We start from the raw sequence: 461,373 nt of genomic DNA, 5'->3' as shown, positions 1-461,373 counted from the left end.
TGGATTTGATCGAATTGTCCGATTGTCTTCCCGAAGATCTCGACCGCGCCGTATTGCTCGGTCGCGTGTGGCGTACGGCGCCGATCGATGGCCCCGCGCTGATCGCCGTGCGTGGCGGCGAGGTCGTCGATATCAGCGCGCACGGGCCGACCATGACCGACCTGCTCGATCGCGACGACCTGCTGGATATCGCGGTCCAGGCGCCCGGCGAGAAACTCGGCAACGTACGCGACTGGCTCGCCCAGTCGCTGGAAACCGATTCCGGCGAGCGTCTGCTCGCGCCGGTGGACCTGGCGGCGGTCAAGGCCTGCGGCGTGACCTTTGCCGTCAGTCTGCTCGAGCGCGTGATCGAGGAACAGGCCGGCGGCGATCCGGCCAAGGCCGCCGAGGTCCGTACCCAGCTGCACGAACTGATCGGCGAGGATCTGTCGCAGATCGTGCCCGGCTCCGAAGCCGCCATGGAACTGAAGAAGGCGTTGATCGAACGCAACGCCTGGTCGCAGTATCTCGAAGTCGGCATCGGTCCGGACGCCGAGGTGTTTTCCAAATGCCAGCCAATGGCGGCGGTGGGTTTCGGCGCCGAGGTCGGTCTGCATCCGTCCTCGGCCTGGAACAATCCCGAGCCGGAGATCGTGCTGGCGGTGGATTCCACCGGCCGGACCCGGGGTGCGACGCTCGGCAACGACGTCAACCTGCGCGATCTGGAGGGCCGCAGTGCCCTGCTGCTGTCCAAGGCCAAGGACAACAACGGCTCGGCATCGCTCGGCCCGTTCATTCGCCTGTTCGACGAGCATTTCGATATCGACGACGTCCGCGCCGCACGCGTGCGGCTGGTCATCGAGGGCGCCGACGACGGCTTTCGCCTCGACGACGCCTCCGACATGCGCGAGATCAGCCGCGACCCGCTGGATCTGGTCTCGCAGGCGCATGGTTCGCATCACCAGTATCCGGACGGCTTCGTGCTCTATCTCGGCACGATGTTCTCGCCCACCCTCGACCGCGACGGCGAGGGGCAAGGCTTTACCCATCACATCGGCGATCGCGTAACCATTGCCACGCCGACGCTCGGCGCGCTGGTCAATCGGGTGAATCGCAGCGATGCGATCCCGCCTTGGACCTTCGGCGCACGGCGTCTGTTCGAACATCTTGCACGCGGTCGTCAGACCGCGTCGCCATCGCTCGACAACGCTTTCAATCAGGAGTCATCCATGCCCGAAATCACCGGCCAGCAATTCATCGGCGGCACCCGCGTGGCGGCCGGCCAGGATACGCTTGCGAGCAAATCGGCCGAGGACAACACCCCCTACAAGCAGGACTTCTTCGAAGCGACGCCCGAGGAAGTCAGCGCCGCTGCCGAAGCCGCGCACGACGCCTTCGATACCTTCGCCACCACCGATCCGGAAACCCGCGCGGCGTTTCTCGAAGCCTGTGCCGACGAGATCGAGGCCCTCGGCGAGACGGTCATTCGTGAAGCCATGCGCGAGACCGCCCTGCCCGAGAAACGCCTGACCGGCGAAGTCGGCCGCACCACCGGCCAGTTGCGCCTGTTCGCGAAAGTCCTGCGCCGCGGTGATTATCTCGGCGTGCGCATCGATACCGCCACCGACGCGGCGCCGGATCTGCGCCAGATGCAGCAGGCGCTCGGCCCGGTGGCGGTGTTCGGCGCCTCCAATTTCCCGTTCGCCTTCTCGGTCGCCGGCGGCGATACCGCCTCGGCCTTCGCCGCCGGCTGCCCGGTGGTGGTCAAGGCCCATCCGGGGCATATGGTCACCTCGGAGATGGTGGGCAACGCCATCGAGGCGGCGGTGAAAAAATCCGGCATGCCGGCCGGCACTTTCAATATGATCTTCGGCGGCATGGTCGGCGCGCAGTTGGTACAGGAACCGGCAATCAAGGCAGTCGGCTTCACGGGCTCCAAGACCGGCGGTCGGGCCCTGTTCGATCTGGCCTCGCAGCGTGAGGAGCCGATTCCGGTCTATGCCGAAATGTCGAGCGTGAACCCGATGTTCATGCTGCCGGAAGCGATCGCGGCCCGCGGCAACGAACTCGCCGAGGGTCTGGCCGGCTCGGTCTGTCTCGGGGCCGGCCAGTTCTGTACCGGGCCCGGGGTGATCATCGGGGTGAAGTCGCCCGCGATGACGGCCTTCATCGAAACCCTCGGCGAAGCGCTCAAGAACAAGCCGGGCCAGGTGATGCTGAACCACGGCCTGCTGGACAACTACCAGCACGGCGTGGAACGGCTCAAGGGCCTGAACGGCGTACGGGAAGTCGTGGCCAGCTCCGCCGCATCGAACCAGGCGGCGGCGCGGCTGTTCATGGCCGACAAGTCGGTGTTGTTCGACGACGCCCAGCCGTTGATGGAAGAGGTGTTCGGCCCGAGCACGGTGGTGGTCGAGTTGGACAGCGCCGATGAGCTCGAGGCCGCCGCACGGGCGATCAACGGCCAGCTGACGGCGACGGTGACCGGCGACGACGCCGAGATCGCCCGGCACCAGCCACTCGTCACGGCCCTGTCGCGGCGCGCCGGCCGGGTGTTGTTCAACGGCTTCCCGACCGGCGTGGCGGTCAACGATGCCATGGTGCACGGCGGACCGTACCCGGCGACCACCGATTTCCACAGCACGTCGGTGGGCACGCTGGCGATCAATCGCTATCTGCGTGCGGTGTGTTTCCAGAATGCACCCGCCGCAGTCCTGCCGAAAGCCCTCGCCGATGGCAATCCGCTGGGCATCCGGCGCCTGGTCAACGGCGATATGACCACCGCCGGCCTGTAGGCTAACGGGAGCACACGATGCAGTTGATTCAATACGAAACCGTTTCCGGCCAGCGCCGTGTGGGCGTGGTGGATGCCGATCGCGTCAGCACGATCGCCGAGACCGCCAGCGTACGCGAACTCGCACTGGCGGCGATCGCCGCCGGCCACGGTCTGGCCGCCGAAGCCGAGGCCCGCGGCATGGCCGATGGCCTGGACAGCCTGGAGGCGTTACTGGCGGCCGGCCGCGTGCTGCCGCCGCTGGATCATGACGATCCGGCGCATTGCCTGATCACCGGCACCGGGCTGACGCATACCGGCAGCGCCGATACGCGCAACGCCATGCACCAGGCCGGCCAGGCCCAGCCCGATCCGGACAAGCTCACCGACTCGATGAAGGTGTTCAACTGGGGGCTCGAAGGCGGCCGCCCGGCGCCGGGGCAGCCCGGCGTACAGCCGGAGTGGTTCTACAAGGGCGACGGCCGGATCGTCGCCCGCCCGGGCGGCGAGATTCCGGCGCCGGATTTCGGCAAGGATCTGGGCGAGGAGCCGGAGATCGCCGGGTTGTACGTGGTGGCCGATGACGGCACCCCATGGCGGGTCGGCTATGCGCTCGGCAATGAAACCTCGGACCACGTCACCGAACGCGAGAACTATCTCTATCTGGCGCATTCCAAGCTGCGCTATTGCAGCTTTGGCCCGATCCTGCTGACCGGTGAACTGCCGCAGTCGGTGGAAGGCATGAGCCGCATCCGGCGCGACGGCGCGGTACTGTGGGAAAAACCCTTCCTCTCGGGCGAGGCGCATATGTGCCACAGCCTCGAAAACCTCGAGTACCACCACTTCAAGTATCGACAATTTCTCGGCGCGGGTGATGTGCACGTGCATTTCTTCGGCACCGCCACGCTGTCATTTGCCGACAATATTTCCACCCGCGCCGGCGACGTGTTCGAGATTGAGTCACCGATCTTCGGCGCACCGCTGCGCAATACCGTGGGCAGCGCCCGACCGGCGCTCGCCCCCGGGGCCGTTCAAGTCCTGGACTGACGAGCCCCACCCCAAAAAAACGGCGGCGCCATGCGCGCCGTCGATATAACAAAAGTTCGTCTTCGCCTGAAAAGGCGTTATTCGCGACGACAACACGGAGGAGAAGACCATGACACATGAATCAAAACTCGCCCGAGGCCTTGGGCTGGGGGGCAGGGCCACCGTACTGGCGGCCCTGCTGGTCGCCGGCCCGGCCCTGGCTTCCAATGACAGCAGCAGCGCGAGCAGCGACAGCGGTAGCCAGAACTCGCATCTGGCCGTCACCGAAAGCGATTTCGGCAAAACGCCACAGGGGCAACAGGTCAAGCGTTACCGGCTGACCAATCGAAATGGTATGTCGGTGGACATCATTACCTTCGGCGCCCGCGTTCAGTCCATCAAGGTCCCCGACAAGGACGGCAACGTAACTGACGTGGCGTTGGGCTTCGATAACGTCAAGGGCTATATCCAGAACAACCCGTATATGGGCGCGACCATCGGGCGATACGCCAACCGCATCGCCAATGGCCAGTTCACCCTCGACGGCCATACCTATAACCTGCCGAAAAACAACGGCCCGAATACATTGCACGGCGGCCCCGAGGGGTTCCAAAAGCAGGTCTGGCAGGCCAAGGAAATCCACCCGCACGGCACGGTCGGGGTGGAGATGACCTACCTGTCGCCGGACGGACAAATGGGGTTCCCGGGCGATCTCGTGACGACGGTGCGCTATACGCTGGATAACGACAACGATCTGCGGATCCACTATTCGGCGGTCAGTGATAAAGACACGGTGATCAACCTCACCAACCACACTTATTTCAATCTGGAAGGTGCAGGCAGCGGTCCGATCCTCAACGAGGTCGCGATGATCAATGCCGATAAGTACAGCCCGATCGACAAGACCGAAATTCCGCTCGGCAAGGCCCGTTCGGTCAAGGGCACCCCGTTCGACTTCACCACCCCGCACACCTTTGGCGACCGCATTCACGCCAAGACCACCCAGCTGATGCGCGCGGAACCCAGCCAGGGCGGCTATGACCATAACTGGATCCTGAACACCAACGGCAATCTCGACGAATTGGCCGCCCGGGTCACCGATCCCAAGTCCGGCCGCGAGCTGGAGGTCTACACGACCCAGCCGGGCGTTCAGGTCTATACCTCGAACTTCATCCACGGTAAATACGAGGGTAAAGGTGGCAAGACCTATCACCACTGGAGCGCCTTCACCATGGAGACCCAGCATTATCCGGATTCGCCGAATCACCCGTCGTATCCGACCACCGAACTGAAAGCGGGCAAGAAGTTCACGTCCACTACTATCTTCAAGTTCCTGCCCGAGTAAAGTCAGCGGCGATCGGCCGGCCGCGACCCGCGGCCGGCCGATTCTGGCCCTGGCCAGGAATACATGCGTCAAACCGGAGGAAGAAAAAAATGAGCGATTCATCAGACCACAACGACAAAAACATCGACGTCAGCCGTCGCCGAATCCTGCACGGGGCCCTGAGCGGCGGCGCCGGCCTGGCCGCGCTGACCGGAATGGGGATTTCACCTGCGGCGTTCGCCGCGGGCAAACACAATACGAACCTGCCGAATCATCCGAAATACAAGTTCGTATTCATCAACCATGTGACCACCAATCCGTTCTTCGTGCCGACCCAGTACGGCGCCGCGGATGCCTGTGCGGCCTTCGGCTGTACCTATCAATGGACGGGATCGCAGAAATCGGAGGCCAGCGTCATGGTCAACGCCATGGACGCCGCGATCTCTTCCGGCGTCGACGGTATCGCCGTGGCGCTGGTCGACCAGCACGCGTTCAACAAGCCGGTCGATCGCGCGCTCAAGGCCGGTATCCCGGTGGTCTCCTATAACGCCGATGTCAACAACGATCGGCTGGCGTATATCGGGCAGAAGTTGTTCGATGCAGGCAAGGCGCTCGGCCAGCGGATCGTCGACGAAGTCGGCTCGGGCGACGTGGTGGGCTTCATCGCCACACCGGGCCAGCTCAACATCCAGCCGCGTCTGAACGGCGCCAAGCAGGCGATCAAGGAGTCCGGCAAGAACATCACGCTGCACGAGGTCGCCAGCGGGCCGACGGTCAACGAGGAGTTCTCCCGCATCGAGTCGTTCTATCTCGGGCACCGCAACATCAAGGGCATGTTCGCGGTCGATGCCGGCAGTACCGAAGGTGTGGCCAAGACCATGAAGAAGCACAATCTGGCCCAGAAAGGCATCAAGGCCGGCGGCTTCGACATGCTTCCCGGCACGCTCGACGGCATCGAGAGCGGCGATCTCAGCTTCACCATCGACCAGCAGCCCTACCTGCAGGGCTTCATCCCGGTCATGGAACTGTATCTGTATCAGCTCTCGGGTGGGCTCAGCGGTATCGCCAACGTCAACACCGGCCTCAAATTCGTGACCAAGGACAACGTCGGTGAGTACCTGAACACCAAGAGCCGTTTCGAGGGCAACTCAAGCAAGGAAAAAGTCCTGTCCCGGTCCGGCCCCATCTCGAGCTGAGTGTAAGTGTAATCTATGGCAAAACAATCCAAAGCTGATCCGACGCATCGACCGAAGGGGCGGTCCGATGAAGCTGCACGACGCCAGAGTTTCTGGCGTCGTGCGGTCATCGCCACATTCGCGCGTCGCGAAGCCAGCATCGTCATTGCGGGCATCCTGCTCGCCATCTATTTCCAGTCCACCACCGGTGGCATTTTCCTCTCGCACGACAATATCGGCACGCTCGGCCAATACACCGCGGCGACCGCCGTTCTGGCAGCCGGGGAGGTGCTGGTTCTGATCAGCGGCGAACTCGACCTGTCCGTGGGCATGGTCTATGCGATGGCGCCGTTCGTGATGTTCTACGCCCACGGCGCCGGCATCCCCGTCGTGGGCGCGATCATCCTGGCGCTGCTGGCCTGCGGCGTAGTGGGCCTGCTCAACGGCCTGATCACCGAAGTGCTCAAGATCCATTCGTTCGTGACCACGATGGGCATGCTGTTCCTGCTCAACGGGTTCACGCTGACCATCTCCGGCGGCTATCCGGTCCAGCCACAGGCCGGGGCGTTCGTAACCACGATCTTCGGTGGCAGCCCCTTCGCGCAACTTGGTTGGGCTCTGCTCATCGCCATCGTGTTCCAGTTCATCCTCACACGCACGCGCTGGGGGCTGCATACGATCGCCGTCGGCGGCAACCTGAACGGGGCGACCGAGGCCGGCATCAAGGTGACATTCGTCAAGATCCGTAATTTCACGGTCTGCAGCATGCTCGCCGGCTTCGGCGGCATTCTGGACAGTTTCCAGACCGGCTCGATCACGCCGTTGGCTGGCGGTACTCAGATCATGTTCATGTGCATCGCCTCGGCCGTCATCGGCGGCACCCTGCTGGCCGGCGGTGTCGGCACCATCATGGGCGCATTCTTTGGCGCAGTGGTCATCGGCATGCTCAAGGACGGCTTCACCCTGGCCGGTGTCTCGGCCTACACCTTCGACATGATTCTGGGCGGCGCGATCCTCGTGACCATGATGGTCAACGTCCATGTCGGCCGCTTCAAATACTTCTTCAAATTCTTCGGGAAGCAATCATGACGGAGAACAACCAACCATTGCTGCAGGTCGAGAACGTAGCCAAGGAGTTCGGCCACGTCACCGCCCTCGAAGAGGTCAATCTCACAGTCGGCAAGGGCGAAGTGCTGGGCCTGCTCGGCGACAACGGGGCCGGCAAGTCGACGTTGATGAAAATCCTCTGCGGGCTTCATCAACCGAGCCGCGGCCGCATCGTCTACGACGGCAAAGAGGTGCGCCTGCCGTCGGTCACATACGCGCGATCACTGGGCATCGACTGCGTACATCAGGATCTCGCGCTGATCCCGCAGCTCAATGTCTACCACAACATGTTCCTGCAGCGGGAATCGCTTAAGGGCGGCCCCCTCGCGATCCTCAATAACAAGCCGATGCGTGACAAGGCACGCGAAGCATTGCTCGATATCGGCGTCAACATTCCCTCGGTGGACGTCCCGGTCGAACAGCTTTCCGGCGGCCAGCGGCAAGCAGTCGCGGTCGCGCGTTCGGTCTACTCGAACTCACGCCTGCTGCTGCTGGACGAGCCGACCGCCGCCATGGGCGCCAAGGAGGGGGCGATGATCCTCGATGTGATCAACCGGCTTCGAGCCAAGGGCGAGGTCTCGATCATCATCATCGCGCACAACTACGGCCAGATCTTCGACGTCTGCGATCGTGTCAATCTGCTGCAGAACGGCCGTATCACCTTCAACAAGGCTACCGAAGACACATCGGTCCAGGAGCTGACCGATATCGTGGTCAACGAATATCGCAACGCCGCCAAGCAAGCCAACGCCTGAACTGACGGTCCGGCCCGCGCTTGCCGCGGGCCGGGGGCTTTGGAAAAATGCCCGGTTGATTTCCCCATGCTCCCGACGGGATGCACGCATGAACGAAACCCCGACCACCGAGACCGCTTCTGCCAAATTCGATCGACGCGTGGTCGTCATGGGTGTGTCGGGCAGCGGCAAGTCCACCGTCGGCGAAGCGGTCGGCAGCGCGCTTGGCGTGCCGTACATCGACGGCGACAAGTACCATCCACAGGCCAACATCGACAAGATGTCGCGCGGCGAACCCCTGAACGACGACGACCGGGCCGACTGGCTCGCGGTGCTCACCGAACTGATTCGTGAAAACCACGACAAAGACCGAGCCTTGCTGATCGGCTGTTCTTCGCTCAAGCGGATCTATCGCGACCAGCTCCGCGAGGCCGACCCTGGTTTGCTGTTCTTATATCTGGACGGCAGCTTCGATGTCATTCTGGGACGTATGCAGCGACGCAAGCATTTCTTCTCCTCGGATATGCTCACCTCGCAGTTCGATACCCTCGAAACGCCCGACGCGGACGAAGCGATCCGCGTCGATATCGATCAGAATTTCGCCGACGTCATCGATCAGAGCACCGCGGCGCTACGCACTCGCCTTGAACAGGACCAGCTTTCATGAGCGATACGCTCACCCCGCATCTGACACTGGAAATGGGACTCGGCGAGGGCCCACTCTGGCACCCCGAATACAATGCCCTTTACTGGGTGGACATCCTCGGCGCCGCCCTGCACCGGCTCGATTTCGCCACCGACGAACACAGCGTGGTCGAATACGACGAGGCCATCACCTGCGTGGTGCGGCATGCCGACGGCGGCCTGGTGGCTGCCCTGCGATCCGGCTTGTGGCGGCTCGACGCGGCGGGCGACCGGCAGGCCTGTCTGGCACAGGCGCCCGAAGACACCCACGATCATCGTTTCAACGACGGCGGTTGCGATCCGGCGGGGCGTTTCTGGATCGGCACGATGAATGAAACACAGAGCGCCGCCGATGCATCGCTCTACTGCTACGACGGCCACGCCCTTGTACCGCGCATCGGCGGCATGACGATCACCAACGGCCTGGCGTTCTCGACCGACGGGCGCTGGATGTACCACACCGATACACCCACCCGCGTCATTCGCCGGCATACCTTCGATCCGGCCACCGGCGACATCGGGCCGGGCGAGACATGGGTCGATCTGAACACGCTCGATATCGAGGGCAACCCGGACGGCGCGGCCGTCGATGTCGAGGATCACTACTGGACCGCCCTGTTCGGCGGCGCGGCGGTTGCCCGTTTCGATCCCGAAGGACGGCTCGTGGCACGCTATCCGCTGGCCGCATTGCAGCCGACCATGCCGGCATTCGGCGGCCCTGACCAGCGCACGCTGTTCGTGACCACCGCGCGCGAGAACATGGACGCCACCACGCTGGCCGAATGGCCGCAATCCGGCTCGGTATTTTCCATGGCCGTGGACGTGCCCGGCCACACCCTCGCCGCCTTCAATCCCAGGTAGACATCATGAGTATTCGTATCGCCCTGATCGGGTACGGCAAGATCGCTCGCGACGCGCATCATCCAACGCTGGACGCAAACCCCGACTTCGAACTGGTCGCGACCGTGGCCCGCAGCTTCGACGCCGACCGCCAGGCCCAACCCGCCCGCTTCACCAGCCTGGATGCGTTGCTCGATTCAGGCATGGCCCTGGATGCCGTGGCCCTGTGCGTCCCACCCCAGCATCGCTTCGAGTTGGCCTGCCGGGCCGTGGACGCAGGGCTGCACGTGCTGCTGGAAAAGCCGCCCGGGATGACGTTGTCGGAGGTCAGCCACCTTGAGCAGCGCGCCGCCAGCGCCGGCATCACGCTCTACGCCAGTTGGCATTCGCGCCATGCCCCGGGGGTAGAAGCGGCCCGCGAGTGGCTGTCCACCCAGAACGTGACCGCGGTCCGGATCGACTGGTGCGAGGATGTGACCGTGTTTCATCCCGGCCAGGCCTGGATCTGGGAGCCGGGCGGCCTGGGCGTGTTCGATCCGGGCATCAATGCCCTATCCATCGCAACGCATATCCTGGCTCGGCCATTCGCTCTGGGCGCAGCCACCCTGGAGGTGCCCAGCAACTGCGCGACCCCCATCGCCGCCGACCTCTCGTTCACCGATAGCGCCGGCGCGCCGATCCGCGCGGTCATGGACTGGCGCCACGAGGGTGACCCGGTCTGGCAGATCGTCGTGGAGACCGAGACCGGCGAACTCCGGCTGGAAGAAGGCGGTGCGCGCATGCGAATTGACGGAGAAATTCGTATCGACGAGGAAAAGGACGAGTACGGCGGCGTTTACGCTCTGTTCAGCACACTCATCAAGGAGCGCCGGTCGGATACTGACGTCCGGCCATTCACTCATGTAGCGGATGCGTTCATGCTCGGCGAGCGACGTATCGTCGACGCGTTTCACGAATAAACAGCCCCTCGATCCGTACGGCCGTCCATTCATCGAAACCACCGCGAGATTCGTCATGCCCCATGCCCTGCCCGCCTGTCTGGCCGTCACCTGCCACGAATTCGGCACCACGCCCGACGGCGAACGCGTCGATCGCTATCAGTTGACCAACCGCTGCGGCATGCGGGTGGCGATTCTCACCCACGGCGCCCGCATTCAGGCGCTGGAAGTACCGGACAAGAACGGGCGGCTGGCCGATGTCGTGCTCGGCTTCGACCGCGTCGACGACTATCTCCAACCCGGCCCCAGTTATTTCGGCGCCACCATCGGCCGCTACGGCAACCGCATCGCCGGCGGTACGTTCGAGCTCGGCGACCGGCGCCATCAACTGTCGACGAACGAAGGCGGGAACACGCTGCACGGCGGCGAGCGCGGTTTCGATCGACACATCTGGGCCGCTACGTCGATCGACGAGGGCGATGCCGTGGGCGTCGAGCTCACGCTGGTCTCGCCCGATGGCGACATGGGCTTTCCCGGCAATCTCGCCGTCACCCTGCGCTACACGCTCGATAACGCCAACAATCTCCGGCTGCATTATTCCGCCGTGGCCGACGCGGAGACGGTGATCAATCTCACCAACCACGCCTTCTTCAATCTCGCTGGCGCCGGCAGTGGCGGCATCCAGGACCAGCTGGCGATGATCCACGCCAACCACGTCACCGCCGTGGATGAAGCCCTCATTCCCACCGGCGAACTGACACCGGTGGCCGACAGCGCCCTGGACTTCACCCGGCCGAAACCGTTCGGGCGGGACCTTGCCGATTCGGCTCTGGAAGACATTGGCGGCTACGATCACAATTGGGTGCTGGCCAGCGCCGGCGATCCGAACCGTCTCGCGGTGCGCGTGGTCGATCCGGCATCGGGCCGCGCGCTGGAAATGTATTCCACCGAGCCCGGTGTGCAGGTGTATACGAGTAACGGGCTCGACGGCACCATGACCGGTAAGCGCGGCGCCACCTACGACCGGTACGCCGCCTTCACCCTCGAAGCCCAGCATTTCCCGGACGGGCCCAACCAGCCGGAATTCCCCGACACCCGGCTGGCCGCGGGCGAGAAATACACCCAAACCACGGTCTATCGGTTCTTACCGGCCTGATGCCCCTGCCGAGGCGCCGGCCACTCAGGCCGCGTTCGGCATATCCCCCGTCTTCGCCGCGGCCTGCGGTTGCGCCGAAGCGGCGGTGGCCACCGGCGCCAGTACTGCCGAAAAGCGCCGCAGGCGCAGCGAGTTCGTCAGCACGAAGATACTCGAAACGCTCATCGCCGCGGCCGCTATGGCCGGGTTGAGCAACCAGCCCGTCAGCGGGTAGAACACCCCGGCGGCGAGCGGAATCAGCAAAACATTGTAGCCGTACGCCCAGCCGAAGTTGATGCGAATAGTCCGCATCGTACGGCTGGCCAGCGCCAGCGCGTTGACCACACCGGACAGATCCGCCCGCATGAGCACCACGTCGCCCGCCTCGATAGCGATATCCGTGCCCGAGCCAACCGCGATGCCGACATCCGCCTGCGTCAGCGCCGGCGCATCGTTGATGCCGTCGCCGACGAACGCCACGGTACGCGCGTCACCCTGCAGGCGCTTGATTTCGTCCGCCTTGGCCTGCGGCATGACGCCGGCCACCACACGATCGATGCCCAGCTCCGCCGCAATCGCCTGTGCGGTCGCCGCGTTGTCGCCGGTGAGCATGGCCACTTCAATACCCCGGTCATGCAGCGCGGCGATCATGTCGGCCGCCTCGCCGCGCGCCGGATCGGCCACGGCCACCAACGCGGCGAGTTCACCGTCGATCGCCACGTACAGCGGTGTACGCGCGGCCGCGGCCAGCGCATCGGCACGCTCGGTCAGGGGCGCATGATCAACGCCCAGGCTGTCCATGAAGCGCGCCGCCCCGACCTGGATTTTCCGGCCGTCGACCACGGCGGCCACGCCCTGGCCGGTGTGGGTCTTGAAATCCCGAGCCTCGGGCACAGCCAGGCCGCGGTCCGCGGCCGCTTTCACGATCGCCCGTCCGATCGGATGCTCGCTAACCGCTTCAACGGCGGCAATCTGCCGCAGCACGTCGTCGGTATCGAAACCGGCGCAGGTCTCGAACTCGGTCAGCGACGGTGCGCCCTCGGTCAGCGTGCCGGTCTTGTCCAACACGACGGTATCCACGCGCGCCAGCTGCTCCAGCGCCGTGCCACGCCGAAACAGCACACCCATGGCCGCACCGCGGCCGGTACCGACCATGATCGCGGTCGGCGTCGCCAGACCCATGGCACAGGGGCAGGCGATCAAGAGCACGGAAACGGCCGCCACGAAGGCCAGCGCCAGCGCCGGGCTCGGCCCGAAGACCAGCCAGCCGATGAACGTGGCCACCGACACCGCCATCACGATGGGCACGAACACCCCGGCGATGCGGTCGGCCACGGCCTGGATCGCCGGTTTTTCGCCCTGCGCCTGTTCGACCATGCGGATGATGCCCGCCAGCACGGTATCGCCGCCGACGCGGGTCGCCTCGATTTCCAGCGCGCCGTCGCCGTTCACCGTGCCGCCGATCACCTTCGCCTGGCCCTGCTTGGCGACCGGCACCGGCTCGCCCGAGATCATGGATTCGTCGACATAGCTTTCGCCCGCGACGACCGTACCGTCGACCGGCACGCGCTCGCCGGGGCGCACCGCAATACGGTCGCCCCGGACGAGTTCACCGACATCGATTTCCCGCCATTCGCCCTCGCGCTTGACGCGCGCCGTCCTCGCCTGGAGTTTCATCAGGCCCTGGACCGCCTGCGAGGTACGCCCGCGGGCCAGGGCCTCGAGATAGCGTCCAAGCAGGATCAGGGTGACGATCATGCCGGCGGCATCGAAATAGGTATGCGCGGAGCCGGCCGGAAAAATCGAGGGTAGCGCAAACGCCACCAGCGAATAGAAATACGCCGCATTCGAGCCGATCAGCACCAGGCTGTTCATGCCGGGCGCCGCATGCTTGAGTTCGCCCCAGCCCAGTCGATAGAAACGCGAGCCCGCATAGAACTGCACCGGCGTCGCCAGAACCAACTCGATGATGGTCCATGCGAACGGCGGCGCCAGCGCGTTCATCGCGGCGCCCACGCCGGGCAGCATGCGGGCCATGGCGATCACGAACAGCGGCACGGTGAACACCGCGGACAAAAGCAATGCGTGCTTGAGCTCGTCCGTTTCCGAGTCCTCGCTTTCGGCCTCGCCAGCATCCTGGTCGTCCAGCGCGACCGGCGTATAGCCCGCTTTTTCCACACAGGCGAACATCGCCGACCGGTCAACCTGCCCGGGCAGATAGCGAACGCGCGCCCGCTCGGTGGTGAGATTCACCGTGGCCTCGAGCACGCCGTCGAGCCGCGCCAGTTTCTTCTCCACCCGGGCCACGCAGGCGCCGCAGGTCATGCCGTCGACACGGAACTCCATCTCTTCCGCCACCGGCGTGTAACCGGCGCTCTCGACCGCCTCGAACACGGCCGCGGGGTCGTCGGAGCCGGCCTCGAGCGTCACCTTCGCACGCTCGGTGGCGAGATTCACCGAGGCCTCGGTGACGCCCGCGACCTTGCGGATTTTCTTCTCGACGCGGGCGACGCAGGCGCCGCACATCATGCCGTCGATGCCGAATTCCAGGGTTTGGTCGTGTTGAGCTTCGCTCATGCCGCCCTCGGCTGTCGTTGAATCAACGGTATTTCAGAACGTCCATCAATTCCGCGACGATGGCGTCCTCGTCGCCACGCTCATGGGCGGTGACCACGTGATGCTTGAGATGACCGCGCAGGATCAGATCGCCGGTCTTGGCGAGCGCGCCCTGCACCGCCTTGATCTGCTTGAGGGCGTCGACGCAGTAGACGTCGTCGCGCTCGAGCATGCGCAACACGCCGTCGACGTGGCCGCGAATCGATCGCAGCCGGGCCGTGGCGTCCTCGCGCACGCCCGGCTCGATCGCCAGATGATTACAAGGCTGCTGGGTGGTATCGGCCATTACGCCATCGTGGCTTCGTAGCCTTCCTCGCGCACCGCGGCCAGCAACGCCTGCGTATCCGCGTCGCCCTCGACTTCGGCCACACCGGAATCCAGATCGACCTGCACCACGCGTTCCACGCCGTCGACCTCGGCCAGCGCCTCGTTGACAGCCGCCACGCAATGCTGACAACTCATGCCTTCAATCCTGAGTCGTGTCATACGGGTTCTCCTTGGCTTGATCCACCCCTCCGGGGGTGGGGTATGCTCAATACAAAGCTTATGCCCGCTGCCGGGCATCGTCAAATCGTGCGACCGTGGAAACGGCGCCGCGATCCCGGTATTGAATCTGGGCTCGACTGGATAAGGATCAACCGCTTATGACACTCACTGCCCTGTCCTGGATCGTCATCGCGCTGGGAATCGTCACCGGCGCCGCCATCGCGATCGATTGTTATCAACGCCCGCAGCACATGAACGTCATGAACGTCACCTGGCCGATCACCGGCCTGTATTTCCCGGTCGTCGGCTGGTGGATTTACAAGGCGATGGGCCAACCCGACGGCATGCCGCGCGGCGGCGGCCACGCTCACGCGCATCACGATTCGCATCACGGTCACGGCCATGGCGACGATGGCGGCGGCGGTCATCATCACGCACCCAAGCCCCATTGGCAGAGCGTGTTCGTCGGTGTGACCCACTGCGGCGGCGGCTGTACGCTGGGTGATTCGGTAGCCATTCCGGTCGTGGCGCTGACCGGCTTCACCGTGCTCGGCTCCACCCTGCTCGGACATTTCACCGCCGAGTTCGTGGCCGCCTATCTGTTCGGCATCCTGTTCCAGTTCCTGCCGGCCATGAGCATGGGCGAGACCAACCCGGTCAAGGCGCTCGTCAACGCTGTCAAGGCCGATACGCTGTCATTGATCGCCTTCCAGATCGGCATGTACGGGTGGATGGCATTGGCCTCGCTCGTGCTTCTGCCACAAGAACCCGACGCCGGCTCGGCGGTGTTCTGGTTCATGATGCAGATCGCCATGGCCATAGGCTTTGCCACCGCCTATCCGGCCAACTGGTGGTTGATCGACCGCGGCATAAAACACGGCATGTGAAGCACGATACGGGCGCTGGCCGTGCCCGCATCGCCGCATGGCCAGCGCCATTCAAAGCGGTTCGCTGCCGAACCGGTCCCGTCTTTCCGGGCCGGCCGCCCTACGGCCCTGCGGCCAACCACGAACGCAATTACGCCCGGCCTGCTTGGCCGAATAAAGCGCCTGGTCGGCACGATGCACCCATTCGTCGAGGTTGGCGCTCGCATCCCGGGGCCCTACCGCATAGCCGGCCGAAATACTCACCACCGCGCCCACCGGCGACGCTTCGTGGGCGATACCCAGCGCGCGAACCGCCGCCCGCACCCGCTCGCCACGTTCGGCCCCCACCTCGGACCGATCGGTATCGACGATCACCAGGAACTCTTCGCCACCCCAGCGCGCCAACAAGTCGCCACCGGGCGCCAGCGCATCGCTCAGACAGTCGGCGACCTGACACAGACACCGATCGCCCGCAAGATGACCATAATGATCGTTGTAGCGTTTGAAATAATCGACATCGACCAGCACCGCGACGCGCGCGCCGGGCGCCTTGGCCAGCGCGCGCCGCAAGCCGCGGCGATTCAGCACACCGGTCATCTCATCGTGATGGGTCAGCCGGGCGAGATGGGCGTTTGCACGATCCAGGTCGCGTGCATTGCGTTCGCTCTCGCGGATCGCCCGATAATTCGCGCGCTCGCGTTCTTCCAACCGCCAGCAACCGAACAACGCATAGATCGCGGCCACGGTTTGCACCAGCGCCATCCACAACTGCTCGCTCGGCGCCGCATGCGTAAACAGCGCGTTGCCGACGACCACCGTGGCCACAGTCGCGATGCAGCCCACCACACAATAAGGGAAACGCAGCTGGATGCCGGCGGCCATCAGAAACGGCTGCAAGGCGATGGCGGTCTGGATGATCCACAGATAACGCGGCTCGGCATACAGACTCACGGTTTCGGCCATGAGCACCCAGCACAGAACCCCCGCCATCATCACGCTTTCGCGCACGAATACATCGGGCTTGCGTCGCAGGATGACAAAGCAACCGAGGCTGAACAGATCGACGGCCAGCGTGGCGAGAATCACGACCGCCGCGTTGTCGAGCAGTACATACAGCCCGACCGCCCCGAGATGGGTCATCGCCAGCTGCAAATAGCCGATACGTCGGAACCGATAGCGCCGGGCACGCACGGTCGCGCGCTCGAATTCGGCCTCCAGAGCCGGCTCGAACCGCAAGCTGAACTGCCCGAGCCAACGGACCAGCGCGGCGTAGCCACGCCTGATTGAATCCCCGATCATGATGGTTTCACTAAGGGCGCTAGCCGCTCTATGTGGAATACACTTATTTTCAGCCAATATCGGCGATACCGTTGACAAATTCACGTCGGGATCGCGATTGGTGTGTCGTTAATTGGTCGAGTGCCGCCCCCGCCCTGCACAGCGCGGGCACGACACGTTATCGTCGGGCCATTGGCCCCGTCGCGCGCCGCGCCCGAGTCCGCCCATGTTCCGATCCCGCCATCGCGACCGCATCCTGCCGCAGCTCGAGCATTCGCTTTTCAGCGGTCTGCTCGCGATGCACTGGGGCAACGCGCACTTCGACCGCCCCGCGCTCGACTTCGAGGCATTCGCCCGCGGCGTTGCCCTGCACGACTGGCACTACGGCCCGCTCGACAACCACCCGCTCGGCGCCTACGGCGATGCGGAATGGCATGCGCTCACCGAGCGTGGCGTGGCCACGCGCCACGACGATCCAGTCACCGATGCGGTGGCCAAACGGCATCTGCGCCGCCTGATCGGCACGCCGGAAACGCCCGCGGTTCAGGCGCTGGTCAATCGGTTGAAGGAAGCAATCGCGGATCGACGCGGCGAAACCCCTTTTTCAGACGCCGACTTCGAACGGGCCGATCACATCACCCGGTTTTGCGATACGGTCGCCTTCGATCTGGGTTTTGAGAATCGCGAACCACGCCGCGTGCGGGTCCCGGCCCATCGCGACGCCCGCAACGAGACCGAGATCAGCTACGAGATCGCAGCCGACGGCGTGATCCGATTCGCGCCCTGGCCATTCGATCGTCCAGACTTCGGCATGCCGCTGACGGCGTACCAGGCCTCCGGCTACCCGGACCGCTTGAAGCCGGTCGTGACCTTCGTACAGTGCGTGCCGGGCGAACCGCCGGCCGTATCGGCGTAAACACGGACCCCGGCGCCCGGACGCCGTCTCAAACCAGAATCGACAACCCGGCCGCGACCACCAGCAATAATGCCATCGCCCGATTGAACAGGCGGCGATGGCGAGCCTGGCCCAGGCTGCCGATACCATAGCGCCCCAGCACGCCCCAGGTGGCCAAGCCGGCCATCGCCACAATTAGGAACACCAGGGCACGCAGGCTCGCGCCGCCCGCACCTGTATCGCCGGGCGCGAATACGCCGACCACGGCGAGCGCCATCATCCAGGCCTTGGGGTTGACCAGTTGCAAGCCGGCGCCAGTCAACAGGCCGGGCGCGACCTCGGGCGTGCTGTCGGCGGCCACCGGCTCGCCAGCGCTGCGAAACAGCTGCCACGCCAGCCACCCAAGCCAGCCCATGCCGATCGCAGTCAGTACATGGTGAATGGCCGGATACGCGACGAGCGGCGCGGCCAGGCCCAGTCCGGCGGCCCAGACCATGCCGGCCACGCCCAGCGCCGCCCCCATCACCAGCGGCATGGTCGCGCCCAGCCCGCGCTGCGCGCTACTCGCCATAACCAGGATATTGGTCGGCCCCGGGGTAAACGACGCCACGATGGCGAACAGTGTGAAACCGATCATGAGGCCCGCGCCCGGCGCGGCATCTCCGGCCCCTGGCTTGTCGATGCACGCATGACTTCTCGACTCGAACAAAAACGTTCGGCGAGGATGCCCGCGGCCCGGCTAAGCGTCTGGAATATTCGTGCAGCGCCGGCGATACGCCGCCGGACTCAGACGATAGGCGCGCTGGAACCAGCGCCCGAGATGCGATTGATCAGCGAAGCCGAGCGCGGCCGCGGTCTCGGCCGGCTCTTCGCCGGCCATCAAGCGACGGCGGGCGCGAACCAGCCGCAACTGGACGAGATACGCATGCGGCGGCATGCCATAAGCGGCCTTGAACAAGCGCGTCGCGCGAAACCGGCTCACACCGAGCGCATCGGCCAGATCGTCCAGGCCGATGTCGTCGGTTGCGTGCGCATGCAGATAATCCCGCGCCCGGCCCGCCAGCGACGGCGGATCGTCGGCCCGCGTATCGGCCAGGCGCCAGTCGACGTGACGGCCGAGGGCCAACAACAGATCGTCGAGAGCGGCATGGCGCACCATGCGCAGGTCGGCGTCGTGCAGCGCGCCGACCGCCCGGCCGATGGCCGTCACCAGCCGGGCATCGCTGGCCAGCGTGGCCTCGAACATGGGCTCCCCGGCCGACGGCGCATCATCCACCAGCCGGGCCAGCCAGCCTTCGAACCAGGCCGGCTCAATGTACATCGTGCGATAAGTGAAACCAGCGGCCTCCGGCGCATCGCCATCGTGAATCTCGCCCGGGGTGAGCAGAAACGCCTGCCCCGGCGTACTCACATTGCGGCGCCCACGGCAACGGAACTGTTGCACACCGGCTTCGGTCGCCCCCACGAGATACACATCGTGCCAGTGCGGATCGTAGGCGTGGCCTTCGAAATGGGCGCGCAGCGTCTCGATGCCGGTCTCGGTATCGCGGCGCAGTTCGACCCAGTCGTTGGCGGTAGCGGACTTGAGCGACATCTCGGCACATGGTGTGGCATGGAAATCCAGGTCAAGCTAACCGGCCCCGGCCCAGCGGGCTAGAAGATTCGTGCAGCATTCGCTTGAAAGCCTATGCCAATAGGGCGACGCGGCCTGCACTCAGGCCCGCCCTTCGAGGCGCTCGCCCGGGCCACAGGGCGGGACATTGAAGTTACAGGACACTGCAGGCAACCGCGCGAACGATGGCAGACTGTCGCCCATGACAAGCGTAAAGCAACGCCGGGTAAAACCGACCTATTGGTATGGCCTCAATCCGTGCGGACCCGCGGCAACACGCGTGTACATGCCGCCGGATTCCGACAAACGCACAGCAAGGCATACAAAGCCTTCGCCTGACGGGTTCGGCCCGGCGTGCGACGATGCCTGTCCGGGCCGGCGCCTGGCGGGCGGACATGCCGGCGGCGGACGCGCCTGCCGCCCTCCGCGCCACGGTCATGTATACAACCGGGACGCCACCACCCGCCGGGCGCGCTGGCCCGAAACTTGCTGCGCCTCTCCTGTTCCGACCGCCACTGCCGCGAGGCTGCCGTGACCGATCTCCACAACGCCGACACCGAACTCGGCCCTCTTCGCCCCGGCCAATACGGCGACCGGGTCCTGGCCGTCGAGCCCGGCGGCATCGAACGCATCGCCGACAGCGAGCGGCATGGCCGCCCGCTGCAACTCTTCTGGACCTGGGCCTCGCCGAATCTGGAATTCGCCACCGCGTTTATCGGCGTGCTCGCGATCGCGGTGTTTGGCCTTTCTTTCTGGTCGGCGGTACTCGCTCTGGCGCTGGGCACCGGACTCGGGGCCATCGCCCACGGTTTTCTATCGGCCCGCGGACCACGCTACGGGGCCCCGCAAATGGTGCTGGGACGCGCCGCATTCGGCTACTGGGGCAACCTCCTGCCCTCGGCACTCATGGCGGTCACCGCCGGTATCGGCTGGTTCGCCGTCAACAGCGTGAGCGCGGCATTCGCTGTGAACGCCCTGACCGGCCTTTCCACCCTCGCCAGCCTGGTCCTGATCGTGGCCCTGCAGATCACCATCGCTTTCTTCGGCCACAATCTGGTGCAAGCCTTTGAACGCTACGCCGTGCTCGCGCTGGGTCTGATCTTTGCTATCGCCGCCGTTATCTTGTTCGCCAAAGCACAGCCCGGCAGCCCGTCCCACCCGGTTCCGGGTGCCTTTTTGTTGACGGTCGGCACGGCCTTCGGCTACAGCGCCGGCTGGAACCCCTATGCCGCCGACTATACCCGCTATCTGCCGCGCAACACGAGCCCGCGCGCGGTCGGCCTTTTCGCCGGCAGCGGCCTGTTTGTCGCCTGCCTGGTCATGGAGGTCGCCGGCGCCGCCTCGGTCACCGCCGGCGGCACCTCGCTGAGCAATCCGGCAGGCGCCTTCACCAGCCAGCTGCCGCAGCCCGTGGCCGGGCTGACACTGCTGGCGATCGCGATCGGCGCGATCGCCGCCAATATACTGAACACCTATTCCGGTGCCATGGCCTTTTTAACCATCGGCATTCGCCTGCCGCTGCGGTTGCGCCGGGCCGCCGTCGCCCTGGTTTTCGGCGCACTCGGGTTTTTGCTGGCGTGGTCGGCGCTCGGCGACGCCGGCGACGAATACACCCAGTTTTTACTGATCATCGCCTACTGGATCGGCCCCTGGCTGGGGGTTATCTTCGCCGACCAGATCCTGCGCGGCGGTCAAGCCGTCGATGGCCTGCTCTACGACCGCCGCCATCGCGGCGCGGCCGGTGCGGTCGCCATGGTCCTCGCCATGGCGATTTCCATCCTGCTTTTCTCCAACCAGGAGATGTTCACCGGCTGGATCGTGCGGCAAGCCCCCCAAATCGGGGATATCACCTTCCTGGCCGGCTTCATCATTGCCGCGGCCTTGTATACGCCAATGATGCGCCGTACCGGCTGATTGAGTGCCGTCCTAAGCGCCTATTCCAGGGCGGCGAGCGCCCCGAAGGGCCGGTCTGAGCATGCGCAGACCGCGTCGCCTTATTGAAATAGGCTCGAGGACCTGTCGAGGTTCCGTACGCGTCGGCGCCAGCGATTGGGCGCAAGATCATGCCCCGGGACGCTGGAAATCGTAGAGAGCTTCGGGAGCGACGGGGCGGCTCATGTAGAAGCCCTGAGCCAGATCGCAGCCGGCCGCGCGAACAAAGGCAAACTGCTGTTCATTCTCAATGCCTTCCACCACGACACGTCGATTCAGCGCATGCAGCATCTCAATCATGGCACGGACAACCGTACTCGCTTCGCTGTCCGTAATTTCAATGCCGGTAGCGAAGGCTTGGTCTATCTTGACCGTATCCACCGGCAGACGCCGCAGGTAGCTGAGCGACGAATAGCCGGTACCGAAATCGTCCATCGCAAGCTGTAGGCCCCGCGCGCGCAGTTGCTCCGCCACATCACAGGCGGCATCGAGATCCGATAGCAGCAGATTTTCCGTGATTTCGATCTCCAGCCGCGAGGCATCGACGCCACTGTCTGCCAATACGCGATCGACCGTGGCCACAAAATCCGACGCCCAGAACTGGCGTGGCGATACGTTAACCATGACCTGATCCGGCGCGCGGCCGTCTTGCGTGAACCCCGAAGCCACTTGCCGGCATGCCTCGGCAAGCACCCAGGCGCCGACTTCGACGATGAGTCCGGTCTGTTCAAGTGCAGCGATGAACTCCCCCGGTGGAACGATTCCGCGCGTTGGGTGGCACCAGCGCAGCAGCGCCTCGGCACCGCCGACTTCGCCGTCCGCGGGTCGGATGAGCGGCTGGTATTCAAGAAAGAACTCCTGGCGTGCCACTGCTTGGCGTAATTCGGTTTCGAGCTGAACCCGGCGCCGCACGGCTTCATTCATTCGTGGCTCGAAAAAAACATAGCAGCCGCGCCCGGCGGCCTTGGCCTCGTACATCGCGGCATCTGCGTTGGCCAGCAAGGCCTCGATGGTTTCGCCGTCGTCCGGGTACACCGCGATACCGATACTCGCGCCCACGTGATATTCGATCGAGCCGATCACAAAATTTTCGCCCAGGCCCTCAATCAAACGCTCGCACGGCCCGTCAATGTCCGCCATCTGCTGACTATCGGAAAGCAGTACCACGAACTCATCGCCGCCCCAGCGCGCGGCGATATCGGCCTCGTGCAACGCGCCGGTAATTCGTGTGGCAGCATGCTTGAGCAGTTGGTCGCCAGCAGTGTGCCCTTCGGCGTCGTTGACGTTCTTGAACTGATCGAGATCGATAAACAGAACAGCAAAGCGCTGCGCCCGGCGCCGCGCCTGCACCAGAAGCGTTTCCGCCCGGTCCATGTACAATTTTCGGTTGGGTAAACCGGTCAGTGCGTCGAAGTGCGCCTGTCGATAAAGCTGGCGGCTCCGATACGTGGCCGCCAGTGCCACGGCGATGCGATCGGCCAGCGCATGCGACTGATCATCTGTGCTCGACCACGGCTCGCCGCGATAGGCCAGCAACAAGACCGCCCAAAGACGCCCCTCTTCACGAGCCGGCAGGCAGTCGACCCGTATCGCACCGAGGCCCATCAGGGGCCCGAGATAAGCCGGTACAGCGATCTCGTCCGGGCGCACGTGTTCGGTCCACTCGCGGCCCAGCGCAATCAGTTCGTCCTCGGATAGGGATAAACGCTCGTTTTCGATCGACGCTCCGCAGCCTTTCACGCAATAGCAGTCTGCAATCCTCGGGAGATCCGGATCGATTACGATCAGCGCGGCGCTATCCGAGCCGACGACCCGCGGTATCTGCGTGAGTATCTGTTCGATGAGCTCGGCCACATTGGCGGCGGCCAAAACTCGCCGGTCGAGCGCAGCCAGCGCTTCGAGAGTATGGAACTGTGCGCCCAGGCGTCGCGCCATGCCGTTAACCGATTCGCCCAGTTCCTCGAACTCATCGCGGCTTTGAATGCGCACTCGACTATCGAATTCACCGCGCGCTATCGCCTGTACGCCGGCGCGCAGCTTGCGCAGCGGCTGGCTGATACGACGAATCTGCATTAGCCCAACCAGGCCCGCAAACAAAAGGCTCAGCAGCAGAACCAGCGGCAGCAACCAGTAAAACACGCGCGCCGATCGGCTGGCGTAATCAAAGGGCTGCAGGCCGACGATACGCCACATCGGCGCATGAAAATTACTGTCGAGGAATAAATCCCAATGCGCGACCAGAAGCCGCTTGCCCGGTACTAGCACGCGGGATTTATGGCCGTGCCGCGTGGCTTCGAACACGCGGTGATTATTCGGGCAGTTCAATGCGCGCCCGTTTGCGGCCGTGAACACACAGAATCGCGTTCCGCCAGGCCATGTCGACGGCGCGCCCAGTATTTCGCCAAGATTCAAACGGCCGATCAAGACCTGGGAGTGCGGGCGCCTCGGCCCTGCGAATATCGCCATGAAAACCGCGCCCGGGCCGGCGACGCCAATCACGGGGTCGCCGGCACTGCGGCGGGCGCGTGCGGCTAGCGCTTGCGCACCACTCAGGGCCGCGGGATCGCCCCACAACATGTGCGGCCTCGGCATCGTGGAGCTGACCATGCCCAAAGCCGCGAACACGTGCGCCGAGCTTTTGGAGTAGCGGCCCCCCGTCTGATCGACGTATTTGAGCAGAGCAGCAGCCAGTTCAAGCCGGTCGAGAATGGCCATGCCCTCATTACGGCTACTGCGATGGAGACGATCGTGGGCCTCGCCGATAACGACCTGCGTAGTATTGAGATAAGCCAGCAGCGCTATGACGAGTACCGGAAGCGCGGCCGCGACGATAAACCTTAGAAACAGTCGGCGCGCGAAGTTGCCGTGAAAAGCCGCGATTGTCAGGCGCATGGCAGCTTGCAGACCGCGCCCTGATCGTAAAAACACGGGAATGTACGCGACGGCTTGATCGACTCACTTGCTTCTAGAGGCGATATGGGGCAATCGTCAGTAATCGGTTGCCAAACCCACGAATTGACCATTGTTCGCCCGTACGATGTCATCCCGGCTCGCTTTCGCCGTCAGCGGCGTCCGGCTTACACCATCCTTGCCGGAGCTGTACAGGTCGTAGTCAGTGTTCAGCGGCACCAAATTTCGATCCTTGCGCAGCTTGCCCTTGCCTTTGAGATTGCCGCCCTCAATCCGAAGATAGACATAAGGATGTCCCCAAGGATCTAGCCGACCGCCCTCGCCAATATCGGCCAAGCTGTCCGGAAGTTGATCGGTAGCGTTCTGATAGCGGGCGATCACGTTCTCGATATCGAGAATATCGGCGATCGCCTGGGTACGATTCACATGATCGCGATAGCCCTGATACATCGGGTAGGCGATGGCCGCCAGGATTCCGGCGATCGCCACCGCCAGCATCAACTCCACGAGGCTGAAACCCGCGGCCCTTCGGCCGCGCACAACCTTCCACACGCGCTTCATAAGCTATACATCTGCCTGATCAGGCCCGGGCACCCGATCATTCAACGGTCTTTTGTGATAAACGAACCTGTCGAGCGCGCGATACCCGATTTACCCCTGCGGGCCGCCACGCTCGAACAACGATATAGCTCGGCCGCGAGAGTCTACAACCTCAGCCTATCGTGCAATCGTGGAAATTACGCCCTTTTATGCTCTGTTTCAGTCCGACAACCATTCACGCCTTGAGCCACAAGCGCCACTACCACTCGGCTAAACTGCCATCGGCATGGCGCCAGATCGGGTTGCGCCAACGATGGCCAGCCGCCGCCCGCTCACGGACGTAATCCTCATTGATCTCCACCCCCAGGCCCGGCCCGTCCGGAATCGCCACGAACCCGTCCTCGTAGGCGAAGACTTCCGGGTTGGTGATGTAGTCGAGGATGTCGTTGGACTGGTTGTAGTGAATGCCCAGCGACTGTTCCTGGATGAAGGCGTTGTAGCACACGGCATCGAGCTGCAGGTTGACCGCCAGCGCGATCGGGCCCAACGGGCAATGCAGCGCCAGCGCCACATCATAGGCCTCGGCCATGGCCGCGATCTTGCGCGTCTCCGTGATGCCGCCGGAATGCGAGGGGTCGGGCTGGATGATGTCGACGTGCCCGCCCGCAAGGATCGGCTTGAAGTCCCAGCGCGAGAACAGACGCTCGCCGAGCGCGATCGGCGTACTGGTCAGGCCGGCCAGTTCGGGCAGCGCCTCGTAATGCTCGGACAGCACCGGTTCTTCGATGAACATCAGGTTGTATTGTTCGAGCTCGCGCATCAACACCTTGGCCATGGGCTTGTGCACCCGGCCATGAAAATCGACCCCGATGCCGAAGTCAGGCCCGACCGCCGCGCGGATCGCCGCCACATTTTCCAGCACGCCGTCGACCTTGGCGTGGGAGTCAATGAACTGCATCTCTTCCGAGGCATTCATCTTGATCGCAGAAAAGCCGAGCGCGGCGCGTTCCTTCGCCATGGCCGCGGTATCGCCCGGCCGGTCACCGCCGATCCAGGAATAGACCTTGATCCGCTCGCGCAGTTTGCCGCCCAGCAGTTCATGCACCGGCACGCCCAGCGCCTTGCCCTTGATATCCCACAGCGCCTGATCGATGCCGGCCAGCGCGCTCATGTGGATCGGCCCGCCACGATAGAAGCCGCCGCGGTAGAGCACGGTCCAGTGGTCCTCGATCCGGCGCGGATCAGCGCCGATCAGGTAATCGGACAGTTCGTCGACCATCGCCGCCACGGCCGCCGCCCGCCCCTCGACCACCGGCTCGCCCCAGCCGACGATGCCCTCGTCGGTGGAGATCTTGAGAAAACACCAGCGCGGCGGAACGAGAAAGGTTTCGAGTTTCGTGATTTTCATAGGCTTCCTGTCAGTCCGTAAATCAACGCCAGGACCGCTTACGGACAATCTTGATTTTCAGCGTTCGATTCGGGCCCACGCGGCAGCGAATGCACGGGCGTTGGCGGCGACGGTGTCGGCAGCCATGCCCGCCTTGTACAACGCCGAGCCCAGGCCGAAGCCGGTCGCCCCGGCCGCCACGAATTCCTGCATGTTGTCGGGGCCGATGCCGCCGACCGGCATCAACGGCACCTCGGCCGGCACCACCGCGCGCCAGGCCTTGACCACTTTCGGGCCGATCGCTTCGGCCGGAAACAGTTTCAAGGCATGCGCACCGGCGTCGAGCGCGGCGAAGCCCTCGGTCGGCGTGGCCACGCCGGGTGCGCTGGCCAGCCCGGCGCGCACCGTGGCCTCGATCACGCTTGTCTTGGCATTGGGCGAAACAATGATGCGCCCGCCCGCGTCTCGCACCTGGCCGACCTGCTCGGGCTGCAACACCGTGCCGGCCCCCACCAGCGCGGCCCCGCCCAGTTTCGTCGATAGCCTTTCGATACTGATCAACGGCTCGGGCGAGTTGAGCGGAATCTCGATCACGCGGAAACCGGCGTCGAACAGCGCCTGGCCGACCGCCTCGATCTCGCTCGGCTTCACGCCGCGCAGAATCGCGATCAACGGCAGGTCTTGAAGATAATCGTTGAGCATGATGGCGCCTCCGGCGCAGGGAAATCGAATCAGGCGGTCACCAGTCCGGCGGCTGCGGCGATACGCCACAACCCCAGGCGGGCGGCATCGGGGATCTCGGCGACATCATCGATATCGAACCGCGCCAGCGCACGGCGATAACGAGCACACAATGCCGCATCGCCGATCAGGCGCAGCGGCGGCACGCCGTCGAGACCGACGATCGCACTCCGCAGCTCATCGCCGATCAACAGGCCCGACAGATAATCGGGCGTGGCGTCGGCTGTGATCTCGCCAGCGAGCATTCGACTGCGGGTGGAAAACAGCGCGGCGGCGAGGCCGGCGTCTGCCGTCGCGCGCGCCGTGTCCACGCCCAGTTCGAACGCGGCCGCATCGAAGACCGCGCTCTCGGTCGCCGGTTTGCCAAGGATGGAGTGCTGGCGCAGGACCGCGAACAGCTCGCCGGTCATGTAGGTGGTGAAAGCCGCGAGCCGATGGTCCGCAATATGCACCCACTTGCAGTGAGTGCCGGGCAGCACCAGCAGGCCGCGCCCGGCCAGCTCGGGGGCCACGGCCAGCGCGCCGAGCACCTGGGTTTCCTCGCCGCGCATGACGTCGGGCAAGGCGCGCCCACCGGGCGGCTGCATCACGCCGGGCACCACATGCAGCGCCACCGGCTCGGCCTCGATTCGCAGCAGCCGGTCGGCCAGCCCGGCAAGCTCGGCCGGGCAATCGACATAAGCCGCCTCGGCCCAGCCGCCGCGGCTGCCGATCATGCCGCAGGCGAGCGCCGGCAGCTCGCCGTGCGCGGCGACCCAGTCGCCGATGAACTCGCGGTAGACACCAGCGAAATCGCCGTTGTCGACCTGCATGATGCCGCGGCGCGCGGTGCGCGCGTCGATCACTTCGCCATCGTCGCCGAGCAGCCAGGCACGCAGCGACGAGGTGCCCCAGTCGAGCGCGACAAGACGCGCCGTATTCGCGGATTTGTCGTCCATACGCGTTAGTTTACCGAGCATACTCGCCCTTCGCGATCCGGATGCCCCGAATACGGACGACAGGCGGGCATGAACTCATGCGCGGTCGGCGCCGTGGTATCCGCTCCAGCGTGTCAGCATGCGCGCCAGGAACGGCCCGGTGAGCATGACGGCGAAGAACCGCGCCAGCTGCATGGCCATGATGTAGGCGACATCCACATGTGTGGAACTGGCGATGATCGCCACCGTATCGGCGCCGCCGGGGCTGGTGGCCAGATAAGCGGTCAGCGGTGCCACGCCGGCGAACACGACCAGCAGCACGGCGATCCCGCCGCAGACCAGGATCAGGATCACGATCGATGCGATCACCGCCGGCAGGGCGCGCACCGCGTGCGACAGCGTCGATCGGGTGAAGCGCATACCGATGCCCCAGCCCACGAAGGCGAAACTCACTGTCAGCAGGGGCAAGGGCAGTTCGAGTTTCAGCCCTAACAGATCCTGAGCGAGCGCGGCGATCACGATGGCTGCCAGCAACGGCCCGGCCGGCGTACGCAGCAAACGGGCCACGCCGAACCCGACGGCCACGACCAACAGCGTGCCGCCCTGCCCCGCCACACTCGACGGCCACCATGACCCGGCCCCGCCGCCGGCCGATGGCGCGAGCACCGCCGCCACAATCGAGGCCGCGGAGGCCACGATTACCACCCGCGTGTATTGCATGAACGCCACCAACCGCGCGTCGGCGCCGTAGGCCGACGACATCAGCGTCATCGCCACCGCGGCGCCGGGCGACACACCCCAGATCGCGGTCGGCCCGGGCAGGACCTGCCACTTGGTGAGCAGCCACCCGATGATCAGGCTCACGGCGATAACCGAGAACACACCGCCCAGAAAAACCGGCCACTCGGCGCCAATCTCGGTGAGAATCGGCAACGTGATGGTGCGCGCAATCAGGCAGCCGATCACCGCCTGGGACAGCTGAAACGGCACGCGCGGCACAGCGACCGCGGCACCGGTCACCGAAAGCGCGATCGCCGCGATCATCGGGCCCAGCAGAAAGCCCGCCGGCAAGCCGCACCAGCGCAGCGCGACCCCGAGCACGAGCGATACCCCGATCAGCAACATCCAGCGCCCGGCCGCCGGCCCATGCCGCATGCGTTGTATTGCGCTGCTCACGAACATGCCGGGCCGCTGCATCGCACCGGCGCGGGCGGACGGCGCGGGTTGCGTCGTGAGTCGAGCACGGCATCGGACATGGGCGGCGCACGTAAAACGCGTGGAGAGCGCGCAGATACTGCGCGTCATTGGGTTATACAGCAATTCCCGCCCGTTCCGTGCGCTGCAGCAAACGCCAGCCCGAAGCCGTCGCTTTTCGCACAAAAACCGACGCCTTGCGCATATTGCGCGAGGCGCTTCGAGATCATACTCCGGCCACGATCCATCGACCGAGGCCTGCATGAACACCCAGGTGATTCTGACCTGTGCGGTGACCGGCGCCGGCGACACGCGCGGCAAGAACCCGAACGTACCGGTCACCCCGGCCGAAATCGCGACCGCCTGCATCGAGGCCGCCGAAGCCGGGGCCTCGATCTCGCATGTGCATGTCCGCGATCCGGAGACCGGCGCACACAGCCATAAAAGTGAATATTTCCGCGAAATCGCCGATCGCGTGCGCGATTCGGATACCGACGTGGTACTCAACTTTACCGCCGGCGGCGGCGGTGATCTGTTCCCGGAACTGACCGGCGCCGAAGGCGAGGACCGCCAGATTCGCGCCGCCGCCGGTTCCGACCTACAGAGCCCATCCGAACGTCATGCGCCGATCGGCGAGATGCTGCCCGAGATCTGCACACTGGACTGCGGCAGCCTCAACTTCGGCGACATGGTGTACCTCAACTCGGCTAACTGGCTGCGCGAGCACGCCGCGCTGGTCCAGGCCGCCGGCGTGAAGCCCGAACTGGAATGCTTCGATCTCGGCCACGTCTGGTTCGCCCGCCAGCTGATCGACGAAGGCCTGATCGACGGCGACCCGTTGTTCCAGCTCTGCCTCGGCATCCCCTGGGGTGCGGAAGCCGATCCGCAGACCATGCTTGCCATGCGCGACAAACTGCCGGCGAACGCATACTGGGCCGCCTTCGGCATCGGCCGCATGCAGATGCCCATGGTCGCCCAGGCCATGATCGCCGGCGGGCACTGCCGCGTGGGCCTGGAAGACAACCTCTATCTGTCGAAGGGCGTGAAGGCCGACAACGCCGGGCTCGTCGACAAGGCGCGCTCGATCATCGAAGCCCTGGGCGGCGACGTCATGAGCCCGCAGGACACGCGCAATCGTCTGGCCCTGCGCGGCGCGAACACCGGGGGTACGGCATGAGCGAATCGCCCGAGAAACAGACCATCGTGCCCAGGCGCGTCGCCATCGTCGGCACCGGTGTCATCGGCTGCGGCTGGGCGGTACGCGCGCTGGCCGCCGGGGCCGAGGTCGTGGCCTACGACATCGACGTCGAGACCGCGCGTCGCCGGCTGGCCCAGACCCTCGACATCGCCTGGCCATCGTTGGAAAAGCGCGGCCTGGCGGCCCACGCCGATCGCGACAACTGGCGCGTGACCGACGATCTCGATGCCGCGGTCGCGGACGCCGATCTGGTGCAGGAAAACGTGCCGGAGCGGCTCGAACTCAAGCAGACCGTGCTATCGCACATCGACGGCGCCACGGCACCGGATACGCTGATCGGCTCGTCCACCTCCGGTATCAGGCCGACCGCGCTGGCCGCCGGCTGCAGTCATGCCCCGGAACGCGTCTTCGTCGCCCACCCCTTCAACCCGGTCTATCTGTTGCCGCTGGTGGAAATCGTGGGCGGCGAGCGGACCGCACCCGGTATGATCCAGACCGCGCAGGCGATGTATCGCGGCCTAAGCATGCGCCCGTTGGTCGTCCGCCGCGAGATCGAGGGCCATATCGCCGACCGGCTGATGGAAGCGCTCTGGCGCGAGGCGCTGCATCTGGTCAACGACGGCGTCGCAACCACCGAAGAAATCGATGCCGCCGTGGTCTACGGCGCCGGCCTGCGCTGGTCGCTGATGGGTACCTTCCTCACCTTCCATCTGGCCGGCGGCGAACAGGGCATGCGGCACATGCTCGAACAATTCGGCCCGGCCCTGAAGCTGCCCTGGACCAGACTGGAAGCCCCGGAGCTGACCGACAAACTGATCGATCGCGTGGTCGAGGGCTGCGAGCATCAGGCCGGCGGCCGCTCGGTCGCCCGGCTCGAGCATCGGCGCGACGCGTTCCTGACCGAACTGCTCGCCCTGGTCGAGAAATACTGGCCGGAATCCGAGGGCCTGCCCGGGCGCATCTAGGTTGGGAGACCGCTTCTTTTCTATCCGCGGATTACGCCGATTGCTGCCGGCGGCGTCGATATTTCTGGATGGGTACTCGATGCCCGTCGACTATCGGCAATGTTCGCCGCCGGCATCCGGCCGGAATAATCCAGGTATTGTTCGGCGAAACCCGTGTAATCTGCGGCTCGAACGCCGTCCTCAATCTCGCAACAAGAAGCCATGGATCACGTCATTCTCGAAACCCGCGTCGCCCCGGAATGGGTGGATTACAACGGCCACATGAACGATGCCGAGTACGCCCGCGTATTCTCGCTCGCAGTGGACGCGTTCTGGGAAGCGATCGGCCTGACCGAGGCCGCGCGCGATGCCACCGGCGTGACCACATTCACGCTGGAATCGCATATCTGTTTTCTCGCCGAATGCGTGGCGGCCGAACCGCTGACCGTGAAGCTCACCATACTCGACCGCGACACCAAGCGGCTTCATCTATTCCTCGCCCTCCATCGTGGTGACGGCCGCCTGGCCGCGACCAGCGAACAGATGCTCATGGCCATCGATCAGGCCACGCACCGCGGCACGGCATTCCCCGATGACGTGGCGCGGGCGGCCAATGGCTACGGCCAACGGGCGCATGGGCAATGGCCCGAGCAGGCAGGGCGGACGATCGGGATTCGGCAGAAGTAACGCCCCGCTCATGCCGGCGACGCGTACCGATTACGGGGCAGCCCGGTACCCATGACGCAGGCCCGCATCGCCAGCGCGAGTCCCCGGGCCGGCCATACCGACACGGCATGGGCCAACGCCAACCCAAAACAGCCGTGCCGGTCAGCCCTGTGTCGGCTTACGGCCTACGGCCCAAGCCGGTCTACTTTGGCGCGGCGCCCAGGGACTGAGAACCTCGGCCCTATCCGCGTAGGTCGGATTAGCCAAGCGTAATCCGACGTGGGCGGAACCCGTTGCCTGCGGTGGTGCGCGTGGCCCTGTGTCGGCTTACGGCCTGCGGACTAAGCCGACCTACTTCAACTGCGCCAAGGAAACCCCAATACAGTCCGGGCCCGGAATGTGGGCGTCGGGCGCCTGCATGCAGCCCCATTACACAGCGAGGCAGGCGCGCTGCCCGAATCCGCTGCGCTCACCACCCCTGCGCCCCTCGCCGCAGCCATTCATGCACGAAGGTCAACTTGCGATTGACCGGTGCCGAGAGCATGAACGGATACAGATCCGGCAATCCCATGGAGCGGTTGACGTGGTTCACACTCATCGCGAGCGCCGCGCCGACATGGATCAGCCGCGCCGTGTCGGTTTCGGCATAGGGGTTCCAGTTCGGCGCCGGCAGATACGACGACGCCAGTCCGGCGGCGATGAAGCTGTCGGTGATGTCGGTCAGATGGAGCAGGTGCGACGTCGTCTCGGCCCAGTCCTCGTGTGGATGTGCCGAGGCATAACTCGAAATGAACCGTTCGCCCCAGTCGGCCGGCGGGCCGTAGTTGTAATGCCGGCCAAGCGCATCGCTGTAATCCGTGCGCTCGTCGCCGAACATGTCGCGAAACGCGTCGAGAAAATCGGCACGCAGCGCCAGGCGCCACCAGAGCATGTGCGCAATTTCGTGGCGCATATGGCCGATCATGGTGCGATACGGTTCGCCCAGGGCCTGACGACGCGTCGTGCGCACCACCGGATCGGCCTCGGACACGCTGATGGTGACCACGCCATGGCCATGGCCCATCGGCGCCGGCTGGTCGTTGGCCTCGGCGAGCATATGAAAAGTCGGCCGTGTGCCCGGGTCCTCCGGCCGAAACCACTGCCAGCGGCCGAGATTATCCAGCACCCAGCGCTTGGCGAGTTCGGTTTCGGCCCAGTCCGGTATGGCGTTAGCCAACGACGGATCGGGCGCGAGCGCGGTCATGGCACAGGCGCGGCAGAAGGCGCCATGCTCCGGCGCGATCCAGTTGCAGCCAATGCGTTCGCGATTGGCGCAGAACGGCGGGGTCGGAATGAACGCCCGCGCCTGCGGATCGTAGGCCACCGGCGTGCCTTGGGCGGTCGTGAGGTTGTCGAACCAGAGCGGCCCCGGGCCGACGGGGTTGTCGAAAACATGCATAGGCGAGCACTTGCGGAAGACGAGGATTCAATGGACCGTAACAAAACCAATGTACGCGTTCTGGGGCCGCTCCATGGGATCGGCCAGCTCGGGGCGCGCCTACGCGGTGTGTTACGCGGCGCCGGCGGCCCGGTTTCGCGCGCGATCGGGCGTACCCTGCCCGGCTATCGGGCCTGCCCGCGATATCGCCACGCCGAGGGCGAAACGCCGAATTGCTGTCGGAATGCTCTCGAGAACGTGGTCGTCGATGCAAAGCCCGAGGCGGCCGCGATTTCGGTCATCGAACGGTCGGTTTCCTCGATCAGCGTCGCCGCGTGATCCAGGCGCAGCCGTCGATACCAGGCGCCGGGCGTGGCCTGCAGTTCGGCCTCGAACAAGCGTTGCAGCTGACGCGGCGAACGGGCGGCACGCCGGGCGATGACTGCCAGCGGCAATGGCGTTTCGAGATGATTTTCCATCAGCGCCACCGCCTGGACCAACGGCGGACTGTGAATATCGAGGCGCTTGACGATGGATTGACGCTGCCGGGCGTCGGGGTCGCGGGCGCGATCGTGGATGAGCTGCTCGGCGACGGCCCGGGCCAGTATCGAGCCATGGTCGGCCGCGATTCCGGCCAGCGCCATATCCGTGGCGGCCATGCCGCCAGCGCAGGAAAACCGGCGAGGGCCGATCTCGTACAGCGACTCCACCGCCGCCACCAGCGGAAACCGCTCGCGAAAAGCCGGCAGGCTCTCCCAGTGCAGCGTAACGCGGTGACCGTCGAGCAACCCGGCCGCGGCCAGCGCGAAACAACCGGTGTCGATACCGCCAAGTACCGCGCCCGCCGCGTCACAACGGCGCAGCCAGCGCGCCAGGGCGCGGCTGGGCGCGCCGGCCTCCAGAAAACCGCTGCAGATCGCCAGCCGGGCCGGTATTGCGGCCTGGTCGATGCCGGCATCGGGCAGCACACGCATGCCGTTGGACGCGGCCACAGCCCCACCCGACTCGCTCAGCAGCCGCCAGGCGTACAAATCCGCACCGGCCAGACGATTGGCAATACGAAACGGCTCCGTAGCGGCCACGAACGCCATCATCGAAAAGCCGTCGATCAGCAAATAGCTGGTCATGGCAGGCGTGGCCGCCGAGTTCATGCGCGCTTCAAAGCCCTCGGCGAGGCTCGCCGCTATCGTCGCGCATCACTCTACTGGCCATGGCCGCTTGCCGGTATCGCATGCCCCGGGCCATCGAGGTTCGGTATCAACGGCGTGCGCGCGGCGGCGGCCCCGTTGTCGTCGACCGGCACATAGCCGCCCCCGGCATATTGCATGCGCTGGCCATGAGAGCCCCCGGCGTCGCCCACCGTGGTGACCCACAGATCGTGCCAGCCGTGATGGCGTTGATCGAGTTCGTAAAGCGGCGCGCGGGCCGTGGGAATACGCGAGACCGCTTCGTAGCGATCGCCGTTGCGCGCGAGCACGTACAGATCGCAACCCTGCGCGCAGCCCGAGGGGCCTGTGACATAGACCACGGCCTCGCGCTTGCCATCGCCGTTGAGGTCGACGAACCGGGCATGGTAGCGCAACGGGTGCACGGTGCTGTCGGCATAAATCGTGGCCAGCGCCTCGGTCAGACGCTGCCGGTCATCGGCGTTGCGAGCGGCCGGCGTGGCCTTGAAGGCACCGGCCTGCCTGGCCAGCTTGTGGTGGCCGTCGCCACCGTTCGACAGCGCCGCGCAGCCCGACAGCAGCGCGCTGGCGGCGACGAGGGCGGCCACGGCATAGATCGCGACTGATCTCATCCTTCGAACCCGCGCCATGGTCAATCGACGGTAACGGTGTAGTCGTCCCCGGCGATCAGGGGCAGATCGTAGTCGGTCGCCTCGGACACCGTCACCGTATAGGTGCCGGGCCCGTGTTCGGCGGCATACGCCTTGGCCGCCAGGTCCGCCGCATCCTCGGCGCTGGGGGCTTCCACGATCGTCTCATCGCCGCCCAGCTCGCAGATATAGCGCAGCACCATCGGTTCTTCCATCACGCACTCCATCGAATTGAATCACCGCCGGGCCGGAAAAGACCCCCGATCCCGGCCCTGCATGGCAGTATGCGGATTCCTGCCCCGAACTAAAGACACGAATGACGCGCCCCACCGCTGCCGACCTGGTTGCCGCCCGCCAGCGCATCGCCGAACACATCCATCGCACCCCGGTACTGACCTGCCGCACGCTCGACCGGGCCGCGGGGGCGGTGCTGTTCTTCAAATGCGAGAACTTCCAGAAAACCGGCGCATTCAAGGCCCGTGGCGCCACCAACGCCGTGTTCTCGCTGGGCCCCGAACAGGCCGCACGCGGCGTCGCCACCCACTCCAGCGGCAACCACGGCCAGGCCCTGGCCCGCGCCGCGGCCGCGCGCGGCATCGCCGCCACCGTGGTCATGCCGAAAACCGCGCCGAAGCCGAAGATCGACGCGGTTCGCGGCTACGGCGCCGACGTCATCTTCTGCGAACCGACCAACGCCGCACGCCAGGCCGCACTCGATGCGTTCATCGGCCAAACCGGCGCCGAGTTCATCGGTCCGTATGACGATCCGCGCGTCATCGCCGGGCAGGCCAGCTGTGCGGCCGAACTCATCGAGGACGTACCCGATCTGGATATCGTGATCGCGCCGGTCGGCGGCGGCGGCCTGCTCAGCGGCACCGCGCTCACCGCCGCCGCCCACGCGCCGCATATCGCGGTCCACGGCGGCGAACCGGCCGCGGCCGACGACGCCGCCCGTTCGCTGGAGAGCGGCGAGCGCTGCGGCAATGACGCGCCGGACACCGTCGCCGATGGCCTCAAGGCCTCGCTCGGCGCCATCACCTGGCCGATCGTGCGCGATCATGTCGCCGCCATCACACGCGTGTCGGAAGACGAGATCATCGCCGCCATGCGGCTGATCTGGCAGCGCATGAAGATCATCGTGGAGCCTTCCTGCGCGGTCGCGCTGGCCGCCGTCCTGGCCGCGCCCGAACATTTCGAAAACCGGCGCGTCGGCGTGATTCTCACCGGCGGCAACGTCGATATCGATCGCCTGCCGTGGTAGGGCGTCGCCGATGCCCCACGCTCACAGGGGCTTCGCGCGCATCATTCACGAGCCGACGCGCCAGGTCGACCGGCGCCCGCTCGCGTTCATCCGCGTTGTTCTGCGTCACCCGCGGATGAATCGCGTGGCGGCTACGCAGCCACCGATTGGGTGCATGGCCCACAGCCGCTAAGATGCAGCGATCGCCAACGCCCTGCCCCAAGCTGTTGCCTTGAGTTCCTTTCGCTTCATCCACACCGCCGACATTCACCTCGACAGCCCCATGCGCGGGTTGTCCGACGAGGTGCCGGGCATCGCCGAGCGGCTGCGGCTGGCGACCCGCGAAGCGCTGACCGCGCTGGTCGATGCCGCCATCGAACGGGCGGTGGATTTCGTCGTCATCGCCGGCGATGTCTACGACGGCGACTGGCGCGACTACCAGACCGGCGTGTTCTTCGCGCGCCAGATGCACCGGCTGGCGGCCGCCTCGATCCCGGTGTATCTGATTCACGGCAATCACGACGCCCAGAACCAGATGACGCGCAGCCTGTCGCTGCCGGACAACGTGCAGGTGTTTTCGCACGAGGCCGCGGAGACGCGGACGCTCGACGGGTTGGACGTGGCGCTGCACGGCATGAGCTATGCGCGGCGCGAGGTCACTGACAACCTGGTGCCCGGCTATCCCGAACCGGCGCCCGGCGTGTTCAACATCGGCCTGCTGCATACCGCGCTCGGCGGCCGCGACGGCCACGCCAACTATGCCCCCTGTACGCTCGACGAACTCACCGCCAAGGGCTACGACTACTGGGCGCTCGGCCACGTGCACAGCGCCGAAGTGCTGGCCGAGCATCCGCACGTGGTCTTTTCCGGCAACCTCCAGGGCCGCTCGATCCGCGAGACCGGAGCCAAGAGCGCGTTCGAGGTGGGGGTCGAGGACGGCCGGGTGGTCGCGCTGCAGCCGATCTACTGCGACGTCGCGCGCTGGGCCGAACGCGGGGTCGACGTGGCCGACGCAGATGATTTCAACGACGTCATCGCGGCGATGCGGCGGGCGATCGAGGCCGGCGCCGCGGATGTCGAGGGCCGGCTGCTCGCAATCCGGCTTCGCCTGACCGGCACCACCGCCCTGCACGACCGGCTCACCGCCGCGCCTGAACGGCTGCTGGCCGAGGCACGAGCCGCGGCCGCCGGCCTGGGTTCGGCCCAGGTCTATGTTGAAAAGATCAAGCTGGCGACCGAACCCGAACTTGACGCCGCCAGCCGCCGTGCGCGCCAGGATGCGCTCGGCGAGATGCAGCGCCTGCTCGTGGATGCCGCCGACGACCCCGATATCCGCGCGATGATCGAAAAGGATATCCGCCGGCTGGCCGAGCGCCTGCCACACGACATCCGCGCCGATGCGGACGACCCACTGCTGCGCGCCGCGATCGACGGCGACACGGCCACGCTGATCGACGGCGCCGGCGCTTATCTGCTCGCGCGCCTGGCCGCCGGCGAGACCCCCTCATGAGATTCGCCGAGCTCGCTCTGCTGGCCTATGGCCATTTCACCGATCGGCGCGTGGCCTTCACACCGGGGGCCACCGATCTGCATATCGTGTTCGGCGCCAACGAGGCCGGCAAATCCACCGCCCGCAGCGCGATCGGCGATTTTCTGTTCGGCTTTCCCACCCAGACGCCGCTGAACTTCGTACATGCCTACAGCGCGCTGCGCATCGGCGCGCGCCTCGAAGCGGGCGAGGCCGAGATCGAGGCGATCCGCAAGAAAGGCCGCAAGAACACCCTGCTCGACGCCGCCGGCGAAGCCGCGGCCCGGCTGGAGGCCGATCTGGAACGCGGGCTTGCCGGCGCGGACCGCGCGTTTTTCACCCGCATGTTCAGCCTCGACCACGCCGGCCTGCGTGCCGGCGGCGAAACCCTCGCGGCAGCCGATGCCAATGCCGACACCGCCCTGCTTTCGGCCGGCTCCGGCCTGGCCGACGTGCTCGCCGAACGCGAGGCCCTGGTCGCCGAAGCCGACGCGCTGTGGTCACCCAACGCCTCGCAGAACCGACGCTACTATCAGGCCGAAGCTCGGCTGAAGACCGCCGAGGCCGATATCCGCGAGCACGAGGTCACGGTCGGCGACTGGCGCAGCAAACGCGAAGCCTTCGAGACCGCCGAAGCGCGCTACCAGGAACTGGCCGAACAGCGCCGCGGGCTGCGCCATCAATTGCAAGAGCTCGAACGCATCCGGCGCGTGGCCGCCCCGGTCCGTCGGTATCGCGAAGTCGAGGCCGAGCTGGCCGGTCTCGGCGAAACACCCGCCCTGCACGCCGAAGCGCGCGCGACCTTCGAGCAGGCCAAAGAGACGATCGAATCGGCCGATGCCGCGATCGCATCCATTGAAGACCAGATCGAGCACATCAATGCCGAAATCGCCACCCTCAGCGACGACCCGGCGCTGCGCGAAGCCGGCGAGGCGATCGAACGTCTGGCTGAACAGCGCGGCCGGATCGCCGCCGATCGCGAGCGCCTCGCCGAAATCGAACGCGAACAGGCGCATTTAACCGAAGCCTTGGCCCACATGCGGCGAGAACTCGGCTGGCCCGATCAGACGCGAGAATGGCCGACCGCCGCCGCCCTCGCCCAGGCCCGGCGTCTGGCAGCCGCCGAGGCGACCCACCGCCAGAGCCTCGACCACGCCACCGACAATCTCAACACGGCCCGCGAAGCCGAGGCCCGGCTGGCCGCCGACGCCGACGCGCTGGGCCGCGCGGCCGACACCACCGCGCTCGAAGCCTGGCTGGCCGCCTGCACCCGCGAAGGCGATCTCGAATCCGAACAGCGCAACACCCAGGCCGACCTGGACCGGCTGGCGCGCGATCTGGCCCGCCGGCTGGCCGCCATGCAGCCGGCCGTGGCGGATATCGAGACGCTGGCCACGCTGGACGTGCCCAGCCGCGATCGCATTGGTGAGTTCGAAGCCGCCATCGATGGCGCCCGCGAAGCCCGCCAACAACAGCAGGCGCGCGTCGACGAACTCAGCGACGACGTCGAACGCGCGCGCGACGCCCTGGCCCGTCGCCGCGCCGACGAAGCCCTGCCGAGCGCCGAAAGCCTCGCCGCGACGCGCGAAAAAACGCGATGCCTGTTGGCAGCTCGTGCGGCGTCGGTACGTGGAACAGCGCGAGCGCGATCTGTTCGACCAAGCCGACGCACCCAAGCTGGACGCCGCCGCCGAAAAGAACCCGGTCGAGGCCTTCGAGCGCACGACACGCCAGGCCGACGCGCTGGCCGATGCCCGCTTCGATCATGCGGCCGCTATTACGCAGGACGCAGAGCGCCAGCGCCATGTGGCCGAGCGCGAACAGGCCCTGGAACAAGCCATCGCCCGGCGCGACGCGGCCCGCACGCGGCTCGACGGCCTGCTGACCGAATGGACCGCGCTGTGGGCATCCGCCGATCTCGAACCGGCCAGCCCGGCGGCGATGCGCGACTGGCTCGCCGATCGCGACGCCGCGCTGACCGCCCGCGCGAATCACATCGACGCCAAGGCCGCCCGCGACGAGCTGGCCGGTCGCATCGCCGCGCATCGCGACCAGGTACAGCCGTACCTGGTGACCCTCGGCGTGGACGAAGGCCAGATCGCCGACGCCTCGCTCGCGATGCTGATCGAACACGCCCGGCGGCTGATCGAGCGCGCGCATCGCCAGCGCGACGAACGCCAGCGGCTCGATCGCGAACGCCGCGAACAGGCACGCCGTATCGAAGCGCTCCAGACGAGCCGCGAGCAGGCCGCGACCGAGCTGGCCGACTGGCAGCGCGCGTGGCGGGCCGCGCTCGACGAACTGGGGCTCGACACATCGCTCGATGCCCAGGCCGGCCAGGCGGTGCTCGACATCATCGAAACCGGCCGTGAACAGGCCCGGCAGGCGCGAGAGCTGGCAGCCGAACAGCAGGACCTCAACGAACGCCGGTCGCGTTTCGAGGCCGAACTCGCCCGTATTCTCGAAGCCACCGGCCGCAGCGCCGTCGACGACGAACCGGGCGAGGCGACCGTGCAGCGGCTAACCGCCGCCCTGCGCGACATCCGCTCGCAACACGCACGCCTGCAGACGCGCGAAGCCGATCTGGCCGCCCATCGCGAGCGCATCGCCCAGCACGAACAGACCCGCGCCGACGCCGAACGCCGGCTCGACGGCTTGTGCCGGCAGGCCGGCGTGGCCGATCCCGACGCGCTCGAGGCCATCATCGCGCGCGCCGAACGGCGCCAGGCCCTCGTCGCCGAACACGCCGCCATCGCCGAAACACTGGCCGAGCAGGGCGACGGCCAGTCGATCGACGATCTCATCGCCGCGGTCGAGGCGAGCGATCTCGACACCCTGCGCGAACAGATCGACGCGCTGTCCGAGCGGATCGAGCATCTGGACGCCGACCTCGGCCCGGCGCGCGACGCCCGCAACGAAGCCAAGGCCGCCTTCGACGCCATCGGTGGCGATGATCGCGCGGTGACCGCCGCGGCCGAACGCCAGACAGCACTCGCCGACATGCAGGACGCCGCCGAGCGCTACCTGCGCGTGGGCACCGCCGCACTGCTGCTCAAATGGGCCGGCCAGCGTTACGCGATGGACAAGCAGCGCCCGCTGATCGAACGCGGCTCCGCACTCATGAACCAGCTCACCGGTGGCTCCTTCGAACGGCTCGCCGGCGAATTCGACGACCGCGACGAGCTGCAGATCGTCGGCGTACGCCCCGACGGCGCGCGCGTCGCCCCGCCCGGCATGAGCGAGGGCACCCGCGACCAACTCTATCTGGCGCTGCGCATCGCCGCGATCGAGGATTATCTCGAACGCGCCACGCCGCTGCCCGTGGTCGCCGACGACCTGTTCATCAACTTCGACGACGACCGCGCCATGGCCGGGCTCGACGTGCTGGCCGGCCTAGCCGAAAAAACCCAGGTATTGTTCTTCACCCACCACCAGCATCTGCGCGACATGGCCGGCGAACGACTCGGCACGCGGGTGACAACCCATGACCTCTGAACCGACCCCGCTGGCGGCCCCGCTTGCCCGCCTGGCCGAGGTGCTCCGCCCGCTCGCCGGCCAGCGCATCGCCCTGATCGCCCCGGCCGGCGGCGTGGCCGACGCACGGATCGACACCGCGCTGGCGGTGCTGGCAGCCGCCGGCATCGACGCCTGCCTCGGCGCCCACGCCCGCGATCATCACCGCTATCTGGCCGGCACCGCCGCGGCGCGCCTGGCCGACCTGCACCGGGCCTTCGAGCTGCCAAACGTCGCCGCCGTCTGGTGCCTGCGCGGCGGCTACGGCAGCGCGCATCTGGTCGAACACATCGACTGGTCACGCATTCCGGACAACGTCCCGCTGATCGGCTTTTCCGATACCACCGTCCTGCTCGAAGCCTTCCGCCAGCACGGGCGTCTCGCGATCCACGGCCCGGTCGCCACGCAGCTCGCCAAGCCGGGTGAAACCACCGAAGAACAGGACCAGCGCGCGGCCTCCATGGCCTCGCTGGCCGATTGGCTGCAGGACCGCGCCAGCGCGTGGCGCCTGACCCACATGGCCGGCCCCACCGGGCCCGTGTCCGGCCCACTGGTCGGCGGCAACCTGACCACGCTCGCCAGCATGGCGGGCACGGCCGCCGCCCTGCAGCTCGATACCGATGCGATTCTGTTGCTGGAAGACGTGGGCGAGGCCGAATTCCGGCTGGAGCGTAGTTTTGGGCAACTGATCGGCTCGATACAACGCGACCGGCTACAAGCCGTCTGCCTGGGCGGTTTCGACGACTGCACCCTGGCCGACGGCCTGCGATCGCTCGCGGCTGTTTTTGCTGAATGGATCGAAGACGTCCCGATCTACGCCGGGTTGCCGGTGAGCCACGGTTACGAGAACTTGGCGTGGCGGTATGGCAGCCACGGCTCGATTGACGCCGGCCAGATCGAATTCAAGATGGCGCCGCACGCTATCGAAAGCCGCTGATCGGGCGCTGCGGCCATTCAGGAGCCGGCGCTGCCATCGCCGGCAAATTGTTGTTGTTCGTTGCGTCATGTCGCCGAATCGCCCGGCCCGCGCCGCGGCTAGCGTGATGAAGCGCTATCCCGGGTCACTTTACGGTGGCGCATGCGCTGTCGATAGCCGTAGGTTGCGTTGCGCACCGTGGCATCGCCCTCCAGGCTCAGGCCCAACGCCCCCGTGATCGTCGCCACCGACGTGATCAGCCAGGCCAGCACCACATAACTGTAGAGCCCGGCGGGATGCTGGAGCACCTGCTGCAAGTAATGGTCCGGAATGAAGATCAGGGCCGTGGTGAAAAACAGGCAGAAAAGAGCGACGTAGTAACAGGCGACGCCAATCAACAGCGTCGTCAGCGTGGTCGCGTTGTAGAGCCAGACCAGCGTGAATCGCGCGTTTGCACTGCGCGGCTCCCACAGCCCGTGCGCAATGGTGATCCACGCGATCATCGCGATGAACGACAGGGCCATCAGCGCCAACAGACGCGCTCTGTCGTACGCGTCGCTCAAATGCCATAACGTCGGGAACACGAGGCCATAGGTGCCGGTGGCAAAGGCGATGGCGACCACCCGCCTGAATGACGGCAGAATCGTCCAGGGTCGATTGGCATACACCATGCCCAGCAGCAGCTGGATATAGCCCCGCCAACGGCTCGCGGTCACGAATCGGACATCCACCGCAGAATCGTCCGGTGTCAGACGGCGAAGCGAAACGAACGGTCGCAGATAGCGACTGCCCACCAACTCGCGGGCATCCGCGCTGATCTCGCTGCCATGCCCGTACCGGTCCGCCTGGTGCGCGATATGCACCTGCTGGCGATCGCGTGCAGCATCCGAGCTGCCGTGATGCATTTCGTTAACGAGTTGCAGGATTGCGTCCTGCAATCGCCGTTTGAGCTGCAAGAACCCCAATGCCGGCTGCGAAAGCACGCCCGTACCGTGCTGGCCGTCCGCTTCGGCGATCGTCAGCCTGCGATTACGCAACATCGGCAGATCGGTCACGCACACGACGTACTGCCAACCTCGCGCCTGCTTGATATGGCCGGCCTTGGACAGAATCTGCCGGGTCTCGTCTTCGGCACCGATCAACGGATCGGTGACGGTTTCGACATGCCAGGTCAGCCGGTCGTCGATGCACTGGTGCAGCCGTTCCGGCAAGCCCGCCACAATACTTGCGACCACCGTCTCCGGCAGATCGGGCGCGGGAATCAGCCCCAGCGTGGCCTCGCCGGTGAACGCCGGCGCATTGTCGTGTTCAGCCGAATTCATCGAGTCGCGTGACTTTTCACATGTTGCAAACCGTTGCGCAGACGTACTTTATGGGCGCCGACAAGGATTGCAATGGGCCGCCGGTCCGGGCCGGAACGACCGCGGACACGGGCCCTGCCATGCTGCTCACCCGCGCCGGCTGAACCGCCGATGGCGGCATAACCGCCCTGCTCCGCAGGCGCGAAACAGGGCTCGACACCGGCCCGATTTTCTCGATAAAGCGGGGCCCCACGCACAAGGCGGCGCGGGCCCCGGGTTTCGTTGTCGGAACGGGCCCTAGAACGTCGCCCACTGATCGTCATCGCCAGAGGCAGGCGCGGCGGCGGGCGCGGGCTGAGCGGGCTTACCACCGCCTAGCGCCTTCGCCGGCCCATTCTTGGACTGGGACTGGGACTGGGGCTGCGGCCGAGGTTGGGGCTGGCCCGCGTCCGGCTGCGGCGCCTGCGTTACCGGCGTGCGGGGCTTTTGCGCGGCCCGGGCCGCGACCCGGAAGGAGGCGACCTGCGCCTTCAGATCGTCGGCCTGCTCTTCCAACGAACGCCCGGCGGCCGCCGATTCCTCCACCAGCGCCGCATTCTTCTGCGTGGTGTTATCCATCTCGCTGACGGCGATGTTGACCTGCTCGATGCCGGCGGACTGTTCCTTGCCCGCGGCCGCCATTTCCGACACCAGATCGCTGACCTTGGTCACCGACTCGACGATCTGCTCGAGCGTGCTGCCGGACAGCGCCACCTGGCTCGAACCGTCAGCCACCTTGGCTGAACTGTCCGCCACCAGCGCCTTGATTTCCTTCGCCGCATTCGCGCTCCGGCTGGCCAGGTTGCGAACCTCGGTGGCCACCACCGCGAAACCACGCCCCTGCTCGCCGGCGCGCGCCGCCTCCACCGAGGCGTTCAGGGCCAGAAGATTGGTCTGGAACGCGATGTCGTCAATCAGGCCCACGATGTCGCCGATCTTGCGGCTGGCGGCAGTGATTTCCTCCATGGCCGCGACCGCGCGACCGACCACTTCGCCGCCCTCGTTCGCCTGCGAGCGCACCTGCCGGGCCAGCTGGTCCGCCTGGGTGGCGTTATCGGCGTTCTGCTTGACGGTCGCGGTCATCTGCTCCATCGACGACGCCGTCTCCTCGAGGCTCGCCGCCTGTTGCTGGGTTCGGGTGCTCAGCTCGTCGTTACCGGCGGCGATCTGCCGGGCGCCCACGCTGACCGAATCGGAACCGTCGCGCACCTTCATCACGATGGCGGCCAGACGTTCCTGCATTTCCGCAAGCCCCGTCAGAAGCTGGCCGAACTCATCGCGGAACGGGTTGACGATTTCATTATCCAGCCGCCCCTGGCCGATGGCAGCCACCACGCCTCGTGTCTGCTGCAACGGCCGGGTAATCATGCGAATCATGAGCAGGGTCGTCAGAATCGTGACCACCACCACGAATCCCAGCAAGGCCCACATGATCAGGTTGGCCTGCGAAGCAGACGCGGCTCCGGCCGCATGCGCCTTGTCGGCCTGTGTCACCTGCAGGTTGCTCAAGCCCCGGAAATCCGAACGCAGCTGCAGAAACGGTTTCTCGACGTTGGCGTAATAATCGGTCACCGCCTGTTGAAAATTGCCGTCCGATGCAAGACCGATGAAATGACTCATCAGCGGGAGAAATGCATGATAGTCGGCGATGGCTTGCTTCGCCTTCGCGTCTTCGCTCGGATTACCGACCATCGCCGGATAGTACTTACCCAGGTTCTTTGCGATTGTTGTCTTTGCGCTATTGAGAAACGTCTCCAGATCCGCGGCAGATTGCGCGTCTCTCTTGTTCATCACCTTCAATGCGCGCGACTGGAGCCGGCCCAAATGCAGGTTGACCTCGCCAATGTAATGCATCGCTTTCAGATTACTATTGAATATCTGATTAGCGTTTTGCTGGCTGTTGTGCAGCGAATGCATCGAGACCGCGCCCAGGGCGCAGACCAACAACAGGATCAATCCGAAGCCTGCGCCGAGTTTGGTTTTTACGCTTTTAAACATTAAAAAATGAACTCCGATTCTTAAATTGTATTCTGAAAGAAATAAGGCTCTTGTGACATGGTTTGAGCCAATCATCCGGTCAGAGCGTACAGGCCAAGGGGTGGTTCGGGCGTTGCGCTTTGCCGGATTTTGAGTTTGAAGTATTCGGTATCGAGCAGTCCGCGAGCGCGTTTACGGATCAACCCGATCGCGACGTGGCCGCCTTCGAGTCGGGCGGTGGTGATGGGGTGGGCCGCGTAGTTGCAGATCCCGGTGCGATGCCGCTGTAGCATCGCCACGAAGCGTTTCATGGGGGCCAGCCCGGTGGCCTCGGCCAAGGCACACCAGGCATCCAGGCGCTGGCCCATGACGGTGAAGCTCGCTGGGGCGTGCCACAGTTGCTGGAGCTGTTCTTTCAAGGCATAGACTGCGTTGAGCGGGCCATTGACGGCGAGCAACCGATCGAGTCGCGCGGCCTGGCTATCGCTCAAGCGTTCGGCGTTTTTGAGCAGCAGATAACGGCTGCCAACCAAGACCTGCTTGTCGGCGTGGGTTGCCCGCTTGAACTCGGTTCGGCGGACGGTATCGATCACCTTCGAATACTGCTGCATGACATGGAAGCGATCGAAGACGATGGCGGCGTTCGGCAACGCCTCGGCCACCGCCTGTTCAAAGGGCTTCCACATATCCATGGCTACGGCCTCGATGCCCTGGGCAACGGGCTCATCGAGCTGATCGAAAAACGCCGTCAGGCCGGCCTTGCGACGGCCCTCGGTGACCCATACCAGATCGCCGGACTCGAGGTCGTAGACGATGGTCAGATAATCATGGCCCTTGGCGCGGGCGACCTCGTCGACGCCCAGATGCCGCAGGCCGGTCAGTGCGCCAGGATCCAGAGCCGGCAGATCACGCGTCAACGCCCGTTCGTCCATAGCCTTGACCGTACGCCACGCCAGGCCGGTGTAAGCCGCGACGGCGGCGATGCTGATATGCCGAGCCAGTTGGCTGACAAACCGCGCATAGCGGCGTGTGAAGCCATGGCCGGGCTCGACGAACGACAGCCGTTCCATACGGCGATCCGTCGCCCCGATCTTGAGCTGACAGTACGCGATCGAGAGCGTCACTGAGCGGCCCCAGATCGGCAGATCCTGAACCTCGCGACGCAGCCGTCGATTGACGGTGCCTCGTGCGCCGCTCCGGTGATCCACCGGCACGAAGCGGCGATCGCGGTCGCAGTGAAACACCAGCGTGCCACGAGCTTCGTCCCACGCCACGCCCTTGACGCACTGCCCGCGCAGACCAACAATCCAACTTGGGATGGTTGCCGCCATCTACAAACCCCTTCTGTATTTGTGTAGGAGCTTGTATTGAAACGGATTTGTCGGCGGCAGTCATCCCTCTCTAGCGCATGTCAGTGCAGAAGAGCCAGAAATAATCTTCAGATCCGGTCGGTCCCGTGCCGCTGCAAATCGCAAACAAGCACCCGAGCCAAAATTTTTGCGCCATGGAAAGCCGGGTAATCCGATAGTCGAAAGAGTATCGGCGGATACAGAAAAACTTTAGGCAGGCGGCGAAAAAGTCGCTGGCGGCAGGACAAGGCCTGGTCGAGCTCTGCCCCAGTGCGCCAATGGGCGGGTTGGTCCCCATACCCGCCGCTCACCATGCCGAAGATGCATGGCGGAACACCTCGGACTGCCCTGCACGCATAGAGCGCGGACGCCCCGGACGACCATTCGAATCAAGAGCGTGCTGGAGTGCGAGACGCGGGCACGGCATGACGCCCGGCCCGCCATCCCGGAAGGTCTTTCATGTGCCGCCCGGCCCGCACAGCGACACGAACGAATGCACTGGCTTCGGCGTCGCACCACGCGATCGCGGGTATGGCATGGCGCCTGCCGTTACGTCAGAGCGGCCGCGCGGGTGATTGTGTTGCCGCAAGAAGAGGCACAAGGGCCGCCAGCCACGACAAGCGCGCCGCGCCTTGGTCGACGTGGCTTCCGGTCACCGCGCCGCCTGGCGTGCAACGACGACAGGCCCAGGTCTCACCCGCCATGACGTGGCTACAACCGAGCCTGTTCAATCGGCCGTACGATACAGGTCGTAGTGAATATCCTGCGCGCGGTCGAACGCCGCGTAGTGCGGCAGATACGGCTGCGGCCCGGAATGGTACAGCGGCGACCACAGCCCCTGGGCCGTGACGGTATCCAGCGCGGCCTGGAATGCGTCGCCGTACAGATCCTGGCGCTGCGTGAACAGGATCAGGCCCCCCCGGCTGCACCACACGGCAGAGTTCACGCATGAAGGGCGAAACGTCGCGGACGTAAGTCAAGGTACCGATGCACTGGGCGGCGGCGAACTGCCGGTCGGCGAGCGGCAGCGACCGGTTGATGTTGCACTGGACAAGCCGGCGATAACAGCGCTTGGCTTTGGCCCGCGCCAACGAAGCCGCTGACAGGTCAAGCCCGACGAGGTGTTCGAACCCTTCCCCAGCGAGCGCCTGCCCGGTGAGGCCAGTACCGCAGCCCGCGTCCAGTACCGGTGCGGCACGAGCCACCGGGTACTCGCCCAGGATGCGGGCCGCGATCTGGGGCGCTCGATACCCCATCGCGGCGAGATCCGCGTCGTAGGCCTGCGCCCAGTCGTCGTAATACGACTGCAGCGCCTCGGGCGACGCGTTCTGGATGGCCGCGAGCGGTGCGCGCTCCTGTTTTGCCATGGGCAGATCTCGATTCGAGTGATCTTCGGCATGGCCGGGGCGCCCGCGCAGGTCGGCGAGTGCCCGTACCGATAACGGCCGTGCCGCGCGCATTTTAGCGCACGCCGGTTTCACACCCGAGACCGATGCCGGAACGGCCCGCGGGCGCTTTGCGAAAAGCACAGCTTATCGGTTAGCTTGATTATCGAAGGGCGCCGGCAAGAACGAGTGAGCGAGGCGCCGTTACGGGCCTGCGCCAAGTGTGGGGCTCGAGCTTGGTGTGCGTGGGGCTGAACGATGTTGGACCCGGCTCAATATGGGGATTGGCGTTTTTCGCCGGATTTCGCTACCGCGGTCCATGTAACGACAGGCGATGCCATCAAGTTCACCGGGGCCGAACGGGCGTTGCTTGGCGTGTTCGTGCACCACGCCAATACGGTTTTACGGCGCGAGCGCTTGTTCGATGCCATCGTCGGCGACGATCCCGAGATTTCCGATCGCAAGGTCGATTACATCATCAATAGTCTGCGGCGCAAGTTGCGGGATTCGGCCACCGAGCCGCGCTATATCGCAACCCAATACGGTGAGGGCTATCTATGGGTTGCGCAGCACGTGCAGACGCGGCGTCCGTCCGCCGGCGCACTTATCGTCGTCGGCCCGGTTCGGGGTTTGCACTTCAGTGGGCACCTGGCCGAGACCGGTTGGGCGTTTCTTCGCATGCTCACGCGGGAGCTCGATCGCGATACGGCCCAGAGGCACACGGTCGCGCTCGATCTGGACTGCCCCGCGCCCGAAGGCTTCGAGGGCGAGCCCCCGCGATTCGCCGTGCAGGTCAGTTTCGTCAAAAGCGCCGATCAATGCCTGGATTGCGCGGTGACGCTCAAACCTTTCGCCGCCCGGATCATCCTGAGTGTCACACGGCTCCGCATCAGCGCGCCCGACCCGAAAGCCCCGCCCTTTAGCCAGATCGCGGCAAACCTGGCCCGGCAGATCATCGGCGATATCCGACGCAGCCTGACATACAACGAAAACGCCGCGACCGCGCCGGATGAGCAACCGCTGGCCATCGGCCTGCAGCAAGCCGCGCTGCTGTTCGCCCAAAGCCGCCCGCAATGGGATAAGACCGCGGAACAGCTCGAAGCGCGCCTGCGCGAAAACCCGAATGACCACCAGGCCGCGGCCACGCTGGCCCTCGCCCAGCGCCGGCGATCGATGGCCGCCAACCGGGCGGCCGAACGCGAATATCGCGCCGCCCTGCGGGACAAGCCGCACGACCCCGTCAACCAGTTGCTGCTCGCCACCACGCTGCATTCCAAGTATATCTACGCCGGCCGCGACATATTCGCGAGCCCCGAGCGGCACAAGCGGCATGCGGACGAAGCCGAAATCGAAGAACGGGTGCTGGCCGCCCTGCCCAATCTTCAGGACAACCCCGTGTTCGTCCTGAACGCGGCCAAGCTGTTGTATTTCGTCAACAAGGCCCACCGGCCGCTGGCCCTGGAACTGGCGCAGGATGCGTTGCAGCAAACCACCGCGTTCGCGACGGGGTTTACCACCGTGGGCCAGATGTACGCCTGGGAAGCGCGCACCGACGAGGCGCTGGCCCTCTACGACCAGGCGCTGGAACTCACACCGCTGGCCACGGACTTTCGCCTCTATGTGCAGATACTCCAGTGCCAGGCCCTAACCGCCATCGGCGACCACGACGCGTCGGCGCTTGTCGCAACCGATATGTACCAGAGCGTACCCAGCAGTCGGGCCCATCTCGGTCTGTTTTTCGCCGCCACCGATGCCGTCGATCTGGACGCAACGCTGGAATGCATGCTCCAGGTGCTGGATATGGACGAAATCCGTGGACGGCTTCTGTACTTTCACTATCTGTCCGTGCGGCATTTCATCCGACAGAATCATCGCCGCAATTTGATGCGCTGGCCGCTGGCCGTGCTTATGGCGCGGGTCGGAGAAGATTGCGTACCCGACGAGATCCGCGCCGACATGCCGCCCGAGTTGCGATCGCAAACCGGGTAACCCAGAGGCCGTCTTCAACCCGGCGTATGCACCACAAGGTGGGTCGAGCCCGGCTCGCGCCGGTTCAAAACTGCCAGACGGCGATGAGCTGGAAAAAATGATTGGTCTGGCGCGCGCCAATTAGCGCCGTCGCGCCGGCGCCGGGATCGAAGATGACGAAGGACGGCGATATCAACAGATTGGGCTTCGGCCACCAGTCGACAAAGAAATCCCATTCCCGGGCGAAGTCGTCGCTGACGCCCGCGGGCGTCTGACGGATTCGGTAGTGGAAAAACATCACCCCCGCGCGCCGCAGGCCGGGCGGATGCACGTACAACCCGACGTGCTGTATGTCGGCGTTGCGATTGAAGGGCCCGGTGTAGACCCCGGCCACATCCCCCTGATTCCAGGTGCCGTATTGTCGGTAAAAGCCGTAGAACAGCGGATCGTAGCCTTCGAGCGTCCGCGTATCCGGGTTGTCACCGGAAAACGAACTGAAGCGATAGACCAGCTTCGGCGTCCACAGCCAGCCAGAAAAACGATAGGCCGCCTGTGCGTACCACGCCCAGGCCTTCACGCGGCGTGGCCGGCCCCGGACGGTCGGACGACCGCGCTGGAGCGTCCCCGCGAACGAGAACAATGCATGGTCCAGGCCCAAGCGGCTGCGGCCACGCACGCTGAACGTGTTCAAACCGGCCCGCGCGACCCAAAGACCATGAAATGCCGTCGAGTCGACATCCGTGACCCGGAGATAAGTCGCCCCCAGGGCGTCGCCGGCACCATCCGCATAGGCCAGATCGGCCCCGGCCAGGTGCGTTTTGCCGGTCATGGCCTTGTCCGAACCGAGATAGAACGCCTTGGCGGTGAAGCCAGCGCCCAGGCGGAAGCGCGCAATCGCCGTCTCATCGAACGTTCGCCCGGTGCCAACAGCCAGCGCGCCGCTGTCGACCAGCCAGCCCCGGCCCAAAGTGACGCCTTGCTTGCCGACCGACACATCGATCGCATTTTTCACGCCCAAGAGCGTCCCGGAACGCCAGCCGACATAAGCCTGATCGATGCGCGCACTGCGATCGCCACCGTGTGAAAAACCGGCGGCATCGCCATCTCCGTTGACGACCGTGCCCAAGCCGCTGACCGCGCCATAGACCGTCGAACCGCCCGCCACAGGCAGCTCGCCGGACAGCCCCACTATGGCGGCGCTGAGGCTCCAGGCCACACAGCCGCGGCGCTGGCCGGAGTAATCATACTGACTGGAAAACAGCCCCACACCCGCATCGAGTATGAAATCGAGCTTCCGCCCGCGCTTGCTCTGGTAAAGCGTGTGCGCAGCGGCAATCCCGGGCGTGCAGACCAATACGGCCGCGGCCCAGACCAGACCGCGAGCGACAGCAACCCACACCGTCTGTGCAAAACGTGGCTGAGAGCAGTCCCGGCGGGTGACCATCCGGGGCCCGCGCCCGATGACAGATCCTGAACGATGCATGGGCTATCGCTCCCCCGGAGTGCGTGCGCCCCCTTCACGGTCATCACCCAAGGGCATGGGGATCTCGCATGAAATACCCTCGAGCGCGTCACTTATTATCGTCTGGCGCTTATGACCGCCTGATATCCAGTTCTGCCCCACCGCTCCCGAGCCGCGAGCCCGCATGGGAAGCGCGCCCATCAGCCAACGCCCGTCGGGCTAACACCAATATTTTTACAACATTTGCGCCCTACGTTGGATTTGGATTCAGCAACAGCACGGGTGCCCCATGAGACTCACCAAATCACATCGCACACAACCTGGGCATCGCCCCCTATTTCGTAGCGGAACGGGCCACTTGAAATGTCCACGCTGCCGGCGCGTTCTTTACATCAACTTCTACGAAACGTATCACGCTGCGCCGTGGGCCGCGACACGCGGACAAAGACAATGTCAATGCGGCTACCGGATGGCGTTTTAACGCCACCGCCCGGATCCATTCCATGCACAAGGCCTTGAATCGGCCAAGCGCGACCTCTCGTGCCATTTGCGTAGTCAACGCAAATGGCACGGGCAAAGTACCGTTTTGCGACAAGAGGAACGTCGTCGAATGGTTGAATTCGCGGCACCAGCACACGATCGAATCGCCGTCGAGCTGCGTGATCGACTCAGGCGATTGGGCCCGGTCTTGCTATTGCGGGCACGGGGCAAGACCTGCCCCCGGCGACCGACCCGATTAATTAACCGTGGTCTGTCCCTGTTTACCCTTAATCGGCCGACGCCCCAACCTGAAGGACCCCCACACGATGCGGATATTACAACAATGAGGCCTAACGCCAAAGCTCAGTTGCCGCCGGAGCAGCCGAAGGCTGCGGAGGGAACCCGAAGCGTGGCAGCGCTTTGGGCGGTCAACTGCAGCGCTTTGTTAGGTTCTAGCACTTGAGTACGATACAGACTGCCGCCCAAGCGCTGTCCTCCCAAGTGTGAATTTCGCATTTCCTCTCGCATTCTGTCCATGCGAGCCTCTGGGAGAAGCGCAGGATCGAGGTTTCGTTTTGGCATTGTTTTTCCTTCGGTCTAACGCCGAAGCTCAATTGACCGACCGAAGCGCAGCAGAGCTTCGGTCGGTCAGCTGCAGCGTTCTGTTGGGCGCCAGGGTCATAACTCGAATCCAGCCGGGCCATATGATCCAAATAGGATATCTTCTTCAGTCTCTTCAGCACGGTTGTCGAAAAAATTGTATGTCTCAAATCCGAGGTCACGAGCCACACCGATGAGAAACCGAGATTGCTCAGCAGACAAATGTTCTGATATTGATATATTTAGACCTTCTGGCGGCTCATCAGGCCCAAATATAGATATCTTTATAATATTGCAATCTCGCAATTTCTGCTTTATATCTTTTCTGTTTTCTAAGTGTTTATTTATACCGACGTAAATATTTTCAACAGACGAATTTGCAGACGCACTGACTGTTTGAACTGAACCCCCTTGGGATATTATTTTTTCTTCGAGTTCAGAAATCTGCTGTCTCAATTCCAGATATCGTGTATCGGTCTTGCTAACCTTGACTGGCTCGTTCGTTTTGCTACTTAAATAAGAAGAATAGTATGAATCTTCTTGCAACTCGGGCCGAAATCGAGTTTGCAACAGAAACACTGCCGCTAGGAATAATGGCACGTTTAATATAGCGGCGATCACCAACGCTACTCCTGCCCAAGATTGGTCGCCCATACGCACAGCTGCAAATAAAAACGACCCGTCTATAGCTAGAAGCCCAGCGAGCCATGCCCCGAGCAATTGCATCGGCTTAGGGCGCTGCTGAAAAACCCGACAAATCTCGGGACAATAGTGGAGAGTGAATAGGAGCCGAACCGATGCGAAGCCCGGACACCGAACAACCGTCGCTGTTTTCGTATTCACAGACGACCGATTTTGTGCCCGCGGATCATCCGTTGCGCCGGATTCGATCGCTGGTCGATGGGGCACTGGAGTCGATGGACGGGACGTTGACGGTCAGCTACTCGCATACGGGCCGCCCGGGTATCGCCCCGGAACGCCTGATCCGGGCCTTATTACTTCAGATCCTGTACTCGATCCGCTCCGAGCGCCAGCTTGTAGAGCAGCTCCGCTACAACATGCTCTTTCGCTGGTTCGTCGGGCTGTCGCTGGATGATGCGGTCTGGGACGCCACCACGTTCACCAAGAACCGTCAGCGGTTCATCGATGGCGCGGTGACCGGTCGGTTATTGGACGCGGTGGTCGATCAAGCCCGCCAGCGCCGGCTGTTGTCCGAACAGCATTTCTGTGTAGACGGCACGTTGATCGACGCCTGGGCGTCGATGGGCAGCTATCGGCGCAAAGACGAGGACGACGAGCCGCCGAACGGGCCGCCCGACTTCAAGGGCGAGGTGAGGCGTTCTGACACGCATGAATGCAAGACCGACCCCGACGCCCGGCTGTACAAGAAAGCCAAGGGCCAACCCAGCCGGCTGTGTTATATCGGCCACGTGCTGACCGACAATCGCCACGCGCTGGTCGTTGACGCCGAGACCACGCACGCCAGCGGCACCGCCGAAGTCGATGCGGCGCTGGCGATGCTGGATCGAAGACCCGGCCGCCGCCGACTGACGGTGGGCGCCGACAAGAACTACGACCAGCAACGCTTCGTGGAGGGCGCGCGCAAGGCCCGCGTGACGCCGCACGTGGCCCGGAACAACAAGGGACGACGATCAGCGATCGACGCCCGTACGACACGCCACGTTGGCTACGCGAAGTCGATCAATGCCCGTCACCGCGTCGAGACGCCATTCGGCTGGGGCAAATACGCCCGACCGCTGAAGCAGACGATGCGGCGTGGACTGGATCGGGTCGCCGCTCAGGCCAAGCTGGTGTTTGCCAGTTACAACCTGATGCGGATGGCCGCATTGGAGGCCGCATGAGCGCGTTTCGTAGCCGAACTGCGTCTGAAAGCCGGGATTTGCACCCTGCAAGCCCGAAAATTGGACAGAAAATGACCAAGGTCCGAATCCGAACCTACGGCAGACGAGTCTCGGGACATAATTTGGCTTCTATTTCAGCAGCGCCTTAGTAATACTTTCCGGTTTTATTTTTTGATTATCCATTTCTGCGGGTAGCGATCCATCGAGGCCCAACGCCGACGCTCAGTTGCCGGCCGAAGCGCGGCAGCGCTTTGGGCGGTCAACCGCAGCGCCTTGTTAGGCTCTCGGTTCATTGCACTGCTTTACGCATGAGTGCATTTGGAAGGTGTACACCTCGAATCTCGACCATCCGACTCTTCACTACGGAAAATCCTGATTTCGCGAAGAATGGCTGCGCGGTGAGGCTTACATACGAGGTCAGCTCCCCAAGCCGGAGTCGTTTTGCCTCGTCGTGGAGTGTCCCCATCAAATTCGCACCTATTCCTTGTCGGGCATGATGCCCGGAAACAAAAAAGTGATCGATGTAGCCGGAAGGTTATACGTCAGCATAACCGACAGGCCTACCGTCTAACTCTGCAACAAAGGGATTTATGTTGCGCATGTGTCTTGCCCATAGACTTCGATCCAGAGTCGGCGGAGCCCAAGCGTCAATCTGATTCTGGGCGTAGTCGTTGCTGGCGATTAGATGAATCGCTGAGTGAAATATCTCGAAAAGCGCTTGCTCTTCGCCATCTCGGAAACTGCGGATACGTACAGATAATGTCATAAGGCCTAACGCCCGAGCTCAGTTGCCGCCGGAGCGGTCGAAGGCCGCGGAATCGGGATAGGGGGCAGCCAACGGGCTGCGCCCCTCCCACACCACCGAGCAAGCGGTTCCGCACACGGCGGTTCGAGAATTTGAAACTAGCACAACCGGGGTGCGCCCTGGCTGTCGAACCACGCAATCGTGAGCAGACTATTCAGTGCTATGGCACTGCCCCGCCACCAGTGCCCAGCGCTGCGGCCGGCCTGTTGGGCCGTCGCAGGTCGGGCGCCGAGTGCACGGGCCGCTCGATAGATCGTGGCGCCGCTACCCCAGTGCTTGAGCTGGATCGCACGGAGTCGGTGGCGCAGCCATTGGTCCAGTTGTTTCCAGACCCGGGGCGTTTGCGCCAGCCGAAAATAGGCTTTCCAGCCGCGCACGTAGGGACGGAGCTTGGCGATGATGTCGAGCAGGCTGCGGCCGGTATGACGAGGCGTCAGTTGTTTGACACGTCGTTTGTAGGCCTTGATTGCCTTGGCCGCGACCGCCACTTTGACCTCGCCATTCGGGGCTCGCCATAACGCATAACCCAGAAACGAGGCGTCGAAGGCGCTCCGGATCGTGGTCTTGGCTTCGTTGATGCGTAACTTGAGTCGACCGTAAATCTGACGCAGGCGGGCCAGCACGCGTCGTCCAGCCTGCCGACTGCGAACATAGATGTTGCTGTCGTCGGCATAACGTTCGAAGCGATGGCCACTGCGTTCCAGCGCTTGGTCGACTTCGTCGAGCATCACGTTGGCAAGCAACGGCGACAGCGGACCGCCTTGCGGCGTCCCGGCATGTTGCCGTATCACCAGGCCGTCCACCATGATGCCGGCGTCGAGATACGCACGAACCAAACGCAAAATACGCGGGTCCGTGATATATCGACTTAGCTTGGCGATCACGATGTCGTGGCTGACGTGGTCAAAGAAGCTTTCCAGATCCAGGTCCACAACGATCTCGTGGCCCGCTTGCACATGACGCTGCGCATTACGCACGGCGTCGTGGGCACTGCGGCCCGGCCGAAAGCCGTGACTGTGCTCTGAAAAGCAGGGGTCGATTAACGGTTGCACGACCTGCAACAGGGCTTGCTGGATCAGCCGATCCGTCACCGTGGGAATGCCGAGCTTACGCTGGCCGCCATTGGCTTTCGGGAGGGTGATCCGGCGAACCGGCTGGGGCCGGTAGCGCCCGTCACGCAGCTGGTCGCGAATCGTCGGCCAAGCGGTCTTGAGGTGGGCGCCCGTCCGGGCTATATCCAGCCCGTCGACACCCGCCGCACCGCGGTTGGCTTTAACTCGTTTCCGGCGCGTTGCAAGTTGTCTCGTGCAAGCACCCGCTCTAGCAGGTCTTGCTTGGTGTCTCGGGCTTCCGATCGCGGGCGGGTCGTTTCATCGCTGACCGGCGTGTTCACGGCTTCACCGCTGCCACGTCCGTCCGCCTTGCTTGGGCAAGCATCTGATGCCATACGTCTCGCATCGACCGGTCCTTTAACACCTCTTCTCGTTTGGCCCTTCACCGTCACCGGCTACTACGGCCTCGGCTGACTTCTCGCTCCGGAAACACTCCGTTGCCCTTTCAGGCATAAGGCGAGATCTCCCCGGATAAGAACACGATCCGTCACCGCACAGCCGCCGGATTTACGCTGCCACGCCTTGGCCATAAGAGCTTCGCAGTGTCCCGCCTGCTCGCCCTGCCTGACAGCGCCTTGATATCCGATTCTTGTTCATCGGCTCACGGCTTCGCTCCACGCTTCCTCCCCACGCTCGGTCGCCCTCACGCAGTTGCGCTTCGCTTCATTCGTTATGGCCTACTTATGAGAGGACTTTCACCTCCAAGATCGTGCCCATGCCGGGCGTACGGGAACCCAAAGCGCACCAGCGCTTTGGGCGGTCAACTGCAGCGCCTCGTTAGATTGTTTTGCTTTTTACGTATTCAATTAGCGCCTGCATGTCATAATTTTCTCTAATTTTAAAGATTAACTTGCTTCGTTTCCCATAAATCCAAAAAATAAAAAATCCAAAAATTACCAAAAACCCCCAGTTTTGAGGTCCGAAGTGCTTGGCAAATATTACTGCGAGCGCGGCTAAGAAAGCTAGCAAACCAGCGAATGCATTGAATCCCGAGAGAATACTCTCGAGGCGTCTATTATGATATTGGAGTGACAGGGTTATCAGCGCCCAATCGTTAGTTCCTAGCTCAGCGCCTTCGGATTGAGTTATAGCCGTCATTTCTTGAGAAATCGATTGAAATATTTCACTCTCTCTATCGAGAGTTTTTTCCGGATCTGGAGGCGGAAGCGGCTTCAGTAATTCAAGCAACCAGTTTCGGTCGGGTTCAATCAAAGTCTGTAGCGACGGGCGGTGATGTCGATATATCTCAAATAATTTTCGAAGTATGTCGCCTCTCATATCTTCCCTCATCTATATCTAACGCCCAAGCTCAGTTGCCGGCCGAAGCGCGGCGGCGCTTTGGGCGGTCAACTGCAGCGACCAGTTAGCTTTTTTACTAGCTCCTTAAGATATACGATCTTTGCGCGGAAACGAGATTTACTCTCGTAATCGAACACGAGCGTATACGTGTTGACCTTCTCCATTTCGACTTCAGACACCTTTTTGCATGTTAATTCGTGGTGGCCGTGCGAGGTTTCTAGAAGCAACTTCATCGGGCTTGGGACCGATAGATATTCGTCGTTCATTTTAACGTTTAGTCTGGCATATCCGCGTGCGCTTACTTCTAGTTCTGGCGTTGTATGAAATACGGCATTTTTGCTTGAGTAGTGCTCGGAATATCTCGCGCCTTCGCCCGGCTTCTTCGTTACTTGGTGAGTTCGTTGAGAATAACCGTCGCAACGTCTGATAACGACCGGATAGTCCGCCGAGTTTTTAACTAAGACAATGATTTTAGAGTTTTTCTGAATTCGATTTCGATGAACTACGATGCGCGGAATTTTTAACGGCTTTTTAGCGCTTCTATACCACGCGTAGAGGACACTAACGATGGCTATCGTTGAGGCAGTCGCGGATAGTGAATCTACTACGTCTTTAAAAGCCAAATTTACGTCCTGTAGAGCTAACGCCGAAGCTCAGTTGTCGCCACGGGTTGGCGATCAACTGCAGCGAATTGTTATGCCTAACTATTCGCCGATGGGCCTAAGTGCGCCGTAAAATTCAGCCAACTCATATTCACCTTGATCCTTCAAGGCAGAGACGTTTTCTGACCGCGATACCAAATTCACCATACGGTTATACCGCTCTCTCATCCAATAGAATTTTATCCGCAAATCAGCTTTACTAGGATGAGAAGAAGCCATCATGCCTTTGCGAATTATATTTCCCAGCTTGTCGATATATTGCGGAAAATCGTACTGCGGATCGTCAAGTTCGCCTTGCGCTTTAAAAAAATAGTCGATGTAATACATTCCATCGCTATCTTGCTCAAGAAGAGCTTCAATCGCGTATTGCTCGTGCGCCGAATCATGATGCGGGGCGTGGCTTCTTGCTCCGAGTTTTACCACGTTTCTGTCAAGAATAATACGTGGATATAACGCTGCACGCGACTCAAGAAGATAGGCCTCATTTAGCGCCGGCCCGAAGAGGTACTCATCGGTATGAATGAATTTTCCAAGCGCTACAGCCCCTCTACAGATAATTCCTCGCGCTACCAGTCTCATTATCAATAGTTTAATTTCTAAAAGCGTATAGAAGACCCCGCTTTCTTTTTCGGTTCGGAAGGAAACGCCTATCGAGTCCGAAAATATCGTTACCTTTTTATTTTTATCGAAATCGAGATCGAGATCGAGAAATTCTTTACTATTTTCGTCGAGATCCCAAATCTCGCGAATGGAAGCGAACGCTTCTACCAGGGCATCTATTTTCTCAGAGATGTCGTTTCCAGTTTTATCCTCGGTATTAGATATCAGGCTTTTAAAACCAAGAATATCGATAAACGCAACTACTCTATTTTCGTAGTTCAAAACCATCCCTGAATGTTGCTATTGCGGTATAACGCCAAGTATACGGCCGAAAGTAGGTATAGCACTTCATCGCGTTTTCGTATAGTAATAACCAGAGGCCATGCAGGCCGTGTGTTATGAGGCTTGCAACAACGATAGACCGCTAACCAGTTATTAAAAATGCCTAAATCGCCCAATCGGCCGCCGAAGCTGCTCGATCAAGTGGGCGAGCGGGTGCGGCTCAAGCATTACAGCATTCGGACGGAGAAGACGTATCTTGCCTGGATTCGTCGCTTTATCCTGTTTCACGGCAAGCGACATCCCAAGGATATGGGCAAGCCGGAGGTGGAGGCTTTTCTGACGCATCTCGCGGTGGACCGCCACGTCGCGGCATCGACGCAGAATCAGGCACTGAATGCGGTGCTGTTTCTGTACAAGGAGGTGCTGGGCATCAAGTTACCGTGGATGGATGATGTGGTGCGCGTCAAGCGCCCGGCGCGCATACCGGAGGTGTTGAGCGCGCCGGAGGTCGCGCGCCTGCTTGCGCAACTGGACGGTACTTATCGGTTGATGGCGTCTTTGCTTTACGGGTCGGGGTTGCGGCTGATGGAAGCAGTTCGGTTGCGGGTGAAGGATGTCGACTTCGAGTACCGGCAGATCGTGGTTCGTGATGCCAAGGGGGCGAAGGACCGGGTCACACCGCTGCCCGCCTCGGTCACTGACGCGTTGACAGCGCAAATCAATCGCGTGGCGACGCAGCATCGGGCCGATCTCGCGGCCGGTTACGGCTCGGTTTATCTACCCACGGCATTGGCGGAGAAGTATCCCAACGCGCAGACGGAACTCGGCTGGCAATACGTTTTCCCTTCGTCGCGGTTGTCGACGGATCCGCGGTCGGGCAAGACACGCCGCCATCATCTCAGTGAGAAGGGTTTGCAACATGCGGTGAAGGGCGCCGTGAGGCGCGCGGGCATCCACAAGAAGGCCAGTTGCCATACGCTACGGCACTCGTTTGCCACGCACCTGTTGGAGCGCGGCAACGATATCCGGACGGTTCAGGAGCTGCTCGGCCACAAAAGCGTGCAGACCACGATGATTTATACGCATGTGCTGAAGCTGGGCGGGCGCGGCGTGGTCAGCCCGCTCGATAGCTGAACTGCCCTGCTTCCGGCTATGGCCGATCAATTTTTAACCAACCGCGCCGAGCCCATGCCGGCCGGGCCGATGGCCGACTTGCCCACGGCGTTATCCACAGATTCTGTGCATGGTTCGCGGGCCGGTACGTTGTGGCTGCTTGTCGGTTCGCGCGCACGCGTGGCCCCGGTGAAGCCACGACGCGGCGACAAGCCAGGAGGCGCCATTGGGCCGCGATGAACCGGCTGCGGCGCGGCGCCCGGTTGCAATTTGGTGCCCGCCTGCGTAAACAACCGAGGGCCGGCCCGGGTTGTGCGATATGCGAGCTCGGCGCGTCGGCCCACGGTATCCAGCGCAGGCGCTCGCCCATGAACGACAGCACAGCCCCGTTTACCTTCATCGGGCGTATTCGCAGCATGCGATATGCCATCGCCGGTATTGGCGAGCTGCTCGTCAGCCAGCACAACGCCTGGGTTCACGCCGCGGCCACGGCGGTCGTCGTGTGCCTCGGCCTGATCGTGGGCGTGACCCCCATCGAGTGGTGTGTGCTGATTCTGGCGATCACCACGGTCTGGGTGGCGGAGGCGTTGAATACCGCGTTCGAGCTGCTATGCGATGTCGCCTCGCCGGATTTTCATCCGGTGGTCAAGAAAGCCAAGGACGTGGCCGCGGGCGCGGTCTTGCTGAGCGCGCTGGGCTCGGTGGCGATCGGCCTGATCGTTTTCCTGCCGTATCTGGCGCGCTGGCTGTAGCCCCCGGCGGCGAACAACCGCCCCACCCCATCATCGGCGCGAGCACGGCAGGCGGCCTCTCACGATGAGGCCGCTCGTTGCCGGCTAGAAGCGGCCTTCGAAGCCCACCGTGCCGCCATGGCGCGACATACTGACGGTCGGCACGAAGCGATCGGGCGAGAGGCCCAGGAACGCTTCGTCGGCGAATACGCCCACGAAGTGGCCGATGGCCGCGCCCACCAGAACATCCGACGGATAATGTTTTCGACCGGCCACGCGCGCGTAGTCGGTGGTGACGCTCAGGCCAACCGCAAGGCTCTTGAGCGCGAACTGGCTGGTGTTGGAAATCGGCAGCCGGTCGATGTTCTGCATGGTCATGGTGGCGGATACGGAAGTCAGCGCCGCATGGCCCGACGGGAAGCTGTCGTGGCCTGAATTATCCGGGCGCTCCCGGCCTACCCCTTTCTTGAGGCCTGCAACCACGCCTTCGGTTGCCAGCGCAGCCCCGGCGCCCACGGCAAGCCCCTTGGCCTTGTTCGGATACCAGTTTTCCTGGTAACTCGGCGTTGCCAATGCGGTCACGCCGTACAGCACGACGGAGGCGCCCAACAGGGCATTGCTCGCATTCTGGGCACCGTTTCGCGAGCCGAAGATCGGCGTATGGTCGGAGGCCCAATGGGAGATATGACGGTCGGCGTGGCCGATCTGCAGCAGACCGGCCGCCGCCAACGGGGCCCAGGTGACCGGTGAACGCGCCGCGTCCGCCGCCGCGTGGCCGACGCGCGACCAGCCGGGCGTCAGCGTGGCCTGCGAGCCCCAGGCCGGGCCGTTCGGTGCTGTCGAGCACCCCGCCAACCCCATCACGAAAACCAGCACCACGATTCGCCGCATACCCAGCTACCCCAAGAATGACAAAACACGTCCCGCGGGTCTTCTAGCATGCCGTTCGTAAAGGCTTCGTTCAGGGCGCCCCGATTGAGCCCCGCCCAACCGGTCGGCGCGCACGGTGGCCGCACATCGCGGTCAGCGCCCGCCCCGCCGTGGCAAGCGATACTAGGCCCGGCACGCGCGGCGCACCCATCGCTTGAACATTTTTTGACCAGCGTCTTCAATGCCTTGCTGTCACGGTCTTTCGCGCAAACTGCCCACGGCCTTGTCCACAGATTCTGTGGGTTGTTTACGGGCTCGCAGGTGGTGCCTGCGCATCCCCCCATTCGCCGGGGCTGAACACCGATCGATACGCATAAAGCCCGGGCGCGCCGCCGGTGGCCAGAAACAGTACGCGTTGTCCTGGCTCGAATCGACCGGCGGTAATATCGGCCAGCAGTCCGGCCATGGCTTTTCCGGAATACACCGGATCGAGAAGCAGGCCTTCCAGACGGGCCACGCGCGCCACGGCATCGATCATGGCTGGGGTCGGCATGCCGTAACCCGGTCCCCGATGGCGGCCATCAACCAAAGGGCAAAAGACGCCGCGGTCGCCGACCACGCCCATGGCGTCGAGTGTCTGCGCGATCAACTCGGTCGTATGCAGACGCGCGTCCGATTCCTCGGCGAGCACGGCATAAGACAGTACCCGGCTCGGATCCCGGCGAAGAGCCACCATACCGGCGGCCAGACCGGCGTGGGTGCCGCCGCTGCCGTTGGCGGTGACTAGCGTATCGAACGTGATACCGAACTTTTCTTCCTGGGTCGCGATCTCGTAGGCGCAGCGAGCATAGCCCAGGCAACCCAACGCCGTGGAACCGCCGGTGGGGACCACCAGAACGCAGCGCCCGCGCGCCTCCAGCGCCTCGGCGCGCGTCCAGGCTTCCTCGAGGGCGTCCACATCGCCGGCGTGGATCTGGATCCGGGCATCGAACAGGCGGTTGAGCAGGATGTTGCCGCTAGTCTCGTAGTCGGGATCGGCGCGCGGCACCACGCGGGTGAGCACGAGTTCGCAAGCCAGGCCGAGCCGGGCACAGGCGGCGGCGGTCAACCGGGCATGGTTGGATTGCAGCCCGCCGACGGTAATCACCGTGTCGACGCCCTCGGCCCGCGCCCGGCCCAACAGAAATTCGAGCTTGCGCAGCTTGTTGCCACCGCCGCCCAGGCTCATGTGGTCGTCGCGTTTGACGTGGATTTCGATGCCACGGCCGGCACGCCCGAGGCTGTCTTCCAAACGTGCGAGCCGCTGGATCGGCGTGACCCCGTCGAGCAGCGGCTGGTGTGGATGACCGAACGTGGGCAGGCGATGAACGGGCATGTCTGACTCTTCGGGTGATGGCGAGCGACCGGTCGGCCTTATTTTTACCCGATTATGCGACTTATCGGGCACCCCACCCCGGCCACCGCCCGATTGCGAAACAGCCTGGCGATTATTCGATCACTCTTCGCGCGCGCCGACGCCACGAGGGCCGGCACGATCTACCCACGGGCTTATCCACAGATTCTGTGCATGAGTGGGCGTTGGTCCCGGTCGCTCAACGCGACAGGCGTTAACGATGCGCAAACCAGGGGCAAGACGACATCCAGCAAGACACAACGGCTTGTGGCGTCGGTCGGCGTAGCGCGCGAGGCAAGGCCACAGTCCGCTTCCACCGACAGCCGATCACTTCAATCACGCCCGGCCGCGCCGGGCTAATGCTGCGTTCGTTCGTCCGCGGCTACCGCGTCGTGCTTTATCAGCTCATATACAGGCCGCCATCGATATTCACGGTCTGGCCGTTCATGTAGGCGTTTCGCGCGAGATGCACGACCATGTCCGAGATTTCGTCGACCCGGCCGAAGCGCTTGACCGGGATCAGGTCCGGCGTGATGTTGTCGTTGCCCGCGATCATGTCGGTCTCGATCAGTGCCGGGGCGATCGCGTTCGAGGTGATGCCCTCGGTGGCCAGCATGCGCGCGTAGCTGCGCATCAGGCCGAGCTGGCCGGCCTTGCTGGCGGCATAATGCGGCCCGATCACGCCGCCGATGTGGGCGGCGACCGACGACATCATAATCAGCCGGCCCCAGCCGCGTTCCCGCATGCCGGGCACCACCCGCTGCGACAGGATGAAGCAGGCGGTGAGGTTGATCTGCAGTGTTTCGTTCCAGCGCCCGGCGTCGATCTCGTGCAGCGGATAGATCGGGTTGATGCCCGCGTTGTTGACCAGAATCTCGACCGGGCCGAGTTCGGACTCGACCGTATCCACCATGACGTTCAGTGCGTCGTGGTCGGCCATATCGGCCTGCACGGCGATGGCACGCCCGCCGGCGGCCTCGATCTCGGCGGCGGTCGCCCGGGCCGCGTCCGCCGAACGGTTATAACCCAGCGCGACCCGGCAACCAGCGTGGCCCAGTGCGATCGCCGCGCCGCGGCCGATGCCGCGCGATGCGCCGGTCACCAGGGCGACGCGATCGTGAATATCGTCCATGTTTCGTTTCCATGTTCCAACATACCGCCACGCTGCGCGAAGCCGGGCGCGCGGTCAATCGTGCGGTCCGTGCGGCATGACCCGCAGCTGCCGGGTATGGAACACCCCGGTGGTGAGCCCGATCATCAGCATCAGGATCGGCAGCGTGAACAGGGTAGCCGTGGTCTTCCAGCGATGGCCCGGGTTCAGATTGCGCCCCGGGAACGGGAACATCGGCCGCAGAACGCGCGCGAAGGCGATGCCGCGACTACGCCGCCGCGGGCCGTCCGGCCCGGCAGCGAATATTCACGCACTCTGGCCGTGCCCCGGAATGCCGCCCGGAGCACGGCGCCGGGCGCTACTTGGCGTAGCGCTTGTGGTAGGCGTCGACCGCCGAGCCGCCGTCGACGGTTTTCACGCCGGCCAGCCATTTCTCGACCGTCTTGGGATGCGAAGCCAACCATTGATGGGCCACTGTCGACTTGTCACCCTTTTTGTAGCTGTAGTCGTAGATCCAGCGGCTCTGGGTCTTGGCCGGCACATGGATATGTTTGAGCAGCGTGGTGACGTTGTCGTTATTCAGCTTGGCCGAGACCAGCGTGAGCACATCGCTCTTGATGCCGGCGATCGCACTGCCGTGCTTGTCCTTCAGGTAATGAATATGGAACTTGATATTCATCCAGTGCGGACGCCAGCCGAGAAACACCATCGGGCTCTTCTTCGGCTCGGAGTGCTTGAGTTCAGCCAGCATGGCGGCGGTGCTGCTGGGCACCAATTTGTAGTCGCCGAGACCCTGGTAGTTGTTCTTGATGGCCTTGGAGATGGCCTGATCCATGGCGCTGCCCGCCTCGATGCCGTAGATCTTGTGATCGAACATCTTCGGATGGGCGGCCAGATCCTTGATCGAGTGGATGCCCTTGTTCCACACATAATCCGGCACCGCCAGCCCTTCGATCGCGCCCGACAGGTTCGACCCCAGTTTGACCACCTGCTTCTTCTTGACCAGCGGGCCCAGCATGGCCTTCTGCGCCGGCAGCCACGCGCCCATGAAGACATCGGTGTTGCCGTCGGTCAGGCCGCGGTAGATGAAGGGCAACCCGACATTCTCGGTCTTGGTCTGATAGCCGAGGGTGGTGAGCAGCTGCTCGGCGATCTCGGTCTTGACCGATACCCCGGGCCACGGCGGCACGCCGAAGCTGATGGTCGGCGCGCTCGCAGCCTGCGCCAGCGTGGTGCCGGCCACGATCAGGCCGGCGGTGGCGGCCGCGCGAGCAAGCCATGCTGGAGTCGATTTCGTCATTCAATTCCCCCGGGCGCAGAGAGCGCCTCTTTGGATGTGAACATCGCCGAGGCCACATGCAACGCCTGTGCCCGGGTGGGCATGCCTGGCGAACGATCAGCAACGACACCTCGGCTCGACGAATCATATCAGTCGTCGTGCTGGCCACCTGAAGCGGGCGGAGCGGGTGTGACCACCGCATTCCATTACCATCAGATTGGGTCATGGCGTCGATGAAGACCAACGGCACGGCGCGCTCGCCGGCGACACACGACGTCTGACGGCTCATAGGAGGCTACCACGGGTCGCGCAACGCCGCGAAAAGCGCCGGTCGCAATGCGCTGAATCGACTTGAACGGGCTGGCTCGTCGCTGCCCGGTTGGCCTTGTAAGCTATCGTCGCTTTCCGGGCCCCGACCCGCCCCCACAACACGCCGCGCGGTCGGCGCGGCCCGTGATTTCCGGATGGACGCCTGATGGCGTGCCGGCCACACCCGCCAGCGCGCCGCCTGATCGTGGACGAAACAATGCACAACAACCACCCCGGTAGCGCCGATGCCGGTACGTTACGCGTCATTGCCTTCGGCTTCGTCGCCACCTTTGTTTCGAGCTTCGGCCAGACATTCTTCGTGGGCTTGTTCAGCCCGCAGTTCGGAGCCGCCGCGAACATCCGCGGCACCACCGTGAGCCTGCTCTACGGGATCGCCACCCTGGCCAGCGGCAGCCGGCTGTTCTGGCTTGGCGGTGCCATGGACCGGATCGCGCTACGGCTCGCGGCCACGGCTGGTGTCCTGTCCTGGGTATCCGAGACAGGGCGCGGGTTGGCTCCTTGCCTATTCCGCGCATTCAATGCATTTCAGCGCCGTCGGGTCCAGTTCGAGCCGCCCCTTGGCGATCCATTCGCCGCATTCGATGCACGCGCCGAACTCGCCCCGTTCAAGCCGCTTCAGCGCGTGCTCGATCCGCTGTAACTGCAGATTCCGGCGCCGTTCGGAAGCCTGCGCCATGGCCTGCGCCTGCAACGCATCGATACGCGACAACCGCCCGGTGGTGGTCTGGTCGAGTTCGACCGTGGCACGCTGGCTCTTTGATCGTTTGCTTTCGTCGCGGTACTGCTGACGCAGGGCATGCAAGGTCTGCGACATCGTTTCCGTATCGATTTCCGGATGGTTCATGGTCGTCTGCCGCGTAGGGCCGCGCCGCAATAATGCCGGTCAACGTCATACCAATCATACCGAGGCGAGCGAATCATCCCAGGCTGCGTTTTCCGGCTCGGGCGTCCATGCAATCGCCACTCCGAGAACCGGCTCGGACAGGGACGCTGCAGTGCGGCAACCATCGTGATGCAAGGCGCGCCACCCACCGGCTTTGTCCTGCAGCAGCTCGGGATCGAAACCCGCATTGAGCGCCCATTGATCGCATAGCGCGCCGAGCATCCGGGATACGGCGGGCGCGGCGCTGTTCCGGCGAGACGCCCGGGTCCGAAACAAGGCGGGCGGGCCACTTCCGCCGGCCCACCTCCACCTGCGCGTTCGTCGATCGTTACCGCACGATCAGCAACGGCACATCGGCCCGCCGAATCATGTCGGTCGTGGTGCTGCCGAGCAGTAATTCGCGAATACGCGTGTGGCCATAGGCGCCCATCACCATCAAGTCGAGATCGTGCTTGCGCTGGTAGTCGTGCAGCGCGGGCTCGACATCGCCGTCGATGATGGCGGTGGTCAGCTGCGCGCCGGCCGCCCGCAGTTTTTCGGCCGCGTCATCGAACTGGCGGCGTCTCTTGTCGTTGGGCTGCCCGACATACACCAGATGCGCCTCGACCTGGCCCAGCAGCGGCGTGGCCACCGCGCGCTCGATGACGCGCTGGCCGGTCCGGCTGCCGTCAAAGGCGATCAGTACACGCTCGGGCGCGGCAAAACTCTGATTGGTAACCAGGATCGGGCAGGACACGCCGCGGATGACGCGTTCGAGATTGGAGCCCAGATGATCATCGTCGCCGGCGGATTCGCCGCGTTTGCCGATGGCCAACAGCCGGATGTCGTCGCCCATGTAATGCAGCGCATCCACGAGCTCGCCGTTGCGCTGGCACGTTGCCGGCTCGGGCCGGCCAGCAGCGGCCGCCCGCTGGCTGGCCGAGTCGAGAAAATCGCGGCCCCGATCCCGCGCCAGGCGGGCGCGTTGTGCATCGAGCTCGGCCAGTTCGGTCAGCAGGTGCTCGCGCGTGCCCAGGCCGATCTGGCCGGAATAATCGGTCGAGGCCGCATGCTTGCGGCGGCTGATGACGTTGACGAAGGTCAGGGGCGCCTCGAGTTTCGTGGCGGCCCAGACAGCCGCATCGCAGGCCGCCGCCGCATAGCCCGAACCATCGATGCACGCCACGATCGGTCGCTCGTCGGACATATTGTTCTCCCCCTTGTATCAGTGCTGCTCGAGCAGCTTTTCGGCGTCGGGCTTGTCGTGCACCGCGACCTGGTCGACCAGCGTCTTGCTGGCTTCGTTCATGCCCACGATGTCGACCGTCATGCCTTCGCGCCGCAAGCGCAGCACCGCCCGGTCCAACGCTTCCACGGCCGAGATGTCCCAGAAATGCGCACGATGCACATCGATGGTCACCGCCGACAAGGATTCGCCGTAATCAAAGGCATGCCGGAACGAATTCGCCGAGGCGAAGAACACCTGACCGGTGATCTCGTAGATCCGGTGTTCGCCGTCGTCGGTCAGGTGACTGGTGATATGCAGAAGCCGGCCCACCTTGTTGGCAAAGAACAACGCCGACAGCAGCACACCGACGAACACGCCGATCGCCAGATTACTGGTGGCCACCACGACCGCGACCACGGTCACCATCACCAGATTGGTCGACAGCGGGTGCTTGGGCATGTCGCGGATCGACTCCCAGGAGAAGGTGCCGATCGAGACCATGATCATCACCGCGGCGAGTGCGGCCATCGGAATCTGGCCGACCCAGTCGGACAGGAACACCACCATGATCAGCAGCACGATGCCGGCGGTGAGCGTAGACAATCGGGTACGGCCACCGGATTTCACGTTGATCACGGTCTGGCCGATCATGCCGCAGCCGGCCATGCCGCCGATGAAACCGGTGCAGATGTTGGATATGCCCTGACCGCGGCACTCCTGATTCTTGTTACTGCCGCTGTCGGTGAGGTCGTCGACGATGGTCGCCGTCATCATCGATTCCATCAGCCCCACCACCGTCAGCGTCAGCGCGTAGGGCGCGATGATGCTGAAGCTATGCCAGTTCCAGGGGATGTCCGGCCAGATCAGGCTCGGCAGGCTGCCCGGCAGCTGGCCCATGTCGCCGACCGTGTGGATGTCGAAGTGGCCGGACATGTAGATGCCGGTCATCACCAGAATCGCGATCAGCGGCGACGGAAAGATGCGCCCGATCACCGGTATGTACGGAAACAGATAGATGATCGCCAGCGAGCCCGCCGCCATGGCGTACACCACCCACGAGACATTCGTCAGCTCGGGGATCTGTGCCCAGAAGATGAGGATCGCGAGCGCGTTCACGAAGCCGGTCACCACCGAGCGCGACACAAAGCGCATGTAGTTGGCCAGGCGCAGCGAGCCGGCGATGAACTGGAATATACCGGTCAGAATGGTGGTGGCGAACAGATAGTCGACGCCGTGTTTCGCCACCAGCGTCACCATGACCAGTGCCATGGAGCCGGTCGCCGCCGAAATCATCGCCGGCCGACCGCCGACGAAGGCGTTGACGGTACAGATACAAAACGAGGCGTAGAGCCCGACCTTGGGGTCGACCCCGGCAATAATGGAAAAGGCGAGCGCTTCCGGTATGAGCGCCAGCGCGACCACCAAGCCGGACAACATGTCGGCACGCACATTAGAGAACCAGTGTTCTCGGATCAGTTGCAGCATTTATCTTTCCAAACACAAATAGCCGCGTCGGGTGCGGCGGGCCAGGCGTTCGTTTTCGTTCGCCTGGCCCGCCGCACTCGACGCGGCGCAATATCATCGATTCGGGATTCTCGCGCTGCCGGGCGCGAGCGGCGGATACTAACAGAAAAACCACCGCCCCACAGCCGGCCCCGGGCGGCGATCAGAGCCGGCCTATCAGTGGCACTGGCTATCGAATGGGAATTTCGCGGACGGCGTTGCGGCTTTCGTCTTCAGGGTTCGGGCCAACTGCCGGCAGGGATCATCGGCACAACGCAGCGCCTGGTGAATACCGGCTCGCGTCAGCCCCAGATCGACCAGCCGATGATCGTCTTCGCCGAGCAGGGCCTCAAGCTGGCGTCGGCACGCCCGGCGATCGAGGGCACGGCGTATCCGGGCAATCAGACCCAACGGCGGCATCGCCGGCATGTAGAGATCGGGTAGAACGCGCCGTGCCGAGAGCACGCGGCGCGCGCGGGAGCATTCGATCGGACACATAAAACAGGCTCGGTTCGAGTGGCCCGATCCAGACTGGTACGCCCGCTTGATTCAATCCAGCGCAAAGATCTACATTAGATGTTCAATTTTACTTAACTTACGACGCCGTGCACGCATCGATAAATCCGCCCCGCACGCTGGATACGGACGTACTGCGCAGTTTTGTGGCGATTGCGGAAGCCGGCAGCTTCACCGCCGCGGCGCGCCAGGTACACCGCACCCCTTCCGCGCTGAGCATGCAGATCAAAGGCCTGGAGAACAGGCTCGCCCAGCCGCTGTTCGTGCGCGAGGCCCGGCGGGTGCGTGTGACCGAACACGGCGAATTGCTGCTCTCGTACGCGCGCCGTCTTCTGCAGCTCAACGCCGAGGCCGTGTCCCATTTCCTCGCCCCCGCAATCGAAGGCCAGGTCGGGCTGGGCTTGCCGGATGATCTCGGGCGCCGGGTGTTGCCGCGCGCGCTCGGCCAGCTCGCCCGCGAACATCCGCAGGTGACGGTCAACGTCGTCGCCCGCGGCAGTGCGGAACTGTCGGCCCGCGTGGCCGCCGGCGATCTCGACCTGGCCCTGATTTCGGCGGGCAGCGACGATACCGATTCAGGTATCGAGGATATCGTGGCGACCGAGCGCATGGTCTGGGCCGGGTTGCCGGATGGCCGCGCCGCCCATCGCCGCCCGTTGCCGCTGGCGCTTGCCAATCACGGCTGCGCCTGGCGATCCAGCGCCCTCGCCGCTCTCGACGGCGCCAATATCAATTACCGTATCGCCTATTCCAGCGAAAGCGGCACGGGCCAGAGCGCGGCGGCACTCGCCGATCTCGCGGTCGCCGCCCTGCCCGCCGGCCTGGTCGAGCCGCCGCTGGTGGCCCTGCGGGAGCTGCCGGCGCTCGCCGCAACGCGTATCGCACTGATCCAGCGTGCGGATGCGGGCACGGCCGCCGAGACCCTGGCCACCTGTCTGCGCGCCGCGTTCGACGCCGATCAGCGCAACTGACTGTCCTTGCTGGCGCGCCGATTGAACCCACCGGCCCGGCGCTCGTGTTCGTCCGCTTCGGCCTGGCATGCCACGCACAGCCGCACGCCGGGGATCAGTTCGCGCCGCCGCTCGGGGATCGGCTCACCGCATTCCTCGCAATGCGTCAGGCTGGCGCCGCCCTGCGCCAGTTCGCGGCGCGCCTTCGCCACGGCATCGTTCACGGTGTCGTCGATCTGTTCCTGTACCGCGCCCTCTCGGGCCCATCCACTGGCCATCGCATCCTCCAAGCCGTGGGAATAATGCTTATTGAATGGCATCGCCGGCCCTCGTTTGCAAGCCCCCCGCTATACTCGGGCCAACGAAGCGATTGCCACGCAGCTTGCCAGGAAAGCCCATGACGGACGCCGAAAGCCGAGACGAGACCCCGCGTTTCGGGCCGCTGTCCGACTACCGCGTTCCGGCCATGCCGACGCGCGACACACTGCAGATCGTGCTCACGCGGGCGCGTGAACTGCTCCGCCGCCACACCGACGCACCGCAAATCGACAACGCCCGCCTGCATTCATCGACGATTGACATGCTGAACGCCGCCGCCGCGCCGCCGGCCTGCGGGCCGCTGATCGACGAACTGCAGGCCACGCTCGGCGCCTGGGCCGACCGGGGGCCAGAATCCCCGCGTCTTCAGCTGATCGTGCTGCCGCCGGGCGATCACGATCATATTGTCGCCAGCTGGGCCGAACGACAGGGCCATCATGTGCTGCAAACGCCCACACGAGACGCCATCCTGCAAGCGGAACCCGACGCGCTGCCGGCGCTCGACGGCGATGGCCTGCTGGTCGTGCCGGCACTGGAGGCGTGGTTTCTCCGTCACCGCGACGGGCTATGGCTGATCCGTGCCCTGCTCGACCGGCTGAGCGAACTCGATCGCCGGGCGGTGATCGGCTGTAACAGCTGGGCCTGGCAGTATCTCAAACGGGCGGTGCGCGTCGATGCCGTACTGCCGGCGCCGCTGACCTTCCAACCGTTCGATGGCGAGCGACTGCGCGCCTGGTTTCGAGAAATATCCAGCGCGAACACCGAGCGACCGATGCGGTTCCGGGACGCGGCCTCGGGCGACGATATTCTGGCCCTGAACGCCGATGGCAAGCCCCACGACCGGCTGATCAGCCTCGCCGCGGCAAGCCGCGGCGTGCCATGGATCGCGTGGCGGCTATGGCGCCATAGCCTGCGCCAGCATATTGCCGCGAACGACGATACGGATAACGGCGTCAATGCCGCGACCGCCGACGCCACGAACGGGGATGCGCATACCCTGTGGGTGACCGCACTCAAGGGGTTCTCCCTGCCGGCCCGCCGCGGCGACGATTCGCTGCTGGTTCTGCATGCCCTGCTGATCCACGGCCCTATGACGCCGGCGCGGCTCACCGACGTGTTGCCGTTCACCGGAACCGCGAACACCATCAACAGCCTGCTGGCCGCCGGTATTCTGGCGCACGATGCGCAGGGCTGCCTGACCTGCACCCCCGAAGCCTATCCCACGATCCGTACCGGCCTGACGACGGCCGGCTTTCCCGTCGCCGAGGTCTGAGCCATGGCTGGAGCCAACGACAGCGGCCGGCAGGCTGCCCACCTGATCCACAACCTCCAGGACATCAACTTTCTCAAGATCGCGCTGATCGTGAGCGGCACGGCGGTCGCCATTGTCGTGATCCGGCGGTCACTGCCGTTCCTGGCCGAACGCGGGCCGAACCGGCTGCGTCTTTTTCTTCTCGGCGCGGTGCCGATTCTGCGGCTTGCACTGCTGGCGTTCGCCATCCTCTGGCTGATTCCGATCGTGTTCAACGTGACCTTCCAGAACTTTCTGGTGATCATGGGCGCCGCCAGCCTGGCGATCGGCTTTGCTTTCAAGGATTACGTCTCCAGCCTCATCGCCGGCATTGTGGCGATCTTCGAGCGTCCTTATCGCCCGGGCGACTGGGTGAAACTCGGCGACACCTACGGCGAGGTGCTTTCGGTCGGGTTGCGCGCAGTGCGTATCAATACGCCGGACGACAACGTCGTCACCGCGCCGCACGACACGCTCTGGAACTCGAACATCGCGAACGCCAACGATGGTTCGCGCACGCTCATGTGCGTGGCCAACTTCTATGTCGCACCGGCTCACGATGCACAGAAAGTCCGCGCCGCGCTACACGAAGTCGCGCTCACCAGTGCCTATCTGGAATACGACAAACCCATTGTCGTGGTGCTGTCGGAAACGCCCTGGGGCACGCACTACAAACTGCGCGCCTACCCGTTCGACATGCGCGATCAATTCCTGTTCATCAGTGACATGACGGTTCGCGGCAAGGCGGCGATCACGGCACTCGGCGCCCGGGCCGCAAGCGTACCGGCCGGCATGGCGGCGCCCCCGAGCCCATGACCGGCGGCGAATCCGGTCTCTCGCTCGGCCAGCACAGCGGCCGATTGCGCCGACACCACGCGCCTCAAGATCGATCCGCCGGAAGCATGAATCGGTCGTCCGGCCTCCGCTCGCCGGCGCCGAACGATCGCTTCACGCCCCGCGATTTCGCGCTATTGCGCCCGGCCGGCGGCGCCATCCGGTTGCGTCGATGAGCCCGAGGTGTCGGACGGTGTCTGCTCCTGGCCCTGGGACGAGCCCGGCTTCATGGCGGCGCCCTGATTCGTCATCCCGGACCCGGCTTCCATCGAGCCGTGGCCCGTGGGTTTGTGATGATGTTTCCAGGCCATGCGATGACGCTCACCACGCCGGCTCGATTGCGCTAGCTGGTGAATCAGCGGCTGGGCCGCCTGGATGCAGCCTTTGAGCGGTTCATCGCCGCATTGAACGCGCAGGCGCCGGCCGTGGCCGAGTTGCAGATCGAAACCCTTGCCCTGCAGCGCGGCGGGGCCGCCCGGGGGCGGCGGTGGCGGGTGATGATGGCCGGCCGGCTTGGGTGGCGGACGGGGCGGGCCCGCGTCCGGCGATGATGGTTGCGCCAGGGCCAGGCCACCGCTGGCCAGTACGATACCGATGGCGGCGAGACTTGTTCTCAACATGGCAGCTACTCCGCTGTATCGAGGGATAAGCCGGCGCGATACGCGGTGCCGGTCGGCCATGCTTAGCACGGGCCGACCAGCCCCGGATAGCCATATGATTAATCCGATACAAAAACAGCTGAAAATCCGCTGTTTTTCAACGCCCTCGAAAACAAAAGCCGGTACATGTCCGTCTTTTGTTTTTGACGACTTCGCGGCCGACGGCCGCCGCGGCGGCCGAACGCTTTCAGCTGCCGCTGTTGCCGTTATGCCAGTCGCACACCCCATTGCCGACCTTGTCGCTGCCGCAGCTCGGGTAATCCGGCTGTGGCGGGAAGGCCGGCATCCAGCTCGGTGCCTGCGGGTAGGTCTTGGGGTGGGCCTTTATCTTGGCCATCAGCATATGCACCGCTTTTTCCAGCTGCGCATCGTGCCCGGCGTTGAGATCCTCCGGCTTGTCGTGGACGCGCACGTCGGGCTCCACGCCGATGTTCTCGACGATCCATTGGCCGTGGGTTCCGTACATGCCGTTATCCGAGACCACGAGGCTGCCGCCACCGAGCAGATCGAACGACCCGTCGTAGCCGCGCACGCCGGCCCAGGTCCGGCTGCCGATGGTGGGGCCGAGATGATCCTTCTTGAACATGTAGGCGAAGATATCGCCATCGGAGGCCGAACCGCGATTGATGAGCGCGGCCATATAGCCCATGGGCGCATTCGGGGTCGGGCTGGTGGCCCGATAGCGATTGGTGAACATGCCATCGAGCTGGCGATCGATGCGATCGAACAGCATCGGGTCGATGAAACCGCCGAGGTTCCAACGGTCGTCGAAGATAATCGCCTTCTTGTTGCGCTGGCTGTAGTACTGGCGGATGAACTCCTTCATCCCCGTGGCTTCCATGTCTTCCAGATAGACGTAGCCGATCTGGCCGTCCGACATCTTGTCGACGGTCTGACGGTTATGCCGGATCCAGGCCAGCAGGTGCAGCTTGTGCGCATTCGCGACCGGCTCGACATGAATGACGTACGCATTCTTGCCGTCGGCATCATCCGCCACCTTGAGCGAGATGGTGTCGCCATTGGTGCCTTGAAGCAGCTTGTACGGGTTGGTCGGGGCCTTGAGCGGTTGGCCATTGATCGCCAGTAGATAGTCGCCGGCCTTGACCTTCAGGCCCGGCTGGTTGAGCGGCGCCCGGTAGCCCGGCACCGTGTTGTCGCCCTTGTAGATCTTCGCGATCTTGTAGCGGCCGGAGTCCGGGTCCAGCGCGAACTCGGCGCCAAGATCGGCCGTGGGGTTGGCCGGCGTCTTCCAGCCATCGTTGCCGCCGCGCACGTACATGTGGCTTTCACCGGTCGTGCCCATGGCATTGGCAATCAGCCAGTCGACATCGCGTCGGGTGGCGGCGCGATCCAGCAGCTTGCGATAGCGCGCGTCGATCGCCGGCCAGATCTTGTGGATCAGCTTCGGATCGAGGAAGTAATCGCGCACGTCCCGCATGGCTTCGCCGTAGGCGGTCGGCCATTCGGCCTCGGGCTGAACCCAGCGCTTCAGTCCCGACAGATCGATCTTGTCGACGGCATCGTCGCCCGGGTTCTTGACGAACGACGCCGGCCGCGTCGTCCAGTTTCCCTTGTGCTGGTAGAACAGGGTGCTGCCATCGGCTGAAAGCGCGACATGTTTGACGTCGGTCTCCAGCGTGTGGTCCTTGCGTTTGTCCATGTCGTAGGCGCGCAGCGCCGACTGCTCGCCCGACAACGGTCCTTCGATGGTCTGGCTCGGCTGGGTGGTGTAGTAGACCACGCCCTTGGCCTCGGCCACGCTTGATATATCGGCATCCGGCACCGGCAGGCGCACCGCGCGGCCCATCAGGCCAGTGACATCGATATCGATCGGCTTGCGGCCGGTCTTGTGTTCGGATTTCTTGTCGCTTTCCTTACCGTTGTTCGAACTGCTGTCGTGCGCCTTGGCGTTCTTCTTGTGGCTATCGTCGTCGCTGCTTGCCGAATCGTCGCCGAGCCCTTTGGTGGCCGAACGTACGCGGGGGGCGATCGGTGAAGGCGTGTCCTTTTTCAGGGTCGCGGCATATAGGCCGCTACTTTTCAGGCCCGCAGTGATCTCGTCGAAATTCGAGAAGGTCGGATTGACGATACGCTGGGATACGAAGAACAGATATTTACCGTCGTCCGAGAAGAACGGGTCGGAATCGTTGTACTGGCCATCTCCGAGCCGGGTCAGCTTGCCGTCGGTGACGTGGTACAGATAAATCGCCTGGATATTCGGCACGGTCATGTTGCCGATCGGCTGCGGAATCGCCTTGGAAAACGCCAGCCAGTCGCTGCCCGGTGACCAGTGCAGATCGGAGAAATTGCCGCGCGTCTTGCTCGGATCGCGCGTGATCCGGGTCCGCTTGCCGGATTTCACGTCGATCATCCAGAGCGTCTGATCGGCATCGACATAGGTCAGGTGCTTGCTGTCCCGGCTCCAGGAAAGCGGGCCGTGCACGCTGAGCTTGTCATGCGTGAGTGCCTTCGGCTTGCCGCCATCCGCCGGGCGAACGTACACCGCCTGGTGATCGCCCTCGGCGCCGATATAGGCGATCTGCTTGCCGTTCGGCGACCAGGCCGGATCGCGCTGATCGGCCGCCGGATTCTGGGTGAGTGTGTTGGCGCTGCCGTACTTGGCCGGCACGGTGAACAACGCGCCGCGGGCCGAAAACACCGCCAGATGCCCGTTCGGCGCGATCGCCGATCCATCGACGTGGCCCTCGACCTTGGCCCAATGCGGCATCGCCTTCACGCCGTTCAGCGGCACGCGCACGTTGAGCTTGGTCAGATCCTGATTCTTGGTGTTGTAGACATACAGATCGCCGCCGTCGGAGAAGGTGATCTTGTTGCCGCCCAGGGTCGGGAAATCGATGTCGTAGGTCGAAAAATGCGTCAGCTGCGTAAACTGCTTCGTCTTCTGCGAGTAGGCCCAGAGATTCTGGATATGGTTGGGACCGCGGTCGGAACTGAAATAGATCGTATCGCCCGACCACATCGGCCATACATCCGCGCCCTTCCAGTGCGTGATGCGATGGCTCTTGCCGTTCTTGTAATCGAAGGTCCAGATATCCTGGGCCTGGCCGCCGTAATAATGCTTGCGATGAAACGGCCGGTAGACCCGGGCGAGCTTGTTGTAGGCCACGGTGTGATCGTTGGGCCCGAACGACAGCGGCCCGGTCCAAGGGATCGGCAACTTCTTCGGCAGGCCGCCGCCGACCGGCACCGTGTAGGCGTGCATGACCTGCGGATTGAAGCTATCGCGCCGGGAAAGAAACACCACGTTGTTACTGTCCGGCGTCCAGCCCAGCACCCGGTTGTCGGTACTCGGCTTGAGCTTGCCGCCATCGCTCGGGTTGTTGATCGAATGATAAGTCAGGCGTCGCACCCGGCCGCCGGCGGCCGGCACGATGTAGACATCCGTGTTGCCTTGATACCAGCCGGTAAACGCGACCCATTTGCCGTTCGGCGAAAAATGTGCGTCCTCGTCGAAACCCGGGTCGTCGGTCAGCTGCGTGGCCATACCCCCGTGTGTGGTCGTTTTCCAGAGATTGCCGCCGGCTTCGAAGACCACGGTGTCGCCATGAACGGTCGGATAGCGCATCAACGGCGGCGCGGACTGCCTGGCACCGGCGGCCGGCTTTTGGGCGGTGTCGGCGTGCGCCATCGGGATCACGCCGGTCGTCACCGCGAACAACGTCGCCGCGCTACCCAAAACTGTCTTCAAAGCCATGGAATCCCTCGTTTGTTGTTCGAATCACCCGCGAGAGCCGCAACCCACGATGCCCCTGCTTTCACGCCCGGGCGCGCAAGAAACGCGCCATCGCCTGAGCCAGCCGCATGACCGGTCGGCCGGCCCCCGTGGAACGGCGGGCGCACCGAGTTCGTGCAGTATGCAATATCGTGGCCCGACAACGACGCACGTTCGTGCGGGCGTATCGGCCGCGACCGGGCCGCGCCACCGCATGTTCCGGCTGGTAGCGGACATCAGGAGCGCGCGCGGCCAAGTATCGACTTAGCGCCCATGCCAATAGGCTCTTACGCGTGGGGCGCGATGACGCCGCCGACGTCAAATGCCGTGTAGTGCTGTTCGCTCGGCCGCCCGCGCAGCGCCCAGAGCCGGCGGGCCGCCGGATCGGCCACAACCGCGCCGCAGGTCGTCATCCGGGTGACTGGCGTGGGCGGGTAACAGATCGCCTGCGTATCGCGCGTTACGCTTGCCAGACGCGCGACATCAATCGGGCCGGGCTCGGCCAGCAATGCCCGGGCGCGGGCCAGGCGTTTCTCGCTGTGGGCCTGTGCCTCGGGTAGCCGCGGGCGCTCGGCCTCCCGCGTGGCGTCGGCCAGACAATGATTGGTATGCACGATCACGTCGTCGGCCAGCGGTGTGATCTCGCGCCGGGTCGCCGTGGCCTCGACGTTCATCCCCTGGCCGTCCGGCCCCACCAAGAGATAATTGTGGGCGCCGGCCAGTTCGGCCTCCGCCAGGCGCTCGGCAGCCGCCTCGAAATCGGTCTGGGCCAGCACTTCGCGGACCACGAAATTCCAGGTCACGCCGACCCGCCCATCGTTGCCGGTGAGGTTATTGATGCCGATGGTGATGCCGGCCTCGTTCATGCCGATCATGCCCAGACAGCCGCGGCTGGTGAACACGGTGAAGGCCGGCGCATCGTCGGGCGTACCGCGCAGCACGAACACATGCTCGGTCGCGGTTTCATGCATGTCCCAGGTCTGGGCGAACAGTGCTTGCCCGGTGGCACTACGGGCACCAGGCACGATCATCGCCGTGCAGTTGTCGGCCGCGTGCGGCGCCGGTCGGCTGCCGCTGAACGCCGCAAAGCCGGTATCGACGAAATCCGTGAAGCCGCTGACGATCAGCATCTCTTCCGGTAACAAACCGGCCGCATCCGCCATGGCGCGCAGTTCCGCGGTCAATCGCGGCGAATAGGCCTCGTGCGCCGCCAGACATTCTCCCGCCAGAGCGAGCACCTCCGCACGCGGCCGGTCCTCACCCACCCAGAGCGCCTGACCGGCCCGCGCGACACGCTCGTCCGCGAACCGCCGGATCGGTTCGGCATACGTCAGGCCATGCGCGCGACCGATGGCCGAGGCACTGCCCGTGGCTTCGAGTACGGGAATATCCATGCGAGTAATCAACGATGATGATGACGCCTTCAATCTAAGCGCTGGCCGCTCGACCGAGCAAATTGAATCAGCATTTTGAGTAATTGTGACGCGACCTTCGGCTACTTAGGTTAAAACGCAGTCGAGCGGACCTGCACGATAAGCCGCGCAGGCCGCTCACTTCCACAATATACCGGCCGCACAGGGGGAAGGCCGCCCTTCTTGATCTGCGTGCGTCTGCGTTAATCTGTGAATGGTTTTCGTCCGGAGCAATAGTCTTTGTTTATACGCAGATACACGCAGATGAAAGACGCGGTTCGACAAATCGGACGCGACGGTCAGCTGGCAAGGTGCCAGCTGGGCGTTGGGCAGCAAGGAGGTAAGTATGTATTTGTCGGCAAATACTATCGCCGAAATGGCAGGACAGAAGAAAGTTCACTTCCTCAATGAAAATGCCGCTCGCATCAACAAGTCTCTTGGAGATGCTGTGGGGCTCAAGAATATTGGCGTTCATCTGATCACAGTAGAGCCGGGATATTTTTCAACGGAATTGCATGCGCATCTCTTCGAGGAAGAATGCATCTACGTCCTCTCAGGTCATGGCACCGCGACAATGGGAGCAGAGAGCCACAGCATCGGTCCCGGAGATTTTATCGGCTACCCCTTGAATGGCGAGGCTCACTGTATGGAGGCTGAGGGTCCAGAGCCTTTGGTCTGCCTCGTTGTCGGACAGCGCCTCGCGCAGGACGTCACTGATTATCCCAATCGCAGGAAGCGACTCTATCGCAACAACGGCGAATGGGATGTTGTTGAGTATTCGAACATCCAACACGTTAAGCGGTAGTGCGGCTATGCTACTCAACGAGGCGGCTGGGCTTGGACGTCCGTCGAGGCCCAATGGGACGGGGTAACGAGACTATGGACGAGTATCGGTTCCGCGAAGCTCGGCTGGACGAACTTGCAGTTCTCGTCGATATGCTCGCGGACGATGAGCTTGGTCAAACCCGTGAGTCGCCCGGCACACCGCTGGACCGCGGCTACGTTGCAGCGTTCACAGCCATTCAAAAAGATCCCAATAATGAGTTGATAGTATGTGAATCGGGCGGCGAACTGCTTGGCATGCTTCAAATCACATTCCTGCCTTACTTGACCTATGTCGGGAGTTGGCGAGCGCTGATCGAAGGCGTTCGTGTTGCGTCGTCTCACCGCGGAAAAGGAATTGGCGCCAAGCTTTTCGAATGGGCGATAGAAAGAGCTGAAGAACGAGGCTGCCTGATCGTCCAGCTGACGAGCGACAAGTCGCGGCCGGACGCGATCCGTTTTTACGAAAAACTCGGATTTAAAGCCTCACATGAAGGAATGAAGCTTTGGCTCAACTAGCAGAGCCCAATGGGCGATGCACCCGTCGTTCGCCGGAAAGCTGCCTTTCTTGACCTGCGTGCATCGGCATCGATCTGCGGATAGCTCTCGTCTTTTATTCCGCAAATGCACGCGAATCAGTGCCGATAAGAAGGAAGGTCAAGTCACTGCTGCTTCGCGTGCGAGCACAATCGCGTTGTCAATCTTTTGACTGCTGACTGCGCTTTGCACCTGATCAAGCGACGGTTTTCTTTTTTAAATGCGAGGCCGCTCGAATTGCGCAAGGCGATCGAACACGATTTCGTCGGCCCGCCGCACGATGCCTCGTTGCACGCGCTGATCCACGATGCCGCGCGCGCCGCGGCAAACCGCTGCGCATGCGGGTCCAGGTGCGCAGCTTCGAAGGCATCTGCCGCATGATCGCCTCTGGCCTGGGTATCGGCGTTTTGCCCAATGAGGCCGTGAGTACCCATGTCGCCACGCTGAACCTGCACATGATCGAGCTTACCGACACCTGGGCGCATCGCGAATTTCGCATCGCCTATCGCGACTTCGACAACTTGCCCGTGCTAGCGCGCGAGATGGTCGAGCACTTGCCTCCGACTAGTGAAGCGCTGCCCTTGTCTGCCCCCCCTCTTTTTTCGGCGCTGCGCTTTTACCCGCGAGATCATAGTGACGTGCCGCAATCTTCTTTGTCCATGGTAAGGTTGCTAGAGGTGCAACCGAGTGTGACTAGCGATGAAGACGACAACAGGAATCAAGCTGGATGAAGCAACGCGGGCAAGATTGCAGGCGCTCGGAGGCCTGAAAGAGCGCTCGCCGCATTGGCTGATGAAGCGTGCAATCGCAGAATACCTTGATCGCGAAGAACGCTACGAACGCGAAAAGAAGGAAGATATGCAGCGTTGGCGACAGTACCAAGAGTCCGGCGCCTACATCGATCATGCTGATATGCGGGAGCATCTAAGCGCGCTAGCGGCGGCCGCACGCGATAGAGCTGATGCCCCAAAGTGAGATTGCGCTGGCTGCCCGAAACACGGGATGACATTCAACGACTGTTCGAATTTCTTTTATATCAAGACACCCTTGCTGCAGAACGAGCCATGACGTTGATCGCAGAGGGCGCAAACAAGTTGTTGGAGATGCCTGAAATCGGGCGGCCAATAAACGACGGCAACCACCGTCGGGAACTATACTTACCGTTCGGCGCTGGATCCTATGTTTTGCGCTACCGACTCGACGGCGGCACCATCGTCATTATCCGTGTATGGCATAGCCGGGAACAACGCATTTGACACGTTTACCGTCTGTGCATGCGTAAGCATGCGCTTTCTGGGTTCTCGAAGCCGTCCGTGTCTGCCCCCTTTCTCCCCTGCACCTGATGCTGGCGCCGAAAGACCGGACGTATCAACACGTCGAGGGCGAAGCCATCGCCCGCCCGTCGCAATAAATCCCTTCAATGAGCTTCAGCATGCGCATTCTCGTTGCCAATGTGAACACAACGACCTCGATGACCGACGCCATCGCGCAGCAGGAGCGCGCCGTGGCGAACCCCGGCACCGAGATCATCCCCATCACCCCGGCTTTCGGCGCCGAATCCATCGAAGGCAACTACGAAAGCTATGTGGCCACCGTGGCCGTCATGGAAACCATTCGGGCCTATGACGGCGAATTCGATGCCATCATCCAGGCCGGGTACGGCGAACGCGGCTGCGAGGGGCTCCAGGAGCTTTTCGATGTCCCGGTGGTCGACATCACCGAGACCGCCGCAGCCACGGCCTTGTTCGTCGGTCATCGCTAATCGGTCGTTACCACGCTCGACCGCGCCGTACCGATGATCGAAGACCGGCTCAAACTGGCCGGACTGAGCGATCGGCTGGCGTCCGTGCATGCCAGCGGCCTGGCCGTGCTCGAACTCGAGCGAGACCCCGAGGTCGCGATCGAAGCTATTGTGGCCAAGGCCTTGCACGCTGTGGAGGTCGATCGCGCGGAGGCGATCTGTGTCGGCTGCGGCGGCATGGCCGGGCTCACGAGCCGAGTCGTGGCACAAACCGGCGTGCCGGTCATCGACGGCGTATCGGCCGCGGTCAAGCTTACCGAAGGCTTGGTCGCTCAGAACCTGTCAACATCCAAGGCTCGCACGTTCAGCGAGCCGCGCGAAAAGCGCCTCGTCAATTGGCCACCCGCGCTCTGAGCAAGCGCTCGGTATCAAAGCGCTGCACGTCGAGTGACTCGAAAATCACTCGACGTGCCCGACGAGCGGGACTCATCATTAGCAGACGACGGCTATGGTCATCGCCTCAATCGATCCCCAAAGGGTTCGAGATCCGCAGTTGCCAGATACCATCGGCGTTGCGTTCGGCCACCTGGGTCGCAACGCCGCTCTCTACGATCTCATCCTGATCGGGCGGGGCGATACGGATCGTCCACTCGAGTAGCAGTAGTGCGATGTCACCGCTTGCGATGACCCGGGGAACGCCGTTACGTATTTGGGGCCGTGCGATCATCAGCCGAGCGAATGCGTCGCGCAGTGCGTCGTGACCTTCGGCGATCGTGCGGCCATCCTGCATCCGCATCGTTGCCTCCGGGTGAAAGAGCGACATAACCGCGTCGAGATCGCCGCGATTGAGCGCCGCGTCGAATAGCGCGGCCACCGCCTCCGGCCGTGCCGCCGCCTCCGATGCGCCCGAACATTCGGTATCGACGAATTCAGCAATGAGGGCCGCCAGCGCCTGCGGCGCTTCCCGCGGGATAAGATGCCCAACGCCCGGTATGATCTGCATCGCCACACCGGGCAGCGACGGCAGGACGACGCGTTGCAACATGTCGATCGAATCGACCTTGTCGTGTTCGCCGCCGATCACTCGAACCGGGACGTCAATCCGCGCCAGGTCGGCACTCACGTCCTCGGATATCGCCGTATGCGGCCAGAACTGTTTTGCAGCGTTCGCGCCGCCGAGACTGTCGGCGATCACCTGATCGCGCATGGCGGGCGATAGCTTGCGTTCGCTCAAGACGTTATCGATAGTCCAGCCGACCGATTCCGGCGCGGCATAGGCGCCTGCCATCGCGTCGCGTTCCGGCCCCGGCAACGATTTGCCTTCCGCGGGTGACGGCGCCACCAGTACGAGCCCCGCCAAACCGGAGGGGCGACGCGAAGCCAATAGCTGCGCCACCTTGCCGCCCATCGAATGGCCAACCAGCACGTAGCGATTCAGGCCGAGCGCGGCGATTACGGCTTCTACGTCGTCGGCCATGGTCGCAATATCGTAGCCGTCGTCGGGGCGATCCGATCGGCCCCATCCGCGAGCATCCAAAGCGATCTTGCGTAGATTCGCCGGCAGCACTGCCATCACTGCTTGCCAGGTTCGAGCCGTGCCGCCCCAGTAGTGGCGGAAAACGAGGGCTAGCGGGCCTTGGCCGCTATCGTCGGCGTGCAGCGTCAATCCGTTCGCGTTGATCTTCATGGCTTGTCTCCTATGCGTTAAAGCGCTTCGAGCGTCGAAACAAATCATAGGAGGCCTCGATTTAAGCGATAATCCCTTTTTTTCGACATGCACTCGATAACATAGGTATCGAATAAATCATGGACCGATTCACCGGACTTTCGGTTTTTACGGCCGCCGTCGAACAGGGCAGCCTGGCAGCGGCGGCACGAACCCTTGGGATCACGCCGGCCATGGCCAGCAAGCATCTCGCCGCGATCGAGGCATCATTAGGCGTGCGGCTCATGCACCGCACCACGCGCCGTCTTCATCCGACCGACGTCGGCCAGGAGTATTATCAGCGCAGCCGGCATATCCTCGAATCGCTCGATGACGCCGACCGCGCCGCACGCGAATTGCAGGATCAGCCGCGTGGCACGTTACGAGTCACTGCTCCGACGACGTTCGGGGCACTGCACATGGGCGCCCCGGTGGCCAAATACATTCGGCGCTACCCGCACGTCGACGTCGAGATGACGCTCGACGACCACTTTATCGATCTCGTGGCCGGCGGTTTCGATGTCGCGATCCGGATCGGTGACCTGCCGGACTCGAGTCTGGTCGCACGCCCCCTTGCACGTACCGAGATGATCGCCTGCGCCGCCCCATCCTATCTGGCCGAACACGGCCGGCCGGCAGCGCCATCAGATTTGAGCCATCATGATCGCCTCGCGTTCAGCGAAGCCATTTCGGCCGGCGACTGGGGCTTTACCGACACGGACGGCCAAATGCATAAGGTCTCCGGTCGTTCACGGTTTTCCGCCAACAACGTGGAAATGCTGTTAGCCGCCGCCTTGCGTGGGGCCGGAATCGCTTATGGACCCCGCTTCGTGTTCCACCGCCATCTGGCCACCGGCGACTTGGAACAGATCCTGGGAAATTGCACGACCCGAAGCCTCGGCATTCATGCGGTCTATCCCTCGGCCCGGTTAGTCGGCGCCAAAGTACGCCGCTTCATCGAGTTGCTCGAGGAATGGTTTGGCTCGTCGGCCGAGTGGCGCGGATAGGGAATCAATTAGCAATCAATAAAACGCGTAATGTGAGCGCACGATTGCTCCGTGTCCGCGTTCGACCCAAAGCAGCCATTCCTCTATTCGCTTTGGCAGTTATTAGGACTCGGGCCTTCTCACTGAAGGCTTTACCGTTCCTGATACCGCCAGCGCTGTGCCACTTCAGTTAGTTTTTGGGAATCCAACGGCTCAGACTGCCAGCCTTTATCGAAATCGACATCATTGGACTTAGGAGTTTCATCAACGCGTAACTCGCGAATGATTATTCGCGACGGGAGCGCGGCCGCTTGCCCGACGAAGATCGCTTCACGGCGTCGCAATCCAGGAAGCATCTTGGATAGCCCCGTCATCGAATCTGGCAGCACACCTCTTACGTGTTCTCGATCCGCGTCATTCGTAGTCCGTAGAACCAGCCAGGAGTTGCACTGCGACAGCACCGTAGTCTCCACCTCACTAGGCCTTTGAGACACAAGCAAGAGACTGAGGCCGTATTTACGACCTTCTTTCGCTATACGGCGTATAGCACTTTGCGCCTCTTCGTATTGCGCTTCGCCTCTGTTCGGAACATACCTATGTGCCTCTTCGCAGACGAGTAACACTGGACTGGATTCGCGCTCATTAGAGGTTTGCCAAACCTTTATTGAGAATAACATTCTGCTAACTACTGAAGTGGTAACACCGGCCACCTCATTCGGAACACCAGAAAGATCAATGACTCTCACCATCGAGCCTTCCCCGACTAACTGCGCAAGAATCTCAGCCAGGTCGTCCGAATCACCACTCCATGGACGCATCATAAAGCGGAGCCGGTCATCGTTTATCAATGACTCAAGCTTCCTGAGAACTTTTCCGTAATCCTGATGATCTTTACGGTTTTTATTATCGGGACGCTGCGCGTTGATAGCACCGACAAATCCTTCGGTATATCTCCCGCCATCTCGCTCGCCAAACTCATCTAAACCACGGGGGTCTCCCAAGACGTATGGGATCGGCGCATCGACTGTGGTTCTTTCTGTGACGAAACCAAGCTCGCTTGCGGCTTGAGACCTCGCCTCCAACAGCGCATTCTTCACGATATTTGCTTGCGACGTTGCAGCGTGTTCTGTTTTACCTACTAGAAGTCCGATTGTCTCTTCCAAATTCAGCATCCAATACGGTAGGGCTAATGAACCCTCGTCCGTGGATAACCTTCGGTGATCCGCAAACGCCGCGCCATATTCGTTATGCGGATCAAGAACGATGATCCTTGGGTTCCAATTTTGGTAACCACATTTCTGGCCATGGTTGACGATGCCATGTAAGAGTGCTGCTACAGCGCCGGATTTCCCTGACCCCGTAGAGCCGAGAATCGCAGTATGCTTGCCCAATAACTCATTCAAGTCTGCGTAGCACGGCGCATTGCTAGTGCCCACATGAGTTCCGAGTTCGATTGCCGGCCGTCCAGTACCGCCGTATATATTTCGCAACTCAGATTTCGGCGTTAAATATACTGTTTGTTGCGGAAGCGGATATGTCGACACACCTCGCTCAAAAATGAATTTTGGCAACCCGGCTTCGTCTACACCCCAGCTTGCCTCTCCAAATAGTTCCGCTTCCACCACACGTTCATCTGGCGACGCATGAGGCGCCACGCCTTTCTCCGCCTCGTATTCGGCCTTCATTCGCAAACGCCCCACCATCCCGTATATTACCCGACGTCCGAAATGAATACGGATAATGGAGCCAAATTGGCCGATTGGGTAAGTCTCGCCCGCGTAAATCCTCGAAAGATCAGAAATATCAGAATCGAGCTCGGCTATGACCCGCGCGCCGTCTACTTCTATTATCTTTCCTATCGAAAGGTTGTGAATCGGATCTAAGGCGGTGGCAGCTGAGTTAATCACCGTTCCCCCTCCAACAACCGAACAAGGTTTTCAAACTTCCACCAAGGCAGATTTTGATCTGCCTGAATATGGTTATCTCCGTGAAAGAATCCACCCCCGCAGAATATAAGAATCTGTTCAGTCAACCCGGGATTTTCATGCCACTCTTTGAGAATTCCTGTAGGACTATCATCCGGACAAAACGCTGCGATAGTTAGATTGCCGCGGGAGGCTTTAAGCGCCCGGTCAAGTTCAATATTGATGTGGCTATCCCCGAAGCTGTAACCGCATGTTAGTAAGACCCTTTGATCGTTTCGCGGCGGATTGAGACAAAAGCGGGCGCGCTCAAGAAGCTCAGCGTAAGGATCTAATTGTGCTTCTCGGTACTTAGTAGCTGCAGGCCAGATGACAATCTGCGCCGGGGCTTCCTCGCCTAGAGAGAGCTTGGGACTAACCCGTCGCGGATAACGGTCCTCTGATAGCTGACACCAGTCAATGGAGCCGTGGAGTTTCAGTACCTTTGCGTGAAGAGTTGTTTGATCCAGAAGCGAGGGTTCCCACCACCCTGTTGCCCCCCGCTCATTCCATCCGAGAAGTTAACGCGCTCTAAGGCTAGAGCATCCTCGAATAGCGTGTCGTAGTTGAGTACTAGGTAATCAACATGTCTCTCAGTGCCAGATTTGCCCGGTCTAAGCGGTTGATGGAGGGTTCTTACCAAACGCTGATGCACCGAGGGATCTACACCGACAGAGATAGTCTCAGAGATTGCTGCTTTTATCTCACCGGCCGCTACTCGAAGGGTATTTCGGTCGTATGTATCGTCACCTATTCGTATTGCGTTGCGGTCCGCTCTTCTAACAAACCGTCGATCAGCAATTGCCAGGAGATCAACAAGTTCGCTTAAATAATCCTCAATATTTGCGTAATCAGCCCCTTCAAAACCATCTCGAATCGCACAAAGTAGTTTTTCTGATACTTCTGAAAGTTGCTCACTAACGAGCACTTTTTCTGTCAGCTCGACGGTCAGTGGTAACCCGGCGCACTTGCTACACCCCGCTCCAGCCAAAAAAACGCGGCGGCCCTGCGCCAACAGATCTTCGACGTTGTCGATTGCGACTTGGAAGCCACCTTCACGGATTGGCGCGAGGTCATCGACTGCTGTCATAGCCTTCCAACTTTTGTGTTTTAGACACGGTGCTGAAAGCTGGGAGAAGAGTCAATTAAGAGGTGTTTAGAGGGGTACAACTGGGACGGCCAGAAAGAGAGGGTGCTGGAAAGGACTTAGTTGAACGGCAATACAAGACGTTATCCACTGAGCAGTGACGGCTGTTGGCCGATAGCCGACGCTACAAGCCTAGCCGTACTCCGATAGCCTCCACGAAGACCCATCGGTCGGCAATAGAGGCGAAGCGACGCCGAGCACCACGGTTCAACTGGCGTTGTTGCCCCATCACCTGACCGCGCGGCGTGCCTATGCCCTGCCTTATCTGCGTTGATCCGTGTCGATCTGCGGACAATCATTTTCGAACAACGACAACGAGCCTTAACGAATCGCGAAACCCGGCTTGTCGACCCGGCAATTGTCGGCGCCGCTCCGTCCGCTTAGCGTAGTAATGCATTCCAAACGTTGACCGCCATGACCGAACCCGCTACCGCTTCGCCCCAGGCCCTGTCCGGTATCAAGGTGCTTGAGCTCGGCCAGCTCATTGCCGGGCCGTTCGCGGCCAAGCTGTTCGGCGAATTCGGCGCTGACGTGATCAAGATCGAGCCGCCCGGCACGGGTGATCCGCTGCGGCGCTGGCGGGTGATGCGCGATGGCACGTCGCTGTGGTGGCATGTCCAGACGCGCAACAAGCGCTCGGTCTCGCTCGACCTGAAATCGGCAGAAGGCCAGGCGATCGTGAAGAAACTGGTCGCCGAGGCCGATGTAGTGATCGAGAATTTCTCGCCCGGGCGGCTGGAGAAATGGGGGCTGGGCTGGGAAGACCTCGCGGCGATCAATCCCGGCCTGATCATGGTTCGTATCTCCGGCTACGGCCAGACCGGGCCCTACCGCGACCGGCCCGGCTTCGGCGTGATCGGCGAGGCCATGGGCGGGCTGCGTTATCTGTCGGGCCATCCGGGCGAGTCGTCGGTGCGCGTGGGCATATCGATCGGCGATTCGCTGGCCGCGCTGTACGGCGTGATCGGCGCGCTGCTGGCACTGCACGAGCGCGCGCGCTCCGGCCAGGGTCAGTACATCGATGTCGCGCTGTATGAATCGGTGTTCGCGATGATGGAATCGCTGATTCCGGAATACGACGCCGCCGGGATCGTGCGCGAACCCAGCGGCAGCGCCCTGCCCGGCATCACGCCGTCGAACGCCTATCCCTGCGCGGACGGCTCGGAAGTGCTGATTGCCGGCAACGGCGACTCGATCTTCAAGCGTCTGATGACCGCCATCGGCCGCGAGGACCTCGCCGAGGATCCGGACCTGGCCCACAACGACGGCCGTTCGCAACAGGCCGAACGGATCGACGGCGCGATCGCCGAATGGAGCCGGACACGCTCGCGCGACGACGTGCTGGAAACCCTGGAAGCCGCCCGCGTGCCGGCCGGCCACCCCTACACGGCCGCCGATATCGTGGCCGACGAGCACTACGCCGCCCGGCGCATGATCGAGACCATCACCACCGACGCGGGCCACGAGCTCAAGGTGCCGGCGGTGATGCCGCGGCTGTCGCGCACGCCGGGGCGCATCGACGGCGGCGGGCCGGCGCTGGGCGCGCATACCCGCGCGGTAATGGACGAGCTGGGCATCGACCGTGAAACCCAGGATGCGCTGTACGAGCGCGGCGTTCTTTACGACTCGGAGCATGCGCAATGAGCCATCGCGTATTCATCAACGATGTCGCCGCCCGCGACGGCTTCCAGATCGAGCCGCGCTGGATCGAGACCGCCGACAAGATCGCCTTCATCGACCGGCTGTCGGCCACCGGGCTGGCCAAGATCGAGGCGACTTCTTTCACCTCGCCGAAGGCGATCCCCAATCTGGCGGATGCCGCCGAGGTGATGCGCGGCATCCATCGGGCGCCCGACATCGACTATGTGGCCCTCATCCCGAACGTCAAAGGCGTCGAACGCGCACTTTCGGTCGGCACCGATGAGCTCAATTTCGTGATGTCGGCCTCAGACAGCCATGGCCGCGCCAATCTGCGCATGACCGCCGACGAATCGCTGGCACGCTTTGCCGACATGGTTGTGGCCGCCGAAGGGGCGGATGTGCGCCTGAACGCGTCCATCTCCACCGCCTTCGGCTGCCCGTTCGAAGGCCGCGTGCCGGCCGACCGCGTGATGGAGATCGTCGCGCGCATCGCGGATCTGGGCATCGCCGGGGTCACGCTGTGCGATACCACCGGCGTAGCCAATCCGCTGCAGGTCGCTGCCCTGTGCGAAGCCGTGCGCACGCGTTATCCGGGACTCGATCTCACCCTGCATCCGCACAATACGCGCGGCATGGGCCTGGCGAACGCACTGGCCGCCTGGCAAGTGGGCATAGCGCGCTTCGATGCCGCCCTCGGCGGCCTCGGCGGCTGCCCCTATGCGCCGGGTGCTTCCGGCAACATCTGCACCGAGGATCTGGTGCATATGTTCGCCTGCATGGGCGTCGACACCGGCGTGGATCTGGACGGCCTGATCGCGGTCAGCGAGACCCTGCCCAGCCTGATCGGTCATGACGTGCCCGGCCAGGTGGTCAAGGCCGGCAAGGCCGACCGGCGCTATCGGTTGCCGGCCGCAATCGCGTGATCGCCCGCGGCAGCTGATGGGCACGGGCCATCGGGTTTATCCTGCCGCACAGGATATCCGCCGTTCCTGCCCCAATGCTGCCCACGCTCTCGCCCGACAACACACTCGACCCGCGGCAGCGCGCATTCGTCGACCGGCTGGCCGCCAGCGGCTTTGCCGGCGATATCGATACGCGCTACGCGACGCGCGTCACGCTGGCCACCGATAACAGCGCTTTCCAGCAGCTGCCGGCCGGGGTGTTTTTTCCGCGCGATGAAGCCGATATCGAGCGCGTAGCCGCCCTGCTCGCCGAGCCGGATTTTCACGGCGTTCATCTCGCGCCGCGCGGCGGCGGCACCAGCACCATCGGCTGTTCGCTGACGGCGGGCTTCGTGCTCGACTGCTCACGGCACATGAATCGCATCCTGTCGATCGACCCCGAAGCCCGCGAAGCGGTCGTGCAGCCGGGCGTGGTGCTGGACCAGCTCAATGCCGCGCTTGCCGAACACGAGCTGTTCTTCGCGCCCAACGTGGCACCATCGTCGCGCGCGACGCTCGGCGGCATGGCCAACACCGACGGCTGCGGCAAGGGCTCGCGCATCTACGGCAAGACCAGCGATCACGTACTGGCCACCCGCGTGGTGCTCACCGATGGCGCGGCCCACGTAATTGACTCGCGGCGCGGCGCTGACGATCCCGACGAGCGCATCGCGGCCATCAACCAACGCGTGACATCGATCATCGACGCCAATCGCGGCGAGATCGCCCGTGTGTTCCCCGATCTGTCGCGTTATCTGTCGGGCTACAACCTGGCACAGGCGGTCGACGCGGCCGGTCGCTGTCATCTCAACAAGCTGATCGGCGGCTCGGAGGGCACGCTGGCGCTGGTCAGTGAATTGACGCTCAAGCTCACGCCGATCCCGAATACGACCGTGCTCTATGCGCTGCGCTATGCCAGCTTCGATGCCGCCCTGCGCGATGCCGAATCGCTGGTGGCATACGACCCGAGCGCCATCGAATCGGTCGACGAAACGGTGATGAACCTGGCGCGCGACAACCCGATCTACGAACGGGTGCGCGACTCTATCGAGAACGATGACGGCTCCACGCCGGGCGCGGTGAACCTGGTCGAGTTCGCCGGCCGCGATGGCCTGCCCGAAGGGGCGGCACGGCTGGACGTGGCACTCGAAGCCGGCGATAGCGGCGCGACCGGCCATTATCGCGCCGAGAGCGCGGCGGCCCGGGCCGCGCTCTGGGATCTGCGCAAGGGCGGTGTCGGCCTGCTCGGGTCGGCGCCCGGCGCGCGCAAGCCATTGCCGTTCGTCGAGGACACGGTAGTCGACCCGCGCGTGCTGGCCGACTACGTCATCGATTTCCGGGCCATTCTCGACGAGTACGGCGTGTCCTACGGCATGTTCGGGCATATCGACGTGGGCTGCCTGCATGTGCGCCCGGCGCTGGATCTCACCGATCCGGACGACGAGCGCATCATGCGCGAGATCACGACCCGCGTGGCGAAGCTGGCCGAATCCTATGGCGGCCTGCTGTGGAACGAGCACGGCAAGGGCTTTCGCTCGGAATACAACAAGCCCTTCTTCGGCGAACAGCTCTACGCCGCACTCGCCGATATCAAGCGTGCCTTCGATCCGCGCAACCAGCTCAACCCCGGCAAGATCGTGGCCCTGGAACCGGAGCGCGTCCCGCTGGCGGCCATGGACGCGCCGACCCGCGGCACCTTCGATCGCCGGATCCCGGCCGACGAGCGCGCCGCATTCCCGGGTGCGATGCAATGCAGCGGCAACGGCGCCTGCTTCGATTACGACCCGACCCACATCATGTGCCCGTCGTACCGCGCCACGCGCGACCGGCTGCATTCGCCCAAGGGGCGCGCCGGCGCCATGCGCGAATGGCTGCGCCAGCTCGCCGAGGCCGGCACCGGTACCGGCGATCTCGCCCCGGCCGAATCGCCGCTGGCCTGGCGCACCTTGCGTGACCTCGCGGCCGGGCCGGCCGATCCCGAGGCCGATTTCTCGCACCAGGTGTGGCAGGCCATGGACGGCTGTCTGTCGTGCCGCGCCTGTGCCACCCAGTGCCCGATCCGGGTCGACGTGCCGACGTTCAAGAGCGAGTTCCTGGCGCTGTACCACGGCCGCTATGCGCGTCCGCCGGCCGACTATGCCCTGGCCGGGCTGGAGACCGGCGCCGCGCTCGCCAGCCACCTGCCCGGGCTCGCCAATGCGGCGCTGCGCGTACCCGCGCTGCGGCGGCTTCTCGCCGCCAAGCTGGGCCTGGTCGATCCACCGCCGCTGAGCCGGCCGGGTCTTGCTGACTGGCTGAAGCGACATCCCGGCTATCGTTACAGCGCCGACGGTTGGGCGCTGATGAGCGACGCCGAGCGCGCGCGCAGCGTATTCGTGATCCAGGATGCGTTCACCAGCTTCTTCGACGCCCCGGTCGCGATCGCGGTGATCGAGTTGATCGCGGCCCTCGGCTACCGGCCCCAAGTCGCGCCGTTCTCGGCCAGCGGCAAGCCGCTGCACGTGAAGGGCTTCCTGCCGGAGTTCGAGCGCGTGGCGCGCCGCCACGCCCGCCGGATCGACGCGCTCGCGGCCCACCGGCGGCCTCTGGTCGGCATCGAGCCGAGCGTGACGCTGGCGCTCGCAACCGATTATCAGCAAGCGATCGGCCGCGCACTGCCGGTACAACTGTTCGAGCAATGGCTGGCCTCGGCGCTCGCTACACGCGCGCCAGCGCCAACGGCCGGATCGTCACCGGGCTATCGCCTGCTCAACCATTGCACGGCCCAGACAGCGTCCTCGGGGAGCACCCGTGCCTGGCGTGATGCCTTCGCCTACTTCGGGCTATCGCTGGAAACCGGCAACGTCGGCTGCTGCGGCATGAGCGGCGCCTACGGCCACGAAGCGCGCCATCGCCAGACATCGCAAACCGTCTTCGAGCTGTCCTGGACGGGCGCGCTATCTCGCGGCGCGGCGCAACCCCTGGTGCCCGGCTACAGCTGTCGCAGCCAGATCGCGCGTCTCAAGGGAGAAACCGCCCGGCACCCGGCGCAGGCCCTGCTGGCAGAGATCGATTAATTTTGACCCTCGCCCCGGCGCTCGCGTATCCGCGGACGCGTGACCGGGTGCACCGGCGCGTCGCGCGGCGCCGCCACGATACGATTACGGCCGCCTTCCTTGGCGTCGTATAGCGCTTCGTCGGCCGAGCGCAACAAGGTGTCGTTCGGCAGACGTCGTTCGCTGTCGTTCTGCGCCAGCCCGATCGAGAGCGTGACCGAGAACTGCGTCCCGCCCTCGCCGGTGAACACCAGCTCGGCAGCGCGCCGGCGCAATCGTTCCGCCGCCTTCAGCGCACACTCAAGATCGGTGCCCGGGACGATCCACAGAAACTCCTCGCCTCCGAACCGGCCGAAGCTGTCGATCTCACGCACCTCTTCGACCATGTTCCGGCCGAGCCGCTTGAGTACTTCGTCGCCCACGGCGTGGCCGTGTGTATCGTTGATGCGCTTGAAGTGGTCGATGTCGATCACGCCGACGCAGAATACATAGGGCGCGCGTTGGCAACGAACACGCTCGCGCTCAAGCACTTCCATGAGCCAGCGACGGTTGTACAACCCGGTCAGGTGATCGCGTACGGCCATGACCGAAATCCGGGCCATGGCTTCGCGGATCTCATGGTTGCGTTCGCGCAGGGTTCGGCGCATCCGGTTGATGAGCGCGCTCAGAAGCACGATCTGCGGCATGACGATGACCAGCGAGGCCAGCAACATCCAGTTATGGAAGAACAAGCCGTCTTCCGTGTGCAACAGACCGTGGCAGAACAGCACCACGAGATAACCGGTCGAGTAAACCACGGCCGCGACGATGAATCGGCCCATGCTCAGATCGAGTGTGCCGTAAAGCAGAGGCACGACCGTCGTCAGCACCAGGGCCGCCTGCGCCTCGGCCGAATTGAGCTGGTAGAGAAGGACGAGGCCGGGTAATGCAGGTATCAACACCTGGGGCAGTGTCAGATTCGGTTCGCGCGAGCGCAGGTTCAGGCCGGTGCGAAACGCCACGTAGAACGTCACCACGATCACGCACTGAGCGATGGCATAGCCGGCCACGAACTGCGGCGAAACCGCGCCCAGCAGACTGAGCACCGCAGCCAGCGCGATCTGCAGCGCATAAGACAGACAGGACAACCCGAGCCTCTGCAGCCGAACGCGCTGATGCCGCGCGCGGCGCTCCGATTCGGTCTCCTCCGCGTGGCGATCATCGTTCGACATTATGGTTTTCGGGTTGTGGCAAACCAGTAAACGGTTCGGTTCGCGCCGAACCGCGGGCCCGGCTTCGCTGGCCGGGCCGATGTGTGCGGGTATCGCCATCGCCCGGGCGGTGGCGAAACCGGCCCTCGGCCGCGACAATACCACCCTTGGTTTTTCTGCATACCGTCGTCCCCATCGTGTCCGGTCGCATTTTCGCCCATGCCCCGATCCTGATCTTCGACTCCGGTGTGGGCGGCCTGTCGGTGCTCGCCGCGGTTCGGGCCCGGCTGCCGCGGGCGCCGCTGGTGTATGCCATGGACAGCGCCGGCTACCCCTACGGCCAACGCGACGAGGCCGAACTCACCGCCCGCGTTCCGGCCCTGCTCGGCCGGCTGGTGGAGCGCTATCGCCCCTGTCTTGTGGTGATCGCCTGTAATACGGCTTCCACCATCGCGCTGGCCGCGGTCCGCGACGTGCTCGCGACCCCGGTGGTGGGCACGGTGCCGGCCATCAAGCCGGCCGCCGAACGCTCATCCAGCCGCGTGATCGGCGTGCTCGGCACGCGCGCCACCGTACGCCAGGCCTACGTCGACGATCTGGCGCAACGCTTTGCCGGCGACTGCCGCGTGTTGCGCCACGGCGCCCCGGCCCTGGTCGACTACGTGGAATCGATGCTGCGCGACGAGATGGCCGCCGACCCCGAGGCGCCACGCCACGCGCTAGCCGGCCTACTCGCTCAACCGGGCGGCGACGCCATCGACACCGTCGTGCTCGCCTGTACGCATTTCCCCCTGGCCGGGGATGCGCTGCGGCGCGCAGCGCCCGCCGCGATGCAATTCGTCGACGGCGCCGAAGGCATTGCCCGGCGCTGTGCTGCGCTGCTCACGCATCAGGACTGGCCGGCGCATGCACCCGCCGGCGTGACGGTGACGACGGGCGACGCCGCCGCCTGCACCGCGCTGATCCCCGGCCTGGCGCGCTTCGGACTCGCGCCGGCAAGCGCGTTGTAACCTCAGCGCAGCCGCTCGATCGCTACCGTATCGCCGGAGGCCGCCGCGATCTCGTTCTGGGCCGAGATCAGCGCCAGTTCGCGACCACCGGCTGCCTGGGTGGCCTCGAACAGGATACGCACGGCCGCCGCCGTGCGAGCCAGAGCGCGGGCCGGGCCGTCGCCGCCCAGCCCCAGCTCGAGACAGCCCGCCAGAAACACGGCGGCGGTGAAGTCGCCGGCGCCGTTGGGCGGGGGATCGAAGTGGATCAGCGGTGTGGAAACCCGCCAACTGCCGTCGGCCGTGTCCACCAGCATGGCGATGCGGTCGGCCTGACTGTCGTCGACCACCAGCGACGTGACCAGCACCACCCTCGGCCCGCGCCTGCGCAGCGCCGCCGCCGCGGTCACCGCGTCGTCGCGGGTGGTGATGTCGCGATCGGCCAGCCAGGCCAGTTCAAACTGGTTGGGCGTGACGATGTCGGCCGCCGGCAGCGCGTGATCGCGCATCCATTGCGGCAGGCCATCGCGCACGAAAAAACCGCGGCCCGTATCGCCCATCACCGGATCGCAGCAATACAGCGCCTGCGGATGCGCGGCCCGCAGCCGCGCCAGCGCATCGAGCACCGCCGCCCCGGTGGCCTGATCACCCATGTAGCCGGTCAGCAGTGCCCGCACACCGGCAAAGCCTGTCAGCGCCTCGATGCCATCGACCACCTCGCGAATGTGCGCGGCCGAGAACACCTCGCCGGTGAAACGGCCGTAGCCGGTGTGATTCGAGAACTGCACCGTGTTCACGGCCGTGACGTCCCATCCGAGCCGCTGCAACGGGAATACGGCGGCCCGGTTGCCGACGTAGCCATAGGCGACATGGCTCTGGATGGAAATGATCTCGCTCATGTCGTGCGGCTCTCCCTGTTCGCTGCGACGTGCCGATTCGTCGGCTACCGGACGGCGCAGCGTAGCGCAGGAGGTCGCCGACGTCTGCCGCCCGCCTTGCGGGAGCGATCGCCACCTGTCGCGACCCGGCGTTGCGGCCCGAACCGGCCAGCCCAGGCGTCCGCCGGCGCGGGGCCGACTGAAACGACGGCAGTCGCGACCTACGACACCGCGTTCGGCACATGGCCGACGCGATGATCGTAATGCCACGTCAGCCCCCACATGGCCAGGCCGGCGACAGCCAGACCGGCGCCGACATAGCCGGCGATCTCGGCACTGAAACCGAAGGCGATGACCAGCCCGGCCAGGAACGGGCCGAGCGCGTTGGCGAAGTTGAACGCCACGTGGTTCAGCGCCGCCGCCAGATTCTGCGCATCACCGGCCACATCCATCAGCCGGGTTTGCAGAATAGCCGCCAGCGACACGCCAAAGCCGATGCAGAACACGTCGATGGTGACTGCGATACCGTCATTGCTGGCCAGCGGGAAGGCCAGCAGCGCAACCAGGCTCCAGACCAGCATCGCGCCTGCCGTGGGCATTTGTGCCCGATCGGCAAAGCGCGGCACGATCATGTTGCCCATGGTCATGCCCACCCCGAACACGGCGAGCACCACCGGGGCGAGCGCGCTCGACATGTGGGTGACGTGCGTGAGCGTGGTCGTCAGATAGGTATACACCGCGAACACGCCGCCGAAACCAATGCCGCCGATCGACAGCGTCAACCAGACATTGGGCCGGGCCAGCGCGGTCAGCTCGCGCAGCGGGTGCGCATCGCTGTGCGCGCCCTGATACGGCGCGAAGATGGCGATCAGCACCCCGGCCGCGATGGCGATCGCGGTTACCGTCCAGTAACCGGCACGCCAACCCGCCAGCGACGCCAGCCAGGTCGCCGCCGGCACGCCGAGAATCGTCGCCAGCGTCAGCCCGAGCATGACGTAGCCCACCGCCTGGGTCCGGCGATGCGGCCGGACCACGGAGGCCGCCATCAACGAGGCCAGGCCGAAGTAAGCGCCATGCGGCAGACCGCTGACAAAACGAAACAGGATCAGCCAGTGATAACTCGGCGCCAGCGCGCTCAGGCCGTTGCCCACGGCGAACACGGCCATCAGCCCGATGAGCAGCGGCTTGCGCGAAATCCGGGCGGACAGCACGGTGATGATCGGCGCCCCGACCACCACACCCAGCGCATAAGCACTGATGATATGGCTGGCGGTCGATTCGTCCACAGTGAATGCGCGCTGGATCAGCGGCAGCAGGCTCATGGTTCCGAACTCGGTCGTGCCGATCGCAAAACCACCGGTCGCCAGCGCCACGAACACCAGCACTTGAAGCACTCTGTTCGGCATAAGCGAAATCGAAGGGAAAAAGCCCGACACGGGCCAAGGGAATCGAAACGTAGAATACACGCCCCGAGCCTAATACTAAAGTCTTAAATAATAATTTAGGCACGCTTTGCGACGCATTCGCGCCGGAATCGGTCCCACGATAAAACAACGGAAATCGGCCGCCCGCCACGCCGCGACGGCGCCGGTACGTTTTCGCGAACCGGGCCCCGCCCCATTCTGCGGGCGCGTCGTACGGCACCAGTCTTGTTCGGCTTGCGCCCGCCCTCAATGGCGCGAACGCGCGAACGCGCGATCGGGCGGCGTCGGGCGCGCCCGCGGGACGCGCTTGCCCGGCGTCCGACGCGGCTCACGCACGCCCTGCCTCGCGGCCCGACAGGCCAGCAATACGGCAGGCGCCCGAGCGAGCAGCCGGCGCCGCGCCCGCGCGATCAGCGTCGAGACCGATGACGCGCTAGAATAGCGCCCCTGGATAACGCAGCGCGCGGCCGCCCCGAGGGCCAAGGCCCGGCGGACGTGCCGTACAATAGCTGCACAGGCCAACCATCTCGGTGGCCGGCGGCCCCGGGGCGGTTCGGCTGACCCGTACAACGAAACACCCGGCCTTTAATGAGAAAGGTCATTCGCCGGCGGCGTACAGCGCCGACCCGGCTTGCGACAAGCTATCAACATTTCCATCCCCACGGGATGACACACAAGCTCTGCGAGGTTGAAACGCGACGATGTCCGACACGCCGAAGATCATCTACACGCTCACCGACGAAGCCCCGGCCCTGGCCACGCATTCGCTGCTGCCGATCATCGATGCCTATACCGATTCGGCCGGCATCCGCGTCGAGACCCGCGACATCTCGCTGGCCGCGCGCATCATCGCCCACTTTCCGGATTATCTGACCGACGAGCAGAAGGCCGCCGACGACCTGGCCGAGCTGGGCGAGATGACAGCCAATCCGTCGGCCAACATCATCAAGCTGCCCAACATCAGCGCCTCGGTGCCGCAGCTCAAGGAAGCGATCGCCGAGCTGCAGAACGCCGGCTACGCGTTGCCCGACTATCCGGAAGAACCGGAAACGGACGCGGAAAAAGAGATCGCCGAGCGCTACGAGAAGGTCAAGGGCAGTGCCGTGAACCCGGTGCTGCGCCAGGGCAACTCGGACCGCCGCGCGCCGGCCTCGGTCAAGGATTATGCGCGCAAGTACCCGCATCGCATGGGCGCCTGGGAGCCGGACAACAAGGCCGAAGTTGCGCATATGGACGACGGCGATTTCTACGCCACCGAAAAGTCGGCCACGTTCGACGCCGTCGACAAGCTCACGGTCACCCTGCACCCGAAATCCGGCGATGCGCGGGTCCTCAAGAAGGACATCGCCGTGACCGCGGGTGAAGTGGTCGATGCCGCGGCCATGCATGCCGAACCGTTTCGCGCGTTCATCGATCGCGAGATCGCCGATGCCAAGGCCAAGAACCTGTTGTTCTCGGTGCATCTCAAGGCCACGATGATGAAGGTCTCCGACCCGATCATGTTCGGCTGGGTGGTCACCCAGTTCTACAAGGACGTGATGGACAAGTTCGGCGACACGCTGCACGAGGTCGGCTTCGACCCGCGCTCCGGCCTGGGCGATCTGTACAAGAACATCCAGCAGCTGCCCGACGACAAGCTGTCGGCGATCGAATCCGAGATCGCGAAGGTCAACGAGGAATCGGCGCCGCTGGCGATGGTGGATTCACACCGCGGCATCTCGGTGCTGCACTGGCCCAACGACATCATCATCGATGCCTCGATGCCGGCCATGATTCGCGACTCCGGCATGATGTGGGGCGCCGACGACGACCAGCACGAAGCCAAGGCGCTGATTCCGGACCGCTGCTATGCCGGCATCTATGCCGCCGTGGTCGAGGACTGCAAGAAAAACGGCGCCTTCGATCCGACCACCATGGGCACCGTACCCAATGTCGGCCTGATGGCGCAGAAGGCCGAGGAATACGGCTCGCACGACAAGACCTTCCAGGTCCCGGCCGACGGCACCGTCCGCGTGACCAACAGCGCCGGCAACGTGGTCTTCGAGCACGAAGTCGATGCCGGCGATATCTGGCGCATGTGCCTGGCCAAGGACGCGGCGATCGCCGACTGGGTCAAGCTGGCGGTCACCCGCGCTCGCGATTCGGGCATGCCGGCCATATTCTGGCTGGACGAGAACCGTGCCCACGACGCCCAGATCATCGCCAAGGTGAAGCAGTATCTGCCCGAGCACGACACCGAGGGCCTGGACATCCGGATCATGGCACCGGTCGAGGCCATGAACCACACGCTGGAACGCGTACGCGCCGGCCGGGACACGATCTCGGTGACCGGCAATGTGCTGCGCGACTACCTCACCGACCTGTTCCCGATCATGGAGCTGGGCACCAGCGCCAAGATGCTGTCGGTCGTGCCGCTGATGGCCGGTGGCGGGCTGTTCGAGACCGGGGCCGGCGGCTCGGCGCCCAAGCATGTGCGCCAGCTTCAGCGGGAGAATCACCTGCGCTGGGATTCGCTGGGCGAATTCCTCGCCCTGGCCGCCTCGCTCGAGCATCTCGGCAAGACCTTCGACAACGAACGCGCCAAGGTCATGGCCGAGGCGCTGGACCAGGCCACCAGCCGCTTCCTGTCGGAGAACAAGTCGCCCTCGCGCAAGGTCGGCGAACTCGACAACCGCGGCAGCCATTTCTACCTGGCCATGTTCTGGGCCCGGGCGATCGCCGACCAGAAGGCCGATGCCGAGCTCGCCGGGACGTTCGCCGAACTGGCGGATGCGCTTGAAGCCAACGAGGACCAGATCGTCGAGGAACTGAACGCGGTTCAGGGCGAACCGGTCGACCTCAACGGCTATTACTTCGTGGATCCGCAGCTTGCCACCGAAGTGATGCGCCCGAGCGCCACGCTCAACCAGACCATCGCGATGGTCGCCGCGAACCGGAAATAGCCCGGTCAGCAACCGGCCGGCTTGCGGCCGATCCAGGGCCGACGCTCGCTTCGCCGGGCGCCGGCCTTTTTCATGCCCGCCGGCGCCTTCGGGATGCGCGCGCATAAGGCACGGATTCGACGCCCGTTTTCGCTTTGGACACACCGCTCTGGTACGGTCGATAGCCCGTCGAATTAATAGCTCCCAATATGAATTCAATGCCGAAAAGGATCCTGGTCACGGGGACTATCGTGGGTGCGTGCCTGACCGTGGCCGGCTGCACGACCGTGCGCGAGACCCAGCCGACGCAAACGGCTCGCGAGCAGCTCATGCTGTCCACCGCGGCCGATCGCGCCAGCGCCCAGATCAAGCCCAACGTGCCCCGCGGCAACGCGATCTATGTGGATTCCAGCGAGTTCACGGACGACGCCGAATACAAGACGAAATACGCCATCGCGCAGATCCAGTCGCAACTGCTGGCCGATGGCTACAAGCTCGTCGGTTCGGCCGACAAGGCAGACACGATCGCGCTGGTGAGCAACGGCGCGTTGTCGATCGATCAGGCCAACACCATGCTCGGCATTCCCAGCATTCCGATCCCGATCCCGCTGACCGGGACGGTGAGCACGCCAGAGATCGCCTTCTACAAGAAAGCGCGCCGCACCGGCGTGGCCAAATTCGGCATTGCGTTCTATAACGCCAAGACCGGCGATATGCAGGATGTCGTCGGGCCGGTCTACGGCTTTTCTCACTACGACAAGTCATCGATCATGGGCATCAGCTGGAAGCATCAGAATCTGCTGACACCCACGCAACAGGCCCGGATGAATAGCGAGAAACCCAAAAAACCCAAGACCGTCAACAATGGTTAGGTCCGCCCGTTCCGAACGCAATGGCCCGGCTTCTCAAGCCGGGCTATTTTTTGCGATGCCCGCGCCGCACCACTCGTTATCGGGAACGCGAACACGGTACGATCCTGATTCCACGATTTAGGGAGGAGATCAGCCATGACAACCATCAACGATTTACTTCGTGACAAGCCATCGGATATCTGGACGGTGGCGCCGGATGATTCGGTATACGATGCGCTGCAGCTGATGGCGGACAAGAACATTGGGGCCGTGCTGGTGATGGACGCCGGCCGCCTCGTCGGTCTGCTGTCCGAACGCGACTATGCCCGCAAGCTCGTACTGGAGAACCGGTCATCGAAACAGACCCCGGTGCAGGACGTGATGACCCAGCGTGTGGCCTATATCGCCCCCTCCACCGAAATCGAGCAATGCCTGGCGCTGATGACCGACAAGCGTTTCCGGCATCTGCCGGTCATGGACAACGACAAGCTCGTGGGGCTGGTCTCCATCGGCGACCTGGTCAAAGGGGTGATCGCCGACAAGGAATTCATGATCGAGCAACTCGAGCATTACATTACCGGGCATTAGGGCCCGTCGCACGAAAAAGGCCGCCGGGCTGATCGGCGGCCTCTTTTCGTCCGGCACCGGCGGCTACTACATCCGGGCGCGCCCGGACATCGCTTCCAGCCGCTGGATGCGCTCCTCGGTCGGCGGATGGGTCGAGAACAATTTGCCGATGTTCACGCCCGCCAACGGGTTGACGATGAACAGGTGCGCCGTGCCCGGATTGCGCTCGGCCGACGACATCGGGTGCTGCTCATTGGCCTGCTCGAGCTTGCGCAGCGCGTTGGCCAGCCCCATCGGGCTGCCCGAAATTTCGGCGCCGCCCTTGTCGGCCGCGAACTCGCGCGACCGCGACACGGCCATCTGGATCAGGGCGGCGGCCAGCGGCGCCAGTATGATCGTCGCCAAGGCGCCGATCATGCCGCCCGCGCCTTCGCGATCGTCGCTGCCGCGGAAACCGCCGAACAGCATCGCCCACTGCGCCATGTTCGCGATCATGGTGATTGCGCCCGCGAAAGTGGCGGCGACGGCACTGATGAGCGTATCGCGATGGCGGACATGCGCCAGCTCGTGGGCGAGCACACCACGCAACTCATCGCGGTTCATGATCCGCAGCAGGCCGGTGGTTGCGGCCACCGCTGCATGCGACGGACTGCGACCGGTGGCAAAGGCGTTGGGCGTATCGGATTCCATCACGTAGACGCGCGGCATGGGCAGATGGGCGCTCTGGGCCAACTCGCGCACCACGTTATACAGCTCGGGCACCTCCGCGGCCGAGGCTTCGCGGGCGCCGTGCATCTTCAGCACCATGCGATCGGAAAACCAGTAGCTGCCGAAGTTCATCGCCGCCGCGATCACCAGGGCAAGCACCATGCCACCACGGCCGCCGAGCGCGCCCCCGACTAGAACCAGCAACGCGGTCAGGCCGGCCAGCAGAATGGTCGTGCGCAACGCATTCATTTCTAGCACCCTCTTTCAAACAAGCAACCCGAACACTCATGCTCAAGATAGCGGCGTTCGCAACCGAATCAAGATGACGTACGAAATGCTCGATTCGCCCCGATCTTGCGCGTATCCTTCATTAACAGTCCGTGACAATACGCGACAAGACGTGCACGCCATCGATACCCCAGCCCACCCACGAGGCCCGATGAGCGGCGTGACCGGGACAATCGCCGGCCTGGTCTACCGAGACGAGCCATGACCGATCCGCTTTCGCCTTCGCCTTGTCGCCACCGGGCCGGACCGCCAGGCCGACACGCGCACTTGCGCGTATCGAGCCGTGCTCCGGCCGGGCGCCAGTGGCGGGCGCCGCAGCTGCCATGAACGCGATCACGGCGCAGTACAACGGTTACCAGCTACACAGCGTCTTCCAGCCCATTCTGAGCCTGTGCCACCGACGCAGCGTCGGCTTCGAATCGCTACTGCGCTCGACGGATGTCGACAACCACGCGCATGCACCCGCCGATGTCATGCGGGAAGCCGCCGAGCGCGGCGACATTCGCCTGCTGGATACGCTCTGCCAAAGCCTGCACATCCGCAACTTCTCGGCCCAGGCGCCGGAAGAACGCTGGCTTTTCCTCAACCTGGACCCCAGCACCATCGCCGACCGCTGGTATCATGACGGAACGCTCACGAGGGCGTTGCGCGAGGCCGGCGTACCGCCGCAGCGTCTGGTCATCGAGATCGTGGAGGGCGCGATCGACGACGAGCCGCAGCTGTTCGCCGCCGTCGACTATTTCCGCTCCATCGGCGCGCTGGTCGCCCTCGACGACTTCGGCACCGGCCATTCCAATTTCGACCGTATCTGGCGGCTCGCGCCCGACATCATCAAGCTCGACCGCAGCCTGATCGTGGAAGCCGAACAACACCGCACCGGCCGGCTGCGGCAGATGCTGCCCAACCTCGTGTCGCTGATTCACGAAGCCGGCTCCCTGGTACTAGCCGAAGGTATCGAGACGCATGAGCAGGCACTGCTCGCCATGGATGCCGATATCGACTTTGTCCAGGGCTTCTACTTCGCGCGGCCGTCGCGCGAAATTAATCACCTCGAGATCGACGGCCTGCCGATACTCAGCGATATCACCCGTCATTTCGAGACCACGACCACGATCGAGGAGCGCATCGAGGCGGATCGCATTGCGCCCTACGCCGAGGCCTTCCGCGACGCCGTCGAGCGCATCGGCCGCGGCGAGGCACCGCATGCCGCCGCGCGCCAGCTGATGACCCTGGCGCGCGCCGCGCGCTTTTATATTCTCAACGAGCGCGGCGAACAGACCATGCATGTCGACGGCCGTTCGTTGCGTACCCGCCGCATCTTCCATGCCGGTCCGATCACCGACACCTCGGGCGGCACCTGGTATCGACGCCAGTATTTCCGCGCCGCCATGGCCGAACCGTACCGCCTGCAGACCTCGCGCCCCTATTTGTCGAGCACGGGCGCCTACATGTGTGTCACGCTCTCGATCGCGCGCGGCAACCCGCCGACGCAGGTCCTTTGCTGCGACATCGACTGGTAGCGGCCTCGTACGAAACGGCCACAGGCCTAGGGCCTGTCGCCGTTTCGTCCGCGTCCGCGCCAAGCGCTGTTTTGCGGCAAGACGAGGCGTAGCGAACGTAGCGTAGTCGTTCTACGTGAGAGAGCTACAACGCTGGATTGCCGCAAAACAGCGCTTGTCCCGAAGGGTTGGGCCGCAAATCCGCCGATACGGCGTTGCGCGTCTTGATCGTGGCTCGCCACGACCTGCGACGCGCGCCTTGTCTCGACGGATTTGCGGTCTCCAACGCGGCACGTGTACGAAACGGCCACAGGCCCTAGAATAGTCCCCCGATCTACCGCAATCGACGCATCACCATGGGTCAGTCGCTACAGGACCAGCTGCTCAAGGCCGGTATCGCCAAGCCGAAACAGGCCAAGAAGGCACGCCACGACAAGGCGCGCCGCAACAAGGCGGCACGCCGGGCGGGCCATACCGGCGATGAGGAACAGCGCAAGCTGTCGCAGGAAGTCGAGGCCGCGGCCGCCGCGAAGCGCGAAGCCGACCGCAAGCGCGCGGAAGCGGCCAACGCCGAACGTCAGCAGCGCGAGCGCAAGCGCCAGGTGATCCAGATCATCAACGAGAACCGCATCGCCATCGAGGCGCCGGAAGCCGACGAGCCGCCCTACAGCTATACCGTCAAGGGCAAGATCCGCCGCCTGCCGGTCAGCCGCGACCAGCGTCGGCGGCTGGCCGACGGCCGACTGGCCATCGTGCGCTATGACGGGCAGACCTCACTGGTCGACGTCGAGACCGCCGAGCGCCTGGAGGCGCTGGTCCCGAAGGCGGTATCGCGCATCACCGAAGCCGACAAGCGCCCGACCGATCCGGACGATCCCTACGCCGGATATGAAGTCCCCGACGACCTGATGTGGTGAGCCCGGCCACGGCCCCAACGGCCGTGGCCGAGCACCGCCGGCCTGCCGGGCGACACGCGCCGGATCAGTACCCCGCCGCCAGGCCCGCCGGACGCCGGCGATCGTTGGCGCCTTCGAGCGCGCCGTCCGGACGTCGCCGGATCGCCTCGTCGGCGCCCCAGGAGCGCACCACGTCGAAGCTGTGCCCCATCGCTTCCAGTTTCTGTTTCACCGCATCGGTCAGATAGCCCGGCTCGACCTTGGTGTGATCCGGCAACCACTGATTGTGGATTCGCGGCGCGTCGACCGCCTGCTGGATGTTCATGCCGAAATCGATCACGTTGAGCATGCTCTCGAGCGTGGTCGAGATGATGGTCGAACCGCCGGGGCTGCCGGTCACCATGAACAGATCGCCGTTGTTGAGCACCAGCGACGGCGACATGGACGACAACGGCCGCTTGCCGCCCTCGATCTGATTCGCCTTGCCCTGCACCAGGCCAAAGGAGTTGGGCACGCCGGGCTTGGCGGTGAAGTCGTCCATTTCGTTGTTGAGGAAGAATCCGGTGTTGCCGGCGATATGACCGTTGCCGAACAGATAATTGATGGTATAGGTCACGCTCACCGCATTGCCCTTGGCATCGACCACCGAGTACTGCGTGGTGTGCTGGCCCTCGCGCGGGCCAAGGCTGCCGTGGATCCGTGACGACGGCGTCGCCTTGTCCGGGTCGATGTCGCCGCGTAGACGATTCAGGTGATCGGCGGACAGCAGCTTGCCGATCGGGTTGTCGACGAACGCCGGATCGCCGAGATAGGTATTGCGGTCGGCGAAGGCACGCCGCTCGGCCTCGATCAGGTAATGCGAGGTCTTGACCGAGCCATAGCCCCATTTTTTCAGCGGCAACGGATCCAGGATGCCGAGAATCTCGCAGATCGTGGTGCCGCCCGAGCTTGGCGGCGGCGTTGAAACCACGGTGTAGCCCTCGTAGCCACAGGTGACCGGCTTGCCCCAGGGGGCGGTGTAATCGGCAAAATCCTGCATGGTGAGGATACCGCCATGGGCCTTGCTGGCCTTGACCACCGCCTTCGCTATGGGGCCCTGGTAGAAGGCTTTCGTGCCGCGCTTCGAGATCAGCGACAACGTGTGCGCCAGTTGGGGCTGCTTGAGCGTATCGCCCACCTGATAGGGCTGGCCATGGTTCAGGAATATCTTCGCCACGTTGGGCTGGTCGGCGAAATCGTCGCTGCGTTCGTGCAGGATATTGACGTCGCCCTGGTCGAGCGTAAAGCCCTGGCGCGCCAGCTTGATCGCCGGCGCCATCAGGCGCTTCCGGCTCATCGTACCGAAACGACGGCGGGCCTGTTCCAGCCCCATCACGGTGCCGGGCACGCCGGTGCCGAGATAGGTCTTCGTGCTGCGGCCCTTGACCACGTTGCCGTCGGCATCCTGGAACAGCGTGGGCGTCGCTTTTTCGGGCGCTTTCTCGCGGAAATCGAGGAACAGATTCCGGGCCGGGTGATCGGTCGAGCCGGCCAGATGCAGTACCATGAAACCGCCGCCGCCGATGTTGCCGCAGCAGGGATGCACCACGGCCAGTGCATAGCCCACGGCCACGGCGGCATCGACCGCATTGCCGCCGTCGGCGAGCACCTTCACGCCGACGCGCGTGGCCAGATGCTGTGCGGTCACCACCATCGCGTGCTGGGCGGTCACCGGTTTGGCTTTTGCCAGGGCGGCCCGCGTGGTGGGCGGCGCGGTGACGTCCAGCGCACTGGCGGCAATGCCGGAAGCATTCGTGCTGGCGGCGCCGGCGACCCCGCTGCCAACAAGCGCAACAGCCACAACCCCCGCGGCGCAGATGAGCCGAAGACAGCGCCGAAATTCCTTGTGCATGAAACCGATCATGATCTGAATGATGGGGGCACTATAGCCCGCCCGTTCCATCGCCAGCACCCCGCCGGTCCAAAAAAAGCGGCCCGATCGGGCTGATCGGGCCGGCTCGGTGGGTGGCATCCAAGACGCTAAAAGCGGTCTTGGAGCCTATCCCGATAGGCGCGGACGCGGACGCCCTAGTCCGGCACGTGCGCCGATTCCGGCAACAACCCCTCGCGCTTGAACTCGGCCCAGAGCTCGGCCGGAATATCGGTCTCGAACAACGTCTTGTTCTGGGGAATGCGTTCGGGCTTGCTCGCGCCCGGGATGATCGAATCCACCGCCGGGTGCGCGGCCGCGAACTGCAGCGCGGCGGCCTTCAGGTCGACATTGTGCGCCGCACAGATCTCGGCCATACGATCGCGAATGCGGACCGGCTCGGCGGCGGCCTTTTCGTACAGATAGTGATCGCCGCCGGCGAGCAATCCCGAGCCGAACGGCGCCCCGACTACCACGCTGACATCCCGCTCCAGACAGCGCGGAAACAGCGCGTCGGCACCGGCCGTGTTCAACAGATGGTACTGGGTGGCCAGCAGAAAGATATCCGGGTCCGCTTCGTCGAGCGTGCGCAGACACGGCTCGATGGTATTCACGCCCAGGCCCCAGCCATGGATGAGGCCCTGGTCGCGCATTTCCGTGAGCGCGACCGCCGCGCCCGACATCGCGGTGGCGAAATGCTCGGTCCAGGCGTCGCCGAGCGCGTCCGGCGACAGGTCGTGGATATAGACGATATCCAGATAGCCCACGCCCAGGCGCTGGAGGCTGTCGTGCACGGCCTGCCTGGCGCCGTCGTAGGAATAATCCATGCGGCGCTTGAAATACAGTCCGCCCACGAACGGGCCGGTGGCCTCGGGCGCGTCGGCGGGCTCCAGCACACGCCCGACCTTGGTCGACAACACGTACTCGGAACGCGGCCGGCGCGCCAGGAACGAGCCGAAGCGCTGCTCCGACAGGCCGGCGCCGTAATGCGGGGCCGTATCGTAATACCGGATACCATGATCCCAGGCAGTGGCCAGGGTCTCGCGGGCGCGGTCGTCGTCGGAATGGGCGAACATATCGCCTAATGGCGCGCCGCCGAATCCCATGCGGTCCAGGCGTGGTCCGGAATGCTTGAAATCGCTCATCTCGTCCTCCTGAGCATTGACGGATGGATAGCTGGCCGCGCCGTGGGCGCGACGCGACCGGCCGTGGGTTGATTATTCGCGTTCTTCGGGCGCGGTGGCGCTCGCTTCATCCAGCGCGGCGAGGGCCTGTTCGTCGAGGGTGATCGAGGTCGCGGCGACCAGCTGGTCGAACTGGGACATCGACGTCGCGGACACGATCGGCGCGGTCACGCTCGGCCGCTGGATCAGCCAGGCCAGCGAGATCGCGGCCGGCGTGGTCTCGTAGCGCGCAGCCACTGCGTCCAGCGCATCGAGAATGCGCATGCCGCGCGCGTCGAAGTATTTGTCCACGAACGGTGCCCGCGCACGGCCTTCGGCGTCGGCGCGGCTGCGGTACTTGCCGGTCAGGAAACCGCTGGCCAGCGCGAAGTACGGGGTCACACCGAGCTGGTGCTCGCGGCAGATCTCGGCCAGATCATTCTCGAAGTCGAAGCGGTCGTAGAGGTTGTAGAACGGCTGCAGCACTTCATAGCGCGGCACCTCCAGATCGCGGGCCGCGCCCAGCGCCGACACCAGGCGCGAGCCATCGTAATTGGATGCCCCGATGTTGCGAACCTTGCCGTCGGCGATCAACCGATCGAAAGCCGCCATGGTTTCGTGGATCGGCGTGCTGTCGTCGTGGGTATGGGCGAAGTACAGATCGAGATAATCGGTATTCAGGCGCCGCAGCGAGTTCTCGATCGCGGTGGTGATCCAGTCGCGCGACAGCCCCTGGCCCTGACCGGGCATCTCCATGCCCACCTTGCTCGCCAGCACGATGCGATCGCGATTGCCGCGTTCGGCGAAATAACGCCCCAGCAGGCTTTCCGATTCCCCGCCGGCGTGGCCCTCGGCCCACTTCGAGTAGACGTCGGCGGTATCGATCATGTTGAAGCCCGCATCCAGCCAGGCATCGATCATGTCGAAGCTGTCTTTTTCGTTCAGCGTCCAGCCGAACACGTTACCGCCGAAAATCAGCGGGGCGGTCTTGAGGTCGGTCAGACCCAGTGTGCGGTATTCCATGGTCACTCCATTGGATGGTTCGATTCGATAGCAAGATCGCGGCGACGCCGATCGCCCGGGCGGCCGTGAGCGACTCGAGTCAAGACAGACGCCGAGGCACGCCAGCGCACTCGAGGGTCCGGAATCAGCGGCAGCCCCTGCCTGCAAGGCCGACCAACCGTCAAAGCCATGCCCGGCCTCCAGGCCCGGAGCAACTGAGTGCATGATGCACGCAACATGGCGCGTACGCATCCCGTGCTACACCAATGGCACTTGCGCTAAGCTCGGTCACCTCGAACCGCCGTCGAACGTCATGCGCCCTTCACGCCCACGAGTCGCACTTGTGCTACTGGCCGCGATCGGCCTGTTGGGCATGATCGCCGCGGGCACCGCCTGCGCGCACGATCCCAATGCGCTCTGGCATATCGTGCACGACAAATGCGTACCCGCCGCCCGGGCTGATCACGGCACCGGCCCCTGCGCGCGCGTCGATACCGCCGGCGGCTATGCGCTGCTCAAGGATCTCGTAGGGCCGCTGCAGTATCTGCTGATTCCAACCCGGCGCGTGACCGGAATCGAAAGCCCGGCCGTGCTCGCGCCCGGCACGCCCCATTATTTCGCCGAGGCATGGCGCAACCGGGGTGTCATGGCCCAACGTTTCGGGCACCGGGTCCCCGACGATGACATCCTGCTGGCCCTGAACTCGCCCCACGGGCGGACCCAGAACCAACTGCACATCCATATCTCCTGTATCGATCCGATGGTAAAGCAGCGGCTCACCGCCATGGCGCACCGGATCGGCCGGCAGTGGGCCGCCCTGCCGCGACCGTTGCAAGGACATCGCTACATCGCCCGCCGGGTTTCGATCAACCGGCTCGAGCGCGAGAGCGCTGTGCGGCTGTTGGCTGACCACGACCATGCGCGACAGCATATGGGCGACTACGGCATGGCGCTGACCGCGGTCAACGGTGCCGGCCCCGTATTGCTTGCCACGCGCACGCATCGACTCGCGGGCAACTTCGGCTCGGCCGAGGAACTGTCCTCGCATGCCTGTGGCGTGCTGCCCGGCATTGATCGCTTTCGCGCCCCGTAAGCGTTTCGCCGGTAAGGCTAGACTAGCGGTCATGCCGTCGCTCAATTCGCCTCGTCGCTTCGTGTACGCCAGCCTGGCGGCGACAATCTTCATTGTCTATGGCTCGCTCTATCCCTTCGCTTTCCACGGCGGCTCGCCGGTGGCCGCGGTCCGGACACTGTTTCTCAGCGACCACATGCGCGATCAGCCGTTTTCCGGCCTGATCGCGAACATCGGCCTGTATGTCCCGCTGAGCCTGTTTTGCGTAGCGGCACAGAATGACGCACGGCCCGCATGGCGGCAGGTACTGTGGGCAACCGGGCTGGGCACCGTGCTGTGTGTGGGCATCGAGATCAGCCAGTTCTTCGACACCGGCCGCGTCACCACGCTCACCGATGTCTATGCGAACGTGGCCGGTACGCTGTTCGGCGCGCTGCTGGCGCTGCCACTGACCCGGTGGCTGGATCGGCCCGGCGACATGAATTCACCGGCACGCCAGACCGCCGCACTGCTGCTGCTGTCGTTTCTCGCCTGCCGCCTTTTTCCCTACGTGCCCACGATCGACCTGCACGCCTACTGGCGGGCGATCAAGCCGGTCGTCATCCATCCCAGCGTGCACGGCTTCGACGTCGTGTCCTACGCGGTCACCTGGACGGTGGTGGCGGCCCTGCTGCGCGATCTGGCCGGGCGCCGGCGCAGCCGCTGGTTGCTCGTGGCCGTGATGCTCGCGATGTTGTCGGCCAAGATCCTCATCACCCACAACCGGCTGTCGTTGTCCGAACTCGTCGCGCTGCCGGTCGCCGTCGCCGCCTGGCTGGTATTGTCGACCCGGCAGCGGGCATGGGCCGGCGGTGTGCTGGCCGTACTGCTGGGCCTGGTGATCGTCGGCGATCGCCTGCTGCCCTTCGACTGGCAGCCGATCGGGCATGCATTCGGCTGGCTGCCCTTCTTCTCGATTCTGCACGGATCGATGGCCGCCAATACCCAGGCGCTGGCCGACAAGGTTTTTTTGTATTCGAGCCTGGTCTGGCTCATCACCGTGGCCGGCCCGCGTCATGCCGTCGCCGGCGCCCTGGTCGCGGCCGGGCTGTTCGCCACCAGCGTGCTCGAAACCCACCTGCCTGGCCGTTCGGCCGAGATTACCGACGCGGTGATCGCGCTCGGCGCCGCCACGGTACTCGGCTGGCTAGCGGTGTCCCCGGGGACGGGCCAAACCGCGGCCGGGGCGCGAATCAAGCCCGTACGCGATACACCACCGGCAGCCGAATAGGCCACCCACTCAACCGGACAAGGCGTCCAGAAGACCCGCCGCCAGCAGCAGCGCGGCGCCGGCGATCTGGGCGGCGGTCAAGGTCTCGTTTGTGAAGAGCGCCGACGAAACCACGCCGACCAACACTTCGCTCATGAGCAGAATGCCGACCCGGGCCGGTTCGAGACGGGCAGCCGCCCAGACCAGCGCCAGCATCGACCCGATCCACCAGATCAATGCGGCGGCCACCACCCAGACGGCGGATACGGCATCGAACGAGATGGCGGGCGCATCCGGCGCCATCGGGAGCACCAGCCAGAGCAGCCCGCCCGCGATCAACGCGCCTGCGGCGAACACCGTGCTGCCGGCAAGCGGCGGCATTTCACCGCGCACCCGCATGCCGACCGAGGCCAACGACCACAGCGCGCCCGCCGCGAGGCCGAGCCATTCGCCCACCGCACGCGGCAACGGCACGCCGTCGTGCACGCCCAGCACTAGCACGAGCCCGATCAGGCCGAGCCCGATCACCGCGTAGCGCAGCCGCGGCACCGGCCAGCGCAGCACGAACGCCGTGATCAGAGTGGTCCATACCGGCGTCAGGTAGAACAACAGGATCACCGCGCTGATCCGCCCTTCCACCAGACCCACCGAATACAGCATGAAGGCCGCGCCACCCGCGGCGTTGGCACCGAGACCGAGCGGATCGATCCGGCCCGGGCGCGAACGGACAACGCACATGGCCATCAGCAACAGTACAAACGCGACCCCCGCCACCAGCAGCGAGCCTCGAGCCCCGACCAGGCCCGCGCTCGCCAGCGCACGGACCGGCACCCAGTACACCCCCCAGAGTGAGCCGGCAAGGAGCACACACAGGCTCGCCAGGCCGGTGTGACGAGAACTCGACATAACACAGCGACGGATGGATTCGACCGGCGATACTACCAGTCGGTCGTCGCGGGCGCGCGGTGCGTCAGTGCATTACCGTCCGATCGCCGGATGGGCCGTGAATCAACGGCGAATCGCTGCCCGCCCGCCGCCGGCGCGCAAGGCCTGCCCCCGGGCTCAGTCGTCCTGTCGAGGCGAACGCACGTAGCGATGCCAGGGATGCTGTTCCTCGAAGCCCAGCAGATCGCGGATCTTGCGATTCGAATACAGTGCTTCGTATTCGCCCAGCTCCCGGGTCACCGGCACGTCCGGATAGAATTCCTCAATGATCTCGGTGGTGGTCAGGTCGACCGAGTTGTCATCGTTGCCGGCGTTGAAAACCTCGTAGCCCAGCCCGTCGGTCGCCAGGCAGCGATCCACGATCTGACCCAGGTCGCGGGCGTCGATGTAGCAGAATATATTACGGCGGCGCAGCGACGGGTCGTCGAAATAGCGCGGGAAAAAAGTCGCGTATTCATGCGGCTCGATCACATTGCCGATACGCAGGCCATAAATATCCGCGCCGCTGCGCCGGGCGAACACTTCCGCGGTCGCCTCGTTGCAGAGCTTGGACATGGCATAGCTGTCGATGGGCCGGGTCGGATGGTCTTCGGTGACCGGCAGGAATTCCGGCTTGACCTCGCCCTCGGCGAAACAGACGCCGTAGGTGGTCTCCGAGGAGGCGAACACGATCTTGCGCACCGCGAGCTTGGTGGCCGCTTCGAGTACGTTGTAGGTGCCCACCGTGTTGATGCGATAGGTCTCGTTGTCCGGCGTGACCAGAATGCGCGGGATGGCGGCGAAATGAACCACGGCATCGAACGGCTTCGGCCCGCCCTCGGCCTGTTCCAGCTCGCCGAGATGCGCATAGCCCGTCAATGCATTGAACATCTGGCCTGAATCGGTGATGTCGGCGGTCAGGTTGTGGACTCGCGGGTCATCCAGCGGCGTCCGGTCGATGTTGACCACGGTGTGGCCGCGATCGAGCAGATAGGGCACCACATGGCGGCCGGCTTTGCCGGAGCCGCCGGTAAAAAGAATACGAAGGGACATGCGCGTTCATCTCGGGTACGACAATTCAGCTATCCTGACATAGCAACCGCTGCCATGGCCGTGTTCATCCCTCCGCCATTCGTTGCATGCCGGCCGCCGCTGGCAAAGCCTCACCCGCCCCCGCGGGCGATCGCCGCGAGCCGCAGGGACCGGCCGCTCAGGTGTCGCCGGGCGCCGGGGCCCAGCGGCGCAGCGCCATATACGCCAGAAACGCCGCCCCGGCCGAGCCCGTCATCACGATCGCCATGGCCCGGGCATCGCCGCCGATCAGGCCCACGCCCCAGGTGGCGATGGCGCCACAGGCGAACTGGAACACGCCGAACAGGGCCGATGCCGCGCCGGCGGCGTCGGGCGCCAGATCGAGCAACCCGGCGACCGTGTTCGCCCCGGCAACGCCAACCGTCGACAACAGGAAGAACAACGGCACCGCCACGCCCCAGAAGCCGCCGAAACCGGTCAATGTGGTCGCCAGCAGAATCAGGGCACAGGCCAGCGTATTGCCCACCGCCACGCCAAGCAGCGTGCGATAGCCGAAACGCTGGACGATGCGCCCGTTGGTGAAGGTGCCGATCAGCATCGACACGACGTTGGTACTGAAATAGAAACCGAACAGCGATTCGTCCACGCCAAATTCGTTCACGTACACGAACGAACTGGCGGCCACGTACGAGAACAGCGCGCCGAACATCAGCGAGCCGCAGGCCAGATAGAGAAATACCGGCAACCGCGTGACCAGCGAAAGATAGCCGATGTATTGCGACACCAGGCTGCGGTCGCGCACCCGCCGACGCTGCGGATGCGACTCGGTCAACAGCAGCGCAATGCTCGCCAGCGCAACGATGGCATAGACCAGAAGCATCCAGAAAATGAGCTGCCATTCGCCGAAGAACAGAATCATGCTGCCGATCATGGGCGCGATCAGCGGTGCGGCGCCCATGACCATGACCACGAACGACATCACACTGGCCGCCTTCGAGCCCTGGAAACGGTCGCGCACGATGGCCCGGGCCATCACCGGCCCGGCCGCGGCACCCAACCCCTGCACCAGGCGCGCCACGATCAGCATATCGATCGAGATCGACAACGCGCAGGCGAGGCTCGCCACCAGATACAACGCCAGCCCGAAATACAGCACCGGGCGCCGGCCGTGCCGGTCCGATACCGGACCATAGAGCAACTGGCCGAAGCCCAACCCCACGAAGAACAGGCTCAGACTGTACTGGACATGGGCCGGGTCGACGGCGAACTGGCGTGCCAGTGCCGGCATGGCCGGCAGATAGGTATCGATCGACAGCGGCGCGACGGCCGTCAGCAGGCCGAGCACGCAGACCATGAGCACGTGCTCGCCCCGGCTCTGGGCGGTTTCGGTCATCGAGAGAACTCCTTGCACCGGCCGGCGGACGGTGAGACAAGCGCGCGGGCTGTTCGCCGCGAGCGGCGGCGCGCCGATTCAAGCGACGCGTAGTATGCCAGCCGCGCGCTGCGACCGTCGAAACGGCAAACGCCCCTATAGACCGGCCTGGACACGCGCAACCAGGGCGCGCGTGTTCGCCCGGCCGGTATCGGCCAGCGCGATCGCCTCGCCGGGCGGATCGAGCGGCGGCTGCAGGCGGGTGAGCGTGTGGCCGGGCGGCATTTCCACCGCCAGCCGGAAGCCGGCCTCGGCGACGATGCGCGCGGTATCGGCCCAATACACCGTTCGCGCCATGTTCCACACCAGATCGTCGCGGATCTCCGCGCCGGTCCACAAGCGCCGACGCCGATTGGCCGAGAAGCAAGCCAGCCGCGGTTCGCGGAAAGTCACGTCACGGGCCATGGCGTCCAGCTGGCCGGCCGGCGTTTGCATCAACGCACAATGGGACGGCACGGCCATGTCCAGTCGCACCACCCGTTGCGCCCCGGTGTCGGCAGCCGCCTGTTCGAGCCGGGCCAGCGCGGTATCGGCGCCGGCGACCACGATCTGCTGATCGGCGTTTACATTGGCCAGATAGAGGGTGTCGGCCGCCCCGGCCCCGATATTGAGTTCATCGAGCAACGCCCCGACCGCCGCGACCGACAGGCCGATCACGGCGACCATGCCATAGCCTTCGGGATAGGCCTCGCCCATCAGGCGACCGCGTTCGGCCACCAGCCGCAGCGCATCGGCAAAATCGATCGCGCCCGCGACCACCGCCGCCGGCCAGGCGCCAATGGAAAGTCCTATCACGGCGGCCGGCGCGGCGCCGGCTTGGATGAGATCGCGCGCGGCCGCGACCCCCACCACGCACAGCGCGATCTGCACCGCCCGGGTGTCGGCCAGGGACGCGCGCGTATCCAGGGCGCACACGTCTTCACCGAGCGCGGCGCGGGCGGTCGCCAGCGTTTCGGCCACGACGTCGTTGTCGGGCAAGTCGGCGAGCATGCCGGGGCGCTGCGCCCCCTGCCCGGGAAAGGTGAACACCACGCTCATGACGTACAGCCTGCCATGAGCGCCCAGGGATCGGCCGCCAGATACGGCCCCTGATCCGATTTGATCAGCACCTGCGGCGACGCCGACAGCCAATCGGCCAAGGCCACGCCGCCGGCCGGCGTTTCCAGCTGGACGTCGCAGCGCACCGGCAGCGTGGCCAGGCGTTCGGCCAGCGCGCGCAGCGCGGCCGGTGCCGGCGTCTGGCCAACACGAAGGATCAGATCGAGATCGGATTGGGCATGACAAGCCGCCGCCCCGCAGGCCAATTCGTAACCCACGGCCCCGCCGATGCCCCAGGCGCCGCGCCACGGCGCCATCGCGGCGCGCAGCGCCGGCAGCACGGCGAGGGCCGGGATGCGCGCGGCCCGCGCCGGGTCGGGCCCGTCGACGAGCGATTCCGGCGTGACCGGATCGCCCCGCAACCGCGAGGGCGATACACGGGCGGCGAAGCGTCGATCACGGCTCGCCCCGCGAACGCCGACCGGCAGGGTCGTCGTATCGCGATGCCCGCGTCGCACCACCACCGGTTCGCCGCGGGCGACCACGGCATGCGCCCACGCGGGAGCATCCGGTGTCAGCGCCGCCGGCGCGATCTGCACCAGATCATGCGGACGGAACGCCGCGCCTACCGTCCGCGGCTGGCTGTAATCACCGCCGGCGAGATCGGTCAGCCGGCCCACTGTTCCCGCAGCCGGCGCCGAACCGCCATCGAGGCTGGTCGGCCCTGGTCGTCGAAACGATCGGCCAGATCGGTGCGACCCCCGATATCGGCGACCGCCGCCACCAGGGCCTCACGCACCACGGCCACCTGACTCGTATCCTCCGCCGCCACATCCAGCCGGCGATGCAACAGGCCGAGCGAGGCATAGCTGTCGATATCGTAGGCCATCGGCGTGATAGTCCGGGCCAGCGCCTCGACACCTTCAACGCTGCGCTGGGTGATGCGCGCCGCGGCCTGCTTGCCCATGGCATGCACCTGGACCGATTCGCCGGACAGCGCGAGCAACCGGTTGGCCTGATAGCCGTGTGCCAGAAAGCCCCCGGACATGGCCCGGCCGACGATCAGCCCGATCACCGGATGCCCCGCCTGGCGGGCCCGAGCATAGGCCTCCGCCGCCGCGGCCAGCGCCTGATGGATGCCATAGGCTTCTTCGGTACGGCCGTAGGCCTGACTGGGCACGTCGATCACGGCCACGATCACGCGCCGGGTATCGGCGCTGTCGTCGGCGGCCATTGCCTCGCGCACGGCACGGGCCAACGCCCAGCCTTCGGCGAGGCCGACCTCGCCGTTGCGGGCGCGCGGGTAACGGCTGTGCGGGTCGGGGACGACGGCAATAAAGCGAGCGGCCCGGCCGGCCAGTTGGCCGTCGACCACGCGCACACTGGCCGGATAGCCGGACTGCACCGGGGCCTCGCCGACCAGTGCCGACAGCCACTCGGCGCCGAGGGATGGGGCTTCATTCATGACGGCCTCCCAGATGTCGGGCGAAAACCTCGCGCACGACGCCGGCCTCGGCGCGCTCGGCCGGATCGATCGCTTCGAGCAAGCGGTCCCAGGCCGCGACATCGGCCGTACGCGCCAGCCGCGTCGGGCCGGCGGCCACGGCCGCGGCAATGCGCGCGCGAATCCGGGCGCGATCGTCATCCGTGCGTTCGTCGGCCAGGCCGGTGGCCGCGCGCTGGGCGCCGCCGAGCAGACTCCAGATCATCGGCCGGTCGCGGGAATCGAATTCCTCGACGCCGGCTTCCTGTTCGATCACCTGCGGGCCATTCAGGCCCAGCCGGGCCTCGCGCGTGACGATCAGATGCGAACACAGCCCGGCGGCGATCGACATGCCGCCGAAACACCCCACCGGCCCCGTGATCACGCCGATCACCGGAACCAACGCGCGCAGCGCCACGATCGCGGCATGGATCTCCGCGATCGCCGCCAACCCGCAGTTGGCCTCCTGCAACCGGACCCCGCCGGTTTCCAGCAACAGCACCGGCACCACCGGCTTGCCGGCGGCGGCATCCTCGGCCGCCAGCTCCAGCGCCCCGGCGATCTTGGCGCCGCCGACCTCGCCCATCGAGCCGCCCTGGAACGCCGGCTCAATCGCCGCCACGACCACATCGACGCCGTCGATGGTGCCGCGGGCGATGATCACGCCGTCATCGGCCTGGGTGACGATGTCCTGTTTGGGCAGCCAGGGCGAGGTCTGGCGCTCGAACGGCCCGACCAGCTCGCGCATCGTGCCCGCATCGAGCAGGCACTCGACGCGCGCCCGGGCCGGCAGTTCGACGAAGCTCTCGCGCGCCAGCAATTCGGCGGTATTCATGCCGCACCGCCGTCGGCCCGGCGCGCGGCCTGTTCCATGGCCTGGGCGATACGCAGCCGCACCACAGCGGGAGTGGCACCGAAATCGTTGATCTCGAGCGCCACGGCCGGGGCCTGTCCATCGGCGAAGATGCGATCGATCACGGCTTTCCAGATGTCGTTGACACCGTCGACCGAGGTCTTGATCGCCACCGTGGCGCGCCCGACCGCGCCCGGCTCGAGCAGCACTTCGAGATCGCCGGAGCCGACGACACCGGCCAGCGCGCGGCGTGCTGGCGGTTCGCCGGCCGGATAATCAAGCGATAGCGTTTGCATGGTTTGTCTCCTGCAGGTCCGAACGGAATCCGGCTGCGGTTTCGAGGCGATCCACCAGCAGCGTGGCCGCCAGCAGATCCGCGGCGCCGCCCGGCGAGGCGTTGTGCGCCAGAAAAACGGCGTCGAGTTCGGCCAGGGCCGTGCGGCCGGCCACGCGGGCCGAGCCCCCGTGCGCGGCCACCGCCGCCGCCGCACGCTGTACCGCGGCCAGGCCGGAGGCGCCGGCCCGATGCAGCACACAGGTATCGTCGAGCACGGCGATGATCGCCGCCAGCGCGTCCAGCCGGGCCGAGTCTTCGTCGGCGTCCCGGGCGCGGGCGCGGGCGCCATGCAATGCCGGCAGCCCGGCTTCAACGATCTGCGGAAAACCGGCGATGGCTTCGCCACGCGCGCCGGCCACCCGATAGCGCGCCACGACGCGCGTACCGTGCGATGCCCGACGCATCGACGCCGCCACCGGATCGTCGATCGCCGCCATCCAGGCGACCCAGCCGAGCAGCGGCACCGCTTGCCATTGCCGCCGCGGCGTCGCCGCGGCGGCCGCCACGATCAGGCCGAGCGCCCAGATCGCGCCGCGATGCGTGTTCACGCCGTGGGTAGCCTGCATCATCGCGGCCTCGGCCTCTCGGCCGGCCACGCCCAGCGCCGCGCGCAGGGCCGCCGCATCGGCCTCCCCGGCAGCAGCGGTCGCGATCGCGGCGAAGCCCGGTTCCAGTGCCAGCGCCGAGGCCGTCATCAAGGCGTGATCCATATCGCGATGCGCGCCGGTCGTCGTCCGGTCCACCAGCCCCGGTTTGGGCGTGAGGTCGAGTTCGTCGCGCAGCGCAGCCACGGCCATGCCGGCCAGATCCAGTGCCGGTGAGCGCGGCCCGGCAGCGCCGGCGGCATCGAAATCCAGACGCCGCATCACCAGCTCCGGAAGCGCGGTGGTGGATCGTAAAGCCCGCCCGACCAGTCGACCATGTCGGCAATGCTGGAGGCGGCGAGCTGCGATCGCGTGGCCTCGGCGCGCGCCACGCCCAGATCCTCGGGCAGGCGGATCTTGTCCTGCTGGCGCAGCCGCGCGCTGATCCGCGGATCGGCCGACCGCCCCAGCGGCGTGACCCCGGCGACGGCCGCGATCATCGCACGCCGCTCTGCCAACGATTCGGCCTTGTACAGATACGCCAGCCCTTCTTCGGTGAGCAAATGGGTGGTGTCGTCGCCGTAGACCATGACCGGGGCCACCGCCAGATGGGCTTTCTCGGCGACTTTCACCGCGTCGAGCTGGTCGACGAACGTCGGTTTCAGGCCGGCCTGGAAGGTCTCGACCATCTGCACCACCAGCTTGCGCCCGCGGCCGAGCTTGTCGTCCGGCCCCGCGAGATGGGCCCAGGCCGGTGTGGCATGTCGCCGCCCGCGGGCATCGCTGCCCAGATTCGGCGCCCCGCCGAAGCCGGACACGCGCGACTCGGTCACGGTCGAGGAATTGCCGTCGGGGTCGATCTGCAGCGTGGCGCCGATGAACATGTCGGCCGCGTACTGGCCGGCGAGCTGACAGAACGCACGGTTGGATCGCAGCGAGCCATCGGCGCCGGTGAAGAACACGTCGGGCCTGGCCGCGACATAGCGCTCCATGCCGAGTTCGGTGCCAAAGCAGTGCACGGACTCGACCCAGCCCGATTCGATCGCCGGAATGAGCGTCGGATGCGGGTTCAGCACCCAGTTCTTCGCAATGCGCCCGCGCAGGCCGAGCTTTTCGCCGAAGGTGGGCAGCAGCAGCTCGATGGCCGCGGTATTGAAGCCGATGCCGTGATTGAGCGAGGTCACGCCGTGTTCGGCATAGATCCCCTTGATGGCCATCATCGCCATGAAGATCTGCACCGGCGTGATGTTGCGCGGGTCGCGCGTGAACAGCGGCTCGATGTAGAACGGCCGGTCCGCCTCGACCACGATATCGACCCAGGACCCCGGGATATCCACCCGGTCGAGATCCGATACGTCGTCGACGATCTCGTTGGCCTGGGCGATCACGATGCCGTCGGAAAACGCCGCGGCCTCGACCAGCGCGGGCGTGTCCTCGGTCGACGGGCCGGTATAGAGATTGCCCTCGCGGTCGGCCTTGAACGCCGCGGTGAGCACGACGCGCGGCGTGAGATCGACGAACAGCCGGGCGTACAGCTCGATGTAGGTATGGATGGCGCCGACCTCGATCGTACCGTCCATCATGAGCGCGCCGATGCGGTGGCTCTGGGTGCCGGAGAAGGCGAAATCCAGTTTTTTCGCGATGCCCTTTTCAAACACCGCCAGATGCTCGGGCCGGCCCACGCTCGGCTGGATCATGTGCAGGTTGTTCACGCGCGCCGGGTCGAGCTCGGCCAACGCACGCGACAGGAAATCGGCCTGTTTCTGGTTGTTGCCTTCCGCGATGACGCGGTCGCCCGAGCGGATGCAGGCGTAGAGAATATCGGCGATGGCCTCGCGCCGGGCCAGCTTGCCCTCGAGGTGGCCGGCGGCCGCCGCCAGGCGCTCGGCCTTGTCCTCACCGCGCGTGTTCCAGTTGCGTGTATCGTTGTCTTGAATCATGCCACCGCATCGCCTGAGCCGGGATGGCCGACGATAGAATCGGCCCACCGGAGGATCAATCAAGCTCGCGTTAGCTTCGTTAACGTCGGGCAAAGCCCAGCGCCGGTCGCCGTGCATGCCGCGGTCACCGCCCCGGGTCTGGAGGAGCCATCATTTGAGCGGCAGCGACGAAATCACCCTGCGCAAGCTGGAGATCTTTCTAGTCTTCATGCGCGAACGCAATCTCGCCCGGGCTGCCGAGGCCCTGGGGCTGTCGAGTGTGTCGGTACACAAGGCGATTCATTCGCTGGAGACCGCGGTCGGCGCGCCGTTGTTCGCCCATCGCGGCCGGGCGCTGGAACCGCTGGCCTCGGCCACCGTGCTGGAGTCCCACGCCGCCGACATCATCGACGGCATCCAGCGCAGCGTGGACGCCACGCGCCAGGCCGCGGGCATCTCGCCCCGGACCTTCCGGATCGGCTCGCTGTATTCGCTGACCATCGAGGTGGTGCCCCGCATCATCACCGCCATCCAGACCTCGCTGCCGGGTTGCAACATCGAGCTGGTGCTGGGCTCGAATACCGATCTCGAGGACAAGCTCGCCGCCGGCGAGGTCGATGCCGCGGTGATGTGCGTACACGATATGGACAGCTCGCGCAGCCGGCGCGTCATCGCGCTGTTCGAGGACGAAATGTATCTGGCCAGCCGGAAGAATGACGCGCCTTCACGGACCCCGGTGGATCTGCGCGACTGGGCGGATCGGTCGTTCGTGATGCTGTCGCAGGAATTCTCTTCCGGCCGCGATGCCTACCGCATGTTCGACCAGGCCGGGGTAACGCCGAAGGTCGCGCTGCGCGCCAACGACATCTTTTCTCTGTCGTCGCTGGTGCGCGGCGGCGTCGGCCTGGCCCTGCTGCCCGGTCGCATCGGCCAGCTCTACCCCGGCGTCCTGCAATACTCGCGCGTGCGCCGCGAGCAACGCGTGTCCCAGACCCTCGGGCTGTGCTATCTCGCCTCGCGCGCCGAGGACGAAGCGATCGTGGCGCTCGAGGCCGCGGCGCGCAGCGCCACGGCCGAGCCCCGGCCAGCCTGACCTGACGCAGCGACGCGGGGTGCCGTTAAGCACGTCGCTGTCAACGAAATTCTTCTGTTCCTGAAAATCCCGCAACCGCGCGCTCTCGCGCCCGGCACGCTATAACTAATGTCGAGCGGGACAGCGGGAACAAGCTGTGCAGACAATGCGAAACAAGCCCGCATGGCGCGCTCGTCGGCGGTTCGTGCGGCAATCACGCGGCAACGCCTGAGCGGGCCGCACTGGCCTTCGCTCCGAAGCTATGGCTTCATATGCGGCGTTTCGCATCCCAGTCGAGTCGCGCCCATGTTCGATAAACCCCGTGTTGGTCTTGCCGGTGATCCGGACAGCTCGTGGCGGCTTGTCGCCGATGTGGGCGGCACCAATGCGCGCTTCGCGCTGGCCGACGACTACGGCGCGCTACAGGGTCAGGAGACGCTGCGCTGCGAGGATTTTGCCGGCCTGGCCGAGGCCACCCGGCATTACCTGTCGAATCACAATGTCGGCAGCATTCGCGCGGCCGCGGTGGCCGTCGCGACCGCCGTCTACGAAGACCATGTCGCGTTCACGAACTCGCCGTGGTCGTTCTCGATCCGGGACCTGAGTCGCCAGCTCGGGGTCAAGGATTTTCACGTCGTCAACGACTTCACCGCACTCGCGCTGTCGATCCCGCGACTGGATCGCGAGTGGCTGGTGCCGGTGACCCCACATGGCCGGGGGGCACCGAATGCGCCGCGCGCGGTGATCGGCCCGGGTACGGGGCTGGGCGTGTCGGGCGTTTTCCACTTCGGCGGCCGCTGGCGTGCTCTCGACAGCGAGGGCGGCCATGTCACGCTCGCCCCCGCGGATGCACGTGAAGTCGAGTTACTGGGCATTCTCACCCGGCAGTTCGATCATGTGTCGGCCGAGCGCGTGCTGTCGGGGCCGGGGCTGGTCAACCTGTATCGAGCCAACTGCGAGCTCGAAGGCGTGGACGCCGAGGCGCTGGAGCCGTCGGACATCACCGAGCGCGGCCTTGCCGGGGAATGTGCCATCTGCATGAAGGTGCTCGACGACTTCTGCGCCATGCTGGGCACGGCCACCGGAAACCTGGTGCTCACCCTGGGCGCGCGCGGCGGGGCCTATATCGGCGGTGGCATCGCGCCGCGGCTGCAGCCGTTTCTGGCGCAAAGCCGTTTCCGCGAGCGATTCGAAGCGCACGGGCGGCTGTCCGAGTATCTCGCCGACGTCCCCTGCTACATCGTGACGGCCAAATATCCGGCGCTGGAAGGCGCGTTAGCCGCCCTCGACGACCTGTAGCCCACCCCCGAGTACAAGCTTTGGCAACAACAAGTTAGCTCGGCTTCGTTTGATTGTGGGCACGGTCCCAGAATGGTCTATTAGACCTTCGTTCCGTTGTGATCCCCGAACGTTTGCTCGATGCTTGAACAAATGCGCCCGCTGTGGCGCACGAGGCAATCGTAACTAAACGAATACGCCGTGGCCCGACGGGCCGGATACGGTATCAGGGAGGAGCCCATGAGGAACCAGAGTATTTTGCGCAAGAGCGTCACCATCGGCCTGTCGGTCGCCGCCATGACGGTCGGTGGTGTGGCCCTGGCCGCACCCAGCAAGGGCAGCGTCAGCGTGCTGAACTGGTGGACATCGGGCTCCGAGGCCAAGTCCATGAACGTGCTGCAGCAGATGATGGCAGACAAGGGCTACAAGATGATCAACGACGCCGTCTCCGGCGGCGGCGGCTCCAACGCCCGCACGGTGCTCAAGTCGCGCATCCAGTCGAACAACCTGCCGGGCGCGGCCCAGATCAAGGGCCCGGAAATTCAGCAGTGGTGCACCACCGGCCTGACGATGAACATCGACAAGGTCGCCAAGCAGCAGAACTGGTCCAAGATCCTGCCCGGCCCCGTGGCCAAGGGCATGCAGTGCAACGGTCACTATGTGGCCGTGCCGTTCAACCTGCATCGCATCAACTGGCTGTGGATCAACAAGTCGGTGATGCAAAAGGCCGGCGCCCAGATGCCGACCGACTGGGATTCGCTGGTGGCCGCGCTCAAGAAGCTGAAATCGGCCGGTATCACCCCGATCGCCGGCGGCGGCGACACCTGGCAGGTGGCGACCGAGTTCGATGCCATCGCGATCGCCACCGGCGGCGCCGACTTCTATCGCAAGGCTTTCGTCGACCTCGACCCGAGTGCGCTGTCCGGCGACACCATGGCCAAGGTCTTCAAACGTCTGCGCACGATCGAGCAGTACGAGGATCAGAACGGTCAGGGCCTGTCGTGGAACCATGACACCGGCGAAGTGGTCCAGGGCAAGGCCGCGATGCAGATCATGGGCGACTGGGCCAAGGGCGAAATCACCAACGACAACGCCACGCCGGGCAAGGAAATCGCCTGCATGGCGTTCCCGGGCGAACACAACGGCTTCGTTTACAACACCGACTCGTTCGAGATGTTCAAGAGTTCGCATTCGGACAAGAATGCCCAGTACGCGTTCGCGCGCACGGCGTTGTCGCCGAAGTTCCAGCGCAAGTTCAACATGGCTAAGGGCTCGATCCCGGTGCGTGAGGGCGTCTCGCTCAAGGGCTTCGATGCCTGTGCGAAGCAGTCCCAGAAGGACTTCACCGCCGCCGAGAAGAACAATGCGCTTGTGCCGAGCTTCTCGCAGGACATGGCCGAGAATGGCGCAGTCAAGGGTGCCATCTTCGATGTCATCGCCAAGTTCTACAACGACAAGAGCATGACGCCGGAAGCGGCCGCCAAGGCCATGGCGAGCCAGGCCAAGCAGGCCAAGATGATGTCCCAGATGTAGCGGGTGGCATCATCCGCCTTCCTTCAAGCCGGCGCCTAGGCGCCGGCTTTTCTCTGATGCGCCGACAAGCACAACGGATAATCCTACATGGCTGAATCATCGCCCCGGGCCGCCCAGGCCGCGGCCACGCCGTGGCGACGCCGGCTCGATCGCTGGCTGCCCAAGTTTTCGCTGGTACCCAGCGGTCTTGCTTCGCTGATCTTCATCTATGGCTTCATCGCCTGGACGATCTGGCTGTCGCTGACCAACTCGAGCCTTCTCCCCACCAACAACTTCGCTGGCCTGCGCGAGTACAAGGTGCTGTTTCAGCTCGATATCTGGTGGGTATCGGTGATCAATCTGGCGATCTTCGGCATTCTCTATGTCGCGATCTGTCTGGCTATCGGCCTGTTTCTGGCCATCATGCTCGATCAGAAGATCCGCGCCGAAGGCTGGTTGCGCACGATCTATCTCTACCCGCTGGCCCTGTCGCTGATCGTGACCGGTGTCGTCTGGAAATGGCTGCTCAATCCCAGTCTCGGTCTGGAGCATGTCGTACAGTCACTGGGCTGGACGGGGTTTTCATTCGACTGGCTGGTCAATCCGAACATGGCGATCTATACCGTGGTGATCGCCGCGGTCTGGCAGGCGTCGGGCTTCGTCACCGCCCTGTTCCTGGCCGGCCTGCGCGGTATCGACAGTTCCATCATCAAGGCAGCCCAGATCGATGGCGCCAGTCTTCCGCGCGTGTATTTCTCGATCATCATCCCGAGTCTGCGACCGGTGTTCTTCTCGGCGATCATTCTGCTGGTCAGCCTCGCCATCAAGAGCTTTGACCTGGTCATCGCCCTGACCGGTGGTGGCCCCGGCTACTCGACCTGGCTGCCCGCCATTTTCATGTACAACTTCGGCTTCAATCGGGGCCAGATCGGCCTGGGTGCGGCCGCCGCAACGCTCATGATGGCCGCCGTCGCGCTCGCCATGCTGCCCATGCTCATTGCCGAACTGAAGGAGCGCCGTGATGGCCGGACCCACTGAAGACGGCATTCAGCGTGGCGGACCAATCGCCCGCGCGCTGGTCTACGCCGTGCTGATTTTCGCGGCTCTCTATTTTCTGATGCCGCTGTACGTAATGCTGACAACGTCGTTCAAGACGCTGCCGCAGATCAGCCACGGTAATCTGTTCGCGCTGCCATCGCCGTTCTCGACCGAAGGCTGGACGGCCGCCTGGTCCAAAGCCTGTACTGGCGCCGACTGCTCCGGGCTGCACGGCTACTTCTGGAACTCCGTACGCTTTACGATCCCGGCCGTGGCGTTGTCGACCCTGTTTGGCGCTATCAACGGCTATGTGCTGACCAAGTGGCGCTTCAAGGGCTCCGAACTGGTCTTCGGCCTGCTTCTGGGCGGCACCTTCGTGCCTTTCCAGATGTTCCTGCTGCCGATGGCCGGCGTACTCGGCAAGATCGGGCTGGCGAATTCCCTGACCGGCCTGGCGCTGGTGCATACCGTCTACGGTATCGCGTTCACGACCCTGTTCTGTCGCAATTACTACGTCACCATTCCGGACGAGCTGGTGAAGGCGGCGCGCATCGACGGCGCCGGCTTCGTGTCGACATTCTTCTACGTGATCCTGCCAATTTCGACGCCCATTCTGATGGTGTGCGTCATCTGGCAGTTCACCCAGATCTGGAACGACTTCCTGTTCGGCGTGGTGTTCACCTCGGGCAGCGAGCATCCGATCACGGTGGCGCTCAACAACCTGGTCAACACCTCGTCGACCGGGGTCAAGCGCTACAACGTGGACATGGCCGGCGCGATTATCACCGCCCTGCCCACGCTTATCGTGTACGTGGTGGCCGGACGCTACTTCATGCGCGGGCTGACTGCGGGCGCAGTGAAAGGCTGACGCCAATTCAAACCGGGGGCGGGCCAGCCCGCGGCCGCATGGGCGACCGCGTGCATCCCGCGAACCAACGCCATAACGAGAAGCGAATTACATGGCCGTACTGAAAATCGATAACGTATCCAAGACCTTTGGCGAAACCCGTGTCCTCGAAGACATCAACATCGCCATGGCTGAGGGCGAATTCCTGATCCTGGTCGGCCCGTCCGGCTGCGGCAAATCCACGTTGCTGAACATGATCGCCGGCCTGGAGACCATCAGCTCCGGTACGATCACGCTGGACGGTACGCCGGTCAACGATCGCAGCCCGCGCGAGCGCGACATCGCCATGGTGTTCCAGTTCTATGCGCTTTATCCGAACATGAACGTGCGCAAAAACATCGAGTTCGGCCTGAAAATGCGCGGCGTCGACAAGACCGAGCGGGGGAAGACGGTCGAACGCGTGGCCAAGATGCTGCAGATCGAGAACCTGCTCGACCGCAAGCCGGCGCAGCTATCCGGTGGGCAGCGCCAGCGTGTGGCGATCGGCCGCGCCCTGGCCCGTGACCCGGCGCTGTTCCTGTTCGACGAGCCGCTGTCCAACCTCGACGCCAAGTTGCGCGTGGAGATGCGTACCGAGCTCAAGCAACTCCATCAGCGCCTGAAGACCGCCATGGTCTACGTGACGCACGATCAGATCGAGGCCATGACACTGGGCGACCGGATCGCGGTGATGAACGAAGGCCGCGTGCAGCAACTCGGCACACCGCACGAGATCTACGACAATCCGGCCAATCGCTATGTCGCCGGTTTCATCGGTTCGCCGGCGATGAACTTCATCGCGAGCGAGTTCTCGGGCGGGGAACACGGCACGATCCGATTAACCTCGGGACAGGCGAGCATTGACCTCACGCTGCCGGAGGCGACCGCGAGCCGGCTTGCGGCGCACGGGCAGTCGAAGGTCATCATGGGCATGCGACCGGAGCATCTGGCACCGGCCGAGCCCAGCGACGAGAATGCGCTGACCTGCCCGATCGAGATCGTGGAACCGACCGGCCCGGATACCTATCTGCTCACCCATATCAACGACATCGAAGTCACCGCGCGCTGCACGCCGTCGGCGGCACCCGATGCCGGCGCGAATATGGCCCTGTCGTTCGATACCGCGCGTGCCGTATTCTTCGACTGCGACAGCGACGAGCGAATCGCCTAGGCGCGCCCACCCGCCAGTAAGAAAAAGCCGGGCTCGAGCCCGGCTTTTTTTCTTACCTGCCATGCCATGCGTTGGCGGGCGGTGCCGCGTCGAGGCGGCCCGCCACGGCCGTCAGCGTCCGAGCCGTGCGGCACGCTCCGCGGCTGCACGGGTTGGCGACTGACCTGCGGGCTCATCCCCGGTCGCCGGCGTGGCGAGCCAACTGCCGCCAACGCAGGGAATACTGGGCAGCTTGAGATAATCCGGTGCGCTCTGCTCGGTGATGCCGCCCGTCGGGCAGAAGCGGACATCCGGGAACACGGCCGCATACGCCTTGATTGCAGAAGGTCCGCCGATCACGGAGGCCGGAAACAGCTTGATCTGCTGCCAGCCCTGACGCACCAGATGGGCAACCTCGCTGACCGTCTGCGCCCCCGGCAGATAGGGCAGATCCGCGTCGCGGCAGACCGCGCCGACCTCGTCCGCAATGCCCGGCGAAACGATGAACTGGGCACCGGCATCCAGCGCTTCGTGCGCCTGTGCCGCGGTCCACACCGTACCTACGCCGAGGCATAGATCGGGCACGGCCTGGGCGATCGCACGCACGGCCTCGAGTGCGACCTGGGTGCGCTGCGTGATCTCGATCGTCTTCAGCCCCCCGTCGTACATGTCGCGCGCCATGGCGACGGCATCGTCGACCGAGTGGATGGTCACCACCGGGATCACCGGCGACATTTTCATGATGGCGAGTGTATCGGCCATGGTTACCTCTTGATTCTCGACGGATCGCGTTCAGTCATGGAGCACCGGGCCGGCGCCTTCTTCGGCCGGCGCGGCGTTGTGGCGAAACAACGCAAACAGCTCGCGACCGAAACCGTATTCGGTCGGCGGCGGATCGGCGAAGGAGACCGGCTCGCGGGCGTCGAGCTCTGCCTGATCGACCTGCACCGAAAGCTCGCCCGTCTCGCTGTCCACGACCACCATGTCGCCGTCCCGGATCCGGCCGATGGCCCCGCCGAGCTTCGCTTCTGGGGTGACCTGAATCGCGGCCGGCACCTTGCCGGAGGCGCCCGACATGCGCCCATCGGTAACCAGGGCGACCTGATAACCGCGCTGCAGCAGCACCGACAGACTCGGCGTCAGCTTGTGCAGTTCAGGCATGCCGTTGGCACGCGGGCCTTGGTACGGCACCACCACCACCACGTCCTTGTTCAGTTCATTGGCCTTGAACGCGTCGAGCACCGCCTGCTGGGTCGAAAACACCTGTGCCGGCGCCTCGATACGGCGATATTTCTTGTCCACCGCCGAGGTCTTGATGATGGCGCGGCCCAGGTTGCCATTGAGTACGTTGATGCCCCCGGTCGCCGCAAACGGGGTGTCCACCGTGCGCATGACGTCTTCGTCGTGGCTGGTCATCGCGCCCTCGCGCCAGGCGAGCTCGCCATTGTCGAGGAACGGTTCACGCGTGTAGTTGTGCAGGCCGTAGCCCTCAACCGTCATGACGTCGTCATGCAGCAGGCCGGCATCGAGCAGACTGCGGATCATCAACTGAATGCCGCCCGCGGCCCGCATATGGTTGACGTCCGCGACCCCATTCGGGTAAACGCGGGCTAGCAGCGGCACCGCCGATGACAGCTCCGAGAAATCGTCCCAGTTGATCTTGATGCCGGCCGCACGCGCCACCGCCACATAGTGCATGGTGTGGTTGGTCGATCCGCCCGAGGACAGCAATCCGACCAGGCCATTGACCAGGGATTTTTCGTCCACGATGTCGCACATCCGCCGGGCCTGGCCGTCGTCGGGCACGGAGGCCATCTCCACAGCCCGTCGGGCGGCCGCCTCGGTGAGCGCATGGCGTAGCGGCGTGCCGGGGTTGATGAAAGACGTTCCGGCCAGATGCAGGCCCATGAACTCCATCATGAGCTGGTTCGAATTGGCCGTGCCGTAGAAGGTGCAGGTGCCCGGCGAGTGATAGGCCATGGATTCGGCCTTGAGCAGCTCGTCGCGGCCGATCTCGCCCTGGGCGAAACGCTCGCGAACCTTCGCCTTGACCGGATTCGACATCCCCGAAGTCATGGGTCCGGCCGGCGCGAAGATCACCGGCAGATGACCGAAGGCCAGGCTGCCGATCAGCAGCCCGGGCACGATCTTGTCGCAGACACCGAGGCAGATGGCGGCGTCGAACATGTTGTGCGTCAGGGCCACGCCGGTGGCCAACGCGATGACATCGCGCGAGAACAGGCTGAGCTCCATGCCGGGCTGGCCCTGGGTCACGCCGTCGCACATGGCCGGCGTACCGCCGGCGAACTGCGCCACGCCGCCCGCGTCCCAGGCCGCCTTCTTGATGATGTCCGGAAAATCGACGAACGGCTGGTGGGCCGAGAGCATCTCGTTGTAGGCCGAGACGATGCCGACATTGGGCCGGACATCCGAGGCCAGCGCGTCCTTGTCCGGCGCGCCACAGGCGGCAAAGCCGTGGGCCAGATTCGAGCACGACATGGTGCCGCGGTGCGGGCCATGCCGCCCGGCTTCGTTCATGCGTGCGAGATAATCCGCACGGGAGTCACGACTGCGCTCGATGATGCGCTGGGTGACATCGTGGATGACGGGATTGAGTGCCATGACAGCCTCCGCTCACGGACACCCGGCGATACCGCCGGGTGTTTCATTCATTCAGCCCAGTGTGCCTGGGCCACGGGGCGCTCGAGATGCAAGACGCCGCGCACGGGCAGTTCGGCCATCGGGCCGGCCGCCTGGGCGCGTTCGAACACGTGGCGCTTCTCGTCGCCGAAGATCAGAAGATCGATGCTGCGGGCATCGGTCAGGTACGCCAGACTCAGGGACAATCGGGCCGGTGGGCCAACGCTTGGTGCCACGCATGGCGCAGTCGAGTCGAGGCAGCTCTGGATGTCGGGCGCGTGCGGGAACAGCGAGGCCGTGTGCCCGTCGTCCCCCATGCCCAGCAATACCACATCGAGCGGCCGCGGCACGTCGGTCAAGGCGGCCGCGACCGCGTCGAGCGCTTCGCCGGGCGTATCGGTCGGGCGATACAGCCCCACGAACCGCGCCTCGGCCGCCGGCCCGACCAACAGCGTCTGCCGAACCAGCCGTTCGTTGCTCTGTTGGTCGTCCACCGGCATCCAGCGCTCGTCAGACGGAACAATCGTCACCCGCGACCAGGCCAGTTTTTCAGCCGACAGGAATTCGAACAGTTCCCTGGGCGAACTGCCGCCACAGACCACCAGACTCGCCTCGCCGCGCTCGGCAATCGCTTCGCGCAAACGCTCGGCGATCGACGCCGAGAGCTCGCGCGCCGCTTCGGTGCGGCTGGAATACTGTGTCAATTCGGCCATGGGAACGGTCCCTCTCAAGAATCATATATAAGCTTGGCTGGGACGCCATACCGCGCGACGCCGTCGACCATGGGCAACGATCAGCTATCGTGCCACCGCCGGCCATCGCGATCGAGCAAGACGAAGGCATCGGTCGGGCCCCAGCTGCCGGCCATGTATTCCTGGGTCTCGACCTGTTCGAGACGCCAGCTCTCCAGAATCCGGTCGATCCACTGCCATCCCGCCTCGACCTCGTCGCGGCGCATGAACAATGCCGGGTTGCCGCGCAGAACCTCCATCAACAGCCGCTCGTAGGCGTCGGGATACGCCACCTCGAACGCCTGGCTGAAACTCAGATTGAGCGGCAGGCTACGCATGCGGAAACCACCCGGGCCCGGCTCCTTGGTCATGATCGACATCTCCACCCCTTCTTCCGGCTGAAGACGGAGCACGAGCCGGTTCGGCTGCAGGGGCTCATCACCGAAGATCGAGTGCGGCACCGGCTTGAACTCGAACACGATCTGCGACGACTTGCGTGCCATGCGCTTGCCGGTGCGCAGATAGAAGGGCACGCCCTGCCAGCGCCAGTTGTCGATCTCGGCCTTGATCGCCACGAACGTCTCGGCCCTGGCCTCGTCCGCGGGCGCCTGGGCCTTGTTGTTCGCGCTACCGTAGGCCGGCACCGCCTGGCCGTCGATCATGCCGGCGGCGTATTGCCCGCGCGCCGTGACCTTGTGCACATCCTGCGGCGTAATGGGCTTGAGCGAGCGCAGCACCTTGATCTTTTCGTTGCGCACATCGTCGTGATTCATGCTCGCCGGCGGCTCCATCGCCGTCAGGCACAGCAGTTGCAGCATGTGGTTCTGCACCATGTCGCGCAGCGCGCCGGTCTGTTCGTAGAACTCGAAACGCTCATCCACGCCCAGGCTCTCGGCGACGGTGATCTGCACGTTGTCCACCGCCTGCCGGCCCCACACGGGCTCGAACAAGGAGTTGCCGAAACGCAGGGCAATCAGGTTCTGGACCGTTTCCTTCCCCAGATAATGATCGATACGATAGATCTGCGATTCGTCGAACCGCGCGCCCACCGCATTGTTGATATCGCGCGCCGATTCGTAATCGTGGCCCACCGGCTTTTCCAGCACGATCCGGGCTCTTGCATCCACCAGCCCGGCGTCGGCCACGCCATTGGCGATCTTGCCGAACAGGCTGGGCGCGGTGGCCAGATAGAACGTACGGATACGGCCATCGTCGTCGAACCGCTCGGCGAATGCCGTCCAGCCGGCCGCGTCGTCCACGTCGAGCCGCACATGGGCGAGGCGATCCTGGAAACGCGAGAACACATCCTCGTCGATCTCATTATCCGGAAGATGCTCTTCGAGCACCGTGCGAACCCACGCCGCGTAGTCCTCGTCGCTCATCTCCTGGCGGGACACCGCGATGATGCGACTGTCGTCCGAGAACTGCTCATCGTGGTCGCGGTGATAAAGCGCCGGCAGCAGTTTTCGCCGCGCCAGATCACCCGTACCGCCGAATATCACCAGGTCGAACGGATCCACGGGTACGAATTCGGCGGCCATCGTCTCTCTCTTTCTCGCTAACCAATACAACGCGCAAGTATAACCGCTTCGCCGGGCTCTGTGGCGCAGGCAAACCGAGCTGCCGGCTATCCACACCATTAAAAAAGCCCGGCCATCCCGAGGGATGACCGGGCCGTTGGGCCGTTACGCGACTAGAAGCTGTAGTAGAAGCGAATACGGTTGTCGTAGAAGTTCGGCGCGTGGTCGAACTTGGTGATGCCCAGGTTGTCGCCAATCTTCAAGCCGGCGAGCTGCTTGGAGATGCCGCCCAGATCGTAGGTCATGCCGATGCCGATGCCCTGACTCTTCTGGTTCCGGTACTGGGTACCCGTAAACGAGTCGGGGTTGCCATTACGGCCATCACCGATCTGGCCATTGCTCCCGCCGCCGAAGTAGAAGTCATGCGAGTGACCATACTTGGCTTCGTATTGCACATAGCGCGCATACATCGAGAAGTTGTCGGTCGGGGTGAAATCGATGCGCGCACCCGCGGCCCAGCCCGGGCCCTGCTCCTGGATACCGTCATTCATGGTATCGGTGTAGATTACACCCGACAGATCGGTATACGGATGCAGGAGCTGGCCGTGGTTGAACGAGTTATTGTGCTCCGGCGAGAAATTGGCGAAGACCGAGAAGCCGACCATGCCGCTCTGCACGCCCAGCTTCAGACCGTAGATCTGGCTGTTGATACCCTGCGGGATACGGCTCTTGTCCGCATTATAGGCCGCGATCGCCTGGGCACGGACATACGGCGCCCAGGCCATGGTCCCCGAGCCCATCGTCGGCGCCATATAGCCGATTTCGCCGTAGTCGGCCGACTCGGTCTGCTGGAAGTCATAGTGGTAGTACTGCCCGACAACCTGACCGCCGTTGGACATCACGTTGCGATAGGAAGTACCCAGTGACCAGAAGCCGCTGACGTTATCGAAATAGCGATTCTTTTTCACGAAGCTGGAGCTGTTGCCGCGGCCCTCATAGCGCGTGATCTTGGCACCGAAAACCTGCCACTCGGGCTGATCCATGGCCGAGGCGTCCAGACCGAAGAACGGCAGATACTGATTGGTCTCGTAGGTCGCGGTCTGCGCTACGCTGGACTGGTTGATTTGTGGGCCGCTGTTGCCTTCGGTCTTGGCGGAACCGCCGCCAGTGAACGACATCCGCTTCATGGTATCCAGCGGACGCCACACCGCGCTCACGCCCTGGAAGGCGCGCGGCAGGAAGGTGAACTGATCGGCACCGGCCAACGGTGTGTTGATCAGCTGCCGACCGCCACGAAGCTGGAACCCATACGCATTGAACTGCAGATAGCCCTGCGTCAAATTCTCGACCGTGGAACAGGCTAGGTTGCAGTTCAGCTTGGTGCCGGCAGCATTGTTGCCATAGAGCGCATGCTCATAGACGAATTCGGCGCCCGCGGAAAACCCGTACAGACGACCCGTCGTAATACCGATCTGAGCACCGAAGTTGGTGTTCTCGGTATTGTAGTTATCCCCGGTCTTTGCTTGACCCGGGTACGGCTGGTTGGTGTCGTGCCAGCGACGAAAGTCGTAGAAGCCCACGCGTCCGTGCACTTGCGAGCCTTCCACGACCTGCTTCTGAAACATCTCCGGAAAACTCAGCGACGACATGTCGTCGTTCGAGTTACTCGTTTGCGCCTGGGCGGCACCGGCGCACACAAGCGCGGTGGTCCCGAGCAGCAATGTCGTATAACGACTTACGCGGCTGTTGAGCGCGGTGCGCTCTTGTATTTTTAGCTTGCCCACAGTGGTTCTCCTGATTGGCTAGTTTTACTCTATTCGCGGAAGTTCTCCACGCCCCTTCGATAACTGCCGGCACAACGCACTCCCCGCGGGAGGGCGAGCTAACCAGCCAGTTGGTCGCTCATGTGTTCTTAATAAGCCGTCAAACTCGAATCAATCCATTCGCATCTCGAATCGAAGCCAACGGCAAGCCCTGCCTCGCGATAGCGCTGCTTGGTCAATGCGGCTTGCAGACTCAATGTCGTCCCGAACCATCATCCCCTCGGCTGCGTCACGTACCTGGCGCTCTTTACCGGGTCGGTATTGAAATGACGACCTGGCACGGTAGGGCAAAAAGGCCCGTGAATGCCGTCGCAGATTGTTTCATTCCCTGCATCATAACGATCAGTTAGGCCGTTACCCATTCGCGAAAAGTCGAACATTTGGAACCGGGTCCATTTTCGTTTTCGAACCTATGCGTTCGCTTCGCACCACCCGAGGGCGATCACGCAGCGCGAGAACGAACATTCAGCAAGGATTTTGCCGCGGGCTCGTCCAGGATCAGACGGTCGACGACACCGCTGTTGAGCACGGCGTGGATCGCCGGGCCCTTGTCGGCGCCCCCGGTCACCGCCACGATTTCGCGCTCGGCCAGCTCGGCCAGGGACAGGCCGATCGTGCGTTCGTTGATCACCATGGGAATGGGCCGCCCGTTGCAGTCCAGGAAATGCCCGACCAGTTCACCCACGGCACCTGCCTCGATCAGTTCCGCCAGCTGGCGCGCGCCGAGCAAACCGCGCTCTTCCATGAACATGGGCTGATCAAGGGCCATGGCACCGATGCCGACTACGCCGAGATCGATTGCCCGGGCCCGGGCGAGGGCATCGGCGACACTGCGCTGGGCCATCAGCACGTTGCGGTCCTCGATACTGTCGGCGATGAATGGCACCGGCAGGAAAAACCCCTGCCCGCCGGTTTTCTCGGCCAACCGATAGACCACATCGAACGGATTGATCGCCGACTGCTGGGTCAGACTGCCCATGAGCGAGACGATGGCCAGGTGGGGAAGCCCCTCTCGGGGCAGTTGACGCGTCATCTCGGCCAGCGAACGGCCCCATGACACGCCCAGCGACGACACCTCGCCACTCGCGATGCGCCCATGCACGTAACGCGCTGCGGCCGAGCCAAGCGCCCCCACGTTGCCGTGGCGATCATTGGGATCCTCCACGTCGGGCACGACCAGGCACTGGCTCAGGCCGAAATACTCGGCGATACGATCCTCGTAGGAGACCAGGCGCTGGGGCGAGCGATCGATATAGACGTGAACATAGCCGGCTTGATGGGCCTCGCCGATCAGGCGATGGACCTTGGCGCGCGACAACGACAGTCGATCGGCGATTTCAGCCTGGGTATACCCGCCGATGTAAGACAACCAAGCGACATAAATCGCCAGATCGTCGGTTTGCCGGTCAGCCATGAACGATGCCGATGAAATATTTTTCAACAATTGAGAAAAATTATTTTAGCGACGACAACGTTGTCATTGCGACCATGGTTGTAGTCGCGAACAACCGCTCAACAATCAAGTCGAATCATGGCGTTACAGGCCAGCCTCAACGCGGCGCGCGAGCCCGGCCGGAAATTTGCCGACGCCGGCCCGTTGATCGCGCAACGGGCACCGCATCACGGGCAATAAAAAAAGGGATCAGGCGTGGCCTGACCCCTTCGATATGGTGGAGCCGGGCGGAATCGAACCGCCGACCTTCGCATTGCGAACGCGACGCTCTCCCAACTGAGCTACGGCCCCACGAAACCGTCTGTTGCCTGGCAACGAGCGGCGTATGATAGCAGGCTTGTGGCGCTTGCCAACCCCTCGAACGAAACTCCGTCCGCGACCACCGGCTATCGCCTGTTCGGGTGGTGCAATTCGAGTGGACTCAGGCCTGCTTCTTGGCGTCTTCCGGCATCTGCCCTGCGAGGGCGTCGGTCAGGAAATCGTATGCATGCTGGACGCTATTGGCCTGGTAGAACAGCCGCATATCCGCATCGGCAATCAAGCCGAGCTCGCGGAACACATCGAAATCGATCAGGCGCCTCCAGAAATCGTGGCCGTAAAGCACGACCGGGATTCGCGGCTGTTTGCCGGTCTGGATCAGGGTCAGCATCTCGAACAGCTCATCCATGGTGCCGAAGCCACCCGGGAAGATGATCAGTGCCTTGGCAAGATTCATGAACCAGAACTTGCGCATGAAGAAGTAGTGGAAATTGAAGTTCAGGCGCTCGTGCACCCAGGCGTTGGTGCCCTGCTCGTGCGGCAGCTCGATGTTGAGCCCCATCGACAGTTCCGGATTGACATCCGCTGCGCCGCGATTGGCCGCTTCCATGATGCCCGGGCCGCCACCGGTGCAGACATAGTAGTGCTCGCCGCTGGCGTGCTCGTCCATGGTCCAGCGCATCATGCGGCGGGCCAGTTCACGCGCCTCGGCGTAGTAGTCGACGGTATCGGCCACCGGGTCGCGCTCGTGCGGACGCAGCCGCGCCGAGCCCCAGAAGATCAGACCGTTATGCACGTCCAGTTGCATCAGCCGGGTACGCGGCTCGATGTACTCGGACAGGATCCGGAGCGGGCGGGCTTCCTCACCCAGCATGAAATCCGCATCGGTGTAGGCGTTCGACATTCAGACCTCGGGATGATTTAGATCACGCCGGTTCGCGGCAAACGCGCGAGTATATCAGCGCAGGCGTGGTCTGCCGCATGATGGAATGGAATCCATCAAACAATGGTTGAAATGTTCAAGGCAGACCTCATTACAACCTCAAAGCGATGGCCGTACGCAGTGCGGCACACTCACCCGTCTTCACAAAGGAAAGCCGACCATGCGAATGGACAAACTCACGAGCAAGCTCCAACAGGCCCTGGCCGATGCCCAGAGTCTGGCCGTGGGGCGCGACCATAACGAAATACAACCCCAGCATCTGCTGCTGGCGCTGCTCGATGCCGAGGGGGGCACGGTTCGGCCATTGCTCGACGGCGCGGGGCTCAACGTACGCGAGATCCGCAATCAGGTCCTCAAGAGCCTCGACAACCTGCCGACGATCAGCGAGGCCACGGGCGAGGTCAATCCGGGCCAGGCCTTGATGCGCGTGCTCAATCTGTCGGACAAGCTGGCGCAGAAGCGAGGCGACTCGTTTATCTCCAGCGAGCTGGCCATTCTCGCCATGCTCGAGGACAAGTCCGAAACCGGCAAGATTCTCAAGAATGCCGGTGCCACCCGTGACAATCTCACGGCCCAGATCGACAAGATCCGTGGCGGCGAGCAGGTGGACGATCCCAACGCCGAGGAACAACGCGGCGCGCTCGACAAGTACACCACCGATCTCACCGAGCGGGCGGAACAGGGCAAGCTCGATCCGGTGATCGGCCGCGACGAAGAAATCCGGCGCGTGATCCAGGTGCTGTCGCGCCGCACCAAGAACAATCCAACACTGGTCGGCGATCCGGGCGTGGGCAAGACGGCCATCGTGGAAGGCCTGGCCCAGCGCATCGTCAACGGCGAGGTGCCGGAGTCACTGCGTGACAAGCGCGTGCTCGTGCTCGACCTTGCGGCCATGATCGCCGGCGCCAAGTATCGCGGCGAATTCGAGGACCGCCTCAAGGGCGTGCTGGCCGATCTGGCCAAGCAGGAAGGCCGCATCATCCTGTTCATCGACGAGATCCATACACTGGTCGGCGCCGGCAAGGCCGAGGGCGCCATGGACGCCGGCAACATGCTCAAGCCGGCGCTGGCGCGCGGTGAACTGCATTGCATCGGCGCGACCACGCTCAACGAGTATCGCGAGAACATCGAAAAGGATGCAGCCCTGGAACGCCGTTTCCAGAAAGTGCTGGTCGACGAGCCGGATCTGGAAGACACCATCGCCATCCTGCGCGGCCTGAAGGAGCGCTATGAGGTGCATCACGGCGTGGACATCACCGATGGCGCGATCATCGCGGCGGCCAAGCTGTCCCAGCGCTACATCACCGATCGCAAGCTGCCGGACAAGGCGATCGACCTGATCGACGAGGCGGCCTCCAAGATCCGTATCGAGATCGACTCCAAGCCGGAAGAGCTCGACCGGCTCGACCGGCGCCTGATCCAGCTCAAGATCGAGAAGCAGGCCCTGTCCAAGGAATCCGACGAGGGCTCCAAGGCGCGGCTGGAAAAACTCGATGATGAAATCGACGAGCTGGAACGCGAATACTCGGATCTCGAGGAGATCTGGAAGGCCGAGAAAGCCAGCGTGGCGGGTGCCGCCAACAAGCGCGAGGAACTGGACCAGGTCAAGCGTGAACTGGAAGCCGCGCAACGCGCCGGCGACTACGAGCGCATGGCCGAGCTGCAGTACGGCAAGATTCCGCAGCTGCAGCGCGAACTCGAGGAAGCCCAGGCCGCCGAGGAGAAACCGGCGGACCACAAGCTGCTGCGCAACAATGTGACCGACGAGGAAGTCGCCGAAATCGTCTCGCGCTGGACCGGCATCCCGGTGTCGCGCATGCTCGAGGGCGAGCGCGACAAGCTGCTGCGCATGGAGGATTCCCTGCACGAGCGGGTCATTGGCCAGGACGAGGCCGTGGCCGCGGTGTCGGACGCGATCCGGCGCTCCCGATCCGGCCTGTCGGACCCGAACCGACCGATCGGCTCATTCCTGTTCCTTGGCCCGACGGGTGTCGGCAAGACCGAGCTGTGCAAGGCGATCGCGAATTTCCTGTTTGATACCGACAACGCCATGGTGCGCATCGACATGTCGGAATTCATGGAAAAGCACTCCGTGGCGCGGCTCATCGGCGCCCCGCCCGGCTATGTCGGCTACGAGCAAGGCGGTTATCTGACCGAGGCGGTGCGGCGCAAGCCCTATTCGGTAATCCTGCTCGACGAGGTGGAAAAAGCCCATCACGACGTATTCAACATTCTGTTGCAGGTGCTGGACGATGGCCGGCTCACCGACGGCCAGGGCCGGACCGTGGATTTCCGCAACACGGTGATCGTGATGACGTCCAACCTCGGCAGCCAGCTGATTCAGGAACTGGCCGATTCAAGCTACGACACGATGAAGGAATCGGTCATGGAGGTGGTCGCACAGCACTTCCGGCCGGAATTCATCAACCGTATCGACGAATCGGTGGTATTCCATCCGCTGGCTGCACCCGAGATTCGGCAGATCGCGCGCATCCAGATGCGCGAACTGGAGCAGCGCATGGCCGAACGCGAGCTCACGCTGGAAATCAGCGACGCCGCGCTCGACCGGCTCGCCGAAGCCGGCTTCGACCCGGTCTACGGTGCCCGGCCGCTCAAGCGTTCGATTCAGACGCTGGTCGAAAACCCGCTGGCCAAGCGCATGCTGTCCGGGGAATTTGTCGCCGGCGATACGGTTCGAGTCGATCTGGAAGACGAGGACAGCCCCGACCTTGCCTTTGCCAAGGCGGCCTGATACCGCCACCCGGCGGTCCGCCAGCCAGGCCCGCGGCATGCGCCGCGGGCTTTTTTCATGGCGGCACGCAGTCAATGCCCGGGTTGATTATCGCGGTGGCACCCCACAGCGTGAGGTTATGAATTTGAATCGAACACATCAGAATTGAGCATGCATAATGTGACGGCCAATGGCGCGACGATTCCCGCGATCGGCTTCGGCACCTTCGAGCTTGAGCCCAAGGACGCCGAGGCGATGGTTGAACATGCACTCGCGGTGGGTTATCGCCACATCGATACCGCCCAGGCCTACAAGAACGAGGAAGCCGTGGGCCGCGGCATCAAGAATTCCGGCGTCACCCGCAAAGACATCTTCCTGACCACCAAGGTCTGGACCGACCGTTACACCGACGGCGAGCTGCAGAAGTCGGTCGCTGAAAGCCTTGAACGGCTCGATACCGATTATCTCGACCTGCTGCTGCTGCACTGGCCGAACCCGGATGTCTCGCTCAAGGAGACGCTGGCCGCACTCAACGAAGTGCAGGACAAGGGCCTGGTGCGCAACATCGGCATCAGCAACTTCACCCGCGCCCAGATCCATGAGGCAGCCGAGCTCTCGGCCAAGCCACTGGCCACCAATCAGGTCGAGTATCACCCCTACCTTGATCAAAAGCCGGTGCTGGATGCCTTGTCCGAGCACGACATTTCACTCACTGCCTACTGCCCGTTGGCCCGCGGCGAGGTATTCAAGGACCCGACGCTGGAACGCATCGGCAAGCGATACGGCAAGAATGCCGGCCAGGTAGCGCTGCGCTGGCTGATTCAGCAGGACAACGTGATCGCCCTGCCCCGCTCATCCAACCCGGCGCACGTCGCCGCCAACTTCGAGGTCTTCGATTTCGAGCTCACCGAGAAAGAAATGAGCGAGATCAGCAAGCTGCATTCCGAGGACGGCCGAATGATCAATCCGTCGTTCGCGCCGGCCTGGGACAACGCCGCCTAACCCTCGGCAAACCATGCAGGACTTTTAAGCCGCGCTCGACGAGCGCGGCTTTTTCATGGCCGCTCTTGATTATGTACAAAGTTCAGCCAAAGTCCTGACATTGCGATTGCTCGCGAACCTGAAGCGACAGCACCTTGATCTTCCTTCTTATTTGCGCTCATTCGCGTGCATTTGCGGACAAAATGCACTCGCTTAGTCAGCCAACTGAGTGAGGGTGTAGACAAATTAACTGCCGGTGATAAACGCAATATCAGACAGTTACGTAGGTCGGATTAGGTGCTTGCACCGTAATCCGACAGCCGAGCCTCGGAACTCGCCGATTGAGCGTCGGATTACGCGCTGCGCGCTAATCCGACCTACCGTCAAGGCATTGTTTTTAAATTCGGTAGGCGGAATAAGGGTTTGTCTACACCCTCAGTGTCGTACATAATCAAGTGGCCGCTTATCGATATCGTCGGCGGCCGGGACGGATTCACGCGGCGCCGATCCGGGCATGCGCAAGCGCAAGCGCGACCTCGGCCGAGGTCCGGCCGCTGCGTTCGGCCTCGGCAAAGATCTCGTCGAGCGTCGTCTCGATCCCGGCCACGCGGTCCGCGACGCGCTGGCTGTCATAGCCGGCGGGATCGATCTCGTCGGCCACGTTGATCAACCCACCGGCATTGATGACGAAATCCGGCGCGTACACGATGCCGCGCTCCGCCAGCCGCGCCGCATCGGCGTCGGTGGCGAGCTGGTTGTTGGCCGCGCCAGCGATCACGCGGGCCCGAATGGCCGGGATACTCCGTTCGTTGAGCACCGCGCCAATGCCACAGGGCGCGAACACATCCACGTCCGCAGTGATGATCGCGTCGTTTGCGATGATGGCCGCCCCGGCGCCACGCGCGCGTTCGATCGCCGCTTGGTCGACGTCGGAGGCCCACACCTCGGCCCCCTGGGCGATCAGACGCTCGATGACGCCGAAGCCCACATTGCCACAACCTTGCACGGCAACTTTCAGGCTGTGGAAATCATCGGGCATGCCGGCAGCCCGCAGCGCCGAGCGCATGCCGTTGATCACGCCCTGGGCGGTGTGCGGCGACGGATCCCCCGAACCGCCCTCATCCAGGCCGCGGCCCACCGCGAACCGGGTGACATCGTTAAGCCGGGCGATGTCCGACTCGTTCATGCCCATGTCTTCGGTTGCGATATAACGCCCGCCAACGCGCTCGATGCAGTCGGCCAGCGCATGCATACCGGCTTCGCGATCGGCCGGAAACGGGCCCATGACCACGGCCTTGGCGCCGCCACACGACAATCCCGCGCAGGCCGCCTTGTAGGTCATGGCCTCGGACAGACGCAACACATCGGTTAAAGCCTGGGCCTCATCGTGGTAGGTGCGGATACGCACGCCGCCGAGCCCCGGCCCCAGCGCGGTGGAATGGATCGCGATGATGGCGCGCAATCCGGTCGCCGGCTCATGAAAGAAACAGACCTGTTCGTGGCCGGCTGCGACCATCGATGAAAAAACCGTCACCCGTTGTCCTCGACGTTTTGTAAACGGTCGAGTCTGACGCCAGCGCCCGCGGCTGTCGATTGACGGCTTGCAGCGACTGTCGACGATCGCGATACTCACCGTGTTATTCATGCGATGCACGCGATCCGGCTCGAGAGTCAGGGGTCGTCAGGGGGCTCTGTCATGCAACGATTACGCATTCTGCTGTGCGTTGGCGCGCTAAGCTTTGCCGGCATGGCGTTGGCCCAGACGCATGACGGCCAATCGATGGCCGGTAATCCCTCGGCCGCCCAGGCAAGCGGGGATTCCAGCGCCAGTGCCAACACGTCCGGCGCTGGCAGCGCCAACACGGCATCGAGCGCCGCAACCGGCAATCCATCGGCCGCTCAGACATCCAGCGCGGGGCCGGCAAGTTCGCAGGCAGTGGATGTCGAGCTCAACAAGATGACCACGGTCGACAATGCATGCCGGGCCTATCTCGTCACCCAGAACCTGACCAACCGCTCGTTCGATTCGTTCAAACTGGACGTGGTGATGTTCGACAACAACGGCATCGTGGCCAAGCGTCTTGCGGTGCAACTGGGGCCGATGCCGGCCGGCAAGACCAGCCTCAAGGTGTTCGACATCCCGGGGCTCGCCTGTAAGAAGATCGGGCAACTGCTGCTCAACAATGTGCTGCAGTGCACGGTGGATACCGGCAAGGGCCCGCCGCAAAAGCGTGACGACTGCCTCTCCCTGATTTCTGTGTCGCAGCGCGGTCGCGTACCGTTCATCGAGTAGCCGACCCGGGCGCCACGGAGTAGACAAGTGCTGCAAAATCTAGTCGAACTGCTCAACCACCTCAACGACAAACTGCTTGTCGGCGGCCCGGTCGTGATTCTTCTGGCGCTGATATCGATCGTCGCGATCACGATCATCGTGGCCAAGCTGATGCAGTTCCGCACCGCCGGGATCAGCGACTTCCGCTCGGCACGCGAGGCACTCTCGCTCTACCGAACCGGCAATGCGCCCGCGGCGCTGGCCGCGACGCGGCGCTCGCGCAGCCCGGTGGCCCGGGTGGCCCGGCGCACGCTGGAGCTCAAGGCGCGTCAAAGCCTGCCCGAAGCCCGGATACGCGAAGAGATCATGCAATACGGCGCCGATATCCTCGAGGAACTCCGCTCGCATCTGCGCACGCTCGAAGTCATCGCATCGCTCTCGCCGCTGCTCGGCCTGTTCGGCACCGTGCTCGGCATGATCGAGGCATTCCAGGCGCTCCAGGCCGCGGGCAACCAGGTCAACCCGGCGCTGCTCTCCGGCGGCATCTGGCAGGCGCTGCTGACCACCGCCGTCGGTCTGGGGGTGGCCATGCCGGTCATGGTTGCGGTGAACTGGTTCGAACGCCTTATTGATCGCCAGGCCCAGGAGATGGATAGCATCGTCACGCGTATTTTCATACTCGATCCGTCGCAGCCCGATACCGAACCGGATATCGATACCGATGAACCCTTCGTCTATCGCCGCCCCGTCATTTAGCAGCGCCGGCCGACGCCGCCGCGCGCGGCTCATCGGCCTGACGCCGCTGATCGATGTGGTGTTCATCCTGCTGCTATTCTTCATGCTCGCCTATAACTTCACCGACGAGCACCGGATCACGCTGGATACCGCCTCGGGAAGCGCGCATGCCCACGGCATCGAAGGTGCCCTGCTGGTCGAGGTGCGCACGGACGGCGTCCGCTTCGCGGGCCACTATATGCCGATGAAAAAGCTGATCGCCCGGGTGACAGCGGCGCGGCGCAGGCACCCGGGCCGCCGCGTGCTGGTCCGATCGGCCGACGGCGTCACACTGCAGGACACCGTGCATGTGCTGGATGCGCTGTCGCAGGCCGGCGTCCAGCATATTTCACTGATGGACGCCACGGCCCGGGCCGGCGGGCACTCGTCCTGATGCGTTTTCAGCGCGCCCGTCGCTCGACCTCCATGGCCGCACGCCTGGACGATGCGGTATTGCCGCTGACCAATGTGGTTTTCCTGCTGCTGATTTTCTTCATGCTCGCCGGCCAACTGGCCACACCCTCGCCGCTGGGCGTCAAGCCGCCCCACTCGACCAGCCCGACCCCCGTGGACCAACAGGGCATCGAAATCTCGCTGGCAACCGGCGGTCGCGTGGCCCTGAACGATCAGCCGATTCAGGAGGACGCGCTGGAAAAAGCGGTCCGGCAACGGCTGCAACGGCGGCCGAACACGCCGATCCGCCTGCGCGCCGACGCCGGCCTGGCCACGAGTCGAGTCGTGAAGATGATGCACGTCTTGCGGGCGGCCGGCGCCCATCGCCTGCGGCTCGTGACCCAATCAACCCGCGGATAATGCGGATTTCCCGCCGGCAATGGCTGATCGCGATCGGCTGGGCGACGCTGCTTCATACGCTGGTGATCGCACTGCTGATCTGGTCGCCCTCCCCACCGACACCCTCGTCGAAAACCTCGCGCGGCGTGACGGTGTCGCTCGATAAGTTGGACACCACGCCGCCCAGCATCAAGGACATGCCGATCGAGCAACTGCACGACAACAGCCGCGAAGCCGGCCGCACGACCAGCGCATCGGCATCATCTGCGCCGACGGCCGACAGCGTTACCGCACCGAACGCGCCGATCGAAGCCGCCAACCCGGTCACGCCCGCCATCGGCAATGCGCCGAGTGATCAGGGCGAGGCCGTCGCCGCGGCGGAACCGAGCCCGCCCGAAGCGACATCGGAGGCGCCCGAAGTAGCCGCGGCACCGGCTTCACAGGCATCCGATGTCGGCCCGAGCGATGCTACCGGGCCGCCCGCGATCGCGCCCGCGCTATCGGTCACACCACAACAGACGCTTTCGGATACCGCACCGGCGCAGCAAGTCACGGCGCGCGATGCCACCCAGCCGGCCGGGGGCAGCCGCCAAGGTGCCTACGGCAACCGCGAGCAGGCTACCGATGCCTACATCGCCAAGCTACGCGCGTGGCTGGGCCAGCATAAGCATTATCCGGACCAGGCAAGACAGAACCATACGCAGGGCACGGTCAAACTCTTTCTCGCCATCGATGCCGATGGCAAGGTGCTGGAAAGCCGGATTGCCGCCTCCTCCGGATCGCCGGCGCTGGATGCCGCCGCTCGCCGGATGCTGGCGGCCTCGCGTCCATTGCCGCCGATGCCGGCCGCCGCGCAGCGCAATCGGCTGGAACTGATCATCCCGATCGTGTTCAAGCTGCATTAGGGCCCGGCACGACAACGCCGCACGCGGGCTATCGATGAGCGGGACTGACACCCCGAACAAGGGCCGGCGGCATATGAACCATGGCGCGCGGCGTCACCAGGGCACGAGCTCGACACGACGGTTCTTGGCCCGACCTGCCGCGGTGGCGTTGCTCGCGCTCGGCGCCGCATAACTCACGCCCACGGGTTTGAGCCGCGCCGGGTCGATGCCGTGCTGCTTGACCAGGGCCTGGACCACGGCCTTCGCCCGGCGTTCCGACAGGGCCTGGTTATAGGCGAAACTGCCCCGGTTGTCGGTATGGCCGACCACCAACAGTCGAAGTTTGGGCTTGTTCTTGAGCAGCTTGGCGATCTGATCGACCATCGAGCGCGATTCCGGCTTGATACGGTCGCTGTCGGTGCCGAAAAATATACCGTGCAGCGCGACATGGCCGGTTTGCGTGAGCTGGCGCGCCATTTCGGCCGCGTCGACCGAGATCGCCCCCACTTCACGCGGTTGCGAGCGCGCCACATCGAACTGGACCGCCAGCGCAGCGTCGTCCGGCGCGATCTGCAGGGCAACGTATTCATCGCCGTTCGCACTGGGCCGCCGCAGCGCACGATAAACCTGGCCGGCCAGCGGCCCGTCGAAATGCGCGGGGGCGGCGCGATAACCGGGAGAGACCTTCTGAAAATGGGGCCCGCAGGTCGCGCCGTGGCAGGAAAACAACGGCTCGAACCCGGCCTGGGTCAGTCGCTGCACAAGCGTGGCCGCCAGCGCCTTGGCCGAGCTCGCGCCGGGGACGACGAACGTCCGCCGCATGGCCGTACCGTCGACGGTGCGCACGGCGGAAATGTTGCCGGGGATGCCGCCAAGCTGAACGATTCGGCCCACGATCAACGGATAGGTTTTTTTCGAACGGGTCGAGGCCAGCGTCTTGGCACTGGCGGGCATGGACACCGGCAGATCGAGCGCCGGTTGGCTGGCCTCGGCATTGCATGGCAGGCCCGCCACAACAGCGAGGGCCGACAACACAACCGCCAGCCCCACGATGCCGCGCCAACGCCGGCCCCGATATGTTCGCAAACGCTCCATGGCCCATCACTATAAGACCTGGCACCCCGGAAACAAAGCATAGGCCGGCGCGACGGTCTGTGGCCGTTCGCGCGGTCGAAAAGCCGGCCCGAAGGCCGGCTTCCTCCTGCGAGCGTCGATATGTCTAGCTGACGCGCTCGATCACGGTCGCAATGCCCTGACCCATGCCGATGCACATGGTCGCCAGGCCCAGTGTGCCGCCCTTGTCCTCCAGCACATGGGCCAAAGCCCCCGTGATGCGCGCGCCGGAGGTCCCCAGTGGATGGCCGAGCGCAATCGCGCCGCCGCGGACATTGATCACGTCCTGGCGATCGGCGATGCCCAGTTCGTTGAGGACCGCCAGGCTCTGGGCGGCGAATGCTTCGTTGAGCTCGATGTAGTCGATATCGGCGAGGCTTACGCCCGCACGCTTGAGCGCCTTCTGCGTCGCGGGCACCGGGCCGCGGCCCATCACCGACGGGTCGCAACCGGCCACCGCCATGCCGCGGATTCGCGCCATCGGCGTCATGCCGAGCGACTTCGCCTTGGCAGCCGACATGACCAGCACCGCCGCCGCGCCGTCGGAGATCGCCGAGGAGTTGCCGGCGGTGACCGTGCCCCCGCGGGGATTGAACGCCGGGCGCAGTGAAGACAGCGCCTCCAGATTGGCATCCGCCCGCACGACTTCATCGGCGTCGCACATCTTGAGATGGCCGTTCTCGTTCACCCCGCGCACGGGCACGATCTCGTCGGCGAACTCGCCGTCGACGTTGGCCCGATACGCCCGCTGGTGGCTTCGCAGCGCGAATTCGTCCTGCGCCTTGCGCTCGATCTGGTGGATGTTGGCCAGCATCTCGGCGGTCAGGCCCATCATGGCGGCTGGCTTGGCAACATACTTCGACAGCTGCGGCGCGATATCCACGTTGTAGTCCATGGGCACGTGCCCCATGTGCTCGACGCCGCCGCAGAGGTAGACGCCATCGATACCGGCCGCGATGGCGCCGACCGCGGTATGGATCGACTGCATGGATGAGCCGCACAACCGGTTCACGGTCTGGCCGGCGACGGCGTGCGGCAGACCGGCCATCAGCGCGGCGTTGCGGCCGATGTTCAGGCCCTGTTCCTTGGTCTGCTGAACGCAGCCCCAGATGACGTCCTCGATCTCGTTCGGGTCGAGATTGTTGCGCCGGACCAGCGCTTTCATCAGTTCGGCCGAGAGTTCTTCGGCGCGGGTGTCGCGAAACATGCCGCCCTTCGAGCGGCCCATCGCAGTGCGCACCGCGTCGACGATCACGACTTCGTTGCTGCCATTGGCTTGCATGATGATGTTCTCCAGATAGGGATTGGCTGACGTGGCTGCGGCTAGCGCGCTACGACATCCGGTAATAGGTTTCGTTGTTTGCCGCCATTTCGCGCATGCGCTCGGTCGGCTGGTAGAGCTTGCCCAGCCGCGCGTGCCGGTCGGCCTTGTCGCACACCGTGGCCAGACCCTGGGCGTCGGCGTACTTGAGCGCGCCGCCACGGAACGGCGGGAAGCCGAGCCCCATGATCAGGCCCATGTCGACTTCGTTCGGTGTCTCGGCGATGCCTTCTTCCAGCGCTCGGGCGGCCTCGATGATCATCGGGATCATCATGCGGTCGATGATCTCGTCGGCCTCGAAATCCTGGTCGTCGCGCTGGACCGAGGCGATCAGCTCATAGGCTTGCGGATCGCTGGCGCGTTTCGGCTTGCCTTTTTTATCTTTCTCATACTTGTAATAGCCGGAGCCGGTCTTCTGGCCCAGGCGGTTATTCTCGACCATCACGTCCAGCGACGACTTCTCATCGGCCTTCATGCGATCCGGATAACCGGCGGCCAGCACTTCCTCGACATGCTGCGAGGTGTCCATGCCGACCACGTCGGACAGATAGGCCGGGCCCATCGGCCAGCCGAACTTCTCCATCACCTTGTCGATCTTGGCGAAATCCGCGCCGTCGGCGATCAACTGCTGGAAGCCGAAGAAGTAGGGAAACAGAATACGGTTGACCAGAAAGCCCGGGCAGTCATTGACCACGATCGGCGTCTTGCCGAGCTTGTGGGCGAAGTCGACCACCGTGGCCACGGCCTCCTCGGAGGTGGCCTTGCCGCGGATCACCTCCACCAGCGGCATGCGATGCACCGGGTTGAAGAAGTGCATGCCGAGAAAATTCCCGGGCCGCTTCAACGCCGTGGCCAGTTCGTCGATCGAGATGCTCGACGTGTTCGACGCCAGTATCGTCTGCTCCGAAACCCGTTCCTCGGTCTCGGCCAGCACGCTCTTCTTGACCTTCGGGTTCTCGACCACGGCCTCGATCACGGCATCGACGTGGTCGAACTCGGCGTAGGACAGCGTCGGGCGGATTCGCGACATGCCCTCGGCCATCTCGCGATTGTCCAGCTTGCCGCGCTCCACGCCCTTGGCGAAGTGCTTGGCCGCTTCTTCCAGGCCCTGGTCGATGGCGTCTTCCTTGATGTCCTTCATCAGGGTGGCCACACCCTTATAGGCCGACTGGTAGGCAATACCGCCGCCCATGATGCCGGCGCCGAGCACGGCCGCCTGCTTTACCTCGTGGGCGACTTTTGCGTATTTCTTGCCTTTTTTCTTGATCAGTTGATCGTTGAGGAAAAGCTGGATCAGCGCCGCGGCCTCGGGACTCTTGGCCACCTTGACGAAACCTTCGCTTTCCACCTTGAGCGCCTCGTCGCGGCCCATGTGCGCGGCCTGGGCCATGCGCTGGATCGCCTCGATCGGGGCCGGATAATGGCCCTGGGTCTGGCCCATGACATAGCCCTTCGAGGTCTCGAAGACCATCGCGGCTTCGGTCTGGTTAAGCTTCAACGGGCCGGTCTTTTCCGCCCGGCGGGCCTGCCAATCGAATTCGCCTTCGATCGCCTTGGCCAGCAGGTCACGCGCGGCGGCCTCCAGATCGTCGTCGGCGACCACGGCATCGACCATGCCGACCGCCAGTGCCTTGTTCGCATCGCGGTTCTTGCCGTCGGCGATCCATTCGATGGCGTTGTCGGCGCCGATCAATCGCGGCGCACGTACCGTGCCGCCGAAGCCGGGGTAGATGCCGAGCCGTGTCTCCGGGAAACCGAGCTGGGCCGACTGGCCCATCACGCGGTAATCGGTGGACAGACACATTTCCAGGCCACCGCCGAGTGCCATGCCGTTGATCGCGGTCACACTCGGAAAATCCAGATCCTCGATCGTATTGAAGACCGACACCGATTCGGCCATGCCGGCCCTGAGCTCATCCTCGGGCTTCTGGAAACGCGCGCCGAACTCCATGATGTCGGCGCCGACAATGAACGCCGGCTTCGCGGACGTCACCAGCAATCCATTGATATTCGAGGCGCCCGCCAAGGCCTCGCCGGCCTCACCGAGTTCGGCCATCGTGGCTTCGTCGAACTTGTTGACCGACTCGTCCCGGGCGTCGAAACACAGTACGGCGATCCCGCCATCAACTGTGACTGTGAGTTTGGATCCTTCATACAACATGGATTACACGCTCCAATAAACGAATGAAGACCCCGGGCGGCGCCGCCCGGGGTCTGGTTTGTCGTGAAAACCTGGCTCAATACGCTAGCGTATTGTCAACCGCGCCACAACGGCATTCACACTTTTGGTAACGCGTTTTACCGCCGCTGCGATCGCGCGCGCCATGCGAGCGACCGCCGCTTTTTGACACTCATCGGCGAGCATGATTATCTAGCGCTTCATCCGCTGGATTATGGGCGTTTTTTATCATGGCGCGTTCGAAGAAGAATCCAATCACGCAGATCCGCAGCGACATCGATTCGCTGCGACGCAACTACACCGGGGCGCTGACGTCGGCCAACAAGGCGATCTACGACGGTATCGAGCAGCTCGCCGAACACGAGTTGTCCGCGATCAGGACGCACTACGAACAGGCGCTGACCAGCCTGCAGACACTCAAGCACGGCGGCGCGCCGCGCGATCTCGCGATGGCCCAGGTGCAGTTGCTGCAGGACACGATGGATCGCATCCTGTCGAACGCACGTCAGAGCCTGTCGATTCTGGAGAATACGCGGCGCGAAGTCTCGACCCAGATTCGGGAGAACCTGAGCGGCACCGACACCCGGGCCGAGCAGATGAGCGAGGCCGCCCAGCAGGCAGCAGCGCGTGCGGCCGAAAAAGCGCGCGCCGAGGCAAGCCGCCACGCGCAGCCCATACAGGACACAGTGAATCAGACGCTGGACCCGGCCGAAGCCAACGTCCGTTCGGCGGCTGACAACACCGGCGACAGCGCGCCTGACGCAGCGGCACCCGCCGCCGACAGCGCGAGCGCCAGCAGCGCCACGACCGGCCGCAGCACGGCCCGAAAACGCAGCCGTTCGCCCCAGGGCAAGACCCGCAAGAGCGCCGCATCGTCCTCGACCCGCCAATCGACGACTGCGCGCGCCAGCGCCGCCACCAGCGGCACGCAATCCAAGACCAAGGCCGCGTCCGCGACCGGCAGCAAGACGAAGTCGGGGACGACCAAGTCGTCCACGTCGAAATCGTCGTCGTCCAAGACCGCCTCGGGCAAGACGTCCAGCGCCAAGACGTCCACCCGCAAGAGTTCGCCCAAGAAGACGAGCGCCAAGCGCGCCAGCACGGGCACGTCCGGCAGCGGTGCCAAGAAGACCACGAAGCGCGCCGGCAGCAGCGCCAAGACCACGGGCACGAAAAAAAGCACGTCGAGCACCCAATCGGAGGCGACGCGCGCTAAGTCCGCGAGCCGCAAGACCTCGGCCACGAAGCGTTCTACACCCGCGTCCAAGAAGGCCCCGTCGCCGAGTACCAACGGTTCGTCGAATGACGCGACCGGCTCCAGCAGCGGCAGCGGATCGGAATCGTCCAGCACCTGATCCGCCGGCTCGAGTGCTGATGGGGCCGCTCACCAGGAGCGGCCTTTTTATTGGATGCTCGCTGCGTCCCACCGGTGCGCTGAATTCACGCCATGCTCGATCTCAACGACAGTTCCCAGCTTCTTCGGCTGCTCGCCGAGCCGACCCGGCTGCGCTTGTTGCTACTGCTCGGACACGAGCCGCTGAGCGTGGCCGAATTGACCTCGGTCACGCAGCTTACGCAGAGCCGGATTTCGAGCCATCTGGCCCGGCTGCGCGAGGCCGGCCTGGTGGTTGACGGCGGCCTGGGCGGCGGCAATCGTTACACCGTCGATGCCACACGCTGGCCGCGCGATCTGCGCCCGCTCTGGGGTCTGCTATCCGAGCGCATCGACGACGCGCAGCTGGCCCAGGACCGCGAGCGCGCCACCGAGATCGTGCGTCGTCGCACCAACCGCGGCAGCTGGGCCGAATCGGTCGCCGGCCGCATGGAACGCCAGTATTCACCCGGCCGGACCTGGGAGGCCGTCAGCCGCTCGATGATCGAGCTACTCGACCTGGGCGACGTACTGGATGTCGGCTCCGGGGACGGCGTGCTGGCCGAACTGCTCAGCTCCCGCGCGCGACACTTCACCTGCCTCGACCTGAGTGCGGCCGTAATCGACGCCGCGCGCCACCGGCTGGCCGAGCAGCCCAATGTGGGTTTCGAAATCGGCGACATGCATGCCCTGCCCTGGGCAGACGGCGTATTCGATCAGGTGTTTATGCTGCACGCCTTGAGCTATAGTGCACATCCCGCGACAGCGCTCGCGGAAGGGGCCCGCGTGCTGCGCCCCGGCGGGCGGCTGGTGGTCGCCACCATCGCGCAACACGAACACGAGGCCACAGTGGCGGCCTACGATCACGTCAATCTCGGCTTCACCCCGGCCCAGATCCGAGCCTGGCTCGAGCAGGCAGGCCTGACGGTGCGTGACTGCGCGGCGCGGAGTCGAGAACGCCAGCCGCCGTATTTTCGTCTGATCACCGCCAGTGCCGACAAGCCATGAGTGCATCTCGTACGCGCCGCCGCCATCTCCGCCTGATCATGGGTCTGATCTGGGTGGTCGTGCTGGTCGGTCTTGTCGTCTGGGTCTGGCAACAGGGCCTGACCGTACGCGAGATCATGCGGCTGATCTATGACTACGTGGTGAACAATCCGATCGCGCCGGTAGTCTACATCCTCATCTATGCGCTGCGGCCCTTGACCTTCTTTCCCGCCATGTGGCTGACCATCGCCGGCGGAAGCCTGTTCGGCTTCATTCCGGGGCTGATCTTCGGCCTGCTTGGCGAGAACGCGTCCGCGCAGACCGCCTATCTGCTGGCCCGGTTCTTCCGCCGGGATGTCGACGGGGACGAGCATTCCGACCGCAACCCACGGATCGCCGCTTTCCGGCGCCTGCTCGTAGAACAGGCGTTTCCCACCGTGCTCGTGCTGCGCGCGTCGTTCCTGCCCTTCGATCTGGTCAACTATGCATGCGGGCTGCTGCGGGTGCCGTGGCTGTCGTACACCGCTGGCAGCGTGCTCGGCATGCTGCCGCCGATGGTTACCTTCGTATCGTTCGGTGCCACCGTGAACCTGCCCAAGCTGCTCAAGCGCAAAAGTTTCTCGCCCGAGCAGTTGATCGACAGTACCCAGCTGATGATTTCGGCCGGACTGGTGGTGGTTAGCGCAATTATCGCGCTTGTCGCCTATCGCCGCCGCAAGGCCCTGGCCGCAAAGGCTGCACGGGACACGAATTGACCCCCTGCATGGGCTTTTGTAACGTCTTTTATCGTTATCGTATCGAGGGATAGCCGTGCGTCATCTGCTCGGCCTGGCTGCCGGCCTGGTCATTCTCTGGCTCCTGCTTTCCGGGCACTATGCGCCGCTCACGCTGGCGCTCGGCGCGGCGTCCTGTGTCTTCACCGTCGCCCTCTGCCGGCGATTGCGGCTGATCGACGCCGAATCGGTGCCGCTCGAACTGTTGCCGCGGCTGCCCGGCTACGCGGCCTGGCTCGGGCTCCAGATCCTGCGTTCCAACCTGGATGTCGCCGGGCGTCTGCTGATCGGGCACCGTGCGATCTCGCCGCGGACGGTGGTTATCAACACCCGCCCCCTGGCCCCACTCGGCCAGGCGATCCTGGCCAATTCCATCACGCTGACGCCGGGCACGGTCACCGTGGGCCTGGAAAACGGCGAGGCAATCGTTCATACCCTGACCCGGGAGGGCGCCGCGGATATCGAGGCCGGCACCATGGCCGGTCGGGTCGCCCGCTTGGAAGGCGGGCCAGACTAGTGTCCGACCGCGCCGATACCCTTTACGATTGCAGCGCCTGCCGGGCGCGACCCGACGTTACCCGACACTGATGTTCATCGCGGGACTTGCAGGCGTGGCCGTGACCATGCTCCTGGTATTGATACGTGTGCTGGCCGGGCCGACCGTCTATGACCGCATCCTGGCCATCAATCTGTTCGGTACCAAGACCGTGTTGTTGATCGCGATACTGGGCTTTTTCACCGGGCGCCCAGAGTTTCTCGATCTGGCACTGACCTACGCCCTGATCAATTTCATCGGCACCGTGGCCGTACTCAAGTTCATGCAGTACGGCGATCTCGGCTGGGCCGGCGACAAGACGGATCAATCCGATGTGTAAACGGTTCGCCCGAACGGCGCAAGGGATGACATGCTGAACGGAATCGCCGATATCGCGAGCTGGGTATTGATTGTGGCCGGTTCGCTGGCCTGCGTGATCAGCGGTTTCGGCATGCTGCGCATGCCCGATCTGTTCACCCGGATCCATGCCGCCTCGGTCGCGGATACCGGCGGCATGCTGCTGGTATTGACCGGCTTGATGGTACAGGCCGGTCTCGGGCTGACCACCGCCAAGCTGGTGCTGATCGTCTTTTTCCTGTTGATCACCAGCCCGACGGCGACCCATGCCCTGGCCCGCGCCGCGCGCCACGACGGCGTCCGGTCGGATTGCGACAGGGAAGATGCCGGATGACCACCGAGATCCTGCTCAACTACGGGCTGCTGGTGTTTCTGGTGACGGTCGCCCTGGCGCTGGCGGCCATGCGGCATCTGTTCCCGGTGGCCATGCTGACCGGGCTGTACAGCCTGCTGTCGGCCAGCCTGTTCACGCTGCTCGACGCGCCGGATGTGGCGCTCACCGAAGCGGCGGTGGGCGCGGGTGTGACCACGGTGCTGTTTCTGGCCACCTTCGGCCTGACCCGGGCGCGCGAGAAGCCGGTCAAGGCCTCACGCCAGATCATCGGCCTGGTGGTAACCCTCACCACCGGTGCGACGCTGGTCTATGCCAGTCTCGACATGCCCCACTTCGGCGCTGCCGACACCCCGGTACAGACGCATCCGCTGCGGCATAAGTACCTGGTGGCCGAACAGCAGGAGGTCGACGTGCCGAACACGGTCACGGCGGTGCTGGGCAGCTACCGCGGCTACGACACCCTCGGCGAAACCGCCGTGGTATTCACCGCCGGCCTCGGCGTGCTGCTCCTGCTCGGCCGCAGCCGGCGCGCCCCCCGTTCGGACAAGGCGTAGTCATGCGCGAGCACACCGTGCTGCGGGTGGTCGCGCAGCTCATCATCCCGCCGATCCTGATCTTTGCGCTCTACGTACAGTTCCACGGCGACTACAGCCCGGGCGGCGGATTCCAGGCGGGGGTGATCTTCGCCAGCGCCATCATCCTTTACGGCCTGATCTTCGGCGTGGAGGCCGCACGCGCTGCCATCCCGCCGACCGCGCTGCGCATCGGTGCGTCCCTGGGCGTACTGATCTACGGCGGCACGGGGGTGGCCACGATGCTGGCCGGTGGCAACTTCCTGGACTACGATCAACTCGCCCACGATCCCGTGCACGGCCAGCATTACGGGTTGCTGATCGTGGAATTCGGCGTCGGGCTGACCGTCGCCAGCATCATGATCGCGATCTTCTATGTATTCGCCGGGCGTGGCCGGGTACGGGAGTCCGACGAATGACCGCGTTTTTCACCGACACCGCGCCGGGGTTGTTCAACTACTGGGTCGTCATCGCCTTGATGATGATCGGCTTCTATACCGTGATCGCACACGACAACCTAGTCAAAAAGCTGATCGGGCTCAATGTGTTCCAGACCTCGGTGTTCATCCTGTACATCAGCATGGGCAAGATTCACGGCGCCACCGCCCCCATTCTCCTTGACGGCCCCCAGGGCGACCATGCGGTCTATGCCCACCCGCTGCCGCAGGTGCTGATCCTTACGGCGATCGTGGTGGGCGTATCCACCACCGCGCTCGGGCTGGCGCTGATCGTACGCATCCACGAGGCCTACGGATCGATCGAGGAAGACGATGTCCTGGCCGCCGATTTTGCGACCCAGGATATCGAACAGGCCGAGGAAGCGGCGCGATCCCGCGCGGCCCGGGCCGCCGAACCGCACGCCCCGACCGGTCGCGACGACGGCGCCGAACCCGAGGAACGCCGGCCGCAATGATCGACCCTCTTCTTTCCCAGCTGCCGATCCTGGTCGTGGTCGTGCCGCTGCTCGCGGTGCCCGTGGTCGTGCTCGCGCATCGCGCCGGCGCCGCCTGGATGCTCTATCTGGTGGTGACCTGGCTGGTCTTCGCGATGGCCTGCACCCTGTTCGTACGGGTGCGCGCCGACGGGCCGATCGATTACGCCATCGGCGGCTGGGCGCCGCCCTTCGGGATCGAACTGGTGGTCGATGCCTTCAATGCGGTGGTACTGCTGCTGGTAGCGGGCATGGCCGCGGCCAGCGCGGTCTATGCCCGTTCCAGCCTCGCCCGCGAGATCGAGCACGAGCGCCTGTATCTCGTCTATGCGTTGCTGCTCGCCTGTCTGACCGGGCTGATCGGCATCACGGTCACGGGCGATGCTTTCAACCTGTTCGTGTTTCTTGAGATTTCCTCGTTGTCATCCTATGCGCTGATCGCCATGGGCGCCCGGCGACGGGCACTGCTGTCGGCGTTCCAGTACCTGATCATGGGCACGGTCGGCGGCACGTTTCTGCTGATCGGCATCGGACTCGCCTACATGATGACCGGCACCCTGAACATGGCCGATCTCGCCCAGCGCCTGCCGGCCGTTTACGACACGCGCACCGCCCAGGCCGCGCTGGCGTTCATCGTGGTCGGTCTGAGCCTGAAGGCCGCACTGTTTCCGGCCCATATCTGGCTGCCCAACGCCTATACCTATGCCCCCTCTTCGGTCACCGCGTTCATTGCCGCCACCAGCACCAAGGTCGCGGTATATGCCCTGATGCGGTTCGTGTTCACCGTGTTCGGCGCAGGCTACGCCTTCGGCCAGCTGCCGTTGAACCAGGTGCTGCTCGGGCTGTCCGCGATCGCGATGATCGCGGCGTCGGTGGCCGCCATATTCCAGACTGACGTCAAGCGATTGCTGGCCTGGTCGAGCATCGCGCAGATGGGCTACATCGTGACCGGGTTCGCGCTGGCCAGTGCCGGCGGGTTGTCGGCTTCGCTGGTGCATATCGTCAACCACGGGCTGATCAAGGGTGCGCTGTTCATGGCGATTGGGGCGATGGCCTGGCGTACACGGACGACGTCGATCAATGATCTGGCCGGCCTGGGCCGGGCGATGCCGCTGACCTCGGCCGCTTTCGTGGTCGGCGGGCTGAGCCTGATCGGGGTGCCGGCCACCGCCGGTTTCATCAGCAAGTGGGCCCTGCTTTCCGCACTGATCGCCGCAGGCCACTACGGGCTCGCCGCCCTGGTGCTGTTGGCTTCGCTGCTGGCCGTGATCTATATCGGCAAGGTGGTCGAGGCGCTGTATTTCCGGCCCCGCGATGCGCGCGCACCGCAACTCGAGCGCGGCGAGGCGCCGATCGCCATGCAGATCGCGACCTGGGGGCTGATCGCGCTCAATATCGCGATCGGGCTGCACGCGACGCCGGAACTCGACGCCACACGGCGCGCCGCCGCTGCACTGCTGGGCGGTGACACGTGAGCGGGCTCTGGTTGGCTGTACTCGTCGCCTGGCCGGCGCTCATGGCGCTGGCGGTTGCCGCCGCCGGGCGCTGGCCGAATCTGCGCGAGAGCGTGAGTATCGCCACCGGGGTGGCGCTGCTGATCGGCGCCATCCGTCTGGTCGGGCCGATCGGCGCCGGCCAGCGGCCGAGCGTCACCCTGTTCTCGATTCTGCCGGGGTTGGATTTCACCTTCACGCTGGAGCCGCTCGGCCTGGTCTTCGCGCTGGTTGCGGCCACGCTCTGGCCGTTGACCACGTTCTACGCGGCCGGCTACATGCGCAGCAATCGCGAGGCGCACCAGACGCGTTTCTTCGTCTGTTTCGCGCTGGCAATCTCGGCGGCGATCGGCATCGCCTTCGCAGGCAATCTGCTCACGTTATTCGTGTTCTACGAGATGATGACGCTGGTGACCTATCCGCTGGTCACCCACCACGGGGATGCCGAGTCGCGCGTTGGCGGGCGGATCTATCTCGGTATTCTGCTGACCACGTCGATCGGCCTGTTCCTGCCGGCGATCGTGATCACCTACCTGCTCGCCGGCACGCTGGATTTCACGCACGGCGGCATTCTCGCCAACACGGGCCTCGGCCCGAAGGGCGCAATGGCACTGTATGCGCTGTTCGTATTCGGTATCGGCAAGGCCGCGGTCATGCCCGTGCATCGCTGGCTACCCGCAGCGATGGTGGCGCCGACACCGGTTTCGGCCCTGTTGCACGCGGTGGCCGTGGTCAAGGCCGGCGTGTTCACCGTGCTCAAGATCACGGTCTATATCTTCGGCCTGGACTATGCGCTCAAGACCAGCGCGACCGAGCCGTTCCTGTGGCTGGCGTCGATCACCATCATCCTGGCCTCGGTGATCGCGATCTACTGCGACAATCTCAAGAAGCGGCTGGCCTACTCCACCATCGGCCAGCTGTCGTACATCGTGCTGGGCAGCGCGCTGGCGACCCAGCTCGGCGCGGTCAGCGGCTCGTTGCATATCATCACCCATGCCTTCGGCAAGATCACCCTGTTCTTCTGCGCCGGCGCGATCTACACCGCCGCGCATCGCAAATACGTCAGCCAGTTGAACGGGCTGGGGCGCGCCATGCCGCTAACCTTCACCGCGTTCACCATCGCGGCGCTGTCGTTGATCGGCCTGCCGCCGATGGGTGGCGCCTGGAGCAAGTGGTTTCTGATGAGCGGTTCCGCCGGCATCGAGGAATATGCGTTTCTGGGCGTGCTGGCCCTGTCCTCACTGCTCAACATCATCTACCTGCTCGATATTCCGGCGCGCGCCTTCTTCCTGCGCGGCGACAACATCCCCGAGACCGTCACCGAAGCGCCGGCCGCCTGCGTCATCCCGCTTTGCCTGACGGCGGCCGGCTGCATCGTGTTGTTCTTTGCCGCCCACCCGATCATCGATTTCGTCGACACGGCACTCGGAGCCGGCGCATGAACAAACGAAATCCCCGGCCCGGTCTGTTCGAGCGAGCGGCGGTGATCAACGCGATCATCGGCGTGCTGGCCCTGTCCTGCCTGGCATTGCTGATCGCGGAATGGTTCTACGCCAAGCATCCGCATTTCGGCTTCGACGGCTGGTTCGGCTTCTATCCGATGACCGGCTTCGCCGCCTATTGTTTCATCGTGCTCTCGGCCCGGGCCCTGCGCCCGCTGCTGCGCCGGAGCGAGAACTACTACGGCGAAGCCGATCCGGACGAAGCCGATCTCGAGGACAGCATCGGCCGGGAGCACGACCATGACTGAATGGCTGGGCCACGCCATCGCCAGCCCCGCCCTCCTGCTGATGGCCGCCGGGGTGGTGCTGGCGGCCACACCGCGCCTGCTCCAGAGCGTGTGGCTGCTCGCAGTGCCGGTGCTCGCCCTGGTGCTGCTGTGGGCGCTGCCGGCGGGGGCACACGGTCAGATTTCGCTGTTCGGCTTCGATCTGACCCTGTTGCGTGTCGACGGGCTGTCGCGCCTCTGGGCGACGATCTTCATCATCGGCTCGTTTCTGACCGGGCTCTATGCCCTGCACGTCGACGATCGGGTACAGCATGTCGCCTCGCTGGTGTATGCCGGCGCCGCCGTGGGCGCGGTACTGGCCGGCGACCTGGTCACGCTATTCATTTTCTGGGAAGCCACGGCGATCTCGTCCGTCTTTCTGATCTGGGCACGGCGCAGTGTGCGCGCCCATATCGTCGGCCTGCGCTATCTGGTCATCCAGGTGGTGTCCGGCCTGCTGTTGATGGTCGGCACCATCGTCCACTATCGCCAGACCGGATCCACCGCCTTCGATCATCTCGGGCTCGACGTGGCCGGCGGCTGGCTGATCTTTCTCGCCTTCGGTATCAAGGCGGCCTTTCCGCTGCTGCACAACTGGGTGCAGGACGCCTATCCCGAGTCGACGCCGACCGGCACGGTCGTGTTGTCGATCTATACCACCAAGCTGGCGATCTACGCGCTGGCGCGCGGCTATGCCGGCACCGAGATGCTGATCACGATCGGCGCCGTGATGACGATCTTCCCGATCTTCTTCGCCGTGATCGAAAACGATCTGCGCCGGGTGCTGGCCTACAGTCTCAACAACCAGCTCGGTTTCATGGTCGTGGGCATCGGCATCGGTACGCCCCTGGCGCTCGACGGGACGGCCGCGCATGCCTTCGCGCATATCCTCTACAAGGGCCTGCTGTTCATGAGCATGGGCGCGGTGCTCTACCGCGTGGGCACGGTCAAGGCGAGCGAACTCGGCGGGCTGTACAAATCCATGCCCTGGACCGCCGCGTTCTGCATCGTCGGCTCGATGTCGATCTCGGCGTTTCCGTTGTTCTCCGGCTTCGTCACCAAATCCATGATCCTCAGCGCAGCCGCGGCGCAGCACCACTGGATCGCCTGGAGCGCCCTGCTGGTCGCCTCGGCCGGCGTGCTCGACCATTCGGGCATCAAGGTGCCGTTCTTCTCGTTCTTTGCCCACGACGCCGGTTATCGCGTCAAGGAAGCGCCGTTCAACATGCTGGCGGCGATGGCGATCACGGCGGCCCTGTGCATCGGCATCGGCGTCTATCCGGCCCCGTTGTACGCGATCCTGCCGTTCGACGTGGATTATTCGCCGTACACGACGGCGCATGTCGTCAACCAGTTACAGTTGCTGCTGTTTGCGGCCCTGGCCTTCGTGGTGCTGTTCCGGGGCGGCCTGTACCCGCCCGAGGTCCGCGGGCTGAACATCGACACCGACTGGCTCTACCGGCGCGCGCTGCCGGCAACCGTATCGGCGACCCGGTTCGCGCTGATGCGGCTTCGCGACCAGGCCGGCCGAATCGGTGTCGCCGGACTCGACGGCGCGCGCCAGCGCCTGCAACAAACGTTCGGCGCCCGCGGCGTGATGGCCCGCACCTGGACAACCGGCGTCATGCTGCTCTGGGTGACCGCCCTGCTGGCGCTCTATCTGCTGCTGTACTACGCGTAGGGCCTGCACCCGCGCATCCAGCCGTGCGACGAGCCCCGGGGCACCGGGCCGGCGGCGTGCCGGCTCAGCTGTCGAGCGTGCGCCACAGGCATTGATCGCCGCTGGCCCTGGCCAGCATGTCGAGATATTGCTCGTGGGCAGCGTGCTCGTCGTCGCTGGCACGCTGCACCCGCGGGCGGCGGCCGGCATCGAGATACGTCGCCAGGCCGGCGCTGGCGATCTGCTGGCCTTCGCTGTCGTCCTCGGCGGCAAGCGCGATATCGATCTGACCGCCAGTCATGCGCAGATACACATCCGCCAGCAATTGGGCGTCGAGCAGCGCGCCGTGCAGCTCGCGGTTGGAGTTATCGATCTCGAAGCGCTTGCACAGCGCATCCAGACTGTTGCGCTGGCCGGGGAACATCTGGCGTGCCTCGACCAAGGTATCGATGATCGGGCTGACCTCTTCCAGCTTCCGGTGCTGCGGATCGAAATCCGATAGTTCCTTGTTCAGGAAGGCGAGATCGAACGGCGCGTTGTGGATGATCAGCTCCGCATCGGCCAGATACTCGGCCAGGCGGTCGCCGATCTCGGCGAAACGGGGCTTGTCGGCCAGAAATTCCAGCGTAATGCCGTGCACGTCGATCGCGCCCTGGTCGATCTCGCGGTCCGGGTGCAGATAGATGTGCAGGTCGTTACCGGTCAGCCGCCGGCTGACCATTTCCACACAACCGATCTCGATGATGCGATGCCCCGCCTGCGGATCCATCCCGGTCGTTTCCGTATCGAGCACAATCTGTCGCATCGTTTTCTTCCGCTGCTGCTATTCGAACTAGGGGCGCGATCGGCCTCGGCGAGACCCGCGCCAGCCGGCGTGCGGCGCTTATCCGCGATCACTCGCGAACGGGATGAAACATGACCCGATGCCGGCTCAGCCGGATACGGCCATTTCATCGATACCGCGGTTGGCCAGCGCATCCGCCGCCTCGTTACCGGGATCGCCCGCATGGCCCTTGACCCAGTGCCATTCGATCTCGTGACGCTGGCAGGCTTCGTCGAGCGCACGCCAGAGTTCGGCGTTCTTGACCGGCTTCCGGGCCGCCGTCTTCCAGCCGTTCTTTTTCCAGTTGCGCATCCATTGGGTAATGCCTTGGCGCACGTAGTTGGAATCGGTATACAGCTCGACGCGACACGGGCGCGACAAGGCGTTGAGGGCCTCGATCGCGGCCATGAGCTCCATGCGATTGTTGGTCGTTCTCGGTTCGCCGCCGCACAGTTCGCGGTTGCGCTCGCCATACGACAACAACGCGCCCCAGCCTCCGGGCCCCGGATTGCCACGGCAGGCACCGTCCGTATAGATGGTCACAGTCTTGGTCATGAACGCGATGGTAGCCCAGCCGCCGGGCTAGGCGCCAAATCGCGTTCACGCTGGCGCGCCAACAGGCGCCGGCCGGACGGCGGGATGCGTCGCATGGCGCGCCGACGCGCGACGATCGCATAAGCCGGCGCCGCCCAGGCCAGCGGCGCCAACCAGCGCGAATCCGCGCCCGCCTGCCAACGGCGGCCGAACCAGGGGAACGCCGGCCCGTAACGCCAGCAATCCGTAGGCTCGAAGTCGAGCAGACGCAGCCAATCCGCCAGGCGCGCAGCACGCGGGGGAATCGAGCGCGGCAGAAAACGCGTGTGAGCGCGGCGAAGCCCCTGGGTCTGCGCCCAGGGCGACAGCGGGTTGAACACCAGACAGACCAGCTGGCCACGCGGACTCAGCACGCGCACGCATTCCCGAATCAGCGCCGGCGGCTCCGCGCACAGCTCGAGTCCGTGGACCAGAATCAGGGCATCGACACTACCGCTGGCCCAGGGCAGATTCTGGCCATCGATGCGTATATCGACATCCGGACCGGGAGCGACATCCGCCCGCCACAGGCGCAGGGTTCCCACGCGCTCGCAGGCTTCCGGCGCGACGGTGGGGGCGCCGATCTGGATACAACGATAGCCCGTCAGGCCGGGCAGCACGTCGGCCAGTAACGCCGTCTCCTGTTCGCGCCACGGCTCGGCGACGGGCGATTCGAACCAGGCCCGCGCGGCCTGCGCATCATCGGCGACGAATCGAAACAATTGATTTTGCCTCAGGCCGTTGGCAACATTCGGCGATGCTTGAAGTCAACGCTGTACCCGCACTGTCGGACAATTATATCTGGATCATCGCGGCCGGCGATAGCCGGACCGTCGCTGTGGTCGATCCCGGCGCGGCCCAACCGGTGGCCGATCATCTCGCGGCATACGGGCTCGAGGTGGGCGCGTATCTGATCACGCATCACCACGGCGATCACGTCGGCGGCCTGGCACGGCTGCTGACCGCACATCCGGCGCCCGTCTACGGCCCGGCCGGGGAAGCCGACAAGATCGGGCACATCGATCACCGGGTAAACGGCGGCGATCGCTTCACGCTGGATTGTCTCGGCGCAACATTCGAGGTCATTGACGTGCCCGGGCATACGCTCGGTCACATCGCGTACGTAAGCCAAGATATATTATTGGCGGGCGACGCCCTGTTTCGCGCCGGATGCGGTCGTGTGTTCGAGGGCACACACGAGCAGATGCACCGCTCGCTGGCGCGCCTGAAGGCGCTGCCGGACAGTACGCGCGTCTACGGGGGCCACGAATACACACAGAAGAACCTGGCCTTTGCGAAGACGGTCGAGCCGGACAACCCTGAGATCGCTGCCGCGATCGAGTTGGTCGATGCGCTCAGGGCCGAGGGTCGGCCCAGTCTGCCGGGGTCGCTGGCCGAGGAAAAGCGAATCAACCCCTTCCTGCGCTGGGATGACGCAGGCGTCCGGGCGGCGGCAAGCCAGCATGCCGGGCGGCAGCTTGAGGCACCGGGGGACATTTTTGGGGCTTTGCGCGACTGGAAAGATGCGATCTGATAACTCTTGCGCGCGGCTCGGGCCGCGCTTCCGAACCAACATGGTTCGACCGATACTGGGCTGCCTGTTCCTGGCCGGCATCGTCAGTGGCTGCGCGACGACGCCGCATGGCGATGCGGACACGAACCCGACGCAGGCTGGCGACCGGCCTTCCACGGTGCCTGCCGCGGCCGCCAAGACGCTGAAAAAAACCGCCGACCAAGGTCATGACGACGACAAGACCACGACCTATGAAGCCCCGGTGGCGCGCCAGAATTATGTGCCGCACAAATGGCCGGCGCCCAGCCAGGATCTGTGGTCGAAGATTCGCGCCGGCTTCAAGCTCGATCCCAACGACGAGCGCCGGTCGGTGCGCGTATGGACACAGTATTATGCGACCCACACCAGCCATCTGAGCCACGCACTGCGGCGCGCGAAGCCGTTTCTGTGGCATGTGGTCCACCAGGTCGAAAAACGCGGCATGCCGACCGAGATCGCCCTGCTGCCGATCGTGGAGAGCGGCTACAACCCGTCGGCCAAGTCCTATGTCGGCGCCAGCGGCCTGTGGCAGTTCATGCCGGGAACCGCCGACCACATGAGCCTGCCGCGCGACTGGTGGTACGACGGCCGCGACGACCCGATCGCCTCGACCGAGGCCGCGCTGAATTATCTGCAGTCGCTGCATCAGCGCTACGACGGCGACTGGCTGCTGGCCCTGGCGGCCTACAACGCCGGGCCGGGCCGCGTGGACAACGCCATTGCCGAGGCCCGGGCGCACCACAAGCCCACGGACTATTGGGATCTGGATCTGCCCGACGAAACCACCCAGTACGTGCCGCAACTGCTCGCACTGCGCCGGATCATGATGACGCCAGCACGCTTTGGCGTGAACTGGCCCACCCTGGCCAACGCGCCGCGCACGCGCGTGGTGAAGCTGCCCGGCCAGACCTCGATGCAAGTCGCCGCGCACATGCTCGGCATTTCCGAGAAAAAGCTGCGCCGGCTCAATCCCGGCATGCGGCGCTGGGCCAGCGAACCGGGCGGCCACGATGAACTGCTCGTGCCGGCGGCCAAGGCCTCGGCGTTTCGCAGCAAGCTCGCCCGTATCAATCCGAGCCACTTGATCGATCATCGCACCCACGTGGTTCGGCGCGGCGACTCGCTGAGCCAGCTGGCACAACACTACGGCGTCAGCGTGGCCGCGCTACGCCAGGCCAACAATCTGCACAGCAATCGCATCCGTATCGGCCAGTCGCTGACCGTGCCGCGCCCCGGCTCGCATGAGTCGGCGCCGCCGGCCGAGCCGGCCCAGACCTACGTGGTGCAGTCCGGCGATACGCTCTGGCACATCGCCCGCCGCTACAGCGTCAGCGTGGCGAGCCTCAAGCGGGCCAACGGCGCCTCCGTGGCGACCCTGCGACCGGGGCAGAAGATCCGTATCCCCGGCTCGGCCAAGCCGCCGGCACCGAGCACGGTCGTGGTTCACTCGGGTGACTCGCTGTGGTCGATCGCCCAGGCCAACAATGTGACGGTCAAGCAGCTGCGCCGTTGGAACCGCATGGACAAGGGCACGCCGCTCCAACCGGGCTCTACCATCGCCGTGGATGGCCCCGCCCCGCTACCGAGTTACTACGAAGTAGAACCGGGCGACTCGCTGTGGTCGATCGCGAATCGCTTCTCGATGCAGGTCAACACGCTGCGCAGCCTCAACGACATGAATTCGGGCGCGACCATTCAGCCCGGCGAACGGCTGCGTCTGCAGCCCGAGGTATCCGGCTGATATCCCGGCCCGGTACGATAGCCATACAACACGAATCCAGGAGAAGGCATGGGGTTTCTTGACGGCAAAAAAGCCTTGATCACGGGCTTGGCCAGCGAACGATCGATCGCCTACGGCATCGCCAGTGCGATGCGCGAACAGGGCGCGGAGCTGGTACTGACCTATCAGGGTGACAAACTCAAGCCTCGCGTGGAAAAGATGGGCGAGGCGCTGGGCGCCGTGGCCGTGCTGCCGCTCGATGTGGCCGAGGATGCGCAGATCGAGGCGCTGTTCACCGCGCTGGGCAACCATTGGGACCGCCTGGACATCCTCGTCCATGCCATCGGCTTCGCGCCGCGCGAAGCGCTGTCCGGCGGCTATCTGGACAGCATTTCGCGGGACGCCTCGCGTATCGCACACGACATCAGCGCCTACAGCTTCGCGGCACTGGCCAAGGCGGCCCGCCCAATGCTGTCGGACAAGGCCTCGCTGATCACCCTGACGTATCTCGGCAGCGACCGCGTCATGCCGGGCTACAACGTGATGGGCCCGGCCAAGGCGAGCCTGGAGTCGAACATGCGCTTCATCGCCGCAGATCTGGGCCCTCGGGGCGTACGGGTCAACGCCATTTCCGCCGGGCCGATCAAGACCCTGGCGGCCTCGGGCATCAGCGGCTTCCGCACGATGCTGAACTACGCGCGCGACAGCGCCGCGCTCAAGCGCAACGTCACCCAGGAAGAGATCGGTAACGCCGCGGCCTTCCTCGGCTCCGATCTCGCCTCGGGCATTACCGGCGAGGTCATTTACGTGGACGCCGGCTACCGCGTGATGGGCATGAGCCGGATCGACGAGGAATAGCCCGGCGCGACGACATTGCCGCCTTGAAAAGGCCCCATCACGAGGATGCGGCCTTTTTTGTTACGGGATCGGAAGGCGTCGGCGGTTGATCCGGCGACGCGCCGACCGCCACACCAGCGCGACCGCGCTGGCGCGCATCAGTTCATCGCGCTCTTGTGAATCTCGACGTCCGCGCGCTTGCGCAGATAATGATCGAGCGCACTGTATTCGAGGCTGGCGTTATAGCCGCTCTGCTGCTGCGCAATCTGCTTGCGCTGGGAACCGCCGCCCTGCTTGGAACCGCTGCTTTCCACGCGGCTCGCCAGGACGGCGACCAGCGCGGCCTGGCCGCTATCGGTGGACACGACCCGGTACTGCGCGCTGCCGGATTTGTTGTCGAACGGAATATCGAAAGCGGCACTGAGTACCGACGGATCGAGCGTATTGTCATGCCGCCCGACGAAACCAGGCTGTGTCAGCTTGGCGCCCTGGGTGTCCTTCGCAATCTGCGCCAACGGCTTGCCCTGCCGTGCCTGCGCCATCGCCTGCTGAGCCGCCTTCTCCGCCCGCTGCTGACTCTCCTGCGCCACGAGACGCTGGCGGATCTTGTCGCGAACCTCGGCCAACGGCTTGCGTTGCGCGCCCTGATGGTCGGCCACCCGCAGCACGACATGCCGCTGCTGGCCCAGGTCGATCACCTTGCTGTTGAGGTGATCCTTGAGCACGGCATCCGAAAATGCGGCCTTGCGCACGGCGGCATACTGACCCAGCCCGGACCCACCGTTATGGCGAGTGATCCAACCCGTGTGCTGAATCGTCAGACCGAGCTTGTCGGATATCGTCTTCAGCCCGTTGGGGGCCTGGTAGGCGAGATCGTCCAACGTATCCGACTTCTTGCGGAACGCCTTCGCCCGCGCCTTCCGGGTCGCCATCGCCTTCAGACGCGCCTGCACCGTCGGATTATTGAAGTCCGGCGTCTTGGCCGGCGTGATCGAAGTGGCCCGCAGAACGTACCATGCCTGGTCACCACGGACCGGGCCCGACAACGCGCCCTGCTTTAGACCGAACAGCGCCGCGCCCACGGGGTCAGGCAAGGCCGACTTCGTCTGCGCATCAATCTGCTGGAACTGGGCGCCATCGGTCGCTGCGGCGATCTGTTTCAGCGACTGTCCCTTTTTCGCGGCCGCGATCACTGCCTGCACCGTCTGACGGGCCTTGGCATCATCCTTGCCGATCGGGATACGGATCTCGTCCGCACTGCGCTTGGCCGGCGTACCGAACTCGTTCTTGTGTGCCTGATACAGCTGCTTCAGCGTCGCCTGATCCGGTTTCGGCGGTGACAGCTTGTCTGCATCCAGCGAAACATAGGCCAGCTTGACCCGTGGCGGGCGCATGAACTGTTTCGGATGCTTGTCGTAATACGACTGGATCGCCTTGTCGTCGACGGTCACCTGATCGCTATAGGCCGATGAATCGACGGTGAGCACTTGCACTTTACGCTGCTCGTTCACCCGTCGGTAGGCGACATCGACTTCCGGCGGCGCGGCAAACGCGCTGGCAGCCACGATCTGGCGCACCTGATCGCCCATCATGCCCTGACGCAGCCTCGCTTCGTACTGGCCGGGCGGGACGCCGGCCTGCGAGAGCAACGCCTTGTAGCGCTGGGCGGAGAACTTCCCGTTCTCCTGAAATTGCGGATTGCTTCGGATCTCGGCCAGCAGATTGGCATCGGTTACGCGATACCCCTTGGCTTTCGCGTAATGCACCATGACCGCCTGGTCGATCATGTTGTCGAGCACGTTCTGGCGCACCTTGTCCCGCGGAAACATGCTGGAATCGAAATGGTTGCCCATCATCTGGCGCAATCGCTGATAGCGCTGGTTGACCGCCTGCCGCAACTGCGAATGCGTGATGTTGGTGCCGTCAGCGCTGGCCACTACCGGGTCAGACGACGGTGTGAAGTAGGAGCCGATGCCCCAGACCCCGAACACCACCGCGATCACGGCTACGACAATATATGCCAAGGGCCCACTGGCCCCATCTCGAATCTTCTGCAGCATAGGTAATTCGGCTCGTCGGACGGATACGATGACCGGCTCGCGCCGGCGATCCCGGCATTGTGCCTACTGCGAGGGATTTGCGCATCCGCGCGCCGCTGCGCTTGACTTCGTTCACTATGGCCGGCGCACGCGAGGCCATACCCTTCCAGTAGCGGCCCGTGCCGGGCGCAAAAAAAAGGCGCTCCCTAAGAGCGCCTTTCGCGGTCTGATCGGCGTGGCCGAGTAGCAGACTTATGGCGGAGCGGACGGGACTCGAACCCGCGACCTCCGGCGTGACAGGCCGGCATTCTAACCAGCTGAACTACCGCTCCATTGACTTATTGTCTGGTGGGTGCTGACGGATTCGAACCGCCGACATTCGCCTTGTAAGGGCGACGCTCTACCAACTGAGCTAAGCACCCTTCCAAGGTGTCGAGGACGTCCTCATCACCCTGCGAAGACGCGCTAGTTTACAGCATCCTTCAGAGCTTTACCAGCCTTAAATCCAGGTGTTTTACCCGCCGGGATCTGGATCGACTGACCGGTCTTGGGATTACGGCCCTGGCGAGCGGCACGCTCGCGCACGGAAAACACACCAAAGCCCACCAGCGACACCTTGTCGCCCTTTTTCAGAGCGTCGGTGACCGAGTCGATCATGGCGTCGACGGCGCGCGAAGCATCGGCCTTGGAAAGATCCGCGTCCGCGGCGACGGCATCGACGAGTTCAGTTTTATTCATAACTAAGCATCCCCTTAAGGAGTGAGAGAGTTTCGACCGGTCCATCCATCGAACCCGCCGTTCACGCTGGCCCAGCCGCGCGTTCACTGCAAGTGCTTCGGGCATGGCCACTGCCGCGGCGCTGCCCGACCGCAAGCGGGCTTTATACCAAGGCCCCGATTCCAGCGTCAATAAAGGCTTAGCGCGGGAATCGGGGCGCGAGTATACGGCCTGGTTCAATGCGGGCGCACTTCGCCCCCATCCGACTTGCGCTGGCCCTCCGCTGGCGCCTCGTCGGCAGCCAGTGGCTGCGGCTGACGCGTAAGCGCGATTTCCAGCACTTCATCGATCGTGCGAACCGGCCGGATGTCCAGACGGTTCTTGATGTTGGCAGGGATCTCGGCGAGATCCTTCGTGTTTTCGTGCGGAATGACCACGATCTTGATCCCACCGCGATGCGCCGCAAGCAGCTTCTCCTTGAGCCCGCCGATCGGCAATACATCGCCGCGCAGCGTGATTTCGCCGGTCATGGCGACGTCCGCACGCACGGGAATCCGGGCCAGCGCGGAGATCATCGCGGTGCACATCCCGATCCCCGCCGAGGGGCCATCCTTGGGCGTGGCGCCCTCGGGCACATGCACGTGAAGATCCGCCTTTTGCATGAAATCGCGCTCGATTCCGAGCGTTCCCGCGCGCGAGCGGATCACCGTGAGCGCGGCCTGGATCGACTCCTGCATCACATCGCCGAGCGATCCGGTATGCGTGGCCTTGCCCTTGCCGGGCACCGCCGCCGACTCGATGGTCAGCAGTTCGCCGCCGACCTCGGTCCAGGCCAGCCCGGTGACCTGACCGACGCTGTCGTGCTCCTCCGCGCGGCCGTAGCGGTACTTGGGCACACCGAGGTATTTGTCGAGATTGCGCTTGGAGACCTGCACGTGGTCGCGCGATTTCTCGCTGATCAACTCCTTGACCACCTTGCGACAGATCTTGGAGATATCGCGCTCGAGATTACGCACCCCGGCCTCGCGCGTGTAGCGCCGGATGATCTCGGTGATGGCATTATCCGAAACAGCCAGCTCGGACGCCTCCAGCCCGTTTTCCTTCATCGCCTTGGGCAACAGATAGCGCTCGCCGATATTGAGCTTCTCATCCTCGGTGTAGCCCGACAGCCGGATGACTTCCATCCGATCCAGCAACGGCTCCGGGATGTTCATGGTGTTGGCGGTGCACACGAACATGACCTGCGACAGGTCGTAGTCGACTTCGAGATAATGGTCGCCGAAGGTGTTGTTCTGCTCCGGGTCGAGCACTTCGAGCAGGGCCGAGGCCGGGTCGCCGCGGAAGTCGTTGGCCATCTTGTCCACTTCGTCGAGCAGGAACAGCGGATTACGCACCCCGACCTTGGCCATGTTCTGAATGATCTTGCCCGGAAGCGAGCCGATATAGGTTCGCCGATGACCGCGAATCTCGGCTTCGTCGCGTACGCCACCCAGGCTCATGCGCACGAACTCGCGATTGGTGGCCCGGGCAATGGAGCGGCCGAGCGAAGTCTTGCCGACGCCGGGCGGGCCGACCAGACACAGAATCGGGCCCTTGATCTTCTTCACCCGGCTCTGCACCGCCAGGTTCTCGATGATGCGCTCCTTGATGCGCTCCAGACCGTAGTGGTCGGCGTCGAGCGTCTCCTGCGCCCTGGCCAGATCGATCTTGGTACGGCTGCGCTTCTTCCACGGGATGTCGACCATCCAGTCGAGGTAATTGCGTACGACCGTCGCCTCGGCCGACATGGGCGACATGCTCTTGAGCTTGTTGAACTCGTTGTTGACCTTCTTCCTGACTTCCTTCGGGAAGCCGGCCTTTTCGATCTTCTCTTCCAGCTCGTCCAGATCGTTGGGCGCCTCGTCGATCTCGCCCAGCTCTTTCTGGATCGCCTTCATCTGCTCGTTGAGATAGTACTCGCGCTGCGACTTCTCCATCTGCTGTTTCACGCGGCCGCGGATCTTCTTCTCGATCTGCAGCACCTCGATCTCGGCATCGGTCTTGGCCACCACATGCTCGAGACGCTGCCGCGGATCGGCGATCTCAAGCACGTCCTGGCGCTCGTCGAGCTTGAGATTGAGATGCGCGGCGATGGTATCGGCCAGCCGACCGGCCGAGTCCATGCTCGACAGCGACGGCAGCAGTTCGGCCGGCACTTTCTTATTGAGCTTGGTGTAGGACTCGAAGGTCGCGACCGCCGAACGCATGAGCGCATCCAGCTCGGCCGATTCCTCCTCCTCGTCATCGATACCGGTATGGCTCGCGACCAGGCTGCCACCGGCCTCGTGCAGATCGGACAGACGCGCGCGGTTGCCGCCTTCAACCAGCACCTTGACCGTGCCGTCGGGCAGCTTCAGCAATTGCAGGATGGAGGCCAGCGTGCCGACCTCGTAGATGTCGTCCGCGCCCGGATCATCGATATCCGCGGCCTTCTGGGCGACGAGCAGAATCTTCTTGTCCTCGGCCATGGCCGCTTCAAGCGCGGTGATGGACTTCTCCCGGCCCACGAACAGCGGAATCGCCATATGCGGGAACACGACCACGTCGCGCAGGGGAAGAACGGGTACCAAGGCGTTGTCAGCCATGCGGGCCCTCGCTGATATAAAGCGGCCGGCGAGAGCGGCCGGCCACTGTGAATTTGCATTAATGGTGTGGCCGGCCGGCGCGTTTTCAATCGCCCGGGCCGGCGGCACGCCTCAATATCTAGCTACTAGGCACCGGCACGCTCGGCCTCGGCGTTTTCGTAGACGATGTAGGGCTGGGCATCGCCCTTGACCACGGCGTCGTCGACGACAACCTTCGACACATTTTCCATCGCCGGCAGTTCGTACATCACGTCGAGCAGTATCGACTCGAGAATCGTGCGCAGGCCGCGCGCGCCGGTCTTGCGCTCCATCGCCCGATGTGCGATCGCCTTGAGCGCGTCCTCTCGCAGTTCCAGCTCGCAGTTCTCCATCTCGAACAGCTTGGCGTACTGCTTGGTGAGCGCATTCTTGGGCTCGCGCAGGATCGAAATGAGCGCCGTCTCGTCCAGCTCCTCGAGCGTAGCGACCACCGGCAGACGACCGACGAACTCCGGAATCAGGCCGTACTTGACCAGATCCTCCGGCTCGACCGTCTTGAGCATCGCACCCAGGCTCCGCTTGTCGGCCTGACCCTTGACCTCGGCCGAGAAGCCGATGCCCGAGCGCCCTTCGCGCTGCTGGATGGTCTGGTCCAGCCCGGCGAAGGCGCCGCCGCAGATGAACAGGATGCCCGAGGTGTCGACCTGCAGGAATTCCTGCTGCGGATGCTTGCGCCCGCCCTGCGGCGGAATCGAGGCGGTGGTGCCCTCGATCAGCTTGAGCAGCGCCTGCTGCACGCCTTCGCCGGAGACGTCGCGCGTGATCGACGGGTTCTCCGACTTGCGCGAAATCTTGTCGATTTCGTCGATATAGACGATGCCGCGCTGGGCCTTGTCCACATCGTAGTCGCACTTCTGCAGCAACTTCTGGATGATGTTCTCGACATCCTCGCCCACGTAACCCGCTTCGGTCAGCGTGGTGGCGTCGGCAATCGCGAACGGCACATCCAGCATGCGCGCCAGCGTCTCGGCCAGCAGCGTCTTGCCGCAGCCGGTCGGGCCGATCATCAGAATATTCGATTTCTGCAGCTCGACCTCGTCCTCGGCCGCCTCGGCATTCAACCGCTTGTAGTGGTTGTACACCGCCACGGCAAGAATCTTCTTGGCCGATTCCTGGCCGATGACATAGTCATCGAGCACACGCCGGATTTCCTGGGGGCTCGGCAGGCCTTTCTTGGCCGGCTTGCTCGCCAGTTCCTCGCGCATGATGTCGTTGCACAGATCCACGCATTCATCGCAGATGAACACGGAGGGGCCTGCAATCAGCTTGCGAACCTCGTGTTCGCTCTTGCCGCAGAACGAGCAATGCAGCGTCCGGCCGGAGTTCTCCTTGGCGCCGCTTTCGTTGTTGCCGTTGTCTGCCATGGGTCGTGACCTCGTTGAGGTGAGCCTGTCGAGTTGCCTTACATATGACATACCCGACAAATATTTGTCACGTTACCGAGTGCCGCTCTTGACGAACGGCGCTCGGCATCTAACGTGAAATGGCTTAGCCAGACTTCTCGGCCAAGGCCGCACGCGAGGTGAGCACGTCGTCGATGACGCCGTATTCCACCGCTTCCCTGGCGCTCATGAAGAAATCGCGCTCGGTATCGCGCTGAATCTTGTCCAGTGGCTGACCGGTGTGGTCGGCCAGGATCTGGTTCAGCCGCTCGCGGGCATGCATGATCTCGCGGGCATGGATCTCGATATCCGATTGCTGGCCCTGAAACCCGCCGGAGGGCTGATGCATCATTACCCGCGAATGCGGCAGCGAGTAACGCTTGCCGGCCGCACCCGCGGCCATCAGTACCGCCCCCATGCTCGCCGCCTGGCCTAGGCACATCGTGGCCACGTCGGGCTTGATGAACTGCATCGTGTCGTAGATCGACAGACCCGCCGTTACCGCGCCGCCCGGCGAGTTGATGTACAGCTGGATGTCCTTGTCCGGGTTGTCCGACTCAAGGAACAACAGCTGCGCGACGATCAGATTGGCCATGTGATCGTCGACCGGCCCGACACAGAAGATCACCCGCTCCTTGAGCAGGCGCGAGTAGATATCGAAAGACCGCTCACCACGAGCCGTCTGTTCAATGACCATCGGGATCAGACCCAGGTTCTGGGTCTGCATGCTGTCATGTTCTGCCATAACGATTCGCTTTCCTTGCGTTGGCAGACAGAGCCGGAAAATCAGCCCTGCTGCCGATTGGCATTGAGAAGCTCGTCGAGCTCCGTGTCCTTTTCGGTGATGGTGGCATTGGCCAGCAGATCATCGACGACCTGCTGCTCCATGACCATCGCCTGCAGACCCTGCATCAGTTGCGGGTTCTGCTGATAGTAGTTCTTCACCGCCTCGGCCTGGTCGCCGTAACCGGCCGCGATCTCGTCCATCTTCTCGGCGACCTTGTCCTGATCCAGCTCAAGTTCCTTCTCCGAGATCACTTCGGCGATCAGCAGACCGAGCGCGACGCGCTTGGTCGCCTGTTCACGCAGCGCGTCATCGGGCAGCAGCTGCTTGGCCTGTTCCTCGTTGCCCTGCATCTCCTCGGGCATGCGCTGCATCGCTTCCTTGCGCATGCGATCGATTTCCTGGGCCACCATCGACTCGGGCACATCGATCGGGTTCGCCTCGTACAGCGCATCCATGGTCTGGGTCTTCACGCTGGTATCGATGGCGTGCTTGACCTCCTGCTCAAGCGACTCGCGAATCTTGTCTCGCAGCGCCTCCAAGGTACCTTCCTCGATGCCCATCTGCTTGATGAACGCTTCGTCGACTTCGGCTGGCTTGGCTTCCTTGACGGCCTTGACGGTCACGTCGAAGGTCGCGGTCTTGCCCGCCAGATCCTCGGCGCCGTAGTCCTCCGGGAAGGCCACATCGACCTGGAACTCCTCGCCCGGCTTGCGGCCGACCATCGCACGCTCCATGTCGGGCAGGAACTGTTCCTCGCCCAGCGTGATCTCGATATCGTTGCCGGTGCCGCCTTCGAAGGCTTCACCATCGATGCGGCCGACGTAATCGACCACGACCTGATCGCCGTCGGCCGATTCGCGCTCGACCTCTTCCCAGCTCTTGTTCTGGTCCCGAATACGATCGAGCGTCTTGTCGACCTCGGCATCGGTCACTTCAGCGACCGGCTTTTCGACCGTGATCGAATCCAGACCCTTGAGCTCGATCTCGGGATAGACCTCGATATTGGCCGTGAACGACAGCGGGCCGTCTTCCTCGAAGGCATCCAGCTCGATCTCCGGCTGCCCCGCCGGGTTGAGCTCGGACTTCTCGACCGCTTCCGGATAGGTGCTCTGGATCAGCTCGCTGACCGCTTCCTGGCGTGCCTGGGCACCGTAACGCTGATACAGCACCTTGGTGGGCGCCTTGCCCGGACGAAACCCCGGGATCCGCGCATGCTGGCCCACCCGCTTGACCTTCTCATCCACCGCGGTGTTCACGCGGTCGGCCGGGATCTGGACCTTCAGACGCCGTTTCAGGCCACCGGGGTTTTCTACGGAGACGTCCATCAACTACCTCGAATCGATTCTATTTTGAGCGTATGAACGGGCAGCGCGCCGACACGCACCGCCCGGTTGACCGGCCAGTATAGCAACCCGGCCCAAACCGGGCGTACCCGATCCGTTTTTTTTATTCAGTCGCGCGCCGGCGGCGCCATGAATTCGGGGCCGACCGGATCGGTGACGTGCGTATCGACGATGCGACCGATTTCTTCGCGCGCGTCGGGATCCAGATGCCATCCTGGCACATTGGCCACGGCATCCATTTGATCCGGCGTACGCGCGCCCCACAGGGCGAACGCATGGTCGTATTGATCGAGCACCCAGCGGATCGCCAGATCCAGCACCCGCTTGTTGTAGTGCTCCTGCGCGAACTTGTCGAGCGCATCCACCGCGGCCAGGTACTGATCGAAGCGCGGCTGCTGGAATTTCGGATCGCTGTTGCGCAGATCGTCGCCCGGAAACTCGCGATCCGCGTGCATCCGGCCGGACAACAGACCACGGCAGAGCGCGCCGTAGGCCAGCAGACGCGTGTCGTGCTCGCGCACCCAGGGCAGCACGTCCCGGTCGATCTGGCGCTCGAACAGGTTGTACGGGTTCTGCGCCACGTCGATCGGCGCGACCTCCGAGAATGCGTCCATCTGCTCGGGCGAGAAATTGGAAACACCAATCGCACGGATCTTGCCGGCCGCCTTCAACTCGACCATGGCCTCCGCGGTTTCGCGGGCATCGACCAGCGGATCCGGCCAGTGCACCTGCAACACGTCGATCACATCCGTGCGCAAGCGACGCAGGGAATCGTCCACTTCCTTGAAGATGCGCTGCTTGGTCGCATTACGCTGTACGCCGCCATCATCGTCCCATTCCAGCGCGCATTTCGTGGCGATCACGACCTGGTCGCGAATCCCGCCTTTATCAACGGCCTTGCCGACAATCTCTTCGGATCGACCGAAGCCGTACACCGGGGCGGTATCGATGAGCGTCACGCCCCGATCGGGCGCGCTCTGAATCGTGCGAATGGACTCGGCCTCGTCCGTGCCGCCCCATTTCCAGCCGCCGATCGCCCAGGTGCCCAGACCGATCCGCGACGCCGATAACCCTTCGCTGTTGATCTCGCGTGTTTCCAACACTCATCTCCTCAATAGCGTAACGCTCAGGAGATGGGATCAGTCGCGCCGCATTCAAGCGCACACAACCCTCTCGGCCAGGAGCGGGCAAAAAAAACGCCAGCAAGAGAACTCGCCAGCGTTTTTCAGGAATTGGTGGGCCGTGTAAGACTCGAACTTACAACCAATTGATTAAGGGACAACCACACCGTCCATACCAATTGATTCACGAAACTTCACTAAGCTATATACATCAACGACTTGTTGGTTGTTCGTAGTTCACGCGTGCTACGCTCAATGCCGCAAAATGCACGCGCATCGTAGCACCGGCTAACCAATTGACTATCGATTGATGCGCGGCATTGGTTCCCAAGCGAGGCCCCAATGACCGAACAAATCAGCTTCACGAAACGCACGATCGACGCCCTTCCCGACGCGCCACCCGGCAAGCGCGCAAGCTACGCCGACCGGACTGTACCGGGCCTGCGTCTGGTCGTCACAGACAAGGGCTCGAAAAGCTGGCAGATGCAAAAGCGCATCAAGGGGCGCGGCGGCCGACGGCTGACACTCGGTCGCTATCCGGATATGCCGCCCGCTATGGCGAAGAAAAAAGCCGCGATCGTCTCGGCACAGATCGCCGAAGGCGTGGACCCGCACGCGGAGAAGCAGAAAGCCGATTCTCAGCGCTTCACCCTCGGCGATGCGCTCGAACTCTATATCGAGCGTCACAACCTGAAAGCCACCACGGTTAAGGGCTATCGCCAGAATATCGAAGTCGGCTTGAAGGACTGGACGAAAAAGCCGCTGGTCGAGATCAACGGCCGCATGGCGGTCGATCGACACGCCAAACTCGCCGCCGACTCTGGCAACCCGTACGCCGACCAAGTAATGCGCACACTGCGCGCACTGTGGAACTTCGCCGAAGGCTTGTTCGAAGACGACGACGGCAATTCAACCCTGCCCGTCAATCCCGCCAAGCGACTGTCGAAGGTGCGGGCATGGCGCAAGCCGGCGCCGCGCAAGACTTATATCAAGGCGCACGATTTGCCGGCATGGTTCAACGCGGTGAACACGCTGCGCGCCGAGCCTTGGGGCACGGCGTCGCAGACGGCCGGCGATTACTTCGCGCTCTTGATCTTGACCGGGCTGCGGCGCACCGAAGGTTTGTCGCTGCGCTGGGATTGCGTCAATTTCCACGAGCGCACGCTGACCGCCCTCGATACGAAGAATCACAAGGATCACACGCTCCCGTTATCGGACTACCTGATCGATCTGCTTGAAGCCCGGCGAAAGGCGCACGAAACAGACGCGGCATTGGCAGGTACGCCCTTTGTCTTCCCCGGCAGCGGTCGCGCGGGCCATTTCACCGAACCCCGCTATCAGCAGCAACGGATCGTCAAGGAATCCGGGGTGACCTTTCGTATACATGACCTTCGCCGAACGTTCGTGACCACGGCGGAGCGGCTCGGCGTGCCAACCTATGCACTCAGCGCCTTAGTGAATCACGAGATTGGCGGCCACCCGATCACGCGCGATTACGTCTCGATCGAGATCGAGCGGCTGCGCGACCCAATGCAGAAAATCACAGACTTCATGCTCAGCACCGGCCGTATCAGACGCTCAGCATCCATTACCGATAACGACCAATCATCAACGGCAGACGCTTAAATGGGCAGCACTAGCGACCCCGACAACAAAGACCCCGCACAAGTCATGGCGGAACAGGCAGCGGCGAGATTTCAGCAAGCGGCGCGCGAGGAAGCCGCGGCGCCACAAAACAAAGCATACCCGCCGCGCTTCAGCGCAATCTGCCTCGAATATGCGCTTCGCGACACATGGACGATCGAAGAATGCGCACTACTGCTCTGCGCCTGTGACCCGCGACGCGGGATGTATCGACAGGGGCAAGAAACACTCAATGCCGAACTTCTGCGGATGCGGCGATTGCTCGAAAGCTGCCTTGGAGTCTCGCTTCAGCCGGTTGGACAGCAACCGCGCTTCCGCAAGGCAAAAACGCGCGTTGATGCTAGACAGGCGGTCGTGGTTGCGGAAAACAAGGAACTCGCGATTCCACAAGACTTGAAAGCCGCTTTCGATGCCGAGCCCGGCGAACCCGAAGCGCCGCATGGCAATCAAGTGCGCAATGAACAAAAGCGGCGAGCCGCTGCGGATGCCGCGCAAAGGCTGGTGCGCCAAAAGCCTCGAACCTTCGCCCACCCGGACGGCTCAGCGAAGATATCCACGCTCTCCAGACATCTGGCATCCCATCCCGAGGAGTGGGCACCGAATTATCGGCCCGGCGATGCCGCGCCGCTGCAAGCCGATGCGATCGCGAGAGCACTGCGCGACCGACTGCGAGTCTAGGGTAGGCGAGTAATTTAGTCGCATAGGGGATTAAAAATACACGCGTCTCCGGACGACGGCGCGCATCTAGCCTTAGTGGTGAAGGTTCAACAGCCCAACCTCACCACGATGAATAAATACGAAGTCCCCGCCCTACTCACGTCGGAGCAAGCCGCCGAATTACTCGGCGTAACCGCTCACACGCTCGCGGTCTGGCGCTGTGAAAAGCGTTATCCCCTGCCCTACGTCAAACGCGGCCGCTGGGTGCGTTACCGCGCTGCGGATGTCGCGAAGTTCATCGACGACAGCATGCACCAGGTGTCGGCATGAGTCGTCCAGCAGGCGAACAAGCCGCCGATCCAATCCAGCCCGAACTGCTCGCCTCGGGTGGCGTGTTCGACCGGCATAACGCCAGCGTCAAGACGGAAGCCTGGAACACGACCAGCCACCCGGTTCGATTGACGCTGGCGGATGCGACCGGCCAACACGCGTCGGCCGTCTATCTGTCATTCGAAGCAGTCGAACAGCTGGCCCGCGATCTCAAGGCCTGCTACGAGGCACGGCGCGCGTTCGACGCTGCCCGTACCAAAACGGACACGAAGCCATGAGCGTCATCGAATACGTTAGCGGGTTGTCAGCGCGGGAAATCCCGGCCGACGGGCGGATTTGGTTACGGAAACAACTAGACTCCCAACCCGTTCCGGTCGCGAACGCACTGGCCGAACAGCATCGGCGCACCTATCACGCAGAACGTGACCAAGGCCGGCCGAACCCGATGCGGCCCGCCAACATCCAGTTGCGGGAATTCGTCGAAGCGTCACAAGGGCTTCTGCCGCCGAGTGCGACCGGCGACGATATTCGAGCCTTCGCAAAGCGCCGTAGCCACGAGTGCGAGCAGAGCATGCGCCGCGTCAACGGTGATGAAATGGCAACCTACGCCGCCGGTCACGGCGTGGTCTCGCGTTTCGGTCTGGTTCCGCCCACGCCGAACCGTAATCGCACCCTGTTCGGCTGTATCGAGCGCATGCGCGATGAGGGCTGGTGGCGTAATCAGTTGCACAAGATTCACGGCCGCAAACACGAGCAGCAAGCGCGCTCATTTGGGCTCGTTCATAAACGCGCCGGCCTGTATATCAGCGAATACGGCTTCCAGCGTTATATCGGCCGCCAAGAAAGCAACGCCCGCGCTCTGAATGACACGATGGCGGTCTGCGAAACCGGCGAGGAATTCAGCCTTGCTGAGATCGCCGACAAAGGCCTGAGCAATCCCAGCATTCGCCGCAACGAGATGATGGGGCGTATCAATGGGATCGAGCGCTACGCAGAGGCCCGAGGCGATGTCGCGCTATTCGCATCGATCACCACCCCGCCCGAGTTGCACGCCGTCCATTCCAAATCGCTCGAACCCGGCGATGGTCAGCACGTCACACCCCGCGAAGGTCAGGAATGGTTGATGGCGCAGTGGAAGAAGTTTCGCGCGAAGCTCAAGCGAGCATCGATTAACGCGTATGGCCTACGGGTCGCCGAACCCCACCACGACGGGACACCCCACTGGCACGTCCTGCTTTTCGTCGATCCGGCGCAAGCCGACTTGTTACGGCGCATGCTCACCGTCTACTTCGTCGCCGGGTCCACGGACCGAGCGCGGCAAGAGCGCGCCTGCGATATTCAAGCGATTGACCCCCAGCGCGGCTCGGCAACCGGCTATATCGCAAAATACATCTCGAAAGGCATGGACGGGCACGGGCTCGATTACGCGGCGACGCTCGATTCAGACGGGCAACAAGTGGGCTTAGAAACCGATCCGAAGGACGCGGCCCAGCGCGTCCGGGCTTGGGCGTCGCAATGGGGTATTCGACAGTTTCAGTTTATGGGCACGCCCGCTATCGGGCCGTGGCGCGAACTGCGCCGTATACGTAACGAGATTGAAGGCAACCCAAAGGCCGAAGCGCTGCGCAAAGCCGCCGATGAGGGCGACTACGCTCGTTACATGGAACTCATGGGCGGCGCAGCCGTTAAGGCCAGCGCGCGACCCGCCCATGTTCGTTACGCAGCCGATACCGAATGCGGCCGTTATGGCGAAACCAAACAGCGGGCCTACCTCGACGCCTTCGGCGTTACGTATACGACGCGCCCGGTCCGCTGGATAATCGAATACCAACCAAGCGGCGAGAGTCGTAACGGGGACAACGCCGAGCAGTTCGGGCGTAACGTAACGGGAAGCGGAGCTACCGGAATCCGGGCCGAACCCGTAACGGGAAATCTCAAACGCGATTTCCTTAACGAATTCCAGCGCGCGGCGTTAGCGCAACGGCGAAGCCGTGAGCACTTGGACTCGTGGAAATAACTGTACGCAACGAGCGCTGTAGTTATCGCGTTCCACGAATGACCTCTTCGATCTCATACCGTATTAACGACGGAACTGACCCATTTTCTGCAAGGAATCGCCCTAGAGCCGCGACGCACTCCCCCCTTTCTAATCTAGAATCATTTATTTCGTCCGATACTACTTTCGCAGCCGTGCGTGTCAGACCTAGTGAAATCATGTTTATCATCGTTTTATTACTTGCACCGAGCTCCAAAAAAAGCCCAAATGGCGGAATTCTTTCTGCTTCGGCGCCCCGATTTCGTTCTGAAAGATAGAATCGTATGAGATCGGCGTAACAATTGACATACTTTACGAAGCGAAAGCGCAGTCGATTTTCAATCTGAGTAAGCGACTCTCTGATCACAGTGTCAGGATTACGCTCCGGAGCCCGTCTAATGGCTTCATCGAGAATCCGTCGAAGGCTTTCTCCTCGCATCCACTTAAGTGCCAGCGTCGCAAAAAAGGTATGCGACCTATCTGCTTTAGGCAGACCTTCGAAATAATTATTAAAGCGTTTAATAAGTCTTAGACACGAATTATAAGCGTTACTAGAATGTGGATGTGGGGGAACGAGCTGATCCAAACCTACACGGTCCGCTCGGCGCACTATATAATCATACATCCGCTGTTGCCGGAGTGCCGAAATGCTCGAATGCCTACCGGTAATTTCTAGAGGAAGCGTTACCAGCTTATCTAGTTGCCTTAAGCCTACAGACAAACGCTCCTTGTCGCTTGAGGTCAAATCATCGCCGTAAAGCTCAAATGTTCTCTCGAGTCGCCCTTGACGATAATCGTTGAACAGTTTGGCAGCTGTTACCTCTACCTCCTGCGCTGGCCCCTCCGATAAGCTGCGATTTTCAATAAACTCCGCAATCTCTGCATGCGAATTCGAAAGGCTCTGTTGCATCGCTGGAATTAAAGCAGCCTCTCTATCACCTTCAAGCGCCTTCTCGCGCCAAGAGCCGTAATCTATTAGATAGACATTACCTTCGAACTCCTTACCCAGCCGCCCAGCTCGCCCAACCAGGTTCCAAAAGTCGTGATTACTAAGTGGGATATTTTCATGAGTTTTATAATCCCGACCTTTAGTTGGATTGATCATGAAAATATTGCGCGCAGGAAGATTCACGCCTTGCAATAGCGTGCTAGTACAAACTAAATAGCGTATATGGCCTTCTTTAAATAGCCGCTCCACATTGCGGCGAAGGACCGCTGGCATACGTCCATAATGATACGCCACACCGTAAGGCAGACAATCCACGATGGAGTATCTCGGATGAATATAATTACGAACTAAGCTGCTCAACTCATCTAATTCGTCAATAGTAGCTGTGTTCGCGCCGCGAATTTTTTCTTTTATTTTTTTTGCAATTTTTTCTGCTTTCGCCTGACCACCCGCGTAGATTAACGATTGTTGACCGTCACCAAATTGACTACTAGCCCACGCGAGCTTCTCGTTTTCGCTAAAGTTCGAAATATCTGATTCAACTCGATCTATTGAGAGTCTTCGGCCATCGACCCAAAGGTCGACTTTGACGGCGGATTCCTCACCCTCTACCAACAGCAGGTTTTGAGCAACAGGGGATTCGATCGTCTGTATATTTTTTATTGAATCGATACCAAGGAGATTTCCATAAATCTCAAGGTTTTTGGTCAACGGCGCCCCGAAGATGAACTGCGGCTTCGAGTCGCCGTTACTGGTTGCCGCCAAATCCTGTAGCACGGACTCTAAGAGCGTTCCTCGATCACCTTCGGCAAGACTGTGCGCCTCGTCCACAATGACGACATCCGGCTCCACCTCGCGCGGGTAATTCGCTCGAAGCAGCTGTAGCCTTTCTTGAGTTAAAACATAGATACAGGATTTAGAGGTATCTAGATTAGGCTCAGAGATCGTGTAGATATCTAGATCGGCTATCTCTAGTTTTCTACTAAGCGCTCTCAGATCGCTTGAAACTTGAGAGATTAAAGCTCTACTCGGCACTAAATAGACCGCAGTGAACCCCCTTGCATTTTCCGATCGTGCCAATAAATAGCCTTGTACAACGAACGACTTTCCGGAAGACGTAGGGCCACTTATACAAACAGCGTCATTGTCTTTTAACGCTTCCCATATATCTCGCTGAAAGCCTGTCAGAGCAACAGCACTCCGTCCGGCTATTTGGACTGTATTTCTACCTTGATGCGCCTGGATCTCATACCAAAGCGACGACGGAATTCTAGCTAGCGCTTTGTCGCCAACATCTTTTAATAGTGTTTGCAGCACCGCAAAATTTCCGAGCCGACCCAAAATGATGGTACTAATATCACCGATACGATCGAACTCCTCACTATTCGACCATAAAAGGCTAGTAGCAATACGATAGGCAGCCTCACGGTGTTCCATCGAAGTCGACTTGGCAAAAACGGCCGCAGCTTGTAATAAGTTTGCGATCACTGTTTCACTTAATGAACTGACGTCTGTAGTCAGGGAAAGCGGCTGCGAACTTACGATTCCTTGCGAAATCGCAGCCGTGTAATCGCGATGGAATGACTCATGGGCCCAAATACGAGTTGCAAGCTCGTTCAACATGGCGCGGGCAAACCTATTTCTGCAAGAAACTGATCACGGAATTTCTGCACTGACTCAAATGGAATAAGGAAAAAATGAAACTCTAGATTCTCTATATCGTTAGCTTTTAGGCGTTTACGAAAACTACTGCAAGCAGATTCTATTTTTTTTGAAATTCTTGTTGAAAAACATGTTCTGCCTGCTCGGGCGATAGACCTTTCAGCTGCTCGTATAGCGGCAAGTCGAAGCATTCGAGACACGCGTATACATCTCTTCGCTCGTTGCTCTTTGGGCTATATGGGTCGAAGTAATCTAAAACTCTTTCCTTTAGATCGCTATTTCCGTCGCCGGACAAACTAAAGTGGTCGTTTATTATTTCGATATCGCGCGATTTACCGCTTTTCCCGTCGTTGCTTTTCACAAACTCCGATATCGAACTGCTTATAGCATGAATACCGCCTAGAAGATCGCCATATAACTTAGATTCTCCCCAATACATCAGCAATTGGTCGCTTTCCGAATCATAGCCAACATGCACACTGTCAGCGCCATGAACTGGCACATTCTGTGATGTTTTTAGATACATCTTACAAGCTATCTGCGGGGCTTTTAGCACGGATTCTAAAATGAGAAATAAGATCAATTCGGCAGGTTCACCGCTTGTGCTCTTTCCTTCCTTACGCGCTTTGACAAATAGATCTCTGGCTTTATGCGTTAACTCGGTCGTATAAGCTGAGTCGCCTTCAACATAAGCTTTCTGCAGAGCTTCCCAACGCTCTTCATAAGGTATGCAAAACTGTACAATTTGCTGAGAGATATAGATTAAAAATTCCTCAGCCGTTGGCAGCCCATCTCGAAACGTTAGGTAGTAGAAGCGTGCGTTAACCTTACTGTCACCGTAAGGCCATTCGTACGCATGCTCGGTCAGTCGTGCATGAAAGGCATCGACGCTCCTGCTACTAAGGGCTAACGATGTTTCAAGCTCCGCTAGCCACGCCCCCTCGATACTCATAGGTAGACCCGGTCATTGCTCCTCGAGTACCGACCATAACTGATACCGTCTTCTCCTGCTGCACGTAGCGCACATCAGAATCGGGGCCGAGCCCGTCCTAAGTCATAGGGTAAGAAGAGGGCTTCGCGTTACCACTCCTGAGCGCGTCCTTACGCACGGCAACACAGCAATAGCTTCCGGCTGTTGGGCTTTAAATCCGCTAATGTAAGAGCGCCTTGGCGGGGCCGTGATGGATTTGAATCACGAACCAATAGGGGAGAAGTTTCGAGAGATTTTGAGGCGCGGAGCATTTGCCCACAGCCATTCGCGCCTTTATTACCGTTACCTTCGATGCGCTTGAGAAAGATAAGCGAGGCTTCGCACGGCACACCGCCTAGAATTAAAACGCGTTGTGCGCACGCGGACAATTCCGACTAGGAATCTCGGAGTCAAGCTTCGGGTACCACACGCCAAGCGAGGCCCCGCGCGCTCCGTAGAAGCGGCACAGGCCTCCAGACCCGAATCAACTACCACGAGCTTTCCGCAGTCGAATTGTTCCAGGTAGCTTAGGCTAGCGCCGATATCTGCGGCGCCCCCGCCTTGGGAAAGCGCGATAGTCGCGCGCGTCGTGCGATTGGGCATAGGTAAGAATGGGGCCTGAACCATTTCGTTATCGCATGTTTAACACGCTTCAAACGTAGCACCCGCGTAGAACGCGCAAAAGAAAAGCCGCTTAGCATTTTCCGTAGAATTTGCTAAACGGCTGTTTCTAATACTAAAAATTGGTGGGCCGTGTAAGACTCGAACTTACAACCAATTGATTAAGAGTCAACTGCTCTACCATTGAGCTAACGGCCCGTATCGCATCAGACAGTGGGGTGGACGATGGGACTCGAACCCACGACGACTGGAATCACAATCCAGGGCTCTACCAACTGAGCTACGCCCACCATCGTCTGATGCCGCGAAGAGGGCATACCCTCGTCGCGAGCTGCGTATTCTAGCGGCGTTGTCCTGTTTGTACAACGCTTGTCTCGCTCGTGTGGCAACACTGCATGAACGGGCCGCTCGGTGACGGCCCACCGCCGTCGTGCTGCTGCCACCAAGACACCCATGCCCGCTCATTTGACAGGCAGCCCGGCGCCGGTTGCCGCTTCACGCGAGGCCGTCTGGCGACCCGGAATCCTCTTACGAAGCTCGACTTTACAGGGCAGCCCGGGGTGGGCACACACGACGGCAATAACGCAGTATTTTCCAATCCAGAGATGAGCCTGAGCAATCCATGTAAAGGCGTCAGTCAGGCGGCCGTTGTTTGGGCCTTGCTGTATTGGTGCGGCTCCCGACTATCAACGGGCGGTGTTCGCCGCGCTGGCGGACGCGGGTGATGCGCTACCCTGGCGCGGTCGGCACCTCGTCGCCGCTGCCGATCGTACGCGGCGCCGGCGGGACCGCCGAAATAGGCATTTTAATGCGCATTGGGGAGACTTTTCAGGCGCTGCGCAACCTCGATACGATAGTGCTCGACATGCGCCACCCCTCACCGATGAACGGCCGGCGGTGCGCCCTATCAAAAGCCTGGACGGCGACAACGATGCCGTGCTGGCGCTGATCGCTGCGGTAAAAAGCGGTCTCTGAGCACCCGCTGGGCCGGGCCGTGGTCGAAGCCGCGCTGGCGCGCGGCCTGGACTTCCCGGAAGGTGGCCGATGTTAACGCCAAATCCGGACGCGGCGTGACCGCACGCAGAGAAGGGGCGACCTATGCATCCGCGGCGTTTGCTCTTCGGCATACCTTCTCTGCAAATCGCCTTCGAGTGTTTTCCCCTATCCAGGCAGGGGCCCTGCCCAATCGTACCGGGCGTGCGCTTCATGGTCGAATCAAGCCATACAGGAATCCGGAATTAGGCCATGGACGAGCAACCGCAACCGGACAGCAACGGCCGCGCCGGCTGGCAGCGTGTTCATATCGGCGACGCCGAGATCGAGCGGCAAGAACACGAATACATGATTCTGGTTTTCCACGCGCTCTATCTGCGTGCCGAGCGGCCCCATGGCATGAATCTGTGGATGACACGGCGGCGGGACACCGGTGTGGATGTCTATATCTCCCCGGCCGCCGTCGCGCATGTCGGCGCTTGGCTGAGCCGTTATCAGGCCGCCGATTCGCCGGCGCCGGTCGAGCCGGTGGTGTTGGTCGCCGGACACCATTACCAGCCCAGCACGTCGGCACACCGACAACCAATCGCCACCCAACGGGCCGCCCGCTGCCGGCGCTACGTGCCCGCCCGCTACCACTACCGCTCGGTTCGCCAATTCGAGGGCCTAGGGGGATACGGGCCGTCATTTTTCGGTACGCTCGATCTAGCCCCTTTCGTCCGCCGATTCGCCTGCGCCTGGGAACTACCCCATCCGGGCCGGGCACGGGAAGACTTCAGGCTGTAAGCAGCCCGACGGTTACCGCCTGCGTTCTCAACCAGGGCCCCGGTAACCGCTCGTCTTCCCAGGGCCGCACTCTCTCACCCCCCTTGGAGAGTGCACCCGGTGGCCTCCGCCAATTGACGGAGGCCATTTTTATATGATGTATCGGCACGCGATGATCGTTGTATGATGCCGTTATAGCCAATCGACGACGTATTTGAGCCCATAAATGACAGAGATCGCGTCCGAGCGGGACACCGGAACGAATACGCATGTCCCGGTGGTCGCCATCGGCGCATCGGCCGGTGGTCTCGAACAGGTTTCGGCACTACTGGCGCACATGCCAGCCGAAACGGGCGCGGCTTTCGTGGTCGTCCAGCACCTGGCGCCTTCGCATGTTTCGCAGCTGCCTGAACTGCTGGCCCGCGCGACGACGCTGCCGGTGGTGACCATCGAAGACAATATGGCGCTGCAAGCCGATCGTGTTTATGTCATGCCCGCCGGCCATGATCTTGGCATCGAGGACGACCTGCTGAAACTGCACCGCAGCGTTTCGCACGAAACCGTGCCCACGGTCATCGACCGTTTCTTTCGCAAACTTGCCGAGGCACGCGGCAGCGAGGCGATCGGTATTATCCTGTCCGGCTCTGGCAGCGACGGCGCGCTCGGCATCAAGGCAATCAAGGCCAGCGGCGGGCTCACCATGGCCCAGAATCCCGACAACGCCGAACACGACGGCATGCCGCGCGCGGCGATCCAGACGTCGGTACTCGATTTCGTGCGCGATACCGTCGATCTAATCGAGCCGCTGACTAATCATCTGCGGCTCAACTCCACTCGGATGCACGGCCCACGGCCCGCCGACGGCAAAGATGACACCGAGAACTCGATTACCGCCGAGCAGCTTGATTCGATCCTCAAGCTGTTGCGCCAGTACAACAGCCGAGACCACTTCGCCTGCTACAAGCCGCGCATGCTCAAGCGCCGAATTCTGCGGCGCATGGGGCTGGCGGCGATCCATACGGTCGACGGCTACATCGAGCGACTCAAGGAAGAGAGCGACGAACGCGCCCGCCTGACGCAGGATTTTCTGATCAGCGTCACCGATTTCTTCCGCGAACCCGCGACCTACAAAACACTCGAAGAGCACGCGATCCAGCCACTGCTGAAAGAGCGCAGCGTCGAGTACCCGCTACGCATCTGGGTGCCGGGCTGTGCGACCGGCGAGGAAGCCTATTCGATCGCCATCCTCGTGTCCGAGGCCATCCAGGCCAGCGGCAAGGATTTCCGCTATACCATCTTCGCCAGCGATATCGACCGGGCCGCGCTGGATGTCGCGCGCACCGGCCTCTATCCGGAATCGATACGCGAGGATATCGGCGACCAGCGCTTGCGCGGTTTCTTCGACAAGGTCGACAGCCAGTACCAGATCAAGCGGGTGATACGCGAACAGATCGTGTTCACTTCGCAGAACCTCATTGATGACCCCCCTTTTTCGCGGCTGGATCTGATCAGCTGCCGCAATCTGCTGATGTATCTCAAGCCCGAGACCCAGAAGCAGGTCATTTCGACCTTTCATTTCGCGCTCAAGTCAGACGGTTTTCTGTTCCTCGGCAATTCGGAAACGCTCAGCGGCCAAGTCGATCTGTTCGAGCCGGTTGTCAACGGCAGCCGGCTGTTCCGTCGCATGGGTCCCGATCAGCGGGGCCGAATACCGCAAGTGTTTTATGGCGACAGCGCCCACAACCTGAAACCGACAGCCGCGCATGCTTCGGGCCGCCCGGATACCGTAGAGAATATCGCGCGCGACGTGCTGCTTCGCGATCACGTGCCCGCAGCGGTACTGGTCAATCGGGCGCTGGATATCCTATGCAGCTACGGGCCCACTGACGATTACTTCAACCTGCCGTTCGGCCAGTCCTCGCTCAACATCGTCGATATGGTGCGTGAGCCATTTCGCAGCCATGTGCGGGCGGTCACCCATCGTGCCTTCACCGAAGGTCACCCGAACGAGGTGACGTCCACGCTCGAAGGCCGCCATGGGGGAAACCTGCTTAATATCCGCGCCCGTCCGATCAAGGAACCGTCCACCGCTCGCGGCCTCGTTCTGGTGACCTTCGAGCGTGTGCAACGAGCGGCCTCAAACCAGCACAAGAACGCCTACCAGAGCGACGTCGAACGCCAACTCGGCGAGGAGCTGGAAGACACCCGGGCTGAGCTCACCAGCACCATTCGGGCGCTGGAGGCCGCCAACGAGGACCTGAAGAGCTCCAGCGAAGAAGTCATGTCGATGAACGAGGAGCTGCAGTCCACCAACGAAGAGTTGGAAACATCCAAGGAGGAACTGCAGTCGCTAAACGAGGAACTGATTACGGTCAACAGCGAGCTGGAAGCCAAGGTCGACGAACTGGAACGGGCCCATAACGACCTGAGCAATCTGTTCTCAGGCACCCAGATCGCCACTCTGTTTCTCGACCGGACTCTGTGCATCAAGCGTTTTACGCCGGCCATCAAGCAGTTGCTGAGCCTGATCAATTCCGATATCGGCCGCCCGCTGACCGACATCACGATGAAGTTCAGCGACCCGGACCTGGTCAGCGACGCCGATGAGGTCATCTCGGAATTATCGGTACGCGAACGCGAGGTGCAGGCCGAAAACGACCGCTGGTATCTACGCCGGGTCTTGCCCTATCGCACCCGCGACAACAGCATCGACGGGGTGGTGATCACGTTCACCGACATCACCGACCTCAAGCGCGCCTTGCTGACGTCGCAGGCCAGCGAGCAACGCCTGGATCTCGCCATGGACGCGATCAACGGCGGCATGTGGGAAATGCAGGTCGACCCGGACAATCCCGGCGCCCTGCCCGATCAAATCTATATGTCGCCGCGCCTGAAACGGCTGATGGGTTTCGAGGACCGCCAGCTCGCCAATTCACTTCAGGCCTGGCAGGAACGCGTACTGCCTGAGGACCGGAAGGCCTTCGTCGACAAGATACCTTTCCAGGGCGGAGCGGCCGACGAGGGCCTGCAGTACCGCATCCGGCACCGGGACGGCAGTATCCGCTGGTTCGCGAGTCACGGCCGACTGGTCGAGGAAAGAGCCTTCGGCACCGCGCGCTGGGTCGGTATCGACCGCGATATCACCGATCTCAAGTATGTCGATTCGCGCGTGCGCCATGCCCAGTGGCAACTTCAGCTGCTGGCCGATGCGCTGCCTACGCTCATCACCTATATCGATACGGATCGAGTGGTGTGTTTTTCCAACGCGGCTCAGCGCCAATGGTTTGAAGCCACCGAGCCGGGCGTCACGCTCGCACAGGCGCTTGGCAATCGGGCCTATCGCGCGCTGGCGCCGTATCTGGACTCCGCCCTGGCGGGCAGAACCACCCACTGTCAGCTGCAATGGAACCAGACCCAGCAAGACAAGCGACTATTGCACGTAAGCCTGGTCCCCCATCATCAAGATCAGGACGTGGTCGGTCTGTATATTCTCATGGCGGATATCAACGATCCCGAACGCCGAGGCGAAGTGGGCCCGGAAGAGGAAAAACGCCTGATCTACATACAGCGCATGGCTACGCTCGGCGAAATGGCCAGCACCCTGGCCCACGACATGGGCCAGCCGCTGAGCGCGATCGGCAATTATGCGGGCGCGCTTACACGCATGCTGCATGCCGGCAAACCCGCCGACGCAACCACGGAAATCGTGCGCCGGATTGCCGAGCAGGTCCAGCTCGCGGGCGATATCATCGAGCAGACCCGTGGCCTCGTCGGCCGGCAGGAAACCGGGAACGAAAAGATCGATATCAACGAACTGGTGCGCCAGGCCACGGCATTAATGGAGTCGAACGCCAACCGCATGAACGTCGACATGCGGGTGGCCACCCATGCATCAATACCGACGCTGACCGGCCATCCGGTACAGATCGAACAGGTCCTGATCAACCTGATCCGCAACGCGCTCGACGCCATGGAAACCGTCGACGAGGACCGCCGCACGTTGCGCGTCACCACCGAACAGCCGGATGATGCGCATGTACGGGTCACCGTCAGCGATACCGGCGAAGGCATCCCTCCGAATCAGATCAGCGCAATCTTCGATTCATTCCATTCGACCAAGCTCAAGGGTATGGGCATGGGTCTGGCCATCAGCCGCACCGTGATCAACTGGCACGACGGCGAACTTTGGGCCGAATCTCGTCTGGGGGAAGGCGCCACCTTCATCTTCGACCTGCCGCTGACGGTGAGCGACGACAAACAAGGCTGATGGTACGCGCCAAAGGCCAGTCGCATCAGTGGCTGATGACTTGTTGCTGAGACCGCGGGTCCGCCTACCGCCTAGCGGGCCGCGATGGACATGCATACCCGTTCGGGTATCGAGCCGGCATGCACCTTGGCCATGACGTTGCCGCGGTGCCGCTCGACCGTTTTCGGACTGATACCCGCAATCCGTGCCATGCCCTTGTTGGAATGGCCTTCGCCCCTCGAGCACATCGGTTTCACGCGTCAGAGCACGCCCCGGCGCGCCCGGATTGTGACCTGTTGCTGATAGTCCTGCAGTCGACAGCGTTCCCGGGGCGGTTCACCTCGCTGGACTTTACGTGAGTGCGTGAATCACTAAGCTAGCTCGCTCGACCGCGTTGTATAAAGCGTATTTTCACCTGGACGCCATGCAGTGACCTGCCCATCCTCAACGCTCATGGGTTACGTTGAGGACGGGGAGGTTTCCACGCAGAGCCACATTCAAGGGCCAATCCATGATGTCTAGCCACCACCCTATAAGGGTAATCGCTACATTCAGGATGTGATTGTCACTATGGCATTTATATTGGATACCGCCAATATATAACCCCAGAATCACCTTAGGTTTGCCCATTCAGCACGATAATTCCAGCATGAATACATCCGAATCATCCACAGTCATTGTGGTGGAAGATGATACTCAAGCAAGCGAGGCAGTCGAAGCGCTGCTGCTGTCCGCAGGCTATGGCTGCAGACGCTTCATTTCGGCCGAAGAGCTATTAGCGCATCGCCTGCCGGAAAGGCGCTACTGTCTATTGCTGGATATTCACCTCGGCGGCATGAGCGGTTTGGCGCTGCAGTGCGAACTCAACAAACGCCTGATCAAGGCACCGGTGATCATCGTAAGCGCCAATGATGATCCAGCCTATCGACAGCGTGCGCTAGAGGAAGGCGCGCTGGCTTTTCTACGCAAACCGTACGATCCGGACACTCTACTCGCCCACGTGTCCAACGCCATGGATGTGATGGATCGATACCGCACAAGGCCCTGTGAGTGATGTGGGTGCCGCCGGTCGCGTTTCCCGTGCGTTCGCGGCCCTGATATCTAGGAACTTCACAAACGCCCCCTAGTAAAAGACCGGGTTCACGCGTTGGCGCCGTTACGCGACCCTATAATCCGACTCTCAAGCCAAACGCGATTAGATGACGAAACTCGGTACGCCGAGGTTACGTGGCCATGCCGTAGCTCACCGGTATCGGATTCCTCTGACCGAAACGCAATTACTCCACGGCGATTACGATCGCATCAGACTTCGCGTCGAACGTACGTATCTGGAGGCGCACTGTCGATCCGGTATGGTGTTTTGTCTTGCGTTCACGGCTGACGGCGGCGCGGCGTTGTATTTCCCACCCAGCGCAGTGACGGTCTGCAGCGGACTGCTCAAGACCCATCGCGGCCGGCCGTGCGACCCGCCCAGTGTTTCAGTGCCGCGAGTGAGCGCCCAGCGTGCTTGGCTGGCCGACGCCAGCGATGAACCCACCGTCCCGACGACAGCCGGACGCGTTCCTAACCCCACCACGGGCAAACGGCATGACTGATGAATACGACGCCCACGTCCGCGCTTGGTGGGGTCATTGCACCGCCCGCGAACGCACGTACTGGCGCAAACAGGCCGCATCGGACGCCCCCGTCGACGCCTGGCGGGCCTATCGAGGCGCGATAACCACAACACAGCCGGTGGCTCGGCGCTGCGATGTGCCCTGCCCGGACTGTGGCCACCGATTTACCGAAGAGTTGGTCTTCCCCGACGGCCGCGCGGTCTTCTGCCGGGCCTGTGGTTACCGGACGCTGGAAGTCACAAAGTCATAGCCGCGCCGACCGACGAATCACGAAAGCCGTAGAACCTGTTTTGGCAACACCCGTCGTCGGATAACGCATTACTGGGGTTTACCCCATACGGGACAAGTAAAAGTCAGCCTACGCAGAGCTTATTCGCAAAGACACAATCATTAACAAATCAGAAGTGTTCAGGTGTAGCCATGGCGCACAGTGGTGCTTCCTTGTCGATTAATACACGCTGGTATCACATCCATCTGGATGCCGGCCATCTGATGGGCGAGGCACACAAACCATTGAAGCTGCTGTTCGAACGATGCTACCTGCAAGCCGGCAAACCGGAAGGCATGGCGCTTTGGTTTGTTCCGCGCGCAGACGGCAGCGTCGATATTTATATTTCGCCGCAATCGGTCGTCGATTTCAGCTTTATGCGGCGTTACCTGCCCACCGCTTGCACCTTACCTGTTGACCATATGTTATGGCTTGCTGGAGATCCTCACGCGTTGTTTCCGGCACCTATAGCATCCACAGCTACCGGCGGCTCTTCCGCTCGAACATTGGCTCGTGTCAAGCCGTCCCTCAAGCCAGGGCAGCCTTGAGCTTCCTTCAAGCCGCATCAGGTCGAAATAATATGCGCGTGTCAGTTGGCGCAGACGAACGAATCAATGGATTCTCGCGCCCAATAAAACAGCGACGCACGGGCTGCGCCCATACGTGGGCGACTCTATTGCTGCCAGGTCACGTGTCCGAAATCAAAATAGAACCATAACGCCTGATTTTATCAAGCGTACTGATTTTTCACAGCTTCGTCCCGAGAAGCATCTTGCCTGTTCGCTCCATCCCAGCAAACGGAGATTCAGATGGTCAATAGCCCACGCACACAAAACACCATGTCGCACGCCGACATGAATCAGACAACGAAAGACGACGAAGCCGGATCGCTGCCTGCCCGCTCGGAAACGGCGCCGCAGTTGATGCAGCACCTGTATGCCGATATGGAGCATCTGTTTCCCGGCACCGGCGCGACTGTCGACCCAGCGGCAACGCCGAATGCAACCCACGGCGGGGGCCCCGACGCTAATCCGGCGAAACGCAGTGAGAATCTCGATCCCGGCGCCGAAGAATCGCAGTGCAAGCGGCGGGCCGAAATATCCAAGCTGTTGAATCAGAGCCTGGCAGATTGTATTGATCTGGAGCGCCAGGCGATTCAAGCGATTTGGAACATCAAAGGTGCGAATGCTATCGCACTCAAAACATGGCTGAAGGAGATCAACAAAACAGCCGCCCTCGAGAGCGAGCGAATCGCCAAGCGCATCACCGAACTCGGGGGAATGGCTGAAGCAACGGTTTCGGCCGTCGCCGCTCGTTCAGGTTTGAGCGAATACTCCCTAGCCATCGGCCGAAGTGAAGGTCAAGCCCTGGCAGTATCTGCGGCGCTAGACGTCTTTGTCGAGTCACTGGCCGAGGATATTATAACTCTGTCGGAGCAAAACGATGTGCGTAGTGAACGCATTCTCAGAGAAACGGCGCAAGCCTTGAGGAACGTCTAATCTAAGCACGCGAATGCAGGGTAATAGTGCTACCGACGCAATACCTCGGTTTCAGCCCTCGGTCGCGCCAGTATTTTCCAATCCAGAGATGAGCCTGAGCAGTCCAGGTGATGGCGTCAGTCAGGCGGCGGGCTCATCTCCCCCTGGAATGTCGCGCTTCGCTCAGGCTCATGTGTCATTGGACAAGGCTAACGCTAGTGCCGATCCTGGGCGACTGGCACAATGGGCGCCGCCTCGCGCGGTTTCGCGCCCGTAGCTCAGGGGATAGAGCAACGGCCTTCTAAGCCGTTGGTCGCTGGTTCGAATCCAGCCGGGCGCGCCATTGCTAGGGCTCGCCGAAAGGCGGGCTCTAGCAATGGCCTATCCAACCAGTATTCGAACCAGCGACAGATGAATAAGCCTGGTTCGACGGATGCGCAGCGCGCATCCGAACGGGGCGGCGTCAGCCGCACCGGCCCGAAGGGTGAGCCGGCACGGCCGGCGAATAATCCAGCCGGGCGCGCCATTGCTAGGGCTCGCCGAAAGGCGGGCTCTAGCAATGGCCTATCCAACTAATATTCGAACCAGCGACAGATGAACAAGCGTGGTTCGACGGATGCGCAGCGCGCATCCGAACGGGGCGGCGTCAACCGCACCGGCCCGAAGGGTGAGCCGGCAACGTCGGCGAATAATCCAGCCGGGCGCCAGTTTTACCGTTCAAATTAAAGACCAAAGCCGGGTCACAGCCGCTTGCCGTCTCACACGGCGCCTCACCCCGGGCGAGTGGCAACGGGTTACGGCGGGCGCTGGTATATATTCAGGCAGACGCCGGCCCTTCGGGTCGCGCGAGGCGGCATGCGCCGCCCCGCGGCTGTGTCGATCGAGGGCCTATTGTTGCTTGAAGTGGGCCCGCAGCACGGCCGCTGCGGGTTTGCCGTCGGCCGTCTTCACCCCGTCCAGCCAGCCGGCAACTTGCTTCAGATGCGAACCGATCCAGCGGTCGGCGACCTGCTGGTGATCCTGATTCTTGTAGCTCGACTCATAGACCCACTGGCTCTGCGTGTCCGAGTCGACCTGGAACTGCCGGAAGAAACGCGTCAGGTTCGGATCGCGCTTGACGAACGCCGAGCTGGCCAGCGTCAGCACCTGGCTGTGGCCGCCATGCGGGCCCCAGAGGCTCTTCGGATCCTTGAGGATATGCATGTCCAGCGCGACCGTCATCCAGTGCGGCTGCCAGCCACAGAACACGATCGGCTTGTGGTGGTCGATCGCCCGCTTGGCCTCGGCGAGCATGGCAGCGGTGCTGCTATGGGCCATGTGCCAGTCGCCCAGACCGTAGATATTATTCTTGATGGCTTTTTGGACGATATTGTTGGCGCCGCTGCCGGGCTCGATGCAGTGTATGGTCGAATTGAACTTGTCGGCATACTGCGCGAGCTGGCGATCGCTGGTCAGCCCCTGCTTGACCATGAATTTTGGTACAGCGAAACCGGAGGTGGCACCGGTCAGGTTTTCGCCGAGCTTCACGATCTTGCCCTTCTTGACATAGGGCATGAAGCTGGAAGCCTGCCCCGGCGACCAGGCCGACAGATTCACGTCCACCCGCCCCTGCGACAGGCTGAGATAGACGATCGGCGCGCTGGCCTTGACGAACTTAACGTCGTAGCCGAGCGGCTTGAGGATCTCGCCGACCACCTGGCTCTTGATGGTCACCCCCGGCCACGGCGGCATGCCGATTTTTACCGTCTCGCCCGATCCGGACTGTGCGGCCAGCGCCAGCGGCGAACAGGCCAGCATCGCGGCCGTAACCAGCAATAGCCCCGCGATACCGCGGTTCATGAATCGTTTATTCATCGTCGACTCCCTTTCTCGTTTTTCGATACGAACAGCTCACGGCCGGTCATCCGCCTTCCAGACCAACCGGGGCTCGTTGCAAGTCAGAACCTATCCAACCATAGCCGACCGACGCGGCGCGCGTTCGTGCCGGCCCGGCTTCTGCGACGCGTGCGGATCGAACGGGTTCGCACGATAAGCACGGCCGGCAAGCTCGGCCACGCCTGTAGACCCCAGACCCATGCCCATCGATATTCGGCGAGAAACTGGCCTCGTCCGCGAGCACGTGGCGCGCCGGCCACTGGGATTGCCGCATGCCCCGGCGCGTTCAGGCTTCGGTGACCGGCGTGCGTTCCAGGCCCTGGAATTCCACGAATTCCTGCATGCGCTCCCACAGTCGGTCGCCGTAGACATAGCCGCCGTCACCCACCGCATCGGGGGCTGCGATATACGCATCGATCGCCGGCTCGAAGAAGAACGGGATCGAATGCCGCGAACGGGTTCCGCCGACGATACGATGCTCGGTGGCCTGGATGCGCCCGCCCGACCAATCGGCCAGCAACCGGCCGAAGTTGACCACCAAGGCATTCTCGCGCGGCGGCACGTCCTCCCAGGCACCGTCCGGCATGCGCACCTGCAGCCCGCCGACCCGGTCCTGCCAGAGCAGCGTGATGAAGCCGTTGTCGCAGTGCGGCACGCCGACCAGCCAGCGCCGCTTATCGCCGTGGCCATCGACCGCGGGCATGGCATCCAGCGTCGCGGCCGGGCGTTCGGGATAATGGATCAGCCGCAGCGTCGAGTTGCCGTGATCGAATGGCCGCAACAGGTTGTCGCGGTCGATGGCCAGGCCTTCGGCCAGCGCGCCGGCAATCACGCCGCCCAGATTTTCCATGGCACGGTAGTAAGTCGCCACATCGTCCGCCCAGCCCGGCAGCGCCGATTCCGCTGGCCGCGGCGTCGGCTCGCGCAGCGGATCGCCGCTTTGCGTATCGGCGCGCTCGGGGTGGGCGATGTCCGGGCCGAGATCGATGCCTTCCTTCCAGGTCGGGTCTTCGTCCTGGGGCGGAAAGTAGCCGCGATAGACATTGCGATTGGCGGCTACGAACTTGTGCCGGGCGAGCTGCTGCTTGTGGGTTTCGTCGAGTTCGAAGAAGCGCAGCAGCCGGGCGTGGATATCGTCGGCGAGATGCAACTGGTCCGGCGCGATACCGACGCTCATGAAGCCGGAATCGCAGGCCGCGTCGACGATGGCGGCGATCGTCCCGCCCCGCCCGGACTGGTCGGCAAGCAGCGGCGTCAAATCGATGTGGGGGATCAGGGTTTGGCTCATGGGGTTCGCATCGGGCTTGTGCTGCAGCCCGTTGTAGCCGGGACGCAGCGATGGATGGAGCGCGCGCTTCAGCGATCCAGCAGGCGCGCATCGAAGGGGTAGTCGGACAGCAGTTCGACCTCGCCATCGTCGCGGATATAGAGCTGTTGTTCGAGTTTGACGCCCTCGCCGCCATCCTCGTGGCCGATAAAGCTTTCCACGCACAGGGTCATGCCGGGCTGCATCACGCCATCGTAGCCCTTGTCATCGATATCCTCGCGATGAACGATGTAGGGATATTCGCCGGTCATGCCCACGCCATGGGCGAGCGCGAAGTAGCGGCGGGCCTTATAGGCCGGCGGGATCTGCCAGGCCCGCTCGGCATATTCCTTGAACGATACGCCGGGCGCGATGCCGGCCATGTTGGTCTGGATCTGGTCGTAGGCCATGCGATACAGATCCCGTTGCGCGGCCGTGGCCGGCTGGTCGCCACAGAGGAAGGTGCGCGAGAAATCCGCGTAGTAGCCGTAGCGGCCAACCACGTCGGTATCCAGCGCCACCAGCTCGCCGGCCTGCATCACCCGGTCCGAGCATTCCTGGAACCAGGGGTTGGTGCGCGGCCCGGAATTCATCAGCCGGGTTTCGACGTAGTCGGCGTCGGTGGCGATGATGTGCTGGTGCAGATTCGACCAGACCTCGTTCTCGGTCGCACCCGGCCGGATCGCGGCTTCGAGCTTGCGCACGCCGGTCTCGACCGCACGCAGCGAGCTGCGGATCATCTTGATCTCGTTGGGCACCTTGATCGCCCGCGCCCGCTCCAGCGGCACCTGGGCGTCACGGATCCGCCAACCGCGCTCGACCAGGGCGAAGGCCGCATGCGAGGTGGCACTCTCGATGGCGACCTGATCGCCCTCGCTGCCGCCGCAGTCGCGCACCAGGCGGTCGATCTCGTCGGCCCAGGCCTGGGTGGTCTGCTTTAGATGGTCGTCGCAGAAATAATACGAGATCGCGGTCGCCGGCCGGATCTCGTCGACCGTCGGCAGATGGGCGGCCAAATGCTCACAGCCGGAGAACTCGAACAGTACCACCGGCCCCTCCGCCGGCACGAAAGCATAGCGCGCCGGGTTGCGGGCCGAATAGACCTGCATATTGCGCGAGCCGGTGGCGTAGCGCACATGAGTCGGGTCGAACAGGACTGCCGCCACGATGTCCCGCGCCTTGAGCTGGGCCCGGGTCGCGGCCAGCCGGTCGCGCAGGATCTGTTCGATCTCGGCGGGGGTCGGCTCGCACAGCTCGGGCGCGTGGGTCGGCGGGCGGATGCCGTTGTCCTGGAGAACAGTCGTCGTCATATCGTCTCGTCGCTTCGCGGCCCGGCGGGCCGGTGATCGTTCGCGGTCGGCCGCGTCCTTCAGTCGAGCAGCCCGTCGGCGCGCTCCACGCGCTCGCGTTCGGCCCGGATATGGGCTTCGGACACCCGCCCGTAGAGCTGGCGAGTGCGCTCCAGCCGGCCGACCACGCCGGGCTGCTGCGAATAGGCGAAGATCGCGGTATGGCGCTGGCGCTCGCCGCCGACCTCGGTCACGCGATGCAGCGAATAACGGCCCTTGAACAGCTGCAGATCGCCCGGCTCCAGGCGTAGCGTCTTGGGCGTGTCGGTATCCTCGCCGCGGATTACCGCACCCACGCGGCCGTAGTTCTCGCCGGCCGCAGAGCGGATATTCGGGCAGTACTGGAACTCGCCGCCGATGTCCGGTTTTTCGGTCATCATGGTGACGATGTACTCGTTGGTGTCGTAATGCCACGGCTGGCAGGTGCCCGGCGGCAACACGTTCTGCACCAGCCCCGCGAAGGGGTCGGCATACTCGAAGACTTCCGCCTCACCGATACAGGCTGCGACCAGCCGCTTCATTGCTGGCGAGACATAGAGCTGCTGGATCACCATATCTGCCGGAATCATGTCGCGGGTCACGAAACCGCTGGTGCGATCCATGAAGATGCGCCGCGGATCGCTCTCGTCCAGGCTCGGATCGTCGCGGGTGAACCAGGCATTGACCCGGGCGCTGGAATAGAAAGTCTTTTGCGCCAGCTGACGGCCCTCGGCACGTGCCCGTGCCAGCGCATCGGCGCGCATGAAGCCACGCAGCACCGCGCAACCGTCGGCGTCCAGATCGGCGCGCACGCGCTCGATCACGTCTTGCATGCGCGACCCGGCGAAATCCGCGAGCGGATAGCGTTCGGTATCCACCAGATCGCTCAGATCAGTCCGTTCGGCATCGGCCAGGACCACGGCTGCTTCGCTCATGCTTTCCTCTCTCGATCATGCACTGTAAATCCGTCGGCCAGCCGCGCCGCAATGACCCGGCGCGCCGACCTGACTTATGCTGAGAGCCATCGATCGATTTGAGAAACGAGTTATTCCAATGGATTCCATCGGTGAGCCTCATGGATCGCCGGCAGCGGTGCTCGACAGCGACCTGCTCGCCGCCTTCGTGGCGGTTGCCGAAACCGGCGGCTTCACCTCGGCCGGTCAGTACCTGCACAAGACGCAGTCCACGGTCAGCCTGCGAATCCGCACGCTCGAGACCCGACTCAACACGCGGCTGCTGCACCGCACCAGCCGCCAGCTGGCCCTGACCGCCGACGGCCAGACTTTTCTGGTCTACGCCCGGCGCCTGTTGCAACTCCAGCGCGAGGCCGTCAGTGCGGTCGGGCCGTCCGCCCAACCGACCACGCTCCGTTTCGGCCTGCCCGAGGACTACGCGGAAACCTGGTTGCCACAGGTGCTGCGCGCCTTCGCGGCCTCGCATCCGGCGGTCCGCCCGCATATTCATTGCCGCATGTCGACCGAACTCATCGAACAACTCGAGGCCGGCGCGCTGGATCTCGTGCTCACGGTGCAGCACTCGGCGGCCAGCACCGCCCGACGCGTGGGCACCGAAACCCTGGTCTGGGCCGCCCACCGCGATTTCGAACTCGTTCCCGACCAGCCGGTACCGCTGGCGCTGTTCCCCGAGCAATGCGCCTACCGCCGCCGGGCGCTGGAAGCCCTCACGCGTATCGGCCGAACATGGCAGATCGACTATACGAGCCAGAGCCCGACCGGCCTGCGTGTGGCGGTCGATCAAGGCCGCGCGGTGACGATCACCGGCCGGCGCACTCTGCCGCCGGGCTGGCACACGCTGGGCGAAAAAGCCGGCCTGCCGCAATTACCGGAGGCGGTACTGGAAATTCATCGCTCCCCGAGCGTCCAGCATCCGGCCTTCGATGCGTTTACGGCCCTGGTCGAACAGACCCTCGACGCAGCGGCGGCCGAGCCGGGCGCTACCGGTTGATCGCGAGTCGAGCCTCAGTGGAAGAAAACCGTCCTCGAATGAACGCCAATAAACGAAAATAATTCGCCTATGTCGGCCGTATCGACTTCCTCGGCATTGAGTCGCTGCGCGACATGCGGGATGCCGAGCACGAGCGACACCCCGGCGATGGCCACGATCACCCGTTCGATGAACAACAACTCATACGTGATGGTGAAGCCCGAGGCCATGGACACCGCGCCGCACACCGCCTGCATCGCGGCAAAGGCGCGCGGTGCGCCGAAGCCGTCCAACGGCACGCCGGGCTCGAAACGGCCGCCGTCGAAGAAACGGTCCGGACCCATGCTGATGCGCTCGCCGAGCGCGGCATCCGACCCGCAGCGCTCGTGTTTGCTTTCGGTTTTGTAGCCGCCCACCGTTGCGGCGCCCCGGGTTCGACGCACAGCGTGCGATAAATGTCCGGGCGGCAAGACCGCGCAGGCCGGCACGTCGGCGTCGGAACCCGGGCCGATCACCACGTTGTCGTATATCGCCGCCCAGGCCCCCTGGCGCTCCAACCGGACGTCCAGTGCTTGCTGCGCGAAAACCCAGCTCTTTCGCGGCCACCAACGGCGCACAGTCGGCCGCAAAAGTTTAACGCACCGTACCGGCGGCCCGTTAGCCGACCAGCCGGCCGTTGGCGACAGCCGGTCGGATCGTTATTCCGGGTCAAGGGCCGCCGCAACAATGCGCGCGGCCAGCCCCTGCGACACTACTGGCCGAGATGGTGCTGTTTCACCCAGTCTTCGGCGACGGTTTCCGGGTCGTCGTGCTTCACGCTGACCCGCTGGTTCATGCGCTGGAGGTCTTCGGTGGTCAGCTGCGCCGAGACATCATTCAGCGCCTTGCGAATCTTCGGTGTGAGTATCGCCTTGCGGGCGACCGGCAGGATGTTCTGCGCCGGCACGAGGTTCTTGTTGTCCTTGAGCAGGACCCAGCCGCGATCCGAAATCACGCCCTGGGTGGTGAACATGCGTGCCACGTCGATCGCACCGCTGGCCAGTGCGCTCTGGGTGAGCGGTCCACCGGCATCCAGCGCCCGGAAGTTCTTGAACTGCACGCCGTAGACCTGCTTGAGACCCGGCACGCCGACATAGCGCGTTTTGGCCTCGGGCGGGCCGCCGAACGTGAGCTGGCCGGCCACCGGCTTGAGGTCGGCGATCGTCTTGAGATGATATTTGCGGGCGGTGGCCGGGGTGACCACCAGGCCGTCCTTGTCCTGCGCCGACGAGGCCTTCAGGGCGACGATGCCCTTGGGCAGGTTTTGTCGCAGCGCCTTGAGCACCGCGGCCTGCTTGTGCGCCTTGGACTTGCCGTTGGTGAGAAAGCCCAGCAGCGCGCCCGAATATTCGGGCAGCACATCCAGCTCGCCGGATTTCAGCGCCGGGAACACGACTTCGCGCGAGCCCAGGTTGAGCCGTTTCTTCACTGTCACGCCGCGCGCTTCGAGTACGTCGGTATAGATATTGGCGAGAACCAGCTGTTCGGTGAAGTTGGTCGAGCCCACGACCACCGGTTTGCTGGCCGCCGAAGCCTCACCGGCGATGAACCCGGTCGCCAGCGCACAGGCCAGCAGGAGTGACAGTTTCTTCATGTGTTGTTTTTCCATTCGTGTAAATGCCCTCGATCGATCATGACAGATGTGTGGCACCACGCCACACCCTCAGCGCACCAGTCCCGGCGACTGCACCAGTTTCTGCAAACCGGCCAGGCTGGCCTCGGTCAGCACGGCGAGCACCGCCACCACGATCGCGCCGCCGACCACCTGGGCGAGTTGTTGCTGGGCCAGGCCGTCGATGAGATAACGCCCGAGGCCCCCAAGGCCGACATAGGCCGCGAGCGTGGCGGTGGACATGACCTGTACGGCGGAGGTTCGAACCCCGGCCATGATCAACGGCAGCGCAATCGGCAGTTCGACCTGCCACAGGCGTTGCCAACGAGTCAGGCCCAGCGCGGCCGCCGATTGCCGCACCGCCGGATCGACCGACTGCATGCCGACATAGCTGTTGGTGACCATCGGCGGAATGGCGAGGGCTACCAGCGCGACGAGCACGGGGATCACACCGAAGCCTACCAGCAGGAACATCAGAATGATCAACCCGAAAGACGGGATCGCGCGGCCGATATTGGCGATATTGATCGCGATGAGCCCGCCCCGGCCGTAGTGGCCGAGCCCGATGCCGACCGGCAGCGCGAGCGCCGCGGCGATCACGGTCGAGACCGCGACGTAACCGATGTGCTGGCCGATCCGATGCGGCAGGCCGTCCACGCCCTGCCAATGCGTCGGGTCGACAAACCAGTGCCAGACCTGGCCGACGATATTCGCGCTACCGCCTTCCTCCAGGCCCAGCGCCGACGCCGAGCCCACCACCAGACAGGACAGCGCCGCCACCAGCGCGAGACGCCAGACCACGCCCGCGCCGCTCATGCGCGCCGCCCCCGGTTCCAGGGCGTGATCAGCCACAACAGCCCGGCGAGCGACAGATCGACCGCCACCGCCAACGCGATCGAGAGCACGAAGCCCACCAGCAGCGGCGTCGTGAAATGCAGGGTGAAGCCGGAGATGAACAGCCGGCCGAGCCCGCCCTGCCCGATCAGTGCGGTCACCGTGACCAGGCCGATGGTGGTGATGGCCGCGATGCGCAGGCCGGCCATGATCACCGGCAGCGCGATCGGCAGTTCGACGGTCAGCAACTGGCGCGTGCGCGAATACCCGAGCGCCCTGGCGGCCTCGCGTACGTCGAAGGGCACACCCCGCAGACCCTCCACGATATTGCGGAACAGGATCAGCAGCGTATAGATCGTCAATCCGATCAGCGATGTCGCCATCGACAGCCCGGTGAACGGAATCAGCAGGATGAACAACGCCAGCGAGGGCACAGTGAACAATATCCCGGTCACCGCCAGTGACGGGCCGTACAGGCGCGGCCAGCGGATCGCGGCCAGCGCCAGCGGGAAGGCGATGGCGAAACCGAACAAAAGTGCCAGGCCGGTCAGCTCCACGTGCTGGATGAGCTGGGCCAGGATGTCGTCGGCGTGGCGGCCGATCCAGTCCCAGCGGATCAACACAGTGCCCGGTTCAGGCTGGACTGGTCGAGCAGACCGTCGAAGCGGCCGGCACCGTCGAGGCGTGCCACCACACCGAGCGGCGCGAGCACCAGCGCGCCGAGCGCGGCGCGCAGCGTCTCGTGGGCGGCCACGGTCGCATCGAAACGCTCGGCGGGGCGCGTGGTGTCGGCGCGATAGGCCGCGACCCGGTGCCAGCCGGCAACGCGCCGTTCGTCGTCAAGCACCAGCACCCAGTCGGTACCCGCCTGCCGGCTCGCCCGGACTGCGGTCTCGGCATCGGCGCCGCGCGCAATGATCGGCGCCTCGATCGGCGTGGCACGGCTCGCACTGATCAACGACAACCGCTTGAGCTGCGGCTCGGCGCCGAGAAAATCCACCACGAAGTCGCTTTGCGGCGACGCCAGCAGCGCATCCGGGGTGGCGAACTGAGCCAGATGCCCGCCCTCGCCGAACACCGCTATGCGATCGCCCAGGCGAATGGCTTCGTCGATGTCGTGGGTGACGAAGACGATGGTCTTGCCGAGGCGTTCCTGCAGCGCCAGGAATTCGTCCTGCAGCCGCTTGCGCACAATCGGGTCGACCGCGGCGAACGGCTCGTCCATGAGCATGATCGGCGGATCGGCGGCCAGCGCGCGGGCCACGCCCACGCGCTGCTGCTGCCCGCCGGAGAGCTGGTGCGGATAGCGCGCGACCATGTCGGCGTCCAGCCCGACCGTGTCGATCAGTTCGTCCACACGCGCGGCGATGCGTTTCTTGCCCCACCCGAGCAGACGCGGCACGGTCGCGATGTTGTCGCCGATCGTGCGGTGCGGGAACAGCCCGGAATGCTGCATGACGTACCCCATGCCACGACGCAGGTCGGTGAGGCTGCGCGAGCGGACATCCTGGCCGTCGACCGCGATGGTGCCTTCGCTGGCTTCATCCAGCCGGTTGATCATGCGCAGCGAGGTGGTCTTGCCACAGCCCGACGGGCCGACCAGTACAGTGAGCTCGCCAGTGGCCATGGTCAGGTCAAGCGAATCGACCGCGACCGTGCCATCCGGAAATCGTTTGGTGACAGAAGAGAATTCGATCAAGAGGCGATCCGGCAAAAAGCAGACAGTCGAAATTGCAATCGAGGCGCGCGCGGTGCAACCGCTATCGACATACGCGGTTTCATAGTCATAAGGATGCAATCAATCGTCGCCGATTCCGGCCATACGTTCCAGTGCGCGGCGATCCAGGCAACGATAAGCGAACGCCGGCCGGCCGATCTGGCCGTAGGCGAAGGTCTCGTCGAGGATGTCGCAGGACACCAGATACCGCAGATACTTGCGTACCGATACCCGGGACATGCCGGTGCGTTCGGTCACCGCCTCGGTGGCAAAACTCTCGGGGCCGACCACCAGCAGCGCGGCCGCGATCTGGGCGAGCGTTCGCGCGGTCAGCCCCTTGGGCAGCTCGTCGGCGCGCAGGCTCGGGCGCGAACGGGTCCGGAACAACGCATCCAGCGCGCGCTGATCGACCGGCCCGGCCAGATCCTTGAGCGCGTGACGGCGCCGGCGCGCGGCGTCGATCGCGTCGGCGAACCGCTCGAAGGTGAAGGGTTTGATGAGATAATCCGTCACGCCCAGACGCCGGGCCGCGCGTACGGTTTGCGGTTCGCTGGCGGCGGTGATGAGCACGATATCCACCTCGGGCCGGTGCACGTAGAGCCATTCCGCCACCTCCAGTCCGCTGCGGCGACCGAGGTATACATCGAGCAGCACCAGATCGATCGTTTCCCGTTCCAGCACGGCCAGGGCGCTGACCACATCGCTGCAGCGGCTGATCAGGCGCATGCCCGCCACGCGTGCCAGATAGGCGGCGTTGAGCTGGCCGACCATCGGGTCATCCTCGACAATCAGCACGTTCATACCGCCCCCCGGTATGGGCAAGTGATCTCGACCAGTGTGCCGCGATCGGGTTCGGAATAGATCGCAAGCGAGCCGCCGACCGCCGCCAGCCGGGTTTCCACCAGATGCAGCCCGAGGCCGCGTTGTGCCCCCTTGGACGACACCCCGGCCTCGCGGGCACGATCGAGCAACTCCGCGGCCATACCGTGGCCGTTGTCCTGCACGACCACGGCCAGCATATCGGCCTCCAGCGCCAGGGTGAGCGCCACCACCGGCGCCGCGCACCCGGCCGTCGCCTCGAAGGCATTGTCGAGCACGTTGCCGATAATCGTCACCAGCCCGTGCAGATCGTAATCGGCCGCGGCGGGCGGAATGACCGCGTCGACCGCGATGCGCAGATCGATCGCCTGTTCGCGGGCCTCGTTCTGCTTGCCGATCAGAAAACCGGCCAGAATCGGCTCGGCCACCCGCTCGACCAGCGATTCGGTGGCCGCCGCGCGCAAGTCCACCAACTCGCGTACGTAACCGGACAGCGTGGCCACATCGCCGGCCTGGGTGAGCCCCAGGATCACGTGCAGCTTATTCTTGAAATCGTGCGTGGTCGCGCGCAGCGCCCGGGCATAGCGGCGCACCCCGGTCAACTCCTCGCCGAGACGCTGCAATTCACGGCTGTCGCGGAAGGTGACCACACTGCCGGCCGGGGATGTCGCGCCCATCGGCCTCAGACTGCCCAGAAAACGCCGGCCGCCAATCTCCAGATCGAGATCCACGTTCTGGCCCCGCCGCCCGGCGTTGCGCCGCGGGTCGTCCATGATATCGCCCACCGCCGGGCCACGCGCCGCCGCGGCCTCCAGCAGCCGCCGTGCCGCCGGATTGACCAGCCGTACCCGGCCGGTTGCGTCGCGCACGATCACGCCTTCGTGCATGGCATCGAGCACGGCGCGATGCTCGGCCACCAGGTGCGCGATATCGTCGGGCTCCATGCCCATCAACCGGCGTTTGATGGTCGCCGCAAGCCAGGCCGCGCCCCCACCGCCGAGCGCGAGCACCAAGCCGAGCCAGGCCAGCAACCGCGAGCGCGAATCGCCGCGGAGCGGCGCCAGGCGCGATTGCGTCACGCCGACCGACACCGCGCCGACCACCGGGCCCGCGGTGCTACGCACCGGGGCGAATCCGCGCACGCTCTGGCCCAGCGTGCCCTCGGCCACCGACACATAATGCCGCCCGGCCAGCGCCGGGCCTTCGTCGCCACCGCGAAAATGATGCCCGATGCGCGCCGGGTCGGGATGCGTCAACCGGTGCGCCCGGGTATCCATGACCACGATGAAATCGACGCCAAGCCGCCTGCGCAGTCTTTCAATGCGCTGCTGAATGGCCGCGTTCGGATCGTAGTCATGCGGCGCCGACAACGCGTTCACCACCATCGGCATGTCCGCCACCGTCATCGCGACGTTCTCGACGCGCTGGCCCTGCACGCGCTCCACCGTGCGCGTCAGCTGGCTGCTGAACAGACACCAGGCCAGCACCAGCGACGACAGAATCATCGCGAATGCGAGACAGGCCGTCAGCGCCGCTAGGCTGATACCCCGCCGTCTGCCCGGCTGCGCCGGGGTCGCGACGTTCGACGAAGGTGTCATTTTCGCCGGCGCTTTCCTGCGCCCACCCACGCCGGCTCGCTTTCTAAAGTTTCAAAACGATTGTTCAAGTTGCAAAACCCTCCCCCTACGCCGGTCTTCTCCTAATCTGGCTTCGCAGCCGATCCCGCAGACGGCGCGCCACACGGCGCGATCCCGGGCACGGCCACCCTAAACGAGGAGACCATAATGAGCGATACCACAGTCACTGGGGCGGCCAGAACCGCTCCGCGCCTTCGGGGCACCCTTGCCGAATCCCGAATCTTCGGGCTCACGCCGCCCATCTTCGTGTTGTTTTTCGCGATCATGATCGCGGCGATGGCCACCGATGTCCTGCCGCGGAGCATGATCGGCGCATTCATCGTGATCATGCTGTTCGGCGAACTGTTCGGCCACATCGGCGACCGGCTGCCCATCGTACGCAGCTATCTCGGCGGCGGTGCGATTCTGGCGATATTCTCGGCTGCCGCGCTGGTGTATTTGCACTGGCTGCCCGCGGATGTGGCGGACAACGTCACCACGTTCATGAAAAGCGGCGGCTTTCTCAATTTCTACATCGCCGCGTTGATCACCGGCAGCATTCTCGGCATGGACTCGCATATTCTGGTCAAGGTGGGCGTACGTTTCGCCCTGCCCCTGATCAGCGCCGTGCTCTTCGCCGCGCTGTTCGCCGTGATCGCGGGCTGGTGCCTGGGCTTTTCGATGCAGGACGCCGTCGTCGTCATCACCCTGCCGATCATGGGCGGCGGCATGGGAGCCGGCGCGGTGCCCATGAGCCAGATCTACGAGCAGCTGCTGGGCCAACCGGCCAGCTACTACATATCGATTCTCGTACCGGCGCTGGCGCTCGGCAACGTCTTCGCGATCATCATCGCCGGCTTGCTCAACGGGCTCGGCAACCGCTTTCCCGGCCTCACCGGCAGCGGCCAGATGATGCCGGGCGTGCATATCAGCGCGGCCCAGAGCCAACCCAGCCTCGATAAACTGGGCGTCGGTCTGGTGGCAGCACTCAGCTTCTATGTCGCCGGCCAGATTCTGGGCCACTTCATCCCGCTGCACCCCTACGCCCTGATGATCATCCTGGTGGCGTCGGTCAAGGTCGGCGGACTCATGCCCGAGCCCATCAACGACGGGGCAGCCCAGTGGTTCCAGTTCGTCGCCCGCAACTGGACCTTCGCGCTGCTGTTCGGCATCGGCATCGCCTATACCGATCTCGGCCAGGTCATCGACGCCATCTCGATCACCTACGTCCTGATCGTATTCGCCGTGGTCGCCGGGGCTGCGGTGGGCGCCGGTCTGGTCGGACGATTGATGGGTTTCTACCCGATCGAGTCGGCCATCACCGCCGGACTGTGCATGGCCAACATGGGTGGCACCGGCGACGTCGCCGTACTCTCGGCCGCCAACCGCATGCAGCTGATGCCGTTCGCACAGATTTCGTCGCGCCTCGGCGGCGCATTGATCCTGCTGCTCACCAGCCTGATCGTACCGCTGCTGTTCGGCGGGCGGTAGGCGCATCCGGCGCCCATGCCAGGAGGGCTTACCGTTGCGACCGGCTTGGATCATGAACGCCGCCGGTCAAGGTCCGCCGTGTCTGCACGCGCCAGACGCCCAGTGCCACCCCGCCCGTTGCCAGGCCCCAGAACGGCGCACCGATCCCGGCGATATGGATACCGGAGGCGGTGACCAGGAAGGTCAGCGTCGCCGCGTCGCGGTCACGCGCCTCCTGCATCGCCGCCGCCAGCGAACCGGCCATGGCCGGCAACAGCGCGAGCCCCGCCAGAATCGCGACCAACGATGCCGGTAACGCCTGAAGTCCGGTGGCGATGGAGCCGCCGAACACGCCGGCCAGTGCATATGCCAGCCCCGCGGCCGCCGTCGCCAGATAGCGTCGCGCCGGGTCTTCATGTGCGTCGTCGGTCAAACAGATTCCGGCGGTGATCGCGGCCAGGCAGAGCACGAACCCGCCCACCGGCGCCAGCAGCAGCGTCATCGCGCCAGTGACGACCAGAATCACCGAGACGGGCGGCCGGTAACCGGCATTTTCGAGCATCGCCACGCCCGGCGCGTTCTGCGATGCCATGGTGACCACAAACAGCGGCACACCGATACCGAGCCACGCCGACAGCGAAAACACCGGGGCCACGACGGTGGGTGTCGCGATCACACCGTGAAACCCGGCGATCGCAAGATGGCCATCGAGAAAAGCCGCCGTGACACCCGCCACCAGCATCGCCAACACCGCATAGCGCGGCGCCACACGCCGGCCCAGCAGCCAGGTGGAAAGCGCGGCCGCCATGATCCAGCCATCGTTGCTGCCGGTGTTGAACGCGCCGAGCCCGAATTCCAGCAACACACCGGCCAGCATCGCGGAGGCCAGTGAACGCGGCACGCGTGCCATCAGCCGCGCGAACACACCGGTCACGCCGCATATGAGCGTCAGCGCCCCGCAGAACATGAACGCTGCGACCGCTTCGCCGAGCGAATGGCCGTGCAACCCGACCACCAGCAACGCCGCGCCGGGCGTCGACCAGGCCGTGAGAATCGGCTGGCGATACCACAGCGACAGCCCAAGCGTGCTCGCCGCCATGCTCCAGCCCAGCACCGTCATCCAGCTGCCGACGACCGCCGCGGAGGCGCCGGCGGCTTCGAATGCCTGCACCACGATGATCGCCGCGCCGGTATAGCCGACCAGTACGGCCACAACGCCAGCGGTCGCCGGTGGCAGAAACCCGGATATGGAGAAACCCTTGTTCATGTTCGATCATCGCGGCCGGATTTTTCGTGCGTTATAACGCACAATTGCATATCGAATCCAGCACGAATCGCACTTAGTATGATGCGGCGAGATCCCGAGATGTCCGTGCCATGACCGCTCCCCCACCCATCGCGCCATCGATCAGCAGCCGCCTTCGAGAATTACGCTGCCGTTCCGGCCTCAGCCTCGACGGCGTCGCCGCGCGCACCGGTATCAGCAAGGCCATGCTCGGTCAGATCGAACGCGCGGAATCCAGCCCGACGATCGCCACGCTCTGGAAGATCGCCACCGGCCTCGACGTGTCGTTATCCTTCTTTCTGTCCAGCACTCCCGATGCCGGCACCGAACGGCACCATCGGCCGAGCCCGGATGGCTGGCATGAAGACAGCGCCGGCATGCGCACCCGAGCGCTGCTGCCCTACGACGCGGCACTCGGCTTCGAGATGTTCGAGGTCGAGTTCGCGGTCGGGGCGTCCAGCGTTTCCAGTCCGCACACGGCCGGCACCATCGAGGATGTCGTCATGCTGGACGGCGAATTGGAAGTGGAAGTCGACGGCGGGACACATGTGCTCCGCCCCGGCGACGTGCTGCAATTCGCGGCCGACCGGCCGCATCTTTACTACAATCCCGGAACCGGCCCGGCGCGGGCGCACGACCTGATTCATTATCCGCGCTGATATACGGCGCCGCGCTGCCTCTGAACAAGGCGCATTCGCGCTTCTTCAGCGAGCCACGCCCAATACTCGGCAATAAAGTCCACCCATGATCGAGCCACCATGGGCCAGCGTGGCGCGTAGCACTCGAGCCATATCGACAACCAACGCGCCGCCCGCAGCCGCACGGCTCTGTACGATCCGGCTTAGGGATGCCTCCTTTAAGCTGCCGCGACCGATACCCGCAAGCCGAGAACCGCCGCAACACGCGCGATCGTATCGAGCGATGGATTGCCATCGCTCGACAGTGCTTTGTAAAGGCTTTGCCGGCCCAGCCCGGCTTTCTCGGCCACATCGCTCATGCCCTTGGCCCGCGCGATTGCGCCGAGCGCTTCGGCCATCGCCGCCGCATCGCCCGCGCTGGCTTCAATGGCGGCATTCAGGTAGGCCGCCATCATCTCCGGGCTGTCCAGGTAATCTGCCGGATCGTAGTTCGTCAGTTCAATGCCCACGTCTGCCTCCGCGCTGACGAGGAAAAAGGCGGCGAAGCTCAAAAACTCTGAGCCGGCAACCGCGCGCGTTCGACGTCCTTCGTCTGCGTCGACTTGTCGCCGCCGCAGAGCATAATGATCAGCGTATCGCCGCGCTGTGTGTAGTAAACCCGATAGTCCGGCCCGACGGTCAGCCGAAGTTCGCTGACGCCACCCGGCAACACCTTGTGGTCGCCCGGTTGCCGGCTTTCAGCCGGTCAAGCCGCCGCAGAATCCGAGCCCGTGCCTCAACATCCTTGAGCTTGCGAGGCCACCTGGCGGATTAGGTGGTCTGCTTGATCTCCATCGAGGCATTGCCTTCCACCGAAGACAGAGAGGCACCTGTTTACGATACGGTCAAATCAGACCACTCAGGCCAATGCCAGATCAGGGACTTACGGCCGACAAGCTGCGAGGGGTTTTCGATACAGGCGTATCGGAAAGAACCGGGACGGTCTGCGATACAGAGTGACCAGACTGACCCCACCGGGCTACCCCCGCGCTTTTGATGCGACGACCAGCACGGCACGCGGCCCCGGCACGGGGGAAAAACGCGCGGGACTCCTATAATCAAAATACGCGCTTGGAAATGCGCTATATACATTTCGCCTTCTTCACTCACTTGGCCCATTGCGGCAACGGCCGTCGCCAGCGTGTAACCTCGGGGCGTACGCCAAGAAAGATGAGGAGACCGCTGAATGGCGGACGACCTAGACCCGAACGCTTTTGACCATTTGGCTTCGGGCATACGCTTGGCTGGGGCGTTGATTCCGGCTGCTGGCCCCGTGCTGGCCGAGCTACTGACAGAAGTCATTCCGAGCCAGCGAAAGGACCGATTGGTCGAATATATGCGCCGTTTAGACTACCGCCTTCAGGTTGTCGAGGCGGAGATGGCCGGCGCTTGTGACGTCTTTGAACGCAACGCGCGCAGCGAGTATGGCACCGCCATCATCGAAGACAGTATGATTCAGTCGGCCCGGACGGTGGAGCCAGAAAGCCGCGAGCGAATAGCGGCGCTGGTCGTGCGGTCGCTGACCGAAGAGGAATTGCAGTACGAGCGGACGCGGAAACTGCTGAATCTCTACATCGACTTGACGTACTCCGAAGTTATACACCTGCTTTACGCAGCATTATTCTCAACAGCAGCAGGTCGCACGAAAGATGATTTCTATAGTGCGCATGAGGCAGTCTTACGGCCCGAATTCCCCGCGCAAGACCCAGCCTCTGTTGACCTAGAGAGGGCCTCATTCGTGTCGAGCTATGAGAACCAGCTCATCCGTCTAGGGTTGGTTTCGGAAATAAGCGACGAAGGCAGAGACCGCCTTCAACCAACCGGCATCGGCGCTGCTTTGGCTAGATTGATAGTGCTTGAATCCGACTATCGACCTGTTACAGGCCAGGATTAGGACGGCGTCGCTTCACCCAACTCCAGAGCGCGATAGACACAGTCGTAAGCGTCGTTTTGCGACGTCCCATGGCTCCCCCTCATGTTGTCGGGGCCGCACGATGGCTTAACCGGAGGGCATTGCGCAAGAGCGCAGCTAGCGGCCGATGGGCTCGACCGAGGGTACGTGGCGTGGGTGCAAATGTGGGTGCAAGAGGCTACACCCCACAAAGATAAACCCCTGAATCCATTGCGGAAACAGGGGCTCACTTTTTATGGCTGGGGATGAGGGATTGCTCGCGGCTCCGCCGCTCGGCCCTTCGGGCCTGTTAATGGCCATCTAAACTGACCCAGTGCTGGCCAACGCTTTTGACCCACCCTTCGGGGTGGCAGCGATGCCACCGTCCACCTACCGTTCGGGCAAACGAGACGCCGGAGCGGACTGATCAAGGACTGGGTTATGATTCATAAAATCAAGGCGCTATACGACGGCGGGCAAGGGCTGTCGATCCGGGCCATCGGCCAGGAGCTGGGCGTGTCGCGCAACACCGTGCGCAAATATCTCCGCGCCGACGAGGCCACGATCGAGGCGGCACAGTCGGACCGAGGCCGTCACAAGAAGCTCGATGCGCACCGGCCCTACATCGCCTGGCTGTTGCGGACCTATCCGCGGCTGAGCAGCGTCAAGATCGCCCGCAAGCTACGAGACAAGGTGGGCGAGCTGGACGTCTCCGATCGCAGTCTGCGGCGCTATGTCGGGCAGATGAAGACGACCCTCAACACCGTGCAGACGCGCTACTACGCGCCGGTGCTGGACACGGTGCCCGGCGTGCAGTGCCAGGTCGATCCCGGCGAGCTGCGCCAGGTGATGATCGGCGGCCAGCCGCGGCCTGTGTACTTCGTCGTGTTCGTGCTGTCCTACTCCCGCCTGGCTTACGTCGGCGTGCGCTTCCAGCCGCTGGACACGGCCGACTTCATCGCCTTGCACGACGAAGCGTTCCGTTATTTCGGCGGTTGCCCGGCAGAATGCGTGTACGACCAGACCAAGCTGGTCGTACTCCACGAGCAGTTCCGGGAACTCGACGTGAACCCGGCGTTTCACGCCTATGCCACGACGGCGGGTTTTCGCATCGAGGCCTGTCGGGGCTATGACCCGGAAAGCAAGGGCAAGGTCGAGGCCGGAGTGAAGTACGTCAAGCAGGATGCCCTGTATGGCGATACCTTCGCCGACGAAGCCGACCTGCGCGGCCATCTGCAACAGTGGCTCGATACCGTCGCCAACGTGCGCCTTCATGGCACCACGGGCCAGCCGCCCCGGGCCCGGTTCGAAGCCGAGGAGCAGGCGCACTTGCGCCCCTATCTGACGCCGGCTTGCGTCGGGCGCGATGCTGCAGGGCCGGCCCACCGCCAGGTCGACAAGACGGGCCTGATCTCGTGGTGCGCCAACAAGTACTCGGTGCCCATGGCCTACCAACGCGGGCGGGTCGGCGTGACCGAAGCCGGCGCCGACCTGCAGATCGTCGATCTCGACAGCGGCGACGTCGTGGCCACCCATGCCGTGTGCCACGGCAAGGGCCGCGTCCAGCGCAACACCGATCATTACCGCGATCACGCCGCGCAGACCGCCGATCTCGAGGCCCGGATCCGCGCGCGCCTCGGCGCCGACCTGGGTCAACGCCTGTGTGACCGCCTGCGGGCGACCATGCCGCGGCACACCCGGGATCAACTGGCCGGCGCGGCGCGCCTGCTCGAGGCCGCGCCCGATCTGGATCTCAGTCAACTCGAGACGTGGGTCGAACGCGACGGCTTGACCGCCGGCCGGCTCAAGCAACGCCTGGACGCCGCGCGTTGCGCCGAACAACGCGGCCGAGATCCCGGGGCGAACGCGCCGGCCGCCGTTCACGCCGCGCCCCTGGATCTGACCGCCTACGCCCGACTGGGCCACCCCAGCGGCCAGCCGGAGGTGACCCATGGGAACGCTTGAGCTCACCACCGGGCGTTACCGCAGCCTGCGTCTGGGCGCCATCGCCGACGATCTGACCGACTTGCTCCGCCAGGCCGAGGCCAACGAGGTCTCGTACCTTATGTTCGCCGACATGCTGGCCGAGCACGAGCGTGCAAGCCGCGAGGCCCGGCGCATCGAGCTTAACCGACGCCAGGCGCGGTTCCCGGCCGATAAACGGCTGGAGGCGTTCGATTACCGCCATCAGACCACGATCACCAAGCGCCAGGTCAAGGCCTTGCTCGACTTCGCCTTCCTCGATAACCGCGAGAATCTGGTGTTCATCGGCCCGCCGGGCGTGGGCAAGACGCACCTGGCCATCGGCATCGGCCAGCACGCGGTCGAGGCGGGCTACAAGGTGCGCTTCAAGAACGCGTTGGATCTGGTCGAGGAACTGGAGCTGGCCGAGATGAAAGGCGAACTGAAGAAAAAGCTGACGCAACTGGCCAAGGTCGATGCCCTGGTGATCGACGAGCTCGGCTATCTGCCCATGAGCAGGGCGGCGCGCTATGCGCTGTTTCAGCTGATCAACCGGTTCTACGAGTACCGCTCGCTGATCGTGACCACCAACAAGGACTTCACCCAATGGGGCGAGTTCTTCCACGACGACAATGTGGCGGTGCCGATCATCGACCGGATCATCCATCACTCGCATCTCTACATGCTCGGAGGCGAGAGCTATCGGCTGAAGCAGAAAACGCTCAGCTGACCTTCACGGGTGGGTCATTTTTGTTGGCCAAAAGTGGGTCAGTTCTGTTGGCCATTGACAGGGCCCAGTCGAGCAAGCTCGACTGTCCTCGCGCGCTGCGCGCGCTCGTCGAACCTGGGGCTTCTTATCAGGTCCGCTACGCCAGCCAAAAAAAAAGCCCGCGCGAGGCGGGCTTTTGTTTGGCTGGGGAAGAGGGATTCGAACCCCCACTGACGGAGTCAGAGTCCGTAGTCCTACCATTAGACGATTCCCCAAAACCTTTGGATCGATGGACGGATAGGACCAGATCCGTCCATCGACAAGTCGCTAGCGCTTGGAGTACTGCGGCGACTTGCGGGCCTTGTGCAGGCCGATCTTCTTACGCTCGACCTTGCGGGCGTCGCGGGTCAGGTAGCCGGCGGCGCGCAGCGCGGGGCGCATGCCTTCGTCGTAGTCGACCAGGGCGCGCGCCAGACCGTGGCGGATCGCGCCGGCCTGACCGTTCGGGCCGCCGCCGTTGACGGTGACGGTGATGTCGAAGCGATCGGTCGACTCGGTGGCTTCCAGCGCCTGGCGCACGATCATGCGCGAGGTCGGACGACCGAAGTACTGGTCCAGCGTCTTCTTGTTGACCGTGATCTGCCCGGAGCCCGGCTTGATGAACACGCGGGCGGAAGCGGTCTTGCGGCGGCCAGTGCCGTACGACTGTTCGGTTGCCATGCTTTAAATCTCCAGCGTCTGCGGCTGCTGTGCGGTGTGCGGGTGGTCGGCGCTCGGATAGACACGCAGCTTGCGGAACATCTGGCGGCCGAGCGGACCCTTCGGCAGCATGCCCTTGACGGCGTGCTCGATGACCCGCTCGGGATGGCTGGCCATCTGCTTGCCGAGCGTGATTTCCTTCAGGTTGCCGACATACCCGGTGAACCGGTAGTACTTCTTCTGCTCGGCCTTCTTGCCCGTCGTCTTCACATTCGAGGCGTTGATCACCACGATGTGGTCGCCGACATCCATATGCGGCGTATATTCGGGCTTGTGCTTGCCGCGCAGGCGAAAAGCGATCTCGGAGGCCAGTCGACCGAGCGTCTTGTCGGTCGCGTCCACGACGTACCAGTCGCCGGGCACCTCATCTTTCTTCGCGGAAAACGTCTTCATTGCAACTCTTATACCGTAGGAGGTCGCAAGCCGTAGCGGGAGACCAGCGACCCGGGCTGCGAAAGCGCGCAATTCTATATCCGTCTCGGGGTTTTTGCAATGCCCTTTGACGCGGAACTGGAATCGCCGCCGTTGGCTTCAGTCCAGCGCGCGGACGATCTGATCGACCGACTGGCGCTGGGACCTGGGGCGCCGCTGGGCGTAACCATACCAGATCAGCCCGACACAGTATTCCCCCGATTGCGCGCCAAGCAGTTCGAGAAATTCGGGTTCACGCGTGACCGCCCCGCTCGCCCACTTGGTGCCGACGCCCGCACTGTGCAGGTAGAGCATGAGATTCTCGACCGCGCAGGCACAGGCGGCGTAGTCCTCGCGCGCGGTGATCGGGTCGTCACTGGGACAACAGTTGACCGCCAGCCAGCCGGGCATGCTCTGCCATCGCTCGCGTTTGGCTTCGGCCACGTCGGGACCGCGGCTGGCCGCCAGCAGACGGCTATTGAGCTCGATGATACCGGCCTTGGTGCGCTCGCCGATGAGATAAAAGCGCCAGGGTTCGGTGCGGTGATGATTCGGCGCCCAGCGTGCCAGCTCGATCGCCTCGTAAATCAGTGCGGCCTCGGGCACCTGGCCCGGCTTGAAACGGTCGATCGTGCGCCGGCCGCGGATAAGCGCGGCGGCATCCGCCGGCGAAACCGGGCTGTCTGTCAGTGTGGCGCGATCTGTCATGGCCTCAGTTACCCTTGGCACGGCTTGAGCCAAGCTTGTCGTTGGCCTGGGCGATGCGCTCGAGGATGCGGTTCGCGAGATTCTTCTGCATTTCGTTCAGCAATTGGCGGCGCTCGCCCTCGGACGACAGCCGCTGGGTGTCCGACACGCTGTAGTCGCGCGTGGCCGATAGCGTTTCGCCCGACAGCTGCTTGGCGCCATGGACGCTGTAATTGAAGACCACCCGGGTCGTGAGCGCGTACTCCGCCGCATAGCCGTCTACCGGGCTCACCGCGACGATACGCTGGCTGCTGCCGACGCTCACAATGTCGAGCTGAGCCGGGGCATCGGCATCGCCGAGCAGATGCTGACGGCGCAAACGCTGTTTGAGCGCGGTCACGACCGGCGGATCCCCCACCTGATAGGCATTGCTGTACGACACGTGCATCGACGAAATGCCTTTGGGCAACGGCGAGGCGCCCTGCATGTGGAACCCGCAGCCCGCAAGCGAAAGCAGCGCCAGCATGACGCTCGCCCGGGCGGCGCGAGCGCGAATGGTGGCGGATAAGCAAACATGACCCATTATTCGTGCTCTCTGCTTGGGCGATCCATCGCGGCTCAGACCACCAGATTGACCAGTTTGCCGGGCACGACGATGGTTTTCTTCAGGTCCCTGCCCTCGATATGACGCACCACATTGGGCTCGGCCAGCGCGGTCTCGGCCACTGTATCGCGATCGGCATCGGCCGGCACATCGATACGGGCGCGGACCTTGCCGTTGACCTGGACCACGAGCGTGAGCGTGTCGCGCACCAGCGCGGCCTCGTCGGCGACCGGCCAGGCCGCATCCAGCAGCAGCCCGTCACGGCCGAGCGCGCGCCAGAGCACATCGCATACGTGCGGGGTGATGGGCGCGAGCATGCGCACGATCGCTTCCAGGGCTTCCTGGCGCACGGCCTGCAGCTCGGGCGCCGGCGCGTCATCGACCCGGCCCAGCGCGTTGGCCAGTTCCATGATCGCGGCGATCGCCGTATTGAAGGTGTAGCGCCGGCCGACGTCGTCGCCGACCTTGGCAATGGTCTCGTGCAGTTTGCGACGCAGTTCGCCGGCCTCATCCGTCGCCGCGGTGGCCGGCGCCACCACGCCGGCCTCGACATGCGTGGCTACCAGCCGCCACAGTCGGTGCAGGAAGCGATGCGCGCCTTCCACCCCGGCATCCGACCATTCCAGCGACTGATCCGGCGGGGCCGCGAACATGGAAAACAAACGCACGGTATCGGCGCCGTAGGTTTCGATCAACGCTTGGGGGTCGACCGTATTGCCCTTGGATTTGGACATCTTGGCGCCGTCTTTCAGCACCATGCCCTGGGTGAGCAGCGCCTTGAACGGCTCGTCGGCCTGGGCCAGCCCGACGTCGCGCATCAGCTTCTGGAAGAAACGCGCGTACAGCAGATGCAGGATCGCGTGCTCGATGCCGCCGATGTATTGATCGACCGGCATCCAGTAATGCGCGCGGTCGTCGATCATCGCATCGGCGTCCGGGCAGGTGAAGCGGGCGAAATACCAGGACGATTCCATGAAAGTGTCGAAGGTATCGGTCTCGCGCCTGGCATCCTTGCCGCATTTAGGACACGTGGTGTTCACGAATTCCGGCATGTTCGGCAGCGGTGAACCGGCGCCTTCGGGCGTGACATCCTCGGGCAGCACCACCGGCAGATCCGCTTCCGGCACCGGCACCGCGCCGCAGTCGCCGCAATGGATGATCGGGATCGGCGCGCCCCAGTAACGCTGGCGCGACAGGCCCCAGTCGCGCAGCCGGTACTGGGTCTTGCGGCGCGCCGCGCCGCGGGCTTCCAGCCGGTCGGCGATGTCGTTGAAGGCGGCGTCGAAATCCTTGCCGTCGTCTTCGCCCGAATTGACCAACGGCCCCTTCTCGACAAAGGCGGCCGTGCTGACGTCCCCCGGCGCGCCGGACGCGTCGGCGATCACGGACACGATCGGCAGGTCGTAGGCCCGGGCGAATTCCCAGTCGCGTTGGTCGTGGGCCGGCACGCTCATGACCGCGCCGGTGCCGTACCCCATCAGCACGAAATTGGCGGCGAAGATCGGCAGTTTCTCGCCGGACAACGGATGAACCGCCTCGACCGGCAGCCGATAGCCTTTCTTGTCGCGTGTTTCCAGCCCGGCCTCGGCGGTACCGCCGGCCCGGCATTCCTCGACGAAGGCCGCCAGTTCGGCGTCCGTATCGGCGGCGGCCGCGACCAGCGGGTGGTCGGCGGCGAGCGCCATGTAGGTCGCGCCGTGCAGCGTATCGGGGCGCGTGGTGTAAACGGTCAGCGGTTCGTCCTGGCCGGCAACCGAGAAATCGATCTCCAGGCCGGTCGAGCGGCCAATCCAGTTGGCCTGCATGGTCTTGACCGCGTCCGGCCAGCCGTCGAGCTTGTCCAGGTCGTCCAGCAGTTCGTCGGCATAATCGGTAATGCGCGCGAACCACTGCGGGATCGCGCGCTGCTCGACGATCGCGCCCGAGCGCCAGCCGCGCCCGTCCACCACCTGCTCGTTGGCGAGCACGGTCTGGTCGACCGGGTCCCAGTTGACCACCGATTCGCGGCGATAGACCAGGCCCTGCTCGAACAGCTTAGTGAACAGCCACTGCTCCCAGCGATAATAGGAGGGATCGCAGGTGGCGATCTCGCGCGACCAGTCGTAGGCAAAACCCAGTTGCTTCAACTGATCGCGCATGGCGGCGATGTTGTCGCGCGTCCATTTCGCCGGCGGCACGCCGTTCTTGATCGCCGCGTTCTCCGCCGGCAGCCCGAAGGCATCCCAACCCATCGGCTGCAGCACATTCTTCCCGCACATGCGGTGATAACGCGCGATCACGTCGCCGATGGTGTAATTGCGCACGTGTCCCATATGCAGCTTGCCGCTGGGATAGGGGAACATCGACAGGCAATAGAACTTCTCGCGGTCGTCGCGGGCCACGCGAAAAGCGTCGGCTTCGTCCCAGCGGTGCTGGACGTCGGCCTCGATGTCGGCGAAACGGTAGCTGCGGTCCATCGGTCCTACGTGAGTCAGTTGCAGAGCAGCGCAAGTGTAATGTCTTGGCCGGCAGCTGTCCGCCCCGCCCGCGTTGCCCGCCTGTTTTTCAGACTCTTTCGCGCAGCGCGCGGCGTCTTTCCGCCGGCCGTCGGCGACGTGATGCCTGCCAGCGCAGACCGGCGCTGGCCAGCAAGGCGAGCAACACGACGCCCGCACTCGCCCACCACAACGGGCGGTTGCCATGGACCACATAGGGCGTGGCGCCTGTGCGCGGCGCAAGCTCGCCGATCAAACGGGCGCCCTGATCGACCGGCGCCGCGTGTAGCACCCGACCGTCGAAGCCGATGATCGCGCTGATGCCGGTGTTGGCGGCACGCACCAGCGGCCGGCCCGTCTCCAGGGCGCGCATGCGGGCGATTTCCAGATGCTGCACGAGTGCCGTGGTCCCGGCGAACCGGCTGTCGTTGGTCGCGTTGACCAGCAGCCCGGCACCCGGCAGTTCACGGCGGATATCGCGCCCGAACACGTCCTCGAAGGAGATCGAGACTCCGAGCGTGATGCCGTGGGCCCGGATCGGCGGCTGGTCGGGCGCCCCGGCAACCGTGCGTCCGCCCGGCCCCGTCGCCCACCGGGCAAGCCAAGAAGGGCCCGGCATCGTTTCCGCGAATGGCACCCGGCGACGCTTGTCGTAGCGTCCCTGACCGACGCCGAGCGCCAGCACGCTGTTGTACCGACCCCGACCATGATCCGCGGGCCAGAACAGCCCCGCCAGCACCGTCTGACCGCGTTTTGTCGCGCCCGCATTCAACTGCGACAGATAGCCGTCGATTTGCGCCGCCGAGGCCGGGATCGCCACCTCCGGCCAGACCACCAGGTCCGCGTTCGTGCGCCGTGTCATGGCGCGATAGCGGCGCAGCGCGGGCCCGAGCGTGACCGCGCGCCATTGGCCGGCCCGGGCGATGTTGCCCTGGATCACCGCCACACGCAGTGTCTTGTGCAGCGGCCGGGTCCAGTGGGCCGGCGACGGCACGGACCACACCACCAGCGGCAGGATCGCGATCAGCACGAGCGCCACCAGGCGCGCGAACAGTGTGCCGGTATACAACAGCCAGAGCACACCGGCGGCGATCATCAAGGCAGCGCTCAGCCCGTGGACGCCGACCATCGGCGCGAGACCATTGAGCGGCGCCGCAATGGTGATATAACCCAGCGACAGCCAGGGGAAACCGGAAAACAGCCAGCCGCGCAGCAGTTCGGCGAAGCACCACGCGCCCGGGACCGCCGCCAGCGCCCAGAGCGTCGGCGCCAGCCGATGGGTGGCGCCGGCAACGGCCCCCACCAGCGCCGGGAAACAGGCCAGATAAGCCACCAGACACGCAACGCTCAGCCCGGCGAGCGCCGCGCCGGTATGCCCATGCACCGCGACATACACCCAGTAGATACCGGTGCCGAAATGCGCCGCGCCGAACACAAAGCCACGCCAGGCCGCCCGGCCCGGCCCGACCGGGCGCCACAGCGCAATCAGCCCGACCAGCGCCACGAGGGTGACGGGATACAGATTCCACGGCGCGAAGCCGAGCGTGGCCAGGCCGCCGAGTGCGGCCGGGATCAACAAATCGACGACGCAATGGAGGCCCAGGGTTGGCTGCTGTTTCACGGCGGGCCAGCGCGCACGCCACGCATACCCGGTCCGGGGCCCGCGCCACGCAAAACAGCGACCGCCGGCCGCGGCGGGCCCCGGTCAAGGCGGGTCACACCGAACGGCGCGGTCTTGTATGGAACGGCAACAGACATCATTGCCATGCCCGCCCCGGCCCGCCGCCTACTCGGGGGCCTCGGGCAACACCGTCATCTGGAACAGATGAATCCGGCGCGAATCGGCGCGCTGCACGTTGAACTGGAAACGGTCGATGATGGTGGTTTCACCGCGCTTGGGCATATGGCCGAACTCGTGCATGACCAGGCCGCCGAGGGTATCGAACTCGTCGTCCGAAAACGCGGTGCCGAAGTAGCGATTGAATTCGTCGATCGGCGTCAGCGCGTTGACCTGATATCGATTCTTCTCCTGGCGAAGAATGTTCGCGCCCTCGGTCTGGTCGTATTCGTCGTCGATCTCGCCGACAATCTGCTCGAGCGCATCCTCGATGGTGACCAGCCCGGCCACGCCACCGTATTCATCCACCACCACCGCCATGTGGTTGCGCGAAGCCTTGAATTCCTTGAGCAGCACATTCACCCGCTTGGCTTCGGGCACATAGACCGCCCGGCGCAGCACAGTGGTGAGATCGAAGGCTTTATCCGCGCCGTCCGACTCGGTCAGGCTCAGCATGTCCTTGGCCAGCAGAATACCCACGACCTCGTCGCGCGATTCGCCGATCACCGGAAACCGCGAATGGCCGGATTCGGTGGCCACCGACAGGATCTCGGCGGCGTCCGCATCCGAATCGATCACCACCATCTGGGAGCGCGGCACCATGATGTCGCGCACCTGGAGCTCGGAAACCTTGAGCACGCCCTGCATCATCCACAGGGCATCGACGTCGAGCAGCGCATTCTCCTGGGCTTCGCGCAGCACCTCGATCAGCTCATCGCGATCGCGTGGCGGGCCCGCCAGGCTCATGCCGATCTGGCGCAGCCAGCCCCGACTGGACTGATCGCTGTCGTCGTCGTCGCTCATGGTAAACGCGGCCCGAGCCGCCTCCTCAAATCCGTGTTGTGTGATCGCCGGCCGCTATACGCGCCTGGCGATGGCTAGGCTGCGTATGGGTCGTTATGGCCCAGCCGCGCCATGACGCGACGCTCGGCCGCTTCCATGATATCGGCCTCATCGTCGCCGATATGGTCAAAGCCCAGCAAGTGCAAGCTCCCATGAACGACCATGTGCAGCAGATGCGCATCCATGGTCTTGCCCTGCGCGGCGGCTTCCCGGGCCACCACCGGCATGCAGATCACCAGATCGCCGAGCGCGACGAAACCGGGCAGCCGGGCATCCGCTGGAAACGATAGCACGTTGGTGGCATACGGCTTGTCGCGAAAGCGGCCGTTCAACTCGGCGGACTCGGCCTCGTCGACCAGGCGCACATCCACGCTGACCTCATCGTGCTCGCGCTTGAGGCCCGCCTCGTCCAGCACGGCCGCCACGGCGTCGATCAATGCCCGCTCGTCGTACTCGGCCCGTACACCGGGCGCGGCGACGAGATTGAAATCGATCACCGTCAGCCGGCCCCGCCGTCGTTCTCGGCATCCCGTTCGTAGGCCGCCACGATGCGCTGGACCAGTGGGTGGCGCACCACATCGCGGCCAACGAACCGGGTCACGCTGATGTTGTCGATACCCGAGAGCAACTTGACCGCATGCGACAGCCCCGACTGCTTCGACGGCGGCAGGTCGATCTGGGTCATGTCGCCGGTGACCACCGCAGTCGAGCCGAAACCGATGCGGGTGAGAAACATTTTCATCTGCGCGACGGTGGTGTTCTGGGCCTCGTCGAGAATGATGAAGGCCTCGTTGAGCGTGCGCCCGCGCATATAGGCCAGCGGCGCGACCTCGATCACCTGGCGCTCGATCAGCCGGCTGACCCGATCGAAGCCGAGCATTTCGTAGAGCGCATCGTAAAGCGGGCGCAGGTAGGGGTCGATCTTCTGCGCCAGATCGCCCGGCAGGAAACCGAGATTCTCGCCGGCCTCGACCGCGGGGCGCACCAGCATCAGCCGGCGTACCCGTTCGGATTCCAGGGCATCGACCGCGGCGGCCACAGCCAGATAGGTCTTGCCGGTGCCGGCCGGGCCAATGCCGAAGTTGAGATCGTTGTCGGCCATGCGCGCCATATAGCGGCGCTGGTTCGGACCGCGCCCGCGCACGAGCCCGGTGCGCGTCTTGATCATCACCTCGCGCGGCGATTCGTCATCGCCCGAGGCGGTCGCGGCCGCATCTTCGCGCTCCTGTTCCGCAGTACGCGCAACCACATGGACGCGATCGGTCGCGATCGGCCCACTGGCGGTGGCGGCATAAAGCTCGTTGAGCGTATCGATCGCCGCCTCGGCGGCGCCGTTCGCCCCGTCGACCTGGAACAGATGGCCGCGGTTGTGCACGGCCACGTTCAGGGTCTTTTCGATCAGGCGCAGATGCTCGTCCTGCGGTCCACACAAATGCGCAAGCCGTTCCATGTCGAGCGGCTCGAGCTCCAGTGTCTTTCTTACGGTGTTATCGGCCAAATTGCCTCGGCGTGGTTGCTGCGCATACGTGACGATCGCAGGATTATTCGATCGCGGCCAGATCCACAGCCGGATCCCTGGCCTCGACCGCCGACTCTGTCGTCTTTATGCGGCCACGCAGCGAATTATCCAAGGCCTCGGTGATCTCGATTTCGACGAAATGACCGGCCATGCGTGGATGGCCCTCGAAATTCACCCAGCGATTGGAGTCGGTGCGCCCGGCCATCTGGCCACCGCCGCGCTTGGATTCGCGCTCGACCAGCACACGCTGGGTGGTACCCACCATGTTCACCATGTACTGGCGATTGAAGTCGGCAATGCGATCCTGCAGACGCTTGAGCCGGGCTTTCTTGACATCGCGTGGTTCGTCGTCCGCCATGTCGACCGCCGGCGTGCCCGGGCGCGGGCTGTAGACGAAGGAAAACGCTGCGTCGAAACCGATCTGTTCGACCAGATCCATGGTCGCCTCGAATTCGGCCGCGCCCTCGCCCGGATGACCGACGATGATATCGGTCGACAGGCTGATGTCGGGCCGCACCGCGCGTAGTTTCTCGATGCGCTCGATGAAGTGCTCGACCGTATAGCCGCGATTCATCGCCTCCAGCACTGCGTTGGAGCCGGACTGCACCGGCAGATGCAGATAATTGGCGAGCTTCGGCACGCGGGCATAGGCCTCGATCAGCGCATCCGAGAATTCCAGCGGATGGCTGGTGGTATAGCGGATGCGCTCGATGCCGTCGATTTCGGCCACGAACTCGACCAGCATCGCCAGATCGCAGATCGAGCCGTCTTCCATCGGCCCGCGATAGCCGTTCACGTTCTGGCCCAGCAGCGTGATTTCCTTCACGCCCTGCTCCGCCAGCTCGGCGACTTCCAGAATCACGTCGTCGAACGGCCGCGAGATTTCCTCGCCGCGCGTGTAGGGCACGACACAGAAGCTGCAATACTTGGAGCAGCCTTCCATGATCGACACGAACGCGGTTGCACCTTCGGCGCGCGCCGGCGGCAGGTGATCGAACTTGTCGATTTCGGGGAAGGCGATATCGACGATACCGGCACCGTTATCCGCAATATCGTCCAGCAACTGCGGCAACCGGTGCAGTGTCTGCGGGCCGAAAACCATATCCACGAACGGCGCGCGCTCGCGAATGGCGTGACCTTCCTGCGAGGCGACACAGCCGCCCACGCCGATTACGAGATCCGGATTCGCGTCTTTCAACGGCTTCCAGCGGCCGAGCTGCGAAAACACCTTCTCCTGCGCCTTCTCGCGGATCGAGCAGGTGTTGAGCAGGATGATGTCGGCCTCTTCGGGCGTGCCCACGCGGGTTGCGCCGCGGTTCTTGGCCAGCACGTCGACCATCTTGGCCGAGTCGTACTCGTTCATCTGGCAGCCCCAGGTGGCCACGAACACCTTCGGCGCGCTGCTGTTTTCCACCGTTTCCGACATTGCGATCGAACCGTTGGGATCGGTAAATGACCGCACAGTTTAACCCATTCTGCCGCCCGCACCGTAGCGGCACGGCCTGGAACGGTCGTCTCCAACACCGCGCCAGTGCAGACGACGCATACTCGCAGGCGCGCCCGACCCGATCGGCGGCCACGCGCGACAGCTGCACGGCCGATTGCTCGATCCTGCGATACGCCAGATCGCTGACCCCGAAGCACAGCCCCAACGTCGCCAGTAAAAGACAGCCCGCGCAGCGAGTCGAATGCATGAATACGCGATGCAGAACCGCCCATGGACGAATCTCGCTTGGCCGCCGCGCGGCCTGTTCGATATCTGTTTCCGATGTAACAGGGCGCCGGGGCGCCGGGTTCCATACTGCGCGGTGAGGGAACCCATCGCGTTTTCGATCGTTGGTAGGCTGAGGCGCCATTGGAACAGGCGCTGAACCGAGGACCGGCGACCGAGCGCGCCATGAGCGAGGGCATGTGATCGAACCCGGCATGATCGAAGCCGAAGTCCCCCATCTGCGGCGCTATGCGCGCGCATTGCTGCGGGATAGGGAAGCCGCCGACGACCTGGTGCAGGACACGCTGGAACGCGCCTGGCGCAAGCGTCATCTCTGGCGCCCGCACGGCCGGCTGCGCGGCTGGCTGTTCCGTGTGCTGTATCGGCTGTATCTGGACGGCCACCCCGCGCCCACGCGCGACCGCGAGAAACTGATAGCGCTCGATACGGTCGCGCTCGACCCGCGCGACCGCAGCGCGTCGAACGGCCTGAGGCTGCACTGTCGCGACGTGCTGGCCGCGATGGACCGTCTGTCGCCCGAGCATCGCGCCATCCTGATGCTGGCCGCGCTCGAACAGCCCAGCTATCGCGATGGTGCGCGCATGCTCGGTATTCGCGTCGGCACCTTCCGCTCGCGCCTGTCGCGGGCACGTCAGCAGCTCAACGAGCTGATGCAGGCCGAGCCAGACACGCCGCCGCTGGCCGCGGCGCGAAGATGAGAGCAACCGCCGTGGCGATCGACTACGAACAGTGCGTGACTTACTACCGCGCCGGCCACCGCATCACCGGCACCGCGGCGATCGAACGCTATCTGGCCGCCAACCCGCGCATCGCCGAGCGCGCCGCGCGCGACGCCGAGCACGACCTGGCGCTCGCGCAGCGCTACGATCCAGTGCTCGACGAACCCATTCCGCCGCGCTTGTTGCATGGCCACAATGCGTCACCCGCAAGCTGGCTGGCGGGCGCCGGTCTGGTCGCGGTGATCGGCCTGTCGGCCGCCGGCGGCTGGTGGCTGCGCGGGCTGGCGTCGACATCCACGCCGCCGGGCGTCGTGCCGAACACGTTCGGCCAGCAGGTCGCGCGTCTCGCCGATCGCCAGCCCGCGGTCGACACGGCCGCGCGCAGCCCCAGCCGGCCGGCGCATCCCGATCTGTCGCGCGCGGGCTATCGCTTTAACGATCGACACGTCGTCACCACGGCGGGCGGCGAGTCGCTCACCGCCTATGAATATCGTAATGCAGCCGGCAAACGGGTGACGATCTATACACGTGCGGAGTCCGGCACCACACAGGGCGCACCCGACATGATCTCGCCCTCGGGCGTTGCCCTGGCCCGCTGGCAGGCGCAGGGGCGCGACTATGCGCTGACCGGCAATCTGCCACCCGCCACGCTCAACGAGCTGGCCGAGATCGCGGCACACCCCGGCAGCAATGCCCAGGCCAATGACCAGACCAACGACCAGGCCGGCGATCGTCCGCAGATCTCCCCGACCGTCAAGCGACCGCAGCAGCAGGCGCCCGCTGCCGCCGAACAACCGGTCGAGCGCAGCACGTCGCCGCGCCGGCAACCCGCCAGCGGACTCTGAGTTTTCGCGCCACCGGCCTCTCGCAATACGGCAACGCCGCCGTGGCGCCGGATTGATTCAGATCAAGCGCGGGTCTCGACGGCGACCTATCGTGGAGCCATTGCGGTTCACCCGCTTATGAGAGGAGATGCGTCATGACGACGTCGGCACTCACCGAAGAGGTCCAGGTCGAGGCCTTCTTCGATTCGGCCACGAATACCGTGAGCTATATCGTCAACGATCCCGCCACCGACCACTGCGCGATCATCGATTCCGTGCTCGATTACGAGCCCAATGCCGCGCGCATCAGTCATGACAACGCCCAGCGCATCGTCGACGCCGTACGCGAACGGGGCCTCGCCGTGGACTGGCTGCTGGAAACCCACGCCCACGCCGATCATCTGTCGGCCGCGCCATGGATCCAGCAGCAGGTGGGCGGCAAACTCGCCATCGGCGAACATATCCGGACCGTGCAGGATGTATTCGGCAAGATCTTCAACGCCGGCACCGAGTTCGAACGCGATGGCAGCCAGTTCGATCAGCTGTTCGCGGACGGCGTCGAATACACGATCGGCTCGATAACGGCCCGGGCCATCCATACGCCCGGCCATACCCCGGCCTGCATGAGCCATATCATCGGCGACGCGGTGTTCGTGGGCGACACCCTGTTCATGCCCGACTATGGCACGGCGCGCTGCGATTTCCCCGGCGGCGATGCACGCACGCTGTATCGCTCGATCCAGAAGCTGATGGCCCTGCCCGACGAAACCCGTGTATTCCTGTGCCACGACTATCTGCCCGAGGGACGGCGCGAATATCGCTGGCAAACGACCGTGGGCGAACAGCGGCGCCACAATATCCATGTGCATGAAGGCGTGACCGAAGACGCATTCGTCGCCATGCGCGAGGCGCGCGACGCCACGCTCGGCATGCCGCGGCTGATTCTGCCCTCGGTTCAGGTCAACATGCGGGCCGGCCATCTGCCGCCGGAAGAATCCAACGGCGTGCACTACCTGAAAATTCCACTGGATACCTTGTAATCTGGGGCGCCGCAGGCTTCGCGCTGTCGGCCGAAACCGCCGGCAGCCCTCTATCGTTGCAACCGACAGAGCACCAGGATCGCGCCATGTCCGATTACCCGAATGATCTGAAGAACGCCCGCCACTTCGGCGCCGATATCGTGACCGCGGGGCAACCGAACCGGGCACAACTCGTCGCCGCGGGCCAAGCCGGGGTCAAGACCGTGGTCAACCTGCGCCCGGCCGGCGAATTCGACGAATTCGACGAAGCCCGCGTAGTGGCCGACGCCGGCATGCGTTACGTCAATATCCCGGTTGCGGGGGCGAATGACATCGACGATCGCCAAGCCCGCGACCTCGACGACGCCCTCGCCGCGGCCGGCGGCACGCCGGCGCTCGTGCACTGTGCCAGCAGCAATCGCGTCGGCGCGCTCATGGCCTACCGTGCCTGCCACCTGCACGGTGAAAGCGCCGAGCGCGCACTCGACATCGGCCTGAGCACCGGCCTTGACCCACAATCGCCGTTGTACGAGGCCACGCGAAACAAGCTCCGGTGACAGCGCCGGGCGGCACTTATAAACATTGGGGGCGTCGCGGGGCCAGCGCGTGCGGCCTCGATCCGCCGCCGCACTCGCCTCAGGCGAGGCGCAGATGGCGCCAGAACCGCGCCTCGGCGGTGGCTGCGCGCGGATCGACCTGCTCCACGATCCGGCCGGCTTCGATCACGGCGATCTCGTCCACATAACGCAGCACCGACGGCCGATGCGTGATCACCAGCGTCGTCCGCGCTGCCATCAATGGTGACAACGCCGCCAGCACATCGGCCTCGGATCGCGCGTCGAGCCCCTCGGTGGGCTCGTCCAGGATCAGGATCGGCACGTCCTTGAGCACGGCGCGGGCAATCGCCAGCCGGCGCGCCTCGCCGCCGGACAGGCGCGCGCCGGCCTCGCCGATGAATGTATCCAGCCCCTGCGGCATGGCGGCCACCCGCGGTGACAGGCCGACCTGCGCCAGGGCCGCCTGCATTTGGTCCGTGCCCGCCTCAGGCCGGGCGATACGCAGGTTATCGGCCACGCTGGCATTGAACAGATGCGTGTGCTGGCTGACCACCGCACACCAGCCGCGCACCGTCCCGGCCGCATAGCGCTCGATCGCCGTACCGCCGATGTCCACCCGCCCGGCCTGATACGGCCAGAACCGCAGGATCGCGTTCACGACGCTGGTCTTGCCGGCACCGCTGGCGCCGACCAGCCCCAGCGTGCGGCCGGGCGCAAGCGTGAGATTCGCGCCGTCCAGCGCCCATGACGCGGCCTCCTCGTAGCGCAGCGATACCCCGCGCAGCACGACATCGAAACGCTGCGGCGGCGCGGCATCGGCCGGCGGGTCCGACACGGCCGGCTCGGCGTCCATGATCTCGAAGATCCGCCGGGCCGCGGCGCGTGTCTCGGCCAGCGCACGAAACGCCGCCGGCAAGGGGGCCACGGCTTCGAAGCTCGCCATGACCAGAAACACGAGCATGGCCAGTGCCGGGCCGTCGATCGCGGCCTGCCCGACCAGCGGTATTGCCGCGACCAGGACCACCCAGAGCGTCGCGCGGGCGATGGCCGCCGATGCCGCGTCGGCGATCGCCTCGCGCCAGGCGTCGCGTCGCTGCACCGCCAGCAGCCGGCGCGACAGGCCACGGATGCGCCCGGCCTGGCGTGCGGTGGCCTGATACACCCAGAGTTCGCCCAGGCCACGAATGCTGTCGGCCCCGGTCGCGCGCAGGTCCGCCAGCACGCGGCGGCGCTCGGCCCCGCCCGAGCGACTCAGCCGATAGGCGGCCCAGGGCAGCACGAATCCGGCCGCGAGCAGGCCGATCGCATTGACCAGTGCCACCGCCGGGCTGAACCAGGCGGCGAAGCCATTGACGAGCACGATGCTCGCTGCCGCCGCCAGGCTCGGCGCGATCACGCGCAGGTAGAAGTTGTCGAGCGTGTCGATGTCCGCGCGCATGCGACTGAGCAGGTCGCCGCCGCGATAGCGTTGCAGGCCGGCCGGCGCCAGCGGTTCGAGCCCGGCATAGAAGGTCACGCGCAGCCGCGCCAGCAGTCGCAGCGTGGCATCGTGCGTGACTAGGCGTTCAAGGTATCGCCCCATCGCCCGCACGATCGCCAGCCCGCGGATGCCGGCCGCCGGCGCGAAATAATTGATCGTGCCGAGCCCGAGACCGGCCAGCGCCATGCCGGTGATGAACCATCCGGCGAGCGCCATGAGCGCGACGTTGGCCAGCACCACGGCCGTGGTCAGCCCGATACCGAGCCACAGCATGCCGCGATAGGGCCGCGCGAGCGCCAGCAGACGGCGCCAGTCGTTCACGACCGAACCCCGCTGAAGGCATCGTCGGCACGGTAAAGCGACCAGAGCCGCGCATAGCGGCCATCGGCGGCCATCAGCGCGTCGTGCCGGCCGCGCTCCGCGATCGCGCCGTCGGCCAGCAGCAGGATCTCGTCGGCCTCGCGCACCGTATCCAGCCGATGGGCGATGATCAGCAGCATGCGATCCGCGGCCAGCCGCGCCACGGCGTCGGTGATCGCCGCTTCGCTGGCCGGATCGAGACTGGCGCTCGGCTCGTCCAGCACCACCAGCGCCGCGTCCTTGAGAAAAGCCCGCGCCAGCGCGATGCGCTGGATCTGCCCACCCGACAGGCCCTGGCCACGATCGCCGATCACGGTCTCGTAGCCGTCGGGCAGTGCCTCGATGAAGGCGTCAGCGTTGGCCTGGCGCGCGGCCCGGGCCACCGCGGCGTCATCGACGTCGGCACAGCCGAGCCGGATATTGTCGGCGAGGGTGCCGTGGAACAGCGTCGGGCGCTGGGGCACCCAGGCGACCTGCTGCAGCCAGACGCTGCGTGGCAGGCTTGCGAGATCGACGCCGTCGACCCGAATAGCGCCGGCCTGCGGCCGCAGAAATCCCAGCAGCAGATGCGCCAGCGTGGTCTTGCCTGCCCCGCTGGGGCCGACCAGGGCAATGCGGCGACCGCGGCGCAGCGCGAGATCCACGCCGCTGAACACCGGCGCGCCGTCGGCATAAGCGAACGCCAGATCGCGGCATTCGATACGTTCGGGGCGAGAGATCGCCTCACCCGCCGCGCGGCTGGCCGTGTCTTCGGGGCGCTGACGCGCGAAGACCTCGATCAGCCCCTCGGCAGCACCGATCGCCTCCATGCGCGCATGGTATTGCGCGCCCATGTCGCGCAGCGGGCGATAGAACTCGGGCGCGAGCAGCAGCACGAACAGCCCGGGCCAGAACGCCATCTCACCGTAGTACAGCCGGAACCCGATATACACCGCGACCATGGCGATGCCGAGCGTGGTCAGGAATTCGAGGATGAGCGACGACACGAAGGCCAGCCGCAGCACCGCCAGCGTCTCGCGCCGATACCCTTCCGACATGGCGGCCACGGCATCCAGTTCGCGCCGGCTGGCGCCGAACAGCTTGAGCGTGGTCAGGCCTTCGATGGCATCGAAGAAATGCGCGCTCAGGCGTGCGAGCCGGCGCCACTGGCGCTGGTTGAGCGCTTCCGTTCCCTTGCCGATCAGGACCATGAAAAACGGCACCAGCGGGGCCGTGATCAACAGGATCAACCCCGAAACCCAGTCGTTCGGAAAGATCACCAACAACAATACGATCGGCAGCACCGCCGCCAGCATCGTCTGCGGCAGATAATCGCGGTAGTAGCGGTCCATGGCCTCGATCGCATCGGCCAGCAGATGCGAGACCGTGCCGCTGCGGGCGCCGCGCGCCCAGTCGGGCCCGAGTGCGATGCAGTGCTCGAACAGGGCCTCGCGCAGGCGATGCTTGATCCGGGCCGCGCCTTCGAATGCCAGCCCGTCGCGCAGTATGCCCGTCAACACGCGGGCCGCGAACACACCGAGCAGGCACCACAACCAGGGCATGACGGCGTCCAGTCCCTGCCCGTCTATGGCCACGGCATTGATGATCAGCGCCAGCAGCCAGGCCTGGGCGATCAATAGCGGCGCATCGATCAACCCAACCGCGACCGCGCCGAACAACAACGCCCGATGGCCGGCCAGGTGCGCGCGCAGCCATCCTTCCGGGCCACGCCGCGTGCTGTTCGAAGTCTTGGCCGACATCGGCAACTGACGCCGCGCTCCGCGGCTCAGCGGCGCGACTTCGGCGCCGCCCGCTCGGCGCGCGCCAGGCCCACCACGAGCGTGACCGCGAACAGAAACACCACGCCCGCCATCAGCCACAGACCGGGGCCCAGGCCGCCGAAGAACCGTGCGATAAGAACCAGCCCTGCCACCGGTGGCACGAGAAATGCAGCGGCCAGCGCCACCGGCCACCAGGCCCAGCCGCGGCGGCCCTGCGATTCGGGACGCGCCCGGCCCATCAGTGGTGACCGTAGCCGGTCAGCTTGGATATGCGGGCCCGGAACACCCAGATCTGATACCAGTTGTAGATCAGCATCACCGGCAGGAAGCCGCCCATGGCCATGGTGAACGTCACCAGCGACACCGACGGGCTGGCCGCGTCGTAGATCGTCCAGGTGTTGGGCACCAGCCACGGCAGCATGGTGAACATCATCGCCAGCCACATGATGGCGATGGCCGCGTTCAGCCACAGAATGGCGAACAGATCACGACCGTGACGCGACGAACGCCGCATGCGGACCACGGCATAGACCACGGCCAGCGCCACCAGGCCCCAGACCCAGAAATAGGGCCCCAGCCATTTGTCCGCCGCCCAGGGGAATTTCAGCAGGCTCCAGACCACGGTCACCACCACCGCCACAAGCGAGGCATAGAACGAACGATCGACCCAGCGCGCGGCATGCCGGCGGATGGCCTCGGTACGCTCGAACCGGGCCCGGATGAACAGGCTGCCGGCCAGGGATGCCGCCACCACGGCGCCGACGCCGGTCCACAGGCTGAACGGGCTGATGAAACGAAACATGCCGCCGGCATAGGTGGGCACGTTGCCCTCGGTGAGCGGATAGCCTTCGAGCACCGCGCCCATCGCCATGCCGGCGAAGAACAGCGTGGTGAGGCTGGCGACACCGAACAGGCCATCCCAGAGATGCGCACTGCGCTCGGAATGATGCCGGAACTCGAGCGCGATGGCGCGCATCATGATGCTCCACAGCACGATGATCAGCGGCAGCATCAGATAGTGGAAGGCGGAGCCGTAAACCAGCGGAAACGTACCGAACAACACGCCGCCGGCCACCACCAGCCAGGTTTCGTTGGCATCCCAGGTGCCGGCCATGGCGGCCATGATGCCGCCGCGCTCATCCGGGTCCCGCACGAACAGCGAGAACACCCCGGCACCCAGATCCGCCCCGTCGAGCATGATGTAGAGCAGCAGGCTGAAACCCAGCGCGAACCACCACGCATAGATCACGAACAGGTGCAGTTCTCCGATATCCGCAGGCATGACGTCTTTCCTCTACGGCCGTTCGTAGGCCGGGCGCGCGTCGTCAGCGCCCGGCTGGGATTCGAGATGCCCGATCGCATCGTCCCCGCCGCGTAGCACCGGCGCTTCGAGGTCGGGGCCCTGGCGGATCACCTTGGCCATGAAGTACCAGGTGAAAAACCACACCACGAGTTCAAAGATAATGAAGCCGACCAGCCAGATGGCGGCCTCGGCCACGGTCATGCGGCTCACGCCCTGTTCGATGCGCATCATGCCGTCGACCAGCCAGGGCTGGCGCGCGACCTCGCGCGTCCACCAGCCGGTCCATATCGCCAGAAACGGCAGGAACGCGCTGAACACGGCCGTTCGCAGGAACCACCGGCGCGCGCGACCACCGGCCGAGAACAGGCGTCGGGTATAAACCATCCAGACGCCCCAGAACGCCACCAGCACGAGGAAGAAACCGATTGCCAGCATCACACGAAAGCCGTAGAACGGGATCCATACCGGCGGCCGGTTGGCCTTGGGGGTCTGGTCCAGGCCCGGCACCTTGCCGTTCCAGGTATGTGTCTCGATCAGGCTGAGCGCGTGCGGGATGGTGAGCGCCCAGCGGTTTTCGCCGGCCGCGTCGTCCGGCCAGGCCACGATGTGCCAACCGGTGTTCACGCTGCCGTCCGGCGCGTAGGTGTGGTAATGGCCTTCCATCGCGGCCAGCGCCGCGGGCTGGTGCTCGGCGACCACCTGGCCGAGATCGTCGCCCAGATATACCTGCAGCGGGGCGACCAGGGCCGCCGCCACCAACGCATAGGCCAGCGGGCGGCTGAACATGTCTTCATGCCGTTTCTTGAGCAAGTACCAGGCACTGACGCCGATCACCACGAACAGCGCCAGTTCGACCGCAGCCACCCACATATGGGCGAACGACGGCAGAAAATTGGGGTTGAAAATCGCCGCGCCCCAGTCGGTCACGTGGAAGATGCCGTCGCGCAGTTCCACGCCGGTCGGCGTCTGCATCCACGAATTGGCGTTCATGATCCAGAAGGCCGACAGGGTCGACGACAGCATCACGTTGAAGGTCGAGAACAGATGCATGCGGCGGCTGATCTTGCCCCAGCCGAAGATCATCAGGCCGATGAAGCCGGCCTCGTACATGAAGGCGGTGATCGTCTCGTAGCCGAGCACGTTGCCGAAGTACGGCCCGGCGGCCTGGGAGAACGGACCGTACAGAATGCCGAACGCCATCTCCATGGTGACGCCGGTCGCAACCCCGGCGCCGAAATTGATGATGAACAGCTTCTCGAAGAACCGGGTCAGCCGGTACCACGTGTCGTCGTCGGTACGCAGCCACCGCCATTCGGCCAAAAACAACAGCAGCGCCAGGCCGATGGTCAGCGGTGGGTAGAGAAAGTGCATGCTCGCCACCCACGCAAAATCCAGACGGGACAGCATGATCGCGGTTGCACTTTCCATATCGCATCAACCCTTTCTAAAGGTTTCGCCAATGCAAGATAATACCATGGTCGTAGATCCGGCCGGTCGCGACGCATTGTCGCAGGCGCCGACCATGGCCGCGGCAACCGGGCTCAGAACCGGTTGAGCGGGATCTTCAGATACGAGTGGCCATCATCCTCGGATTCGGGCAAACGCCCGCCGCGCGTGTTGACCTGCAACGCGGCCAGCATCAAAGCCGGCAGCGGCAGCGTAGCGTCGCGCGCCTCGCGCATGGCGACGTACGCGTCCTCGCCGGGCGCGTCACGCAGATGGCTGTTGCGCGCCCGCTGCTCGGCCACGGTCGACTCCCAGCGCGCCTCGCGCCCGCCCGGCCGGTAATCGTGGCCCACGAACAGGCGCGTGGCATCCGGCAGCTCGAGAATACGCTGTATCGAGCGGTACAGCGTGCGCGCGTCGCCGCCGGGGAAATCCGCCCGCGCGGTGCCGCTGTCGGGCATGAACAGGGTGTCGTGCACGAACGCCGCGTCGCCGATCACATAGGTGATCGAAGCCAGCGTGTGGCCGGGCGAGAACATGACACGCCCTTCCAGCGCACCCACATTGAACGCATCGCCATCGGCGAACAGCCGGTCCCACTGCCGGCCGTCAGTCGCGTAGTCGGCACCGAAGTTGTAGATCGTCTGCCACAGTTTCTGCACTTCGACGACCTTCTCGCCGATCGCGCGCGGTGCACCATAGCGCTCACCCAGGAGCACGCCGGCCGAGAAATGATCGGCATGGGGGTGGGTGTCCAGAATCCAGTCCACCGTGAGTCTACGTCTGGCGATGAAGGCACTGATCTCGTCGATCGAGACTGTGGATGTTCGCGCCGACGCCTCGTCGTAGTTCCAGACCGGATCGATGATCGCGCACCGGTCGGTCTGAGGGTCGATCACGACGTATTGCACGCTACCTGTCTTGTCATCGTGGAAGCCTGCGACTTCCGGGCTGGCCTTGGCCATCGAACGTTCCTCGATCACGGAGAATATGATGTCGCACGACCCACGGGTCGTGAGCTACATATGCCTTTTGCTTATTTGCATATACTTTTTATTTAATTTATACCCTCGGGGGTATGCTTTCAACCATCAGGAGCGGAGCATGAGCGACCACGATGAACACCAGAAAAAACACCGCGTGGTGGTCGCCGGGGGCGGCACGGCAGGCATTCCAGTGGCCGCGGCCCTGCTGCGAGCCGATGCCGATCTCGACGTGGCCATCGTCGAACCGAGCGAAACCCACTATTACCAGCCCGGCTGGACACTGGTCGGCGGCGGCGACATGCGCGCCGAGGACACGCGCGCGCGCACCGCGGATGTCATGCCGAATCGCGCCACCTGGATCAAGGACTCGGTGGCCGGCTTCGATCCGGATCACAATCGCCTGACGCTGGCTTCCGGGACGACGCTGGCATACGACTACCTCGTGGTCGCCATGGGCCTGCAGATCGACTGGGACGCCATCGAGGGGCTGACCGACACCCTGGGCGCCAACGGCGTGACCTCGAACTATCGCTATGACCTGGCGCCCTATACGCACGAGCTGGCGACAAGCCTGGGCGAAGGCGCCCACGCCCTGTTCACCCAGCCCGCGATGCCGATCAAATGCGCCGGCGCGCCCCAGAAGGCGCTGTATCTGACCGCCGACACCCTGCGCCGGCGCGGCGTGAAGGCGAGCATCGACTTCTACAACCAGGGCGGCGCCATGTTCGGCGTCCCCGCCTACGCGCGCGAACTGGACAAGATCATCGCCAGCTACGGCGCCACGCCTCGGTTCGGCCATAATCTGGTGGCCGTGGACGGCCCCGCACAGCAGGCGACGTTCGATACCGAGGGCGGTACGGTCACCGCCGATTTCGACATGCTGCACGTGGTACCGCCGCAGTCTGCGCCCGATGTCATCAAGAACAGCCCGCTGGCCGGGGAGGCCGGCTGGGTGACGGTCGACAGGAACCGGCTCACGCATACGCGCTACGACAACGTCTTCGCGTTGGGCGACTGTACCGACACGCCCAATGCCAAGACCATGGCCGCCGTACGCCGGCAGTTTCCGGTGGTGGTCTCGGCGCTGCGCAAGGCCATGGGTGCCGCCGCCACCGCCCAGGAATACGACGGCTACGGCGCCTGTCCGCTGACGGTCGCCCACGGCCGGATGTTGCTGGCCGAGTTCCGCTACGGCGGCGAAGTCGTATCGAGCTTTCCGCTCGATCCGACCCAGCCGCGCCGGATTTACTGGCCCCTCAAGACGCGCTTCTTCCCGTGGCTGTATTGGCACGTAATGCTCCAGGGCAAGCCGTGGTCTCTGCCGAAACCCAAGCCACGGGCCGACCTGACCGTCTGACCATCACGCAAGAGGATCGCCGTGTTGACCCCCATCACGAACTTCACCCCCGGCATCGCGCTCGGCGGCGGGTTGCTCATCGGCGCCGGTGCCGTCCTGCTCATGGCCGGGCTGGGCCGCATCGCCGGCATCTCAGGCATGGTCCACGGCCTGTTTTCAGCCGAGTCGGGCCGTGGCTGGCGGGCCAGCTTCCTCATCGGACTGGTCGCCGGAGCCGGGGTCTATGTGGCGCTCTGGCCCGGCGATATCCCGGTTCGCCATGGGTTCCCGCCATGGCTGCTGATACTCGCCGGGCTATTGGTGGGCGCCGGCACCCGACTCGGCTCGGGCTGCACCAGCGGCCACGGCGTCTGCGGCATCGCCCGCCGGTCGAAGCGTTCGCTCACGGCCACGGCCGTGTTCATGGCCTGCGGCATCATCACCGCCATCATCCTGCGTCACGGCCTGGGCGTATCGTCATGAAACAGCACCTGATCGCGATCGCGGCGGGCCTGGTCTTCGGCTTCGGACTCTGCCTGTCGCATATGGCGGATCCGGACAAGGTCCTGGCATTCCTGGATCTGGTCGGCGGCTGGGATCCGAGCCTGGCGCTGGTGATGGGGGGCGCACTGCTGGTGACCGTCCCGGCGTTTGCCGTCTTGCGCGGCTGGCGCCGCCCCTGGGCGGACACGGCCATGCACTGGCCGACCGCGACCGATATCGACCACCGGCTGGCGCTGGGCGCAGCGCTGTTCGGCATCGGCTGGGGCCTGGCCGGTTATTGCCCCGGCCCGGCATTGGCGGCACTGACCTTCAACCCGCACGAAGCATTGATCTTCGTGGCCGCGCTGGTTATCGGCGGCCGTGTCGCCGGTTGGCGGGCACGTTGAGACCAACCGTGCTCAGCCGTAGCGCGCGAGCAGTTCGGTGGCGTACTTGAGCCGCTCGCGGGCATCCTCGGCGTCCAGCCCGTGACAGTTCAACTCATGCTCGATCACGCAGGACAGCATGTTGTAGAACGTCCGATCCAGCGCCTTGCGGGCCGCCGACATCTGCACGGCAATATCCTCGCATTCGGCATCGCGCTCGATCATCGCCTGCAGACCACGCACCTGGCCCTCGATCCGCTTGAGCCGGCGCACGAGCGCCGCCTTGTTGGATTCCCACTCCGGATCGTTTGCAGTATCTGCCAGATCGGCCATTGCAAGCTCCGACGTTTAACGGTTCGCGTGCCGGCGCAGGGCCCGCGCCGGACCCGGCCCTAGAACGGAATATCGTCGTCCAGGTCGTCATCGAAGCCGGGATCGCCGCCGGCCGGCTGCGGGCGCTGGTACTGCGGCGCGCCGCCCTGGTTACTGCTCTGGCCACCACCCTGGCTGCCGCCGTAATTTTGGCCGCCACCCTGGGCTCCGCCCTGGCTGCGCTGCCCCCCGCCGCCGAACGGCGCGCTGCCGCCCTGGCCGGCGCCGCGGGAATCGAGCATCTGCATCTCGTTGGCCACGATTTCGGTGGTGTACTGATCGACACCGTCCTTGTTCTGCCACTTGCGCGTCTGGATCCGGCCCTCGACGTAGACCTTGGACCCCTTGCGCAGATACTCGCCGGCCACTTCCGCCAGGCGGGCGAAGAACACCACCCGATGCCATTCGGTGCGTTCCTGCATTTCACCCGACGACTTGTCGCGCCAGCTTTCCGAGGTCGCGACATTGACGTTGGTGACCGCCGTACCGCCCGCGGTATAGCGCGTTTCCGGATCGGCCCCGAGGTTACCGATAATGATGGCCTTGTTGACGCCTCGACTTGCCATGACAGGACTCCGTACGTGTGCCGTATTACGCGATGCAAAGATTCGATCGGCGTCGATTCTACATGGCGCCGACAATTCGTGATGCCCGACTGGGCGCAACACGCGCCACCGCGTCATTCACGACCCGACCCAGGCCATGCGCTGCGCCAGGGACGGACAGCGTCCGGTCGAGCCGGGCCCGCATGGCGCGAGGCGCGCCGCCACCGCGGACGGCCGATTGCTCAGGACGCGGTCGCCGCGGCGTGCGTGCTGAAGGGTTCGAAGGCTTCGGTGCCCACGACCTTGCCGTCGTACTTGATATAGGCCACGCCGTCCTCGGGCACCACCACGGCCTCGAACACGCCGTCGATGGCTTCGATCTCGCCCGCCAGCCGGCGCGCCGCGTCGTCGTCCACGTCGCCGACATGCACCATGAACGTCCGCGCGAAACGCGGTTTGGGCATGGTCGCAGCCACGAACAGCCAGACCAGCGCGGCCAGCGCGCAGAAACCGAACACGCCGGCATAACCGCCGACACTGTAGGTCCAGCCCCCGATCGCACCGCCCACGAAAATGCCGAAGAACTGCGCACTGGAATACACGCCCAGTGCGGTGCCCTTGGCATCGGCCGGTGCGACCTTGGAAATCAGCGACGGCAGCGTCGCCTCCATGACGTTGAAGGCGGTGAAGAACACCACCATCATCACGATCAGTTCGGCCAGGCTGGCGTGGTAGAACGTCAGGATGACCTGACTGACCAGCAACGCGGCGATCGAGCCCACGAACACCGGCTTCATCTGACGCTTGGCCTCGGCGACGATGATCACCGGCAGCATCAGCGCCACCGACACCGCCAGTACCGGCAGATAGACCACCCACTGGTAGTCCTCGTGCACGCCGCCGACATTGTGCAGCAGGCGCGGCAGCACGATGAAGCTGGCCGTGAGGATGGTGTGCAGGATGAAGATCGCGAAATCCAGCCGCAGCAGTTCGCCGTTGGTGAGCACACGCTTGAACAGCGCCGGCACGGCCTCGGCGTCGCGATGCGAGCGCGCGGCCTTGGGCTCGGGCGTCGCACCGTAAAGCACGAACAGACCCAGCAGCGACAGCAGCGCGGTGAACCAGAAAATACCCGGCACGCCGACCCAGCCGCTGATCAGCGGGCCGAGCACCATCGCCACGGCGAAAGCCAGGCCGATGCTGATGCCGATCATGGCCATGGCCTTGGTGCGGGTTTCCTCGCGCGTCAGATCGGCATTGAGCGCCAGAATGGTCGAGCCGACCGCGCCCGATCCCTGCAGGATGCGGCCGAAAATGACGCCGTAGATCGAGGTCGACAACGCCGCCACCACGCTGCCGATGGCCAGAATCACCAGGCCGCCGGCGATGATGTGCTTGCGGCCGAAACGATCGGAGGCAAAGCCGAGCGGAATCTGCAGCAAGGCCTGGGTCAGCCCGTAGGCGCCCAGCGCCAGACCCACCAGGATCGGCGTCGAGCCGGTGAGCTGCTTCGAGTAGAAGGTGAACACCGGATAGATCATGAACAGGCCGAGCATCCGCAAGGAAAAGATGCTCGCCAGCGCCATGGCCGCGCGTTTTTCGAACTGGTTCATACGTCGCCCGTGGTTTGGCCGCGTCGCCGATTCCCGATCCCCCTCGGGAGGCCTCGCGGCACGGTTGGCATTCGGACCGTGGCGCGTCGTGCCCAACGCGTCCGGCGACAAGGCGCGAAAGATTATCACAGCGTCCGGGTTCCCCGGATTACGACGCGCTTGCCGCACTGGGTATACTCAGCGGTTGACCTTGTCCGATGCAGCCATTAATGGAAAGTCATATCCGCATCCGCGGCGCGCGGACGCACAATCTCGCCAACATCAACGTCGACCTGCCCCGCGATCAGTTGATCGTGATCACCGGCCTGTCCGGTTCGGGCAAGTCGTCGCTCGCCTTCGACACGATCTATGCCGAGGGCCAGCGGCGTTACGTCGAATCGTTGTCGGCCTATGCCCGCCAGTTCCTGTCGATGATGGAAAAACCGGACCTGGATTCCATCGAGGGACTGTCGCCGGCGATCTCGATCGAGCAGAAGTCGACTTCGCACAACCCGCGCTCGACGGTGGGCACGGTTACCGAAATCCACGATTACCTGCGCCTGTTGTTCGCGCGCGCCGGCACGCCCTTCTGCCCGCACCACGACGAGCCGCTGGCCGCCCAGAGCGTGTCGGAAATGGTCGACCAGACGCTGACCAAGGCGGCCGAATCCGCCTGGATGCTGCTCGCACCGGTGATCCGCTCGCGCAAGGGCGAGCATCGGGAGATCTTCGAGCAGATGCGCGGCCAGGGCTTCGTACGCATGCGCGTCGACGGCGAGATCATCGAGCTCGACGAGAACGTGCCCGAACTCGATCCCAAGAAGAAACACGATCTGGAAGTCGTGGTCGATCGCTTCAAGGTGCGCGACGGCATCCAGCAGCGGTTGGCCGAGTCGTTCGAGACCGCGCTGCGGCTGTCGGAAGGCATCGCCTGGATCATGCCCTGGGCCGTAGAGGCCGAGCCAGAGGTGTTTTCTTCCCGGTTCGCCTGTCCGGTCTGCGGTTATTCCATCAACGACATGGAACCGCGGATGTTTTCGTTCAACTCGCCGCATGGCGCCTGCCCGACCTGCGACGGCCTGGGCTCGCAGAGTGTGTTCGACGTGGATCGGGTGATCACCGACGACAGCTTGAGTCTGGCCGGCGGCGCGGTACGCGGCTGGGACCGGCGCAACCCGTATTTCTTCGGCCTGATCGAATCGCTGGCCGAAACCTACGGCTTCGACGTGGACACGCCCTGGCGCGATTTGCCGGACCCGGCCCGCAAGGTGATTCTGAACGGCTCCGGCGGCAAAAAGATCGAGTTCCGCTACGTCAACGCGCGCGGCAACACGCGCCGTCGCAAGCATGCCTTCGAGGGCGTGCTCGACAACATGCAGCGCCGCTATGCCGAGACCGATTCGCTGGCGGTACGCGAGGAACTGGCCAAGTATCTGTCGGACAAGGCCTGCCCGACCTGCGACGGCGCGCGTCTGAATGAGGCGGCACGGCATGTCCGCGTCGCCGACAAGACCCTGCCCGAGATCAACGCGGCCAGTATTTCCGGCGCCTACGAGATCGCCGACAACCTCACGATTCGCGGCCATCGCGCCGAGATCGCAGCCCCCATCCTCAAGGAGATCAACCAGCGGCTGAAATTCCTGCTGGATGTCGGACTGAATTATCTGACCCTGTCGCGCAGCGCCGAGACGCTTTCAGGCGGCGAGGCCCAGCGCATTCGCCTGGCCAGCCAGATCGGCGCCGGGCTGGTGGGCGTGATGTATGTGCTGGACGAACCGTCCATCGGCCTGCACCAGCGCGACAACCGCCGCCTGCTGAATACGCTGGAACGCCTGCGCGATCTCGGCAATACCGTGATCGTGGTCGAGCACGACGAGGACGCCATCCGCGAGGCCGACTACGTGGTCGACATGGGCCCGGGCGCGGGCGATCACGGCGGCCAGCTCATCGCCCAGGGCACGGCGGCCGAGATCGCCGCGCACCCGGATTCGCTGACCGGCCAGTATCTGTCGTCCCGGCTGACCATTCCGATCCCCGACAGGCGGATCGCTTACGACGCCAAGCGCCAGATCCGGATCCGCGGCGCGCGCGGCAACAATCTCAAGAACGTGGATGCCGCGTTCTGCATGGGCCAGCTCACCTGCGTGACGGGCGTATCCGGCTCGGGCAAGTCGACGCTGATCAACGAGACCCTGTTCCCGGCCGCCGCGCGTCAGGTCAATCGGGCCGTGGCGCGCGCCGCGCCGGTGACCGCGATCGACGGCCTGGAGCATCTGGACAAGGTCATCGATATCAACCAGGCGCCGATCGGGCGCACGCCGCGCTCCAACCCGGCCACCTATACCGGCCTGTTCGGCACTATCCGCGAGCTGTTCGCCAACACGCCGGAAGCCCGGGCCCGCGGTTACAAGCCGGGGCGGTTTTCGTTCAACGTCAAGGGCGGACGCTGCGAAACCTGTCAGGGCGACGGCGTGATCAAGGTGGAAATGCATTTCCTGCCGGATATTTACGTCACCTGCGAGACCTGCCACGGCGCGCGCTACAACCGCGAAACGCTGGAAGTCCATTACAAGGGCAAGACCATCGCCGAGGTACTGGACATGCGGGTCGAGGCAGCCGCCGAGTTCTTCGCCCCGGTGCCGAGCCTCAAGCGCAAGCTGGACACGCTGATCGACGTCGGCCTGTCCTACGTCAAGCTGGGCCAGAACGCGACCACGCTGTCCGGCGGCGAGGCCCAGCGCATCAAGCTCGCCCGCGAGCTATCCAAGCGCGATACCGGGCGCACGCTCTATCTGCTGGACGAACCGACAACCGGCCTGCACTTCCACGACATCAAGCATCTGCTGGAGGTACTGCTGCGCCTGCGCGAGGCCGGCAACGCCGTGGTCGTGATCGAGCACAATCTGGACGTGATCAAGACCGCCGACTGGCTGATCGATCTCGGCCCGGAAGGCGGCTCGGGCGGTGGCGAGATCATCGCCACCGGCACGCCGGAGGATGTGGCCGAGGTGGCGGCATCGCACACCGGACAGTTCCTCAAACCCATGCTGGGCGATGCACGGCCCGGCACCGGCCACAACACCGCTGGCGACAAGCGCGACCTGGCGCTGCCGCCGAAAAAAGAGAAGAAAACCCGGAAGTCCCCCGGCCGGCCGAAAAACAACGCCACCGCCAGCTGACGCCGACCGTCACCCGCTGCCGCCGGTCGCAAGCGCCGGCGGCGGGCGGCGTCTGGCCGGCGAGCGGCTCGTTACGGGATGGTCACGTTGTAGGTGAACCGATACGTCTTGCCGCTCGGGCTGGCCGTGAACTGTAGCTTCACCTGATACTGGCCCGGCGCATTCGGCACCGAATACAGCTGCGTGGCGAAGTCGAGCTGATCGCCGGCCGCAATCTGGTCGCCCTGGGACAGCCCGTGGAAGTACGGCACGATGGGACCCTTGGGCGTGGTCGCGGAAGTCGTCTGCACATTGGTGATGGTGAAATCGCTACTGAGCGCTTTCACCCGAAAGTTGTCGAGCAATACATCCTGACCGCCGACCGGAACCTGGATCGTGGCGGTTTGGCCGCTGCCACCGGCACTCTGATAGCCCCCGTTTTGATTCACGTAGAGTGCCAGCGTTGGGCTAGCCGTAATGACGACCAGATCGAGCGCGCTGTCGGCCTGGCCGTCGTTGACCTGCAGCGCCAGAACGTAAAACCCCACGACATCGGCAGTGAAGCTCGGCGTCGCCGTATCGGCAGAGCTCAACGCGGCGGTGCTGCCCGCCGGTCGCGAAATCAAGATCCACTGATAGGTCAGGGCATCGTTGTTGGCATCCGAGCTGTTGCTGCCATCCAGTTGAACCTGGCTACCCACGGCCACATTGCGATCGCTACCGGCATCCGCCACTGGCGCGCTGTTGCCCGCAGACGCGGTGATCACGACAGTATCCGGCGTGCTTTGCGCCTGGCCGTCGTCGACGACAAGCTCCACCACGTACTGGCCCGACTGGTCCGGGGTAAAGGCAGGCGTCGCGCTGGCAGCACCGGTCAGTGCCGTCTGGCTGCCGGCCGGCATCGATACGAACGTCCAGTGATAGTTCAGAGTGTCGCCATTGGGATCGCTGCTGGCAGTGCCGTCCAGATGCACCAGCACACCGGCGATCACATTCTGATCGGGCCCGGCATCGGCGGTCGGCGGCGCATTGGGCTTCGATGCACTCACGATCACGGTGTCGGGCAGGCTCGTATCCGAACCGGCTGTCACGGTGAGCGAGGCCACATAGTTCCCCGCGATATCCGGCTGGAACACCGGCTCGGCGGTATCGGCACCGGTGAGCGCGGCACTGCTGCCGCTGGGCTTGGACACGAAATGCCAGTGGTACGTCAGCAGCCGATTCTCCGGATCCCGGCTCGCGCTGCCGTTGAGTCGCACAATCGAGTTCACGGCCACGGCCTGATCCGGCCCGGCGTCGGCCACCGGCCTGGCGTTGCCGCTGGCCGCGGCCACAACCGTGACGGTATCCTGCGCGCTGGTTGCACTGCCGTCGTTGACCCGCAGCCCCACGACGTAGGTGCCCGCCTTGTCGGCCGTGAATGACGGCGAGACCGTATTGGCATCCGCCAGACTGGCACTACTGCCATCCGGCCGCGAGACGAACTGCCAGGCATAGGTCAGCGTATTGCCGTCCGGATCAAAACTGCGCGCGCCACTGAGTACCACGCTCGCGCCGACGATGACGCTCTGGCCGGAGCCCGCGTTCGCGGTCGGCACCGCGTTCGACCCCGGCGGGGTCGCGGTCACGGTCACACTATCGGTCTGTGCCGCACATTGATTCTTGCCGTCGATCACGAGTTTCACGACGTATTGTCCCGGCTGGTCGGCCGTGAACTGCGGCGCCGCGCTGCGCGCGCTGCTGAGCGTCGCGCTGCTGCCGTTCGGGCGCGCGGTGAACGACCATTGATAGCTGGCCGGCGCCGCACCGCCCGCGCCGTGGCTGGCCGTGCCGTCGAGCTGAACCCGGGCCCCCGTCTTGACGTTCTGATCGGCGCCCGCGTTGTCGCTGAATCCGGCGGGTGTGGTGCAGGCCGTGCTGCCCCCGCCGCCGCTGTTGTTATTATTGCCGCTACTGCTATTGCCCCCGCCGCCGCAACCGGCGAGCGCAAACGTCAGACCCAGGCATGCCGCGAAGCACACGATTCGATTCAATGCCATCGCCATTCCCCCAATCGCGCCGTCGAGATGATCGGCGCTCGATCCGGCTCGCCCGCTCGACGATGCCGATTGTCGTTCGACCTGCCCCTCGCAGGCCCCCGCCCAATCTCAGCGGGCCGACCAGATCAGCGTCGCCATCCGACCGGTCGCGCCGTCGCGTCGGAAGGAATAGAAACGCTCCGGCGCCGCCACCGTGCACAGCCCGCCCCCGAACACGCGTGTGACGCCCGCGCATGCAAGCCGCAATCGCGCCAGCCCATAAATATCAGCTTGATATTTACCCTCTTTCGCCTTCGGCGTAAACATGCGCGCGGATTCGGCATGCCGCGAGACAAAAGCCTCGCGGACATCGGCACCGACTTCGAAGTGTTCCGGGCCAATCGCCGGGCCCATCCAGGCCAGCAGATCGCCCGGCTCAGCCGCCATCGCGGCAACGGTCGCTTCCAGCACGCCCGCCGCCAACCCACGCCACCCCGCATGCGCCGCGGCCCAACAGGTGCCGCATGTATCACATAGCACCACCGGCAGACAGTCGGCGGTGAGCACGGCCGGCACGCGGTTGGCGCGGGACGTTACGGCGGCGTCCGCCGGACCGGCATGACCGGCATCCAGGTCGGCCACCGTCGTGCCGTGGACCTGTGTCAGCCAGGACGGCTCGGCCGGCAGTGCAAGTGCGGTGGCCAGGCGCGCACGATTGTCATTCACGGCGCGCGCGGTATCGTCGGTATGCGCGCCGAGGTTGAGGCTGGCGAATGGCGGGGCACTCGCCCCGCCCGTGCGCAAGGTGGTTCCGGCACGGATATGGCCGGGGGCAGGCCAGTCCGCAGCCAGGAAATCGCGCATCGGGTTCACTGGCCGTGCTCCGCCGCGTCCGCAGCCAGGGCGGCGAGCAGACGCTCGAAATCGGCCGGCCGCGGCGCGCTCCATTGCATGGCCTCCCCGGTTGCCGGGTGGGTCAGCCCCAGGGTCGCCGCATGCAGGGCCTGACGCCGGAACCCGCGCAGCGCCTCGGCGAACCCGTCACTGGATTCCTTGGGCACGCTGAGCCGGCGGCCATAGACCGGGTCGCCCAGCAGCGGATAACGAGCGTACGCCAGATGCACGCGGATCTGGTGCGTGCGCCCGGTCTCGAGCTGGCAACGAATATGGGTATGTGCACGGTAGCGCGTGATCACGCGGTAGTGGGTCACCGCCTCCCGCCCGGCCTCGCGCACGGCCATCTTCTTGCGATCCACCGGGTGGCGATCGATGGGCGCATCGACATGTCCGCCGGCCGTCATCACGCCCACCGCCACGGCTTCGTACTCACGCTTGACCGTGCGCTCGGCCAGATCGTCGACCAGCTGCTTGTGCGCGGCAAAGGTCTTGGCCACCACGAGGATGCCGGAGGTGTCCTTATCCAGCCGGTGCACGATGCCGGCGCGCGGCAGCGCCGCTAACGACGCGTCGTGGGCGACCAGGGCATTCTGCAGCGTGCCGTCGCGATTGCCGGCGCCCGGATGCATGACCAGCCCGGCCGGCTTGTTGAGCACCAGGATCGCGTCGTCCTCGTGGATGATGTCGAGCGCAATGCGCTCCGGCGCCACCTCGGCGTCGTGCGGCTCGTCCGGCACGGCGAGGCGCACGATCTCGCCGCCGGCCACGGCGGTCTTGGGCGCGGGCGAGGCGCCGTCGACCGTGAGGTCACCGCCGGTCAGCCACTGCTTGAGCCGCGAACGCGAATAGTCGGGCAACAGGTCGGCGAGCGTCTTGTCCAGGCGCGTGCCGGCATATTCGGCGGGAATGGTCAGCTCGATGCGCGCATCGGCCGCGTGGTTATTCATGGTCAGCCCCGTCATGCCGGTTCAAGCGGCCGCCGGCGCGGGGCCGCGGTTCGCATTCGTATGACTCATTCGCGGGTTCATAGGTATACTTCGGCCTTGTTTTGCATATCAAAAACGCGCGGTTGTCACGCGCTTCGGGGCTCGCATGCGAAAAATCGTTCTCGCGCTGGGCGTGATCGTCACCTTGGTGATGGCCGGCTGCGCCTCCGACAAGGGGATCGACGAAACCGGTTACAGCAAGAAACCACTGACCGACCGCCAGGGGCACAAGCTCAAATCGGCGGACGCGAAGCGGCTCTACAAGTCGGCGCGCGATTTTCTCATGCACGGGCAGCCCAGCCAGGCGCTGCCATTGTACGCGGAGGTAAGCGCCCGGTTCCCGTTTTCCAAATATGCGCCGCAATCGGAGCTGGAAACGGTTACCGCGCACTACGACGCGCATGACTACGAGCAGGCCGTGGATGCCGCCGATCGCTTTATCAAGCAGCATCCGCGCAATCCGCATATCGACTATGTCTACTACATGCGCGGACTGTCGAACTATGCGCGCAACAATCCGGGCCTGCTGGGCTCGAATCCGGACAAGCGCAACGTGCAGTATCTCAAGCAGGCATTCAACGATTTCAGCCTGCTGCTGAAGAACTATCCGAACAGCGATTACGCCAAGGATGCGCAGCTACACATGATCAATATCCGCAATCGTGTCGCAGCGCACGACCTGCATATCGCGGAGTACTACTACAAACGCCGCGCCTACGTGGCCTCCAGCCGCCGCGCCGCGGGCATCGTCAAGCACTATCAGGGCTCGGACTCGGTGCCGCGCGCACTGGAGATCATGGAGCAATCCTACGCCAAGCTGAACCTGCCCGATCTGGCCGAGGACACCCGCGCCGTTCTGCAGGTCTCTTATCCGAACTACCTGCTCCATCGCAAGGAATTCTATCGCCAGCAGGCCGGCGACAAGCCGGACTATAAACTGCCGGACATGGGCGCCCCGCCGACCGTCGGCAAGAAATCGGCCAATGGCGGCGGCTCCTCTAGCCAGCAGGATAGCGATAACGGCTGACACGTTCAGCCCGGCACGAAAAAAGCCGCGCGGGATAACCGGCGCGGCTTTTTTTGGCCTGATTACCGCTCGCGTCTACAGGTCGCCGTAGACCGCGGTAATCGGATAGCGGCGGTCACGGCCGAAGGCGCGATGGGTCACCTTCGGCCCGGGGGCTGCCTGCCGGCGCTTGTATTCATTACGCCGGATCAACCCGGCGGCCTGGCGCACGTCGTCTTCGGCAAAGCCGCGCGCGACGATATCCTCGATCGAGGCGCCGTCCTCGACGTAGGCCTCGATGATCGGATCGAGCACATCATATTCCGGCAGGGTGTCGGTATCGGCCTGATCGTCGCGCAGCTCGGCCGAGGGCGGACGGGTGATCACGCGGGCCGGGATGACTTCGCCGCGGGTGTTGCGGAATTTCGCCAGACGATAGACCCAGGTCTTGTAGACATCCTTGAGCGGCGCGAACCCGCCGCACATGTCGCCGTATAGCGTGGCATAGCCCACCGCCATCTCCGACTTGTTGCCGGTGGCGAGCACGACATGCCCGAACTTGTTCGACATCGACATCAACAGGGCGCCGCGAATGCGTGATTGCAGATTCTCCTCCGCGGTATCGGCCGCGCGATCGCCGAAGATGGGGCCGAGCGTTTCCAGCAGCGCGGCAAACCCCTTCTCGATCGGCACTTCGTCGTAGCGGGCGCCCATGCGCTCGGCCTGGTCGGCGGCGTCCACATTGCTGATGTCGGCGGTATAGCGCGACGGCATGGACACGGCCCAGACCCGGTCGCCACCGAGCGCATCGGCGGCCACGGCCAGCGCGAGTGCCGAATCGATGCCGCCGGAGGAGCCGATCAATGCGCCGGGAAAACCGTTGCGATCGACATAATCGCGCGTCGCGCGCACCAGCGCGTCGTAGATCAAGGCTTCCGGGCTCGGCAGCTCGGCGATCTCCCCGCTGGCGTTGGCCGGCGACCAATCGACGCCGAACACGCCGGCCTCGAAGGCCGGCGCGCGCGCGATGATCCCCCCCTGGGCATCGACCGCGCAGGAGCGTCCGTCGAAGACCAGTTCATCCTGACCGCCCACGCTGTTGATATAGCAGATCGCCAGACCGTTGGTCTGCGCCCGTCGGGCCAGCAACGCCTCGCGTTCGCTCTGTTTGTCGACATGAAATGGCGAGGCGTTGAGATTGACCAGAATGTCGGCGCCGGCCGCTGCGGCTTGTGCCGTCGGACCTTCTTCCCAGAGATCCTCGCAGATGGTCACGCCGACCCGATGGCCGGCCAGCTCGAACACACAGGCCGTGTCACCCGGCTCGTAGTGACGGCGATCGTCGAACACACCGTAATTGGGCAGGCACTGCTTACGATAATTGCCGATGCGCTGGCCATCGCGAACGACGACGGCGGCGTTATAGATCGCATCGTCCACATACTCGGGATAACCGATTACGACGGTGATGCCCGAAAGCTCACGCGTCAGCCGCTCGATCGCCGCATCGATCGCCGACGGCAACCCGCGGCGCAGCAGCAGATCGTCCGGCGGGTAACCCAGCAGCGCCAGCTCGGGCGTGACCAAGATATCCGCCCCGTCGCGATCGCGCGCGGCCTCGGCAGCCTGAATGATCTGGCGGGCATTGCCGTCGATGTCCCCGACCCATACGTTGAGCTGGGCCATGGCCACGCGTAGCGAAGAATCGCTCATTGTCAGTCCTCTATCCCTCGGTGGGCTCGGGGACCGCATCCCCGCTGTCGCCGGCATGTTTGGGCAGATTGTCCGCGATATCAAGCACGCGCTGGTTGTAGAACAGATGCGCGACCGGTTTCACCGCATCCGGCAGGCGCCCGCCGGCGGCGTCGCGAAAGCGTTCGTTGGGAATCACGATCTCCCCGCGCCGGTTGCGCCCATGCATCAACCGGCCGCAGTGTGAGCAGTGGTAGCGCCACATGCGCCGGCCGGCCAACCGATGCCCGATCAGCGTCGCATCGTCCGAGACCGTGCGTTTGACCGATTCATTGGGCCAGGCACTGGCCGACAGTACTTCCACGCCGTAGAGCTTGCGACAGCTCTCACAGTGGCAGAACGTGCTGCGGCTCGGTTCGCCGCGCGCGACCAGGCGGGTCGCGCCGCAGTCGCAGGATAATTCGTAGACGGTCGCCAAGGAAAAAGCTCCGTATGGGCATCGGACCGTGCAGGTCTGGGGCCACCGGCCCGGCGCCGCCCCACCGATCCGTACCGAAATAACAGGCCGCTTATTCTACCGATCACTGCGTGCCGTGGCTGCAACAGCAAGTCGGGGCGTTACCCGTCGATCGCTTAGTTTTTAAGACATTTGTCCGCAGATCGACGCAGATACACGCAGATCGCGGTTGATCATTGAGAGCGCCGGATCGGTCGCGGGCGCGACAAACCGCCCGAGCTTCGATCGTTGATGAATTCTCAATCTATCGGTTCCGGCCGACTCGGTCGCCGATTAGCGCCTTGAATCATCTATGCCACGGAAATAAAACCGTATCTGCGTGTATCTGCGTCGATCTGCGGACCGTTTTCTTCGCGGAACGAAGCCCGGAAAAAGTCGTGCAGGTCGGATTAGCGCAGCGTAATCCGACATGGACGCCTATCCGCGAGTGGGGTGCGGTCGGCCATGTCGGCTTACGGCCTGCGGCCTAAGCCGACCTACGTCTGCTAATCGGCTACGGAGCAGAACTAAACTCGTAACTCGAATGATTCGGTTGGGAACCAAGCGCATACAGTCGTTCGCGCCACGATCGAATCAGCGCCACTGACGACTAACCGCCATCTGCGTACATCGGTGTGAATCTGTGGACCCTTGCTTCGCGCAACGAAGCCCGGAAAAAGCAACAGCGCCCGGCGCCAGCCGCGCGCAACACCGGCCCGCCATTGGCCTCATTCGCGTTCATTTGCGGGCTGGCCTGTCTGAGCGCGCCACGAAAACAGATCGGGGACACAAAAAAGCCGGCACCGCAGCATGCGATGCCGGCTCGATAGGCGGAAGCGCCCGGGCGATCAGCCCAGAACTTCTTCCATCTTGGTGCCGATTTCGGCGGTGGAGCGCACCGTGGCGACACCGGCGGCTTCGAGTGCGGCGAACTTGTCGTCCGCTGTGCCCTTGCCACCGGAGATGATGGCACCGGCATGGCCCATGCGCTTGCCGGGGGGCGCGGTCACACCTGCGATGTAAGCCACGACCGGCTTTTTCATGTGGTGCTTGATGAACTCGGCCGCCTCTTCCTCGGCAGTGCCGCCGATTTCGCCGACCATGACCACGCCTTCGGTCTGCGGGTCGTTCTCGAACATTTCGAGCACGTCGGTGAAGTCCAGGCCGTGGATCGGGTCGCCGCCGATGCCGACACAGGTCGACTGACCGAGACCGTTGTGGGTGGTCTGGAACACGGCTTCATAGGTGAGCGTGCCGGACCTGGAGACAATGCCGATCTTGCCCTTCTGGTGAATATGCGCCGGCATGATGCCGATCTTGCACTCGCCCGGGGTGATCACGCCGGGGCAGTTCGGGCCGATCAGCACCGAGTCGGAGTCATCGAGTGCGGCGCGCACGCGCAGCATGTCGAGCACCGGGATGTGCTCGGTGATGCAGATAATGGTCTTGATGCCGGCATCGGCGGCCTCGAGGATCGCGTCGGCGGCGAACGGGGCCGGGACGTAGATCATCGTGGCGTTGGCGCCGGTTTCACGAACCGCGTCGGCGCAGGTGTTGAACACCGGCAGATCGAGATGGGTCTCCCCGCCGCGGCCGGGCGTGACGCCGCCCACGATGTTCGTGCCGTACTCGATGCACTGCTTGGAGTGAAAGGTGCCCTGGCTGCCGGTGAAGCCCTGGACGATCAGCTTGGTGTCGGAATTGACGAGAATGCTCATGTCTTAAAATCCTGCTCGGTAAATCCTGGGACGATCGATGACGGGCCGGGGCCTAGCCGCGGGCCTCGGCGACCACCTTCTTGGCCGCGTCGGTCAAATCCTGCGCGGCGATGAGGTCGTATTCGGATTCGTCCAGCAGCTTGCGGCCTTCCTCGGCGTTGGTGCCTTCCAGGCGCACCACGACGGGCACGTTGATGCCGACGTCCTTGGCTGCGGTGATGATGCCTTCGGCGATCAGATCGCAACGCACGATGCCGCCGAAGATGTTGACCAGAATGGCCTTGACGCCTTCACCGGCGGTGATCAGCTTGAACGCCTCGGTCACGCGTTCGGTGGTGGCGCCGCCGCCGACGTCCAGGAAGTTGGCCGGCTCGCCGCCGTGCAGCTTGACCAGGTCCATGGTGCCCATGGCCAGGCCGGCGCCGTTGACCATGCAGCCGATGTTGCCGTCGAGCTGGATGTAGTTGAGATCGTGCTCGGCGGCCTGGGCCTCGCGCTCATTCTCCTGGGTGATGTCGCGCATGTCGGCGAATTCCTTGTGCCGGAACAGCGCGTTGTCGTCGAAGTTGAGCTTGCCGTCGAGCGCGACCAGGCCGCCGTCGCCGGTGGTGACCAGCGGGTTGATCTCGACCAGCGAGGCGTCGGTTTCCATGAACATGTCGTACAGGCCCTTCATGACCTTGACGAATTCGCCGACCTGTTTCTTGTCCAGTCCGAGGAAGAAACCGAGTTGACGCCCCTGGTAGGCCTGGAAGCCGGCCGCCGGGTGGATGGCGATCTGGGTGATCTTCTCCGGCGTGGATTCGGCGACTTCCTCGATGTCCATGCCGCCTTCCGGCGAGGCGATGAAGGTGACGCGGCGGGTGGCACGGTCGACCAGCACCGACAGATACAGTTCGTTCTGGATATCGGCGGGCTTTTCCACATAGACCGCATTGATCGGCAGTGCTACGCCGCCGGACTGGTGCGTGGTCAGGGTCGAGCCGATCATCTCGGACGCAACTTTCTTGACCTCGTCCACGCTGTCGACCAGCTTCACGCCACCGGCCTTGCCACGCCCGCCGGCATGGACCTGGGCCTTGACCACCCAGCGTTCGCCGCCGAGTTCCTTGGCCACCGACACGGCTTCATCGGCCGAGCGGGCGACCTTGCCCTCGCCGGCCGGCACGCCGAAGCGTGCGAAGATTTCCTTGGCCTGATATTCGTGAACGTTCATGGGATCGCCTCGATTGCAAACAAACTGAAAAACGTAAGAAAGCGGCGCGCATTGTCGCGTCTTGCGGCACCGATCACAACTTGGTCCCGGCATACGGCACGGGCGCATCGCCGCCCACCCCGACCATGAATCGCTCGTGACCGGCGCACGGCTTGGGTATGCTGCAGGGGTGGGGACGACAACAACGCCAAGGTCATGGCCCGCCTGATTCTGATTTTATGCGCCATCGGCGCCGTCTGGCTCGTGCTGCGTCGCGCGCTGCCGCGCCGTCCGGTGGATGATAAGGCCGACAAGCGCGCCGCGTTCACGCCGACCGTGCGTTGCCATGTTTGCGGCGCTTACCTGGATCGGCGCCTGGCCCGTCACGATACCCGGGGCTATTGCTGCCAGAGCCACGACGAAAGCGCATGAATCGGGACGCTCGGCGCGCGCACGTCGTGCATACGGGCACGACCTGGCGGTCCGCGGTCACCTTGTCGTTCTATCGCAGTGCGATCGCCTTCGGCCTGGTCGCCACTCTCAGCGCCGCCGATGGCCATGGCCTGTTCGCGCCCGACTTTCCCAGCCTGTTCCGCGCTGTCTGCCTGACCTATCTGGCACTGGCGGCATGTCTGGCCGGGGCCGCGCTGGTGCACTGGCCCGGGCTGGCGGTGCACCTGTTCGTCCAGATCCTGGTGGATGTGGTGATGATCGTGCTGGCGAGCTTCAGCGGCAACGGCGCCTCGGGCGGGCTGGCGATGCTGCTGCTGGCACCCTTGGCCGCCGCCGGCATTCTGCTGCCGTCGCGCCTGTCCGGACTGCTCGCCGCGCTCGCGGCGCTGGGCTTGATCGGCCAGGAGATTCTGCGGCACTGGCAGCTCGCCGACGCCCATACCGATTTCGTTCAAGCCGGCATTCTCGGGGCGTTGTACTTCGCCACCGTCTTCGTGGCCTACGGCCTGGCCCGCCGTATCCGGGTCAGCGATGCATCGGCGGCCAGCCATGCCAGCCAGGCGCGCGACATGGCCGAATTGAACCGGCGCATCATCGATCGCATGCAGACCGGCGCCATCGTCGTCGACGCGAACGACCGGATTCAGATTCTCAACCACGCCGCGTTGGAACTGCTCGACTACTCCGACGCCGAATCGCCCCCGGCAACGCTCACCGACCTGCCGCCGACCTTGACCGAAACACTCGCCACCTGGCGCAGTCGGCATGCCATCCCGCCGCTGATCGAGGTGGCCGGGCGTCCGTTGCAGCCGCAGTTCTCGGCGCTGGGTGGCGACGAGACGCCGACCCTGATCTTTCTCGACGACGCGCGGCGCGCCAGCGAGCAGGCGCAGCAGATGAAGCTGATGTCGCTCGGACGGCTGACCGCGAGCATCGCCCATGAGATCCGCAATCCACTCGGCGCAATCAGTCACGCCGAGCAGCTGCTGGCCGAGTCACCGCGACTGGGCGCGGACGACCGCCGGCTGCTGGCCATGATCCATCGCCATTGTCAGCGCATCGATCGCATCATCTCGGACGTGCTGGGTCTGGCCCGGCGCTCCGCGCAACAACCGCGCATCCTGGAACTGGCCGCCTGGGTACCCGAGATGGTCGCCGATTATCGCGAGACCCGCGACGACCCGCCGCAGTTCTCGCAAATGGGCGACTGGCCATTCCACCGCGTACGTTTCGATCCGAGTCAGTTGCGCCAGGTTCTGTTCAGTCTCTGGGACAACAGCAACCGGCATGCGCGGCGTGATCGCGCGCCTCGGATCGAGCTCCGCGCGCACATCGACGCCAACCGCAATCTGGTGCTGGATATCGTCGATGACGGGCCCGGGATCGCCCCCGATCTGCTGGATCGCATCCTCGAACCGTTCTTCACCACCGCGGCCGACGGCACCGGCCTCGGGCTGCACATCGCGCGTGAGCTCTGCGAGGCCAACGGCGCCCGCCTCATCCCAATGAACCACGCGCGCGGGGCCTGCTTTCGTATATTGTTGCCCCGCACGATTGATGAGGACCCGAATTCATGAACGCCGCAGCCCAGAACGCCGCACGCGCTCTGATCGTCGACGACGAGGCCGACATCCGCGAGCTTCTGGAAATCACGCTCGGCCGGATGGGCATCGAAACCGTGGCGGTCGCCGATCTCACCACGGCCCGGCGCCGATTCGACGACCAACACTTCGATCTGTGTCTGACCGACATGCGCCTGCCCGACGGCGAAGGCATCGAACTGGTCCGACACATCAATGACCGGGCCAAGAGCTGCCCGGTGGCCGTGATCACCGCCTACGGCAGCGCCGAGGCGGCCGTAGCCAGCCTCAAGGCGGGCGCCTTCGATTTCGTCTCCAAGCCGATCGATGTCGCCGGGCTGCGGGCCCTGGTCGCCCAGGCGCTCAAGCTGGCCGGGCTCGATCACGACGCCCCGCCCCACCCCTCGCTGGATGTCTCGCCCCGGCTGGTCGGTCAGACCGAGACGATGGCGCGCCTGCGCGAGACCATCGCCAAGCTGGCGCGCAGCCAGGCGCCAGTCTATATCACGGGCGAATCCGGTACCGGCAAGGAACTGGTGGCGCGCATGATCCATGCCGAGGGTCCGCGCGTGAACGGTGCGTTCGTGCCGGTGAACTGCGGCGCGATTCCGGCGGCACTGATGGAATCGGAATTCTTCGGCTACCTGCGCGGCGCGTTCACGGGCGCGACACGCGACACACCGGGGCTGTTCGCGCGCGCGGACGGCGGCACGCTGTTTCTCGACGAGATCGCCGATCTCCCGCTGGCGATGCAGGTCAAGCTGCTGCGCGCGATCCAGGAGCGCTCGATCCGGCCGGTGGGCGCAACCATGGAAACAGCGGTCGACGTTCGTGTCGTGAGTGCCAGCCATCGCGATCTGTCGATCGAAGTGGCGCGGGGCCGTTTTCGCGAGGATCTTTACTACCGGCTGAATGTCATCGAGGTAAAGGTGCCGCCGCTACGCGAGCGTACGGACGACATTCCAGCGCTTTCCGACCGTATCCTCGCCGGCCTGGCACGCAAGATGCGGCTCGAGCGCACGCCCCGGCTGACCGACGAGGCACTCGCTGCGCTGCTGCGCTACAACTTTCCCGGCAATATCCGGGAGCTGGAAAACATTCTGGAACGCGCCGTGACCCTGGCCGAATCGCCACTGATCGAGCGCGAGTACCTGCGGCTGCACTCACCACTGGCCGATGCCGTGGCCTCGAATCCGGCCGACATAGTGCTCGACGAATCCGTCGATCTGGAAAGCCAGCTCGAGGCCCTGGAGCGCGAGCGCATTCAAAGCGCGCTGGAGGCCTGCCGTTACAACAAGACCAAGGCCGCGCAGCGGCTGGGTATCACGTTCCGGGCACTGCGCTATCGCCTGGCCAAACTGGGCATGGAATAGCCGGGCCACATCCGGCAGCGAAGAGGCCTCATGGCAGAAACACGCACCGAAAACCATACGTTCTTCTGGATCGGCACCGACCGCAACGGCACCCGGGTCAAGGGCCAGACCGAGGGCCCGAACGAGGCCATGGTGCGCGCCACGCTGCGCCGCCAGAACATCAACCCGTTGCGCGTACGCAAGCAGACAAAACTGTTCGGCATCGGCGGCAAGCGCAAGAAGAAGATCAAGGCCGGCGATATCGCGATTCTCTCGCGCCAGCTCGCCACCATGCTGGGCGCCGGGGTGCCGCTGGTGCAGTCGCTGGACATCGTGGCCAAGGGCGCCTCGAATCCGAGTCTGGCCGAGTTGGTCAACGCCATCGGCGAGGACATCGAATCGGGGCTGCCGCTGGCCGAGGCGTTATCCCGTCATCCGCGTTATTTCGACGAACTGTTCGTGAACCTGGTCGCGGCCGGCGAGCGCTCCGGCACGCTTGAGGATCTACTCGACAAGATCGCCACCTACAAGGAAAAGACCGAGGCGATCAAGACCAAGGTACGCAAGGCCCTGTTCTATCCGACCGCGGTGATCATCGTGGCCATCATCGTCATGGGCATTCTGCTGTATTTCGTGGTACCGCAGTTCCAGTCGCTGTTTCGCGGCTTCGGCGCGGATCTGCCGGCATTTACGCTGATGGTGATCGGATTGTCGGAAACCGTGCAGCATTGGTGGTGGCTGATTCTCGCCGTCGTGTTCGGCGCCGGCTACGGTTTCGTGATCGCGCGCCGACGATCGCGACGATTCCGGCGCGCACTCGATCGCGTGCTGCTGCGTGCGCCCGTGGTCGGCTCGATCGTCGACAACGCCGCCGTCGCCCGCTTTTCCCGCACACTGGCCACGATGTTCGCGGCGGGCGTGCCACTGGTTGAGGCACTGGATTCGGTCGCCCGTGCCGCGGGCAACGTGGCCTTCGAGGAAGCGATCCACCAGATGCGCGGGCAGGTGGAATCCGGCCAGCGCCTGGAGCTCGCCATGGCCAACACCGGCCGGTTCCCGAGCATGGCGCATCAAATGATCAAGATCGGCGAAGAAGCCGGCGCCCTGGATGCCATGTGCGGCCGCGTGGCCGATTTCTACGAGTCGGAGGTGGATGCCCAGGTGGACGGCCTGTCTTCCCTGCTCGAGCCGATGATCATGGCGGTCATCGGCGTGCTGGTGGGCGGGCTCGTGATTGCCATGTATCTGCCCATCTTCAAGCTCGGGTCGGTGGTCTGATGGGGCCGGCTGGCTTGCCGCCCGCATTCGTCTATATTGCGGTCGCCGTTATCGGACTGGTCGTCGGCAGCTTCCTCAACGTGGTGATTCGGCGCCTGCCGACCATGATGGAAGCACACTGGCGCCGCGATGCCGCGGACATCCTCGAACTGCCCGGGCCCGAGCCGCAGCCGGCGCGCTTCGATCTGGCGGTGCCGCGCTCGCATTGCCCGCACTGCCAAACGCCGATCAGGGCCAGGCATAACTTGCCGGTCGTCGGCTATCTCATGCTGCGCGGGCGTTGTGCGGCCTGTGGTGCGCGGATTTCGTTGCAGTATCCGGCCATCGAGACGGCTGCAGCGCTGCTGGCCGTGCTCGCGGTCGCACGCTTCGGCGCGACCGCCTGGGGCGGCTGCATGGTCGCCGTGTCCTGGACACTGCTGACCCTGGCCGCGATCGATTTCCGTACCCAACTGCTGCCGGATGCGCTGACCCTGCCGCTGCTCTGGGCGGGCTTGCTGGTCAGCGTGGCGCAGCTGGCGCCGACCGCACCCGGGCCGGCTGATGCCATCGTCGGCGCGGCAGCCGGCTACGGGGTGCTGTGGACGGTGTTCCAGGGGTTTCGTCTGGCTACGGGCAAGATCGGCATGGGCCACGGCGACTTCAAGCTCGCGGCCGCGCTCGGCGCATGGCTGGGCTGGGCGCAACTACCGCTCGCCCTGCTGGCCGCGTCGCTGGGTGGCGCGCTGGTCGGCGGCGCGCTGATCGCCTCGGGGCGGCTATCGCGGGGCAGCGCCATGCCGTTCGGCCCGTGGTTGGCATTCGGCGGCTGGCTGGCACTGGTCGCAGGCGATACAATCCTGCACGCCTATTTGACGCTTTCGGGATTGCGCTAGTGCCTGTGCTCGACGCTAACGGTCATCGGCGACAGATTGATGACAAAACGGCCGCCGGCCGCAACTTCGTTCGAACCGCTCGTGGAGACCGGGTATGAGTCGTAAACTTCGTGTCGGCCTGACCGGCGGCATTGCCAGCGGCAAATCCGTGGTGGCATCGGCCTTCGAACGCCTCGGCGTGACCATCATCGACGCCGATACCGTCGCCCGCGAAATCGTGGCGCCCGGGCAACCCGCGCTGGACGAGATTGTGTCGCGATTCGGCGCGGACATCGTGGACGAGGCGGGCCGGCTCAAGCGTCACACCCTGCGCCGTATCGTGTTCGACGACGCCGCCGCCCGCAGCGATCTCGAAGCCATCACCCATCCGCGCATTCGCAGCGAATTGGCGCGCCAGAGCGATGCCGTGGATTCCGGGTATTGCATCCTCGTGGTGCCCCTGCTGGTCAAATCGCGCATGCTGAACCTGGTCGACCGTGTGCTCGTCATCGATGCCCCGGAGCCGGTTCAACTGGAACGCCTGAAGGGGCGCGACGAAATCGACGACAGCCTGGCGCGCAAGATGATCGCGGCGCAGGAATCGCGCGCGGAGCGGCTGGAATACGCCGACGACGTGCTCATCAACACCGGGCCGCGCAAGGACATCGCCGACCTTGCCGCCGCCCTGCATGCCGGCTACCAACGTCTGGCCCGCGGCGAGATCACCGACCTGCCGCCGCTGCACCTGCCGGGGTAAGCAAGCCTGCTGTCGCCGGTGCGATCCCGGCCGCGGCTTTGCGCCGCGGCCCCGGCAGCATAGACTTGTCGTCGACATTTGGACACGGGAGGCCCGCGTGACCGATGACGGCGTGCTCTGTTACGAACAACCGCTCAATGAACGGATACGCACCTTCCTGCGCGTCGAGCACCTGACCGCCCGCCTGCGCCACCACTGCGCCGACACGAGCGCCTGGGGCCGCCGTGCCACGCTGGATGCACTGCTCGATATCCTGAACGTCATGTCGCGTCACGATATCCGCGGCCAGGTGAGCAAGGAACTCGAACTGCGCCGCACGAATCTGTCCCAGCTGAGCGAGCGAGAGGATATCGATCAGAGCGCGCTCACCGGTATTCTGACGAAATTGGACACGATCGCGCGCGAGATGGCGCAGATTCCACCGCAGTTCGCCTCCTATCAACTGCGCGACAACGAACTGCTCAACAGCCTCAACAACCGCCATGCCATCCCGGGCGGCACCTGCAGCTTCGATCTACCGGCCTACCATCACTGGCTGGCCCAGGACGACGAGGCCATCGATGCCGATATTGCGCGCTGGTTCCAGCGTGTGGAACCGGTCGAGCGCGGCGTGCAATTGCTCTTGCGACTGTTGCGCGACAGCGCCGAGCCGACCGTCGAGGTCGCCGAGCGCGGCGTACTCGTGCACAACACGGCCACCGGCACGCAGATGATCCGCGTATTACTGGACGACCCGGGCGTATTTCCCGAGATCAGCGGCGGGCGGCACCGGGCCACCGTGCGTTTCATGCGCTACCAGGACAGCCAACTGCACTTGCGACAGACCGAACACAGCGTCACCTTCCGCATGGCGTGCTGCCGGTTCTAAGGGTTGCATACGCGCGCGCCGTGTCGACGCCTCTATGCCGCCGCACCGCCAATCGCCGATGGCGCGCTGACGCGGCGCTCGGCACGCCTTGCCGGGCCGGTGCTCGCCCAGCCCTGGGCAACGCCGGGTTCCCATGGCCGGGTTTTGTTCGCTACGCTTTCCGCCATGAATACGAAACAACACGTTCCCTGCCCCCAGTGCGGCGAACCGGTCGACATGACGCCGCAGAATGCCTACCGGCCGTTCTGTTCGCGTCGCTGCAAGCTCATCGACCTGGGGGACTGGCTCGACGAATCCAACCGGATTCCCGGGCGGGACGGCTCGGCCGATACGACATCGCTGCCGCTCGCCGGTTACGGCCAGGACGAACCCACGCATTGAAGGCATGCAGAAACCGCGGCGGCGAGGCCGGGCACAACAAATAGCCGGTCGCGCGGCGTTCAGGCGTCCGCCGCCCCCGGCCACAGCCCGCGGATGGCGGCAATGCCCTGCGCGTTGTGTGCCAGCGCATCGCCCTCGTCGGCGATCTCGAGGCCGCCGAGCGCATACACGGGCAAGGCGCGGTCCTCGCGCTGGTTTTCGAACCCGGGCCAGCCCAGCGGCTCGGCCTGGCGATGCGTCGTGGTTACCGCGACCGGTGAGAGGCTGGCGAAATCCGCACCCGCCGCGATCGCGGCATCGAGTTCCGAGGCCTCATGGGCCGAGGCCGCGAACCAGAGCTCGCGTGCCACGGGCCGTCGCCGGGCGGCGGCGATGCGCGCCGCGCTCCAGTGCAGACCATCGGCGCCGAGCGTATCCACCATATCCGCATCGCGATCGAGCAATACCAGCGCGCCGTGGCGATGCGCACGCGCAATCACCGCGCCAGCCAGCCGCGCATAGCGCGTATCCGACAGATCCGGATCGCGCAGGCGCAACAGCCGCGTTCCTCGCCGCAGCGCTTCGTCGAGCGCGGCGAACCAGGCATCGCGATCGGCACCGGTCAGACGCGGCGTGATCAGATAATGCCGCGGCAGCGCCAGCGCGGCCAGGATGACATCCGTCGCCGGCAAAAGCCGGATCTCGTCGAGCGCGTCGCGCGCGACCCAGCGCACGATCTGCCCCTCGCGCCCGCCCGGCTCGCCGGTCCAGGCATGGATCCGCCACACATGCAGGCGGACCGGGCGTGGGCCGCGATCGTGGGCGAAACGGATCAGCGGCTCACCGCGCAGATCGGTCACCCCGATCTCTTCGGCCAGCTCGCGGGTCAGACAATCGAATAGCGTCTCCCCGGCCTCGCGCTTGCCGCCGGGGAATTCCCAGTAGCCGGCACCGGGGGTATCGGGCCGGCGTTGTGCGATCAGGACCCGGCCCTGCGCATCGACCAGCACACCGACCGCGATATCCAGTACATCGCTCGCTTCGGATGTCATCTCAGCTTCGATACTCGGCGTTGATGCGAACGTAATCGTAGGACAGATCGGACGTCCAGACCGTGGCCGCGGCATCGCCCCGCCCGAGCCCGATGTGTACCGTGAACTCGGCCCGGCTCATCACCTCGGCGGCATCGGCTTCGCGATAGTCGGGCCGCGGCTGGCCGCCGGCCACGATGGCCACGTCGTCCAGCGCGATCGCCACACCGTCGATGGCCAGATCCGCGACCGGCGCCCGCCCCACAGCCGCCAGAATACGGCCCCAATTGGGATCACCGGCGAACGCCGCCGTCTTGAACAACGGCGAATGCGCGACGGTGAACGCCACGGCGCGCGCTTCGTCCACGCTGTTCGCCCCATCGACTGCGAGCGTGATGAAGCGCGTGGCGCCCTCGGCATCGCGCACGATGGCACAGGCCAGTTCGGTCATGAGATCGCGCAGCGCGTCGACGAAGGCGGTCCAGCCCGGTCGACGACGATCGAGCGCGACCCCGGCGCCCGTCGCGCACAGCATGGCTGCGTCGTTGGTCGAGGTATCGCCGTCGACCGTAATGCTGTTGAACGATACCCCCACGGCTTCGCGCAGTGCGGCGTCGAGATCCGGCCCCGGGACGGCCGCATCGGTGGCGACAAACGCCAGCATGGTGGCCATGTCCGGCCGGATCATGCCGGAACCCTTGGCGATGCCGGTCAGGGTCACGATGCCACCGTCGAGCGCCAGCTGCCGGCTCGCCCCCTTGGACACGGTGTCCGTGGTCATGATCGCGCGCGCGGCTGAGCGCCAGCCATCTTCGGTCGACGCCTCGGCTAGGCCCGTAATCACCGGCTCGATGCGGGACATCGGCAGTCTCTGCCCGATCACGCCGGTCGAGAACGGCAACACCTGCTCGGCCGCTACGCCCAGCGAATCCGCCACGCGCTGGCAGCAGGCCAGCGCGTCGGCCTCGCCGGGACGCCCGGTGCCGGCATTGGCGTTACCGCTGTTGATCAGTAGCGCGCGCGGCGCTGTCGCGGCCATGTGCCGGCGGGCCAGCACCACGGGGGCGGCCGCGAACACATTCCGCGTGAACACGCCGGCCACGGTCGCGCCCTCGTCGAGCACGAGCAGCGCCAGGTCGTCCCCGCCCGGCTTTTTAATGGCAGCGTCCGCAGTCGCCCAACGCACGCCGGTGATCGGGACCAGCGCCCCGGGCTCGGAAAGATTGACAGCCATGGTCAGCGCTCGCGGGTCAACAGTGGCGCGAAAAAACAGGGCGTGGCGTCATGCATCGCGGCCATGACAGTGCTTGTATTTCTTTCCGGAGCCACACGGGCAGGTTTCGTTACGGCCGATCTTACGACCGTCGCGAACGAAGGTATCCGGCCGCAATGGCTCGTCTTCGCCCGCCGCCGGACCGGCGCCAGCCGGTTGGCCGGAACCCGGCAGGTTGGCCTGGGCTGCGGACTCGAGCTCGATGTCGGGCGGGGCAGCGCCGGCAGCGGCCTGCGCCTGGGCGACGGCCTGTTCGGCGGCCGACGCGGCCTCTTCGTGCTGGAACTGCAGATCCGCCATCTGACGCCGCCGGTCCTCGCGCGCTTCCTCGGTAATCTGGCTGTCGACGCGACCGCGCGCAAGCACCGTCACGACCTCGTGCTTCAAGCGCGTGAGCATGTTGTTGAACATCTCGAACGCTTCGCGCTTGTACTCGTTCTTCGGGTCCTTCTGGGCATAGCCGCGCAGATGGATGCCCTTGCGCAGGTAGTCCATCGCGGCCAGATGTTCGCGCCAGAGCGAATCGAGCACCTGGAGCACCACAGCCTTTTCGATCTGGGCCATATTCTCCGCGCCCGCGGCCTCGCGCTTTTCTTCGTAGGCCGCCTTGAGGCGCTCGCTGATGCGCTCACGCAGGCCCTCTTCGTCGAGATGATCCTCCTCGTCGAGCCATTTCTGGACCGGCAGTTCCGCGCCGAAATCACGCTCGATGGCCTGTTCCAGGCCTTCGACATCCCACTGTTCCTCGAGGCTGGCCGGCGGGATGTATTCCGAGATCGCCTCGTCGACCACATCCGCCCAGATATTCTCGACCAGATCCGAGATGTCCTCGGCATCCATGATCTCGTTGCGCTGCTCGTAGACGACCTGGCGCTGGTCGTTGGCGACGTTGTCGTATTCCAGCAGCTGCTTGCGGATATCGAAGTGATGACGCTCGACTTTCTGCTGCGCATTCTCGATCGCCCGCGTCACCCACTTGTGCTCGATCGCCTCGCCCTCTTCGAGCCCGAGGTTCTGCAGCATGGAGCGCAGTCGCGGCGGCGTGAAGATGCGCATCAGGCTGTCTTCCAGCGACAGATAGAAGCGCGACGCACCCGGATCGCCCTGACGGCCGGAGCGGCCGCGCAGCTGGTTGTCGACGCGCCGCGATTCGTGCCGTTCGGAGCCGATGACATACAGGCCGCCGGCCTCGATTACCGCTTCGTGCGTTTTCTGCCATTCGTCGCGCAGATGCTGGCGGCCGGCTTCGTCGTCCTCATCCAGCGCTTCGATGGCTTCCTCGATATTGCCGCCGAGCACGATATCGGTACCCCGGCCGGCCATGTTGGTGGCAATGGTCACCGCGCCCGGACGCCCCGCCTGGGCAATGATCTCGGCCTCGCGCTCGTGCTGTTTGGCGTTCAATACCTCGTGCCGAATGCCGCGCTGCTTGAGCAATTGCGAGAGCACTTCCGAGGCATCGATCGACGCGGTGCCCATCAGCACCGGCTGGCCGCCCTGGCTGGCACGCTGGGCCTCGTCGGCGATCGCTTCGAACTTCTCGCGCCCGGTCATGTAGATCTGGTCCGGCAGATCCTTGCGCTGCAGGGGGCGGTTGGTGGGAATGACCACCACTTCCAGGTCGTAGATGGACTGGAACTCGAAGGCTTCGGTATCGGCCGTGCCGGTCATGCCGGCGAGCTTGTCGTACAACCGGAAGAAATTCTGGAAGGTGATCGAAGCGAGGGTCTGGTTCTCTTTCTGGATCGGCACGCCTTCCTTGGCCTCGATCGCCTGGTGCAGGCCGTCCGACCAGCGCCGTCCGGGCATGGTCCGCCCGGTGAATTCATCGACGATGACCACTTCATCGTCGGCGATGATGTATTCGATGTTCTTGGTATACAGCGCGTGCGCCCGCAGGGCCGCATTCATGTGATGCATGAGGGCGACGTTGTTGGCGTCGTAGAGTGACTCGTCCTCGGCCAGCAGGCCGGCTTCGCGCATCAGGTTTTCGACCTTCTGGTGACCCTCCTCGGTGAGATGAACCTGCTTGTTCTTCTCTTCCTTGGCATAGTCACCGGGGCCATCCTCTTCTTCCTGCTCGGTGAGATGCTTGACCAGTTTGTCGACGCGCTGGGAGGTCTCCGGGTCGTCGTCGGTCGGGCCGGAAATGATCAACGGCGTGCGCGCTTCGTCGATGAGAATCGAGTCGACCTCGTCGATGATGCAATAATTGAGCTTGCGCTGAACCCGGTCCTCCGGCGTGAAGGCCATGTTGTCGCGCAGGTAATCGAAGCCGAATTCGTTATTCGTGCCGTAGGTGATGTCGCAGGCGTAGGCGGCCCGCTTGGATTCGGTGTCCTGGCCCGAATAGATCACGCCGACGCTCAAGCCGAGGAAACGATATAGCCGGCCCATCCACTCGGCGTCGCGCGAGGCCAGATAGTCGTTGACCGTGATGATGTGCACGCCCTTGCCCTCGAGCGCGTTCAGGTACGTGGTCAGCGTGGCGACCAGCGTCTTGCCCTCGCCGGTCTTCATCTCGGCGATCTTGCCCTGGTGCAATACTTGACCACCGACCAATTGCACGTCGAAATGACGCATGCCGAGCACACGCTTGGCGGCCTCGCGCACCACGGCGAAGGCGTCCTCCAGGAGGTCGTCGAGGCTCGCCCCGTCTGCCAGCCGCTGGCGGAACGCCTCGGTCTTGGCCGCCAGCTGCTCGTCTGACACCCCCTCGAAGTCGGCCTCACGGGCATTGATGGCATCGACGACCTTGCGCATGCGCTTGACGACGCGCTGGTTGCGACTGCCGATCAGTTTGGTCAGAAAATTGCTCATGAACCCTCGTGGTCTGGCCCGGCCGGCGGCCGACGGATTGTCGGCAAAAGACGGATGATAACGCAGCCGGTGCATCGCTTTAAGACACCGACCGTACTCGCCGCACGGTCGTGCTGCGCCGGACGATGCCACACCGCCCGCCTCCGCCGATCCGAACTGCTACGATTGATGCCCAACGCTCATTACAACATCAGGACATGGGGTCGGCTCCGCAATCAATCCAGTCCCTGCTGCACATCGCCGCCCCGGATGTAGCCGATATCCTCGGGCGGGCACGTTTTCTGGCGCGCATTCGCGCCGCGCTGCTCGAGATCCTGCCCGAAGCAGCCGCGCCGCACATACAAGTGGCGGCCTACGAGAGCCACCACCTGCGGCTACATGTCGCCAGCGCCGCCTGGGCAACGCGTCTTCGCTACATGGAACAACAGCTCGCGCGCGCGCTCGCCCAGCGCATGCAGCTGCAGGTGAACGGGATTCGCATCAAGGTGCGTCCGGTCAATCTCGGGCCCTTCCGGCCCGTACAACGCGCGCGTTATCTGTCGACCGATACGCAGAAACACCTGAAACAGACTGCCGCCTATATCGACGACGCCGCGCTGGCCGAGGCCTTGCGGCGACTGGCGGCCGCCGGGCGCAGCGAACCGCCGGACTGAAACCGCCCGCGCGCCGTCAGGCGCTGGCGCGAGTCGGCACCGTATCCAGACGCGCCGTCCCCTGATCCAGGCGATACACCCGGTTCGAACGTTCGGTCAAAGCGGCGCGGTGGGACACCGCCAGGATCGTGTAATCCTTGCCCAAATCCGCCAGCGTGGCGCTCACCGCCGCCTCGGTTTCCGGATCGAGCGCGCTGGTTGCCTCGTCGAGTATGAGCAGGCGGGGCTGATGCACCAGCGCACGGGCAATGACCACGCGTTGACGCTGACCGCCCGACAACCGCCCGCCGTGCTCGCCGACATTGGTGTGAATACCGTCGGCAAGAGCGCTGATGAAGCGCCAGGCACCGGCGCGCTTGAGTGCTTCGATGGCGGCCTCCTCGGACAGGCTCTCGTCGCCGACCACTACATTGTTGTAAATCGTGTCGTGCAACAGGATCGTGTCCTGCGGCACATACCCGATCATCGAACGCCAGGCCTGGATGTCGATCTCGTCGATCGGCACGCCATCGATCAGAATCCGGCCCTCGTCGGAACGCAACAGCCCGATGATCAAATCGACCAGCGTGGTCTTGCCGGCACCGGAAAACCCGATCAGGGTGGTGAACTCGCCGGCCGGGATCCGCAGATTGATATCGCTGAGAACCTGCTTGCCCTGGTAGCCGAAACCCACGTCCTCCAGCGTGACGCCCTGCTCCAGGCTCGGCTGACGGCTGCCGAACGGCATCTCCCGAGCCGCCTGGGCATTTTCGATCTGCTCGTACATGGCCCAGTAAAACGCCTCACGCGATGCCATCTTCTGGTATTCCTGCTGCACCTTGCTCAAACGCGTCAGCATGCGCGCAAGCACAATGGTGAGCACCATGATCTCGGACAGCTGCAACTTCCAGATCAGCAGCGAAGCCCCGACGCCGGCGACCAGAACCGCCCCGATCAGCAATTCCTGGAGTGCCTTGAGCGCCTCCTGGGCCATGACCCGGGTCCGCAGGGCGCTGTTCAGCTCACGTGTCTGGCGCTCCAGCATGCGATCGATCTGGCCTTCTCTCGCCATCGACTTCAACGGCTTGAGCGAAGCCAGTGAATCGGTCAACAATGCCATCAGTTGCTGGAACGAATTCGTTTGGCGCGCACCGGCATCGCGCGATATGGACACCATGATCTTGAGCAGGCCGAAGATAGCCGCGCCAATGAGCATGGCCAGCACAGCGACCTTCCAGTTGATCAGCAATGCAACCGACAGGAACACGGCCGATTGCGAGGCGAGTGAGACCAGATTGGCCATGCTCTGAAAGGCATCGGCACTGTTCGAGGCCTCGGTCGAAATTGTGTTCGACAGTCGGCCGGTACGCTGACTGAGGAAGTATTCCCAGCGCGAGGACGATAGCGCACGCAGAAACTTCAACCGCCCCTCGGTGGCGATCGCCGCCACGGTATAGCCGACCTGCCGATAGGCCAAGAGGGTGAGTACGGCCTTGAACACCAGCCCCACCAGCACGATACCGATCATGGCCGCAACCGTGGGACTGATGGACAGCCAGTGCAGTCCCTGGCTGAGAAAATCCTGAGTCTTGCCGTTCACCATGTGCGACGAATTGCCGGTGGCAATCGACAGCACCGGCAGCAGTGTCGACAGGCTCAGACCTTCAGCAATGCTCGACACCACCAGACAGACCCAAACGATCAGACACTGTCCCGGGTAGCGTTTGAAAAGGTCTTGAATTATTCGCACAAAAATAAACCTACTAGCATAATATCTGTATTGTACATACAGATTTGCCCATCACGGCATCCGTCGATTCGTCCCTTGCAACTGCCGGGTAGTTTAACCCGGAAGACATGGCCTGCATTGCACTGCCGCGGCAATGCCGAAACACCAGCGCTTCCAAGCGCCGGTACATCAAATACAGAGGACTTCGTTTCCGGGAAATCCGGGAACGGCGACTCGCATGCTGTCTGGGGGCCAAAAAGTGAGCCGGCTACCCTGAATATTGGGCGCGCCCGCCCGGGCCTGATCAACGAAAAATCCGGCAGCAACCGAAAGACAGGCCGCCAGCGGGGCACATCCGGACGAGTGCGGTCGCGCCCCGTCTGTCATCGCTCCCGACTGGAGGCCAAAACTCAAGACGTTAAAGGGACGGAACCCGTTCGATTTTCACGCTCAAGCGGCATGGAGTCCGGAGCCACTGGTTTTTCAGCCCGGCGACCTGCTGGGCAGCTAACGACTCCGCAGATCCCGCCAGACCTGTCGTGCCTGCTCGAAAGGGCTCGCCGGATTCCAACCTGCGCGCACGAGTTGGCCACGCAGGTAATCGAATTCGGACAACAGCGGGCCGAGGTCGGTCACCGCAGCGTGCACGTGCGACCATCGGTCGACGAACTCGGCATCGTCGAGGCGCAGTTCGTCGTTCGCCACCTTGTTCAACAAGGTGTAGCCCTCGGCGGTCCAGCGGTTGACTTGCGGGTCGGCCCACAGGTCGTCGCGTGTGAACCGCGTGCTGGGCTTGTCCTGCTGTAGAAACCGGGTGGCGTACTCTTCGATGCCGGCACGCTCGGCCGCGCCTGTCGGCAATCCCAGATCGCGGGCAACCCGGGCGAGCTGGGCTTGCGGCGCGGCCATCATCCGGTCGAAGTCCACCACCGCGCACGGCCGCTCCATGACGGTAGCGAAATACGGAACGACATTGACCAGCCACTCCAGGTCGGACCAGACCTGACGGCCGCGCTGCGGGTTGATCCGGGCGCGCGACCGGGCCACCGACAGTGGGTTGCGCAGCGCGACGAGATAGCGCACGTCCAGATCGAGTGCATCGTGCAACTGCGCCCAGAAGGGCAGCGTGCGCAAGGTACGCGCGTATTTATAGCCCCAGAGCGGCGTGGCACCGAAGCGCGGCCGCCACAGCCCGGCGGCCTCGGCGACGAGCGATTGCAGCCCGGCCTTGTGCCACTCGGCCTCATCGATGAGACGCAGGCTGTGACCGCGAATACCGAGCCGCTGCTTGAGCTTCTTGGCAATCGCCAGACAGTCCAGGTCTTCGAAAAACCCGGTCGGATTCTTGCCGCTGCCCGCGCGCAGCTTATCGCCGAGATCGACGCCGAGCGCGGCCAGGCCGCGCGTGATCGCGCTAGTGCCGCTCCGACCAGCGCCCAGTACCACGACGACCGTGGCGCGCTCCGGATCGGGCGGCGGCGCTGCCGCGCCGATGTCGTCGCCGCGTCGTACCGGCTCAGACATCCCGGCGCGCTTCCCCCGCCAGGCGTCCCTTGAGCCGCCGGATGCCGGCGCGCAGACGATCGTTGATCACCACGATGAAAACCTTGCGATACATGCCTTCGGGGCAATTGATCTCGCGCACCCCGTGCCAGGAGCGTTCCTGGCGCTGAAACAGCAGGCTGTAGTTGCCGATGCTCTCGCCGGCGAACGCCTGATCGAAATCCGAAAAATCCGGTGCCGACTTGCGGCTGAAGCGCCCGTGGTCATCGAGAATGACGGTATCGCCGCCCCATTCCGGCTTCCAGACACTCGGCGGGCTGAAATAGAAAATATGCGAACCCAGCTTGCGTGTGGCATCGCAATGCGGCGACACCGAGCTGCCCGTCGGGGCATAGTGCCAATGGAAATTGAGCTTGAAACGGCCGCGACCGAACATTCGCTTGATAAACGCGTGGTACTGGTCGCTCTTCAGTTCCGCGACGAACTGATGCCAGGCTGGATCAATATCCAGGCTTTCGTCGTATTCCAGCGCGTAGCGGTCATGGGGCTTCTGCCCGTGCGAGCGTTTCACGCCGAAGCTGGGAACCATCTGGTCGACCGTCGGCAGGGTCTCGTACAGCTTGTCGTAGGCCGCGTCGGTCAACAGTGCCGCCGGATTGAGCCAGGGATAGGGATACGCGTTCCGGAACTCGCTGGTTTCGATCTGGGACAGTCGTTCGAAGTCAAGATATTGCATCACTTACACGCCAAGTCGCGTCAGGGGGAAGAAAGAATAAGGCCACGTCCAAATGCATTCAATTCGCGAACAGCGCCTGGATGCGAGCCACGGTAGCCGCCATGTCGTCCGGCACGGCGGCCGGGGTCGCGTTATCGACCAAACCGGCCGCCCGGAGGGTGGCATGAAAGGCGCCGAAATCGCGGCGAGGCTTCAACCAGCCCCAATACACCAGCCGCTGATGCCAGCGTGCGAGCGTGCCGGATCCACGCCTGACTTGTTTTTTCGCAGGCCATTCGAACAAACGCACGGGCCGGCCGGTGGCCGCAGCCTCGGCCGGCAGCGAGGCGCTGTCGCCGGTGACAATGAAGCGATCCGCGAGCGCCAGGAACGCGCCGTATGGGTTGTCGGCATCGCCCGATCGCCAGCGATAGATCTCCGCCGGCACGTCAATCGCTGCCACCAGGGCCTCGGCTGCCGCGGTCGGGGTACGCCGGCTGGTCGTGACCAGCAGACTCCCGCCCGCCTCGCGCGCTGCGGCATCGGCCTGCCGGCCAAGGCGCGCCGCGGTGGCGGCATCCAGCCTGTAGCTTGAGCTGTTGCCACCGACCAGCACCGCGATCCACGGGCGCGGCAACGCGGCCAGCCGGCCCTGCCAGCGATCGGCAGCCTCGGCCTGCCGCTCGGGCGCCACCACGTTGAGCGGCAGCGTGTTGCGCTGCACGTTGGGCGCATCCGGCACACGGAACTGGGCCAGCGTGACCACCAGGTCGAAATGATGCAATGGCATCTGCGTATGCAGCAGATGCACGAGTTTCGTCCGCCCGCCCGATTGTTTCTTGATCCAGCGCGCGATCGGCGCCGAGCGGCGCGAAGCCGCTATCACCAGATCGGGCCATGGCGCGGCCAGCGTATCGGCGGCCCGGTCGAGCGTGCAGGCCCGGGCGCCGATGATCGGGTTGGGCAGATGATTGAGCCGGTTCCACGACAACTGGCGTGTCTCGTAGGGCCAGCCGAGCGCCTCCGCCAGCGCGATCATCTGGGCGTTCCCGCCGGCGCCCTCGCCCAGCAGCACCCATACCCGCGGCGGCTCTGTGGCCTGCCCGCTAGCCGGCATGGATGGCCGCAATCGGCTCGGCTTCGACATCGACCCCTTGGCCGGTGGCATCCGGAATTCGCAACATGGCGCGAATACGCTGGGCGAGCCATTCGGTCTCGTGCCAGGCCGACGGCCGCCAGCACTCGAGCGCGTCATCAAGCATGCGCGCCACGCCGTGGGCCACCAACGATTCGTGCAAGGCCGCCATATCGCGCCTCGGCAGAAACACGCGCCGATCGACCAGACGCGCGCAGGCATACTGCAGCCCCTCCTGGGGCCGGCGCGAACCGCGCGCATTGAAGCGATCACGCTCGGCCTGACGTACAACCCAGTCTGCCACACGCCGCCGCAGATTTGGCCGGGCATCGGGCAGCGGTGCGATATAGACCGGTTTGCCGGCGGCCACGGCTTCGGCAATCATCGATTCCGACTCGCCGGTCACGACCAGGATATCGGCCGCAGCCAGATACCCGATATAGGGATTCTCATCCTCACCTGCGGGCTGCCAGGGCACAAACTGCGCCGCCTCGTCCAGCCGGGCGCGTATCGCCTCAGCCGCTTCGCCCCGGGTGCGACGACTGGTCAACACCGCCAACGCCCCGCCGGCCGCGGTCGTCTGCGACTGAATGCGTGCGGCGAGTGCGCCCGCCGTGGTGGCATCCAGCGCGTGCTGTGCGTTATCGCCGCCGACCAGCCAGACCACCCGGGGCGTACGATCGGCGGGAAACAGCTCGGGCCAGCGCTCGCGCGCGGCCGCGAGTTGGTTCGCGGCCACCTTGTTCGGCGGCAGGATCGTTTCAATTTGACGCGGACTGGGCGGCACGCGGAAATGACGGCAGACCACCGCGATATCCTGGGTTTCGCCGACACGGCCGCCGCGGCGACCCATGAGAACGAGCCGCGAGGCGGCTCGACTGCGCTTGCGCACGGCGCGCGCTGCCACCGCCGGCAACCATCCCGATGCCACGATCACGTCCGGCCAAGGGGCCTTCAGGTCGCCCGGCCACCCCGGGCCGCCCAGACCGACCGCATCGCGCGCCATCGCCAGGCCATGACGCAGCGGCGCCCGCACGATTTCCTTGCGCTCGACGCGCCAGCCCAGCGCTTCGGCCAGGCCCAGTGTCTGACTGCGATGCCCCGTCTTGTAGTGCAGCAGCGCCCATACCCGCGGCGTGGTCGACAGCAGCGCCCCGCCGGACCAGCGCCATACCTTCGGGGCACATGCAAGGCGCGGCTTGCGTACGACCAGGCGCCAATGCCGGGTCGGGGCGCGCCGACCGGCTGCCTCGAGCTGCTGATACCACCAGAGCGGATCGGCGGGAGTCGCGCGCTGCGCGCTATCATCCATGGCCACGGCAACAATCACCGCACGACGCGCCTGAGCGAACAGCGAATCAAGCACCCACGCCACGTCCGGATCCGGGAGCTGCGCCAGCCCATCGGCGGCCACCACATCGACCGGCTCACGCGCCGCGCCGTCGGCCAGGCTTTCCGGCCGCGCCATGCGGGCGGGCATATCGCCAAGCGTGGCCAGGCTTTCGGGGCGATCGTATCCGTAATACGCCATCGAGCCCGCCTCCGCATCCTCGATCAGGCGTTTGAAATCGGCCAGGCGCGCCGCGGACGGACTCTCGAAGCGCCGCTGCGACGCCCGCGCGGCGAAATCCGGCGTGGGATGACGCGGGCCGAACACCTGAAAACCGGCGGCATCGGCTTCACGCTCGATGCTCGACCAGATCTCGCCGGCCGGGTTCGCACGATAGACGAAGTCCTGTGGCGTCGGGCGCCAGGGCTGGCTATGGATGGTGGTGTAGTGCACCAGCCCGGACTCACCGGGCACGTACTCGGCGTCGCGCGCATTCCAGCTGTTATCCAGATCGCCCCACAATCCGGCCTCGCGCATGCGTTTTTCCAGCTCGCGATTGCCGACCTTGCGGGCGGTGGTGCCATTCCACAGATCGATCATCTTCGCGCAGTCGATCAACATGACCGACGTATCGCGGTCGTTGATCGACAGCACGCCCGCATCCCCCATGTCCAGATCGAACAGTTCGGCCGGGTCACGCAGATAGATCTGATCGGCGTCGTTATAGATCGCGCGCCCACGGCCACCGGCCAGCTCCGGGATCATGAAGCGGTAATTGGTGAAGCCCGTCAGCCAGAGCCGCCGCTCGAAACCGGCGAAATCCTTCATCAGATGGATTTCGTAGGTCCGCGACGGATCACGGACCCGCTCAACCGACCACACGAAGGCGCGTTCGGCACGAAACTGCACGGCCTCGGTGCCAAGAAAAATGCGCACGGCCGGTTTATCGCTGGGTGTGACGCCCGGCTTGGGCGGCAGCTTCAGACATAAAGGGCGGGTCTGAACGGATTCTGCGTGCCGCAGATCCCCCGCCAGGAACGTTTCAACCACCCGTTTGGTTCGAATTGCCACGCGCTCTACCTCTGCAATACCCGATTGTCGTATCTGTCACGGCCCGGCCGCGGCCTAAGCGTGCTGCTGCTCGACCGTCTCCGGCCAGCGCCGCCTGAGACAGAGCCACTGGTCTGGCTGCCGCGCGATCTTGCTTTCGAACAGGGCGTTGATCTGGCGACTCATGTCCAGCGCCTTGTCGTCGCGGCTGGCCTCGGGCTGGCTCGGCACGATCGGGGGGTGAATGTTCACACGAAACCGCCCGCCGGGCAGGCGCTCGGCCAGTATCGGCACCAAATCGCAATCAAAGCGCAACGCCAGTCGTGCCGGCGCGGTGTTGGTCATCGCCGGTTGCCCGAAGAACGACACCACTTCACCGCTGTCCAGACGGGTGTCAACGGTCATGCCGATCGACTCCCCCCGCGACAACGAGCGCATGAACATGCGCATGCCGCCATCACGCGAGACCAGCGGATTGGCAAAGGCCGCGCGCAGGCGATTCAGTGTCCGATCGACATAGGGGTTCTGTTCCGGGGCATAGATCACCGGGAGCGGGACGTCGTAATAGCGCCCGATCAACGGTGTGAGCTGCCACGGGCCGAAATGCGCCGTCACGAACACGCTCGGCCGGTCGCGGCGCGGCACGTGGGCGCCGGGCAGCACATTGAACTCGATGCGCTCATCGCGATCGCGCCACAACCGGTCGAGATTGGCCAGCTCGGCCATGGCCACGCCGACATTGGCAAACGACGCACGGGTAACCCGGTCCAGCTCCTCGCCGCCGGCCTCCGGGAACACCACGCGCAGGTTGCGGCGCACCTTCTCGACCCGCGGCGACAGACGCCCGAAGCCTTCCCCGAGCACTGCGCCGAACGCAAATGCGGTTTTCAACGGCAGTACGCGCAACAGGCCGATGAGGCTCTTCAGCAACGCCGCCTCACTCCACCACATCAAGCGACGTCGCCATGTGCCGACTTCGTGACTACGCCGGCCCGAAAAATAGAATCGCGCCATGGATCATCCCCTCATCGATCGATTGCCTTTAGCGTCCGGATCGACGTTTGCTCCCCATCGATCTAGGCCGTGGCCGCCCGGTAGCGCGCTTCCCATGCCCGCTGGTTGGCCATGGCATCGCGAAAATACGCGGTGCGCTTGAGCGCCGCGATCATGGCCCGCGACACGGCCCGGCCCGGCAGCCCCATGGGCCGCTCGATATCGAACAACAGGACAGCGCGCTCGCCGTCCGTCTTGTTCCAGACTTCATGCCGATAGGTATCATCGAAAAAGAACATACCGCCTTCCTTCCAGTGGCAGTCTACGTCCTCAACCTGAATCAGACATGGCTCGGACGAATCGGGCACCCGCAGCCCGATATGGCAGCGGACCAGTCCCTTGGTCACACCGCGATGACGCGGAATATGCTTGCCGGGTCCGAGGATCGAGAAGAAGGCATTCGACAGACCGGGGATCTGATCGAGTGCGGCGGATGTGGCGGGACACAGCTTGCGGCCGAACTCCATGCGCTCACCGAACCCGTGCAGCCAGAACGTCTTCCACTGATCGTCAGTGGAGATGCGTGACTGATCCGGGCTGATTTCCTGGAAGCTGGGCAGCGCGTTGCGCCGCTCCAACAGTTGATCCAGTTCGTCACGCATGGCCGTCCACTGCAGGCGTACGCCCTCGGCCCAGGGGAACAAGGCGTTGTCGAGCACCGGCTCGTCCGGGATTTTGGACTGGGCGGAGAGAAAATCCATCAGCGTGCCGCGGAACAGCTTCTTGCCGAAACGCTTGACGGCCTTGCGTCGAAATCCGGCGATACCGGACGAATCAGCACTCATAAGTAGCCTCGCTGTTGTAGTCGAAATGCATGTTCACGAATCGGCGCTCCGACCTCGCCCGGCCAGCACTCGACTGTAGACCGAAAAAGGTAGCAATCGCAGTATGTTGGCGGCAAATACCAGACCAGTCGGGCCGCGCCAGTAGCGCCGACGGGCGACGATGGCCGTTGCCATCCGGGCGCTGGCGATAGACAACGGCATGCGCATTCGACCTCGACGCTTTTTCGAATCTGGCTTGGCCACGAACCCTGGTTCTAACAGTGTTACGTCGATGCCACTATGACGCAGATCAATAGCGAGGCTTTCCATGAAGTTCGCCACGCCCGCCTTGGCCGCCGAGTACGCGGCCGCGGTCGGCAATCCCCGCATCGCCGCCAGGCTGCCCATGGCCACCAGATGCCCGTGCCCGGCGGCGAGCATGTCGTCGAGAACCACGCCGACGGCGTTGGCCGTCCCCATCAAATTGAGCTGAACCGTGTCTTCCACCGCCTGCGCGTCGTAGTGCCGCACGTGGGTCGAGGATCCGCCGCCGGCGTTGGCAACCAGACGCGTAATCGGGCCGAACTCGGCCCGCACCCGATCCGCCGCCGCAGCCAGTGCGGCCCGGTCGGTCACGTCGGCGGTCACCGCCAGTGCACGCCCGCCCTCGACGGTGATGCGCCGGACCAGTTCATCCAGTTCGGCCCGGCGACGCGCCAGAACGGCGACCGTATCGCCACGCCGCGCCAATTCCAGGGCCAGAGCATAGCCAATCCCCTGCGAGGCGCCTGTTATCAGCGTCACCTCCGGACTTGCCGGACGGGGCCGGCTCATGGGCTCCGACACCCGCTATCGGCGCGCAGAAACGGCGGGAGGGGGCGGCTCACGGACGCTTACACCGCCTTGGCCAGCGGCGCACCGATATCCTTGAAGGCCGCCACGATATGATCGATCTGCCCACGGCTGTGCGCCGCACTGAGGCTCGCTCGAATCAGGCATTTCCCGGCCGGGGTGGCCGGCGGCAGCATCAGGTTCACATACACGCCGCGATCCAGCAGCCCCTGCCAGAAACCAAGCGCCGTCGCGCGCGACTCGAATATCGCCGCCACCACCGGGCCAGGCGGTGCTGCGAGTGTGAAGCCAGCGCGTGACAAACCGCGATGCAGGCGATTGGCGTTGTCCCAGATGCGATCGCGCAGACTGTTGTCATCGCGCAAGCGCGCGAGCGCCGCGCGCACCGAGGCGATCACCGACGGCACCGGGGACGCCGTGAAGATATACGGACGGCTGGCATAACGAATCATGTCGAGTTCGGGGTGCGGGCTCACACAGAACCCGCCGGCCGCGCCCAGACTCTTGCTGAACGTGCCAACCACGAAATCCACTTGATCCATCACACCGGCGGCCTCGACCACGCCGCGCCCGCGCTTGCCCACGATGCCCATGGAATGGGCCTCGTCCACCAGGATAGCAGCGCCATGCCTTTTGACCACCGCGACGATTTCGGCCAGCGGGGCCATGTCGCCGAGCATGCTGTAAATGCCCTCGACCACCACCAGCGTATGCGCCGCCGCGTCCCCAAGCCGCCCCAGCCGTTTGTCGAGATCGGCCGGGTCGTTGTGCTTGAACAGCAGCGTCCGGGCGCCGCCGAGCTTGAGTCCGTCGTAGATGCTGGCGTGGCAATCGGCATCGAGCATCACGGTATCGCGCGGGCCAGCCAAGGCCGCCAGCATGCCCAGATTGGCCTGATAACCGGTGGAAAACACGACCCCGTGGCCCATGCCGTAGAACGCGGCGAGCTCGGCTTCAAGCGCAATATGCCCGTCATAGGAGCCATTGGCCATGCGCGAACCGGTGGTGCCGGTACCCTGGGACCGCACGGCGGCGACCGCCGCCTCGACGCAATTGTCGTCGAAGGTCAGGCCGAGATAATTGTTGGTGCCGGCGAGAATCATGCGCCGCCCCCGGATCACACCCTCGCTGGCCGAAATGATACGCTCGATCGGCACCCCCAGGGGATCGATCCCCGAGGCCTCGATGTCGCGACGCACGCGGGCGATCGGCTCGAACTTGTCGAACAGACTCAGGCCGCCAGACTGTCGTTCATCGCTTTCACCAGGTCGTCCATCGTCTCGACGTCCGGCAGGAAGTTCATCGGAATCGAGGCGTCCAGCCGATCCTCGAGCTCCATCAACACTTCCATCACCTGGACCGAGTCCAGCCCCAGGTCGTCCACCAGCCGGGTCTGGGGCTCGATCGTCGTGCCCGCGGGCACGAAAGGCACGAGCAATTCGTTCAGATGGGCGTATATTTCGTCGTAGCGGTTGCTCATCGTTTGATCCGTTGTCGGGCGAAGCGCCGGCCCAGTCGCAGGTTGCGGCCAGACCCGCCTGCAGATCCAGTTGCGGTTGCCAATCGATGACGCCGGCCAGCGAGGCATTGTCGGCCACCCAGTCGGCATGACGCAGCTCGCGCAGCTTGCCCGGCGTGAACATGGGCGCCTGCCCCGCAAGGCGCGCCCAACCACTGTTGAGCGCAGCCGTAGCCCGCAGCGCGCTCACCGGCAATACCAGGCGGCGGATCGGCGCGCCGCGCAGCCGCCCCGCGATGGCCACGATATCGTCCCAGCTGTAGCCGCCGGCCTGGCCGTCGTGAATCTCGAAAATCCCGCTCGCGCGCGCGCCGCCCGCGACCCAGGCCACGATCGCGGCAGCGAGATCATGCACGTGAATCAGCGAAACCCTGGCGCGCGGATTGCCAGGAATCGGCGCGAAGCCCCGCCCCATGGCCTCGAACAACGGGGCCAGCTCGCGATCGCCCGGCCCATAGACCGCCGGCGGGCGCAGCACGAAGGCCGGCACCGGCGCATCGGATTCGGCCAGCAGGCACTCCATGGTGCGCTTGCTCAGCGCGTAGTGCGACAGCGCGGGCTCGCGTGCGGCAAGGGACGACAAGGCGAGCACCGGGCAGCTAGCCCGGTGCGCGGCCGCGAACAGGCGCGCACTACCGGCCACATTGACCTCAGCGAAATCCCGATGCGACAGGCCACGAACCTGGCCGGCGCAATGCACCAGTGCATCGACGCGGTATACCAACTCGGCCAACCGCTCCGGACTCGACAGATCGCCACGCACCGGAATCGCGCCCATGGCACGGATCGCGCCAGCGGCCTCCGGCGAGCGCGCCAGCGCCTGGACCCGATGCCCGGCGGCGCGTAACGCGCCGACCGTGGCGCGCCCGATAAAGCCAGTGGCGCCCGTGACTGCTACAACCGCCACGAGACTCTAGCCGGCCTGTCGATCGCTTTCGACCACAGCCGCCTCGGCGGACGAAGTCGCCTGTCGACGCTGGAGCCGCTCGGCCAGCCGCTCGATATAGTCACGACGTGCGCCGGCCCGCGAAAGCTTGCCCGACGACGTTCGCGGCAGGGTATGCGGTTCGACCGCCTCGACCAGACACTCGACGCCACACTCGCGACGCATCAGCCCTTCCAGCCGCTTGATCAAGGCCTCGCGATCCCGCGGATCGCGCACCCGGCACTGGATGACCAGCACCGCGCCATCGCTGCCGGATTCGGACGGCGCCGCGAAGGCCAGTGCATCGCCCGGGCGCAGCTCGGGCTGGGACTCGGCCAGCCACTCGAGATCCTGCGGCCAGATGTTGCGGCCATTCACGATGATCAGATCCTTGGCGCGACCGGTAATCACGATGCGGCGACCAATGCGATAACCCAGGTCGCCGGTATTGAGCCAGCCGTCATCCGAAAGCACGCGCGCGCTCTCCTCGGGCTGTTCGAAGTAGCCGGACATGACGCTCGGGCCGCGCACATGCACGGTGCCAACCTGGCGCTCACCCAGCGCCTCACCCGCGTCGCCGCGAATCTCGAAATCGTATTCGGGCAGGATTTCGCCGCACTCGACGAAACGTGCCGCCCGCTGATCACTTTCGGACGAGGCCGGCACAGCGGCCCCGGATTCAGCCAACGCCTCGGCGTCGACATGATCAACCGCCAACCCTCGGTCCAGCGGCGCAAAACTGATCGCCAGCGAACACTCGGCCATGCCATAGCACGCCACGAAAGCCCGGCGATCGAACTTGGCGGGCGCCAGAGTATCGGCGAAACGATCCAGCGAGTCCGGCCGAATGGTTTCCGCGCCGGCACCGGCAATCCGCCAGCTCGACAGGTCGAAATCGTCGGCATTGTGCCGGATACGGCGCGAGCACAGCTCATAGCCGAACGACGGGCTGAACGAAATCGTGCCGCGATTGCGGCTGATCAGCGACAACCACTGACGCGGACGCATCGCGAAATCGCGCGTCGCCAGATAATCGACCGATCGTTGCGAGGTCAGCGCGGCCAGCATGAAACCGACCAACCCCATGTCGTGGTACAGCGGCAGCCACGACACCAGACGATCGTCGGCGCGCATCTGCACGCCCAATTCCAGAATACTGGACAGATTCTGCATCACCTGGGCCTGGGAGATCACTACCCCGCGCGGAAACTGCGTGCTGCCCGAGGTGTATTGCAGATAGGCCGTACGGGTGGCGTCCGACGCCGGCCATTCAGCCTGGGCCGGCGACAACGTATCCAGGGAGTCGTAACTGCCGAGAAACGACAGCGTCATGCCATCGGCGGCGGACTCGAGAAAACTCATGAACGCCTCGGGCGCCAGGGCCACGTCGGCATGACACCCCTGAAGCAGCGAACGCAGCTGGCGGATGTAGGCATCCCGACTGCCCAGACCCACGATCACCGGCAGCGGGACAGGTACATAGCCAGCGTACTGGCATGCGAAGAAACACACCATGAAACCGGGCACGGTATCCGCGACGAGCGCAACACGCGCGCCCTCGCCCAGATTGAGCGACATCAACCGCTGCGCCGTATCGCGCGCTCGGCGGCGCAGATCGGCATAGCTGAGCACGTCGGACAATTCACCGCGACCGGTATAGAAATTGAAACCCGTCTCGCCTTCGCCCGCGTAGTCGAGCGCGTCTCCAAGCGAGGCGAAATCGCCCCGACGCATCGATAGCCACTGTTCCGTGGGCGTTGGCTTGATCATCGATTTACCTGTTTTCTGAACGAACGTGGGGCAACCCCAAACGTAAGTGGCGTTGTCATATCGCAAGCGTGGGACGGGACGGCCCACGTCGGCATCATGGCCGCCACCGACCGCCCGCCGATAAAATTCGACTGGCCGCCAGCCTGGCTGACAGACACTCCAACCGACGCATTTATTGTCGAGAACCGCACCGGCACACAGCCTGAACGGCCCGGCCCCCGATCGACCATTGTTGCACGTGCCATCAATCCTCAAATTTTACTGCAAATCGGCGGCTTTTGCACTAGGCATGAAGCGCCGACGAGCTTGTGAAGGGGTGAATGCGAGGGCACCGCGGGTTGTCGGGTCACCGACAACGGGGTCTACGCCGCTCGACTGCGCGCGGATGCTGCCAGAGCGGTCATTAATTTTCCGTTAAAATAGAAATACCGGGACGTTAACGCGGCACGGCCGGTGCGGCCGGCCCGGGCATGCATTGGTCGCTGGACATACTCCTGACGTATATTGCCCGCGCGAGAACGACCGGGACCCACTCATGGCAGTTAGCGAACAATCCTCCTCCGTCACCATCACGCCGATCGCGTCGACCCGCGATCTCAAGCGCTTCATACGCCTGCCGCACGCGATCTATGCCGATCGCAAGGAATGGCGCGCGCCACTGCATATCGAACGGCGCATGCATCTGTCGGCGAAGCACAATCCTGCGTTCGAGCACCTGGACTGGCAGGCCTGGATGGCGTGGATCGACGGGCGGCCGGTCGGCCGCATCACCGCCCAGATCGATCCGTTGCGCGAACGCGAACACGGCGACCGGGTCGGCTACTTCGGCATGCTGGAGGCGATCGACGACCCCCGGGTCTTCGCCGGCCTGCTCGCGACGGCCGAAACATGGCTGGCCGAGCGCGGCATGGACGCCGTCCACGGCCCCTTCAATCTGACCATCAACGATGAATGCGGCCTGCTCGTGGACGGTTTCGACACGCCCCCCATGATGATGATGGGCCACGGCCGCGACTACTACGCGCCCCACGTGGAAGCCGAGGGGTACAGCAAGGCCGTGGACACGCTCGCCTACTGGGTCGACCTGGCCTTCGAGCACCCGAAGGCGATGCAGCGGCTGCTCGCGCGCTATCAATCCCGCATGCGCATCCGCCCAATCGACCGCTCGCGCTATACCGAAGAACTCGACACCCTGCGCGATATCTTCAACGACGCCTGGGCCAACAACTGGGGATTCGTGCCGTTCACGGAGGCCGAATTCCGCGACATGGGCAATACACTCAAACTGCTGATCGCCGACGACCTGGTACAGATCGCCGAGGTGAACGGAACGCCGGCCGCCTTCATCGTCGGCCTGCCCAACCTCAACGAGGCCGCGCGCGATCTGGACGGGCGCCTATCTCCGGTCGCGGTGGCGAAACTGCTGTGGCGGCTCAAGGTGCGGTTCCCAAAGACTTCCCGGGTACCATTGATGGGCGTGCGCCAGGCCTACCAGGATGGCCCGCTCGGCGCCGCCCTGGCCTTCGGTGTAATCGCTGCCATGCAGACCAGCCTGCGCAAGCACGGCGCCACCGGTTGTGAGCTGTCGTGGATTCTCGAGGACAACAAGGGCATGCGCGACATCATCGAGCGTCTGGGCGCCAGCGCTTACAAGACCTATCGGATCTACCGGAAGGCACTGTGACCGGGCAGGACGCGGATACTCGCGGCTGGGTTGCCATCGTCCTCGCCGGCGACCGCGGCGCCGACGATCCCGTGGCCCGCGCCACCGGCGCCGGGTGCAAGGCAATGGCCGACGTGGCCGGCCAGCCGTTGCTGGGCCGGGTACTGGATACGCTGGCGCGCTGCGACGACATCAGCGAATGCCGCGTGGTCGGCCCGGACACCGCCATCGTCGATACCAACCCCGCATTGCGCGCGCTGATCGCCGCGGCCGATGCGCGCTGGATCGCGCCCGGGCTCTCACCCGTGGCCAGCGCCCTGGCCGCGCTCGACACCATTGCCGTCGGGCGGCCGGCGCTCATCACTACGGCCGACCACGCATTACTCACCCCCGACATGGTCGCCGCCATGTGCCGACCGGATCGCGATCTCGATCTCGGCGTGGGCCTGGTGGATTACGCGCGCGTCCGGGCGGCCTATCCCGCCAGCCGGCGCACCGCGACCCGGCTGGGCCCAGGCGCCTACTGCGGCTGCAACCTGTTCGCCGTGTACCGCCCGGCCGGGCGCCGCCTGGTCGAACGCTGGCGCCAGGTCGAGAACGAACGCAAGCATCCCGCGCGTATCGTCGCCGGCATGCTCGGCTGGGTCGCGCTGGCACGCTATGCCGCGCGCGCACTGTCACTCGAGGCTGCCTTCAACGGGCTGTCGAAACGCCATGGCCTGAAGGCCGGGCCGATACTACTGAATGAGCCCAATGCCGCCGTCGACGTTGATTCAGTCGCCGACCTGCGCCAGGTCGAGGCGATTCTGCGCGCCGGCAGCTGAGTCTTCGGCTGCGCCCGCGGCCAGCGCCTGCCGACAACTAAGATAGACTAGGCGTTTTTACTGAACGCCGATCCGCCGATGGCCGAAACCGAAGGTCTGTCCGCGTCATATCCGCAGCGTGCGCCGCGGCGACTGGGCATCATCTACAACTCGCAGAGCGGTCGCCACCGGCGGCGCTGGGGGCGACATCCGGTTCCGACCGACGTCCCCGCCATCGAGGCCAAGCAACCCGAAGATATCGCGCGCGCGGTCACCGAGCTGGCCGCGCTCGGCGTCGATACACTGGCCGTGGCCGGCGGCGACGGCACCGTGCAGTGCGTGCTCAGTCATGTGTTGCTCGACGATCTTTTCGATACGCTGCCGGTACTCGCCCTCGTGCCCACTGGCAGCACCAACATGACCGCCCGCGACGTGGGTTTCGTCGATGTACGGCGTCGCGGCTGGCAGCCCCTGCTCGACTGGGCGGCCTCGGGCGGCCGGCAAAGCCGCGCCACGATCGCCGATCGCGCCGTGCTGCGCATCCAGGCCTCGGACAGCCAACCCGCCGTATGCGGGATGTTTTTCGGTGTCGGCGCGGTGCACCACGCCGTTCAGTACACCCAGCAGAACCTGCATAGCAAAGGCCTTCGGGGCGAGGCCGGCCCGGGCCTGGCGTTCCTGCGCTTCCTCAAATCCGTAGCCCTGCAGGACCGCCGGCATTTCGCCCCGACCCGGATTCGCCTGGTCGACGACGCAGGCCGCACAGTGGACGATCCCACCTTGCTGATGGTGGCTTCGACCCTCGATCGGCTGGTCCTGAGTTTCCACCCGTTCTGGGGCCGCGAACAGGCCCCGATCGCCTGGACCACGATCAGCCAGAATGCCTCGCGCTTCCTGCTGCGCCTGCCCTTTGTCGCGCGTGGCTGGTCGCGCGGCTTCAAGGCCGCGGAAGGCGCCGGCTACGTCAGCCACAACAGCCACGAGCTCCGACTGGCGTTCGACGACGGATTCATCGTCGACGGCGAATTTTATCGCAGTCGCCCCGACGACGGCCCGGTCCGCCTGTCCGTGGCCGGCCATGTTCCCTTTCTGAGTCTCTGATCGCGCCATGGATCAACCACGTGCCGATGCCGCCGCCCTCCAGGCCATAGCCGGCCCGTGCGAAAGCGGGCAGGTCGACGCGCTCCGGCCGCTGATCGAGGCGGTGCGACGGCGTCATCGACAAGCCGTGCGCGCGATCGTGTACTACGGCTCCTGCCTGCGCGGCGGCGACCCGACCGCGGGGCTGGTCGATTTCTATGTGGTGGTCGATCGCTACCGCGCGGCGCACGCCAGTCGCGCGGCTGCCGCGGCCAACCGACTGTTGCCACCAAATGTCTATTACCTGGAGTGCGGGACCGCGGCGACGACACTGCGCTGCAAGTACGCGGTAGTCACCCTCGACGATTTGCGCGACGGCGTCGCCCGCGGCTGGCTGTCGAGTCTCTGGGGGCGGTTCGCGCAACCCGTGGCCATCGTGTACGCCGCCAATGACGGCATTCGCCAGGCGGTTCGCGCCTGTTGCGGCCAGGCCGTGATCACCCTGCTCGACCAGAGCCTGCCGGCACTGCCCCCTCCCATGCTGCCCGCCGAAGCGTTTGGCGCCGCACTCATGCTCAGTTACGGCGGCGAGTTGCGCACCGAGGGGGGCGAACGCGGCTTGCGCATCGCCGAACACGATCGCCCCGAATACGCCCGCCGTCTGCACACGGCACGCGCCCATCTGGCGTTCGAGACCGAGCAATGCGCGGACGGTCGTATTGCCTGGCGGCCAAGCGCCGCCCAACGCCGACACGCCCTTCGCGCCTGGCGGCTGCGGGCGCCCGCGGGACGAGCGGTTTCCGTCCTGCGGCTGGCCAAGGCCTGCTTCACCTTCGACAACGCAATCGACTACGCCGCCTGGAAACTGGAACGGCACACCGGGGTCGCGATCGAGGTCACCCCGCAGCTGCGGCGCCACCCGCTGATCTATGCCTGGCCGGTACTGTGGCGACTGTATCGCGACGGCGTGTTGCGCTAACGCCGACTGGGCCGCTGCGAATCAGGGCCTGCCGCCGTTTTCTCGCGTAAAGCGAGCATAACGCCCTCGCCGCGCCCGGGCAGCCTGGCTTAAAGCCTTCCACAAGCGCCATGATCAGGCCGTAACGACCAATCCGGCGCCGCGGCCAAAAAAAGAGCCGGCGCAAGGCCGGCTCGATGGGTACGGCAAGCCAGACGCCGGCGTCCACTACGCCGCGGCGGCCGCGGTCACCGGCCGGGCATTGATATAGGAGATCGGCAACGCCGCGCTGTCCTCGAAGGTAATCACCTCCCAGGCATGTTTCTGCTCAAGCAGCGCACGAACCAGCTTGTTGTTCAGACCATGGCCTGACTTGTAGCCGGAATAGCTGCCGATCAGGCCGCTGCCCAACAGATAAAGATCGCCGATGGCATCCAGGATCTTGTGCCGCACGAATTCATTGTCGTAGCGCAGGCCGTCCGCATTGAGCACGCGATAGTCGTCGAGCACGACGGCATTATCCATCGACCCGCCACGCGCCAGATTGTTCGAGCGCAGATATTCAATATCGCGCATGAAACCGAATGTACGCGCCCGACTGACCTCGCGAACGAACGAGGTGGTCGAGAAGTCGACGGTCGCCGACTGCGCCTCTTCGGCGAAGGCCGGATGATCGAAGTCGATGGCGAAGCTCACCTTGAAGCCATCGAATGGATCGAACCGCGCCCACTTGTCGCCGTCGGTCACTTCCAATGGCTGCCTGACGCGGATGAAACGCTTCGCTGCGTCGAGCTCCTGAATGCCGGCGGACTGGATCAGAAAGACAAAAGGGCCAGCACTGCCATCCATGATGGGCAGTTCGTCGGCAGACAATTCGACAATGGCATTATCGATACCGAGGCCCGCCATGGCCGACAATAGATGCTCGACAGTCTTGATGCGCACACCGTCGTCATTGACGAGCGTGGTGGCCAGGGTCGTATCGCCCACGGCAAAAGCGCTGGCCGTCACGTCGACGGCGGGATCGAGATCGCTGCGCCGGAAGACGATGCCCTGATTCGCCTCGGCGGGGCGCAGCGTCATGTAGACCTTGCGGCCCGTATGCAGCCCAACGCCTGTGGCGCGGATCGGGTTCTTGAGCGTGCGCTGTCGAAGCATGAGCGTCTTCCCTGACATTCAGCGGGTCGCGCCGGCGCGACCGTAACCTTTTCGTCACAATAAGTTGCTATCTTGCGCCGGAGTGTATTCTGGGCGTATTAATTCCGACTTAATCCGGTCGTTTCAACGCGTGAACACGCGCAAAGTCGGCCCATATGATGCGCGGCGACATGCCGCCACCGACCGATGCTGTAGATCGGCGGCGGCGTCCCGGCAACGCAATGTCGGTCGTGCGGCGTTCGTCCCCTCAGTCGGCCTGGTTGCGCAAGAACGCCGGCACGTCGAAGTAATCCATATCGACCGCCGTGCTGTCGCGATTGCCCTGGCGCGGCGACTGCCGGATCACGGTCGGACGATCCAGGTCCTCGTAACGCATCTGACCCGCCGAATCGCGCTTGATCGCCTGGGGCGCTTCGCGCTGTTCGAGCTGCTGCTGGCCCAGACCGGTGGCGACCACGGTGACCGTAATTTCGTCGCCGGCTTCCGGGTCCTCGGCCATGCCGATGATCACCTCGGCGTTGTCGCCGCCCATCTCGGCCACGACCTCGTTGACGATCTGGAACTCGTGAATGCCGAGATTCTCATCGCCGGTGACGTTGACCAACAGCCCCTGGGCGCCATGCAGCGACAGATCATCCAGCAGCGGACTGGCGAGCGCGGCCTCGGCGGCTTCGCGGGCCCGATCCTCACCCTTGGCCGAAGCCCGGCCCATCATCGCCATGCCCTGTACGCTCATGACCTTGCGCACGTCGGCGAAGTCGACGTTGAGCATGCCCGGGCGCGTGATCAGGTCGGAAATGCCCTGCACCGCGTTATGCAACACGTTGTTGGCGGCCTGGAAGGCGTTCTTGAGCGTGATCGACTTGCCGAGCGCGGTCAGTAGCTTTTCGTTCGGAATCACGATCAGCGAATCCACGAAGCCGCCGAGTTCGTCGATACCGCGTTGCGCCACTTCCATGCGCTTGCCGCGTTCGAACGGAAATGGTTTGGTCACTACGGCCAGGGTGAGAATACCCATCTCGCGGGCGATCTCGGCCACGACCGGGGCGGCGCCCGTGCCGGTGCCGCCGCCCATGCCGGCGGTGATGAACAACATGTCGGCGCCCTCGATGGATTCGCGAATGCGATCGCGATCCTCTTCGGCGGCTTGACGGCCGACGGCCGGATCCGCGCCTGCGCCCAGCCCGCGGGTAATGTTAATGCCGAGCTGGACGAGCACATCGGCGTCACAGCGTTCCAGATGCTGCGCATCGGTGTTGGCACAGATGAAATCGACACCCTTGATGCCGCCGGCGACCATCTGGTTGACGGTGTTGCCACCACCGCCACCGACGCCGATGACCTTGATTACTGCTTGTGTATTGGTCTGATCCGCGAACTCAAATACTTCTGGCATGTTGCACCTCTTGCGTTGCCCTGCTTTTCCTTGCGGAAAACCGCTTGCGTCCCTCGCGCCCCGAACGATAGCCCCGGAAACCGTGTCCTAGAAATTGCCCTGGAACCAGGCCTTCATGCGCTCCCAGACCTGAGCAAAACTGTTGTCCTGCGCCGGCACATGCATGCCACCCTTGGATTGTGTGCGATGACCGAATTCCAGCAGACCCACGCCGGTGGCATGGATCGGGTTGCGCACTACGTCCGATAGTCCCCGCACCTTCTGCGGCGTACCCAGGCGTACCGACATGTGGAAGACCTCTTCGGCCAGATCGGTCAGCCCTTCCATCTTGGAGGAGCCGCCGGTGATCACGACGCCGCCGGCCAGCAGATCCTCGAAGCCGGACCGTACCAACTCCTTGTGAATCAGCATGAACAACTCTTCGTAGCGCGGTTTGATCACCTCGGCCAGGGTGTAGCGCGACAGCCGCCGTGGCGGGCGCTCGCCGACACTCGGCACTTCGATGGCGTCGTCATCGGTGATCAGTTCCGGCAGCGCACAGCCATAGCGGATCTTGATCTGCTCGGCATGCTGGGTCGGCGTGCGCAGCGCCACGGCGATATCGTTGGTGACCTGGTCGCCGGCAATCGGAATCACTGCCGTATGCCGGATCGCGCCGTTGACGAAAACGGCGATATCGGACGTACCGCCGCCGATATCCACCAGCGCCACCCCGAGATCCTTTTCGTCGTCGGTGAGCACCGCATACGACGACGCCAGTTGCTCCAGCGACAGCTTGGACACTTCCAGACCGCAGCGCGCCACGCATTTCTGGATGTTGTGGGCCGAGGTCACGGCACCGGTGACGATATGCACCTTGGCCTCGAGCCGCACCCCGGACATGCCGACCGGCTCCTGGATACCTTCGTTGTCATCGACCGCGAATTCCTGGGGCAGCACATGCAGAATCTTCTGATCGGCCGGGATGGCGACCGCACAGGCGGCGTCGATCACGCGCTCGATGTCGGACTCGGTGACTTCCTTGTTGCGGACCGCGACAATGCCGTGCGAGTTCAGCGAGCGCACGTGCGCGCCCGAGATGCCGCAGTGCACCGACTGGATACGGCAGCCCGCCATCAGTTCGGCTTCCTCGACGGCACGCCGGATCGAGTCGGTGGTCGACTCGATATTGACCACCATCCCCTTCTTCATGCCCTTGGACGGCGCGGTGCCCAGGCCGATGATCTCGATTTCGCCGTTGTTGGACTCGGCAACGATGCACGCCACCTTCGACGTGCCGATATCCAGGCCGACGATGAGATTCTGTTCAGGCCGTTTGCTCATCCGACTGACTCCTCATGACTCGCCGAAGCGGTCTCGTGGCGACTGCCGCCCACGGCAAAACCATCGCTGTAGCGCAGGTCGACGTAACCGGCGCCGGCCAGTGCACGGCGCGCCCGCGGACGCGCAAGCGCGAAGCGAACGAAACGCTGCATGCGCGCCGCCAGCTGATCGCGACCCAACCGAAGTTCGAGCCCATCGTCGAGTCGAGCCTGCCAGTCACCGCTCGCCTTCAACTCAAGCGAGGCGAGATGTACACCATGACCGGCGAGGATACCGGATAGATGGCGATATTGTGCATAAACTTTAGCGCTGTCCTTCGCCGGCCCGTTCAGCTGGATCAATCCCTGCGGGCGCGTATCCGGCGTGAACACTTGGCCGTCGGCGGCCAGCACACTCTTGTCCCCCCAGGCCGCGACCGGCTTGTGGTCGGCAACATGCACCACCACGCCATCGGGCCAGTGGCGTGAGACGCGCACGTCGGTCAGCCACGGCCGGCTCGCGATGCGCGCCTTGAGCGCTGCCGTGTCGACATCGAAGAACGACGCCTTGAGGTAAGGCGCAGCCATCTGGGCGATCTGCTGGTCCGAAACATGAGCCGATTTGCCGCTGATGTACAGCCGGCGCGGCCCCGCGTTGTCGGGCTTGATACCCTGCCAGGTACAGGCGGCCACACCCAGCAGCACAATGGCGCCGAGGGCGCCGTCACGCAGACGCCGTGCATTGATCCATTTCATGTCCGTCCTCCCCGATCGTTGTTCTGACCGAGCACGTCAAACACTGTCGCCACGCGCGCAGCGGTCGCCGGGAACCTGTGCAGGCCATCGCTCCGCGCGCTCATGGATTCCCCCCCCGGCCGCGGGCGACCAGGCGCTGCGCCACGGCACCGATATCGCCGGCGCCGAGCGTCAACACCACATCGCCTTCGGCGACCACGCCGTCCAGCACTGTCGGCAAGGCCTGCACGTCGTCGACGAACACCGGATCGACCCGCCCGCGCGCACGCACTGCGCGCGCCAGCGCCCGGCCATCGGCGCCGGTAATCGCGGTTTCGCCGGCCGGATAGACCTCGCACAGCACAAGCACGTCGAGATCCGCCAGCACCTGGGCGAAGTCCTCGAACAGATCACGGGTTCGGCTATAGCGATGCGGCTGGAAAACCACGACCAGACGCCGATCCGGCCAGGCCGTGCGGGCGGCGGCGATGGTCGAAGACAGCTCGCGCGGATGATGACCGTAGTCGTCGACCAACAGCGCCGGCTTGCCGCCGAAATCGATCTCGCCGTGCACCTCGCAGCGTCGGCCGATGCCGGCGAATTGCGACAGGCTGGCACCGATCGAGGCCATGTCCACCCCGAGTTCGTGGGCCACGGCCGCTGCCGCCAGCGCGTTGAGCACGTTGTGGCGGCCGGGCAGATTCAGATGCACGTCGAGACCCTCGTCGCCGTTGTGGCGCAGCGTGAAACGCGTGCCCGTACCGTCGAAGCGCAGGTTCTCGGCACGGAAATCGGCCGCCTGATCGATGCCGTAGGTAGTGATCGGACGGCCGACGTCCGGCAGGATCTGGCGCACGACCGGATCGTCGACGCACAGCACCGCCAGACCGTAGAACGGCAGGTGGTGCAGGAATTCGACGAAGGTGTCGGTGAGCTTCGTGAAGTCGCCGCCGTAGGTTTCCAGATGATCGGCGTCGATATTGGTCACGATCGCCATCATCGGCGTGAGAAACAGAAACGACGCATCCGACTCATCGGCCTCGGCGACCAGATATGGGCCCTCGCCCAGACGCGCGTTCGAGCCCGCGCCCAGCACCTTGCCGCCGACGATGAAAGTGGGGTCGAGATGGCCGTCGGCCAGCAGCGAGGCCACCAGGCTGGTAGTCGTGGTCTTGCCATGCGTGCCGGCGACCGCGATGCCGTAGCGAAAGCGCATCAGTTCGGCCAGCATCTCGGCACGCCGCACCACCGGCACCAGACGGTCGTGCGCGGCCACCACTTCCGGATTGTCCTGCGCCACCGCGGTCGATACCACAACCACATCGGCCCGGGCCACATTGTCGGCACTGTGGCCGAGATAGACCGTGGCCCCGAGCGCCGCCAGCGACTGCGTCGTCGCACTGTCCTTCACATCGCTGCCGGTGACGTCGTAGCCGAGATTGATCAGCACACGCGCGATGCCGGCCATCCCCACGCCGCCGATCCCCACCATGTGGACCGTGCGCACACGACGCATCGGGCGGTGCATGAGCGGCTCGAAGCCCTGATTGATTGCGGATCCGTCCAGCGCCATCACGCGACCTCCAGCGTCTGGTAACAGGCGTCGACGATGTCATTCGTCGACTCGCGCCAGGCGACCGCCCGGGCGGCCTCGGCCCGGGCCAGCAAGGCCGCGCGATCGGGCATGAGTTCGGCCAGCTCCCGTGCCAGCCGCTCGGCGCTCAGTTCACCCTGATCCACCAGCCGTGCCGCGCCGGCCGTGACCAGGTACTGGCCGTTGGCCCGCTGGTGATCGTCGACCGCATGCGGATACGGCACCAGCAGGGCGCCCACACCGGCGGCGGCCAGCTCTGCCACGGTCAGCGCGCCGGAACGACAGACCACCAGATCGGCCCAGCCGTAGGCTTCGGCCATATCGTCGATGAACGCTTCCACGCGCCCGGCCACGCCGTGTTCGGCGTAGGCGGCCTCGGCGGCGTCCAGCGTACGCCCGGCCTGATGCCAGACCTGCGGCCGCCGCGCCTCGTCCAGCCCTGCCAGCGCCGCCGGCACGCGCTCGTTGATCGCCAGCGCCCCGCCGCTGCCGCCGAGCACGAGCAATCGTATCGGGCCCTGGCGTTCAGCCCAGCGGGCCGCCGGCGCGGGCAGAGCGAGAATATCGGCACGCACCGGATTCCCCACCGTTCGTGGCCGGCGTGCGGCGTCGAACGTATCCGGGAACGCCTGCAGCACCGTCTGCGCCAGCCGCGCCAGCACGCGATTGGTCAGCCCAGCGGCAGCATTCTGTTCGTGGATGAGCAGCGGCGTACCGGTCATGCGTGCCATCAGGCCGCCCGGGCCCGAGGCGAAACCGCCCATGCCGATGACCAGCGCCGGCCGCACGGCCTTGAGCACGCGCCGAGCCTGCCACAACGCCCGCGCCATGCTCGTGGGCGCGGCCAGCAGCGTAGTGAGATGCTTGCCGCGCAGGCCGCCGACGTCGATGGTATGCAGCGTCAGTCCCTCGGCCGGCACCAGACGGGACTCGATGCCGGACGAGGTGCCCAGCCACGACACCGTCGCACCCCGGGCGGTCAGCGCGCGCGCCACGGCCAGCGCCGGGAACACATGGCCGCCGGTGCCGCCGGCCATGATCAGTACATGCGGGCTCGACACGTTCATCGGGCCCGCTCCCGCACCGCCGCGGCGCTTTCCAGGTCCACGCGCAGGATCAACGCGCACAGCGTGCACATCATCACCAGCGACGAACCGCCGTAGCTCATCAGCGGCAACGTCAGCCCCTTGGTCGGCAACAGCCCCATATTGACCGCCATGTTCACGAACGCCTGCAGGGACAACCAGCCCGACAGGCCATAGGCGAGAAAGCCGCCGAAGAACTGGCCCACGTCGATCGCGCGTCGCGCCACCACGAAGCCGCGCCAGACCACGATCGAGAACAGGCCGACCAGCACCAGCGAACCCAACAGACCGAACTCTTCGGCATAAATCGCGAACAGGAAATCGGTATGGGTTTCGGGCAGATACGACAGTTTCTGTACCGAGTTGCCGAGGCCCACGCCCAACAGGTGCCCGCGCCCGATGGCGATCAGCGATTGCGTGAGCTGGAAACCGCTGGCGAACGGATGGGCCCAGGGGTCGGAAAAGCTCACCAGCCGCTGCATGCGATACGGCGACGAAAGCACCATCGCCGCCAGCGCCACCGCCGCGCCCACACCCAGCACGGCCAGATGGAACAGGCGGGCGCCGGCAACGAACAGAATGATGCCGGCCACGGCCACCAGGATGGCCCCGGCCCCGAAATCCGGCTCGAGCAGCATCAGGAAGCAGGCGATGACCAGAAACACCATCGGCCGGAACAGCCCGGCCCAGGTCCGGGCCAGATCCATCTGCCGCCGCGAAGCATAGCCGGCGATGTAGAGGACGAGGCACAGGCGCGCCGGCTCGGAGACCTGCATCGCCACCGGGCCCAGACGGAGCCAGCGCTGGGCGCCGTTGACCGAATGACCGATACCGGGAATCAGCACGATCACCAGCATCGCCAGGCCCGCGCCCAGCAGGGTGAAGGTATTCGCGGCCAGCACCCGGGTCGGGATGTGCAAGACCACGAACGCGGCGATCAACCCGATCAGGGCGTAGATCGTCTGACGATAGAAGAAATACATCGGGTCGCCGGACAGGCGGTCGGCGACGGCGACCGAGGATGACCCGACCATCACCAGACCGAGGCAGCCGATGACGATCAGCGTCGACAGCAGCCACACATCGGGCCGGACCCGGGGCAGATAAGCGGCGGCGAAGAGATTCTTCATGCCGCAAGCTCCCGGACGGCCGCCGTGAAGGCCTCGCCCCGCGCCTGATAGTTGTCGAATTGATCGAAGCTCGCGCAGCCGGGCGACAACAGCACGACATCGCCGTCCTGCGCGATCTCGGCGGCGCGGCGGACCGCGACCGCCAGCGTGTCGACGCGCTCAACCGGCACATGACCGGTCACCGCGGCGGCGATTACGTCGGCGTCCTCGCCGAACACCAGCACCGCGCGTGCGCGTTCGCCAGCCGCGGCGCCCAGCGCTGCGAAGTCGGCGCCCTTGCCCTGCCCCCCGGCGAGCAGCACCACCGGGCCATCCATGCCGGTGAGCGAAGCGAGCATCGCGCCGAGATTGGTGCCCTTGGAATCGTTGACCCAGCGCACGCCATCGATCTCCGCGACCAGCTGGCAGCGATAGGCCAGGCCCGCGAAGTGCCGCAGCCCGTCGCGAATCGTGGCCGCGTCGATGCCGAGCGCTTCGGCAAGCGCCCAGACCGCGGCGGCATTGGCCGCGTTGTGGCGCCCGGCCAGTTGCAATTGACGCGCATCGAACCAGGGCGTGTTCCCGCGCGCCAGCCACAGCCCATCGCCGGCATCGATCACCCGATAATCCGCCGTCTCACCGGTGCCGAAACGCACCACCCGGGCGTCGTGGGTATCCATGGCCGCCACCCGCGCGTCATCGGCGTTGACCAGCGCGAGCTCGGCCGCGCGAAAGATACGGGCCTTGAGTCCGGCGTAATGCTCGAGGCTGCCGTGGCGATCGATATGATCGGCGCTGACATTGAGCACGGTGGCGGCAACACAGTGCAGCCGCTCGGTCAGCTCAAGCTGGAAACTGGACAACTCCAGCACATAGAGATCGATATCCGCGGCCAGCAGGTCGAGCGCCGGCGTGCCGAAATTGCCACCGACGGCCACCCGGCGGCCGCTGGCGGCGGCTATTTCGCCGATCCAGGCCGTGACCGTGGATTTGCCATTGGAGCCCGTGATCGCCACGACCGGGGCATTGGCCACACGGGCGAACCACTCGATATCGCCGATGATTTCGTGCCCGGCCGCGCGCGCCGCCGCGATCAACGGCTCGCGCAGATCGACACCCGGCGAGATCACGACATGGTCGACGCCCTCGAGCGTGGCCGGATCCAGCCCGCCAGCCACGATGCCGATCGCCGGCCAGTCGCGGGCCAGCGCGTCGGCGGCCGGCGGCTTCTCGCGGCTGTCGACCACACGCACGCGCGCACCGGCAGCCGCGGCAAAGCGGGCCGCCGAGGCGCCGGTCGCGCCGCAGCCCACCACCAGCACCCGGGCATTCGCGAGTTGTGCTTTCCAGTCGTTCATCGGATTTTCAACGTCGACAGACCGATCAGCACCAATACCAGGGTGATGATCCAGAACCGCACGATGATCTTGGGCTCGGCCCAGCCCTTGAGTTCGAAGTGATGATGCAGGGGCGCCATGCGGAACACGCGCCGGCCGGTCAGCTTGTAACCGGCGACCTGGATCATCACCGACAGCGTTTCGGCGACGAAGATCCCGCCCATGACGACCAGGATCAGCTCCTGGCGCACCACGACGGCAACCACGCCGAGGGCGGCGCCCAGCGCCAACGCACCCACATCGCCCATGAAGACCTGGGCGGGATAGGCGTTGAACCATAGAAAGCCCAGTCCGGCGCCGGCGATCGAGGTACAGAAGATCAACAGCTCGCCCGCGCCGTGGATATAGGTGAAACCGAGATAGCGCGAGAATTCGGCGTGCCCGGTCACATAGGCGAAGATGCCCAGCGCCGAGGCGACCAGCACGCAGGGCATGATGGCCAGCCCGTCGAGGCCGTCCGTGAGGTTGACCGCGTTGGACGAGCCCACGATCACCAGATAGGTCCAGATGATGTAGCCCGATCCCAGCGGAATGGCCACATTCTTGACCATCGGAATCAGCACGCTGGTCTCGGCGCCGGAACCGGCCACCATATACAGCCACAGCCCGGCCGTCAGGCCAATGACGGTCTGCGCGCCGTATTTCGCCCGCGCGGACAGGCCCTTGCTGTTGCCAAACTTGAGTTTCTTGTAATCGTCGACGAATCCGACCACGCCGAAGGCGGCGGTCACAAACATCACCAGCCACACCCAGCCGTCGGTCAGATCCGCCCAGAGCAGCGTGGAGACCAGTACCGCGGCCAGTATGAGCGTACCGCCCATGGTGGGCGTGCCGGCCTTGACCAGATGACTCTGCGGACCATCGTCGCGCACGAACTGGCCGATCTGGTGGAAGGTCAGCTTGCGGATCAGGATCGGGCCGAACACGAAGCTGAAGATCATCGCCGTCAGCACGCCGAGAATGGCGCGGAAGGTCAGGAACTGGAACACACGAAAGCCCGAGAAGACAGGCTCCAGCATATGCGCGAGGTACATCAGCATGGCGCGCCCACCCTGGGTTCGCCGTTGGCGCGCAGCGCCTCGGCCACCCGATCCATGCGGGCACTGCGTGACCCCTTCACCAGCACGATCACGTCGTCGCTCCCGGCGGCCGCGAGCGCACCGTTTAGAGCGGCGTTCAAGCTATCGTGATCGGGGTACCAGGCGGCGCCTTCGCCGAAGGCCGAAACCGTCAGCCGGCTGTGCTCGCCGGTGGCGAACAAGCGCTCGATGCCCGCTTCACGCGCAGCCACACCGGCGTCGTAATGCGCCGACTCGGTGAAGTCGCCCAGCTCCCCCATGTCGCCGAGCACCGCCCAGCGCGCCCCGCGCTGCTGACCGAGCCAGGACAATGCAGCCGCCAGCGACCCCGGATTGGCGTTATAGCTGTCGTCGACCAGGCGCGCGCCGTGGGCGGCGGGCGTGATCGCCAACCGCCCGGCGACTGCCGCCGTGCGGGCCAGGCCCGCCGCGATGGTCGCGCCATCGAGCCCGACCGCGACGGCCACGGCCGCGGCGGCCAGCGCGTTAGCCACATTGTGGCGTCCGGCCAGGGCCAGCGTGATCGGCGTGGACGCGCCCGGGGTATGCAGGGTGAACCGGGCGCCGTCGCCGGCCAGTTCGATATCGTCGGCATAAACGGTCGCGGCGCGCCCGGCATCCATCGAGAAGGTCACGATGCGCCGGCCCTCGGCCAGTTCGCGCCATAGTCCGGCATAGTCGTCGTCGGCGTTGATCACCGCCGTGCCGCCCTCCGGCAGCCGGATGAACAACTCCCCCTTGGCACGCGCGATACCCTCGCGCGACCCGAAGCCTTCCAGATGCGCCCAGCCGGCGTTGGTGATCACCCCGACATCCGGGCGCGCAACCGCCGCCAGCTGGCCGATCTCGCCGGGGTGGTTGGCACCCATCTCGATCACGGCCCGCTCGGCCGAGGCGTCCAGCCGCATCAAGGTCAGCGGCACGCCCAAGTGATTGTTCAGATTGCCATCGGTGGCCATGACCGGCCCGGCCACGGAGAAGATGGCCGAAATCATCTGCTTGACCGTGGTCTTGCCGTTCGAGCCGGTCACGCCCACCACCGGCCCGGCGAAACCGGCGCGGGCCAGGCGCGCCGCGCGCCCGAGCGCGTCCATGACGTCGTCGACCACCAGCTGCGAGACATCGGCCGCCACGGCATGATCCACCACGGCAGCGGCGGCACCGGCGGCACCGGCGGCAGCAACAAAATCATGACCGTCGGCGTGTTCGCCGGCCAGGGCAAAGAACAGCGCGCCGCGGGCAATACGCCGGGTATCGATGCTGGCGCCGTCGAATACGGCGTCGTCACCGATCAACCGGGCGCCCAGCGCGAGCGCGAATTCGGACAACCGGCCCTTCATGCCGCCTCCAGAGCGTGGCGGGCGGCCACGCGATCGTCGAAAGGAAGAATGTCGTCGCCATATTGCTGGGTGGACTCATGGCCCTTGCCCGCAATCAGCACCACGTCGCCGGGCGCGGCCGCGGCGATCGCCGCGGCGATCGCTTCGCCGCGCGAATGCACGATGTCGTAGCGCGCGGCCGCGGTGACCGCCCCGGGAATCCCGTCGAGCACATCGGCCACGATCGCGGCCGGATCCTCGCTGCGCGGATTGTCGTCGGTAATCCAGAACCGATCCGCGTGGCGTGCGGCGATCGCGCCCATCAGGCCGCGCTTGCCGCGATCGCGGTCGCCGCCGCAACCGAAAACACACAGCAGCCGGCCTTCGACATGGGCCGAGAGCGCCGACAGGGCCGCCTCGAGTGCGCCGGGCGTGTGCGCATAATCGACGATCACCAGCGGTTGATCGTCGGTCACGTCGATGCGTTCCATGCGGCCCGGCACGGTCGGGACCGCGGCCAGCGCCTCGACGGCCTCGACCAGCGACACATCGCGCACGAGCAGCACCGCCAGCGTGGCAGCCAGGTTCCACGCGTTGAATGTCCCGACCAGGGGGCTGGCCAGGGTCGCGCTCCCAAGATGCGTGGCGAAATCGACCACCAGACCGTCGGCGCGGGCCGCCACGCGTTCGATGCGGACGAAGCGGGCATAGTCGGTCACGCCGACGGCCTGTCCATAGGCGATATGCAGCACGCCTTCACGCCCGCGCGCCAGCCACTCGCGCCCGGTGGCGTCGTCGGCATTGAGCACGGCGGCTTTCAGATCCGGACTGTCGAACAGCCGCCGCTTGGCTGCCACATAGGCCGCGTGGTCGCCGTGATAGTCCAGGTGGTCGCGCCCGATCTGGGTCAGCACGGCCACGTCGAAGGCTATCGCGTCGGTGCGCCGTTGCGCGAGCGCGTGCGACGACACCTCCATCGCCGCGGCGCTGTAATCGGCCGCGACCATACGGGCCAGCCAGCGCTGCAGGCGCGCGGCGTCGGGGGTGGTGTGGGTGGCCGCGGCAAGGTCGTCCATCGCGCCAAAGCCCAGCGTGCCGAGATAACCGCAGCCGACCCCGAGCGCGTCGAGTGCACGGGCGATCAGCCAGGCGCAGGAGGTCTTGCCATCGGTGCCGGTCACGCCGGCCACGAACAAGCCAGCGGACGGGTCGGCATACAGACGGGCCGCGATCGCGCCAACATGCCGCGACAGATCGGGCACCGTCACCGCCGGCAACGCATCGCCGAGCGTTACGCCAGCGGCGGGCTCGACCAGCATGGCCACGGCGCCGGCCTGCGCCGCCGCGCGCGCATGCGTCACGCCGTGCGCACGGGCACCGGCGCACGCCGCGAAGGCCGCGCCGGCTGTGACCTGGCGGCTGTCGAGCACCAGATCGTGAACTTCGAGATCCGGCACACTCGAGGCGTCGAAACCCGCCAGCAGCTGCGGCAGGTTCGCTGTGACTTGCACATCCGCCAGCATCCTAGCCTCCCGCCGTCGATGAGTCGGCGGCTGCCGTGAGCACGCCCGGCTTGTCGGGCGGTACATGCAGGATGCGCAGCGCGCTCTGCATGATCCGGGAGAACACGGGCGCAGCGACGGTGCCGCCGTAGTAGGAGCCCTTGGTCGGGTTATCCACCACCACCAGCGTGACCAGCCGGGGGTGCTTGGCCGGGGCCATGCCCACGAACAACGCGCGGTGCTGATTGTGGTGATAACCGTCATCGCTGATCTTGCGCGCCGTGCCGGTCTTGCCGGCCACGGTGTAACCGGGAATCTTGGCCCGCTCGGCCGTGCCCTGCGGACTGATCACGCCGCGCAGCAGCTGGCGCATGGTCGCGGCCGTGGACGGCTTGATCGCCTGCTGCGGCGGCGGGTGCATGTCCGCGCCCTTGCCGAGAATCAGGCGCAGGCTGCGCAGCTTGCCCTTATCGGCAATCGCCCCGTAGGCACGGGCCAACTGCAGCGGCGTGACCGCAAAGCCGTAGCCATAGGAGGCCGTCGCGGTTTCGACGTTGTCCCAGGTGTAGTAGTCGCGCAGCACCCCGAAGCGCTCGCCCGGGAAGCCGCTGCCGGTGGTTTCACCGAAGCCGAAGTTGCGAAAATCCTGCCAGACGCGCTTGGGGCCCATCTTCAAACCAACATGAGCCGCGCCGACGTTGGACGATTTCTGCAGAATCTTGGCGAAATCCTCGTCGCCGTAGTTGAGCTCGTCCTTGACCGTGAGGCGGCCGACCATGAACCAGCCCTTGGTATGGATGATGCTCGACGTGGTGTAGAGCCCCTTGTCGAGCGCGCCCGAGAGCACGATCGGCTTGGCCGTGGAACCTGGCTCCATCACGTCGGTAGCGGCACGCAGGCGCATGCCGGCCTGATTTATCGTGGAGCGGTCGTTCGGGTTGAAGCTCGGATAGGAGGCCACCGCCAGCAGCTGGCCGTTATCCGGGTTCAGCATGACCACGGTGCCGTCCTTGGCCTTGTGGCTGAGTACCGCTTCCTTGATGTTGCGATAGGCCAGGTACTGCAGCCGCGAATCGATCGTCAACTTGAGATCATGGCCGGGATGAGGCGCCTTGAACTCATCGAGGTCGTCGACCACGCGGCCCAGGCCGTCCTTGACCACCTTGCGCTCGCCGGGCGAGCCGGACAGAAAGCTGTTGCGCGCCAGCTCCAGGCCCGATTGCCCCTTGCCGTCGATATTGGTCAGCCCCACCAGCTGGGCGGCGGCCTCGCCGGCCGGGTAATAACGCTTGTATTCGCGCTGCAGGAAGATCCCCGGCGCCCCCACCGCCATCACCCGGTGCGCATCGTAGGGCGACAACTGGCGCTTGAGATACAGGAACTGGCGGCTCTTGTGCTGTTCCAGGTCGCTTTTCAGGTCGCTTTTGGCCATGCCGAGACGCGACGCCAGCGCGCCGAGCTTCTGCGGTGCCTTGAGCACCGCCGAGGGCACCGCCCAGACCGACTCAGTGGGCGCCGACAGCGCCAGCGGGCGGCCGTTGCGATCGACGATCGCGCCACGATGCGCCGGCACCTTGACCGTGCGCACATGGCGGATATCGCCCTGATGGGTCAGGAACTGCTCGTCGACAACCTGCAGATCGACCGCACGCCAGACCAGCGCGGACCCGAACACGACGAACACGCCGAGCACGAACCAGGCACGCCAGCGCGAAGGCGTGAAGTGTTGCGGCTCGTCATCCCGGCTCACTGCTTGTCTCCGAGCACGACGTAGTGGCGCGGCTGGATCATGCCGAGCTTGTTACGGGCCACCTGAGAGACCCGGTCCGGGCTGGCCCAGGCGCTGTCCTCGAGCTGGATCTGCGCCCACTTGGTGGTCAGCTGGTCCTGGGTCAGGCGGGCCGACTGCAACTGGTGAAAAAGTTCGCGCGTCCTGTGCGTGGATTCCACCACCCCGATCGCGCTAATCACGTTGAGCGCCAGCAGGGTGAGCAGCACCAGCACGCGGCGGGTCACGGCGCCACCTCATCGGCCGCGGTGCGCTCGGCCACCCGCATGATCGCGCTGCGGGCACGCGGGTTGGCGGCCAGCTCGGCCTCGTTCGCGGTCGCCGGCTTGCCCACCAGACGCAGCGCCGGCTCAATCGCCGGCGCCATCGGCAGCTCGGGCTGCGGCGGTCGCGCCTGATGCCGGAAAAACCGTTTGACCCGCCGATCCTCCAACGAATGAAAACTGATTACCGCGATCCGCCCGCCCGGCGCGAGCGCGGACAGGCCGGCCGCCAGACCGGCATCCAGCGCGCCAAGCTCGTCGTTGACATGCATGCGAAACGCCTGGAACGTGCGCGTGGCCGGATGCACGCGCTTGCCCGCGGCCACCCGTGCCGGAATGGCGCGCTTGATCACGGCGGCCAGCGCCGCCGTGTCGGTGAGCCGGCCTTCGGCACGGGCGTCGAGAATGGCAGCAGCGATGCGCCCGGCCATCGGCTCCTCGCCCAGCGTCTTGATCACGCGGGCGATCTCGCCGTGGCTGGCTCGCGCCAGCCAGTCCGACAACGGCGTGCCGGCCTCAGGGTTCATGCGCATGTCCAGCGGGCCGGCATGGCGGAACGAGAATCCGCGCTCGGCCACGTCGAACTGGGGCGAAGACACCCCCAGGTCGAACAGCACGCCGTCGACATCGTGAATCGCGCGCGCGGCCAGGGCATCGGCCATATCGGCGAACGACGCGCGCACGAAGACAAACCGGGTGTCGGTGGCCGCCAGCGCCTGCGCATGGCGTTCGGCGTCCGGATCCTGATCGAACGCAATCACCCGGCCGCCCGGCCCCAGACGGTCGAGAATGGCGGCGGTATGCCCGCCGCGCCCGAAAGTGGCGTCCACATACACGCCGTCCGGGCGCAGGGCGAGTGCCGCCAGCGCGGCATCGAGCAGAACCGGTTGATGTTCGGCGGCCATGGCGGGGGCGAACCTCGGCGCGGTGGCAGTGGATGGTCGGCGCGCGTTCATAGACTGATGTCCATCAACACGTCGGGCAGATCGCCGTTGGCGGCGTCATCGGCCAGCGTGTCCGCGGTATCGGCATTGCGCTGGTTGAAGGTGTCTTCGTCCCAGAGTTCGAACAGATTGCCGATGCCCGACAGCACCGCCTTGGCCTCCAGCCGGGCAGCCGCACGCAGCGTTGCCGGCAGCAATAGCCGGCCCTGGCGATCCATGTCGATATCGCGTGCATTGCCAATGAAAAACCGCTGAATGTCGCGCACCTTCGGATTCAAGCTGCCGCGGGACAGCAACTGCTGTTCGAAAGCCTGAAATTCGGGGCCGGGATAAATCAGCAGGCAGCCGTCCCAATGGCGTGTGATCACAAGCCGGCCGCCGCAGTCATCGATCAACGACTGCCGATAGGACGCCGGGATCGCAATGCGACCCTTGGCGTCAATCGTGACCGAATGCGACCCCTTGAACACTGGAGGTTCCTGCTCGTCGATTTAACCCACTTTACCCCACTTCTCGCCCTTCAACGCCACTATAGGCAGTGCCAAAACAGAGTGTCAAGTTTCTCGGCAGGGCAAAAAACCCCGCCAATCAGCGGGTTCCAAGCCATTTCCGACCCGGATTCGTCAAGCGAAAAAGCAATTCTTTCGACTTTACGTTCAACCGCTTGGCCTGAAATTCTGTATATGCATACAGCTAAAATAAGCCCAAAACAGGCAAAACAGGGCGCGCGAGCACGCCGGCTCGACATTGGTGGGAGAAAGTGGGTGGGATCGCGTGGCGGTGGGTTGCCGGCCCTCGCCACATCGAGGGCGCCGCGGTCGGCCGACTCGGGGCGCCCCCATGACAAAAGAGAATCGGAGTCGGCCTGTAAGCCGGGTTCTGTCGCGCGCAGCCATTCATCTGGGACTGCCGTCACCGGCAGCCTCATGCGACCTACCCGAGGACTGTGCGGGCCGCACGTCGTCCTCCTATTTGGTCTTGCTCCGGACGGGGTTTACCGTGCCACGAACCGTTGCCGGCCGCGCGGTGCGCTCTTACCGCACCGTTTCACCCTTACCGGGTTCGCTTGCGCGAACCTTAGGCGGTCTGCTCTCTGTTGCACTTTCCGTAGACTCGCGCCTCCCAGGGGTTACCTGGCGTCCTGCCCTATGGAGCCCGGACTTTCCTCGACGCCGCAAAGCGGCGCCGCGACTGCGCGGCCGACTCCGAGCGACGGATTCTAGGCGCTCGCGGCGCGCGACGCGAGCCCTGCGCCCGAAGCCATGTGCCAGCGCCGGCCAATCGCGGCCGAAATCGCGGCAGGGCGTCGCTATTAATCCGGCATCAAAACAGCTGACTTCATCAGCTGTTTTCAACGCCTTCAAAAATAAAAGCCGGCGCCTGTCCGTTTTTTATTTTCAAAGGCTTCGCGGCCGATGGTCGCGGCGAGCATGCGGTCGCATACTCGCGCTATTAACCCGAAAAATCATCTATTTTTGTGCCGGGTTAATAACCGGCCAGTTCCAGCGCGCGCTGATAGGCGGCATTGCGCGCCGTGCCGGTCAGACGTGCGGCGATGGCGGCGGCCTTTTTGGTACCGGCGACGGGCACGAGCTCGGCGAGCAGCGCGTCCAGGGCGATTTCCCCCGTGGCGGCTGCGCGCTCCGGCGCGCCCGCGATCACCAGCACGAACTCACCGCGCCGGCGATTGTCGTCGCCGGCCAGCCAGGCCGGCAGCTCGGCCGCGCTGAGCGCCACGCTCTGCTCATGCAGCTTGGTCAGCTCGCGCGCCAGCACCACCCGGCGCTCGCCGAAGCGCGCGGCGAGATCGGCGGCAGTCGCCGCGATGCGATGGCTGGATTCGTAACACACCAGGGTGCGCGGCTCATCGGCAAGCGCATCGAGCCGGGCCCGACGCGCACCGGCCTTGCCCGGCAGGAATCCTTCAAAGACGAATCGATCGGTGGCCAGCCCGGCGACCGACAGGGCCGCAATCGCAGCACACGGCCCCGGCACCGCCACCACGGCATGGCCGGCCGCCCGCACAGCCGCCACCAGCGCATAGCCCGGATCGCTGATCAGCGGGGTCCCGGCGTCGCTGATCAGGGCCACGCGCTCGCCGGCCGCCAGCCGCTCGAGAATCGGCTCGATCCGCGCCGCCTCGTTATGTTCGTGCAGCGACATCAACGGTGTGCCGATACCCAGATGCGCGGTCAGCCGCCGGCTGTGGCGGGTATCCTCCGCCGCGATCACGTCGGCCGTGGCCAGCACGTCGCGCGCGCGGGCGGACATATCATCGAGATTGCCGATCGGCGTGGCGACGATCGAAAGGGTTGCCGCGGGCGAAGGCATGATGACGTCCTTTTCGGTAAAACCAGATCAACACGAGCGGGGGCGCCCCAGCGCCAGTTGCGGTTTCGTGCGGGCAGCGCATCGAAGACCGCCAATCGCGTGCTGCAGGGCGCGGGTGCTGCATTGCGGCTGGCCACGACCCATACGCGCGACGCCGCCGCTTGCGCGCTGATATTATGCGGCAACCGTCGCGCAGCGGGGGGACTGCGTGGCATGACCCTCTGCTGGGAGCAATCATCATGACAGTGTTCAAGGCAGGCCTGCGGGCCGCAGCGATCGTGGCCGCCGCCGTGGCCATGGCCGGTTGTGCGACGCAGATGGCCGGCGGCCCGCCCTCACAGCCGACCAGCCCCGCCGACGCCGCGGCCAAGGCTGCCGCCACCGGCCACTACAAGGCGGCCGTTCACGATTACATGCGCGCGGCCAGCCAGGCGGGCCAGAGCGATGCCCGGCGCCATTACCGCTTCGAGGCCGGCTTGGCCGCGGCCCAGGGCGGCGACGCCCAGACCGCTCGCCAGCTGCTCGCCGGCATCAATCCGGGCAGCCTGAGTCACACCAACCGGGCCCGCTACAACCTGGCGCAGCGCGAGATATCGATCGCCAATCTGTCGCCGGACGAGGCCCTGGCCCGCCTGCCCCGTCCGGCACGCAATACGCCGCCGTCCGTGGCCCAGCGCGTATGGGAAAAACGCGCCGATCTGCACTTCGCCAACGATGACCTGGTGCAGGGCATTCAAGCGCTGGTGCAGCGCGATGTCTGGCTGATGAACGACCGCGCCGTACGTGCCAATGACAATCGCATCTACGACAAGGCACTGGATGCGATCGGGCTGGGCATCGGCCCCCACAGCCGCGCCGCTGCCGACGCGGGCCGGACCACGCGCGGCTGGCTGGCGCTGGCGGCCATCGGCCAGCAGCAATTCCCGGATCGCGCCGCGCGCAACAAGGCGCTGTCGAACTGGCAGAAGCAGTACCCCCGACACCCGGCGAATCGAGACATCCTGACCCAGCGCTTTCACTACGCCGGGGCGACCCAACTCGCGCCGCACCAGCCGGGCCGGCCCAACGGCACGCCATCGGGTCAGGGGCCCCAGCCGAGCAGCAATCAGGTCGCCATCGCCCTGCCCTTGACCGGCCAGTTCCAGAACGCAGCCCAGGCCATTCGCGACGGTTTCATGTTCGCCTACCAGAACAAGCCGGAGGGCATGCCGCAGCCGCTGATCTACAACAGCGACGACATGTCGCCCCAGGCACTGGTCTCGCAGGCGCAAAACGACAACGTCGGCATCCTCGTGGGCCCGCTGGACAAGACCAAGGTTACGGCGATGTCCAAACGGTCGACGCCGATGCCGGAGATCGCACTCAACACGCCGGACAACGACAACAACCGGCCTGGCTTCTATCAATTCAGCCTGGCGCCGGAAGACGAAGCCAAATCGGCCGCCGCCCATGCCGTGCAGGCGGGCTACAGCCACGCGCTCGCGCTGGTACCCAGCAGCGACTGGGGCAATCGCGTGCTGGATGCATTCCGCAGCGCCCTGACCGCGCGGGGCGGCCAGCTGATCGGTTACCAGACCTACGACGAAAGCAGCCACGATCACAGCAAGGCGATCCAGGCCGTACTGCAAAATCAGAACAAGGCGGACTTCATCTTCGTCGCTGCGCAGCCGGTTCAGGCGCGCCTGATTCGCAGTCAGCTCAAGTACTACCACGCCACCGATCTGCCCATGATCACCACCTCGCATGCCTTTTCCGGCACCGTCAATCCGGGCGAGGATGTGGATCTGGACGACGTCCACTTCGTGGACATGCCCTGGCTGCTCGGCCACGGCGGCACCATCACGCGCCTGCGCGCGGAAGCCGCCCAGGCCTACGGCGCAGAGGCCACGTCCTATTCGCGACTGTTCGCCATGGGCATGGATGCCTGGCTGCTGGCGCGCCGCCTCGACCACAGCGGGCTGTCGTCGGGCCAGCCCATTGAAGGCATGACCGGCGTGCTGTCGGTGCAGCCGGATGGCCGCATCAAACGCTATCTCGGCTGGGCCGTATTCCACGGCGGCCGCCCCCAGACGCTGACGATGCCGTCGATCAGCCAGGCCAAGACCGGCGACGCCGAGTCCCGGCAGCCCGGCCCGGCCCTGCCCGGGGGCGCGAACGCACCCGCGAGCTCGACGTCGGGCTCGACGACCGGCGTAAGCTCAACCCCGGGGACGGTATCGGGTCAGCCCCAGCCGCAACCCCAACCCTCGCCGTCGAGCGGCAACGGTTCGTGGTCGTCGGGCGGCTGAGCCGGCTGACGGTCGGGCGTGACGCCGAGACCCGCGTGGACCGTGCGGCCCGGCGTCACGGCTGGAAGCGCGTCGCGCGCAACTACACCGTGCGCGGCGGCGAGCTGGATCTGGTCTATCGCACGGCGGATTTGCTGGTCGTGGTCGAGGTGCGCTATCGCAGCCGTGACGACTACGGCGGTGCGGTCGCCAGCGTGACCCCGCGCAAGCAGCGGCGCATCGTACTCGCCACGCGACATCTGCTGGCCGCGCACCCCGAGTACGCCGATCTTGCCGTGCGCTTCGATGTGGTCGGGGTGGACGATAGCGACGACTTCAACTGGATAGAGAATGCCTTCCATGCCGAATGATGCCGCGCCCGGCGATGCCGAGCGCATCGTCAGCCAGCTGTTCGCAGACAGCCGGCGGGCGAATGAAGACACCCTCGCGAGGACGCGCGCCTCGCTCCCCGAAGTGGCCGAACGCGTGTCCGCCTGTTGCGATGCCGGCGGCAAGATCCTGGCCTGCGGCAACGGCGGATCGGCCGGCGACGCCCAGCATTTCGCCTCGGAGCTGGTGAACCGCTTCGAGCGCAACCGTCGTGCGCTGGCGGCGATATCGCTGGTGACCGAAAGTTCGACGTTGACGGCGATCGCCAACGATGCCGGCTACGAGCGCATATTCTCCCGTCAGATCGAAGCGCTCGGCCAGCCGGGCGACATCCTGCTCGCGATCTCGACCAGTGGCCATTCGCCGAACGTCGTCCATGCCATCGACACGGCGCACGCCCGCGGCATGTCGGTGATCGCACTCACCGGTCGCGACGGCGGCACCATCGCCGGCCAACTCGGCCGCACCGATATCGAGTTACGCGCCGCCTCCGAGGTGACCGCCCGCATTCAGGAGATGCATCTGTTGCTCATCCACTGCGTCTGCCGGTTGATCGAGGATGCGCTAGCGGCCGAATGACGGGCGGCCGCCGGGTGGCGTCGCCGGCGCTATTTCACGACCTTGAGATGCGGATGCTTCTTGCGCGCCGGGGCACCGTCACCATTATCCGCATCGTCGCCGGTCTGACCGGCATCGGTCGATGGGCCGGCGATGGTCTCCTCGCTGGCAGTCTCGGTTTCCTCGACCTCTCCGAAGAGCATCCCCTCGCCATTCTCGCGGGCATACAACGCAAGTACCGCGCCCGGCGGTATGGCAATGTTGTGGTTGGCGCCGGAAAAACGCGCGGAGAAACTGATCAACTGGTTCTCCAGCGCCAGCCCCCGGACTGCGGTCGGGCTGACATTGATCGTGATCTTGCCGTCGTCGGTCACGAACTGGCGCGGCACGTCGACGCCCGGGGCATCGGCGGCCACCAGCAGGTGCGGCGTCAGATCGTTGTCGAGCACCCAGTCATACAGCGCCCGGATGAGATAGGGGCGTCGCGAAGTGAGTTCGGCCATTCGGGTTTCGCCTCGTCGTCGTTGGCTCAGTGCGCCGCCAGCGCCGGTCGCATGTCGGCTTCCTCGGCGGACAGACTCGCCTCGAAGGCCGGCCGCGCGAACAATCGCGCGGCGTACTGCCCGAGCCGCTCGCCATGCCTGGCCGGCAGGCTCACTTGATAATGATCCAGCCGCCACAGTATGGGCGCCAGCGTACAATCCAAGAGCGAGAATTCCTCGCCGATGTATTGCTTGGGCGCGAATTCGGCGGCCAGCGTGGTCAACAGTTCGGTCATGCGCGCGCGCGCCTTGCGGGCCACCGCCGGCGTGCCTTCCAGATCCTCGCACAGCGCATAAAGATCGGACTCCATGCGGAAGATCGCCAGCCGGTACTGGGCCCGCAGCACCGGGTCGACCGGCATCAGCGGCGGATGCGGATACCGCTCGTCGATGTACTCGACGATGATCCGCGGATCGTAGACCACCAGCTCGCGATCGACCAGCGTCGGCACCGTGTTGTACGGATTCAGATCGATCAGGTCCTCGCTCTGCTCGTCCTCGCGCAATTCGACGACGTCGTAATTCGCCACGCCCTTCTCGGCCATGACCAACCGGACACGATGACTATGCACCGAGTTGGGGTGGCTGTAGAGAGTAATCGAGGAACGGCGAGCCATACTTGTTTCCTGTTCGACACCGGCGGGCGGCAGGAATGCCGGCCCGCGCGCGAGTCATCGCGCGGATGCCTGTGATCGTCCGCCCGACTATAGCACGCCGGTGCGCGCTCGAATGCGTGCAACCATCCCCGGGGCACGGACTGCAAAACGACGCGGGGGCGAGCGTTGCGCCCCGTTCGGGTCACTCCGACTTCGCAGCTTGCGCCCGCGCCGCGGCGGAGGCGGCGTGCGCATGCAGCCCTTCGCCCTCGGCCAATCGCACCGCAATCGGCGCCAGACGCCGGGCCCCGGCCTCGCTGGCCGAGACCAGCGAGATGCGCTTCTGGAAATCGTAGGCACCGAGCGCCGAGGAGAACCGCGCCGTACGCCCGGTCGGCAGCACGTGATTGGGCCCGGCGCAGTAGTCGCCGAAGGCTTCCGGCGTGCGATGGCCCATGAAGATCGCCCCGGCATGACGGATGCCGTCGAGCAGCGATTCCGGTTCGTCCACCGCCAGTTCCAGATGCTCGGGCGCGATGGTGTTGACCAGGCCGATCGCCTCATCCAGATCGGCGCAACGAATCAGGGCACCGTGGCCGTCCAGCGCGGCCCGGATGATCGCCGCCCGCGGCTGGTCGTCGATCAGGCGCGCCACGGCCGCTTCGACCGCGGCAAGGTAATCGGCATCGGGGCTGACCAGGATGGCGCGGGCCATTTCGTCATGCTCGGCCTGGGCGAACAGGTCGAGCGCGGCCCAGTCCGGATTGCCCGTGCCATCGGCGACGATCAGCACTTCCGACGGGCCGGCTACGGATTCGATGCCGACGCGCCCGAACACCTGGCGCTTGGCCGAGGCGACGTAGGCATTGCCGGGGCCGACGATCTTATCGACTTCGGGGATGCGTGACGTGCCATAGGCAAGTGCGGCCACGGCCTGGGCGCCCCCGATGGTGAAAAAGCGATCCACCCCGGCGACCGCGGCCGCGGCCAGCACCCATTCATTGACCGTGCCCTCCGGGGCCGGCGATACCAGGACGATTTCGGCCACCCCCGCGACTTTCGCCGGCACGCTGTTCATCAACACGCTGGAGGGGTAGGCCGCCTTGCCGCCGGGGGCGTAGACGCCGGCCCGCTCGATCGGGCGCACAATCTGGCCGAGTTCGTTGCCGTCCTCGTCGTGGTAACGCAGGGGCGCAATCTTCTGCGATTCGGCGAACGCGGCGATCCGATCGGCCGCGGCCTCGAGCGCACGGCGATCCTCGACCGCCAGCGCATCGCGGGCCGCGGCCATGCGCGACCGCGGAATTTCCAGCGCATCGAACGCGACATCGGGGCGTCGATCCAGGGTCCGGGTATATTCGAGCACGGCCTCGTCGCCGCGGCGGCGCACGTCGGCGATGATCGCCGCGGCCCGCGCGTCGATCTCGGTCTGGGCCGGGCTGTCGCGGTCGGTCAGGGCCGCGAAACGCGACGCAAAATCCGCCGCAGCGGTATCCAGTCGCCGCATGCTCACGCCGCCTGCCCCGCCGCGCCCCGGTCGAACAGCTCGACCAGCTCACCGATGGCGGCGTGTTTCATTTTCTGGGCGGCCTTGTTCACCACCAGGCGCGCACTGATCTGCTCGAGCACATCGAACGGCTCCAGGCCGTTGGCCCGCAGCGTGTTGCCGGTGTCGACGAGATCGACGATGACATCCGCCAGGCCGACCAGGGGCGCCAGCTCCATCGAGCCATAGAGCTTGATGATCTCGACCTGGCGGCCGATATGTGCGAAATGGGCGCGCGCCGTTTCCACGTACTTGGTCGCCACCCGCAGCGGGCGATGGCGGGCCGCCTCCATCGCGCCGGGCAGCCCTGCCGTCATCAATCGGCACGTGGCGATGCCCAGATCCAGCGGCTCGTAAAGATCCGAACCGCCATGCTCGATCAGCACATCCTTGCCGGCCACACCGACATCGGCCGCGCCGTAGGACACGAACGTGGGCACGTCCGAAGCCCGGATCACCAGCAGTCGCAGGCCGGATTTGTTGGTCTCGAACACGAGCTTGCGCGAGGCCCCGGGATCGACCTCCGGCTCGATGCCGGCCGCGGCCAGCACCGGCAGCGTATCTTCCAGGATCCGGCCCTTGGACAGGGCCAGCGTCACGATATCCGGGTCCGCGCTACTCATACCGCCACACCTTTTGCTGTTACCGGGGCACGATCGGGCACCCGCTGGATGCTGCCGCCGAGCTGCGCCATCTTCTCCTCGATACATTCGTAGCCGCGATCGATGTGATAGATGCGCCGGACTTCGGTGATGCCTTCGGCGATCAGCCCGGCGATCACCAACGAGGCCGATGCCCGCAGGTCGGTTGCCATGACCGGCGCACCGGTGAGCTTCTCGACCCCGGTCACGCGCACGGTGTGGCCTTCCTGGCGAATCCTGGCGCCCATGCGCTCCAACTCGGAGACATGCATGAAGCGATTTTCGAACACGGTCTCGGTGACCATGCCGACACCGTCGGCCACGGCGTTGAGCACGCAGAACTGGGCCTGCATATCGGTCGGAAAGCCCGGGTGTGGCGCCGTACGCACGTCGACCGGCCGGGGTCGCTTGCCGTGCATGTCCACGCTGACCCAATCCGCGCCCCGCGTCACCTCGGCGCCCGCGTGCGCCAGCTTGGCCAGCACCACGTCGATCAAGTGCGGATCGGTATGCGTGACGGTGACCCGGCCGCGGCTGGCCGCGCCCGCCACCAGAAAGGTGCCGGTCTCGATCCGGTCGGGCACTACCCGATGGGTGGCCCCGTGCAGCTTCGGCTTGCCGCGAACGGTGATGGTCGAAGTACCGGCGCCCTCGATTTCGGCGCCCATGGCGATCAGGCAATTCGCCAGATCGACCACCTCCGGCTCGCGCGCAGCGTTTTCCAGTACCGTCACCCCATCGGCGAGCGTCGCCGCCATCATGAGGTTCTCGGTGCCGGTGACCGTGACCGTGTCCATGGGGATGCGCGCGCCGCGGAGACGGCTGCATTTCGCCTTGACGTAGCCGGACTCGACGCGAATCTCGGCCCCCATGGCCTCGAGACCGCTCAGATGGATATCCACGGGGCGGGCGCCGATCGCGCATCCGCCCGGCAACGAGACCTCCGCCTCGCCGCGCCTGGCCAGCAGGGGCCCGAGCACGAGAATCGAGGCCCGCATGGTCTTGACCAGATCATAAGGCGCCAGGCACGAGGTCAGAGTCGAGGCATCGGCCTGCATCGCCATATGGTCGCCGACAGTCACCGAAACCCCCATGTGCGCCAGCAGGACATTGGTCGTGGTCACATCCTCGAGATGCGGCACGTTCTCGATGAACAACGGCTCGTCGATCAGCAGCGCCGCCGTCATGATCGGCAGCGTGGCGTTTTTCGCACCCGAGGCGCGCACGGTCCCGTTCAGAGGCGGCCCACCCTCGATACGCAGAAGGTCCATGCTACGACGCGGTGCCGGCCTGTTCCGGCGTCATGGTCTTGAGCGACAGGGCGTGGATTTCGTCGCCCATGCGTTCGCCGAGCGTGGCATACACCATGCGATGCTGCTCCACGATGCCCTTGCCGGCAAAGCTCGGGCTGATCACGCGGGCGGCGAAATGGGTTCCGTCGTCACCGGCGACCTGGACGTCGGCATCCGGCAGTCCGGCTTCGATGAGTTCGCGTATGGCGTCTGGGCTGTACATGGCTCTGGCCTCCTATGAATGGCGCAAGATGCTAGAGCCTGTCGATGTTTCGTACAAGGCTCGCATCGCTGCGCCGGATATCCCGTGACACGGCGCGAGCGGCCGATCCGGGCGGCACTGCGATCAAGCCGGGCACCGCCCGCCCGCGGCATGCGTCACGCCATCCTGACAGACACGGGTACCGGGAAAACACCGCGGGCGCGACATCCGGCGGCGCGATACCGGCATTCGGGCTCGCTGCGGCATGTTCGCGGCAGATGGACCTGCGCCGAAACCCCACCGGGCGAACCGGCGACAGGTCCGGCGCCCGGGCATCGCGCGCCGGATACCCATCAGTCACGGATCTTGTAGCCGCGCGCGAGCATGGTGATGGCGATCACCGACACCAGCGTAAAGAACACCGCCGCCACGATCAGGCTGACCAGCGGGTTGGCGTCGCCGACCCCGAAGAAGCCGTGTCGAAACCCGTCGATCATGTAGAAGAACGGGTTGAAGTACGACGCCTGCTGCCAGAACGGCGGCAGATTGTGAATGGAATAGAACACGCCCGAAAGAAAGCTCATCGGGAGGATGAAGAAATTCTGGAATGCCGCCAGATGATCGAACTTGTTGGCGACAATACCGGCGATCAGCCCCATCACCGCGAGGGTGCCCCCGGAGAAGATCAACATCGCCAGCATCAGCAGCGGGTCGTGGATCGGCACGTGCACGAAGAACTGGGTCACGATATAGAGCACGATTGCGACCAGCACCGCGCGCACCAGTGACGCCGCGATATAGGCCAGGTAGATCTCGAAGGCCGACAGCGGGGTCATCAGCAGAAACACCAGGTTGCCCATGATCTTGGACTGGGTGATCGACGACGAGGTATTGGCAAACGAGTTCTGAATGATGCTCATCATCATCAGCCCCGGCACCAGGAATTCCACCGCGCGCACGCCCTCGATGGTCTGGCCGGCCAGCACCTGGCCGAATACCGCCATATACAGCAGCGCGGTAATCACCGGCGCGCCCACGGTCTGGAGAATGACGCTGTAGAAGCGCCGCACTTCCTTGATGAAGAGTGTGTAGCAGCCGCGCCAGTTCATGCCGACACCTCGTCTTCGGAATCCATCGTCAGCTCGACGAAAATATTCTCCAGCGACGGCTCGCGGGTATGCACATCGGTGATGCGATAGCCCGCGTCGCGAATGCCTTCGATCACGTCGCCGATGAAATCCTCGCCCTGCCTCAATTTGAGATCGAGCGTATCGCCGCGCCGCTCCTGCACCAGCCGCTCGACGTCGGCGGGCAGCGCGCCCCCCTGTCCGGTCAATTCAAGCGAGAGAAAACGGTAGGGATGGCGATCCAGCAACGCCTGTTTTTCCTCCAGCACCTGCAGCTCGCCGTGGTTGAGGATAGCGATGCGATCACACAGTTCCTCGGCCTCTTCCAGGTAGTGCGTAGTCAGCACGATGGTATGGCCGGCCTGATTGAGCTCGCGGGTGAACTTCCAGAGCGTACGCCGCAGTTCGACGTCCACGCCGGCGGTCGGCTCATCGAGGATCACCACTTCCGGCTTGTGCACCAGCGCCTGCGCGATCAGCACACGGCGCTTCATGCCGCCGGACAACTGACGGATGGAATCCGCGCCCTTGTCCTCGAGTTCGAGGCGCTCGAGCAGTTCGTCGATCCAGGGCCAGACTTCCTTGCCGCAGCCCTGATAACCGGCCTGCAAGCGCAGCATTTCGCGGACCGAGAAAAACGGGTCGTAGACCAGCTCCTGCGGCACGACGCCCAGCGCGCGGCGGGCAGCGCGGTAGTCGGCCACGACATCGTGGCCCAGAACCGCCACCGAACCGGAGGTCGCCTGGGCCAGCCCAGCGGTAATGGAGATCAATGTGGATTTGCCGGCGCCGTTCGGGCCCAGTAGGCCGAAGTATTCGCCGCGCCGGATATCGAAGGACACGCCCTTGAGCGCATGCGTGGTCGCATAACGCTTCTGGACATCCCGAAAGGATATCGCCGTATCGGTCATGGCATGGGATTTGGGTCGGGGCAAGACGGCGAAGTATACGCCCCGCGTGCAGGCGTCCCAACCTCAACCCCGCCTCAGGTGTGCGGTTGACCGGATCCTGGCACAGCTGCGCTAGGGCCTTTTGCCGTTTCGTGCGAGCGCCGCGTTGGAGACCGCAAATCGTGTCCGGCAAGGCGCGAGTCGCCGGCTCTGGGCGTGCCACGACCCAGACTTGCAACGCCGCAGGGCGCCCCTAGTAATTTTTTTATGGGCGGCCCAACCCTTCGGGACAAGCGCCCAAAGATTAACGACACGACGGCAATCCAGCGTTGTAGCTCTCTCACGTAGAACCACTACGCCACGTTCGCTACGCCTCGTCTTGCCGCAAAACAGCGCTTGGCGCGGACTCGAACGAAACGGCAACAGGCCCTAGAATGCCGCGATGGAAAATGAAACCCTGATCGCCGCCGGCCGGCGCACCATTGCCATAGAAGCCGCCGCAGCTGCCGCGCTGGAATCCCGCATCGACGGCGAATTCGCTCGGGCTGCCGAGTTGATGATGCGCTGCACCGGCCGTGTGATCGTCACCGGCATGGGCAAGTCCGGGCACATCGCGGGCAAGCTGGCGGCCACCCTGGCCTCGACCGGCACGCCGGCGTTCTTCGTGCACCCGGGCGAGGCCAGCCACGGCGATCTCGGCATGATCACCGCCCAGGACGTGGTCATCGCCCTGTCCTACTCCGGCGAAACCGGCGAGATCCTCACGATCCTGCCGCTGCTCGGCCGGCTCGGCGTGCCCATGATCGCCATGACCGGCAAGCCGGAATCGACGCTCGCCACCCGAGCCCACGTGCATCTGGACATATCGGTCGAGATCGAGGCCTGCCCGCTGGAACTGGCGCCCACCGCCTCGACCACCGCCACACTGGTCATGGGCGACGCGCTGGCCATCGCCCTGCTCGAGGCGCGCAACTTCACTGCCGAGGACTTTGCACGCAGCCATCCCGGCGGCGCGCTCGGCCGGCGGCTGCTGCTCACCGTGGCCGACGTCATGCACACCGGCGACGCGCTGCCGCTGGTCGACGAAAACGCCATGATGCGGGAAGCACTGCTGGAGATGACCGCCAAGGGGCTGGGCATGACCGGCGTGGTCGATGCCGACGGCCGATTAACCGGCCTGTTCACCGACGGCGATCTACGCCGGGCGCTGGACCGCGACCTGGACATCAAACGCGCGGTGATCGCCGACTACATGACGCGGGCGCCGAAGACCGTCGATCCGGCCATGCTCGCCGCCGAAGCCGTGCGACTGCTGGAAACCCATCGCATCGGCGGCGGCGCGCTGATGGTGGTGGACGCCGACACGCACCCGATCGGCGCCCTCAACATGCAGGATCTGCTGCGGGCGGGCGTGATATGACGTTTCTCGACCAACCGGACGACGCGCGCACGCCCGCGCTGCGCGCCGCGGCCATCCGTCTGGCCGTGTTCGACGTCGATGGCGTGATGACCGACGGCCGGCTCTATCTCGGCCCGGATGGCGCCGAGACCAAGACCATGCATATCCGCGACGGTCTCGGCCTCAAGCGTCTGGCCGGCGCCGGCGTGGAGATCGCCGTCATCAGTGGCCGGCCCTCGCCGCCGGTGGCCGCGCGGCTGGCCGGTCTCGGCGTGGCCGAAGTGCACATGGCCTGCGACGACAAGGCCGCGAAACTGGCCGAACTGCGCCAGGCGCGCGCGCTCCGCGCCGATCAGATCGCGGTCATGGGCGACGACCTGCCGGACCTCGAGATCATGCGCTCGGCGGGGCTGGCGCTGACGGTCGCCGACGCCGTCCCCGAGATCCGCAGGGTCGCACACTGGGTCAGCGCCGCACCGGGCGGCCACGGCGCCGTGCGCGAAGCCTGCGAGCTGATCATCGCGGCGCGCGAGGCGCCCTGACGTGCTGCGGATCGGCGTGCTGCTGGCGCTTGTCTGTGCGGCCCTGTTCGGGATCGGCAGCTGGCTGGGCACACTCCGGCACTCGTCGTCCCGGCCCGGTCCCGTGCACACGCCCGACAACAGCGACTACTACATGCAAGGCGCCACGGTGTATCAGCTGTCGCCGCAGGGCGCGCTGGCTTATCGCATGACGGTCGCGCAAACACTGCACTTTTCCGACGACTCGGCTCGCCTTTCCGATATTCACGTACACTACGTCAAAGACACGAAAACCTATTGGAACCTGCATGCCGACAAGGGACACGTCCCGGCCGGCCAGCATGATATCTATCTCTACGACGGCGTGATCATCCATCACCCGCGCGGGAACGGGAACGTGGTGAAGGTGACCACGACGCACGCCTGGGTGCGGCCCCGGATCAACCGGGTCGAGTCGGATGCGCACGTCACTGCCATCGAGCCGGGGCGAAAGGTCACCGGCGACGGTATGCGGATCAATCTGGATACGAACAAGCTGAATCTGCTCAAGAATGTGCATGTCACCTACAAGCCCTGATCGCCGCGCTACGCGTTCGATGCTGATCGCGCTGGCGATTCTGGCCGCGATGCTGGCCTCCGGCCTGGCGCAGGCGGCCGGCTCGGGCAAATCGCAGCCATTGCCCATCAACATTCATTCCAACAGCGCCGATTTCGCCCAGAAGTCGGGCGTAAGTACTTATACCGGCAACGTGCACCTCACCCGCGGCGGGCTGACGCTGACCGGCAACAAGCTCGTGGTCACACGGCTCAAGGACCGCAGCCGGATCAGGGCCGTGCTCACCGGCAATCCGGCGCATATCGACAAACAGCCCGATTCGAGCGATAACGAAGTCGTGACCGGACATTCGAACCAGATCGAATACAGCAACGCCAGCTCGGTGATCACCCTGCGGGGGGACGCCGTGGTCAACCGCAACGGCGACCGGATCCGCGGCCCGGTCATCACGTACAACATCGATACCGGCGCAACGCACGCCGAGCGCAGCCAGGGCAGTGGCCAGCGCGTACATATCACCCTCCAGCCCGCCAAAAACAACGGTTCCTGATGGCTGCCTCCGCCGCCCCGAGCGTTGTCGCCGACAACGCGGAGTTGACCGCAACCGGCCTGCGCAAGCGCTACAAGGGCCGTGATGTGGTGCGCGACGTCAACCTGCGCGTTGCCCGCGGTGAAGTGATCGGCCTGCTCGGCCCCAACGGCGCCGGCAAGACCACCTCGTTCTACATGATCGTGGGCCTGGTATCGCCCGATGCCGGCGAAATCGAACTCGCGGGCCGGCGTCTCGCGGGCCTGCCCATGCATCGCCGCTCGCAGATGGGCATCGGCTACCTGCCGCAGGAAGCCTCGGTCTTTCGCAAATTGAGCGTGGCCAACAACATTCGCGCGATTCTGCAGGTGCGCAAGGATCTCGACCGGGCCGGCATCGAGCGCGAGCTGGTCGACCTGATGGACGAACTGTCGATCGGCCACATCGCCGATTCCAAGGGGCTGAATCTTTCCGGCGGCGAACGCCGGCGCGTGGAGATCGCCCGCGCGCTGGCGGCCAGACCCACATTCATGCTCCTGGACGAGCCGTTCGCCGGCATCGACCCGATTTCCATCGGCGACATCCGCGGCATCATCCGCCACCTGCAGAACCGCGGTATTGGTGTACTGATTACCGACCACAATGTCCGCGAGACACTGTCGATCTGCGACCGGGCTTATATCCTGGCCGACGGCACCGTGATCGCCGAAGGCCAGGGGGAGCATATCCTGGCCGATCAGAAGGTCCGCGACGTCTACCTGGGCGAGGATTTCCGGCTATGAAGCAGGGACTTAGCCTCAATTTGAGCCAGACGCTGACGATGACGCCTGCATTGCAGCAGGCGATCCGGATGCTGCAGCTGTCCACGCTCGATCTCAAGACCGAGATCCAGGATGCGCTGGAGTCCAACGTCATGCTCGAGGCCGACGACGGCCACGACGAGATCGATACCAACGCGGCCATCGAAGCACAAAAGAGCGAACGCGAGCAGGCATCGGGCAAGGACGGCGAGATTCCCGAAAACCTGCCGGTCGATGCCGACTGGAACGATATCTACGCGGGTTCCGCGGCACCGGCCGCACCCGCCCCCACGGCCGACGACGAGGACTACTGGGACTACCGCCAGGCCAACCTATCGAGCACGCCCGACCTTCATGCACACCTGACCTGGCAGGCCGACATGCACCCGTTCACGCCCGAACAGCGCGCGATCGCGGCCGTGATCATCGATGCGATCGACAGCAACGGCCTGCTGCTGGATTGGGACGACATCGGCCCGGGTATCGTCGACGAGTTCGAGATCGCGCCCGCACAGGCCGAGGCGGTGCTGCGCCAGATCCAGGATTTCGACCCGCCCGGTGTGGCCGGCCGCAACCTGGCCGAGTGCCTCGCCATTCAGCTGCGCGGCCTGCCGGCCGATGTGCCCGGGCGCGAGGTCGCGCTGACACTGGTGGACCGCGAGTCGCTGGAACAACTGGCCGATCCGAATCGCGACGCCCTGGCGCGGCGGCTGTCGGTGACGCGCGCCGATCTCGAGACCGCCATCGAACTGATCCAGACCCTGCAACCGCATCCTGGCGAGGCGTTCAGCCAGCACGAATCCGACTATGTGATTCCCGAGGTGTTCGTCACGCGCACTGCGAATGGCTGGCATGTCGCGCTCAACGCCGATATCGCGCCCCGGCTGCGCATCAACAGCCAGTATCTGGCACTGATCAAGCGCGCGGACAAATCGGCCGATCAGACCACGCTGAAATCGCATCTGCAGGAGGCCCGCTTCTTCCTCAACAGCCTCAAATCACGCAACGACACCCTGCTCGAGGTGGCGCACTGCATAGTTGAAGCCCAGCGCGCTTTTCTGGAATATGGGGAAGAGGCAATGAAACCTTTGGTGTTGCGCGACGTGGCCGAACAACTCGATATTCACGAATCGACCGTATCCCGGGCGACGGCCAACAAGTACATGCAGACGCCGCGCGGCATCTTCGAGCTCAAGTATTTCTTCTCCAGTCACGTATCCACCACCGACGGCGGCTCGGCTTCGGCCACGGCGATCCAGGCGATGATCAAGCGCATGGTCGCCGGCGAGGCGCCGAACAAGCCCCTGTCCGACAGCAAGCTCGCCGAGGCGCTGCTCGACAACGGCATACAGGTTGCGCGCCGTACGGTGGCCAAATACCGCGAAGCGCTTTCGATTCCGCCCTCGCACGAGCGGCGCCGTAAGGTCAGCTAAGCTGGGTGCCTGTTAATCCTTGTTCGTCCACACACGCTGCCAAGGAGTACGCGATGAACCTGAACATCTCCGGCCACCACGTCGACATGACGAACGCACTGCATCAGTACGTGGCCTCAAAGATGGAACGCATCGAGCGTCATTTCGATCATGTGCTCGACGCTGAAGTGGTTCTCGAAGTCGAAAAACTGCGGCACAAGGCCGAAGTCACCGTGCAACTGCGCGGTGCGACCCTGCATGCCGAGGCCACCAAGGACGACATGTACGCCGCCATCGACTGCATGGTGGACAAGCTCGATCGCCAGACGCTCCGACACAAGGAAAAAATCTGCGATCATCACAATAACCAGGCGCGGCACATCGACATGAGCACCGATTAGGGCTCACTCGCCATGAATATTGCCGATATCGTCGCCCCGGATCGGGTGCAACTGGCCGCGGACGTACAATCGAAAAAGCGCGCCCTCGAACAGCTGGCCGACATCCTGGCCGAGGGCACGCCGTACCTGACGGCGGCCGATGTGTTCAACGGCCTGATCGGACGCGAAAAACTCGGCAGTACCGGCGTGGGGGATGGCGTGGCCATTCCCCACGCCCGCCTCAAGGGCATCGACGAGTGCATCGGGGCCTTCATCCGACTGCCCCAGGGCGTCGACTTCGAAACCACCGATGAACAGCCGGTCGACCTCATTTTCGGGCTGCTGGTGCCGGAAGACGCGACCGACGAACACCTCAAGCTGCTGCGCCAGCTCGCCGAGATCTTTTCCGAGACCGACACCCTGTCGGAGCTGCGCGACGCCGGCGACGATCGCCGCCTCTACCAGACCCTGCTCGATCACGACACGATTACCACCTAGTGTCCTGTAACGCCGCGCTACCACCGCGACCACGGACCGCCCGCCTATGGACAATCTTCGCACCGAGGCCGGCGAGGACGCCGACCGCCGGGTCGCCATCGAAACACTCTACGAACGCCTCGCCGATTCGCTCGAACTGCACTGGCCGGAGCCGCACATCGGCGCGGCCGGCACCCTCGGTGCCACCCGGCACGGCGGCTGGCGCGTACCCACGGTCGGCTATCTCAACTTCATCCATCCGCCACAGGTGCAGATCGTCGGGCAGCCGGAGATCGCCTATCTGGGCCGACTGTCCGACGCGCTCGCCGCGCATCTGCGCGCCCAGCTGACCCAGGGCGCGACGCGCCTGGTGGTGGTCGCCGATGGCCAGCACCTGCCGGATTATCTGCACACGGCGCTACGCGCAGCCGACATTGCGGTGTTCACCACCCATGCCAGCGGGCACCGCGTGGCGTATCGGCTGCGTCATTTCCTCGGCGAGACGCTGGCTCGCCAGATCACTCTGCACGGCGTCTTTCTCGAGGTGCTGTCGATCGGCCTGCTGGTGGTCGGCGACCCCGGTGTCGGCAAATCGGAACTCGCGCTCGAGCTGATCAACCGCGGCCATCGGCTGGTCGCCGACGACGCGCCCGAATTCGTCCTGCTCGGGCCGGACGATCTCAACGGCGGCTGCCCGCCGCTGCTGCAGGATTTTCTCGAAGTGCGCGGGCTTGGCATCCTCAACATCCGTGCGATGTTCGGCGAGGCCGCGATCAAGCGGCGCAAGCAGCTCGGTCTGATCATCCGCCTAGTCCGCGGCGACACCAGCGATACGGCCCCGCCCGACCGGCTTACCGGCGCACGCGCAACCCGCGAGATCCTGGACACATCGATTCCGGAGATCACACTGCCGGTGGCCGTCGGGCATAATCTATCGGTATTGGTCGAAGCCGCCGCGCGCGATCACCTGCTGCGCATGCAGGGCCAGTACAGCGACGAACAATTCGCCGCGCGCCAGGCGCAGGTGATCGGGGCGGACCCCACAGGAGTGAGTTCATGCGACTGATCGTGGTCAGCGGACTGGCCGGCGCCGGCAAATCGGTGGCGCTGAACATGCTTGAGGATCTGGGCTACTACTGCATCGACAACCTGCCGTTGGGGCTGTTGCACGAAGTCTCGGCCGCCACCCTGCGGCGCCAGGGACTGGACTTCGACCGGCTGGCGGTGGGGGTCGATGCACGCGCACGCAAGAATGAAATCGCCGAGTTCGGCGAGCGCGTGGATGATCTGCGCAGCGCCGATCTGGATCTCGAGATCATCTATCTCTACGCCGATGAGGACACCATCTTGCGGCGTTATTCCGAGACGCGCCGCCGGCATCCCTTGTCCAACGAGCAGCGCTCGTTAATCGATGCGGTCGCGCTGGATGTGGAACTGACCCAACCGATCGCAGCCAAGGCCGATATCTCGATCGATACCAGCCGGCTCAACATCCATCAGTTGCGCGACATCATCCGCAATCGGGTGGAAAGCGCCGCCTCGGGCGAATTGTCGATCCTGGTGCAGTCGTTCGGCTTCAAATACGGGCTGCCGCCGGCAGTGGACTTCGTGTTCGACGTGCGCTGCCTGCCCAACCCGCACTGGGTGCCCGAACTGCGCGCGCTCACCGGCCAGGACGCGGCGGTCGCCGCACATCTGGCCGCCCAGCCGGCCACACACGAGATGCGCGACGACATCCTGCGGTTTTTCACCCGCTGGCTGCCCGACTTCGCGCGCGAGGATCGCACCTACATTACCGTGGCGATCGGCTGTACCGGCGGCAAGCACCGCTCGGTCTATCTTGCCGAGCAGATCGGCGAACACTTGCGGCGTCAGTACGCCAACGTGCTGGTTCGCCACAACGAACTGCACTGATGGGCGCGACAACGACAGCGCGCGTCGGTGTGTTGCTGATCGGCCACGGGGCGCTACCCGAAGCGCTCCAGGCGGCGGCCACGCACATCGTCGGCACGCCGTCGCTAACCACGCACGCCATCGGTATCGCGGCGGACGAAAACACCGACACCGCCCGCGCGCGCATCGCCCGTGCCGTCGAGACACTGGACAGCGGCGCCGGCGTGCTGCTACTCATCGACGCACTGGGGGCGACGCCCTACCAGCTGGCACACGCCGCCACCGAGAACCGCGACCGCATCGCGACGGTGACCGGCCTGAACCTGCCCATGCTGGTTCGCGTCTACAATTATCCGGAAATGGAACTGGCCGAACTGGCCGACTCGGCCGCGGCCGCCGGCCGACGCGGCGCCACACGCGCGCCGTAGTCTGCATCGACCACCACAACAAGAGCCGTGCCATGCCAACTCGCGACCTGCCGATCGTCAACAAGCTGGGCCTCCACGCACGCGCGGCCAGCCGATTCGTCACGGTCGCCTCGCAGTTCGATGCCCGCATTACGGTGACCAAGGACGGCCGCGAAGTCTCGGGCAAGTCCATCATGGGCGTGATGATGCTGGCCGCGGCCCGCGGCAGCTCGATCCACGTACAGGCCGAGGGCGACGACGCTTCGGAGGCACTCGACGCACTCGACGCACTGGTCGCCGATCGCTTCGGCGAGAGCCAGTGACCGCGCCTGGCACCAACCCGGCCGGGGCCCGCCGCCGATGAGCCTGTGGCTGTCGGCCATCGGCGCCTCGCGCGGTGTCGCGATCGGGCCCGTGCATCGCATGCACGGCACCGATCTGGACATCCCCGAATATCACATCGCCGGCGACGCAGTCGACGACGAGAGCGCGCGCTTTCACGCTGCCGCCCGCGAAGCGCGCGAGCAGCTGGCCGCCGTGCGCGAGCAGATTCCGGCCAATGCCCCCTCGGAGATCGGCGCGTTCATCGAAACCCATCTGCTGATGATGGACGATGCCGCGCTGATCGATACCGTCACCACCCGCATTCGCGACGACCGGGTCAACGCCGAATGGGCGCTCAAGCTCCAGGCCGAGGAACTGATCGACGTGTTCGAGCAGATGGACGACAGCTACCTGCGCACGCGCCGCGACGATATCGCGCACGTCACCGCGCGCCTGCAGCGGGTGCTGCTGAAACAGGAACATCCCGTCGGCGGCTGCAGCGCCAACGACACCGGCGAGCCGCCGGTGATCGTGGCCGACGAACTCACCCCGGCCGACATCATCCTGTTGCACCAGCAGGGCGTGGCGGCGTTCGTCACCGAGCACGGTGGGCCGCTGTCGCACAGCGCGATCCTCGCCCGCAGCCTGCGCATCCCGGCGTTAATGGGCGCGGTCGGTGCGCGCCGTATTCTCGGCGACGACGAAACCGTGGTCGTCGATGGCGAAGCTGGCCACCTGCTCGCCGGGCCGGACGACGCCGCGCTGGATTTCTATCGCCATCGCCAGCAGCGCGACGCCCGCTATCAACGCATGCTGGCCGTACTGCGCGACGAAGCCGCAGTCTCCGCCGACGGCGTGCGCGCCACCATGCTCGCCAACGTGGAACTGCCGGGCGACGCGATCGAGGCCGGCAAGGTCGGCGCCGAGGGCGTCGGCCTGTATCGCACCGAGTTTCTATTCATGAACCGCGAGGATTCGCCCAGCGAGGACGAACAGTTCGAGGTCTATCGCCAGGTCGTGGCCGCCATCGACGGCCCGGTCACCATCCGCACGCTGGATGCCGGCGCCGACAAGAGCCTCGGCCGGCCGGACAAGGTCTCGCCCAATCCGGCGCTGGGGCTGCGCGCGATCCGCCTGTGCCTGAAGGAGACCGCCCTGTTCCGCACCCAGCTGCGGGCCCTGCTGCGGGCCTCGGCCGAGGGCGAGATGCGCATCATGCTGCCGATGATCTCCACCGTCGGCGAGATGCGCCAGGCACGCCATCTGATCAACGAGGCCGCCGCCGAGCTCGCCGCGGAAGGCATCGCCTACGACCGCGCGCTGCCGGTGGGCGCCATGATCGAGGTGCCCGCCGCCGCCCTGGCCGCCCCGACGCTGGCGCGCTATTGCGATTTCTTCTCGCTCGGCACCAACGATCTGATCCAGTACACACTGGCCATCGATCGCATCGACGACGAGATCAACTATCTCTACGATCCGCTGCATCCGGCCGTGCTTCATCTCATCCGCATGACCATCGATGCCGGGCGCGCGGCCGGCATCAGCGTGTCCATGTGCGGCGAGATGGCCTCCGACAAGCGCTACACGCCGTTGCTGCTCGGACTCGGTCTGACCGAGTTCTCCATGCATCCGGCCAGCGTGCTGGAGGTCAAACGCGCGGTGATGGGCGCCGATGTGGCCCGCCTGCGCCGGCGCACGGCTGAAATCCTGTCGCTGACCGACGCCAACGCCTATCGCGAGGCCCTCGACGGCCTGACCCGTGAAAACAGCGCCTGAGCGCGCAGTCACAGGAGGCCCCGGCCGCCCGGCCCGGTCACGCCCGCGCAGGCCACGTGATCGACGGCGCGAATACCTGATGCGTGCGGCGATGTTCAGCCGGCTGTTGCTGTATCGTGACATGTCGCGCGGTCGACCGGCCGTCCGGGGGTCGGCGTGGCACGGCATAGGCGAACCAGCCCGAAAGCGGGCCGGGTTGCGATCGCGCGCCGCGCAAGCCACCCTCGAAATACGTCACGCCCCCGTCATTCCCGCCCCTCTGCCAAGGCCCGTTACATGAGCGAGCCCGCCGTCCGGACCGATATCCTCGAACAACGCCTGGCGTCGCTCAACGCCGCCCTTGAGTCGGGGCGAATGCGCCGGCTCAAACCGATGCTGGCCTCGTTGTCGCCGGCCGAAATCGCGCTGCTGCTGGAAGCCGTGCCACGCGCCAAGCGCGAGGTGGTGTGGGCGCTGGTGCCCAATGAGGACCACGGCGAGACGCTGCTGCACGTCAACGACGAGGTCCGCGCCGAGCTGATCGACAGCCTCGACCGCGCCACCCTGCTGGCCGCTACCGAAGGCCTGCCGATCGACGATCTGGCCGACCTGATCGAGGATCTGCCCGAACAAGTCACGCGCGAAATGCTGCGCTCGATGGACGCGCAGAATCGCGAGCGGCTCAAGGTCGTCATGGCCTATGCGCCGGATTCCGCCGGCGGCCTGATGAACAACGACACAGTCACGGTGCGCCCGGACGTGTCACTCGACGTGGTCTCGCGCTATCTCAAGCAGCGCAGCTGGCTGCCGGACGATACCGAGTCGTTGTTCGTGGTCTCGCGCTATGGTCGCTATCTCGGCATGCTATCGCTGGCCAAGCTGGTCACGCTCGACCCCGAGCGCGATGTCTCGGAGGTGATGAACACCGACATCGACGCGCTGCCCGTCGACATGCCGGCCGCCCAGGTCGCCAAACGGTTCCAGGATCTCGACCTGATCTCGGCGCCGGTGGTCGACGCCGAAGGCGGACTGCTCGGGCGCATCACCATCGACGACGTGGTCGACGTGATCCGCGACGAGGCCGAGCACAGCATCATGAGCCTCGCCGGCCTGGACGAGGAGGAAGACGTCTTCGCGCCGATCATGCGCAGCGCACGCCGGCGTGCGGTATGGCTCGGCACCAACCTGGCGACCGCGTTTCTGGCCTCCGAGGTGGTGGGCCTGTTCTCGGGCGCCCTGTCCCAGATCGTTGCCCTGGCCGTCCTCATGCCGATCGTGGCCAGCATGGGCGGCATCGGCGGCTCGCAGACACTGACCCTGATGATTCGCGGGCTGTCGCTGGGCCAGATCGGTTTTTCCAACGCCCGGGCCCTGCTGCTCAAGGAGTTGGCCGTAGCGCTGATCAACGGCCTGCTCTGGGGCGTCGTGGTCGGCGGGGTGGCCCTGATCTGGTTCGATAACCTGGGCCTGGCGATCATCATGGCAGTGGCGCTGGTCATCAATCATCTCAACGCCGCCATCACCGGCGTGGCGATTCCGCTGGCCATGAAGAAGATGGGCATCGACCCTGCCCTGGCCGGCTCGGTGGTGCTGACCACGTTCACCGACGTGATCGGCTTCGCCTCGTTCCTCGGTCTCGGCACGCTGTTCCTGCTGCACTGACCGCTGCGCCGGAGCCGGCTGGCCGCCGGCATTGACGCCATCTACTGTCCGGCAATCGTCATCCGGTCGATCACCACGGAGGGCGTGCGTACCGCGCTCTGGTATTCGACATCGTTGCCGAGCGCGGCGATACCGTTGTACATATCGGCCAGATTGCCGGCGACGGTGGCGTTCTCCACCGGATAGGCCAGCGCCCCGTTTTCCACCCACCAGCCGGCGGCACCGCGGGAATAATCGCCGTTGACCAGGTTCACGCCCTGCCCCATCAACTCGGTGACCACCAGGCCCCGGCCCATACCCGCCACCAGCGCATCGAAATCGGCGTCGCCCGGCGCGACATCGATATTGAATATGCCGCCGGCGTTGCCCGTGCTCGCCAGCCCCAGCCGGCGCGCCGAATAGGCCGACAACAGATAGGAGCGCAATACGCCGGCGGCCACCAGATCGCGTTCGACGGTGGCCACACCGTCATCGTCGAAGCCGGTGCTGGCGAGTCCGTGCCGGCGGTGCGGAACCTGGCGCAACGTCACTCCGGGCACGGCGATACGCTGATCGAGCCTGTCCTTGAGAAAACTGGCATTGCGATACAGCGTTCCGCCGCTGATCGCGCCGAACAGATGGCCCCACAGGCTACGTGCGACGCGCGGCGTGAACAGCACCGGCGCAGTCAGGGTCGGCACCGCGCGCGAACCGAGGCGGGCCAACGCGCGATCGGCGGCCAGCCGGCCGATCTCGGCCGGTGCGAACAGCTGCTCGGCCCGGCGCGCCTGCGAGAACGCGATCTCGCGCTGCATGCGTCCGGCCGTATCGCGGGCGATCGCCGTACAGGACGCCGCATGCCGGCTGGCGCGCTCGATGCCGATAAAGCCATGACTGTTGCCGTAGGCGCTGATCGCATCCTGGGTAGCCACGGTCGCGCCGTCGGTCTGGACGATGCGCCGGTCGGTGTCGAGCGCGGCCGCCTCCACGGCCAGCGCCTGGTCCTGGGCCGCCGCCGGGGTGAGCGCCCACGGGTTGTACAGACCCAGGTCCGGCCAGCCGCGCGCCATCAGGGCGGCATCGGCCAGGCCCGCATACGCATCCGGCTCGGTGAAACGCGCGATGGTCAGCGCCTGATCGAGGGCGGCGGCCAGGCCCGTTGGCGTCAGGTCGGTGGTCGAGGCGCTGCCGCTGGCGCGACCGCGATAGACCGTCACCGCCGCCGTACGATCGCCTTCATATTCCAGCGATTCACGATGCCGATCGCGCACCGACACCGACAGACTGCGCGACGCTGAAAGACTCGCCTCGGCTGCATCCGCACCGGCCGCGGCCGCGCGATCGAGCATGGAAGTCAGCGATTCGCGGAGCGCGTCCGCGCCGGGCAGTTCACGGGCATCGGCAGGTACGGCGAGGGTATCGGTCATGCAGCAGGATCCGGGCAGGCAAACCGCCAAAATAGCGGGCGCGCGGCCCCCCACGCAATAAGCGCGCGGCGCGGCGAGCGGTTATGCTGGCGGCATGCCCAGAGGCGATTCCCACAACGAGACCTCGGCCCGCCGCCGGCTGCTCGGCGTGCTGCTGCGTCCGCGCTCGATCAACGGCCTGGTGCTGGCCAGCTTCGCCGTCGTGGCCACACCGCTGATGGTCGCGATCGTGGCCAGCGTGGTCTATGTCAATCAGCTCAATGCGCAGAGCGAGCGGCTGGTGATGCAGGGCGTCGCCGTCACGCGCGACAGCAAACGCCTCAACAGCCTGCTGATCAGCATGGAACGCAGTGCCCGCCAGTATCGCGTACTCGGCCAGGCCGACCTGGTCGATCGCTTCCGCTCACAGGCCCAGGCATTCGAGGGCGAACTCAAGTCCCTGGCCCGCCTGCATCTGGATACGGTGCCGAGCTGGAATCTGTCATCGCTGCGCGAGCAAGTGGCCGGTTTGGCCCAGCGACTTGGCACCGGCGACAAGCAGACCGATCAGGTCATCAGCACGCTGAACACAATCCGCCACTCGACCGATGCCATCGCCGATCAGGGCGCCCGGTTCGTCGACCAGGAGCTCGATCATCTGCAGCGCACGGCGCGCCATGCGCGGCTGTTCCTGCTCGTCTGCGTGTTTGCCCTGATTCCTGCGGCCGTGGCGCTCGGGTTATTTTTGACCTTTGTCATCGCGCGTCCGCTGCGCCAGATTCTGGATGCCGTCAGTCATCTGGGCACGGGCGATTTCTCGCGCCCGGTGTCGATCGTCGCGCCGGCGGCCGAACTCGATCGCCTCGGTGAGCGTCTGGACTGGATGCGCCAGCGTCTGGCCACGCTCGACGAGGAGAAACAACAGTTCATCCGGCACATGTCGCACGAACTCAAGACACCGCTGGCCAGCATCCGCGAAGGTACGGAACTGCTCGCTGACGGCTCGGTCGGCGTTTTGAGCGAGGCACAGCGCGAGGTGGCCACGATTCTGCAGAGCAACAGCCAGGATCTGGCGGCGCTGATCGACAATCTGCTCAATTCGGCGACCTGGCAGCAACAGAGGGCGCGCCTGGAGTACACCGAATTCGATCTGGCGGCGCTGATCGAACGCATGGTCGAACGCCAGAAACTGGCCATCGAGGCACGCGATCTGCGCGTCGATCGACCGCGGTCACCGGTCATACTCAGCGCTGACCGGGATCGATTGCACCTGATCGTGGATAATCTGCTGGCGAATGCAGTCAAATTTTCGCCGATGGGCGGCACTATCCGTATCGAGGTCGAATACGGCCCGACAGAGGGGACGGATCTATATGTATCGGATGACGGGCCCGGCGTGGCGACAACCGAACGAGAACGTATCTTCGAAGCCTTCGTCCGCGGCAGCAGCACGCCCGGCGGCAAGTCCGCGGTCAAGGGGACCGGCATCGGCCTGTCGGTGGTGCGCGACTGCGCCGAAGCCCATGGCGGCTACGCGCAGGTGGTCGTGCGCGGGCATCGCGACAGCGTTTTCCATGTGCATATCCCACGCCGGAACGGGCGCGCCTGAGCAGCGCACGCCACGACGGGGGCTGGCAGTCGCGCTCGGCCTGGCTACGGTCCTGGCCGTATCGGGCTGCGCGCTCGACAAGGGCAACCCGTCGGCAACCGCGCAGACGCCACCTGAAATGTCCGCCCCCGCGTTGACTCTGCTCAGCTATGCCCGCCGGCTGGCGGACACAACACCGGCCGGGCGCGAAGCCGCCGTACGCACGGCCCGCCGCCAGGTTCGGACCAGCCCGAGCGCAATCAGCTATGCCTATCTGGCGCTGGCGCTCGGATCGCCGCACCAGCGGCTTTATACGCCCGACGAGGCCGCGCGCTACGCCAGCCTGGCGCTCAACACCAAGCCGGCGCCCTGGGACCCCGATGCCCGCCAGTACCTGAGCGACTATGCCCGTCTCTACGGCGAACTGACCCAGGCCAACGCCGATGAGCCCAGTGACGCAGCGCAGAAGATCGCGGATCTCAAGGCACGGCTGGCGAAGGCCCAGAACAAACTCAAGGCGCTGTCGAACATCGAAGACCGCCTGGATACTGTCGAGAAACACCCGTGACCGAACACCGAAAGGGCCGGCTGCTGCTGGTCGACGACGACCCGAGCCTGCGTCGCTTGATGACCATTCGCCTCCAAGGCGTCGGACACACCGTGGCCAGCGTCGAAAGCGCCGACCGCGCGCTCGATATCCTGGGCGACTTCGCCGCCGAGTGCGTGATCACCGATCTGCGCATGGACGGCATGGACGGGCTCGACCTGCTGCAACGGCTATCGGCCAATCACCCCAATATTCCGGTCATCGTCATCACGGCCCACGGCACGATCCCCGAAGCCGTGTCGGCGACCCAGGCCGGCGCGCTCGATTTTCTTTCCAAGCCGGTGGACAAGGAAACGCTGCTGGCCCGCGTCGACCAGGCCCTGGCCCAGGGCGGCTTGCCCAGCCGCGACTGGGAATCGATCTGGCAGGCGCGCATCGTGACCCGCTCGCCGCTCATGCGGGAACGGCTGGCCGAGGGCCGAATGGTGGCCGAGACCGACTCCAGCGTGCTGATCACCGGCGAATCCGGCACCGGCAAGGAAGTCATGGCGCGTGTCATGCATGAAGCCAGCCCGCGCGCCCAGCACGCGTTCGTGGCGTTGAACTGCGGCGCCATGCCCGAGCAGTTGCTGGAGTCGGAACTGTTCGGCCACGAAAAAGGCGCATTCACCGATGCCAAGAGCGCCCAGCCCGGGCTGTTCCGCTCGGCCGAGGGCGGCACCCTCTTTCTGGACGAAATCGGCGATATGCCGATCGCCCTTCAGGTCAAGCTCCTGCGCGTACTCCAGGAACGCGAGATCCGGCCGGTCGGCGGCCGGCATAGCATCCCGGTAGACGTGCGCGTGATCTCGGCCACCCACCGTAATCTGGATACGGCCATCAACGAGGGCACGTTCCGCGAGGATCTCTACTATCGTCTGGCCGTGGTCAGCCTGGCACTGCCTTCACTTGCCGAGCGGCCCGAAGACATCGCGCCCCTGGTGCGGCATTTCCTGGATCGCCTCGCGCGCCGATCGGGGCGACGGGCCAAGGTCTATGCCCCCGAAGCCATGGAACGGCTTACGGCGTACAGCTGGCCGGGCAATATTCGGCAACTGTCCAACGTGGTCGAACACAATGTCGCGCTCACGCGCGGCCCGGTGATCGGCCGTGCCGCCGTAGACAAGGCGCTGGCCCAGCACGGCGGCCCCGACGCGTCGGCCTCGAGCATCCGGCCCCTGGCACAGGCGCGGGACGAGTTCGTGCACGACTACCTCGTCCAGTTATTGCGCATCACCGAAGGCAACGTCGCCCGAAGCGCCCGGCTCGCCCAGCGCAACCGCACCGAATTTTACAAGCTGCTGGCGCGTCACGATGTCGATCCGGGGCAGTTCAAGTCCTGAATCCGGCTGTTGCCCGTAGACGACAACCATTGGTGCCGTTCCCGTGCTTTATGTCGCCTCATGGCGACATTATTTTATATTTATATTCAATTACTTAAATAATAACTAAGCCATCCGTCGCTGATTGGCGACGGTTTTCCGCGCCACTGGGCCCGATCCGCTGGCCGGGCGCGCCGGAAGTGCTTAATTGTATTTATAAGTTATTGATATTAATTTATTTTCCTTTTTCTGGCACGGCGGTTGCTAAACCCTAAACAAATTCGGACGACAGACCGCACTTGCAGCACCGATAACGAACGGCCGACAGGCTTCGACGCTGCCGCCCCACGCTTCGCGCGCCAGGGTGGCACGGACTGGCGATGACCGTTGCCGTCATGTCGAGGATTCGGCTATTCGCACGGATGATTGTCGGAAGTGGCGATCGGATCACAACAAAGGAGTTTGAACAGTCGGAACAACCCACGAATCGTCGGCAACCGCACAGTCGAACCGACACCTGGTGGCTTGTTCAACAGAGTTCGCGTGATTGCGCGACATGGGTTCGCCTGGTCGGGCCGGTTTCCCCGGTCCCCCCCTCGTGCCTCGGCGTTAACGGCCCGGCCAGAGCGAATTTTTCCGATGTCCTGCAGCGCAGCCACGCACCCGTTTCGCCGGTCGGGCCGGGGGTTCTCCCGGTCCCCCCCTCGTGCCTCGGCGTAGCCCGGCCCGACTCGGCGGATTATCAAAGAAGAAAAGCACGGGCGGGTCACCGCCCTCTCAAGGCCGCGAATCGCGGCCTTTTTTATGCCCGACCCGGGGCCGGCGTCTGAACGCGCCGGCCCCGACGGTCCGGGCCGCCTTGCGAACCCGGTCGCAGGATACGCTTGGCGCCTGTTCCAACAGGCGCTTGTTCCGCGGGCGGGGACGCCGGTCAGGCGCGGGGTTCAAGCGCGGCGAGCAGTTTGTCGTGAATACCGCCGAAGCCGCCATTGCTCATCACCACGACGACATCACCCGGGCGCGCCTCGGCCGCGATCGCCGCCACCAGCGCGTCGATATCATCGACTGCACGGAACCGATCGCCGAGGGCACGCATGGCGCCGGCCAGGTCCCAGTCGATGCCGGCGTCGTAGCCGTAAACACGGTCCGCGCTTTCGAAGCTGGCCGCCAGGGTGTGCTCGTGCACCCCGGCCCGCATGGTATTCGAGCGCGGCTCGAAGGCCACCAGCACGCGTCCTTTCGGCCGCCCCGCGGTCAGGCCATCCAGCGTCGTGCGGATAGCGGTCGGGTGATGCGCGAAATCGTCATAGACCGCCACCCCGCCCGGCGTGCCGCGGAGTTCCAGTCGCCGCTTGACGCCACGAAATCCGGCCAGCGCGCCGATGGCAGCGCGCGGCTCGACGCCGGCGTGCTCGGCTGCGGCGATCGCGGCGCAGGCATTCGCGGCGTTGTGGGCGCCCTTGAGCGCCCAGGCCAGTTCGCCGACGACTTCGGGGCCCCGATAAATGCGCAGTCGACCATGATCCGGGCGCAGGGGCTCGACATGCCACCCTGCCGCGCCGTTGAATGGGACCCGCGGCGTCCAGCAGCCCTGTGCGATGACGGTATCAAGCGCCGCGTCGGCCGCGTTGTGCACGATGCGCCCCGAGCCCGGCACGGTGCGAAGCAGATGATGGAACTGGCGCTGGATCGCGGCCAGGTCATCGAAAATATCGGCGTGATCGAACTCGAGATTGTTGAGAATCAGCGTGCGCGGCCGGTAGTGGACGAACTTCGAGCGCTTGTCGAAAAAGGCCGTGTCGTACTCGTCGGCCTCGACCACGAACCACTTGGAACTACCGAGCGCTGCCGAGGCCCCCAGATCCGCGGCGATGCCGCCGATCAGCCAGCCGGGTGCGGCACCCTGGTCGATCAGTATGTGCGCGAGCATGCTCGCGGTGGTGGTTTTGCCATGCGTGCCGGCCACCGCCAGCACCCAGCGATCCGCGAGTACGTTATCGGCCAGCCACTGGGGGCCCGAGGTGTAGGCGAGCCCCGCGTCCAGCATGTATTCGATCGCGGCATTACCGCGCGCCATCGCGTTGCCGACCACGACCTGATCCGGCGCCGGCTCCAGATGGCTCGGCGCATAGCCGTCCATGACCGCGATGCCGGCCTCGGCCAGCTGAGTGCTCATGGGCGGATAGAGCCCCTGGTCGGAGCCCGTTACCGTATGCCCCGCTGCCCGCGCCAGCAGCGCCACACCCGCCATGAACGTGCCGCCGATTCCCAGAATATGGATGTGCATCGCAAACTCGAGTGGCAGGCGCTATCCCGACGAACTCAGCCGAGAGCCGAAAAGACCAGCATCAACAACAACTCGAAGCCGACAGTTACGGCCACGCCGAAAAAGATCGGCACGTTGAGCGCATGCCGATAGATATGGGTATAGATCGCCAGCCCCCAGATCCCGACCACCAGATAGGCCAGCGCGAACAGCGGCGACGGCATCGGCACCTGCGACGGATCGGTCGCGCTGCGCAATGCATCCAGATAGGGCCGCAGGGCGCGCGTGGGGGCGAGCATGATCAGCGTGAGCACCGTCCCCGAGGAAAACAAGGCGGTCGCAGTCTGGTTGAAGCGATTCGACAACCCCCGCAGACGCAGGATCACCGCCACGTACAGGCCGAGCATGAGCGTCGCCAGGCCCGCCTGGACCAGCGCCGCCGCCAACGGACCGACCAGCGCGACCTGAACGAACAGAACGATACAATAAGCCGCTATGCTGACCACCAATGTTGCCTGATCGCCGGGCATGTCCTGCGGCCCGCGGCGAAACAGCATGAGGTCGACGAGTCGGCGGACAAAATCCATGGTCAACGCGAAATCCCTATGAACGACAAGCTCGATGAAGCCAAGCGCATGATACCGAAGGCGCCGCAGCGCGTCGTCACGATCGAGGACGACGCCGCGCTGGCCGCGTTCGTGGCCGGACTCGCGGATCGCGACTGGATCGCCGTCGACACGGAGTTTCTGCGCGAGCGAACCTACTATCCGAAGCTGTGTCTGCTCCAGATCGCCGACACCGATCATATCGGCCTGATCGACGTGCTCGCGCTCTCCGACCTGACCCCGCTGGCCGAACTGCTCACCGATACGCGTGTGCGCAAGGTGTTTCATTCCGCCGAACAGGATCTCGAGGTGCTCTATCAGAGCTTCGGCACGATGCCGGCGCCGATCTTCGACACCCAGGTGGCCGCGCCGCTGCTCGGCTTCGACGACCAGATGGGCTATGCCCGCCTGGTCGAGGCGTTGCTCGACAAGAAACTGCCCAAGGGCCACACCCGCACCGACTGGAGCAAGCGCCCGCTGCCGGACGGCGCGCTCGACTACGCCGCCGACGATGTCCGTTATCTGGCTGTCGCCTACCAGGTACTGCGCGAAGCGCTCGCCGCCGCCGATCGGCTCGACTGGCTGGCCGGCGACTTCGAGCGCATGGTCGAGCCGGATCGTTTCGACGTCGACACCCGCGCCGCCTGGCGACGGATCAAGGCCTGGAACCGGCTTACCCCGGTCGCGCAACAGGTTCTGGCCGAGCTCGCCGACTGGCGCGAGCGCGAGGCCATGGCCGCCGATCGGCCGCGGCGCTGGATTCTGGCCGATGCGCCCTTGATCGCCATCGCCGAAAGCCAGCCCACCCGCGATATCGACCTGGCGGACACGCCGGATCTGCCCGCGCGAACGCTGGAGCGACACGGCGATGCGCTTCTGAACTGCGTGGTGCGCGGACTGGCGCGCCCCGCCGAGGTGCTGGATCCGAACGCCGGGCCGCCGGACGAAGCCACGCGACGCCGGATCAAGACCGGCATGCGCGCCCTGACCCGGGCCGCGGAAGCGGCCGACATACCACCGGCCGCGGTGGCCAGCCGGGCCGACGTGGCGGCGATCGTGGCCGGTCGGCGGGATGGCCGCCTGCTCCGGGGATGGCGCGCGGAAGTCGCCGGGCGTGCCGTGGTCGAGGCGGTGGAAGCCGCCCGCACCGACGCGGCCCGAGGCTGTTAATCCGGCATCAAAACAGCGGACTTCATCAGCTGTTTTCAACGCCTTCAAAAATAAAAGCCGGCGCCTGTCCGTCTTTTATTTTCAAAGGCTTCGCGGCCAATGGCCGTGGCGAGCATGCGCTCGCACACTCGCGTTATTAACCCGAAAAATCATCTATTTTTTGCCGGGTTAATAACGCCGAGCACGCCCGGTACTGGAGATCGCCGACACTGGGGTTGATGGGCGCAAACTGCCCTTCAGACGTCGGCCAGGGCGTCCTTGATGCGCGCGTAGATCTCGTCGACCGTGCCGACGCCGGCCACCGGCTTGAGCAGACCGCGCTGCTCATAATAAGCCACGAGCGGCTGGGTCTGTTCTTGATAAACCGCCAGCCGATTGCGGATCGTCTCCTCGTTGTCATCGGCCCGGCCACGGGCCATCAGGCGACTCACGAGTTCTTCGTTGTCGACCTTGAGATGCACCACGCACTGCAGCGGGCGGTCGAGCTCGGTCAGCAGCTCATCCAGGGTTTCGGCCTGGGCCTCGCTGCGCGGGAATCCGTCGAGGATGAAGCCATTTTCCGTGTCGGGCTGGTTGAGCCGCTCGCGCATCATGCCCACCACGATATCGTCGGACACGAGCTCGCCGGCATCCATCGCCGCCTTGGCCTTCAGACCCAGCTCGGTCTGCTCCGCCACCGCTGTGCGCAGCAGATCGCCCGTCGAGATCTGCGGCACGCCATATTCCTCGACGAGCTTGGCGCTCTGCGTTCCCTTACCCGAGCCGGGCGCGCCCAGCAGCACGATTTTCAGCATGATATCCCCGCCAAAAGACCTTTTAAATATATAGGGTGGAGGCCGCCGCGCAGACTGCCCTGTCCGATACGCTGGCCGACGCTCGACGTTACTGTTTGCCCCCGGCCAAGTCAATTGTGCCGGGCTCTTGGCCTCACGTATGCTGGGCGCCGAACGATTGCGTCGGCAACACTCCACGAGCAGTTCGCGCGCCATCTCCGATCACCGGGTATTCAGCCGGGGGCTACCCAGAGTACCGATCGCCGGCCGTGGCGCCGGCCAGTTCAAAGGAAACACAGGGATGACCAAGAAAAACGCTTTTTATGCCCAGAGCGGCGGCGTGACGGCCGTGATCAACGCATCGGCCGCGGGCGTGATCGAGGCCGCCCGCGAGTACGGCGACACGATCGGCACCCTATATGCTGGCCGCGACGGCATTGTCGGCGCGCTTACCGAGGACTTGATCGACACCTCGGCCGAGGACGACGCCACCATCGCAGCACTGCGCCACACGCCCGCCGGTGCGTTCGGCTCGGCGCGCTACAAGCTCAAGGGCCTGGAGGAAAACCGCGCCGAGTACGAACGCCTGATCGAGGTGTTCAAGGCCCACAACATCGGCTACTTCTTCTACAACGGCGGCGGCGACTCGGCCGATACCTGCGCCAAGGTCAGCCAGCTGGCCGACGCCCTCGGTTATCCGATCCAGGCGATCCATATCCCCAAGACCATGGACAACGACCTGCCGCACACCGACTGCTCCCCCGGTTTCGGCAGCGTGGCCAAGTACACCGCGGTCTCGATCCGCGAGGCCGGCTACGACCTGCACAGTATGTGCCGCACCTCGACCAAGGTCTTCATCCTCGAAGTGATGGGCCGTCACGCCGGCTGGACCGCTGCCGCTGGCGGGCTGGCCGCCGAGGAAGCGGGCGATGCGCCGCATATCCTGCTGTTCCCTGAAATCGCGTTTGATCGCGCGAAGTTCCTCGCCCGCGTCGATGAAACGGTCAAGACGTATGGCTACTGCACGATCGTGGCCTCGGAAGGCGTCGAGATCGGGGCCGAGTTCAAACGCGGCGACGGCCGCGAGGCCGATGCCTTCGGCCATGTACAACTGGGCGGCGTCGCGCCCCGGATCGCCGAGCTGGTCAAATCCGAACTCGGCTACAAATACCACTACGCCATTGCCGACTACCTGATGCGGGCCGCCCGCCATATCGCTTCGGCGACCGATGTCGAGCAGGCCTACGCCGTCGGCCGCGCCGCGGTCGAATACGCGGTGGCGGGCAAATCCGGCGTCATGGTGACCATCAAGCGCGAATCCGACGCGCCCTATCGCTGGTCGCTGGGCGAGGCGCCGCTGGCCGATGTGGCCAACGTCGAGAAATTCATGCCGCGCGATTTCATCAGCGAAGACGGCTTCCACATCACCGAGACCGCGCGCCGCTATCTCAAGCCGCTGATCGCCGGCGAGAACTATCCACCCTATGTGGATGGCCTGCCGGACTACGCCCGGCTCAGGAACCAGGCGGTGCCGAAGAAGCTGAATACCGCATTCGAGGTCTGAATCCGTTGCCCGAGGGCGGCTCAGACAGACTCGGCTTAGGCTTTTTGAGCCTATTGAGATAACCGCATTCTTGGACTGCAAGCCGGCGGCACCCAGGCATCGGCTTCCGCCCGCACCCGGTGCACCGCCCGTGATCGAGGTTTCACGCGGGGTCGCCGGCTGGCCAAGCCGGGGCCACTGTACATCAAGGCCGGCCCGGCGCATCCCGGCGGGCTTGCGCCCGTATCGCGCGCTGTTCGGGTTTGCGCCCGGCCTTCGGTACACTAACGCCCGATTCTCAATCCACCAATCACAACGGAAGGCGCAGATGGGCTACGAAGCACTGACGCCGGGCAAGAACCCGCCCGAGGAAATCAACGTCATCATCGAAATCGTCGAGGGCTCCTCCTCGGTGAAGTATGAAGTGGACAAGGACAGCAACTGCCTGATGGTGGACCGCTTCATGAACGTCGCGATGCACTATCCGGCCAACTACGGCTTCGTACCGAAGACCCTGTACGACGACGGCGATCCGGTCGACGTCCTGGTGCTCACCCCCGAGCCGATCGTGCCGGGCGCGGTGATCAAGTGCCGCCCGGTGGCCGTGCTGGGCACCGAGGACGAATCGGGCCTGGACGCCAAGATCCTGGCCGTGCCGACCGACAAGATCAGCACCGACTACTACAAGGACGTGCGCGATCTCGGCGACATCGACGATCGCCTGAAGAACAAGATCCAGCACTTCTTCGAACACTACAAGGACGAAGAAAAAGGCAAGTGGGTCAAGATCACCGGCTGGGAAGGCGTCGACAAGGCCAAGGCCGAGATCGAGAAATCCATCGAGGCCTACAACAAGGGCTGATCGCTGGCGCGCCATCCGATGCCCGGCCGAATGGCCGGCATTCGCGCGATGAAAAAGCCCCCGCCGAGCGCTCGGCGGGGGCTTTTTTCGGCCCCGGACTGGGGCCTACGATCACTGGCGGCGCACAATCAACGCTCCAGCAGTCGCGGTCGCAGCTCATGGAGATTGCACGGCCGCGTGCGAATATCGATCTGGTCGGCGATGAGCTTGTCCCAGCCATCGGCCGTCGCGCCCGACGAACCCGGCAGGCAGAAGATGAACGTGGCCTTGGCCACGCCGGCGATCGCGCGCGATTGGAGCGTGGAGGTGCCGATGGCGTCGTACGACAACATCCGGAACATCTCGCCGAAGCCATCGATACGCCGATCGAACAGCACCTCGATCGCCTGCGGCGTGACATCGCGCCCGGTCAGTCCCGTGCCGCCGGTCGTGATCACCACGTCCGGGGCGTCGTCGGCGATCCAGCGTGCGACGATCGCGCGCAATTCGTACACATCGTCCGGGCAGATACGCTTATCGTGCAGGATGTGGCCGGCGGCCTGCAGGCGTTCGACCAGCACGCGGCCGGACTTGTCGGTGGCCTCGGTGCGGGTGTCGGATACGGTCAGCACCGCAATTCGCAGCGGCGCGAATTCATCGGTCATGGGTCGAGCATTCCATGGCTGGGAAGATTGAATGCCACGATGCCATAAAACCGGGGCGTCGCCTGCGATGACGTGACGCCCGGTACGCGTTATACTTAAGTTGGTCGGTTCCACCCATATGCCATCGCACGGGCCCCGACCGAAGCCGCGCCGCCGAGCCTCCCGCTTGGCCGCCGAAGATCGACACGGACACTGCATAACAATCCAGGTCGGTCTGCTATTCACACCACCAGGACAATGCATGTCATTCGACTCCCTCGGCTTGTCGCCGCATCTGCTGGCGTCAATCGCCGATTCGGGCTATAGCACGCCTACCCCGATTCAATCCAAGGCCATTCCGGCCATCATCGACGGCGCCGACGTGCTGGGTGCGGCCCAGACCGGCACCGGCAAGACTGCGGCCTTCGTGCTGCCGATACTTCAGCGCCTTGGCCAGACCCACGAGAAAAAGCCGCGTGTACTCGTGCTCGCCCCCACCCGTGAACTGGCCGCCCAGGTCGCCGAATCGGTGAGCACCTACGGCGCCAACACGCAGCTCAAGCGCACCGTCGTGTTCGGCGGCGTCGGCTATCAGCCGCAGATCACCGCGTTCAAGAAAGGCGTGGACATCATCGTGGCCACACCGGGCCGCCTGCTCGATCATTTGCAGAATGGCCACATCGATTTGTCGAACCTGAATACGCTGGTACTCGACGAAGCCGATCGCATGCTCGACATGGGCTTCATCCACGACATCAAGCGCGTGCTGAAGTATGTGCCGGCCCAGCGCCAGACGCTGTTGTTTTCGGCAACCTTCTCCAACGACATCCGCAAGCTGGCCGGTTCGCTGCTGACCCGGCCGATCGAGATCGACGTCGCCCCGCGCAACTCCACCGCCGAGCGTGTGGCCCAGCGCGTGATCATGGTCGAAAAGCCGCGCAAGCGCGCCGTGCTCAGTCATCTGATCGGTTCCAACAACTGGTCGCAGGTGCTGGTGTTCGCCCGCACCAAGCACGGCGCCAATCGGCTGGTGAAACAGCTGGAAACCGACGGCCTGACCGCCGCCGCCCTGCACGGCAACAAGTCGCAGAACGCGCGCACCAAGGCACTCGACGGCTTCAAGAACGGCACGGTTCGCGTGCTCGTGGCCACCGATATCGCGGCCCGCGGCATCGATATCGACTCGCTGCCGCATGTGGTGAACTACGAGTTGCCCAACGTGCCCGAGGACTATGTGCATCGCATCGGCCGCACCGGCCGCGCCGGCGCCGAGGGCGAAGCCTTGTCGTTGGTGGGCCCGGAAGAACGCAAGGATCTCAAGAGCATCGAAAAACTGATCGGCCGTCAGATCGAGCGCTTCCAGCCGGAAGGCATCGACCTGCGCGCACCGCAGGGCAGCGCCGATACGGACGACGACGATCGCCGACCGGCGCGTCGCCCGGGCAACGGCAAGCCCTCGCGTGGACGGCCTGGCAACGACAACAAGCCCCGTGCGGATGGCGACAAGAGCGCGCCGCGTCAGGCCAAGCCGCATCACGAACGCGCGCGCCACGAGGACGGCAGCGACAAACCCCGTCGCAGCAACACGCGCCGTGGCAAGCGTGGCGGCCGCGGCGGTCAGCGCCAGGGCAACGGCGCACCCAACTGATCGCGGCCCGCCGGCATTGATGCGCTACGGCCATCGATGCGGCACCCGCAAAGCGCGTCGGGCTTCGAGCCTGGCGCGCTTTTTTCATGGGCGCCGGGTCAGCCGGTCAGCGTGCTGGTACCGGTAAGCAACACGTACATGACCGTCATCGCCGTGGCGAAAGACAACGTGAGCGCAAAGAACGGCCCGGTTTCGAGCGCCTGCTCGCGATAAAGAAACAGCGCGAGATAAACCCCGCCGCTGATCAGAAACGACATCACCCAGTAGCACAGGGCGTAGGGCGCACCGGCGACCACCAGCAGCCAGTAGATCGGCAGGGTGACGACCACCAGCAACACGAGACTGGCGACCGCGTAGGCCGCGCCGTAGGACCTGCGATGGGCCGTCATGGCCGCCCCTGTGAGAACCCCGGGCCTTGAAACTAGCCTGCGCACAGGGCGACCGCAATAGCGCCCGGTTGCCCGGATGATGCGCCGAACCGGGCCCGCAAACCCGCGCGCATGCACCACCCGGGCCGATGAATCGCCGATCGCGGTCGGTTCAGCCGCGGCGATCCTTTACAATCGCGCCCATGATCGCCTTCAAACACGTCACCCTCCGCCGCGGCCCGCGCAAACTCCTCGAAGACGTCGACCTGCGACTTCAGGCCGGCCAGCGCGTGGGCATCGTCGGTGCCAATGGCACCGGCAAATCCAGCCTGCTCGCGATGATGCTCGGCGAACTCGCGCCCGACGCCGGCGAGATCGATATTCCGGCCGGCGTGGAGATCGCCACCGTGCGCCAGCATGCGCCGTCCGGCGCCCAGCCGGCGATCGAGTTCGTGCTCGACGGCGACGTCGAATTGCGCGCGGTGGAGTCGCGGCTGGCCGAAGCCGAGGCCACCGGCGACGGCAACGCCATGGCCGAGCTGCACGGGCGCCTGGCCGAGATCGACGGCTATGCCGCCCGCGCCCGGGCCGCGCGGTTGCTGCACGGCCTGGGCTTCGCGCCGTCGACACACGACGCCCCGCTCGACGATTTCTCCGGCGGCTGGCGCATGCGCCTGAATCTGGCCGCCGCGCTCATGCGCCGTTGCGACTTGCTGCTGCTCGACGAGCCGACCAACCATCTCGACATGGATGCGGTGTTCTGGCTGCAGGAATATCTCGGCGCCCACCCCGCCACGCTGGTCGTGATCTCGCATGACCGCGATTTCCTCGATGCGCTGGCCACGCATACGCTGCATCTGGAACACGGCAAGGCGATTCTTTATACCGGCAACTATTCTCGCTTCGAGATGATGCGCGCCGAAGCCAAGGCCCAGCAGCAGGCCGCCTTCGAAAACCAGCAGAAGAAGCTCAACCAGTTGCAGGGCTTCGTCGATCGTTTTCGGGCCCAGGCGACCAAGGCCCGGCAGGCACAGTCCAAGCTCAAGCAGATGGAGCGCATGGAGAAAGTCGAGGCCGCACACTGGGATACGCCGTTCTCGTTCCAATTCCTCAAGCCCGACCGCCTGCCCGACACCCTGCTGCGCGTGGACGACGCCGATGTGGGCTATGGCGACGAACCGCTGGTGGCCGACATCAAGCTGCGGCTCATCCCCGGCGACCGACTGGCGATTCTCGGGCGCAACGGCGCCGGCAAATCCACGGTGATGAAGCTGCTGGCCGGCGAACTCGCGCCCATGGGTGGCGACGTGCAGTACGACAAGTATCTCAACGTCGGTTACTTCGCCCAACACCAGCTCGAAGTGCTGGACAACTCGGCCAGTGCCGCCCAGCACCTGCAGCGCCAGGACCCGAAGGCCTCCGAGCAGCATATTCGCGATTTCCTCGGCGGTTTCGATTTCCGCGGCGACAAGGCGCTGGAACCGATCGGCCCGTTCTCCGGCGGCGAGAAGGCCCGGCTGGCGCTGGCGCTGGTCGTGCACACGAAACCCAACCTGCTGTTGCTCGACGAGCCGACCAACCATCTCGACCTGGACATGCGCCATGCGCTCGAGACCGCCCTGGCCGGCTTCACCGGCGCGGTGGTGATGATCGCGCATGACCGCCACCTGATCGACGCCACCTGCGACCAGCTCTGGCGCGTCGCCGATGGTTCGCTGGAACCGTTCGACGGCGATCTGGACGATTACGCGAAATGGATTTCGCGCCAGGCGTCGGCGCGCGAAGGCAGCGACACGAAAAAGACCACCGCCGCTGGCGGCGCGGGCGCGGCCAACCGGCGCAGCTCGGCCGAACAGCGGGCGAAGGAAAAGCCCTTGCGCAACGCGCTGAAGAAAGCCGAGAACGAAATGGAACGGCTGGCCAAGCAAATCGACAACGTCGAAGCCGAACTGTCCAAGCCCAGCGTGTACGGAAACCCGACCGAATCCGCACGGCTGTCGCAGGAACAGGCCCGGCTGCGCAAGCAGCTCAATACCGCGGAGGCGAACTGGATGGAACACGCCGAAGCGCTGGATGCGTTGCAAGCCGAAGCGAGCGCTGCCTGATGGCCGAGCCGACCTTCTTCTGGCACGACTACGAAACCTTCGGCGCCGACCCCAAGCGCGACAAGCCGGCCCAGTTCGCCGGCATCCGCACGGACATGGATTTCAACATCATCGGCGATCCGCTGGTGCTGTATTGCCAGCCGCCGGCCGACATGCTCGGCCACCCCGAGGCCACGCTGATCACCGGCATCACGCCGCAGTACGCGGCCGAACACGGCGTGCCCGAGCCGGAGTTCATCGAAACCATCGTCGCCGAGATGGCCAAACCCGGTACTTGCAGCGTCGGCTACAACAGCCTGGCGTTCGACGACGAAGTCACCCGCCATACCCTGTGGCGCAATTTCTTCGACCCGTATGCCCGCGAGTGGCAGAACGGCTGCTCCCGGTGGGACATCATCAACATGGTGCGGCTGACCTATGCGCTGCGCCCGGACGGCATCGAGTGGCCGAAGCGCGAGGATGGCGCCCCGAGCTTCAGGCTCGACCAGCTCGCCCCGGCCAATAATCTGGCCCAGGAGCGTGCGCACGATGCGCTGTCGGACGTGCACGCCACCATCGGCCTGGCCAAGCTGATCCGCGACAAGCAGCCGCGGCTGTACGACTACGTCCTCAACCACCGCGACAAGGCCAGCGCCCGCCAGTTGCTGGACATGGACACGCGCAAGCCGGCGCTGCACGTCTCGTCCAAGTTCCCGGCCGAGAACGGCTGCCTGTCGCCGGTGATGCCGATCGCGGCCCACCCATCGAACAAGAACTGCATTATCGTCTACGACCTGCGGGTGGACCCGGCGCCGCTGCTGGAGCTCGCCCCCGACGAAATCCACGAGCGCATCTTCACCCCCAGCGCAGACCTGCCGGAAGACACGCCGAGAGTCGCGCTCAAGGGCGTGCATCTGAACAAATGCCCGGTGCTGGCCCCGTTCGAGATGATGCGCGAGAACGAAGTCGCCCGGCTCAATCTCGACATCAACCAGTGCCGGCGCCACTGGAAGGCGATCCACGACCGGTTGACCGAGGTCGAGGCCAAGGCCACGGCGGTGTTCGATGCCCGGGTATTCGATGCCGAGTCCGATGCCGAGGCCGCCCTGTACGACGGCTTCGTCTCCAACGACGACCGCAAGCGGGCCGACGCGGTACGCGCCACCGCCCCCGCCGAGCTGGCCGACGGGGCCATCGTGTTCGCCGACAACCGGCTCAACGAACTGCTTTTCCGCTACCGCGCCCGCCACTTCCCGGATTCGCTCACCGACGCCGAACGCGACGACTGGCGCAATTGGGTCGCCAAGCGGCTGGAGTTCGCGCCCGACGGCGGACTGACGCTGGACGAATACGATGACGTCGTCGCCGCGCTCATGGAACGCGTCCAGGGCGATCCGGCCCGCCTGCAACTGCTGCTGGATCTGAAAGCCTGGGCAGACAAGCTGCGCGGCATGCTCTGACATCCCCGCCCCCGGGCCCGCATGGCCCGTGAATCGGTGTATGGTGACCGTCGCCCGACGGCACCAGCCATCGGCGCGACTTCATTTGAGCCGATATCCCTGCATGATCCCGAGCACGCCGAGCACTCCCCAGTTCGACCAGACGCTGATGGCGCTGGGCCAAGCCCGCCAGGCCGACCCGAACGCCTCCAACACCCAGGCGCTGGCCGCCGCCGGCATGGTCCTGGCCGAGGAAGGCGGCCCCGCCGCCCTCTATCATCGCGTCAAACGCTTTGAGTCGGCGGGCGTGTTTCGCGGTACCGACTGGGACCACCCGGCCATTCTGCAGCCCGATATTGCCAAACTCTCGCTACGCACGGGCGATGCGCAGACCACCGTCATCGAAGCACTCAGCCAGCTGCGCCTGCTGGCCGTCGCGCGCGGCGACTATGCGCACCCGCGCATCACCGCCGAGCACGCGCGCCAGTTCATCACCCAGGTCATGGCGCTCAACCTCGACCTGCTGTCCGGCCAGCTGCGGGAGGCCGACCGCGAACGGCCGTTTTCCCTCGGGCCGATGGTGGCGGCGCTGTACCAGTTCCAGGTCGAGGCGATGGGCTACGAGAGCATCCTCGACAGCCTGGTGGCGGAGGTCTGGCGCATTCTCGAACAACGCCCGATCGACGTTGACGACGTGCGCGAAATGGTCATCCAGATCGCCGAATGCCTGTTCGACCCGACGCTGGACACCGATAACACCGCCGCCCAGCAGCTCGTCAACTGCCTGTTCGCGCCTACGCCCGGCTGCGCCGAAGATCCCGGCGTGGATGTCTACCGCATGCGCCTGCCGACCTTCACCGACGACGAACTGCGCGCCGAAGCCCAGGGATTCGCCCAGGCCATGCACGACACCGGGCTGGTCTCGGTCTACAACGCCGTGTTCCTGCGCCACCTGCGGACCCCCGAAATCGGCGGCGAGCACCTGATCCCGGTCACGCTCGGGCTGGGCCGTACCGGCACCGATGCCTATCAGTGCCATACCGCACTGGTGCACGAAATCATCGACGCCATCATCTTCGTCGAAATCGCCCAGGCAATCTACGGCCTCGCCCAGTTGCTCGAACGCGGCACTCTGTTCAACGGCCCGGTCGCCGCCGGCCTGTCGCGCCAGTTGCGCCTGCCGCTGTCGGCCGAGACGGCCGCCACGCTCACCACCGCCTTCGGCGCGCGCCGCGAACCGCGCATATGGCTCATGGCCGGCGTGCTCAACCTGCTCGGCCAGCCGCTCGGCGTCGGCCAGGGCAACAACCCGACCTGCCAATCGGTGATCGGCCTGTCGATGTGGGCCGACAACGATCCGGACTACCTGCTCCAGCTCATCGCCTGGGCCGCGCGTGACAACGAAGTGTTGCTGCGCTTCGAGGGCGACATCGTCTCCTCCAAGGGCCTGGCGGCCGGGCTGGCCAAACAGCGACCGCTGGACGTGGACCCGGTATCGATGATTCTGGTACCGCATCTCGACCGTATCTACATCGAAATGGGCCGGCTCTGCGGCGAACGCGACGACGACCTGCACCGCTGGATTCATCCCGAGTTCTACGGCTGGTGGGTCGGCAACGGCTTTCGCGTCGTCGCCAACGCCGGCACCGAGCAGATCGAAGACCACGCTGCCTTCATCCGTGATTTCTACGCCAGCTACCACCCGGCCTACAACGGCGGCGTACCGGTGATCCACCCGCAGCCGGCCGGCATCGCCGCCACCGACAGCGCCGCCCGTTACGTCGGCCGCCACGCCATCGCCATCCGCCGTGTCGCGCTCGACCCGGACGGCGAAATGCGCGTCTACTTCTTCAACCCCAACAACGACAGCGGCCAGGACTGGGGCCAGGGGATCTGCACCGACACCCACGGCCACGGCGAACGCCATGGCGAGGCCAGCCTGCCCTTCCACCAGTTCGCCTCGCGCCTGTTCGTGTTCCACTACGACCCGCTCGAACAGGGCGACCGCGAAGGCGTGCCCGCCGAGGCCATCGACACCGTGCTGGCACTGGCCAACGACAGCTGGACCGTCGCCTTCAAGCCGTAGCGCGAATTCACGCGGGCCGGGCACCCCATCCCGCCCGCTTTATGCGTAGCATGGGGGCGGATTCCACAACACCCTGCCCATGCTCCCTACCCTCACCGACATCGAAGCCCGCCTCATCGGTTGCCTGATGGAGAAATCCGTCACCACGCCCGACCAGATGCCGCTCACCCTCAACGCGCTCGCCAACGCGGCCAACCAGAAATCGGCCCGCGAACCGGTGATGTCGCTGACCAAGATCGAAGTGCAACGCGCCGCCCGCGCCCTGGCCGCGCGCAGCCTCGTTCAGATCGACGAAAACTTCAAAAGCGGTATCGAGAAATACAAACAGCGGATGTGCGGCGCCAGCCAGTTCACCGACATCAAGCTCACCAAAGCCCAGTTCGCGATCCTCACCCTGTTGCTGCTGCGCGGGCCGCAAACGCCCGGTGAAATCCGCTCCCGGGCCGGCCGGCTCTATGACTTCGCCACCAATGAAGACGTGACCGCTGCCGCTCGGGAACTGGTTGACGACGACGATCCCGACAACTCGCTGCTCGTCGAGCTACCGCGCATGAGAGGCCGCAAGGAGGCGGAGTTCATGCACCAGCTTTGCGGCGCCGTCGATCGCGACGCCTATGCCGAAACAGCCGCCGCAAACTCGGGTCGCTCTGCCGATAAGGAGCGGATTGCGGAGCTGGAACGACGGGTGGCGGAGTTGGAGGCGGAGAATGCCGAGCTTTGGGAGCAGCTTGACGCACAAGTCAAGACCTAACCGTAGAAACGCGCGCGGTGCGCCGCGATGGATATCATTGAATCGGCGCGACTCGAGCAACAGCTCGCGCACCGAAGCTCAAGTGAGTGTCAGTAAAGTGATTCGAAGTAGCGGCAGACACCAGCCGGTAGCGCTTTAATTGAGACTACTGCCCACCGTTATTAATGGCCCCACCCTGGAGGGTGCACCCGACCGCCACCCGGTTGCGACCCTCCGCTTTAGCTGCGTACAGCGCCTTGTCCGCCACTTCGATCAACGAATCGCCCGCAGGCGGTTCCCTGACGCTCCGAGCTGGCTCAAATGTGGCGGTGCCGATGCTTACAGTGATAGGGCACGCTAGGCCATCAATTGACGCCACCGCCTCTTTTACTCGTTCTGCCACGACCGCGCATCCTTGTGCGTCGGTCTGCGGTAGAATCATCGCGAACTCTTCGCCCCCGTAGCGCGCGACGGCGTCATTCACTCGTCTGTTGGCCATCAACGCAGCACCAACCTCGGAAAGTGCTTGATCCCCGGCCTGATGGCCATGGTCGTCGTTGAAACGCTTGAAATGGTCCACGTCGATCAACAAAAATGAGATCGGAAGGCCTGAGCGGCTTGCCCTTTTGATCTCTTGATCGAGTCGCATATTGAAGGCCCGCCGGTTCATCACTCCGGTTAATGGATCAACCGTTGAAAGCTCCTGTAGCTTGCGATTGGCAAGCTCCAACTCGCGCTGCTTGCGGGCAAGTTGCGCCTCGGAATGCTTGCGCTCGGTTATATCCTGTATCTGGGAGACAAAGTATCTCGGAGTCGCATTCTCGTATCTCACCAAGGAGACGCTGAGCAGTATCCAGATCTCGTGGCCCTTTTTATGGAAGTAGCGCTTCTCCATCCGATAGCTGTCGCGCTGTCCGTCAAGCATCTCCTGGAGGAACTCGAGATCGGTGTCCAGATCATCAGGGTGGGTGATGGTCTGAAAGTCGATACTAAGGAGTTCTTCCTCCGGGTAGCCCAAGATTTCGGTCAACGCTAAGTTGACCCGCAGCCAGCGGCCATCTGTGCCGACCAACGCCATACCGATGGTTGCATACTCGAACGCGCTCTCGAATAGCTCTGTGTTTTCGCGCATGCGCTCGACCGCGTCAAGACGAGCGCGCTCAATCTGATCTCGCTCAATGATTTGGCCGATGCTGCGGGCCATGAGCTCAATGACCTCGATATCCACTTCGTCGAACGGGATTTGCCGTGCGCTAGGCGCAGTGAAGTTCAGGGTGCCGTAGAGCGCGTCGTTAACCCAGATCGGCGCGGCGAGGTAAGACTCCAGGCCTTGGGCGAGATAAGCCGGGTGAGATGAGAAGTTCTCGCTCGATCCCGCCCGCGAAACGGCGATGGTTGACTGGTGGCGCAAGACGAGGGCGCAGTAAGTCTGGCCCAATTGCATCACGTCTCCCGCGGCAATGCCCACATTCTTTGGCTCAACGGCGAGTACGGTGTATCTCTCCTGATCAATGCGGCTGACGATACCCACTTTCAGGTCGAATATGCGAAGTCCGGTCGTCAGGTAATTGGCGTATAGAGCGCGGTAGGTTTGATGGTCGGCAAGTGCCAACCGATGAAACGCCCGAAATCGGTCCAGGATGCTGACGGGCGGTTCGGCGAGCGTCTGGTTTTCGGATTGCGTCATATCTCCGCGCGTTCGGAATTGTTATGTGAACAATCGTGTTGAACGTCAAGGATACCGGGGAAACCGGATACATACCACGTCTTCAGAACATCGTCCGGGTAGAGTAGAGAGCAGGTTACCAAGCTCTTAGAGCGCACTTTGCATAAAAAGCCCCCTTCGAGCAGCCTTCGGGGTCAGGTCTTACCTTTTGCCTCTCGACGCCACTACGGCCGGCGACTGTATCGCGCGCGGTCTCTTGGTCTTGCCTGTTGCCTCTCTCCGCCACCACTGCCCGCGACCGTATCGACTGTCCTGCGAAGCCCTGGCCCGGCAATGCCTGGCGCGTATAGAAACCCGCGAGCCCGGGATCCAGGCCTGGACGCACTTCGCCCCGAATACCGTCGGATCGACGAAAACTTCAAAAGCAGTATCGAGAAATACAAACAGCGGATGTACGGCACGGGCCAGCTTACCGACATCAAGCTCACCAAAGCCCAGTTCGATCCTCACCCTGCTGCTGCTGAGTGGGCCGCAAACGCCCGGTGAAATCCGCTCCCGGGCCAGCCGGCTTTACGAGGTCGCCGCTCGGGAACGGGTTGATGAGGACGACCTCGACAACTCGCGGCTCGTCGAACTAGCACGCATGAAAGGCCGCAAGGAGGCCGAGTGCATGCACCAGCTTTGCGGCGCAGTCGATCGGGACGGCTATGCCGAAACAGCCGCCGCAAGCTCGGGCGCTCGGCGACGACCGCATTAGCCGGCATCCCGGACCCGAGGCGCCGCGAGTACGGGTCGAGAACCTACACGCGGCGCGCTAACACTGAATTGCGGCATGCGGGCTCAGGCCGCTAGCGTGCCTGGGGCGTCGTCAGTTTCAGCGGCGATCGGGGGCGTCGCTGGTTTTCGCCGCTGGTTGTCGCCGCCATCATGATGGTCGCTTTCGAGCTTGAAGGCGCCAATGGACTCGGCGAGCCGACTGGCTTCGGTCTGCAGTTGACTCGCGGCCACGCGGCTGTCGGCTATAGAACGGTCCGACTGGCTCAGGGCGTCCTGTAACTCGAGAATGGCGGCGTTGAGCGTTTCGATGCCGATATGCTGTTGCTGGCTGGTTGTATTGAGGCCATCCATACGTTCAGCCACCTGGGCGAATGTGGTCACGATTTGGTGCATCTGGTTTTCCGCGGTCCGGACTTCATCCACCCCGGCGGTGACTTGCCCGGTCGCCATGGTCATGCGTGAACGAATCGCCTCGGCTGCCCGGGATGTCCGTTGTGACAAATTACGGACCTCTCCGGCCACGACCGCGAAACCCCGACCATTCTCGCCCGCACGCGCTGCCTCCACGGATGCATTCAAGGCAAGGAGATTGGTCTGGAAATTGATGGCATCGATCTCTCCGATCAAACCATCGATTTCTCGTGTGCTCGCCTCAATCTCCAGCATGGTATCGCGGACACGCCCAATGTTGTCGGCGCCTTGCTCTACGGTCGCGCCGGTATCGGTCGCCAGCGCTTGCGTGCGCTGCGCTTCGGCGGCGCTCTGTCGGGTCGTTTGTGACAATTCCTCAACGCCGGCAGCAACGCGTTCGATCTGGGCGGCACTCCGACCTGATTGGTCGTGAAGTGTGGTTTGAGCGGTCGCCGTATCGGTACTCAATGTCTGCACCGTGCGCGCGCTGGCGCGAACCTGTTGCAAGGCCTGACCGAGTTGGGCTTGCATGTCCGCAATCGCTTGCAGCGTTGGCCGTTGCCGTTGCGCCGGCGAAAACGCGGTGTCCAGTTCACCGCGCCGGGCCTTACGTGCAAACGCGGTCACATCCAAGCTGTCACCGATAGAGCCCCGTAACTCTTGGGCCAAATAGGTCAAGACCGCCGTTTGAGCGAGTACCGCACCGACATGGATCGCGAGACGCCCCGCCAATCGAAGCGTCGCCGTGTCCGGCACGTTAAGGAAGACGGTCGTAATGCCCAGATGTTGCAGGTATACGAATGTGCAGTGATGGATCGCGATCACGACCGCGCCGGTATGAATCACACGCCAATCGCAGTAGAGAATCAGGATCGAGAGCATGATAAAAATACTGAAATGCGCTTCGATCATGCCGTGCATCTGGAAAATCAGCAGCGCCGACAGGATCATGAACAGCGTTGCCATCGACATGCCGCTGGCCAGCGTGCCCGGCCAGCGATACGTAACGCATCCGGCAAGCGCGACCGCGGTGACCAGAACGCTCAGCGTCACGGGCCAACTGCTGATCGCTCCGAGCATCAGACAGAGGGCGATATGGGCGGCGGCCGCTATCCACATCAGGCGATCGACCCGGCTTCGATAGGTCGCGGTAATGCGGCTTGTCGTCATGTTCTTGTCCGATAGTTTCACCGTACCCAACAGATATGGGCACTCATGAGCGAGCGCCGGACGGCACCCGGCGGTAATCTCGATATCGGCGTCTAGAGAACAGACTTTAGGACCCGTGGACGCTCACCCGGTCGAGCACAGCTGAGTCGAGCACAGCTGAGCGGTCATTAATTCGTCAACTTCGGCAAGACACAGGCACCTGTTGCCGTGTCGCAATAGACGGAGCTGACTCACCGCGCGTTCAGAGTCGGGATTCGCGACCGGACGAACGAGGCGTCGATTGGTTCGCATAGGCGGTGGACACACGGTCGGCTCCATCTTCGCGGTAGGGATTGCAGCGGCCGCTCTGGTCGGGAAAAACCAGCGCCTGGGTCGGAAAGCCGAGATCCGCAGCCTGCTGGACCAAGGATTGCCGGGTTTTCGACGCGAGTTGCGGCGTGCGCGAGAGGATCCAGAGATAGTCCCGGTTCGGACCGGCGATGAGCGCGTGGCTGTAGTTATCGTCGAGTTCGAGAATGTTGTAGCCGGCATAAAAAGGCCCGAAGAAGCTCACCTTGAACTGGCCGATGTGGGCGTTCTTGACGAAATAAGCCTTGCCGACCGCCTCCCTCACCTTGCCCTGGTCGAGATTCACTCCCCGATTGACCACGCGCACGCCGCCGTCATCGCGCTTGCTGTAGGTGGCGGTGACACAGTCCAAACCTTTCTCGAAGCGATGATCCAGCCGGGCGATTTCATACCAGCGGCCAAGATAATGATCGAGCGAGAACGGCTCGACCGCCGTTGTGCCCTTCGGCAGCCCGACACAGCCGCCGAGTACGCCGGTGACCAGACAGGCCGTGGCGGTACGTATCAATTTGGGTACGTTCATGGCCGTGGCTCGCGTGTAGGTTTGGCTTCGAGTATAAGGGTCGCCAGCGGCGCAGGTTGTGCGCATCGGTCGAGGTCAGGTCTTGCCTGTTGCCTCTCTCCGCCACCACGGCCCGCGACCGTACCGCGAGCGGTGCACTGTTCTGCGAAGACCTGGCCCGCGAATGCGCGGCGTGCACGGAAGCCCGTGAGCCCGAGATCTCGGCCTGGACGCACTACGACCCGAATACCAACAGATCGACGAAAACCTCAAAAGCGGTATCGAGAAAAACAAACAGCGGATGTGCCGCGCCGCCAGCCAGTTCACCGACATCAAGCTCACCAAAGCCCAGTTCGCGATCCTCCCCCTGCTGCTACGGCCCGGGCCGCAAACGCCCGGCGAAATCCGCTCCCGGGCCGGCCGGCTTTACGACTTCGCAACCAATAAAGACGTCGACGCGGCCGCTCGCGAACTCGTTGCTGACGACGATCGCGACAACCCGCTGCTCGTCGAACTGTCACGCATGAAAGGCCGAAAGGAGGCCGAGTTCATGCACCAGCTTTGCCGCCCAGTCGATCTGGACGCCTATGCCGAAATAGCCGCGTAAGCACGGGGCGCTCTGCCGATAAGGAGCGGATTGCGGAGCTGGAGCGACGGGTAACGGAGTTGGAGGCGGAGAATGCCGAGTTGTAGAAGCAACTTGATGCACAGGGCAAGACCTGACCCCTTTGGCGCTCAAGACCTGACCCCTTTAGCGCTGTTATATCAGGCCTGTTACGTCGGGGCGACGGCGGCCGCAGCCCAGCATCGTCGTCGATTTGTGTAGACTCGTGTCCTTATGCGCTCGCGGCTGTGTCTGACAGCCCAAAGGCTGTCGCCGCGCGCTGGCATGAAAACGGCAATAGGCCCTTGGCGGTCTGGCCAGACGTTATGAAGCCACGAAGAGGAGAACGACGGTGTCGCCGGGTGAACGTATGGAAGCCGTAATCGAGCGATGTATGTATGCGTCGCGCTGGGTGCTGGCGCCGATTTATCTTGGGCTGAGCCTCGCGCTGGTGGCGCTGGGTATCAAGTTCTTCGAGGAAATCCTGCATGTGCTGCCGCACCTGTTTGCGATTCAGGAGACCGATCTGGTGCTGCTCGTGCTCACGCTGATCGATCTGTCGCTCGTGGGTGGCCTGATCGTGATGGTGATGTTGTCGAGCTACGAAAGCTTCGTTTCGCGCCTCGATCTGGCGTCGGATTCGGACAAGCTCGACTGGCTCGGCCGGATGGACTACACGAGTTTGAAGAACAAGGTGGCGTCCTCGATTGTCGCGATCTCGTCCATTCATCTGCTCAAGATCTTCATGAATACGCCGAACGTGGCTGAATCAAACCTGATGTGGTATGTGATCATCCATATTACCTTCGTTTTCTCGGCCTTTGCGATGGGCATGCTGGACAAGCTCACGCGCCATCACTGACTGTGTTCGAGCCGCCGATGCCAACCGGGCTGTCGTCGCCGACCTGGCAATTCCCGAGCTGGGCTTAGCGTCTGTTGCGATCACCGTATGGCCGGGGTCACGCGTGGCCGGGGTCAGGTCTGGTCACGCGTGGCCGGGGTCAGGTCTTGCCTGTTGCCTCTCTCCGCCACCACGGCCCTCGGCCGTATCGCGAGCGGCGCGCTGTCCTGCCAGGCCCTGGCCTGGCAATGCCTGGCGCGTATCGAAACCTGCGAGCCCGAAATCCGGGCCTGGGCGCGCTGCGATTCGAATACCGTCAGATCGACGAAAACTTCAAAAGATGCATGTGGCGTTTTCATTACAGCGTACGACGGTTTTAGGCGCTTTCCGGACAAATGCGCGAGGTAGGATGCTGTTGATCCAACGTCGCACGGTACGCAGGAAATGTCTGACATCGAACGCCTCAAAGCCCAACGTCTGGCCGCAATCAAGGCAACTGAAGGCGGCGCCCCGGAGCGGACGGGCAATCCGTTCTTCGGGGTCGGCCCGATTACCGACGGGGCGGCGGACGAGGTTGACAGCCGGCTGCTGAAATTCGAGTTCGAGCACTGGCTCGAGGAGAACTACCGCAAGCGCGATGACAGGGGCCGCGATCTTGGCCCTTTCACCGCCGCCGAAGTCGGGCGGTCGATGCACCGCGGCTATCCGGCGGACAAGTTCCTGCTGGATATGATGCGGGAAATCCACCGCTACTTCGCGTTTCCCAAAGAAAACAGAATGGCCATTGGCCTCGGCGGCGGCCATTCCGGCTTTACCGTGTGTGTGCAGCATCTGATCACCACCCGGGATTCCTCGCAGCACGTTTTCGTCGACACGCTGCGACCGGAATCCGAAGGCGCGAAGGCGTCGGGATTCTTCCGCCAGTCCTGGGGGACGCAGATCATCGAGATGATGCGCCACGCGCGCGACGGCGATGAAGGCCGCATCCACTTCGCCGAGAAAGAAGGCGTGGTACCGCCGGCCGAAACGCTGGCCGACATGGGTGTCAAGTTGGTCATCGGCGTGGGCCACGAGACCACTGGTGCGTCGACCTACGCGACCGCCGATGTCCAGCGGCTGCTGGCCTGGATTGACATGAATCCGACAGAACACCATGCGGTGCTGGACGCGACCTCGATGCTGGGTGCCATGCCCTGGGGCGAGACGCTGGTGCATGAAGTCACCCAGCGCTGCTGCCTGTTCATGCCGTTCCAGAAGGCCATCGGCGGCGTCGCCGGGTACTATGTCGCCTCGTTTACCCCGGCTGCGCTCGATCTGATTGAGCGCAATCAGCAGCAGCCGTCGTGGGCCATTCCACGCCAGTTCAAGCTCGCAACACCCGTCGATCCGAAAAAGCCTTTGACCGGCGAGCGGAGCGTGAACATCGGCCCGATTTACGACCCCGCACAGGACAAGATGCTGGGCGGCGTGATCAATACCTTTTCGACGCTGGCTTTTGCGGAAACCACGTTCGGCCTGCTGCGCACCGAAAAGCGTGTCGGTTCGGTAGCGGATCTCAATGCCCGCTCGAGCAAAAACCGCGACGAGGTGAATCGCTGGGTGGCGGCCAACCCGCTGTTCGAACTCGGCGTGCGCGACCCGGACTATCGCGGCGCCGCGGTCACGCTGCTCAAGGTGCGCGACCCCGACATCACCGATCCGGCCATCCACACGCGCATCGTCGCCTATTCCAAGGCGATCCTTTCCTATACCGGCGTGACGCATCCGAACGGCAGCTACGAGCCGGGGCTCGACGTCGCGCGCTACATCAACGCCTTCCCCGGCACCCCGGGCGACTATCGTGCCTGGATTGGCGGTATCCGTCCGGTCAGCGACGTGACGGCACTACTCGAAAACCTGCAATACGCCTGGCAGCGCGCGAAGGCCGTAGTGCTGGAAGAAGAACTGGCAGCGCTCGGTGAGACGTTCCCGGCCGCCGATGCCGCTGCTGTCAACCGTCGAATGGACGATCCGGAGCGCGCCTACAAGGTGTTGATCTGTGATCGCGTCGGGTTGAAGTTCGACGCCGACGGTCTGCCGGATCATTCCGAGGTCAAGGCCCACGTCGAAGCCAGCGGCGGCGTATTCCACGAAACCGCGCGGGCCGACGAAAATGAACTGGAAAAAGGAAAAATCCATTTTTTCTACATCCCCGACATCTCGTCCGAAGATGAAATCATGGCGGCTGCCGGCGACGGTCAGTACGACGCGGTGATTGCGGCGGCCACGTTCCTGCCGAAAGCCGCGGTGTTCAAGCTGGGCGGGGTGCGGATTGGTGCCGGCACCGGCAACATGGGCTCTGCCTCCTGGGGTGGCGGCGACGGCCGGGGCGGGTGGGCACCGCTGATGAACACGCCGAGCTTCAACAGCCGGGCGACCGCGCAGATGACGATGAAGGCGCTGCTGAAGGTGCTGCCCGATCTGCCGGTCGAAGAACTGCACGCCGCGACCGCCGCCGGCGACTTTGACACCGGCCGCGACCTGCGGAAGGTCCCGACCGAAAAGCTCGAAGGCAAGACCATCGCAGTATTCGGCTACGGCAATATCGGCCGCGAGGTGGCCAAACTCGCCGCTGCCTTTGGTATGAATGTGCGGGTTTTCGCGCGCGCCAATCACCGCCCCTGGATTGAAAGCGAAGGCTTTACCTTTGCCGCAACCAGGGAAGAGGCCGCAGAGGGCGCCGACGTGCTGTCACTGCACACCGGCCTTGGCGCTTTGGACCCCCAGACCGGCCAATTCGCCAACGCCGGTTTTCTGGGCGAGAGCGTCTTCGCAGCGGTCAATCACGGCGCGGTCCTATTGAACTACGACCGCGGTGAAGGGGTGGATGTCGACGCACTCGACCGTGCGCTGGCGTCGGGCCGGATTCGCCACGCCGCGGTCGACGCCGATCTGTTCACCGACCCGCAAACCGGCGCCGTCTCCGGGCCGATGGCGCCCTATCTGCCACTGAGCGAGAAATACCCCGGCCGTTTGGCGCTGTTGCCCCACGCGGCCGCGGACACCGAGCATCACTCACGGGTCGAAGGCGCGAAACAGGCCGTTGATCAGATTCTTGATCTGATTCGCTTTCATCGCGTGGTGAATCTCAAAGGCGAGTTACCGGACGGTTATACCGACGGTGGTGCGCAAGCCGTGGCCGGGGTCGGCGCGGCCTCGGCGGGCGATATAACCTCACTCGCCGCCGATCGCACCAGTCTAGACGAAGCGCGCCGAACCGCTGAAAACCTGGCCGCGGTCTGGGGCGCTCTCGCATCGGCAACCGATGCCGAACGCCAGGCGATGCTGACTGACCGCTATGGCGGGGCGCTGCTCAAGGCATACAACACTCACAAGAGCCTGATGCACGAATTCGGGATCGAGGGGCCATTCAGGGATTAAAGCGACGGGTTGGTTGAATTGATCGAAAAAAGCCGGTGCAAGCCGTGTCAGAATTGCATGCACCGGCGTAACACGAACCGCCCCTAGATAATGCGCACAAAGAAAAAAATTTGTCCGCAAATGAACGCAAATTCACTAGGGCCTGTTGCCGTTTCGTGCGAGCGCCGCGTTGGCGTCCGCAAATCGTGTCCGGCAAGGCGTGAGTCGCCGCGTCGTGGCGTGCCACGACCCAGACTCACAACGCCGCAGGGCGCGATTTGCGGCCCAACCCGCAGGGACAAGCGCTGTTTTGCGGCAATCCAGCGTTGTAGCTCTCTCGCGTAGAACGACTACGCCACATTCGCTACGCCTCGTCTTGCCGCCCCCAAGTAATTTTTCAGGAAGCGCTTGGCGCGGACTCGGACGAAACGGCAACAGACCCTTGCCGCTAAACGTAGATAAAGCAGGGAGAAAGTTATCCGAAATAATCGAGCTCAGATCCCGAATTGAAATATTTGCAGCCCACAATACCGCCCCGGTAATCCCTGCGGAAAATAGCGCGCTAGTGTGCGGGACACCCGCCGTGGACGGCCCCGCGACCACGGACACCGCTCCGTTTGCTCGCGACAGGTCATGTTGCGGTCACGCCGGTCGGCGGTGGCCCTGGACTCGGCTCAAGCCATATGCGCAGCACTGGAATATCACCCGGCGTTCTTCCGGGCTAGGATTGCGTAGAGGGCGTGACCAGGCTTGGGTCGGCTGAGGCTTTCGACAACCGCAAGCCATCCCCTGCCTCGTGATGCCCGATCTCTCCCCACCAAATTGCGCTTGGACGTATCAGTCCACTGGCAGCCAAGGGAAAGCCCGATGATCAGTGATGCCGAACCGGTTCTCTCCGCCACCACCGCCCGCGACCGTATCGCGAGTGGCGCGCTGTCCTGCGAAGCCCTGGCCCGGCAATGCCTGGCACGCATCGAAGCCCGCGAGTCCGAGATCCGGGCCTGGACGCACTGCGATCCGAATACCGTGCTGGACGCCGCCCGGCAGCTCGACCGTATGCCGGCGCGGGGGCCGTTGCAGGGGCTGGCCGTGGGCATCAAGGACATATTCGATACCCACGATATGCCCACCGCCTACGGTTCACCGATCTATGCCGGGCACACGCCGTCGTCGGATGCGGCGGCGGTCGCCCTGATCCGACAGGCCGGCGGGCTCGTCGTGGGCAAGACGGTGACCACCGAGTTCGCTTTCTTCAATCCCGGCAAGACCCGCAACCCGCACGACTGCCAACGCACACCGGGCGGATCGTCCAGCGGCTCGGCGGCCGCGGTCGCTGCCGGTCAGGTGCCGCTGGCCATCGGCACCCAGACGGCGGGCTCGGTCATTCGGCCGGCGTCGTTCTGCGGTATCGTCGGCTACAAGCCGTCTTACGGCTGGATCAGTCCGGCCGGCCTCAAGCCCGCGGCCTGGTCGCTGGACACCGTGGGCGTTTTCGCCGCCGATGTCCCCGGTGCTGCGCTGCTCGGCAGCGTGCTCAGTGGGCGCGATCTGAGAATCGATACCGCATCCGGCACGCCGCCGCGCTTCGGCTTCTGCCGTACCCCGCAATGGGACGCCGCCCGTTCGGCCACGCGCACCGCCTGCGATACGGCGATCAACCGTGTGACCGCGGCCGGCGGCGATGTCGAGACCGTGACCCTACCGGCTATCTTCGACGACCTGCTCGCGGCCCAGGAAACGATCATGGCCTTCGAAGCCGCTCGCTGCCTGGCGTTCGAGCGCGACCGGCACCCCCGCCAACTCAGCGAACGGCTGGCCGTGCTGCTCGATCACGGGGCGACGATCGCTGCCGGCCACTACGAAGCCGCTCGCCGTCGCGCCGCGCAGTGTCGCGCCGCGTTTGCGGATTGCCTGGCCGACGTGGATGTGTTGCTTACGCCCAGTGCGCCCGGCGAGGCGCCGCTGGCGACCTCGGGCACGGGCGACCCGGTTTTCAATCGGATCTGGACGCTGCTCGGCGTGCCCTGCGTCAACGTACCGGGCCTGACCGGCCCGAACAGGCTACCGGTCGGCATTCAGCTGATCGGATCGCGCGACGGGGATGCCGCGCTTTTACGGGCCGCCCAATGGTTGGCCCAGGCGTTCGAAAGCACCCCCGCCGACCCCGACCGAAAAGTCCGGTAAGGCGAGTCCACACCATGATGGGCAATGCATGGGGCTGGGAATCGGGACCCAGGCCTGCTGCCGCCGCACACAGCACCGCGCCCGGCGCTACGACTTCCGTCTATAAGTGAAAACGCAACCCCATGAATCCTCATTACTCTTAGGCTTAAGATAAGACCCTTAACGAAGTCTCTGTTGATCCCCGGTCTCGGCAGCACCGACAGTAGCTGCGTGGGTGACGCGAAATAAATCAACAAAACCCTCTTGTTGCAAAGGCACCGGATTCGCGCGGATGACTTCGGTTACCGGGCATACGGCCGCGACAAGAGCGTAAGCCAGATAACGCGTGACGCCATGGGGCCGCTCGTCGATCCACGGATCGGCATACCGTCGCCGTCTATTGAATCCAGGTTGCAACGGACGCCGGCAGGGCGCGACGTCAAAGGCTGTACGGCACCCCGGGTGCCGCCTATCGGAGGAATCGAAAATCATGTCAACTCGTAGATCGAACGGGTTCGGACCGGCCACGAGCCGCCGCGCCTTCATGAAGACCGGATTGGGCGCGGCGGGCGCGCTGATGTTGCCCGGCGCGCTGCTCAATACCGCCTGGGCCAAGGACTATCCCAGCCTCGGGACGTTCCCGGCCGGGGCGAGCGGCGACAGTGTCTTCGTCGGCCTGAGCGTGCCGTTGACCGGCGCCTATTCCACCGCCGGCCAGGACGAGAAGAAGGGCTACGAGCTGGCCTTCGAGCACATCAACAACGGCACCGGCATGGCCGCGATGATGGATTCGCTCAAGGGCAGCCAGGGCGTGCTCGGCAAGCATGTGGAATACGGCATCGGCGATTCGGAGACCAAGCCCAACAGTGCCGTCCAGGTGCAGACGCGCTTCATCCACGAAAAGAAAGCGATCATGATCAGCGGCTGCTCCAGCAGTGCGGTGGCGATCGCGCTGGAGAAACTCGCCCAGCGCGAGAAGGTGGTCAACATGGTCGGGGCCAGCGGCTCCAACGACACCACCGGCAAGGACTGCCAGCGTTACGGCTTCCGCTCTCAACCCTCGGCCTATATGGCGGGCAAGGCGCTGGCGCCGGTCGTGGCCAAGGAGATCGGCAAGAACGTGAAGGCGGCCTATCTCGTGCCGGACTACACGTATGGCCACACCGTGTTCGATTCCACCCGCAAGTTCACCGAGGCGCAGGGCTGGAAGACGGTCTCGAAAGTGCTGGTGCCGGTCGGTGCCTCCGACTACAGCTCCTACCTGCTCAACATCGCCAACAGCGGCGCCGATGTATTCGTGAACGTGTGCTTCGGCAACGACTCGGTGGCCTCCAGCAAGCAAGCCCAGCAGTTCGGCATCCTCGACAAGATGAAGATGGTGGTGCCCAACATCTCGCCTTTCCAGGCCTCCGAGCTCGGCCCCGACATCATGGCCGGCGTGTACGGCACGCTCGATTTCTGGTGGACGATGGCCGATCGCAACGACTACGCGAAGACCTTCGTCGATTCGTTCGAAAAGAAATACGGCTCCAAGCCACGCTGGACGGCCCATATCGCCTATCTGCAGTCGATGATCTGGGCGGATGCGGTCACCCGCGCCGGTACCTTCTATCCGCCCGAGGTGATCAAGACCCTGGAAAGCGGCAAGCACATCCAGAGCACGCTGGGCGAGGTCTACTACCGCGCCGAGGACCACCAGATGGTGCGTGAAGTGCCGGTGGTCGTCGGCAAGAGCAAGAGCCAGATGAAGAGCAAGGAGGACTACTTCGAGATCGTCGGCGTCACGCCGGGCGAGGATGTGATGCCACCGCCCGGCACCTTTGCCTGCAAGCTCGGTTCCTATACCTAGACCCGTGCCGCTGGCGGTGCCGGTGCGGCGGTGGATTGCCGCGCCGGAGCCGCGCTCTTGCCGAATACCGGATCATCCCGATTCACGGGCTCTGATCCGGCGCTTTGATGGGCTTGTCCCGCGAGTTCAACAGGACTTGTCATGCCGAATCTCTCGCTGTTGCTGTCGCAGCTGTTCAATGGGCTGGCGCTGGGCACGCTGCTGGCGCTGATCAGTACCGGTCTCACCATTATTCTCGGCACGCTGGGCGTGCTGAATTTCGCCCACGGCGCCCTGTTCATGGTGGGCGCCTATGTAGGCTATGCGGTGATGCAGGCCACGCACTCCTTCGTGCTGGCCGTGGCCTGCGGCGCGTTGTTCGTGCTCGTGCTCGGCGTGATCATCGAGCGCGGCCTGATCCGGCTGTACTACGACCGCCCGCCGGAAGACCAGATCCTGATGACCTTCGGCCTGGGCATCGTGATCGTCGAAGTCGTGCGTCTGCTGTTCGGCGGCATCAGTCGCCGCATGGCGGTGCCGGACTGGGGCAACGGCATCTTCAACATGGGTTTCATGATCTATCCCAAATATCGCTTGATCGTGATGGTGATCGTCGCGGTCACGCTGCTGATCCTCTACCTGGTGTTGTATCGCACGCGGCTGGGGCTGGTCGTGCGGGCCGGTATCGAGGACCAGCGCATGGTCGGCATGCTCGGCCTCAACGTGCAACGCACCTTCATGGTGGTCTTCGGCCTGGGCGCGATGGCGGCCGGCTATGCGGGAGCCATCGACGCGCCGATCGTGTCGGTCACGCCCGATATGGGCGAGCAGGTGCTGGTGGAATCGTTCGTCGTGGTCGTGATCGGTGGGCTCGGCTCCTTTCCCGGTGCCATCCTGGGCGGGCTGATCGCCGGCGAGATCATCAGCCTCACCTCCATGTTCAATCCAGCCTACTCGCAGGTCATGCTCTACGCGGCCATGGCGCTGGTCCTGGTACTGCGGCCCCAGGGGCTGTTCGGTCAGGAGGGGCGGGAATGAGCATGCTATTGCCGCGACGCGGCGCCGGGGGCGGCGGCTGGCGGGTAGAGTTGACGGTGGCCGCCGGTCTGATCATCGCGCCCTTCATCCTGCCCTGGATCGGGCTCAACGCCGATACCATGGCGCGCATCATGATCTGGGGGCTGTTCGGTCTCGGCTTTGACCTGCTGTTCGGCTACACCGGCCTGCTGTCCTTCGGCCAGGCCGCCTTCTTCGGGACGGGCGGCTTCATCAGTGCGTATCTGCTGGTCAACGGGCTGGTGCCCAATGTCTACGCCGCGCTGCTGATCGGCACGTTGCTGGCCGCGGTCTACGGGGCGGTGATCGGGGTGTTCGCACTGCGCCGGATCGGCATCTATTTCGCCATGATCACGCTGGCCTTCGGCGAGATGTCGTTCTTTCTGGAAAACTCCCCGTTGTCGGCCTTCACCGGCGGCGAGAACGGCCTGCCCGGCGTGCCGGCGCCGGTCCTGCATCTCGGCGTGGCCACCATCGTCGTGAAGTCCGGCGAGTGGAGCATGTACGGCTTCATGGCCGCGCTGTTCCTGGTCGGATTCGTGCTCGCCCGGCGCATCGTCAAATCGCCATTCGGCGCGGTGCTCATGGCCATCCGCGAAAACACGCCGCGCGCCATCGCCTGCGGCCACAGCGTGCAGAAGTACAAGCTCACGATATTCATCGTGGCCGCGGCGTACGGCGGCTTCGCCGGCGGCCTGCTCGGCATCCTGCAGGCCTACATGCCACCCGACGCCTTCGCCCTGCAAACCTCCGGCCAGTTGGTGATGCAGACGGTAATCGGCGGCAGCGGCACGCTCATCGGCCCGTTGCTCGGCGCCACGATCTGGCTCTACCTGCGCGAGGTACTCCAGCATATTCCCGAGATCGGCGCGCTCTGGAAGCTGATCCTGGGCGCGGTGTTCGTGATCCTCGTGACCCTGTTCCGCCGCGGCATCTGCGGCGAGATCCTGCGCTATATGCAGCCGCGCCCGACTGGCGGCCCGGCCGAACCCGCCACCGGCAGCGCCTCGCCGACCCGGCCGCGATCCGCGGATGAGACCGGCACGCCGCCGGCGTCAGTGCAACCGCGGACCGCCGACGATGCCCCGGTCGTGCTCGAAACACGCGGCCTGAGCAAGCACTTCGGCGGCGTGCACGCGGTCACCACCGTCGACTTCACGGTACGGGCCGGCGAAGTGCGCGCCCTGATCGGCCCCAACGGCGCCGGCAAGAGCACGTTCTTCAAAATGCTCACCGGTGAACACATTCCCACCGCGGGCGACATCTTCTTCCGCGGCGAGCGCATCACCAAGCACGGCCCGGCGGCAGTCTCACAGCTCGGCATGAGCAAGAGCTACCAGATCAACCAGCTGTTCGTGAACCTGACCGTGCGTCAGAACCTGACCATACCGGTGCTCGCGCGCCAGCGCGGTGCGTTCCGCCTCGACATGCTGCGCCGGCTGGCACGCTGGGATGCGGTCAACGCCAAGGTCGAGTCGCTCATGGCACTAATGGGCCTGTCCGAACGCGCCGACCAACCCACCAGTGTGCTCGCCTACGGCGAGAAACGCCGGCTCGAGATCGGCCTGGCGCTGGCCATGGACCCCGAGGTGCTGCTGCTGGACGAGCCACTGGCCGGCATGAGCCCGTCGGAACGCGCCGACACGGTGGCGCTGCTGCAGCGGCTCCGGGTCGGCCGCACGCTGATCGTGGTGGAACACGATATGGATGCGATCTTCGAACTGGCCGAGCACATCACCGTGTTCTACGAAGGCGAGAAACTGGCCGAAGGCACGCCCGAGCACATCAAGGGCCACCCGAAAGTCCAGGAAGCCTACCTCGGAGGGATGGAAGAAAATGAGCTTGCTTGAGGTCGACAGCATCGACAGCTTCTATGGCGACTCGCATATCCTGTTCGGCCTCGACCTGCACGTGGAGCGCAACGAAGTCGTGGCCCTGCTCGGTCGCAACGGCGCCGGCAAGACCACCACGCTCAATTCGCTGATGGGTGTGGTCCGGCCCCGGTCCGGCACCATCACCTTCGATGGCGAATCCATCCAGGGCCGCCCGCCCTACCAGATCGCGCGGGCGGGCATGCAACTGGTGCCGGAGGAACGGCGCATCATCGGCGCGCTCACCGTCCACGAAAACCTCAAACTGGCGGCCCTCACAGCGACCGACGCCTGGTCCTTCGACCGCATCTACGACACCTTCCCGCGGCTGGCCGAGCGGCGGCGCAGCGGCGGCCAGGACCTGTCCGGCGGCGAGCAGCAGATGCTGGCAATCGCACGGGCGCTGATCCGCAACCCCAAGCTGATTCTGCTGGATGAGCCGTTCGAAGGCCTCGCGCCCTTGATCGTGAAGGATCTGGTCCGGATTTGCGGCGAGCTGGCCGCCGCCGGCCAAACCTTCGTCGTGGTCGAGCAGAACGTGGCGGCGGCGTTGTCGCTTGCCACCCGCTGCTACGTCATCAACAACGGCCATAAAGTGTATGAGGGAACGCCGAGCGAATTACGCGCCGACAAGGACGTCATGAGCCGTTATCTGGGGGTCTGAAGCCCATTTATGGTCGCGAGCCGGCAATTCGAGGCCGCAGCGGCTGCTTGGCCGTGGCCGGTCTGCGTGACCGAGTTTGCAAGCGTCCGGTCGGCGCAATCCGCCGGTTGTTCCGAAAGCCAGCTCTGGCGGCGCAACGCGTCAGTAATGGGCGCCTTTTGAGTGCGAGCGGGCAGTTCTGCCGGATAACTCATATCGCCGCGATGGGACACGCATCGCCGGCATCGCCCGACACGACAAGCCCCTCGCTAGCACGGCGCCGCAGCTATCGGCGCCTGATGCCCCGCGCAAGGCCACTCTCCGGCACACCGCAACAGGCCTCGCCATCGGGCGGCAGGGTGGAAATCCGAGCGCTGACCGGCAGGAAGAAGGCGGCGTCCCCATGCCCGATTTGCCGGATACGACTAACGGATTAATCGCCGCGAAAAGGCCCGAAAAAAGGGCGATAAATAGACGCCTAGAACAAATGGCTTTAATATTTTCTCATAATCGCATGACAACAACTTGACACTTCTACTCGCCCCGCCTTATACAGCGTCGTAAGTTGGATATGCCGGCTTTTGCAGGCCACAGGGCCTTGGCACATCGCGGCTGATCAGATTACGCCCGGGCGTACGGACTGAAGCAGGGAGATACGTTCCAGCCCGCCGCCCGGCACAGCCTGCCGTGGCGGGATATTCAGCGAACAGGGTTCGGGCCGATCGGGCCCGGGTAATCAGCATGCTCAGGGGGTTCTAAACCAATGCGTTCCATCAACAAGTATGTGCTGCCGTCGGCAGTTTCACTCATCACCGCCATGGGCGTCGCCGCCCCGGCCGCACAGGCTTTCGATTTCAAGGTATCCGGTCAGGTCGACCGTGCCGTGAGCGTGGTCGATAACGGCAAAAACACCGACGTGGGCTTCGTCGACAATACCGGCTCCAACACCCGGTTCCGGTTCACCGGCGACCAGATGATGAGCAATGGCATGAAAGTCGGTTTCGACTACGAAATCGGGCTCGGCAACAACGCCAGCGCTTCATGGGATGTGAAAAACTCCGGCAACGAGCAGAGTACGTTCCTCGACAATCGACAGGCCAATATCTATCTGGAAGGCAACTTCGGCCGCTTCACGCTGGGCAAGGTCGACGGTGCCGCCAATGCGACCTCCGAGGTCGATTATTCCGGCCTGACCTACCTCAGTGGCGGTGTCGATTTTGCCGACTATGCTGGTGGACTCAGCTTCATCAGCAAGGACGGCCAAGTCACCAGTGCAAAGGTAGGCAAGGTCTTCAACGAATTTGACGCGCTGTCGCGTCAGAACGCCATTCGCTACGACTCGCCGACGTTCAACGGAACGACGCTGTCCGCGAGTGTGGACAGCGGCCATGCGTACGAATTGGCCGCACGCTACGCCACGGATTTTGCACGGGGCGGCAAATTCGCGGTCGCAGCGGACTATGTCGACTCCCAGAATCAGGGCGAAAAGTACGATCCCAAGAAAAGCCTTTACGTTAACGGCCATCGCTTCCGCGAAATGGGCGGTTCGGCGTCGCTGCTTCTGCCGTCGGGTATCGTGTTCACCGTCTCGGGCAAGCATCGCGACTTCGTCCGCTACGGCAAGAACAGCGCCAACAACTACTTCGCCGGCATCGGCTACGTGAAGGGCAACAACCATTTCCAGGTCAACTATGACCGTACGGATGGCGCCTACATGGATGGTAGCAAGGGCAACCAGTACGGTCTGGCCTACCGTCGTGACTGGACCAAGAGCATCCAGCTGTATGCGTCCTACCATTTGTACACCGCCAGCGGCCTGGGCACGGGCGTGAAAGACATCAACCAGATCTATACGGGTGTCCGCCTGAAGTTCATGTAGTTTAAGCCGACTATCGGTGTATTGAGGAGTTGCTGTGAAGCATTACGGATGGGGCACCCTGGCGGTGGCGGCGACCATCGCAACCGCTGGCTGTGCCGGTGGTGTGCATGGGCACATTCAGAACTATGATCAGCTGCCGGGCTCCGGCGACCACATGGCCAAAGGCCCCGGGCTGATTCATATGCACAAGACCGACCAGAACTATCAGGGCGGCATGCGCATTTTCTCGGACAAGCCCGGGCAAGGCGCCCTGCTCAACCCGAACGCCAATCAGCAGCCCACGGATACGGCGGCAAATCAGGGCCAGGCTGCGTCGACATCGACGCAGCCTGCAGCAGGCCCGGAGCAACAACAGGAATACCGTCAGTTCGAGAAGTATCAGAAGTTCCAGAACTTCCAGCACATGTCGAAGGATTCACCGCAGTACCGGAAGTTCCGCGAATGGCTGCAATGGAAGCAGTATCAGCAGTGGCAAAAGAGTGCCCATCAGTAGCTGAACGGCTGAGCATCTGAACCTTGAAAGGCTTTCTCCGGAAAGCCTTTTTTATTCGCTGCAAGCCTCGGACAGAAACGGCTGCCCTACCGGCGCTCAACTGGCATTCCGCCCTCTGCCACGCGCCGAATCGCTCACTGGCAACCATCCAAACACCGGTCGCTGCCCCACCTTCGACTGCAAGCGCTCACACCCACTCCGACGGAGTGGTACGCCGCCACCCGCACGAGCTGCGCCCGGGATCAGCCGATAGCGCCGTCGCACGGGCTGTCAGGCCGGCACATCAGCGCGGATAAGGCAGCTATTACGGCGACCCGGGAAACCGCCCCGCCGGCCAGTCTCGGGCAAGGCACGCCCCAGGAGACATTTGAATGGACGCAACGCGCGGCGCAATCGGCGACCGTTGGAGCGCCCCAACTCGCGGCCGCGCAGCCCGTGCCCCGCACGGGGGTTGCCCTGCCTTCAGCCCACCGTCCGAAACGACGCACAAAAATCCTCTTCCGCCCTGCGGCGACCAGCGCCTCTCCCTACTCCATGTATCGACGACGCTGCGGCTCCCGGCGCCCGCAGCCGCCATGCAAGCCGGCGCGCTTGTTGGTCGGCCGGTTCAGCCCCGAGCCGATTGCGGAGCCCGCCTCAACGGGCCTGGCTGGCCGCGCCCGCGGTGATACAGCATAATCGCCCCCAGCAGCACGATGCCCACGACGTCGGTCAGGCCGCCCGGCTTAAGCATCAGCAAGGCCCCTACCAGCATCACCACCCGCTCGTACCAGCGCATGCGGGTCAGCAAATACCCCTGGGTGGCGGACACGAAGGCCAGCATTCCAATCAGAGCGGTCAGAATCACCCAAGCTGCGTTGTACCAACTACCCACGTTGATCAATAACAGCTGCGGATTGTAGAAGAACATGAACGGCAGAATGGCGGTGCGCATATCGTAGATGAACCCCTGGACCCCGGTCGCGATCGGATCCGCGCGCGAGATCGCCGCCGCCGCATAAGCGGCCAAGCCGACCGGCGGCGTGTCATCGGCGAGAATACCGAAATAGAACACGAACAGATGAATCGCCACCAACGGCACGACCATGCCAGCCGCGCCGGAAAGCGTTGCGATGACCGGCGCCACCAGCGCCGCCATGACGATGTAGTTCGCCGTGGTCGGCAAGCCGATACCCATGATCAGCGAGGTCAGCGCGGACAGGATCAGCACCACCCATACATGGCCCCCGGACAGGGCACCCAGGACCTGGGTCAGGCCGTAGCCCAGGTTGGTCATGGTCACCATACCCACGATGATCCCGGCCGCGGCGGTTGCGATGGCAATCGTCGTCATGTTGCGGGCGCCGAGTTCCAGGCCTCCGAACACCTCCTTGACGCCGTGCCAGAGGCCGACCATGACGTTGCCATTGGCCCGCCACCCCCGGTAGGCCTCCTGAACCAGGATGAGCGCGATCAATGCAAACGTGGCATTCAGGGCGCTGCGCTCGGGGGTGAGCTTCACCCACATCAGCTCGTAGAGCAGAAACGCCACCGGGATCAGGTAGTGCACACCCTTGATGAAGGTGGGCCCGAACGCCGGCAGTTCCGAACGCGGCAGACCCTGTAGCCCGAGTTTGAGAGCCTCAAGATGCACCACAAACAGCAGCCCGAGATAGGTCAACACCGCCGGCACCAACGCATAAATCACGAGTTGTGAATACGGGATGTTCAGGAACGTCGCCATGATGAAAGCGGCCGCGCCCATGATCGGCGGCATCAATTGGCCGTTGACCGAAGCCGCCACCTCGGTGGCCCCGGCCTTGACCGCCGGATAGCCAACCCGCTTCATCAACGGGATGGTGAACGTGCCGGTGGTCACCACGTTGGCCGTGGAAGAGCCGGAGATCACCCCCGTGAGCAGACTGGCCACCACGGCGGCCTTAGCCGGGCCGCCGCGAAAGGTGCCGAGTCCGCTATACGCAAGATCCACGAAGTACTGCCCTGCTCCGGCTTTCTCCAGCAGCGCGCCGAACAGCACGAACAAAAACACGAAGGTAGCCGAAACCTGGATCGGCGTGCCCCAGATGCCCTCGGTGGTGATGAAAAGCTGCTGGACGATCTGTGACCAGCTATAGCCGTTATGCAAATAGATGATATCGGGCGGCGTCAGCGGAATGATGCCGGCCGGCCCGGTGGCGGCATACAGTACAACGACGCCCGCGATAATCGGCAGGGCCAAGCCCACGATACGAGACGCGGCAATCGCCAGCACGGCGATCAGCGCGGTGCCAAACCACACATCCCGCGGGATCGGCATACCGCCCTGGACCGCCGTCAGATTGTAGTAATCGACCAGGACATAGAGCGACGCGGTCACACTGGCGATCGCCAGAAGCCAGTCGTACCAGGGAATGCGATCCGTCCGGCCGGACCTGCGCGGATAAGCGAGGAACGCCAGCGCGAAGCCGAAAGCCAAATGAATGGCGCCGATCTTCTGCGGATTCAGCGTACCGAAATAGCTTGCGTACAGCTGAAACAGACTCCAGCCCACGGCAATCACGATAAGCAGCCAGCGCTGCCACGTGGCACGCGGCTCGCGCGCCCCGAACTCGCTGGATTTGACGATATCGGCAGCTTCTGCCCTGACGTGCTCGACCATGGCGTGACCCCTAACCAAACGACCCCGGCCTGCACGGCCGGGGTTCGGCGGTTAACGCAAAAACGCGTCGATAATCACCGTAATGCGGCGTCGCGTGAAACGGCAATAGCCCCTACGAGGCTGGCGGCATCAGATCGTCGGGAACCGTGACGCCTTGTTGCCTGAAGAACTTCACCGCGCCGGGATGCAGCGGGATCGGCATACCATCTAGCGCGCTCTTCACCGTGAAGAACTTCTTGAGGTTCGGGTTCTGGATGTCGTTGTAGAACGACTGCAAATGCTTGTTAAATACCGTGTTCATGAACTGATACACCACGTCCTCCGGCAGATCGGCCGAGGCCACCAACGTCGCCTTGAGCGTCACCGCTGAGACGTCGTGATCGATCCCGGGATAGGTGCCGGAAGGGATTGTTACCGCGGTATAGAACGCGTATTTCTTGTGCAACTCGTCGATCTTGGCCTGCGGAATTGCCACCAGATCGATCGGCGCGGTCTGTGCCGCCTCGGTGATAGCCGACGCGCCCAGGCCGACGGTATAGAACATGGCATCGATCCGCCCGTCGCGCAGCAGCCCAACGGCATTACCGGCACTGCCACGTACCGGCGCCTTGAGATCATCGAAACTCAGGCCGTAAACCGCCAGCAGATGCTTGACGTCCTGCTCGGTCCCCGAGCCGATGTCGCCAACGTAAACCCGCTTGCCTTTGAGATCGGCGACACTTTCGATGCCTTGTCCTTTGCGGGCCAGGATCTGGATAGTTTCCGGATAGAGCACTGCCAGACCACGCAGCTTGCCGATCGGCTTGCCCTCGAACGCCTGAACGCCTTTGCCATTGTAGGCGTAATAGGCAATGTTGTTCTGGGCGATGCCCATCTGGAGCTGACCCTGGCCAATCGCCCGGCAGTTGTACACCGAAGCACCGGTCGAGCGCGCATTCGCCCGCACCGGGATGCCGCTTTCGTTGACGATTTTGGCGATGCCCACTGCAGTCGGATAGTAAAGCCCCGTGGTCGAGCCCGAACCGATCGTGATGAAAGTTTTTGCCCCGGCCAATGGCGCAAGGCCGCACAGGAGCGTGAATACGAGAACAGTTCTAATGGTCCGTAATAGCATGATGTATCCCCCGGTTAATCTGTTTTTTTGTGGCCCGTTTGGCCCGATCCCGGCACGGCTCGCCCGTTAAAATGACAGGGTGGGCCGGCTATCCGCGTCGGCGGAAAACGCCAACATATTTTTATTCCACAATACACACGGCCGGTGTCGTCGTTTCCCGCCCGTCTACTGAAATTACCCTATAGCACGCCGGCACGTGCGATTGTCAAGATGGGCGGGCCATGCAGCCGCGCTTCGCCGAAAAGCCCACGGCCCACGTTGCCTGCTGGAATAAGCTCCAAGCACAACCGGCGCGACCTCCCCGCATTTATCCAGCGAGCGCGGCACGAAGCCAACCAGAGGTTGTGGCGCCGCGCTCAGGCGCGTCGGCCTCCGCCGAAGCAGCGACCGGCTCAAAGCGACGCTCATGCCCGTCCCGCTGCGCGGGGCCACCTATCCTCTGGCCGCCGGGCCACCGCGAGCGATGACCTCCACGACCTACCCCATCACGGCCCTCATGCCTCGCCGCCGCCGCGCACAAGGTACGCAGCTCGCTATTGGCATCCGGGCCAACCTCAAAGCCCGCTCGTTTGCGGCGCGGCTTCGCCGAATTTCTCGCCACCGCGATCCGCCATCGCGTTGTCCTGACGCGCTTCGCCCCTGGCCGCGGATGTGACGGTATCCGCCGCATCGGCCGCATCGTCGAGTGACATGCGGACCTTGAAGCTGCTCACCGTTTCGGCCAATTGCGACGCTTCCCGCTTCAGCGACTCGGATGCCGCTGCGGACTCCTCCACCAGCGCCGCGTTTTCCTGCGTCATCTGGTCCAGTTGCGTGACGGCCTGATTGACCTGGGAAATGCCGGTTTTCTGTTCGTCGGCTGCCGAGGTGACTTCGTTGATCAGATGATTGACACGCTGGACCTGTTCGACGATGTCTTTCATCTTGTCGCCGGCCTGCTGGACCAGGGCTTCGCCGCTGGCCGTTTTCTCGGCCGACGTATCGATCAGCGTCTTGATCTCCTTCGCAGACTCGGTGCTGTGATTGGCCAGGCGCCGGACTTCCTCGGCCACCACCGCGAATCCTCGGCCGTGTTCGCCGGCGCGTGCCGCCTCGACCGAGGCATTGAGCGCCAACAGGTTGGTCTGGAAGGCGATCGAATCGATTACATCGATGATCCTGACCACTTCCTGGGAAGACGCGCTGATGTCGCGCATCGTGCCCACGACATCCGTCATCAGGCCATTGCCGCTTTCAGCCGCCGTTACCGCGCTATCGGCCAGGCTCGCGGCATGACGCGAAGATTCGGCGGAATTGGACACCGTACTGGTGAGTTCCTCCATGGCCGCTGCCGACTCCTCAAGGTTGGCCGCCGTGTTTTCGGTGCGTCGGGAAAGATCCATGCTGCCGGCGGAAATCTCGACCGAGGCCATTTTGACGTTCTCACTGCTACGGCGAACGTCGACCATGACCCGCTCGATCTTGTCGACAAAGGAATTGAACTGGGTGGCAACGGCCGCCAGTTCATTGCGCCCGGATACCGGCAGGCGCCGCGTCAGGTCACCATCGCCGGTGGCAATATCCCGCATACGTCCCGCGAGCTCGCCCAACGGCCGCGCGATACCGCGCCCGACCCACCAGATGAACGCCAGACCCAATCCCGCGACCAGCGCACTGATGAGGGCCATGCCCACGATGTCGTGCGTGCGTTGCTGCGTCAGATCACCGTGCATGGCATTGAGGTCCGCCATCACCGCCGAGACGGGCAATTGCAGCACCAGCGTCCAGATGGTGTCGGTATTACCGATCCGGATGGGGTGATAGAACTCGATCATCCCAGCCTTGTGATCCGTCATGCGTATCGCTTTATCACTCTGGCGAGCCTGCTTGAGACGCGTCATGCTGGCGTCGCCCAGCACCTGGCTGGCCGGCTTGCCGAGCTTGGACGCATCCGCGGTGTAAGCGACCAACCGCCCGAGCGGCGCGACCAGCGCCATGCGACCGGCGCCGTTGTAGAGTGCGTTGTTGGCCTGCGAAAGAAACGACTGGATGAAATTGACGGAAAGGTCCGTCCCGGCCACCCCCTTGAAAACACCATCGACCATGATCGGGACGTTGAACGATGTCACCATCTTGTTCTTCCCGCCATAGTTGTAGATATGAGGGTCGATGATGCATATCTTGTGGGTTTCCCGGGGGCACAGATAATACTCGCCCTTGCGCACGCCGGAAGACAGCATTTTCTGGCTTTCCATGCCATTCTGGATACCGAGCGCCAGCACCTTGACGTCGCCGTTTTTCGTCCGGTACCACCAAGGCCTGAAACGCCCGCCCCCGTTATAGCCCTTGCCATCCTGTTGCGGCGGAACATAGGCGCTATCCGAACCGAAGGCATCCGGCTCCCAGCCGATAAAGGCATCGAGCAAAAACGGATTCTTGACCACTGCCTGCTTGGTCAGTGCCGACATGCCGCGGCGCGTGATACCGAGTGCCGGCTCCTTGCCGTCCGGAGATCCCATTAATTCGTTGGCATGGGCCAGCGACTTCGCCACACCTAATGCCCGCTCCAACTTACCGTTGATTTTCGCGGCCTGGGCATTGGCTAGCGATGTCAGGCGCTTGTCAATACCGGCTTTCAGCAACGACGAAGTCCGCGCCTGGACCATCTGCTCGGTCCGCGTCGTTGAAAAGTAGCTGTAGATGAGCAACGCGCCAACCACGGCCAGAATACAGGCCCCGGCAGCGAGGACGACAAAGTGCTTGATTGACTTGAAATGCTTCATCTTGATCGCGAACTCGGCTGGCCAATGTCTGTACGCATATGCCGGCTCAATACAGAAAGGCATGCGCGGACACATTGAGATAAGTTTTGGGCCCCGGGAAGTAACGGCGCGTCAGGGGAAAGCTTGAGCGTATTGCCGTGATAGCGATATCGACGCCGGCCTCGCAAAAGAGACCACGCGGCCGGTGCGGCCCGTGTTTTTCTCGAGGCGGCTGCCATCTCACGCAATACCGCGTGACGGTCTGAAGGCGTGTCAGCCCCGATGTGGCGCGCCGGCCTATTCCGCGGGCCGGCCCTGCACCCCGGCGCCCGGACTATCGAGGGCAGGCCGTAATCCGAAGCGCCGACTCATAACTCGGGCCGTATGCCGACCGAGTCGTTACCACGCCGGTGCGCCCCGGCACGCGGGCGCCCATGCGCACGGCCGAGGCGGCGTTCCGTCTTTAAGCGGCGAGGCCCGGCCGGTTGGGGGTTAGGTCCTATGCGGGCTGGCCGGCTCCCGCCCGCCCTGGCTTGACGCGGTCCGGGGCATAGTGGCTTGTATTCGGGGATTCGCCTTGTCCCGCCCCTCGCCAAGCGGGCCACCGAGAATGGAACAGGCAGCTGTTTAGGCGTGCCGCGCCTCGGTTTCGCCCGGGGCGCGGCGGCGAGCGGCTGCACCGGCCAATCAATGGACCGGCACAAACCCGCGCGACCGTCAGTCGGTCTTATGGTCGCGATACACAATAATCGCCGCGTGCCGCGGATCGCAGACGTAGGCATGATTCTGATCGTCGGTGGCCACGCAGTGCGCATGCTTGGCCGTGGGTACGGTCGCGACTTTCTGCAGTTGGTCGTGCGCGGTCAGCTTGAGCACGCTGAGGGTGGCGCTGCGCGCACCGGGCGCATACAGGTGTTGCAAGTGCGGGTTCCACGCGATCAGATCGACACCGGCCCCCACCGCAGCGTGGCTGACTTCCTTGCCGTTTTGCGCTGTATCGAGCGCCACGACCTTACCCTCGCGACAGCCGACGAACAGCAGGTTCCGCGCCGGGGCCAGGGCCAGCCCCTGGTCGCGTTGGCAGCTGTTGGGCCAGGAGGCCACGACCTGCAACGAGCGCAGACTGATTTTTAGCGTGGTGGCCGGCCGCTGGTTGGCATAGACCGCATAATGGGCCGCGTCCACGGCGAGCAACTCGGGCGAGCCTTTTGGCAGGGAGATCGCGCCCAGCAGTCGCAGCGACGGATGCGCCCCGGCGGTAGCTTTGAACCGCTGTATTTCATGCGTTTCCGGCTCAGTGACCCACACCTGATCGAGCGGCTTCACGTAGCGGATGATATCCGGGCCCGAGGCCAGCTTGGCACGCGCCACGACCTGCCCGCCGTGCGGATTCACGGCAACAATCGCTTCGTCCTTGTGATCGCTGGCAAACACCAGCCCGTCGCCGGAATCGGCCGAGGTCGTGCCGGCATCGTCGTGATCGGCACCCTGGCCCGACGGCACGATGTGTCGCCATTCACCCAGGGTCTGGCGCGCCGGGTTGATGAGCGCCAACGCGCCGCTTTGCGCCGCGGGAACCAGTACGCGATGCAGCGACGGCGCGTAGGTCATGTCGTCGAAATCCAGGCCGCTGCCTTGATGTGGCAGCTGGATTCGATGTGTGACCGCCGCCATGGCGCTGCCGGCACCGGCCATCCAGATCGTGCCAAACAGGACGAGGGCCGCGACAAGGGGAACGGAGCGGCGATAAAGCATGCGGAATACCGAACAATAAAAATGATCGTTCGCAGTCTAAGCCGGGCCCGCCCGACCCAGAGAAACGAAAAATGTACGCTTTGTTTTCAACGCCCTCCGGCAGGCGTGCGGAATCGGGGACGCGATACGCCATGACCACGGCCCGCCCGGTATGCAGCTCGGCCAGCCAGCTTGCCGCGCCTGCCCCCTTCCAGAGCCGCCGCTGCCGTCTTGTGCCGGCCGGCCGATACGAAACGATCTATCGACACATACCGACGCATGGCCTGGTGGCGGCGGTGAAACCAGCGACCGGCCGCTTGGCTGCCATCGACGGTGGCTGGCGGGTGCCGTATGCCGCCTGGACAAAAAAAGTAACTCGGATACCTAAATCGAGCCGCGCATCAGCCGAAATATACCAAGGCAGGCGCGCCGATCCTTGGCGGGCTCTGCAGACCATCCGACCAGGAGCTTCGCTCGAAAACCATGCGCCATAACACGCCGGTAACCCAGAACGAATATGTGCTCGGCCCCGATCAGTATCTGATCTCGCAGACCGACCTTGACAGCTATATCGTCTTCGCCAACCCAGCCTTTATCGAGGTGAGCGGGTTCGACTGGGAAGAGCTTGTCGGCGAACCACATAATGTCATTCGCCATCCCGACATGCCGCCGGAAGCGTTCGCCGATTTCTGGGCCACCATACGCGCTGGCGAAACGTGGACCGGCATCGTCAAGAACCGGCGAAAGAACGGCGACTTTTATTGGGTTCACGCCACCGTGATACCGGTCATGCAGAACGGCGGGGCCGTGGGCTATGCGTCGGTACGGCGTGGCGCCACAAACGAGGAAAAAGCCACCGCCACCCGAGTGTATGCCCGGCTGCGCGCTGGCGAGAAGCCGAAAGCCCACCTCGACCAGGGCGTCATTGTCGAGCACAGCTTGCGCGCGCGTCGCGCGGCTGCGCAATATCTCCCTCAGCTGGCGTCTCGGCCTGTTGCTGCTGGCGACATGGCTTGGCTTGGGCGCTACCGCTGCGGCGGGCGTGTCCGGCACGCACGCGCTGACCATTCAGATCACCCTGGCGGCGATATCCGGACTGGTGTTGACCGGCTGGATCGTACAGCTCGGCCTCAGCATCCGCCGGCCGTTGCGTTCGGCGCTCACGTTGAGCCGTCAGGTCGCCGCCGGCAATCTGGTCGCCGCAAGCGAAGCGCACCGCGACGACGAGATCGGCGCCCTGGTGGCTTCGCTCAACGTTATGCGCGCCGGCCTGACGCAGGTCGTCACCGACGTCAAACACGGCATCGGCATCGTGGCGCCGGCCACCACCGAGATCGCCGCCGGCAACAACGACCTGGCGCGGCGGACCGAGGAACAGGCCGCCTCCCTGGAACAGACGGCGGCCAGCATGGAACAAATCACGGCGACCGTGAGCCAGGGCGCAGACAGCGCCCGGCAGGCTTCCGAACTCGCGCGCACGGCCTCGGACACGGCCGAACGCGGGGGCGAGGAGATCGGGCGCATGGTGCATACCATGCAGTCGATCCACGAGTCGTCGACCGAGATCAGCGCCATTGTCGGCATGATCGACAACATCGCCTTTCAAACCAATATGCTGGCATTGAACGCGGCCGTCGAGGCAGCGCGCGCGGGCGAACACGGCCGGGGCTTTGCCGTGGTGGCCAGCGAGGTGCGCGCTCTCGCCGGGCGCACCGCCGAATCGGCGCAGCAGATCAAAACGCTGATCGAAGCATCCAGCAGCCGGGTGGAAGCCGGCAATACACTGGTGAGCAACAGCCGCGAAACCATGGAGCATATCGTGTCCGCCATTCGCGAGGTGAGCGGGCTCATGGAACAGGTCTCAATGGCCGCCGACGAACAGAAATCCGGTATCGAGCAGGTCAGTCAGGCGGTCACCCGGATGGACGAAATGACGCAGCAGAATGCCGCACTGGTGGAGCAATCCGCCGCGGCGGCGCAGTCGGTCAGTGTCCAGGCCGGCGAACTCGGCAAGAGCGTGTCGATCTTCCGTGTCGACGACCAGCCCATGACGACGGCACGCCCGCCCAGAATCCGCAGCCGGCCACGGGCCAGCGATCACAGCGCGAGCGCCACGCGCCCGGAGCACACGCCGACACGCCGCACTGCGGCCGAGGCCACCGCCTGACAAACGCAGCGCATCCGCGCACGTCGGCACAGTCGTATGATGGCGATATGGCACACGAATAGGTCCACCGATGACGATAAGAGTCCGTCACGGGGCCTGGCTGGGTTTGCTGGGATTGCTGGCGTTGTCGGGATGCGCACTGATGCACAGTGCCGCCACGGGCACGGCACCCCTCCATTCAGCCGGGCAATTGCAGCTACCTGGCGGCACCCGTGGGCAGAACATCGCGATTGCGTATCGAACGCCGGGCGGCTACGACGAGTATCACCGCCGCCGGCGGCAAGGCGCGATCACCGAAGCCATGTACCTGGAGGCCAATGGCATCCAGACCGCACTCGATTTTTCCGTGTATCGGCTGCATGCGCTGACCGCGAAGCAGTGGCGATTCAACCGCGACCCGGTACAATTGACCTGGCACAGCAAACAGCTGGTACCCGTCGGCCACGGCGCGGCCCATGCCAAGGCGATCCTGGCGCGATTTACGCGCTCTGCGCCCGTGCCGGCCGCTGCGGCCCCGCGCCATTGCGTGGCCTTCGTGCGCGCCTGGGACATCCCGCCCGACGACCCGAGGCGGCGACCGAGCCGGGCATACTTCGGCTATCATTGCGCGCCCGCCGGGCAGCCGCTATCGCGCACCGCGGCGCGTCGATACGTGATGCATATCCACACGGCCGCGCACAAGCTCGCGCCGGTGCGATTCGGCGACCATGTTCCCGATGAACCCGACGCTGTCGCCAAAGCGCACGGCAAGCACAGCCACTATGGCGCGCCCGGGTTCCCGCTACGGCGCGTGGTGCATTTTGTCGACAGCGATCATAAAACGAATTGACGCGGGACTTGACTATTGGCAACGCACAGCGGGCTGAATAAGCAGGCAGTGCGTCCGCGAATGCACGTGCATGAGCGCAAATAAGGAAGGAGGGCCAAAGCATTGCTGCTTCAGGTGCAAGCCATCGCGTCGTCAAGCCTTTGACTGAACTCTAGACGTAATCAAGACGCAGGCAAACCCGAATGCCCGGCGTACGATGACCGGCGTGTCGGCGCCGTATTGCCGGGTGCAATGGCCATTTCAGCGCGCATCGTGTAATCAGTCCCGGCGTTCCGGCGACGGCTCCAGTAGGCGCAATTGACGCGCCTGCGCAGCAACCGGCTGGCCCTGGGTACGGTTCCGCCCCTCGCGCTTGGCCTGGTACAGCCGCGCATCGGCCTCGGCGAAGATTTCCTCGAAGCTGTGCCCGGCCAGCGAAAAACTCGCCACACCAAGACTCAAGGTCACCGCGACCGCATGATCGCGTGCCGCCACCGGCGTATCTGAAACGGTTTGCCGCAGCCGCTCGGCCTGCTGGACCGCGTCGGCATGATCGAGATCGAACAGCAGAATCGCCAGCTCTTCGCCGCCCACACGGCCCAGGATATCGGCCTCGCGACACTGGTGGAGTAGCCGCATCGCCACCGCTTCCAGCACGATGTCGCCGATATCGTGGCCATAGCGATCGTTGATGCGCTTGAAATGGTCCAGGTCGATGAGGATCATCGATACGTGCGTGGGCGCCCCGGGTTCGCCGCGCTGGGCGGCCCGTCGGGCCTGGTCGAACAGTTCGCGGAATCGCACGCGGCTGGCTAGATGGGTGAGACTGTCGAGATCGGCACGCTGACGCAACTGATGCTCGGCGCGCGTGATCTCGATCTCGTGCGCCAGGGAGATCGCGAACAGCGTAGCGGCACACAGCAGCGCGTCGCTCATCTCGGCCCATTCGACGACCGTGGGTGCGAAGCCGAAACGCAGGAGCATGATCGCCGCCGCCAGCGCGAGAAAAACCAGCCCGACAATGGACCCGTCGCGGCGCCCGAGCAGGCGGTGCGAGACCAGGGGGATCACCAGCGCCCAAACGAATACCGACACATTCGCCGCCGTGGCCAGAGCAAAGACGAGCACGGACAGAAACGGAATCAGATAGGCCCAGGTCGCAGACCGAAGCGACAGCCCGCGCCCGAGCAGACGATAGATCACACCCGCGTAGATCATCATGCCGACCTCGGCCAACGCGAGCGGCAGCCGGTCCTGAAGCAGGTTGATCGGCACGAACACCAGGCCGAACAACATGGGAATTATCAACACCACACGCAGAACCGCGGCGCGGCGCGTATCGTCTCCACTGGATAGATGACGTAAAGACATGGCGGTCTATGCACCGGGCGACGTGCCGGGCACACCGGGTCGAAAGAAAACATGCGTCGGCGGACGCGCGGCCCGCCTACCGTACTGGCCAGCTGCCGACGCAACCATCGGCGATAAGTCGCGGGCCCCGAACAGAGCATGCCGGCCCCGGGCGCGCGGCATGGCATAAAAACGCGAACGAACCGGTTTTGGACGCGGCGCACAGTGCCCAGGCTGGCCGTCATCACGCGCCGTCATCCCGCGCGAGCCATCGTCCACGCGCCCCACTGCGCACGGACGATATCGACGGTATAGATCGACAACGCCAGCCAGATACAGGCAAAGGTCGTGATATCGGCGGTCGTCAACGGCTCATGGAACAGCACGACACCAGTCAAAAAATGCAGGGTCGGCGTGATGTACTGAATGATGCCGATGGTCGCCAGCGGCAGCCGACGGGCCCCGGCAGCGAACAGGGTAAAAGGCACGATCGTGAGGACACCCGCGCCGAACAGCAGCGCATCGGTACGCGCGCCGTCGATACCGAACGCGGCCTCGCCGTGGGCATACAGCCAGCCCAGCCAGACCAGCGCAAGCGGCGATAGCAGCAGCGTCTCGACCAGCAGGCCGGTGACGCTGTCGACGGACAGCCGCTTGCGAATCAGGCCATAGAAGCCGAAACAGCCGGCCAGGATCAAGCCGATCCAGGGCACCTGCCCGTAGGCGACGACCGAAAAGACGACACCCGCCGCAGCCACCGCTACCGCGACCCACTGCAGTCGGCGCAGGCGCTCGCCGAGGACCACGAAGCCCAATGCCACATTCAGCAATGGATTGATGTAATAACCGAGACTCGCCTCGATCACGTGATCGTTGACCACGGCCCAGATGAACGTACCCCAGTTGGTGGCCACGAGCGCCGCGCTCAACACCAGCATGGACAGCAGTCGACGATCGACGAACACGGCAACCACCCGGTCCGTGCGGCGCAACAGCACGACCGCAATCCCGAGCAGGGCCGCCGTCCACAGAATGCGATGCGCCAGAATCTCCCACGGGGAAACCGATAGATCGATCAGATGAAAATACAGCGGCAGAACGCCCCAGGTCAGAAAGGCAGCGACGGCAGCCCCCAGACCCAAGGTGGGCTGGGAGAAAGGCGAGGACGACGAGCGTGGCGTCACGGGCGCTCCTGAGTAGTATCGCCGACCGGGGATCGTCGCTTCAAGACGGCGTTGCAGTGTGCCATGACCTGCACAAAGACGCTGCCGCAATCGCGTGGCGGCACCGCGCCGTCCGTGTTCGTCCGCGGTGGCGACGATAGGTCGCAACAATCGAAGACCAGTATTTATCAGGCGATGCTTTAACTGACCAGACCATGGCTCGCAACCCTAACTTCATGGCTTGAAAATAAATATTAAAACCATTCACTAACAATTACTTGCCAATCGACCCGTTACGTATTTAGTGCCGCAATTGTATTGCGCACCATTTGGACTGATTCTGGAACTTACTTTAAGTCCCGGCTGTATTCGTTTATCAACGCATGGGAACCGAGGGCGTTCGCAGTGCAACGACGGCGTGTTCCGTTGACGAACGTAGCGGCATCAATCGACACGCATACGACACCCGAGCCACGTCGGTGCCAACACGCCGGGGCATTTCTATGGATTCATCCACGCTCGAAACGCAACGACTGGCCGCGCTGGATCGCCTGCAATTGATGGATACACCGCCCGAGGAACGCTTCGAGCGGCTCACCCGAATCGCCCGGCGCTACTATCACACCGGCATCGCGCTGTTCACACTGATGGGCGCCGACCGCCAGTGGTTCAAGTCCCATCCCGGCGTTACCGAATCCGAGGTGGGGCGTTCGGCCTCTTTCTGTGATCAAGCGCTGCGTGACACGCAGTCCATCGTCGTGCCCGATGCCCGCCGCGATCCGGCGTTGGCCGACCACCCCTGGGTTACCGGCGCTCCCGGCATCCGCTTCTACGCCGGCGTCGCGATACACGAACCCGGCGGCTTCAAGGTCGGGACATTGTGTGTGATCGATACCGCGCCGCGCCGTCGCGATGAGGTGGAACTGGACGTTCTTTACAGCCTGGGCGCGATCATCGAGGACGAGCTCGCGCGTCGGCGGCCCACGCCGGCGGCAAGCGGGCGCTATATGCAGCAGTCGGACCTCACCGCGGCAATCCGGCGGGCCCAGCACGCATTTCTGGCCGGCGTGGACGAGCGCAGCGCCTACGCGGTAGTACTCGATGACCTGATCACGCTTACCGGCAGCCGGTTCGGTTTCATAGGCGAGATGCGACACGACACGGCCGGTAATCCGTATCTCAAGGTGCAGGCCATTCACAACCGCGACTGGACGCCGGACAGCCAGGCGCTCTACCAGCGAGTGCGTGAGCAGGGCATCCGCTTCGAACGCCTGAACAACCTGGTCGGCGCCCCCATGACCCGCGGCAAGGTCGTCATCTCGCAAGACCTCGACGCCGAGCCGCTGAGCATCGGACTGCCCACGGAGCACCCACCGATGTCGACCTACATCGGCATGCCGGTGTTCTCGGGCAAGCGCCAGATCGGGGTCGTGGGGCTGGCCAACCGCGACATCGACTACGAGTTGGGGCTGGCACAGGAACTCGAGCCCCTGCTGCAAACGCTCGGCAACCTGATCGAGCGTGACCAGCTGTATCGCGAAAAACGCGAACAGGAGAAAAACCTGGCGCGCGCCACCCACTATGACGCCCTCACCGGCCTGCCCAATCGCTATCGCCTGAGCGAGTTATTCGGTTGCGCACTGGTCGCGGCTGCGCGGCGCAATACACGGCTGACGGTCGGTCTGCTCGACCTGGACGATTTCAAGACGATCAACGACACCCATGGCCGTGCCGCCGGCGACGTGGTGCTCTGCGCGGTGGCGGAACGGCTTCGCCGCGGCGTGCGTCAACCGAATTGGGTCGGGCGGCTGGGTGGCGACGAATTCGTGGTCATCCTGCAGGATGTAGAAGACGAGCGCGCCTACGCCCATCTTCTGGCCACGATCCACGAGCCGATCCGATATCGCCGAACCACGCTGCAGATCAGCGCCAGCATGGGCGTAACGGTCTATCCGGACGACGACGCGAGCGTCGATCTGCTGCTGCGTCATGCCGACCAGGCGATGTGCGCCGCCAAGGAGCTGGGCAAGAATCGTTATGAGAAATTCGATCTGGCGCGTTATTTTTCGCGCCAGGAACGCGGACGCGTGCTCGACCGCATCGCCGAGGCGCTGCGCGAGTCGCAATTCGAATTGCACTATCAGCCCAAGATCGACCTGGTCGGCCGGCGCGTGGCCGGTTTCGAGGCCCTGCTGCGCTGGAACCACCCCACCGACGGGCTGATCGCGCCGGGTTCGTTCCTCAACCATCTCGAATATACTGATTTCGCCGGGGCGGTCGGGCGCTTCGTGATCGAGCGCGCAATCACCCAGTTGCAGCGGCTCGACGACGAAGCGCTCGATTTCACCATCAGCGTGAACCTCAGCCCGTCCCATTTCCTGAGCCCGGGCTTCTGCAACGACCTCTGGCACGCACTGCAGGACTGCCCGGTCCGATTGCGCGGGCGCTTGATTCTCGAGCTGCTGGAAACCACGGCGCTGGACGACTCTAATCGTGTGATCGAAACGCTGCTGGCCTGTCGCGAGCTCGGCGTGCAGGTCTCGCTGGACGATTTCGGCACCGGCTATTCGTCGCTCGATTACTTCCGCCGTCTGCCGGCCCACGAGATCAAGATCGACCGCTCCTTCGTCCAGGACATGCGCGACAACGGCGACGACGAAATGATCGTCGACGCCATCATCAGTCTGGCCCAGAGCTTCAAGCGGCGGACCGTGGCCGAGGGTATCGAGAATATCGCCACCCACAATCGCCTGATCGAGATGGGCTGCGAGTACGGCCAGGGCTTTCTCTACAGTCGCCCCCTGCCCGCCGGCGCGGCGCTGGAGTGGGCGCGCGGCTTTCGCTGGGCGGACATCGTCTGATCGATCGCCATCGGCGGGCACCGCCTGCGGTGCCAACCCGCGGGTGCGGCTTGTGCCGTCGCGCCGGGACCGGGCCCCGCGGGACCGCGACGCCTGTTACTCGGGTCCCGGGCCGGTCACGGCAGCAGCCCGTGCCGCCGCGACTTTGAACACGCCGGCCCGCTCGGCCCTGCCGCCCTCGGTCGACTATGGTGCGCGTCGCTTTTGCGCTACGTTGTGGCCCTGTCCCATCTGCGAATAATCCATGACACTGCTTCCCGAAGTACAAGCCGTGGTCGACAAGCTCAACGGTGCCGAGATTTCATTCACCGACCTGACTGTGCCCGAGGCGCGCCAGCTCTATGTGGATACCCTGGCGCGATCCGGGGGCGAGCCTGTGGCCATGGACGCGGTCGAGGATCACCGGATACCCGGCCCGGCCGGCGATATCGCCATCCGCCGCTACCGGCCCGAGGGGCTGGGCGCCGCGCCCGCCCCGACCGTAATCTATTATCACGGCGGCGGCTGGGTGCTGGGCGATCTCGACTCGCACGACCGCATCTGTCGGCAGATCGCCCGGCGCTGCGGCTGCCAACTGATCGCGGTGGACTACCGCCTGGCACCCGAGCACCCATTGCCGGCTTCGAGCGCGGATGCCATTTTGGCCTTTGAGTGGCTGACCACCCACGCGGCCGAGTTCGACATCGACCCGAAGCGCGTGGCCGTGGCCGGCGACAGCGCCGGCGGGCACCTATCGGCCGTGGTCGCGCTGGCGGCGCGCGATCACGGCTGGCCGCTGGCCTTCCAGGCCCTGATCTATCCGGCCACCGACCTGCGCGGTGTCGCCCGGCACTATCCGTCGCGCTGGCGCAACCGCCACACGCCACCGCTGACGGCAGAATTCATGGAATGGTTCGGCCGCCATACCACCGATCAAGCCACCGACACCGGCGACTGGCGCGTGTCGCCGTTACTGGCCGGCTCGCTGGCCGGTGTCGCCCCGGCGCTGGTGCTGACCGTTGGCGCCGACGTGCTCATGGACGAGGGCGCGCTCTACGCGACGCGTCTGCGCGACGACGCCGTGGCCTGCGATCACGCCCATTTTCCCGGCGTGATTCACGGCTCGATCGAAATGTATGCCTGGTTGTCGGTCACGACCGCCATGCTCGATCGTGTGGCCGACGCCCTGCGCGGCGCGCTGGCGCCCGGCTAACGCTCAGCCGCTTTGTTCCAGCGGCGCGGTCAATGCGGCGCTGGCTTGCTCCTCCGGCCGACCGAAGTAAAAACCCTGCAGATGCGAGCAGCCGTCACTGCGCAGCCGGGTGGCCTGATCGATATGCTCGACTCCCTCGGCCGTGATCTGGATCTGCAGACTGTGACCGAGCGTGATGATCGCCTTCACGATCGCCTGCGCCTCGGCGTCGTGGCAGATCTCCTTGACGAAACTCTTGTCGATCTTGATCCGATCGAAGGCGAATGAGCGCAGATAGTGCAATGACGAATAGCCAGTGCCGAAATCATCGAGCACGATCTTCACGCCCAGCGCCTTGAGCGCTTCCAGCAGGCGGATGTTGTTGCGCGAGGCATCGAGCAGGATCGACTCGGTGATTTCCAGTTCCAGGCGATGCGGGGCCAGGCCGGAACTCGACAGCGCATCGCGCACGTGATCGACCAGCGCGTGATCGTCGAACTGCACCGTCGACAGGTTGACCGCAATCGTCGCCTCGCCGCGCCAGTTCGCCGCCTCGGCGCAGGCCCGCATGAGCACGCGCGCACCGATGGCCCGGATCAGGCCGGTCTCCTCCGCGACCGGTATGAATTCCAACGGCGGCACTACGCCGCGCTCGGGATGATGCCAGCGCAGCAGGGCTTCCATGCCCGACACGGTCAGCCTGTCCGAGTCCATGATCGGCTGGTAGTACAGCACGAATTCGTCGGCGTCGTAGGCCCGACGCATATCGGTCTCGATCTCCAGTCGTTGCCGCGCGGCGCGGTGCAGTTCGGGATGAAACACCGAACAGGTTCCCTTGCCCCCGCGCTTGGCGTCGTAGAGCGCCAGATCGGCGCAGCGCAGCAATTCCTCGGTGTTGTCGGCATCGGCGCTGGAAAGCACTAACCCGATGCTCACGCCGGACTGCACGACATGCTCGCCGACCACGAGCGGCGCGTGCATGTCGGCGATCAGACGCCGGGCGACCGCCTCCAGCTCGCCCACATTGCTGCAGTGGGGCAACACCACGCAGAACTCGTCACCGCCGATGCGCGCCAGCATGGCCGCGTCGCCGAGCGCGGCCCGCAGCCGGCAGGCCACCTGAATCAACAGCTGATCACCGACGGGATGACCGAGCACATCATTGATGTTCTTGAAGTTGTCCAGGTCGATGAGCAGCAGGCCGACGCTCGTGTCATCGTACTCGGCGGCCTTCAGGGCCTGGCCCAGACGCTTGTTGAACAGGGTGCGATTGGGCAGATGCGTCAGCGCATCGTGATGCGCCATGAAATGAATCTTCTCGTGGGCGCGGTGCTCCTCGGTGACGTCCTCGACCAGATACATCAAGTTGGCCGCGCCCCCGGCATCCTCATTGACGCGCATCACGCGGCACTTGAGCCGAACCGCGCCCTCGGCCGTATCGATGCCAATCCGCATCTCGCGGATCTCGTCGTCGTCAAGCGTCTTGGCGGCCCGGCCCCGCAGCCGCCGGACGATGGTATCGGCGTCGATGGCCGGCGCCGTACTCGATGCCGAACGCGCCGCGTTGTCCATGAGAATCTGACCGGTCTGGCTATCCTCGACCAGCACACGGATGGGAATATTGCCGATCACGTTGTCGAGAAACCCCGACATCGAGCGCGATTCGCGATAGCGATGCTCCGCCGCTCGCTTGGCCTTGAGGATTTCGTTTTCGTGTTCCTTGCGACGAGTCATGTCACGCGTGATCTGGGCATAGCCGATCAGGTGCCCGTGTTCACGAATCGGCATGACGATCACGGTGGCCCAGAAGGCTGTGCCATCACGGCGGTAGCGCCAGCCCTCGGCCTGGTGTCGTCCATGCTCGCGCGCACAGCGCAACGTTTCTTCCGGCCGGCCGCGCCCGCGATCGAGCGGGCCGTAGAAGATGGAAAAATGCCGGCCGATGATTTCGTCGGGCGCGTATCCCTCGATCGCCGCCACCCCCGGATTGCTGCTGGTGACCCGACCGTCGCGATCGAGCATGAGGATGGCGTAGACCGTCACCCCCTCGAACAGCAATCGAAACTGGCGCTCGGCCAGACGCGCGTGATCGTTGCGCCAGGTCTCGCCGCATTCACGTTCGACCACCGCGAAGCCGGTCAGGCGAGTGGCATCGAACACCGCTTCGGTCACGCTGTAGGCGGGAAAACAACCGCCGTCCTTGCGCCGGCGCCAGACCCGGCCTTCGTGGCGACCGTACTGGCGCGCCCCCGCCAGGACTTCGGCCGGGGGCGGCCCGAGTTCGTGGAGCATGGTCACGGGGGCACCGATTGCTTCGCGCTCGGCATACCCGGTCAGACGCTCGGCGCCCGCGCTCCACGAAAGAATATGGCCCTCGAGGTCGAGCATGTAGATCGCGTGATCGGTCAGGCCGTCAACGAGCTGCCGATGGATCGTGGTGTCTCGATCGGGAATCTGCATTCCAACGTGCCAGTTCGCGGTATCACGCTACCTTATCGGCCGCGAATTGCAGGACTTGAAAACAGACGCACGTCCGGCTCGCGTGCGCCCATGCCGATCGATTAGCCGGTCACGCCGTCGCCCATTGCGGTCGTGATCGCACTAGGGCCGACGCCGGGGCCCGGCGGGTTTTGCGCCGCAGCGCGGCGAGCCGGGCAATGACACCGGCCCTATTCGTTATGTGTCTCGACGTGGCCGCCGAACTGGTTGCGCATGGCCGACTGCAGTTTGTCACCGAAGCTCGGCGTGTTGCGCGACCGGAAGCGGGCGAATAACGCGGCCGAGAGCACGTTGGCGGGCACCGCCTGCTCGATCGCCGCATTGATCGTCCAGCGGCCTTCGCCGGAGTCGGAGACCTCGCCGGTAAAGGCGTCCAGGCTCTGGTCCTCGGCCAGCGCGATCGACGTCAGGTCCAGTAACCACGAGGAGATTACGCTGCCGCGCCGCCAGACCTCGGCAATATCGGCCAGGTTGAGGTCGAACTGCTCGTCCTCGGGCAGGAAATCGGCGGCACGGTTCTTGAGGATATCGAAGCCTTCCGCATAGGCCGCCATCATGCCGTACTCGATGCCGTTGTGGACCATTTTCACGAAATGCCCGGCGCCGACCGGGCCACAGTGCAGATAGCCCTGTTCCGCCCGCGGCTCCAGTGTCTCGCGCCCGGGCGTATCGTCGATATCGCCCGGGCCGGGGGCCAGCGTGGCGAAGATCGGATCGTGTCGCTCGACGGTGTCCTTGTCGCCGCCGATCATCAGGCAGTAGCCGCGCTCCCGGCCCCAGACGCCGCCGGAGACACCGACATCCATGTAGCGGATATCGTGTTCGGCGAGCGTTCGGGCACGGCGGACGTCGTCCTTGAAGTTCGCGTTGCCACCATCGATCAGGGTATCGCCGGGTGCCAACAACGGCGCCAGTTCGGCGACCGTGTTTTCGGTGACTTCGCCCGCGGGCAGCATCAGCCACAGCGTGCGGGGTTGGGGCAAGGCCCGGATCATGCCGGCCAGAGATTCGGCGGCCTCGCCGCCGGCATCCGCAATACGCGACACCGCCTCCGCATGGGTGTCGAAGACCACGCATTCATGGCCATCATCCATCAGACGGCATGCGATGTTGCCGCCCATGCGGCCGAGCCCGAGCACTCCGATCTTCACGACGACCTCCTTGTTGGCAAACCGCCCAGCGTGGCGATCCGCCCTGACTGCTATACGAGAGGACTCATTTTACAGCGTGCGGTCGCGGCTGCGGCGCCCGGCCGCAGCCGCATCGCGCGCTCGAAACGGCAACAGCCCTAACGACGGCGCTTGAAATCGCTGGCGTCGTGGCGCTCCGGCAACTGTTCCGACTCGTCGCCCCACAGACGGTTGACCATGCGCCCGCGCACCACCGCCGGGCGCGCATCGATGGCCCGGGCCCAGCGCTGAACGTGTTCGTAGTCCTGCACCTGCAGGAACTCGCCAGCGTCGTAGAGCCGCCCCAGCGCGAGCGCGCCGTACCACGGCCAGGTGGCGATATCGGCGATGGTGTATTCGTCGCCGGCGAGGTAGGTATGGTCGGCCAGGCGCCGATCGAGCACATCGAGCTGGCGCTTGACTTCCATGGTGAAGCGATCGATCGCGTACTCGATCTTCTCCGGCGCGTAGTTGTAGAAGTGGCCGAAACCGCCGCCGAGGTAAGGGGCGCTTCCCATCTGCCAGAACAGCCAGTTCAGCGTTTCGGTGCGAACGTCCGGATCGTTGGGCAAAAATGCGCCGAAACGCTCGGCCAAATACAGCAGGATAGCGCCGGATTCGAACACCCGCCGCGGCTCGGAGAGGCTGTGGTCGACCAGAACTGGAATCTTGGAGTTCGGATTGACGGCGACGTAGCCGCTGGAGAACTGCTCACCGTCACCGATACGGATCGGCCAGGCGTCGTATTCGGCCTCACTGTGGCCTGCTTCGAGCAATTCCTCGAACAGGGTGGTGACTTTTACGCCATTCGGCGTCGCCAACGAATACAGTTGGTAGCGATGTTTGCCGACGGGCAGCTCAGCCTCGTAGCGGGGCCCGGCATAGGGCCGGTTGATGCTGGCGAACTGGCCGCCGCTTTCCTTTTCCCAGGTCCAGACCTTCGGGGGTGTGTACTCGGTGGAATCGCTCATGATAAATCGCTGCAGAATGCAAAGGCGGGCAGTGTACTACTGCCAGGCCCCCCGGATCATCCGGGCGCGTCGTTTCGGATTACCGAAATCGGACTGCCTCGGGTCGCATTGCCGTTCCACACCGCGCCGCGTATCTGACCCGTGGCCCGTGGCCGAGCTACACTTGGTTCTGCCGATATTCATCCGCGCCGCCTATACTCGTTGCCACAAGCCGAACCGGTCGATTGTCATGAAACGAGTACTGCATTCCTCCGCCCTGGCCGCCGCCATTGTCATGCTCGGCGCCTCGCTCCAGGGCTGTGTTCTGGCAGCCGGCGCCGCGGCAGGTGCAGCGGGCGGCTACGAGGCCAAGAAGCACGGCTATGACGTGCAGTCACCGGTGAAAAAGGATTCCGCCGGCGGCTACAAGGGGCAGTCCCCTGTGGTCAAGCATCCGGAACACGACAGCGCGACATCGCCGCGCCCTGGCAACGACAACGATAACGCCGGCGACGGCACATCGACGCGCTAGACCCCGACTGAAGAAAACTGATCGCATATTTCGGCGCAGATTCGCGTCATCAGGCGTTGCGCCCCAGGCCGTCCACGGCCGGGCGCTTGATCGTGCATGAGCCTTGGCTTGCCTGGGAGGCAAGCGGCCGGCGCCACCGCGAAACAGACGCGGCCGCTGGCATACTATGATGAAAGTCGCGGCGCGCTGCGCCGGTGCATGTCAGCCTCAGGGGGCTTATGAGTCAATCCTCGAAACACGCCACGCGTACCGATTCGCTCGAAACCCATCTCAAACGCGAGAACCCGCTTTTGCTCGAGCCGCTGGCGGAGTTCCGCCGGCTCGATCGCATCGCGCATCGCATGGGGCTGCTGGCGCCGAGCGAGAGTTTCACCCGGCGCGTGCCGTGGTGGCCCGTGGTTTCACTGCTGGGCACCTTCTCGGCCGGCAAGTCGAGCTTCATCAACAGTTATCTCGGCACCACCCTGCAACGCACCGGCAACCAGGCGGTCGACGATCGTTTCTCGGTAATCTGCTACAGCGAGGACAAAGAGCCGCGCACCCTGCCCGGCTCGGCGCTGGATGCGGATCTGCGCTTTCCCTTCTACCGGATCAGCGGCGACATCGAGGATGTCGCGGCCGGCGAAGGACGGCGCATCAACAATTATCTACAGCTCAAGACCTGCAATTCCGAGCAGATCCGCGGCAAGATCCTGCTCGATTCGCCCGGTTTCGACGCCGACAGCCAACGCTCGGCGACGCTGCAGATCACCGATCGCATCATCGACCTGTCGGACCTGGTGCTGGTGTTCTTCGACGCGCGCCATCCCGAGCCCGGTGCCATGCGCGATACCTTGCAGCATCTGGTCTCGGACACCATCAACCGCGACGACGCGAGCAAGTTCCTGTTCGTGCTGAACCAGATCGATACCACCGCCAGCGAAGACAACCCCGAAGACGTGGTCGCCGCCTGGCAGCGGGCGCTGGCGTCGGCGGGGCTTACCGCCGGACGATTCCTGCGTATCTACGACGAGGACGCGGCCGAGGCCATCCCGGACGAATCGCTCGCGGCTCGCTTTAAAGCCAAAAAGGATGCCGACATCGCCGAGATTCATCGGCGCATGAAAGGCGTCGAAGTCGACCGCGCCTATCGCGTGGTGGAACTAATGACCGGCGCGGCCGATACACTGGCCGGAGAGGCCGGCGTCGGCCGGCTCAAAGGCTATCTGCGGCACTGGCGCCAGCGCGCGCTGCTCTACGACAGCCTGTTGCTGTTGCCGATCGTGCTGGCCTGCGTCGCCGCCTTGATCTGGGCGCATGGCGTGGCCATGGGCGTGGTCGATCGCGTATTCGGCAACACCATCAGCGGCTGGCTGATCGTGGCGGCCGTTGCGGTGCTGCTCGGTGCACTGCATTTCGCCAGCCGCTCACTGGCGGCGAAGCAGATCGCGCGCCGGATCGATCCGGCCTCGCAACAGGCCTTCAGCCTCGACCTGCGGCGCGCCTTCCGGCGCAATACCCGCTGGTGGCGCGGCCTTTTCAGCCTGCAACCCAAGGGCTGGCACCTCTTCGCCCGGCGCCGCGTGGCCAGGATTCGCGACAAGCAGGAAGCCATGGTGCGACGCCTCAACGATCGCTTTACCCAGCCTTCGGGCTAGATACCAGTTAGCACAACCCGGCGCCCGGCATTTCGAGTAATCCTTCGTGCCTGGCAAGCCGCGGCGCAGTATGGCCGTTTCGCACGATGCACCGCACCCGCGTCAGCCCCCTGCGGCCAAACGCGCGCGGCGGTCAGCAGGCGGTGTCGTGATAACGGGCCATCTGCCAGCCGAGCTCGGCCAGTTCACCGACCTGACGGGCCACACGCGCGGCCTGGTCGCCATGGGGACCGCCCGGCGCGCGGGCCTGCCCGGCCTGCGCGAAGGCCGCGATGCCGAACAAGGCAAAGGCGATGAACGCCGGCCATTGTTCGATCGCTGCCAATGCGCGCGCACCACGATAACGCCGCAGTAGCTCCGATTCATCGGGGATGCCCCACGCCACCAGATCGAGCCCCGAGATGCCGGGCAGGACATCGATGTCCGCCGGCAGGTAATACGGCAGACAGGCATAGGCCAGATCGGCGACAGGATGCCCCAGCGTGGCCGACTCCCAATCCAGTATGGCGACCAGCTCGGCGCCCTCCTCGGCCAGCATCAGATTCGCCAGGCGATAGTCGCCGTGCGTGATCGTGGGCACGGCGTCCACGGGCAGGTTGTGCTCCAGCCAGTCCGCAAGCGCGGCCATGGCCGGATCCGGATCGGCCGCCGTCTGCGCGTACTGTCGTCGCCACGCGGCGACCCGGCGTGCCAGATAGCCGCGGGCACAACCGAACGCCGACAGGCCCACGGCGTGGACATCGACATTATGCAATGCCGCCAGCGCATCGATCATGCCCGTGTATACGGCGCCGCGCTCGGCACGCGCCAGGTTCTCGAGCCGGGGATCGGCAGGCGCCCGGCCGGCCACATAATCCATGATGTAGAACGGCGTGCCGAGCACCGACTCGTCGGCACAGAACGCATGCACTGCGGGCACCGGCACCGCCGCCACGCCGGCCAGCGCCTGCATCACGCGATACTCACGCGCCAGCCCATACGCCGCGACCGGCGCCTGCACCGCCGTGCTCTTGCGTAATACGAATCGTGCAGCCCGCGCCCCGTAACCGGAATCGACCACGAAGGTCGGGTTGGATTGCGCACACGAGAACTGTCGCACCACCAGCTCGCCGTAATCCAGACCGCAAGCGGCGAGATAACGTGCAAGGGCATCGACATCGAAACCTCGACCGGCGCCGACTTCGATCAGCTCCGGCCGTGGCCCACCCCGGTTTTCATTGCGAACCAATGGCATCGAACGCATCGCCGCCATCGGCCAGGCCCGACACCCAGCGACGTGCGCCCGGCGGCCGGATGTCGCCACCGATTCCCACCACCCGCGGCCGCGCGACATGCATCAGCCGCGCCGTCCTGACCGCAGTCTCGCGCGTCAGCGATGCGTCGGGAGCAGCCACACGCCGCAGCGACTGCAACTCCGGCCGGTCATTGAATCCCTGCATCGCCTGCTCCTTTCCCGGACAGCGCCAGCGGCTGCCCGCGCGGACCTCACTGGAAATTCGCACGCCCACGCAACGCATTCAATGCGCCGTTTGGCGAACAACGCGGGCGAAGAGTGCGGGGCCCGCGGCGCGCAAACAACCGTGGGGCCGCCGTTCGTTTCCCCGAATACTCTGCACACACGGCACCGGCGGTCGTCGGCGACAAAAAAAGCCCGACCGCTAGCGGCCGGGCTCCTGATGATTCATGGACTCATCGTCGATTTTGATTGAACGATCAGCGGTCGTCCGACATCGCGACTTCGTGTTTGGTCATGCCATTGCGGCTCTTGACCTGCTCGATGTTGCGGCGCGTGGCATGCGAGACCACGTGATCCTGATAGTTGCCCGCTTCGACATGTCGGTTCGCTTGGGCGACACGTGCATAGTGGGCATGTGTACGGTCGTGGTGAACGTTGGCCGTGTGCCGAGTGGCGCTAGGCAGCTTATGATCCTGATAATTGCCGGCAACGGCGTGAGCGTCTGCATTGGCGCTGGCCAGACCGATCACGACCGCGCTGGCGGTGAGGGCGATGCTGCTAAACAGGTTTCGATGCGTCATGATTTTGACCTCGTTATCGACTAAGACTTTCGTCGTACGGAGGACAGTCTGCAGCCGAAACCGTCGTTTGCAAGGTGTTTTCTGCGACTAAAGTTTAATGTCTTCGATAGCTTGAATTCATTCCAACCGGGTCTACGATAGGCGCTACCATTTAATAGCTTGATAATACAGCTATTTGCCGAAGCGGCCCGGTCCTCTTCCCTGCCGGTTTTCGGCGCCGCATGCGCCACAGCCGGCTCAAAAAGATTCGCGCCGCAGACCCGGAACGTCGTCCGTAGCCGGGCTATTTGCGCCGATGAAGCCGCGCTCGCGCACCTCGACGGTTCTGCTCGACGGGCCAGGTTCTCAGACCTGATCGCGCCTGAAACAGCTGAGGGCGTGATCGTTGACCAGTCCCGTCGCCTGCATCCAGGCATAGACGATGGTCGGCCCGACATACTTGAAGCCGCGTTTTTTCAGCGCCGCGGTCAGTGCACGCGAGCGCTCGGTCTCGGTGGGCACGTGGCGACCGTCGCCGACCCGCACCCGGTGGTCGACGAACGACCATACGAACGCGGCGAAGTCTTCTCCGGCCGCCTGCATCGCAAGATAGGCGCGGGCATTGCCGATCACGGCCTCGATTTTCGCCCGCGAACGCACGATGCCGGGGTTGGCCATGAGCCGGTCGATGTCGGCCGATTCGAAGCGCGCGACGCGCTCGGGATCGAATTCCGCGAACGCCTGTCGGAACGCCTGCCGTTTTCGCAAGATGGTCAACCAGGACAGGCCGGCCTGGAAGCCGTCCAGCATGAGCTTCTCCCACAGGGCGCGCGGATCGGTTTCGGGTACACCCCACTCGGCGTCGTGGTAGGCCGCCAGCAGCGGATGACTGCGCGCCCAGGCGCAACGCGCTGAGTCGGCATGCGATGAGTTCATGACGTCCACTCCCCTTACATGACAGACCGGGGCTGCCGACGCTGCGACGCGTGCCCGCGGACCTCGGACCCCGCGCCGAGGCGCTGCGAAAGCAGGCGGTGCGCTGCCGGGCCGATGGCTTGCCCGGCAAGATCATGCCATGCGGCGCGCCTCGGCTGGCCCGGCATGTCTTGCGACGGCAACGGGGGACTCGTATGAAATGGCAACAGCCCCTACCATTCCATGGCTGCGCTGTTGCCACAGACCATCGCAAGCGGTGGCGTATGGCGGCAGCGCGCCGCAACTGTGACTCCGGAGCCCGCTCATGTCCGAATCGATTCCGACCCAGATGGCTGCAATGCAGCTGGTTGGCCACGGCGACGTCGATCAGCTCGTGTACAACAAACAGACGCCGGTGCCTGAGCCGGGCCCGGGCGAGGTGCTCGTCCGGGTGACCGCCACCGCCAAGAACAATACCGACCGCAAGGCCCGCGAGGGGCTGTACCCGACCAAGGACAAGGGCGACGTGACGTCGTTCGCCATCGGCGGTGCGCCCACGCTGACTTTCCCGCGCATCCAGGGCGCGGACATCGCCGGCCGGGTCGCCGCAGTGGGCGAAGGCGTGGACGCGTCGCGCGTGGGCGAGCGCGGGCTGCTCGATTTCAATATCTATGGCAACGACCGACGCGATATCAATCTCACGCCCGACTATTACGGCCACGGCGCCGACGGCGGCTTCGCCGAATACGTGGCCGTGCCGTCCGACCAGTTCCACACCGTCGACAACGCTGACCTGTCCGACGCCGAACTGGCGTCGATGGGCATGTGTTCCTATCAGACGGCCTATCACATGATGACGGCCGCGAGCGTATCGGCCGGCGAGCACATACTCGTCACCGGTGCCAGCGGCGGCGTGGGCACGGCGCTGATTCAGCTGTGTCGCGTCGTCGGCGCCATTCCCTATGCCCTGTCCACGCCGGAAAAGGCGGATGCGCTGCTCGAACTCGGCGCCGAACACGTCTTCGACCGGCGCGCCATGGACGATTTCCCGGACCAGGTTCGCCAGGCCACGGGCGGCGTGCCGTTCGACGCCGTCATGGATCTGGTCGGCGGCGAGGCGACCATGCGTTTCATCGAGGCCATGACCTTCGACATGAACGCGCGCTCGACCTATCCACGGCTGTCGATCGCGGGCGCGAGTGCGTCCAACGTCACCGAAATCATGTGGACCGTGATCTATCTTTATCAGGTGCATATCTTCGGCGTATCGCACGGTACCCGCGAAGAAGCCGAGCAACTGATCGAATGGATCCGTGCCGGCGAACTCAAACCGGTGCTGCATGCCGCATTCAAGCTCTCGCAGCTGCGCGAATGCGAACGCTATTTCACCCATCGCGGCTCGAACTACCTGGGCAAGATCGTGGTGGTACCCGATGCCCAGTGGGCCGAGCACGGCGCCCCCTACGCCCTGGAGAACAGCTGATGTCCCGACAATACGCCCTTCGCCTGATGGATACCCATGCCGGCGGCGATGTCTCGCGCATCGTCACGGGCGGCGTGCCCGACCTGCCCGGCGACACCGTGCGCGCCCAGATGGTGTATCTGCGCGACGAAGCCGACGACCTGCGCCGCCTGTTGCTGGAAGAGCCCTACGGCATTCCGGAGATGTCGGTGGATCTGCTGGTGCCGCCGAGCGACTCCAGGGCGGTCGCCGGCTACATCATCATGGAAGTGATGGGTTATCCCATCTATTCGGGCTCCAACACCATCTGCACGGCCACCGCGGTACTCGAATCCGGCATCGTGGAAAAGGTCGAGGGCATTCAACACTTCACGCTGGAAGCGCCGGCCGGGCTGGTGGAGATCGAGGCCCGGGTGAAAGATGGCGTGGTGGAAGCGATCACCTGTCAGGGGCTGCCGAGCTACATCGATACCTACGACGCCCGCATCGATGTGCCGGGCATCGGCGAAATCACCTATCACGTGGTCTACAGCGGCGGCTTCTATGCGCTGGTCGATGCGACCGAACTCGGCTTCGAGCTGGTCGCGCCGGAGGAACGCCGGCTGGCCGAGGCCGCGCATACCATCGTCGAGGCAATCCGCACGGATCGCGTGTTCTCGCACTACAGCCTGGGCGACGTCGGGCCGTTGCCGTTCCTGCATTTCATGGGCCCGGTCGACAATCCCGCCCGGGGCTTCTACCGCTCGCGTTCGGCAACCTACGTGCACCCGGGCGTGATCTGCCGCAGTACGACCGGCACGGGTACCTCCGCGCGTCTGGCGCTGATGAACCACCGCGGCGAAATCGAGCCGGGCGACCGTCTGGAAACGGTGTCGTTGCGCAACACGCGGTTTGTGGGCGAATTCGTGGCCCGCGACCATGCCGAGGGGCATGATGTGGTGCGTAACACGATCACCGGCCGGGCCCACGTCATAGCCGAATCGGAAATCATAGCCAACGCCGACGACCCGATGATCGAGCATCTCACGCTCAACCACGTGGTCGAGACACGCGCTTGAGGCGATTCCGCAGCCGGCGCGGCGCGCCCGGCTTGATTTTGATACCCGCGCCATCATTTTCTTGGCTGGATAGGCGGTCAATCGGGAACAGACATGGCGGAATACAGCAGGAACGAAGACGCAGTATCCCGGCTCACGCCGGAGCAATATCGCGTCACCCAGGAAAACGGCACCGAACGCCCCGGCACCGGGGAATACCTGCACAACAAGCAACCGGGTATCTACGTCGACGTAGTATCCGGCGAGCCCCTGTTCGCCTCCTCGGACAAGTATGAGTCGGGCTGTGGCTGGCCGAGTTTCACCAAGCCGATCGAGACCGCCCATGTCAGTGAGCTGACCGACAATTCGCTGGGCATGCGTCGCACCGAAGTCCGCTCGGCGCACGGGGACAGCCATCTCGGGCACGTTTTTCCCGACGGCCCACCCGATCGCGGCGGGCTGCGTTACTGCATCAACTCCGCGGCGCTGAAATTCATCCCGAAGGATGAAATGGAAGCCGCGGGCTACGGCGAATACATCGATCAGGTGGAGGACATCGGATGAGCGAACAACGTGCAATCCTGGCCGGCGGCTGTTTCTGGGGCATGCAGGATCTGATTCGCCAGAAGGACGGCGTGCAGACAACGCGGGTCGGTTATTCCGGCGGTGAGATGGCGAATCCGACCTATCGCAATCATGGCCATCATGCGGAAGCGATTGAAGTCGTGTTCGACGACGAACGCATCAGCTTCCGCGAGTTGCTGGAATTCTTCTTCCAGATTCACGACCCGACCACCCGCAACCGCCAGGGTAACGATATCGGCGAATCCTACCGTTCGGGCATTTATTATCTGAACGACGAACAACGCGCGATCGCCGAGGATACGATCGCCGACGTGGAAGCCTCGGGGCTGTGGCCGGGCCGTGTCGTGACCGAGGTCAAGCCGGCCGGCGAATTCTGGGAAGCCGAGCCCGAGCATCAGGATTATCTCGAGAAATTCCCGAACGGCTATACCTGTCATTTCCCTCGGCCGAACTGGGTTTTGCCGCGCCGCAAGAGCGCCTGAATTAATTGCGTCGCCGGCGGCTTGGCGCTGTGCGGCGCTCATGCCGGACAACAAGGAAGGGCCACCTCGATCATCGGTAATCAGCCGCCGGCGTTCGCCTGCCCGCCGCCCTTGGCGAACTGCGGGCTGTAGCGCGTCGGGAAACGCGTTTTCAACGCCGCGACCTTGGGCTCGTCGTTGACCCGCAGGTAGTAGCTACCCGGATGCTTGAGCGCATAGTTCTGGTGATACGACTCCGCCGGGAAGAACTTCTGGCCCACGCTGACCCGGGTCGCGATCGGTCGGTGGAAGACATGCGCGCGATCGAGCTGCTGGATGTAGGCCCGGGCGACCCGTGCCTGATCGGCATTCGCGGCAAAGACCTCCGAGCGATACTGCGGGCCGCGGTCAGGACCCTGACGATTTACCTGGGTCGGATCATGGGCCACCGAGAAATAGATTCGCAACAGATCCGCGTAGCTGATCCGGGCCGGATCGTAGGTGATGCGCACCGCCTCGGCATCGCCGTAGCGGCCGCTGCTGGAATCCTCGTAGTTCGCGTGCGCCTTGTCGCCGCCGGCATAGCCGGAGACCACGTTCGTCACACCTTTCACATGCGAAAACACTTCTTCCATACCCCAGAAGCAGCCGCCTGCGAGCACGGCAGTCGCACTTTGGCTGCCGGCCTGTGACAGATGCGCGCTGGCGGCCGGGATATTGGTGCCATAGACCGAATCGGCCGACCGGGCCGGCGTGTCGTACATGACCGCACCCATCACCATGACGACCGCCGCGCCGAGGGCGGCCAAAATCGTGGATCGTGGCAATCGAGCGTGCATATCAACCTCCGTTGATGTCGTGCCCGCGCGCGGTCAGGCCGCGCCCGTGGGTATGAAACGCAGGGCGACCGAATCCATGCAGTAGCGCAGACCGGTGGGCTTCGGCCCATCGTGGAATTTGTGGCCGAGATGGCCCGCGCACTCCGTACACGCGATCTCCGTGCGGGTCATGCCGAAGCTGTGGTCCGTGTGTTCGGTGACGTTCTCGGCCGCAATCGGCTGGTAGAAGCTCGGCCAGCCCGTGCCGGAGTGGAACTGCGTCGCCGAATCGTACAGCGCGTTACCACAGCCCTGGCAGCGATAGATGCCCTGCTGTTCGGGCGGGTTGTAGTAGCGCCCCGTGAACGGTCGCTCTGTCCCGTGCTCGCGCAGGATATGGTATTGGGCCGGCGTGAGTTCGGCCCGCCACTGGGCCGGCGTCTTGACCACGCGTGGCACCGTGCGCCTGCCCAGCCGCTTGCCGTGATCGTCGAAGGCCACGATGGTCACCGGCCCGGTCGCCTCGGTGCCGGCCTGGCTGTCACCCGCGGCGCTGGCGGGCAACCAACGCGTCAGCCCCACCAGCAGACCGGCGCCGAACACGGTCGAAGCCCCGATCAGAAAACGACGCCTTGGATTGTTGATGCGCTGGTTCATTTCGCTCTCCCGCAGATCGCTTCAGGGGGCCCGCGCCATCGGGGTGCCCAACATGGACGCGGCACTCGCTCGCGTGCTTGTCGGCGGTATACTCGGCGCGCCAGCGACTGCGCCATTGAATATACGCCGCAAGGCCGGCAGCTGATGCGGCGTTGCCCCGGCCGCTGCGGCACGCCCTGCCGGTCTGGCGCTGACGGCAGTCGGGCTCCGGCCCACTCTGGCCCCCCGCGCGATCAATAACAGGCCGCCTTCCCGGCGCGCCGAACAGCCCCGGCCATGAGTTCGGCCCACGAGTCAGGCAAGATGGCCGGCGGCAACCCGCCGGCCGATCAAGACTGGCCGTGTTACTTGGTCTTGCTGGCCTTGGTGGCGGCCTTGTGCTTTTTGTGGGTGTGGCTGGTCTTCTTCTTGTGGGCCATCGCACTGTGGTGCTTGGTGGCCTTTTTATGGGTCATGGTCTTGTGCGCCGACGTCGCGCTCTCGGCGGCACTCGCCGTGGCGGCAACGCCCACGGTCGACAGGGCCAGAATAAGTGCGGTAATCACGGCATGCTTGCGAACGTTCATGGTCGATTCCTTTGTAATTGTTCGAATCCCGGCCCGGGTATCGGGTCGTGGCATTGAGATTAGGCGCCCCGCCCCGGGCAATCATCACGAATCGATAACATCGATCGTGAAGCTTTCGTGATGATGCGAGCTGCCCCCTGGGCTAGCGTGGATACATCGTGTAACGGAGTACGTCGTGACCCGCCCTATTCTCTGCGTCGAAGACGATCCCGATATCGGGCACTTGCTGATCGCATTACTGGGCGATGCCGGCTACCCGGCGATCTGGGTCGACGACGGCGAAAAGGCATTAACGCGCTGGCGCGAAGCGTCGCTGGTGATTCTCGACCTCATGCTGCCGGGCATCGACGGGCTGGCGGTCTGCCGCGAGATTCGGACCGCGGACGCGGCCCTGCCGCTGATCATGCTGACCGCCCGGGCCGATACGCGCGAGGTCGTGCATGGGCTGGAGATCGGCGCCGATGACTACATCACCAAACCGTTCGACGGCGCGATCCTGCTCGCGCGGGTGGCCGCGCTGCTGCGTCGCTACGCCCGCACGGGCGGCGGCGAACCGATGGGCGGGCGAACGCCGATCACGGCGCACGATCTGGTTATCGATATCGATGCCCACTACGCCAGCCTGCGCGGCAAGGCGCTGTCCTTGACCGCCAAGGAGTTCGCGTTGCTGTCCTTGTTCGCGCGCCACCCGGGCCGCGGCTTCTCGCGCGCCGATCTGCTGGACGCGGTCTGGGGCCCGGAGTTCGACGGTTTCGACCATACCGTGAACACGCACATCAACCGCCTGCGCAGCAAGATCGAGGATGACCTGTCCGCCCCGCGTTATATCCTCACCGTCTGGGGCGTGGGTTATCGCTTCACCGACACGACCCGGCAGCCGTCTCCGTGAGCGTGCTGCGCGCGCTGCGCCGTCTGTCGCGCGGCCTGTACGCCCGCCTGGCGCTGGCTTATCTGGCAAGCCTGCTGGTGATGTCGCTGGCCACCGCCTGGATCGCCGTCGGCCAGTTCGATCTGCTCGGCCGGGAATGGCTGCAACGCAATCAGCTTCATCTGGCCTCGCATCTGGCCGCTCGGCTGGCCAGGCCGTTGGCCGCAGGGCTGACCAGCCGGCCCGCGCGCCGGGCCGTGCAGCACATCAAGAGCATCAACCCGGCGCTGTCGATTTATGTACTCAACCGGTCGGGCGAGGTGGTCGGCGCGTGGGCAGACGACCGCTGCGCGCTGGGCGGCCGTATTGCGATCGCCCCGATCCGGCGCCTGCAATCGCATCTGCCGATGCTGCCGGTCTACGCCGATCTGCCGTGCGATGACGGCCGCAACGTATTCTCGGTGGCCAACATCCATTACGGACCGCAACGGCATCGCGGCTATCTGTTCGTCGTCCTCGAAGCGGATACCAATATGTCGGTGGCGCGCATGTGGCAGACCAGCAGTATCTCGCGCTCGCTCGTGGTGGCCGGCGTGGGTGCCCTGCTGGTATCCGCCGCCCTCGGCCTGCTGCTGTTCGGGTTGCTGACCCGGCGCTTCTCGCGGCTCACGCGCGCCATGCAACGCTTCGCCGAAGGCGACCACAGCCAGCGTCTTTCCATGCAGACCGACGACGAAGTCGGCCGTGCGGCACGGGCTTTCAACGACATGGCCGCCACCATCGAAGCCCAGGTGTCGGCGCTGCGCGAGAGCGACCGCCAGCGCCGCGACCTGGTCGCCAGCCTCTCGCACGATTTCCGCACGCCGCTGACCGCGCTGCGCGGCTATGCCGAGAAACTCCAGGCCGACGTCCCCGAGCACAACCGGCCCGGGATCGATGCCCTGCTCGCCAACGTGGCGCGCCTGACCCGTCTGGCCGAGCAACTCTCGCTGCTGGCCTGCATCGATATCGATGAACGCGCCCTGCACGTCGAGACTTTTCCGGCGGCCGAACTGATCCACGACATCGCGGGCAAATTCCGTCCCGAGGCCGAGGCCGCAGGTATCGTGCTGACGGTCGACTGCGTCGAGCCGCTGCCGGTCGCCGCCGATCTGGAACTCATCGACCGGGCACTGACCAATCTGGTCGACAATGCCCTGCGCGCAACCGATCCCGGCGGCCAGGTGACCTGTTCGGCCGCCGTAAGCGGCGAACGTGTCCGCATTGCGGTGACCGATACCGGCATCGGCATACCGGCCGACGAAATCGGACTGGTCGTGCAGCGCTTCTACCGCACCCGCGAGGCCCGTAGCCGGCATGCCGGCAGCGGTCTCGGGCTCGCAATCGTGGCCGAAGTCTGTGCGCGGCACGGCACGCGACTGGAACTGACAAGCGACAGCCACGGCACCGTCGCCGCCTTCGAGTTGCCCCTCGCCTAGACCACTTGGCTTGTGGATGCGATCCAGGCCCCCCTGCCAGCCCACCGACCGCTGCCGAAGGCATCGATGAAGCGGTCGCGCGATTCGGCGAGCGATCGAGCAATGGCGCCTGGTGTTTGCCGAACGGCACGCGGTGACGGTCACCGAATACGGTGCGCATTGCGCAGGTAGACCCGCATGTCGATGCCGCATCCCGGTTCGCCTCTCGCCCCGAACAGGGACGCGCACTCGATACGCTCGCCCTGCGCATGGATGGGTGGGCCCGGGCACTCGGCGATGCACGGCGCACCCCCCCCTACGACATCGAGCCCGCAGCGCGGCAACCGGCGTAACCGAAGACAGGACGGGTTCGATGACCGGCCCGGCTCGGGACGGCGCCTGGGCGATTTGACCATGGCTGAGCACGGGCGGGAACGAAAATGGCCGGCCACGCCAATCTGCAACCTCAACCCCGGTTGCGTTCAAGCGGGCCGCTCAGCTGGCGGTTCCACTTTCCGAGTCGCGCGCGGCCGCATCCACGGGCAGATCGAGCACGAAACACGCGCCGCGTTCGCGATCCGGCTCGGCCCAGAGCTGTCCGCCGTGATGCTCGGCGAGTTGGCGACTGACCGACAAGCCCATGCCCATGCCATCGCCGCCGGAACGAAAGGCCTGAAATATCACGTCCAGATCATCGGCCGGCACGCCGGGGCCAGTGTCGGCGACACGAATACGGATAGCCCGATCATCGCGTGCTTCGGCGTCAATACGTATCACGCGGATGTCGCTGTTCGCGACCGCCGCGATCGCGTTGCCGATCAGATTGACCAGAATCTGCTCGAGCTGGCCCGCATGCCCGCGACAGGGCGGCAACGCCGACTGGGCGGCGCAACGCACTTCCACGCCGGCCGCGCGGGCCGATCGCTCGGTGATTTCGATGCTGCTGTAGATCACCTGCAGGACATCGCATTCGCCGAATGTGTCCGTACCCCCGCCCACCAACTCGCGCGCCTGGGTGATGATGTCGCTCGCACGCTTGGCCTGTGTCTGGATCGCCCGCACCAGCGTACCGATCCGGCTCGCGGGCTCGTCGGCCGCCAGCATTCGGGGCAGCACATCGGCGTAATTTCGGATCGCCGACAGCGGCTGACGCACCTCGTGCGCCATGCCGGCCGCGATCTCGCCGAGCCTGGCCATGCGTTGCAGCTGCACGAGCCGGTCATCGCCCGTCGCGGCCGGCATCGGGGCACGATCCTCGATCCGGCGGAAGATCATGAACGCGCCCCACAGCCGATCACCCTCGGCGTCCGGCACGATCTGAACACGCAGGCGCTCGGTCGGCTCATCGGCGCGGCTAAAGTAAACCAGGCCGGTGAACGACTTGCCCTCGGCAAAGGCGCGGTTCAGGAACTCCTCGATATCCGGCGAACAGAGGCCCGAAAAGAACTGCGACGGCCGGCTATCGGCCGCGGGCGCGCCGAAGCGACGCTGGAAGGCGCGGTTCGTGAAGCGAAAATGCCCGGCGTCGTCGAGATAAGCCACGGCCAGCGGCAGACTATCCGCCAACAGATGCAGCCGCCGATCCCCCACAGGCCCATCCGGCATCGAATCACCCTGAAACACAGCAGCGCGTTATGGCGCTGTAGTCTGCACCAGGGCCTGTTGCCGTTTCGTGCGAGCGCCGCGTTGGAGACCGCAAATCGTGTCCGGCAAGGCGCGAGTCGCCGGCTCTGGGCGTGCCACGACCCAGACTTGCAACGCCGCAGGGCGCCCCTAGTAATTTTTTTATGGGCGGCCCAACCCTTCGGGACAAGCGCCCAACGATTGACGACACGACGGCAATCCAGCGTTGTAGCCCGCTTGTGCAGAGTGACTGCACGGCGCGCACTACGCCTCGTCTTGCCGCACAACAGCGCTTGGCGCGGACTCGCACGAAACGGCAACAGGCCCTAGAACCGGATGGCAATCCAGATATCCCGCCGCCCCGAGGCACTGGGCGCGAAGGGCTGCGGATAGCGACTGTGCGCCCGTCCCGGACCCAGAGTGGTCATGATTTCCACCAGCGCGTGCGACCGGGTGCTGTGCCCCGTAACTGAAGACAATTGACAGCGCGCGGCCCGTTTTCGTACATAAAAGACACGAAACCGGCAAAGTTGACCCGCAGGGAGGGGTCGACATGAAGACAACCGTCGTCGCAGCCTGCGCGCTGCTCGCCACGATAGCCACGATCAGCGTCGCCTGGGCGGGGCAACCGCCGCCGGTGGAACTGGTCGACGTATACCACGGAAAAGTGGATGTCACGAACTACTGGGTATCGGAAAAGTATGACGGCGTACGCGGCTACTGGGACGGCCAGCAAATGCGCACGCGCGGTGGCTCGGTTGTGGATCTGCCGGCCTGGTTCACCGCGCATTTCCCGACCACGCCCATGGACGGCGAACTCTGGGCCGGCTACGGCCGGTTCTCGACCGCCTCGACCCTGGTGAGAACCGCCGGCCCTAAGGATCCAGGCTGGCACGCGATCAGCTATCGGGTATTCGACCTTCCCGGCCGCAACGACGATTTCGACGACCGCGTGCCGGCGATTCGCCGCACCGTCGCGCGCATCGACGATCCATGGGTTGTCGCCGTGCGCCAGTTTCACGTCGCCGACAAGGACACATTGCAGGCTGCGCTCGAGAACGTCCTCGCCAGGGGCGGCGAAGGGCTGGTCCTGCATCGCGGCAGCCGCGACTACACGCCGGGCCGACATGCCGGCCTGCTCAAGGTCAAGCCCTATCGCGATGCCGAGGCGCGCGTCGTCGGCATTAACCCCGGCCACGGTCGTTTGCACGGGATGATGGGCTCACTCGAAGTGCGTATGCCCGACGGCCGCCAGTTCGCGATCGGCACCGGCTTCACCGACGAGCAGCGCGCCGACCCGCCCCCGGTGGGTTCATGGATCACGTTCCGCTATCAGGGCACGACCGCCACCGGCCTGCCCCGCTTCGCCCGTTTTCTGCGCCGGCGCACCGGCGGGCCGCCGCCGGAGATTACCGCGGACGGCCATGCCGCCGCGCCGGAAGCCGAAGGCATCGAGGCCGACGACGACGCGTAAACGTCCTCAGAGTTTGACGTCGAAGCCTTCGAACTCGGGCGGCCCGAGATAGATATCGCGGCGTCCGCCCGCGTTCTCGTGGGCCTTGCGAAATGCCTCGCTTCGCGTCCAGGCCTCGAAAGCCTCGCGCGAATCCCACTCCGAATGCGAGGCGAACAGCGTGTGCTCGTCCGTACTGGGCCCTTGCAGCAGGTTGAAGCGGCGAAAACCGGGCACCTCGTCGAGATGGGTTTCGCGCTGGCGCCAGATCGCGAGGAATTCGTCCTCGCAGCCAGGCTTGATCCGGAAACGATTCATGGCAATGAACATGACGCAGCCGTCGGTCGAAAAACGAGGCCTGATTGTAGACACCTGCCGTGCGCCCCGACAGGGGGCATTTCGTGCCGGTTGCCAGCGGAGCCGCTTGTGCGTGATCGCTTGCCTGCGCCGAAGCGGTGGCCGATTCAGTCAACGAAGCGGCTCGCACCGCGCTCGATTTCCCGGCCGACGATTGCTATCAGCTGATCCGCGAATTCGCAACGCACGCCCTCCAGCGTCAGCACGGATCGCGGATCGCGGATCGCGGATCGCGTGACGCTTCATCTGGTGTTGCGCTCGGGCAAGACCGACAGCCAGAAAAACGCCTTCTATCGCCGGGTGACCGACAATCTGTCGGCCCGCCCCGGCATCGACCCGCACAACGTCATGCTCACCATGACCGAGAACAACGATATCGACTGGTCCTTCGCGGATAGCAAGGCCAGCTTCATCGAAGACTGACGCGTGGCGCACGCCAAAAAAAGCCGGCATCGTTGCCGGCTTTTTTCATTCATGGACCTGCTGCCCGGTGGGCTGTCAGCGGTTGCGCGCGTGGATGAAGGTCCAGTAACCGAAGGCGTTGACCGGCACGGACTCGATCACGTCGAGATCGGCCATGGCGAGAAATTCGTCGATCGGGAACGACGGCCGGAACCCCACCAGCTTGGACAACGGCGACGCCAGCCGCTCCAGCTTGGCCATCGGGCCCTTGTGGCTGAAGTGATTGACGATAAAGATCTCGCCGCCCGGCTTGCAGACCCGCTTCATCTCCTCGACCAGTTTGTGCGGATCGGGGGCGACGGATACCACGTACATCGCCACGACCTTGTCGAAGCTATCGTCGGGATACTCGGTGGCCTGGCCGTCCATCACCTGCAGGGTGATGCGATCGGCATTGCCGTTCACACGCTGGCGCGCGTGCTCGAGCATGTCGGGCGAGACATCGATGCCGACCACTTCCACGCCCTCGGGGTAATGCGCGAGCGACAATCCGGTGCCGACGCCGACTTCCAGTACGCGATCGCCGGCCTGGCAATCCATCTTGTGAACCGCGACCTGCCGTCCCTGCTCGAACACGGGACCGAAGAATCGGTCGTACGTACTGGACAGACGGCGGTAGGCGGTAACGACGGAACGTTCATCCATGGCGTGGTATGACTCGGGTTGCTTGACGAGGATGATCGAAAGCGCGAGGAGAATACGCCGATCTGCCGACGGATACAAAAAAGACCCGCCGCGCAGCGACGGGCCGGCCCGCACCATGACCATACGGCGCGGGCGCTGACAATCACCCGGCGTTCGGTCTAGCCCTGATCGCGCTTCCAGTTGATCAGCCCGCCAGCGCGCAGAATCTCGACCTGGCGTTCGGAAAGCGCATGCTTGCACTCGATGGTATCGCCGTTCGCGGTTTCGACCGACACCGTATCGCCCGAGGCGAGCGCTTCGTGCAGCCCGCTGATCTTGAGCGTCCCGCCCTGCTCGAGCTTGTCCAGGTCGTCGCCGTTGGCGAACGTGAGCGGCAGCACGCCGAAGTTGACCAGGTTCGACCAGTGAATACGGGCATAATCCTTGGCAATGACCGCGCGCAGACCCAGATATCGCGGCGCGATCGCCGCGTGCTCGCGGGAGCTGCCCTGGCCATAGTTCTGGCCGCCGATGATCGCGTGATCGCCGGTTTCCTTGGCCCGATCCGGATATTCCTCGTCGACCACGTCATAGACGAAGTTCGCGATCTCGGGAATATTCGATCGAAACGGCAACACCTCGGCGCCGGCGCGCATGATTTCATCGGTGGAGATGTCGTCGCCCACCTTGAGCAGGATCGGCAGTTCGAACGCGTCGGGAATACCGTCGAAGTCGGGCAGCGACTGGATGTTCGGCCCTTTGACCAGCTCGACCTTGCGCGCCTGCTCGTGCGGCAGCGGATTTTCGAGCATGTGATCGTTGACCACCGGGTCATCGGGGTTGCTGACCTTCGGGTACTCGAAGTCGAGCGTGCGCGGATCGGTGATCCGGCCCATCAACGCACTGGCGACCGCCGTTTCCGGCGAACACAGGAACACCGAATCCTCGGGCGTGCCGGAGCGGCCCGGGAAATTGCGCGGAGTGGTGCGCAGGCTGTTGCGCCCGTAGGCCGGGGCCTGCCCCATGCCGATGCAGCCGTTGCAGCCGGCCTGGTGGATGCGTGCGCCCGAGGCGATCAACTGCCCCAGGCGGTCATCGCGCGCCAGTGTCTGCAACATCGCGCGCGAGGAGGGGTTCACATCGAATGAGACCTCCTTGGATACGGTCCGACCGCGCACCATCTCGGCAGCGACGGCAAAATCGCGGTAGCCGGGGTTGGCGGAGGAGCCGATATACGCTTGGTATAGCGCGTCGCCCGCGATCTCCGACACCGGCACGACATTACCCGGCGATTGCGGCTTGGCAATCAGCGGCACGAGTTCGGACAAATCGATCTCGTCGTGCTCGTCGTATTCGCAGCCCTCGTCGGCCAGGAGTTGCTCGTACGCATCTTCGCGGCCCTGCGATTTCATGAACCGCCGGATCTCGTCGTCGGCCGGGAACACGGTGGTGGTCGCGCCGAGCTCGGCGCCCATGTTGGCGATCACGTGCCGGTCCATGGCCTCGAGATTGTCCAGGCCCGGCCCGTAGTATTCGATGATCTTGCCGACCCCGCCGGATACGCCGTGCCGGCGCAGCATCTCCAGAATCACGTCCTTGGCCGAGACCCAGTCCGGCAACTTACCGGTGAGTTTGATCCCGAACACCTTCGGCATCTTGGTATAGAACGGCTCGCCCGCCATCGCCATGGCGACCTCGAGACCGCCCGCACCGATCGCGAGCATGCCCATCGAGCCGGCAGCCGGCGTATGGCTGTCCGAGCCCAAAAGGGTCTTCCCGGGGCGATCGAAACGCTCCATGTGCACGGCATGCGAAATCCCGTTGCCCGGACGCGAGAAGTAGGCCCCGAAGCGCTCGCACGCCGACTGCAGGAACAAGTGATCGTCCGGGTTCTTGTTGTCTTCCTGGATCAGGTTGTGGTCGACGTATTGCGCCGACACCTCGGTCTTGACCCGATCCAGCTGCATGGCTTCGAGCTCGAGCATCACCAGCGTGCCGGTCGCATCCTGGGTCAACGTCTGATCAATCTTGAGCGCAATCTCCGAACCTGGACTCATCCGGCCGTCCACCAGATGCGCATCGATCAGTTTTTGGGCAACGTTCTGTGCCATGTCGGCCTCCATAAGTGCGTTGTCCCCACTCTAGCGCTGCAAATGGCTCCGGACCAAGCCGCCGGGTGGGAACGAACCCATTGATTTCGCGCCAATCGATAATGATTCTTATTACGCACAACGGTTTTATGCGGCTTTCGGCCGAAGCCCTCGCCATGCACGTGACTTTTGGTCTATTTTGACGCCACTCAATCGAGGCACGGGGATTCGGCGGCGGCGCATCGCTCGGCCGATTTCCCTGTAAACTACATCGAAATGCCCGGCCGATTCCGCATCGCGATGCCCGGCTCTGGCGTAGGATGGATACGAGCTATATGGACCCTGCAGCGCAACATGCCGTCGTCATCTGGCCGCTAATCCTGTTCGCGGCGGCCGCCATCGGCCTGATCGGGCTCATGCTGGGCATGTCCTACATGCTGGGCGGGCGCCACGACGAGCGGTTGGGCAACCAGCCCTACGAGTCGGGCATCAAGCCCACCGGCGGCGCGCGGATGCGGTTTTCGTCCAAGTTTTACCTGGTCGCGATCATCTTCGTGCTGTTCGATCTGGAAGTGGTGTTCATCTTTTCCTGGGCCATCGCCGCGCCCAAACTCGGCTGGAGCGGCTATGAGGCGTTCATGAGCTTCCTGTTCGACCTGACGCTCGGTCTGGCCTATGCCTGGCGGATCGGCGCACTCGACTGGGCGCCCAAGGCGCCGCGCCAGTTCCGACTGCACGCGATCGAAAGCAATCAACGCCGTAATCTGCCGAGCGAACAAAGCTAGGCAGCCGTTCCGGCTGGCCCCAATTTGACTCAAACGGTAACGAGCCATGTCTTGGTCTCTCACCAGCGCTGATAGCAACCCGACTCCCGGTTCCGGCACCCCCGGCGACCACGGCGGCACCATCGAGGACGCGATGGCTCGCAATGTCGTCACCGCCAAACTGGACGACCTGGTGGCCTGGGGCCGCAAGAACTCGCTCTGGCCCTTCAACTTCGGCCTGTCCTGTTGCTATGTGGAAATGGCCACGGCGCTGACGGCGCCACACGACATGGCCCGTTTCGGCTCCGAGGTCATCCGCGCTACACCCCGTCAATCTGACGTCATGATTATCGCCGGCACCTGCTTTCTCAAGATGGCGCCGGTGATCCAGCGTTTGTATGAACAGATGATGGAGCCACGCTGGGTCATCTCAATGGGCTCCTGCGCCAATTCCGGCGGCATGTACGACATTTACTCGGTGGTCCAGGGCGTCGACAAGTTCCTGCCGGTGGATGTGTATGTCTCGGGCTGCCCGCCTCGCCCGGAAGCCTTCCTGGAAGGCCTGCTGCTGCTGCAGGACTCGATCACCGTCGAGAAACGGCCGCTGTCGTGGATGATCGGGCCGCAGGGCGTCACCCAGGCGCCGAAGCTCTCCCAGCGTGACAGCAAGCGCGCGGACCGCCTGTCGGCGACCACGCTGCGCACCCCCGACGAAGTCTAAGGGCCTAACGGATGCTTGATACCGTAGACATTCAGCGTCAGCTGACCGAGCGATTCGGCGAGAATACGCTCATCCCGCAGATCACCGCGGACGGCACACCCACGTTCTGGGTCGGCCGCGATCGCGTGCTCGAAGTCCTGAAATACCTGCGCCAGGATTCCGCCCCAGCTTATCGCATGCTCTACGATCTGACTGCGATCGACGAGCGCGCGCGGCATTTCCGTCAGGGCCAGCCAGCTTCCGATTTCACGGTCGTCTATCACCTGCTCTGCCTGTCGCCGGTCGCCGAGATCCGGATCAAGGTAGCGCTGTCGGAAGCCGATACGACGATCCCGAGCGCGACCGGCATCTGGCCGAATGCCAACTGGTACGAGCGCGAAGTCTGGGACATGTTCGGGATCACCTTCGACGGCCACCCGAACCTGCGCCGCATCATCATGCCGCCGACCTGGCAGGGTCATCCGCTGCGCAAGGATCATTCCGCGCGTGCGACGGAATTCGAGCCACTGCATCTGGACCCGAAGCGTCAGGACATAGAGGAGGATGCGCTGCAGTTCAAGCCCGAGGACTGGGGCATGCAGCGCGAGTCGGAAGACAACGAGTTCATGTTCCTCAACATGGGCCCGAACCATCCGTCGGTGCACGGCGTGTTCCGTATCGTGCTGCAGCTCGACGGCGAGGAGATCGTCGGCGCGGTGCCGGATATCGGCTACCACCACCGCGGCGCCGAGAAGATGGCCGAGCGCCAGTCCTGGCACACCTACATCCCGTACACGGACCGGATCGACTACCTGGGCGGCGTCATGAACGAGCTGCCCTATGTGATGAACATCGAGAAGGTGCTGGGCATCGAGGTGCCCGAGCGGGTCAGGGTCGCCCGCGTGATGCTGTCGGAGTTCTTCCGCATCACCAGCCACCTCATGTTCTTCGGCACCTACGTTCAGGACATCGGCGCGATGAGCCCGATCTTCTGGATGTTCTCGGACCGCCAGAAGGCCTACGACGTGATCGAGGCGATCACCGGCTTTCGCATGCACCCGGCGTTCTTCCGTATCGGCGGCCTGGCCATGGATCTGCCGAAAGGCTGGGATCGCCTGGTCAAGGAATTCCTCGACTGGTTCCCGAAACGCCTGACCGAATACAAGAAGGCCATGGCGCGCAACAGCATGCTGGTCGAGCGTTCCAAGCACATCGGTGCCTACTCCCAGGACGAGGCCATCGACTGGGGCATCACCGGCCCGGGCCTGCGCGCCACCGGTTTTGATTTCGACCTGCGTCGCGACCGGCCCTATTCCGGTTACGAGAACTTCGACTTCGAGGTGCCGCTCGGCGCCAACGGCGACTGCCTGGACCGGCTGGACGTGCGCATCGAGGAAATGTTCCAGAGCTGCCGCATCATCGAGCAGTGCATGAAGAACATGCCGGAAGGCCCGTACAAGGCCGACCACCCGCTGGCCACGCCGCCGACCAAGGAGCGCACGATGCACGACATCGAGACGCTCATCGCCCACTTCCTCACGGTGAGCTGGGGTCCGGTGGTGCCGGCCATGGAGTCCTCGACCATGATCGAGGCGACCAAGGGCCTGAACAGCTATTACTCCATTTCCGACAAGAACACGATGAGTTATCGCACGCGTATCCGTACGCCGAGCTTCGCCCATCTGCAGCAGATCCCGTTGATCTCGCAGGGCGGCCTGGTCGCGGACCTGGTCGCGATCATCGGTTCTATCGATTTCGTTATGGCGGACGTCGACCGATGATTGAACTCAGCGAAGCCGAAATCGAGGGCATCAAGCACGAGATGTCGCTCTACGAGGATCCGGGGGCCGCGACCATCGAGGCCCTCAAGATCGTGCAGGAACATCGCGGCTGGGTGTCCGACGAGGCCATGGCGGCCGCGGCCCAGGTGGTGGGCGTGACGCCGACCCAGATGGAAGCGGTCGCCACGTTCTACAACCTGATCTTCCGCCAGCCCGTGGGTCGGCACGTGATCATGCTGTGCGATTCGATCTCGTGCTATCTCACCGGGTACGAGGAAGTCCGCGATCATCTGAAGTCGACGCTCGGCATCGATTTCGGCCAGACCACCGCCGACGGCCGTTTCACCCTGCTTCCGATCTGCTGTCTCGGCGACTGCGACATGGGACCGTCGATGCGGGTGGGCGAGGTCTATCACAACCGGCTCACGCCCGAGCGGGTCGACGAGATTCTGGCGGAGTACAAGTAATGGAAGAGACGAAGGTACTGACCCAGCGCATTCGTCCCGACCGTTCGGCGGTCTGGATCGACGACTACATGGATCTGGGCGGCTACGAGGCACTCAAGACCACGCTCGCCGACTACGGCCCGGCCGAGGTCGGCCCGCTGATCAAGGAAGCCGGCCTGCGCGGACGCGGCGGCGCGGGCTTTCCCACCGGCGTGAAATGGTCATTCATGCCCCGCTTCGAAGATCGCCCCGACGAACGTCCGGCGCATGTCTATCTCGTGGTCAACGCCGACGAGATGGAGCCCGGCACATTCAAGGACCGGCTGATCATGGAAGGCGATCCGCATCAGCTGATCGAGGGCATGATCATCGCCGCCTACGCCATCGGCGCGGATACGGCCTACGTTTTCCTGCGCGGCGAGTACACCGAATGCCGCCGGCGCCTGCAGCAGGCGATCGACGAAGCCCACGCCAAGGGCTTTCTCGGCGAGAACATTCTGGATTCGGGGTTTTCGCTCAACCTGCATCTGCACATGAGCGCCGGCCGCTATATCTGTGGCGAGGAATCGGCGCTGTTGTCCGCGCTCGAGGGCCGACGCGCGGTACCGCGTCACAAGCCGCCGTTTCCGGCCGCATCCGGCCTGTTCGGCCAGCCGACGACGGTCAACAACGTCGAGACCATCTGCAATGTGCCGCACATCGTGAAAAACGGTGCCGACTGGTACAAGAGCCTGGGGCTCAACAAGGACGGCGGCACCAAGCTGTTCGGTGCCTCCGGCCATGTGGCGAAGCCCGGCCTGGCCGAGTTCCCGCTGGGCGTGAAGCTCGGCGATGTGCTGGAACACTTCGGCGGCATCCGCCACGGACGCAAGCTCAAGGGCCTGTTGCCGGGCGGCGGCTCCACGCCGTTTCTCACACCCGAGCATCTCGACACGCCGATGGACTACGACGGGGTTGGCGCGGCCGGCTCGCGTCTGGGCACGGCCACCATGGTCGTGTTTGACGACCAGACACCCATCGTCGGCGTGCTGAAGAATCTCGAACATTTCTACGCCCAGGAATCCTGCGGCTGGTGCACGCCCTGCCGTGACGGCCTGCCCTGGGTGGAGAAGATGCTGATCAACCTGGAAGCCGGAAAAGGCCAGCCGGGCGATCTCGAACTGCTCGACCTGCATGTCAAGCTGCTCGGCCCGGGCAAGACCTTCTGTGCCCACGCGCCCGGCGCGATGGGCCCGCTCGAGGCCGGCCTCAAGTACTACCGCGACGAACTCGCAGCGCTCATCCCCGACGATGCATCCAATCTGTCGCGGACCGAAGCAGCGAACGCGAATCCTCTTTAATTAGCGCACGGTTAAGTCATGGCAACGATTACGATCGACGGTAAGGAATTCGATGTCGACGACACCGAAAACCTGCTGGCCGTCGCCCTGTCGAAGGGCTTCGATCTGCCCTATTTCTGCTGGCATCCGGAGCTGCACAGCGTCGGCGCCTGCCGTCAGTGCGCGGTCAAGTCCTATCGCAACGACGAAGACGAACAGGGCATGATCGTCATGGCCTGCATGACGCCCTGTTCCGACGGCGGTCGCTTCGAGATCGACGACGAGCAGGCCGCCGAGATGCGCCGCCAGGTCATCGAATGGCTGATGATCAACCACCCGCACGACTGCCCGGTGTGCGAGGAAGGCGGCGAGTGTCATCTGCAGGACATGACGCTGATGGCCGGCCATACGCAGCGCCGCTATCGCGGGCCCAAGCGCACCCACAAGAACCAGGATCTCGGTCCGTTCATCAACCATGAGATGAACCGCTGCATCGCCTGCTATCGCTGCGTGCGCTACTACCGCGACTATGCCGACGGCGACGATCTGCGCGCGCTGGGCTCGCACAACAACGTCTACTTCGGCCGCGAATCCGACGGCGCGTTCGACAACGAGTTCTCGGGCAACCTGGTGGAGGTCTGCCCGACCGGCGTATTCACCGACAAGACGCTCGGCGCCCACTACAACCGCAAGTGGGACATGCAGAACGCCCCCGGCATCTGTACCCACTGCTCGCTGGGCTGCAACACCAGCCCCGGTTCGCGCCAGGGCGTGCTCAAGCGCATCCAGAACCGTTATCACGGCGAGATCAACCACTATTTCCTGTGCGACCGCGGCCGCTTCGGCGCCGGCTTCGTCAATCGCGACGACCGCCCGCGCCAGCCGCTGGTACGCAACGCCGACGGCCTCCTCGAGCCGCGCGAGATGGACGTCATGCGCGACGTCATGGAAGACGTGTTCGCCAAGGCCAAGGGCGTGGTCGGCGTCGGCTCGCCGCGGGCCTCGCTGGAAGACAACTTCGCGCTGCGCCATCTGGTGGGTGCTGAGCACTTCAGCAACGGCATGAGCCCGGCCGATTCGGATGCCAGCCTGGCTGCGCGTGACACGGTCTCGGCCCATGCCGATCGCCTGGCCACGCTGCGCGAAGTCGAATCCTGCGACGCCGTGCTGATTCTCGGCGAGGACGTGACCCAGACCGCGCCGCGGCTGGCGCTGTCGTTGCGCCAGTCCCGCCGCAACAAGCATCTGGAGCACGCGGCCGCCAACAAGATCCCGAAGTGGCATGCCCGTGCGGTGCGCGACATCGGCCAGCACAACAACAGCCCCATCTTCTCGGCGACCGCCCACGCCACGCGCCTGGATGACATCGTGATGTCGCCGCAGCGCCTGCGCCCGGCCGGGATTGCCGAACTCGGCTTCGCTGTGGCCCACGCGCTCGACAACACCGCCCCCGAGGCCAGCCCGCTCGACGACGAGACCCAGGCGCTGGTCGATGCCATCGCGGCAACGCTCAAGAGCGCGAAGAAACCGCTGATCGTCGCCGGCACCAGTCTCGGCGATCCGGCCATCCTCAAGGCCGCGGCCAACGTGACCCAGGCCCTCGCCGCCGCCAATGACGCCGCCCGCCTGTTCGTCACCCTGTCCGAGGCCAACTCGCTCGGCATGGCGATGCTGGAACAGCGCAACGTCGATCACGCGCTCACCGCGATCGAGGACGGCTCGGCCGACACCCTGGTGGTGATGCAGAACTGCCTGTACGAGCGCGCCCCCAAGGCACGCGTGGATGCCGCGATCCGGAAGGCCGCGCACGTCGTGGTCATGGACCACAGCATGACGCGCACGGTGGGCGAGGCCACGCACGTGCTGCCGGCCGGCAGTTTCGCGGAGTCCGACGGCACACTGGTCAACAACGAAGGGCGCGCCCAGCGCTTCTTCCAGGTCTTCATCCCCGACGCGCCGATGCAGGAAGGCTGGCGCTGGGCAGCCGACCTGGCCGAAGTCGCGGGCCACAAGCCCGACTGGCTCGGCATGGACGATCTGATCCAGGCCATCGTCGCGGCATGCCCGCAGTTCGCCGGCATCGAGGACGCCGCCCCCAGCCAGAGCTTCCGCAAGTTCGGCATGCGCTTCCCGCGCAGCCCGCACCGCTTCTCCGGTCGTACCGCGATGTACGCCAACGTGGATGTGCGCGAACGTCGGCCCGAGGTCGATCCGGATTCGCCGCTGGCTTACTCGATGGAAGGCTATTACGGCGTGGATCAACCGCCGTCGACGCTCGCCTACGCCTGGAGCCCCGGCTGGGATTCCAACCAGGCGGCCATCACCCGTTTCCAGGACGAAGTGGGTGGCCATATGAAAGGCGGCGACCCCGGCATCCGACTATTTGCCACAGCTTCCGGGGCGGGCGAATTCTCTGCCGCCGAGGTGACGGCGGTCGACGGCTGGCAGGCCGTGCCGATGCATCACATCTTCGGCAGCGAATCGCAGTCGGCGCGCGCGCCGGCCATCGCCGAACGCATGCCGGCCCCGGAATACCGCGTCAACGCCGAGGCCGCCAAGGCGCTCGGCATCGCCCCCGGTGATTCGCTCGAACTGGCCGTGGACGGCGAAACCCATGCCTTCCCGCTGGCCATCGACCCCAGCCTGCCCGACCGGACCATCGGCGTGCCCGTGGGCATGCACGGGGTCTGTGGCCTGCGTCTGCCCGTGGAAGTGAAACCATGATCTTCGGTATCTCCGAGCACGAAATCCTGTCGGCCGTCGTCACCGCGATCCTGACGATCGTCACTCTCATGGGGGCGGTCATCATGGCGGCCCTGATGATCCCGATCGAGCGCCGGCTGCTGGGCCTGTGGCAGGACCGCTACGGCCCCAACCGCGTCGGCCCGTTCGGCTCGCTTCAGGTCGTGGCGGACATGATCAAGATCTTCTTCAAGGAAGACTGGATCCCGCCATTCGCCGACAAGGCGGTGTTCGTGATCGCGCCGGCGATCATCATGTTCACCACCATCATGGCGTTCGCCGTCGTCCCGTTCACCGAATCCTGGACCATCGCCAACCTCAACGTCGGCCTGCTGTTCCTGCTGGCAATGAGCTCGCTGGGCGTGTACTCGGTGATCTTCGCCGGCTGGTCTTCCGACAACAAATACGCCCTGCTGGGCGCCATGCGCACAGCAGCTCAGATGATTTCCTACGAAGTCTTCATGGGTTTGTCGCTGTTGGGCGTGGTGCTGCTGGCCGGCAGTTTCAATCTCGGCGACATCGTCGAATCGCAGCGCGGCCTATGGAACGTGATTCCGCAGTTCCCGGCGTTCGTGGTCTTCTTCATCGCCGGCTGCGCGGAAATCCATCGTGCGCCGTTCGACCTGCCGGAAGCCGAGCAGGAGCTGACTGCCGGTTATCACACCGAATACTCCGGCATGAAGTTCGGCATGTTCTTCGTGGGCGAGTATCTGGGCATCGTCTTGATCTCGTGCCTGGTCACCACGCTGTTCTTCGGCGGCTGGCTCGGCCCGTGGCTGCCCGGTTTCGTCTGGTTCTTCCTGAAGGCCTTCTTGTTCATGTGCTTCTTCGTCCTGTTGCGCGCGGCCACCATCCGCCCGCGGTACGACCAGCTCATGGCCTTCGGTTGGAAGGTGCTGCTGCCGATCGCCCTGCTCAATGTGGCGATCACCGGCGCGATCGTCGTCGCCCAGAGCTAGTGAGACACCGGCGCCGCCCGCGGTGCCGGTCGTACAACGTGTTTGCAACGAGTCGTTTATGAAAAACGCCGCACAGAACGCCTTCTCCGCCACGTCGAGCGTGCTCCGCACGATCGGCATGACGTTCATGCATTCCTTCCGCAAGCGGGACACCATCCTGTACCCGGAGGAAAAGCCGTATCTGCCGCCGCGCTATCGCGGCCGCATCGTACTCACCCGCGATCCGGACGGCGCCGAGCGTTGTGTCGCCTGTAATCTGTGCTCGGTGGCCTGTCCGGTCGACTGCATCAGCGTGGTCAAGACCGAGGACGAAGCCGGCCGCTGGTATCCGGAAACCTTCCGGATCAACTTCTCGCGCTGCATCTATTGCGGCTACTGCGAGGAGGCCTGCCCGACCTACGCCATCCAGCTCACCCCGGATTTCGAGATGGGCGAGTTCGATCGTCAGAACATGGTCTACGAGAAGTCCGATCTGCTGATCTCGGGCGTCGGCAAGCGCCCCGGCTACAACTTCTACCGGGTGGCCGGCATGTCGGTCGGCGGCAAGGACAAGGGCGAGGCCGAGAACGAGGCCGCGCCGGTCGACATCAAGACGCTGCTGCCGTAAGCCAAGGGGATCGTCGTGGAAATCACATTCTTCATCGCCGGCATCGTGGCCCTCGCCACGACCCTTCGCACCATCACCTGTGCGAACCCCGTGCATGCCCTGCTCTATCTGATCACGTCGCTGCTGGCCGTCGCGATCGACTTCTATGCCCTGGGTGCCGCGTTCGCGGCCACGCTCGAGGTGGTCGTCTACGCCGGCGCCGTGATGGTGCTGTTCGTGTTCGTGGTCATGATGCTCAATCTCAACCAGGAGACGGTCGAGCGCGAACGTCACTGGCTGCGGCCCAAACTCTGGGTCGGCCCGTCGGTGTTCGCCGCCATCCTGCTCATTGCCATGGTCTGGTCGATAACCGTCGGCAGCGCGATCGGCGGCATCAACGGCACACCGCTTTCGGCCAACGCCGTCGGTTCGACCCTGTTCGGCCCGTACGTGCTGGTGGTCGAGCTGGCCGCCTTCCTGTTGCTCGCCGCCCTGGTCGTTGCCATCCACATCGGCCGTGACGAGCGCAACGAGGCCCGCTGGAAAGCCGAGCATGGTGATCGCGAGACCAACGAGGCAGGGGAACGATAATGACGGGACTACCCATACAATACGGCATGGGGCTGGCCGCGCTGCTGTTCGTTGCCGGCCTGACCGGACTGGTGGTGCGGCGTAACACGCTGTTCATCCTCATGAGCCTGGAAATCATGCTGAACGCCACGGGACTGGCGTTCATCGTCGCCGGCGCCCACTGGCAGGCCGCCGACGGCAACGCGATGTTCATTCTGATCATTGCACTGGCCGGCGCCGAGGCCTCCATTGGTCTGGGCCTGCTGCTCCAGCTGTACAAGCGTTTCCGCACGATCGACATCGACGCAGCCAGTGAGATGCACGGATGAATCTTCTAGTTCTGACCCTAGTCTTTCCCCTGGCCGGCGCTATTGCGCTCTCCCTGTTCCCGCGCATGGCCGACAATGCGGCCCGCACCATCGGCGCCGCCTCGGTCGGCCTGGCCGCGCTGGTCACCGCCCTGGTGATGGTGTTCTGGGGCGCGAACGGCGGTTATCCGTACGTCCAGACGTTGTGGCAGTGGATCGCCGTGGGCGACTTCCAGATGAACTTCAGTCTGTACCTCGACGGCCTGTCCATCACCATGATGGGCGTGATCACCGGCGTGGGCTTTCTGATTCACTGGTTCGCGGCCTGGTACATGGTCCACGACCTGGAAGGCTCGCCGGGCATGGCGCGGTTCTTCGCCTACATGAACCTGTTCATCGTGGCGATGCTGCTGCTCGTACTCGGCGATAACCTGCTGCTGTTGTACCTCGGCTGGGAAGGCGTGGGCCTGTGCAGCTATCTGCTGATCGGCTACTACTACCAGACCCCGGCCAATGCCTGGGCCGCCTTCAAGGCCTTCATCATCACCCGTATCGGCGATGTGTTCCTCGCCATCGGCCTGTTCCTGCTATATACGGTGTTCGGCACGCTCAACATCCAGACGCTGCTGCATAACGCGCCGCAGGTCTGGAGCCAGGGCGATGCCACCGCCAACATCGCCGCACTGTTGATTCTGCTGGGCGCCTGCGGCAAGTCCGCCCAGCTGCCGCTGCAGACCTGGCTGGCGGATGCCATGGCCGGCCCGACGCCGGTCTCCGCGTTGATCCACGCGGCCACCATGGTGACCGCAGGTGTGTACCTGATCGCGCGCATGCACGGCATCTTCGCCATGGCGCCGGCGATCCAGGAGCTGGTCGGCGTGATCGGCGGCGTCACCCTGCTCATCGCCGGCCTGGCGGCCACCGCGCAAACCGACATCAAACGCGTGATCGCCTATTCGACCATGAGCCAGATCGGCTACATGTTCCTGGCGCTCGGCGTGGGCGCATGGCAGGCCGCCATCTTCCATCTGATGATCCATGCGTTCTTCAAGTCGCTGCTGTTTTTGACCGCCGGTTCGGTGATCATCGCCTGCCACCACGAGCAAAACATCTTCAAGATGGGCGGTCTGCGCAAGACACTGAAACTGGACTACTGGCTGATGATCATCGGTGGTTCGGCGCTGTCCGCGCTGCCGCTGGTGACTGCCGGCTTCTACTCGAAGGACGCGATCCTGTGGGATGCGGTCGCTAACGGCCATTTCTGGCTCTGGCTGTTCGGTCTGATCGGCGCGTTCATCACCTCGATCTACACCTTCCGGATGATCTTCATCGTCTTCCACGGTGAGGAGAAGATCCATGCCCACCCCGGCCACGGTATCCCGCATCACGTGCCGCTGATCATCCTGGCCGTGCTGTCGACCTTCGTCGGCGCGCTGATCAACCAGCCGCTCGACGGCGTGCTCCCCTCGGGCGCGGTGGAAGGCCATCCGTGGGTCGAGATCGTGTTCGAGGTCATCTCGAGTGTGGTCGCCCTGGTCGGTCTTGGCGTGGCCGCGGCGCTGTTCCTCGGCAAGCGCCAGCTGATCGCGCAGGCCACCCAGGACGGCCCGGGCCGCAAGACCTGGCTGTTCTTCCACAGCGCGCTCGGCTTCGACTGGCTGTACGACAAGGTCTTCGTCCAGCCCTTCCTGTTCATGGAACGCGGCCATCGTCGCGATTGGATCGAAGCGATCGTGAACGTGGTTCCGGGCGCGGCGTCAGTCGGCAACTCAGGCTTGTCGGCGGTCCAGTCGGGCCGACTGCGTTGGTACGCAATGGTCATGTTTGCCGGTGCGGCCGTGCTGCTGGCCGTCTTGATGTTCGGATAAGAAGGCGATTCGATGCTCCTTTGCTGGCTATTATTCATCCCCTTCATCGGCGGCGCGCTGTGCTGGCTCGTCGGCCGTGGCAATTCCGAAGGCGCCGCACCGCGCTGGATCGCTTTCGCGTCCATGGCGCTGGTGTTCATTCCGGCGCTGTGGCTGTGGGTCACCGGCGACTTCTCCCTGGCCGGGCTCGGCGGCAACGCGCCGCACTGGCAACGCGAGCTCAGCGTGCCGTGGATTCCGGCCTTCGGCATCGATTTCCACCTGGCGATCGACGGGCTGTCGTTGATCATGGTGCTGCTGGCCAGCCTGCTCGGCATGCTGGCCGTAGCCTGCTCCTGGAGCCAGGTGCGCGAACGCGTGGGCGCCTTCCACATGAATCTCATGTGGACGCTCGGCGGCGTGATCGGCATCTTCCTGGCGATCGATCTGTTCCTGTACTTCTTCTTCTGGGAACTGATGCTGATCCCGATGTACTTCCTGATCGCGCTCTGGGGTCACGGCGAGTTCGACCGTGCCTCCCATGTTCGCGCCGCAGTGAAGTTCTTCATCTACACCCAGGCCAGTGGCCTGTTGATGCTGGCATCGATTCTCGGCGTGGTGTTCGTGCACTACGCCCAGACCGGTGATCTGACCTTCAACTACAACGCCCTGCTCCACACCCAGCTCGGCGACGGCCTCGGCATGGTGCTGATGCTTGGCTTCTTCATCGCCTTCGCGGTGAAGCTGCCGGCGGTGCCCTTCCATGGCTGGCTCGCCGACGCGCAGGCCAACTCGCCCTCCTCGGGCGCGGTCGACCTGTCGGGCATCCTGGTCAAGACCGCCGCCTACGGCTTTCTGCGCCTGGCGCTGCCCCTGTTCCCGGAGTCCTCCGCGGCCTTCGCCCCGATCGCGATGACGCTGGGCGTGATCAGCATCTACTACGGCGCGGTCATGGCCTTCGCCCAGACCGACATGAAGCGCCTGATCTCGTATTCGAGCATCTCGCACATGGGCTTCATCCTGGTCGGCCTGTATGCCGGCACGCTGCTGTCACTGCAGGGCGTGATGATTCAGGTCGTGGCCTCGGCCGTATCGACCGCCGCGCTGTTCATTCTCGCCGGCCAGCTCTACGAGCGCATGGGCACCCGCGACATGCGCCAGCTCGGCGGCTTGTTCGGACGCCTTGGCGCGCTGCCCGGCTTCGCGCTGATCTTCGTTGTGGCCTCGCTTGGCATGCCGGCGACCGCCAACTTCATCGGCGAATTCCTGATCCTGTTCGGGGCGTTCGCCGCCTGGCCGTGGATAGTGGTCGTCGCATCCGGCGGCATGATTCTCGCGGCCGTGTATGCGCTGTATCTGATGCATCGGGTGTACTGGGGCACGCCGTCCGGCGAGGACACCATCGCGCGCATGAGTGCCCGCGAGTACACCATCATGATGACCCTGGTCGTGGTCACGCTGATCGTCGGTCTGTTTCCGCAGACCATACTGTCGGTCTCGCAGACCACCATGACCGAAGTCTCCCACTGGTTCGCCACGGGGCTGGCCGCCTCCTCGGCAAGTTAAGCGATAGCTGACATGAACGACACCTGGAACCAACTGGTCGCGGTGCTGCCGCCGATTTTCACCTGCCTCGCCGTGATCGGCGTGATGGCAGCCATCGCCTGCAAGCGCAACCACGGCTCGGCCGTCGCCATCACGGTGGTGGGGCTGAATCTGGCGCTGGTCTCACTGCTGGCGGTGATCGCGGTCACTCCGATCGAAGTCACGCCACTGTTCGTCGTCGACGATTACGCGGTGTTCTTCTGGGCGGTGATTCTGGTCGCCGCGCTCGCCACCTGTACCTTTGCCGGCTCGTACTTCGAGGGGCTCGACGACAATCGCGAGGAGTTCTATATCCTCGTCGCATCGTCGGTGCTCGGCGGCATGGCGCTGGTCGCCAGCCGTCACTTCGCCTCGCTGTTCATCGGCCTGGAACTGCTGTCCGTGCCGCTGTACGGCATGATCGCCTACACCTACCGCGAGCGGCAGTCGCTGGAAGCCGGCTTCAAGTACATGGTGCTCTCCGGCGCCGCCTCCTCGTTCCTGCTGTTCGGCATGGCGCTGCTGTACGCAGCCTCGGGCCATCTCGACTACGAAGGCCTGGCTGTCGCCTTGCAGTCGGGCGCTTCCGGCCACGCCTGGGTGCTGATGGGCGTAGGCATGATCCTGGTCGCGCTCACCTTCAAGTTGTCGCTCGTGCCCTTCCACGTCTGGACACCGGATGTCTACGAAGGCGCGCCCGCGCCGGTGTCGACCTTCCTCGCGACAGTCAGCAAGACGGCGGTGTTCGCCCTGCTGATGCGCTTCTTCTTCCTTGCGCCGGTGGCCCACGACCCCTGGCTATTGACACTGGTGGGCGTCATCGCCTTCCTGTCGATGTTCGCGGGTAATCTGCTGGCCCTGCGCCAGACCAATATCAAGCGCATTCTGGGTTACTCGTCGATCGCCCACATCGGTTATCTGCTGACCGTGATCGTCGCCGGCATCCCGCTGTCGATCGAGGCCACCGGCGTGTATCTGGCGACCTACGTCGGCACCACGCTGGGCGCTTTCGGTGTGGTCTCGCTCGTCTCCAGCCCGTTCGCCGGGCGCGACGCGGCGCACCTCGACCATTATCGCGGCCTGTACTGGAAGCGTCCGATCCTGGCGGTATCAATGGCGATCATGATGCTGTCGCTGGCCGGTATCCCGTTGACCATGGGCTTCATCGGTAAGTTCTATATTCTGTCGGTGGCGGTCGCGGCCGGTCTGTGGTGGCTGGTGGCCGGCATCATCATCGGCAGCGGCATCGGCCTGTTCTACTACCTGCGCGTGATGGCGCTGCTGTTCATGGAACGCCCGGCCGACGCCCGCGAGCCGGCCGCCATCGGCGGCATGGGCCAGACGGCCGGCACTGTGGTGATCTGGCTGCTGGCGGCGGTGACGATCATCGTCGGCATCTACCCGACCTGGCTGATCGATCTGGTCGGCGCTTCGAGTATCGCCGGCATCGGCTGATACGCGAGCGCATCGATACGCATGAAAAAGCCCGCGAACGCGGGCTTTTTCATGCGCGCTCTTCAGCAGGCACCAACCGATCAGATTCGAACGACCGCCCCCGGGTTGAGCCGATTGTGTGGGTCGAGCGCGGTCTTGAGCGCGCGCAGCATGTCGATTTCGACCGCCGGCTTGAGACGCACGATCTCGTCGACCTTCAACCGCCCCACCCCGTGCTCGGCGGCGATGGAGCCCCGCATGGCGGCCACCCGATCGTGAACCAGGCCATGCAGGTCGGCTTCATAGCGCCGGAACTCGGCGTCGTCCATCGCCAGCGGCCGCGTCAGATTGAAGTGCAGATTGCCGTCGCCCACATGGCCGAAGATGCAGGGCCGGATATCCGGTACCGCGGCATGCAGTCGCGGTGTCATGTCGGCAATGAACGCCGGCAATTGCGACACCGGCAGCGAAATATCATGCTTGATCGAGGCCCCGGCCGCGGTCTGGGCCGGCGGAATCGACGTACGCAAGCGCCATAGATCCGCCATCGCCCCGGGCGTCTCGCCGACTACATGATCGACGATATCCCCTGCCGCCGTGGCCTGTCGCAGCGCGTCTTCACAGGTCGCAGCGAGCCAGTCGCCAGCAGCCGAGATAGCGACCTCGACCAGCAGATACCAGTCGGCGCGTGTGGCAAACGGCACACGGCAATCGGCCGAATAATCACAGGCCAGATCGAGCGCCTGGGCCGAGATCAGCTCGCAGCCGACGACATGCTGGCCGGTATCGCGACGCAGGCGAGCGGCCAGACGCACGCCCGCGGCCACATCCGCCAGCGCGCAGAAGGCAACGGCACGTTGCCGCGGCGGGTCCGCCAGTTCCAGCACGGCGGCTGTCATGATGCCGAGCGTGCCTTCGGAGCCGACGAACACGTCGTTCAGATCATAACCGCTGTTGTCCTTGCGCAGCCCGGTGAGATTGTCCCAGACGCGCCCGTCCGCCAGCACGACTTCCAGCCCCAGCACGCGATCGCGCGTGTTGCCGTAGTGCACGACATTGAGCCCGCCGGCGTTGGTCGCGAGATTGCCACCGATACGACAGCGCTCGCTCGACGCGAGTTGAATCGGCAGATAGAAGCCGGCGGCCTCCGCGGCACGCTGCGCATCCGCCAGCGTGCAACCCGCTTCGACCGTCATCGTCGCGTTGTCGGCATCGATATCGCGAATACGATCCAGACGCTCGAGGCTGAGAATCACCTGCCGTCGCGGATCGTCCGCCGCGGATCCGCCGACCGTGCCGGTATTGCCGGACTGCGGCACAATCGCGGCGTCGAAGCGCGCGGCCACGGTCACGATGCGCGCCACTTCGTCGACATCGGCCGGGCGCACGATCGCCGCAGCCTGCGGCTCGAACGCGCCGCGCCATTCGGTGAGATAGCGCGCGGCGGCCTCCTCTTCAACGATGACCTGCTCGGCGCCGACCACCTCGGCCAGCGCCGAGATCAATGTTTCACGCATCGGTCAGCGCCCCACGAGATCATTCAAGGCCGCCTCGAGTTCGCGATACTCGAACACGTAGCCGGCGGATTCCAACGCGCGCGGCACCGCCCGCTGGCCGGTCAGCAGCAGATGCGCCATTTCGCCGACCATCGCTTTCAACGCCGGGCCCGGCACCCAGGCAAACGAGGGCCGGTGCAGAACACGCGCCAACGTCCGCGTGAAAACGCGATTGGTCACCGGGTTCGGCGCCGTCAGATTGTAGGCGCCCTGGCAGCTCGTCTCGCGCATCAGAAAGCGAATCGCGCCGACCTCGTCGCGGACGTGAATCCAGGGCATGTACTGGCGGCCGCTGCCGAAATGCCCGCCCAGGCCGAACTTGAACGGCGTGATCATCTGCGCCAGCGCGCCCTCGTTCTTCCCAAGCACGATCCCGGTACGGACGAAGCAGACGCGTACGCCGTATTGATCGCGCGCCCGCGCGGCTGCGGCTTCCCAGTCAGCACAGAGTTGAGACTGGAACTCGTTGCCCGCCGGATCGCTTTCGTCCAGCACGTCATCGCCACGCGCACCGTAAAACCCGACCGCGGAGCCGCTGATCAGCACATCGGGCTTTGTGTGGCATCGGCCGATGAAATCCACGATATCCCGCGTCACTGAAAGCCGGCTTTCGCGCATCTTGCGCTTGCGCGCCTCGGTCCAGCGCCCTGCGGCCAGATTCTCACCGGCGAGGTTGATCACCGCGCGCGGCTCGCTCGCCTGCGCCAGCGATTCGACCGGCACGACGCTGGCGGGCAGCACGCGTCGTGCTTTGGCCGCATCGCGCGTCAACACTTCCACCGTCCAGCCGTCGGCCAGAAGATCAGTAACCAGGTGCCGGCCGATGAAGCCGGTGCCGCCGGTGATGAGTACGTTGTTCATGCGTCGCTGCTCCTGACGGGCGCTGCTCGCGCCGACGTTCCGGATCATGAGAATCCGCTTGCATTGTGCCGCCCAACGCGGGTCTAATGACAAGCGTGCGGCGGTAGCTCAGTTGGTAGAGCGCGACCCTCCCACGGTCGAGGTCGCGAGTTCGAATCTCGTCCGCCGCTCCATTCAATGCCTTGGCCGACCCGTCCATCTATCGCCGGGTGAGCAGTTGCCGTTGCTTGAGCGCGTGCACGACAGCCGCGGCCAGCGCATCGGCCCGGCTCGACAGATGCCGCGAGCGGCCATCGTCGATGGCGAATCGCGCCATCACCTTCTGGGTGTTCACGTCGATCAAACTCACGCGGTAGCCGATTCGGCCATTATCGAGAATACGGCGCGATGCCGCTTTCGGATCCGCCAGCTCGATCACCACAATCGCCTGTGCGCCGCTGTTCAAGGCCGCCCAATGGCGGCTATCGCCGTTCTGTGGCCGGGTCGGCGGCGCGGCCTGGAGCATGGTGTCGCAGGCATGCCCCGCCGACAGCAACTGACGGCACAGGGCTTTTTCGTAGGCCCCCTCGACCGCGAGGTCGCTGAAGGCGGCATAGGCCAGGAAACCGTCGTAATGGGTGTGGGCGGCACTTGGCGACATGAATGCCTGCGTGGGCAGGCCGGCGGCGCAGCCGGCCAGCGACCACGCCACCGCGATGGCGAGGATCGGCAGGCGGACTCGCCAAGTCAATCGGGACAAGGACACGGGGCTAGCGACTCGGTTCATCGCGCAAGGCTAGCGGCAACGCAGCCTGTTCGCCAGCGCGCCGCGCGATTTTCGCGCCGGTCACGGCGCGATGTTCGGCCCCGGCAGCTGGCCCGCCAGTTGTTCCAGCTGTTCCCGGCCCACGATATCGCGAGCGCTCTGGGCTACTTCGATCAAGGCGTACGAGGCGAAACGTTCGCGGATCTCGTCCAGGTATTCGTTCTGCTGCGCCACCCGTTCGGCGACGAAGGCGCTGTCGGTACCCGCCGGCCAGAGTCGATTGACGAACAGTTCGCCGACCGGAATGTCCGACTCTTCGAGCTGGGCGATGAGGCGCACGGTTTCCTCGATCGGCAGACGCTCGGCCAGTAACACGGGATGAAACACGGCCTCGCGATGTAGACGCTGGCGTGCCCGCGCGAACCGCTCGGCGCGCTGGCGCAGGCGCGACAGCACGCGATCGTCGCGATCCGGCTCCGACACACCGGCCATCGACCGCCACATGCCCTGCAGCCGGTTCACCTTGGCCCGCTGACCGGCCAGCCCTTCGACCCAGGCGCCCAGCATGGACGGCAGGGTGAGCAGCCGCAGCGTGTGCCCGGTGGGCGCGGTATCGAACACGATGCGGTCGTAATCGCCGGGCGCGGCATCCATCAGGCGAGTGAAGCGATCGAACAGTGCCGACTCCGCAGTACCCGGTGCCTGCACCGCGAGCTTGAGATGGCGATCCAGAGCCGGCAGCACGGCTTTGGAGACCGCCTCACGCGCGTCCTCGCGAATCGAATCCACATAGCGCTCGGCGTCGGCGGTCGGGTCGATCTCCATGGCCCAGAGATGGTCGCCAGCAACCGTGGGCGCGTCGCCCAGCTTCGTGCCCAGCAGATCCGACACCGAATGGGCCGGATCGGTGGAGACCAGCAGTGTGCGCTCGCCGGCCGCAGCCAGGCGCAGCGCATGCGCTGCCGCCAACGTGGTCTTGCCGACCCCGCCCTTGCCGCCGAACAGAAAGAAGCGCGTGGGTTCGTCGTGCGCGTGACTGTGCGCCATCAGCAGCAGACCCCGGCTTCGGGGAATGTCTCCATGCCCATACGCTGGTGCCAGCGATGAAACGCCTCGATCAGATCCGGGTACAGCTCCAGCGCGAAGTAGTCGGCAGGGCCGGGAATACCCAGCGCTTCCAGGAACAACAGCGCCACGAGCACGTCTTCTTCCTTGCGCGCCTCGCGCGCGATGCTCGCCCGCCAGGGGGCTACGAACAGCTGGTCGTGATAATCGTTGATGCGGCGCCAGAGACTCTTGTCGTCCGCCATGCGGCCTCCGCTGGATCTTTCGGGAATGGAACCGCGAGCGACCCTCAGGCCGCGCGGGAATCGTGCAACTGTGCCATCACCGCGGCGACAATCGTTTCGGGCGCCGGTAATGCGCCCGAGTACAAAACCTCACCGTCGAGCACGATGGCGGCCGCCGCGCCCGCGCGCGACAGGCTTTTCAGCGAGGCGCCGACACCGCGTCCGGCCCGGCGCGACGCGCGCCAGACCGCCGGATACAACCAGATCGTATTGCGTGGGTCGACCACGTCGATGACCAATCCCGGCGCCGCGTCGCGCAGGCGCCGGTAGACCATGCCGACCGATTCCATCACCGCCCGGCTGTGCGCGTAGTCGGCCGCGCCGCCGAGATCGGTATGCGCCTCACCGAGCCGCCCGCAGCAGCCCGAGCCGCTGTGCTGGGCGTCCTGCTCGCGAACGAGGATCAAGCGATGTCCGGTACCGATGCTCATGCCTCGCTGGGCACCTCGGCACGACGCTCGCCACGCTGGCGATTGAGCGCGGTGACCGCTTCCACGATGAGCCAGGCGGTGAGTACCGCGATCCCGGCATCCATGATCAACAACATCCAGCTGCCTTCCTTGAGAAAGGACACGAGGTTGAGCACCAGCGCCCAGCTGGTCATGAACAGCAGGAAGGTCAGCGGCACGATCGCAGCCAGCGGATTGCGATTGCGCGACATCACCCAGACGCTGATTACCGACAGGGCCAGCCCCGCCGTGAGCTGGTTGGTGGTGCCGAACAGTGTCCAGAGCTGGCCGAAGGCAAAGCCCTTACCGCCGGCACCGTTGCCTCCCGGCACCAGGGCCAGCGCCAACGGAATCAGCACGGCCAGCGTGGTCAGGATGGTGGTCTTGCCAACCAGGGCCCGAAAGCCGGCCAGTTCGGCGATCTCTTCCAGAATGTAGCGCTGCAGGCGCACGCCGGTATCCATGGTCGTACCGGCGAAGGTCACCACCACGACCACGGCAAACGAAGCGCCCAGCTGGGCATCGATGCCGAGATTGGCCAGAAAATGACCCACACCGTTGACGAAATGCCCGAGCGCCCCGCCTGACGCCGCACCGAAGCTGGAATAGGCCGTGTTCCAGTCTGCCGCCGAACCCAGCCCGGCGGTGCAGGCCAGGATCGCGGCCAGTGCCAGCGAACCCTCGCCCAGCGCCCCGCAGTAGCCGATGTAGCGGGCATCGGTTTCCTTGTCGATCTGTTTGGACGTGGTGCCGGAGGCCACCAGACTATGGAAGCCCGAGATCGCCCCGCAGGCGATGGTGATGAACAGATACGGGAACCACTGCCTGGTGCCCTCGGCCACGTGGTTCACCGCCGGCGCCGTGATCTGGTCCCAACCGACGATCACGCCGGCGAAGATCACCGCGAGCGCGACCAGCAGCTGCTGACCGTTGATGTAGTCGCGCGGCTGCAGCAGCAACCACACCGGCAGGCGCGAGGCGAACCAGGTGTAGGCGAAAATCAGGATTACCCAGGTCGTGCGCACCGACAGCCCCACCAGGTGAGCCAGGCCGTCGACATGAATCGGGTACATCTGGCCGATCGGGATCGCCGCATACAACAGAATTAGCCCGATAATCGACGGAATGAGCACCGCGCCCTTCATGCGATACACCCACTGGCCGATGCACATCGCGATCGGGATCACGATCACGGCCGGGATCACCGAGCCCGGGTGTGCTTCGAACAGGATCGCCATGACCACGCCGAACACCGCGTTCACCAGCGTCAGCAGGAAGAAGATGATCAGCAGGAACAGCGTGCTGGCGCGCGCGCTGATGACCTTGCCGGACAATGTGCCGATATTCTGGCCGCGGTTGCGCGCGGAAGTAACGATGGCGCCGAAATCGTGCACGCCGGCGCCGAATATCGTGCCCAGAATCACCCAGGCGATCGCCGGCAGCCAGCCCCAGTAGACCGCAATCGCCGGCCCGACGATCGGGGCCGCCCCGGCCACCGCCGTGAAGTGGTGGCCCAGCAGGATGTGTTTGTTGGTCGGTACGAAATCGACCCCGTCCGAAAACTCGTGCGACGGGGTCTTGAAGTTCGGGTCGAGCGCATAGACGCGCTCGGCCAGATAGCGGGAGTAGAACCGGTAGCCCAGGTAAAAGGCCCCCAGCGTTATCACGATCAAATAGAAAGCCGGCATGCGCGGTCCCCCGACGGCCGAAACAATGGATACAACGGAATACAATAATGGTAACGATCGCTACCTACGCACTGACATTCGACTTATGTCGTAGCCGGCTGTTTTCAGCCCGCACAAACCGGGCAGCGGGGATTGGCCGGCAGCGACATCGTGCGCCAACGCTGTGTTCGCACATCCAGCGACAGCAGCTTGCCGGACAGCGTATCGGCCATGCCGACCAATAACTTGATCGCTTCCAGTGCCTGCAGCGTGCCCACGAGGCCGGGCACCGCGCCGATCACGCCGGCCTCGGCACAGGTCGGCGCGCTGCCGGCCGGGGGTGCCTCGGCGAACAGGCAGCGATAACAGGGGCGTCCACCGGCCGGGAACACCCCGACCTGACCATTGAAGCGCTCGACCGCGCCGTAGACCAGCGCGATGCCCGCGGCCACGCAGGCGTCGTTGATCGCATAGCGCGCGGCGAAATTGTCCGAGCCGTCGATCACCAGATCATAGCCCGCCACCAGTTCCGCCGCGTTATCGGCCGAAACCCGTGCCTGAACGGGCGCGATCTCGATCGCCGGATTGAGCGCGGTGAGCGTGGCATGCGCCGAACGCACCTTGGGCTGGCCGACGCTGGCATCCCGATGCAAGGTCTGGCGATGCAGGTTGGAGCGATCGACCGTGTCGTGATCGACGATCGCCAGATGCCCCACCCCGGCCGCGGCCAGATACAACGCGGCCGGGCTGCCCAGCCCGCCAGCGCCGATCACCAGCACCCGGGCATCGCGCAGCTTCGACTGCCCGGCCTCGCCGACCTCGGGCAAGGTGAGCTGGCGTGCGTAACGCGCGCGATCGCCGGCATCGAGCATGGCCGGCGTCTCGAAGGCCAAGCCGGCATCCTTCCAGGCATCGAAGCCGCCCGCCACCGAGCGCACGTCGGTATAACCGAGCTGACGCAGTTGCTCGGCGGCCAGCAACGAACGCGAGCCGGAAGCGCACAGCAACAGGATCGTGTCGTCGGCCGCCGCGCCCTCGGATTCCAGCCGCATTTCCAGAAAACCACGCCCGAGCGGCCTGGCGCCCACCGGCGTGCCCTGCGCGATCTCATCGGCTTCGCGAATATCGACCAGCCAGGCGCCGGCCGCACGCAGACGATCGGCCTCGCCCGGGTCGATCGGCGGCATGGATTCGCGCAGGGCGGCGAGTCGTTCGCGGATGGATGGACTCATGACTTGGCTCCCGTGGTTTCGTCGTCGCTGATCGCCTCATCCGCCTCGAGCCGATCCAGCGCGGCATCGGGATCGTCCGCCTCCGCGGCCGCCCGGTCGGCGCCGAGCTGGCCGGCTTCGCGCCAGGCCTTGGGCGCCTGTTTCGAGGTGTTGGCGCCCATCGCCCGCAGCATCTCCGCCTGGCGAACGAGGTTGCCGCGCCCGTCGGTGAGCTTGTTGCGGGCATCGGCAAACGACTTGTTCACCGTCTCCAGATTGCGCGAGACCTTGTCCAGATCGCCGATGAAACCGACGAACTTGTCGTACAGCGCGCCCGCGCGATCGGCAATGGCCTCGGCGTTCTTCTCCTGCTTGTCCAGCCGCCACAGATTTTCCACCGCGCGCAGCATCGGCATGAGCGTGGTCGGCGACACCAGTGCGATGTTGGCATCGAGCGCTTCGCGCTGGAGACCGAAATCGCCGCGCAGCGCCTCGACATAGGCCGCCTCCGACGGCACGAACATGAACACGTAATCCAGTGTCCGAATCGCGTCGATGCCTTGATACTTTTTTTCCGACAACTGCTTGAGATGGCGCCGCACGGAGGCGATATGCTCGGCCAGTGCGGTCCGGCGCGCGTTTTCATCCTCGGCTTCCTGCACCCGAAGATAGGCCGTGAGCGAGACCTTGGAGTCGATCACGAGCGAGCGCGACTCCGGCAGATGCACCACCGCATCCGGCAACTGGCGTTTGCCCTCTTCGGTGGTGCTATGAAACTGCGTCTCGTACTGCACACCTTTTTCCAGCCCGGAGCGCTCCAGCACGGTTTCCAGGATCATCTCGCCCCAATTGCCCTGGGTCTTGGACTCGCCGCGCAGCGCCTTGGTCAGATTGGTCGCATCCTCGGCGATCGCCTTGTTCGACTCTTCCAGCATCCTGATCTGCTGCGCGAGCGCGGAACGCTGCCGGTTCTCGACGTCATAGGCTTCCTTCACCTGTTTCTCGAAGCGACCGATGTGCTCGCGCAGCGGATTGATCAACGGCTCCAGGCTGGCCTTGCTGGATTCGTTGAAGGCCTTGGCCTTTTCGTCGAGGATCTCCTGCGAGAGTGTTTTGAACTGGTGCGCCATCTGCTCGCGCGCTTCGGTCAGTGTGGCCAGCTTGTCCTTGGCGTGACGCTGCTCGGCCTCGATCCGTTCGGCGAGACGCGCATTCTCGCTACGCGCACTCGCCAGTTCGGCATGGGCTTTTTCCAGCGAGGCGCCGCGTGCCGCATAATCGCGTTCGAGCGCCTCGAACTTCGAAGCCAGCCCCGCACGGTTTGCGCGTGCCGCCAGCAGGGCTATCAGCCCGCCAAGTGCGGCGCCAACCAGAAAAGCAATCGTCAGCGTAAGCCAGGCGCCATCGGTCATGTGATTTCCACGCCATTCGATCTTGGATAATCGGTCGATTCTAAACCGCGCGATCGCCAGACTGCGATGCCGCGGGACTTCCCCGAAGTTGAGGCCGATTCCGTTTGAACGGGCCGCCGGTAGCGGTCCGAAGCGCCCCGACGGGAAAGGACGAAGCAGAGCATAAACAGGCGAGGAAGCAGCCCACGTTGGCCTGAGCCATCGCGGCACGATACGCACGCCCTTGAATCGTCCGTCTTCGATCTGCGTAGTTCTGCGTTCATCTGCGGATAAATCGTCGTTACTGCGCGGAGCATGTAACGACAGCAGGACGCGTACAATAACGCTCGATTTATTCTGTCCCGCTAATACCTCCATGCTGCTGCAACTCCGCGAACTGTCGCTGTCCTACGGCGTCGAAGTCCTGCTCGATCGCGCCGAACTGTCCATCGCCGCCGGCGAGCGCGTCGCGCTGGTCGGGCGCAACGGCACCGGCAAGTCCACGCTCATGCGTATCGTCGCCGGTGAGCTCGAGCCGGATCAGGTCAAGCGCGAAAGCAAGCCGGGGCTGAAGATTTCGCGGCTGGAACAGGAAGTGCCGGCCGCGACCCACGGCAGCGTCTACGAGGTGACCGCCGCCGGGCTCGGCGCCGCCGGCGAGGCGGTCGCGCGTTTTCACGACCTGGCCGCGCGCCTGTCGGCCGGGGAAGACGTGATGGATGCGTTCTCCCGCGCCCAGAGTGATGTCGAGGCCCACGACGGCTGGACGCTGGCGCAACAGGTCGAAGCCACCCTGAGCCGCCTGCAGCTCGATCCGGATGCCGACTTCACGGCCCTGTCCGGCGGCCAGAAGCGCCGCGTGCTGCTGGCGCGCGCGCTGGTCTCCGAGCCCGACCTGCTGCTGCTCGACGAGCCGACCAACCATCTCGACATCGCCGCCATCGCGCAGCTCGAAGAGATCCTGATGTCGTGGTCCGGCGCGCTGTTGTTCATCACCCATGACCGCGCCTTCCTGCGCAATCTGGCCACGCGCATCATCGATCTCGATCGCGGCCGGCTGACGTCATGGCCCGGCGACTACGACAAGTTCCTGGAAGGCAAGGACAAGGCACTCGCCGACGAAGAAAAAGCCAACGCCGAGTTCGACAAGCGCCTGGCCCAGGAGGAAACCTGGATTCGCCAGGGCATCAAGGCCCGCCGGACCCGCAACGAAGGCCGTGTGCGCGCGCTGAAAGCCATGCGCGCCGAACGGGCCCAGCGGCGCGAGCGCGCCGGCACGGCCAATATCGTGACCCAGGACGCCGCCCGTTCCGGCAAGAACGTGATCGTGGCGGAAAAAGTCGCCTATGCCTGGGGCGACAAGCCGATCGTGACCAACCTGACCACCACCATCCAGCGCGGCGACAAGGTCGGCATCATCGGCCCGAACGGGGCCGGCAAGACCACGCTGATCCGCCTGCTGCTCGGCCAGCTCGAGCCGGATGCCGGCACCATCAAGCTCGGCACCAATCTCGATATCGCCCACTTCGACCAGCACCGGGCCGCGCTGGACGACAACATCAGCGTGCTCGACAACGTCGCCGGCGGACGCTCGTCGGTGACGATCAACGGCCAGGACCGCCACATCATGAGTTACATGGGCGATTTCCTGTTCTCGCCCAAGCGGGCGCGCAGCCCGACGCATGTGCTGTCCGGCGGCGAGCGCAACCGTCTGCTGCTGGCCAAGCTGTTCACCCGCCCGGCCAACCTGCTGGTGATGGACGAGCCGACCAACGACCTCGACGTGGAAACGCTGGAGCTGCTCGAGGAGCGGCTGACCAACTTCGACGGCACCCTGCTGTTGGTCTCGCACGACCGTGATTTTCTCGACAATGTGGTGACCAGTTCGCTGGTGATGGAAGGCGACGGCCGCGTCGGTGATTACGTCGGCGGCTATTCGGATTATCTGCGCCAGCGCCCGGCCGATCGGGCACCGGCGCCCGCGGCGGGCAAACCCGCCGCGACGCCGCAAGCGAAACCGAAGACCGAATCGGCGCTGTCCACCGCCGAGCGCAAGGAATTGCGCGACCTGCCCAGCCGGATCGAAAGACTCGAGAAGGATCTGGCGGAACGCGAAGCGGTTTTCGCCGAGCCCGGTTTCTACGACCGCAACGAGGCCGAGATCAAGAAAGCCACCGATGCCTTCGCCCGGGTCGAAACCGAACTGGAAAAAGCATTGAAACGCTGGGAGACGCTCGAGGCCCGACAGGGCTGACGCGACACCGCGCGACATCCACGGTCGCCGGGCCGGTTGACCGGGCCGGCGGGTACAGCTGCTAAGGTGCGGTTCTCGAACCGACACCGGAGTCGCCATGACCACTGCCCTGATCGCCCTGGATTTCATCAACGACATCGTGCATCCCGACAGCCCGATGGCCGGCGCGGCGCCGCAGATCGCCGAGCGCGGCGTGATCGAGCATGCCAACACGTCCCTGGCGCATGCCCGCGCCAACGAATGGCTCGTGGTGCTGGTCAAGGTCGGCTTCGGCCCGGGCTACGCCGAATGCCCGAAGCATTCGCCGCTGTTCGGCGCGGCCAAGGAAAACGGCGTATTGCAGCTCGGCACCTGGGGCACGGAATTCCACGAAGCGCTGGACGCCACTCCCGCCAATCCCGAGCGCGAATTCGTGGTGGAAAAGCCGCGCGTAAACGCCTTCTACGCCACGCCGCTGGAGGCGCTGCTGCGCGCCAACGCGGTCGACACCCTGTATCTGTGCGGCGTCTCGACCAGTTGGGCGGTGCAATCAGCGGCCCGCGACGGCCACGATCGCGATTACCGAATTCGGGTGATCGAAGATGCCTGTGCGACCGACGACATCGAGGATCACAAGGCCTCGATCCGCCAGCTGTCGCGCATCAGCGAGATCGTGACATCCGATAACCTGCGTTCGAACTGATCGATCTTTTCAGTCGAGAACGAGCCCGGCCGTGGACGCGAATGGAACGCGAATCCTGATTATGTACGACAGGCAACGGGCTGAATAAGCGCGGGCCTGTTGTCCGCGAATGCACGCGAATGAGCGCAAATAAGAAGCAGGATCAAGGCATTGCTGCTTCGGGTGCGCGCAATCGCGTCGTCAAGCCTTTGACTGAACGTTGTACATAATCAAAACGCGAATGAAACCAGGCGGCCCGTCTTGGCGCGGTCCGACTCGAAAACTCGGCACGCTCTGGCGCGCCCAGTCGTCATTCCGGTTTTTCATTTGCGCTCATGCGCGTGCATTGGCGGACCGACTTTTCAAGTCAGTCCTTCGCGTTCACAGGCTTGTTCGCCTCGACCTCGAACGACAGCTCGACCTTGTCGCCGACCAGCTTCGGGAAGGCATCCATGCCGAAATCGCTGCGTTTGATTTCGGTCGCGGCGTCGAAACCACAGGTGTAGCGGGTCTTTTCCAGCGGATTCACCTTGCAGGCGATATCGTCCACCTGCAGCGTAACCGGTCGCGTCACGCCGTGTAGCGTGAGACGGCCCTGCACGGTCGCTTCGCTGTCGCCATCCGCATCGTCGAAACGCACACTTGTCGACTTGAATGTGAGCGATGGATATTTCTTGACGTTGAAGAACCCTTCCATGTCGCGCAGGTGCTGATCGCGCGCGTCGTCGCCGGTATCCACGCTGGCCGGGTCGAACGTGACGTCGATCACGCTGTGCGACGGATCGTCGCCGATCCGGATCGTGCCCTTGCGCACGTCCATCCGGCCGCGCAGGGTCGATAACCCCATGTGGTCGATCGCGAAATGCGCATAGGTGTGGGTGGTATCGATCTTGTAGCGCCCAGGCTCGAGCCCGGGCGCTGCCTGGGCGATCGTGACACCCGCAGCGGTCAGGGCCAGCAGCACGGAAAAGTCGCAGGCGCCTCGGCGAATCGTCATCACGCGTCTCCAAACAGGCGGCATCACGCGCCGCGATGGGTTCGAGATTATCACGCAACCGCGGCCTCCCTTGCATGGCATGCAGCGCCATCGCTGCCGCCGTGCCAAAACAGGGCAAACAGTCCGGCGCCCGGGACTGCGAACAAGCGGGGCGACCGCGAGGCCGCCCCGCGGCGTAGTCCGAGCTACTGCATATCGAGCACCACGCGCCCTTCGATTTGGCCCGCGCGCATGCGATCGAAAATTTCGTTGATGTTCTCGATCCGGTCGCCAGTGACCGTGGCGCGTACCTGGCCCTCGCCGGCGAAGTCCAGGGATTCCTGAAGATCCAGCCGCGTGCCGACGATCGACCCGCGCACGGTGATGCCGTTGAGCACCATGTTGAAGATCGACAGGTCGAATTTCCCCGGTGGCAGGCCGTTGAGCGCGATCGTGCCGCCGCGCCGCACGACTTCCAGTGCCTGGCTGAAGGCAATCTCCGACACGGCGGTCACGAGTGCGCCGTGCGCACCGCCGATCGCCTGCTTGACCGCTTTGCCCGGATCCTGCTCCCGGGCGTTGATGGTCAACTCCGCGCCCAGACGCTCGGCCAGCCGCAGCTTGTCGTCGGCGACATCGATCGCCACGACATGCATACCCATGGCCCGTGCGTACTGGACGGCCAGGTGTCCGAGCCCGCCGATACCGGAGATCGATACCCACTGACCGGGCTTGACCTCACTCATCTTCAGGCCCTTGTAGACCGTCACCCCGGCGCAGAGGATCGGCGCGATCTCCAGGAAATCGGATTGTGCCGGCAGATGGCCCACGAAATCGGCGTCGGCCAGTACATAGTCGGCATAACCGCCATCCACGCTGTAACCGGCATTCTCCTGCGACTCGCAGAGTGTTTCCCAGCCGCCCAGGCAATGCTCACAATGCCCGCAGGCACTGTAGAGCCACGGCACGCCGATACGATCGCCTTCCTTGATGTGTGTAACGCCCGGGCCGACCGCATCGACGAAGCCCACGCCTTCGTGCCCCGGAATGAACGGCGGGTTGGGTTTGACCGGCCAATCGCCCTCGACCGCGTGCAGATCCGTATGGCAGACGCCCGAGGCCTGCACCCGCATCAGCACCTGGCCGGGCCCGACTTCCGGCACCGGCACTTCACGAATATCCAGCGGTTCACCGAAACCCGGCACCACTGCAGCTTTCATGGTCTTCATGATCCACTCCTCCTTGGTTTACATGGCACGCGCCGCGGTGTGGCTGCGCGCTTTCAGAACAGCCCGACAGGATTCGGGTCGTAGGACACCAGCTGGCACTTGGTCTGCTGGTAATGTTCAAGCGCCTGCTTGTGCGTCTCGCGGCCGATGCCCGAGCGCTTGTAGCCGCCGAAGGCGGCATGGGCGGGGTACTGGTGATAGCAATTGACCCAGATGCGCCCGGCCTGGATCCGACCGCCTACGTGATGCAGCCGGTTCATGTCGCGGGTCCAGATACCGGCGCCCAGCCCGAACTCGGTATCGTTGGCGATCGCAATTGCCTGTTCGTCGCTGGCGAACGTGGTGACCGCCTGGGTCGGGCCGAAGATCTCTTCCTGGAAAATACGCATGCTGTTATCGCCCTTGAACATGGTGGGCTGTACGTAGAAGCCGCCGGCCAGCTCGCCTTCAAGCTCGGCCTGGCCGCCGCCCAACAGCAATTCGGCGCCTTCCTGGCGCCCGACCTCCATGTACGACATGATCTTTTCGAATTGCTCGCGCGACGCCTGGGCTCCGATCTGGGTATCGGTATCCAGCGGATTGCCCTGACGCAGGCCACGCGCCCGCTCGATGGCCCGTTCGATCAGGGGCTCGTAGATATCCTCGTGGATCAGGGCCCGCGAAGGGCAGGTACAGACTTCGCCCTGATTGAGGAAGGTCATCATCAGGCCTTCGACGCACTTGTCCACGAAGGCATCGCCCTGGTCCATAACGTCGGCAAAAAATATGTTTGGCGATTTTCCGCCCAGTTCCAGCGTCACCGGAATGATGCGTTTGGCCGCATCGCCCATGATCCGGCTGCCCACCGGCGTCGACCCGGTGAACGCCATTTTCGCGATGTCCGGATGCTGCGCCAGGGCCGCACCGGCCTCGGCCCCGAGCCCGTTGACCACGTTCAGAACACCCGGTGGCAGCAGGTCCTGTATCAGTTCCAGCAGCTTGCAGATGGATACCGGAGTTTGCTCGGCCGGCTTCAGGACCGTGCAGTTGCCCGCGGCGAGCGCCGGCGCAATCTTCCAACCCGCCATCAGCAGCGGGAAGTTCCAGGGAATGATCTGGCCGACCACACCGTAGGGCTCGTGCGTATGGTAGGCGACCGTGTGGGCGTCGATCTCGGCGACCGAGCCTTCCTGCGCCCGGATACAGCCGGCAAAGTAGCGAAAATGGTCGACCAGCAACGGCAGATCCGCAGCCAGCGTCTCGCGCACCGGCTTGCCGTTATCCCAGGTTTCGGCCACGGCCAGCGCTTCGAGATTGGCCTCGATGCGATCGGCGATCCTGAGCAGCGCCCTTGATCGCTGCGTGGTCGAGGTGGCCGCCCAGCCCGGCGCGGCGCGTTTTGCCGCGGCCACGGCACGGTCCACATCCTCGGCATCCGAGCGCGGCACTTCGCAGAATTCGGCACCGGTGACCGGGGTGACGGCACTCATGTAGCGCCCGGCAACGGGTTTGTGCCACGCGCCGTCGATGAAGTTGCCGTAGCGCGTGTCGAAGGCGATCAGCGCGTCGGGCCGGCCGGGATTAGCATAAAGCATGATGGAGTTCTCTCGCGGTTTCATGTTCTACAAGAAGCACACGGTCTGGTGCCCGTGACTTCAAACTAGCGCCGCTTGCCGTGCGCGACTTGCCCCGCAGTCGCAATCGCTTGCGTGCCATTCTCATGAAACGCGCGGAGTTCGTCGGTATGTCCGCAGAAATCGTCTTTCAGAGACGCGAAAATCCGGAAAAACTCATCGAAAACCGGGTCTCGGTGGCGGGTGAAAATGCCGAGTTGTCGATCTACGACACGTATTTCCCGGCCCGACAGGTCGCCCTGTCGTCCAGTCACGTACTGCACTGCTGCATGATCACCGGACGCAAGATCATGCACGGGGCGACGGAAGGGGCCTGCGAATTCCACCGCGGCGAATCCTTCATTCTCGCGCCGGACCAGCCGGTCTATATCGATTTTCCCGATGCCCGCGCCGACGCGCCGACCACGTGCATGACGGTGGAAATTCGAAAATCACTGGTACAGCAGGTATGCGACCGGCTCAATGTCGACGAGCCGCGCGATCCGGCGCTGGAACACTGGCAGTATGCCCCGCGCGCGCTGCACGTCAGTCACGGCCAGGAAACCCAGGGTTTGCTGGAACGCCTGCTGCGACTGTTCTGCGACGATCATCCCGATCGAGACGCACTGATCGATCTGGCGCTCAACGAACTGGTCATGCGCATGCTGCGCACGCAAAGCCGCAAGATACTGATCGAAGAAAACAGCCACGGCGGCCCGGCGCGTCATGGACTGGATGCCGCGCTCCGCTGGATCCGCAACAACCTGGCCGTGCCGCTGGATTGTGAGCAACTGGCGCGCGAAGCCTGTATGAGCCGCGCCCATTTATATCGACAGTTCAAAAACGAACTGGGCTGTACGCCGGGCGAATATCAGCAGCGCCTGCGGCTCGAATCGGCGCGCGAGCGGCTGCGTCGGCAATCCGCATCGGTCACCGAGATCTGCTTCGACCTCGGCTTCAAGAGCCTCAGCCATTTCACTCGATGCTTCAAGGCGTACAGCGGACTGCCGCCGAGCCGTTATCGCGCGCATTACCACGGGCAAAACAACGACACGCCGCCCACGCCCGAGTCGCCGACACGGCCGCGCGCGGATTTACCTTTGGCCCGATTCAAGCCATGACACGCACCAGCACGCCGCAGGCCGCATGTCGCGCAGTTGCCTGCCGGCGGACGGCCGATTATCGTGCATGACACACATATCGCGACGACAACTTTCATGCAATTCAAGCAACTGGGATCGACCGGGACACGCGTTTCGCCGTTGTGCCTCGGCACCATGACCTATGGCAGCCCGAAATGGCGCGACTGGGTGCTGGATGAGCAGGCCAGCCGGCCGTTCATCAAGAAAGCACTGGATGCCGGCATCAATTTCTTCGACACCGCCGACATGTACTCGAAGGGCGAATCCGAGAAGGTCGTCGGCAAGGCCCTATTGGACTACGCGGCCCGCGAGGATTTCGTGCTGGCGTCCAAGGTCTACAACCCAATGGGCGACGGTCCGAACAACCGTGGCCTGTCGCGCAAACACATCATGCACGCCATCGATGCATCATTGACGCGTCTCGGCACCGATCACATCGATCTGTATCAGATCCATCGCTTCGACTGCGACACGCCGGTCGAGGAATTCATGGAAGCCCTGCACGATGTGGTCAAGGCCGGCAAGGCCCGCTACATCGGCGCATCGAGCATGTATGCCTGGCAGTTCGCCAAGTGTCAGGAAATCGCCCGGGCCAACGGTTGGACCGAATTCGTGACCATGCAGCCGATGTACAACCTGGTCTATCGCGAGGAAGAACGCGAGATGCTGCCGTTGTGCGCCGACCAGGGCGTGGGCGTGATCCCCTGGAGCCCGCTCGCCCGTGGCGTGCTGGCCGGCAAGAAACAAGGCGCCGGCAGCGAGTCCAAGCGCGCCCAGACCGACCGGATGACCGAGAAATGGCAGCTCGGTGCCGCCGAGTCCGACGATCAGGTGGTCGAGGCCCTGCGCAAAGTGGCCGAGGCTCGCGGCGTGCCGATGGCGCAGGTGGCCCTCGCCTGGGTGGCGGCTCATCCGCAGGTGACCGCGCCGATCGTCGGCGCAAGCAAGGAGCGCCATCTCGACGATGCCATCGCGGCGATGGACCTGACCCTCACCGAGGACGAAAAGACGCAACTGGAAGCACCTTACGTACCACACGCGATCACCGGCCTCGCATAGGCCGCCCCGCGATTTGCCCGTGACATGGGCCGCCTCTGCGGGGCGGCCTTTTTCATGCGGGTTCGCCGATTGCTGGCGCGGTATCGCCCGCACACTGTGGGCTCAAAAAACCCGCAATGTACGACGAGTCGTGGTGCGCGGCCACTAGCCGCCGGCCGCAGTCTCGACCCGATGCAGCAGGCTCTGGGTGGGGAAACCGTCCGCCGTCAGACCCTGGTCGCGCTGGAACGAGCGCACCCCGGCTCGGGTATTGGGGCCGACGATGCCATCGGGCGTGCCGCTGCCGTAGCCGAGCGCATTCAGATCGCGTTGCAGGGTGAGGACCTGCGCACGCGACAAGCTCGCTTCGTCCCGCGGCCAGGATTGCTGCACGCCGGGTTCGCCCCGGACCCGGTCGGCCAACAGGCCCACCGCCAATGCATAGCTGGTGGCATTGTTGTAACGCAGGATCACCCGGAAATTCGGCCCGACCATGAAGGCCGGGCCCGACGCCCCGGCCGGCGCGATAATCGCCGCCGAGTCGAATTGCGGCAGGCCGCGTGAATCGACCGGGCGCACGCCCTGGGCGCGCCAGGCCGCGGTCGATCGATGGGCGTCGCCATCCGCTTGCGCGTAGTTGAAGTTCGCCGGGAGCCGGACCTCGCGGCCCCAGGGCTGCCCCGTCTGCCAGCCGTTCTTGGCCAGATAGTTGGCGGTGGAGGCCAGGGTGTCGGGAATCGAGTCCCATATATCACGCCGGCCGTCGCCGTCGGCATCCACCGCATACGCCAGGAAGCTGGTCGGCAGGAACTGGGTGTTGCCCATCGCGCCAGCCCAGGAACCGCGCATGTCGGATCGGCTGATATCGCCGTCGGCCAGAATCCTGAGCGCGGCATAAAGCTGATGCTCGGCGAATGATTCGCGCCGGCCCTCATAGCCCAGCGTGGCGAGCGCGTCGATCGTCTCGTAATGGCCGAAATTGGACCCGTAGTTGCTTTCCATGCCCCAGATCGCAACGAGCACGGCGCCCGGCACACCATAACGGGCCGCGACCCGGTCCGCCGTGTTCCGATAGGTCGCCAGTTTCTCGCAGCCGTGGGCGATACGCGTGGCCGAGACCGCCGTATCCAGATAATCCCAGATCGCCCGGTTGAACTCCGGCTGGCGATGGTCGAGCTCGATCACGTGCGGCAGAAACTCGGCATCGGCGAAGGCGCTGTGCAGGGTCGTCCTATCGACGCCCCTGGCCCGGGCACGCCGCTCGAAGCCCGCCACCCAGCGTGCGAAACCGGCGGCATCGCGCCCGTCGACACCCGCCGGTGCGCCCTGCCCGGTGTCGTTCGAGCGCTTCGCCGATCGGGCAGGTTCGGGCTGGGTTCGCCCGCTCGTCGACTGCTTCGGGCCCGGCGCGGGCGTGTCGGCCGGGGCGTGGGTGGCGCAGCCGGCCAGGACCACGATCAGGGCCGCGGCGGCCCGTAAGGCCCATCGATATGGCATGTCGGCAGACGGGGGCTTGTGAACGTGCGCCCTAGACTACCTGACCGGCCGCGTTGGCAGAGGCCCAGGCCCATTGAAAATTGTGCCCGCCGAGATGCCCGGTCACATCGACCACCTCGCCGATGAAATACAGCCCGGGCACGTCGCGCGCCGCCATCGTGGCCGACGACAGGGCCGCGGTGTCCACGCCGCCGATCGTGACCTCCGCAGTGCGATAGCCTTCGGTGCCGTCGGGCCGGAATCGCCAGTCCGCGAGCCGAGCGGCGACTGCCGTGAGTTCATCCTCCGACAGGGATTTGAGCCGCGCATCGCCCAGCCGCGCCGCGCCGGCATCGCGACACAGACACACCGCAAGGCGCTTGGGCAGCCGTTCGGCCAGCACGGTGGACAAGCGGGCATCGGGGCGCGCCTCGCGCCGCTCGGCCAGCCAGGCGCGGGCATCGACACCGGGCAGAAAATCCACGCCGACCGAATCGCCCGCCTGCCAGTAGGATGAAACCTGCAGCATGGCGGGCCCGCTCAGTCCGCGATGGGTGAACAGCATCCCGGCATCGAAGCTCGCCTCGTGACAATGGGCCTCGACGTCCAGCCCGAGCCCGGACAGCTCGGCAAACGATTCGCGTTGCTGCCCCGCCAGCGTGAACGGCACCAGTGCCGGACGCGGTTCGCGCACGGCCAACCCGAAGCGTCGCGCCAGATCGAAGCCAAAGCCGGAGGCCCCCATTTTCGGAATCGACAGCCCGCCGGTGGCGACCACCACGGCCGCGCCGGTCCAGACACCGGCGCCGGTGTCGACCCGGAAGTTACCGTTGTCCGCGCGCGCGACGTTTCGGATATCGACTTCCGTATGCACGGCCACGCCCGCGCGTTCGCATTCGTCCAGCAACAATCGCACGATCTGCTTGGAGGAGTGGTCGCAGAACAGCTGGCCGCGTTCCTTCTCGTGATAGGCGATGCCGTGGGCTTCCACCAACGCGATGAAGTCGGCCGGGGTATAGCGCGCCAGCGCCGATTTGCAGTAGTGCGGGTTGGCCGACAGGAAGTTCGCCGGGCCGCTGTAAAGATTGGTGAAGTTACAGCGCCCGCCGCCCGACATCAGGATCTTCTTGCCCACGCGCCGCGTCTTTTCCAGGACCTGCACGCGCCGCCCGCGCGCACCGGCCACCGCGGCACACATCAGCCCCGCCGCGCCGCCGCCGAGCACGATCACATCGGTATCGATTGTCTGGGTCATGGATATCGCGAGTCGGCCAAGCGCAATTGTCGCATACGACGTTTTGGCACCTTGGCGTGCCGTTTCTAAAAATATACTTTTTCCAAATAGCGTGCCCGGCCGATCCGAACCAACGCCGGGCAGCGACCGCGGCGGCGATCGCACCGCGGTCGGCGCATTGGGGTAACGGTGGCGCGCCTTCGGTCGCCGTCGACACGGAACCCGATATCGGAAGGACGGAGAACCTGCCATGGCCAAGATCGTACGCCTGCCGTTGATTCTGCTCGTCACATTCGCGCTCGGCGCCTGCGGTCTGGTCTACAAGCCGACCGGAAGCGTGCTCAACCATCTGGCCCAGGACGAGGTGGTGCCGCATGTGTATGCCAGCCACGATCTCGACATGTCGGCCTGTGGCACCGGCCTGGGCCAGACCCAGCTTCTGGGCGCGTTCGGCCGCGTGATGCAGCCGCCGAGCCGGGTCCTGCTCAACACCCATACCCTGGGCGGTCTGTGCTCCGAAGCCGCCGCCCAGGAGGCCCAGCTGCACTTCGATCGCGCCCTGCACGCCGGCCGCACCACCGAGGCCCGCGATGCGCGCATCCGGGCACAACGGCTCTACCAGCGCACCGCCGAACGCCGGCTCAAGGTCTATCACGACACGGTCGATGCCTTCGGCAAGATCGGTGACGGCCAGTGCCCGACGCTCGGCAGCGACACCGAGCAGATGGAATACCTGTCGGGCCTGCTGACATCGGTGCAGGCGGTGTTGTCGGACATCCGCGCCGGCAGCAGCGTGGGCGTACCGCAAGACATCGCTGCCCGCGCCGGTCGCGCCACCCACTGTCTCGACAACAACAAGTGGTGGGGCGTGCCGAATGCGCTGCAGGCCGTGGTATGGCTGAGCGTGCCAGGCACCGCCCCCGCGGGTGCCCAGCCCTGGCAACAACTCAAGGCCGCCGCCGATCTGGGAGCGTCCAAGGGCATGCCCATGGCGGCCATGCTCTACGCCCAGGCCGGCTATGGTCAGTCCGACGCGGATCGCGAACGGGCCGGCATCCGCCAGGTCGCCAAGATCTATAACGCGGGAGACGGGCCCAAGGACTACCAGATCTTTTCCCAGGTTGCGTACCGGGAGGCGATGTTCCTGTCGGACGAGATCTGGACCCAGAAGACCGGCAAGCGCACGCCGTTTCTCGGTCTGGGCACCTTCCCGGGCGACGCCCACAAAAACAAGTCGTCCAACGTGGACATGAATAGTCTGCTGAACTGATGGCCACGCCATACAGCGAAACCGGGCCGGCCCCGTCCGACCCCCACGCCGGGGATCGCCCCACCCAGTACAGCCGCCTGCGCAGTTGGCTGATCACGCTGCCGACGGCAGTCCTGCTGTTGCTGGCGATCGTCTTCGGCACCAGCGCCTTCATTCACGGCCAGTTGCTGAGCCTGGGCGGGCATATCTGGCGGGACTACAACGTCCTGCGCGCCGACATGCCCAAACCCCACTGCAACCCGAACCCGGATATCGCGGCCCGGGTAAAAAAGGCACAGCAGCGCAAGGCCGACAGCGACAGCCTGTTCGATGCCGGCCCGGCCCATCCGAAGGCGCTGCGGCAATCGCTGATCGCCCAGCGCCAGGAATGCCGGCAGAGCTTCCAGTTTTATCGCTACAACCGGAAGATGACCGCCACCGCGACGCTGAGGGCGTTTCGTGCCGTTGAACTCGGCGTCGGCCGGATCAACAGCATCGGCCAGAATTGGCAACCCTACATTCTGGTGCTGCTGATCCTGTTCGGCGGGGCCATCGCGCTGGCGCTGGCCGAACAGATCGCCCTGCGCCCGCCCGCCAGCCGGCTCGATCATCGCGTATCGGCGGGCATGCAGCTGGCCACCCATCTGGCGATGACCGTGAGCGCGCTGGCCTGGGCCCGGCTCGACGGCGGCGGGGATCTGCTGCTCGATGGCGGCTGGGCGGGTGGGTTCGCCGTGCTGGCGGGTGTCGCGGCCTGGCGGCTCCTGCGCGTGCCCGGCAACGCCTCGAACGAGCGATCGGTGTTTCACGCCGCTCTTTCGGTGCCGTTGTACTGCTGGCTCGCGCTGATCTCGATCCTGTATTTCTTCTGTGTCGAGCGCTATCTGGCCGGCCCGGTGATCCAGCTGACCAAGATGATCCGCTTCGCCGATCTGTATACCAGCATCGGGCTGTATGTCTGGGTGGGCATGATGCTCAAGCACACCCGCATCGCCGAGTTGGTCTTCGGCCTGTTTCGCTCCTGGGAGATGCGCCCGGAGTTCGTCGTCATCATCGTGGTCCTGGCCTCGGCCTGGCCGACCGCCTATACCGGCGCGTCGGGCATCTTCGTACTGGCGATCGGCGCGGTCATCTACCAGGAACTGCGCATCGCCGGCACCTATCGCCAGCTCGCGATCGCCTCGACCGCCATGTCAGGCAGCATGGGCGTGGTGCTCAATCCATGCCTGATGGTGGTGATCATCGCCGCACTCAACCGACAGGTGACCACCGATCAACTCTATGGCTGGGGGCTCTACGTCTTTGCGCTCAGCGCGCTATTGTTCTGCGGCTTCATCTATCTCACCCGCAAGTCCCGGCCGCATCTGGCCAAGCCGGACGCCGCCCTGCCGCAGACCCTGCGAGCCATTGTGCCGCTGCTGCCCTATCTGCTGATTGGCGCCGCGGTGATACTGCTTTATTCGCACTTGCTGGGGCAGCGCTTCAACGAATTCTCGGCGCCGGTGATTCTGCCGCTGATGCTGATCGCCCTGCTCGCCTACGACCGCTGGCGGGCACATCGCCTGCATGCGGATGCGCTCACGGGCGCCGATCGCGGCGAAACCGCCGCCCCGAGCCCCGCGCCGGCCGGTTTCGCCAACGCCCTGCGCGCGGCCACCGCGGAAACCTCGACCCTGATCGGGGCACTGCTCATGCTGATGACGTTGTCGATCGTGTTCGGCGGCGTCATGGAGCGCTCGGGCGTGATGAATCTGTTCCCGGCTCATCTGGGCAACGTCTGGGAGGCCACGGCGATTCTGGTGTGCATGCTCGTGATCATCGGCATGATCATGGACCCCTACGGCGCGATTATCCTGGTCAGCGCGACGATCGCGCCGATCGCCTATCACAACGGCATCAACCCGGTGCATTTCTGGATGATCGTGCTAGTGGCCTTCGAGCTGGGTTATCTCAGCCCGCCGGTCGCGCTCAACCGGCTGCTCACCCGCCAGGTCGTGGGCGAGGCCGAATACGCCGCGGCCCATGCCGAAGCGGCCGACGATCCGGGTTTCTGGCGCCGCCATGAATCGCTGCTGCTGCCCATGGCCGTGATGGCCTCATCGCTACTGCTCGTCGCCTTCGCGCCGCTGGTCTTCAATGCCGTGTTCTGAGCATCCGGATACGCCATCCAAGGAGGAGCAACCATGAACCACCATCCCCTCATTCGTCGGCTCGTCGGTCCTGTACTGCGCCTGGCGCTCGGCGCCCTGGTGCTGACCGCCGGCGCATTGCAGCCGGCGGCGGCCACCGAAACCCGCACCCTGTGCATCTACGATCCCATCGGCGCCAACGGCTTTATCTATCAGTCGTTTCAGGACTATATCGTGCAGGCCCGGGCCTGGGGCATCCGGCTCAAGCCCAAGGCCTACACCGACGAGGCCGTCGCCGCCAACGACTTCAAGGCCGGCAAGTGCGACATGGCCGCAATAACCGGCGTGCGCGACATCCACTTCGTCAAGTTCGCCGGCAGCCTGGACATGGCCGGCGGGCTGCAGACCTATGCCCAGGAAAAGACCGCGATCCGGGTCATGTCCAGTCCCAAGGCCGCGAAATACATGCAACAGGGCGACTATGAAGTGGCCGGCGTCGTGCCCCTGGGCAAGGCGTTTCTGTTCGCACGCAATCGCAGCGATCTGGATTCACTGAAAAAACTCGCCGGCAAGAAGATCGCCGTGCTGTCTGACGACAAGCAGGCCTCGACACTCGCCAACGTGGCCGGGGCCTCGCCGGTGGGCGCGTCGATCGCCTCGTTCGGCCCCATGTTCAACAACCACAGCGTCGATCTGGCCTATGCGCCGTCGTTCGCCTACGACGCCCTGGAGTTGTACAAGGGGCTGGGCAACAACGGCGGCATCGCCGACTTCGTGCTGGGCATGCTGTCCGGCCAGCTCGTCTTCCACAAGAACCGGTTCCCGGCCGATTTCGGCCAGAAATCACGCACCTGGGTATTCAACAATATGTACGGGCCGACCATGCGCCGGGTAAAACAGTCCGACAACAAGATTCCGGACAAGTACTGGGTGCATATCTCGGGCGATCGAGCCCGGAAGTACCGCCAGATGTTTCGCAAGACCCGCGAGCGACTGTGGAAGGAAGGCTGGTACAGCCACAAGATGCAGCATATGTTGAAAAAGATTCGCTGCTCCAGCGACCCGAGTCTCGCCGAGTGCAGCCTGGACAGCGAAGGCGGCCCGGTGAATTGATCGATCGCCCCTGCCACAGTGGTGCTTGCCAGGCGACCACGGGAGGAGCGCCTGCCGCATTGGCGAACGACCCCACGGACTGACACGGCACTCGGCACGGCGCGAGCGCGGGAGGCTTGTCGCGCGCCCCGACAGGCCGCGAGCGCTTGCCGCGGTAGCGCCTACGGCTTCCGGGCAATTGCCTCACCGCCTCCGGCACGGTAAAAAGGGCGCCGCCGGGAAATCGCAGACGCTTGCGCCAAGTACAGCATGGGCCACGGTCGTTACAGATCCAGGTCGCATGCGAGGGTGGATGGTCGAAAATCCGGGGCTCAATCACTCGCGCCGTGACTATTGCATCCGTGCCGTGCCGTGGGCATGGCCAACCACACCGGGCGGCTCAATCCGAGCGGTCTCCCGAAGACACAATTCGTTTTTCGCGACGATCTGCTAGCAGCGGTTTGCATCCGGCCCGCGGCGATATTCTCCGCCGGGCCCGGCCGTGATGCTGCAGCAGCGCCTGTACCCGGCTGCGGCCGGGGGTAAAACGTCGCGCTACCACTTATCGCGTGCCCGAGAGCGGGCACGCCGGGGAGACAAATCGATGACGCTCATCCAGACGCTGGAACAGGCCGTGAATGCGGTAATCAATCCAGTCAGTGGTTTTATCTGGAACTACATCCTCACCTACTTGCTGCTGGGCGCCGGCCTGGTGTTCACCATTGCCACCCGCGGCCTGCAATTCCGGTTGCTGGCACACATGGCGGCACTGGTGTTCACCGAGAAAGGCAGCGGCAAGGGCGTGAGCTCGTTCCAGGCGCTGGCGACCTCGCTGGCCGCCCGCGTGGGCACCGGCAATCTGGCCGGTGTGGCCCTGGCGTTGTTCGCCGGCGGGCCGGGGGCCATCTTCTGGATGTGGATGACCGCGCTGGTGGGCATCGCCACCACCTTCATCGAGTGCACCCTCGCGCAGGTCTACAAGGTGCACCACGGCGACGGCATCTATCGCGGCGGACCCGCTTATTATATCGAGCGGGCGCTCGGCCAGCGCTGGATGAGTATCGTGTTCGCCGTGTTTCTGATCATCGCCTACGGCTTTGCCTTCTGCGGCGCCCAGGCGAACACCATCGCGCAAGGCATCGAGGGCGGCTTCGGGGTGCCCAACTGGGTGACCGCGATCGTGCTGGTGATCCTTACCGCCGTCGTCATCTACGGCGGTATCAAGTCGATCGCGCGCACCGCCGAGAAGATCGTGCCGATCATGGCCGTCGGGTACTTTCTGGTCGCGGCCTATATCCTGGTTGCGAACTACGCGCAGGTACCGAGCATGCTGGCACTGATCGTGAAATCGGCGTTCGGCTACGGTCCGGTCGCCGGGGGTGCGGCCGGCTATGCGGTGGCCGCCGCGCTCAAGAACGGTGTGCAGCGCGGCCTGTTCTCGAACGAGGCCGGCATGGGCTCGACCCCGAACGCCGCCGCGACCGCTGAGGTCAAGCACCCGGCAGCCCAGGGGCTGGTGCAGGCATTCGGCGTGGTCATCGATACGCTGATCATCTGCAGCTGTACGGCGGTAGTGATTCTGCTTTCGGGTGTTTACGACCATATCCTGCAGGCCCATGCGGCCGGCCAGTCGCTGGAGGGCATCAAACTCACCCAGGATGCGATGCAGTATCACCTCGGCGCCTTCGGCGAATGGTTCATCGCGCTGGCGATCTTCTTTTTCGCCTACAGCTCGATCCTGGCAAACTTCGCCTACACCGAGATCAACGTCGACTACCTGTTCGGCAAGTACGGGGACACCATGATCGCCTGGCTGCGGCCCTTTCTGCTGGCCATGGTCTTCATCGGCTCGGTGGCCACGCTGAGCTTCGTCTGGAATTTCGCGGACTTCGCCATGGGGCTGATGGCCACGACCAATCTGGTGGCGATCCTGCTGCTGTTCCCGATCGCGCTGCGCGTACTGCGGGACTACGAAAAACAGCGCCGCACCGGCACCGGCGATCCGGTCTTCAACAAGCGGGTGCTCGAGAAACCGGAGCAGGTCGAACCCGGTATCTGGGACTGATCAGCCCCGGAGGCATCCAATGGCACCGCGATCGCGTACGCGGATACATAATGCCATTCATCCTGGCCTCGACTGGCGCCCGCGAGTGCGGCGCCGGTCGGCGGCCTCGCGGAGCCCGTCATGTCCCGTCTTCGTTTTCTGCTGCCGATCATTGTCCTGCTGTCGTTGTCGGCGTGCAGTGTCATGCCCAAGCCGGGCTTCCCGCGCGAGCACGATGTCGATCTCAATCGTTTCATGGGCCCCTGGTATGTGATCGCGCACATCCCGCCGTCCAAGACCAAGAATGCCTACAACGAGATCGAGCGATATTCGCGCGGCCAGGGCAACACGATCCACGTGAAGTTCACCTATCGCGAAGGCGGCTTCAACGGCAAGAAACACACCATGACGCCCACCGGCACGGTGATCGATGGTAGCGGCAACGCAGTCTGGGCCATGCATTTCTACCATGTCCTGCGCCTGCAGTATGTGATCTCCTACGTCAGCCCGAACTACGACAGCACCATCATCGCGCGCAGCAAGCGCGACTATGTCTGGATCATGGCGCGTACGCCGCACATTAGTGAAAAACGCTACAAGGCATTGGTGCAGCGCGTGAAGAACATAGGCTACGACACCAGCAAACTGAGAAAGGTGCCGCAGCAGCCGTTGTCCGAACGCCACGACCTGTGACCGCGTTAACCGGACATCCACCGGCGGGACGACAACCCCCCGTGATCTGTTGAATCGCCACGCCCGGTCCGACGAGCGCGCGGTGCGCTGCGCCGAATGGCGACGGCTGGTGGCACTAACACCCTACCTGCGCGCGCATACGCCGCGCGTAGCGCTGGCCATGGCCTTTCTGATGGCGGCCAAGGGCGCTTCCGTGCTGCTGCCGATCGCGCTCAAGCATATCGTCGACAGCCTGGATCGCTCGGAGCATAGCGCCGCCCTGGTGCTGCCGCTCGGCCTGTTGCTGGCCTACGGCGCGCTGCGTCTGGCCTCCACCCTGTTCGGTCAGATCCGTGACCTGGTGTTCGGCCGGGTGACCGAGCGCACCATGCATCAGGTCGCGCTCGCCGTCTTTTCGCACCTGCATCGGCTGGATCTGGAGTTCCATCTGTCGCGACGTACCGGCGGCCTGTCGCGCGATATCGAGCGCGGCCTCGGCGGCATTCGTTTCCTGCTGCGCTTCATGCTGTTCAATATCCTGCCGACTGCGTTCGAGATCGGCCTGGTCGCGGCAATCCTGTTCTATTACTACTCGATCTGGTTCACCCTGATCGTGCTGGTGAGCGTGGTCGCTTACGTGGCGGTCACCGCCGCACTCACCGAATGGCGCACCCGGCATGTCCGCGAATCCAACCGGCTGGATACCGCGGCCAATACACGCGCGGTCGATACCCTGCTCAACTACGAGACCGTGAAGTATTTCGGCAACGAAGCCTTCGAAGCCGATCGCTACGATGCGGAGCTCGGCCGCTGGGCCGATGCCATGGCACGCGCTCGACGCTCACTCGGCGTGCTCAACACGTTGCAGGCGCTGGTGATCGCGCTCGCGATGACCGCGATCATGATTCTGGCCGGTCGGCGCGTGGTCGCCGGCAGCATGACGCTCGGCGATCTCACCATGGTCAATGCCTACATGCTGCAGCTGTTTCTGCCGCTGTCGGCGCTTGGCTTCGTCTATCGCGAGTTGAAGAAGGCGATGGCCGACACCGCGCGCATGTTCGCGCTGATCGATATCGAGCCGGAAATTACCGAGACTGCGGATGCCCGGCCGCTGCGCACGAATCAGCCGGAAATCGTGTTCGAGGATGTCCATTTCGGCTATTCCAGCGAGCGCAAGATCCTGCGCGGCGTGGATCTGGTGGCCCGGCCCGGCGCCAAGGTGGCCGTGGTCGGGCACAGCGGGGCCGGCAAGTCGACGCTGGCGCGCCTGCTGTTCCGTTTCTACGACGTCGACGGCGGCGCGATCCGGATCGACGGTACCGACATCCGCGAGCTGACGCTCGCCAGCCTGCGCGCCACGATCGGGGTGGTGCCGCAGGACACGGTGCTGTTCAACGACACCATCGAATACAACATCGCCTACGGCGCGCCCGATCGCGCCGACGGTCCCGCGATCGAGCGCGCCGCGCGCATGGCCCATCTCGACGACTTCATCGCCCGGCTGCCGGATGGCATGCAGACGCTGGTCGGCGAGCGCGGGCTGAAACTCTCGGGCGGCGAGAAACAACGCATCGCCATTGCCCGCGCCATTCTCAAGAACCCGGCGATCCTGGTGTTCGACGAAGCCACGTCGTCACTCGACAGCGAGGCCGAGCGCGCGATCACCCACGCCCTGGCCGAACTCGCCGCCGACCACACCACGCTGGTGATCGCCCATCGCCTGTCCACCGTGGTCGACGCCGACCAGATCGTGGTGCTCGACGCCGGCCGTGTAGCCGAACAGGGCCGTCACGCCGAGCTGCTCGCCGCCGGCGGCCGCTATGCGCGCATGTGGCAGCTACAGCAACACGACGACCCGGCGGAAGACGCGGCTCAGGGTGCTGCCGTCTCCGTTCGCGCACGCTGACGCGCCAGCAGGCTGACCGCCGAAATCAACGACAGCAAGGCCACCGCCGAGGCGAAGATGACGCCCGCTGTGGGCAATCCGCAGGCCCGCGCCATCAAGCCGAGCCCCACCACCGGAATAGAGATCGCCACGTAGGCAACCACGAAGAACGTGGAAGCCACTTCGGCACGGCGCTCCGCCGGACTGGCCGCGGTGATCTCGCCCATGCCGGCCCGGAACGACGCGCCCTGCCCGGCACCGGCGATGGCGCCGGCGAAAATCATCAGTGTCAGTGACCCGGATTCAATCGCCGCGATCAGAAACCCCATACCGATAATCAGCCCAAGGCAACCAACAGGCAGACGCGCCGGTCGCGGCAGTCGGGACTGAAGCGTCTGACCGATCGTCGAGCCGATGAAAAGCATGAAAACCACGCTTCCGGTCAGCGCGTGATTGCTGTAGCCCAGAACCTTGCCGATAAACGCGGGTGCCACGGCCGTGAACAGACCCATGACGGCAAAGCCGGCAAAACCGGCGATCGCCGCGGGAACGAACACGCCGCGAACCCCGGGCGGTACGGCCGGTTTGCGAATCGTCAGCCGGGGCCGGTCCGGCTTTCGCGTGGTCTCCGGCGCCAGGTAGAGCACTACCATCGCCAGGGCGACCAGCACCAGGTCAAGCACGAAACACAGTAGCAGCGGCGCCGGCGCGTATTGCGCCAGGATACCGGCCACGAACGGACCAAGGCCGAGCCCGCCCATATTGGCGGCAGTCGCCACCAGTGTCGCCTGTTCGCGCCATTGGCGTGGCGCCATTTCCACCACGGCGACCGTGGCGGTGCCGGTAAAGATCCCGGCCGAGAAACCGGACAGCAGCCGGCCGATCAGCAGGGGCGCAAGCGCGCCGCCCCAGATGAAGGCGACCGCGCTGGCCGCAGAAAAAATGAGACCGAGCGCCAGCATCGGCCGGCGACCGATCTGGTCGGACCAACTGCCGGTGATGATTAACGCGGCGATCACGCCGACCGCGTACACGGCGAAAATCACCGTGATCATGAGTTCGGAGAAGCCAAGCTGCTCCTGATAGATCGGATACAGCGGGGTGGGCAATGTGGTGCCCATCATGTTGATGGCGAATGCTGCCGCCAGGCCGATGAACACGGCGGCGACGCCACGGGACGACAAAGTCATGGCTGTACGAAAGCCGAATTTAGGCTGCTAGGCTAGCAGGCTGGCGCGACCATACAAGGGCGTCAATGGCGCTTGCCGGGCGCCGTCCATTGCGCCACCTGAGCGGCATGCCGAGCCAGGAAGTCCTGTACTGCCGTCGCATAGCCATTGTTGTGAGCATCGAGCATCGCATCCTGTAACTCCGGCAGCCCCAGGTGCATTCGTGACAGTATGGCCGCAACCTGCGGATAATCGTCGCGAAAGCCGTCGCGCACCAGCGCATCGACATGTTGCCGCGAGCCCAGCACGTCCTTGGGGTCCTGGAGAAAGCGAAGCCGCCACTCACCGAATATCCAGTGCGGTGTCCAACCCGTGACCACAACCCACTTGTGCGCCGCCTCGGCGCGGGCCAGAACCCTGGACATGACGCGAGCGTCCGCGGCCACAAGTCGATACTGCGTGTTCAGGCCGTAGCGTTGGAGCGCTTTTTCCGACAGCTGCATCAACCCGGCGCCGGGGTCGATGCCCTGAATACGATGGTGCAACCGCGCTGCAATGTCGGGCTGCGCGAGATCGGCGATACTGTTCAGCCGATCGCGGGGCACATAATCCGGCACCACCCAACCGAGTTGCCCGCCCTGGTACAAAGGCCCGAGATCGACCAACCGGCGCCGGTAGCGTTGCCAGTAGCGCGCATGGGTATCGGGCAACCAGGCCATCAGCATGGCGTCGAGACGACCGCTGGCCACGCCACGATACTGTTGACCTATGCCGGCCAGCTTGAGCTGCACCGGGTGATGCGTGTGGTCTTCGATCACCGCCTTGGCCAGGCGCGTCACGAACTCGGCATCGTCCCAGGCCGTCCAGCCGATCACGATCGGATCGTGGGCGCCGGCCCGCCGCTGGTGACCGCTGCAGCCCGCGGAAAGCGCGACAGCGCCCAACACGACAATCGACAGGAAACGCGATAACAGACCATTCATGCCGACAGCTTACCAAGCGCGCAATAAAAAGCCCGGCCGACTGGCCGGGCTCCTGCGCTCATGCGCCAGAGGCGAAAACGATCAGCTGCTCTTCTTAAACCAGCTGTTGACCTCGTCCGGATGGTCGGCGATGAACTGTTTGATCGCCTTCTGCTCGCTGGTCTTGCGCGCGCTGTACATCGCAGCCTGGAGCTGATCCAACGGGATGTGCATATTGCTCAAAAAGCTCGCGACCTCCGGATAATCCTTGACGAAACCCTGGCGCACCACGGCATCGATATGCTGCGCGGACCCCAGCGTGCCCTTCGGATCCTTCAGGAAGCGCAGATGCCACTTGCCGAACATCCAGTGCGGCGTCCAGCCGGTGACCACGATCCACTCCTTGCGCTGCTCGGCGCGCGCCAGGGCCGCTGTCATGGCCGCACCGCTAGCCGACACCAGACGATAACCATCACTCTTCAAGCCATAGGCCTTCATGGTCTTGTGCGACAGCTGCATCAGACCAGCGCCCGGATCGATGCCCTGGATCTTGCCGTCGAGCTTGGCCTTCACGGACGGCTTCTTCAGATCCGAGATGGAATTGAGCTTATCCTTGGGCACATAGTCGGGCACGACCCAACCGAGTTGAGCGCCGTTGTAAAGCGGGCCCAGATCCTGGACCTTGTCCTTGACCTTCTTCCAGTAGGCGGCGTGGGTATCAGGCAGCCAGGCCATCAGCATGGCATCGAGGTTGCCATCGGCCACCCCTTGATACTGAACGCCGATTGACGCCATCTTCAGCTTGACCTTGTAGTCGGTCCGCTGCTCGATCAGCTTCTTGCTCAGCTTGGTCACGAACTCGGCGTCCGACCAGGCGGTCCAACCGATGGTGATGGTCTTGTCGCCGCTGGCGGCCTGCGCACTACCGAAGCTGCCCATGGCAATCGTGGCACCGGCCACGGCAGCGACGGCAAAACTCTTCATTCCCATTTTCATAATTTCTCCCTTTATTCGAACCCGTGAGTCTCGATACTCTCAATCTAGGGCCGCTCAATCAAGTCGAGCTGGCCCCTGCGCTCGAGCCGGAAAACAATTTTTTAAGACGCGACAACAACCCGCCGTCACGCTGACGCTCACCAAAACTCTGGGTTAGACGGTCCAGGATGATGGCCAGAATTACGACCCCGAGCCCCCCCTGGAAACCGGTGCCCAGACGCAGCTGCTGAATGCCGGCGAGCACCGGATCACCCAGGCCGCCCGCGCCGATCATCGAGGCAATCACCACCATCGACAGGGCCAGCATGATGGTCTGGTTGATGCCGGCCATGATCGATGGCAGCGCCAGCGGCAGCTCAACCCGCCACAGCAGCTGCAAGCCGTTGCAGCCGAATGCCTTGCCGGCCTCGACGTTCTCGGTCGGCACGTAGCGGATGCCGATGTTCATCAGACGCACGGCTGGCGGCATGGAGAAGATGACGGTGGCAATCACGCCAGGCACCCGTCCGGTACCGAAAAAGATCACGGCCGGAATCAGGTATACGAATGCCGGCAGCGTCTGCATGAAGTCCAGTATCGGGCGGATGATGGCCAGCACCACATCGCTCTTGGCCATGACCACGCCCAGCGGCAGACCCACACCGAGCGCGGCCAGCGTGGCCGCCAGCACCAGGCCCAGCGTGTCCATGGTCTCGGGCCATAGGTCCATGCCCATGACAACGTACAACGCGACCAGCACG

General features: G+C 64.5%; 397 protein-coding genes, 8 tRNA genes, 1 other RNA gene and 9 pseudogenes (1 of these 415 running past the window's edge). 195 read left to right on the top strand and 220 right to left on the bottom strand.

The window, feature by feature from the left end; translation table 11 throughout:
* The first annotated feature begins 1,208 nt into the window (after window positions 1-1,208).
* The 10 genes from SALB1_RS19955 to SALB1_RS12600 all read left to right on the top strand — a co-directional run bounded on the left by SALB1_RS19955 (window position 1,209) and on the right by SALB1_RS12600 (window position 11,736).
* Window positions 1,209-2,774 (top strand): aldehyde dehydrogenase (NADP(+)), encoded by a 1,566-nt coding sequence (locus tag SALB1_RS19955; protein ID WP_109995420.1) that lies wholly within the window; start codon window positions 1,209-1,211, stop codon window positions 2,772-2,774.
* A 17-nt stretch (window positions 2,775-2,791) separates the two neighbouring features.
* Window positions 2,792-3,799: an AraD1 family protein gene (gene araD1, locus SALB1_RS12640; RefSeq protein ID WP_109994192.1), complete on the top strand. Its 1,008-nt coding sequence runs from the start codon at window positions 2,792-2,794 to the stop codon at window positions 3,797-3,799.
* Window positions 3,800-3,908: 109 nt separating this feature from the next.
* Window positions 3,909-5,123, top strand: a complete 1,215-nt coding sequence (locus SALB1_RS12635) for an aldose epimerase family protein (RefSeq protein WP_109994191.1) — start codon at window positions 3,909-3,911, stop codon at window positions 5,121-5,123.
* Between the two features lie 89 nt (window positions 5,124-5,212).
* Window positions 5,213-6,298: a sugar ABC transporter substrate-binding protein gene (locus SALB1_RS12630; protein WP_109994190.1), complete on the top strand. Its 1,086-nt coding sequence runs from the start codon at window positions 5,213-5,215 to the stop codon at window positions 6,296-6,298.
* Between the two features lie 15 nt (window positions 6,299-6,313).
* Window positions 6,314-7,366, top strand: coding sequence for an ABC transporter permease (locus SALB1_RS12625; protein WP_109994189.1), 1,053 nt, complete (start codon window positions 6,314-6,316; stop codon window positions 7,364-7,366).
* The gene (locus SALB1_RS12620) at window positions 7,363-8,139 is read left to right on the top strand and encodes an ATP-binding cassette domain-containing protein (RefSeq protein ID WP_109994188.1); all 777 of its coding nucleotides are present in this window, start codon (window positions 7,363-7,365) and stop codon (window positions 8,137-8,139) included. The genes SALB1_RS12625 and SALB1_RS12620 overlap by 4 nt, the downstream gene beginning before the upstream one ends.
* 88 nt (window positions 8,140-8,227) lie before the next feature.
* Window positions 8,228-8,785 carry a gluconokinase gene (locus SALB1_RS12615; RefSeq protein ID WP_109994187.1) on the top strand — a complete coding sequence of 186 codons (558 nt, stop codon included), beginning with the start codon at window positions 8,228-8,230 and terminating at the stop codon, window positions 8,783-8,785.
* Window positions 8,782-9,663 (top strand): SMP-30/gluconolactonase/LRE family protein, encoded by an 882-nt coding sequence (locus SALB1_RS12610; RefSeq protein WP_109994186.1) that lies wholly within the window; start codon window positions 8,782-8,784, stop codon window positions 9,661-9,663. The genes SALB1_RS12615 and SALB1_RS12610 overlap by 4 nt, the downstream gene beginning before the upstream one ends.
* 5 nt (window positions 9,664-9,668) lie before the next feature.
* Window positions 9,669-10,601, top strand: a complete 933-nt coding sequence (locus SALB1_RS12605) for a Gfo/Idh/MocA family protein (RefSeq protein WP_109994185.1) — start codon at window positions 9,669-9,671, stop codon at window positions 10,599-10,601.
* A gap of 55 nt (window positions 10,602-10,656) precedes the next feature.
* Window positions 10,657-11,736, top strand: coding sequence for an aldose epimerase family protein (locus tag SALB1_RS12600; RefSeq protein WP_109994184.1), 1,080 nt, complete (start codon window positions 10,657-10,659; stop codon window positions 11,734-11,736).
* 24 nt (window positions 11,737-11,760) lie between these two features.
* Here the strand turns inward: SALB1_RS12600 and SALB1_RS12595 are convergent, their stop codons facing one another.
* The 3 genes from SALB1_RS12595 to SALB1_RS12585 are packed head-to-tail and all read right to left on the bottom strand — an operon-like array spanning window position 11,761 to window position 14,817.
* Complete coding sequence (locus tag SALB1_RS12595; RefSeq protein ID WP_109994183.1) at window positions 11,761-14,292, bottom strand: heavy metal translocating P-type ATPase; 2,532 nt, start codon at window positions 14,290-14,292, stop codon at window positions 11,761-11,763.
* Between the two features lie 22 nt (window positions 14,293-14,314).
* Window positions 14,315-14,617: a metal-sensitive transcriptional regulator gene (locus SALB1_RS12590; RefSeq protein ID WP_109994182.1), complete on the bottom strand. Its 303-nt coding sequence runs from the start codon at window positions 14,615-14,617 to the stop codon at window positions 14,315-14,317.
* Window positions 14,617-14,817 (bottom strand): heavy-metal-associated domain-containing protein, encoded by a 201-nt coding sequence (locus tag SALB1_RS12585; protein ID WP_109994181.1) that lies wholly within the window; start codon window positions 14,815-14,817, stop codon window positions 14,617-14,619. Before SALB1_RS12585 ends, SALB1_RS12590 begins: the two co-directional genes overlap by 1 nt.
* A gap of 158 nt (window positions 14,818-14,975) precedes the next feature.
* On the opposite strand from SALB1_RS12585, the gene SALB1_RS12580 reads away from it, so the two are divergent.
* Entirely contained in the window at window positions 14,976-15,704 is a 729-nt protein-coding gene (locus SALB1_RS12580) for a DUF4396 domain-containing protein (RefSeq protein ID WP_109994180.1), read from the top strand.
* Between the two features lie 51 nt (window positions 15,705-15,755).
* Here the strand turns inward: SALB1_RS12580 and SALB1_RS12575 are convergent, their stop codons facing one another.
* A complete protein-coding gene (locus SALB1_RS12575; RefSeq protein ID WP_109994179.1) occupies window positions 15,756-16,982 on the bottom strand; it encodes a diguanylate cyclase in 1,227 nt (408 codons plus the stop codon).
* Between the two features lie 205 nt (window positions 16,983-17,187).
* Here SALB1_RS12575 and SALB1_RS12570 point away from each other — a divergent pair, with 205 nt between their 5' ends.
* Window positions 17,188-17,877 (top strand): DUF3891 family protein, encoded by a 690-nt coding sequence (locus tag SALB1_RS12570; RefSeq protein WP_109994178.1) that lies wholly within the window; start codon window positions 17,188-17,190, stop codon window positions 17,875-17,877.
* Window positions 17,878-17,905: 28 nt separating this feature from the next.
* On the opposite strand, the gene SALB1_RS12565 is transcribed toward SALB1_RS12570, so the two are convergent.
* Window positions 17,906-18,493 carry a LysE family translocator gene (locus SALB1_RS12565; protein WP_109994177.1) on the bottom strand — a complete coding sequence of 196 codons (588 nt, stop codon included), beginning with the start codon at window positions 18,491-18,493 and terminating at the stop codon, window positions 17,906-17,908.
* Between the two features lie 102 nt (window positions 18,494-18,595).
* A complete protein-coding gene (locus tag SALB1_RS12560; protein WP_109994176.1) occupies window positions 18,596-19,450 on the bottom strand; it encodes an AraC family transcriptional regulator in 855 nt (284 codons plus the stop codon).
* 549 nt (window positions 19,451-19,999) lie between these two features.
* On the opposite strand from SALB1_RS12560, the gene SALB1_RS12555 reads away from it, so the two are divergent.
* Complete coding sequence (locus SALB1_RS12555; RefSeq protein ID WP_109995419.1) at window positions 20,000-21,382, top strand: cytosine permease; 1,383 nt, start codon at window positions 20,000-20,002, stop codon at window positions 21,380-21,382.
* Window positions 21,383-21,529: 147 nt separating this feature from the next.
* Here SALB1_RS12555 and SALB1_RS12550 read toward each other — a convergent pair whose 3' ends face one another.
* The 6 genes from SALB1_RS12550 to SALB1_RS12525 form a co-directional block, all read right to left on the bottom strand.
* Window positions 21,530-24,292, bottom strand: coding sequence for a bifunctional diguanylate cyclase/phosphodiesterase (locus SALB1_RS12550; RefSeq protein WP_109994175.1), 2,763 nt, complete (start codon window positions 24,290-24,292; stop codon window positions 21,530-21,532).
* Between the two features lie 96 nt (window positions 24,293-24,388).
* Window positions 24,389-24,871, bottom strand: coding sequence for a prepilin-type N-terminal cleavage/methylation domain-containing protein (locus SALB1_RS19735; RefSeq protein WP_109994174.1), 483 nt, complete (start codon window positions 24,869-24,871; stop codon window positions 24,389-24,391).
* A gap of 238 nt (window positions 24,872-25,109) precedes the next feature.
* Complete coding sequence (gene dgoD, locus SALB1_RS12540) at window positions 25,110-26,258, bottom strand: galactonate dehydratase (protein WP_109994173.1); 1,149 nt, start codon at window positions 26,256-26,258, stop codon at window positions 25,110-25,112.
* Window positions 26,259-26,315: 57 nt separating this feature from the next.
* Complete coding sequence (locus SALB1_RS12535; protein WP_109994172.1) at window positions 26,316-26,939, bottom strand: 2-dehydro-3-deoxy-6-phosphogalactonate aldolase; 624 nt, start codon at window positions 26,937-26,939, stop codon at window positions 26,316-26,318.
* A 29-nt stretch (window positions 26,940-26,968) separates the two neighbouring features.
* The gene (locus SALB1_RS12530) at window positions 26,969-27,916 is read right to left on the bottom strand and encodes a 2-dehydro-3-deoxygalactonokinase (protein WP_109994171.1); all 948 of its coding nucleotides are present in this window, start codon (window positions 27,914-27,916) and stop codon (window positions 26,969-26,971) included.
* A gap of 75 nt (window positions 27,917-27,991) precedes the next feature.
* Window positions 27,992-29,071, bottom strand: coding sequence for an AbrB family transcriptional regulator (locus tag SALB1_RS12525; protein WP_199678791.1), 1,080 nt, complete (start codon window positions 29,069-29,071; stop codon window positions 27,992-27,994).
* A gap of 280 nt (window positions 29,072-29,351) precedes the next feature.
* Between SALB1_RS12525 and SALB1_RS12520 the strand changes: the two genes are divergently transcribed.
* The 3 genes from SALB1_RS12520 (at window position 29,352) to SALB1_RS12510 (ending at window position 31,918) form a co-directional block, all read left to right on the top strand.
* Window positions 29,352-30,266, top strand: a complete 915-nt coding sequence (locus SALB1_RS12520) for a 3-keto-5-aminohexanoate cleavage protein (RefSeq protein WP_109994170.1) — start codon at window positions 29,352-29,354, stop codon at window positions 30,264-30,266.
* Complete coding sequence (locus tag SALB1_RS12515) at window positions 30,263-31,252, top strand: 3-hydroxyacyl-CoA dehydrogenase NAD-binding domain-containing protein (RefSeq protein ID WP_179950664.1); 990 nt, start codon at window positions 30,263-30,265, stop codon at window positions 31,250-31,252. Before SALB1_RS12520 ends, SALB1_RS12515 begins: the two co-directional genes overlap by 4 nt.
* Before the next feature lie 201 nt (window positions 31,253-31,453).
* Window positions 31,454-31,918, top strand: a complete 465-nt coding sequence (locus SALB1_RS12510; RefSeq protein WP_109994169.1) for a thioesterase family protein — start codon at window positions 31,454-31,456, stop codon at window positions 31,916-31,918.
* A 448-nt stretch (window positions 31,919-32,366) separates the two neighbouring features.
* Here the strand turns inward: SALB1_RS12510 and SALB1_RS12505 are convergent, their stop codons facing one another.
* The 4 genes from SALB1_RS12505 to SALB1_RS12490 all read right to left on the bottom strand — a co-directional run bounded on the left by SALB1_RS12505 (window position 32,367) and on the right by SALB1_RS12490 (window position 35,345).
* Window positions 32,367-33,335, bottom strand: coding sequence for a putative zinc-binding metallopeptidase (locus tag SALB1_RS12505; protein ID WP_109994168.1), 969 nt, complete (start codon window positions 33,333-33,335; stop codon window positions 32,367-32,369).
* A gap of 164 nt (window positions 33,336-33,499) precedes the next feature.
* Window positions 33,500-34,441, bottom strand: coding sequence for a GlxA family transcriptional regulator (locus tag SALB1_RS12500; RefSeq protein WP_199678790.1), 942 nt, complete (start codon window positions 34,439-34,441; stop codon window positions 33,500-33,502).
* A 74-nt stretch (window positions 34,442-34,515) separates the two neighbouring features.
* The gene (locus tag SALB1_RS12495) at window positions 34,516-35,112 is read right to left on the bottom strand and encodes a hypothetical protein (RefSeq protein WP_109994166.1); all 597 of its coding nucleotides are present in this window, start codon (window positions 35,110-35,112) and stop codon (window positions 34,516-34,518) included.
* 20 nt (window positions 35,113-35,132) lie between these two features.
* Window positions 35,133-35,345, bottom strand: coding sequence for a hypothetical protein (locus SALB1_RS12490; RefSeq protein WP_255414394.1), 213 nt, complete (start codon window positions 35,343-35,345; stop codon window positions 35,133-35,135).
* Window positions 35,346-35,446: 101 nt separating this feature from the next.
* Here SALB1_RS12490 and SALB1_RS12485 point away from each other — a divergent pair, with 101 nt between their 5' ends.
* From SALB1_RS12485 to SALB1_RS19950, 3 genes and pseudogenes are all read left to right on the top strand, one after another.
* Window positions 35,447-36,391, top strand: coding sequence for a pyridoxal-phosphate dependent enzyme (locus SALB1_RS12485; RefSeq protein ID WP_109994164.1), 945 nt, complete (start codon window positions 35,447-35,449; stop codon window positions 36,389-36,391).
* 211 nt (window positions 36,392-36,602) lie between these two features.
* The gene (locus SALB1_RS12480) at window positions 36,603-37,880 is read left to right on the top strand and encodes a DNA repair exonuclease (RefSeq protein ID WP_109994163.1); all 1,278 of its coding nucleotides are present in this window, start codon (window positions 36,603-36,605) and stop codon (window positions 37,878-37,880) included.
* A pseudogene (locus SALB1_RS19950) lies at window positions 37,877-38,440 on the top strand (AAA family ATPase); the annotation flags it as partial. The gene SALB1_RS12480 and the pseudogene SALB1_RS19950, both read left to right, overlap by 4 nt.
* Here the strand turns inward: SALB1_RS19950 and SALB1_RS19570 are convergent.
* Window positions 38,399-38,914 (bottom strand): hypothetical protein, encoded by a 516-nt coding sequence (locus tag SALB1_RS19570; RefSeq protein WP_120247045.1) that lies wholly within the window; start codon window positions 38,912-38,914, stop codon window positions 38,399-38,401. The pseudogene SALB1_RS19950 and the gene SALB1_RS19570 overlap by 42 nt on opposite strands.
* Window positions 38,915-39,370: a hypothetical protein gene (locus SALB1_RS19565; protein ID WP_255414392.1), complete on the bottom strand. Its 456-nt coding sequence runs from the start codon at window positions 39,368-39,370 to the stop codon at window positions 38,915-38,917.
* 157 nt (window positions 39,371-39,527) lie between these two features.
* Here SALB1_RS19565 and SALB1_RS19560 point away from each other — a divergent pair, with 157 nt between their 5' ends.
* Both SALB1_RS19560 and SALB1_RS12470 read left to right on the top strand, forming a co-directional pair.
* Entirely contained in the window at window positions 39,528-41,393 is a 1,866-nt protein-coding gene (locus tag SALB1_RS19560) for an ATP-binding protein (RefSeq protein ID WP_120247043.1), read from the top strand.
* A complete protein-coding gene (locus SALB1_RS12470; RefSeq protein ID WP_109994162.1) occupies window positions 41,383-42,348 on the top strand; it encodes an LD-carboxypeptidase in 966 nt (321 codons plus the stop codon). Before SALB1_RS19560 ends, SALB1_RS12470 begins: the two co-directional genes overlap by 11 nt.
* A gap of 98 nt (window positions 42,349-42,446) precedes the next feature.
* Here SALB1_RS12470 and SALB1_RS12465 read toward each other — a convergent pair whose 3' ends face one another.
* The 5 genes and pseudogenes from SALB1_RS12465 to SALB1_RS19945 form a co-directional block, all read right to left on the bottom strand.
* Window positions 42,447-43,649 carry a hypothetical protein gene (locus SALB1_RS12465; protein WP_109994161.1) on the bottom strand — a complete coding sequence of 401 codons (1,203 nt, stop codon included), beginning with the start codon at window positions 43,647-43,649 and terminating at the stop codon, window positions 42,447-42,449.
* 276 nt (window positions 43,650-43,925) lie between these two features.
* On the bottom strand, window positions 43,926-45,740 hold the full coding sequence (locus SALB1_RS12460) for a methyl-accepting chemotaxis protein (protein WP_109994160.1): 1,815 nt from the start codon (window positions 45,738-45,740) through the stop codon (window positions 43,926-43,928).
* The gene (locus tag SALB1_RS12455; protein WP_199678594.1) at window positions 45,737-46,975 is read right to left on the bottom strand and encodes an ISL3 family transposase; all 1,239 of its coding nucleotides are present in this window, start codon (window positions 46,973-46,975) and stop codon (window positions 45,737-45,739) included. Before SALB1_RS12455 ends, SALB1_RS12460 begins: the two co-directional genes overlap by 4 nt.
* Window positions 46,976-47,720: 745 nt before the next feature.
* Window positions 47,721-47,939, bottom strand: a complete 219-nt coding sequence (locus SALB1_RS19555; RefSeq protein ID WP_255414391.1) for a hypothetical protein — start codon at window positions 47,937-47,939, stop codon at window positions 47,721-47,723.
* A 28-nt stretch (window positions 47,940-47,967) separates the two neighbouring features.
* Window positions 47,968-48,198: pseudogene (locus SALB1_RS19945) on the bottom strand (class I SAM-dependent methyltransferase); the annotation flags it as partial.
* Here SALB1_RS19945 and SALB1_RS19550 point away from each other — a divergent pair.
* Window positions 48,115-48,435: a hypothetical protein gene (locus tag SALB1_RS19550; protein ID WP_255414390.1), complete on the top strand. Its 321-nt coding sequence runs from the start codon at window positions 48,115-48,117 to the stop codon at window positions 48,433-48,435. The pseudogene SALB1_RS19945 and the gene SALB1_RS19550 overlap by 84 nt on opposite strands.
* A 204-nt stretch (window positions 48,436-48,639) precedes the next feature.
* The gene (locus SALB1_RS12445) at window positions 48,640-50,367 is read left to right on the top strand and encodes a helix-turn-helix domain-containing protein (protein ID WP_158590732.1); all 1,728 of its coding nucleotides are present in this window, start codon (window positions 48,640-48,642) and stop codon (window positions 50,365-50,367) included.
* Between the two features lie 64 nt (window positions 50,368-50,431).
* Here SALB1_RS12445 and SALB1_RS12440 read toward each other — a convergent pair whose 3' ends face one another.
* Together SALB1_RS12440 and SALB1_RS18795 are read right to left on the bottom strand one after the other, a co-directional pair.
* Entirely contained in the window at window positions 50,432-51,745 is a 1,314-nt protein-coding gene (locus SALB1_RS12440) for an alginate export family protein (protein WP_145961320.1), read from the bottom strand.
* 1,221 nt (window positions 51,746-52,966) lie between these two features.
* Window positions 52,967-53,614 (bottom strand): hypothetical protein, encoded by a 648-nt coding sequence (locus SALB1_RS18795; protein ID WP_145961319.1) that lies wholly within the window; start codon window positions 53,612-53,614, stop codon window positions 52,967-52,969.
* 71 nt (window positions 53,615-53,685) lie between these two features.
* On the opposite strand from SALB1_RS18795, the gene SALB1_RS12435 reads away from it, so the two are divergent.
* The gene (locus SALB1_RS12435; protein ID WP_109994156.1) at window positions 53,686-54,750 is read left to right on the top strand and encodes an IS5 family transposase; all 1,065 of its coding nucleotides are present in this window, start codon (window positions 53,686-53,688) and stop codon (window positions 54,748-54,750) included.
* Between the two features lie 289 nt (window positions 54,751-55,039).
* On the opposite strand, the pseudogene SALB1_RS19940 reads toward SALB1_RS12435, so the two are convergent.
* The 4 genes and pseudogenes from SALB1_RS19940 to SALB1_RS12410 all read right to left on the bottom strand — a co-directional run bounded on the left by SALB1_RS19940 (window position 55,040) and on the right by SALB1_RS12410 (window position 59,510).
* Window positions 55,040-55,516 (bottom strand): annotated as a pseudogene (locus tag SALB1_RS19940) (GNAT family N-acetyltransferase).
* 137 nt (window positions 55,517-55,653) lie between these two features.
* Window positions 55,654-57,002: pseudogene (gene ltrA / locus SALB1_RS12425) on the bottom strand (group II intron reverse transcriptase/maturase).
* 442 nt (window positions 57,003-57,444) lie between these two features.
* Entirely contained in the window at window positions 57,445-57,879 is a 435-nt protein-coding gene (locus tag SALB1_RS18790; RefSeq protein WP_147420769.1) for a hypothetical protein, read from the bottom strand.
* A gap of 791 nt (window positions 57,880-58,670) precedes the next feature.
* The gene (locus SALB1_RS12410; RefSeq protein WP_145961317.1) at window positions 58,671-59,510 is read right to left on the bottom strand and encodes a hypothetical protein; all 840 of its coding nucleotides are present in this window, start codon (window positions 59,508-59,510) and stop codon (window positions 58,671-58,673) included.
* A 159-nt stretch (window positions 59,511-59,669) separates the two neighbouring features.
* Here SALB1_RS12410 and SALB1_RS12405 point away from each other — a divergent pair, with 159 nt between their 5' ends.
* A complete protein-coding gene (locus tag SALB1_RS12405; protein WP_109994153.1) occupies window positions 59,670-60,644 on the top strand; it encodes an integron integrase in 975 nt (324 codons plus the stop codon).
* 347 nt (window positions 60,645-60,991) lie between these two features.
* Entirely contained in the window at window positions 60,992-61,375 is a 384-nt protein-coding gene (locus SALB1_RS12400) for a diacylglycerol kinase family protein (protein WP_109994152.1), read from the top strand.
* 84 nt (window positions 61,376-61,459) lie between these two features.
* Here SALB1_RS12400 and SALB1_RS12395 read toward each other — a convergent pair whose 3' ends face one another.
* The 9 genes from SALB1_RS12395 to SALB1_RS12360 form a co-directional block, all read right to left on the bottom strand.
* Window positions 61,460-62,245 (bottom strand): phosphatase PAP2 family protein, encoded by a 786-nt coding sequence (locus tag SALB1_RS12395; RefSeq protein ID WP_109994151.1) that lies wholly within the window; start codon window positions 62,243-62,245, stop codon window positions 61,460-61,462.
* A gap of 286 nt (window positions 62,246-62,531) precedes the next feature.
* Window positions 62,532-63,599 carry a D-cysteine desulfhydrase family protein gene (locus SALB1_RS12390; RefSeq protein ID WP_109994150.1) on the bottom strand — a complete coding sequence of 356 codons (1,068 nt, stop codon included), beginning with the start codon at window positions 63,597-63,599 and terminating at the stop codon, window positions 62,532-62,534.
* A 418-nt stretch (window positions 63,600-64,017) separates the two neighbouring features.
* Complete coding sequence (locus SALB1_RS12385; RefSeq protein ID WP_109994149.1) at window positions 64,018-64,749, bottom strand: SDR family NAD(P)-dependent oxidoreductase; 732 nt, start codon at window positions 64,747-64,749, stop codon at window positions 64,018-64,020.
* Between the two features lie 54 nt (window positions 64,750-64,803).
* A complete protein-coding gene (locus SALB1_RS19055; RefSeq protein WP_158590731.1) occupies window positions 64,804-64,962 on the bottom strand; it encodes a hypothetical protein in 159 nt (52 codons plus the stop codon).
* 124 nt (window positions 64,963-65,086) lie between these two features.
* Window positions 65,087-66,028 (bottom strand): glycine betaine ABC transporter substrate-binding protein, encoded by a 942-nt coding sequence (locus SALB1_RS12380; protein ID WP_109994148.1) that lies wholly within the window; start codon window positions 66,026-66,028, stop codon window positions 65,087-65,089.
* Between the two features lie 811 nt (window positions 66,029-66,839).
* A complete protein-coding gene (locus SALB1_RS19935) occupies window positions 66,840-67,013 on the bottom strand; it encodes a TraR/DksA family transcriptional regulator (RefSeq protein WP_370453257.1) in 174 nt (57 codons plus the stop codon).
* A gap of 222 nt (window positions 67,014-67,235) precedes the next feature.
* Complete coding sequence (locus tag SALB1_RS12370; protein ID WP_109994146.1) at window positions 67,236-67,442, bottom strand: hypothetical protein; 207 nt, start codon at window positions 67,440-67,442, stop codon at window positions 67,236-67,238.
* Between the two features lie 106 nt (window positions 67,443-67,548).
* Window positions 67,549-68,406 (bottom strand): universal stress protein, encoded by an 858-nt coding sequence (locus tag SALB1_RS12365; protein ID WP_109994145.1) that lies wholly within the window; start codon window positions 68,404-68,406, stop codon window positions 67,549-67,551.
* Between the two features lie 18 nt (window positions 68,407-68,424).
* Window positions 68,425-69,912: a SulP family inorganic anion transporter gene (locus tag SALB1_RS12360; RefSeq protein ID WP_109994144.1), complete on the bottom strand. Its 1,488-nt coding sequence runs from the start codon at window positions 69,910-69,912 to the stop codon at window positions 68,425-68,427.
* Between the two features lie 198 nt (window positions 69,913-70,110).
* Here SALB1_RS12360 and SALB1_RS12355 point away from each other — a divergent pair, with 198 nt between their 5' ends.
* Both SALB1_RS12355 and SALB1_RS12350 read left to right on the top strand, forming a co-directional pair.
* A complete protein-coding gene (locus SALB1_RS12355) occupies window positions 70,111-70,374 on the top strand; it encodes a hypothetical protein (RefSeq protein ID WP_109994143.1) in 264 nt (87 codons plus the stop codon).
* Between the two features lie 161 nt (window positions 70,375-70,535).
* Window positions 70,536-71,417, top strand: a complete 882-nt coding sequence (locus SALB1_RS12350; protein WP_199678789.1) for a LysR family transcriptional regulator — start codon at window positions 70,536-70,538, stop codon at window positions 71,415-71,417.
* Here SALB1_RS12350 and SALB1_RS12345 read toward each other — a convergent pair.
* A complete protein-coding gene (locus tag SALB1_RS12345) occupies window positions 71,405-71,674 on the bottom strand; it encodes a DksA/TraR family C4-type zinc finger protein (RefSeq protein WP_109995414.1) in 270 nt (89 codons plus the stop codon). The two genes, SALB1_RS12350 and SALB1_RS12345, sit on opposite strands and share 13 nt — an antisense overlap.
* 119 nt (window positions 71,675-71,793) lie before the next feature.
* Here SALB1_RS12345 and SALB1_RS12340 point away from each other — a divergent pair, with 119 nt between their 5' ends.
* Both SALB1_RS12340 and SALB1_RS12335 read left to right on the top strand, forming a co-directional pair.
* Entirely contained in the window at window positions 71,794-72,987 is a 1,194-nt protein-coding gene (locus SALB1_RS12340) for a hypothetical protein (protein ID WP_109994142.1), read from the top strand.
* Window positions 72,988-72,990: 3 nt separating this feature from the next.
* Entirely contained in the window at window positions 72,991-73,821 is an 831-nt protein-coding gene (locus tag SALB1_RS12335) for a mechanosensitive ion channel family protein (protein ID WP_109994141.1), read from the top strand.
* 152 nt (window positions 73,822-73,973) lie between these two features.
* On the opposite strand, the gene SALB1_RS12330 is transcribed toward SALB1_RS12335, so the two are convergent.
* From SALB1_RS12330 to SALB1_RS12320, 3 genes are all read right to left on the bottom strand, one after another.
* Complete coding sequence (locus SALB1_RS12330) at window positions 73,974-74,459, bottom strand: hypothetical protein (protein WP_109994140.1); 486 nt, start codon at window positions 74,457-74,459, stop codon at window positions 73,974-73,976.
* A 226-nt stretch (window positions 74,460-74,685) separates the two neighbouring features.
* Complete coding sequence (locus tag SALB1_RS12325) at window positions 74,686-78,213, bottom strand: S41 family peptidase (protein WP_109994139.1); 3,528 nt, start codon at window positions 78,211-78,213, stop codon at window positions 74,686-74,688.
* A 305-nt stretch (window positions 78,214-78,518) separates the two neighbouring features.
* Window positions 78,519-79,625: a C45 family peptidase gene (locus SALB1_RS12320; RefSeq protein WP_109994138.1), complete on the bottom strand. Its 1,107-nt coding sequence runs from the start codon at window positions 79,623-79,625 to the stop codon at window positions 78,519-78,521.
* A gap of 364 nt (window positions 79,626-79,989) precedes the next feature.
* Here SALB1_RS12320 and SALB1_RS12315 point away from each other — a divergent pair, with 364 nt between their 5' ends.
* The 6 genes and pseudogenes from SALB1_RS12315 to SALB1_RS19540 all read left to right on the top strand — a co-directional run bounded on the left by SALB1_RS12315 (window position 79,990) and on the right by SALB1_RS19540 (window position 83,157).
* Entirely contained in the window at window positions 79,990-80,448 is a 459-nt protein-coding gene (locus tag SALB1_RS12315) for a cupin domain-containing protein (RefSeq protein ID WP_109995413.1), read from the top strand.
* Between the two features lie 74 nt (window positions 80,449-80,522).
* Entirely contained in the window at window positions 80,523-80,984 is a 462-nt protein-coding gene (locus SALB1_RS12310; RefSeq protein WP_109995412.1) for a GNAT family N-acetyltransferase, read from the top strand.
* A gap of 197 nt (window positions 80,985-81,181) precedes the next feature.
* Entirely contained in the window at window positions 81,182-81,733 is a 552-nt protein-coding gene (locus SALB1_RS12305; RefSeq protein ID WP_109994137.1) for a LysR substrate-binding domain-containing protein, read from the top strand.
* Window positions 81,702-81,977, top strand: coding sequence for a CopG family ribbon-helix-helix protein (locus SALB1_RS12300; RefSeq protein WP_109994136.1), 276 nt, complete (start codon window positions 81,702-81,704; stop codon window positions 81,975-81,977). Before SALB1_RS12305 ends, SALB1_RS12300 begins: the two co-directional genes overlap by 32 nt.
* Window positions 81,974-82,258 (top strand): type II toxin-antitoxin system RelE/ParE family toxin, encoded by a 285-nt coding sequence (locus tag SALB1_RS12295; protein WP_109994135.1) that lies wholly within the window; start codon window positions 81,974-81,976, stop codon window positions 82,256-82,258. Before SALB1_RS12300 ends, SALB1_RS12295 begins: the two co-directional genes overlap by 4 nt.
* Window positions 82,259-82,434: 176 nt before the next feature.
* A pseudogene (locus SALB1_RS19540) lies at window positions 82,435-83,157 on the top strand (aspartate/glutamate racemase family protein).
* Window positions 83,158-83,263: 106 nt separating this feature from the next.
* Here the strand turns inward: SALB1_RS19540 and SALB1_RS12285 are convergent.
* Window positions 83,264-84,430, bottom strand: a complete 1,167-nt coding sequence (locus SALB1_RS12285) for an alpha/beta fold hydrolase (RefSeq protein ID WP_109994134.1) — start codon at window positions 84,428-84,430, stop codon at window positions 83,264-83,266.
* Window positions 84,431-84,549: 119 nt separating this feature from the next.
* Here SALB1_RS12285 and SALB1_RS12280 point away from each other — a divergent pair, with 119 nt between their 5' ends.
* The gene (locus SALB1_RS12280; protein WP_109994133.1) at window positions 84,550-85,455 is read left to right on the top strand and encodes a LysR family transcriptional regulator; all 906 of its coding nucleotides are present in this window, start codon (window positions 84,550-84,552) and stop codon (window positions 85,453-85,455) included.
* A gap of 131 nt (window positions 85,456-85,586) precedes the next feature.
* Here the strand turns inward: SALB1_RS12280 and SALB1_RS12275 are convergent, their stop codons facing one another.
* From SALB1_RS12275 to SALB1_RS19530, 3 genes are read right to left on the bottom strand one after another with little or no spacing between them, the layout of a single operon-like run.
* Window positions 85,587-87,341, bottom strand: coding sequence for an ATP-binding protein (locus tag SALB1_RS12275; RefSeq protein WP_199678787.1), 1,755 nt, complete (start codon window positions 87,339-87,341; stop codon window positions 85,587-85,589).
* Window positions 87,338-87,817, bottom strand: a complete 480-nt coding sequence (locus SALB1_RS19535; protein ID WP_255414560.1) for a hypothetical protein — start codon at window positions 87,815-87,817, stop codon at window positions 87,338-87,340. Before SALB1_RS19535 ends, SALB1_RS12275 begins: the two co-directional genes overlap by 4 nt.
* 14 nt (window positions 87,818-87,831) lie before the next feature.
* Entirely contained in the window at window positions 87,832-88,485 is a 654-nt protein-coding gene (locus SALB1_RS19530) for a hypothetical protein (RefSeq protein ID WP_255414388.1), read from the bottom strand.
* A 471-nt stretch (window positions 88,486-88,956) separates the two neighbouring features.
* Between SALB1_RS19530 and SALB1_RS12265 the strand changes: the two genes are divergently transcribed.
* From SALB1_RS12265 to SALB1_RS12255, 3 genes are all read left to right on the top strand, one after another.
* Window positions 88,957-90,186, top strand: coding sequence for a CaiB/BaiF CoA-transferase family protein (locus SALB1_RS12265; protein WP_109994132.1), 1,230 nt, complete (start codon window positions 88,957-88,959; stop codon window positions 90,184-90,186).
* The gene (locus tag SALB1_RS12260; RefSeq protein WP_109994131.1) at window positions 90,183-91,106 is read left to right on the top strand and encodes a hydroxymethylglutaryl-CoA lyase; all 924 of its coding nucleotides are present in this window, start codon (window positions 90,183-90,185) and stop codon (window positions 91,104-91,106) included. The genes SALB1_RS12265 and SALB1_RS12260 overlap by 4 nt, the downstream gene beginning before the upstream one ends.
* Window positions 91,107-91,180: 74 nt before the next feature.
* Window positions 91,181-94,180, top strand: a complete 3,000-nt coding sequence (locus tag SALB1_RS12255) for an FAD-binding and (Fe-S)-binding domain-containing protein (RefSeq protein WP_109994130.1) — start codon at window positions 91,181-91,183, stop codon at window positions 94,178-94,180.
* On the opposite strand, the gene SALB1_RS12250 is transcribed toward SALB1_RS12255, so the two are convergent.
* Entirely contained in the window at window positions 94,177-95,370 is a 1,194-nt protein-coding gene (locus SALB1_RS12250; protein ID WP_158590730.1) for a GGDEF domain-containing protein, read from the bottom strand. The two genes, SALB1_RS12255 and SALB1_RS12250, sit on opposite strands and share 4 nt — an antisense overlap.
* Window positions 95,371-95,546: 176 nt before the next feature.
* Here SALB1_RS12250 and murI point away from each other — a divergent pair, with 176 nt between their 5' ends.
* Window positions 95,547-96,359 (top strand): glutamate racemase, encoded by an 813-nt coding sequence (gene murI / locus SALB1_RS12245; protein WP_199678786.1) that lies wholly within the window; start codon window positions 95,547-95,549, stop codon window positions 96,357-96,359.
* A gap of 2 nt (window positions 96,360-96,361) precedes the next feature.
* On the opposite strand, the gene pdxY is transcribed toward murI, so the two are convergent.
* A complete protein-coding gene (gene pdxY, locus SALB1_RS12240) occupies window positions 96,362-97,237 on the bottom strand; it encodes a pyridoxal kinase PdxY (protein WP_109994128.1) in 876 nt (291 codons plus the stop codon).
* A gap of 200 nt (window positions 97,238-97,437) precedes the next feature.
* A complete protein-coding gene (locus SALB1_RS12235; RefSeq protein ID WP_109994127.1) occupies window positions 97,438-98,622 on the bottom strand; it encodes an MFS transporter in 1,185 nt (394 codons plus the stop codon).
* 719 nt (window positions 98,623-99,341) lie between these two features.
* Between SALB1_RS12235 and SALB1_RS12230 the strand changes: the two genes are divergently transcribed.
* The 3 genes from SALB1_RS12230 (at window position 99,342) to SALB1_RS12220 (ending at window position 103,000) form a co-directional block, all read left to right on the top strand.
* Entirely contained in the window at window positions 99,342-101,582 is a 2,241-nt protein-coding gene (locus tag SALB1_RS12230; RefSeq protein WP_109994126.1) for an NADP-dependent isocitrate dehydrogenase, read from the top strand.
* A gap of 197 nt (window positions 101,583-101,779) precedes the next feature.
* Window positions 101,780-102,433, top strand: a complete 654-nt coding sequence (locus SALB1_RS12225; RefSeq protein ID WP_145961316.1) for a DUF6655 family protein — start codon at window positions 101,780-101,782, stop codon at window positions 102,431-102,433.
* Between the two features lie 135 nt (window positions 102,434-102,568).
* Window positions 102,569-103,000: a CBS domain-containing protein gene (locus tag SALB1_RS12220; RefSeq protein WP_109994124.1), complete on the top strand. Its 432-nt coding sequence runs from the start codon at window positions 102,569-102,571 to the stop codon at window positions 102,998-103,000.
* Window positions 103,001-103,066: 66 nt separating this feature from the next.
* Here SALB1_RS12220 and htpX read toward each other — a convergent pair whose 3' ends face one another.
* Window positions 103,067-103,936, bottom strand: coding sequence for a zinc metalloprotease HtpX (htpX, locus tag SALB1_RS12215; protein WP_109994123.1), 870 nt, complete (start codon window positions 103,934-103,936; stop codon window positions 103,067-103,069).
* A 362-nt stretch (window positions 103,937-104,298) separates the two neighbouring features.
* Between htpX and SALB1_RS12205 the strand changes: the two genes are divergently transcribed.
* A complete protein-coding gene (locus tag SALB1_RS12205) occupies window positions 104,299-105,495 on the top strand; it encodes an EAL domain-containing protein (RefSeq protein WP_145961315.1) in 1,197 nt (398 codons plus the stop codon).
* Between the two features lie 335 nt (window positions 105,496-105,830).
* Complete coding sequence (locus SALB1_RS12200) at window positions 105,831-106,391, top strand: DUF2058 domain-containing protein (RefSeq protein ID WP_109994120.1); 561 nt, start codon at window positions 105,831-105,833, stop codon at window positions 106,389-106,391.
* A 64-nt stretch (window positions 106,392-106,455) separates the two neighbouring features.
* Here SALB1_RS12200 and ggt read toward each other — a convergent pair whose 3' ends face one another.
* The 3 genes from ggt to SALB1_RS12185 form a co-directional block, all read right to left on the bottom strand.
* Window positions 106,456-108,312, bottom strand: a complete 1,857-nt coding sequence (gene ggt, locus SALB1_RS12195; RefSeq protein ID WP_255414387.1) for a gamma-glutamyltransferase — start codon at window positions 108,310-108,312, stop codon at window positions 106,456-106,458.
* A gap of 125 nt (window positions 108,313-108,437) precedes the next feature.
* Window positions 108,438-109,424, bottom strand: a complete 987-nt coding sequence (locus SALB1_RS12190) for an aldo/keto reductase (protein WP_109994119.1) — start codon at window positions 109,422-109,424, stop codon at window positions 108,438-108,440.
* A 72-nt stretch (window positions 109,425-109,496) separates the two neighbouring features.
* The gene (locus tag SALB1_RS12185; protein WP_109994118.1) at window positions 109,497-110,465 is read right to left on the bottom strand and encodes an aldo/keto reductase; all 969 of its coding nucleotides are present in this window, start codon (window positions 110,463-110,465) and stop codon (window positions 109,497-109,499) included.
* Window positions 110,466-110,757: 292 nt separating this feature from the next.
* Between SALB1_RS12185 and SALB1_RS12180 the strand changes: the two genes are divergently transcribed.
* A complete protein-coding gene (locus SALB1_RS12180) occupies window positions 110,758-111,537 on the top strand; it encodes a CDP-diacylglycerol diphosphatase (RefSeq protein WP_158590729.1) in 780 nt (259 codons plus the stop codon).
* A gap of 31 nt (window positions 111,538-111,568) precedes the next feature.
* Window positions 111,569-112,786 (top strand): VanZ family protein, encoded by a 1,218-nt coding sequence (locus SALB1_RS12175; RefSeq protein ID WP_158590728.1) that lies wholly within the window; start codon window positions 111,569-111,571, stop codon window positions 112,784-112,786.
* 9 nt (window positions 112,787-112,795) lie between these two features.
* Here the strand turns inward: SALB1_RS12175 and SALB1_RS12170 are convergent, their stop codons facing one another.
* The 10 genes from SALB1_RS12170 to mdcA form a co-directional block, all read right to left on the bottom strand.
* Window positions 112,796-113,671, bottom strand: coding sequence for a DMT family transporter (locus SALB1_RS12170; RefSeq protein WP_109994115.1), 876 nt, complete (start codon window positions 113,669-113,671; stop codon window positions 112,796-112,798).
* Between the two features lie 156 nt (window positions 113,672-113,827).
* Window positions 113,828-114,742: an NAD(P)-dependent oxidoreductase gene (locus tag SALB1_RS12165; RefSeq protein ID WP_109994114.1), complete on the bottom strand. Its 915-nt coding sequence runs from the start codon at window positions 114,740-114,742 to the stop codon at window positions 113,828-113,830.
* Window positions 114,743-114,899: 157 nt separating this feature from the next.
* Complete coding sequence (locus tag SALB1_RS12160) at window positions 114,900-116,114, bottom strand: Bcr/CflA family multidrug efflux MFS transporter (RefSeq protein ID WP_109994113.1); 1,215 nt, start codon at window positions 116,112-116,114, stop codon at window positions 114,900-114,902.
* Window positions 116,115-116,249: 135 nt separating this feature from the next.
* Window positions 116,250-117,191 carry an ACP S-malonyltransferase gene (locus tag SALB1_RS12155; RefSeq protein WP_109994112.1) on the bottom strand — a complete coding sequence of 314 codons (942 nt, stop codon included), beginning with the start codon at window positions 117,189-117,191 and terminating at the stop codon, window positions 116,250-116,252.
* The gene (locus SALB1_RS12150) at window positions 117,188-117,871 is read right to left on the bottom strand and encodes a malonate decarboxylase holo-ACP synthase (RefSeq protein ID WP_199678784.1); all 684 of its coding nucleotides are present in this window, start codon (window positions 117,869-117,871) and stop codon (window positions 117,188-117,190) included. Before SALB1_RS12150 ends, SALB1_RS12155 begins: the two co-directional genes overlap by 4 nt.
* On the bottom strand, window positions 117,859-118,656 hold the full coding sequence (gene mdcE, locus SALB1_RS12145) for a biotin-independent malonate decarboxylase subunit gamma (protein WP_109994111.1): 798 nt from the start codon (window positions 118,654-118,656) through the stop codon (window positions 117,859-117,861). The genes SALB1_RS12150 and mdcE overlap by 13 nt, the downstream gene beginning before the upstream one ends.
* Entirely contained in the window at window positions 118,649-119,509 is an 861-nt protein-coding gene (locus tag SALB1_RS12140; protein WP_109994110.1) for a biotin-independent malonate decarboxylase subunit beta, read from the bottom strand. The genes mdcE and SALB1_RS12140 overlap by 8 nt, the downstream gene beginning before the upstream one ends.
* The gene (locus tag SALB1_RS12135) at window positions 119,506-119,823 is read right to left on the bottom strand and encodes a malonate decarboxylase subunit delta (protein WP_109994109.1); all 318 of its coding nucleotides are present in this window, start codon (window positions 119,821-119,823) and stop codon (window positions 119,506-119,508) included. The genes SALB1_RS12140 and SALB1_RS12135 overlap by 4 nt, the downstream gene beginning before the upstream one ends.
* Window positions 119,804-120,730: a triphosphoribosyl-dephospho-CoA synthase gene (locus tag SALB1_RS12130; protein WP_109994108.1), complete on the bottom strand. Its 927-nt coding sequence runs from the start codon at window positions 120,728-120,730 to the stop codon at window positions 119,804-119,806. Before SALB1_RS12130 ends, SALB1_RS12135 begins: the two co-directional genes overlap by 20 nt.
* Window positions 120,730-122,388 carry a malonate decarboxylase subunit alpha gene (gene mdcA, locus SALB1_RS12125; RefSeq protein WP_109994107.1) on the bottom strand — a complete coding sequence of 553 codons (1,659 nt, stop codon included), beginning with the start codon at window positions 122,386-122,388 and terminating at the stop codon, window positions 120,730-120,732. Before mdcA ends, SALB1_RS12130 begins: the two co-directional genes overlap by 1 nt.
* Window positions 122,389-122,542: 154 nt before the next feature.
* On the opposite strand from mdcA, the gene SALB1_RS12120 reads away from it, so the two are divergent.
* The 6 genes from SALB1_RS12120 to SALB1_RS12095 all read left to right on the top strand — a co-directional run bounded on the left by SALB1_RS12120 (window position 122,543) and on the right by SALB1_RS12095 (window position 129,324).
* Window positions 122,543-123,460, top strand: a complete 918-nt coding sequence (locus SALB1_RS12120; protein WP_158590727.1) for a LysR family transcriptional regulator — start codon at window positions 122,543-122,545, stop codon at window positions 123,458-123,460.
* Between the two features lie 285 nt (window positions 123,461-123,745).
* Window positions 123,746-124,738, top strand: coding sequence for a glucokinase (gene glk, locus SALB1_RS12115; RefSeq protein ID WP_109994105.1), 993 nt, complete (start codon window positions 123,746-123,748; stop codon window positions 124,736-124,738).
* Between the two features lie 219 nt (window positions 124,739-124,957).
* Complete coding sequence (locus SALB1_RS12110) at window positions 124,958-126,250, top strand: ABC transporter substrate-binding protein (protein WP_109994104.1); 1,293 nt, start codon at window positions 124,958-124,960, stop codon at window positions 126,248-126,250.
* An 87-nt stretch (window positions 126,251-126,337) separates the two neighbouring features.
* Window positions 126,338-127,267, top strand: a complete 930-nt coding sequence (locus tag SALB1_RS12105) for a carbohydrate ABC transporter permease (RefSeq protein WP_109994103.1) — start codon at window positions 126,338-126,340, stop codon at window positions 127,265-127,267.
* A complete protein-coding gene (locus SALB1_RS12100; protein ID WP_109994102.1) occupies window positions 127,251-128,135 on the top strand; it encodes a carbohydrate ABC transporter permease in 885 nt (294 codons plus the stop codon). Before SALB1_RS12105 ends, SALB1_RS12100 begins: the two co-directional genes overlap by 17 nt.
* A 91-nt stretch (window positions 128,136-128,226) precedes the next feature.
* Entirely contained in the window at window positions 128,227-129,324 is a 1,098-nt protein-coding gene (locus SALB1_RS12095) for an ABC transporter ATP-binding protein (RefSeq protein ID WP_109994101.1), read from the top strand.
* A 111-nt stretch (window positions 129,325-129,435) separates the two neighbouring features.
* Here SALB1_RS12095 and SALB1_RS12090 read toward each other — a convergent pair whose 3' ends face one another.
* The 8 genes from SALB1_RS12090 to SALB1_RS12055 all read right to left on the bottom strand — a co-directional run bounded on the left by SALB1_RS12090 (window position 129,436) and on the right by SALB1_RS12055 (window position 138,632).
* Entirely contained in the window at window positions 129,436-130,065 is a 630-nt protein-coding gene (locus tag SALB1_RS12090) for a bifunctional 4-hydroxy-2-oxoglutarate aldolase/2-dehydro-3-deoxy-phosphogluconate aldolase (protein ID WP_109994100.1), read from the bottom strand.
* A 30-nt stretch (window positions 130,066-130,095) separates the two neighbouring features.
* Window positions 130,096-131,925: a phosphogluconate dehydratase gene (gene edd / locus SALB1_RS12085; protein WP_109994099.1), complete on the bottom strand. Its 1,830-nt coding sequence runs from the start codon at window positions 131,923-131,925 to the stop codon at window positions 130,096-130,098.
* 47 nt (window positions 131,926-131,972) lie between these two features.
* Window positions 131,973-132,656, bottom strand: coding sequence for a 6-phosphogluconolactonase (pgl, locus tag SALB1_RS12080; protein ID WP_109994098.1), 684 nt, complete (start codon window positions 132,654-132,656; stop codon window positions 131,973-131,975).
* An 80-nt stretch (window positions 132,657-132,736) separates the two neighbouring features.
* On the bottom strand, window positions 132,737-134,215 hold the full coding sequence (gene zwf / locus SALB1_RS12075; RefSeq protein WP_109994097.1) for a glucose-6-phosphate dehydrogenase: 1,479 nt from the start codon (window positions 134,213-134,215) through the stop codon (window positions 132,737-132,739).
* Between the two features lie 152 nt (window positions 134,216-134,367).
* A complete protein-coding gene (locus tag SALB1_RS12070) occupies window positions 134,368-135,978 on the bottom strand; it encodes a hypothetical protein (protein ID WP_145961314.1) in 1,611 nt (536 codons plus the stop codon).
* Between the two features lie 481 nt (window positions 135,979-136,459).
* Entirely contained in the window at window positions 136,460-137,431 is a 972-nt protein-coding gene (locus SALB1_RS12065) for a sugar-binding transcriptional regulator (protein WP_109994095.1), read from the bottom strand.
* Window positions 137,432-137,685: 254 nt separating this feature from the next.
* Window positions 137,686-137,761 (bottom strand) — tRNA-Ala (locus tag SALB1_RS12060).
* Window positions 137,762-137,891: 130 nt separating this feature from the next.
* Entirely contained in the window at window positions 137,892-138,632 is a 741-nt protein-coding gene (locus tag SALB1_RS12055; RefSeq protein WP_109994094.1) for an LOG family protein, read from the bottom strand.
* A gap of 205 nt (window positions 138,633-138,837) precedes the next feature.
* On the opposite strand from SALB1_RS12055, the gene clpB reads away from it, so the two are divergent.
* Together clpB and SALB1_RS12045 are read left to right on the top strand one after the other, a co-directional pair.
* Complete coding sequence (gene clpB, locus SALB1_RS12050; protein ID WP_109994093.1) at window positions 138,838-141,423, top strand: ATP-dependent chaperone ClpB; 2,586 nt, start codon at window positions 138,838-138,840, stop codon at window positions 141,421-141,423.
* Window positions 141,424-141,573: 150 nt separating this feature from the next.
* Window positions 141,574-142,404, top strand: a complete 831-nt coding sequence (locus SALB1_RS12045) for an aldo/keto reductase (protein WP_109994092.1) — start codon at window positions 141,574-141,576, stop codon at window positions 142,402-142,404.
* A 472-nt stretch (window positions 142,405-142,876) separates the two neighbouring features.
* On the opposite strand, the gene SALB1_RS12040 is transcribed toward SALB1_RS12045, so the two are convergent.
* The gene (locus SALB1_RS12040; protein ID WP_199678782.1) at window positions 142,877-143,917 is read right to left on the bottom strand and encodes a Glu/Leu/Phe/Val dehydrogenase dimerization domain-containing protein; all 1,041 of its coding nucleotides are present in this window, start codon (window positions 143,915-143,917) and stop codon (window positions 142,877-142,879) included.
* A 162-nt stretch (window positions 143,918-144,079) separates the two neighbouring features.
* On the opposite strand from SALB1_RS12040, the gene SALB1_RS12035 reads away from it, so the two are divergent.
* From SALB1_RS12035 to SALB1_RS12015, 5 genes are read left to right on the top strand one after another with little or no spacing between them, the layout of a single operon-like run.
* The gene (locus SALB1_RS12035; protein ID WP_145961313.1) at window positions 144,080-144,676 is read left to right on the top strand and encodes a Tat pathway signal sequence domain protein; all 597 of its coding nucleotides are present in this window, start codon (window positions 144,080-144,082) and stop codon (window positions 144,674-144,676) included.
* A gap of 27 nt (window positions 144,677-144,703) precedes the next feature.
* Entirely contained in the window at window positions 144,704-145,411 is a 708-nt protein-coding gene (locus SALB1_RS12030; RefSeq protein ID WP_255414386.1) for a MotA/TolQ/ExbB proton channel family protein, read from the top strand.
* Window positions 145,377-145,823, top strand: coding sequence for a biopolymer transporter ExbD (locus SALB1_RS12025; protein ID WP_109994089.1), 447 nt, complete (start codon window positions 145,377-145,379; stop codon window positions 145,821-145,823). The genes SALB1_RS12030 and SALB1_RS12025 overlap by 35 nt, the downstream gene beginning before the upstream one ends.
* Window positions 145,823-146,242, top strand: a complete 420-nt coding sequence (locus SALB1_RS12020) for a biopolymer transporter ExbD (protein WP_109994088.1) — start codon at window positions 145,823-145,825, stop codon at window positions 146,240-146,242. Before SALB1_RS12025 ends, SALB1_RS12020 begins: the two co-directional genes overlap by 1 nt.
* Window positions 146,242-147,126: an energy transducer TonB gene (locus SALB1_RS12015; RefSeq protein WP_109994087.1), complete on the top strand. Its 885-nt coding sequence runs from the start codon at window positions 146,242-146,244 to the stop codon at window positions 147,124-147,126. Before SALB1_RS12020 ends, SALB1_RS12015 begins: the two co-directional genes overlap by 1 nt.
* A 93-nt stretch (window positions 147,127-147,219) precedes the next feature.
* On the opposite strand, the gene SALB1_RS12010 is transcribed toward SALB1_RS12015, so the two are convergent.
* The 3 genes from SALB1_RS12010 to fadB all read right to left on the bottom strand — a co-directional run bounded on the left by SALB1_RS12010 (window position 147,220) and on the right by fadB (window position 151,700).
* Window positions 147,220-148,200, bottom strand: coding sequence for an OmpA family protein (locus tag SALB1_RS12010; protein ID WP_109994086.1), 981 nt, complete (start codon window positions 148,198-148,200; stop codon window positions 147,220-147,222).
* Window positions 148,201-148,324: 124 nt separating this feature from the next.
* A complete protein-coding gene (gene fadA, locus SALB1_RS12005) occupies window positions 148,325-149,500 on the bottom strand; it encodes an acetyl-CoA C-acyltransferase FadA (RefSeq protein ID WP_109994085.1) in 1,176 nt (391 codons plus the stop codon).
* A gap of 49 nt (window positions 149,501-149,549) precedes the next feature.
* A complete protein-coding gene (gene fadB / locus SALB1_RS12000; protein ID WP_109994084.1) occupies window positions 149,550-151,700 on the bottom strand; it encodes a fatty acid oxidation complex subunit alpha FadB in 2,151 nt (716 codons plus the stop codon).
* Between the two features lie 248 nt (window positions 151,701-151,948).
* Here fadB and SALB1_RS11995 point away from each other — a divergent pair, with 248 nt between their 5' ends.
* The 13 genes from SALB1_RS11995 to SALB1_RS11935 all read left to right on the top strand — a co-directional run bounded on the left by SALB1_RS11995 (window position 151,949) and on the right by SALB1_RS11935 (window position 162,521).
* Window positions 151,949-153,073, top strand: a complete 1,125-nt coding sequence (locus tag SALB1_RS11995) for a phasin family protein (RefSeq protein ID WP_109994083.1) — start codon at window positions 151,949-151,951, stop codon at window positions 153,071-153,073.
* A 92-nt stretch (window positions 153,074-153,165) separates the two neighbouring features.
* Complete coding sequence (locus tag SALB1_RS11990) at window positions 153,166-154,098, top strand: ArsR family transcriptional regulator (RefSeq protein ID WP_109994082.1); 933 nt, start codon at window positions 153,166-153,168, stop codon at window positions 154,096-154,098.
* The gene (locus tag SALB1_RS11985) at window positions 154,095-154,832 is read left to right on the top strand and encodes a TVP38/TMEM64 family protein (protein ID WP_109994081.1); all 738 of its coding nucleotides are present in this window, start codon (window positions 154,095-154,097) and stop codon (window positions 154,830-154,832) included. The genes SALB1_RS11990 and SALB1_RS11985 overlap by 4 nt, the downstream gene beginning before the upstream one ends.
* Before the next feature lie 55 nt (window positions 154,833-154,887).
* Window positions 154,888-155,367 carry a Na+/H+ antiporter subunit E gene (locus SALB1_RS11980; RefSeq protein ID WP_158590726.1) on the top strand — a complete coding sequence of 160 codons (480 nt, stop codon included), beginning with the start codon at window positions 154,888-154,890 and terminating at the stop codon, window positions 155,365-155,367.
* A gap of 70 nt (window positions 155,368-155,437) precedes the next feature.
* Window positions 155,438-155,725 carry a monovalent cation/H+ antiporter complex subunit F gene (locus tag SALB1_RS11975; RefSeq protein WP_109995406.1) on the top strand — a complete coding sequence of 96 codons (288 nt, stop codon included), beginning with the start codon at window positions 155,438-155,440 and terminating at the stop codon, window positions 155,723-155,725.
* A 30-nt stretch (window positions 155,726-155,755) separates the two neighbouring features.
* Window positions 155,756-156,076 (top strand): monovalent cation/H(+) antiporter subunit G, encoded by a 321-nt coding sequence (gene mnhG, locus SALB1_RS11970; protein ID WP_109994079.1) that lies wholly within the window; start codon window positions 155,756-155,758, stop codon window positions 156,074-156,076.
* Window positions 156,073-156,630, top strand: coding sequence for a DUF4040 domain-containing protein (locus SALB1_RS11965; protein ID WP_109994078.1), 558 nt, complete (start codon window positions 156,073-156,075; stop codon window positions 156,628-156,630). Before mnhG ends, SALB1_RS11965 begins: the two co-directional genes overlap by 4 nt.
* 2 nt (window positions 156,631-156,632) lie before the next feature.
* Complete coding sequence (locus tag SALB1_RS11960; RefSeq protein WP_109994077.1) at window positions 156,633-157,067, top strand: Na(+)/H(+) antiporter subunit B; 435 nt, start codon at window positions 156,633-156,635, stop codon at window positions 157,065-157,067.
* The gene (locus SALB1_RS11955; RefSeq protein ID WP_109994076.1) at window positions 157,064-157,561 is read left to right on the top strand and encodes a cation:proton antiporter subunit C; all 498 of its coding nucleotides are present in this window, start codon (window positions 157,064-157,066) and stop codon (window positions 157,559-157,561) included. Before SALB1_RS11960 ends, SALB1_RS11955 begins: the two co-directional genes overlap by 4 nt.
* The gene (locus SALB1_RS11950; RefSeq protein ID WP_109994075.1) at window positions 157,558-159,054 is read left to right on the top strand and encodes a monovalent cation/H+ antiporter subunit D family protein; all 1,497 of its coding nucleotides are present in this window, start codon (window positions 157,558-157,560) and stop codon (window positions 159,052-159,054) included. Before SALB1_RS11955 ends, SALB1_RS11950 begins: the two co-directional genes overlap by 4 nt.
* Entirely contained in the window at window positions 159,051-160,514 is a 1,464-nt protein-coding gene (locus tag SALB1_RS11945; protein ID WP_199678781.1) for a proton-conducting transporter membrane subunit, read from the top strand. The genes SALB1_RS11950 and SALB1_RS11945 overlap by 4 nt, the downstream gene beginning before the upstream one ends.
* Entirely contained in the window at window positions 160,511-160,822 is a 312-nt protein-coding gene (locus tag SALB1_RS11940; protein ID WP_109994073.1) for a hypothetical protein, read from the top strand. The genes SALB1_RS11945 and SALB1_RS11940 overlap by 4 nt, the downstream gene beginning before the upstream one ends.
* On the top strand, window positions 160,815-162,521 hold the full coding sequence (locus tag SALB1_RS11935; RefSeq protein ID WP_109994072.1) for a Na(+)/H(+) antiporter subunit D: 1,707 nt from the start codon (window positions 160,815-160,817) through the stop codon (window positions 162,519-162,521). The genes SALB1_RS11940 and SALB1_RS11935 overlap by 8 nt, the downstream gene beginning before the upstream one ends.
* Window positions 162,522-162,585: 64 nt before the next feature.
* Here SALB1_RS11935 and dnaQ read toward each other — a convergent pair whose 3' ends face one another.
* The 3 genes from dnaQ to SALB1_RS11920 all read right to left on the bottom strand — a co-directional run bounded on the left by dnaQ (window position 162,586) and on the right by SALB1_RS11920 (window position 164,618).
* Entirely contained in the window at window positions 162,586-163,305 is a 720-nt protein-coding gene (gene dnaQ, locus SALB1_RS11930; RefSeq protein ID WP_109994071.1) for a DNA polymerase III subunit epsilon, read from the bottom strand.
* A gap of 126 nt (window positions 163,306-163,431) precedes the next feature.
* On the bottom strand, window positions 163,432-163,878 hold the full coding sequence (gene rnhA, locus SALB1_RS11925; protein WP_109994070.1) for a ribonuclease HI: 447 nt from the start codon (window positions 163,876-163,878) through the stop codon (window positions 163,432-163,434).
* On the bottom strand, window positions 163,875-164,618 hold the full coding sequence (locus SALB1_RS11920; protein ID WP_158590725.1) for a methyltransferase domain-containing protein: 744 nt from the start codon (window positions 164,616-164,618) through the stop codon (window positions 163,875-163,877). The genes rnhA and SALB1_RS11920 overlap by 4 nt, the downstream gene beginning before the upstream one ends.
* A 35-nt stretch (window positions 164,619-164,653) precedes the next feature.
* On the opposite strand from SALB1_RS11920, the gene gloB reads away from it, so the two are divergent.
* Genes gloB through SALB1_RS11905 form a run of 3 tightly spaced genes read left to right on the top strand, consistent with a single transcriptional unit; the run spans window position 164,654 to window position 168,026 of the window.
* A complete protein-coding gene (gene gloB / locus SALB1_RS11915) occupies window positions 164,654-165,430 on the top strand; it encodes a hydroxyacylglutathione hydrolase (RefSeq protein WP_109994068.1) in 777 nt (258 codons plus the stop codon).
* Window positions 165,431-165,470: 40 nt separating this feature from the next.
* Window positions 165,471-167,189 (top strand): LysM peptidoglycan-binding domain-containing protein, encoded by a 1,719-nt coding sequence (locus SALB1_RS11910; RefSeq protein WP_158590724.1) that lies wholly within the window; start codon window positions 165,471-165,473, stop codon window positions 167,187-167,189.
* A gap of 48 nt (window positions 167,190-167,237) precedes the next feature.
* On the top strand, window positions 167,238-168,026 hold the full coding sequence (locus tag SALB1_RS11905; RefSeq protein WP_109994066.1) for an enoyl-ACP reductase: 789 nt from the start codon (window positions 167,238-167,240) through the stop codon (window positions 168,024-168,026).
* Window positions 168,027-168,163: 137 nt separating this feature from the next.
* Here the strand turns inward: SALB1_RS11905 and SALB1_RS11900 are convergent, their stop codons facing one another.
* The 9 genes from SALB1_RS11900 to SALB1_RS11860 form a co-directional block, all read right to left on the bottom strand.
* Window positions 168,164-170,065, bottom strand: a complete 1,902-nt coding sequence (locus SALB1_RS11900) for a SurA N-terminal domain-containing protein (protein ID WP_109994065.1) — start codon at window positions 170,063-170,065, stop codon at window positions 168,164-168,166.
* Between the two features lie 234 nt (window positions 170,066-170,299).
* Window positions 170,300-170,376, bottom strand: a tRNA-Asp gene (locus SALB1_RS11895).
* 14 nt (window positions 170,377-170,390) lie between these two features.
* Window positions 170,391-170,466 (bottom strand) — tRNA-Val (locus tag SALB1_RS11890).
* A gap of 43 nt (window positions 170,467-170,509) precedes the next feature.
* Complete coding sequence (locus tag SALB1_RS11885) at window positions 170,510-170,782, bottom strand: HU family DNA-binding protein (RefSeq protein WP_037335328.1); 273 nt, start codon at window positions 170,780-170,782, stop codon at window positions 170,510-170,512.
* 215 nt (window positions 170,783-170,997) lie between these two features.
* Entirely contained in the window at window positions 170,998-173,385 is a 2,388-nt protein-coding gene (gene lon, locus SALB1_RS11880) for an endopeptidase La (RefSeq protein ID WP_109994064.1), read from the bottom strand.
* 125 nt (window positions 173,386-173,510) lie between these two features.
* Entirely contained in the window at window positions 173,511-174,788 is a 1,278-nt protein-coding gene (gene clpX, locus SALB1_RS11875) for an ATP-dependent Clp protease ATP-binding subunit ClpX (RefSeq protein WP_109994063.1), read from the bottom strand.
* Between the two features lie 124 nt (window positions 174,789-174,912).
* Window positions 174,913-175,551, bottom strand: a complete 639-nt coding sequence (gene clpP, locus SALB1_RS11870; RefSeq protein WP_109994062.1) for an ATP-dependent Clp endopeptidase proteolytic subunit ClpP — start codon at window positions 175,549-175,551, stop codon at window positions 174,913-174,915.
* 41 nt (window positions 175,552-175,592) lie between these two features.
* Window positions 175,593-176,918, bottom strand: coding sequence for a trigger factor (tig, locus tag SALB1_RS11865; RefSeq protein ID WP_109994061.1), 1,326 nt, complete (start codon window positions 176,916-176,918; stop codon window positions 175,593-175,595).
* Between the two features lie 125 nt (window positions 176,919-177,043).
* A complete protein-coding gene (locus tag SALB1_RS11860; protein WP_109994060.1) occupies window positions 177,044-178,036 on the bottom strand; it encodes an aldo/keto reductase in 993 nt (330 codons plus the stop codon).
* A 363-nt stretch (window positions 178,037-178,399) separates the two neighbouring features.
* Here SALB1_RS11860 and SALB1_RS11855 point away from each other — a divergent pair, with 363 nt between their 5' ends.
* The 5 genes from SALB1_RS11855 (at window position 178,400) to SALB1_RS11835 (ending at window position 182,705) form a co-directional block, all read left to right on the top strand.
* Complete coding sequence (locus tag SALB1_RS11855) at window positions 178,400-179,683, top strand: integrase family protein (RefSeq protein WP_109994059.1); 1,284 nt, start codon at window positions 178,400-178,402, stop codon at window positions 179,681-179,683.
* Window positions 179,684-179,728: 45 nt separating this feature from the next.
* Complete coding sequence (locus SALB1_RS18785) at window positions 179,729-180,379, top strand: hypothetical protein (protein ID WP_145961312.1); 651 nt, start codon at window positions 179,729-179,731, stop codon at window positions 180,377-180,379.
* A 108-nt stretch (window positions 180,380-180,487) separates the two neighbouring features.
* On the top strand, window positions 180,488-180,688 hold the full coding sequence (locus tag SALB1_RS11845) for a helix-turn-helix domain-containing protein (RefSeq protein ID WP_109994057.1): 201 nt from the start codon (window positions 180,488-180,490) through the stop codon (window positions 180,686-180,688).
* A complete protein-coding gene (locus SALB1_RS11840; protein WP_109994056.1) occupies window positions 180,685-180,966 on the top strand; it encodes a hypothetical protein in 282 nt (93 codons plus the stop codon). Before SALB1_RS11845 ends, SALB1_RS11840 begins: the two co-directional genes overlap by 4 nt.
* A complete protein-coding gene (locus SALB1_RS11835) occupies window positions 180,963-182,705 on the top strand; it encodes a replication endonuclease (protein ID WP_109994055.1) in 1,743 nt (580 codons plus the stop codon). Before SALB1_RS11840 ends, SALB1_RS11835 begins: the two co-directional genes overlap by 4 nt.
* Before the next feature lie 22 nt (window positions 182,706-182,727).
* On the opposite strand, the gene SALB1_RS11830 is transcribed toward SALB1_RS11835, so the two are convergent.
* From SALB1_RS11830 to SALB1_RS11815, 4 genes are all read right to left on the bottom strand, one after another.
* Complete coding sequence (locus SALB1_RS11830) at window positions 182,728-185,295, bottom strand: DEAD/DEAH box helicase (protein WP_109994054.1); 2,568 nt, start codon at window positions 185,293-185,295, stop codon at window positions 182,728-182,730.
* 139 nt (window positions 185,296-185,434) lie between these two features.
* Entirely contained in the window at window positions 185,435-186,286 is an 852-nt protein-coding gene (locus SALB1_RS11825) for a DUF1837 domain-containing protein (protein ID WP_109994053.1), read from the bottom strand.
* Between the two features lie 762 nt (window positions 186,287-187,048).
* A tRNA-Lys gene (locus SALB1_RS11820) sits at window positions 187,049-187,123 on the bottom strand.
* A gap of 16 nt (window positions 187,124-187,139) precedes the next feature.
* Window positions 187,140-187,215, bottom strand: a tRNA-His gene (locus SALB1_RS11815).
* 955 nt (window positions 187,216-188,170) lie between these two features.
* Here SALB1_RS11815 and SALB1_RS11805 point away from each other — a divergent pair.
* On the top strand, window positions 188,171-188,704 hold the full coding sequence (locus SALB1_RS11805; RefSeq protein WP_109994051.1) for a hypothetical protein: 534 nt from the start codon (window positions 188,171-188,173) through the stop codon (window positions 188,702-188,704).
* A 205-nt stretch (window positions 188,705-188,909) separates the two neighbouring features.
* A complete protein-coding gene (locus SALB1_RS11800) occupies window positions 188,910-192,950 on the top strand; it encodes a chemotaxis protein CheB (RefSeq protein WP_109994050.1) in 4,041 nt (1,346 codons plus the stop codon).
* A 71-nt stretch (window positions 192,951-193,021) separates the two neighbouring features.
* Here SALB1_RS11800 and SALB1_RS11795 read toward each other — a convergent pair whose 3' ends face one another.
* Window positions 193,022-193,177, bottom strand: coding sequence for a LuxR C-terminal-related transcriptional regulator (locus tag SALB1_RS11795; RefSeq protein WP_109994049.1), 156 nt, complete (start codon window positions 193,175-193,177; stop codon window positions 193,022-193,024).
* Between the two features lie 401 nt (window positions 193,178-193,578).
* On the opposite strand from SALB1_RS11795, the gene SALB1_RS11790 reads away from it, so the two are divergent.
* From SALB1_RS11790 to SALB1_RS11780, 4 genes are all read left to right on the top strand, one after another.
* A complete protein-coding gene (locus SALB1_RS11790) occupies window positions 193,579-193,983 on the top strand; it encodes a response regulator transcription factor (protein ID WP_109994048.1) in 405 nt (134 codons plus the stop codon).
* Between the two features lie 982 nt (window positions 193,984-194,965).
* The gene (locus SALB1_RS18780) at window positions 194,966-195,361 is read left to right on the top strand and encodes a hypothetical protein (protein WP_145961311.1); all 396 of its coding nucleotides are present in this window, start codon (window positions 194,966-194,968) and stop codon (window positions 195,359-195,361) included.
* A 291-nt stretch (window positions 195,362-195,652) separates the two neighbouring features.
* Window positions 195,653-196,312, top strand: a complete 660-nt coding sequence (locus SALB1_RS11785) for a ferritin-like domain-containing protein (RefSeq protein ID WP_222843031.1) — start codon at window positions 195,653-195,655, stop codon at window positions 196,310-196,312.
* 246 nt (window positions 196,313-196,558) lie between these two features.
* A tRNA-Arg gene (locus tag SALB1_RS11780) sits at window positions 196,559-196,634 on the top strand.
* A 545-nt stretch (window positions 196,635-197,179) separates the two neighbouring features.
* On the opposite strand, the gene SALB1_RS11775 is transcribed toward SALB1_RS11780, so the two are convergent.
* The 4 genes from SALB1_RS11775 to SALB1_RS11760 form a co-directional block, all read right to left on the bottom strand.
* Window positions 197,180-198,145: a glycine betaine ABC transporter substrate-binding protein gene (locus tag SALB1_RS11775; RefSeq protein ID WP_109994046.1), complete on the bottom strand. Its 966-nt coding sequence runs from the start codon at window positions 198,143-198,145 to the stop codon at window positions 197,180-197,182.
* Window positions 198,146-198,452: 307 nt separating this feature from the next.
* Window positions 198,453-199,454 (bottom strand): 2OG-Fe(II) oxygenase family protein, encoded by a 1,002-nt coding sequence (locus SALB1_RS11770; RefSeq protein WP_109994045.1) that lies wholly within the window; start codon window positions 199,452-199,454, stop codon window positions 198,453-198,455.
* Window positions 199,455-199,522: 68 nt separating this feature from the next.
* On the bottom strand, window positions 199,523-200,782 hold the full coding sequence (locus SALB1_RS11765; RefSeq protein WP_109994044.1) for a Xaa-Pro peptidase family protein: 1,260 nt from the start codon (window positions 200,780-200,782) through the stop codon (window positions 199,523-199,525).
* Window positions 200,783-200,841: 59 nt separating this feature from the next.
* On the bottom strand, window positions 200,842-201,735 hold the full coding sequence (locus SALB1_RS11760) for a hypothetical protein (RefSeq protein ID WP_109994043.1): 894 nt from the start codon (window positions 201,733-201,735) through the stop codon (window positions 200,842-200,844).
* A 118-nt stretch (window positions 201,736-201,853) separates the two neighbouring features.
* Here SALB1_RS11760 and SALB1_RS11755 point away from each other — a divergent pair, with 118 nt between their 5' ends.
* On the top strand, window positions 201,854-202,765 hold the full coding sequence (locus SALB1_RS11755; RefSeq protein WP_179950663.1) for a LysR substrate-binding domain-containing protein: 912 nt from the start codon (window positions 201,854-201,856) through the stop codon (window positions 202,763-202,765).
* A 14-nt stretch (window positions 202,766-202,779) separates the two neighbouring features.
* Here SALB1_RS11755 and SALB1_RS11750 read toward each other — a convergent pair whose 3' ends face one another.
* The 7 genes from SALB1_RS11750 to SALB1_RS11720 form a co-directional block, all read right to left on the bottom strand.
* Entirely contained in the window at window positions 202,780-203,301 is a 522-nt protein-coding gene (locus tag SALB1_RS11750; protein WP_109994041.1) for a hypothetical protein, read from the bottom strand.
* 194 nt (window positions 203,302-203,495) lie between these two features.
* On the bottom strand, window positions 203,496-204,377 hold the full coding sequence (locus SALB1_RS11745; RefSeq protein WP_199678780.1) for an ABC transporter substrate-binding protein: 882 nt from the start codon (window positions 204,375-204,377) through the stop codon (window positions 203,496-203,498).
* 69 nt (window positions 204,378-204,446) lie between these two features.
* Window positions 204,447-205,247 (bottom strand): ABC transporter permease, encoded by an 801-nt coding sequence (locus SALB1_RS11740; RefSeq protein ID WP_199678779.1) that lies wholly within the window; start codon window positions 205,245-205,247, stop codon window positions 204,447-204,449.
* Window positions 205,208-205,852 (bottom strand): ABC transporter permease, encoded by a 645-nt coding sequence (locus SALB1_RS11735; protein ID WP_109994038.1) that lies wholly within the window; start codon window positions 205,850-205,852, stop codon window positions 205,208-205,210. Before SALB1_RS11735 ends, SALB1_RS11740 begins: the two co-directional genes overlap by 40 nt.
* Window positions 205,846-206,928, bottom strand: coding sequence for an ABC transporter ATP-binding protein (locus tag SALB1_RS11730; protein WP_109995405.1), 1,083 nt, complete (start codon window positions 206,926-206,928; stop codon window positions 205,846-205,848). Before SALB1_RS11730 ends, SALB1_RS11735 begins: the two co-directional genes overlap by 7 nt.
* Before the next feature lie 99 nt (window positions 206,929-207,027).
* Window positions 207,028-207,747 carry a response regulator gene (locus SALB1_RS11725; RefSeq protein ID WP_109994037.1) on the bottom strand — a complete coding sequence of 240 codons (720 nt, stop codon included), beginning with the start codon at window positions 207,745-207,747 and terminating at the stop codon, window positions 207,028-207,030.
* Window positions 207,744-209,270: an ATP-binding protein gene (locus tag SALB1_RS11720; protein WP_109994036.1), complete on the bottom strand. Its 1,527-nt coding sequence runs from the start codon at window positions 209,268-209,270 to the stop codon at window positions 207,744-207,746. Before SALB1_RS11720 ends, SALB1_RS11725 begins: the two co-directional genes overlap by 4 nt.
* 279 nt (window positions 209,271-209,549) lie before the next feature.
* On the opposite strand from SALB1_RS11720, the gene SALB1_RS11715 reads away from it, so the two are divergent.
* Complete coding sequence (locus SALB1_RS11715) at window positions 209,550-210,872, top strand: 2-hydroxycarboxylate transporter family protein (RefSeq protein ID WP_109994035.1); 1,323 nt, start codon at window positions 209,550-209,552, stop codon at window positions 210,870-210,872.
* Window positions 210,873-210,900: 28 nt separating this feature from the next.
* On the opposite strand, the gene SALB1_RS11710 is transcribed toward SALB1_RS11715, so the two are convergent.
* Window positions 210,901-212,118 (bottom strand): benzoate/H(+) symporter BenE family transporter, encoded by a 1,218-nt coding sequence (locus SALB1_RS11710; protein ID WP_109994034.1) that lies wholly within the window; start codon window positions 212,116-212,118, stop codon window positions 210,901-210,903.
* 110 nt (window positions 212,119-212,228) lie between these two features.
* Here SALB1_RS11710 and SALB1_RS11705 point away from each other — a divergent pair, with 110 nt between their 5' ends.
* On the top strand, window positions 212,229-212,795 hold the full coding sequence (locus tag SALB1_RS11705; protein WP_109994033.1) for a helix-turn-helix domain-containing protein: 567 nt from the start codon (window positions 212,229-212,231) through the stop codon (window positions 212,793-212,795).
* 197 nt (window positions 212,796-212,992) lie between these two features.
* Here the strand turns inward: SALB1_RS11705 and SALB1_RS11700 are convergent, their stop codons facing one another.
* Window positions 212,993-213,325 carry an addiction module antidote protein gene (locus tag SALB1_RS11700; protein ID WP_255414385.1) on the bottom strand — a complete coding sequence of 111 codons (333 nt, stop codon included), beginning with the start codon at window positions 213,323-213,325 and terminating at the stop codon, window positions 212,993-212,995.
* Window positions 213,322-213,581: pseudogene (locus tag SALB1_RS19730) on the bottom strand (type II toxin-antitoxin system RelE/ParE family toxin); the annotation flags it as partial. The gene SALB1_RS11700 and the pseudogene SALB1_RS19730, both read right to left, overlap by 4 nt.
* A gap of 418 nt (window positions 213,582-213,999) precedes the next feature.
* Here SALB1_RS19730 and SALB1_RS11690 point away from each other — a divergent pair.
* The 3 genes from SALB1_RS11690 (at window position 214,000) to istB (ending at window position 217,396) form a co-directional block, all read left to right on the top strand.
* Window positions 214,000-214,707, top strand: coding sequence for a hypothetical protein (locus SALB1_RS11690; protein ID WP_109994032.1), 708 nt, complete (start codon window positions 214,000-214,002; stop codon window positions 214,705-214,707).
* A 438-nt stretch (window positions 214,708-215,145) separates the two neighbouring features.
* Window positions 215,146-216,669, top strand: coding sequence for an IS21 family transposase (istA, locus tag SALB1_RS11685; protein WP_109992456.1), 1,524 nt, complete (start codon window positions 215,146-215,148; stop codon window positions 216,667-216,669).
* Window positions 216,656-217,396: an IS21-like element helper ATPase IstB gene (gene istB, locus SALB1_RS11680; RefSeq protein WP_109992457.1), complete on the top strand. Its 741-nt coding sequence runs from the start codon at window positions 216,656-216,658 to the stop codon at window positions 217,394-217,396. Before istA ends, istB begins: the two co-directional genes overlap by 14 nt.
* Before the next feature lie 180 nt (window positions 217,397-217,576).
* On the opposite strand, the gene SALB1_RS11675 is transcribed toward istB, so the two are convergent.
* The 11 genes from SALB1_RS11675 to miaB all read right to left on the bottom strand — a co-directional run bounded on the left by SALB1_RS11675 (window position 217,577) and on the right by miaB (window position 227,935).
* A tRNA-Gln gene (locus tag SALB1_RS11675) sits at window positions 217,577-217,650 on the bottom strand.
* Between the two features lie 52 nt (window positions 217,651-217,702).
* Window positions 217,703-218,095: a 30S ribosomal protein S9 gene (rpsI, locus tag SALB1_RS11670; protein ID WP_109994031.1), complete on the bottom strand. Its 393-nt coding sequence runs from the start codon at window positions 218,093-218,095 to the stop codon at window positions 217,703-217,705.
* Window positions 218,096-218,098: 3 nt separating this feature from the next.
* Entirely contained in the window at window positions 218,099-218,527 is a 429-nt protein-coding gene (rplM, locus tag SALB1_RS11665; RefSeq protein WP_109994030.1) for a 50S ribosomal protein L13, read from the bottom strand.
* A gap of 138 nt (window positions 218,528-218,665) precedes the next feature.
* Window positions 218,666-219,253, bottom strand: coding sequence for a nitroreductase (locus tag SALB1_RS11660; protein ID WP_109994029.1), 588 nt, complete (start codon window positions 219,251-219,253; stop codon window positions 218,666-218,668).
* Window positions 219,254-219,257: 4 nt separating this feature from the next.
* Window positions 219,258-219,758, bottom strand: coding sequence for an LPS assembly lipoprotein LptE (gene lptE / locus SALB1_RS11655; protein WP_158590721.1), 501 nt, complete (start codon window positions 219,756-219,758; stop codon window positions 219,258-219,260).
* Between the two features lie 92 nt (window positions 219,759-219,850).
* A complete protein-coding gene (leuS, locus tag SALB1_RS11650) occupies window positions 219,851-222,292 on the bottom strand; it encodes a leucine--tRNA ligase (RefSeq protein ID WP_109994027.1) in 2,442 nt (813 codons plus the stop codon).
* 88 nt (window positions 222,293-222,380) lie between these two features.
* Window positions 222,381-223,931, bottom strand: coding sequence for an apolipoprotein N-acyltransferase (lnt, locus tag SALB1_RS11645; RefSeq protein ID WP_109994026.1), 1,551 nt, complete (start codon window positions 223,929-223,931; stop codon window positions 222,381-222,383).
* A 165-nt stretch (window positions 223,932-224,096) separates the two neighbouring features.
* On the bottom strand, window positions 224,097-224,951 hold the full coding sequence (locus SALB1_RS11640) for an HlyC/CorC family transporter (protein ID WP_109994025.1): 855 nt from the start codon (window positions 224,949-224,951) through the stop codon (window positions 224,097-224,099).
* Window positions 224,952-225,025: 74 nt separating this feature from the next.
* Window positions 225,026-225,487, bottom strand: coding sequence for an rRNA maturation RNase YbeY (gene ybeY, locus SALB1_RS11635; protein ID WP_255414383.1), 462 nt, complete (start codon window positions 225,485-225,487; stop codon window positions 225,026-225,028).
* Between the two features lie 2 nt (window positions 225,488-225,489).
* Window positions 225,490-226,440 (bottom strand): PhoH family protein, encoded by a 951-nt coding sequence (locus SALB1_RS11630; RefSeq protein ID WP_109995403.1) that lies wholly within the window; start codon window positions 226,438-226,440, stop codon window positions 225,490-225,492.
* Window positions 226,441-226,531: 91 nt separating this feature from the next.
* Window positions 226,532-227,935: a tRNA (N6-isopentenyl adenosine(37)-C2)-methylthiotransferase MiaB gene (gene miaB, locus SALB1_RS11625; protein WP_179950662.1), complete on the bottom strand. Its 1,404-nt coding sequence runs from the start codon at window positions 227,933-227,935 to the stop codon at window positions 226,532-226,534.
* Between the two features lie 500 nt (window positions 227,936-228,435).
* Between miaB and SALB1_RS11620 the strand changes: the two genes are divergently transcribed.
* The 4 genes from SALB1_RS11620 (at window position 228,436) to SALB1_RS11605 (ending at window position 231,360) form a co-directional block, all read left to right on the top strand.
* A complete protein-coding gene (locus tag SALB1_RS11620; protein ID WP_109994023.1) occupies window positions 228,436-228,939 on the top strand; it encodes an RNA polymerase sigma factor in 504 nt (167 codons plus the stop codon).
* Window positions 228,936-229,805, top strand: coding sequence for a hypothetical protein (locus SALB1_RS11615; RefSeq protein ID WP_145961310.1), 870 nt, complete (start codon window positions 228,936-228,938; stop codon window positions 229,803-229,805). Before SALB1_RS11620 ends, SALB1_RS11615 begins: the two co-directional genes overlap by 4 nt.
* A gap of 134 nt (window positions 229,806-229,939) precedes the next feature.
* Complete coding sequence (locus tag SALB1_RS11610) at window positions 229,940-230,824, top strand: MBL fold metallo-hydrolase (protein ID WP_109994021.1); 885 nt, start codon at window positions 229,940-229,942, stop codon at window positions 230,822-230,824.
* Between the two features lie 86 nt (window positions 230,825-230,910).
* On the top strand, window positions 230,911-231,360 hold the full coding sequence (locus SALB1_RS11605) for a protein tyrosine phosphatase family protein (protein ID WP_109994020.1): 450 nt from the start codon (window positions 230,911-230,913) through the stop codon (window positions 231,358-231,360).
* 79 nt (window positions 231,361-231,439) lie between these two features.
* On the opposite strand, the gene cydC is transcribed toward SALB1_RS11605, so the two are convergent.
* From cydC to SALB1_RS11575, 6 genes are all read right to left on the bottom strand, one after another.
* Window positions 231,440-233,161, bottom strand: a complete 1,722-nt coding sequence (cydC, locus tag SALB1_RS11600) for a thiol reductant ABC exporter subunit CydC (protein ID WP_109994019.1) — start codon at window positions 233,159-233,161, stop codon at window positions 231,440-231,442.
* Window positions 233,158-234,939, bottom strand: coding sequence for a thiol reductant ABC exporter subunit CydD (gene cydD / locus SALB1_RS11595; RefSeq protein ID WP_109994018.1), 1,782 nt, complete (start codon window positions 234,937-234,939; stop codon window positions 233,158-233,160). Before cydD ends, cydC begins: the two co-directional genes overlap by 4 nt.
* Window positions 234,940-234,965: 26 nt before the next feature.
* Complete coding sequence (locus tag SALB1_RS11590; protein ID WP_109994017.1) at window positions 234,966-235,199, bottom strand: hypothetical protein; 234 nt, start codon at window positions 235,197-235,199, stop codon at window positions 234,966-234,968.
* The gene (locus SALB1_RS11585; protein ID WP_109994016.1) at window positions 235,199-236,242 is read right to left on the bottom strand and encodes a cytochrome d ubiquinol oxidase subunit II; all 1,044 of its coding nucleotides are present in this window, start codon (window positions 236,240-236,242) and stop codon (window positions 235,199-235,201) included. The genes SALB1_RS11590 and SALB1_RS11585 overlap by 1 nt, the downstream gene beginning before the upstream one ends.
* Before the next feature lie 12 nt (window positions 236,243-236,254).
* Complete coding sequence (locus tag SALB1_RS11580) at window positions 236,255-237,691, bottom strand: cytochrome ubiquinol oxidase subunit I (RefSeq protein ID WP_109994015.1); 1,437 nt, start codon at window positions 237,689-237,691, stop codon at window positions 236,255-236,257.
* A gap of 113 nt (window positions 237,692-237,804) precedes the next feature.
* Window positions 237,805-238,674, bottom strand: coding sequence for an MBL fold metallo-hydrolase (locus SALB1_RS11575; protein ID WP_109995401.1), 870 nt, complete (start codon window positions 238,672-238,674; stop codon window positions 237,805-237,807).
* A gap of 139 nt (window positions 238,675-238,813) precedes the next feature.
* Between SALB1_RS11575 and SALB1_RS11570 the strand changes: the two genes are divergently transcribed.
* The 3 genes from SALB1_RS11570 to SALB1_RS11560 are packed head-to-tail and all read left to right on the top strand — an operon-like array spanning window position 238,814 to window position 240,921.
* Window positions 238,814-240,052, top strand: a complete 1,239-nt coding sequence (locus tag SALB1_RS11570) for an FAD/NAD(P)-binding oxidoreductase (RefSeq protein WP_109994014.1) — start codon at window positions 238,814-238,816, stop codon at window positions 240,050-240,052.
* Between the two features lie 21 nt (window positions 240,053-240,073).
* Window positions 240,074-240,514, top strand: a complete 441-nt coding sequence (locus SALB1_RS11565) for a YeeE/YedE family protein (protein ID WP_222843030.1) — start codon at window positions 240,074-240,076, stop codon at window positions 240,512-240,514.
* Complete coding sequence (locus SALB1_RS11560; RefSeq protein WP_109994013.1) at window positions 240,511-240,921, top strand: DUF6691 family protein; 411 nt, start codon at window positions 240,511-240,513, stop codon at window positions 240,919-240,921. The genes SALB1_RS11565 and SALB1_RS11560 overlap by 4 nt, the downstream gene beginning before the upstream one ends.
* 12 nt (window positions 240,922-240,933) lie before the next feature.
* On the opposite strand, the gene SALB1_RS19725 is transcribed toward SALB1_RS11560, so the two are convergent.
* From SALB1_RS19725 to SALB1_RS11545, 3 genes are all read right to left on the bottom strand, one after another.
* Window positions 240,934-241,233, bottom strand: coding sequence for a metal-sensing transcriptional repressor (locus SALB1_RS19725; protein WP_109994012.1), 300 nt, complete (start codon window positions 241,231-241,233; stop codon window positions 240,934-240,936).
* A 59-nt stretch (window positions 241,234-241,292) separates the two neighbouring features.
* Window positions 241,293-241,838, bottom strand: coding sequence for a single-stranded DNA-binding protein (gene ssb / locus SALB1_RS11550; RefSeq protein WP_109994011.1), 546 nt, complete (start codon window positions 241,836-241,838; stop codon window positions 241,293-241,295).
* A 221-nt stretch (window positions 241,839-242,059) separates the two neighbouring features.
* Complete coding sequence (locus SALB1_RS11545) at window positions 242,060-243,430, bottom strand: MFS transporter (protein WP_109994010.1); 1,371 nt, start codon at window positions 243,428-243,430, stop codon at window positions 242,060-242,062.
* A 209-nt stretch (window positions 243,431-243,639) separates the two neighbouring features.
* Between SALB1_RS11545 and uvrA the strand changes: the two genes are divergently transcribed.
* Window positions 243,640-246,588, top strand: a complete 2,949-nt coding sequence (gene uvrA / locus SALB1_RS11540; RefSeq protein ID WP_109994009.1) for an excinuclease ABC subunit UvrA — start codon at window positions 243,640-243,642, stop codon at window positions 246,586-246,588.
* 71 nt (window positions 246,589-246,659) lie between these two features.
* Here the strand turns inward: uvrA and SALB1_RS11535 are convergent, their stop codons facing one another.
* From SALB1_RS11535 to rluD, 3 genes are all read right to left on the bottom strand, one after another.
* The gene (locus SALB1_RS11535; protein ID WP_158590720.1) at window positions 246,660-248,606 is read right to left on the bottom strand and encodes a PKD domain-containing protein; all 1,947 of its coding nucleotides are present in this window, start codon (window positions 248,604-248,606) and stop codon (window positions 246,660-246,662) included.
* A 108-nt stretch (window positions 248,607-248,714) separates the two neighbouring features.
* The gene (gene pgeF / locus SALB1_RS11530) at window positions 248,715-249,449 is read right to left on the bottom strand and encodes a peptidoglycan editing factor PgeF (protein WP_109994007.1); all 735 of its coding nucleotides are present in this window, start codon (window positions 249,447-249,449) and stop codon (window positions 248,715-248,717) included.
* A 5-nt stretch (window positions 249,450-249,454) separates the two neighbouring features.
* A complete protein-coding gene (rluD, locus tag SALB1_RS11525) occupies window positions 249,455-250,429 on the bottom strand; it encodes a 23S rRNA pseudouridine(1911/1915/1917) synthase RluD (RefSeq protein ID WP_109995399.1) in 975 nt (324 codons plus the stop codon).
* Window positions 250,430-250,574: 145 nt separating this feature from the next.
* On the opposite strand from rluD, the gene SALB1_RS11520 reads away from it, so the two are divergent.
* Window positions 250,575-251,495, top strand: coding sequence for an outer membrane protein assembly factor BamD (locus SALB1_RS11520; RefSeq protein WP_109994006.1), 921 nt, complete (start codon window positions 250,575-250,577; stop codon window positions 251,493-251,495).
* Between the two features lie 75 nt (window positions 251,496-251,570).
* Here the strand turns inward: SALB1_RS11520 and SALB1_RS11515 are convergent, their stop codons facing one another.
* The 4 genes from SALB1_RS11515 to sucC form a co-directional block, all read right to left on the bottom strand.
* Window positions 251,571-253,187: an NAD+ synthase gene (locus SALB1_RS11515; RefSeq protein WP_109994005.1), complete on the bottom strand. Its 1,617-nt coding sequence runs from the start codon at window positions 253,185-253,187 to the stop codon at window positions 251,571-251,573.
* Between the two features lie 10 nt (window positions 253,188-253,197).
* The gene (locus SALB1_RS11510; RefSeq protein WP_158590719.1) at window positions 253,198-253,644 is read right to left on the bottom strand and encodes a GFA family protein; all 447 of its coding nucleotides are present in this window, start codon (window positions 253,642-253,644) and stop codon (window positions 253,198-253,200) included.
* A gap of 866 nt (window positions 253,645-254,510) precedes the next feature.
* On the bottom strand, window positions 254,511-255,380 hold the full coding sequence (gene sucD, locus SALB1_RS11505) for a succinate--CoA ligase subunit alpha (RefSeq protein WP_109994003.1): 870 nt from the start codon (window positions 255,378-255,380) through the stop codon (window positions 254,511-254,513).
* 52 nt (window positions 255,381-255,432) lie between these two features.
* A complete protein-coding gene (gene sucC, locus SALB1_RS11500) occupies window positions 255,433-256,596 on the bottom strand; it encodes an ADP-forming succinate--CoA ligase subunit beta (RefSeq protein WP_109994002.1) in 1,164 nt (387 codons plus the stop codon).
* A 195-nt stretch (window positions 256,597-256,791) separates the two neighbouring features.
* Here sucC and SALB1_RS11495 point away from each other — a divergent pair, with 195 nt between their 5' ends.
* From SALB1_RS11495 to SALB1_RS11460, 8 genes are all read left to right on the top strand, one after another.
* Entirely contained in the window at window positions 256,792-257,007 is a 216-nt protein-coding gene (locus SALB1_RS11495; protein ID WP_109994001.1) for a hypothetical protein, read from the top strand.
* A complete protein-coding gene (locus tag SALB1_RS11490) occupies window positions 257,004-258,605 on the top strand; it encodes a PAS domain-containing sensor histidine kinase (protein ID WP_109994000.1) in 1,602 nt (533 codons plus the stop codon). Before SALB1_RS11495 ends, SALB1_RS11490 begins: the two co-directional genes overlap by 4 nt.
* Window positions 258,602-259,981 (top strand): sigma-54 dependent transcriptional regulator, encoded by a 1,380-nt coding sequence (locus SALB1_RS11485; protein WP_109993999.1) that lies wholly within the window; start codon window positions 258,602-258,604, stop codon window positions 259,979-259,981. The genes SALB1_RS11490 and SALB1_RS11485 overlap by 4 nt, the downstream gene beginning before the upstream one ends.
* 30 nt (window positions 259,982-260,011) lie before the next feature.
* The gene (locus SALB1_RS11480; RefSeq protein ID WP_109993998.1) at window positions 260,012-261,238 is read left to right on the top strand and encodes a type II secretion system F family protein; all 1,227 of its coding nucleotides are present in this window, start codon (window positions 260,012-260,014) and stop codon (window positions 261,236-261,238) included.
* On the top strand, window positions 261,238-262,113 hold the full coding sequence (locus tag SALB1_RS11475; protein ID WP_109993997.1) for an A24 family peptidase: 876 nt from the start codon (window positions 261,238-261,240) through the stop codon (window positions 262,111-262,113). The genes SALB1_RS11480 and SALB1_RS11475 overlap by 1 nt, the downstream gene beginning before the upstream one ends.
* A 94-nt stretch (window positions 262,114-262,207) precedes the next feature.
* Window positions 262,208-262,849, top strand: a complete 642-nt coding sequence (coaE, locus tag SALB1_RS11470; RefSeq protein ID WP_109993996.1) for a dephospho-CoA kinase — start codon at window positions 262,208-262,210, stop codon at window positions 262,847-262,849.
* 97 nt (window positions 262,850-262,946) lie between these two features.
* On the top strand, window positions 262,947-263,717 hold the full coding sequence (gene zapD, locus SALB1_RS11465; RefSeq protein ID WP_158590718.1) for a cell division protein ZapD: 771 nt from the start codon (window positions 262,947-262,949) through the stop codon (window positions 263,715-263,717).
* 165 nt (window positions 263,718-263,882) lie between these two features.
* Window positions 263,883-264,098 carry a DNA gyrase inhibitor YacG gene (locus SALB1_RS11460; protein WP_109993994.1) on the top strand — a complete coding sequence of 72 codons (216 nt, stop codon included), beginning with the start codon at window positions 263,883-263,885 and terminating at the stop codon, window positions 264,096-264,098.
* A gap of 59 nt (window positions 264,099-264,157) precedes the next feature.
* Here the strand turns inward: SALB1_RS11460 and SALB1_RS11455 are convergent, their stop codons facing one another.
* From SALB1_RS11455 to secA, 3 genes are read right to left on the bottom strand one after another with little or no spacing between them, the layout of a single operon-like run.
* Window positions 264,158-265,129 carry a Nudix family hydrolase gene (locus tag SALB1_RS11455; RefSeq protein WP_158590717.1) on the bottom strand — a complete coding sequence of 324 codons (972 nt, stop codon included), beginning with the start codon at window positions 265,127-265,129 and terminating at the stop codon, window positions 264,158-264,160.
* A gap of 1 nt (window position 265,130) precedes the next feature.
* Window positions 265,131-266,342: a bifunctional glutamate N-acetyltransferase/amino-acid acetyltransferase ArgJ gene (argJ, locus tag SALB1_RS11450; protein WP_109993992.1), complete on the bottom strand. Its 1,212-nt coding sequence runs from the start codon at window positions 266,340-266,342 to the stop codon at window positions 265,131-265,133.
* 48 nt (window positions 266,343-266,390) lie between these two features.
* Window positions 266,391-269,201: a preprotein translocase subunit SecA gene (gene secA / locus SALB1_RS11445; protein WP_109995398.1), complete on the bottom strand. Its 2,811-nt coding sequence runs from the start codon at window positions 269,199-269,201 to the stop codon at window positions 266,391-266,393.
* Window positions 269,202-269,398: 197 nt separating this feature from the next.
* Here secA and SALB1_RS11440 point away from each other — a divergent pair, with 197 nt between their 5' ends.
* Window positions 269,399-269,854 (top strand): DUF721 domain-containing protein, encoded by a 456-nt coding sequence (locus SALB1_RS11440; protein ID WP_158590716.1) that lies wholly within the window; start codon window positions 269,399-269,401, stop codon window positions 269,852-269,854.
* A gap of 16 nt (window positions 269,855-269,870) precedes the next feature.
* Here the strand turns inward: SALB1_RS11440 and SALB1_RS11435 are convergent, their stop codons facing one another.
* The 12 genes and pseudogenes from SALB1_RS11435 to SALB1_RS11390 form a co-directional block, all read right to left on the bottom strand.
* Window positions 269,871-271,514: an ABC transporter ATP-binding protein gene (locus SALB1_RS11435; protein WP_145961308.1), complete on the bottom strand. Its 1,644-nt coding sequence runs from the start codon at window positions 271,512-271,514 to the stop codon at window positions 269,871-269,873.
* Window positions 271,515-272,069: 555 nt separating this feature from the next.
* Window positions 272,070-273,086, bottom strand: a complete 1,017-nt coding sequence (locus SALB1_RS11430; RefSeq protein WP_109993989.1) for a sulfotransferase family protein — start codon at window positions 273,084-273,086, stop codon at window positions 272,070-272,072.
* On the bottom strand, window positions 273,079-273,801 hold the full coding sequence (locus SALB1_RS11425; RefSeq protein ID WP_109993988.1) for a hypothetical protein: 723 nt from the start codon (window positions 273,799-273,801) through the stop codon (window positions 273,079-273,081). The genes SALB1_RS11430 and SALB1_RS11425 overlap by 8 nt, the downstream gene beginning before the upstream one ends.
* 58 nt (window positions 273,802-273,859) lie before the next feature.
* Window positions 273,860-274,897 carry a mitochondrial fission ELM1 family protein gene (locus SALB1_RS11420; RefSeq protein WP_109993987.1) on the bottom strand — a complete coding sequence of 346 codons (1,038 nt, stop codon included), beginning with the start codon at window positions 274,895-274,897 and terminating at the stop codon, window positions 273,860-273,862.
* On the bottom strand, window positions 274,887-277,181 hold the full coding sequence (locus SALB1_RS11415) for an ELM1/GtrOC1 family putative glycosyltransferase (RefSeq protein WP_145961307.1): 2,295 nt from the start codon (window positions 277,179-277,181) through the stop codon (window positions 274,887-274,889). The genes SALB1_RS11420 and SALB1_RS11415 overlap by 11 nt, the downstream gene beginning before the upstream one ends.
* Before the next feature lie 189 nt (window positions 277,182-277,370).
* Window positions 277,371-278,309, bottom strand: a complete 939-nt coding sequence (locus SALB1_RS11410; RefSeq protein ID WP_109993985.1) for a lysophospholipid acyltransferase family protein — start codon at window positions 278,307-278,309, stop codon at window positions 277,371-277,373.
* 62 nt (window positions 278,310-278,371) lie between these two features.
* Window positions 278,372-279,133 carry an aspartyl/asparaginyl beta-hydroxylase domain-containing protein gene (locus SALB1_RS11405; RefSeq protein WP_109993984.1) on the bottom strand — a complete coding sequence of 254 codons (762 nt, stop codon included), beginning with the start codon at window positions 279,131-279,133 and terminating at the stop codon, window positions 278,372-278,374.
* 33 nt (window positions 279,134-279,166) lie between these two features.
* Window positions 279,167-279,946, bottom strand: a complete 780-nt coding sequence (locus SALB1_RS11400; RefSeq protein WP_109993983.1) for an SDR family oxidoreductase — start codon at window positions 279,944-279,946, stop codon at window positions 279,167-279,169.
* Window positions 279,947-280,005: 59 nt separating this feature from the next.
* Window positions 280,006-281,052 (bottom strand): annotated as a pseudogene (locus SALB1_RS19720) (aminotransferase class I/II-fold pyridoxal phosphate-dependent enzyme); the annotation flags it as partial.
* Between the two features lie 143 nt (window positions 281,053-281,195).
* Window positions 281,196-281,315 (bottom strand): hypothetical protein, encoded by a 120-nt coding sequence (locus SALB1_RS19715; protein WP_304572175.1) that lies wholly within the window; start codon window positions 281,313-281,315, stop codon window positions 281,196-281,198.
* Window positions 281,316-281,724: 409 nt separating this feature from the next.
* A pseudogene (locus SALB1_RS19710) lies at window positions 281,725-282,390 on the bottom strand (NAD-dependent epimerase/dehydratase family protein); the annotation flags it as partial.
* A 6-nt stretch (window positions 282,391-282,396) separates the two neighbouring features.
* A complete protein-coding gene (locus SALB1_RS11390; protein ID WP_109993981.1) occupies window positions 282,397-284,178 on the bottom strand; it encodes a fatty acyl-AMP ligase in 1,782 nt (593 codons plus the stop codon).
* Between the two features lie 96 nt (window positions 284,179-284,274).
* Between SALB1_RS11390 and SALB1_RS18775 the strand changes: the two genes are divergently transcribed.
* The 5 genes from SALB1_RS18775 to SALB1_RS11370 all read left to right on the top strand — a co-directional run bounded on the left by SALB1_RS18775 (window position 284,275) and on the right by SALB1_RS11370 (window position 288,703).
* Entirely contained in the window at window positions 284,275-284,490 is a 216-nt protein-coding gene (locus SALB1_RS18775; RefSeq protein WP_145961306.1) for a hypothetical protein, read from the top strand.
* 223 nt (window positions 284,491-284,713) lie between these two features.
* Complete coding sequence (locus SALB1_RS11385) at window positions 284,714-285,862, top strand: N-acetyltransferase (RefSeq protein WP_109993980.1); 1,149 nt, start codon at window positions 284,714-284,716, stop codon at window positions 285,860-285,862.
* Window positions 285,859-286,665: a nucleotidyltransferase family protein gene (locus tag SALB1_RS11380; protein WP_158590715.1), complete on the top strand. Its 807-nt coding sequence runs from the start codon at window positions 285,859-285,861 to the stop codon at window positions 286,663-286,665. Before SALB1_RS11385 ends, SALB1_RS11380 begins: the two co-directional genes overlap by 4 nt.
* A 78-nt stretch (window positions 286,666-286,743) precedes the next feature.
* On the top strand, window positions 286,744-287,745 hold the full coding sequence (locus tag SALB1_RS11375; protein WP_109993978.1) for a diacylglycerol kinase family protein: 1,002 nt from the start codon (window positions 286,744-286,746) through the stop codon (window positions 287,743-287,745).
* A gap of 7 nt (window positions 287,746-287,752) precedes the next feature.
* Window positions 287,753-288,703: a hypothetical protein gene (locus tag SALB1_RS11370; protein ID WP_109993977.1), complete on the top strand. Its 951-nt coding sequence runs from the start codon at window positions 287,753-287,755 to the stop codon at window positions 288,701-288,703.
* Window positions 288,704-288,910: 207 nt separating this feature from the next.
* Here SALB1_RS11370 and lpxC read toward each other — a convergent pair whose 3' ends face one another.
* From lpxC to rsmI, 17 genes are all read right to left on the bottom strand, one after another.
* A complete protein-coding gene (lpxC, locus tag SALB1_RS11365) occupies window positions 288,911-289,840 on the bottom strand; it encodes a UDP-3-O-acyl-N-acetylglucosamine deacetylase (protein ID WP_109993976.1) in 930 nt (309 codons plus the stop codon).
* 247 nt (window positions 289,841-290,087) lie between these two features.
* Entirely contained in the window at window positions 290,088-291,236 is a 1,149-nt protein-coding gene (ftsZ, locus tag SALB1_RS11360; RefSeq protein WP_109993975.1) for a cell division protein FtsZ, read from the bottom strand.
* 87 nt (window positions 291,237-291,323) lie between these two features.
* Window positions 291,324-292,559 (bottom strand): cell division protein FtsA, encoded by a 1,236-nt coding sequence (gene ftsA, locus SALB1_RS11355; protein WP_109993974.1) that lies wholly within the window; start codon window positions 292,557-292,559, stop codon window positions 291,324-291,326.
* Window positions 292,556-293,293, bottom strand: a complete 738-nt coding sequence (locus SALB1_RS11350) for a cell division protein FtsQ/DivIB (RefSeq protein ID WP_109993973.1) — start codon at window positions 293,291-293,293, stop codon at window positions 292,556-292,558. Before SALB1_RS11350 ends, ftsA begins: the two co-directional genes overlap by 4 nt.
* Before the next feature lie 100 nt (window positions 293,294-293,393).
* On the bottom strand, window positions 293,394-294,845 hold the full coding sequence (murC, locus tag SALB1_RS11345) for a UDP-N-acetylmuramate--L-alanine ligase (protein WP_370453179.1): 1,452 nt from the start codon (window positions 294,843-294,845) through the stop codon (window positions 293,394-293,396).
* Window positions 294,845-295,933: an undecaprenyldiphospho-muramoylpentapeptide beta-N-acetylglucosaminyltransferase gene (murG, locus tag SALB1_RS11340; RefSeq protein ID WP_179950660.1), complete on the bottom strand. Its 1,089-nt coding sequence runs from the start codon at window positions 295,931-295,933 to the stop codon at window positions 294,845-294,847. Before murG ends, murC begins: the two co-directional genes overlap by 1 nt.
* A complete protein-coding gene (gene ftsW, locus SALB1_RS11335; protein ID WP_109993972.1) occupies window positions 295,930-297,081 on the bottom strand; it encodes a putative lipid II flippase FtsW in 1,152 nt (383 codons plus the stop codon). Before ftsW ends, murG begins: the two co-directional genes overlap by 4 nt.
* Window positions 297,078-298,418: a UDP-N-acetylmuramoyl-L-alanine--D-glutamate ligase gene (gene murD, locus SALB1_RS11330; RefSeq protein ID WP_109993971.1), complete on the bottom strand. Its 1,341-nt coding sequence runs from the start codon at window positions 298,416-298,418 to the stop codon at window positions 297,078-297,080. The genes ftsW and murD overlap by 4 nt, the downstream gene beginning before the upstream one ends.
* The gene (gene mraY, locus SALB1_RS11325) at window positions 298,415-299,497 is read right to left on the bottom strand and encodes a phospho-N-acetylmuramoyl-pentapeptide-transferase (protein WP_109993970.1); all 1,083 of its coding nucleotides are present in this window, start codon (window positions 299,495-299,497) and stop codon (window positions 298,415-298,417) included. The genes murD and mraY overlap by 4 nt, the downstream gene beginning before the upstream one ends.
* Window positions 299,491-300,876 carry a UDP-N-acetylmuramoyl-tripeptide--D-alanyl-D-alanine ligase gene (gene murF, locus SALB1_RS11320; RefSeq protein ID WP_109993969.1) on the bottom strand — a complete coding sequence of 462 codons (1,386 nt, stop codon included), beginning with the start codon at window positions 300,874-300,876 and terminating at the stop codon, window positions 299,491-299,493. The genes mraY and murF overlap by 7 nt, the downstream gene beginning before the upstream one ends.
* The gene (locus tag SALB1_RS11315) at window positions 300,873-302,378 is read right to left on the bottom strand and encodes a UDP-N-acetylmuramoyl-L-alanyl-D-glutamate--2,6-diaminopimelate ligase (protein ID WP_199678776.1); all 1,506 of its coding nucleotides are present in this window, start codon (window positions 302,376-302,378) and stop codon (window positions 300,873-300,875) included. The genes murF and SALB1_RS11315 overlap by 4 nt, the downstream gene beginning before the upstream one ends.
* A 1-nt stretch (window position 302,379) precedes the next feature.
* A complete protein-coding gene (locus SALB1_RS11310) occupies window positions 302,380-304,107 on the bottom strand; it encodes a penicillin-binding protein 2 (protein ID WP_109993968.1) in 1,728 nt (575 codons plus the stop codon).
* Window positions 304,104-304,373 (bottom strand): cell division protein FtsL, encoded by a 270-nt coding sequence (gene ftsL, locus SALB1_RS11305; RefSeq protein ID WP_109993967.1) that lies wholly within the window; start codon window positions 304,371-304,373, stop codon window positions 304,104-304,106. The genes SALB1_RS11310 and ftsL overlap by 4 nt, the downstream gene beginning before the upstream one ends.
* Window positions 304,370-305,314 carry a 16S rRNA (cytosine(1402)-N(4))-methyltransferase RsmH gene (gene rsmH, locus SALB1_RS11300; protein ID WP_109993966.1) on the bottom strand — a complete coding sequence of 315 codons (945 nt, stop codon included), beginning with the start codon at window positions 305,312-305,314 and terminating at the stop codon, window positions 304,370-304,372. Before rsmH ends, ftsL begins: the two co-directional genes overlap by 4 nt.
* A 47-nt stretch (window positions 305,315-305,361) precedes the next feature.
* Window positions 305,362-305,823 carry a division/cell wall cluster transcriptional repressor MraZ gene (gene mraZ / locus SALB1_RS11295; RefSeq protein WP_158590714.1) on the bottom strand — a complete coding sequence of 154 codons (462 nt, stop codon included), beginning with the start codon at window positions 305,821-305,823 and terminating at the stop codon, window positions 305,362-305,364.
* Between the two features lie 382 nt (window positions 305,824-306,205).
* An RNA gene (gene rnpB / locus SALB1_RS11290) (RNase P RNA component class A) lies at window positions 306,206-306,560 on the bottom strand.
* Window positions 306,561-306,838: 278 nt separating this feature from the next.
* Window positions 306,839-307,684 carry a 16S rRNA (cytidine(1402)-2'-O)-methyltransferase gene (gene rsmI, locus SALB1_RS11285; RefSeq protein WP_109993964.1) on the bottom strand — a complete coding sequence of 282 codons (846 nt, stop codon included), beginning with the start codon at window positions 307,682-307,684 and terminating at the stop codon, window positions 306,839-306,841.
* 239 nt (window positions 307,685-307,923) lie between these two features.
* On the opposite strand from rsmI, the gene SALB1_RS11280 reads away from it, so the two are divergent.
* The 3 genes from SALB1_RS11280 to SALB1_RS11270 are packed head-to-tail and all read left to right on the top strand — an operon-like array spanning window position 307,924 to window position 310,920.
* Complete coding sequence (locus SALB1_RS11280) at window positions 307,924-309,972, top strand: penicillin-binding protein activator (protein ID WP_158590713.1); 2,049 nt, start codon at window positions 307,924-307,926, stop codon at window positions 309,970-309,972.
* Entirely contained in the window at window positions 309,954-310,322 is a 369-nt protein-coding gene (locus SALB1_RS11275) for a YraN family protein (RefSeq protein WP_199678775.1), read from the top strand. The genes SALB1_RS11280 and SALB1_RS11275 overlap by 19 nt, the downstream gene beginning before the upstream one ends.
* The gene (locus SALB1_RS11270; protein WP_109993962.1) at window positions 310,312-310,920 is read left to right on the top strand and encodes an SIS domain-containing protein; all 609 of its coding nucleotides are present in this window, start codon (window positions 310,312-310,314) and stop codon (window positions 310,918-310,920) included. Before SALB1_RS11275 ends, SALB1_RS11270 begins: the two co-directional genes overlap by 11 nt.
* Window positions 310,921-310,949: 29 nt before the next feature.
* Here the strand turns inward: SALB1_RS11270 and SALB1_RS11265 are convergent, their stop codons facing one another.
* The 8 genes from SALB1_RS11265 to SALB1_RS11230 all read right to left on the bottom strand — a co-directional run bounded on the left by SALB1_RS11265 (window position 310,950) and on the right by SALB1_RS11230 (window position 317,756).
* Window positions 310,950-311,402 carry a ClpXP protease specificity-enhancing factor gene (locus SALB1_RS11265; RefSeq protein WP_109993961.1) on the bottom strand — a complete coding sequence of 151 codons (453 nt, stop codon included), beginning with the start codon at window positions 311,400-311,402 and terminating at the stop codon, window positions 310,950-310,952.
* 26 nt (window positions 311,403-311,428) lie between these two features.
* Window positions 311,429-312,058 carry a glutathione S-transferase N-terminal domain-containing protein gene (locus SALB1_RS11260; protein ID WP_109993960.1) on the bottom strand — a complete coding sequence of 210 codons (630 nt, stop codon included), beginning with the start codon at window positions 312,056-312,058 and terminating at the stop codon, window positions 311,429-311,431.
* Window positions 312,059-312,239: 181 nt separating this feature from the next.
* Window positions 312,240-313,544, bottom strand: coding sequence for a histidinol dehydrogenase (hisD, locus tag SALB1_RS11255; RefSeq protein WP_109993959.1), 1,305 nt, complete (start codon window positions 313,542-313,544; stop codon window positions 312,240-312,242).
* 2 nt (window positions 313,545-313,546) lie between these two features.
* On the bottom strand, window positions 313,547-314,206 hold the full coding sequence (gene hisG / locus SALB1_RS11250) for an ATP phosphoribosyltransferase (RefSeq protein ID WP_179950659.1): 660 nt from the start codon (window positions 314,204-314,206) through the stop codon (window positions 313,547-313,549).
* Entirely contained in the window at window positions 314,203-315,495 is a 1,293-nt protein-coding gene (murA, locus tag SALB1_RS11245; RefSeq protein WP_109993958.1) for a UDP-N-acetylglucosamine 1-carboxyvinyltransferase, read from the bottom strand. Before murA ends, hisG begins: the two co-directional genes overlap by 4 nt.
* A gap of 1 nt (window position 315,496) precedes the next feature.
* A complete protein-coding gene (locus tag SALB1_RS11240) occupies window positions 315,497-315,739 on the bottom strand; it encodes a BolA family protein (RefSeq protein WP_109993957.1) in 243 nt (80 codons plus the stop codon).
* A 332-nt stretch (window positions 315,740-316,071) separates the two neighbouring features.
* Window positions 316,072-316,827, bottom strand: coding sequence for an ABC transporter permease (locus tag SALB1_RS11235; RefSeq protein WP_109993956.1), 756 nt, complete (start codon window positions 316,825-316,827; stop codon window positions 316,072-316,074).
* The gene (locus SALB1_RS11230) at window positions 316,824-317,756 is read right to left on the bottom strand and encodes an ABC transporter ATP-binding protein (RefSeq protein WP_109993955.1); all 933 of its coding nucleotides are present in this window, start codon (window positions 317,754-317,756) and stop codon (window positions 316,824-316,826) included. The genes SALB1_RS11235 and SALB1_RS11230 overlap by 4 nt, the downstream gene beginning before the upstream one ends.
* A gap of 421 nt (window positions 317,757-318,177) precedes the next feature.
* Between SALB1_RS11230 and SALB1_RS11225 the strand changes: the two genes are divergently transcribed.
* The 14 genes from SALB1_RS11225 (at window position 318,178) to mgtE (ending at window position 329,850) form a co-directional block, all read left to right on the top strand.
* The gene (locus tag SALB1_RS11225) at window positions 318,178-319,155 is read left to right on the top strand and encodes a KpsF/GutQ family sugar-phosphate isomerase (protein WP_109993954.1); all 978 of its coding nucleotides are present in this window, start codon (window positions 318,178-318,180) and stop codon (window positions 319,153-319,155) included.
* A complete protein-coding gene (locus SALB1_RS11220; RefSeq protein WP_109993953.1) occupies window positions 319,152-319,676 on the top strand; it encodes an HAD family hydrolase in 525 nt (174 codons plus the stop codon). Before SALB1_RS11225 ends, SALB1_RS11220 begins: the two co-directional genes overlap by 4 nt.
* 1 nt (window position 319,677) lies before the next feature.
* Complete coding sequence (gene lptC / locus SALB1_RS11215) at window positions 319,678-320,232, top strand: LPS export ABC transporter periplasmic protein LptC (protein WP_109993952.1); 555 nt, start codon at window positions 319,678-319,680, stop codon at window positions 320,230-320,232.
* On the top strand, window positions 320,213-320,761 hold the full coding sequence (lptA, locus tag SALB1_RS11210; protein ID WP_158590712.1) for a lipopolysaccharide transport periplasmic protein LptA: 549 nt from the start codon (window positions 320,213-320,215) through the stop codon (window positions 320,759-320,761). Before lptC ends, lptA begins: the two co-directional genes overlap by 20 nt.
* Window positions 320,761-321,522 carry an LPS export ABC transporter ATP-binding protein gene (gene lptB, locus SALB1_RS11205; RefSeq protein ID WP_109993950.1) on the top strand — a complete coding sequence of 254 codons (762 nt, stop codon included), beginning with the start codon at window positions 320,761-320,763 and terminating at the stop codon, window positions 321,520-321,522. The genes lptA and lptB overlap by 1 nt, the downstream gene beginning before the upstream one ends.
* The gene (locus SALB1_RS11200) at window positions 321,519-322,973 is read left to right on the top strand and encodes an RNA polymerase factor sigma-54 (protein ID WP_109993949.1); all 1,455 of its coding nucleotides are present in this window, start codon (window positions 321,519-321,521) and stop codon (window positions 322,971-322,973) included. The genes lptB and SALB1_RS11200 overlap by 4 nt, the downstream gene beginning before the upstream one ends.
* A gap of 53 nt (window positions 322,974-323,026) precedes the next feature.
* On the top strand, window positions 323,027-323,353 hold the full coding sequence (gene hpf, locus SALB1_RS11195) for a ribosome hibernation-promoting factor, HPF/YfiA family (RefSeq protein WP_109993948.1): 327 nt from the start codon (window positions 323,027-323,029) through the stop codon (window positions 323,351-323,353).
* 12 nt (window positions 323,354-323,365) lie between these two features.
* Window positions 323,366-323,830, top strand: a complete 465-nt coding sequence (locus SALB1_RS11190) for a PTS sugar transporter subunit IIA (protein WP_109993947.1) — start codon at window positions 323,366-323,368, stop codon at window positions 323,828-323,830.
* 46 nt (window positions 323,831-323,876) lie between these two features.
* Complete coding sequence (gene hprK / locus SALB1_RS11185) at window positions 323,877-324,875, top strand: HPr(Ser) kinase/phosphatase (RefSeq protein WP_109993946.1); 999 nt, start codon at window positions 323,877-323,879, stop codon at window positions 324,873-324,875.
* Window positions 324,866-325,723 carry an RNase adapter RapZ gene (gene rapZ / locus SALB1_RS11180; RefSeq protein WP_109993945.1) on the top strand — a complete coding sequence of 286 codons (858 nt, stop codon included), beginning with the start codon at window positions 324,866-324,868 and terminating at the stop codon, window positions 325,721-325,723. The genes hprK and rapZ overlap by 10 nt, the downstream gene beginning before the upstream one ends.
* A complete protein-coding gene (locus SALB1_RS11175; RefSeq protein ID WP_109993944.1) occupies window positions 325,723-326,130 on the top strand; it encodes a PTS sugar transporter subunit IIA in 408 nt (135 codons plus the stop codon). The genes rapZ and SALB1_RS11175 overlap by 1 nt, the downstream gene beginning before the upstream one ends.
* A gap of 32 nt (window positions 326,131-326,162) precedes the next feature.
* Window positions 326,163-326,432 (top strand): HPr family phosphocarrier protein, encoded by a 270-nt coding sequence (locus tag SALB1_RS11170; RefSeq protein ID WP_109993943.1) that lies wholly within the window; start codon window positions 326,163-326,165, stop codon window positions 326,430-326,432.
* A 37-nt stretch (window positions 326,433-326,469) separates the two neighbouring features.
* Window positions 326,470-328,209 (top strand): phosphoenolpyruvate--protein phosphotransferase, encoded by a 1,740-nt coding sequence (gene ptsP, locus SALB1_RS11165; protein ID WP_109993942.1) that lies wholly within the window; start codon window positions 326,470-326,472, stop codon window positions 328,207-328,209.
* 276 nt (window positions 328,210-328,485) lie between these two features.
* Entirely contained in the window at window positions 328,486-329,850 is a 1,365-nt protein-coding gene (gene mgtE, locus SALB1_RS11160; protein WP_109993941.1) for a magnesium transporter, read from the top strand.
* A gap of 41 nt (window positions 329,851-329,891) precedes the next feature.
* Here the strand turns inward: mgtE and pmbA are convergent, their stop codons facing one another.
* Entirely contained in the window at window positions 329,892-331,256 is a 1,365-nt protein-coding gene (gene pmbA, locus SALB1_RS11155) for a metalloprotease PmbA (RefSeq protein ID WP_109993940.1), read from the bottom strand.
* A gap of 94 nt (window positions 331,257-331,350) precedes the next feature.
* Between pmbA and SALB1_RS11150 the strand changes: the two genes are divergently transcribed.
* From SALB1_RS11150 to SALB1_RS11140, 3 genes are read left to right on the top strand one after another with little or no spacing between them, the layout of a single operon-like run.
* Entirely contained in the window at window positions 331,351-332,844 is a 1,494-nt protein-coding gene (locus SALB1_RS11150; RefSeq protein ID WP_109993939.1) for an ATP-binding protein, read from the top strand.
* A complete protein-coding gene (locus SALB1_RS11145) occupies window positions 332,810-333,391 on the top strand; it encodes a hypothetical protein (protein ID WP_109993938.1) in 582 nt (193 codons plus the stop codon). Before SALB1_RS11150 ends, SALB1_RS11145 begins: the two co-directional genes overlap by 35 nt.
* Window positions 333,388-334,752, top strand: coding sequence for a sigma 54-interacting transcriptional regulator (locus SALB1_RS11140; protein ID WP_109993937.1), 1,365 nt, complete (start codon window positions 333,388-333,390; stop codon window positions 334,750-334,752). Before SALB1_RS11145 ends, SALB1_RS11140 begins: the two co-directional genes overlap by 4 nt.
* A 910-nt stretch (window positions 334,753-335,662) precedes the next feature.
* Here SALB1_RS11140 and mpl read toward each other — a convergent pair.
* Together mpl and SALB1_RS11130 are read right to left on the bottom strand one after the other, a co-directional pair.
* Window positions 335,663-337,018, bottom strand: coding sequence for a UDP-N-acetylmuramate:L-alanyl-gamma-D-glutamyl-meso-diaminopimelate ligase (gene mpl / locus SALB1_RS11135; RefSeq protein WP_109993936.1), 1,356 nt, complete (start codon window positions 337,016-337,018; stop codon window positions 335,663-335,665).
* A gap of 35 nt (window positions 337,019-337,053) precedes the next feature.
* A complete protein-coding gene (locus SALB1_RS11130) occupies window positions 337,054-337,584 on the bottom strand; it encodes a hypothetical protein (protein WP_109993935.1) in 531 nt (176 codons plus the stop codon).
* A gap of 18 nt (window positions 337,585-337,602) precedes the next feature.
* Between SALB1_RS11130 and rnd the strand changes: the two genes are divergently transcribed.
* Complete coding sequence (gene rnd / locus SALB1_RS11125; RefSeq protein WP_109993934.1) at window positions 337,603-338,772, top strand: ribonuclease D; 1,170 nt, start codon at window positions 337,603-337,605, stop codon at window positions 338,770-338,772.
* A gap of 236 nt (window positions 338,773-339,008) precedes the next feature.
* Here the strand turns inward: rnd and SALB1_RS11120 are convergent, their stop codons facing one another.
* Window positions 339,009-339,566 (bottom strand): adenylate kinase, encoded by a 558-nt coding sequence (locus SALB1_RS11120; protein WP_179950658.1) that lies wholly within the window; start codon window positions 339,564-339,566, stop codon window positions 339,009-339,011.
* 280 nt (window positions 339,567-339,846) lie between these two features.
* Here SALB1_RS11120 and SALB1_RS11115 point away from each other — a divergent pair, with 280 nt between their 5' ends.
* Window positions 339,847-341,109 (top strand): 6-phosphofructokinase, encoded by a 1,263-nt coding sequence (locus tag SALB1_RS11115; RefSeq protein WP_109993933.1) that lies wholly within the window; start codon window positions 339,847-339,849, stop codon window positions 341,107-341,109.
* Window positions 341,110-341,416: 307 nt separating this feature from the next.
* On the top strand, window positions 341,417-341,950 hold the full coding sequence (gene ppa, locus SALB1_RS11110) for an inorganic diphosphatase (RefSeq protein WP_109993932.1): 534 nt from the start codon (window positions 341,417-341,419) through the stop codon (window positions 341,948-341,950).
* Between the two features lie 128 nt (window positions 341,951-342,078).
* On the opposite strand, the gene moaB is transcribed toward ppa, so the two are convergent.
* Window positions 342,079-342,594 carry a molybdenum cofactor biosynthesis protein B gene (gene moaB / locus SALB1_RS11105; RefSeq protein WP_109993931.1) on the bottom strand — a complete coding sequence of 172 codons (516 nt, stop codon included), beginning with the start codon at window positions 342,592-342,594 and terminating at the stop codon, window positions 342,079-342,081.
* A gap of 241 nt (window positions 342,595-342,835) precedes the next feature.
* Here moaB and SALB1_RS11100 point away from each other — a divergent pair, with 241 nt between their 5' ends.
* Complete coding sequence (locus SALB1_RS11100) at window positions 342,836-344,221, top strand: DEAD/DEAH box helicase (RefSeq protein WP_109993930.1); 1,386 nt, start codon at window positions 342,836-342,838, stop codon at window positions 344,219-344,221.
* A 98-nt stretch (window positions 344,222-344,319) separates the two neighbouring features.
* Here SALB1_RS11100 and SALB1_RS11095 read toward each other — a convergent pair whose 3' ends face one another.
* The gene (locus tag SALB1_RS11095; RefSeq protein WP_109993929.1) at window positions 344,320-344,610 is read right to left on the bottom strand and encodes a hypothetical protein; all 291 of its coding nucleotides are present in this window, start codon (window positions 344,608-344,610) and stop codon (window positions 344,320-344,322) included.
* Between the two features lie 182 nt (window positions 344,611-344,792).
* Between SALB1_RS11095 and SALB1_RS11090 the strand changes: the two genes are divergently transcribed.
* The 4 genes from SALB1_RS11090 (at window position 344,793) to SALB1_RS11075 (ending at window position 350,949) form a co-directional block, all read left to right on the top strand.
* The gene (locus tag SALB1_RS11090; protein WP_109993928.1) at window positions 344,793-346,694 is read left to right on the top strand and encodes an ABC-F family ATP-binding cassette domain-containing protein; all 1,902 of its coding nucleotides are present in this window, start codon (window positions 344,793-344,795) and stop codon (window positions 346,692-346,694) included.
* Window positions 346,694-348,133, top strand: coding sequence for an exodeoxyribonuclease I (gene sbcB, locus SALB1_RS11085; protein WP_109993927.1), 1,440 nt, complete (start codon window positions 346,694-346,696; stop codon window positions 348,131-348,133). The genes SALB1_RS11090 and sbcB overlap by 1 nt, the downstream gene beginning before the upstream one ends.
* Before the next feature lie 103 nt (window positions 348,134-348,236).
* Window positions 348,237-350,198 (top strand): hypothetical protein, encoded by a 1,962-nt coding sequence (locus SALB1_RS11080; protein ID WP_179950657.1) that lies wholly within the window; start codon window positions 348,237-348,239, stop codon window positions 350,196-350,198.
* Between the two features lie 79 nt (window positions 350,199-350,277).
* Window positions 350,278-350,949 (top strand): YceH family protein, encoded by a 672-nt coding sequence (locus SALB1_RS11075; protein ID WP_109993926.1) that lies wholly within the window; start codon window positions 350,278-350,280, stop codon window positions 350,947-350,949.
* 145 nt (window positions 350,950-351,094) lie between these two features.
* On the opposite strand, the gene SALB1_RS11070 is transcribed toward SALB1_RS11075, so the two are convergent.
* Entirely contained in the window at window positions 351,095-352,615 is a 1,521-nt protein-coding gene (locus tag SALB1_RS11070) for a sensor domain-containing diguanylate cyclase (RefSeq protein WP_109993925.1), read from the bottom strand.
* A gap of 187 nt (window positions 352,616-352,802) precedes the next feature.
* On the opposite strand from SALB1_RS11070, the gene SALB1_RS19930 reads away from it, so the two are divergent.
* Window positions 352,803-353,351, top strand: coding sequence for a DUF480 domain-containing protein (locus tag SALB1_RS19930; protein ID WP_158590711.1), 549 nt, complete (start codon window positions 352,803-352,805; stop codon window positions 353,349-353,351).
* Between the two features lie 83 nt (window positions 353,352-353,434).
* On the opposite strand, the gene SALB1_RS11060 is transcribed toward SALB1_RS19930, so the two are convergent.
* A complete protein-coding gene (locus tag SALB1_RS11060) occupies window positions 353,435-354,973 on the bottom strand; it encodes a methyl-accepting chemotaxis protein (RefSeq protein ID WP_147420765.1) in 1,539 nt (512 codons plus the stop codon).
* 220 nt (window positions 354,974-355,193) lie between these two features.
* On the bottom strand, window positions 355,194-355,823 hold the full coding sequence (locus SALB1_RS11055; RefSeq protein WP_109993922.1) for a lipocalin family protein: 630 nt from the start codon (window positions 355,821-355,823) through the stop codon (window positions 355,194-355,196).
* A gap of 205 nt (window positions 355,824-356,028) precedes the next feature.
* Between SALB1_RS11055 and SALB1_RS11050 the strand changes: the two genes are divergently transcribed.
* The 10 genes from SALB1_RS11050 (at window position 356,029) to SALB1_RS11000 (ending at window position 370,579) form a co-directional block, all read left to right on the top strand.
* Window positions 356,029-356,409: a DUF480 domain-containing protein gene (locus SALB1_RS11050; protein ID WP_370453256.1), complete on the top strand. Its 381-nt coding sequence runs from the start codon at window positions 356,029-356,031 to the stop codon at window positions 356,407-356,409.
* A 367-nt stretch (window positions 356,410-356,776) separates the two neighbouring features.
* Window positions 356,777-357,268: a TIGR00645 family protein gene (locus SALB1_RS11045; protein ID WP_109993920.1), complete on the top strand. Its 492-nt coding sequence runs from the start codon at window positions 356,777-356,779 to the stop codon at window positions 357,266-357,268.
* Window positions 357,269-357,691: 423 nt separating this feature from the next.
* Complete coding sequence (locus SALB1_RS11035; protein WP_109993918.1) at window positions 357,692-360,667, top strand: NAD(P)-dependent oxidoreductase; 2,976 nt, start codon at window positions 357,692-357,694, stop codon at window positions 360,665-360,667.
* Window positions 360,668-361,513: 846 nt separating this feature from the next.
* On the top strand, window positions 361,514-362,830 hold the full coding sequence (locus SALB1_RS11030; protein WP_109993917.1) for an amidase: 1,317 nt from the start codon (window positions 361,514-361,516) through the stop codon (window positions 362,828-362,830).
* 469 nt (window positions 362,831-363,299) lie between these two features.
* Window positions 363,300-364,658 carry a substrate-binding protein gene (locus tag SALB1_RS11025; RefSeq protein ID WP_109993916.1) on the top strand — a complete coding sequence of 453 codons (1,359 nt, stop codon included), beginning with the start codon at window positions 363,300-363,302 and terminating at the stop codon, window positions 364,656-364,658.
* Between the two features lie 141 nt (window positions 364,659-364,799).
* Window positions 364,800-365,675 (top strand): branched-chain amino acid ABC transporter permease, encoded by an 876-nt coding sequence (locus SALB1_RS11020; protein ID WP_109993915.1) that lies wholly within the window; start codon window positions 364,800-364,802, stop codon window positions 365,673-365,675.
* Window positions 365,676-365,677: 2 nt separating this feature from the next.
* Window positions 365,678-367,543 (top strand): branched-chain amino acid ABC transporter ATP-binding protein/permease, encoded by a 1,866-nt coding sequence (locus tag SALB1_RS11015; RefSeq protein ID WP_179950735.1) that lies wholly within the window; start codon window positions 365,678-365,680, stop codon window positions 367,541-367,543.
* A complete protein-coding gene (locus SALB1_RS11010) occupies window positions 367,530-368,228 on the top strand; it encodes an ABC transporter ATP-binding protein (protein WP_109993914.1) in 699 nt (232 codons plus the stop codon). The genes SALB1_RS11015 and SALB1_RS11010 overlap by 14 nt, the downstream gene beginning before the upstream one ends.
* 742 nt (window positions 368,229-368,970) lie before the next feature.
* Entirely contained in the window at window positions 368,971-370,086 is a 1,116-nt protein-coding gene (locus SALB1_RS11005; RefSeq protein WP_109993913.1) for a porin, read from the top strand.
* A 34-nt stretch (window positions 370,087-370,120) separates the two neighbouring features.
* Window positions 370,121-370,579, top strand: a complete 459-nt coding sequence (locus tag SALB1_RS11000) for a hypothetical protein (RefSeq protein ID WP_109993912.1) — start codon at window positions 370,121-370,123, stop codon at window positions 370,577-370,579.
* A gap of 607 nt (window positions 370,580-371,186) precedes the next feature.
* Here SALB1_RS11000 and SALB1_RS10995 read toward each other — a convergent pair.
* The 4 genes from SALB1_RS10995 to SALB1_RS10980 all read right to left on the bottom strand — a co-directional run bounded on the left by SALB1_RS10995 (window position 371,187) and on the right by SALB1_RS10980 (window position 378,827).
* On the bottom strand, window positions 371,187-373,217 hold the full coding sequence (locus SALB1_RS10995) for a TRAP transporter permease (RefSeq protein WP_109993911.1): 2,031 nt from the start codon (window positions 373,215-373,217) through the stop codon (window positions 371,187-371,189).
* Between the two features lie 112 nt (window positions 373,218-373,329).
* Window positions 373,330-374,331 carry a TAXI family TRAP transporter solute-binding subunit gene (locus SALB1_RS10990; RefSeq protein ID WP_109993910.1) on the bottom strand — a complete coding sequence of 334 codons (1,002 nt, stop codon included), beginning with the start codon at window positions 374,329-374,331 and terminating at the stop codon, window positions 373,330-373,332.
* Between the two features lie 554 nt (window positions 374,332-374,885).
* Window positions 374,886-377,093 (bottom strand): methyl-accepting chemotaxis protein, encoded by a 2,208-nt coding sequence (locus SALB1_RS10985; RefSeq protein ID WP_109993909.1) that lies wholly within the window; start codon window positions 377,091-377,093, stop codon window positions 374,886-374,888.
* A gap of 696 nt (window positions 377,094-377,789) precedes the next feature.
* Window positions 377,790-378,827 (bottom strand): YncE family protein, encoded by a 1,038-nt coding sequence (locus tag SALB1_RS10980; RefSeq protein ID WP_109993908.1) that lies wholly within the window; start codon window positions 378,825-378,827, stop codon window positions 377,790-377,792.
* A gap of 462 nt (window positions 378,828-379,289) precedes the next feature.
* Here SALB1_RS10980 and SALB1_RS19925 point away from each other — a divergent pair.
* From SALB1_RS19925 to SALB1_RS10970, 3 genes and pseudogenes are all read left to right on the top strand, one after another.
* Window positions 379,290-379,604, top strand: a pseudogene (locus SALB1_RS19925) (PAS domain-containing protein); the annotation flags it as partial.
* 127 nt (window positions 379,605-379,731) lie between these two features.
* Window positions 379,732-380,973 (top strand): methyl-accepting chemotaxis protein, encoded by a 1,242-nt coding sequence (locus tag SALB1_RS10975; protein WP_199678773.1) that lies wholly within the window; start codon window positions 379,732-379,734, stop codon window positions 380,971-380,973.
* A gap of 70 nt (window positions 380,974-381,043) precedes the next feature.
* Window positions 381,044-381,802 carry a hypothetical protein gene (locus tag SALB1_RS10970; RefSeq protein WP_145961303.1) on the top strand — a complete coding sequence of 253 codons (759 nt, stop codon included), beginning with the start codon at window positions 381,044-381,046 and terminating at the stop codon, window positions 381,800-381,802.
* A 258-nt stretch (window positions 381,803-382,060) separates the two neighbouring features.
* Here the strand turns inward: SALB1_RS10970 and SALB1_RS10965 are convergent, their stop codons facing one another.
* A complete protein-coding gene (locus SALB1_RS10965) occupies window positions 382,061-383,152 on the bottom strand; it encodes a GGDEF domain-containing protein (protein WP_109993906.1) in 1,092 nt (363 codons plus the stop codon).
* Window positions 383,153-383,385: 233 nt separating this feature from the next.
* The gene (rarD, locus tag SALB1_RS10960; protein ID WP_199678772.1) at window positions 383,386-384,315 is read right to left on the bottom strand and encodes an EamA family transporter RarD; all 930 of its coding nucleotides are present in this window, start codon (window positions 384,313-384,315) and stop codon (window positions 383,386-383,388) included.
* A 482-nt stretch (window positions 384,316-384,797) separates the two neighbouring features.
* Here rarD and SALB1_RS10955 point away from each other — a divergent pair, with 482 nt between their 5' ends.
* Together SALB1_RS10955 and SALB1_RS10950 are read left to right on the top strand one after the other, a co-directional pair.
* On the top strand, window positions 384,798-387,155 hold the full coding sequence (locus tag SALB1_RS10955; RefSeq protein WP_109993905.1) for a GGDEF domain-containing protein: 2,358 nt from the start codon (window positions 384,798-384,800) through the stop codon (window positions 387,153-387,155).
* Window positions 387,156-387,399: 244 nt separating this feature from the next.
* On the top strand, window positions 387,400-388,347 hold the full coding sequence (locus tag SALB1_RS10950) for an alpha/beta hydrolase (RefSeq protein WP_109993904.1): 948 nt from the start codon (window positions 387,400-387,402) through the stop codon (window positions 388,345-388,347).
* 3 nt (window positions 388,348-388,350) lie between these two features.
* Here the strand turns inward: SALB1_RS10950 and SALB1_RS10945 are convergent, their stop codons facing one another.
* The 3 genes from SALB1_RS10945 to yghU form a co-directional block, all read right to left on the bottom strand.
* A complete protein-coding gene (locus SALB1_RS10945) occupies window positions 388,351-390,786 on the bottom strand; it encodes an EAL domain-containing protein (RefSeq protein ID WP_109993903.1) in 2,436 nt (811 codons plus the stop codon).
* Window positions 390,787-390,995: 209 nt separating this feature from the next.
* Window positions 390,996-391,976, bottom strand: coding sequence for a phosphogluconate dehydrogenase (NAD(+)-dependent, decarboxylating) (gene gnd, locus SALB1_RS10940; RefSeq protein WP_109993902.1), 981 nt, complete (start codon window positions 391,974-391,976; stop codon window positions 390,996-390,998).
* A gap of 137 nt (window positions 391,977-392,113) precedes the next feature.
* On the bottom strand, window positions 392,114-392,965 hold the full coding sequence (gene yghU / locus SALB1_RS10935; protein ID WP_109993901.1) for a glutathione-dependent disulfide-bond oxidoreductase: 852 nt from the start codon (window positions 392,963-392,965) through the stop codon (window positions 392,114-392,116).
* Between the two features lie 229 nt (window positions 392,966-393,194).
* On the opposite strand from yghU, the gene SALB1_RS10930 reads away from it, so the two are divergent.
* Both SALB1_RS10930 and SALB1_RS10925 read left to right on the top strand, forming a co-directional pair.
* A complete protein-coding gene (locus tag SALB1_RS10930; protein WP_145961302.1) occupies window positions 393,195-393,476 on the top strand; it encodes a hypothetical protein in 282 nt (93 codons plus the stop codon).
* A gap of 218 nt (window positions 393,477-393,694) precedes the next feature.
* Window positions 393,695-395,113 (top strand): dynamin family protein, encoded by a 1,419-nt coding sequence (locus SALB1_RS10925; protein WP_109993899.1) that lies wholly within the window; start codon window positions 393,695-393,697, stop codon window positions 395,111-395,113.
* A 133-nt stretch (window positions 395,114-395,246) separates the two neighbouring features.
* Here the strand turns inward: SALB1_RS10925 and SALB1_RS10920 are convergent, their stop codons facing one another.
* The 4 genes from SALB1_RS10920 to SALB1_RS10905 form a co-directional block, all read right to left on the bottom strand.
* Window positions 395,247-396,347, bottom strand: coding sequence for a phosphotransferase family protein (locus tag SALB1_RS10920; protein ID WP_109995389.1), 1,101 nt, complete (start codon window positions 396,345-396,347; stop codon window positions 395,247-395,249).
* On the bottom strand, window positions 396,328-396,552 hold the full coding sequence (locus SALB1_RS10915) for a hypothetical protein (protein WP_145961301.1): 225 nt from the start codon (window positions 396,550-396,552) through the stop codon (window positions 396,328-396,330). Before SALB1_RS10915 ends, SALB1_RS10920 begins: the two co-directional genes overlap by 20 nt.
* Before the next feature lie 274 nt (window positions 396,553-396,826).
* Window positions 396,827-397,150: a hypothetical protein gene (locus SALB1_RS10910; protein ID WP_109993897.1), complete on the bottom strand. Its 324-nt coding sequence runs from the start codon at window positions 397,148-397,150 to the stop codon at window positions 396,827-396,829.
* 345 nt (window positions 397,151-397,495) lie between these two features.
* Window positions 397,496-398,065, bottom strand: a complete 570-nt coding sequence (locus SALB1_RS10905) for a DNA-3-methyladenine glycosylase I (RefSeq protein ID WP_109993896.1) — start codon at window positions 398,063-398,065, stop codon at window positions 397,496-397,498.
* A gap of 304 nt (window positions 398,066-398,369) precedes the next feature.
* On the opposite strand from SALB1_RS10905, the gene SALB1_RS10900 reads away from it, so the two are divergent.
* The 4 genes from SALB1_RS10900 to msrA (SALB1_RS10885) all read left to right on the top strand — a co-directional run bounded on the left by SALB1_RS10900 (window position 398,370) and on the right by msrA (SALB1_RS10885) (window position 401,610).
* Window positions 398,370-399,527 (top strand): zinc-binding dehydrogenase, encoded by a 1,158-nt coding sequence (locus tag SALB1_RS10900; RefSeq protein ID WP_109993895.1) that lies wholly within the window; start codon window positions 398,370-398,372, stop codon window positions 399,525-399,527.
* A complete protein-coding gene (locus SALB1_RS10895; protein WP_109993894.1) occupies window positions 399,527-400,564 on the top strand; it encodes a proline racemase family protein in 1,038 nt (345 codons plus the stop codon). Before SALB1_RS10900 ends, SALB1_RS10895 begins: the two co-directional genes overlap by 1 nt.
* A gap of 93 nt (window positions 400,565-400,657) precedes the next feature.
* Window positions 400,658-401,107, top strand: a complete 450-nt coding sequence (gene msrB / locus SALB1_RS10890; protein WP_109993893.1) for a peptide-methionine (R)-S-oxide reductase MsrB — start codon at window positions 400,658-400,660, stop codon at window positions 401,105-401,107.
* The gene (gene msrA, locus SALB1_RS10885) at window positions 401,104-401,610 is read left to right on the top strand and encodes a peptide-methionine (S)-S-oxide reductase MsrA (protein WP_109993892.1); all 507 of its coding nucleotides are present in this window, start codon (window positions 401,104-401,106) and stop codon (window positions 401,608-401,610) included. The genes msrB (SALB1_RS10890) and msrA (SALB1_RS10885) overlap by 4 nt, the downstream gene beginning before the upstream one ends.
* A gap of 80 nt (window positions 401,611-401,690) precedes the next feature.
* On the opposite strand, the gene msrA (SALB1_RS10880) is transcribed toward msrA (SALB1_RS10885), so the two are convergent.
* The 3 genes from msrA (SALB1_RS10880) to SALB1_RS10870 form a co-directional block, all read right to left on the bottom strand.
* Window positions 401,691-402,428, bottom strand: coding sequence for a peptide-methionine (S)-S-oxide reductase MsrA (gene msrA, locus SALB1_RS10880; RefSeq protein WP_109993891.1), 738 nt, complete (start codon window positions 402,426-402,428; stop codon window positions 401,691-401,693).
* A gap of 33 nt (window positions 402,429-402,461) precedes the next feature.
* Window positions 402,462-403,064, bottom strand: a complete 603-nt coding sequence (msrB, locus tag SALB1_RS10875; protein ID WP_109993890.1) for a peptide-methionine (R)-S-oxide reductase MsrB — start codon at window positions 403,062-403,064, stop codon at window positions 402,462-402,464.
* A gap of 344 nt (window positions 403,065-403,408) precedes the next feature.
* Window positions 403,409-403,630 (bottom strand): hypothetical protein, encoded by a 222-nt coding sequence (locus SALB1_RS10870; protein ID WP_109993889.1) that lies wholly within the window; start codon window positions 403,628-403,630, stop codon window positions 403,409-403,411.
* A gap of 175 nt (window positions 403,631-403,805) precedes the next feature.
* Here SALB1_RS10870 and SALB1_RS10865 point away from each other — a divergent pair, with 175 nt between their 5' ends.
* Together SALB1_RS10865 and SALB1_RS10860 are read left to right on the top strand one after the other, a co-directional pair.
* Entirely contained in the window at window positions 403,806-404,519 is a 714-nt protein-coding gene (locus tag SALB1_RS10865; RefSeq protein WP_109993888.1) for a response regulator transcription factor, read from the top strand.
* A complete protein-coding gene (locus SALB1_RS10860; protein WP_109993887.1) occupies window positions 404,516-405,976 on the top strand; it encodes a cell wall metabolism sensor histidine kinase WalK in 1,461 nt (486 codons plus the stop codon). The genes SALB1_RS10865 and SALB1_RS10860 overlap by 4 nt, the downstream gene beginning before the upstream one ends.
* A 474-nt stretch (window positions 405,977-406,450) precedes the next feature.
* Here the strand turns inward: SALB1_RS10860 and SALB1_RS10855 are convergent, their stop codons facing one another.
* Window positions 406,451-407,560 carry a PAS domain-containing sensor histidine kinase gene (locus SALB1_RS10855; protein WP_109993886.1) on the bottom strand — a complete coding sequence of 370 codons (1,110 nt, stop codon included), beginning with the start codon at window positions 407,558-407,560 and terminating at the stop codon, window positions 406,451-406,453.
* Window positions 407,561-408,131: 571 nt separating this feature from the next.
* Between SALB1_RS10855 and SALB1_RS10850 the strand changes: the two genes are divergently transcribed.
* Window positions 408,132-409,052 carry a DNA ligase gene (locus SALB1_RS10850; protein WP_109993885.1) on the top strand — a complete coding sequence of 307 codons (921 nt, stop codon included), beginning with the start codon at window positions 408,132-408,134 and terminating at the stop codon, window positions 409,050-409,052.
* A 6-nt stretch (window positions 409,053-409,058) separates the two neighbouring features.
* Here the strand turns inward: SALB1_RS10850 and SALB1_RS10845 are convergent, their stop codons facing one another.
* The gene (locus tag SALB1_RS10845; protein ID WP_109993884.1) at window positions 409,059-409,361 is read right to left on the bottom strand and encodes an antibiotic biosynthesis monooxygenase; all 303 of its coding nucleotides are present in this window, start codon (window positions 409,359-409,361) and stop codon (window positions 409,059-409,061) included.
* Between the two features lie 261 nt (window positions 409,362-409,622).
* On the opposite strand from SALB1_RS10845, the gene SALB1_RS19200 reads away from it, so the two are divergent.
* The gene (locus SALB1_RS19200; RefSeq protein ID WP_199678771.1) at window positions 409,623-409,811 is read left to right on the top strand and encodes a tautomerase family protein; all 189 of its coding nucleotides are present in this window, start codon (window positions 409,623-409,625) and stop codon (window positions 409,809-409,811) included.
* Window positions 409,812-409,886: 75 nt separating this feature from the next.
* On the opposite strand, the gene SALB1_RS10835 is transcribed toward SALB1_RS19200, so the two are convergent.
* Together SALB1_RS10835 and SALB1_RS10830 are read right to left on the bottom strand one after the other, a co-directional pair.
* Window positions 409,887-410,495, bottom strand: coding sequence for a class I SAM-dependent methyltransferase (locus SALB1_RS10835; protein ID WP_109995388.1), 609 nt, complete (start codon window positions 410,493-410,495; stop codon window positions 409,887-409,889).
* Between the two features lie 158 nt (window positions 410,496-410,653).
* Window positions 410,654-412,585 carry an aconitate hydratase gene (locus SALB1_RS10830; RefSeq protein WP_109995387.1) on the bottom strand — a complete coding sequence of 644 codons (1,932 nt, stop codon included), beginning with the start codon at window positions 412,583-412,585 and terminating at the stop codon, window positions 410,654-410,656.
* A 314-nt stretch (window positions 412,586-412,899) separates the two neighbouring features.
* On the opposite strand from SALB1_RS10830, the gene SALB1_RS10825 reads away from it, so the two are divergent.
* The 13 genes from SALB1_RS10825 to nuoN are packed head-to-tail and all read left to right on the top strand — an operon-like array spanning window position 412,900 to window position 427,625.
* On the top strand, window positions 412,900-413,349 hold the full coding sequence (locus tag SALB1_RS10825) for an NADH-quinone oxidoreductase subunit A (protein WP_109995386.1): 450 nt from the start codon (window positions 412,900-412,902) through the stop codon (window positions 413,347-413,349).
* 46 nt (window positions 413,350-413,395) lie between these two features.
* On the top strand, window positions 413,396-414,049 hold the full coding sequence (locus SALB1_RS10820) for an NADH-quinone oxidoreductase subunit B family protein (RefSeq protein WP_109993882.1): 654 nt from the start codon (window positions 413,396-413,398) through the stop codon (window positions 414,047-414,049).
* Between the two features lie 11 nt (window positions 414,050-414,060).
* Window positions 414,061-415,809 (top strand): NADH-quinone oxidoreductase subunit C/D, encoded by a 1,749-nt coding sequence (gene nuoC, locus SALB1_RS10815; RefSeq protein WP_109993881.1) that lies wholly within the window; start codon window positions 414,061-414,063, stop codon window positions 415,807-415,809.
* On the top strand, window positions 415,806-416,276 hold the full coding sequence (nuoE, locus tag SALB1_RS10810) for an NADH-quinone oxidoreductase subunit NuoE (RefSeq protein ID WP_109993880.1): 471 nt from the start codon (window positions 415,806-415,808) through the stop codon (window positions 416,274-416,276). Before nuoC ends, nuoE begins: the two co-directional genes overlap by 4 nt.
* The gene (nuoF, locus tag SALB1_RS10805; RefSeq protein ID WP_109993879.1) at window positions 416,276-417,595 is read left to right on the top strand and encodes an NADH-quinone oxidoreductase subunit NuoF; all 1,320 of its coding nucleotides are present in this window, start codon (window positions 416,276-416,278) and stop codon (window positions 417,593-417,595) included. The genes nuoE and nuoF overlap by 1 nt, the downstream gene beginning before the upstream one ends.
* An 18-nt stretch (window positions 417,596-417,613) precedes the next feature.
* Window positions 417,614-420,298, top strand: coding sequence for an NADH-quinone oxidoreductase subunit NuoG (gene nuoG, locus SALB1_RS10800; RefSeq protein ID WP_109993878.1), 2,685 nt, complete (start codon window positions 417,614-417,616; stop codon window positions 420,296-420,298).
* Window positions 420,295-421,275: an NADH-quinone oxidoreductase subunit NuoH gene (gene nuoH, locus SALB1_RS10795; RefSeq protein WP_109993877.1), complete on the top strand. Its 981-nt coding sequence runs from the start codon at window positions 420,295-420,297 to the stop codon at window positions 421,273-421,275. The genes nuoG and nuoH overlap by 4 nt, the downstream gene beginning before the upstream one ends.
* Window positions 421,276-421,333: 58 nt before the next feature.
* Window positions 421,334-421,882, top strand: a complete 549-nt coding sequence (gene nuoI, locus SALB1_RS10790) for an NADH-quinone oxidoreductase subunit NuoI (protein WP_109993876.1) — start codon at window positions 421,334-421,336, stop codon at window positions 421,880-421,882.
* A gap of 15 nt (window positions 421,883-421,897) precedes the next feature.
* A complete protein-coding gene (nuoJ, locus tag SALB1_RS10785) occupies window positions 421,898-422,452 on the top strand; it encodes an NADH-quinone oxidoreductase subunit J (protein ID WP_109993875.1) in 555 nt (184 codons plus the stop codon).
* The gene (nuoK, locus tag SALB1_RS10780) at window positions 422,452-422,760 is read left to right on the top strand and encodes an NADH-quinone oxidoreductase subunit NuoK (protein WP_109993874.1); all 309 of its coding nucleotides are present in this window, start codon (window positions 422,452-422,454) and stop codon (window positions 422,758-422,760) included. Before nuoJ ends, nuoK begins: the two co-directional genes overlap by 1 nt.
* Window positions 422,757-424,607, top strand: coding sequence for an NADH-quinone oxidoreductase subunit L (gene nuoL, locus SALB1_RS10775; RefSeq protein ID WP_109993873.1), 1,851 nt, complete (start codon window positions 422,757-422,759; stop codon window positions 424,605-424,607). Before nuoK ends, nuoL begins: the two co-directional genes overlap by 4 nt.
* 12 nt (window positions 424,608-424,619) lie before the next feature.
* Window positions 424,620-426,152, top strand: coding sequence for an NADH-quinone oxidoreductase subunit M (gene nuoM / locus SALB1_RS10770; protein ID WP_109993872.1), 1,533 nt, complete (start codon window positions 424,620-424,622; stop codon window positions 426,150-426,152).
* A 12-nt stretch (window positions 426,153-426,164) separates the two neighbouring features.
* A complete protein-coding gene (gene nuoN, locus SALB1_RS10765; protein ID WP_109993871.1) occupies window positions 426,165-427,625 on the top strand; it encodes an NADH-quinone oxidoreductase subunit NuoN in 1,461 nt (486 codons plus the stop codon).
* A gap of 80 nt (window positions 427,626-427,705) precedes the next feature.
* Here the strand turns inward: nuoN and SALB1_RS10760 are convergent, their stop codons facing one another.
* Window positions 427,706-429,121, bottom strand: coding sequence for an FAD-binding oxidoreductase (locus SALB1_RS10760; protein WP_109993870.1), 1,416 nt, complete (start codon window positions 429,119-429,121; stop codon window positions 427,706-427,708).
* Between the two features lie 3 nt (window positions 429,122-429,124).
* Window positions 429,125-430,021: a TIGR01777 family oxidoreductase gene (locus tag SALB1_RS10755; RefSeq protein WP_109995385.1), complete on the bottom strand. Its 897-nt coding sequence runs from the start codon at window positions 430,019-430,021 to the stop codon at window positions 429,125-429,127.
* Window positions 430,022-430,118: 97 nt separating this feature from the next.
* Between SALB1_RS10755 and SALB1_RS10750 the strand changes: the two genes are divergently transcribed.
* Window positions 430,119-430,194, top strand: a tRNA-Gly gene (locus SALB1_RS10750).
* 26 nt (window positions 430,195-430,220) lie between these two features.
* On the opposite strand, the gene SALB1_RS10745 is transcribed toward SALB1_RS10750, so the two are convergent.
* The 7 genes from SALB1_RS10745 to SALB1_RS10715 all read right to left on the bottom strand — a co-directional run bounded on the left by SALB1_RS10745 (window position 430,221) and on the right by SALB1_RS10715 (window position 437,211).
* Entirely contained in the window at window positions 430,221-430,766 is a 546-nt protein-coding gene (locus tag SALB1_RS10745) for a hypothetical protein (RefSeq protein WP_147420764.1), read from the bottom strand.
* An 81-nt stretch (window positions 430,767-430,847) separates the two neighbouring features.
* Window positions 430,848-431,813, bottom strand: a complete 966-nt coding sequence (locus SALB1_RS10740) for an ArsA family ATPase (RefSeq protein ID WP_109993868.1) — start codon at window positions 431,811-431,813, stop codon at window positions 430,848-430,850.
* Entirely contained in the window at window positions 431,813-432,076 is a 264-nt protein-coding gene (locus SALB1_RS10735; RefSeq protein WP_109993867.1) for a cory-CC-star protein, read from the bottom strand. The genes SALB1_RS10740 and SALB1_RS10735 overlap by 1 nt, the downstream gene beginning before the upstream one ends.
* Window positions 432,077-432,120: 44 nt before the next feature.
* Window positions 432,121-432,546 (bottom strand): hypothetical protein, encoded by a 426-nt coding sequence (locus SALB1_RS10730; protein ID WP_109993866.1) that lies wholly within the window; start codon window positions 432,544-432,546, stop codon window positions 432,121-432,123.
* Entirely contained in the window at window positions 432,543-434,252 is a 1,710-nt protein-coding gene (locus SALB1_RS10725) for a carbon starvation protein A (protein WP_109993865.1), read from the bottom strand. The genes SALB1_RS10730 and SALB1_RS10725 overlap by 4 nt, the downstream gene beginning before the upstream one ends.
* A gap of 104 nt (window positions 434,253-434,356) precedes the next feature.
* On the bottom strand, window positions 434,357-435,463 hold the full coding sequence (gene moeB / locus SALB1_RS10720; protein ID WP_109993864.1) for a molybdopterin-synthase adenylyltransferase MoeB: 1,107 nt from the start codon (window positions 435,461-435,463) through the stop codon (window positions 434,357-434,359).
* Entirely contained in the window at window positions 435,460-437,211 is a 1,752-nt protein-coding gene (locus SALB1_RS10715) for a DNA recombination protein RmuC (protein ID WP_255414380.1), read from the bottom strand. The genes moeB and SALB1_RS10715 overlap by 4 nt, the downstream gene beginning before the upstream one ends.
* Between SALB1_RS10715 and SALB1_RS10710 the strand changes: the two genes are divergently transcribed.
* Window positions 437,210-439,087 (top strand): ATP-binding cassette domain-containing protein, encoded by a 1,878-nt coding sequence (locus SALB1_RS10710; protein ID WP_109993862.1) that lies wholly within the window; start codon window positions 437,210-437,212, stop codon window positions 439,085-439,087. The two genes, SALB1_RS10715 and SALB1_RS10710, sit on opposite strands and share 2 nt — an antisense overlap.
* Before the next feature lie 97 nt (window positions 439,088-439,184).
* Complete coding sequence (locus SALB1_RS10705) at window positions 439,185-439,769, top strand: cysteine hydrolase family protein (RefSeq protein WP_109993861.1); 585 nt, start codon at window positions 439,185-439,187, stop codon at window positions 439,767-439,769.
* 346 nt (window positions 439,770-440,115) lie between these two features.
* On the opposite strand, the gene SALB1_RS10700 is transcribed toward SALB1_RS10705, so the two are convergent.
* The 3 genes from SALB1_RS10700 to SALB1_RS10690 form a co-directional block, all read right to left on the bottom strand.
* Complete coding sequence (locus tag SALB1_RS10700) at window positions 440,116-440,745, bottom strand: YceI family protein (protein ID WP_158590710.1); 630 nt, start codon at window positions 440,743-440,745, stop codon at window positions 440,116-440,118.
* A gap of 185 nt (window positions 440,746-440,930) precedes the next feature.
* On the bottom strand, window positions 440,931-441,956 hold the full coding sequence (gene adhP / locus SALB1_RS10695; RefSeq protein WP_109993859.1) for an alcohol dehydrogenase AdhP: 1,026 nt from the start codon (window positions 441,954-441,956) through the stop codon (window positions 440,931-440,933).
* Between the two features lie 50 nt (window positions 441,957-442,006).
* Entirely contained in the window at window positions 442,007-443,527 is a 1,521-nt protein-coding gene (locus SALB1_RS10690; RefSeq protein ID WP_109993858.1) for an aldehyde dehydrogenase family protein, read from the bottom strand.
* A 149-nt stretch (window positions 443,528-443,676) separates the two neighbouring features.
* On the opposite strand from SALB1_RS10690, the gene SALB1_RS10685 reads away from it, so the two are divergent.
* Window positions 443,677-444,666, top strand: a complete 990-nt coding sequence (locus SALB1_RS10685; RefSeq protein WP_109995384.1) for a helix-turn-helix domain-containing protein — start codon at window positions 443,677-443,679, stop codon at window positions 444,664-444,666.
* 96 nt (window positions 444,667-444,762) lie between these two features.
* Window positions 444,763-445,746 carry an aldo/keto reductase gene (locus SALB1_RS10680; RefSeq protein WP_109993857.1) on the top strand — a complete coding sequence of 328 codons (984 nt, stop codon included), beginning with the start codon at window positions 444,763-444,765 and terminating at the stop codon, window positions 445,744-445,746.
* Window positions 445,747-445,890: 144 nt separating this feature from the next.
* Here the strand turns inward: SALB1_RS10680 and SALB1_RS10675 are convergent, their stop codons facing one another.
* On the bottom strand, window positions 445,891-447,222 hold the full coding sequence (locus SALB1_RS10675; protein ID WP_109993856.1) for a lytic murein transglycosylase: 1,332 nt from the start codon (window positions 447,220-447,222) through the stop codon (window positions 445,891-445,893).
* A 31-nt stretch (window positions 447,223-447,253) separates the two neighbouring features.
* Window positions 447,254-448,456 (bottom strand): NAD(P)/FAD-dependent oxidoreductase, encoded by a 1,203-nt coding sequence (locus SALB1_RS10670; RefSeq protein WP_109993855.1) that lies wholly within the window; start codon window positions 448,454-448,456, stop codon window positions 447,254-447,256.
* Between the two features lie 229 nt (window positions 448,457-448,685).
* Here SALB1_RS10670 and SALB1_RS10665 point away from each other — a divergent pair, with 229 nt between their 5' ends.
* The 6 genes from SALB1_RS10665 (at window position 448,686) to SALB1_RS10640 (ending at window position 457,527) form a co-directional block, all read left to right on the top strand.
* On the top strand, window positions 448,686-449,705 hold the full coding sequence (locus SALB1_RS10665; protein WP_109993854.1) for a hypothetical protein: 1,020 nt from the start codon (window positions 448,686-448,688) through the stop codon (window positions 449,703-449,705).
* Complete coding sequence (locus tag SALB1_RS10660; protein ID WP_109993853.1) at window positions 449,705-451,834, top strand: TRAP transporter large permease subunit; 2,130 nt, start codon at window positions 449,705-449,707, stop codon at window positions 451,832-451,834. Before SALB1_RS10665 ends, SALB1_RS10660 begins: the two co-directional genes overlap by 1 nt.
* A 33-nt stretch (window positions 451,835-451,867) precedes the next feature.
* Window positions 451,868-452,926 carry a putative solute-binding protein gene (locus SALB1_RS10655; protein WP_109993852.1) on the top strand — a complete coding sequence of 353 codons (1,059 nt, stop codon included), beginning with the start codon at window positions 451,868-451,870 and terminating at the stop codon, window positions 452,924-452,926.
* A 583-nt stretch (window positions 452,927-453,509) separates the two neighbouring features.
* A complete protein-coding gene (locus tag SALB1_RS10650; protein ID WP_109993851.1) occupies window positions 453,510-454,970 on the top strand; it encodes a sodium:alanine symporter family protein in 1,461 nt (486 codons plus the stop codon).
* Window positions 454,971-455,090: 120 nt separating this feature from the next.
* The gene (locus tag SALB1_RS10645; protein WP_109993850.1) at window positions 455,091-455,642 is read left to right on the top strand and encodes a lipocalin family protein; all 552 of its coding nucleotides are present in this window, start codon (window positions 455,091-455,093) and stop codon (window positions 455,640-455,642) included.
* Window positions 455,643-455,691: 49 nt separating this feature from the next.
* Window positions 455,692-457,527, top strand: coding sequence for an ABC transporter ATP-binding protein/permease (locus SALB1_RS10640; protein WP_255414378.1), 1,836 nt, complete (start codon window positions 455,692-455,694; stop codon window positions 457,525-457,527).
* Here SALB1_RS10640 and SALB1_RS10635 read toward each other — a convergent pair.
* The 4 genes from SALB1_RS10635 to SALB1_RS10620 form a co-directional block, all read right to left on the bottom strand.
* Window positions 457,494-458,696 carry an MFS transporter gene (locus SALB1_RS10635; RefSeq protein ID WP_109993849.1) on the bottom strand — a complete coding sequence of 401 codons (1,203 nt, stop codon included), beginning with the start codon at window positions 458,694-458,696 and terminating at the stop codon, window positions 457,494-457,496. The genes SALB1_RS10640 and SALB1_RS10635 overlap by 34 nt on opposite strands.
* 62 nt (window positions 458,697-458,758) lie before the next feature.
* Window positions 458,759-459,658: a glycine betaine ABC transporter substrate-binding protein gene (locus SALB1_RS10630; RefSeq protein WP_109993848.1), complete on the bottom strand. Its 900-nt coding sequence runs from the start codon at window positions 459,656-459,658 to the stop codon at window positions 458,759-458,761.
* Window positions 459,659-459,739: 81 nt separating this feature from the next.
* A complete protein-coding gene (locus SALB1_RS10625) occupies window positions 459,740-460,633 on the bottom strand; it encodes a glycine betaine ABC transporter substrate-binding protein (protein ID WP_109993847.1) in 894 nt (297 codons plus the stop codon).
* Window positions 460,634-460,691: 58 nt separating this feature from the next.
* Window positions 460,692-461,373, bottom strand: the 3' portion of a protein-coding gene (locus SALB1_RS10620) for a proline/glycine betaine ABC transporter permease (protein ID WP_109993846.1). It continues 221 nt past the right edge of the window; 682 of the gene's 903 nt are visible here — the last part of the coding sequence; the start codon falls outside the window, past its right edge — the gene reads right to left on this strand; it ends in the stop codon at window positions 460,692-460,694.

This window comes from Salinisphaera sp. LB1 (genome assembly GCF_003177035.1).
Classification (GTDB): Bacteria; Pseudomonadota; Gammaproteobacteria; order Nevskiales; family Salinisphaeraceae; genus Salinisphaera.
Note: the sequence above shows the minus strand (reverse complement) of the source record. Positions and strands in the feature narration are given on the sequence as shown.

Excerpts from the sequence above, each read along its gene's own strand:
- SALB1_RS12385 (WP_109994149.1), bottom strand. The coding sequence starts at position 64,749 with ATGGACGATATTCACGATCGCGTCGCCCTGGTGACCGGCGCATCGCGC.
- SALB1_RS12380 (WP_109994148.1), bottom strand. The coding sequence starts at position 66,028 with ATGACGAAATCGACTCCAGCATGGCTTGCTCGCGCGGCCGCCACCGCC.
- SALB1_RS12015 (WP_109994087.1), top strand. The coding sequence starts at position 146,242 with ATGCGGATTTCCCGCCGGCAATGGCTGATCGCGATCGGCTGGGCGACG.
- SALB1_RS12010 (WP_109994086.1), bottom strand. The coding sequence starts at position 148,200 with ATGGAGCGTTTGCGAACATATCGGGGCCGGCGTTGGCGCGGCATCGTG.
- SALB1_RS11425 (WP_109993988.1), bottom strand. The coding sequence starts at position 273,801 with ATGCAATATCTTGACTTCGAACGACTGTCCCAGATCGAAACCAGCGAG.
- tig (WP_109994061.1), bottom strand. The coding sequence starts at position 176,918 with ATGGACGTCTCCGTAGAAAACCCCGGTGGCCTGAAACGGCGTCTGAAG.
- SALB1_RS11755 (WP_179950663.1), top strand. The coding sequence starts at position 201,854 with ATGGATTCCATCGGTGAGCCTCATGGATCGCCGGCAGCGGTGCTCGAC.
- SALB1_RS12235 (WP_109994127.1), bottom strand. The coding sequence starts at position 98,622 with ATGCCGAACAGAGTGCTTCAAGTGCTGGTGTTCGTGGCGCTGGCGACC.
- SALB1_RS12570 (WP_109994178.1), top strand. The coding sequence starts at position 17,188 with ATGTTCCGATCCCGCCATCGCGACCGCATCCTGCCGCAGCTCGAGCAT.
- hisD (WP_109993959.1), bottom strand. The coding sequence starts at position 313,544 with ATGCGGCGACTGGATACCGCTGCGGCGGATTTTGCGTCGCGTTTCGCG.
- msrB (WP_109993890.1), bottom strand. The coding sequence starts at position 403,064 with ATGAACCAGCGCATCAACAATCCAAGGCGTCGTTTTCTGATCGGGGCT.
- pmbA (WP_109993940.1), bottom strand. The coding sequence starts at position 331,256 with ATGACCGATACCCTCGCCGTACCTGCCGATGCCCGTGAACTGCCCGGC.
- sbcB (WP_109993927.1), top strand. The coding sequence starts at position 346,694 with ATGGCCGAGCCGACCTTCTTCTGGCACGACTACGAAACCTTCGGCGCC.
- SALB1_RS11690 (WP_109994032.1), top strand. The coding sequence starts at position 214,000 with ATGGCGGACGACCTAGACCCGAACGCTTTTGACCATTTGGCTTCGGGC.
- murF (WP_109993969.1), bottom strand. The coding sequence starts at position 300,876 with ATGAAGGGCCGGTTGTCCGAATTCGCGCTCGCGCTGGGCGCCCGGTTG.
- araD1 (WP_109994192.1), top strand. The coding sequence starts at position 2,792 with ATGCAGTTGATTCAATACGAAACCGTTTCCGGCCAGCGCCGTGTGGGC.
- SALB1_RS10825 (WP_109995386.1), top strand. The coding sequence starts at position 412,900 with ATGGACCCTGCAGCGCAACATGCCGTCGTCATCTGGCCGCTAATCCTG.
- SALB1_RS10670 (WP_109993855.1), bottom strand. The coding sequence starts at position 448,456 with ATGACCCAGACAATCGATACCGATGTGATCGTGCTCGGCGGCGGCGCG.
- rplM (WP_109994030.1), bottom strand. The coding sequence starts at position 218,527 with ATGAAGACGTTTTCCGCGAAGAAAGATGAGGTGCCCGGCGACTGGTAC.
- SALB1_RS11725 (WP_109994037.1), bottom strand. The coding sequence starts at position 207,747 with ATGAACGTGCTGATTGTCGAGGATGACCCGATGGTCGGCCAGCTCAAC.
- nuoH (WP_109993877.1), top strand. The coding sequence starts at position 420,295 with ATGATCTTCGGTATCTCCGAGCACGAAATCCTGTCGGCCGTCGTCACC.
- SALB1_RS11115 (WP_109993933.1), top strand. The coding sequence starts at position 339,847 with ATGACCAAGAAAAACGCTTTTTATGCCCAGAGCGGCGGCGTGACGGCC.
- SALB1_RS10930 (WP_145961302.1), top strand. The coding sequence starts at position 393,195 with ATGAAACGAGTACTGCATTCCTCCGCCCTGGCCGCCGCCATTGTCATG.
- SALB1_RS11190 (WP_109993947.1), top strand. The coding sequence starts at position 323,366 with ATGAATATTGCCGATATCGTCGCCCCGGATCGGGTGCAACTGGCCGCG.
- SALB1_RS12515 (WP_179950664.1), top strand. The coding sequence starts at position 30,263 with ATGAGCGAATCGCCCGAGAAACAGACCATCGTGCCCAGGCGCGTCGCC.
- SALB1_RS10740 (WP_109993868.1), bottom strand. The coding sequence starts at position 431,813 with ATGGCGCACAGTCACGCGCACGACGAACCCACGCGCTTCTTTCTGTTC.
- SALB1_RS11015 (WP_179950735.1), top strand. The coding sequence starts at position 365,678 with ATGCTATTGCCGCGACGCGGCGCCGGGGGCGGCGGCTGGCGGGTAGAG.
- SALB1_RS11935 (WP_109994072.1), top strand. The coding sequence starts at position 160,815 with ATGACTGAATGGCTGGGCCACGCCATCGCCAGCCCCGCCCTCCTGCTG.
- SALB1_RS10900 (WP_109993895.1), top strand. The coding sequence starts at position 398,370 with ATGTCCGAATCGATTCCGACCCAGATGGCTGCAATGCAGCTGGTTGGC.
- murD (WP_109993971.1), bottom strand. The coding sequence starts at position 298,418 with ATGAACGACTGGAAAGCACAACTCGCGAATGCCCGGGTGCTGGTGGTG.
- SALB1_RS11460 (WP_109993994.1), top strand. The coding sequence starts at position 263,883 with ATGAATACGAAACAACACGTTCCCTGCCCCCAGTGCGGCGAACCGGTC.
- SALB1_RS11770 (WP_109994045.1), bottom strand. The coding sequence starts at position 199,454 with ATGAGCCAAACCCTGATCCCCCACATCGATTTGACGCCGCTGCTTGCC.
- SALB1_RS11905 (WP_109994066.1), top strand. The coding sequence starts at position 167,238 with ATGGGGTTTCTTGACGGCAAAAAAGCCTTGATCACGGGCTTGGCCAGC.
- lptA (WP_158590712.1), top strand. The coding sequence starts at position 320,213 with ATGTCACCTACAAGCCCTGATCGCCGCGCTACGCGTTCGATGCTGATC.
- SALB1_RS12530 (WP_109994171.1), bottom strand. The coding sequence starts at position 27,916 with ATGGACGACAAATCCGCGAATACGGCGCGTCTTGTCGCGCTCGACTGG.
- SALB1_RS12100 (WP_109994102.1), top strand. The coding sequence starts at position 127,251 with ATGGCCGGACCCACTGAAGACGGCATTCAGCGTGGCGGACCAATCGCC.
- SALB1_RS11240 (WP_109993957.1), bottom strand. The coding sequence starts at position 315,739 with ATGTACAGCCCAGACGCCATACGCGAACTCATCGAAGCCGGACTGCCG.
- SALB1_RS12435 (WP_109994156.1), top strand. The coding sequence starts at position 53,686 with ATGCGAAGCCCGGACACCGAACAACCGTCGCTGTTTTCGTATTCACAG.
- SALB1_RS11480 (WP_109993998.1), top strand. The coding sequence starts at position 260,012 with ATGGCAGAAACACGCACCGAAAACCATACGTTCTTCTGGATCGGCACC.
- SALB1_RS10955 (WP_109993905.1), top strand. The coding sequence starts at position 384,798 with ATGGATTCATCCACGCTCGAAACGCAACGACTGGCCGCGCTGGATCGC.
- SALB1_RS11475 (WP_109993997.1), top strand. The coding sequence starts at position 261,238 with ATGGGGCCGGCTGGCTTGCCGCCCGCATTCGTCTATATTGCGGTCGCC.
- SALB1_RS10965 (WP_109993906.1), bottom strand. The coding sequence starts at position 383,152 with ATGTCTTTACGTCATCTATCCAGTGGAGACGATACGCGCCGCGCCGCG.
- SALB1_RS11100 (WP_109993930.1), top strand. The coding sequence starts at position 342,836 with ATGTCATTCGACTCCCTCGGCTTGTCGCCGCATCTGCTGGCGTCAATC.
- SALB1_RS11520 (WP_109994006.1), top strand. The coding sequence starts at position 250,575 with ATGCGAAAAATCGTTCTCGCGCTGGGCGTGATCGTCACCTTGGTGATG.
- SALB1_RS10850 (WP_109993885.1), top strand. The coding sequence starts at position 408,132 with ATGAAGACAACCGTCGTCGCAGCCTGCGCGCTGCTCGCCACGATAGCC.
- SALB1_RS11855 (WP_109994059.1), top strand. The coding sequence starts at position 178,400 with ATGACCGAACAAATCAGCTTCACGAAACGCACGATCGACGCCCTTCCC.
- SALB1_RS11420 (WP_109993987.1), bottom strand. The coding sequence starts at position 274,897 with ATGCCGGCTAGCGGGCAGGCCACAGAGCCGCCGCGGGTATGGGTGCTG.
- secA (WP_109995398.1), bottom strand. The coding sequence starts at position 269,201 with ATGAGCAATTTTCTGACCAAACTGATCGGCAGTCGCAACCAGCGCGTC.
- SALB1_RS10820 (WP_109993882.1), top strand. The coding sequence starts at position 413,396 with ATGTCTTGGTCTCTCACCAGCGCTGATAGCAACCCGACTCCCGGTTCC.
- SALB1_RS19715 (WP_304572175.1), bottom strand. The coding sequence starts at position 281,315 with ATGGAAGTGTTGATGGAGCTCGAGGATCGGCTGGACGCCTCGATTCCG.
- zwf (WP_109994097.1), bottom strand. The coding sequence starts at position 134,215 with ATGGCCGCCGAATTCGTACCCGTGGATCCGTTCGACCTGGTGATATTC.
- SALB1_RS10660 (WP_109993853.1), top strand. The coding sequence starts at position 449,705 with ATGGCCACGCCATACAGCGAAACCGGGCCGGCCCCGTCCGACCCCCAC.
- nuoE (WP_109993880.1), top strand. The coding sequence starts at position 415,806 with ATGATTGAACTCAGCGAAGCCGAAATCGAGGGCATCAAGCACGAGATG.
- SALB1_RS11800 (WP_109994050.1), top strand. The coding sequence starts at position 188,910 with ATGACAGAGATCGCGTCCGAGCGGGACACCGGAACGAATACGCATGTC.
- SALB1_RS11390 (WP_109993981.1), bottom strand. The coding sequence starts at position 284,178 with ATGATCAAGCCAACGCCCACGGAACAGTGGCTATCGATGCGTCGGGGC.
- SALB1_RS11090 (WP_109993928.1), top strand. The coding sequence starts at position 344,793 with ATGATCGCCTTCAAACACGTCACCCTCCGCCGCGGCCCGCGCAAACTC.
- SALB1_RS12395 (WP_109994151.1), bottom strand. The coding sequence starts at position 62,245 with ATGCGGCGAATCGTGGTGCTGGTTTTCGTGATGGGGTTGGCGGGGTGC.
- SALB1_RS11790 (WP_109994048.1), top strand. The coding sequence starts at position 193,579 with ATGAATACATCCGAATCATCCACAGTCATTGTGGTGGAAGATGATACT.
- glk (WP_109994105.1), top strand. The coding sequence starts at position 123,746 with ATGTTCGATAAACCCCGTGTTGGTCTTGCCGGTGATCCGGACAGCTCG.
- SALB1_RS12320 (WP_109994138.1), bottom strand. The coding sequence starts at position 79,625 with ATGGATATTCCCGTACTCGAAGCCACGGGCAGTGCCTCGGCCATCGGT.
- argJ (WP_109993992.1), bottom strand. The coding sequence starts at position 266,342 with ATGGCTGTCAATCTTTCCGAGCCCGGGGCGCTGGTCCCGATCACCGGC.
- SALB1_RS12230 (WP_109994126.1), top strand. The coding sequence starts at position 99,342 with ATGTCCGACACGCCGAAGATCATCTACACGCTCACCGACGAAGCCCCG.
- SALB1_RS12365 (WP_109994145.1), bottom strand. The coding sequence starts at position 68,406 with ATGTCCGACGAGCGACCGATCGTGGCGTGCATCGATGGTTCGGGCTAT.
- SALB1_RS11590 (WP_109994017.1), bottom strand. The coding sequence starts at position 235,199 with ATGGGCCGGGCGCGTCCCGAATCGCAGGGCCGCCGCGGCTGGGCCTGG.
- SALB1_RS11575 (WP_109995401.1), bottom strand. The coding sequence starts at position 238,674 with ATGGCCAAGGCCAGCCCGGAAGTCGCAGGCTTCCACGATGACAAGACA.
- SALB1_RS12200 (WP_109994120.1), top strand. The coding sequence starts at position 105,831 with ATGGGTCAGTCGCTACAGGACCAGCTGCTCAAGGCCGGTATCGCCAAG.
- dgoD (WP_109994173.1), bottom strand. The coding sequence starts at position 26,258 with ATGAAAATCACGAAACTCGAAACCTTTCTCGTTCCGCCGCGCTGGTGT.
- edd (WP_109994099.1), bottom strand. The coding sequence starts at position 131,925 with ATGGCACTCAATCCCGTCATCCACGATGTCACCCAGCGCATCATCGAG.
- SALB1_RS12335 (WP_109994141.1), top strand. The coding sequence starts at position 72,991 with ATGGCTGGAGCCAACGACAGCGGCCGGCAGGCTGCCCACCTGATCCAC.
- SALB1_RS12495 (WP_109994166.1), bottom strand. The coding sequence starts at position 35,112 with ATGAGATCAGTCGCGATCTATGCCGTGGCCGCCCTCGTCGCCGCCAGC.
- SALB1_RS10945 (WP_109993903.1), bottom strand. The coding sequence starts at position 390,786 with ATGCAGATTCCCGATCGAGACACCACGATCCATCGGCAGCTCGTTGAC.
- SALB1_RS11025 (WP_109993916.1), top strand. The coding sequence starts at position 363,300 with ATGTCAACTCGTAGATCGAACGGGTTCGGACCGGCCACGAGCCGCCGC.
- SALB1_RS11410 (WP_109993985.1), bottom strand. The coding sequence starts at position 278,309 with ATGGCGCGATTCTATTTTTCGGGCCGGCGTAGTCACGAAGTCGGCACA.
- SALB1_RS12315 (WP_109995413.1), top strand. The coding sequence starts at position 79,990 with ATGTATTTGTCGGCAAATACTATCGCCGAAATGGCAGGACAGAAGAAA.
- SALB1_RS11010 (WP_109993914.1), top strand. The coding sequence starts at position 367,530 with ATGAGCTTGCTTGAGGTCGACAGCATCGACAGCTTCTATGGCGACTCG.
- SALB1_RS12405 (WP_109994153.1), top strand. The coding sequence starts at position 59,670 with ATGCCTAAATCGCCCAATCGGCCGCCGAAGCTGCTCGATCAAGTGGGC.
- fadB (WP_109994084.1), bottom strand. The coding sequence starts at position 151,700 with ATGTTGTATGAAGGATCCAAACTCACAGTCACAGTTGATGGCGGGATC.
- murA (WP_109993958.1), bottom strand. The coding sequence starts at position 315,495 with ATGGACCTTCTGCGTATCGAGGGTGGGCCGCCTCTGAACGGGACCGTG.
- lptB (WP_109993950.1), top strand. The coding sequence starts at position 320,761 with ATGGCTGCCTCCGCCGCCCCGAGCGTTGTCGCCGACAACGCGGAGTTG.
- SALB1_RS11805 (WP_109994051.1), top strand. The coding sequence starts at position 188,171 with ATGGACGAGCAACCGCAACCGGACAGCAACGGCCGCGCCGGCTGGCAG.
- SALB1_RS12225 (WP_145961316.1), top strand. The coding sequence starts at position 101,780 with ATGCCGAAAAGGATCCTGGTCACGGGGACTATCGTGGGTGCGTGCCTG.
- SALB1_RS10625 (WP_109993847.1), bottom strand. The coding sequence starts at position 460,633 with ATGAAAATGGGAATGAAGAGTTTTGCCGTCGCTGCCGTGGCCGGTGCC.
- SALB1_RS11130 (WP_109993935.1), bottom strand. The coding sequence starts at position 337,584 with ATGGATTTTGTCCGCCGACTCGTCGACCTCATGCTGTTTCGCCGCGGG.
- SALB1_RS12460 (WP_109994160.1), bottom strand. The coding sequence starts at position 45,740 with ATGATTGGCTCAAACCATGTCACAAGAGCCTTATTTCTTTCAGAATAC.
- dnaQ (WP_109994071.1), bottom strand. The coding sequence starts at position 163,305 with ATGCGACAGATTGTGCTCGATACGGAAACGACCGGGATGGATCCGCAG.
- SALB1_RS11785 (WP_222843031.1), top strand. The coding sequence starts at position 195,653 with ATGTCGCACGCCGACATGAATCAGACAACGAAAGACGACGAAGCCGGA.
- hpf (WP_109993948.1), top strand. The coding sequence starts at position 323,027 with ATGAACCTGAACATCTCCGGCCACCACGTCGACATGACGAACGCACTG.
- SALB1_RS10645 (WP_109993850.1), top strand. The coding sequence starts at position 455,091 with ATGTCCCGTCTTCGTTTTCTGCTGCCGATCATTGTCCTGCTGTCGTTG.
- ftsA (WP_109993974.1), bottom strand. The coding sequence starts at position 292,559 with ATGAGCAAACGGCCTGAACAGAATCTCATCGTCGGCCTGGATATCGGC.
- SALB1_RS12180 (WP_158590729.1), top strand. The coding sequence starts at position 110,758 with ATGCGCCCTTCACGCCCACGAGTCGCACTTGTGCTACTGGCCGCGATC.
- ssb (WP_109994011.1), bottom strand. The coding sequence starts at position 241,838 with ATGGCAAGTCGAGGCGTCAACAAGGCCATCATTATCGGTAACCTCGGG.
- SALB1_RS11975 (WP_109995406.1), top strand. The coding sequence starts at position 155,438 with ATGTTCATCGCGGGACTTGCAGGCGTGGCCGTGACCATGCTCCTGGTA.
- SALB1_RS10905 (WP_109993896.1), bottom strand. The coding sequence starts at position 398,065 with ATGAACTCATCGCATGCCGACTCAGCGCGTTGCGCCTGGGCGCGCAGT.
- pgeF (WP_109994007.1), bottom strand. The coding sequence starts at position 249,449 with ATGCGCGATTTCCTGGCTGCGGACTGGCCTGCCCCCGGCCATATCCGT.
- hprK (WP_109993946.1), top strand. The coding sequence starts at position 323,877 with ATGGACAATCTTCGCACCGAGGCCGGCGAGGACGCCGACCGCCGGGTC.
- SALB1_RS12615 (WP_109994187.1), top strand. The coding sequence starts at position 8,228 with ATGAACGAAACCCCGACCACCGAGACCGCTTCTGCCAAATTCGATCGA.
- SALB1_RS11075 (WP_109993926.1), top strand. The coding sequence starts at position 350,278 with ATGCTCCCTACCCTCACCGACATCGAAGCCCGCCTCATCGGTTGCCTG.
- rnd (WP_109993934.1), top strand. The coding sequence starts at position 337,603 with ATGAACGACAAGCTCGATGAAGCCAAGCGCATGATACCGAAGGCGCCG.
- nuoM (WP_109993872.1), top strand. The coding sequence starts at position 424,620 with ATGCTCCTTTGCTGGCTATTATTCATCCCCTTCATCGGCGGCGCGCTG.
- sucD (WP_109994003.1), bottom strand. The coding sequence starts at position 255,380 with ATGAGCATTCTCGTCAATTCCGACACCAAGCTGATCGTCCAGGGCTTC.
- mraY (WP_109993970.1), bottom strand. The coding sequence starts at position 299,497 with ATGCTGATGTACCTCGCGCATATGCTGGAGCCTGTCTTCTCGGGCTTT.
- SALB1_RS10845 (WP_109993884.1), bottom strand. The coding sequence starts at position 409,361 with ATGTTCATTGCCATGAATCGTTTCCGGATCAAGCCTGGCTGCGAGGAC.
- SALB1_RS11225 (WP_109993954.1), top strand. The coding sequence starts at position 318,178 with ATGGAAAATGAAACCCTGATCGCCGCCGGCCGGCGCACCATTGCCATA.
- SALB1_RS12170 (WP_109994115.1), bottom strand. The coding sequence starts at position 113,671 with ATGTCGAGTTCTCGTCACACCGGCCTGGCGAGCCTGTGTGTGCTCCTT.
- SALB1_RS11745 (WP_199678780.1), bottom strand. The coding sequence starts at position 204,377 with ATGAAGAAACTGTCACTCCTGCTGGCCTGTGCGCTGGCGACCGGGTTC.
- SALB1_RS12325 (WP_109994139.1), bottom strand. The coding sequence starts at position 78,213 with ATGGCTTTGAAGACAGTTTTGGGTAGCGCGGCGACGTTGTTCGCGGTG.
- nuoI (WP_109993876.1), top strand. The coding sequence starts at position 421,334 with ATGAAAAACGCCGCACAGAACGCCTTCTCCGCCACGTCGAGCGTGCTC.
- SALB1_RS11940 (WP_109994073.1), top strand. The coding sequence starts at position 160,511 with ATGAACAAACGAAATCCCCGGCCCGGTCTGTTCGAGCGAGCGGCGGTG.
- SALB1_RS11370 (WP_109993977.1), top strand. The coding sequence starts at position 287,753 with ATGGATCAACCACGTGCCGATGCCGCCGCCCTCCAGGCCATAGCCGGC.
- SALB1_RS10915 (WP_145961301.1), bottom strand. The coding sequence starts at position 396,552 with ATGCAGGGATTCAATGACCGGCCGGAGTTGCAGTCGCTGCGGCGTGTG.
- SALB1_RS19735 (WP_109994174.1), bottom strand. The coding sequence starts at position 24,871 with ATGAAGCGCGTGTGGAAGGTTGTGCGCGGCCGAAGGGCCGCGGGTTTC.
- clpP (WP_109994062.1), bottom strand. The coding sequence starts at position 175,551 with ATGGCAGAACATGACAGCATGCAGACCCAGAACCTGGGTCTGATCCCG.
- SALB1_RS10730 (WP_109993866.1), bottom strand. The coding sequence starts at position 432,546 with ATGAGCATCGGTACCGGACATCGCTTGATCCTCGTTCGCGAGCAGGAC.
- SALB1_RS11775 (WP_109994046.1), bottom strand. The coding sequence starts at position 198,145 with ATGAATAAACGATTCATGAACCGCGGTATCGCGGGGCTATTGCTGGTT.
- SALB1_RS12135 (WP_109994109.1), bottom strand. The coding sequence starts at position 119,823 with ATGCAAACGCTATCGCTTGATTATCCGGCCGGCGAACCGCCAGCACGC.
- SALB1_RS12590 (WP_109994182.1), bottom strand. The coding sequence starts at position 14,617 with ATGGCCGATACCACCCAGCAGCCTTGTAATCATCTGGCGATCGAGCCG.
- ggt (WP_255414387.1), bottom strand. The coding sequence starts at position 108,312 with ATGGAACGGGCGGGCTATAGTGCCCCCATCATTCAGATCATGATCGGT.
- SALB1_RS12635 (WP_109994191.1), top strand. The coding sequence starts at position 3,909 with ATGACACATGAATCAAAACTCGCCCGAGGCCTTGGGCTGGGGGGCAGG.
- rluD (WP_109995399.1), bottom strand. The coding sequence starts at position 250,429 with ATGAATAACCACGCGGCCGATGCGCGCATCGAGCTGACCATTCCCGCC.
- leuS (WP_109994027.1), bottom strand. The coding sequence starts at position 222,292 with ATGGACCGCAGCTACCGTTTCGCCGACATCGAGGCCGACGTCCAGCAC.
- SALB1_RS11705 (WP_109994033.1), top strand. The coding sequence starts at position 212,229 with ATGACCGCTCCCCCACCCATCGCGCCATCGATCAGCAGCCGCCTTCGA.
- SALB1_RS12310 (WP_109995412.1), top strand. The coding sequence starts at position 80,523 with ATGGACGAGTATCGGTTCCGCGAAGCTCGGCTGGACGAACTTGCAGTT.
- SALB1_RS12575 (WP_109994179.1), bottom strand. The coding sequence starts at position 16,982 with ATGATCGGGGATTCAATCAGGCGTGGCTACGCCGCGCTGGTCCGTTGG.
- SALB1_RS12345 (WP_109995414.1), bottom strand. The coding sequence starts at position 71,674 with ATGGCCAGTGGATGGGCCCGAGAGGGCGCGGTACAGGAACAGATCGAC.
- SALB1_RS11630 (WP_109995403.1), bottom strand. The coding sequence starts at position 226,440 with ATGGAACGGCTTGCGCATTTGTGTGGACCGCAGGACGAGCATCTGCGC.
- SALB1_RS19570 (WP_120247045.1), bottom strand. The coding sequence starts at position 38,914 with ATGCGCCTGTTCGCGTTCGATTTCGGCGAGGCGCTCGCGATCGGCGGC.
- SALB1_RS12095 (WP_109994101.1), top strand. The coding sequence starts at position 128,227 with ATGGCCGTACTGAAAATCGATAACGTATCCAAGACCTTTGGCGAAACC.
- rpsI (WP_109994031.1), bottom strand. The coding sequence starts at position 218,095 with ATGGCAACCGAACAGTCGTACGGCACTGGCCGCCGCAAGACCGCTTCC.
- SALB1_RS10755 (WP_109995385.1), bottom strand. The coding sequence starts at position 430,021 with ATGAACAACGTACTCATCACCGGCGGCACCGGCTTCATCGGCCGGCAC.
- SALB1_RS11145 (WP_109993938.1), top strand. The coding sequence starts at position 332,810 with ATGTGCATATCCCACGCCGGAACGGGCGCGCCTGAGCAGCGCACGCCA.
- SALB1_RS11035 (WP_109993918.1), top strand. The coding sequence starts at position 357,692 with ATGTCTGACATCGAACGCCTCAAAGCCCAACGTCTGGCCGCAATCAAG.
- SALB1_RS10665 (WP_109993854.1), top strand. The coding sequence starts at position 448,686 with ATGGCCAAGATCGTACGCCTGCCGTTGATTCTGCTCGTCACATTCGCG.
- SALB1_RS10705 (WP_109993861.1), top strand. The coding sequence starts at position 439,185 with ATGACCACTGCCCTGATCGCCCTGGATTTCATCAACGACATCGTGCAT.
- SALB1_RS11885 (WP_037335328.1), bottom strand. The coding sequence starts at position 170,782 with ATGAATAAAACTGAACTCGTCGATGCCGTCGCCGCGGACGCGGATCTT.
- SALB1_RS11830 (WP_109994054.1), bottom strand. The coding sequence starts at position 185,295 with ATGTTGAACGAGCTTGCAACTCGTATTTGGGCCCATGAGTCATTCCAT.
- lpxC (WP_109993976.1), bottom strand. The coding sequence starts at position 289,840 with ATGCTTCGACAGCGCACGCTCAAGAACCCGATCCGCGCCACAGGCGTT.
- clpX (WP_109994063.1), bottom strand. The coding sequence starts at position 174,788 with ATGGCAGACAACGGCAACAACGAAAGCGGCGCCAAGGAGAACTCCGGC.
- SALB1_RS12485 (WP_109994164.1), top strand. The coding sequence starts at position 35,447 with ATGACGCGCCCCACCGCTGCCGACCTGGTTGCCGCCCGCCAGCGCATC.
- msrB (WP_109993893.1), top strand. The coding sequence starts at position 400,658 with ATGGCGGAATACAGCAGGAACGAAGACGCAGTATCCCGGCTCACGCCG.
- SALB1_RS12360 (WP_109994144.1), bottom strand. The coding sequence starts at position 69,912 with ATGCTGCAACTGATCCGAGAACACTGGTTCTCTAATGTGCGTGCCGAC.
- lptE (WP_158590721.1), bottom strand. The coding sequence starts at position 219,758 with ATGCTGGCGCTGCTTTCGCTTGCGGGCTGCGGGTTCCACATGCAGGGC.
- SALB1_RS11430 (WP_109993989.1), bottom strand. The coding sequence starts at position 273,086 with ATGTCTGAGCCGGTACGACGCGGCGACGACATCGGCGCGGCAGCGCCG.
- SALB1_RS11260 (WP_109993960.1), bottom strand. The coding sequence starts at position 312,058 with ATGGCTCGCCGTTCCTCGATTACTCTCTACAGCCACCCCAACTCGGTG.
- rsmI (WP_109993964.1), bottom strand. The coding sequence starts at position 307,684 with ATGCCTTCGCCCGCGGCAACCCTTTCGATCGTCGCCACGCCGATCGGC.
- SALB1_RS10985 (WP_109993909.1), bottom strand. The coding sequence starts at position 377,093 with ATGAAGCATTTCAAGTCAATCAAGCACTTTGTCGTCCTCGCTGCCGGG.
- SALB1_RS12550 (WP_109994175.1), bottom strand. The coding sequence starts at position 24,292 with ATGCGCCTGACAATCGCGGCTTTTCACGGCAACTTCGCGCGCCGACTG.
- mpl (WP_109993936.1), bottom strand. The coding sequence starts at position 337,018 with ATGCACATCCATATTCTGGGAATCGGCGGCACGTTCATGGCGGGTGTG.
- SALB1_RS11955 (WP_109994076.1), top strand. The coding sequence starts at position 157,064 with ATGACCGCGTTTTTCACCGACACCGCGCCGGGGTTGTTCAACTACTGG.
- SALB1_RS12065 (WP_109994095.1), bottom strand. The coding sequence starts at position 137,431 with ATGGCTGACCGGCAAACCGACGATCTGGCGATTTATGTCGCTTGGTTG.
- SALB1_RS18785 (WP_145961312.1), top strand. The coding sequence starts at position 179,729 with ATGGCGGAACAGGCAGCGGCGAGATTTCAGCAAGCGGCGCGCGAGGAA.
- gloB (WP_109994068.1), top strand. The coding sequence starts at position 164,654 with ATGCTTGAAGTCAACGCTGTACCCGCACTGTCGGACAATTATATCTGG.
- SALB1_RS19055 (WP_158590731.1), bottom strand. The coding sequence starts at position 64,962 with ATGTTCCCGTTCCCGGGGCGCAATCTGAACCCGGGCCATCGCTGGAAG.
- SALB1_RS12300 (WP_109994136.1), top strand. The coding sequence starts at position 81,702 with ATGAAGACGACAACAGGAATCAAGCTGGATGAAGCAACGCGGGCAAGA.
- SALB1_RS10735 (WP_109993867.1), bottom strand. The coding sequence starts at position 432,076 with ATGGCGGACGACAAGAGTCTCTGGCGCCGCATCAACGATTATCACGAC.
- SALB1_RS12155 (WP_109994112.1), bottom strand. The coding sequence starts at position 117,191 with ATGAGCGTGGTGTTCACCTTTCCCGGGCAGGGGGCGCAGCGCCCCGGC.
- SALB1_RS11545 (WP_109994010.1), bottom strand. The coding sequence starts at position 243,430 with ATGAACCAGTTCGAAAAACGCGCGGCCATGGCGCTGGCGAGCATCTTT.
- SALB1_RS10630 (WP_109993848.1), bottom strand. The coding sequence starts at position 459,658 with ATGAATGGTCTGTTATCGCGTTTCCTGTCGATTGTCGTGTTGGGCGCT.
- pgl (WP_109994098.1), bottom strand. The coding sequence starts at position 132,656 with ATGGCCGAATTGACACAGTATTCCAGCCGCACCGAAGCGGCGCGCGAG.
- SALB1_RS12595 (WP_109994183.1), bottom strand. The coding sequence starts at position 14,292 with ATGAGCGAAGCTCAACACGACCAAACCCTGGAATTCGGCATCGACGGC.
- SALB1_RS12535 (WP_109994172.1), bottom strand. The coding sequence starts at position 26,939 with ATGCTCAACGATTATCTTCAAGACCTGCCGTTGATCGCGATTCTGCGC.
- SALB1_RS12190 (WP_109994119.1), bottom strand. The coding sequence starts at position 109,424 with ATGAGCGATTTCAAGCATTCCGGACCACGCCTGGACCGCATGGGATTC.
- SALB1_RS11095 (WP_109993929.1), bottom strand. The coding sequence starts at position 344,610 with ATGACGGCCCATCGCAGGTCCTACGGCGCGGCCTACGCGGTCGCCAGT.
- SALB1_RS10690 (WP_109993858.1), bottom strand. The coding sequence starts at position 443,527 with ATGCTTTATGCTAATCCCGGCCGGCCCGACGCGCTGATCGCCTTCGAC.
- SALB1_RS19530 (WP_255414388.1), bottom strand. The coding sequence starts at position 88,485 with ATGACAGCAGTCGATGACCTCGCGCCAATCCGTGAAGGTGGCTTCCAA.
- nuoN (WP_109993871.1), top strand. The coding sequence starts at position 426,165 with ATGAACGACACCTGGAACCAACTGGTCGCGGTGCTGCCGCCGATTTTC.
- SALB1_RS10700 (WP_158590710.1), bottom strand. The coding sequence starts at position 440,745 with ATGACGATTCGCCGAGGCGCCTGCGACTTTTCCGTGCTGCTGGCCCTG.
- SALB1_RS11045 (WP_109993920.1), top strand. The coding sequence starts at position 356,777 with ATGGAAGCCGTAATCGAGCGATGTATGTATGCGTCGCGCTGGGTGCTG.
- SALB1_RS12340 (WP_109994142.1), top strand. The coding sequence starts at position 71,794 with ATGACGGACGCCGAAAGCCGAGACGAGACCCCGCGTTTCGGGCCGCTG.
- SALB1_RS11490 (WP_109994000.1), top strand. The coding sequence starts at position 257,004 with ATGAATCGGGACGCTCGGCGCGCGCACGTCGTGCATACGGGCACGACC.
- SALB1_RS12185 (WP_109994118.1), bottom strand. The coding sequence starts at position 110,465 with ATGGAATACCGCACACTGGGTCTGACCGACCTCAAGACCGCCCCGCTG.
- SALB1_RS12600 (WP_109994184.1), top strand. The coding sequence starts at position 10,657 with ATGCCCCATGCCCTGCCCGCCTGTCTGGCCGTCACCTGCCACGAATTC.
- SALB1_RS11660 (WP_109994029.1), bottom strand. The coding sequence starts at position 219,253 with ATGACAGATCGCGCCACACTGACAGACAGCCCGGTTTCGCCGGCGGAT.
- SALB1_RS12165 (WP_109994114.1), bottom strand. The coding sequence starts at position 114,742 with ATGTCCCTTCGTATTCTTTTTACCGGCGGCTCCGGCAAAGCCGGCCGC.
- SALB1_RS10685 (WP_109995384.1), top strand. The coding sequence starts at position 443,677 with ATGTCCGCAGAAATCGTCTTTCAGAGACGCGAAAATCCGGAAAAACTC.
- SALB1_RS10925 (WP_109993899.1), top strand. The coding sequence starts at position 393,695 with ATGAGTCAATCCTCGAAACACGCCACGCGTACCGATTCGCTCGAAACC.
- SALB1_RS11845 (WP_109994057.1), top strand. The coding sequence starts at position 180,488 with ATGAATAAATACGAAGTCCCCGCCCTACTCACGTCGGAGCAAGCCGCC.
- SALB1_RS12020 (WP_109994088.1), top strand. The coding sequence starts at position 145,823 with ATGCGTTTTCAGCGCGCCCGTCGCTCGACCTCCATGGCCGCACGCCTG.
- SALB1_RS12285 (WP_109994134.1), bottom strand. The coding sequence starts at position 84,430 with ATGAAGATCAACGCGAACGGATTGACGCTGCACGCCGACGATAGCGGC.
- SALB1_RS10830 (WP_109995387.1), bottom strand. The coding sequence starts at position 412,585 with ATGGCACAGAACGTTGCCCAAAAACTGATCGATGCGCATCTGGTGGAC.
- SALB1_RS12105 (WP_109994103.1), top strand. The coding sequence starts at position 126,338 with ATGGCTGAATCATCGCCCCGGGCCGCCCAGGCCGCGGCCACGCCGTGG.
- SALB1_RS12605 (WP_109994185.1), top strand. The coding sequence starts at position 9,669 with ATGAGTATTCGTATCGCCCTGATCGGGTACGGCAAGATCGCTCGCGAC.
- SALB1_RS11405 (WP_109993984.1), bottom strand. The coding sequence starts at position 279,133 with ATGAGTGCTGATTCGTCCGGTATCGCCGGATTTCGACGCAAGGCCGTC.
- SALB1_RS11560 (WP_109994013.1), top strand. The coding sequence starts at position 240,511 with ATGAAACAGCACCTGATCGCGATCGCGGCGGGCCTGGTCTTCGGCTTC.
- mgtE (WP_109993941.1), top strand. The coding sequence starts at position 328,486 with ATGAGCGAGCCCGCCGTCCGGACCGATATCCTCGAACAACGCCTGGCG.
- SALB1_RS10855 (WP_109993886.1), bottom strand. The coding sequence starts at position 407,560 with ATGCCGGATGGGCCTGTGGGGGATCGGCGGCTGCATCTGTTGGCGGAT.
- SALB1_RS11350 (WP_109993973.1), bottom strand. The coding sequence starts at position 293,293 with ATGAAATGGATCAATGCACGGCGTCTGCGTGACGGCGCCCTCGGCGCC.
- SALB1_RS11960 (WP_109994077.1), top strand. The coding sequence starts at position 156,633 with ATGCGCGAGCACACCGTGCTGCGGGTGGTCGCGCAGCTCATCATCCCG.
- SALB1_RS11620 (WP_109994023.1), top strand. The coding sequence starts at position 228,436 with ATGATCGAAGCCGAAGTCCCCCATCTGCGGCGCTATGCGCGCGCATTG.
- SALB1_RS11220 (WP_109993953.1), top strand. The coding sequence starts at position 319,152 with ATGACGTTTCTCGACCAACCGGACGACGCGCGCACGCCCGCGCTGCGC.
- SALB1_RS12260 (WP_109994131.1), top strand. The coding sequence starts at position 90,183 with ATGAGCCATCGCGTATTCATCAACGATGTCGCCGCCCGCGACGGCTTC.
- SALB1_RS10870 (WP_109993889.1), bottom strand. The coding sequence starts at position 403,630 with ATGAACGTTCGCAAGCATGCCGTGATTACCGCACTTATTCTGGCCCTG.
- SALB1_RS11825 (WP_109994053.1), bottom strand. The coding sequence starts at position 186,286 with ATGAGTATCGAGGGGGCGTGGCTAGCGGAGCTTGAAACATCGTTAGCC.
- SALB1_RS10655 (WP_109993852.1), top strand. The coding sequence starts at position 451,868 with ATGAACCACCATCCCCTCATTCGTCGGCTCGTCGGTCCTGTACTGCGC.
- SALB1_RS11840 (WP_109994056.1), top strand. The coding sequence starts at position 180,685 with ATGAGTCGTCCAGCAGGCGAACAAGCCGCCGATCCAATCCAGCCCGAA.
- SALB1_RS11795 (WP_109994049.1), bottom strand. The coding sequence starts at position 193,177 with ATGTGCTCGAGGGGCGAAGGCCATTCCAACAAGGGCATGGCACGGATT.
- SALB1_RS18775 (WP_145961306.1), top strand. The coding sequence starts at position 284,275 with ATGGCCGCCACCGACCGCCCGCCGATAAAATTCGACTGGCCGCCAGCC.
- SALB1_RS12455 (WP_199678594.1), bottom strand. The coding sequence starts at position 46,975 with ATGGCGGCAACCATCCCAAGTTGGATTGTTGGTCTGCGCGGGCAGTGC.
- SALB1_RS11440 (WP_158590716.1), top strand. The coding sequence starts at position 269,399 with ATGGGGTCGGCTCCGCAATCAATCCAGTCCCTGCTGCACATCGCCGCC.
- SALB1_RS11715 (WP_109994035.1), top strand. The coding sequence starts at position 209,550 with ATGAGCGATACCACAGTCACTGGGGCGGCCAGAACCGCTCCGCGCCTT.
- SALB1_RS11080 (WP_179950657.1), top strand. The coding sequence starts at position 348,237 with ATGATCCCGAGCACGCCGAGCACTCCCCAGTTCGACCAGACGCTGATG.
- nuoK (WP_109993874.1), top strand. The coding sequence starts at position 422,452 with ATGACGGGACTACCCATACAATACGGCATGGGGCTGGCCGCGCTGCTG.
- SALB1_RS11200 (WP_109993949.1), top strand. The coding sequence starts at position 321,519 with ATGAAGCAGGGACTTAGCCTCAATTTGAGCCAGACGCTGACGATGACG.
- SALB1_RS10920 (WP_109995389.1), bottom strand. The coding sequence starts at position 396,347 with ATGCCATTGGTTCGCAATGAAAACCGGGGTGGGCCACGGCCGGAGCTG.
- SALB1_RS11030 (WP_109993917.1), top strand. The coding sequence starts at position 361,514 with ATGATCAGTGATGCCGAACCGGTTCTCTCCGCCACCACCGCCCGCGAC.
- SALB1_RS11985 (WP_109994081.1), top strand. The coding sequence starts at position 154,095 with ATGAGTGCATCTCGTACGCGCCGCCGCCATCTCCGCCTGATCATGGGT.
- SALB1_RS10995 (WP_109993911.1), bottom strand. The coding sequence starts at position 373,217 with ATGGTCGAGCACGTCAGGGCAGAAGCTGCCGATATCGTCAAATCCAGC.
- SALB1_RS11175 (WP_109993944.1), top strand. The coding sequence starts at position 325,723 with ATGGGCGCGACAACGACAGCGCGCGTCGGTGTGTTGCTGATCGGCCAC.
- SALB1_RS12140 (WP_109994110.1), bottom strand. The coding sequence starts at position 119,509 with ATGAATACCGCCGAATTGCTGGCGCGCGAGAGCTTCGTCGAACTGCCG.
- SALB1_RS12255 (WP_109994130.1), top strand. The coding sequence starts at position 91,181 with ATGCTGCCCACGCTCTCGCCCGACAACACACTCGACCCGCGGCAGCGC.
- rnhA (WP_109994070.1), bottom strand. The coding sequence starts at position 163,878 with ATGACCAAGACTGTGACCATCTATACGGACGGTGCCTGCCGTGGCAAT.
- uvrA (WP_109994009.1), top strand. The coding sequence starts at position 243,640 with ATGGAAAGTCATATCCGCATCCGCGGCGCGCGGACGCACAATCTCGCC.
- SALB1_RS10635 (WP_109993849.1), bottom strand. The coding sequence starts at position 458,696 with ATGACTTTGTCGTCCCGTGGCGTCGCCGCCGTGTTCATCGGCCTGGCG.
- SALB1_RS12205 (WP_145961315.1), top strand. The coding sequence starts at position 104,299 with ATGAACGCGATCACGGCGCAGTACAACGGTTACCAGCTACACAGCGTC.
- SALB1_RS11005 (WP_109993913.1), top strand. The coding sequence starts at position 368,971 with ATGCGTTCCATCAACAAGTATGTGCTGCCGTCGGCAGTTTCACTCATC.
- SALB1_RS12035 (WP_145961313.1), top strand. The coding sequence starts at position 144,080 with ATGCAACGATTACGCATTCTGCTGTGCGTTGGCGCGCTAAGCTTTGCC.
- sucC (WP_109994002.1), bottom strand. The coding sequence starts at position 256,596 with ATGAACGTTCACGAATATCAGGCCAAGGAAATCTTCGCACGCTTCGGC.
- miaB (WP_179950662.1), bottom strand. The coding sequence starts at position 227,935 with ATGTCGGAAACGGTGGAAAACAGCAGCGCGCCGAAGGTGTTCGTGGCC.
- SALB1_RS11265 (WP_109993961.1), bottom strand. The coding sequence starts at position 311,402 with ATGGCCGAACTCACTTCGCGACGCCCCTATCTCATCCGGGCGCTGTAT.
- SALB1_RS10760 (WP_109993870.1), bottom strand. The coding sequence starts at position 429,121 with ATGCGTGAAACATTGATCTCGGCGCTGGCCGAGGTGGTCGGCGCCGAG.
- SALB1_RS19725 (WP_109994012.1), bottom strand. The coding sequence starts at position 241,233 with ATGGCCGATCTGGCAGATACTGCAAACGATCCGGAGTGGGAATCCAAC.
- coaE (WP_109993996.1), top strand. The coding sequence starts at position 262,208 with ATGAGTCGTAAACTTCGTGTCGGCCTGACCGGCGGCATTGCCAGCGGC.
- SALB1_RS12520 (WP_109994170.1), top strand. The coding sequence starts at position 29,352 with ATGAACACCCAGGTGATTCTGACCTGTGCGGTGACCGGCGCCGGCGAC.
- SALB1_RS12625 (WP_109994189.1), top strand. The coding sequence starts at position 6,314 with ATGGCAAAACAATCCAAAGCTGATCCGACGCATCGACCGAAGGGGCGG.
- SALB1_RS19955 (WP_109995420.1), top strand. The coding sequence starts at position 1,209 with ATGCCCGAAATCACCGGCCAGCAATTCATCGGCGGCACCCGCGTGGCG.
- SALB1_RS12510 (WP_109994169.1), top strand. The coding sequence starts at position 31,454 with ATGGATCACGTCATTCTCGAAACCCGCGTCGCCCCGGAATGGGTGGAT.
- SALB1_RS11150 (WP_109993939.1), top strand. The coding sequence starts at position 331,351 with ATGCCCAGAGGCGATTCCCACAACGAGACCTCGGCCCGCCGCCGGCTG.
- SALB1_RS11720 (WP_109994036.1), bottom strand. The coding sequence starts at position 209,270 with ATGATTCTGTCGTCGCTGGTGCTGGCCTGGTGTCTGTTCAGCAGCCAG.
- SALB1_RS11570 (WP_109994014.1), top strand. The coding sequence starts at position 238,814 with ATGAGCGACCACGATGAACACCAGAAAAAACACCGCGTGGTGGTCGCC.
- SALB1_RS11605 (WP_109994020.1), top strand. The coding sequence starts at position 230,911 with ATGTCCGATTACCCGAATGATCTGAAGAACGCCCGCCACTTCGGCGCC.
- SALB1_RS11055 (WP_109993922.1), bottom strand. The coding sequence starts at position 355,823 with ATGAACGTACCCAAATTGATACGTACCGCCACGGCCTGTCTGGTCACC.
- SALB1_RS12090 (WP_109994100.1), bottom strand. The coding sequence starts at position 130,065 with ATGGCCGATACACTCGCCATCATGAAAATGTCGCCGGTGATCCCGGTG.
- SALB1_RS11760 (WP_109994043.1), bottom strand. The coding sequence starts at position 201,735 with ATGAGCGAAGCAGCCGTGGTCCTGGCCGATGCCGAACGGACTGATCTG.
- SALB1_RS10675 (WP_109993856.1), bottom strand. The coding sequence starts at position 447,222 with ATGCCATATCGATGGGCCTTACGGGCCGCCGCGGCCCTGATCGTGGTC.
- hisG (WP_179950659.1), bottom strand. The coding sequence starts at position 314,206 with ATGAGTAGCGCGGACCCGGATATCGTGACGCTGGCCCTGTCCAAGGGC.
- ftsW (WP_109993972.1), bottom strand. The coding sequence starts at position 297,081 with ATGAAGAATCTCTTCGCCGCCGCTTATCTGCCCCGGGTCCGGCCCGAT.
- SALB1_RS11535 (WP_158590720.1), bottom strand. The coding sequence starts at position 248,606 with ATGGCATTGAATCGAATCGTGTGCTTCGCGGCATGCCTGGGTCTGACG.
- cydD (WP_109994018.1), bottom strand. The coding sequence starts at position 234,939 with ATGTCGGCCAAGACTTCGAACAGCACGCGGCGTGGCCCGGAAGGATGG.
- SALB1_RS11270 (WP_109993962.1), top strand. The coding sequence starts at position 310,312 with ATGCCGAATGATGCCGCGCCCGGCGATGCCGAGCGCATCGTCAGCCAG.
- nuoC (WP_109993881.1), top strand. The coding sequence starts at position 414,061 with ATGCTTGATACCGTAGACATTCAGCGTCAGCTGACCGAGCGATTCGGC.
- SALB1_RS11835 (WP_109994055.1), top strand. The coding sequence starts at position 180,963 with ATGAGCGTCATCGAATACGTTAGCGGGTTGTCAGCGCGGGAAATCCCG.
- yghU (WP_109993901.1), bottom strand. The coding sequence starts at position 392,965 with ATGAGCGATTCCACCGAGTACACACCCCCGAAGGTCTGGACCTGGGAA.
- SALB1_RS11170 (WP_109993943.1), top strand. The coding sequence starts at position 326,163 with ATGCCAACTCGCGACCTGCCGATCGTCAACAAGCTGGGCCTCCACGCA.
- SALB1_RS11120 (WP_179950658.1), bottom strand. The coding sequence starts at position 339,566 with ATGCTGAAAATCGTGCTGCTGGGCGCGCCCGGCTCGGGTAAGGGAACG.
- SALB1_RS10895 (WP_109993894.1), top strand. The coding sequence starts at position 399,527 with ATGTCCCGACAATACGCCCTTCGCCTGATGGATACCCATGCCGGCGGC.
- msrA (WP_109993891.1), bottom strand. The coding sequence starts at position 402,428 with ATGCACGCTCGATTGCCACGATCCACGATTTTGGCCGCCCTCGGCGCG.
- fadA (WP_109994085.1), bottom strand. The coding sequence starts at position 149,500 with ATGCAAGCCAATGGCAGCAACGAAGTCGTGATCGTCGACGCGGTGCGC.
- SALB1_RS10990 (WP_109993910.1), bottom strand. The coding sequence starts at position 374,331 with ATGCTATTACGGACCATTAGAACTGTTCTCGTATTCACGCTCCTGTGC.
- SALB1_RS11965 (WP_109994078.1), top strand. The coding sequence starts at position 156,073 with ATGACCACCGAGATCCTGCTCAACTACGGGCTGCTGGTGTTTCTGGTG.
- SALB1_RS12025 (WP_109994089.1), top strand. The coding sequence starts at position 145,377 with ATGAACCCTTCGTCTATCGCCGCCCCGTCATTTAGCAGCGCCGGCCGA.
- SALB1_RS10710 (WP_109993862.1), top strand. The coding sequence starts at position 437,210 with ATGCTGCTGCAACTCCGCGAACTGTCGCTGTCCTACGGCGTCGAAGTC.
- nuoF (WP_109993879.1), top strand. The coding sequence starts at position 416,276 with ATGGAAGAGACGAAGGTACTGACCCAGCGCATTCGTCCCGACCGTTCG.
- SALB1_RS11910 (WP_158590724.1), top strand. The coding sequence starts at position 165,471 with ATGGTTCGACCGATACTGGGCTGCCTGTTCCTGGCCGGCATCGTCAGT.
- ptsP (WP_109993942.1), top strand. The coding sequence starts at position 326,470 with ATGAGCCTGTGGCTGTCGGCCATCGGCGCCTCGCGCGGTGTCGCGATC.
- SALB1_RS10970 (WP_145961303.1), top strand. The coding sequence starts at position 381,044 with ATGACGATAAGAGTCCGTCACGGGGCCTGGCTGGGTTTGCTGGGATTG.
- SALB1_RS11580 (WP_109994015.1), bottom strand. The coding sequence starts at position 237,691 with ATGGAAAGTGCAACCGCGATCATGCTGTCCCGTCTGGATTTTGCGTGG.
- SALB1_RS11640 (WP_109994025.1), bottom strand. The coding sequence starts at position 224,951 with ATGAGCGACGACGACGACAGCGATCAGTCCAGTCGGGGCTGGCTGCGC.
- SALB1_RS11070 (WP_109993925.1), bottom strand. The coding sequence starts at position 352,615 with ATGACGCAATCCGAAAACCAGACGCTCGCCGAACCGCCCGTCAGCATC.
- msrA (WP_109993892.1), top strand. The coding sequence starts at position 401,104 with ATGAGCGAACAACGTGCAATCCTGGCCGGCGGCTGTTTCTGGGGCATG.
- istB (WP_109992457.1), top strand. The coding sequence starts at position 216,656 with ATGGGAACGCTTGAGCTCACCACCGGGCGTTACCGCAGCCTGCGTCTG.
- SALB1_RS12055 (WP_109994094.1), bottom strand. The coding sequence starts at position 138,632 with ATGTCGAACGCCTACACCGATGCGGATTTCATGCTGGGTGAGGAAGCC.
- SALB1_RS11990 (WP_109994082.1), top strand. The coding sequence starts at position 153,166 with ATGCTCGATCTCAACGACAGTTCCCAGCTTCTTCGGCTGCTCGCCGAG.
- SALB1_RS11585 (WP_109994016.1), bottom strand. The coding sequence starts at position 236,242 with ATGCCTGCGGATATCGGAGAACTGCACCTGTTCGTGATCTATGCGTGG.
- moaB (WP_109993931.1), bottom strand. The coding sequence starts at position 342,594 with ATGACCGATGAATTCGCGCCGCTGCGAATTGCGGTGCTGACCGTATCC.
- SALB1_RS12110 (WP_109994104.1), top strand. The coding sequence starts at position 124,958 with ATGAGGAACCAGAGTATTTTGCGCAAGAGCGTCACCATCGGCCTGTCG.
- lon (WP_109994064.1), bottom strand. The coding sequence starts at position 173,385 with ATGGCTGACAACGCCTTGGTACCCGTTCTTCCCCTGCGCGACGTGGTC.
- SALB1_RS10910 (WP_109993897.1), bottom strand. The coding sequence starts at position 397,150 with ATGACGCATCGAAACCTGTTTAGCAGCATCGCCCTCACCGCCAGCGCG.
- SALB1_RS12220 (WP_109994124.1), top strand. The coding sequence starts at position 102,569 with ATGACAACCATCAACGATTTACTTCGTGACAAGCCATCGGATATCTGG.
- ftsZ (WP_109993975.1), bottom strand. The coding sequence starts at position 291,236 with ATGCCAGAAGTATTTGAGTTCGCGGATCAGACCAATACACAAGCAGTA.
- SALB1_RS10950 (WP_109993904.1), top strand. The coding sequence starts at position 387,400 with ATGACACTGCTTCCCGAAGTACAAGCCGTGGTCGACAAGCTCAACGGT.
- SALB1_RS12565 (WP_109994177.1), bottom strand. The coding sequence starts at position 18,493 with ATGATCGGTTTCACACTGTTCGCCATCGTGGCGTCGTTTACCCCGGGG.
- htpX (WP_109994123.1), bottom strand. The coding sequence starts at position 103,936 with ATGAATGCGTTGCGCACGACCATTCTGCTGGCCGGCCTGACCGCGTTG.
- SALB1_RS11020 (WP_109993915.1), top strand. The coding sequence starts at position 364,800 with ATGCCGAATCTCTCGCTGTTGCTGTCGCAGCTGTTCAATGGGCTGGCG.
- SALB1_RS11400 (WP_109993983.1), bottom strand. The coding sequence starts at position 279,946 with ATGAGCCGGCCCCGTCCGGCAAGTCCGGAGGTGACGCTGATAACAGGC.
- moeB (WP_109993864.1), bottom strand. The coding sequence starts at position 435,463 with ATGAGTCCATCCATCCGCGAACGACTCGCCGCCCTGCGCGAATCCATG.
- mdcE (WP_109994111.1), bottom strand. The coding sequence starts at position 118,656 with ATGAATGAAGCCCCATCCCTCGGCGCCGAGTGGCTGTCGGCACTGGTC.
- SALB1_RS12465 (WP_109994161.1), bottom strand. The coding sequence starts at position 43,649 with ATGAATTCGGCTGAACACGACAATGCGCCGGCGTTCACCGGCGAGGCC.
- murG (WP_179950660.1), bottom strand. The coding sequence starts at position 295,933 with ATGAACGTGTCGAGCCCGCATGTACTGATCATGGCCGGCGGCACCGGC.
- SALB1_RS12400 (WP_109994152.1), top strand. The coding sequence starts at position 60,992 with ATGAACGACAGCACAGCCCCGTTTACCTTCATCGGGCGTATTCGCAGC.
- SALB1_RS11495 (WP_109994001.1), top strand. The coding sequence starts at position 256,792 with ATGGCCCGCCTGATTCTGATTTTATGCGCCATCGGCGCCGTCTGGCTC.
- SALB1_RS12160 (WP_109994113.1), bottom strand. The coding sequence starts at position 116,114 with ATGACCGAAACCGCCCAGAGCCGGGGCGAGCACGTGCTCATGGTCTGC.
- SALB1_RS12370 (WP_109994146.1), bottom strand. The coding sequence starts at position 67,442 with ATGCTCGGCGCGCTATGCGATCAATGGGCGCTCAATGCGGGTTTCGAT.
- clpB (WP_109994093.1), top strand. The coding sequence starts at position 138,838 with ATGGACAAACTCACGAGCAAGCTCCAACAGGCCCTGGCCGATGCCCAG.
- SALB1_RS12175 (WP_158590728.1), top strand. The coding sequence starts at position 111,569 with ATGCCGTCGCTCAATTCGCCTCGTCGCTTCGTGTACGCCAGCCTGGCG.
- SALB1_RS12500 (WP_199678790.1), bottom strand. The coding sequence starts at position 34,441 with ATGACCAGCTATTTGCTGATCGACGGCTTTTCGATGATGGCGTTCGTG.
- mdcA (WP_109994107.1), bottom strand. The coding sequence starts at position 122,388 with ATGATTCAAGACAACGATACACGCAACTGGAACACGCGCGGTGAGGAC.
- SALB1_RS12470 (WP_109994162.1), top strand. The coding sequence starts at position 41,383 with ATGACCTCTGAACCGACCCCGCTGGCGGCCCCGCTTGCCCGCCTGGCC.
- murC (WP_370453179.1), bottom strand. The coding sequence starts at position 294,845 with ATGGCGCTGGACGGATCCGCAATCAATCAGGGCTTCGAGCCGCTCATG.
- SALB1_RS12390 (WP_109994150.1), bottom strand. The coding sequence starts at position 63,599 with ATGCCCGTTCATCGCCTGCCCACGTTCGGTCATCCACACCAGCCGCTG.
- SALB1_RS11235 (WP_109993956.1), bottom strand. The coding sequence starts at position 316,827 with ATGAACTGGCGCGGCTGCTACACACTCTTCATCAAGGAAGTGCGGCGC.
- SALB1_RS11615 (WP_145961310.1), top strand. The coding sequence starts at position 228,936 with ATGAGAGCAACCGCCGTGGCGATCGACTACGAACAGTGCGTGACTTAC.
- mnhG (WP_109994079.1), top strand. The coding sequence starts at position 155,756 with ATGCTGAACGGAATCGCCGATATCGCGAGCTGGGTATTGATTGTGGCC.
- SALB1_RS12580 (WP_109994180.1), top strand. The coding sequence starts at position 14,976 with ATGACACTCACTGCCCTGTCCTGGATCGTCATCGCGCTGGGAATCGTC.
- istA (WP_109992456.1), top strand. The coding sequence starts at position 215,146 with ATGATTCATAAAATCAAGGCGCTATACGACGGCGGGCAAGGGCTGTCG.
- SALB1_RS11900 (WP_109994065.1), bottom strand. The coding sequence starts at position 170,065 with ATGCTGCAGAAGATTCGAGATGGGGCCAGTGGGCCCTTGGCATATATT.
- SALB1_RS12610 (WP_109994186.1), top strand. The coding sequence starts at position 8,782 with ATGAGCGATACGCTCACCCCGCATCTGACACTGGAAATGGGACTCGGC.
- SALB1_RS10980 (WP_109993908.1), bottom strand. The coding sequence starts at position 378,827 with ATGCTTTATCGCCGCTCCGTTCCCCTTGTCGCGGCCCTCGTCCTGTTT.
- pdxY (WP_109994128.1), bottom strand. The coding sequence starts at position 97,237 with ATGAGCGAGATCATTTCCATCCAGAGCCATGTCGCCTATGGCTACGTC.
- SALB1_RS12505 (WP_109994168.1), bottom strand. The coding sequence starts at position 33,335 with ATGCATGTTTTCGACAACCCCGTCGGCCCGGGGCCGCTCTGGTTCGAC.
- SALB1_RS11610 (WP_109994021.1), top strand. The coding sequence starts at position 229,940 with ATGACGACGTCGGCACTCACCGAAGAGGTCCAGGTCGAGGCCTTCTTC.
- ppa (WP_109993932.1), top strand. The coding sequence starts at position 341,417 with ATGGGCTACGAAGCACTGACGCCGGGCAAGAACCCGCCCGAGGAAATC.
- SALB1_RS12630 (WP_109994190.1), top strand. The coding sequence starts at position 5,213 with ATGAGCGATTCATCAGACCACAACGACAAAAACATCGACGTCAGCCGT.
- SALB1_RS11455 (WP_158590717.1), bottom strand. The coding sequence starts at position 265,129 with ATGACATCCGAAGCGAGCGATGTACTGGATATCGCGGTCGGTGTGCTG.
- SALB1_RS11385 (WP_109993980.1), top strand. The coding sequence starts at position 284,714 with ATGGCAGTTAGCGAACAATCCTCCTCCGTCACCATCACGCCGATCGCG.
- nuoG (WP_109993878.1), top strand. The coding sequence starts at position 417,614 with ATGGCAACGATTACGATCGACGGTAAGGAATTCGATGTCGACGACACC.
- nuoL (WP_109993873.1), top strand. The coding sequence starts at position 422,757 with ATGAATCTTCTAGTTCTGACCCTAGTCTTTCCCCTGGCCGGCGCTATT.
- SALB1_RS10650 (WP_109993851.1), top strand. The coding sequence starts at position 453,510 with ATGACGCTCATCCAGACGCTGGAACAGGCCGTGAATGCGGTAATCAAT.
- SALB1_RS11375 (WP_109993978.1), top strand. The coding sequence starts at position 286,744 with ATGGCCGAAACCGAAGGTCTGTCCGCGTCATATCCGCAGCGTGCGCCG.
- rapZ (WP_109993945.1), top strand. The coding sequence starts at position 324,866 with ATGCGACTGATCGTGGTCAGCGGACTGGCCGGCGCCGGCAAATCGGTG.
- SALB1_RS12045 (WP_109994092.1), top strand. The coding sequence starts at position 141,574 with ATGCATAATGTGACGGCCAATGGCGCGACGATTCCCGCGATCGGCTTC.
- SALB1_RS12560 (WP_109994176.1), bottom strand. The coding sequence starts at position 19,450 with ATGTCGCTCAAGTCCGCTACCGCCAACGACTGGGTCGAACTGCGCCGC.
- SALB1_RS18795 (WP_145961319.1), bottom strand. The coding sequence starts at position 53,614 with ATGCAATTGCTCGGGGCATGGCTCGCTGGGCTTCTAGCTATAGACGGG.
- SALB1_RS12330 (WP_109994140.1), bottom strand. The coding sequence starts at position 74,459 with ATGTTGAGAACAAGTCTCGCCGCCATCGGTATCGTACTGGCCAGCGGT.
- SALB1_RS12250 (WP_158590730.1), bottom strand. The coding sequence starts at position 95,370 with ATGTCGAACGATGATCGCCACGCGGAGGAGACCGAATCGGAGCGCCGC.
- SALB1_RS10715 (WP_255414380.1), bottom strand. The coding sequence starts at position 437,211 with ATGGAGGTATTAGCGGGACAGAATAAATCGAGCGTTATTGTACGCGTC.
- SALB1_RS10835 (WP_109995388.1), bottom strand. The coding sequence starts at position 410,495 with ATGGATGAACGTTCCGTCGTTACCGCCTACCGCCGTCTGTCCAGTACG.
- SALB1_RS12620 (WP_109994188.1), top strand. The coding sequence starts at position 7,363 with ATGACGGAGAACAACCAACCATTGCTGCAGGTCGAGAACGTAGCCAAG.
- SALB1_RS12130 (WP_109994108.1), bottom strand. The coding sequence starts at position 120,730 with ATGCGGCGTCTGGATTTCGATGCCGCCGGCGCTGCCGGGCCGCGCTCA.
- SALB1_RS11995 (WP_109994083.1), top strand. The coding sequence starts at position 151,949 with ATGGCGCGTTCGAAGAAGAATCCAATCACGCAGATCCGCAGCGACATC.
- SALB1_RS11710 (WP_109994034.1), bottom strand. The coding sequence starts at position 212,118 with ATGAACAAGGGTTTCTCCATATCCGGGTTTCTGCCACCGGCGACCGCT.
- SALB1_RS11950 (WP_109994075.1), top strand. The coding sequence starts at position 157,558 with ATGATCGACCCTCTTCTTTCCCAGCTGCCGATCCTGGTCGTGGTCGTG.
- SALB1_RS11765 (WP_109994044.1), bottom strand. The coding sequence starts at position 200,782 with ATGACGACGACTGTTCTCCAGGACAACGGCATCCGCCCGCCGACCCAC.
- rsmH (WP_109993966.1), bottom strand. The coding sequence starts at position 305,314 with ATGGCCGCCGAACATCAACCGGTTCTGCTCGATGCCGCGCTGGCGGCA.
- SALB1_RS11485 (WP_109993999.1), top strand. The coding sequence starts at position 258,602 with ATGAACGCCGCAGCCCAGAACGCCGCACGCGCTCTGATCGTCGACGAC.
- SALB1_RS19935 (WP_370453257.1), bottom strand. The coding sequence starts at position 67,013 with ATGGCGCAGGCTTCCGAACGGCGCCGGAATCTGCAGTTACAGCGGATC.
- SALB1_RS11515 (WP_109994005.1), bottom strand. The coding sequence starts at position 253,187 with ATGAGCGATTCTTCGCTACGCGTGGCCATGGCCCAGCTCAACGTATGG.
- SALB1_RS10725 (WP_109993865.1), bottom strand. The coding sequence starts at position 434,252 with ATGCCGGCTTTCTATTTGATCGTGATAACGCTGGGGGCCTTTTACCTG.
- SALB1_RS10680 (WP_109993857.1), top strand. The coding sequence starts at position 444,763 with ATGCAATTCAAGCAACTGGGATCGACCGGGACACGCGTTTCGCCGTTG.
- SALB1_RS12265 (WP_109994132.1), top strand. The coding sequence starts at position 88,957 with ATGACCGAACCCGCTACCGCTTCGCCCCAGGCCCTGTCCGGTATCAAG.
- SALB1_RS12490 (WP_255414394.1), bottom strand. The coding sequence starts at position 35,345 with ATGGAAGAACCGATGGTGCTGCGCTATATCTGCGAGCTGGGCGGCGAT.
- SALB1_RS11230 (WP_109993955.1), bottom strand. The coding sequence starts at position 317,756 with ATGACCGATACGGCGATATCCTTTCGGGATGTCCAGAAGCGTTATGCG.
- SALB1_RS12585 (WP_109994181.1), bottom strand. The coding sequence starts at position 14,817 with ATGACACGACTCAGGATTGAAGGCATGAGTTGTCAGCATTGCGTGGCG.
- SALB1_RS18780 (WP_145961311.1), top strand. The coding sequence starts at position 194,966 with ATGGCGCACAGTGGTGCTTCCTTGTCGATTAATACACGCTGGTATCAC.
- SALB1_RS11315 (WP_199678776.1), bottom strand. The coding sequence starts at position 302,378 with ATGCTGGCGGATGTGCAAGTCACAGCGAACCTGCCGCAGCTGCTGGCG.
- SALB1_RS11280 (WP_158590713.1), top strand. The coding sequence starts at position 307,924 with ATGACAGTGTTCAAGGCAGGCCTGCGGGCCGCAGCGATCGTGGCCGCC.
- SALB1_RS12280 (WP_109994133.1), top strand. The coding sequence starts at position 84,550 with ATGGACCGATTCACCGGACTTTCGGTTTTTACGGCCGCCGTCGAACAG.